The organism is Streptomyces sp. NPDC050315 (assembly GCF_040655775.1).
Classification (GTDB): Bacteria; Actinomycetota; Actinomycetes; order Streptomycetales; family Streptomycetaceae; genus Streptomyces.
Window position 1 is genome coordinate 113,217 of the sequence record NZ_JBFAKN010000001.1, and the last position, 450,927, is coordinate 564,143.

At 71.3% G+C, this 450,927-nt stretch carries 420 protein-coding genes and 8 pseudogenes (2 of these 428 running past the window's edge); 183 read left to right on the forward strand and 245 right to left on the reverse strand.

Features of this window, described 5'->3' with window-relative positions; translation table 11 throughout:
* Both AB0I82_RS00515 and AB0I82_RS00520 read left to right on the forward strand, forming a co-directional pair.
* Positions 1-762, forward strand: the 3' portion of a protein-coding gene (locus tag AB0I82_RS00515; protein WP_363254797.1) for an ROK family transcriptional regulator. It extends 390 nt beyond the left edge of the window; the window shows 762 of its 1,152 coding nt (coding positions 391-1,152); its start codon lies beyond the left edge, outside the window; it ends in the stop codon at positions 760-762.
* A 34-nt stretch (positions 763-796) separates the two neighbouring features.
* Positions 797-2,269, forward strand: a complete 1,473-nt coding sequence (locus AB0I82_RS00520) for a M81 family metallopeptidase (RefSeq protein ID WP_363254798.1) — start codon at positions 797-799, stop codon at positions 2,267-2,269.
* Between the two features lie 10 nt (positions 2,270-2,279).
* On the opposite strand, the gene AB0I82_RS00525 is transcribed toward AB0I82_RS00520, so the two are convergent.
* The 5 genes from AB0I82_RS00525 to AB0I82_RS00545 form a co-directional block, all read right to left on the reverse strand.
* Complete coding sequence (locus AB0I82_RS00525) at positions 2,280-2,795, reverse strand: DUF6328 family protein (RefSeq protein ID WP_363254799.1); 516 nt, start codon at positions 2,793-2,795, stop codon at positions 2,280-2,282.
* An 11-nt stretch (positions 2,796-2,806) separates the two neighbouring features.
* Positions 2,807-3,019: a hypothetical protein gene (locus AB0I82_RS00530; RefSeq protein WP_363254800.1), complete on the reverse strand. Its 213-nt coding sequence runs from the start codon at positions 3,017-3,019 to the stop codon at positions 2,807-2,809.
* An 89-nt stretch (positions 3,020-3,108) separates the two neighbouring features.
* Positions 3,109-3,735: a YigZ family protein gene (locus tag AB0I82_RS00535; RefSeq protein ID WP_363254801.1), complete on the reverse strand. Its 627-nt coding sequence runs from the start codon at positions 3,733-3,735 to the stop codon at positions 3,109-3,111.
* Between the two features lie 60 nt (positions 3,736-3,795).
* Positions 3,796-5,091, reverse strand: a complete 1,296-nt coding sequence (locus tag AB0I82_RS00540; protein ID WP_363254802.1) for a cytochrome P450 — start codon at positions 5,089-5,091, stop codon at positions 3,796-3,798.
* A gap of 34 nt (positions 5,092-5,125) precedes the next feature.
* Positions 5,126-5,845, reverse strand: coding sequence for a helix-turn-helix domain-containing protein (locus AB0I82_RS00545; RefSeq protein ID WP_363254803.1), 720 nt, complete (start codon positions 5,843-5,845; stop codon positions 5,126-5,128).
* A gap of 195 nt (positions 5,846-6,040) precedes the next feature.
* Between AB0I82_RS00545 and AB0I82_RS00550 the strand changes: the two genes are divergently transcribed.
* A complete protein-coding gene (locus tag AB0I82_RS00550) occupies positions 6,041-6,454 on the forward strand; it encodes a CoA-binding protein (protein WP_363254804.1) in 414 nt (137 codons plus the stop codon).
* 160 nt (positions 6,455-6,614) lie between these two features.
* On the forward strand, positions 6,615-8,549 hold the full coding sequence (locus AB0I82_RS00555) for a penicillin-binding transpeptidase domain-containing protein (RefSeq protein WP_363254805.1): 1,935 nt from the start codon (positions 6,615-6,617) through the stop codon (positions 8,547-8,549).
* Between the two features lie 33 nt (positions 8,550-8,582).
* Here AB0I82_RS00555 and AB0I82_RS00560 read toward each other — a convergent pair.
* From AB0I82_RS00560 to AB0I82_RS00575, 4 genes and pseudogenes are all read right to left on the reverse strand, one after another.
* Positions 8,583-9,716 (reverse strand): annotated as a pseudogene (locus tag AB0I82_RS00560) (acyl-CoA dehydrogenase family protein); the annotation flags it as partial.
* Positions 9,717-9,753: 37 nt separating this feature from the next.
* Positions 9,754-10,377, reverse strand: coding sequence for a helix-turn-helix domain-containing protein (locus AB0I82_RS00565; protein ID WP_363254806.1), 624 nt, complete (start codon positions 10,375-10,377; stop codon positions 9,754-9,756).
* Positions 10,378-10,470: 93 nt separating this feature from the next.
* The gene (locus AB0I82_RS00570; RefSeq protein WP_363254807.1) at positions 10,471-12,288 is read right to left on the reverse strand and encodes an AMP-dependent synthetase/ligase; all 1,818 of its coding nucleotides are present in this window, start codon (positions 12,286-12,288) and stop codon (positions 10,471-10,473) included.
* Between the two features lie 175 nt (positions 12,289-12,463).
* Positions 12,464-13,123, reverse strand: a complete 660-nt coding sequence (locus AB0I82_RS00575) for a TetR family transcriptional regulator (RefSeq protein ID WP_363254808.1) — start codon at positions 13,121-13,123, stop codon at positions 12,464-12,466.
* A 192-nt stretch (positions 13,124-13,315) separates the two neighbouring features.
* On the opposite strand from AB0I82_RS00575, the gene AB0I82_RS00580 reads away from it, so the two are divergent.
* The 5 genes from AB0I82_RS00580 (at position 13,316) to AB0I82_RS00600 (ending at position 19,020) form a co-directional block, all read left to right on the forward strand.
* The gene (locus AB0I82_RS00580; RefSeq protein WP_363254809.1) at positions 13,316-14,545 is read left to right on the forward strand and encodes an oxygenase MpaB family protein; all 1,230 of its coding nucleotides are present in this window, start codon (positions 13,316-13,318) and stop codon (positions 14,543-14,545) included.
* Positions 14,546-14,561: 16 nt separating this feature from the next.
* Positions 14,562-15,785 (forward strand): oxygenase MpaB family protein, encoded by a 1,224-nt coding sequence (locus tag AB0I82_RS00585; RefSeq protein WP_363254810.1) that lies wholly within the window; start codon positions 14,562-14,564, stop codon positions 15,783-15,785.
* Positions 15,786-15,824: 39 nt separating this feature from the next.
* Complete coding sequence (locus AB0I82_RS00590; protein WP_363254811.1) at positions 15,825-18,119, forward strand: molybdopterin cofactor-binding domain-containing protein; 2,295 nt, start codon at positions 15,825-15,827, stop codon at positions 18,117-18,119.
* A 15-nt stretch (positions 18,120-18,134) separates the two neighbouring features.
* On the forward strand, positions 18,135-18,611 hold the full coding sequence (locus AB0I82_RS00595; protein WP_363254812.1) for a (2Fe-2S)-binding protein: 477 nt from the start codon (positions 18,135-18,137) through the stop codon (positions 18,609-18,611).
* Between the two features lie 61 nt (positions 18,612-18,672).
* Positions 18,673-19,020, forward strand: a complete 348-nt coding sequence (locus AB0I82_RS00600) for a hotdog domain-containing protein (RefSeq protein ID WP_363254813.1) — start codon at positions 18,673-18,675, stop codon at positions 19,018-19,020.
* Between the two features lie 22 nt (positions 19,021-19,042).
* Here AB0I82_RS00600 and AB0I82_RS00605 read toward each other — a convergent pair.
* The 5 genes and pseudogenes from AB0I82_RS00605 to AB0I82_RS00625 all read right to left on the reverse strand — a co-directional run.
* A pseudogene (locus tag AB0I82_RS00605) lies at positions 19,043-19,334 on the reverse strand (Na+/H+ antiporter NhaA); the annotation flags it as partial.
* Positions 19,335-19,545: 211 nt separating this feature from the next.
* Positions 19,546-21,054 carry a GMC oxidoreductase gene (locus AB0I82_RS00610; RefSeq protein ID WP_363254814.1) on the reverse strand — a complete coding sequence of 503 codons (1,509 nt, stop codon included), beginning with the start codon at positions 21,052-21,054 and terminating at the stop codon, positions 19,546-19,548.
* 17 nt (positions 21,055-21,071) lie between these two features.
* Positions 21,072-21,458, reverse strand: coding sequence for a DUF6379 domain-containing protein (locus AB0I82_RS00615; RefSeq protein WP_363254815.1), 387 nt, complete (start codon positions 21,456-21,458; stop codon positions 21,072-21,074).
* 30 nt (positions 21,459-21,488) lie between these two features.
* The gene (locus tag AB0I82_RS00620; RefSeq protein WP_363254816.1) at positions 21,489-22,505 is read right to left on the reverse strand and encodes a TIM barrel protein; all 1,017 of its coding nucleotides are present in this window, start codon (positions 22,503-22,505) and stop codon (positions 21,489-21,491) included.
* 145 nt (positions 22,506-22,650) lie between these two features.
* Entirely contained in the window at positions 22,651-24,027 is a 1,377-nt protein-coding gene (locus AB0I82_RS00625; protein WP_363254817.1) for an MFS transporter, read from the reverse strand.
* 340 nt (positions 24,028-24,367) lie between these two features.
* Here AB0I82_RS00625 and AB0I82_RS00630 point away from each other — a divergent pair, with 340 nt between their 5' ends.
* The 4 genes from AB0I82_RS00630 to AB0I82_RS00645 all read left to right on the forward strand — a co-directional run bounded on the left by AB0I82_RS00630 (position 24,368) and on the right by AB0I82_RS00645 (position 28,500).
* The gene (locus tag AB0I82_RS00630; RefSeq protein WP_363254818.1) at positions 24,368-25,654 is read left to right on the forward strand and encodes an MFS transporter; all 1,287 of its coding nucleotides are present in this window, start codon (positions 24,368-24,370) and stop codon (positions 25,652-25,654) included.
* A 64-nt stretch (positions 25,655-25,718) separates the two neighbouring features.
* The gene (locus AB0I82_RS00635) at positions 25,719-26,657 is read left to right on the forward strand and encodes a sugar phosphate isomerase/epimerase (RefSeq protein WP_363254819.1); all 939 of its coding nucleotides are present in this window, start codon (positions 25,719-25,721) and stop codon (positions 26,655-26,657) included.
* Positions 26,654-27,619, forward strand: a complete 966-nt coding sequence (locus tag AB0I82_RS00640; protein WP_363254820.1) for a sugar phosphate isomerase/epimerase — start codon at positions 26,654-26,656, stop codon at positions 27,617-27,619. The genes AB0I82_RS00635 and AB0I82_RS00640 overlap by 4 nt, the downstream gene beginning before the upstream one ends.
* Before the next feature lie 98 nt (positions 27,620-27,717).
* A complete protein-coding gene (locus tag AB0I82_RS00645; protein WP_363254821.1) occupies positions 27,718-28,500 on the forward strand; it encodes a TIM barrel protein in 783 nt (260 codons plus the stop codon).
* A 68-nt stretch (positions 28,501-28,568) separates the two neighbouring features.
* Here the strand turns inward: AB0I82_RS00645 and AB0I82_RS00650 are convergent, their stop codons facing one another.
* A complete protein-coding gene (locus AB0I82_RS00650) occupies positions 28,569-30,965 on the reverse strand; it encodes a glycoside hydrolase family 3 C-terminal domain-containing protein (protein WP_363254822.1) in 2,397 nt (798 codons plus the stop codon).
* 176 nt (positions 30,966-31,141) lie between these two features.
* Between AB0I82_RS00650 and AB0I82_RS00655 the strand changes: the two genes are divergently transcribed.
* On the forward strand, positions 31,142-32,266 hold the full coding sequence (locus tag AB0I82_RS00655; RefSeq protein ID WP_363254823.1) for an LLM class flavin-dependent oxidoreductase: 1,125 nt from the start codon (positions 31,142-31,144) through the stop codon (positions 32,264-32,266).
* Positions 32,263-32,685 (forward strand): annotated as a pseudogene (locus tag AB0I82_RS00660) (NAD(P)H-dependent oxidoreductase); the annotation flags it as partial. The gene AB0I82_RS00655 and the pseudogene AB0I82_RS00660, both read left to right, overlap by 4 nt.
* 133 nt (positions 32,686-32,818) lie before the next feature.
* On the opposite strand, the gene AB0I82_RS00665 reads toward AB0I82_RS00660, so the two are convergent.
* The 13 genes from AB0I82_RS00665 to AB0I82_RS00725 all read right to left on the reverse strand — a co-directional run bounded on the left by AB0I82_RS00665 (position 32,819) and on the right by AB0I82_RS00725 (position 46,590).
* Complete coding sequence (locus AB0I82_RS00665) at positions 32,819-33,478, reverse strand: helix-turn-helix domain-containing protein (RefSeq protein ID WP_363254824.1); 660 nt, start codon at positions 33,476-33,478, stop codon at positions 32,819-32,821.
* Positions 33,479-33,594: 116 nt separating this feature from the next.
* On the reverse strand, positions 33,595-34,233 hold the full coding sequence (locus AB0I82_RS00670; RefSeq protein ID WP_363254825.1) for an FCD domain-containing protein: 639 nt from the start codon (positions 34,231-34,233) through the stop codon (positions 33,595-33,597).
* Between the two features lie 88 nt (positions 34,234-34,321).
* Entirely contained in the window at positions 34,322-34,861 is a 540-nt protein-coding gene (locus AB0I82_RS00675) for a flavin reductase family protein (protein WP_363254826.1), read from the reverse strand.
* On the reverse strand, positions 34,858-35,697 hold the full coding sequence (locus AB0I82_RS00680) for an alpha/beta hydrolase (protein ID WP_363254827.1): 840 nt from the start codon (positions 35,695-35,697) through the stop codon (positions 34,858-34,860). Before AB0I82_RS00680 ends, AB0I82_RS00675 begins: the two co-directional genes overlap by 4 nt.
* Positions 35,694-36,833 (reverse strand): LLM class flavin-dependent oxidoreductase, encoded by a 1,140-nt coding sequence (locus AB0I82_RS00685; protein ID WP_363254828.1) that lies wholly within the window; start codon positions 36,831-36,833, stop codon positions 35,694-35,696. The genes AB0I82_RS00680 and AB0I82_RS00685 overlap by 4 nt, the downstream gene beginning before the upstream one ends.
* Before the next feature lie 11 nt (positions 36,834-36,844).
* On the reverse strand, positions 36,845-39,019 hold the full coding sequence (locus AB0I82_RS00690) for a molybdopterin dinucleotide binding domain-containing protein (protein WP_363254829.1): 2,175 nt from the start codon (positions 39,017-39,019) through the stop codon (positions 36,845-36,847).
* Complete coding sequence (locus tag AB0I82_RS00695) at positions 39,016-40,119, reverse strand: ABC transporter ATP-binding protein (protein WP_363254830.1); 1,104 nt, start codon at positions 40,117-40,119, stop codon at positions 39,016-39,018. Before AB0I82_RS00695 ends, AB0I82_RS00690 begins: the two co-directional genes overlap by 4 nt.
* Positions 40,116-41,279 (reverse strand): ABC transporter ATP-binding protein, encoded by a 1,164-nt coding sequence (locus AB0I82_RS00700; protein WP_363254831.1) that lies wholly within the window; start codon positions 41,277-41,279, stop codon positions 40,116-40,118. The genes AB0I82_RS00695 and AB0I82_RS00700 overlap by 4 nt, the downstream gene beginning before the upstream one ends.
* A complete protein-coding gene (locus tag AB0I82_RS00705; protein ID WP_363254832.1) occupies positions 41,263-42,153 on the reverse strand; it encodes an ABC transporter permease in 891 nt (296 codons plus the stop codon). Before AB0I82_RS00705 ends, AB0I82_RS00700 begins: the two co-directional genes overlap by 17 nt.
* Positions 42,150-43,226 carry an ABC transporter permease gene (locus AB0I82_RS00710; protein WP_363254833.1) on the reverse strand — a complete coding sequence of 359 codons (1,077 nt, stop codon included), beginning with the start codon at positions 43,224-43,226 and terminating at the stop codon, positions 42,150-42,152. The genes AB0I82_RS00705 and AB0I82_RS00710 overlap by 4 nt, the downstream gene beginning before the upstream one ends.
* The gene (locus AB0I82_RS00715) at positions 43,223-44,800 is read right to left on the reverse strand and encodes an ABC transporter substrate-binding protein (RefSeq protein ID WP_363254834.1); all 1,578 of its coding nucleotides are present in this window, start codon (positions 44,798-44,800) and stop codon (positions 43,223-43,225) included. The genes AB0I82_RS00710 and AB0I82_RS00715 overlap by 4 nt, the downstream gene beginning before the upstream one ends.
* Positions 44,801-45,214: 414 nt before the next feature.
* On the reverse strand, positions 45,215-46,156 hold the full coding sequence (locus AB0I82_RS00720) for a hypothetical protein (protein WP_363254835.1): 942 nt from the start codon (positions 46,154-46,156) through the stop codon (positions 45,215-45,217).
* A complete protein-coding gene (locus AB0I82_RS00725) occupies positions 46,153-46,590 on the reverse strand; it encodes an Rrf2 family transcriptional regulator (protein ID WP_363256024.1) in 438 nt (145 codons plus the stop codon). The genes AB0I82_RS00720 and AB0I82_RS00725 overlap by 4 nt, the downstream gene beginning before the upstream one ends.
* 175 nt (positions 46,591-46,765) lie before the next feature.
* On the opposite strand from AB0I82_RS00725, the gene AB0I82_RS00730 reads away from it, so the two are divergent.
* A complete protein-coding gene (locus tag AB0I82_RS00730; RefSeq protein ID WP_363254836.1) occupies positions 46,766-47,290 on the forward strand; it encodes a cupin domain-containing protein in 525 nt (174 codons plus the stop codon).
* Here AB0I82_RS00730 and AB0I82_RS00735 read toward each other — a convergent pair.
* From AB0I82_RS00735 to AB0I82_RS00775, 9 genes are all read right to left on the reverse strand, one after another.
* On the reverse strand, positions 47,280-48,869 hold the full coding sequence (locus AB0I82_RS00735) for an ABC transporter ATP-binding protein (protein ID WP_363254837.1): 1,590 nt from the start codon (positions 48,867-48,869) through the stop codon (positions 47,280-47,282). The genes AB0I82_RS00730 and AB0I82_RS00735 overlap by 11 nt on opposite strands.
* Positions 48,866-49,729: an ABC transporter permease gene (locus tag AB0I82_RS00740; protein ID WP_363254838.1), complete on the reverse strand. Its 864-nt coding sequence runs from the start codon at positions 49,727-49,729 to the stop codon at positions 48,866-48,868. The genes AB0I82_RS00735 and AB0I82_RS00740 overlap by 4 nt, the downstream gene beginning before the upstream one ends.
* Positions 49,726-50,658, reverse strand: coding sequence for an ABC transporter permease (locus AB0I82_RS00745; protein ID WP_363254839.1), 933 nt, complete (start codon positions 50,656-50,658; stop codon positions 49,726-49,728). The genes AB0I82_RS00740 and AB0I82_RS00745 overlap by 4 nt, the downstream gene beginning before the upstream one ends.
* 71 nt (positions 50,659-50,729) lie before the next feature.
* On the reverse strand, positions 50,730-52,376 hold the full coding sequence (locus AB0I82_RS00750; RefSeq protein WP_363254840.1) for an ABC transporter substrate-binding protein: 1,647 nt from the start codon (positions 52,374-52,376) through the stop codon (positions 50,730-50,732).
* A gap of 21 nt (positions 52,377-52,397) precedes the next feature.
* The gene (locus AB0I82_RS00755) at positions 52,398-53,213 is read right to left on the reverse strand and encodes a methyltransferase domain-containing protein (RefSeq protein WP_363254841.1); all 816 of its coding nucleotides are present in this window, start codon (positions 53,211-53,213) and stop codon (positions 52,398-52,400) included.
* Positions 53,214-53,221: 8 nt separating this feature from the next.
* Entirely contained in the window at positions 53,222-54,682 is a 1,461-nt protein-coding gene (locus AB0I82_RS00760; RefSeq protein WP_363254842.1) for a 4-hydroxyphenylacetate 3-hydroxylase N-terminal domain-containing protein, read from the reverse strand.
* Positions 54,679-55,212, reverse strand: a complete 534-nt coding sequence (locus AB0I82_RS00765) for a flavin reductase family protein (protein ID WP_363254843.1) — start codon at positions 55,210-55,212, stop codon at positions 54,679-54,681. Before AB0I82_RS00765 ends, AB0I82_RS00760 begins: the two co-directional genes overlap by 4 nt.
* Positions 55,209-57,047: an asparagine synthase (glutamine-hydrolyzing) gene (gene asnB / locus AB0I82_RS00770; RefSeq protein ID WP_363254844.1), complete on the reverse strand. Its 1,839-nt coding sequence runs from the start codon at positions 57,045-57,047 to the stop codon at positions 55,209-55,211. Before asnB (AB0I82_RS00770) ends, AB0I82_RS00765 begins: the two co-directional genes overlap by 4 nt.
* A complete protein-coding gene (locus AB0I82_RS00775; protein ID WP_363254845.1) occupies positions 57,035-57,727 on the reverse strand; it encodes a hypothetical protein in 693 nt (230 codons plus the stop codon). Before AB0I82_RS00775 ends, asnB (AB0I82_RS00770) begins: the two co-directional genes overlap by 13 nt.
* A 268-nt stretch (positions 57,728-57,995) precedes the next feature.
* Between AB0I82_RS00775 and AB0I82_RS00780 the strand changes: the two genes are divergently transcribed.
* On the forward strand, positions 57,996-58,856 hold the full coding sequence (locus AB0I82_RS00780; protein WP_363254846.1) for an alpha/beta hydrolase: 861 nt from the start codon (positions 57,996-57,998) through the stop codon (positions 58,854-58,856).
* Between the two features lie 16 nt (positions 58,857-58,872).
* Here AB0I82_RS00780 and AB0I82_RS00785 read toward each other — a convergent pair whose 3' ends face one another.
* The 9 genes from AB0I82_RS00785 to AB0I82_RS00825 form a co-directional block, all read right to left on the reverse strand.
* On the reverse strand, positions 58,873-59,805 hold the full coding sequence (locus AB0I82_RS00785) for a helix-turn-helix transcriptional regulator (protein ID WP_363254847.1): 933 nt from the start codon (positions 59,803-59,805) through the stop codon (positions 58,873-58,875).
* A gap of 221 nt (positions 59,806-60,026) precedes the next feature.
* Positions 60,027-60,875, reverse strand: coding sequence for an alpha/beta hydrolase fold domain-containing protein (locus AB0I82_RS00790; protein ID WP_363254848.1), 849 nt, complete (start codon positions 60,873-60,875; stop codon positions 60,027-60,029).
* A 20-nt stretch (positions 60,876-60,895) separates the two neighbouring features.
* Entirely contained in the window at positions 60,896-61,828 is a 933-nt protein-coding gene (locus AB0I82_RS00795) for an LLM class flavin-dependent oxidoreductase (RefSeq protein WP_363254849.1), read from the reverse strand.
* A gap of 63 nt (positions 61,829-61,891) precedes the next feature.
* Complete coding sequence (locus AB0I82_RS00800; RefSeq protein WP_363254850.1) at positions 61,892-62,968, reverse strand: acyltransferase; 1,077 nt, start codon at positions 62,966-62,968, stop codon at positions 61,892-61,894.
* Positions 62,969-63,012: 44 nt separating this feature from the next.
* Positions 63,013-64,410 carry an MFS transporter gene (locus AB0I82_RS00805; protein WP_363254851.1) on the reverse strand — a complete coding sequence of 466 codons (1,398 nt, stop codon included), beginning with the start codon at positions 64,408-64,410 and terminating at the stop codon, positions 63,013-63,015.
* A gap of 73 nt (positions 64,411-64,483) precedes the next feature.
* Complete coding sequence (locus tag AB0I82_RS00810) at positions 64,484-65,557, reverse strand: SGNH/GDSL hydrolase family protein (protein WP_363254852.1); 1,074 nt, start codon at positions 65,555-65,557, stop codon at positions 64,484-64,486.
* 1 nt (position 65,558) lies between these two features.
* Positions 65,559-65,831: a hypothetical protein gene (locus tag AB0I82_RS00815; RefSeq protein WP_363254853.1), complete on the reverse strand. Its 273-nt coding sequence runs from the start codon at positions 65,829-65,831 to the stop codon at positions 65,559-65,561.
* A 261-nt stretch (positions 65,832-66,092) separates the two neighbouring features.
* A complete protein-coding gene (locus tag AB0I82_RS00820; RefSeq protein WP_363254854.1) occupies positions 66,093-66,299 on the reverse strand; it encodes a hypothetical protein in 207 nt (68 codons plus the stop codon).
* A 64-nt stretch (positions 66,300-66,363) separates the two neighbouring features.
* The gene (locus tag AB0I82_RS00825) at positions 66,364-66,576 is read right to left on the reverse strand and encodes a hypothetical protein (protein ID WP_363254855.1); all 213 of its coding nucleotides are present in this window, start codon (positions 66,574-66,576) and stop codon (positions 66,364-66,366) included.
* A 138-nt stretch (positions 66,577-66,714) separates the two neighbouring features.
* Here AB0I82_RS00825 and AB0I82_RS00830 point away from each other — a divergent pair, with 138 nt between their 5' ends.
* Both AB0I82_RS00830 and AB0I82_RS00835 read left to right on the forward strand, forming a co-directional pair.
* Entirely contained in the window at positions 66,715-67,224 is a 510-nt protein-coding gene (locus AB0I82_RS00830; protein WP_363254856.1) for a GNAT family N-acetyltransferase, read from the forward strand.
* Positions 67,225-67,314: 90 nt separating this feature from the next.
* Positions 67,315-68,547: a 4-hydroxybenzoate 3-monooxygenase gene (locus AB0I82_RS00835; RefSeq protein ID WP_363254857.1), complete on the forward strand. Its 1,233-nt coding sequence runs from the start codon at positions 67,315-67,317 to the stop codon at positions 68,545-68,547.
* Positions 68,548-68,610: 63 nt separating this feature from the next.
* Here AB0I82_RS00835 and AB0I82_RS00840 read toward each other — a convergent pair whose 3' ends face one another.
* Both AB0I82_RS00840 and AB0I82_RS00845 read right to left on the reverse strand, forming a co-directional pair.
* Positions 68,611-69,162 (reverse strand): YbaK/EbsC family protein, encoded by a 552-nt coding sequence (locus AB0I82_RS00840; protein WP_363256025.1) that lies wholly within the window; start codon positions 69,160-69,162, stop codon positions 68,611-68,613.
* A gap of 140 nt (positions 69,163-69,302) precedes the next feature.
* Complete coding sequence (locus tag AB0I82_RS00845) at positions 69,303-69,914, reverse strand: XRE family transcriptional regulator (RefSeq protein WP_363254858.1); 612 nt, start codon at positions 69,912-69,914, stop codon at positions 69,303-69,305.
* Between the two features lie 152 nt (positions 69,915-70,066).
* On the opposite strand from AB0I82_RS00845, the gene AB0I82_RS00850 reads away from it, so the two are divergent.
* A complete protein-coding gene (locus AB0I82_RS00850; protein ID WP_363254859.1) occupies positions 70,067-70,936 on the forward strand; it encodes an EamA family transporter in 870 nt (289 codons plus the stop codon).
* On the opposite strand, the gene AB0I82_RS00855 is transcribed toward AB0I82_RS00850, so the two are convergent.
* A complete protein-coding gene (locus tag AB0I82_RS00855) occupies positions 70,892-71,743 on the reverse strand; it encodes an acyltransferase (RefSeq protein WP_363254860.1) in 852 nt (283 codons plus the stop codon). The two genes, AB0I82_RS00850 and AB0I82_RS00855, sit on opposite strands and share 45 nt — an antisense overlap.
* Positions 71,744-72,339: 596 nt before the next feature.
* On the opposite strand from AB0I82_RS00855, the gene AB0I82_RS00860 reads away from it, so the two are divergent.
* A complete protein-coding gene (locus AB0I82_RS00860) occupies positions 72,340-72,522 on the forward strand; it encodes a helix-turn-helix domain-containing protein (RefSeq protein ID WP_363256026.1) in 183 nt (60 codons plus the stop codon).
* 14 nt (positions 72,523-72,536) lie between these two features.
* Here the strand turns inward: AB0I82_RS00860 and AB0I82_RS00865 are convergent, their stop codons facing one another.
* From AB0I82_RS00865 to AB0I82_RS00880, 4 genes are all read right to left on the reverse strand, one after another.
* On the reverse strand, positions 72,537-73,739 hold the full coding sequence (locus AB0I82_RS00865; RefSeq protein ID WP_363254861.1) for a Gfo/Idh/MocA family oxidoreductase: 1,203 nt from the start codon (positions 73,737-73,739) through the stop codon (positions 72,537-72,539).
* A gap of 93 nt (positions 73,740-73,832) precedes the next feature.
* Complete coding sequence (locus tag AB0I82_RS00870; protein ID WP_363254862.1) at positions 73,833-75,146, reverse strand: sugar ABC transporter substrate-binding protein; 1,314 nt, start codon at positions 75,144-75,146, stop codon at positions 73,833-73,835.
* Between the two features lie 137 nt (positions 75,147-75,283).
* Positions 75,284-76,240 (reverse strand): carbohydrate ABC transporter permease, encoded by a 957-nt coding sequence (locus AB0I82_RS00875; RefSeq protein ID WP_363254863.1) that lies wholly within the window; start codon positions 76,238-76,240, stop codon positions 75,284-75,286.
* Positions 76,241-76,252: 12 nt separating this feature from the next.
* On the reverse strand, positions 76,253-77,224 hold the full coding sequence (locus tag AB0I82_RS00880; protein WP_363254864.1) for a sugar ABC transporter permease: 972 nt from the start codon (positions 77,222-77,224) through the stop codon (positions 76,253-76,255).
* Between the two features lie 224 nt (positions 77,225-77,448).
* Here AB0I82_RS00880 and AB0I82_RS00885 point away from each other — a divergent pair, with 224 nt between their 5' ends.
* Positions 77,449-78,621 (forward strand): ROK family transcriptional regulator, encoded by a 1,173-nt coding sequence (locus AB0I82_RS00885; protein WP_363254865.1) that lies wholly within the window; start codon positions 77,449-77,451, stop codon positions 78,619-78,621.
* 351 nt (positions 78,622-78,972) lie between these two features.
* Positions 78,973-79,392 carry a PPOX class F420-dependent oxidoreductase gene (locus AB0I82_RS00890; RefSeq protein ID WP_363254866.1) on the forward strand — a complete coding sequence of 140 codons (420 nt, stop codon included), beginning with the start codon at positions 78,973-78,975 and terminating at the stop codon, positions 79,390-79,392.
* 685 nt (positions 79,393-80,077) lie between these two features.
* Here the strand turns inward: AB0I82_RS00890 and AB0I82_RS00895 are convergent.
* From AB0I82_RS00895 to AB0I82_RS00905, 3 genes are all read right to left on the reverse strand, one after another.
* Positions 80,078-80,647, reverse strand: a complete 570-nt coding sequence (locus tag AB0I82_RS00895; RefSeq protein ID WP_363254867.1) for a gamma carbonic anhydrase family protein — start codon at positions 80,645-80,647, stop codon at positions 80,078-80,080.
* A 392-nt stretch (positions 80,648-81,039) separates the two neighbouring features.
* On the reverse strand, positions 81,040-81,702 hold the full coding sequence (locus tag AB0I82_RS00900) for a DedA family protein (RefSeq protein WP_363254868.1): 663 nt from the start codon (positions 81,700-81,702) through the stop codon (positions 81,040-81,042).
* 628 nt (positions 81,703-82,330) lie between these two features.
* A complete protein-coding gene (locus AB0I82_RS00905; RefSeq protein ID WP_363254869.1) occupies positions 82,331-83,194 on the reverse strand; it encodes a lamin tail domain-containing protein in 864 nt (287 codons plus the stop codon).
* A gap of 1,382 nt (positions 83,195-84,576) precedes the next feature.
* Here AB0I82_RS00905 and AB0I82_RS00910 point away from each other — a divergent pair.
* From AB0I82_RS00910 to AB0I82_RS00925, 4 genes and pseudogenes are all read left to right on the forward strand, one after another.
* Positions 84,577-84,633, forward strand: a pseudogene (locus AB0I82_RS00910) (hypothetical protein); the annotation flags it as partial.
* A gap of 128 nt (positions 84,634-84,761) precedes the next feature.
* Positions 84,762-84,914 (forward strand): hypothetical protein, encoded by a 153-nt coding sequence (locus tag AB0I82_RS00915; protein ID WP_363256106.1) that lies wholly within the window; start codon positions 84,762-84,764, stop codon positions 84,912-84,914.
* Positions 84,915-85,044: 130 nt separating this feature from the next.
* Positions 85,045-85,638, forward strand: a complete 594-nt coding sequence (locus AB0I82_RS00920; RefSeq protein ID WP_363254870.1) for a DUF4232 domain-containing protein — start codon at positions 85,045-85,047, stop codon at positions 85,636-85,638.
* Positions 85,639-85,751: 113 nt separating this feature from the next.
* Positions 85,752-86,729, forward strand: a complete 978-nt coding sequence (locus AB0I82_RS00925; RefSeq protein ID WP_363254871.1) for an EamA family transporter — start codon at positions 85,752-85,754, stop codon at positions 86,727-86,729.
* Between the two features lie 183 nt (positions 86,730-86,912).
* On the opposite strand, the gene AB0I82_RS00930 is transcribed toward AB0I82_RS00925, so the two are convergent.
* The gene (locus AB0I82_RS00930) at positions 86,913-87,839 is read right to left on the reverse strand and encodes a LysR substrate-binding domain-containing protein (protein WP_363254872.1); all 927 of its coding nucleotides are present in this window, start codon (positions 87,837-87,839) and stop codon (positions 86,913-86,915) included.
* A 117-nt stretch (positions 87,840-87,956) separates the two neighbouring features.
* Between AB0I82_RS00930 and AB0I82_RS00935 the strand changes: the two genes are divergently transcribed.
* Both AB0I82_RS00935 and AB0I82_RS00940 read left to right on the forward strand, forming a co-directional pair.
* The gene (locus tag AB0I82_RS00935; protein ID WP_363254873.1) at positions 87,957-89,096 is read left to right on the forward strand and encodes a diaminopropionate ammonia-lyase; all 1,140 of its coding nucleotides are present in this window, start codon (positions 87,957-87,959) and stop codon (positions 89,094-89,096) included.
* Positions 89,097-89,109: 13 nt separating this feature from the next.
* The gene (locus AB0I82_RS00940; RefSeq protein WP_363254874.1) at positions 89,110-89,757 is read left to right on the forward strand and encodes a LysE family translocator; all 648 of its coding nucleotides are present in this window, start codon (positions 89,110-89,112) and stop codon (positions 89,755-89,757) included.
* A gap of 53 nt (positions 89,758-89,810) precedes the next feature.
* On the opposite strand, the gene AB0I82_RS00945 is transcribed toward AB0I82_RS00940, so the two are convergent.
* Positions 89,811-90,263 (reverse strand): DUF4442 domain-containing protein, encoded by a 453-nt coding sequence (locus AB0I82_RS00945; RefSeq protein ID WP_363254875.1) that lies wholly within the window; start codon positions 90,261-90,263, stop codon positions 89,811-89,813.
* 175 nt (positions 90,264-90,438) lie between these two features.
* Between AB0I82_RS00945 and AB0I82_RS00950 the strand changes: the two genes are divergently transcribed.
* Both AB0I82_RS00950 and AB0I82_RS00955 read left to right on the forward strand, forming a co-directional pair.
* Positions 90,439-91,476, forward strand: a complete 1,038-nt coding sequence (locus tag AB0I82_RS00950; RefSeq protein ID WP_363254876.1) for a hypothetical protein — start codon at positions 90,439-90,441, stop codon at positions 91,474-91,476.
* A gap of 47 nt (positions 91,477-91,523) precedes the next feature.
* Entirely contained in the window at positions 91,524-92,834 is a 1,311-nt protein-coding gene (locus AB0I82_RS00955; protein ID WP_363256027.1) for an MFS transporter, read from the forward strand.
* On the opposite strand, the gene AB0I82_RS00960 is transcribed toward AB0I82_RS00955, so the two are convergent.
* From AB0I82_RS00960 to AB0I82_RS00975, 4 genes are all read right to left on the reverse strand, one after another.
* Entirely contained in the window at positions 92,821-93,699 is an 879-nt protein-coding gene (locus AB0I82_RS00960) for a fused MFS/spermidine synthase (protein WP_363256028.1), read from the reverse strand. The genes AB0I82_RS00955 and AB0I82_RS00960 overlap by 14 nt on opposite strands.
* A gap of 145 nt (positions 93,700-93,844) precedes the next feature.
* Positions 93,845-94,744 (reverse strand): patatin-like phospholipase family protein, encoded by a 900-nt coding sequence (locus tag AB0I82_RS00965; RefSeq protein ID WP_363254878.1) that lies wholly within the window; start codon positions 94,742-94,744, stop codon positions 93,845-93,847.
* A 292-nt stretch (positions 94,745-95,036) separates the two neighbouring features.
* Complete coding sequence (gene tuf / locus AB0I82_RS00970) at positions 95,037-96,236, reverse strand: elongation factor Tu (protein ID WP_363254879.1); 1,200 nt, start codon at positions 96,234-96,236, stop codon at positions 95,037-95,039.
* 209 nt (positions 96,237-96,445) lie between these two features.
* Positions 96,446-96,571, reverse strand: a complete 126-nt coding sequence (locus AB0I82_RS00975; protein ID WP_363254880.1) for a hypothetical protein — start codon at positions 96,569-96,571, stop codon at positions 96,446-96,448.
* 145 nt (positions 96,572-96,716) lie between these two features.
* On the opposite strand from AB0I82_RS00975, the gene AB0I82_RS00980 reads away from it, so the two are divergent.
* Entirely contained in the window at positions 96,717-97,427 is a 711-nt protein-coding gene (locus tag AB0I82_RS00980; protein ID WP_363254881.1) for a TVP38/TMEM64 family protein, read from the forward strand.
* Between the two features lie 240 nt (positions 97,428-97,667).
* Here AB0I82_RS00980 and AB0I82_RS00985 read toward each other — a convergent pair whose 3' ends face one another.
* Positions 97,668-98,138 carry an ATP-binding protein gene (locus AB0I82_RS00985; RefSeq protein ID WP_363254882.1) on the reverse strand — a complete coding sequence of 157 codons (471 nt, stop codon included), beginning with the start codon at positions 98,136-98,138 and terminating at the stop codon, positions 97,668-97,670.
* Between the two features lie 173 nt (positions 98,139-98,311).
* Here AB0I82_RS00985 and AB0I82_RS00990 point away from each other — a divergent pair, with 173 nt between their 5' ends.
* The 6 genes from AB0I82_RS00990 to AB0I82_RS01015 all read left to right on the forward strand — a co-directional run bounded on the left by AB0I82_RS00990 (position 98,312) and on the right by AB0I82_RS01015 (position 103,102).
* Complete coding sequence (locus AB0I82_RS00990) at positions 98,312-99,589, forward strand: helix-turn-helix transcriptional regulator (protein ID WP_363254883.1); 1,278 nt, start codon at positions 98,312-98,314, stop codon at positions 99,587-99,589.
* Positions 99,590-99,672: 83 nt separating this feature from the next.
* Positions 99,673-100,218: a flavoprotein gene (locus tag AB0I82_RS00995; RefSeq protein ID WP_363254884.1), complete on the forward strand. Its 546-nt coding sequence runs from the start codon at positions 99,673-99,675 to the stop codon at positions 100,216-100,218.
* Between the two features lie 507 nt (positions 100,219-100,725).
* Positions 100,726-101,598: an undecaprenyl-diphosphate phosphatase gene (locus AB0I82_RS01000; protein ID WP_363254885.1), complete on the forward strand. Its 873-nt coding sequence runs from the start codon at positions 100,726-100,728 to the stop codon at positions 101,596-101,598.
* Positions 101,599-101,908: 310 nt separating this feature from the next.
* A complete protein-coding gene (locus AB0I82_RS01005; RefSeq protein WP_363254886.1) occupies positions 101,909-102,493 on the forward strand; it encodes a sugar O-acetyltransferase in 585 nt (194 codons plus the stop codon).
* Between the two features lie 89 nt (positions 102,494-102,582).
* The gene (locus AB0I82_RS01010; RefSeq protein WP_363254887.1) at positions 102,583-102,768 is read left to right on the forward strand and encodes a hypothetical protein; all 186 of its coding nucleotides are present in this window, start codon (positions 102,583-102,585) and stop codon (positions 102,766-102,768) included.
* 91 nt (positions 102,769-102,859) lie between these two features.
* Positions 102,860-103,102: a DUF2277 domain-containing protein gene (locus AB0I82_RS01015; protein WP_363254888.1), complete on the forward strand. Its 243-nt coding sequence runs from the start codon at positions 102,860-102,862 to the stop codon at positions 103,100-103,102.
* A 28-nt stretch (positions 103,103-103,130) separates the two neighbouring features.
* Here the strand turns inward: AB0I82_RS01015 and AB0I82_RS01020 are convergent, their stop codons facing one another.
* Complete coding sequence (locus AB0I82_RS01020) at positions 103,131-104,048, reverse strand: endonuclease/exonuclease/phosphatase family protein (protein WP_363256029.1); 918 nt, start codon at positions 104,046-104,048, stop codon at positions 103,131-103,133.
* Between the two features lie 319 nt (positions 104,049-104,367).
* Here AB0I82_RS01020 and AB0I82_RS01025 point away from each other — a divergent pair, with 319 nt between their 5' ends.
* Entirely contained in the window at positions 104,368-105,402 is a 1,035-nt protein-coding gene (locus AB0I82_RS01025; RefSeq protein WP_363254889.1) for an alcohol dehydrogenase catalytic domain-containing protein, read from the forward strand.
* A 103-nt stretch (positions 105,403-105,505) separates the two neighbouring features.
* Here the strand turns inward: AB0I82_RS01025 and AB0I82_RS01030 are convergent, their stop codons facing one another.
* Positions 105,506-106,906 (reverse strand): MFS transporter, encoded by a 1,401-nt coding sequence (locus AB0I82_RS01030; RefSeq protein WP_363254890.1) that lies wholly within the window; start codon positions 106,904-106,906, stop codon positions 105,506-105,508.
* A gap of 138 nt (positions 106,907-107,044) precedes the next feature.
* Positions 107,045-107,944, reverse strand: a complete 900-nt coding sequence (locus AB0I82_RS01035) for a LysR family transcriptional regulator (protein WP_363254891.1) — start codon at positions 107,942-107,944, stop codon at positions 107,045-107,047.
* 146 nt (positions 107,945-108,090) lie between these two features.
* Here AB0I82_RS01035 and AB0I82_RS01040 point away from each other — a divergent pair, with 146 nt between their 5' ends.
* Positions 108,091-108,912, forward strand: coding sequence for an NAD(P)-binding protein (locus AB0I82_RS01040; protein WP_363254892.1), 822 nt, complete (start codon positions 108,091-108,093; stop codon positions 108,910-108,912).
* Here AB0I82_RS01040 and AB0I82_RS01045 read toward each other — a convergent pair.
* Positions 108,849-109,556: a GNAT family N-acetyltransferase gene (locus AB0I82_RS01045; RefSeq protein ID WP_363254893.1), complete on the reverse strand. Its 708-nt coding sequence runs from the start codon at positions 109,554-109,556 to the stop codon at positions 108,849-108,851. The two genes, AB0I82_RS01040 and AB0I82_RS01045, sit on opposite strands and share 64 nt — an antisense overlap.
* Positions 109,557-109,792: 236 nt before the next feature.
* Between AB0I82_RS01045 and AB0I82_RS01050 the strand changes: the two genes are divergently transcribed.
* From AB0I82_RS01050 to AB0I82_RS01075, 6 genes are all read left to right on the forward strand, one after another.
* Complete coding sequence (locus AB0I82_RS01050; RefSeq protein ID WP_363254894.1) at positions 109,793-110,734, forward strand: diiron oxygenase; 942 nt, start codon at positions 109,793-109,795, stop codon at positions 110,732-110,734.
* 96 nt (positions 110,735-110,830) lie between these two features.
* Positions 110,831-112,354, forward strand: coding sequence for an FAD-dependent oxidoreductase (locus AB0I82_RS01055; RefSeq protein WP_363254895.1), 1,524 nt, complete (start codon positions 110,831-110,833; stop codon positions 112,352-112,354).
* A 71-nt stretch (positions 112,355-112,425) separates the two neighbouring features.
* Positions 112,426-112,863 carry a VOC family protein gene (locus tag AB0I82_RS01060; RefSeq protein ID WP_363254896.1) on the forward strand — a complete coding sequence of 146 codons (438 nt, stop codon included), beginning with the start codon at positions 112,426-112,428 and terminating at the stop codon, positions 112,861-112,863.
* A 48-nt stretch (positions 112,864-112,911) separates the two neighbouring features.
* Positions 112,912-113,292: a phosphotransferase gene (locus AB0I82_RS01065; protein ID WP_363254897.1), complete on the forward strand. Its 381-nt coding sequence runs from the start codon at positions 112,912-112,914 to the stop codon at positions 113,290-113,292.
* Entirely contained in the window at positions 113,199-113,828 is a 630-nt protein-coding gene (locus AB0I82_RS01070) for a phosphotransferase (protein WP_363254898.1), read from the forward strand. The genes AB0I82_RS01065 and AB0I82_RS01070 overlap by 94 nt, the downstream gene beginning before the upstream one ends.
* Positions 113,829-114,018: 190 nt before the next feature.
* Complete coding sequence (locus AB0I82_RS01075; RefSeq protein WP_363254899.1) at positions 114,019-115,656, forward strand: carboxylesterase family protein; 1,638 nt, start codon at positions 114,019-114,021, stop codon at positions 115,654-115,656.
* A 1-nt stretch (position 115,657) separates the two neighbouring features.
* Here the strand turns inward: AB0I82_RS01075 and AB0I82_RS01080 are convergent, their stop codons facing one another.
* Complete coding sequence (locus AB0I82_RS01080) at positions 115,658-117,160, reverse strand: MFS transporter (protein ID WP_363254900.1); 1,503 nt, start codon at positions 117,158-117,160, stop codon at positions 115,658-115,660.
* An 88-nt stretch (positions 117,161-117,248) separates the two neighbouring features.
* Here AB0I82_RS01080 and AB0I82_RS01085 point away from each other — a divergent pair, with 88 nt between their 5' ends.
* The 5 genes from AB0I82_RS01085 (at position 117,249) to AB0I82_RS01105 (ending at position 121,426) form a co-directional block, all read left to right on the forward strand.
* Positions 117,249-118,460, forward strand: a complete 1,212-nt coding sequence (locus AB0I82_RS01085; RefSeq protein WP_363254901.1) for a hypothetical protein — start codon at positions 117,249-117,251, stop codon at positions 118,458-118,460.
* An 81-nt stretch (positions 118,461-118,541) separates the two neighbouring features.
* The gene (locus AB0I82_RS01090) at positions 118,542-118,970 is read left to right on the forward strand and encodes an Rrf2 family transcriptional regulator (protein WP_363254902.1); all 429 of its coding nucleotides are present in this window, start codon (positions 118,542-118,544) and stop codon (positions 118,968-118,970) included.
* 81 nt (positions 118,971-119,051) lie between these two features.
* A complete protein-coding gene (locus tag AB0I82_RS01095; RefSeq protein ID WP_363256030.1) occupies positions 119,052-120,227 on the forward strand; it encodes a globin domain-containing protein in 1,176 nt (391 codons plus the stop codon).
* 57 nt (positions 120,228-120,284) lie between these two features.
* Positions 120,285-120,707, forward strand: a complete 423-nt coding sequence (locus AB0I82_RS01100; RefSeq protein ID WP_363254904.1) for a thioesterase family protein — start codon at positions 120,285-120,287, stop codon at positions 120,705-120,707.
* A gap of 65 nt (positions 120,708-120,772) precedes the next feature.
* Positions 120,773-121,426 (forward strand): alkyl sulfatase dimerization domain-containing protein, encoded by a 654-nt coding sequence (locus AB0I82_RS01105; protein ID WP_363254905.1) that lies wholly within the window; start codon positions 120,773-120,775, stop codon positions 121,424-121,426.
* A 36-nt stretch (positions 121,427-121,462) separates the two neighbouring features.
* Here AB0I82_RS01105 and AB0I82_RS01110 read toward each other — a convergent pair whose 3' ends face one another.
* The 5 genes from AB0I82_RS01110 to AB0I82_RS01130 form a co-directional block, all read right to left on the reverse strand.
* A complete protein-coding gene (locus tag AB0I82_RS01110) occupies positions 121,463-122,635 on the reverse strand; it encodes a thiolase family protein (protein WP_363254906.1) in 1,173 nt (390 codons plus the stop codon).
* A gap of 36 nt (positions 122,636-122,671) precedes the next feature.
* A complete protein-coding gene (locus AB0I82_RS01115; protein WP_363254907.1) occupies positions 122,672-123,829 on the reverse strand; it encodes an acyl-CoA dehydrogenase family protein in 1,158 nt (385 codons plus the stop codon).
* Between the two features lie 87 nt (positions 123,830-123,916).
* A complete protein-coding gene (locus tag AB0I82_RS01120; protein ID WP_363254908.1) occupies positions 123,917-125,491 on the reverse strand; it encodes a long-chain-fatty-acid--CoA ligase in 1,575 nt (524 codons plus the stop codon).
* Positions 125,492-125,556: 65 nt separating this feature from the next.
* Positions 125,557-126,402, reverse strand: a complete 846-nt coding sequence (locus AB0I82_RS01125) for an acyl-CoA thioesterase domain-containing protein (RefSeq protein ID WP_363254909.1) — start codon at positions 126,400-126,402, stop codon at positions 125,557-125,559.
* A gap of 67 nt (positions 126,403-126,469) precedes the next feature.
* Complete coding sequence (locus tag AB0I82_RS01130) at positions 126,470-127,537, reverse strand: MBL fold metallo-hydrolase (RefSeq protein WP_363254910.1); 1,068 nt, start codon at positions 127,535-127,537, stop codon at positions 126,470-126,472.
* A gap of 117 nt (positions 127,538-127,654) precedes the next feature.
* On the opposite strand from AB0I82_RS01130, the gene AB0I82_RS01135 reads away from it, so the two are divergent.
* The 7 genes from AB0I82_RS01135 to AB0I82_RS01165 all read left to right on the forward strand — a co-directional run bounded on the left by AB0I82_RS01135 (position 127,655) and on the right by AB0I82_RS01165 (position 134,801).
* The gene (locus AB0I82_RS01135; RefSeq protein ID WP_363254911.1) at positions 127,655-128,416 is read left to right on the forward strand and encodes a 3-hydroxyacyl-CoA dehydrogenase; all 762 of its coding nucleotides are present in this window, start codon (positions 127,655-127,657) and stop codon (positions 128,414-128,416) included.
* A 66-nt stretch (positions 128,417-128,482) separates the two neighbouring features.
* The gene (locus AB0I82_RS01140; RefSeq protein WP_363254912.1) at positions 128,483-129,247 is read left to right on the forward strand and encodes a crotonase/enoyl-CoA hydratase family protein; all 765 of its coding nucleotides are present in this window, start codon (positions 128,483-128,485) and stop codon (positions 129,245-129,247) included.
* Positions 129,247-130,446, forward strand: a complete 1,200-nt coding sequence (locus AB0I82_RS01145; RefSeq protein WP_363254913.1) for a CaiB/BaiF CoA-transferase family protein — start codon at positions 129,247-129,249, stop codon at positions 130,444-130,446. Before AB0I82_RS01140 ends, AB0I82_RS01145 begins: the two co-directional genes overlap by 1 nt.
* Complete coding sequence (locus AB0I82_RS01150; protein ID WP_363254914.1) at positions 130,443-132,062, forward strand: AMP-binding protein; 1,620 nt, start codon at positions 130,443-130,445, stop codon at positions 132,060-132,062. Before AB0I82_RS01145 ends, AB0I82_RS01150 begins: the two co-directional genes overlap by 4 nt.
* Positions 132,059-133,099, forward strand: a complete 1,041-nt coding sequence (locus tag AB0I82_RS01155) for an LLM class F420-dependent oxidoreductase (protein ID WP_363254915.1) — start codon at positions 132,059-132,061, stop codon at positions 133,097-133,099. Before AB0I82_RS01150 ends, AB0I82_RS01155 begins: the two co-directional genes overlap by 4 nt.
* Entirely contained in the window at positions 133,096-133,887 is a 792-nt protein-coding gene (locus tag AB0I82_RS01160) for an enoyl-CoA hydratase-related protein (protein ID WP_363254916.1), read from the forward strand. Before AB0I82_RS01155 ends, AB0I82_RS01160 begins: the two co-directional genes overlap by 4 nt.
* Positions 133,884-134,801, forward strand: coding sequence for a crotonase/enoyl-CoA hydratase family protein (locus AB0I82_RS01165; RefSeq protein WP_363254917.1), 918 nt, complete (start codon positions 133,884-133,886; stop codon positions 134,799-134,801). Before AB0I82_RS01160 ends, AB0I82_RS01165 begins: the two co-directional genes overlap by 4 nt.
* Before the next feature lie 21 nt (positions 134,802-134,822).
* On the opposite strand, the gene AB0I82_RS01170 is transcribed toward AB0I82_RS01165, so the two are convergent.
* On the reverse strand, positions 134,823-135,428 hold the full coding sequence (locus AB0I82_RS01170; RefSeq protein ID WP_363254918.1) for a TetR/AcrR family transcriptional regulator: 606 nt from the start codon (positions 135,426-135,428) through the stop codon (positions 134,823-134,825).
* 166 nt (positions 135,429-135,594) lie between these two features.
* On the opposite strand from AB0I82_RS01170, the gene AB0I82_RS01175 reads away from it, so the two are divergent.
* Positions 135,595-137,388, forward strand: a complete 1,794-nt coding sequence (locus AB0I82_RS01175) for an acyclic terpene utilization AtuA family protein (RefSeq protein ID WP_363254919.1) — start codon at positions 135,595-135,597, stop codon at positions 137,386-137,388.
* Positions 137,389-137,403: 15 nt separating this feature from the next.
* Here AB0I82_RS01175 and AB0I82_RS01180 read toward each other — a convergent pair whose 3' ends face one another.
* Both AB0I82_RS01180 and AB0I82_RS01185 read right to left on the reverse strand, forming a co-directional pair.
* Positions 137,404-138,948 carry an acyl-CoA synthetase gene (locus tag AB0I82_RS01180; protein WP_363254920.1) on the reverse strand — a complete coding sequence of 515 codons (1,545 nt, stop codon included), beginning with the start codon at positions 138,946-138,948 and terminating at the stop codon, positions 137,404-137,406.
* Between the two features lie 55 nt (positions 138,949-139,003).
* Positions 139,004-140,326, reverse strand: coding sequence for an MFS transporter (locus tag AB0I82_RS01185; RefSeq protein WP_363254921.1), 1,323 nt, complete (start codon positions 140,324-140,326; stop codon positions 139,004-139,006).
* 262 nt (positions 140,327-140,588) lie between these two features.
* Here AB0I82_RS01185 and AB0I82_RS01190 point away from each other — a divergent pair, with 262 nt between their 5' ends.
* Positions 140,589-142,142, forward strand: a complete 1,554-nt coding sequence (locus AB0I82_RS01190; protein WP_363254922.1) for an acetolactate synthase large subunit — start codon at positions 140,589-140,591, stop codon at positions 142,140-142,142.
* Positions 142,143-142,173: 31 nt separating this feature from the next.
* Here the strand turns inward: AB0I82_RS01190 and AB0I82_RS01195 are convergent, their stop codons facing one another.
* Together AB0I82_RS01195 and AB0I82_RS01200 are read right to left on the reverse strand one after the other, a co-directional pair.
* Complete coding sequence (locus AB0I82_RS01195) at positions 142,174-143,172, reverse strand: alpha/beta hydrolase (RefSeq protein WP_363254923.1); 999 nt, start codon at positions 143,170-143,172, stop codon at positions 142,174-142,176.
* A gap of 101 nt (positions 143,173-143,273) precedes the next feature.
* Positions 143,274-143,726, reverse strand: coding sequence for a hypothetical protein (locus AB0I82_RS01200; protein ID WP_363254924.1), 453 nt, complete (start codon positions 143,724-143,726; stop codon positions 143,274-143,276).
* Positions 143,727-143,892: 166 nt separating this feature from the next.
* On the opposite strand from AB0I82_RS01200, the gene AB0I82_RS01205 reads away from it, so the two are divergent.
* On the forward strand, positions 143,893-144,810 hold the full coding sequence (locus AB0I82_RS01205; RefSeq protein ID WP_363254925.1) for a glycoside hydrolase family 16 protein: 918 nt from the start codon (positions 143,893-143,895) through the stop codon (positions 144,808-144,810).
* A 9-nt stretch (positions 144,811-144,819) separates the two neighbouring features.
* The gene (locus AB0I82_RS01210; protein ID WP_363254926.1) at positions 144,820-145,194 is read left to right on the forward strand and encodes a VOC family protein; all 375 of its coding nucleotides are present in this window, start codon (positions 144,820-144,822) and stop codon (positions 145,192-145,194) included.
* A gap of 52 nt (positions 145,195-145,246) precedes the next feature.
* Here AB0I82_RS01210 and AB0I82_RS01215 read toward each other — a convergent pair.
* From AB0I82_RS01215 to AB0I82_RS01250, 8 genes and pseudogenes are all read right to left on the reverse strand, one after another.
* Positions 145,247-146,815, reverse strand: a pseudogene (locus AB0I82_RS01215) (MDR family MFS transporter); the annotation flags it as partial.
* Positions 146,816-146,912: 97 nt separating this feature from the next.
* Entirely contained in the window at positions 146,913-147,575 is a 663-nt protein-coding gene (locus AB0I82_RS01220; protein WP_363254927.1) for an ABC transporter permease subunit, read from the reverse strand.
* Entirely contained in the window at positions 147,548-148,264 is a 717-nt protein-coding gene (locus AB0I82_RS01225) for an ABC transporter permease (protein ID WP_363256031.1), read from the reverse strand. The genes AB0I82_RS01220 and AB0I82_RS01225 overlap by 28 nt, the downstream gene beginning before the upstream one ends.
* Before the next feature lie 5 nt (positions 148,265-148,269).
* Complete coding sequence (locus AB0I82_RS01230; RefSeq protein ID WP_363254928.1) at positions 148,270-149,226, reverse strand: ABC transporter ATP-binding protein; 957 nt, start codon at positions 149,224-149,226, stop codon at positions 148,270-148,272.
* Between the two features lie 16 nt (positions 149,227-149,242).
* Positions 149,243-150,139, reverse strand: a complete 897-nt coding sequence (locus AB0I82_RS01235; RefSeq protein ID WP_363254929.1) for a glycine betaine ABC transporter substrate-binding protein — start codon at positions 150,137-150,139, stop codon at positions 149,243-149,245.
* Positions 150,140-150,141: 2 nt separating this feature from the next.
* Positions 150,142-152,118, reverse strand: coding sequence for a CocE/NonD family hydrolase (locus AB0I82_RS01240; protein ID WP_363254930.1), 1,977 nt, complete (start codon positions 152,116-152,118; stop codon positions 150,142-150,144).
* A 101-nt stretch (positions 152,119-152,219) separates the two neighbouring features.
* Positions 152,220-152,648: an ATP-binding protein gene (locus tag AB0I82_RS01245; RefSeq protein ID WP_363254931.1), complete on the reverse strand. Its 429-nt coding sequence runs from the start codon at positions 152,646-152,648 to the stop codon at positions 152,220-152,222.
* Positions 152,645-153,568 (reverse strand): MEDS domain-containing protein, encoded by a 924-nt coding sequence (locus AB0I82_RS01250; protein ID WP_363254932.1) that lies wholly within the window; start codon positions 153,566-153,568, stop codon positions 152,645-152,647. Before AB0I82_RS01250 ends, AB0I82_RS01245 begins: the two co-directional genes overlap by 4 nt.
* A gap of 272 nt (positions 153,569-153,840) precedes the next feature.
* On the opposite strand from AB0I82_RS01250, the gene AB0I82_RS01255 reads away from it, so the two are divergent.
* Positions 153,841-154,281: an ATP-binding protein gene (locus tag AB0I82_RS01255; RefSeq protein WP_363254933.1), complete on the forward strand. Its 441-nt coding sequence runs from the start codon at positions 153,841-153,843 to the stop codon at positions 154,279-154,281.
* 4 nt (positions 154,282-154,285) lie between these two features.
* Here the strand turns inward: AB0I82_RS01255 and AB0I82_RS01260 are convergent, their stop codons facing one another.
* Both AB0I82_RS01260 and AB0I82_RS01265 read right to left on the reverse strand, forming a co-directional pair.
* A complete protein-coding gene (locus AB0I82_RS01260) occupies positions 154,286-156,763 on the reverse strand; it encodes a glycoside hydrolase family 3 C-terminal domain-containing protein (RefSeq protein WP_363254934.1) in 2,478 nt (825 codons plus the stop codon).
* A 50-nt stretch (positions 156,764-156,813) separates the two neighbouring features.
* Positions 156,814-158,100, reverse strand: a complete 1,287-nt coding sequence (locus tag AB0I82_RS01265; protein WP_363254935.1) for an MFS transporter — start codon at positions 158,098-158,100, stop codon at positions 156,814-156,816.
* A 236-nt stretch (positions 158,101-158,336) separates the two neighbouring features.
* On the opposite strand from AB0I82_RS01265, the gene AB0I82_RS01270 reads away from it, so the two are divergent.
* Entirely contained in the window at positions 158,337-158,921 is a 585-nt protein-coding gene (locus AB0I82_RS01270; RefSeq protein WP_363256032.1) for a TetR/AcrR family transcriptional regulator, read from the forward strand.
* A 15-nt stretch (positions 158,922-158,936) separates the two neighbouring features.
* Here the strand turns inward: AB0I82_RS01270 and AB0I82_RS01275 are convergent, their stop codons facing one another.
* The 5 genes from AB0I82_RS01275 to AB0I82_RS01295 all read right to left on the reverse strand — a co-directional run bounded on the left by AB0I82_RS01275 (position 158,937) and on the right by AB0I82_RS01295 (position 164,736).
* Entirely contained in the window at positions 158,937-159,971 is a 1,035-nt protein-coding gene (locus AB0I82_RS01275; RefSeq protein ID WP_363254936.1) for an ABC transporter permease, read from the reverse strand.
* On the reverse strand, positions 159,968-160,930 hold the full coding sequence (locus AB0I82_RS01280; protein ID WP_363254937.1) for an ABC transporter permease: 963 nt from the start codon (positions 160,928-160,930) through the stop codon (positions 159,968-159,970). The genes AB0I82_RS01275 and AB0I82_RS01280 overlap by 4 nt, the downstream gene beginning before the upstream one ends.
* On the reverse strand, positions 160,927-162,450 hold the full coding sequence (locus AB0I82_RS01285) for a sugar ABC transporter ATP-binding protein (RefSeq protein WP_363254938.1): 1,524 nt from the start codon (positions 162,448-162,450) through the stop codon (positions 160,927-160,929). The genes AB0I82_RS01280 and AB0I82_RS01285 overlap by 4 nt, the downstream gene beginning before the upstream one ends.
* Before the next feature lies 1 nt (position 162,451).
* The gene (locus tag AB0I82_RS01290) at positions 162,452-163,552 is read right to left on the reverse strand and encodes an ABC transporter substrate-binding protein (RefSeq protein ID WP_363254939.1); all 1,101 of its coding nucleotides are present in this window, start codon (positions 163,550-163,552) and stop codon (positions 162,452-162,454) included.
* A 167-nt stretch (positions 163,553-163,719) separates the two neighbouring features.
* Positions 163,720-164,736 carry a LacI family DNA-binding transcriptional regulator gene (locus tag AB0I82_RS01295; protein ID WP_363254940.1) on the reverse strand — a complete coding sequence of 339 codons (1,017 nt, stop codon included), beginning with the start codon at positions 164,734-164,736 and terminating at the stop codon, positions 163,720-163,722.
* A 189-nt stretch (positions 164,737-164,925) separates the two neighbouring features.
* Here AB0I82_RS01295 and AB0I82_RS01300 point away from each other — a divergent pair, with 189 nt between their 5' ends.
* Positions 164,926-167,538, forward strand: a complete 2,613-nt coding sequence (locus tag AB0I82_RS01300) for a PA14 domain-containing protein (protein WP_363254941.1) — start codon at positions 164,926-164,928, stop codon at positions 167,536-167,538.
* A 30-nt stretch (positions 167,539-167,568) separates the two neighbouring features.
* On the opposite strand, the gene AB0I82_RS01305 is transcribed toward AB0I82_RS01300, so the two are convergent.
* Together AB0I82_RS01305 and bla are read right to left on the reverse strand one after the other, a co-directional pair.
* A complete protein-coding gene (locus AB0I82_RS01305) occupies positions 167,569-168,834 on the reverse strand; it encodes an APC family permease (RefSeq protein WP_363254942.1) in 1,266 nt (421 codons plus the stop codon).
* Positions 168,835-168,890: 56 nt separating this feature from the next.
* Positions 168,891-169,811 carry a class A beta-lactamase gene (gene bla / locus AB0I82_RS01310; RefSeq protein ID WP_363254943.1) on the reverse strand — a complete coding sequence of 307 codons (921 nt, stop codon included), beginning with the start codon at positions 169,809-169,811 and terminating at the stop codon, positions 168,891-168,893.
* A 96-nt stretch (positions 169,812-169,907) separates the two neighbouring features.
* Between bla and AB0I82_RS01315 the strand changes: the two genes are divergently transcribed.
* Together AB0I82_RS01315 and AB0I82_RS01320 are read left to right on the forward strand one after the other, a co-directional pair.
* Positions 169,908-170,774 carry a LysR family transcriptional regulator gene (locus AB0I82_RS01315; protein ID WP_363254945.1) on the forward strand — a complete coding sequence of 289 codons (867 nt, stop codon included), beginning with the start codon at positions 169,908-169,910 and terminating at the stop codon, positions 170,772-170,774.
* Positions 170,771-171,685, forward strand: coding sequence for a serine hydrolase (locus tag AB0I82_RS01320; RefSeq protein WP_363254946.1), 915 nt, complete (start codon positions 170,771-170,773; stop codon positions 171,683-171,685). The genes AB0I82_RS01315 and AB0I82_RS01320 overlap by 4 nt, the downstream gene beginning before the upstream one ends.
* A 4-nt stretch (positions 171,686-171,689) precedes the next feature.
* Here the strand turns inward: AB0I82_RS01320 and AB0I82_RS01325 are convergent, their stop codons facing one another.
* From AB0I82_RS01325 to AB0I82_RS01360, 8 genes are all read right to left on the reverse strand, one after another.
* A complete protein-coding gene (locus AB0I82_RS01325) occupies positions 171,690-172,370 on the reverse strand; it encodes a pyridoxamine 5'-phosphate oxidase family protein (RefSeq protein WP_363254947.1) in 681 nt (226 codons plus the stop codon).
* A 118-nt stretch (positions 172,371-172,488) separates the two neighbouring features.
* Positions 172,489-173,094: a TetR family transcriptional regulator gene (locus tag AB0I82_RS01330; RefSeq protein WP_363254948.1), complete on the reverse strand. Its 606-nt coding sequence runs from the start codon at positions 173,092-173,094 to the stop codon at positions 172,489-172,491.
* A gap of 55 nt (positions 173,095-173,149) precedes the next feature.
* Positions 173,150-173,998, reverse strand: coding sequence for a fumarylacetoacetate hydrolase family protein (locus tag AB0I82_RS01335; RefSeq protein WP_363254949.1), 849 nt, complete (start codon positions 173,996-173,998; stop codon positions 173,150-173,152).
* Positions 173,991-174,908, reverse strand: a complete 918-nt coding sequence (locus tag AB0I82_RS01340; protein WP_363254950.1) for a 3,4-dihydroxyphenylacetate 2,3-dioxygenase — start codon at positions 174,906-174,908, stop codon at positions 173,991-173,993. The genes AB0I82_RS01335 and AB0I82_RS01340 overlap by 8 nt, the downstream gene beginning before the upstream one ends.
* A complete protein-coding gene (locus AB0I82_RS01345) occupies positions 174,901-176,364 on the reverse strand; it encodes an aldehyde dehydrogenase (protein ID WP_363254951.1) in 1,464 nt (487 codons plus the stop codon). The genes AB0I82_RS01340 and AB0I82_RS01345 overlap by 8 nt, the downstream gene beginning before the upstream one ends.
* Positions 176,365-176,395: 31 nt before the next feature.
* Entirely contained in the window at positions 176,396-177,202 is an 807-nt protein-coding gene (locus tag AB0I82_RS01350) for an acetoacetate decarboxylase family protein (RefSeq protein WP_363254952.1), read from the reverse strand.
* A 15-nt stretch (positions 177,203-177,217) separates the two neighbouring features.
* On the reverse strand, positions 177,218-178,435 hold the full coding sequence (locus AB0I82_RS01355; protein ID WP_363254953.1) for an FAD-dependent oxidoreductase: 1,218 nt from the start codon (positions 178,433-178,435) through the stop codon (positions 177,218-177,220).
* A 3-nt stretch (positions 178,436-178,438) separates the two neighbouring features.
* Positions 178,439-178,627, reverse strand: coding sequence for a ferredoxin (locus AB0I82_RS01360; RefSeq protein ID WP_363254954.1), 189 nt, complete (start codon positions 178,625-178,627; stop codon positions 178,439-178,441).
* 280 nt (positions 178,628-178,907) lie between these two features.
* On the opposite strand from AB0I82_RS01360, the gene AB0I82_RS01365 reads away from it, so the two are divergent.
* Positions 178,908-180,227, forward strand: a complete 1,320-nt coding sequence (locus tag AB0I82_RS01365) for a glutamine synthetase family protein (RefSeq protein ID WP_363256033.1) — start codon at positions 178,908-178,910, stop codon at positions 180,225-180,227.
* 52 nt (positions 180,228-180,279) lie between these two features.
* Positions 180,280-181,560: a cytochrome P450 gene (locus AB0I82_RS01370; protein WP_363254955.1), complete on the forward strand. Its 1,281-nt coding sequence runs from the start codon at positions 180,280-180,282 to the stop codon at positions 181,558-181,560.
* Here the strand turns inward: AB0I82_RS01370 and AB0I82_RS01375 are convergent.
* The 4 genes from AB0I82_RS01375 to AB0I82_RS01390 form a co-directional block, all read right to left on the reverse strand.
* A complete protein-coding gene (locus AB0I82_RS01375; protein WP_363254956.1) occupies positions 181,547-182,095 on the reverse strand; it encodes a cytochrome b in 549 nt (182 codons plus the stop codon). The genes AB0I82_RS01370 and AB0I82_RS01375 overlap by 14 nt on opposite strands.
* Positions 182,095-183,150: a catalase family peroxidase gene (locus AB0I82_RS01380; RefSeq protein WP_363254957.1), complete on the reverse strand. Its 1,056-nt coding sequence runs from the start codon at positions 183,148-183,150 to the stop codon at positions 182,095-182,097. Before AB0I82_RS01380 ends, AB0I82_RS01375 begins: the two co-directional genes overlap by 1 nt.
* Positions 183,151-183,188: 38 nt before the next feature.
* Positions 183,189-183,737, reverse strand: coding sequence for a hypothetical protein (locus AB0I82_RS01385; protein ID WP_363254958.1), 549 nt, complete (start codon positions 183,735-183,737; stop codon positions 183,189-183,191).
* A 140-nt stretch (positions 183,738-183,877) separates the two neighbouring features.
* Positions 183,878-184,276: an STAS domain-containing protein gene (locus AB0I82_RS01390; RefSeq protein ID WP_363254959.1), complete on the reverse strand. Its 399-nt coding sequence runs from the start codon at positions 184,274-184,276 to the stop codon at positions 183,878-183,880.
* A gap of 398 nt (positions 184,277-184,674) precedes the next feature.
* On the opposite strand from AB0I82_RS01390, the gene AB0I82_RS01395 reads away from it, so the two are divergent.
* Together AB0I82_RS01395 and AB0I82_RS01400 are read left to right on the forward strand one after the other, a co-directional pair.
* Positions 184,675-185,403 (forward strand): ANTAR domain-containing protein, encoded by a 729-nt coding sequence (locus AB0I82_RS01395; RefSeq protein ID WP_363254962.1) that lies wholly within the window; start codon positions 184,675-184,677, stop codon positions 185,401-185,403.
* 266 nt (positions 185,404-185,669) lie between these two features.
* The gene (locus AB0I82_RS01400; RefSeq protein WP_363254963.1) at positions 185,670-185,972 is read left to right on the forward strand and encodes a hypothetical protein; all 303 of its coding nucleotides are present in this window, start codon (positions 185,670-185,672) and stop codon (positions 185,970-185,972) included.
* 62 nt (positions 185,973-186,034) lie between these two features.
* On the opposite strand, the gene AB0I82_RS01405 is transcribed toward AB0I82_RS01400, so the two are convergent.
* From AB0I82_RS01405 to AB0I82_RS01425, 5 genes are all read right to left on the reverse strand, one after another.
* Positions 186,035-186,637, reverse strand: a complete 603-nt coding sequence (locus tag AB0I82_RS01405; protein WP_363254964.1) for a carbonic anhydrase — start codon at positions 186,635-186,637, stop codon at positions 186,035-186,037.
* Positions 186,638-186,774: 137 nt separating this feature from the next.
* Positions 186,775-188,088, reverse strand: a complete 1,314-nt coding sequence (locus tag AB0I82_RS01410) for an MFS transporter (RefSeq protein ID WP_363254965.1) — start codon at positions 188,086-188,088, stop codon at positions 186,775-186,777.
* Entirely contained in the window at positions 188,085-188,603 is a 519-nt protein-coding gene (locus tag AB0I82_RS01415; RefSeq protein WP_363254966.1) for a hypothetical protein, read from the reverse strand. The genes AB0I82_RS01410 and AB0I82_RS01415 overlap by 4 nt, the downstream gene beginning before the upstream one ends.
* A gap of 8 nt (positions 188,604-188,611) precedes the next feature.
* Positions 188,612-189,865, reverse strand: a complete 1,254-nt coding sequence (locus AB0I82_RS01420; protein ID WP_363254967.1) for a hypothetical protein — start codon at positions 189,863-189,865, stop codon at positions 188,612-188,614.
* Between the two features lie 90 nt (positions 189,866-189,955).
* Positions 189,956-190,108, reverse strand: coding sequence for a hypothetical protein (locus tag AB0I82_RS01425; RefSeq protein ID WP_363254968.1), 153 nt, complete (start codon positions 190,106-190,108; stop codon positions 189,956-189,958).
* A gap of 221 nt (positions 190,109-190,329) precedes the next feature.
* On the opposite strand from AB0I82_RS01425, the gene AB0I82_RS01430 reads away from it, so the two are divergent.
* Positions 190,330-191,874 (forward strand): ATP-dependent DNA ligase, encoded by a 1,545-nt coding sequence (locus tag AB0I82_RS01430; RefSeq protein WP_363254969.1) that lies wholly within the window; start codon positions 190,330-190,332, stop codon positions 191,872-191,874.
* Positions 191,875-191,877: 3 nt separating this feature from the next.
* The gene (locus AB0I82_RS01435; RefSeq protein ID WP_363254970.1) at positions 191,878-192,357 is read left to right on the forward strand and encodes an NUDIX domain-containing protein; all 480 of its coding nucleotides are present in this window, start codon (positions 191,878-191,880) and stop codon (positions 192,355-192,357) included.
* Here AB0I82_RS01435 and AB0I82_RS01440 read toward each other — a convergent pair.
* The 3 genes from AB0I82_RS01440 to AB0I82_RS01450 are packed head-to-tail and all read right to left on the reverse strand — an operon-like array spanning position 192,344 to position 194,707.
* On the reverse strand, positions 192,344-193,105 hold the full coding sequence (locus AB0I82_RS01440; RefSeq protein ID WP_363254971.1) for a nucleotidyltransferase domain-containing protein: 762 nt from the start codon (positions 193,103-193,105) through the stop codon (positions 192,344-192,346). The two genes, AB0I82_RS01435 and AB0I82_RS01440, sit on opposite strands and share 14 nt — an antisense overlap.
* A gap of 31 nt (positions 193,106-193,136) precedes the next feature.
* Entirely contained in the window at positions 193,137-194,321 is a 1,185-nt protein-coding gene (locus tag AB0I82_RS01445; RefSeq protein WP_363254972.1) for a flavin-dependent oxidoreductase, read from the reverse strand.
* Positions 194,318-194,707: a nuclear transport factor 2 family protein gene (locus tag AB0I82_RS01450; RefSeq protein WP_363254973.1), complete on the reverse strand. Its 390-nt coding sequence runs from the start codon at positions 194,705-194,707 to the stop codon at positions 194,318-194,320. Before AB0I82_RS01450 ends, AB0I82_RS01445 begins: the two co-directional genes overlap by 4 nt.
* 133 nt (positions 194,708-194,840) lie before the next feature.
* On the opposite strand from AB0I82_RS01450, the gene AB0I82_RS01455 reads away from it, so the two are divergent.
* Positions 194,841-195,719, forward strand: coding sequence for a LysR substrate-binding domain-containing protein (locus AB0I82_RS01455; protein ID WP_363254974.1), 879 nt, complete (start codon positions 194,841-194,843; stop codon positions 195,717-195,719).
* A gap of 20 nt (positions 195,720-195,739) precedes the next feature.
* Here AB0I82_RS01455 and AB0I82_RS01460 read toward each other — a convergent pair whose 3' ends face one another.
* Both AB0I82_RS01460 and AB0I82_RS01465 read right to left on the reverse strand, forming a co-directional pair.
* Positions 195,740-196,840: a histidine kinase gene (locus tag AB0I82_RS01460; protein WP_363254975.1), complete on the reverse strand. Its 1,101-nt coding sequence runs from the start codon at positions 196,838-196,840 to the stop codon at positions 195,740-195,742.
* Positions 196,837-197,502, reverse strand: coding sequence for a response regulator transcription factor (locus AB0I82_RS01465; RefSeq protein WP_363254977.1), 666 nt, complete (start codon positions 197,500-197,502; stop codon positions 196,837-196,839). Before AB0I82_RS01465 ends, AB0I82_RS01460 begins: the two co-directional genes overlap by 4 nt.
* A gap of 417 nt (positions 197,503-197,919) precedes the next feature.
* Between AB0I82_RS01465 and AB0I82_RS01470 the strand changes: the two genes are divergently transcribed.
* Positions 197,920-200,403, forward strand: coding sequence for a Pls/PosA family non-ribosomal peptide synthetase (locus tag AB0I82_RS01470; RefSeq protein ID WP_363256034.1), 2,484 nt, complete (start codon positions 197,920-197,922; stop codon positions 200,401-200,403).
* A gap of 131 nt (positions 200,404-200,534) precedes the next feature.
* Here AB0I82_RS01470 and AB0I82_RS01475 read toward each other — a convergent pair whose 3' ends face one another.
* Positions 200,535-202,238 (reverse strand): GAF domain-containing sensor histidine kinase, encoded by a 1,704-nt coding sequence (locus AB0I82_RS01475; protein ID WP_363254978.1) that lies wholly within the window; start codon positions 202,236-202,238, stop codon positions 200,535-200,537.
* Between the two features lie 141 nt (positions 202,239-202,379).
* Here AB0I82_RS01475 and AB0I82_RS01480 point away from each other — a divergent pair, with 141 nt between their 5' ends.
* Complete coding sequence (locus AB0I82_RS01480) at positions 202,380-203,144, forward strand: methyltransferase domain-containing protein (RefSeq protein WP_363254979.1); 765 nt, start codon at positions 202,380-202,382, stop codon at positions 203,142-203,144.
* Positions 203,145-203,147: 3 nt separating this feature from the next.
* Here AB0I82_RS01480 and AB0I82_RS01485 read toward each other — a convergent pair whose 3' ends face one another.
* Positions 203,148-204,347 (reverse strand): serine hydrolase domain-containing protein, encoded by a 1,200-nt coding sequence (locus AB0I82_RS01485; RefSeq protein ID WP_363256035.1) that lies wholly within the window; start codon positions 204,345-204,347, stop codon positions 203,148-203,150.
* Between the two features lie 47 nt (positions 204,348-204,394).
* A complete protein-coding gene (locus AB0I82_RS01490; protein WP_363254980.1) occupies positions 204,395-205,147 on the reverse strand; it encodes an FCD domain-containing protein in 753 nt (250 codons plus the stop codon).
* Between the two features lie 122 nt (positions 205,148-205,269).
* On the opposite strand from AB0I82_RS01490, the gene AB0I82_RS01495 reads away from it, so the two are divergent.
* The 3 genes from AB0I82_RS01495 to AB0I82_RS01505 all read left to right on the forward strand — a co-directional run bounded on the left by AB0I82_RS01495 (position 205,270) and on the right by AB0I82_RS01505 (position 208,217).
* Entirely contained in the window at positions 205,270-206,154 is an 885-nt protein-coding gene (locus AB0I82_RS01495; RefSeq protein ID WP_363254981.1) for a carbon-nitrogen hydrolase family protein, read from the forward strand.
* A gap of 65 nt (positions 206,155-206,219) precedes the next feature.
* Positions 206,220-207,581: an APC family permease gene (locus AB0I82_RS01500; RefSeq protein ID WP_363254982.1), complete on the forward strand. Its 1,362-nt coding sequence runs from the start codon at positions 206,220-206,222 to the stop codon at positions 207,579-207,581.
* A 24-nt stretch (positions 207,582-207,605) separates the two neighbouring features.
* Positions 207,606-208,217 (forward strand): GNAT family N-acetyltransferase, encoded by a 612-nt coding sequence (locus AB0I82_RS01505; RefSeq protein WP_363254983.1) that lies wholly within the window; start codon positions 207,606-207,608, stop codon positions 208,215-208,217.
* A 2-nt stretch (positions 208,218-208,219) separates the two neighbouring features.
* On the opposite strand, the gene AB0I82_RS01510 is transcribed toward AB0I82_RS01505, so the two are convergent.
* The 3 genes from AB0I82_RS01510 to AB0I82_RS01520 all read right to left on the reverse strand — a co-directional run bounded on the left by AB0I82_RS01510 (position 208,220) and on the right by AB0I82_RS01520 (position 212,160).
* Entirely contained in the window at positions 208,220-210,604 is a 2,385-nt protein-coding gene (locus AB0I82_RS01510) for an MFS transporter (protein WP_363254984.1), read from the reverse strand.
* A 127-nt stretch (positions 210,605-210,731) separates the two neighbouring features.
* On the reverse strand, positions 210,732-211,361 hold the full coding sequence (locus AB0I82_RS01515) for a TetR/AcrR family transcriptional regulator C-terminal ligand-binding domain-containing protein (protein WP_363254985.1): 630 nt from the start codon (positions 211,359-211,361) through the stop codon (positions 210,732-210,734).
* 139 nt (positions 211,362-211,500) lie between these two features.
* On the reverse strand, positions 211,501-212,160 hold the full coding sequence (locus AB0I82_RS01520) for a 4'-phosphopantetheinyl transferase superfamily protein (RefSeq protein ID WP_363254986.1): 660 nt from the start codon (positions 212,158-212,160) through the stop codon (positions 211,501-211,503).
* A 192-nt stretch (positions 212,161-212,352) separates the two neighbouring features.
* On the opposite strand from AB0I82_RS01520, the gene AB0I82_RS01525 reads away from it, so the two are divergent.
* Entirely contained in the window at positions 212,353-212,868 is a 516-nt protein-coding gene (locus AB0I82_RS01525) for a DoxX family protein (RefSeq protein WP_363254988.1), read from the forward strand.
* A 98-nt stretch (positions 212,869-212,966) separates the two neighbouring features.
* Here the strand turns inward: AB0I82_RS01525 and AB0I82_RS01530 are convergent, their stop codons facing one another.
* On the reverse strand, positions 212,967-213,236 hold the full coding sequence (locus AB0I82_RS01530; protein WP_051831192.1) for a hypothetical protein: 270 nt from the start codon (positions 213,234-213,236) through the stop codon (positions 212,967-212,969).
* A gap of 318 nt (positions 213,237-213,554) precedes the next feature.
* Here AB0I82_RS01530 and AB0I82_RS01535 point away from each other — a divergent pair, with 318 nt between their 5' ends.
* The 4 genes and pseudogenes from AB0I82_RS01535 (at position 213,555) to AB0I82_RS01550 (ending at position 217,316) form a co-directional block, all read left to right on the forward strand.
* Positions 213,555-214,844, forward strand: coding sequence for an MFS transporter (locus AB0I82_RS01535; protein WP_363254989.1), 1,290 nt, complete (start codon positions 213,555-213,557; stop codon positions 214,842-214,844).
* Between the two features lie 106 nt (positions 214,845-214,950).
* Positions 214,951-215,661, forward strand: coding sequence for a GntR family transcriptional regulator (locus AB0I82_RS01540; protein WP_363254990.1), 711 nt, complete (start codon positions 214,951-214,953; stop codon positions 215,659-215,661).
* Positions 215,658-216,590: pseudogene (locus AB0I82_RS01545) on the forward strand (ROK family protein); the annotation flags it as partial. The gene AB0I82_RS01540 and the pseudogene AB0I82_RS01545, both read left to right, overlap by 4 nt.
* A gap of 42 nt (positions 216,591-216,632) precedes the next feature.
* Positions 216,633-217,316, forward strand: coding sequence for an N-acetylmannosamine-6-phosphate 2-epimerase (locus AB0I82_RS01550; protein WP_363256036.1), 684 nt, complete (start codon positions 216,633-216,635; stop codon positions 217,314-217,316).
* Between the two features lie 7 nt (positions 217,317-217,323).
* Here the strand turns inward: AB0I82_RS01550 and AB0I82_RS01555 are convergent, their stop codons facing one another.
* From AB0I82_RS01555 to AB0I82_RS01605, 11 genes are all read right to left on the reverse strand, one after another.
* Positions 217,324-219,420 carry a xanthine dehydrogenase family protein molybdopterin-binding subunit gene (locus AB0I82_RS01555; protein ID WP_363254991.1) on the reverse strand — a complete coding sequence of 699 codons (2,097 nt, stop codon included), beginning with the start codon at positions 219,418-219,420 and terminating at the stop codon, positions 217,324-217,326.
* Positions 219,417-220,418 (reverse strand): xanthine dehydrogenase family protein subunit M, encoded by a 1,002-nt coding sequence (locus tag AB0I82_RS01560; protein ID WP_363254992.1) that lies wholly within the window; start codon positions 220,416-220,418, stop codon positions 219,417-219,419. Before AB0I82_RS01560 ends, AB0I82_RS01555 begins: the two co-directional genes overlap by 4 nt.
* Positions 220,415-220,957, reverse strand: a complete 543-nt coding sequence (locus AB0I82_RS01565) for a 2Fe-2S iron-sulfur cluster-binding protein (protein ID WP_363254993.1) — start codon at positions 220,955-220,957, stop codon at positions 220,415-220,417. Before AB0I82_RS01565 ends, AB0I82_RS01560 begins: the two co-directional genes overlap by 4 nt.
* Positions 220,958-221,037: 80 nt before the next feature.
* Positions 221,038-222,531, reverse strand: coding sequence for a rhamnulokinase family protein (locus AB0I82_RS01570; RefSeq protein ID WP_363256037.1), 1,494 nt, complete (start codon positions 222,529-222,531; stop codon positions 221,038-221,040).
* A 15-nt stretch (positions 222,532-222,546) separates the two neighbouring features.
* Positions 222,547-224,595: a bifunctional aldolase/short-chain dehydrogenase gene (locus tag AB0I82_RS01575; protein ID WP_363254994.1), complete on the reverse strand. Its 2,049-nt coding sequence runs from the start codon at positions 224,593-224,595 to the stop codon at positions 222,547-222,549.
* Between the two features lie 45 nt (positions 224,596-224,640).
* Positions 224,641-225,816 carry an L-rhamnose isomerase gene (gene rhaI / locus AB0I82_RS01580; protein ID WP_363254995.1) on the reverse strand — a complete coding sequence of 392 codons (1,176 nt, stop codon included), beginning with the start codon at positions 225,814-225,816 and terminating at the stop codon, positions 224,641-224,643.
* Between the two features lie 171 nt (positions 225,817-225,987).
* Positions 225,988-226,524, reverse strand: coding sequence for a DNA starvation/stationary phase protection protein (locus AB0I82_RS01585; protein ID WP_363254996.1), 537 nt, complete (start codon positions 226,522-226,524; stop codon positions 225,988-225,990).
* A gap of 251 nt (positions 226,525-226,775) precedes the next feature.
* On the reverse strand, positions 226,776-227,048 hold the full coding sequence (locus AB0I82_RS01590; RefSeq protein ID WP_363254997.1) for a chaplin: 273 nt from the start codon (positions 227,046-227,048) through the stop codon (positions 226,776-226,778).
* Between the two features lie 134 nt (positions 227,049-227,182).
* A complete protein-coding gene (locus tag AB0I82_RS01595) occupies positions 227,183-228,694 on the reverse strand; it encodes an NAD-dependent succinate-semialdehyde dehydrogenase (protein WP_363254998.1) in 1,512 nt (503 codons plus the stop codon).
* Positions 228,695-228,808: 114 nt separating this feature from the next.
* Positions 228,809-230,080, reverse strand: coding sequence for an aspartate aminotransferase family protein (locus AB0I82_RS01600; protein ID WP_363254999.1), 1,272 nt, complete (start codon positions 230,078-230,080; stop codon positions 228,809-228,811).
* 201 nt (positions 230,081-230,281) lie between these two features.
* Positions 230,282-231,682, reverse strand: coding sequence for a sugar porter family MFS transporter (locus AB0I82_RS01605; protein WP_363255000.1), 1,401 nt, complete (start codon positions 231,680-231,682; stop codon positions 230,282-230,284).
* 348 nt (positions 231,683-232,030) lie between these two features.
* Between AB0I82_RS01605 and AB0I82_RS01610 the strand changes: the two genes are divergently transcribed.
* The 3 genes from AB0I82_RS01610 (at position 232,031) to AB0I82_RS01620 (ending at position 235,944) form a co-directional block, all read left to right on the forward strand.
* The gene (locus AB0I82_RS01610) at positions 232,031-233,044 is read left to right on the forward strand and encodes a LacI family DNA-binding transcriptional regulator (protein WP_363255002.1); all 1,014 of its coding nucleotides are present in this window, start codon (positions 232,031-232,033) and stop codon (positions 233,042-233,044) included.
* Positions 233,045-233,249: 205 nt separating this feature from the next.
* Positions 233,250-234,818, forward strand: a complete 1,569-nt coding sequence (locus AB0I82_RS01615) for a glycoside hydrolase family 32 protein (protein WP_363255004.1) — start codon at positions 233,250-233,252, stop codon at positions 234,816-234,818.
* Between the two features lie 163 nt (positions 234,819-234,981).
* Positions 234,982-235,944, forward strand: a complete 963-nt coding sequence (locus tag AB0I82_RS01620) for a threonine/serine dehydratase (RefSeq protein WP_363255005.1) — start codon at positions 234,982-234,984, stop codon at positions 235,942-235,944.
* A 24-nt stretch (positions 235,945-235,968) separates the two neighbouring features.
* Here the strand turns inward: AB0I82_RS01620 and AB0I82_RS01625 are convergent, their stop codons facing one another.
* The 8 genes from AB0I82_RS01625 to AB0I82_RS01660 all read right to left on the reverse strand — a co-directional run bounded on the left by AB0I82_RS01625 (position 235,969) and on the right by AB0I82_RS01660 (position 244,259).
* On the reverse strand, positions 235,969-237,153 hold the full coding sequence (locus tag AB0I82_RS01625) for a zinc-dependent alcohol dehydrogenase (RefSeq protein ID WP_363255006.1): 1,185 nt from the start codon (positions 237,151-237,153) through the stop codon (positions 235,969-235,971).
* Between the two features lie 46 nt (positions 237,154-237,199).
* The gene (locus tag AB0I82_RS01630) at positions 237,200-237,748 is read right to left on the reverse strand and encodes a type 1 glutamine amidotransferase domain-containing protein (protein ID WP_363255007.1); all 549 of its coding nucleotides are present in this window, start codon (positions 237,746-237,748) and stop codon (positions 237,200-237,202) included.
* A 135-nt stretch (positions 237,749-237,883) separates the two neighbouring features.
* Positions 237,884-238,840, reverse strand: a complete 957-nt coding sequence (locus tag AB0I82_RS01635) for a glycosyltransferase (protein WP_363255008.1) — start codon at positions 238,838-238,840, stop codon at positions 237,884-237,886.
* Positions 238,837-239,790 carry a glycosyltransferase gene (locus AB0I82_RS01640; protein WP_363255009.1) on the reverse strand — a complete coding sequence of 318 codons (954 nt, stop codon included), beginning with the start codon at positions 239,788-239,790 and terminating at the stop codon, positions 238,837-238,839. Before AB0I82_RS01640 ends, AB0I82_RS01635 begins: the two co-directional genes overlap by 4 nt.
* On the reverse strand, positions 239,787-240,914 hold the full coding sequence (locus AB0I82_RS01645) for a glycosyltransferase family 9 protein (protein ID WP_363255010.1): 1,128 nt from the start codon (positions 240,912-240,914) through the stop codon (positions 239,787-239,789). Before AB0I82_RS01645 ends, AB0I82_RS01640 begins: the two co-directional genes overlap by 4 nt.
* A complete protein-coding gene (gene rfaE2 / locus AB0I82_RS01650) occupies positions 240,914-242,398 on the reverse strand; it encodes a D-glycero-beta-D-manno-heptose 1-phosphate adenylyltransferase (protein WP_363255011.1) in 1,485 nt (494 codons plus the stop codon). Before rfaE2 ends, AB0I82_RS01645 begins: the two co-directional genes overlap by 1 nt.
* Positions 242,395-243,033, reverse strand: a complete 639-nt coding sequence (locus AB0I82_RS01655; protein ID WP_363255013.1) for an SIS domain-containing protein — start codon at positions 243,031-243,033, stop codon at positions 242,395-242,397. Before AB0I82_RS01655 ends, rfaE2 begins: the two co-directional genes overlap by 4 nt.
* Entirely contained in the window at positions 243,030-244,259 is a 1,230-nt protein-coding gene (locus AB0I82_RS01660; RefSeq protein ID WP_363255014.1) for a glycosyltransferase, read from the reverse strand. Before AB0I82_RS01660 ends, AB0I82_RS01655 begins: the two co-directional genes overlap by 4 nt.
* Before the next feature lie 152 nt (positions 244,260-244,411).
* Here AB0I82_RS01660 and AB0I82_RS01665 point away from each other — a divergent pair, with 152 nt between their 5' ends.
* Entirely contained in the window at positions 244,412-245,605 is a 1,194-nt protein-coding gene (locus tag AB0I82_RS01665; RefSeq protein WP_363255015.1) for an RNA-guided endonuclease TnpB family protein, read from the forward strand.
* A 29-nt stretch (positions 245,606-245,634) separates the two neighbouring features.
* Here the strand turns inward: AB0I82_RS01665 and AB0I82_RS01670 are convergent, their stop codons facing one another.
* From AB0I82_RS01670 to AB0I82_RS01695, 6 genes are read right to left on the reverse strand one after another with little or no spacing between them, the layout of a single operon-like run.
* A complete protein-coding gene (locus AB0I82_RS01670) occupies positions 245,635-246,597 on the reverse strand; it encodes a glycosyltransferase (protein ID WP_363255016.1) in 963 nt (320 codons plus the stop codon).
* Complete coding sequence (locus AB0I82_RS01675; RefSeq protein ID WP_363255017.1) at positions 246,594-247,601, reverse strand: glycosyltransferase family 9 protein; 1,008 nt, start codon at positions 247,599-247,601, stop codon at positions 246,594-246,596. Before AB0I82_RS01675 ends, AB0I82_RS01670 begins: the two co-directional genes overlap by 4 nt.
* On the reverse strand, positions 247,598-248,224 hold the full coding sequence (locus AB0I82_RS01680; protein WP_363255018.1) for an HAD-IIIA family hydrolase: 627 nt from the start codon (positions 248,222-248,224) through the stop codon (positions 247,598-247,600). Before AB0I82_RS01680 ends, AB0I82_RS01675 begins: the two co-directional genes overlap by 4 nt.
* On the reverse strand, positions 248,221-249,279 hold the full coding sequence (locus tag AB0I82_RS01685) for a glycosyltransferase (protein WP_363255019.1): 1,059 nt from the start codon (positions 249,277-249,279) through the stop codon (positions 248,221-248,223). The genes AB0I82_RS01680 and AB0I82_RS01685 overlap by 4 nt, the downstream gene beginning before the upstream one ends.
* Positions 249,276-250,919, reverse strand: coding sequence for a carbamoyltransferase C-terminal domain-containing protein (locus AB0I82_RS01690; protein ID WP_363255020.1), 1,644 nt, complete (start codon positions 250,917-250,919; stop codon positions 249,276-249,278). Before AB0I82_RS01690 ends, AB0I82_RS01685 begins: the two co-directional genes overlap by 4 nt.
* A 12-nt stretch (positions 250,920-250,931) precedes the next feature.
* Positions 250,932-251,978 carry an NAD-dependent epimerase/dehydratase family protein gene (locus AB0I82_RS01695; protein ID WP_363255021.1) on the reverse strand — a complete coding sequence of 349 codons (1,047 nt, stop codon included), beginning with the start codon at positions 251,976-251,978 and terminating at the stop codon, positions 250,932-250,934.
* Between the two features lie 142 nt (positions 251,979-252,120).
* Here AB0I82_RS01695 and AB0I82_RS01700 point away from each other — a divergent pair, with 142 nt between their 5' ends.
* The 3 genes from AB0I82_RS01700 (at position 252,121) to AB0I82_RS01710 (ending at position 253,909) form a co-directional block, all read left to right on the forward strand.
* Entirely contained in the window at positions 252,121-253,041 is a 921-nt protein-coding gene (locus AB0I82_RS01700) for a polysaccharide pyruvyl transferase family protein (protein WP_363255022.1), read from the forward strand.
* 63 nt (positions 253,042-253,104) lie between these two features.
* Positions 253,105-253,227: an LPFR motif small protein gene (locus AB0I82_RS01705; protein ID WP_308050908.1), complete on the forward strand. Its 123-nt coding sequence runs from the start codon at positions 253,105-253,107 to the stop codon at positions 253,225-253,227.
* A gap of 31 nt (positions 253,228-253,258) precedes the next feature.
* Positions 253,259-253,909, forward strand: a complete 651-nt coding sequence (locus AB0I82_RS01710; RefSeq protein WP_363255023.1) for an endonuclease — start codon at positions 253,259-253,261, stop codon at positions 253,907-253,909.
* Between the two features lie 58 nt (positions 253,910-253,967).
* Here AB0I82_RS01710 and AB0I82_RS01715 read toward each other — a convergent pair whose 3' ends face one another.
* The gene (locus tag AB0I82_RS01715; RefSeq protein WP_363255024.1) at positions 253,968-255,359 is read right to left on the reverse strand and encodes an MFS transporter; all 1,392 of its coding nucleotides are present in this window, start codon (positions 255,357-255,359) and stop codon (positions 253,968-253,970) included.
* A 449-nt stretch (positions 255,360-255,808) separates the two neighbouring features.
* Here AB0I82_RS01715 and AB0I82_RS01720 point away from each other — a divergent pair, with 449 nt between their 5' ends.
* Genes AB0I82_RS01720 through guaD form a run of 3 tightly spaced genes read left to right on the forward strand, consistent with a single transcriptional unit; the run spans position 255,809 to position 258,247 of the window.
* Positions 255,809-256,303 carry a DUF5709 domain-containing protein gene (locus tag AB0I82_RS01720; protein ID WP_363255025.1) on the forward strand — a complete coding sequence of 165 codons (495 nt, stop codon included), beginning with the start codon at positions 255,809-255,811 and terminating at the stop codon, positions 256,301-256,303.
* Positions 256,304-256,320: 17 nt separating this feature from the next.
* Positions 256,321-256,830, forward strand: coding sequence for a MarR family transcriptional regulator (locus AB0I82_RS01725; protein ID WP_363255026.1), 510 nt, complete (start codon positions 256,321-256,323; stop codon positions 256,828-256,830).
* 40 nt (positions 256,831-256,870) lie between these two features.
* The gene (guaD, locus tag AB0I82_RS01730) at positions 256,871-258,247 is read left to right on the forward strand and encodes a guanine deaminase (protein WP_363255028.1); all 1,377 of its coding nucleotides are present in this window, start codon (positions 256,871-256,873) and stop codon (positions 258,245-258,247) included.
* A 31-nt stretch (positions 258,248-258,278) separates the two neighbouring features.
* Here guaD and AB0I82_RS01735 read toward each other — a convergent pair whose 3' ends face one another.
* The 8 genes from AB0I82_RS01735 to AB0I82_RS01770 form a co-directional block, all read right to left on the reverse strand.
* Positions 258,279-258,611, reverse strand: a complete 333-nt coding sequence (locus AB0I82_RS01735) for a plasmid stabilization protein (protein WP_363255029.1) — start codon at positions 258,609-258,611, stop codon at positions 258,279-258,281.
* A gap of 69 nt (positions 258,612-258,680) precedes the next feature.
* The gene (locus AB0I82_RS01740) at positions 258,681-260,567 is read right to left on the reverse strand and encodes a glycoside hydrolase family 15 protein (protein WP_363255030.1); all 1,887 of its coding nucleotides are present in this window, start codon (positions 260,565-260,567) and stop codon (positions 258,681-258,683) included.
* 69 nt (positions 260,568-260,636) lie between these two features.
* Positions 260,637-261,764, reverse strand: a complete 1,128-nt coding sequence (locus AB0I82_RS01745; RefSeq protein WP_363255031.1) for an enolase C-terminal domain-like protein — start codon at positions 261,762-261,764, stop codon at positions 260,637-260,639.
* Entirely contained in the window at positions 261,764-263,587 is a 1,824-nt protein-coding gene (locus AB0I82_RS01750) for a thiamine pyrophosphate-requiring protein (RefSeq protein ID WP_363256038.1), read from the reverse strand. Before AB0I82_RS01750 ends, AB0I82_RS01745 begins: the two co-directional genes overlap by 1 nt.
* Before the next feature lie 18 nt (positions 263,588-263,605).
* Complete coding sequence (locus tag AB0I82_RS01755; RefSeq protein ID WP_363255032.1) at positions 263,606-266,719, reverse strand: FAD-linked oxidase C-terminal domain-containing protein; 3,114 nt, start codon at positions 266,717-266,719, stop codon at positions 263,606-263,608.
* 127 nt (positions 266,720-266,846) lie between these two features.
* A complete protein-coding gene (locus AB0I82_RS01760) occupies positions 266,847-267,263 on the reverse strand; it encodes a CBS domain-containing protein (protein WP_363255033.1) in 417 nt (138 codons plus the stop codon).
* An 81-nt stretch (positions 267,264-267,344) separates the two neighbouring features.
* A complete protein-coding gene (locus tag AB0I82_RS01765; RefSeq protein ID WP_363255034.1) occupies positions 267,345-267,905 on the reverse strand; it encodes a hemerythrin domain-containing protein in 561 nt (186 codons plus the stop codon).
* 306 nt (positions 267,906-268,211) lie between these two features.
* Positions 268,212-268,598, reverse strand: a complete 387-nt coding sequence (locus AB0I82_RS01770) for a DUF2267 domain-containing protein (protein WP_363255035.1) — start codon at positions 268,596-268,598, stop codon at positions 268,212-268,214.
* Between the two features lie 174 nt (positions 268,599-268,772).
* On the opposite strand from AB0I82_RS01770, the gene AB0I82_RS01775 reads away from it, so the two are divergent.
* The 4 genes from AB0I82_RS01775 (at position 268,773) to AB0I82_RS01790 (ending at position 273,161) form a co-directional block, all read left to right on the forward strand.
* Positions 268,773-270,317 carry an FAD-dependent oxidoreductase gene (locus AB0I82_RS01775; RefSeq protein ID WP_363255036.1) on the forward strand — a complete coding sequence of 515 codons (1,545 nt, stop codon included), beginning with the start codon at positions 268,773-268,775 and terminating at the stop codon, positions 270,315-270,317.
* Between the two features lie 81 nt (positions 270,318-270,398).
* On the forward strand, positions 270,399-271,439 hold the full coding sequence (locus AB0I82_RS01780; RefSeq protein ID WP_363255037.1) for an NAD-dependent epimerase/dehydratase family protein: 1,041 nt from the start codon (positions 270,399-270,401) through the stop codon (positions 271,437-271,439).
* 200 nt (positions 271,440-271,639) lie between these two features.
* On the forward strand, positions 271,640-272,056 hold the full coding sequence (locus AB0I82_RS01785; RefSeq protein WP_363255038.1) for a DUF2795 domain-containing protein: 417 nt from the start codon (positions 271,640-271,642) through the stop codon (positions 272,054-272,056).
* Positions 272,057-272,300: 244 nt separating this feature from the next.
* Positions 272,301-273,161, forward strand: a complete 861-nt coding sequence (locus AB0I82_RS01790; protein ID WP_363255040.1) for a Ku protein — start codon at positions 272,301-272,303, stop codon at positions 273,159-273,161.
* Between the two features lie 21 nt (positions 273,162-273,182).
* Here the strand turns inward: AB0I82_RS01790 and AB0I82_RS01795 are convergent, their stop codons facing one another.
* Positions 273,183-274,343 (reverse strand): aromatic acid exporter family protein, encoded by a 1,161-nt coding sequence (locus AB0I82_RS01795; RefSeq protein WP_363255041.1) that lies wholly within the window; start codon positions 274,341-274,343, stop codon positions 273,183-273,185.
* A complete protein-coding gene (locus tag AB0I82_RS01800) occupies positions 274,343-275,272 on the reverse strand; it encodes an SDR family oxidoreductase (protein WP_363255042.1) in 930 nt (309 codons plus the stop codon). Before AB0I82_RS01800 ends, AB0I82_RS01795 begins: the two co-directional genes overlap by 1 nt.
* A 256-nt stretch (positions 275,273-275,528) precedes the next feature.
* Between AB0I82_RS01800 and AB0I82_RS01805 the strand changes: the two genes are divergently transcribed.
* Genes AB0I82_RS01805 through AB0I82_RS01850 form a run of 10 tightly spaced genes read left to right on the forward strand, consistent with a single transcriptional unit; the run spans position 275,529 to position 280,620 of the window.
* Complete coding sequence (locus AB0I82_RS01805) at positions 275,529-275,837, forward strand: gas vesicle protein (RefSeq protein WP_363255043.1); 309 nt, start codon at positions 275,529-275,531, stop codon at positions 275,835-275,837.
* 2 nt (positions 275,838-275,839) lie between these two features.
* On the forward strand, positions 275,840-276,289 hold the full coding sequence (locus tag AB0I82_RS01810) for a gas vesicle structural protein GvpA (RefSeq protein ID WP_363255044.1): 450 nt from the start codon (positions 275,840-275,842) through the stop codon (positions 276,287-276,289).
* The gene (locus AB0I82_RS01815) at positions 276,289-277,041 is read left to right on the forward strand and encodes a GvpL/GvpF family gas vesicle protein (protein WP_363255046.1); all 753 of its coding nucleotides are present in this window, start codon (positions 276,289-276,291) and stop codon (positions 277,039-277,041) included. Before AB0I82_RS01810 ends, AB0I82_RS01815 begins: the two co-directional genes overlap by 1 nt.
* Positions 277,041-277,289 (forward strand): gas vesicle protein GvpG, encoded by a 249-nt coding sequence (locus tag AB0I82_RS01820; RefSeq protein WP_363255047.1) that lies wholly within the window; start codon positions 277,041-277,043, stop codon positions 277,287-277,289. Before AB0I82_RS01815 ends, AB0I82_RS01820 begins: the two co-directional genes overlap by 1 nt.
* Before the next feature lie 22 nt (positions 277,290-277,311).
* On the forward strand, positions 277,312-277,905 hold the full coding sequence (locus tag AB0I82_RS01825; RefSeq protein WP_363255048.1) for a DNA primase: 594 nt from the start codon (positions 277,312-277,314) through the stop codon (positions 277,903-277,905).
* A complete protein-coding gene (locus tag AB0I82_RS01830) occupies positions 277,898-278,836 on the forward strand; it encodes an SRPBCC family protein (protein ID WP_363255049.1) in 939 nt (312 codons plus the stop codon). The genes AB0I82_RS01825 and AB0I82_RS01830 overlap by 8 nt, the downstream gene beginning before the upstream one ends.
* Before the next feature lie 11 nt (positions 278,837-278,847).
* Positions 278,848-279,207 carry a gas vesicle protein gene (locus tag AB0I82_RS01835; RefSeq protein WP_363255050.1) on the forward strand — a complete coding sequence of 120 codons (360 nt, stop codon included), beginning with the start codon at positions 278,848-278,850 and terminating at the stop codon, positions 279,205-279,207.
* Positions 279,204-280,076 (forward strand): GvpL/GvpF family gas vesicle protein, encoded by an 873-nt coding sequence (locus tag AB0I82_RS01840; RefSeq protein WP_363255052.1) that lies wholly within the window; start codon positions 279,204-279,206, stop codon positions 280,074-280,076. The genes AB0I82_RS01835 and AB0I82_RS01840 overlap by 4 nt, the downstream gene beginning before the upstream one ends.
* Complete coding sequence (locus AB0I82_RS01845) at positions 280,073-280,339, forward strand: gas vesicle protein (RefSeq protein ID WP_363255053.1); 267 nt, start codon at positions 280,073-280,075, stop codon at positions 280,337-280,339. The genes AB0I82_RS01840 and AB0I82_RS01845 overlap by 4 nt, the downstream gene beginning before the upstream one ends.
* The gene (locus AB0I82_RS01850) at positions 280,336-280,620 is read left to right on the forward strand and encodes a gas vesicle protein K (protein WP_363255054.1); all 285 of its coding nucleotides are present in this window, start codon (positions 280,336-280,338) and stop codon (positions 280,618-280,620) included. Before AB0I82_RS01845 ends, AB0I82_RS01850 begins: the two co-directional genes overlap by 4 nt.
* 79 nt (positions 280,621-280,699) lie before the next feature.
* On the opposite strand, the gene AB0I82_RS01855 is transcribed toward AB0I82_RS01850, so the two are convergent.
* Both AB0I82_RS01855 and AB0I82_RS01860 read right to left on the reverse strand, forming a co-directional pair.
* On the reverse strand, positions 280,700-281,254 hold the full coding sequence (locus tag AB0I82_RS01855; RefSeq protein WP_363255055.1) for a hemerythrin domain-containing protein: 555 nt from the start codon (positions 281,252-281,254) through the stop codon (positions 280,700-280,702).
* A gap of 91 nt (positions 281,255-281,345) precedes the next feature.
* Entirely contained in the window at positions 281,346-283,151 is a 1,806-nt protein-coding gene (locus AB0I82_RS01860) for a glycoside hydrolase family 15 protein (RefSeq protein WP_363255056.1), read from the reverse strand.
* A 160-nt stretch (positions 283,152-283,311) separates the two neighbouring features.
* On the opposite strand from AB0I82_RS01860, the gene AB0I82_RS01865 reads away from it, so the two are divergent.
* From AB0I82_RS01865 to ligD, 7 genes are all read left to right on the forward strand, one after another.
* Entirely contained in the window at positions 283,312-284,121 is an 810-nt protein-coding gene (locus tag AB0I82_RS01865) for an SAM-dependent methyltransferase (protein WP_363255057.1), read from the forward strand.
* Complete coding sequence (locus AB0I82_RS01870; RefSeq protein ID WP_363255059.1) at positions 284,118-286,256, forward strand: EAL domain-containing protein; 2,139 nt, start codon at positions 284,118-284,120, stop codon at positions 286,254-286,256. Before AB0I82_RS01865 ends, AB0I82_RS01870 begins: the two co-directional genes overlap by 4 nt.
* Positions 286,257-286,930: 674 nt before the next feature.
* Positions 286,931-287,767, forward strand: a complete 837-nt coding sequence (locus tag AB0I82_RS01875) for a polysaccharide deacetylase family protein (protein WP_363255060.1) — start codon at positions 286,931-286,933, stop codon at positions 287,765-287,767.
* Positions 287,768-287,880: 113 nt separating this feature from the next.
* A complete protein-coding gene (locus tag AB0I82_RS01880) occupies positions 287,881-288,327 on the forward strand; it encodes an SPW repeat protein (RefSeq protein WP_363255061.1) in 447 nt (148 codons plus the stop codon).
* A gap of 57 nt (positions 288,328-288,384) precedes the next feature.
* Entirely contained in the window at positions 288,385-288,945 is a 561-nt protein-coding gene (locus tag AB0I82_RS01885; protein ID WP_363255062.1) for a VOC family protein, read from the forward strand.
* 120 nt (positions 288,946-289,065) lie between these two features.
* Positions 289,066-289,695 (forward strand): DNA polymerase ligase N-terminal domain-containing protein, encoded by a 630-nt coding sequence (locus AB0I82_RS01890; RefSeq protein ID WP_363255063.1) that lies wholly within the window; start codon positions 289,066-289,068, stop codon positions 289,693-289,695.
* Positions 289,696-289,697: 2 nt separating this feature from the next.
* Entirely contained in the window at positions 289,698-290,714 is a 1,017-nt protein-coding gene (ligD, locus tag AB0I82_RS01895; protein WP_363255064.1) for a non-homologous end-joining DNA ligase, read from the forward strand.
* Positions 290,715-290,721: 7 nt separating this feature from the next.
* Here ligD and AB0I82_RS01900 read toward each other — a convergent pair whose 3' ends face one another.
* From AB0I82_RS01900 to AB0I82_RS01920, 5 genes are all read right to left on the reverse strand, one after another.
* Positions 290,722-291,381, reverse strand: coding sequence for a chemotaxis protein CheB (locus AB0I82_RS01900; RefSeq protein ID WP_363255065.1), 660 nt, complete (start codon positions 291,379-291,381; stop codon positions 290,722-290,724).
* A gap of 25 nt (positions 291,382-291,406) precedes the next feature.
* On the reverse strand, positions 291,407-292,639 hold the full coding sequence (locus tag AB0I82_RS01905) for a cytochrome P450 (protein WP_363256039.1): 1,233 nt from the start codon (positions 292,637-292,639) through the stop codon (positions 291,407-291,409).
* 26 nt (positions 292,640-292,665) lie between these two features.
* Positions 292,666-292,989, reverse strand: a complete 324-nt coding sequence (locus AB0I82_RS01910) for a hypothetical protein (protein ID WP_363255066.1) — start codon at positions 292,987-292,989, stop codon at positions 292,666-292,668.
* A 120-nt stretch (positions 292,990-293,109) separates the two neighbouring features.
* Positions 293,110-293,790, reverse strand: coding sequence for an HAD family hydrolase (locus tag AB0I82_RS01915; protein WP_363255068.1), 681 nt, complete (start codon positions 293,788-293,790; stop codon positions 293,110-293,112).
* 72 nt (positions 293,791-293,862) lie between these two features.
* Positions 293,863-295,053 carry a 4-hydroxybenzoate 3-monooxygenase gene (locus AB0I82_RS01920; RefSeq protein WP_363255069.1) on the reverse strand — a complete coding sequence of 397 codons (1,191 nt, stop codon included), beginning with the start codon at positions 295,051-295,053 and terminating at the stop codon, positions 293,863-293,865.
* Between the two features lie 185 nt (positions 295,054-295,238).
* Between AB0I82_RS01920 and AB0I82_RS01925 the strand changes: the two genes are divergently transcribed.
* Both AB0I82_RS01925 and AB0I82_RS01930 read left to right on the forward strand, forming a co-directional pair.
* Positions 295,239-296,942 carry an IclR family transcriptional regulator C-terminal domain-containing protein gene (locus AB0I82_RS01925; protein ID WP_363255070.1) on the forward strand — a complete coding sequence of 568 codons (1,704 nt, stop codon included), beginning with the start codon at positions 295,239-295,241 and terminating at the stop codon, positions 296,940-296,942.
* Between the two features lie 169 nt (positions 296,943-297,111).
* Entirely contained in the window at positions 297,112-297,636 is a 525-nt protein-coding gene (locus AB0I82_RS01930) for a hypothetical protein (RefSeq protein ID WP_363255071.1), read from the forward strand.
* Positions 297,637-297,652: 16 nt separating this feature from the next.
* Here AB0I82_RS01930 and AB0I82_RS01935 read toward each other — a convergent pair whose 3' ends face one another.
* Positions 297,653-298,147, reverse strand: a complete 495-nt coding sequence (locus AB0I82_RS01935; protein WP_363255072.1) for a MarR family winged helix-turn-helix transcriptional regulator — start codon at positions 298,145-298,147, stop codon at positions 297,653-297,655.
* 231 nt (positions 298,148-298,378) lie between these two features.
* On the opposite strand from AB0I82_RS01935, the gene AB0I82_RS01940 reads away from it, so the two are divergent.
* From AB0I82_RS01940 to AB0I82_RS01965, 6 genes are read left to right on the forward strand one after another with little or no spacing between them, the layout of a single operon-like run.
* Positions 298,379-299,314 (forward strand): SDR family oxidoreductase, encoded by a 936-nt coding sequence (locus AB0I82_RS01940; RefSeq protein ID WP_363255073.1) that lies wholly within the window; start codon positions 298,379-298,381, stop codon positions 299,312-299,314.
* 18 nt (positions 299,315-299,332) lie between these two features.
* Entirely contained in the window at positions 299,333-300,199 is an 867-nt protein-coding gene (locus AB0I82_RS01945) for an amidohydrolase family protein (protein ID WP_363256040.1), read from the forward strand.
* Between the two features lie 31 nt (positions 300,200-300,230).
* Positions 300,231-301,739: an o-succinylbenzoate--CoA ligase gene (menE, locus tag AB0I82_RS01950; protein WP_363255074.1), complete on the forward strand. Its 1,509-nt coding sequence runs from the start codon at positions 300,231-300,233 to the stop codon at positions 301,737-301,739.
* 40 nt (positions 301,740-301,779) lie between these two features.
* Positions 301,780-302,235 (forward strand): MaoC family dehydratase, encoded by a 456-nt coding sequence (locus tag AB0I82_RS01955; protein WP_363255075.1) that lies wholly within the window; start codon positions 301,780-301,782, stop codon positions 302,233-302,235.
* Between the two features lie 5 nt (positions 302,236-302,240).
* On the forward strand, positions 302,241-303,554 hold the full coding sequence (locus tag AB0I82_RS01960; RefSeq protein WP_363255076.1) for an MFS transporter: 1,314 nt from the start codon (positions 302,241-302,243) through the stop codon (positions 303,552-303,554).
* Complete coding sequence (locus AB0I82_RS01965; protein WP_363255077.1) at positions 303,554-304,936, forward strand: hypothetical protein; 1,383 nt, start codon at positions 303,554-303,556, stop codon at positions 304,934-304,936. The genes AB0I82_RS01960 and AB0I82_RS01965 overlap by 1 nt, the downstream gene beginning before the upstream one ends.
* Positions 304,937-304,950: 14 nt before the next feature.
* Here AB0I82_RS01965 and AB0I82_RS01970 read toward each other — a convergent pair whose 3' ends face one another.
* Together AB0I82_RS01970 and AB0I82_RS01975 are read right to left on the reverse strand one after the other, a co-directional pair.
* Positions 304,951-305,283, reverse strand: coding sequence for a plasmid stabilization protein (locus AB0I82_RS01970; protein ID WP_363256041.1), 333 nt, complete (start codon positions 305,281-305,283; stop codon positions 304,951-304,953).
* Between the two features lie 63 nt (positions 305,284-305,346).
* Complete coding sequence (locus AB0I82_RS01975) at positions 305,347-305,904, reverse strand: isochorismatase family cysteine hydrolase (protein ID WP_363255078.1); 558 nt, start codon at positions 305,902-305,904, stop codon at positions 305,347-305,349.
* A gap of 120 nt (positions 305,905-306,024) precedes the next feature.
* Between AB0I82_RS01975 and fdh the strand changes: the two genes are divergently transcribed.
* From fdh to AB0I82_RS01995, 4 genes are read left to right on the forward strand one after another with little or no spacing between them, the layout of a single operon-like run.
* On the forward strand, positions 306,025-309,300 hold the full coding sequence (gene fdh / locus AB0I82_RS01980) for a formate dehydrogenase (RefSeq protein ID WP_363255079.1): 3,276 nt from the start codon (positions 306,025-306,027) through the stop codon (positions 309,298-309,300).
* Entirely contained in the window at positions 309,297-310,193 is an 897-nt protein-coding gene (locus AB0I82_RS01985; protein ID WP_363255080.1) for a 4Fe-4S dicluster domain-containing protein, read from the forward strand. The genes fdh and AB0I82_RS01985 overlap by 4 nt, the downstream gene beginning before the upstream one ends.
* Positions 310,190-311,137: an NrfD/PsrC family molybdoenzyme membrane anchor subunit gene (gene nrfD, locus AB0I82_RS01990; protein ID WP_363255081.1), complete on the forward strand. Its 948-nt coding sequence runs from the start codon at positions 310,190-310,192 to the stop codon at positions 311,135-311,137. Before AB0I82_RS01985 ends, nrfD begins: the two co-directional genes overlap by 4 nt.
* Before the next feature lie 4 nt (positions 311,138-311,141).
* Complete coding sequence (locus AB0I82_RS01995; protein ID WP_363255082.1) at positions 311,142-312,170, forward strand: aminoglycoside phosphotransferase family protein; 1,029 nt, start codon at positions 311,142-311,144, stop codon at positions 312,168-312,170.
* Positions 312,171-312,195: 25 nt separating this feature from the next.
* Here AB0I82_RS01995 and AB0I82_RS02000 read toward each other — a convergent pair whose 3' ends face one another.
* Positions 312,196-313,161 (reverse strand): LLM class F420-dependent oxidoreductase, encoded by a 966-nt coding sequence (locus AB0I82_RS02000; protein ID WP_363255083.1) that lies wholly within the window; start codon positions 313,159-313,161, stop codon positions 312,196-312,198.
* 145 nt (positions 313,162-313,306) lie between these two features.
* Between AB0I82_RS02000 and AB0I82_RS02005 the strand changes: the two genes are divergently transcribed.
* A complete protein-coding gene (locus tag AB0I82_RS02005; protein WP_363255084.1) occupies positions 313,307-314,245 on the forward strand; it encodes a cation diffusion facilitator family transporter in 939 nt (312 codons plus the stop codon).
* Between the two features lie 50 nt (positions 314,246-314,295).
* On the opposite strand, the pseudogene AB0I82_RS02010 reads toward AB0I82_RS02005, so the two are convergent.
* Positions 314,296-314,522: pseudogene (locus AB0I82_RS02010) on the reverse strand (phosphatase); the annotation flags it as partial.
* Between the two features lie 99 nt (positions 314,523-314,621).
* Here AB0I82_RS02010 and AB0I82_RS02015 point away from each other — a divergent pair.
* A complete protein-coding gene (locus AB0I82_RS02015; protein ID WP_363255085.1) occupies positions 314,622-315,722 on the forward strand; it encodes a M20 family metallopeptidase in 1,101 nt (366 codons plus the stop codon).
* On the opposite strand, the gene AB0I82_RS02020 is transcribed toward AB0I82_RS02015, so the two are convergent.
* From AB0I82_RS02020 to AB0I82_RS02055, 8 genes are read right to left on the reverse strand one after another with little or no spacing between them, the layout of a single operon-like run.
* A complete protein-coding gene (locus AB0I82_RS02020; protein ID WP_363255086.1) occupies positions 315,719-317,479 on the reverse strand; it encodes a complex I subunit 5 family protein in 1,761 nt (586 codons plus the stop codon). The two genes, AB0I82_RS02015 and AB0I82_RS02020, sit on opposite strands and share 4 nt — an antisense overlap.
* Positions 317,476-317,826 carry a cation:proton antiporter subunit C gene (locus AB0I82_RS02025; RefSeq protein WP_363255087.1) on the reverse strand — a complete coding sequence of 117 codons (351 nt, stop codon included), beginning with the start codon at positions 317,824-317,826 and terminating at the stop codon, positions 317,476-317,478. Before AB0I82_RS02025 ends, AB0I82_RS02020 begins: the two co-directional genes overlap by 4 nt.
* A complete protein-coding gene (locus AB0I82_RS02030; protein WP_363255088.1) occupies positions 317,823-318,566 on the reverse strand; it encodes an MnhB domain-containing protein in 744 nt (247 codons plus the stop codon). The genes AB0I82_RS02025 and AB0I82_RS02030 overlap by 4 nt, the downstream gene beginning before the upstream one ends.
* Entirely contained in the window at positions 318,563-318,847 is a 285-nt protein-coding gene (locus AB0I82_RS02035) for a DUF4040 domain-containing protein (RefSeq protein WP_363255089.1), read from the reverse strand. The genes AB0I82_RS02030 and AB0I82_RS02035 overlap by 4 nt, the downstream gene beginning before the upstream one ends.
* On the reverse strand, positions 318,840-319,298 hold the full coding sequence (locus tag AB0I82_RS02040) for a monovalent cation/H+ antiporter complex subunit F (RefSeq protein ID WP_363255090.1): 459 nt from the start codon (positions 319,296-319,298) through the stop codon (positions 318,840-318,842). Before AB0I82_RS02040 ends, AB0I82_RS02035 begins: the two co-directional genes overlap by 8 nt.
* Complete coding sequence (locus AB0I82_RS02045; protein WP_363255091.1) at positions 319,295-319,495, reverse strand: hypothetical protein; 201 nt, start codon at positions 319,493-319,495, stop codon at positions 319,295-319,297. Before AB0I82_RS02045 ends, AB0I82_RS02040 begins: the two co-directional genes overlap by 4 nt.
* A gap of 52 nt (positions 319,496-319,547) precedes the next feature.
* Positions 319,548-321,599: a CocE/NonD family hydrolase gene (locus AB0I82_RS02050; RefSeq protein WP_363255092.1), complete on the reverse strand. Its 2,052-nt coding sequence runs from the start codon at positions 321,597-321,599 to the stop codon at positions 319,548-319,550.
* 58 nt (positions 321,600-321,657) lie between these two features.
* Positions 321,658-322,959: an ATP-grasp domain-containing protein gene (locus tag AB0I82_RS02055; RefSeq protein WP_363255093.1), complete on the reverse strand. Its 1,302-nt coding sequence runs from the start codon at positions 322,957-322,959 to the stop codon at positions 321,658-321,660.
* 212 nt (positions 322,960-323,171) lie between these two features.
* Between AB0I82_RS02055 and AB0I82_RS02060 the strand changes: the two genes are divergently transcribed.
* Positions 323,172-324,167: an aldo/keto reductase family protein gene (locus tag AB0I82_RS02060; protein WP_363255094.1), complete on the forward strand. Its 996-nt coding sequence runs from the start codon at positions 323,172-323,174 to the stop codon at positions 324,165-324,167.
* Positions 324,168-324,175: 8 nt separating this feature from the next.
* Here AB0I82_RS02060 and AB0I82_RS02065 read toward each other — a convergent pair whose 3' ends face one another.
* The 4 genes from AB0I82_RS02065 to AB0I82_RS02080 form a co-directional block, all read right to left on the reverse strand.
* Positions 324,176-324,844: a GntR family transcriptional regulator gene (locus AB0I82_RS02065; protein ID WP_363255095.1), complete on the reverse strand. Its 669-nt coding sequence runs from the start codon at positions 324,842-324,844 to the stop codon at positions 324,176-324,178.
* A gap of 70 nt (positions 324,845-324,914) precedes the next feature.
* On the reverse strand, positions 324,915-325,418 hold the full coding sequence (locus AB0I82_RS02070; protein ID WP_363255096.1) for a flavin reductase family protein: 504 nt from the start codon (positions 325,416-325,418) through the stop codon (positions 324,915-324,917).
* A 26-nt stretch (positions 325,419-325,444) separates the two neighbouring features.
* Positions 325,445-325,870, reverse strand: a complete 426-nt coding sequence (locus AB0I82_RS02075) for an ester cyclase (RefSeq protein WP_363255097.1) — start codon at positions 325,868-325,870, stop codon at positions 325,445-325,447.
* The gene (locus AB0I82_RS02080; protein ID WP_363255098.1) at positions 325,857-327,476 is read right to left on the reverse strand and encodes a BCCT family transporter; all 1,620 of its coding nucleotides are present in this window, start codon (positions 327,474-327,476) and stop codon (positions 325,857-325,859) included. The genes AB0I82_RS02075 and AB0I82_RS02080 overlap by 14 nt, the downstream gene beginning before the upstream one ends.
* A gap of 242 nt (positions 327,477-327,718) precedes the next feature.
* On the opposite strand from AB0I82_RS02080, the gene AB0I82_RS02085 reads away from it, so the two are divergent.
* The 6 genes from AB0I82_RS02085 to AB0I82_RS02110 are packed head-to-tail and all read left to right on the forward strand — an operon-like array spanning position 327,719 to position 332,374.
* Entirely contained in the window at positions 327,719-328,348 is a 630-nt protein-coding gene (locus AB0I82_RS02085) for an amino acid synthesis family protein (protein WP_363255099.1), read from the forward strand.
* Positions 328,345-328,896: an amino acid synthesis family protein gene (locus AB0I82_RS02090; protein ID WP_363255100.1), complete on the forward strand. Its 552-nt coding sequence runs from the start codon at positions 328,345-328,347 to the stop codon at positions 328,894-328,896. Before AB0I82_RS02085 ends, AB0I82_RS02090 begins: the two co-directional genes overlap by 4 nt.
* Before the next feature lie 6 nt (positions 328,897-328,902).
* On the forward strand, positions 328,903-329,634 hold the full coding sequence (locus AB0I82_RS02095; protein WP_363255102.1) for an alpha/beta hydrolase: 732 nt from the start codon (positions 328,903-328,905) through the stop codon (positions 329,632-329,634).
* Positions 329,627-331,114: an aldehyde dehydrogenase gene (locus AB0I82_RS02100; RefSeq protein WP_363255103.1), complete on the forward strand. Its 1,488-nt coding sequence runs from the start codon at positions 329,627-329,629 to the stop codon at positions 331,112-331,114. The genes AB0I82_RS02095 and AB0I82_RS02100 overlap by 8 nt, the downstream gene beginning before the upstream one ends.
* A 1-nt stretch (position 331,115) precedes the next feature.
* Positions 331,116-331,334: a tautomerase family protein gene (locus AB0I82_RS02105; protein ID WP_363255104.1), complete on the forward strand. Its 219-nt coding sequence runs from the start codon at positions 331,116-331,118 to the stop codon at positions 331,332-331,334.
* Positions 331,331-332,374: an LLM class flavin-dependent oxidoreductase gene (locus tag AB0I82_RS02110; RefSeq protein WP_363255105.1), complete on the forward strand. Its 1,044-nt coding sequence runs from the start codon at positions 331,331-331,333 to the stop codon at positions 332,372-332,374. The genes AB0I82_RS02105 and AB0I82_RS02110 overlap by 4 nt, the downstream gene beginning before the upstream one ends.
* A 43-nt stretch (positions 332,375-332,417) precedes the next feature.
* Here the strand turns inward: AB0I82_RS02110 and AB0I82_RS02115 are convergent, their stop codons facing one another.
* Entirely contained in the window at positions 332,418-332,774 is a 357-nt protein-coding gene (locus AB0I82_RS02115) for a DoxX family protein (protein ID WP_363255106.1), read from the reverse strand.
* 86 nt (positions 332,775-332,860) lie between these two features.
* Positions 332,861-334,210 carry an MFS transporter gene (locus tag AB0I82_RS02120; protein WP_363255108.1) on the reverse strand — a complete coding sequence of 450 codons (1,350 nt, stop codon included), beginning with the start codon at positions 334,208-334,210 and terminating at the stop codon, positions 332,861-332,863.
* A 235-nt stretch (positions 334,211-334,445) separates the two neighbouring features.
* On the opposite strand from AB0I82_RS02120, the gene AB0I82_RS02125 reads away from it, so the two are divergent.
* From AB0I82_RS02125 to AB0I82_RS02145, 5 genes are read left to right on the forward strand one after another with little or no spacing between them, the layout of a single operon-like run.
* Positions 334,446-335,132 (forward strand): GntR family transcriptional regulator, encoded by a 687-nt coding sequence (locus tag AB0I82_RS02125; RefSeq protein WP_363255109.1) that lies wholly within the window; start codon positions 334,446-334,448, stop codon positions 335,130-335,132.
* A 23-nt stretch (positions 335,133-335,155) separates the two neighbouring features.
* On the forward strand, positions 335,156-335,998 hold the full coding sequence (locus tag AB0I82_RS02130; protein ID WP_363255111.1) for an urea carboxylase-associated family protein: 843 nt from the start codon (positions 335,156-335,158) through the stop codon (positions 335,996-335,998).
* Positions 335,999-336,034: 36 nt separating this feature from the next.
* Positions 336,035-336,826 carry a 5-oxoprolinase subunit PxpA gene (locus AB0I82_RS02135; protein WP_363255112.1) on the forward strand — a complete coding sequence of 264 codons (792 nt, stop codon included), beginning with the start codon at positions 336,035-336,037 and terminating at the stop codon, positions 336,824-336,826.
* A 7-nt stretch (positions 336,827-336,833) separates the two neighbouring features.
* The gene (locus AB0I82_RS02140; RefSeq protein ID WP_363255113.1) at positions 336,834-337,481 is read left to right on the forward strand and encodes an allophanate hydrolase subunit 1; all 648 of its coding nucleotides are present in this window, start codon (positions 336,834-336,836) and stop codon (positions 337,479-337,481) included.
* Positions 337,478-338,368: a biotin-dependent carboxyltransferase family protein gene (locus tag AB0I82_RS02145; RefSeq protein ID WP_363255114.1), complete on the forward strand. Its 891-nt coding sequence runs from the start codon at positions 337,478-337,480 to the stop codon at positions 338,366-338,368. The genes AB0I82_RS02140 and AB0I82_RS02145 overlap by 4 nt, the downstream gene beginning before the upstream one ends.
* Here the strand turns inward: AB0I82_RS02145 and AB0I82_RS02150 are convergent.
* Together AB0I82_RS02150 and AB0I82_RS02155 are read right to left on the reverse strand one after the other, a co-directional pair.
* A complete protein-coding gene (locus AB0I82_RS02150) occupies positions 338,346-340,616 on the reverse strand; it encodes a family 2 encapsulin nanocompartment cargo protein terpene cyclase (RefSeq protein WP_363255115.1) in 2,271 nt (756 codons plus the stop codon). The two genes, AB0I82_RS02145 and AB0I82_RS02150, sit on opposite strands and share 23 nt — an antisense overlap.
* A gap of 39 nt (positions 340,617-340,655) precedes the next feature.
* Positions 340,656-342,068 (reverse strand): family 2B encapsulin nanocompartment shell protein, encoded by a 1,413-nt coding sequence (locus tag AB0I82_RS02155; protein ID WP_363256042.1) that lies wholly within the window; start codon positions 342,066-342,068, stop codon positions 340,656-340,658.
* Positions 342,069-342,287: 219 nt separating this feature from the next.
* Between AB0I82_RS02155 and AB0I82_RS02160 the strand changes: the two genes are divergently transcribed.
* Complete coding sequence (locus tag AB0I82_RS02160) at positions 342,288-343,259, forward strand: DUF2993 domain-containing protein (protein WP_363255116.1); 972 nt, start codon at positions 342,288-342,290, stop codon at positions 343,257-343,259.
* A gap of 69 nt (positions 343,260-343,328) precedes the next feature.
* On the opposite strand, the gene AB0I82_RS02165 is transcribed toward AB0I82_RS02160, so the two are convergent.
* Both AB0I82_RS02165 and AB0I82_RS02170 read right to left on the reverse strand, forming a co-directional pair.
* The gene (locus AB0I82_RS02165; RefSeq protein ID WP_363255117.1) at positions 343,329-344,324 is read right to left on the reverse strand and encodes an AraC family transcriptional regulator; all 996 of its coding nucleotides are present in this window, start codon (positions 344,322-344,324) and stop codon (positions 343,329-343,331) included.
* A 111-nt stretch (positions 344,325-344,435) separates the two neighbouring features.
* Complete coding sequence (locus tag AB0I82_RS02170) at positions 344,436-344,825, reverse strand: hypothetical protein (protein WP_363255118.1); 390 nt, start codon at positions 344,823-344,825, stop codon at positions 344,436-344,438.
* A 292-nt stretch (positions 344,826-345,117) separates the two neighbouring features.
* On the opposite strand from AB0I82_RS02170, the gene AB0I82_RS02175 reads away from it, so the two are divergent.
* Entirely contained in the window at positions 345,118-345,756 is a 639-nt protein-coding gene (locus AB0I82_RS02175; protein ID WP_363255119.1) for a class I SAM-dependent methyltransferase, read from the forward strand.
* A 10-nt stretch (positions 345,757-345,766) separates the two neighbouring features.
* Here AB0I82_RS02175 and AB0I82_RS02180 read toward each other — a convergent pair whose 3' ends face one another.
* Complete coding sequence (locus AB0I82_RS02180; protein ID WP_363255120.1) at positions 345,767-346,357, reverse strand: cysteine hydrolase family protein; 591 nt, start codon at positions 346,355-346,357, stop codon at positions 345,767-345,769.
* A gap of 81 nt (positions 346,358-346,438) precedes the next feature.
* Here AB0I82_RS02180 and AB0I82_RS02185 point away from each other — a divergent pair, with 81 nt between their 5' ends.
* A complete protein-coding gene (locus AB0I82_RS02185) occupies positions 346,439-347,446 on the forward strand; it encodes a helix-turn-helix domain-containing protein (RefSeq protein ID WP_363255121.1) in 1,008 nt (335 codons plus the stop codon).
* An 8-nt stretch (positions 347,447-347,454) separates the two neighbouring features.
* Here the strand turns inward: AB0I82_RS02185 and AB0I82_RS02190 are convergent, their stop codons facing one another.
* Positions 347,455-347,844, reverse strand: a complete 390-nt coding sequence (locus AB0I82_RS02190; protein ID WP_363255122.1) for a hypothetical protein — start codon at positions 347,842-347,844, stop codon at positions 347,455-347,457.
* Positions 347,845-348,062: 218 nt separating this feature from the next.
* On the opposite strand from AB0I82_RS02190, the gene AB0I82_RS02195 reads away from it, so the two are divergent.
* The 5 genes from AB0I82_RS02195 (at position 348,063) to AB0I82_RS02215 (ending at position 353,221) form a co-directional block, all read left to right on the forward strand.
* Positions 348,063-348,803 (forward strand): SDR family oxidoreductase, encoded by a 741-nt coding sequence (locus AB0I82_RS02195; protein WP_363255123.1) that lies wholly within the window; start codon positions 348,063-348,065, stop codon positions 348,801-348,803.
* A gap of 187 nt (positions 348,804-348,990) precedes the next feature.
* On the forward strand, positions 348,991-350,286 hold the full coding sequence (locus AB0I82_RS02200; RefSeq protein WP_363255124.1) for an amidohydrolase family protein: 1,296 nt from the start codon (positions 348,991-348,993) through the stop codon (positions 350,284-350,286).
* A gap of 113 nt (positions 350,287-350,399) precedes the next feature.
* The gene (locus AB0I82_RS02205) at positions 350,400-351,698 is read left to right on the forward strand and encodes an amidohydrolase (RefSeq protein WP_363255125.1); all 1,299 of its coding nucleotides are present in this window, start codon (positions 350,400-350,402) and stop codon (positions 351,696-351,698) included.
* A gap of 117 nt (positions 351,699-351,815) precedes the next feature.
* Positions 351,816-352,469, forward strand: a complete 654-nt coding sequence (locus tag AB0I82_RS02210; RefSeq protein WP_363255126.1) for a GntR family transcriptional regulator — start codon at positions 351,816-351,818, stop codon at positions 352,467-352,469.
* 95 nt (positions 352,470-352,564) lie between these two features.
* Positions 352,565-353,221: a maleylpyruvate isomerase N-terminal domain-containing protein gene (locus AB0I82_RS02215; protein WP_363255127.1), complete on the forward strand. Its 657-nt coding sequence runs from the start codon at positions 352,565-352,567 to the stop codon at positions 353,219-353,221.
* Between the two features lie 24 nt (positions 353,222-353,245).
* Here AB0I82_RS02215 and AB0I82_RS02220 read toward each other — a convergent pair whose 3' ends face one another.
* The 4 genes from AB0I82_RS02220 to AB0I82_RS02235 form a co-directional block, all read right to left on the reverse strand.
* Positions 353,246-355,039: an MFS transporter gene (locus AB0I82_RS02220; RefSeq protein WP_363255128.1), complete on the reverse strand. Its 1,794-nt coding sequence runs from the start codon at positions 355,037-355,039 to the stop codon at positions 353,246-353,248.
* A 111-nt stretch (positions 355,040-355,150) separates the two neighbouring features.
* On the reverse strand, positions 355,151-356,554 hold the full coding sequence (locus tag AB0I82_RS02225) for a carboxypeptidase regulatory-like domain-containing protein (RefSeq protein ID WP_363255129.1): 1,404 nt from the start codon (positions 356,552-356,554) through the stop codon (positions 355,151-355,153).
* A gap of 143 nt (positions 356,555-356,697) precedes the next feature.
* Positions 356,698-357,912 (reverse strand): MFS transporter, encoded by a 1,215-nt coding sequence (locus tag AB0I82_RS02230; RefSeq protein ID WP_363255130.1) that lies wholly within the window; start codon positions 357,910-357,912, stop codon positions 356,698-356,700.
* 47 nt (positions 357,913-357,959) lie between these two features.
* Positions 357,960-359,153: a glycosyltransferase gene (locus AB0I82_RS02235; RefSeq protein ID WP_363255131.1), complete on the reverse strand. Its 1,194-nt coding sequence runs from the start codon at positions 359,151-359,153 to the stop codon at positions 357,960-357,962.
* A gap of 390 nt (positions 359,154-359,543) precedes the next feature.
* Here AB0I82_RS02235 and AB0I82_RS02240 point away from each other — a divergent pair, with 390 nt between their 5' ends.
* Positions 359,544-360,782, forward strand: a complete 1,239-nt coding sequence (locus AB0I82_RS02240; RefSeq protein WP_363256043.1) for a DUF418 domain-containing protein — start codon at positions 359,544-359,546, stop codon at positions 360,780-360,782.
* Positions 360,783-360,787: 5 nt separating this feature from the next.
* Here AB0I82_RS02240 and AB0I82_RS02245 read toward each other — a convergent pair whose 3' ends face one another.
* From AB0I82_RS02245 to AB0I82_RS02255, 3 genes are read right to left on the reverse strand one after another with little or no spacing between them, the layout of a single operon-like run.
* On the reverse strand, positions 360,788-361,174 hold the full coding sequence (locus AB0I82_RS02245) for a BlaI/MecI/CopY family transcriptional regulator (RefSeq protein WP_363255132.1): 387 nt from the start codon (positions 361,172-361,174) through the stop codon (positions 360,788-360,790).
* Positions 361,175-361,227: 53 nt separating this feature from the next.
* Positions 361,228-362,418 (reverse strand): glycosyltransferase family 4 protein, encoded by a 1,191-nt coding sequence (locus tag AB0I82_RS02250; RefSeq protein WP_363255133.1) that lies wholly within the window; start codon positions 362,416-362,418, stop codon positions 361,228-361,230.
* The gene (locus AB0I82_RS02255) at positions 362,415-362,867 is read right to left on the reverse strand and encodes a hypothetical protein (RefSeq protein WP_363255134.1); all 453 of its coding nucleotides are present in this window, start codon (positions 362,865-362,867) and stop codon (positions 362,415-362,417) included. The genes AB0I82_RS02250 and AB0I82_RS02255 overlap by 4 nt, the downstream gene beginning before the upstream one ends.
* A 277-nt stretch (positions 362,868-363,144) precedes the next feature.
* Between AB0I82_RS02255 and AB0I82_RS02260 the strand changes: the two genes are divergently transcribed.
* The 10 genes and pseudogenes from AB0I82_RS02260 (at position 363,145) to AB0I82_RS02305 (ending at position 372,808) form a co-directional block, all read left to right on the forward strand.
* Positions 363,145-363,690 carry an Lrp/AsnC family transcriptional regulator gene (locus tag AB0I82_RS02260; RefSeq protein ID WP_363255135.1) on the forward strand — a complete coding sequence of 182 codons (546 nt, stop codon included), beginning with the start codon at positions 363,145-363,147 and terminating at the stop codon, positions 363,688-363,690.
* Positions 363,691-363,949: 259 nt separating this feature from the next.
* The gene (ddaH, locus tag AB0I82_RS02265) at positions 363,950-364,762 is read left to right on the forward strand and encodes a dimethylargininase (RefSeq protein ID WP_363256044.1); all 813 of its coding nucleotides are present in this window, start codon (positions 363,950-363,952) and stop codon (positions 364,760-364,762) included.
* The gene (gene rocD / locus AB0I82_RS02270) at positions 364,759-366,027 is read left to right on the forward strand and encodes an ornithine--oxo-acid transaminase (RefSeq protein WP_363255136.1); all 1,269 of its coding nucleotides are present in this window, start codon (positions 364,759-364,761) and stop codon (positions 366,025-366,027) included. Before ddaH ends, rocD begins: the two co-directional genes overlap by 4 nt.
* Before the next feature lie 88 nt (positions 366,028-366,115).
* The gene (gene argJ, locus AB0I82_RS02275) at positions 366,116-367,315 is read left to right on the forward strand and encodes a bifunctional glutamate N-acetyltransferase/amino-acid acetyltransferase ArgJ (protein WP_363255137.1); all 1,200 of its coding nucleotides are present in this window, start codon (positions 366,116-366,118) and stop codon (positions 367,313-367,315) included.
* Between the two features lie 105 nt (positions 367,316-367,420).
* The gene (locus AB0I82_RS02280) at positions 367,421-368,518 is read left to right on the forward strand and encodes an exo-alpha-sialidase (RefSeq protein WP_363255138.1); all 1,098 of its coding nucleotides are present in this window, start codon (positions 367,421-367,423) and stop codon (positions 368,516-368,518) included.
* Positions 368,519-368,636: 118 nt separating this feature from the next.
* On the forward strand, positions 368,637-369,314 hold the full coding sequence (locus AB0I82_RS02285; RefSeq protein WP_363255139.1) for a uracil-DNA glycosylase: 678 nt from the start codon (positions 368,637-368,639) through the stop codon (positions 369,312-369,314).
* Between the two features lie 87 nt (positions 369,315-369,401).
* A pseudogene (locus AB0I82_RS02290) lies at positions 369,402-369,512 on the forward strand (DUF2510 domain-containing protein); the annotation flags it as partial.
* A 183-nt stretch (positions 369,513-369,695) separates the two neighbouring features.
* A complete protein-coding gene (locus tag AB0I82_RS02295; RefSeq protein ID WP_363256045.1) occupies positions 369,696-370,568 on the forward strand; it encodes a phospholipid scramblase-related protein in 873 nt (290 codons plus the stop codon).
* Positions 370,561-371,616: a BadF/BadG/BcrA/BcrD ATPase family protein gene (locus AB0I82_RS02300; RefSeq protein ID WP_363255140.1), complete on the forward strand. Its 1,056-nt coding sequence runs from the start codon at positions 370,561-370,563 to the stop codon at positions 371,614-371,616. Before AB0I82_RS02295 ends, AB0I82_RS02300 begins: the two co-directional genes overlap by 8 nt.
* 283 nt (positions 371,617-371,899) lie before the next feature.
* Positions 371,900-372,808 (forward strand): hypothetical protein, encoded by a 909-nt coding sequence (locus AB0I82_RS02305; protein ID WP_363255142.1) that lies wholly within the window; start codon positions 371,900-371,902, stop codon positions 372,806-372,808.
* 151 nt (positions 372,809-372,959) lie between these two features.
* On the opposite strand, the gene AB0I82_RS02310 is transcribed toward AB0I82_RS02305, so the two are convergent.
* The 3 genes from AB0I82_RS02310 to AB0I82_RS02320 form a co-directional block, all read right to left on the reverse strand.
* On the reverse strand, positions 372,960-373,751 hold the full coding sequence (locus tag AB0I82_RS02310) for a class I SAM-dependent methyltransferase (RefSeq protein ID WP_363255143.1): 792 nt from the start codon (positions 373,749-373,751) through the stop codon (positions 372,960-372,962).
* Between the two features lie 92 nt (positions 373,752-373,843).
* The gene (locus tag AB0I82_RS02315; RefSeq protein ID WP_363255144.1) at positions 373,844-374,929 is read right to left on the reverse strand and encodes a lactonase family protein; all 1,086 of its coding nucleotides are present in this window, start codon (positions 374,927-374,929) and stop codon (positions 373,844-373,846) included.
* Between the two features lie 130 nt (positions 374,930-375,059).
* Positions 375,060-376,613, reverse strand: a complete 1,554-nt coding sequence (locus AB0I82_RS02320; protein ID WP_363255145.1) for an FUSC family protein — start codon at positions 376,611-376,613, stop codon at positions 375,060-375,062.
* 296 nt (positions 376,614-376,909) lie between these two features.
* Between AB0I82_RS02320 and AB0I82_RS02325 the strand changes: the two genes are divergently transcribed.
* From AB0I82_RS02325 to AB0I82_RS02335, 3 genes are all read left to right on the forward strand, one after another.
* The gene (locus AB0I82_RS02325) at positions 376,910-376,990 is read left to right on the forward strand and encodes a putative leader peptide (protein ID WP_363256046.1); all 81 of its coding nucleotides are present in this window, start codon (positions 376,910-376,912) and stop codon (positions 376,988-376,990) included.
* Positions 376,991-377,165: 175 nt separating this feature from the next.
* Positions 377,166-378,317, forward strand: coding sequence for an LLM class flavin-dependent oxidoreductase (locus AB0I82_RS02330; protein ID WP_363255146.1), 1,152 nt, complete (start codon positions 377,166-377,168; stop codon positions 378,315-378,317).
* The gene (locus tag AB0I82_RS02335) at positions 378,314-379,666 is read left to right on the forward strand and encodes an MFS transporter (RefSeq protein ID WP_363255147.1); all 1,353 of its coding nucleotides are present in this window, start codon (positions 378,314-378,316) and stop codon (positions 379,664-379,666) included. The genes AB0I82_RS02330 and AB0I82_RS02335 overlap by 4 nt, the downstream gene beginning before the upstream one ends.
* 7 nt (positions 379,667-379,673) lie before the next feature.
* Here AB0I82_RS02335 and AB0I82_RS02340 read toward each other — a convergent pair whose 3' ends face one another.
* The 6 genes from AB0I82_RS02340 to AB0I82_RS02365 all read right to left on the reverse strand — a co-directional run bounded on the left by AB0I82_RS02340 (position 379,674) and on the right by AB0I82_RS02365 (position 383,271).
* Entirely contained in the window at positions 379,674-379,811 is a 138-nt protein-coding gene (locus tag AB0I82_RS02340; protein ID WP_363255148.1) for a hypothetical protein, read from the reverse strand.
* 160 nt (positions 379,812-379,971) lie between these two features.
* Positions 379,972-380,325: a metalloregulator ArsR/SmtB family transcription factor gene (locus tag AB0I82_RS02345; RefSeq protein WP_363255149.1), complete on the reverse strand. Its 354-nt coding sequence runs from the start codon at positions 380,323-380,325 to the stop codon at positions 379,972-379,974.
* Positions 380,312-380,755 (reverse strand): (2Fe-2S) ferredoxin domain-containing protein, encoded by a 444-nt coding sequence (locus tag AB0I82_RS02350; RefSeq protein ID WP_363256047.1) that lies wholly within the window; start codon positions 380,753-380,755, stop codon positions 380,312-380,314. Before AB0I82_RS02350 ends, AB0I82_RS02345 begins: the two co-directional genes overlap by 14 nt.
* Before the next feature lie 32 nt (positions 380,756-380,787).
* On the reverse strand, positions 380,788-381,816 hold the full coding sequence (locus AB0I82_RS02355) for a hypothetical protein (protein WP_363255150.1): 1,029 nt from the start codon (positions 381,814-381,816) through the stop codon (positions 380,788-380,790).
* A complete protein-coding gene (locus tag AB0I82_RS02360; protein WP_363255151.1) occupies positions 381,813-382,835 on the reverse strand; it encodes a GTP-binding protein in 1,023 nt (340 codons plus the stop codon). The genes AB0I82_RS02355 and AB0I82_RS02360 overlap by 4 nt, the downstream gene beginning before the upstream one ends.
* Before the next feature lie 22 nt (positions 382,836-382,857).
* Positions 382,858-383,271 (reverse strand): Fur family transcriptional regulator, encoded by a 414-nt coding sequence (locus AB0I82_RS02365; RefSeq protein ID WP_030266711.1) that lies wholly within the window; start codon positions 383,269-383,271, stop codon positions 382,858-382,860.
* Positions 383,272-383,431: 160 nt separating this feature from the next.
* Between AB0I82_RS02365 and AB0I82_RS02370 the strand changes: the two genes are divergently transcribed.
* Both AB0I82_RS02370 and AB0I82_RS02375 read left to right on the forward strand, forming a co-directional pair.
* Positions 383,432-383,911 carry an Lrp/AsnC family transcriptional regulator gene (locus AB0I82_RS02370; RefSeq protein WP_030266714.1) on the forward strand — a complete coding sequence of 160 codons (480 nt, stop codon included), beginning with the start codon at positions 383,432-383,434 and terminating at the stop codon, positions 383,909-383,911.
* 24 nt (positions 383,912-383,935) lie between these two features.
* Entirely contained in the window at positions 383,936-384,637 is a 702-nt protein-coding gene (locus AB0I82_RS02375) for an HAD family phosphatase (protein ID WP_363255152.1), read from the forward strand.
* Here the strand turns inward: AB0I82_RS02375 and AB0I82_RS02380 are convergent.
* Together AB0I82_RS02380 and AB0I82_RS02385 are read right to left on the reverse strand one after the other, a co-directional pair.
* Complete coding sequence (locus AB0I82_RS02380; RefSeq protein ID WP_363255153.1) at positions 384,585-386,237, reverse strand: AMP-binding protein; 1,653 nt, start codon at positions 386,235-386,237, stop codon at positions 384,585-384,587. The two genes, AB0I82_RS02375 and AB0I82_RS02380, sit on opposite strands and share 53 nt — an antisense overlap.
* A 2-nt stretch (positions 386,238-386,239) precedes the next feature.
* On the reverse strand, positions 386,240-386,935 hold the full coding sequence (locus AB0I82_RS02385) for a helix-turn-helix domain-containing protein (RefSeq protein ID WP_363255154.1): 696 nt from the start codon (positions 386,933-386,935) through the stop codon (positions 386,240-386,242).
* 89 nt (positions 386,936-387,024) lie between these two features.
* Between AB0I82_RS02385 and AB0I82_RS02390 the strand changes: the two genes are divergently transcribed.
* The gene (locus AB0I82_RS02390; RefSeq protein WP_363255155.1) at positions 387,025-390,234 is read left to right on the forward strand and encodes a carboxyl transferase domain-containing protein; all 3,210 of its coding nucleotides are present in this window, start codon (positions 387,025-387,027) and stop codon (positions 390,232-390,234) included.
* An 18-nt stretch (positions 390,235-390,252) separates the two neighbouring features.
* On the opposite strand, the gene AB0I82_RS02395 is transcribed toward AB0I82_RS02390, so the two are convergent.
* Genes AB0I82_RS02395 through AB0I82_RS02410 form a run of 4 tightly spaced genes read right to left on the reverse strand, consistent with a single transcriptional unit; the run spans position 390,253 to position 395,138 of the window.
* A complete protein-coding gene (locus AB0I82_RS02395) occupies positions 390,253-391,452 on the reverse strand; it encodes an XdhC/CoxI family protein (protein ID WP_363255156.1) in 1,200 nt (399 codons plus the stop codon).
* Positions 391,445-393,610, reverse strand: coding sequence for a xanthine dehydrogenase family protein molybdopterin-binding subunit (locus tag AB0I82_RS02400; protein ID WP_363255157.1), 2,166 nt, complete (start codon positions 393,608-393,610; stop codon positions 391,445-391,447). The genes AB0I82_RS02395 and AB0I82_RS02400 overlap by 8 nt, the downstream gene beginning before the upstream one ends.
* The gene (locus AB0I82_RS02405; RefSeq protein ID WP_363255158.1) at positions 393,607-394,602 is read right to left on the reverse strand and encodes a xanthine dehydrogenase family protein subunit M; all 996 of its coding nucleotides are present in this window, start codon (positions 394,600-394,602) and stop codon (positions 393,607-393,609) included. The genes AB0I82_RS02400 and AB0I82_RS02405 overlap by 4 nt, the downstream gene beginning before the upstream one ends.
* Positions 394,599-395,138 carry a 2Fe-2S iron-sulfur cluster-binding protein gene (locus AB0I82_RS02410; protein ID WP_031055651.1) on the reverse strand — a complete coding sequence of 180 codons (540 nt, stop codon included), beginning with the start codon at positions 395,136-395,138 and terminating at the stop codon, positions 394,599-394,601. Before AB0I82_RS02410 ends, AB0I82_RS02405 begins: the two co-directional genes overlap by 4 nt.
* Positions 395,139-395,466: 328 nt before the next feature.
* Between AB0I82_RS02410 and AB0I82_RS02415 the strand changes: the two genes are divergently transcribed.
* Positions 395,467-396,048, forward strand: coding sequence for a TetR/AcrR family transcriptional regulator (locus AB0I82_RS02415; RefSeq protein WP_363255159.1), 582 nt, complete (start codon positions 395,467-395,469; stop codon positions 396,046-396,048).
* 3 nt (positions 396,049-396,051) lie between these two features.
* On the opposite strand, the gene AB0I82_RS02420 is transcribed toward AB0I82_RS02415, so the two are convergent.
* Complete coding sequence (locus AB0I82_RS02420; RefSeq protein ID WP_363255161.1) at positions 396,052-397,461, reverse strand: MFS transporter; 1,410 nt, start codon at positions 397,459-397,461, stop codon at positions 396,052-396,054.
* 254 nt (positions 397,462-397,715) lie between these two features.
* Here AB0I82_RS02420 and AB0I82_RS02425 point away from each other — a divergent pair, with 254 nt between their 5' ends.
* The 3 genes from AB0I82_RS02425 to AB0I82_RS02435 are packed head-to-tail and all read left to right on the forward strand — an operon-like array spanning position 397,716 to position 402,022.
* Positions 397,716-400,079 carry a sulfatase-like hydrolase/transferase gene (locus tag AB0I82_RS02425; RefSeq protein WP_363255162.1) on the forward strand — a complete coding sequence of 788 codons (2,364 nt, stop codon included), beginning with the start codon at positions 397,716-397,718 and terminating at the stop codon, positions 400,077-400,079.
* 35 nt (positions 400,080-400,114) lie between these two features.
* Positions 400,115-401,002 (forward strand): formylglycine-generating enzyme family protein, encoded by an 888-nt coding sequence (locus AB0I82_RS02430; RefSeq protein WP_363255163.1) that lies wholly within the window; start codon positions 400,115-400,117, stop codon positions 401,000-401,002.
* 21 nt (positions 401,003-401,023) lie between these two features.
* The gene (locus AB0I82_RS02435; RefSeq protein WP_363255164.1) at positions 401,024-402,022 is read left to right on the forward strand and encodes a LysR family transcriptional regulator; all 999 of its coding nucleotides are present in this window, start codon (positions 401,024-401,026) and stop codon (positions 402,020-402,022) included.
* On the opposite strand, the gene AB0I82_RS02440 is transcribed toward AB0I82_RS02435, so the two are convergent.
* The 3 genes from AB0I82_RS02440 to AB0I82_RS02450 form a co-directional block, all read right to left on the reverse strand.
* Complete coding sequence (locus tag AB0I82_RS02440) at positions 401,920-402,669, reverse strand: SDR family oxidoreductase (RefSeq protein ID WP_363255165.1); 750 nt, start codon at positions 402,667-402,669, stop codon at positions 401,920-401,922. The genes AB0I82_RS02435 and AB0I82_RS02440 overlap by 103 nt on opposite strands.
* Before the next feature lie 31 nt (positions 402,670-402,700).
* On the reverse strand, positions 402,701-403,126 hold the full coding sequence (locus AB0I82_RS02445) for a cupin domain-containing protein (protein ID WP_363255166.1): 426 nt from the start codon (positions 403,124-403,126) through the stop codon (positions 402,701-402,703).
* Between the two features lie 138 nt (positions 403,127-403,264).
* Positions 403,265-403,747 carry a VTT domain-containing protein gene (locus AB0I82_RS02450; protein WP_363255167.1) on the reverse strand — a complete coding sequence of 161 codons (483 nt, stop codon included), beginning with the start codon at positions 403,745-403,747 and terminating at the stop codon, positions 403,265-403,267.
* Positions 403,748-403,969: 222 nt separating this feature from the next.
* Here AB0I82_RS02450 and AB0I82_RS02455 point away from each other — a divergent pair, with 222 nt between their 5' ends.
* From AB0I82_RS02455 to AB0I82_RS02470, 4 genes are all read left to right on the forward strand, one after another.
* Positions 403,970-404,752 (forward strand): IclR family transcriptional regulator, encoded by a 783-nt coding sequence (locus AB0I82_RS02455; RefSeq protein WP_363255168.1) that lies wholly within the window; start codon positions 403,970-403,972, stop codon positions 404,750-404,752.
* Positions 404,753-404,871: 119 nt separating this feature from the next.
* Positions 404,872-406,932: an NADH:flavin oxidoreductase gene (locus AB0I82_RS02460; RefSeq protein WP_363255170.1), complete on the forward strand. Its 2,061-nt coding sequence runs from the start codon at positions 404,872-404,874 to the stop codon at positions 406,930-406,932.
* 29 nt (positions 406,933-406,961) lie between these two features.
* The gene (locus AB0I82_RS02465) at positions 406,962-408,215 is read left to right on the forward strand and encodes an aromatic ring-hydroxylating dioxygenase subunit alpha (protein ID WP_363255171.1); all 1,254 of its coding nucleotides are present in this window, start codon (positions 406,962-406,964) and stop codon (positions 408,213-408,215) included.
* A 14-nt stretch (positions 408,216-408,229) separates the two neighbouring features.
* Positions 408,230-409,243, forward strand: a complete 1,014-nt coding sequence (locus tag AB0I82_RS02470) for a hybrid-cluster NAD(P)-dependent oxidoreductase (protein WP_363255172.1) — start codon at positions 408,230-408,232, stop codon at positions 409,241-409,243.
* Here the strand turns inward: AB0I82_RS02470 and AB0I82_RS02475 are convergent.
* The 5 genes from AB0I82_RS02475 to AB0I82_RS02495 all read right to left on the reverse strand — a co-directional run bounded on the left by AB0I82_RS02475 (position 409,208) and on the right by AB0I82_RS02495 (position 416,022).
* Positions 409,208-411,079: an APC family permease gene (locus AB0I82_RS02475; protein ID WP_363255173.1), complete on the reverse strand. Its 1,872-nt coding sequence runs from the start codon at positions 411,077-411,079 to the stop codon at positions 409,208-409,210. The two genes, AB0I82_RS02470 and AB0I82_RS02475, sit on opposite strands and share 36 nt — an antisense overlap.
* Positions 411,080-411,213: 134 nt before the next feature.
* Positions 411,214-412,710 carry a gamma-aminobutyraldehyde dehydrogenase gene (locus AB0I82_RS02480; RefSeq protein WP_363255174.1) on the reverse strand — a complete coding sequence of 499 codons (1,497 nt, stop codon included), beginning with the start codon at positions 412,708-412,710 and terminating at the stop codon, positions 411,214-411,216.
* Positions 412,711-412,737: 27 nt separating this feature from the next.
* On the reverse strand, positions 412,738-413,808 hold the full coding sequence (locus tag AB0I82_RS02485) for a proline racemase family protein (protein ID WP_363256048.1): 1,071 nt from the start codon (positions 413,806-413,808) through the stop codon (positions 412,738-412,740).
* 2 nt (positions 413,809-413,810) lie between these two features.
* Complete coding sequence (locus AB0I82_RS02490) at positions 413,811-414,731, reverse strand: dihydrodipicolinate synthase family protein (protein ID WP_363255175.1); 921 nt, start codon at positions 414,729-414,731, stop codon at positions 413,811-413,813.
* A 46-nt stretch (positions 414,732-414,777) separates the two neighbouring features.
* Positions 414,778-416,022: an FAD-dependent oxidoreductase gene (locus AB0I82_RS02495; protein WP_363255176.1), complete on the reverse strand. Its 1,245-nt coding sequence runs from the start codon at positions 416,020-416,022 to the stop codon at positions 414,778-414,780.
* 235 nt (positions 416,023-416,257) lie between these two features.
* Here AB0I82_RS02495 and AB0I82_RS02500 point away from each other — a divergent pair, with 235 nt between their 5' ends.
* On the forward strand, positions 416,258-416,980 hold the full coding sequence (locus tag AB0I82_RS02500; protein WP_363255177.1) for a GntR family transcriptional regulator: 723 nt from the start codon (positions 416,258-416,260) through the stop codon (positions 416,978-416,980).
* Between the two features lie 37 nt (positions 416,981-417,017).
* On the opposite strand, the gene AB0I82_RS02505 is transcribed toward AB0I82_RS02500, so the two are convergent.
* Complete coding sequence (locus AB0I82_RS02505) at positions 417,018-417,905, reverse strand: LysR family transcriptional regulator (RefSeq protein WP_363255178.1); 888 nt, start codon at positions 417,903-417,905, stop codon at positions 417,018-417,020.
* Between the two features lie 70 nt (positions 417,906-417,975).
* Here AB0I82_RS02505 and AB0I82_RS02510 point away from each other — a divergent pair, with 70 nt between their 5' ends.
* The gene (locus tag AB0I82_RS02510; protein WP_363255179.1) at positions 417,976-418,587 is read left to right on the forward strand and encodes a short chain dehydrogenase; all 612 of its coding nucleotides are present in this window, start codon (positions 417,976-417,978) and stop codon (positions 418,585-418,587) included.
* Position 418,588: 1 nt separating this feature from the next.
* Here AB0I82_RS02510 and rutA read toward each other — a convergent pair whose 3' ends face one another.
* Positions 418,589-419,662, reverse strand: a complete 1,074-nt coding sequence (rutA, locus tag AB0I82_RS02515) for a pyrimidine utilization protein A (RefSeq protein WP_363255180.1) — start codon at positions 419,660-419,662, stop codon at positions 418,589-418,591.
* Positions 419,663-419,840: 178 nt separating this feature from the next.
* Between rutA and AB0I82_RS02520 the strand changes: the two genes are divergently transcribed.
* The 6 genes from AB0I82_RS02520 (at position 419,841) to AB0I82_RS02545 (ending at position 425,585) form a co-directional block, all read left to right on the forward strand.
* Positions 419,841-420,845: a mechanosensitive ion channel family protein gene (locus tag AB0I82_RS02520; protein WP_363255181.1), complete on the forward strand. Its 1,005-nt coding sequence runs from the start codon at positions 419,841-419,843 to the stop codon at positions 420,843-420,845.
* Between the two features lie 410 nt (positions 420,846-421,255).
* Positions 421,256-422,707, forward strand: a complete 1,452-nt coding sequence (locus tag AB0I82_RS02525; RefSeq protein WP_363255182.1) for an ATP-binding protein — start codon at positions 421,256-421,258, stop codon at positions 422,705-422,707.
* Between the two features lie 50 nt (positions 422,708-422,757).
* Entirely contained in the window at positions 422,758-423,144 is a 387-nt protein-coding gene (locus AB0I82_RS02530; protein WP_363256049.1) for a roadblock/LC7 domain-containing protein, read from the forward strand.
* The gene (locus tag AB0I82_RS02535) at positions 423,141-423,509 is read left to right on the forward strand and encodes a DUF742 domain-containing protein (RefSeq protein WP_363255183.1); all 369 of its coding nucleotides are present in this window, start codon (positions 423,141-423,143) and stop codon (positions 423,507-423,509) included. Before AB0I82_RS02530 ends, AB0I82_RS02535 begins: the two co-directional genes overlap by 4 nt.
* On the forward strand, positions 423,490-424,113 hold the full coding sequence (locus AB0I82_RS02540) for an ATP/GTP-binding protein (RefSeq protein WP_363255184.1): 624 nt from the start codon (positions 423,490-423,492) through the stop codon (positions 424,111-424,113). The genes AB0I82_RS02535 and AB0I82_RS02540 overlap by 20 nt, the downstream gene beginning before the upstream one ends.
* A gap of 131 nt (positions 424,114-424,244) precedes the next feature.
* A complete protein-coding gene (locus AB0I82_RS02545) occupies positions 424,245-425,585 on the forward strand; it encodes a cytochrome P450 (RefSeq protein ID WP_363255185.1) in 1,341 nt (446 codons plus the stop codon).
* Here the strand turns inward: AB0I82_RS02545 and AB0I82_RS02550 are convergent.
* Together AB0I82_RS02550 and AB0I82_RS02555 are read right to left on the reverse strand one after the other, a co-directional pair.
* A complete protein-coding gene (locus AB0I82_RS02550) occupies positions 425,484-426,809 on the reverse strand; it encodes an aminotransferase class I/II-fold pyridoxal phosphate-dependent enzyme (RefSeq protein ID WP_363255186.1) in 1,326 nt (441 codons plus the stop codon). The genes AB0I82_RS02545 and AB0I82_RS02550 overlap by 102 nt on opposite strands.
* A 5-nt stretch (positions 426,810-426,814) precedes the next feature.
* Positions 426,815-427,882, reverse strand: coding sequence for a tryptophan dimethylallyltransferase family protein (locus AB0I82_RS02555; protein WP_363255187.1), 1,068 nt, complete (start codon positions 427,880-427,882; stop codon positions 426,815-426,817).
* 271 nt (positions 427,883-428,153) lie between these two features.
* Here AB0I82_RS02555 and AB0I82_RS02560 point away from each other — a divergent pair, with 271 nt between their 5' ends.
* The gene (locus AB0I82_RS02560; protein WP_363255188.1) at positions 428,154-428,810 is read left to right on the forward strand and encodes a phosphatase PAP2 family protein; all 657 of its coding nucleotides are present in this window, start codon (positions 428,154-428,156) and stop codon (positions 428,808-428,810) included.
* A gap of 7 nt (positions 428,811-428,817) precedes the next feature.
* Here AB0I82_RS02560 and AB0I82_RS02565 read toward each other — a convergent pair whose 3' ends face one another.
* The 18 genes from AB0I82_RS02565 to AB0I82_RS02650 form a co-directional block, all read right to left on the reverse strand.
* Complete coding sequence (locus tag AB0I82_RS02565; protein ID WP_363255189.1) at positions 428,818-430,143, reverse strand: glutamate-1-semialdehyde 2,1-aminomutase; 1,326 nt, start codon at positions 430,141-430,143, stop codon at positions 428,818-428,820.
* A 7-nt stretch (positions 430,144-430,150) separates the two neighbouring features.
* A complete protein-coding gene (rfbC, locus tag AB0I82_RS02570; RefSeq protein WP_363255190.1) occupies positions 430,151-430,702 on the reverse strand; it encodes a dTDP-4-dehydrorhamnose 3,5-epimerase in 552 nt (183 codons plus the stop codon).
* Positions 430,699-431,886 (reverse strand): polysaccharide pyruvyl transferase family protein, encoded by a 1,188-nt coding sequence (locus tag AB0I82_RS02575; protein WP_363255191.1) that lies wholly within the window; start codon positions 431,884-431,886, stop codon positions 430,699-430,701. Before AB0I82_RS02575 ends, rfbC begins: the two co-directional genes overlap by 4 nt.
* Positions 431,883-432,830: a glycosyltransferase family 2 protein gene (locus tag AB0I82_RS02580; RefSeq protein WP_363255193.1), complete on the reverse strand. Its 948-nt coding sequence runs from the start codon at positions 432,828-432,830 to the stop codon at positions 431,883-431,885. Before AB0I82_RS02580 ends, AB0I82_RS02575 begins: the two co-directional genes overlap by 4 nt.
* Positions 432,827-434,134, reverse strand: coding sequence for a hypothetical protein (locus AB0I82_RS02585; RefSeq protein WP_363255194.1), 1,308 nt, complete (start codon positions 434,132-434,134; stop codon positions 432,827-432,829). Before AB0I82_RS02585 ends, AB0I82_RS02580 begins: the two co-directional genes overlap by 4 nt.
* A complete protein-coding gene (locus tag AB0I82_RS02590; protein WP_363255195.1) occupies positions 434,131-435,414 on the reverse strand; it encodes a DUF4910 domain-containing protein in 1,284 nt (427 codons plus the stop codon). Before AB0I82_RS02590 ends, AB0I82_RS02585 begins: the two co-directional genes overlap by 4 nt.
* The gene (locus AB0I82_RS02595; protein ID WP_363255196.1) at positions 435,402-436,427 is read right to left on the reverse strand and encodes an SDR family oxidoreductase; all 1,026 of its coding nucleotides are present in this window, start codon (positions 436,425-436,427) and stop codon (positions 435,402-435,404) included. The genes AB0I82_RS02590 and AB0I82_RS02595 overlap by 13 nt, the downstream gene beginning before the upstream one ends.
* Positions 436,428-436,430: 3 nt before the next feature.
* Positions 436,431-437,081 (reverse strand): PIG-L deacetylase family protein, encoded by a 651-nt coding sequence (locus AB0I82_RS02600; RefSeq protein ID WP_363255197.1) that lies wholly within the window; start codon positions 437,079-437,081, stop codon positions 436,431-436,433.
* Complete coding sequence (locus tag AB0I82_RS02605; RefSeq protein WP_363255198.1) at positions 437,078-437,872, reverse strand: glucose-1-phosphate cytidylyltransferase; 795 nt, start codon at positions 437,870-437,872, stop codon at positions 437,078-437,080. Before AB0I82_RS02605 ends, AB0I82_RS02600 begins: the two co-directional genes overlap by 4 nt.
* Entirely contained in the window at positions 437,869-439,116 is a 1,248-nt protein-coding gene (locus AB0I82_RS02610) for a class I SAM-dependent methyltransferase (RefSeq protein WP_363255199.1), read from the reverse strand. Before AB0I82_RS02610 ends, AB0I82_RS02605 begins: the two co-directional genes overlap by 4 nt.
* Positions 439,113-440,324: a glycosyltransferase gene (locus AB0I82_RS02615; protein ID WP_363255200.1), complete on the reverse strand. Its 1,212-nt coding sequence runs from the start codon at positions 440,322-440,324 to the stop codon at positions 439,113-439,115. Before AB0I82_RS02615 ends, AB0I82_RS02610 begins: the two co-directional genes overlap by 4 nt.
* Positions 440,325-440,326: 2 nt before the next feature.
* Complete coding sequence (locus AB0I82_RS02620) at positions 440,327-441,532, reverse strand: O-antigen ligase domain-containing protein (RefSeq protein ID WP_363255201.1); 1,206 nt, start codon at positions 441,530-441,532, stop codon at positions 440,327-440,329.
* 86 nt (positions 441,533-441,618) lie between these two features.
* Positions 441,619-443,547, reverse strand: coding sequence for an alginate lyase family protein (locus AB0I82_RS02625; protein ID WP_363255202.1), 1,929 nt, complete (start codon positions 443,545-443,547; stop codon positions 441,619-441,621).
* Positions 443,544-445,718, reverse strand: a complete 2,175-nt coding sequence (locus tag AB0I82_RS02630) for a bi-domain-containing oxidoreductase (protein ID WP_363255203.1) — start codon at positions 445,716-445,718, stop codon at positions 443,544-443,546. The genes AB0I82_RS02625 and AB0I82_RS02630 overlap by 4 nt, the downstream gene beginning before the upstream one ends.
* Complete coding sequence (gene asnB / locus AB0I82_RS02635) at positions 445,715-447,619, reverse strand: asparagine synthase (glutamine-hydrolyzing) (RefSeq protein WP_363255204.1); 1,905 nt, start codon at positions 447,617-447,619, stop codon at positions 445,715-445,717. The genes AB0I82_RS02630 and asnB (AB0I82_RS02635) overlap by 4 nt, the downstream gene beginning before the upstream one ends.
* A 3-nt stretch (positions 447,620-447,622) precedes the next feature.
* On the reverse strand, positions 447,623-449,095 hold the full coding sequence (locus AB0I82_RS02640; RefSeq protein ID WP_363255205.1) for a Wzz/FepE/Etk N-terminal domain-containing protein: 1,473 nt from the start codon (positions 449,093-449,095) through the stop codon (positions 447,623-447,625).
* Entirely contained in the window at positions 449,092-450,489 is a 1,398-nt protein-coding gene (locus AB0I82_RS02645) for a Wzz/FepE/Etk N-terminal domain-containing protein (RefSeq protein WP_363255206.1), read from the reverse strand. The genes AB0I82_RS02640 and AB0I82_RS02645 overlap by 4 nt, the downstream gene beginning before the upstream one ends.
* Positions 450,486-450,927, reverse strand: the final stretch of a protein-coding gene (locus AB0I82_RS02650) for a glycosyltransferase family 4 protein (RefSeq protein ID WP_363255207.1). It continues 854 nt past the right edge of the window; 442 of the gene's 1,296 nt are visible here — the last part of the coding sequence; its start codon lies beyond the right edge, outside the window; it ends in the stop codon at positions 450,486-450,488. Before AB0I82_RS02650 ends, AB0I82_RS02645 begins: the two co-directional genes overlap by 4 nt.

Sequence of the window (450,927 nt, forward strand, 5' to 3'; positions counted from 1 at the left end):
CGGCAGCGCGCGGCGGGCCGCACGGTACGCGGCGTGGGCATCGCTTTTCCCGGCCCCGTCGACCCGGCGTCCGGCCGGGTCGTCGCCCCGTCCCGGATGCCCGGCTGGCATCTGTACGAGCTGCGCGACACGCTCGCGGACCGGCTCGGGCTCCCCGTCGCCGTCGACAACGACACCAACGCCCTGGCGCTGGGCGAACAGCGCGCGGCGCACGCCTCGCTGCGCCACCTGGTCGTCGTCAAGGCGGGCCGCGGCATCGGCTCCGGCGTCATCAGCCACGGCCGGCTCTACCGCGGCGCACGCGGCGCGGCGGGCGACATCAGCCACGTCCGGGTGGACGCCGCCGCCGAACGCCCGTGTTCCTGCGGCAACATCGGCTGTCTGGAGACGGTGGCGAGCGGCGCCGCGATCGCCGCCGCACTGCGCGCCGAGGGCATCGAGGCGGACTCCGCCACCGACATCCTGCGGCTGGTCGAGCACGGCGAACCGCATGCGACGACGCTGGTCCGGCAGGCGGGGCGGCACATCGGCGCGGTGCTCTCCGTCGTCGTCAACTTCTTCAACCCCGAGGCGGTGGTGCTCGGCGGCGCGCTGTCGGGCGCGGAGCCGCTGGTCGCGGCGGTGCGCGGGGTCCTGTACGAACGCTGTCTGCCGATGGCGACCAGCGAACTCACCATCACGGCGGCCGCCGCCGGCCCCGACGCGGGACTGCTGGGCGCGGGCCACGCCGCCCTGAACGACCTGCTCGCCGCCCCTCACTGATGTCCCAACACCTTCGCTCCACACGGGAGTTGCCATGCTGAGGATCGCCATCGGAGGAATGTCCATCGAGTCCAGCCAGTTCTGCCCGCACCGCTCGGCGTACGAGGATTTCCGCGTCACCCGCGACGGCGAACTGCTGGACCGCTACACCTGGACGCAGCCCGAGAGCGATCTCGCCGACCTCGTGGAGTGGGTGCCGCTCGTGCACGCCGTCGCCCTGCCCGGCGGACCGGTCGAGCGCGCCACGTACGACCGCATCAAGACGGAACTCACGGACCGGATCAGGGAAGAGGGTCCGCTGGACGGTCTCGTCTTCGACATCCACGGCGCGATGAGTGTTGTCGGCCTGGACGACGCGGAGGCGGATCTGACGGCTGCCGTACGGGCCGCGCTCGGCCCCGACGCACTCATCTCCGCCGCCATGGACCTGCACGGCAATGTCTCGCGCGCCTTCGCCGAGCCGCTCGACCTGCTCACCGCACATCGCCTGGCGCCGCACGAGGACGCCTGGGAGACCCGCGAGCGGGCGGCGCGCAAGCTGGTAGAGCGCCTTTCGCAGGGACGCGGCCGTCCGCACCGCGCGTGGGTACAGGTGCCGGTCCTGCTCCCCGGCGAGAAGACCAGCACCCGCCTGGAGCCGGCGAAGTCCCTGTACGGACGGCTCGCCGCCGTCGAGGCGCTGGACGGCATCGTCGACGCGGCGGTCTGGGTCGGGTACGCGTGGGCCGACGAGCCCCGCTGCCGGGCCGCCGTCGTGGTCACGGGCGACGACCCGGACCTGGCCGTCGACCAGGCCCGATCGCTCGCCCAGCACTACTGGGACGTACGCCGCGACTTCGTCTTCGTCGGCCCGACCGACGACGCCGACGGCTGCATCCGCCGCGCCGTCGCGTCCCCCGCGCGCCCCTTCCTGATCAGCGACTCCGGCGACAACCCGACCGCGGGCGGGGCCGGCGACCTCGCGTACGTGCTCGGCCGGCTGCTCGCGCACAAGGACCTGGCGAGCGGCCGGGTCACCGCGCTGCACCCGGGCATCACGGACCCGGCAGCGGTCGCCGCGTGCTTCGCCGCGGGCGTGGGCGCGGCGGTGACCCTGTCGGTGGGTGGCCGCTTCAGCGCGGGCACCGGACCGCACGCGGCGCCGTACGAACTGACCGGTACGGTCACGGCGTTGGAGGAGCCGTCCGAAGGACGAAGCGGCCGCCGCGCCGTCGTCACTCGCGGTGGTGTCACCGTCGTCCTCACCGAGCGCCGCACCCCGTTCCACACGCGCGCCGACTTCGGCGTACTGGACCCGACGGCGTACGACCTGGTCGTCGTCAAGATCGGCTATCTGGAGCCGGAGCTGTACGACATGGCCGCCGACTGGCTGCTCGCGCTGACCCCCGGCGGCGTCGACCAGGACCTGCTCCGCCTGGGCCACCACCGTGTCGAGCGCCCGCTCTACCCCTTCGACGACAAGGACTTCGAGGACCCGGACCTCACACCGGTACTCCTCCAACGCTGATCCGGGCCGGTCACTCCTGATCGGAACCGTGGCGCCGAGAGGCGCTGCGCCGCGCGTACACCGGGATCGCGAACCAGCACAGGATGAACCACACCAACATGCCGCCCACCAGCCACAACGCACCGGTGCCGTGCAGGGCGACACGCAGGATGAGCAGCATGGCCGACACCATCGTGCACAACAGCAGGACCAGCCCGAGCACGGTGAGGCGGGAGGCCCAGGTCACGGTCTGCGGCTTGAGGCGGTGCCCCGTCACCAGCCGGTGCAGTGACACCGGGCCGATGAGGGACCCGGTCGTCGCGGCGCCGAGCACGACCGTGACGACATAGATGTCCCGGCCGATGTCGTCCAGGCGCGCGAAGCCGGGCTGGAAGACGACGGTGAGCAGAAAGCCGAAGAGGATCTGTACGCCGGTCTGCGCGACACGCAGCTCCTGGAGCAGCTCCGCCCAGCGCCGGTCCGCCCGCTCCTCGGGGGTCTCGTGCCGCCCTCTGACCAGGCCGTCCGGCTCACCGTCCTCGCTCATCGGTCGGGCTCTCAGTCGGGCGGCTCCGGCGCGGGGGCGCCGGGCGGGGTCTCCGGCTTCTCGTCCGGAGGCGCGTCGGGCCCTGCCGGTCCGGGGGTGGGTGCCGGTTCGTCGGGGGTCTGCTCGGGCGGCTCGGGGTCGCGCGGCACGGGTTCCGGGTCGCGGGGAGCGGCCCCGGGCGGGGGCCCGTACCCGCCGGTATTCGGTGCAGCGGTGCTGGTCATCGCACCTCCTCACGCATCAATGGTGTGCCGTGACCGGTTACCCCGCACTGCGGGGCTCAATCAGGCCGGCCGCCGGGCACCCCGTACAGCTATCCCTCGCCGTACGCCTCGCCGCCCAGCTCCAGGGTGGCGGTCCCGGCCGTGGCATCGGCGAGCCAGCCGCGGAAGGCGGGCAGCTCGCTCTCCGGGAGGCCGATCTCGATCGTGACGGCCTCGGCGTAGCGGACGTCCCGGACGTCGCGCCCGGTGGCCCGCAGATCGTTCTCGACCTTGCCGGCCCTCTGATGATCGACGGTGACCGTGACCAGCCGGAACCGGCGGCGGGTGACCGTGCCCAGCGCGTCCAGGGCCTCCCCGACCACCCCGCCGTACGCCCTGATCAGCCCGCCCGCGCCGAGCTTGATGCCACCGAAGTAGCGGGTGACGACGGCGACGACGTAACGCATCTCGCGCCGTACGAGCATCTGCAGCATGGGGACGCCCGCCGTGCCGCCCGGCTCACCGTCGTCGCTCGCCTTCTGGACGCCGCCGTCGGCGCCGATGACGTACGCGAAGCAGTTGTGCCGGGCGGTGGGGTGCTCCTTGCGGATACGCGCGATGAACTCCTGCGCCTCGGCCTCGGTCGCCACCGGCGCGAGCGCGCAGATGAAGCGAGACTTGTTGATCTCGATCTCGTGGACGCCTTCGGCGGCGAGGGTGACGTACTGCTCCTGCATCACGCCACCCTAATGGGCGGCCGTCGGTCCCCCTGCAGGCGGACCGACGGCACGGCCCCGCTACAGGCGGACCGGCAGGGCGGTCAGCCGCCAGCTGCCCGGTACCGGCGCCCGCTGCAGGTCAGCCGGGGCGACGGCGAGGGACAGCCCGGGATACCGGGCGAACAGCCGGCCGAACGCGACCTCGCCCTCCTGGCGGGCGAGCGAGGCGCCCAGGCAGTAGTGCATGCCGTGGCCGAAGCCGACGTGGTCCTCGCCGCGCCCGGTCGGCTGCCGGGTCAGGTCGAGCCGTTCGGGGTCGGCGTAGTGGCGGGGATCGCGGTTGGCTGCGACCAGGAGCAGCTGTACGGCGTCGCCCTTGCGGATACGGGTACCGGCGAGGTCGACGTCCTCGGCGGCGTACCGCAGCTGGGTCATGTGCACAGGCCCGGCCCAGCGCAGCAGCTCGTGGACGGCGGACGGGAGCAGCGCCGGGTCCGACCGGAGCAGATCCAGCTGGTCGGGGTGGGTGAGCAGCGCGGCCGTGCCGTTGGTGATGAGGTGCGCCGTGGTCTCGTGCCCGGCCAGGACCAGGGTGAGGATCATGGTGACCATCTCGACGTCACTGAGCCGGCCGCCGTCGTCGTCATGGGCCCGGATCAGCTCGCTGATGAGATCGTCGGTGAGCGCGCCGCGCCGCTCCCTGACCAGCTCGTGTATGTGCTCGATCATGGCGGGGAAGGCCCTGCCCATCCGCTCCGGGTCCATCGTGATGAGGTCGGCGCCCCAGGCCCGCCACTGCGGGCGGTCCTCCTCCGCGATGCCGACCAGCTCGCAGATGACGGTGATCGGCAGCGGGTACGCGAAGTGCTCCAGCAGGTCGACGACGCCGTCCTCGGCGTGCTCGGGGAGGCGGTTCAGCAGGTCGTCGGCTATCTCCTCGACGCGCGGCCGCAGATCGGTGACCTTGCGGGCCGTGAACGCCCGTGACACCAGGCGGCGGAGCCGGGTGTGGTCGGGTGCGTCGTTGTTGAGGATGGAGCCGCGCATGTACACATGGAGGTGCTCGGGCATGCCGAGCAGGTCCATGAGCCGGGTCAGCGGGTCCTCGCCCGTACCGTCCGCCGTCACCGCCGCGGGGTCGTTCACGAACCGCTGGTCCCGCAGGACTTCCCGTACCTCCTCGAAGCGGGTCACGAACCATACGGGCGAGTCGTCCACGAACCGGCCTCGGACGACGGGCCCCTTCTCGCGCAGCGCGCCGAAGCCGCCGAACGGGTCGGCGAGGAACACCGGGTCGGCGACGTTCGGCTCGTCGGGGTGCTTGCCGACGTGGGCGGAAATCGGGGAGGCCGGGGTGGCGGGTGCTTCGGTCATCGTGCGTTCCTCCAGGTCGTGGGGGGTCTATCACTCAATGACGCAATTGCCGTCGCATTTCCTGCTCGCTGAGCTCTTCGAGGTGCTCGTAGAGCGGGATGATCTCCGAGGCGGCGGCTTCCGCGGCCGCGCGGGTACGGGCTGCGGTGTCAGTACCGGTAGCGGGGTCGGCTGAGGTCTCCAGCGCGCCCCGCAGGGTGTGGGCGAGGATGCGGGCACGTTCCTCCGCGGCGTCCGGGGCATGGTCGTGGAGCAGCGCTTCGGTCAGGAAGAAACCGGAGGCCGCCGCCAGCAACGCGTACTGCTGCTGTACGACGCCCAGGTCGGTCCGTACGAGACCGTGTTCGCGCAGCACTTCGAGGGAGCGGCGCACCACCTGATCTCCGTACGAGGTGACTTCGGCGAGCTCCTTCTTGGCGATGTCGTGGAACCGGCCGAGGACGTCGGTGTCGGCGCTGTAGAGGGCGCGCAGTACGGGGTCGGCCAGGAAATCCCGGTACACCCCGCTCATCATCCGGCTCGGCAGGACCTCCAGCGGGTCGACGCGCATACGGGCCGTCTGGGCACGGTGGCTGCGGAGTTTGGCCTGCAGGACGACGGCCAGGAAGAGCGCGTCCTTGGTCTTCCAGTGCAGATAGACCGTGCCCTTGCCGACCTGGGCGCGGCGGGCGATCTCGTCGATGGTGACGCGCTGGTACCCCCATGCGACCAGCAGCTCCCCCGCCGCCTCCAGAATCCGCTCGCCACGCTCCACGTGCTCGTCGCCCCCGCGTCGTCTGTCGATTGCTTCGACTGTCCGTTCTGACCTCGTGACCAAATTCGAAATCTGGTCACGAGGTCAAAATAGAGCGGCTGGAGCCTGCCCGTAAGGCGTTTTCCGGCCACGAGCAGCGAATCGGCAGTCGGCCGGTACCGGGTACATTTCGCACGACAACCGCGAGGAGGCCCTATGTACGACGATGACGACTCGGCGACCATCCGCAGGATCCTGACGGAGCTCGGGGACACCTGGGCCGTCGTCGGCCTGTCCTCGAACCAGCGGCGGGCCGCGTACGGCGTCGCGGACGTACTGCAGCGCTTCGGCAAGCGGATCGTCCCCGTACACCCGAAGGCCGAGACGGTGCACGGGGAACAGGGATACCCGTCCCTCGACGCCATCCCCTTCCCGGTCGACGTGGTCGACACCTTCGTGAACAGCACCCTCGCGGGACAGGTCGCCGACGAGGCCGTCGCCATCGGCGCCAAGGCGGTCTGGTTCCAACTCGGCGTCATCGACGAGGCGGCCTACGAACGCACCCGCGCCGCCGGCCTCGACATGGTCATGGACCGCTGCCCGGCGATCGAGATCCCCCGGCTGGGCTGACAGCCGTCCGCGGTTTCCTCGGCAGTGCCGAACTTCCGCGGGGTCTCGTCTGATCCGCAGCAGAAACGCTTCGTGACGGGAGGATGGTCCTGGAATGAGCCGTGAAACGGGTCCTGGGACGCGACACGTGTGCGGCCGTGCGGTGGGGGCGGTGCGGGCGGTGGGGCTCGCGGCTACGGCTGCCCTGGTTGTCGGACTGACCGCGGGCTGCTCCGGCCAGGAGGACGAGGCCACGCGGGCGGCGCGGGCGTTCCTCGCCGCGTGGGCGGCCGGAGATGCGGAGAAGGCCGCCTCCTTGACGGACGCACCGGACCGGGCGAAGGAGGAACTGGCACGTATCAACGGCGAAAACGGGGACAGCGGGGGAAGCGGCGAACTGGGCGTCAGCAAGGCCCGGTTGACGCCGGGTACGAAGCAGGACGGGCCGCGGGAAGGGGTGGCCCGCGTCCCGTTCCGAGCCGAGCTCACCTTCATCGGAGGAGGCACGTGGAGGTACCGGTCCAGTGCCGAGGTCAGGAAATCCGCGGGCGGCGAATGGAAGGTGCACTTCACCCCTGCCGTAATCCACCCGCGGCTGAAGGAGCCGACCAGCCGGCTGATGCTCTACCGGGAGCTCCCGGCCCGCGCCGGAATTCTCGCCGCCGACGGCAGCAACCTCGCACCGGAGACCACCGTGTGGGCGGTCAGCGTCTGGCCGACCAAGGTCAAGGACCCGGAACGGCTCTACCGCGCGCTGGAGGACCCGGAGCTGGGCGTCGACATCGACACCAAGGCGCTCAAGTCCCGTGTGGAGGCGGCAAAACCGGATCAGGCCGTCCCGGTCGTCACGCTCCGGGACGAAGTCTTCCGCAAGGTGCGCCACAACCTCATGGCAGCACGCGGGCTGCAGTTCCATGACGTCGAACGCGCCGTGGCCACCACCGCGAAACCGCTGATCGGCAGCGTCCAGCCGGCCACGGCCGAGACGCTGAAGAACGCCGGGCCGTACGCCGCCGCTGCCGACGCCGTCGGCGCCTCGGGGCTCCAGTACCGCTACCAGAAGCAGCTCGCCGGGACACCGGACATCACCGTACGAGCCGCCGGCACGCCTGCCTACGGAGACGGGCGCGTGGTCTACCGCAGCAAGGGCAAGCCGGGCCGGCCTGTCCGCACCACCCTCGACCCGACGGCGCAGCGTGCGGCCGACGCGGCCCTGGCGAACACGGTGGAGGAGGACGAGAAGGACGAGAAGGAAGGGAGGAAGGAGCAGAAGGCGAAGAGTGCGGCGCTGGTCGCGGTGCGCCCCAGCACCGGCGAGATCCTGGCTGCGGCCAATGCTCCGGACTCCACCGAGAACCGGGCGTTCAACGGCCGTTACCCGCCCGGCTCCACCTTCAAGGTGGTCACGGCCGCGGCGCTGCTGCGATCCGGGGTAGCCCCCAAGACGCCGGTGCCGTGCCCCCGTACGGCAACCGTCAACGGGCAGCGGTTCCAGAACCAGGACGAGTTCGACCTGCCCACGGGTACGACCCTCCGCGAGGCCTTCGCCCGGTCCTGCAACACCGCGTTCATCGGTCTTCGCGACAGACTCCGGCAGGGCGCGCTCACTGATGCGGCCGGGCGGTTCGGCATCGGCGGTACCTGGGACGTGGGCGCGGCCACCTTCGACGGCAGGGTGCCGACGGATACGAGCGACAACGACAAGGCCGCGGCCGTGATCGGCCAGGGCAGGGTCGAGACGAGTCCCCTCGCCATGGCATCGGTCGCCGCCACCGTCAAGGCGGGCTCCTTCAAGCAGCCCGTACTGGTTCCCGGCGCCGTGCAGAAGAAGCACCGGCCCGACAAGAAGCTGGACGCCGGTGTCGTACGGCAACTGCGCACGCTGATGCGCGCGGTGGTGTCCGAGGGATCGGGTTCGGCGCTACGGGGAATCTCCGGCAGCCCGGGCGCGAAGACCGGCACGGCGGAGTTCGGGACGGGCAATCCGCCGCGGACCCACGCATGGATGATCGGCTTCCGCGGAGACCTCGCCTTCGCCGTGTTCCTGGAGGACGGCGGTTCCGGCGGCAAGGACGCGGGTCCCGTGGCGGCGAAGTTCCTGCGAGAACTGGACTGAGTACGAGGGCGGGGCGGGAGCGCTTTCCCAGGACAGTCCGTACGTCTTGCCGATGATGTCCCGCTGGATTTCGCTCGTACCGCCGTACACCGTGGACACAACGGTCGAGCGCAGCAGGGCCTCCATACCGTACTCCGTGGCGTATCCGTAGCCGCCCAGCATGCCCTCCAGGGTCACGTGCTTGGCGAGCTCCGTGCACTTGAGCTTGGCCATGGATGCCTCGCGGGCGAACACGCGGCCGGGCTCGGCGTCGATCGTGGACGCGACGTCGTCCAACAGCAGCCGGGCGCATTGGAGTTCGGTGGCCATGTCTGCGATGCGGTGCTTGAGCGCCTGGAAGGAGTCGATCGGCCGGCCGAACTGCTCCCGTTGCCGTACGTACGTGAGGGTGTCGTCGAACGCCCGCCGGGCGACACCCAGCATCAGCGCGGCGAGGATCATCCGCTCCAGGTTCAGTCCGGCCATCAGCTGCGTCCATGCCTGGCCGGGCGTGCCGACGACCGCCGAGTCCGGTACGAAGCAGTCGGTGAAGTACAGGTCGTTGACTTCCCGGCCGCCCATTGTGTCGATGCCTCTGATCTGCAGGCCGTCGGCGTCGGTGGGGACCATGAACTGGGTGAGCCCCCGGTGCTTCGACTCATCCTGCGACGTACGGGCGATGAGCAGGATGTGATCGGCGAAGTGCGCGTTGGAGCACCAGGTCTTCTGGCCGTTGATCAGATAGCCGCCGGCGGTGCGATCGGCCCGGCAGGTCAGGGCGCCCACGTCCGAGCCGGCCCCGGGCTCGGACATCGAGATGGCCTCGACGCGGCCCTGGACCACGCCTTCGAGCACGATGCGCTTCTGCTCCTCGGTGCCGAACTTCTCGTACGCCGCCGCGGCGATGACCGTGGTTCCGAAACCGCTGATCGGCGCGAGCCCGTAGGAGGTCTCCTCCAGGAACAGACAGAGGTCCGTCACGCCCTGGCCCGCGCCGCCGTACTCCTCGGGGAGGGCGATGCCCAGCCAGCCCAGCCCCGCCATCTTCTCGTAGAGCTTCTGGTTGTGCGGCTCCTGGCCGTCGGCAGTCAGCTTGTCCCGCTGCTCTTTGGTGCCGCACTCGCGGCGGCAGAAGTCGCGTATCGCCTTGACCAGATCACGGCGCTCGTCTGTCAGGACTCGGGGCATGACGTGCATTCCTCCTCGAAGCAGTCTCGGAAACGCGTTACCGGTCGTCGCGTACGGCGGGGAAGACCGTGTTCAGCAGGTGGAGCACGGTGCGTGTCAGCATGACGTGCAGATCGCTGCGACTGAGCGTGGAGCGCACCAGCCATTCCTGGGAGGCCGCCTTGAGCATGCCGCTGTGGGCGCGGATCATCGCCCGGAGCTTCTGCCGTCCCTCGGTGATCTCGGCCATCATCGCGGCCTCGAGGATGCGGTCGGTGGCGATCTCGTCGGCTTCGAGCATGATCCGGTCGATCTCCGGGTCGTTGCCGAGGGCTTGCAGACCGATCGCGGAGAGCCACATCTCTCGGTTGCGTTCGACGACTTCGAGCCACCGGTCGACGCAGATCGACAGCCGCTCCTCGGGTGTGGTCGGGGGCAGCCGCTCCGAGACGGACGCCGGTACGACCATCATCTGCCGTACCACTTCGAGGTAGAGTTGCCGCTTGCCACCGAAGTAGTGGTTGATCAACGCCCTGGCCACACCGGCCTCGGCCGCGATGTCCGAAGTGGACACCGCGGTGTAACCGTGCGCTCCGAAGAGCCCGCGTGCGACGCTGAGGATCTCGGCGCGCCGGGCATCCGGCTCCATCCTGCGTCGCTGTGCCTGGCGCTGACCGCCCATGCCGTCGTCCCTCTCCTTGCCCTGTCGTCGTTCTGGTGGCGATGACGGACCTGGGGCGTCTCTTTTGGAACACCCCCGGGGCCAAGACACGCCCTACGTGTACATCGACTCGATCGTCCCGGCGTGCAGCTCGTCGATGGCCTTGCGCCGCAGGCTCAGCTTCGGCGTCAGCTCCCCCGACTCCGCGGTCCACGGCCCGACCAGTACCCGGTACTTCTTCACCTGCTCCGCGCGGGAGAGCGCCGCGTTGGCCTCCGCGACCGCCTTGTCGAGGGCCGCGAGCACCTCGGGGTGGCGCGACAGCTCCTCCAGGGCGGCGGTGACGATCCCGTTCGCCCGCGCCCACAACGGGGCCGCCTCCTCGTCGAGTACCAGCAGCGCGGTGACGTACCGGCGCCGGTCGCCGATCGCGACGGCCTGGGCGACCAGGGGGTGTGCCCGCAGCAGGGACTCGATCCTCGTCGGGGCGATGTTCTTGCCCCCGTCGGTGATGAGGAGCTCCTTCTTGCGGTCGGTGATGGAGACGATGCCCCGTTCGTCGACCGTGCCGACGTCGCCGGTGGGCAGCCAGCCGTCCGCATCGGTCGCGGCCTCGATGCCGCCATCGGCCCGGAGGTATCCGGAGGCGACCACGGGGCCACGCACGAACAGCTCCCCGTCGCGGGCGACCCGGACCTCGACGCCCGGCCCCGGGCATCCGACCGCACCCAGGGCAAAGACCTCGGGTGTACTGACGGTCGCCGCGCCGGTGGTCTCGCTGAGGCCCCACACCTCGTACACGGGAAGTCCCACGCTCGCCAGGAATTCCAGGACCGCGGTGGGGATCGGTGCCGCTCCGCTGAAGGCCCGGCGGCAGTCGTCGAGCCCGATTGCGGCACGGATGGGCCGCAGCACCTGCGTATCGAGCTGCTCCAATGGTGCGGTGAGCTCCGCCGGGATGCCCTTGCCGGCGGACCGCAGGCGGAACACCTCGAGAGCGATGCCCTGCGCTTGCGCCACGGCCGCGGCCTGGTCCTCGGGAACGGTGCCGAGTTTCGCCCGCAGGCCGGCGGCCAGCTTCTCCCACACGCGGGGGACGCCGAAGAATCCGTGCGGGCGCACCGCGAGCAGCGTCGGCAGAAGCTGCGCGGGGTCCGGACAGATGGTGACGTGGCCGGCGTTGCAGATCGGCAGGTAGATCCCGAGCACCCGCTCGGCGATGTGCGCCATCGGCAGGTACGCCACCGTCCGCGGATGCTCCGGAACAGCGACGAGGTGATCCTGCATCAGGGACTCGTGGATCACGTTGCGGTGGGAGAGCACCACGCCCTTGGGGTCGCCGGTGGTGCCCGAGGTGTACACCACGGTCAGCGGCTGGTCGGTGGTCGCCGCGTCCGTGAGCGCCTCGAACTCGGCGTCATCGGGCGGTACCGCGCCGCGCAGGGCCGCGTAGCCGACGAAGCGCCGGTCGCCGGCCGGGGCGACGTCCGGATCGAGGACGACGACGGCACGCAGGTGCGGCAACTCCGCCAGGACCGGCTGCCAGCGCCGCAGCTGCTCCGCGCCCTCCAGGACGAGGACGGTGGCCGCGCTGTGCCGGGCGACGAAGCCGATCTGCTCAGTGCTCAGCGTGTCGTACGTGCTGCAGGGCAGGGCGCCGAGGTGGATCGCGGCCAGGTCGGCGACCCAGTGCTCGGCCCGCTTGGACATCGCGATGAGCATCCGGTCGCCCCGGCTCAGGCCGAGCGCGGCGAGACCGCGGGTGAGCGCGGCGACCTCGGCGCGCAGCTGCGACCAGGACAGTGTCTCCGCGTCCGGCCCGATGCCGGTGGTGAGCGCCGGACGGTCGGCGAACTGCTGGGCGTTGCGGCGCAGCAGTCCCGTGATCGTCAGTCCCTCGACGGACTGGTGCAGCTGCTCTGCTGTGGCCACGGCGGGCTCCCTCCATCGCGAACCGCAAGCGGACTCCTTGAGCGGCCCCACGGTGGACCCGTTGTTGTCCGAGTGTCAATAGGTTCTTCTGAAGGACAACTTCCCTATAGCTCCGGCCTGTTGAGGGAGCGTCAGCACTATTGACAGCGCGCCAATAAGTACGCCGACAACTGGCTTACGAGTGGGCGGATCCCGGTGAGCCGAGCATCGGGACCAGGAACTGACGGGCCACCGCACGCATCTGTTCATCGTCGTCGAGGTCGATGACGTGGCTGGGGATGACCAGGAAGGACGCGGAGACCCGGACCATCATCTCGGCCACGACGTCCACGTCCACGTCGCCGGAGACGGTGCCCGCGTGCTGCTCCCGGCGGAGCCTGCCCGCGACGAACTGCCGCACGGCGGCCAGCGTACGGCCCCCGTCAGTGGTCATGGACGGCACAACGGCGTCCGGTTCGGCGGCCATCAGGCCGCCGATGAGGGGGTTGTGGCGGATGGTCCGCAACGAGCTCACGAAGCCCAGCACGACCCGGTCGGCGACGGTCCGGGCGTCCTTGATGTCGACGATGAACTGATCGAAGTACCGCCGGAACTCGCGCCGTACGACCTGCTCGACCAGCACGTCCTTGGAGGCGAACCGGCGGTAGACGGTGATCCGGGAAACCCCCGCCAGCCGCGCCACGTCCGCCATGGTTGACCGCTTGATGCCCATGCGGCAGAACTGCTCGTACGCGGCGTCGAGCAGCCGCGTGACGAGCTCGTCGCTCTGGTCGGCACCTTCGGCGGCGTCGGAAAACGCGATTTCCAGCAACGACCGGGAGTCGGAAGAGCCCATGAGAGCCGGCAGTACAGGTTCCGCGGTTGTCTTTCCCGGTTCCACAGTTGCCTCCCTGGTTCTGTTCTGCCCCTGGCGTTCACGCCTCGTCTGTGCTCCTCTGGAGATACACAGATGCGCGCTGTGTATCACAGTACCAAAGGGGGGCTACGGGACTGCGGAACTTCAGGACTCGAGGAGGAGTTCGAAGCGATGGACGAACTCAGCAGGCGCAAGATGTTGTTCGCAGGCGGAGCGTTGGGAGCGCTCGGCGCACTGAGTGTGGCCTCGCCGGCCCAGGCGCGGTCCCTGTGGACCTGGGCACCGAGCGGTTCGGTGGCCGGTACGGGAGCGGGCACCGATCCGAACTGGGTGTGGGACGAGGAGGCCGACCAACTGCTCGCCTCCGTGATCGACCGGGGCGATGTACCCAGGGTCAATGAGCTGCTGCGGTCGTGGAACCGCAACGACCAACCACTGCCGGACGGCCTGCCCCGGGATCTGCGGGACTTCATGGAGAAGGCCCGCCGGCTGCCCTCCTGGGCCGACCAACGCAAGCTCGACACCGCTGCCGACTTCAACAAGGCCAGGGGCATCTACCTCAATCTGCTCAATGGAGTGGGCGGCGGCATGCTGAGCACTGCCATCCCCAGGGAGGCGCGCGCCGTCTATTACTCCAAGGGCGGCGCCGACATGGAGGACCGGGTCGCCAAGACGAGCAGGCTGGGGTTCGCGGTCGGGGACCTCAACGCGTACCGGCCCGACGGAAAAGTCATCGTGGAAGCCGTCAAGACCCGGCTGGTGCACGCGGCCGTACGGCACCTGCTGCCCAAGTCCCCGGGCTGGTCCCAGAACAGCGGCGGCCAGAAGATCCCCATCAGCCAGGCGGACATGCTGGTCACCTGGCACAGCCTGCCCACCTACACCATGCGGAAGCTGATCGAGTGGAAGGTCCCGATCACTTCCGCCCAGTCGGCGTCCTATCTGCACCTGTGGCAGGTGACCGCGCACATGCTCGGCATCCGGGACGAGTACATCCCCGCCACCTGGGACGCGGCCAACGCCCAGTCGAAACAGATCCTCGACCCGGTCCTGGGCCCCACGGCCGAAGGCGTCGAACTGACCGACATCCTGCTGGGGCAGCTCGCCGAGCAGACCAGTCCCGGTGGCATCGACCGGCCCCTGTGCAACGCGCTCGCCCGGTACCTGGTCGGTGACCGGGTCGCCGACTGGGACGGGATCCCCCGCGAGCCGTTCTGGGAGAAGGCGGTCGAGAGCGCCTGGCCGAAGCTGGTGGCCTTCCGCGAAAAGCTGATTCCGCTGCCGCTGGTGCCGTCGCTCGCCTGGACGATCGACGAGGCGGCCCGCCAGTACATCATGTTCTACCTCACCAAGGGACGCGGCACCCGGATCGAGATCCCCGACACCAACCGGCCCCACTGAAAGGGGAGTTCACGGCATGGACGAGCTCAGCAGACGCAAGATGTTGTTGGCGGGCGGTGCGTTGGGAGCGCTCGGGGCACTGGGCATGGCGTCGCCGGCCCAGGCGCGGTCCCTGTGGACCTGGGCACCGACCGGTTCGGTGGCCGGTACGGGAGCGGGCGCCGATCCGGAGTGGGTGTGGGACGAGGAAGCCGACCCGGTGCTGGCCGCCGTGCTCGACCGGGGCGATGTACCCAAGGTCAATGAGCTGCTGCGGCAGTGGACCCGCAACGATCAGCCGCTGCCGGACGGCCTGCCCCGGGATCTGCGGGACTTCATGGAAAAGGCCCGCCGGCTGCCCTCCTGGGCCGACCAGCGCAAACTCAACGCTGCGGCCCGGTTCACCAAGAAGAAGGGGATTTACACCGGCACCCTGTACGGGCTGGGCAGCGGTCTGATGAGCACCGCCATCCCCAGGGAGGCACGCGCCGTCTATTACTCCAAGGGCGGCGCCGCGATGAAGGACCGTATCGCCAAGACCGCCAAACTCGGGTACGACGTCGGGGACCTGGACGCCTATCAGCCCCAGGGCTCAATGATCGTGACCGCGGTGAAGACCCGACTGGTGCACGCGGCCGTGCGGCACCTGCTGCCCAAGTCCCCGGGCTGGTCACAGACCAGCAGCGGCCAGACGATCCCCATCAGCCAGGCGGACCTGATGGTCACCTGGCACAGCCTGGCGACGTTCGTCATGCGCAAGCTGGGCGACTGGAAGGTTCCGGTCTCCCGCACCGAGTCGGACGGCTACCTGCACGTGTGGCAGGTGACCGCGCACATGCTCGGCGTCCTGGACGAATACATCCCCGCCTCCTGGGACGCGGCCAACGCCCAGTCCAAGCAGGTCCTCGACCCGATCATGGACCACACTCCCGAGGGCGCCGAGCTGACCGAGGTGCTCCTCGACATCGTCGCCGAACTCGACGCCGGCCTCACCCGGCCCCTGATCAACGCGTTCTCCAGGTACACGGTCGGCGACCGGGTCGGCGACCTGATCGGCCTGGACAGGGAGCCGTTCTGGCAGCCGCTGATCGCCGCCGCCTGGCCTCTCCTGGTGGCCTTCCGCGAGGGCCTGATCCCCCTGCCGATGGTCCCGGAAGCCGCCTGGACCATGGAGGAGGCCCTCCGCAAGTTCGTCTTGCTCTTCCTGTCCGAGGGAAGGAAGATCGACCTCGAGATCCCCGACGCGAACCGCCCGCACTGAACCGAACCCTGCGCCGAAACGCCGAGCCCCGGAGCCGAGTTGCCGAAGAGAGACGATGACGAAAGTACGCACGCCCTCCCCAGGCGCCGATTCCTCGGTTACGTACTGGCTGCGCCGACCCTGGTGGCCGCCGCAGAGCTCGGTCCGGCACCGAAGGCCAGAGCTGACATACCGTCAGCGGAGATCACGGAACTGGTCGATCTCAACGACGTGATGACCGCGGCGGCCCTGCCGACCTCGAACCTCATCACGGTCGAGGTCGGCAGGGACGGCACCGTGTCGTTCGCGTTGCCACGCGCCGAGGTCGGGCAGGGCATCACCACGTCGACGGCCATGCTGATCGCCGAGGAAATGGACGTACCACTGGAACAGGTGCGGGTCACGCTGGCCGACGCACGGCCGGAGCTGGTGTTCAACCAGCTCACCGGCGCGTCGAACACGACCATCTCGACCTTCACCCCGATCCGGGTCGCCGCCGCCGTCGCCCGGGGCCGGCTGCTGCAGGCCGCCGCGGACGAACTCGGCGCGGCCATCACCGATCTCACCCTGAAGGCCGGAGTCATCACCGGTCCCGCGGGCAAGAGCATCGGCATCGGCGCCCTGTCCGAGAAGGCCGCGAGCGTACGGACACAGCGGATGTCCGTGGAGCTCAAACCGCGCGAGCAATTCACCGTCATCGGCAGGCCGCACAACCGTATCGATGCGCTCGCCGCGGTCACCGGGCGCAAGAAGTTCGCGATGGACCTCGACGTCCCGGACGCCAAGCCGACCATGGTGTGCCGTCCGCCGACCGTCAACGGCAAGGTCGGATCGGTGGCCAACCTCGACGAGGTCCGCACCATGCCGGGTGTCACCGACGTTGCGGTGATCGCCACCGGAGTGGCGGTGCGCGCGGCGACCTTCGGCCAGTGCATCGACGCCGTACGCGCCCTCCGGGTGTCGTGGAAACCCGGCAGTGCCGAAGGCAAGTCCGACGAGTCCGTGCTCAAGAAGCTGCGAGCCGCTGAACTTCCGCTGGGCGTACCGCCGTTGACTCCGACCGTGGAAGGCAGGTTCACCTTCGCCTTCCGCAGCAACAGCGCGCTGGAACCCAACTGCGCGATAGCCGACGTGCGGCCCGACCGCGCCGAGATCTGGTCGGGCCTGAAATCACCGATCGTCGCGCAGCAGACCATCGCCGCCAAGCTCGGGCTTCCGCCCCACGCGGTCACCGTGCACGTCACCGAAGGCGGCGGCTCCTTCGGCCGCAAACTCTTCTTCGACGCCGCGCTGGAAGCCGCCGAGATCTCCCAGCGGTTCGGCAAACCCGTCAAACTCATGTGGCACCGCGCCGACGACTCCCGTCAGGGGCGCACCCACCCGATGGCCACCTCACGCGTACGCGTCGCCTACGCCGGTGACACCGTCCTCGGTTACAAGCAGCGGCACACCAGCGTCGCCACCGATCTCAGCCACGGGCTCGGCGAGATCTTCACCGCGATGGCCGCGAAGCTGCCGGTGGGCGACATCGGCTTCTCCGAGACGTTCTTCCAGCTCTCCCAGTCGATGCCGTACAACTTCGGCGCCCACAGCCGGCTCCTGAGCGAAACCGACAAGGGCTTCAACACGGGCAGTATGCGCAATGTCTACTCCCCCGACGTCACCTGCGCCCGGGAGCTCGTCGTCGACCGGCTCGCCGCGAAGATGGGCAAGGACCCCTTCCGGTTCCGGCGCGAGTTCCTCCGCGACGACCGCTCCCGGGCGGTGCTGGAGAAGGTCGCCGACGCCGGGAACTGGGGCAGGCCGATGCCCACCGGCACGGCGCAGGGCATCGCCTTCCACTCCGAGTACCACGCCGTCAGCGCGGTGCTGGTGGAGATCGACTGCCGGCCCGAAACCGTCAACCGCCCCATCCGCGACGGTGTGACCGGCCCCCGCGTCACCAAGGCCGTCGTCGCCGTGGACGTCGGACTCGCCGTCAACCCGCGTGGGCTGGAAGCGCAGATGATGGGCTGTGTCATGGACGGCATCGCGCTGACGCTGACCTCCAGTCTGCACCTGCGTGACGGGTACTTCCTCGAGGCCAGCTGGGACAACTACTTCTACACCCGGCAGTGGAACACTCCACCCGAGCTCGACATCATCATCATGCCGACCACCACGGGGAAACCCGGCGGCGCCGGAGAGCTCGGCGTCGCCGCGTCGATGGCCGCGGTCGCCTGCGCGTACGGCCGCGCCACCGGCACCATGCCGACCAGCTTCCCGATCAACCACAGCACCCTCTCCTTCGATCCCAAACCGACCGTTCCGCCCATCCCCCCGTCCCCCACCGACGGCCTGGACCACGTCCGCTGACCTCTTGGAGCCCCCGTGCCCGAGCACACCTTCCGACTCAACGGTGAACAGGTCACCGTGGACGCGGCCGACGACGAGCGCCTGCTGTGGGTACTGCGGGACATCCTCGGCGTGACCGGACCGAAGTACGGCTGCGGCATCAACGTCTGCAAGGCCTGCACCAGCCATCTCAACGGCAAGGCCGCCAACCCCTGCTCCATCCCCGTCAAGGACCTGAAGCCGACCGACGAGGTCACCACCATCGAAGGGCTTCCGGACACCGTCGGCGCGGACCTGCACCCGATGCAGGAGGCGTGGCTCGATCACGACGTGGCGCAGTGCGGCTACTGCCAGCCCGGCCAGATCATGGCCGCCGTCGCACTGGTCCGCCGCGTCGCGGCGGAAGGCCGCGAGATCACCGAGGACGACCTCGACGGCATCCGCAACATCTGCCGCTGCGGCACGTATCCCCGCATCCGCGAAGCGATCAAGGCAGGCGCCGAGCACATGTGAGGGCGGCGCGAAGCCGGGGCCGGCTTCATGGCGTTAACGTGGTGGTGTGATGCTTCATGAGGTGACCGATGTCGACACCGCGGTGACGGTGGGCAGTGGCGATGTGCCCGTGCTCGCCACGCCGCGGCTGATCGCGTGGATGGAGGCGGCGACCGTACGGGCCGCCGCACCGTTCACCGGGCCGGGTCAGACGACGGTGGGGACAGCGATCCGTATCGAGCACCTCCGCGCCACGCGCGTGGGCGGCCGGGTGGAAGTCGACGCCGAGCCGCCGGCGACCGCGGCAGGCCAACGGCTCACCTTCCTCGTACGAGCCGTCGACGCCTCGGGAGAGCTTGTCGCGACCGGCGAGATCGACCGGGCGATCGTCGATCGACAGCGGTTCCTCACGACCACGCCCGATCCGTAGCCGCCCGCCGCAGCAGGGCCGGCTCACGTTTGAGCTCTACGCCCGCGACCAGGAAGAAGATGGTCAGCAGCCCGTCGGCCGTCCAGTGCTCCAGCGAGAGGTTCAGCCCGAGCGCGGAGATCCCAAAATGGGCCTCTCCCAGTGCTCCGTAACTGTGCTGCCAGGGGGTTCGCCCAGATCAGCGCGAGCGTCGCAGCTGCCGGCAGCATCAGGCCGCCGACCGTCTCGGTCCGTAGCGCCTGCGCCACACGCGTACGCTCCGGCCAAGGCAGCCGACCGAGCAGAACAGAACGCTCGCGCAGGGCGGCGCACACGCTTGGGCGTCCTCGTCGCCCAGGCTGCCGGCTCCGGGCACACAGTGAGCCGGTCGGAGTTCGCGTCGAAGGCGACGGCGGCGACGTGCCCGACCGGCTCCGGGGTGATGGTTGCCCACGGGGCTCAGCCGTCGACAAGGGTGCAGTAATCGCGCTCGGCGGTCTTCCGCCGAGCGGTTGAGGGCGACGCGCAGGGACGAGACGGGCACGGTCAGTGCCTTTGGATGGGAAGGGTGCGAGCGATACGGCGGGCCCCGGCAATGGCCAGTGCGACCGAGGTGAGAGTCGGGTTGCAGGCGGTGGCGGTGGGGATGACCCCGTTACCGGCGACGTGCAGGCCGGGCACCTCCCAGACTTCGCAGGCCGAGTCGCACACCGAGGTACCGTCGTTGTCGGTGCCCATGCGGACGGTGCCCTGGTAGTGCAGAGAGGCGCCGAGGGCAAGGGTGCGCGGGGTGTCATCGAGGGGGTCGCCGAGGGCTTCCGCGGCCCGTTGGACGGCGGTGCGGGCCCGGTCGAGGCGGGCGCGGTCGAGGTCGGTGAGCCGGTAGTGGATGCGCATCGCCGGCATGCCATAGGCGTCCTGCCGTGTGTCGTCGAAGGCAACGCGGTCGTCGGGCCGCAGGTCCTTCGGGCAGAACCAGCCCAGGCCGACGATCGACCCTGGTGCAGGCGCTTCGTCCCCGGTCAACGCCACGGGCGAAGCGTCGAGTTGCATCACCTGTCCGTGGAAGGGCTCGTCGTCCGTGTACGGAACCCAGCTCACGCCGCTGTGCCGGGTGATGTCCGGGCCGTGCCCCGAGCCGGTGCCGGGTCCGGCCGACGGGATACGGACGTCGCGCAGGCGAACGGCGTACACGATCTGGTGCTGGTCGTTGAGGTACCGGCCGAGCGCGGGCGGCCGGATACCGGAGGCCCACAGGAGTTGAGGCGTGCGCAGCGCGTCGGCGGCGACCACGACGCGGTCGGCCCGGATCCGGTGCTCGCTGCCGTCGCCGAGGTCACGCACCACGACTCCCGCGGCTCTGCCTTCCTCGACCAGTACGCGGGTGACCAGGGCCTCGGGGAAGAGGGTGTGGCGCGGGTTGGCACGGGTTTCCTCGCCGAAAACGACGTCGGCGCCGGACCACGTGACGCGGCCGTCGCCGTGGCGCCGCACGGCCAGGGGCATGGGCTGCACGCGGCGGTCGTCCCGGCGGCCCGCGTCCAGGGCCGCCGCGAGCCGTTTGCGGACCTCGGCGGCGAAGGGGGCGTCGTCGAAGGCGTGGGCGTCCACGCCGAGCAGGCCTTCCGCCTCGGTGAGCAGCTCGTCGAGACCGGGGACGAAGGGGATGCGCTCACTGTCGCCGGGCCGGGGGCAGGCCGCGGTCCAGTGGGCCCCCATGCCGCCGACGTTGCTGGACATCGCGGCGTTCGGCAGGCCGTCCTCTCCGGGGTTCTGGTAACCGTCGGCGAGCAGGAAGGTGCCGGGCCGTGCCAGTCTGCCGTCGGCCGGGGCGGGTGACGGTCCTTGGGAACGGAGTTGAGCGCGCCGCCGTTCGGCGTCGTCGGTGATGTTCTTGACGTGCAGACCCGGCGGGTCGGCCAGCAGGGGGCCGGTCTCGAAGGTGGCGAGGTCGAGGTCGGGCCGCTGCTCGGAGAGGATGCGCGCATAGGCGGCGCCGCAGGGTCCGCTGCCGACGACGGCCACATCGACGTGGGCCGGGAAGTCCCTTGTCATGGTGGTCTCTTTCTCGCTCAGGCTTCGAGCCGTAGCCGCTTGCGGTCGCGGCCGCCACCGGGCACCGGCATGTAGGAGATACGCAGGCGTACGGAGACGGCGATGTCGTGTTCTCCGGCGGTGAGCGGTGTGTCGGTCTCGAAGGCGAGGACCGCACGCTCTCCCATCTCCCAGCGGTCGTCAGTGACGCCGGACATCTCGTCGAAGGTGTAGGTGGTGCCGCGCACGGTGAAGGTGGTGCGTTCCGGCGGCACCGGGCGGCCGTCGAGGGTCAGGTCGACGGCCTCGACCATGGACAGGAACAGGCCCCGGTAGTAGGGCATCCTGACTTCCAGCTCGCCGCCCGGGCGGCCGTCGGGCCGGGCGCGGAATCCGTTCTCGCAGACGATGTACTTGTCGAACACGGTGCCTCTCCCCGCAGTCGTGGGTGGTGGTCAGACGCTCTCGCCCAGGAGGCGGGCGAGCATCGTCTGCTGCCGGCGCACCTGTTCGACGCTGTCGACGTCGAAGGCGTCCTGAAGGTGACGGTTGCCCTCGTACTCGCTGGACAGGTAGCCGGTGAAGCCGGCGTCCACCAGTACGGGGACGATCTCCTCGTAGGGGATGCTGTACTCGGTGCCCTCGTCGGTCATCTCGTAGAACTTCGCCTGGATGTGCCCGATGAAGGGCAAGTGAGCGAGCATCTCCTTGGGTTCGGACCAGATGTAGTGGGTGGCCTGCCTGGCCAGTCCGAACTCGACGGGCCCGCCGCCGCGGTAGTTGACGATGTCCATGAGCGCGTGGGTGTCGCCGTGGTCGTCATAGGTGCGCACGATGTAGTCGACCAGGTCGGGCCGGGCGCCGTCGCGCAGGGCACGTTCGCTCACCACGCGCGGGAAGCGGCGCACGTGAATGCCCATGTCCGGCATGAGTCCCAGGACATGAGCGCCGACGCGGTGCATCACCTCCAGGTGCTCGATGATCCACGGGTGGTCGTAGTGGAACGGGGCGTGCACCTCCAGCAGCAGCCGAACTCCGCACTGTTCGGCGTACGGGGCGACGGCCGCCATCACTTCGGGCGAGAAGTTGATGGTTGCCTTCACGATCGGGGCGCCGAGTCGTACGGCGATGTCGATGTCGCGGCGGACGCGGGCGGCCTGTTCGTCGAGGGTCAGCATGCGGTCGGGGTGCAGCTTGGTGTCGAGGAAGGCGTTGGTGGCGACGGGGGTGGTGCCGTATCGGCGCATCCACTCGTGCCAGCGCGTGACGAACTCGTCGGTGAGCGCGGGATAACCGGGGATCGACTGCTCGGGGATGATCTCGATGCCGGTCGCGCCCATGTCGGCCGCCGCGGCGATGCAGTCCTCGACGGACAGGGTGCGCAGGAAGTACTCCTCCTGGAACGAGTACAGGCTGACCCCGCGGCGGATGCCGTGCGGCGGCCGGGCGGAGGGGGCGATCGGGGATGTCATGGGCTGCGCTCTCCTTGCTGGGGCCTGTGGGACCTCAGTTTGAGACCCATCACGAACAAATTCAAGATTCTGATTCTGTTTTTTGGCCGGGAGGCTCCGCTGCGTAGAGGAGCCTCCCGGCGCCGAACTCTTCGTTCCGTACAGGTCAGTCGGCGTGCGCCGCCCGGTCGATCTCGGTACGCATCTCCTCGTGCCGCCCGTCGAGATCCCACAGTGCCATCGTCGCGGCCTGCGCCACCACCAGGGCCAGGGGAACTCCGTAGAACATGACGCGGATTGCCGTGACTGCCGCCCCGCCGGTCTCCCCCGCGTGATAGCCGGCCGCCGCCAGCCCGTAGGCGACGCCGGCCGCGCCGATGGCCGAGCCGATCTTCGTGGCGAAACTGATGCCGGACGACAGCAGGCCCTCGTTGCGCGTGCCGAACCGCCACTGCTGGTACTCGACGGTGTCGGCCACCATCGTGAACATCGACACCATCGAGATGCCGATGGCGAGGGTCGCAACGATGTAGAGAGCCAGGAAGAGCGGGAAGTTGCCCTCCGCCGGGTACATGGCCGCCCACCCGACGAAGCCGACGGCCAGCACGAGCAGGTTGCCGCGCCGCTTGCCGAGCCGGCGGTAGTAGGCAGGGGCCACGATGCCGCCAACGATCATGGTTCCGGAGACCAGCGGCATCAGCACGGAGACGGCCCAGGGCGCGCGCAGGACGGTGAGACAGAAGTAGACGGTCACGCTGAGCACCACGGACAGACGCACGAAGTTCAGCACGCCGTAGACGAACACGACCTTCCACGGGCGGTTTCTCCACAGCGTCCGGAACGCGGCACGCAGGCCGACACCGTCGGATTCGGCAGGCAGCGCGTAGCGCTCCTTGCAGGTGAGGAAGGCGACGGCGAAGAACCCGACGCTCAGGGCGCTGTAGATCACCGTCGCGATCGTCCACCCTCGCTGCTCGTCGCCCGCACCCAGCCAGGCCACGAAGGGCGTCGTCGTCGCGGTGACGATGATGGACCCCACCGAGCTGCCGATCGCCCGCAGGCCGCCCATCTGCATCCGCTCGTGCGAGTCACGCGTCATCATCGGCAGCAGCGAGCTGTAGGGGACGTTCACCAGTGAGAACAGCAGACCGAGGGTGAGGTAGGTGAGGAAGGCGTAGACGAGTTTCCCGCTGTCGCCGATGTCCGGGACCATGAAGGTGAGCACGCCGACGACACCGAACGGTATCGAGGCGAACACCAGATAAGGCCGGGCCTTGCCCCACCGGGACCTGGTGCGGTCCACCAACAGGCCGATGACCGGGTCGACCACGGCGTCCAGCAGCCGGGCGACGAGGAAGAGGGTGCCCAGCGCCGCGACCGGCACTTCGGCGACGTCGGTGTAGTAGTACAGCAGGAAACCGCCGACGAGATTCCACGAGAGGTTGGAGGCGAGGTCTCCGGCGCCGTAGCCGAACTTCTCCCGCCAGCCGAGCCGGACCGTCGCATCCTGGGCCGCCGGCTGCTCCACAGCACTGCTTGTCATATCCAACGCGCTCCGCTTCTCTGCAGGCACGACGCCAGACCGGCGCCCTTGGATGGACAGAGCACCGCACCGTTGCGCTCAGCACAAGAGAAAGTAAATCCAAAATTCTGATTTCGGTTATCCGTCTCATGGATACCTCCGCCGCCGCGCCGCCGTGACCTGCCTGTACGTCAACAGCCGCCCGCCGACGTACCGGTGGCGTCCCGGCTGCGGCATGTCGGCGGAGCCGCTGCAGCGGGCATACTGCGGGCGACGGCGGGGTGCGCCGATGAGCCGCCCGTCGGGAAGCCGACCCCTCTCCCGCGCCCGGTGCCGCCGTCAGCCTCACCTCTGGACCGGTATGAGCCCAACTGCCCGGCGGCCGGGCGCACCTCGGCGCGCCCTGTTCCCCTGCCTCGTCCTGCTCACGGCGCTCGGCGCACTCGATCAGACCATGATGGCCACAGCACTCCCCGACGTCGTCACCGATCTCGGCGACGCGGAGCGTGCCGCGTGGCCTGTCACCGCCTACACCCTCGCGCTGACCTCGACGATGCCCGCGGCGGGCGCGCTCGGCGACCGCGTCGGCCGTCGTCGCACACTTCTGGCCTCGATCGCCGTGTTCGTTCTCGGATCAATCGCGTGCGGCCTGGCCGACGACATGACCGCGCTCACCCTGGCTCGCCTCGTACAGGGTGTCGGCGGCGCGGGCCTGCTCACCCTTCCGCAGGCGGTGGTGGCCGACGCGGTACCGGTCCGTGACCGCGCCGCGTACCTCGGCCCGCTCGGCGCCGTCTTCGCCGTGGCCACCGTGGTGAGCCCGCTACTGGGCGGCTGGCTCACCGACACCGCGTCGTGGCGCTGGATCTTCTGGGTCAACCTCCCGCTCGGAGCCGCGGCGGCAGTCCTCGTGGTCACCGCCGTACCGGCCGCCCCCGCCGGGCGCACCCACTCGGAGCGGCGTGCTGGGAACCCCGCGCTGCGGGTGCAGGCACTGCGCCATCGCACCGTTCTGCTGTGCTGCCTGCTGGCGCTCCTCGCGGGGTTCGGCCTGTTCGGCGTGCTGGCCTACATCCCCGCGTGGATCCAGGGGATGTACGGCACGTCGGCGTCCGTGGCGGGCCTGATGCTGCTGCCGGTGACCCTGGGCATCGTCATCGGGACGAACGCGTCCGGCCTGGCGGTACGACGGTGGGGCCACTGGCGGGCCTTCCCCGTCGTGGGCTGCGCGCTGTCCGCGGCGGCCGCCGCGACGCTGGCCGTCATCGCCGGGCGGATGCCGCCGCTGCCCGTTGTGGCGGGACTGCTGGCGGTACTCGCTCTGGGCACGGGGCTGTTCATGCAACTCATCGTCGTGGCAGCACAGGACGCCGGTCCTTCGGGCGCCACCGGAAAGGTCACCGCAAGCCTGGCCTTCGTCCGCGAGATCGGCGTACTGACGGGAACCGCCGTGCTCGGATCACTGGCGGCGCACGGCCTTGCCGCGGCACCGGGCCGGGCTGCCGGAGCGGCTTTCGCACCGGTCCTCGTGGTGACCGCCGCCTGCTTCCTCTCAGGTCTCGCCCTGGCGTTTCTGCTCCCCCGGCACCGGCTCGGAGAGAGCGACCGGCACGCCGGCGCGCGGCACGGCAAGCACACACAACGCTAGAATCAATATCTTGATTCTGCTTTAATCGCCTCACCTCCGCACCCTCACCCAGGAGTTGATCGCCATGCCCGCGCTCCGCTGGAGCTACATGGACCACTGGCGGGCGGACAGCCCACGGGGTCCGGTCACGCAGTACGCCGCCCGACGCCACATGGACGACTTCGTCAAGCAGATCAGTGCGGTGGGGTTCGAGGGGCTGGACCTGTTCGACTTCCAGGTCTACGCCCTGACCGGCATGTTCGGCTCCGTCGACGGATACCAGCGCTACCTGCGCGACCACGGGATCGAGAAGATAGTCAACCTGTTCCGCGGCATCATGTACGACCCGCGCGTGGCCGACGCCCACGTCCGCGAGACGCATGACGAGATCGTCGACAGCACCCGCCGGATGCTCGGCATGTGGGAGAGCCTCGACATCGAGAGCCTCATCGTGATGCCCGCCAGTCTCTACACCACGACCGCCCCGGTCACCGACGACAAGATCAAGGCGGCGGCCGAGTGCTGGAACCGCGTCGGTGAGATGACGCTCAGCGAGTTCGGCGTACGCACCACCTGCCACCACGAGTTCTTCTGCGCCATCCGCACCGAGGACGACATCCGCAAGTTCTACGAGTGGACCGACCCGCGGTACGTGTCCTTCTTCTGCGACACCGCCCAGCACTGCATCGCGGGCATCGATCCCGTCACGCTCTTCCTCGACCTGCACGAGCGCTGCTCGGGTTTCCACTTCAAGGACACCCGCCAGCGCGACACCACCGACGCCTACCGGCACAGTCCGGACGCCGAGCTGATGGCCCCTCAGACGGACCAGTGGTTCTACGAGATGGGCACCGAGGGCGGCCTGGTCGACTTCCCCCGGCTGATGCGGGCCATCAAGGACGTCGGCTACACGGGCTGGATCAGCGTCGAGCACGACAAGGCCAACGTCAACGGCGACTACGCCGAGGCCACCGCCCTGTCCATGTGGTACGCCCGCAACGTCCTGTCGGAGATCTACGCATGAGCGCCCCCATCCGCCTCGGCTGTGCCATTAATCAGTGGAAGCCGAACTTCGACGACTTCACCCGGCCCGAACAACACGAGCGCGCACTGAAGGTCATCGCCGCCTGCGGATTCACCGGCGTCGAGCTGCGCGCCGGCACCGGACGCTGGGACCCGCTCGGCCGGCCCGCCTCCATCGCCGCCACCTACGGTTCCACCGCCGCCTTCCTCGACCTCGTCCGCCGTACCGGCCTGGAAGCGGTCAGCAGTTGGTACGTCGACCCCGGTGAGCCGGTGGACGAGGAGCTCAGCCGCGGCCGTTCCGTCCTGGACCGCGCCCAGCACGAGGAGATCGCCGAAGCCCTGCTCCCCTTCGCCGAGTTCCTCGCCGAGGCCGGCGGCAGCCGGCTCGTGGTGCGCGCCCTGCCGGCCGCCTGGACGCTGGACGGACGGCCCGGTGCCGCGCTGATCGCCGCCGCCGCGGCGGGCTGGAACACGGTGGGCGCGGCTGTCGCGCAGACCGGCGTACGGCTGTCCCTGCACGTGGACTGCCTCAGCGCCGCCGCCGAGGAGAAGACACTGGCCGAGCTGCTCGTCGAGACCGACCCGGCACTGGTCGGGCTGACCCTGGACACCGCCGAGCTGACCGTCGCCGGACTCGACCCGGTACGGCTCTTCGACTCCCACCACGACCGCGTCGACCACCTTCATCTGAAGGACACGCGCCACGTCGACGAGGCAGGTGAGCGCCTGCTGCCGCACGCGGAGGCCGGCATGCTCTCCGAGGGCGGCGCACGCGGCATCGAGCGTTGGTTCTACGAGTGCGGCACGTCCGGCGGACTGGTCGACTTCCCCGCGCTCGCCGAACGGCTGCGCACCCGCGCCTGGTCCGGCTGGGCCGTTTTCGAGAGCGAGCAGACCCCCAACCCGGCGCGCAGCGCCATGCTCAACGGCTGGTACGCCCAGCGGCTGCTGCCCCGTTGAGACCACGCCTACCGGCACGCGCCCCTCCGAGGAACCGGCGCGTACCGACTGTACCCGCGGTCACCGTCGCGGGTTCTCCTTCTGTCACGGGAGTGAGCATGTCCCGAAACCTGCCCCTGTCCGCCAACATCGAGCTGCTGTTCCACGAAGTGGGCGACGATCCGGGGGAACGTGTCCGGGCCGCCGCTGAACACGGCATCGGCACCGTCGAGATCTGGTCGCACAGCGACAAGGACCTCGATGCCCTCGCGAAAGCACTCGACGCCACCGGCACCGGCCTGCACACCCTCCTGATCGAGGGCCGGCTGCCCCTCTCCGACCGCAACACCCACCAAGAGTTCCTCGGACACGTCCGCGCCGCCGCCGCGGCCGCTGTACGACTCGGCTGCAGCCGTATCGTCACCGGTTCGGGGGTCGGACTGCCGTACATGAAGCGAGCCGTACAGCACGACATCGTCGTGGAGGCGTTGCGAGCCGGTGCCGAGATCGCCGCCGCCCACGGAGTGACCATCCTGCTGGAGAACCTCAACACACGGGTGGACCACCCCGGCACCCTGTTCGACACGACCGCCGAGTGCCTCGCGGCCGTACGCACGGTCGGCTCCCCCGGGCTCGCCCTGCTCTACGACGCCTACCACTCACTGCAGATGGGCGAAGTGCCCGAACACGAGCTGACGGGAGCGATGGAGTCCGTGTCGCACGTCCAGATCGCAGATCTGCCGGACCGGACCGAACCGGGCACCGGCACCGTGGACTGGGCCGCACAACTGAGGACGCTGCGCCGGCTCGGCTACGACGGACCGATCGGCCTGGAGTACCGGCCGGCCACCGAGTCCCGTGCCTCGCTCCAGGTCATCGCGGACGTCGCGGCGTCCCTCTGAGCAGCAGGAGAAAGGAGCGGGGAGGCCGGCCGGCCTCCCCGCTCCTTTCTCCCCGCTCTACTCCGCTCCTACGGCTCGTACTCCAGAATCTGCACGATCTCCTCCGCCGACCGGCCGACCAGCACCTCGTGGCGGCCGGGTGGCACCACCCAGTCACCGGCGACGGTGTCCCAGCGCTGCCAGGTCCGCGGTTCGAGCAGTATCTCCGCCTCGCTGCTGCGCCCGGCGCCGGCGCGGATTCCGGTGAACCCCGCGAGCCGTGCGTCTGCCTCGCCCGGAGCCCGGACGTAGACCTGCACCACCTCCCGCCCCGCGCGGTCACCGGTGTTGGCGGCTTCCAGGCACACCGCCAGGCTCTCCCCCCGCCGCTCCAGCCGGGCGGGACCGAGCCGCCACGTGGTGTAGCCGAACCCGGAACCGAAGGCGAAGCGCGCCGGGGTACCCGTGCACGCCAGGTGCCGGTAGCCGATCGGTTCGGCAGCGTCGTAGTGGCGCCGCAAGTCGTCATCGAGGGTCTCGCCGTACGTGGAGCGGTCTGCGTCGTGCAGGGGCACGGTAACCGGCATCCGGCCACCCGGTTCGTCGTCGCCGGACAGCACCCGCGCGAGAGCCGGGCCGAAGCCCTGCCCGGAGAACCAGCCCTGCAGCACAGCGGGGGCGGCATCCGCCCATGGCGCGTGGACGGGCCGGCCGGCGTTGACGACGACCACCGTGCGGGGGTTGGCCGCGGTCACCTCCTCGATGAGCCGGCACTGCGCGGTGGGCAGCGCCGAGTCCGCCAGATCCTTGCTCTCCCGTGACGTCTGGAGTTCGTCACCGACCACGAGCACCACCGCGTCAGCGTCCGCGGCGGCTCTCCGGGCGCGTTCCAGCGCTCCCGGTACGGGCGGCGGCGCGCAACTGACCGTCAGCGCCTGGACCGGGCCGCCTTCGAACCCCATCTCGACCACGACGGTCACCGGCTCACCGGCCGCGAGTTCGATCTCCCCCGTCGTCGTCTCGGACCGCGCGACCTGCCCCATGACATCCCCCGCGGCGGGAGCCGGGCGCCGGACGAGTTCCTTGTCCGCGACGGTCAGCACGATCTCGCCGGAGCCCCCGGCGCCGAAGGTCCACCACCCTTCGGTGTCGGGGGTGAACCGGGTGGTGAGCCGTACCGATCCGGGCTCGGTTGTGGGCCCGGCTCCCGGAACCGTGCCGAACCAGATGAACGCACTGTCCGCACGGACCTCGGAGAGCACGTTCCGGCCGGCGCGATGGTGTTCGAGCCGTACGCCGGGCTCACCATCGGGCGTGGTGACGCGGAAGCCGGCGAAGGTGGCCGCGGGCGTCGTGTCCACGCCTCGCTCGTGCACGATCTCACAGTGGGGACCGTAGCGTTCGCGCAGCGCCTCCACAGGGGTGACCGGCGTCCGGACGGGGCGGATGCGTCCGAAGGTGGCACCTTGATAGCAGGGCCGGTCAGCGTTGGGACCGATGACCACGAGCCGGTGCAGGGCCGTGGGTTCCAGCGGCAGCAGTCCGCCCTCGTTGCGAGTGAGCACGAACGACGCGACGGCCGCGTCGGCGAGTACCTGCTCGGCACGGTCCGCCGCAACGCCGGCACCGGGCTCGGACACCTGTCGCGCGTATCCGTCGACGGCGCCGACCCTCCGGGCCAGACGCAGCAGCCGGTCCACCATGTCGTCGAGCCGGTCCCGGGGCACCTCGCCGCGCTCCACTGCGTCCGCCAGCCGCTCGCCGAAGTGAATGGCCGGTCCGGGCATCTCCAGGTCCAGGCCGGCGAGCGCCGGGCCGAGGGTTTCCTTGAGGGCGAAGTAGTCGGAGACGACGAGCCCGTCGAACCCCCACTCCTGCTTGAGGATCGCCAGCAACTCGGCGTGGGCCGCGCACGGGGTGCCGTTGAGCCGGTTGTAGGCGGCCATCACGCCCCAGGCGCCCGCCCGGACGGCCATCTCGAAGGGACGCAGGTACACCTCGCGCAGAGCGGTGTCACCGACCTCGGCGCTCATCCGCTGACGGGCGGTCTCGGTGTCGTTGCACACCAGGTGCTTGGGTACCGCGGCCACGCCCTGTCCTTGGAGGCCGGCCACGAAGGCCGCGCCCAGGACGCCGGCGTGCAGCGGGTCCTCCGACAGCATCTCGAAGGTGCGCCCGGACAGCCCGGTGCGGGCCAGGTTGAGGTTGGGCGCGTAGACCGCGTCAAAGCCGCGGCGCCGGGCCTCCGACGCCTCGGTGGCCGCCACGGCCCGCACCACGTCCGGGTCCCAGGTCGCGCCCAGCGCCATCCCGCTCGGCAGCAGCAAGGACGTCTCGCGCTCGTCGAAGGTGGGGCTGACCAGACCGAGAGGGCCGTCGACGAGGGACAACGGCCGCAGCCCGAGGGCCGGTTCGGCGACGGTGCGCCAGCCGCTGGCGCCGGCAGTGAGCGTGGCGGCGCGAGCCGGGTCGAGGGGATGCGTCATAAGACCTCCAGCGCGAGGCGGCGGGGCACGAGCTCACCTCTCCAAAAATCAGAAGCATGATTCTGTTTCAACCTAAGCCGCCGACCTGCCCGGGTCAACGCCTTGACGCCTCCCCCGTTCCCACCTACTTTCAGAATCACAATTCTGATTCACTTTCTCTTTCTGGAGGTGCCTCCGTGCGCTTCTCCGTGTTCCTCGTCGGCCGCTCCATGAGCCCGGACGACGACTCCTACGTCCTCCAGACCCTGGCCGACCACGCGTTGGAGGCCGACCGGCTCGGCTTCGACGCCGTGTTCCTGCCCGACCACCACTTCACCGGATACGCGCCGATGTCCAGTGACCCGTTCCTCTTCGCGGCGCACCTCGCGGCGAAGACCGAGAACGTCCACTACGGCTTCTCGGTGACCACCCTGCCCCTGCACCACCCGGTGCGCTTCGCCGAGCGGGTCAACCTCCTCGACCACCTCACTCGGGGAAAGCTGCTGGTCGGCATCGGGTCCGGGACCACCCCCGAGGAAACGATCGGCTTCGGGGTCGACTTCCAGGACTCCAAGGACCTCATGGAGTCCCAGGTCGAGCTGGTACAGCGACTGTGGGCCAAGAAGACGGACGACGAACCGATCGTCTTCGAGCACGGTCCCTACAAGGGCGCGGTGGTCCAGCGGATCGTCCCCGCTCCGTTCGGCGACCGGCACCGGCTGATGAGCGTGGCCATGCGCGAGGCGAGCACCGCACGGGCCGCGAAGTACGGCTGGCCGGCGTTCATCCCGGCCTTCGTCCCGCCGATCCCCGCGAGCGGCGAGCCCTCGGCGGCCTTCCAGAAGTACCTCGACGCCTACCGCTCCGCCATGGCCTCCTCCGGCCACCCCCAGGAGGTGATCGACGACTGCATGTCCTGGACCACCCACTCCTACCAGTGCGTCCATGTCGCCGAGACCGACGAGCAGGCACGCGAGGAGCTGGAGGTGATCCTGGCCGCGTACCAGGAGGCCATCGACCGCGAGTACGCGTACAACAAGCGGGCCGAGGAGATCAGCGGGGTCGACCTCACCGCGGCGCAGGCGCCGAACGCCCTGAGCGAGGAGTGGATCCGCACCTGGTGCCTGTACGGCAGCCCCGACACGGTCGCCGAACAGCTGAGCCATTACCAGGAGCTGGGCGTGGGCAACGTCCTCATGGGCTTCACCAACGGCCCGCTCACCCCCGAGCGTTACGCACTGACCCGCTCCTCCCTGAACCTGTTCGCCCGCGACGTCATGCCCCGCTTCCGCGACGCGGCGCCCGCGGGGGACGAGCGATGAGCCCCCTGATCGTCGGCATCGGCGGCACCACACGCCCCGGCTCCAGCAGCGAACTCGCCGTCCGCGCCGCCCTGGCGGCGGCCGAGCGACGTGGTGCCCGTACGGCCCATTTCGGTGGCGACTTCCTCTCCTCGCTGCCGCACTACGCGCCCGAACGCCCGGAACGCACCGAGGAGCAGCGCCGTCTGGTCGAGGTGGTCCGGCAGGCCGACGGCCTGGTCATCGGCTCGCCCGGGTACCACGGTGGCATCTCCGGACTGGTCAAGAACGCCCTTGACCTGCTGGAGGACCTGCGTGACGACGACCGGGTCTACTTCGACGGCAGGGCGGTGGGGCTCGTCGTCACGGCTGCCGGCTGGCAGGCATGCGGCACCACCCTGACCGCGCTGCGCAGCGTCGTCCACGCCATGCGCGGATGGCCCACGCCCCTGGGGGTGACTCTCAACTCCGGTCAAGGGCCTCTCTTCGGTCCGGCCGGTGACTGCACCGAGCCCGCGGCCGCGGCCCAACTGGACCTGCTCGGCGGCCAGGTGCACGAGTTCGCTCTGCGCTTCAGACGTCCGAGCGCAGGAAGGCCAGAGTCATCGCGCCCAGGTCCTCCACCAGGGTGGACAGATCGGTCCCCTCGGCCGCCTCGGCGGGCACGTCAAGGGCGAGGCCACGGGCGAGGGCCGCGTACACCGTCGTGAAACACGAGCCCACCGCGCGTTCCGGATCCGGGTGCCGGATCTCGTCGCGGTGGGTGAGGATCAGGCCGACGAAGCGGTCCCGGATGTCGAAGTACGCACCCTTGCCGACCTTGGCGACTTCCGGGTCGGCTGCACCGCGCTGCAGGAAAGCGCCCAGTACCCGGCCGCGCCGCTTGAGCAACTCGGCGAACTCCGCGATCAGGCTCGGCAGCAGCTGGTCCAGCGAGAACCCGACCCAGCGCTCCGGTTCCGTCAGCGTATGGTGCTCGGCGAGCATCTGCTCCTGGAACCGGCTCTGCGCGGCCCGCAGCAGGTCGTCCTTGCCGTCGACCCGGGTGTAGATGGAGCCCACCGACACGCCGGAGCGGCGGCTCACCTCGGTCAACGCGAACCCCGCGTACCCCTTCTCCGCGAGCAGGTCGAGCGTCGTATCCAGCACCAGCTCGAAGGACCGCTGGCTGCGCTCCTGCTTGGGAGCTCGGATACCGCCGGACGCTGAGTCTCGATTGATGGATGCAGGCACCCGCACAGTCTACGTGCGGCATTGTCCGCTCCTGATGACCTACCTCGACCTCGCGCTCGGAACCGGCGCCGCGCACGCTGCCGTCGGTGTGCCGTGGGAGTCGGCTCGTCTGCTGGTCAGCCGGCCGGTCTGCGCACCTTCTCCTTGCCGACGGAGGACAGGTGCTCGCGCAGGTAGGCCGACGCTTCGGCGCGTTTGCCGGCCAGGAGGAGGTCGGCGATCTCCACGTGCTCCGCGCAGCGTACGGCTGCGCGGTCGCGCTGGAGGGAACGGCGGTACTCGATGAGCCGGCGGAGGCGGTCGACGCGGCGCAGGGCGTCGATGAAGAGGGAGTTGTGGCTGCACGCCATCACGGCTTCGTGGACACGGCTGTTGAGGTCGTACAGCTGGGCATTGCCGATGGTGCGGATCTCTCCGTCCACCAGGCGTTGTTGTTGTGCGCGGACAGATTCGAGGGCTTCGCGGTCCAGGACGAAACCGGGTTCGAGGACCGCCGCGGGTTCGATGGTCAGGCGGAAACGGTAGCTGTCCTGGTAGGAGTCCATCGAGGTGAGCGTGGGCTGGAACTCCCAGCCGTATCCGGGGAGCTGCTCGATCCAGCCCTCGACAGCGATGCGGCGCAGGATGTGGGCGAGCTGTTTCGGCGTGAGGTCGTAGCGGCGGGCGAGGGCGTTCTCGGTGACGCGGTCGGGCAGGTTGCCGTCGAGGCGGTCGGCTGCGCTTTCACACCATGGCGGGACGCCGCCGCCTCTCATGGCGTGGCGTTCGCGCGGGCGGGCAGACGTATGGCCTTCCATCGTCCGCTGCCCTCGACGCGACCTCCTCCGGCCGCGTGCCGACTCGTCAGTCCCTGGACGTGAGAGCACCGGCTTCGGCGAAGGCACCCGCGTGGTAGACGAGACCGGCGGACGAGCCGTCGGCCCCTCCCCCGTCGACCTGCCCGACGACCAACAGGTGATCGCCGATGGCCTGGCGGAGGGTCACACGGGCGGTGAGCCAGGAGGGGACTCCGTCGAGCACGGGGAGGCCGTCGTCCGACGGCGTCCAGGGAACCCCGTCGAAACGGTCGATGCCGCTGCGAGCGAACTGCCCGGCGAGTGCGGCGTTCTGCGGTCCCAGCACGTGGACGGCGAAGCGGTCGGCCGTGCGCACCGCTTCGACGGTGGAGGCCGTGCGGCCCAGGTAGAAGGAGACCAGGGGCGGTTCGAGGGACACCGAGGTGAAGGACGTGGCGGTGAAGCCGGCCGGGCCTGGCACCGTGACGACGGTGACGCCCGCCGCATGCCTTCGCAGCGTGCGGCGCAGTATGTCGGCTTCCGAGACGGGGTCCTCCGTGTCGGTACTGGGCAGAGGGCGCGGTCGGGTGTGGGTGGAGGCGGTCATGCCGCGGTCCTTCCGATGGGGTCCTCGATGGTGAGCACTGGGTGCGGCTCCGCGCCGGTCCGCAGGCGTTCGAGCCAGAGCACGACGGTGGCAGCGGTGCTGCGGTGCGAGGCGTCGTTGAGCACGTCGTGCACGCCCTCGTGCAGCACACCGAATGCGGCCCGCGGCAGCCGTGCCGCGAGGGCGCGCGCCCGGTCCAGCGGCGTGACGGGGTCGGCGGCTCCGTGCAGGAGGAGGGCGGGGAGGTCCGTCACCGCCTCAGCGGTCAGATGGGCCGGGGCGGGGGTGGCAAGGGCACCGCGGACGATGGCCTGGTCGTCGGTGAGCCGGGCGCGGTGGGTGGGGCAGGACGTACGCGCCGCGAGTTCGGCGTCCCAGCCGTCCGCTTCCTGGACGTCGACCTCGACGGCTCCGCGAACGTCACCACCGGTCAGGTCTCCGGACACCTCCGTACGGGCCGTCACCTCGGTGGTCGCGATGCCGGTCAGCACGACGCCTGCGAGGGGCAGGCCGTAGTGGCCCTTTCCGGCCGCCGCGTGCAGGGCCTGGAGGGCTCCGGTGTCGCTGCCGACGAGGACGAGAGGGGTGGTCGGGGCGGTGCCTGCCGCGGTGGTGACGGCGGCGCTCACCTCTTCGGCCGTCAGGTCCGGTGTGGTGTCCAGAGCATGCACGACGTAGCCGTCGGCGGCGAGGCGGCGGCCGAAGCGTTCGTAGACGAGGCCGTGTTCACCGCGGCCCGGCAGGACGACGAGGGTGCCGCGCGGGGCGATTCCGGCCGGCGGCTGCCAGGTGGTGGCGGCCTCCGCGGGTGCGTGCGTGGTGTGGAGGCCGGTCATCGGGTGGTTCCTGCCGCGGTGGGGGCGCTCCGGGTGGCGGCGCGGTGGGCGAGTTCCTGGCGGACGAGCGGAAGGAGGTGCCGGCCGTAGTCGATGGCGTCGTCCAGCGGGTCGTAGCCGCGGATGAGGAGGGTGGTAGCGCCGATGTCGACGTAGTCCAGGAGCGCCTGGGCAACGGTTTCCGGGGTGCCGACCAGGGCTGTGGTGTTGCCGCCCGCCCCGCTGGCGGTGGCGGTGGGAGTCCACAGGGCGCGGTCGTGCAGGTCCTGCTTGGCGGCCGCCGCGAGCAGGCGCTGGGAGCCGACGTTCGCCGGGCTCGCGACGTTCTGGTGGTGGCGTGCCTGGTCGAAGAAGGGGCGTCCGGCACCGGACTTGATGGTGTCGAGGATGCGGTGCGCCCGCTCCCAGGCCAGTTCCTCGGTGGGGGCGAGGATGGGACGGAAGGAGACGCTGATGCCGGGCGGCTCGGCGCGTCCCGCGGCCTCGGCGGCGGCGCGTACGGAGGCGATCTGCTGGGCCGTCTCGGCCAGCGGTTCGCCCCACAGTGCGAAGGTGTCGGCGTGCTTGGCGCCGACCCGGTACGCGGCCTCGGAGGAGCCGCCGAAGTAGAGGGGGATGCCCGACTCGCGGTAGGGCAGCACCTCGGAGCCGTAGTCCTCGAAGCGGTAGTGCCGGCCGGTGTGGTCGAACGGCTCGGACGACGCCCAGGCCCGGCGGAGGATGCCGAGGTACTCGTCGGTGCGGTCGTAGCGTTCGTCCTTGCTCAGGTAGTCGCCGTCCCGGCGCTGCTCGGTGTCGTTGCCGCCGGTGATGGTGTGGACGGCGACGCGTCCCTCGGTGAACTGGTCGAGGGTGGCGAAGGTACGGGCCGCGAGGGTGGGCGCGATGAAGCCGGGCCGGTGCGCGATGAGCAGGCCGAGGCGCTCGGTGCGGGCGGCGACGTGCGCGGCGACCTGTACGCCGTCGGGTCGGCCGGAGCTGTAGCCGATGAGGATGCGGTCGAAGCCTGCGTCCTCATGGGCGCGTGCGAAGCGGACTGTGTAGTCGGGGTCGATCGCGGGGCCGGTGGCGGGCCGGGTCTCGGAGGCGTCCCGGGTGCCGATCATGCCGATGAACTCGACGGAGGGGGTGGCCATGAGGGGCCTTTCTATGAGGCGGGAACGGTGTGGCGGGCGAGCGCGGCCCGGCCCGCGGCGGCGAGCACGGCGTCGTCCTGCGGGGTGTGGACGCGGGAGCAGAGCACGTCGCGGTAATGGCGCTGGAGCGGGTTGGCGCGGGTCAGGCCGTGGTTGCCGGTGAGGGAGACGGCCTGCTCGACGGAGTCGATGGCGGCGCGGGTGCCCAGCACCTTTGCGCCCGCGGCCTGTTCGGCGGCGTCGGCGTCCCCGGCGTCGACGGCGGTGGCGAGGGCGTGCAGGAGGGTGCGGGCGCCGGTGAGGCGGATCTCGATCTCGCCGACGGCGGTCTGGAAGCGCGGCAGGGTCGCCAGCGGTGCACCCAGTCCCGTGGGGACGCGTTCGTGCAGAAAGCCGGTGAGCCAGTCGCGGGCGGCTTCGGCGACGCCGAGGTAGAGGGAGGTGAGGCCGAGAGCGTTCCAGGCGCCGGTGACGGTGTCGGGGCGGGCGCCGGGGACGTCGCCGGGCACGTCGAGGCCGATCACGTCGTCGCCCGCGACACGTACGGCGTCGAGGACGACGTCATCGCTGCGGCTGGCGCGCAGGCCGACGTGGTCCCAGGTCTCCTCGATGCGGAGGCCCGGGCTGCCGGCGCGGACGATGAAGGTGCCGACGCGTACGGGGTCCTCGTCGGTGCGGGCGAAGACCAGCAGGTGGCTGAGGCCGACCGCGCCGGTGGAGTAGATCTTGCGTCCGGTGAGCAGCCAGTCGTCGCCGTCGCGGCGAGCGGTGGTGGCGGGCAGTCCGCCGCGTACCGGGCTGCCGAGCTCCGGCTCCACGCGCAACGCGTTGACCAGGGCCGGGCCCTCGGCCGACGCGGCGAGGAGTGCAGCGTAGGCGGCGGGCGGCCAGCCGGGGGTGCGGGCCTCGCCCGCGTGGACGAAGAGGGTCATGGCGGTGACCAGCGCGACGGCCGGGTCTCCCGCGCCGAGTGCGTGCAGGATCCGTACGGTGTCGGCGAGGCCCGCGCCCGGTCCGCCGTTGCGGGTGCCGACGGTGGCGGTGAGCAGTCCCGCCTCGTGCACGAGGGCGAAGCCTTCGGTGGGGAAGGTGGCGTCGCGATCGTGCTCGGCGGCGCGTGCGGCCAGTTCCCGGCGCACATCAGGCAGGCGGTCGTAGTCCGGGCGGGCCAACGCGGCAGTGGATTCCGGGGCGGACGCGCGGGCGAGCAGGAGCGGCGGCTGATGCACTGTCACGGGTGGCGGTTCTCCTTCGTACTTCTCGGCCTCCACCAGGGCGTGCTGACCAGTGCAGCCCTGGGTGAGGCGAGAGCTCGGGACGTCGGCGGTGAGGGTGTTGGGATTGCCGTGAACGCACAGCGGCAGGCTGCCCGGAGCATCCGAGTCGTCCGGTACGGGGTCGAACCACGCGCCGGTCGGCAGCCGCAGCACTCCGGGGCGCAGCCCGTCGTGGAGCACGGCGCCGGCGAGCACCGCACCTCGGTCGTTGAAGAGCCGTACGACGTCACCGTCCGCGATGCCACGGGCCGCCGCGTCGTCCGGGTGCAGCTCGACGGCCTCCCGGCCCGCGACCTTCCCGGCGAGGCTGACGGCGCCGACGTCGTACTGGCTGTGCAGGCGGTTGTCGGGCTGGTTGGCGATGAGCAGCAGCGGGTGGCGGGCGGCGGCGGGGCTGCCGTGCCAGTCGTCGGGCGGCAGCCAGGCGGGGTGTCCCGGGCAGTCCGGCAGGCCGAACCCGACGATGGTGGCGGAGCTGATCTCGATACGGCCGCTGGGGGTGGCCAGCGGATGGCGTACGGGGTCGCGGTGGAAGTCCGCGAAGAGGGTGATGTCGCGGGGGCCTTCGGGCAGCCGGTACTCCCCCGACGCCCAGAACTCCTCGAAGGCGGGCACATCGGCGCCGGCGGCCCGCAGGTCCTCGCGCCAGGTGCCGTAGAGATGGGTCAGCCACTCGCGCGGGGTGCGGCCTTCGGTGAAGCGGTCGGCGAAGCCGAGGCGGGCGGCGAGCCCGGTGAGGATCGTGTAGTCGTCGCGGGCCTCACCGACGGGGTCGACGGCCCGGTGCATGGCGATGAGGTGGGTGTCCCGCCGGCCGCCGCCGATGTCCTCCCGTTCCAGGGTGGTGGTCGTGGGCAGCACGATGTCGGCGTGCCGGGCGGTGGGCGCCACGGTGCCGCCGGCCGTCACGATGCCACCCCGGCGTGCTGCGGTACTCGCTCGCGCCAGGTGGCGGCGTGGTGGCAGGCGACGTGGTGGGCGGAGGCCTCGGTGCGGTCGAGTCCGGTTTCGGCAATGAACTCCGTACGACCCTCCAGGACCGGCCCGGCGGTGGGCTCCGTACGGCATTGGGGCGTGGCGAAGCGGCAGCGGGGAGCGAAGACGCAGCCCACGTCGTCCGGCCACGGTTCGCGGTCCTTCGGGGCGCGCAGGTCGGCGGGGAGCAGCCGGTGTTCGCGCCGTACGCTCGGTGCCGAGGCTGTCAGCAGGGCGGTGTACGGGTGTCGGGGGTGCTCCAGTACCTCGCCGACGGGGCCCTGTTCGACGAGGCGGCCGCGGTAGAGGACGGCCACCCGGTCGGCGATGCCGGCCAGCGAGCTGAGGTCGTGGGAGATCACGACCACGGCGAGGCCCAGCTCACGGCGGAGCCGGTCCAGCAGGCCGAGGACGAGGTTGCGGTTGGAGGCGTCGAGGGCGCTGACCGGTTCGTCGGTGAACAGCAGCCGGGGACGGGTGACGACGGCGCGGGCCAGTGACACCCGCTGTCGCTGGCCGCCGGAAATCTGTCCGGGGGTGCGGTCGCCGAGCTGAGCCGGATCCAGTCCGACCAGGGACAGTGCCTCGTCGACGCGGGCGGCGCGCTCCTGGCGGCCGAGCGCCCGTACGGCGGCGAGCGGTTCGGCGACGATACGACGCACCGTCAGGTCGGGGTCCTGGGATCGCAGCGGGTCCTGGAACATGTACTGCAGCTCTCCGGAGCGCCGGAACTCGCGCAGTTCGCGGGGGCGCAGCCGGGTCAGGTCGCGCCCCGCGAAGGCGATGCGGCCGGTGTCGGCGCGTACGAGTCCCACGGTGGCCCGGGCCAGGGTGGTCTTGCCGGAGCCGGTCTCGCCGATGATGCCGACGATCTCTCCGGCCTGCACGGTGAGGTCGGCACCGGCGAGCACACGCGTGGCGCCGGAGCGGGCGCGGCCGAAGGAGACGGTCAGGTCCGTGATGTCCAGCAGCGGCTCGCCCTCGGCAGGAGTGCCAGGGGCGTCGCCCGCCGCGCCGTCCGACGGCGTGGTCATGCGGTAGCTCCTTCCGTGACGGTTGTGCGGGCCGCAGCGCCGGAACGAGGCGGCAGGTCCTCCAGGTCCCGGGCGGGGCGCAGGCAGCGGGCCGTGCGTCCGTCGCCCACGGTGCGCAGGGCCACGGGTGCGGCGGTGCATTCCTCGGTCGCGTATGCGCAGCGGTCGGCGAAGCGGCAGCCGGGCAGGGCGGCGCCGGTCTCGGGCGGCCGGCCGGGGATGATGTCCAGCTCGCGGCGGCCCCACTCCCCGATCGACGCGACGCGCAACAGCGCCTCCGTGTACGGATGGGCGGGTGCGGCCAGCACCTCGGCGGTGGGGCCGTCCTCGACGATCTCCCCGGCGTACATGACGATGACGCGGTCGCAGCTCTCGGCGACGACGGCGAGGTCGTGGGTGACCAGCAGCAGGGCCAGGCCATGGGAGTCCCGCAGGTCCTGGAGGAGTTCGAGGATCTCGGCCTGGATGACGACGTCGAGTGCGGTGGTCGCCTCGTCGGCGATGAGCAGCTCCGGGCCGCAGGAGACCGCGATGGCGATCAGGACGCGTTGCAGCATGCCGCCGGAGAGCTCGTGCGGGTAGCGGTGGTACAGCTCGGCCGGGCGGTGCAGGCCGACGGCGGCGAAGAGTGCGACGGCCCGGTCGTGCGCCTCGGTGCGGGAGAGGCCGCGGCCGACCCGCAGTTGTTCGGCGAGCTGGCGGCCGACGGTGAGCGAGGGGTTGAGGTAGGAGGCGGGGTCCTGGAAGACGGCGCCGATGCGGCGGCCGCGTACGGCGTTCCAGTGGGAGCGGTCCAGGGCGGTCAGGTCGGCGGGCTCGCCGCCATCGGGGTCCGCGAGGGTGATCCGCCCGCCGGACACCGCGATGCCGGGCGGCAGTACGCCGAGCACGGACCGGCAGGTCAGGCTCTTGCCGCTGCCGGACTCCCCCACCAGTCCGACGGCTTCGCCCCGGCCGAGGGCGAACGTCACGTCGCGTACCGCGGGCACCTCGCCGCCGATGGTGACGTCGAGGCCCGAGACGGTCAGTACGGGCTCGGGCGTGGCGAACGGGTACTGCTGTCCGCCGGGCGCGTGGACGGGGTCGTCACAGGGGTGCGCGCCGGCCGCCGTCCTGGCGGTGGGGATGGTGCTGCCGGGGTGCTCAGCCGGTCGTGACACGGTGCTCGGCCTCCTCGGTACGGGCGGTGGATGCGGTGGCTTTGTCGTGGAGCGTGGTCGTACCGGTTCCGCTGTCCCGGATCGCGTCCGCCAGCAGGTTGAGCGCGCCGACGGTGAGCATGATGGCGAGGCCCGGGATGAGCGGGGCCCAGGGCTGCTGGGCGAGGTATCCGAGGTCGGAGGCGAGCATGCCGCCCCAGGTGGGCGCGGGCGGCTGGACGCCGAGGCCGAGGAAGGTCAGCGAGGAGACGACCAGCAGGGCCTGGCCGACCGCCTGGGCCGTGGTGACGGCGACGGTCGGCAGGATCTTGCCCCAGACGTGGGTGCGCAGGATCCACCACCGTGAGGCACCCATCAGTTCGGCGGCCTCGACGTACTGCGCCTGCTTCAGGCCGAGCGCGGCGGCGCGGGTGATGCGGAAGTACAGCGGCGCGTAGAGCACGCCGAGGGCGAGCATCGCCTGGTGCATGCCGTTGCCCAGTGCGGCGACGACGGCGATGGCGAAGACCGTGAACGGCATGATCATGAGCGTGTCGGCGACCCGCTGCAGGCTCCATTCCACGGTCCTGCCGAGCCAGACGGAGGCGAGGCCGGGGAGGACGCCGAGCAGCATCGCCGCGGCGACGGCCTCCAGGGCGCCGGCCACCGACAACCCGGTACCCGCCACCAGTCGGCTGAGGACGTCGCGGCCCAGGTAGTCGGTGCCGAGCAGGTGTGCGGCGCTCGGCCCGCTCAGCATGTCGGTGGGGTTCTGGGCCAGCGGGTCGTGCGGGGCGAGGGCACCGCCGGCGACGGCGAGCACCACGATCACGGTCAGGACGGCGAGCGCGATACGGGCCGAGCGGGGCCGGGCGGCGCGGCGCAGGGCTCTCATGAGGAGCTCCCTTCGGAGGTGGCCGGTCGGCGGCCCGAGGTGCGTCGGCGCGCTGCGGGGTCGAGGGCGGTCAGTGCCGCGTTGACGGCGATGTTGGCGGCCAGCACCACGACGACGGTGACCAGCAGGGTGCCCTGTACGACAGGTACGTCGTGCTGTTCGGCGGACTGGAGGGAGAGCTGCGCGATGCCGGGCAGGTTGAAGATCTTCTCGGTGACGACGGCGCCGCCGATGATGAGGGGCACGCTCATGCCGAGGACGGTCAATGCGGGCCCGGCGGCGTTGCGCAGGACATGTCCGAACAGCACCCGGCGGGCGGAGAAGCCGCGCATCTCGGCGCCGGTCACGTAGTTCTCGCGCAGCGCGCCGACGAGGGAGGTGCGCAGCTGGCGGGCGAGGGAGGCGGCGGCGTCCAGGCTGAGGGCGAACGCGGGAAGGATCGCGTACTGGATCCACGGGCCCACGCCCGCGTCCAGGGGCTGGTAGCCGCCGGTGGGCAGCAGCTTCAGCTGCACCGCGAAGATGACGATCAGCACGATGCCGATGAGGAACGGCGGCAGGGTGGCGAGGGTGGAGCAGACCAGGGTGACGGCCCGGTCGATGCGTCCGCCACGGTTGAGCGCGGCGGCGATGCCTGCGCCGCCGCCGATGAGGACGGCGAGCAGCAGCGCGAGCCCGGCGATGGAGAGGTCCACGGGGATGGCCTCGGCGACGCTGTCGGCGACGGGTATCCCGGTGAACCAGGACGTGCCCAGATCCCCGGTGAGGGCATTGCCGAGCCAGCTGAAGTACTGCTGGTACAGCGGCTGGTCGAGGCCGAACTGCCGCTCCATGCGGGCGATGTCGGCGGGGGTTGCCAGGTCACCGAGGACGGCGGCGGCCGGGTTGGCGTCGGACATCGCGCCCAGGGCGAAGGTGAGGAGGGAGGCGAGCAGGAAGACGGTGACGGTGACGGCGAGCACGCGGCCGAGCGGCCGAGGCGCAGCGGCAAGCCGCCGTGCGAAGGGACGCAGCCGAGGAGCGGGGGCGTCCGGGCCCGGGTTCCGGTCGGTGAGCGGGGGTGCGGTGGTCATGAGACGGTGACCCCCTCGAAGCGCTGGACCACGGCGTAGGCCGGAATCTCGGAGACCTTGGCGTTGCGGGCGAGGATCCGCGGGACGGTGTAGAGGAAGACGTTGGGCATGGTGCGTACGGCGATGCCGGCGGCCTTCTGCAGCACCTCTGGGTATTCGGGCGCGTCCAGCGGCGTGCGGCGCACCACGTCGAGGGCCTTCTCCAGCTCGGGCGAGGTGGTGCGGCCCGGGTTCATCAGGCCCTCCTTGCCGAAGAGCACCTGGAACGCCTGGGTGGCGGCGTCCCGCCCGGCGAACTGGTCGAAGTAGAGGGCCTTGCTGCGCTGGACGTAGACGATCTGGGTGGCCTGCGCGGCCGGGATGGTCTCGATCTTCGCGGTGATGCCGACCTTCTTCAGCTGCGCCTGGAGCAACTCCGGTGCGCCCTCGGCCTGTTGAGTGGTGAGTGTGATCTCCAGGCCGTCCTTGTGGCCCGCCTTGGCCAGCAGCTGCTTCGCCTTCTCCGGATCGTAGGGGAAGAGCTTTTCGAGGTCCTCGTCGTACCCCGCGTAGCCCTTGGGGAAGAACTGCCGGGTCACTTCGCCGTGCCCGAAGGCGGCGGTCTTGAGCAGTTCCTCGCGGTCGACGGCGTACTTCAGGGCGAGGGCCACGTCGGGGTCGGTCAGCGGCTCCTTGCCGATGTGCACGTCCAGGACCCGGACCACCATGGAGGGGATCACCTGGACCTGGAGGCCGGCGGCGCGGGCCGCCTCGACCTGGCTGCCCGGAATCTGCGCGACGTTGTACTGACCCGAGGTGAGGGACGCGACGACGGTGGATTCCTCGGGCAGCGGGTACAGCTCGAAGTTCTCGACCTTGATGCTGTCGGCGTCCCAGTAGCGCGGGTTGCGGCGGAGCAGCGCACGAGAGTTCTGCACGTAGGAAGTGAGGGCGTACGGGCCCGATCCTGCCGGTCGGGTCGCGAGGGATCCGGCGTCCTTCTCGAAGACCTTCGGGTTCACGACCATGCCGGTCTTGCCCGCCAGCAGGGTGGGGAACTGATAGTCGGGCTCGGCCAGTTGCACTTCGACGGTGCGGGCGTCCCGCGCGATGACCTTCCGCACCCCCACGAGCTGGGAGGCGATGAGCGACTTGGGTTCGTCGCGGCCGCGCTCGATGCTCTTCTTCACCGCGCCGGCGTCCAGCGGCGTCCCGTCGCTGAACGTCAGCCCCTTGCGCAGGGTGAAGGTGACTGCGGTGCCGTCATCGTTGTACTTCCACGACTCGGCCAGCGCCGGTACGGCGTTGCCCTTCGGGTCGAGCTTGGTCAGCCCCGAGTAGACAAGGGAGAGCGAGTGCACGTCCCAGCCGGCGGAGGAGGTGACCGGGTCCCAGGACGTCGGCAGGTCCCAGCCCCACTTCAGTGTGCCGGCCTCCCCCGCGGCCGCCGTGGTCGCCCGGCCGCCGCAGGCGCTGAGGGCGAGGGCGGCACCCGCGCCGAGCGAGAGCCCGAGGAAGGAGCGGCGGCCCAGCGCGGCCGTACTGCCGGGCGGTCCCGGGGGCTCGGGGGTGGGCAGGGACGGGGGATGCGGCATGGCGATGCCACCTTTCTCGGCCGCGGCGAACGCATGAGGTACGCCGACGTGCCGTAGGGCGACCGGGAAGCGGCCCAAGGCAGAGGGGTTTCGTCGGTGCGGAGCGACGGCTCACGCACACGGGGAAAGCGCGTCAGGCGAAGAGGTTCGGAGCACCGCGTCGGTGAGGTGCCCGGCGGGTCGTACGGCCCTTATGCGCAGGCGGGAAGAGCGGGGAGGGCACCCGGCTCATGGGGAATCGGACACGGCCGTGCGCACCGCTGATGCGGCGGCGGCCGCCGGGCGTCGCGGAAGGAACGCCTGAGGTCAGCGACAGAGAGCGCTGGAGGTACGCAGGTAGTCGACGTAACGACAGACCACGCCGGGGTGCATCGGGTGCATGCCTCGTATCCTCACCGGACCGTCAATGCGCTGTCAATGGACACCTCTAGGTGTCTCATTGCCCGAGATCCGCGTCTTCGGGTGCGTCCGGGCCTCGTCCGGGTGCAGCCAGAGGGGGCCGTTGGCGGTGTCGATCCGGACGGCGTCGGCAGGCGGTGCCGACGTACCGGTCAGGGCTTCGAGCTCGGGACCGGTCAGGCTGCGCCAGCGCGCGAGGGCGGCCTCGGGCGGCAGGCGTACGGGGTCGGGCAACGGAGCACCGGCGGCGGTGCGAGCCGCGTCGAGGCAGTCCGTGAACGAGCGGCGCCCCGGCACGACGACGCGGCCGCCCGGCCCCTCGAACAGCAGGGTCGGCAGCGCGTAACGATGCCCTTCGGCCAGCTCCTTGGCGCGCCCCGGATGCGGCCCGGGGGCGACCAGGTCCCACACCTCGGGCAGTGGCCGGCGGGTCTCGGAGTGGTCCGCGCACACTGCGCCACGAACGTGTTCCGAGGCCAGGTCCCGCAGCAGCCGCTCGCTGTCGAGTCCGGGCACGCCGTGCACCGCGTCGCGTACACCCTCGGGCGTATCGGCCGGGGTGCCGAGGACGAACGTCGTCTCGCGCAGCCGCCGCAGGACCCGCTGCGCGATCTCCTCCCCTTGCGCCCGCGCCGCCGTCACGGCTTGTGAGGCGGGCCAGCTCGTCCCCGTCAGCCAGTGCAGCCGGGGCGCGTACGGTGCTCCGGTGTGCGCGGCGACGTCCTTGATGAAGCCTTCGTACCAACGGGCCTCGGCGTCCGGATCGGGCGCCGGGTCGTCGTCCTCGTCGAAGAGGATGCCGAAGACCTGGCGCCACTCGGCACGGCCGCCCAGCGTCTGCCGCAGCAACCGGAAGTCGGGCTCGGCGCCCCAGGCCCATGGGCAGGCCGCGTCGGTGAACTCCGTGACCCGCAGCGGTGCTTCCCCCTGCTCGGGCCGTGCGTACCGCCCGCTCATGCCGGAACGGCTGCCGACGCGTCGTGTGCCGTGCCGCCCCGCGCGGCGAGCTGCGCGATCGTCGTACGCTGCAGCAGCGCACCGGCCACGGCCTCGACGTCGCACCACAGCTCCGAGACGCCTTGGGCGGCGCCCGGGTGGTGCAGCGCGTCGGGGCGTTCGCCGCGTACGGTGAACAGCTCCCCGTCGACGGCCGTCATGACCTCGGCGACGCTGATCGACGCGGCGTCCCGGGCGATCCAGTAACCGCCCTCGCAGCCGCGCTGGCTGCGCACCAGGCCGGCCGTGCGGAGGTCCCGGAACACCGACTTCAGGAACCGGAACGGGATGTCCTGCGACGAGGCGATGCTCTCGCACGTCAGCGGCCGCGCACTGTCCGCGGCGAGTTCGACGAGCGACCGCACCGCGTAGTCGGCCTTGGCCGAGATCTGCATGTGCACCGTCTTCCACGTACTGGTGTCGTTGGTCGTTCTCCGCATGCCACCCGGCCCGCAACCAGCCCGGGCCGCAATGGACACATCTTGACATCCTTTCGTCCCGCTCTCTACGGTCGGCGCCAGCAGACCGGCCCGCTCCGCCGGCTGGTGCCCTCCGACCAGCAGGAACACCATGCCTTCACAGTCCGCTCCCGATGCCTTCCACCCCGACCTGCCGGACCACGACCACGGCGGCGACCCACTTCCGCTGCGCGCCCGGCTGCACCACATCCGGGCCGACGCACTGGACGGTGACACCGCGCAGACGGGCGGGATGCGGCGGTTCGCCGCGATCAGCGGCAACACCGTCGGGTCCGAACGGATCTGGATGGGCCAGACCCACGTCGCCCCCGCCACCGCCTCCTCCAACCACCACCACGGCGCATCCGAGACGGCGATCCATGTGGTCAAGGGGCACCCGGAGTTCGTCTTCCTCGACGACTCCACCGGCACCCCGGAGGAGGTCCGCATCCGCACCTCCCCCGGTGACTACATCTTCGTACCGCCGTATGTGCCGCACCGCGAGGAGAATCCCAGTCCGGACGACGAGGCGGTCGTCGTGATCGCCCGCTCCACCCAGGAGGCGATCGTCGTGAACCTCCCCGAGTTGTACGTACTGGGCAGTGAGGATGCCCCGGGGGCGGGCTCTACGGCCTGACCGGAGCGCCGTTCCACGGCGTCGGCCGGAGGTCCAGGCCCGGCGACGCCGCGAGCAGCTCCTTCGTGTACGGGTGGCGCGGGGCGGTGAATACCTCCGGCACCGTGCCCTCCTCGACGAAGCGGCCCTCCCGCATGACCACCACCCGGTCGCTGACGTGACGGACGACCGCGAGGTCGTGCGAGATGAAGAGGAGCGCCAGGCCCAGGCGGGAGCGCAGGCCGTCCAGGAGGTCGAGGATCTGTGCCTGGACGGACACGTCCAGAGCGGAGACCGGCTCGTCGCAGACCAGCACGGATGGTTCGGGAGCGAGAGCGCGGGCGATGGCCACGCGCTGTCGCTGTCCGCCGGAGAGCTGGTGCGGCCGGCGCGTGAGGTGGCCGGGCGAGAGGCCGACCAGGGTGAGCAGTTCGCGGATGCGGCCAGCCGGCTGCCGGCGGCTCCCCCGCGGCAGCGCCTCGGCGATGATCCGTTCGACGGTCCAGCGCGGGTCGAAGGAACCGTAGGGGTCCTGTGGGATCAGCTGGACACGATGGCGGCGGGCCCGGCGGCGGCGTTCGGGGAGCGCGGACCACGGCGCGCCGTCGAGCAGCACATCGCCGCCGTCCGGGCGGAGCAGTCCGAGCACGAGGCGGGCCACGGTGGTCTTACCGGACCCTGACCCGCCGACCAGGCCCAGTGCTTCGCCGGCCCGCAGCTCCAGGTCCACGCCGTCCACCGCCGCCCGGTCGCCATGACGCTTACGCAGCCCATGGGCGGTGAGGACCGTACGGGAGCCGGTGGCAGCGGTCGCGGCGCGCGGGGCGGGCGCGGCGTCCAGGAGGGACCGCGTGTAGGGGTGCTGGGGATGGCGGACGAGGTCCGCTGTCGGTCCTTCTTCGACGATCTCGCCGGCGCGGAGCACGGCCGTGCGGTCGGCGATGCGGGCGACGACGGCCAGGTCGTGGCTGATGAGGACGAGGCCCTTGCCCGCTTGTTTGGCGGCCCGGAACAGGTCGAGGATCTGTGCCTGCACGGTGACGTCCAGCGCCGTGGTCGGCTCGTCGGCGATGAGCAGACCGGGGTCGGCGGCGAGCGCGGAGGCGATCAGGGCGCGCTGCCGGAGCCCGCCGGAGAGCTGGTGCGGATACTGGGCGGCGCGCGCGTGCGGCTCCGGCACGCCGACCGCGTCGAGGAGTTCCACGACGCGCTCGGCGACGCGCTCGCGGGCCACCGTGCCGTGCAGCCGCATCGGTTCGGCGATCTCGGCGCGCAGGGTGCGCAGCGGATCGAGGGAGACCAGCGCGTCCTGGACGATCAGTGCGGCGTGCCGGCCGCGTACGGCCCGCCAGTCCCGGTCGGTGAAGGCGGTCGCGTCGCGTCCGGCGACCTCCAGGCGGCGGGCGTCGACCCGCGCTCCGGGCCCGGCCAGGCCCAGCAGGGCGCGGGCGAGGGTGCTCTTGCCGGAGCCGGACTCGCCGACGAGGGCCAGGCATTCGCCGGGGGCGACGTGGAGGTCGGCCGCCCGTACGGCGGTGACGTCGCCGAACTGTACGGTCAGCCCTTCGGCGTGGATCAGCGGCTCACGCGGTGCGTTCACAAGGTGCCCCTTCCGTCCGCACGGGACTGGAGGCGGCGGCCGAGCACGGTGAGGGTCAGCACGACGGCGGTCACCGCGAGGCCGGGGAAGACCCCCACCCACCAGGCCGTGGCCAAATGTTCGCGGCCGTCGGAGAGCATGGCGCCCCACTCGGGGGCGGGCGGCGCTGGGCCGAGGCCGAGGAAGCTGAGGGCGGCACCGGAGACCACGGCGGTGCCGGTGCCGATGGTGGCGAGGACCAGCAGCGGCCCGACAACGTTGGGAAGTACGTGCCGCAGCACCACGGCGGTGCGTCGCCGGCCCAGGACCACGGCGGCCTCCACATAGCCGGAGCGCAGCACAACCAATGCCTGGGCGCGGACCAGGCGGGCGTAGTTCGGTACGGCCGCGACGCCGATCGCGGCCACCACGTTCGCGGTGCCGGCCCCCACGACGCTGACGACGAGCAGCGCGAGCAGCAGCTCGGGAAAGGCGAGCAGGATGTCGACGGCGCGCATCAGCATCTGGTCGGCGCGGCGCCCGCCGACCGCGGCGAGCAGCCCGAGCAGGGTGCCGCCGAGCACGCCGCAGGCGGTGGCACCGACGCCGATGGTGAGCGAGAGGCGGGCGCCGTGCACCACCCGTGAGAGGACGTCCCGGCCCAGCTCGTCGGTGCCGAACGGGTGGGTGGCGCCGGGTCCCTGGAAGGCCGCGAGGGCGTGGGTGTCGGTCGGGGAGTACGGGGCGAGCAGGGAGGGGGCGAGTACGGCCAGCAGGGCCAGGGCGGCGAGCGCCACCCCGACGACACCGGTCAGGATCCGCCACGGGGGCCGCCCGCCCGTCCTCCTGCCGCGGCCGACCGCCTCCAGGACGCCGGTCATGCGGGGGCCTCCGTCCGCAGCCGGGGGTCGATCGCCAGGTACACCAGGTCGACCAGCAGGTTGACGACGACGAATGCCGCGGCGGAGAGCACCACGAGCGCGCTGACCACGGGAATGTCCTTGGAGGTGACGGCGGTTACCAGGACCCGGCCGAGCCCTGGCCGGGCGAAGACGGTTTCGGTGAGCACGGCGCCGCCGAGCAGGCTGCCGACGATCCAGCCCGCGAGCGTCGCCACGGGGAGCGCCGCGTGCCGGGCGGTGTGCCGGGTGAGGACGCGGCGTTCGGAGGCGCCGCGGGCGCGTGCGGTGAGGACGAACGGCCGGGCGAGCGCGAGGTCCAGCTCCTGGCGGATCACCTGGGCCAGTACGCCGGCGATCGGCAGGGCGAGGGTGAGCGCCGGGAGAACGAGCGTGGCGGGCCCGTCCGCGCCTGCGGCGGGGAGCAGGCCCCACCGGTAGGACAGGAAGGTGAGCGCGAGGATGCCGAGCCAGAACGAGGGCACCGAAGTGGCGAGCAGTTCGAGCCCTGAGGCGACCGTGCGGGCCGCGCGCCCCCGCCCTGCCGTCGCGTAGGCCGCGGCGAAGGCGAGCAGCAGGGCGGCGGCGCAGGCGGCCAGCGCGAGTTCGGCGGTGGGGGCGAGCTGTCCGGCGAGCACGCCGGTGACCGGCTGCCCGAGCTGGTAGGAGCGGCCCAGGTCGCCGGTGGCGAGGGCGGCGAGCGTGTGCCCGTACTGGACCGGAAGCGGCTGGTCCAGGCCGTAGTCCTGGCGGATCCGAGCGCGCAGTCCGGGCGGGGCGGTGGTGCTCGGGCCGAGCACCGTGTCGACGATGTCGCCGGGGACGAGGTGCAGGGCGAGGAAGGCGAGGGTGGCGGCGCCCCACAGGACCAGCACCCCGGCGGCCAGCCGGCGCAGGACGAAGCGGAGCACGGTGCCCGCCCCGCCCGACGGGCGTGCGGAGCTCCGGCCGGACCGGCCGGCCGCTCTTCGGACGAGGGTGGTCACTGCCCGTCGACCACCCATGCGTCGTGGAACACCGGCCACGCGGACGGGTCGAACGCCACTCCCCTGGCCCGGTCGCGCACCGCGAGCTGCCGGGTGCCGACGAACGCCGGGAGTGCATAGCCCTGTTCGACGACCCGGCGCTGCACCTTCGCGTAGAGCCGGTCCCGCGCTTCGCGGTCGGACGACGCCGTCGCGGCGTCCAGCCAGCGGTCGATGTCCGCGTCGTGCAGGCGCGCGCCGTTGGCGCCGCCGTCGGCCAGTTGGCTCTTGGAGTGGAAGACGGTGCGCAGCAAGTCGGGGTCGCTGCCGCCCCAGGAGAAGGCGATGATGTCGTAGTCACCCTTGTTGCGGCGGGGCGTGTAGCTGCCGGCGTCCATCGGGACGAGCTTCAGCTCGATGCCGGCCTTCTTCAGCTCCCCCTGCACGGCGGTGTCAAAGGTGCGCCGCTCGGCCTTGGTGTACTGCGGCACGTACAGCAGCGTGACCGAGAAGCGCTCGCCGTCCTTGGTGCGGTAACCGGCCGCGTCCCGTCCGGTCCAGCCGAGGCCGTCCAGCAGGGCTGCCGCGCGCCGCGGGTCGTGCTTCCAGGTGCCTTCCAAGGCGTCGTCGTAGCCGGGGGTGGACGGGCTCAGCGGGCTCCAGGCGCGCGCGTACTGGCCGGCGAAGACGGCCTTGGTGAGGGCCGCGGTGTCCACCGCGTACTGGACGGCGAGCCGGGCGTCGCGCTGGTCGAAGGGGGCGCGGGTGGTGTTGAGGTAGTACTGGTAGACGACGCCGGGCGCGTCGTGGCTCTGGATGGCGAGCGAGCTGTCGGCCTTCAGAGTGCGGACGCTGCCCGGCGGTACGGCGTCGGCGATGTCCGCCTGGCCTGCGGTGACCGCACCGATGCGGGTGGCGTTCTCCGGCAGGAAGCTCACCACCAACCGGTCCAGGTGCGGGCGCCCGTTGGTCCTGGCGGTGTACGGCGGCCACTTGTAGGCGCGGTTGCGCTCGAAGACGAGCCGTTGGCCCTTGACGCGCGAGGTGAAGACGAACTGTCCGGTGCCGACGCTGTACCGGCCCCCGGCGGAGAGTGATTCGGGGTGCTCGCGCAGTGCCTTGGGCGAGTGGAAGCCCAGGTAGGTGGTGCTGGCGGCGTGCAGGAACGGCGCGTAGGCCGTGCGGAGGTGCACCCGCGCGGTGTGCGCGTCGACGATCTCGGTGCGCTCGTACGGGCCGATCAGCTGGGCCGCGTACTGGGACTTGGTCTCAGGGGCCACGATGTGGTCGAAGTTGGCCTTGACCGCGTGCGCGTCGAAGCGCGTGCCGTCGGTGAAGGTGACGTCGTCACGGAGCGAGAAGGTGTAGGACCTGCCGTCGTCGGAGACCGTCCAGGAGGTGGCGAGCCAGGGTGCGAAGCCACCGGACGCGGTCTGCGCGACGAGGGAGTCGAAGACGTTGCGCATCACGACGCCGACGATGTCGGCGGGGCTGACGTGCGGGTCGAAGACGTCCGGTTCGACATCGGTGGCGAAGGTGAGGGTGCCGCCGTCACGCGGCGCGCCGCCCGCGGCCGGCGCGGTGGCGCCGGTGGAGCAGGCGGTGAGCCCGGCGGTGGCCAGCGAGGCGGCGGACAGCGCCAGGAAGGATCTGCGGGTGGGCACGGGTGCTCCGTTCAGGGGTGCTCAGTGGGTGGGGACGGCGCGCCAGGCGCGCACGGTGATGCCGTAGACCTCGCCCCGCTCGGTCATCCGGCGTGCGGCGGCGGTGCCCACCGCGCGGAAGAAGTCCTCCTGCCGGGCCTCGGGGACCAGGCGGCTGAAGTAGGTGCCGAAGGTGGCGGCGTGGAAGTGCTGGTACTCCTCGGCACTACGGGTGCGTACGGCGACCCGGCGCTCTTGGTACGTGTCCACCGTCAGCCGCCGCTCCAGCAGGGTGCGGACGGCGTCGGCCGGGCGGGCGCGTACGCCCATCGGGACGATGCCGGTGAGGGTGTCGGCGCCGATGCCGAGGAGGGCGAGTGCGTCGCGGGCGACGACGTCCTCGCCGCCGAGCCCGGTTTCGTCGGTGTCAGGGTGGTGTGTGGTGAGCAGGAACGCGCCGTCCTCGTCGAGGTGGTCGGCGATCCAGTCGAAGGTGTGCCCCTCGTCGGGGTGCAGCCAGTGCAGGACGGACGTCATGGTGACGAGGTCGAACTTCTCGTCCAATGCGGTGAGTTGGCGAAGGTCGCCGTAGCGGATGTCGGCGCGCTCGCCGAGCCGCTGCGTGGCCTCGCGGACCCGTGCCGGCGCGCCGTCCACCCCCAGCACCCGGGTGGCCGCGGGCCAGCGGTCCAGGACCGCGTCGAGCAGTGCGCCGGTGCCGCAGCCGAGGTCGGCGATACGGCGCGGCGGGCGGGGCACGAGGTTCAGGATCCAGTCGTGGTCCTGGGCCTGGCGGATGGCGCTGACGTCGTCGTAGCCCGCCAGGTCCCGCGCACGGTCGAGGGTGTGCTGAGACATCGGGCTCCTCACAGGGGGCGGGATATGAGCGCCTGGATGCGCTCGCGGACGTCCGTCTGGTCGTGCCGGTGGTAGAGGTTGATGCGGTTGCGGGCGAGGTCGCCGCGGTGCACGTACTCGTACAGGTGCTGGCGCTGCCCGAAGCTGTCCGAGGTGAGGTCCCACGCCAGCCGGAACAACCGGGACTTGGCCTCGACGCCGATGTCCTTGCCGTGCATGTAGCGGTCGAGGAAGGGCCGCAGGCCGGGGTTGTTCAGGTCGTTCTCGGTCGGCTGCATCAGGGTCCCGGACTGGCCGATGCCCCGGACGATCTCCAGTGCGCGGCCGGCGACCGAGGCCGCCCAGACGGCTGCGGCGGGGGTCGGGCCCGGTGCGAGCAGTCCGCCGTCGGTGCGGCGCGCGGTGGCCTCGCCGGCCGCCAGGAAGTGGTCCAGGATCTCGACGTAGCCGGCCAGCTCGCCCAGGTCCTCCTGGATGTTGCGGAAGCCGCTGACGCCGATGGACTCGGCGACGAGGCTGCCGACGCCGAGGAGGGTGCGCAGCCGCTCCTGGTAGCGGACCTGCCCGATGTACTGGCTCCAGGCGTTGATCCGGGCCAGGCCCTCCCGGGCCAGCGCACCGTCGCGCAGCAGGAACACCCGTTCCCACGGCACGTGCACGTCGTCGAAGAACAGCATCGCGTCCTGTTCGTCGAAACGGGAGGCGAAGGGGTGGGCATGGCCGTGGCCGCCGGTGCCGAAGGGCTCCCGGCACAGGACGTGCAGACCCGGCGTGTTGAGGGGCAGCGCGCCCCAGAAGACGAACTCCTCGGCGCCACGCTGCGCGAAGGACGCCGAAAGATAGACCAGCACCTCGTGGGCGAACGGCGCGAGCGTGGTGAGCTGTTTTGCGCCCCGGACGACGACCCCGTCCACATCCTCGCGCAGGATGCGCAGCGCGTGGTCGGGGTGGTCCACCGGGCTCGCGCTGCGGTCGATCTGCGGGTCGCCGAGCGCGTGGGTCAACAGCAGGTCCCGCTCGGCGACGAAGCGGTACCAGTTCTCGGCGTTGGTGCCGAAGCCGGCGCTGTTGCTTTCCAGGCGGTTGCGGAAGTCGTAGAGGCCGACGGCGATGGAGGCCATGAAGGCGGGCGAACGGCCGTGCTGGCCCCAGGACTCGCGCATCCACACCTCGGCGGCGCGCCGGGCGGCACGCAGGTCGTCGGGGGTGCGCGGCGGGTGGTAGCCACGGCCGATGCGCAGGCCGGTCGTGGGGTCGGGGACGGTGAGGGTGTCACGGTGTGCAGGGTCGTGCTGGAGGTCAAGCAGCCGGGCCAGCTCCTTCACGGGCCCGGCGAAGGCGGGATGTTCGGCGACGTTCTTGATCTGCTCGCCGTCGAGCCAGACGCTGCGCCCGTCGTCCAGAGAGGCGGTGTACCGCGCGCCGTCCAGGGCGCCGCGGGCCTCGACCGCGGATACGTAGCTGCTCATGGTGCGGTGGTCTCCTGTGGTGTCAGGGCACCGGCCAGTGCGTGGTAGCCGCCTTCGTGGTGGACGAGCGGTCTCCCGCCGTGCACCTGGGCGGCGATGGCCCGGCCGATGAGGATGGCGTGATCGCCGCCGGGGGCGACGGTGGTCAGCCGGCAGTCGAACCAGCTCAGGCAGTCGTCCAGGACCGGCCCGCCGCTGCGCGCGGTGATCAGCTCGGCGGGCGCCGGTCCCAGCCGCCGGTGCTCGGGCGCGGCGTAGAAGTCGGACACCCGGTGCTGGTCGTGGCGGAGGACGTTGACGGTGAGGACGCCGGAGACCCGGGCCGCCCACACCAGCGGGCTGTCCTTGCCGATGGCGGCGCTGACCAGTAGCGGGTCCAGCGAGAGCGAGGTGAAGGCGGACACGGTCTTGGCCAGTGTCCGGCCGCGGTAGCGGGTGGCGACGACGGTCACGCCGCTGGGGAAGGTCCCGGCGGCCGCCCGGAACGCCGCGGTGTCCAGCGCCTCGCCGCGGTGCCGTACGCGGGTCATACGAGCCTCACCCGGTAGTCCGTCAGCCACGCGTCCAGCGCGAGGAGGTAGTCCAGGCCGCCGGTGGGGTGCGGTGCGGCGCGCGGTCCCGGTACGACGGTGCCGGCGTTGAGGTGACGCTTGACGGCGTTGCGGTCCACCAGCTGGAAGACGGGGGCGTCCCGGTGGGTCAGCGCGTCGACGCGGTCGCGCAGCGCCTGCCGGTAGGCGGTCGAGGAGCTGGCCGGGTAGCCGCTCTTGGGCCGGTTCAGCACCCGTTCCGGGAGCAGGTCGGCCACTGCGCGGCGCAGCAGTGCCTTGGGCGTGCCGTTGGCGTTCTTGATCCGCCACGGTACGTTCCACACGTACTCCACCAACCGGTGGTCGGCGAACGGCACCCGCACCTCCAGGCTCGCCGCCATGCTCATCCGGTCCTTGCGATCCAGCAGCGCGGGCAGCCAGCGGGTCAGCGCGAGGTAGGAGATCTCTCGGGCGCGGCGCTCGGTGCCGGACTCGCCGGGCAGCCGCGGCACCTCGGCGAGCGCGTCCCGCAGCCGTTCGCAGGCGTACTCGCGGGGCCGTACCCGCGCGGCGACGTCGGGGCGCAGCAGGTCGGCGGGTGAAGGCTTGCCCTGGAGCCAGGGGAAGGCGTCCAGCGGCCTGCCGGGGGCGTGGTGGAAGTAGGGGTAGCCGCCGAACACCTCGTCGGCGACCTCCCCGGACAGCGCCACCGTCGAATGCGCCCGCACGCCGCGGAAGAGCAGGTGCAGGGAGACGTCCGGCTCGCCCCAGCCGGGCCGGTCCCGCGCTGCGAGGCCGATGTCCCGGTGCTCCAGCAGGCCGGTGCCGGGTACGACGACGGAGGTGTGCGCGGTGCCCAGCTCCGCCACCAGTTCGCGGATGTAGGGGGCGTCCTCGGCGCGGTTCCAGTCGCCGAGCCGCTCGGGCCCTTCGCTCGCGGGGAAGTCCACGGAGAACGTGGTGGTCTTCTCCGCGTCCGCACCGGACCGTTCGGCGGCGGCCAGCGCGGTCAGCGTGCTGGAGTCAAGGCCGCCGGAGAGCAGCAGCCCGAGCGGTACGTCGCTGACCAGCTGGCGGCGCACGGTGTCCGTCAGCAGCTCCCGCACCCGCTCCGCGGTGCGCTCGGCCGTGTCGGGGTGGGTGTCGGAGTGCAGTTCCCAGTAGCGGCGCACGCGTACGCCCGTGCGTGAGAACCGCACCGTGTGGCCGGGCCGGACCTCGCGCAGCCCGCGGTAAACGGCATGGCCCGGGGTGGGCGCTGCCGGCACCGCGAACAGTTCGGCGATGCCCTCAGCGTCGAGTTCCGGTGTGAACAGCTCGTTGGCGAGAACCGCCTTGGGCTCGGACCCGAACAGCAGCCGACCCGGGGTGTGCGCGTAGAACAGCGGCTTGATGCCCAGCCGGTCGCGCACCAGGAGCAGGTGCTGCTTCCGGGCGTCCCAGACGGCGTACGCGAACATGCCGTTGAGGCGCTCGACGGAGGACTCGCCCCACTCCAGGTAGGCGCGCAGGACGACCTCGGTGTCGGACCGGGTGGTGAACCGGTGGCCGCGCCCCGTGAGTTCTTCCCGCAGCTCGCGGAAGTTGTAGACCTCGCCGCTGTAGGTGATGACCGCGAGCAGCCGTCCCTGGTCGTCGTGGACCCGCATCGGCTGTGCGCCGCCGTCGATGTCGATGATCGCGAGCCTCCGGTGTCCCAGCGCGGCGTGCTCCGAGAGCCAGATGTCCCCGGCGTCCGGGCCGCGGCGGACCATCGTGTCGGTCATGGTCCGCACGGTGGCGGCCTCCTGGCGCAGGTCCCGGCCGAAATCGGCCCATCCCGCTATGCCGCACATGCGCCGTCTCCCGTCGTGACGGGCTGCGCGGACCCCCGGCCCGTGGTGGCGCCGTCCGGAGTGAGTGCGGCCTCCCAGCGGCAGCCGTGCCCGTCGGGCCCTTCCGTGAGCTCGTGCCGCGGGACGTAGCCCTTCGCGGCGATGTTGGCGGCGGTGGCGTGCGTGCAGTACTCGCACGGCGACTTCAGCGTCAGGGTCACGCCTCGGCTGCGGGCCCGCTCGCGGTAGTCCCAGATCGCGCAGTGGCCGATCTCGACGGCGGCGCGGTCCGCGTCGGTCCGCACCACGCGGTACCGCGAGGCGTACAGCTCCGCCTGGCGGGCGATGCGCAGCACCGGGCCCAGCGCGCCCTGTCCGCGGTCCGGCTCGACGTACCGGTGCACCTGGGCGTTGGCCGCTGCCCACGCCTGGAGCGAGGCGTGGCCGTAGCGCGACACCAGGAAGCGTTCCATCAAGGCCTGGGCGCGGAAGAAGACCCGCTGCCAGCGTTCCGGGTCCTCCTCGCCCGGCCCGGGCAGCCCGGAAAACAGCTCGCCGCGGACGGTGATCCAGTCGGCGAGGTCGCGCCCGCCGTGCTGTTCGGTGAGGTATCGGGTGAGGCCGGCCTCGGCCTCGAAAAGGCGCTGTTTCCACAGCGCGCATCTTTCGGCATGGCTCATCGCCACGGAATTCTCCGGCATGGACCGCTCTTTCATTTCTCCTGGACGGACGGCGAACTACGAGGTACGCGCGGTACAGAGGCCGTCGAAGAGAATCCAGTGCCAGGCACCACAAATGGTGGTGAGTTCGTAAGGAAGCTCCCCCGGAAACATGGCAACGACAGTAGAAATCCAGCCGGGGGGCGTCAATATCAACGTAATAGGGGAGCCATTCGGCATCCTATGAGTGCGGACAACAGCATTCCGCAGTCCATTCCTGCCGCGTGCGGGAGCGGGTTAGGCTGCGGCAATGCGCTTCGTCGGATTCGAACCGTTCACCGTGAACGTGGCCGGCGTGACCGTCCACGGACAGCGGGGCGGCAACGGCCCGCCCCTGCTGCTCCTGCACGGCTTTCCCCAGACGCACGTCATGTGGCACGCCGTCGCGCCGCTGCTGGCCGAGGAGTTCACGGTCGTCGCGACGGATCTGCGGGGTTACGGCGACAGCGGCAAGCCGCCCAGTGCGCCGGACCACCTGCCGTATTCCAAGCGCGCCATGGCGCTGGACCAGTTGCGCGTCATGGAGCGGCTCGGATACGAGCGGTTCGCGCTGGCCGGGCACGACAGGGGCGCGCGCACCGCCTACCGGCTCGCGCTGGACCATCCCGGGCGGGTCACCCGCCTCGCGGTGCTGGACGTGGTGCCCACTGCGGACGCGCTCAATGCAGTCGACGCCGAGCTGGCGCGGAAGCTGTGGCGCTGGTTCTTCCTCGCCCAGCCGGCGCCGCTGCCGGAGAAGCTGATCGCCGCCGATCCGGAAGCCTTCTACTTCGGCGCGCAGGCCGGCCTGTTCGCTCCGGAGGCGCTGGCCGCTTACCGCCGGGCGGTCGCGGACCCGGCCACCGTGCACGCCATGTGCGAGGACTACCGCGCGATGGTCGGCCGGGACGTGGAGCACGACGAGGCCGACCGCGCGCACGGCCGGCGGATCACCGCGCCGCTGCTGGCCCTGTGGGGCAAACGCTCGCACACCGACCGCCACCACGACGTGCTCGCGGTGTGGCGGCGGTGGGCGGACGACGTACAGGGACGGGCCCTGGACTGCGGGCACTTCCTGCCGGAAGAGGCGCCCCAGCGGACCGCCGAGGAACTCCTGGAATTCTTCCGGTGAGCGCTGCGGGCGGCGCTCACCCCACCCGACGCATCGGCGGCCGGGGCGAGATGGTCACCACCTCGCAGCCGGGCGCCGGTCTTTCACCGCGCGCCCGGCCCTGTACCAGCCGGGCCACCAACTGCCGGTCCGCCTCGCTCACCGGAGCCTGTACCAGCACCAGCGCCTCGGGGTCGTCGACCGGGTGGAACGCCGAGAGGGCGAGGTGCAGCGCGTCGCCGCCGGGCAGCACCGCGGTCACCTCACGGGACGTCAGATCGTCCACACCCTGGCACTCCCACCACTCCGCGAGCTCGGGGAAGTCCGCCCGCAGCACCTCGTACACCTCCTGCGTACGGCGGTCCGTGCCGCGCCGGGCGGTCTGTGCGCGGAAGTGCGCCAGCACCGCGCGGGCCACCGGCTCCCAGTCCTTCAGCCCGTCCCGGATCGCCGGGTCGCCGGCCATGCACCACATCAGGTTCCGGCGGGCGGGGGGCAGCTGCGCCGGGTCGGACCAGACGGCGGTGTACGCGGCGTTCCAGGCCGTGATGTCGAAGCGGCAGTCCAGCAGCACCGCAGGGCTGGTCTCCCAGGAATCCAGCAGCGGCCGGGTGCGCCGGACGACCGCGTCGTGCTCCGTCTCACGCGGGGCCGGCGGCAGGTGACCCGCGAGGGCGAGCAGGTGGCGATAGGAGGCGGCATCCAGGCCGAGGGTTCTGGCCACCGCCTCCAGAACCTTTTTGGAGGAGACGACGCGGCCCTGCTCCAGCCAGGTGTACCAGGCCACGCCGACGCCGGAGAGCGCCGCGAGCTCCTCGCGGCGCAGTCCGGGCGTGCGGCGCCGACCGGTCCGCGGCAGGCCGACGTCCTCGGGGCGCCGGCGTTCGCGGTGAGCGCGCAGAAAGGCGCCCAGTTCCTTGGGGTGGGCACTGGCGGCGGCGTGTTCTTCTTCGGAGTGTGCGCTATTCATGTGTGCGGCCTTCCGGATGGTGTCGATGCCCCGGGAAAAGCCCCGGGCCCTGGCGAACGGGCGGTGAACGGCTCAGCGTCGGCGGACCCGACATCGACACGGTGTGCGGAAAAAGAACGGCGCGACGACGTCCATCTTTCCAACTCCCCCGAAAAGACCGTAGGCGGACGGCAGTTGAGGGAAGCGTAACGGGCGGCGGCCGCACGGTGGCCGAAATCCCGTCAGGTGAGATGCGTTCGCAGGAATGTCACAATCGCCGCCACCGCCTCCCGGGCCGTGGCCCTGGCGGGCACCGCGATGTGCCAGCAGTGCGCCTCCCCCGCCCAGGTGCGGTGCCACGCCCGGCCGCCGGCAGCGGCCACCCGGGCGGCGAACCGCGCGGCATCGTCGGCCAGCACCTCGTCCGCGCTCGCCTGCACCAGCACCGGCGGCAGCCAGGCCAGGGCCGCGTCGTCGGCGAAGAGCGGGGAGGCCAGCGGGGTTCGCGGGTCGGTGCCCGCGAGGTACCGCGCGGCGGAGTCCGCCAGCGCGGACCGGTCGAGTACCGGGTCCGAGGCCCGGCACCGCTCGTACGCGTCGGCTGTCACGGTCAGGTCGTACCAGGGCGAGAGGCCGACGAGGGCGGCAGGCCGCGGCAGGCCGAGGCCGCGGGCGGCGAGCAGCGCGCCGGCGGCCAGCCCGCCGCCGGCCGACTCCCCCACCACGGCGAGCCGGGCCGGAGCCGCACCCCGCTCCAGCAGCTCCGCGTAGGCGGCCACGGCATCCTCGACGGCCGCGGGGAAGGGCCGCTCGCCGGAGAGCCGGTACGCGGGCAGTACCACTTCGGCGTCGAGACCGGCCGCGACGTAGGAGGCGGGGCCGAGCGCCACCTGTGGTGAGCCGGCCCGGTAGCCGCCGCCGTGCAGGTACAGCACGGTGCCGCGCCGCCCGCCGGCGGTCGGCCGTACCCGAACGGCGGGCCGGCCGCCGAGCTCCGTCTCCTCGGTCACCGTGCCCGGGGCGAGCGGGGCCCGCCCGGCGGCGGCCAGCACCCACGCCTGCACGGGGTCGGTGACTGTCTCCTGGGGCATTCCGGTCACCTCCGGTGCGCTCAGGTCGCCGGGCGCAGCTGCGCCAGCAGCTCCGGCAGCCGGTCGGGACGGGCCGCCAGTTCGGCGGTCGGGGCGACGTACAGCAGGACGGTGGTGACGCCCGGGTGCACGAACTGCTGGATTTTCTCCCGGAGTTCCCCCGGGTCGCCGTGCAGCCACAGTTCGTCGATCACTTCGTCGGGCAGGGCCAGTGCGGCGCCGTACCGGTCCCCCGCTTCGTAGCGCTCGTAGGACGCCTTGAGCGCGTCGCCGCGGCCCAGCCACTCGTGGAAGGCGTGGTAGGGCTTCTGGTTGAGGATCCAGCCGAGGAAGCCGCGGCCGGCCTGGCGCGCGGCCTCGGCGTCGGGCGTCGGGCACAGGAAGATCTTGACGACCGTCTCGCGGTCCGGGTACGGGCCGCCCGCGGCGCCGATCACGGTGGGCACGTCCCGCGCGCCGAGCAGGTTGAGGATCGCGCCGTCGCCCTCTTCGTACGCCAGCCGCAGCATCTTGGGCCGCAGCGCGCCGACGATCACCTTCGGCGGCCGTCCGGCGAGCTCTTCCCGCAGAGCGCGTACGGTCCGCCGTACGGTCTCCAGCGGCTTGGTGTGCGGCAGTCCGTTGAGCGCGGTCACATGTGCGGGCACCGACGAGCCGATGCCCAGCAGCACGCCACCCTGCGCGAGTTGGGACAGGGTCAGCGCGGTGGACGCGAGGACGCCGGTACCGCGGGTCTGCGCGGGGACCACCCCGGTGCCCACCCGCAGCTTCGGCTGCCACGCCGCGGCGGCGGCCAGCGGTGTGAAGGCGTCGATGCCGCCGCCCTCGCCGGTCCAGACGTCGGTGTAGCCGAGGTCCGGCAGGGCCTGCACGGTACGGCGGTGGTCACGCAGCTCCACCGCGGGCAGCGGGAGGTTGACCCCCCAGCGCAGGGACGGGCTCGGAGTGGTCATCGGCGGTGCTCCTCGGGGTCGGTGCGGTGGTACGGCCGCGCAGCCGGCGCGCGGGCTTCTCGATCAGGACGTGGGAGAGGGCGGCCAGGACGATCGTGACCGCGACGGTGACGGGGAAGAGCACCGCGAAGCTCGCGGTGCCGGCCCGCTCGCCGGTGATCCGCAGCCAGCCTTCGACCACACCATGTGCCACAGGAAGAGGCCGTAAGAGATCCGGCCGAGCCAGGCCGGCGCCGGCCGGGACAGCAGCGGGGCGGGGCCGCGGTCGGTGCGCAGCACCAGCGGCGCCACCAGTGCGAGCGCGATGAGGAGGTACAGCACGTGCTCCAGCAGGGCTTCGGCGACGGTCGGGTAGGCGGCGGTGCTGCCGGTCAGCGGCGTGGACACGACGGCGTAGGCGAGCACCGCCACGCCCCAGCTCGCCCACGGGTGCCGGGCGACGGCACCCAGGCCGGTGCCGCGGGCGGCGATCACCGCGAGCCCCATGCCGGCCGCGAAGTAACCGAGGTACTCGGGCAGCCAGAAGACGGCCGCGGGATACGGGCCCGCGGCCGGGACGTGGGTGGCCACGATCGAGACCAGCGAGACCAGTTCGAAGAGCCCGAGCGCCGCGAAGACCGCGGCCGGCCGCCGCAGCAGCGGGTGCAGCGCGAGCGCGAGCAGCGGCAGCACGGCGTAGAACGCGACCTCGGTGGCCAGGCTCCAGGTCTGGGTGACGCCGACGGGAATGACGTTCGGCTCGTAGATGTGCAGCAGCGCGAGCGTACGAACCGTGGGCCACGGCTCGCCGAGGACCAAGGGCGTGAAGGCCACCAGCGCGACCAGTGCCACCACCCAGTAGGCAGGCAGGATGCGCAGGGCGCGGTGCCAGAGGTAGCGCCCGGCGTGCGGGCGCGGGGTGCCGTCGCGGCCCGCGTTGGCGTACGGACGGTAGAGCAGCAGCCCGGACAGGACGAAGAAGACGGGCACGCCGACGGTGAAGCGGGACAGCAGCCAGCCGAGCGGCCCGCCGTGCCCGATGCCCAGCCAGCTGGAGGCGACCTGGCCGGTGTAGATGCCGACGTGCAGGGCGATCACCAGCAGGGCGGCGACGGCACGCATGCCGTCCAGGGCGGGGGCGTATGCCTTGCTGGTGTCCACCGTGGCCGGTCTCGCAACCGGCGCCGGGGAGGGAGTCCGGGCGCTCATGACGGGTCTGCCGCCTTGGCGGAGTCACCCGGCTGCGCCGTGGCGGCGGTTCCGGGCGCGTTGTCCGAGGCGGGCGCTTCGGCCGGGCTCCCGGCTGCCGTCCCGGTCGCGTCCGCCGCGGGCGCCGTCCGCTGAGCCTCGTCCGCCGCGGTCTCCGACGCCCCGCCCGTCGTCCGGCGCAGCCGGCCGACCAGCGGCAGCGCGGTCAGCGCCGAGACCAGTGCCAGGCCGCCGCCGATGAGGGCCGTGCCGGTGTCCGCGTGCGGGAAGAGGCCGACCGCCGCGACGCCGACCGCGGTGCCCGCGTAGAGCGTGGCACTGTTCCACGAGCTGGACGTGGCGCCCAGTGCGGGGCGGGCGTTGAGCAGCAGCGTCTGGACGTTGGTGCCGAAGGCGCCGCTGGCGAAGAACCACACGAGGACGCCCGCGCCGGCCAGCACCAGCGGCGAGCCGAGGGCCGCGAGGACCGCCGAGGCGCCCAGGACGAGCGCCCACACCGGGATCCACACCGCGTCCCCCGCGCCGCGCTGCCGCGCCCGGTCGCCGATGCGCCCCGCGGCCAGCGATCCGAGTGCGCTGCCCGCGCCGACCAGGATGCCCAGCAGCCCCAGCGCGTCGACGGACAGGCCGAAGCGGTCGTGCAGCACCGCGCCCAGGAAGGTATAGGCACCGAGGTTGGCGGCCTGCAGCAGCAGGACCACGATCAGGGTGTGCCGCAGCACCGAGTCCCGCCAGACCTCGAAGACGGTGCCGAAGTCGAGCGCCGGACGCTCGGCAGGAGCCGCTTGTGCGGGTCGGGTCTGCCGGTGGACGAGGGGCAGCGCGGCCAGTGTCAGGACGGTCAGCCCCCAGAAGGAGGTGCGCCAGCCGCCCCAGCCGGCGAGGAAGCTGCCTGCCGGTACGCCCAGGACCTGTCCGGCGGAGAAGAGCGCCATGCCGAGACCGACGGCCCGGCCGCGGACGGCGTCCGGCGCGGTCTCGGCGATGTGCGCCCAGATGGACGGTCCGGCCAGGCCGGCGCCCAGCGCGCCGAGCACTCGGGCGACGATCAGCACGGTGAGGCTGTCCGCGACCGCCGCGAGCGCGTTGCCCAGGAGGAAGAGCACAGTGCCCGCGACGATGGTGGGCTGCCGTCCGAAGCGGTCGGACACCGCTCCGAGGAAGGGTGCGGTGACCGCGTAGACGATGGTGTACGCGGTGACGGTGCTCGCCGCCGCGGCCTCGGTGACGCCCACGGAGTCGGCAATGGTGGGCAGCAGGGGCGAGACGAGGAAGGTCTCGGTGCCGATCAGGAAGAGCAGCAGGTAGACGCCGGTGTAGCGGGCCCAGCGCAGTGCGGCCGGTGGTGGGGACGCGGCGGCGTCGGTGGTGGTGGGCTCGGTTGCGCTGGACACGGTCTTCCTCTCGCAGAACGGCGGGTGACGGATCGATCGTCCCGGCGTTCCCGCAGGTCAGCCAGGCCCGCATTCATGCTGTTACTGGCACACACAGGCTGCGGCCGACTCGCGCCAGGAACCGGTCGGCGAAGACGGCATGCCCGGCGGGCGAGGGGTGCAGCCGGTCGATGCCCACGGGCTCCAGGAGGTGATCGGCGAGGTCCGCGCCGAAGACTTCGAGACCGTCGAGGTAGGCGAGGTGTTCGTCCCCTTGTGCCCGCAGCAGTTCCACGGCGCGGCGCACATGGTGCCGGGTCTCGGCGACCGTCAGCCCGGAGGGGCCCGGCACGTCCTCCCGGTCGGGGGCGACGATCGTCGACATCAGCGTGAACGGTGTGGTGGGGTGTCCGTCCCGTACGGTCCGCACGAAGCCGACGACCGCCGCGGCGAGCGAGTCCGCGTTGTGGGTGCCGAGTGCCTGGATGTTGATGCCGACGCAGGCGGTGATGACGTCGGCGGGCAGGTCGCGGATCAGCCGGGCGGTCATCGGCTGGAGGTAGCAGGCCCCGCCCAGCGCCAGGGAGATGAGGTCCCAGCCGGTGCGCCGGGCCACCAGCGCCGGCCAGGCGCGGGCCGGCGAGGCCGCACCGCGCCCCTGGGACACCGAACTGCCGTAGTGCACCCAGTGCGGCGCCGTACGCTCGTCGGGCCACACGACCGCGCCATCCGCCAACATCACTTCACCCAACCGGAATTGGGCGTACGTCGGCAGCCACAGCTCAACGACGGCCGGCCGGCCCGGCAGCCCCGTGACGCGGAAGGTGTGGTCCCGCCCGTCCGCCTCCAGCAGCACGGTGGTGCACCGCTCCCCGCACAGCACGTCCAGGTACGGCCGTTCCTGCGGACCGTTGAGCCGCGGCGGCGGGTCCGCCTGGTAACGGCACGTCAGCTCCGGGCTGTCCGTACGGAACGTCACCCGCACCCCGGCCGGCATCGCGGCCCGCCCCACCCCGCCTTCGGGCAGGTGCAGCGCCGCCTCGTCATGCGGCAGCCGCCAGGGCGCGGTCCATCCCGGGCCGCACTGCAGGGAGACGGCGCCGCGATAGCGCAACCGCGGATCGTCGTGGGCCAGCCGCACCGCCCCACGTCCACGAGCGGCAGCCATCTCAGAACTCCAGTACGTGGTCGCGAAGCGTCGCGCCCGGCGTGTCCTCCGTACGTGCCGGGCCGCGTTGTTGCAGCGGGCTGCGGTGCGCGTTGGGGGTGTGCGCACCGTGGCGCACCCTGGCCCGCTCCGGGAGCCGGCCCAGGTGCTGCGAGACCTCCTTGCGGTCGAAGCGGTAGCCCCTGCACATGTTGCGCGGGTGCTTCCAGGTGGCCGGCGATTGGTGCGGTACGGGCGGCATCAAGGTCAGCCCGAGGCGGAGCGGACGCGGCACGACGGTCTCCCTCACGAGGGTCTGATGGCCCCATCGTCAAAGCGCACCTCACCGGCAACAAGGCAGGTCTTTCTACTGTGACCCCCGGTCATACGCTGGCGCGCCCACCCGGCACTCGCGGGCTCATGCTGCCCCACACAAGCGCAGATACCGCACGGGGCCCGGCGATCGAGGTCCCCCGGCTGGGCGGCTGACAGCCGTCCGCGCCCCGACCTGGAGAGGCCGGGGCGCGGACGGAACTACCGGTGATCGTCGACGGGCTTACGGGTGCTCGGGGCGCTGATCGGCAGGTACGCCGCCGCCCTGGCCACCGCCCTTGCGGCCCTTGTCGGTACCGTGCGCATGCTCGGCGCCGCCGGGGCCGACCTTGCGGTCGGAGCCCGCCTTGGCCTCGGCCGCGTCCTGGACGGCGGCGCTCTTGCCACTGCGGCGCAGTTCGTTCGACTGCGGGTTCTTGCTCTTGCTCACCGCGTCCTCCTCAGGAGTTCCGCTGGTCGTCAGGGGTTCCGCTGGTCAAGGGTTCCGAGGGGCGTCAGGAGTTCCGCTGGTCATCGCGCTCATTGCGCTGCCCCTTCGGGCCGAGCCCGCGCTCCGTCCGGGGGCCGCGGGTCTGCCACTGCGGATCGTCCTCCAGCCGCCCCTTCGCGTCCTCGTTCGCGTGCTTGTCGGGGATTCCCTGGTCCTCGGCTTCCCGACGGAGCTTCGCCCGTCGCCTGTCGAACTTCTTGCTCCCTGGTTCGGGCATGACTTCCACACCTCCACTGGACCGGTTCTCCTCTCCCAGCGTCCCAAAACACCCAAAAAGCCGCTAATGGCCAATGCGCTGCACTCACCACGACAGCAGCACGGCCACGCGCACGCGCACGTGCGCTAGCGTCCGATCATGATCGAGATACGACAGGCAGGCCCCGAGGACGCCGAGGAACTGATACGGCTGCGTCGGCTGATGTTCGCGTCGATGAACGGCTCCGACGAGCCCGGCAGCTGGGAAAAGACCGCAGTGGAGATCGCCCGCCGACAGCTGTCGGGCCCCAACCCCGTACTGGGTGCCTTCGTCGTGGACGCGAACGGCACGGCGGACGAAGGCGCCGCACCCCGGCTGGCCGCCTGCGCGGTGGGCACGGTCGAGCAGCGGCTCCCCGCACCACAACACCCCACGGGCCGCTTCGCCTTCATCTTCAACGTGTGCACGGACCCGGAGTACCGCGGCCGCGGATACGCCCGCGCGACGACCGAAGCACTGCTGGCCTGGCTCGCCGAACAGGGCGTGTCCCGCGTCGACTTGCACGCCACCGACGAGGCGGAAGCCCTGTACCGCGCCCTCGGCTTCGCGGAGCACTCGACGCCGTTGTCCCTGGACGTCCGCACCTACGCCGCCACGCACCGCCCCTGACCTGCCAGTTCGGCAATACGCTGCCATCCAGTTGGGCAATACACTGCCACCCAGTCCCCGTTCCGGTCCCACCTGAAGGACACCACCACCGTGGCCGACTCCCCCACCAGCGCGCCCGCCGGCGAGGCGCACCGTACGTCCGTCGTCATCATCGGTGCCGGCCCGGCCGGTCTGACGCTCGCGAACGTCCTGCACGCCGCCGGCGTCGGCTGCGTCGTACTGGAGGCGGAGAGCCGGGAGTTCATCGAGCAACGGCCGCGCGCCGGCTTCATCGAGGAGTGGGTGGTGCACGCCCTGGACCGGCACGGGCTGGCCGGCGGACTGCTGGAACGGGCCGAGCGGCAGCGGACGTTCGAGTTCCGGTGGGACGGCGAGCGGCACGTGGTGGAGCCGGGCAGATTCTCCGGGCAGAGCCATTTCGTCTACCCGCAGCCGCTGTTGGTGACCGACCTGGTCGCCGCCTACGCGGACACGGCGTGCGGCGACATCCGCTTCGGCGTACGGGACGTCCGGCCGGCCGGCATCGACACCGACCGGCCCTCCGTCTCGTACACCAATCCGGAGACGGGCGAACGGCACCGCATCGACTGCGCGTACATCGCCGGCTGCGACGGCGCGCGGAGCGTGGCGCGCGCCGCGATACCCGCCGACGAGCTCCGCATCTCCCGCCTGGATTATGGCATCGGCTGGCTCGCGCTGCTCGCCGAGGCCCCGCCGTCCGCCGAGGGCGTCGTCTTCGGCATCCACGAAAGCGGGTTCAGCGCCCACATGGCGCGCACGCCCGAGGTCACCCGGTACTACCTGGAGTGCCCGCCGGGCGACGACCCGGCGAACTGGCCGCACGAAAGGATCTGGAAGGAGCTGCACACCCGCCTCGCCGCGACCGGCGCGCAGCCGCTCACCGAGGGCCGGATCATCGAGAAGACGGTCCTGGACATGCACAACTACGTGGTCGAGCCGATGGGTTACGGCGGCCTGTACCTCGCCGGCGAGTCGGCCCACCTGGTCGCGCCGATCGCGGCCAAGGGCATGAACCTGGCCATCCATGACGCACTGCTGCTCGCCCAGGCGCTCATCGCGGCCTGCACCTCCGGGGACGAACAGCCGCTCGCCCGCTACTCGGACGCCTGCCTGGGGAAGATCTGGCAGTACCAGGAGTTCTCCCAGTGGCTGTCCGAGGTGATGCACGGCGCTTCGTCCGGCGACCCCTTCCGCGCGGGCACGGCGACGGCCCGGATGCGACAACTCCTCGCGTCGGACGCCGCGGCAGCGGCCTTCGGCGAGACGTACCTCGGCTCGGCTACGGACATCGCGGGGCTCTGAGGGCCGGCGGCCTCTTGGATACCGGCGCTAGGCCCCGGCCGCCGACTGTCTGCCCCCACTGGTTCAGCCGACGGCGCGTCCCAGCCCCTCCAGCACCCGCGCCCCCGGCAGGTTCGCGAGCGCCTCACCCGGAACGATGAGCTTGCCGCGCCGCGCGCCGCTGCCGATCAGAAGGTACGGAGCCTCGGCGACGGCCGCGTCCACCAGGAGCGGCCAGTCGGCGGGCAGCCCGATGGGCGTGATGCCGCCGTACTCCATGCCGCTCTGGCCGACCGCGGTGTCCATCGGGGCGAACGACGCCTTGCGGGAGCCCAGTTCGCGGCGTACGACGCCGTTGACGTCCACGCGGGTGGTGGAGAGCACCACGCAGCCGGCGAGAGTGACGGTGTCACCGCGCTTGCCCGCCACCACGACGCAGTTCGCGGACTGTTCGAGCAGCCAGGAGCCGTAGTGCTCGACGAGCAGCGCGGTGTCGGCGATGGCCGGGTCGGTGTCCACGTGCAGAAGCTGCTTGACGTCCACCGGCCCCTGCCAGTCGCGGATCGCGGCGGCGACGGGCTCGGGCAGCAGGTCCAGGCACTCAACGGCGGGCCGGACATCGTCGAAGGCGTCCATGGGGGTGGACGCGGACGAAGAGGAGGATGGCGAAGAGGAGGCAGGCACTGATGTCGACATGTCCGTCAAGCTAACAGGATCATGACCGCGACTGACCCCTGTCACGCTCCTGTCTCACTTTCCGGACGCAGCGGGCGGTTTCAGCGGCGGGGCTCAACGGCCGGACTGGGCGATGGGGCCCAACGCCCGGACGGAACGAGCACCGCCATCGTCATCTCCACGACCTCCTCGCCGTCATTGCGATACGCGTGCGCGGCCGACGCCTCGAACGTGGCCGACGCACCCGCCGGTATCGCATGCTCGCCCCCGTCCACGACAAGGATCAGCTCCCCGCTGCGCACATGGAGCAGCTCCGTCGTCCCCGCCGGATGCGGGTCCGATTCACTGTGCTCACCCGGCATCAGCCGCCACTCCCACATCTCGAACGGGCCGGGCGCCTCCGTACCGACGAGCAGCGAAGTGTAACTACCGGCCTCGGTCGACCACATCCGTACCGCGTCGCCGGGCGCGACGATCCGCACCTGCGGCCCCTGGTCGTACTCCAGGAGCGTGGTGATGCTGATGCCGAGGGCGTCGGCGAGCTTCACGGTCGTCCCCACGCTCGGGTTCGTCCGCGCCTGCTCGATCTGGATGATCATGCCGCGGCTCACGCCCGCACGGGCGGCCAGGGCATCGAGCGTGTAGCCCCTCTCGGCGCGCCAGTTCTTGAGGTTGCGGGCCAGCGACTGCGTGAGCTGATCGAGATCCGTCACCGTTCCATCCAGTCCAATCCACTCATCGACAACGGGGCCGAGGTCATCGAGGTCATCGAGGTCAAATATTTTGGATGACGAGGTACATCATCCTGAACTACGCTGTCCTGCACTACATCGTTCATCACACTGTACTTGCGAGGACTGACACCATGACCGCGGTATTCGCCCTGGCCAGCAGTTTTCTCTGGGGAGCCGCCGACTTCGGCGGCGGGCTGCTCACCCGACGCATGCAGGCACTGACCGTCGTGGTCGTCTCGCAGGTGATCGCCGCGGCGGTGCTCGGCGCGATCGTCGTCGCCACCGGCGCCTGGCACGCGGCCGCGCCGCAGCTGTGGTTCGCCGTCGCGGCCGGCATCGTCGGCCCGGCGGCCATGCTCTGCTTCTACCGCGCGCTCGCGCTCGGCCCGATGGGCGTGATCTCGCCGGTCGCCTCGCTCGGCAGCGTCCTCGTGCCGCTCGGCGTGGGTTTCATAGGCGGCGAGCGCCCCGGCCTGGTGCAGATCGCGGGCATGGTGGTGGCCGTCGTCGGCGTGGTGCTGGCCGGTGGACCGCAGCGCGGCGGCGGCGCGATCACCCGCGAGGCCGTCGTACTGACCCTCATCGCGGCGTTCGGCTTCGGCGCGGTGATGGCCTTCATCTCCGAGGCGTCCACGAACGTGACCGGGCTCTTCCTCGCCCTGTTCGTCCAGCGCGTGTGCAACGTCGCGGTCGGCGGCGCGGCCCTGTACGTGGCGACCCGGCGCGGCACACCCGCGCTGCCCGAAGGCGGCCTGGCCGTCATCCGCGCCGCCTTCCCGGCACTGGCGTTCGTCGGCATCGCCGACGTCGCGGCCAACGGCACGTACGCGATCGCCACGCAGAGCGGCCCGGTCACCGTCGCCGCCGTCCTCGCCTCGCTCTACCCCGTCGTCACCGCGGTCGCCGCGATGGGCGTGCTCAAGGAACGGCTGCGCGCCATCCAGACAGCAGGCGCCTCACTGGCCCTCGCGGGCACGGCTCTGCTGGCTTCCAGCGGGTGAGGTGAGGGAGGCGGGTTCCGGGACGGTCCCGGCGGTCGTTGCGGTAGCCTCCGATCGCGCCTCCGCCTCCGACCCCATCTCCGAATCCGCCAGCGCCAGCAGCTGATCCGGCGTGACGCCTTCGGGGATCGGTACCGGCGGCGGTGTACGCAACGGCGGCTGCCAGCCCGCCGCCGGGTCCCAGGTGCGGACGACCTTGGCGGGCGCCCCGGCGACCACGGCATGGTCGGGCACCTCACCGCGCACGACCGCGCCCGCCGCGACCACGACGTTCCGCCCCAGCCGTGCGCCCGGCAGGATCACCGCCCCCGCGCCCAGCCAGGATCCGCTGCCGATCTCGACGGGCGCGGTCCGCGGCCACTGCTTGCCCACAGGCTGCGCCGGATCGTCGTACGAATGGTTGTCGCTGGTGATGTAGACATACGGGCCGCAGTAGACCTCGTCCCCGATGGTGACGGTCTGCGAGGCGACAACATGGCTGCCGCGCCCCAGCACGACCCCGTTGCCCAGCCGCAGTACGGACTCCGGGCCGAGATCGAGCCCCGGCATCATCCCGGCGGTCAGCGTGACCTGCTCGCCGATGATGCAGTACTCGCCCAGCTCGATCCACTGCTCACCGAAAACCGTGCCCTGGGGATAGGCGAGCCTGGTGCCGTCCCCGATACGGCGGAAGCGGTACGGCCCGGGTCGCTCGGCCGTCACCGCGCCGGCCTCCTGCACCCAACGCGTACCCCGGTGCACGACCCACGACGCGGCCCGCCGCCGCCAGGCCCCGACAGATGAGAACACGTTCTTCTTCGCACGCACCCGCTCACCGTACTCACCAGTAAGGCCAACGCACCCCGCTCCGACCTGTGATCTTCACCCCATGAGCGGCCCCTTCCCCTCCCCTGACAGACCCGGCACGTCGATCCGCCGTACGGTCCGAATCTCCACCACCACGCACTCCGTACGGCCCGAACCTCCTCCACCACGCGCTCCGTATGCTCCGCGATCTCCGCAAGCGTGCTGACCCACATGCCCGCCATCCCCCGCACGACCTCGATCGACCCTCTCCAACGTGGCAGCCCGCGACGGCCGCCCGGACTCTCGATGCCTCCGCTCCCGCTCCCGGCCCACCCCGGATAGAACGCGTACTGCTCCCACTCATCCAGCCCCCAGCGCACAGGAATCTCCACCAGCCTGTCGCCGCCCTTCCCTGCCCCTGCCCTGCCCCTGCCCGCCATCGCGTCCCCGTTCCCGTCCCCGCCCCATCCCCGTACCCTCATTGACGCGACCGACCTGAGCGTCGAACGGCGGCTGCTGGCCGACTCCTTCCACGCGCCGGCCGACGCCCTGGGCCGTGAGCAGCTCGCCCGCTCCCGGCGCTCCGCACCCCGGAGCGGGACCTGCTGCTCACCACGCTGGGGACCTATTTCGAGACCGGCTTCGGCAAGACCCGTACCGCCGAACTACTCCACCTCCAGCGCCAGTCCCTCTACGCCCGCCTGCGCCGTGCTTTCACCCTGCTCGGCGGCGACCCGACAGGCACACCACGCGCACTGGCCATACACCTGGCCCTCCGCCTGCACCACCACACACCATGATCGAACACTTCCCCTCACACCCCTTCCGGCGCATCCCCGAAGTCCGGTATCGGCAGCCGCTCCCCACCCCGCTGCGCCGACTCATGGGCGACGATGCCCGGCAGGGTGTAGCGGGCGGCGACCCAGGCATTCACGGACGGCAGCGTGCGGGTGTTCACCGCCGTGACGAAGTCGTCGACCAAGAAGTGATGGCTCCCCTCGTGCCCGTTGTGCATATGGTCGAATTCCCGCGGCAGCCGGGACCGGTCGTGCACGGGCGCGGAGCCCGAGGTGAAGGCGTCACGCAGCGCGGGTGCCACATGGCGCAGCGACGGGTCGTCGGGTGACAGAGTGGGCTTGGGCTGCAGGAGCTCGGTGATGTCCTTGACCCCCTTCTTGTCCTGCCAGCAGCTCACCGCGGCGAGCTGCTCCATGCTGCCGTCGGTACCGAAGAACCGGAAACGCGACTCCCGTATATGGGACGGATAACCCACCCTCCGAAATTCGTTCGTACGGAACGAGCCGCCCCCCGCGACCTCGAACAGCGCCGTCGCATTGGACATGTCGTTGCCGAACTGGCTGACCCCCTTGTCGAACACCCCGTCCCCCCGGCTGTCCGTGACGCCGATGGCCGAGACACTCACCGCGTGCGTCAGCCAGGCGCCGAGCACACCGCCGACGGAGTGGGTCGGGTAGAGCAGCGGCGGATAACTGGCGGTGGCCTTCCAGTTCTCGCCACCGCTGTACTGGTACGCCTCGTAGAAGCCGAGGTCCATGTCGTGTACGTAGTCACCCTCGGCGTAGAAGAGCCGGCCGAAGGCACCGTCCGCCAGCTGGTTCCGGGCGTAGACGGTGGCCGGGTTGTACTGGCTGGTCTCACCCATCATGTACGTCAGGCCCGTCTCGCGTACGGCGTCGATGATCGCGGCGATCTCCTCCTCGCTCACCGCCATCGGGACCGCGGAGTACACGTGCTTGCCCGCCCGCAGCCCCTGCACGACGAGCGGGCCATGGGTCCAGCGCTGAGTGAAGATCGCTACGGCATCCACGTCCGACGCGAGCATGTCCTCGTACGAGGGGTACGTGCCGGTGAGCCCCTCCGCTGCGACCAGATGCTCGGCGCGCTCGGGAAGCAGATCGGTGACGTACACATCGCCCACTCCGGGGTGGGCATGGAAAAGCGTGGCGAATTGCCCGGAAAATTGCCCGGCGCCGACGATTCCGAGGGAGAACGTCATGGAGATGGGGTCCTTTCGCTGAGTGAGGGAGCTTCCCCCCACTGGGAGGCGATCACTGGGCAGGGATCGTTGGAAGGCGATCACTGGGAAACATCACTGGGAGAACAGGAGATTGATCTGACGGTTGGTCCGGGTGAGGCTGCTGACCGCGGCCCCGTTGGCGTAGATGTCCTGCATGGCGGGCCGCATCAGGCCGTACACGTCCGCCGCGTGAGCGGTGATCGGGAAGGAGAACGTCGTCCTGTCGGCCACCGGCCGGGTGAAGGCCATGACGTCGATACCCTGCTCGGCATACGCGGCAACGGCGGCGTCCGTACCGCCCTTGGTCGCGGGGAAGACGATCCCGTACTGACCGACGGTCTTCTGGCACGCGTCGGAGGCGAGGTACGCCACCCACCGCTCGGCGCCCTTCTTGTTCCGCGCGTGCTTCGATATGGAATCGGCGAGGCCGTTCATCATGGTGGCGCGTTCGCCGGTGGGACCGATGGGAGTCCGCGCAGTGCCGATGTCGACGCCCTTCATGCCGTGGAACGTCTTGATCATCCATGAGCCGTGCAAGGCGGCCGCCGCCGTGCCGGAGCCCACCTGGGCCTCGGGGCCGTTCGTCTCCGAGTAGTTCTTGAACGGCGCCAGGTAGCCCTTCTTCGCGAGGCCGAAGTACCAGTCGACCACGTCCCGAAAGGTCTTCTGGCCGTAGTTGTAGTGCGTGCCCCAGGTCTTCCTGTCGGTGTACTGCCAGCCTGCTGAAGCGGCGAAGCTGCTCCACTGAGTCTGGCCGTCGGCGTCCCCGCCATCGTTGGTGGCCAGGCCGTATACCTTGACGTGCTCGCGGTCGAAGCCCGGTTCGTCACCGCGGACGCCGTGGACGTCGACCGTGAGGTGGGCGATGGCCTTCTCGAACGTGCCGCCGTCCTCGGGATTCCAGGTGAGACGGTCCAGGTCGGCCGTGGAGAGGCCGGCGGCCGCGGCCATTTTCTTGTTGAAGAACAGGGCGATCGTGTCCCAGTCCTTCGGAGCGCCGTAACGGTGGCCGTCCTGTCCCTTCCAAGCAGCGCCGAGACCGGGCTGATAGGCGGAGTCCTCGATCTTCCTGGTCAGCGGCAGCTCGTCCAGCGGGGCGAGCACCTTCAAGTCGACGAACTGGGTGAACTTCTGGACGTGGTTGGTGAAGACATCGGGTTGGGTCCCCGCGATGAAGCTGGACGCGAGCTTGGTCCAGTAGTCCTCCCATCCCATCTGGGTGATCTTTACGTCGAGACCGGGGTGCTGCTGCTCGAAATCCTTGGCGCACGCTTCGTACGCAGGCAACTGATTCGCATCCCACAACCAGTACGTGACGGTGTCCCGCCCGCCGGCACCCGCGGACACGTCCTGCGTACCGCACCCGGAAGCCAGGCCCAACGCCATGGCGACGGCCCCCGAGAGCCAAACCCGGCCCCAGCGGCCCGGCCTGCGAGCACGCCCGCCCCTCCGCGCCCGGAACGGCATGGCGAACGACGCACGAGATCCGATGCTTCTCCGCACTGTGTTCCCTCCCTTCCCTGCTACTTGATCCCGCTGAAACCAATCGAGTTGACGATGCGGCGCGCACAGCATGCGAAGAGGACGAGCATCGGGAGCGCCGCGATGAGCGTCGCTGCCATCAGGCCCGACCAGTCCGTGCCGGTCTGCGGTGTCTGGGCCCGGAAGATGCTGAGCGCCACGGTCAGCACCCGGGAACTGTCGCTGTACGACACCATCAGCGGCCAGAAGTAGTCGTTCCAGGCGGTGATGTACGTCAGCACGCAGAGGGTGACGACCGGCGTGGACGCCATGGGCAGCAGCAGCCGGAAGAAGATCCGTATCTTGCCGGCGCCGTCCAGCAAGGCGGCCTCTTCGACCTCACGGGGCAGGTTCATGAAGAACTGCCGCAGGAAGAACACGGCGAACGGCGTCATGAACAGACTGGGCAGGGCGACACCGAGCAGCGTGTCCACGAGCCCGAGCTCTTTGATGAGCACGAAGTTCGGCAGCAGGGTGAAGATCGTGGGCACCATGAGCCCGGCGAGGAACAGCGCGAACACCCGGTCCCGCCCACGCCATCGCAGCCGCGCGAAGGCGTAGGCGGCCATGGCGGAGAAGAGGACCTGACAGACCGTTACCGCCGTGGCGACGATCGTCGAATTGGCCAGGTAGCGCCAGAAGTCGATGGAGCCGCCCGCACCGCCCTGGGCGAGCGCCTCCTCGGTGCTCTGCAGGCCGAGGACCCGGGCGAAGCCTCCTCCGGTGAGGCCGACCGGAAGTGGGGACGAGGGGTTGGCGGTCAGGGCGGGGTTGGCGGAGAGCGCCGTGCGCAGGATCCAGTAGAAGGGCAGCAGGGTGATGGCGATGATCGCGGCCATCACGACCCAGGCGAATACCCGACCGGGCGAGATACGGCGACGACGGACCGGGGAGGCTCCGGACGCCGGTGCACCGGGATGTCCCGGCGCGTCGGCGCGCGCGGTGACGGTAACAGCCATGGCAGCGGCTCCTTACTGGCCGAGGTCTGTGCGACCGGCTCGGGTGAGCCGGTACTGGAGGACGGTGATCACGCTGAGCACGGCCAGCAGCGCGACGGACATCGCCGAGGCGTAGCCGAACTGGAAGCGGCCGAAGGCGGAGTTGTAGATGTAGAGCTGGAGGACGTTGGTCGCGTTGGCCGGGCCGCCGGCGGTGGTCACGGCGACGGTGTCGAAGACCTGGAATGATCCGATCACCGTCATGATGAGGACCACGGCGAGCACCGGTCGCAGCAGCGGCAGCGTCACACGCCGGAACATCCGCCATTCGCTCGCGCCGTCGACCTTCGCGGCTTCGTACACCTCGCCCGGTATCGCCTGCAGCCCGGCGAAGAGCAGTAGTGCGGTGTAACCGACGTGCCGCCAGACGTTGATGAGGGCGAGGGTCGGGATCGCCCAGGTCTCGTCCGCCAGGAAGGGGATGTGGTCCATGCCCAGGGCGCCGAGGATGCGGTTGCCGATACCGAGCTGGGTGTCGAGCAGCCACAGCCAGACGATGCCGGCGACGACGTTGGATACGAGGTAGGGCGCCAGCACGATGCCTCGCAGCACGGCCGACTGCGTGAGTCGCTGCATGAGCACGGCGATCGCCAGGGCCGCCAGGGTCTGCACACTGATGTTGATCACGACGTACTCGACGGTGATCCACAGGGACTCCCAGAAGAGGGGGTCATGGGCCAGGCGGACGTAGTTGTCGAAGCCGACCCACTCGGCCGGGGTGAGAAGGTTGTACTGAGTGAAGCTGAGCCAGATGCCGCGGAGGGTGGGCCAGAGCAGGAACACCAGGAAGCCGAACATCGCGGGCGCGAGGAAGATCGCGGCCAGGCCCCCGTCCCCACGCCCGCCGCCGTCCCGCTCGCGGGCTCGTTTCGCGCCTGCGGGCCGTGTTGATGCAGCCGGACGCCAACGCAGGCGCGTCGGCAGGCTGTTGGAGGCGACGGTCATTTGCGACTCCCTCGTCGGCGACTCATCTCGCTTTACTTTCACGACAGAACAATCATGACGTCAAGGGTCGCGCACAAAGCTTTCTTCGAACCAGTGAATCACTCAGAGTGATGAATCTCCTTGCCCTTACTTCCGCCAGAAAACTAATCTGAACGTTGTTCCAGGCGGTCTCGGTAACGTCGGACGGACTGAGGCCCACCCCTTCACACCTGTGCGAGGACCCCATGAGCACACTTGCCGCGAGCTGGTTGCCGCTGACCCCCGGTGAACGGGCCGTGGCACTGGAGGTACTGACCCACGGACCGCTCTCACGTACGGAAATCGCCCGGCGGCTGGAGCTGTCGCCCGGCAGCCTCACCCGGCTGACCAAGCCACTGCTCGAGTCCGGGCTGCTGATCGAATCGCACCTACCGGTGGAGGAGTTCGCCACGGCCGCGGTGGGCAGGCAGGGGCGTCCGTCGCAGCCGCTGGACATCATCGCCGAGTCGCGGCACTTCGCCGGTTTCAAGATCACGGCAGACACGGTCTATGGAGTGGTCACCACGCTCAGGAGCGAGGTCGTCGCCCAGCACTCCCGGCCGCTCACCACGCACGACCCGCACGAGGTCGCGGACCTGCTGCACGACATGGCAGACGCTTTCGGGCACGACTTTCCGCAGCTGGCCGGCATCGGCATCGGCGTGGGCGGCCGCGTCCAGGAGCGTGCCGTCGTCGCCGAATCCGCCTTCCTCGGCTGGTCGGACGTGCGTATAGCCGAGCTCGTCGAGGAACGCTCCGGCCTGCCCGTGGTGGTCGAGAACGATGTCGCGGCGCTGATCGAGGCCGAAGCGTGGTTCGGCGCGGGCCGCGGACTCGAGCGGTTCGCGGTCCTCACGATCGGCGCGGGCATCGGATACGGCCTGGTGCTGGACGGAAAGCTGATCCGCTCCAGCGATGACGGGCGCGGCGTCGGCAAGCGCTGGATCATCAACCCGAACGGCCCGCTCACACCCGACGGCGAGCGCGGCAGCGCCATCGCCCTTCTGACCATCCCGAACATCTGTTACCAGGTGCAGGCCGCCACCGGCCGAGAGGTTGACTACGACGAGGTCCTGGCCCTCGCCGCGGCCGGCGATCCCGTGGCGTCACGGGTGATCGACGAAGCGGCGCGAGGCCTGGGCACGCTGGTGGCCCAGATCGCCAACTTCGCCCTGCCGCAGAAGATACTGCTCGCCGGCGAGGGCGTGGGCTTGGTCGATGTCGCCGGCCCGGCCGTCGAGGAGGCAATATCCGCCAACCGTCACCCGCTGGCAGACCCCATCGTCATGGAGACCAAGGTCTCCGACTTCCACCAATGGGCCCGCGGCGCAGCAGTCCTGGCCATTCAAGTACTGGTCCTGGGCGCGAAGGAGGTGTGAGCGGTCGGGGACGGGAGGAGACGGGAACAGCCGCGCAATGCCAGGGGCAGCGGGCGCTGGTCAGCCGGGGCTGGTCTGCGGCCTGTGTACTGCGACCTGTGGCCGATGGCTTGTGGTTTGTGGTTTGTGACTTGGGGTCGACAGGGCGCGCAGGGGTGGTGCGTCGGCGAAGGACGTAGATGCATGTGATCGGCAGGGGAAGCGCTAGGCCATAGGGCAGACGCCGAGGGGGTGGATGCGGGATGCGACGAGCGGGATGTGGCACGGTGCAGGTGCGTCTCGTGGCTGGGACCGCTCGTGCGGTGCCTGGGCCGCGGGACGTGAACGCACGCACAACGAGGAGGAGAGTCCATGTCGAATCCGCCGCTTCCCGAGGCCGCTGTCGCCATGCTGAGGAAGCCGAATCCGGCTGTCATCACCACGCTCCGGTCCGACGGCCAGCCGGTGTCCACGGCCACCTGGTACCTCTGGGACGACGGTCGGGTGCTGGTCAACATGGACGAGGGCCGTAAGCGGCTGAGCCATGTGCGTAAGGACCCGCGGGTGACGCTCACCGTGCTCGATGAGGAGAGCTGGTACACGCACATCAGCATCATCGGGCGCGTCGTCGAACTGCGTGACGACGAGGGCCTCGCCGACATCGACCAGCTGGCCCAGCACTACATGGGAAAGGAGTACCCACAGCGGGACCGCAAGCGGGTCAGCGCCTGGATCGAGATCGATCGCTGGCACGGCTGGGGCACGCTTAAGGACAGCAGCCAGCCGGGGTGATCGCCGGGCCGGGGACGACTCCCCCGGCGTGCACCGGCTCGGCCCGGTTCGCCAGTACCCCCGGTCGGCAGTGCCCACCCGGTCCGCGCGGTCCGCGGTACCTGTCCAATCCGGGGTACCGCCCCGGTCCGCGGAACCGGCCCGGTGCGCAGTGCCCGCCCCGGTCCGCAGTACTGGCCGGGTGCGCGGTACCGGTCCGCCCGCAGTACCGGCCCATCGGCCCGGGCTCTCGTTCGGGCCCAATGGTCGGCGCCGGGCTGTCCGGTCCCGGTCCCGGTGCCGGATCGGATTGCGGCGCGCGAGTCACAGCCGTACCGCTGGCGCCGGCGGCCGCTCGGGGCGGGGCCAGGTCTCTGCCGGAGCCGCGGCTCGGCGCCCGCCATCGCCTCCTGGTGCTGCCCCGGTTTCCGCAGCCGGGCAGCTCGGCCGCGCGGCTCGGCTTCGGCCCAGTCGTGACTCAGCGACGGCCACCGGCGCTTTCCGGCCTAGCCCCGAGGCTCGGCGCGACGGCCACTGGCGTCTTCCGGCCCAGCCTAGACAGCAGCGGCCGTCACCTGACGGCTTGCAGCCCAGACCTGGGGCGCGGCGGCCACCGGCGGCTTCCATCCCAGGCCTGCGTCGGCAGCGGCCACCGGCGGCTGCCGCTGAGGCAGCGGCTGCGGCTCCAGTGCGCCTACAGGTACGGCTATGCCTCGTCGGGCTGTGTCGGCTTGGCTGGGGCGTTGCCGGGCTGGACGGTTTGGCGGTGGCGGGTGGCGAGGTCGACGTAGACGGCGGCGTTCAGCTTGATGGAGTCGCGTTCTTCGTCGGTCAGCTCGCGCTTGACCTTGGCCGGTACTCCGGCGACCAGCGAACCGGGCGGCACCTGCATCCCCTGCGGAACCAACGCCTGCGCGGCCACAAGGGAGCCGGCGCCGATGCGGGCGCCGTTCAGTACCGTGGCGCCCATGCCGACCAGCACGTCGTCCTCGATGGTGCAGCCGTGCAGTACCGCGTTGTGCCCGACCGACACGCGCTCGCCGACCGAGACCGGGAAGCCCGGGTCGACGTGGACGGTGCAGTTGTCCTGGATGTTGCTCTCGGCACCGATGGCGATGGGGCCGCCGTCGGCCCGCAGGACGCTCTGGTACCAGACGCTCGAACCGGCAGCCATGGTGACCTCGCCGAGCACGACGGAGGTGGGAGCGGTGAACGCGTCGGGGTCGATCCTCGGCTCCGGCCCGCCGACCCCGGAAATCAATGCCTGTTCCGCCATCGCTGTCTCCTCGTCACGTGTTGTCGCGCTTCGTCACGTCTCGTCAGTGCTGTACCGGGTGGCGATACACGGTGTCAGTGTCGTGTCGATCTCGGTGCCAGGTCGGTGGCGGGTCAGTGGCGGGTCAGTGGCGGGTCATTGCAACTGTCACCGCCATCGGCACTGACACTGTCACTGGTACCGACGCCTACACCAACATCGACACCGATACCTCCGCGGCAGTCGCTGAACGTGTTGCGCCGAGAGCACCGTAGGCGACGTACGTCAGGGCCTCGCCTCACTGGGGCGAAGATCACAAGAGGAAGACCAGAAGAGGAAGATCGTGCGAGAGAAGATCGCTGGCGTCGTGTGAGGCGCGTACGCAAAGTACCCGGGGTGATCCGGGACAGTGGTCAGTCCGTTGCCGCGGCGGCGGCCGGCTGACGTTCCTGCTGGTCAGCGGTGGCCGTGGTCGTGGCCTTGGCCGCTCGGCGCTTCATGACGATCAGCGAGCCGAGGCCGAAGAGGACCGCGGCGACCAGGCCCAGCCAGGAGAAGCGCTTCAGCCAGGGCTCCGCGACGATGCCGACGCTGTAGATCAGCGCGGTGGTGCCGCCCGCCCAGACGATGCCGCCCAGGATGTTGGCGATCAGGAACTTCCAGTACGGCATCCGCAGTACGCCCGACAGCGGTCCGGCGAAGATCCGGAGCAGAGCGATGAACCGTCCGAAGAAGACCGCCCACATGCCCCACTTGTCGAACTTCGCCTCGGCCATCGCGACGTGCTCGGGCCCGAAGTGGCGGGGGAACTTCCGCCCGGCCCAGTCCAGCAGCGGCTGCCCGCCCTTGCGGCCGATGAGGTACCCGATGGAGTCGCCGACGATCGCGCCGACCGTCGCGCACGTGCCCAGCACGACCGGGTTGATGTGGTCCTGCGTCGCGGCCAGCAGCGACGCGCTGACGAGGACGATCTCGCCCGGCAGCGGAATGCCCAGGCTCTCCAGCCCGATGATCACCCCCACCAGGAGGTAGACGCTCACCGCCGGTACGGACTCGAGCCACTCCTGGACGTGCAACTCGGCTTCCTCCACCTCATATCGGGCCCATCCACGGGCCGCCCCCTGACGCGCGACGCCGCACGTCAGGGAAGGGTACTCGATCTGCTGGTCAGGCATGCGGCTGCCGCGCGTGGCGCACGACAGCCGACAGTCGCTGTTCAGCGGCCTCGGCCACTCTGCATCAGATGCACATCAGATGTGCATCAGAGGGTGGGACGCAACGTGGAGCGCATCAGTTGCCCGCGGTCGCCGGCAGATTCTGCAGCGCCGCCATCCAGCGCATCTCTCCAGCACCTATCGATTTATCGATTAGCGGTCGCAGATCGGTGCTGTGAAGCGCCTGAGGGCCCGGAGAACCAGTGGCTCAGCCGTTCGGGGGGGAGAGGGTCCGGATGGTACTCAGCTCGGCGATCATCTCCTCGGCGGACCGGCCCAGGTCGGCGGTGGCTGTGGCGGTGCCCGCAGCGCCCGACGCCTGTGCTCGCCCAACGGCTGACCCGCTCCCGCGCCAACCGTCCGACGACTCCCGCGCCAACCGTCCGACGATCCGGCGACGGGGCTGGGGCCCATCCGCCGGATCTATCGGTGCGGCGGATGGGCCCCAGGTGGCACGGACCTGTCGTGTTCGGCCGTCCGGCCGGTGGGGTCAGGGGGTCGCGGCGGTGCCGTAGTTGTAGTCGGAGACGATGGTGCCGTTGGCGTCGCGGAGCCTGGCGGTGTCGCCGCTGTCGTTCCAGATGGGCCGGCCCTTGCCGTAGGAGAAGCCGCCCCACTGGGGGTGCACCTGGTTGGTGTAGACGCGGATGCGGTCGCCGGGCTGGAGCACTGTGCCGGGCGGGAAGGGGAAATCCTGGCCGGGGTCGTCGGCGCCGAGGACCCAACCGGAGATGTCGGCGGGTGCGGTGCCCCGGTTGACGATCTCCACGTACTCGTCGGCCTGGGTGCGCTTGACCTCGCCCTTGTACCGTACGTCGGCGATGACCACGTCCGGGGCGCCGACCCGGGAGAGTACGGCGACGATGTCCGCGCTGTTGGCGCCGTTCTCCGGGCTGATGAACTTGGTGACGATCTGACCGTTCTGCTTGAAGCCGGTAATGACGACCGCGTATTCCTCGCCGTCGATGGTCACGGTTTCCGGCGAGACCCTGGTGGGCAGGTCGACCTCGTCGTCAGGCGTCGGGCCGGCATTGTCCGTCTCGTTGTGCCGGAATCGGAAGCTGAAATTACGGTCGGTGTCGTCCTCCTCGAACCGGATGCGTACCGCGAGATCGACCTGGAACTGGCTCTGCGGCATCGCCTGGATCGGGAAGTTCTGGTGGGTGAACGTCCCTAAGGTGAACTCCGAACCGTCCAGCTTCACTTCCCTCGTGCCACCGGCGAACGCATAGCCGCTCTTACCGCCCCCGCCCGCGGGAATACCCCACTTGACGTTCTCGGTGCTCAACCCTTCGAGGTTGGGCGGGTTCGTGCTGAGGGAGGGCCAGGTACCGGATGTGGTGACGGTGGACATACACCATCCTTTTCTTCAGGGGTGGGTGCGGTGCACGCCGACGAGAGGTCGGCGGTGCGACTCTAACCAACGGGGCGCCCTCTGGCGGCCCAAGCTCATTGCGAAAGCGGCGAGTTGAGAAGATTGGCGAAATACCTCGCGCCAATAGAACCCGGCCTCGAATCTTTGTTTGGCGGCATCGCGGAGCGCGAACCCCCGGCCGGAATCAGCTGGACGGCATTTCCCAGTACCGGCCCACGCTAAACGAAAAATTCCGGTCAGTGCATCTTCATCCCATCAGCATGGCATCTTCCCAACTGTTTTCGCGTGCGGTGGATATGTGCTTGCCCCGAACGACCCGGGGCCGCGCTCGGCCGTTAGCCCTCAAGAGCAAGTGCCGCACTGGGGCGGCGCTTCACCAGGGCTCTGGAAAGCTGTGCCGTGTGACGCATGGGGTGGTGATGTGTTGCTCGCGTTGTGTGCCTGGGTACGACTCGTTCACCTTCAGGGCCCGGGGAAGCGTGCGCATCCTCGACACGACCAGCCAACCGTTGTCCTCGCGGCGGGTGACGCTGGAGTTGGAACACCGTGCGACCGGTTCCTACTTCATCTCCGGGGACGAGACGTCCCGGGGACCTTGTCCGGGAACTTGTCCGAGAGCTTCGGGCAGACCCTCACGTTCGAGAACGTCGACCTGGCCCTGTCGGGCACGGAGTCGGTCTCCACGCTCTTCCGCGTCGTCGCCGCGTAAGACGAGTCAACGCGAGTCCCATCTCATTCCATCCGAAGAGAGAGTACACGCAAGTGGACACGGTGGCATCCCGCCCGCACCGGCCGCCCGCAACCCCCGGCTCCCGCAGCATGTCCATCGCGGCCCGGGGCTACGGGTATCCACCGGCCCACAACGCGGGGTCGGAGCGGATGCTGCACTCGATGTTGCGCCCGCTGGCCGAGCGCGGCCATCGGATCACGGTGTGGCTGTCGCATCCGGGAAGCATCGAGAGGAGTTACGAGATCGACGGCGTGCGGGTCGTCCCATACCAGGAGGGTGATCTGCCACGAGCTTTCACAACGCGGCAGGTGCCGATCTCGTCGTCTACAACAGCGAATGGATCCGGCGGGACGGCGAGATCTTCTTTGCCCGCTATCCCCAGGAATTCCTGCCCAAGTGCACGGTCGTCGTCCGTCCTCCCGTGATCGCGGAGGAATACCGCACCGAACCGGGCGAGTGCGCCACCCTGGTGAACCTCAACGCCGACAAGGGCGGTGACCTCTTCTGGCAGATCGCTGCCTGAACCCCGGAGTGGCGGTTCCTCGGTGTACGCGGCGCGTACGGGCAGCAGGTCGTGCCGCCGCCGCGGCTGCCCAACTGCGAAGTCATCGACGGCGTTTCGGGCAAGGAAATGCGCGAGCACGTCTACCGCCGCTCGCGTGTCGTGCTGATGCCGAGCCTGTACGAGTCCTGGGGGCGGGTCGCGGTGGAAGCCTTCGCCTCCGGCATTCTCGTGATCGCCCAGCCCACTGCCGCGCCACAGCCCGCTCCCACCGGCTCAGCGCCGCCCCGGACCTCGACATCTGGTGCGACGCGGTGGAATCACTGCACAACACCACCCGCCACACCCCCGCTCGCCCACGCAGGCTCGGCACCCTCGTGCACACCGGCGACATGGACCTCGGCTTCGGAGAGAACACCGTGGGCTCCGCAGCCCCGGCACACCGGGAGATCGGACACCGCACATGACCAAACCGCCGGGGACGACACCGTCAGCGGGGCGTCAGCGGAACGTTAGCCGCCGCGGTCAGCCTGGTACCACCGCGGGAACGACTCCGCGGAACCGGCCGAACCCACACCATCGCACGGGGGATCCAGCATGCGTACCTTCCGAATCCGCGCCGCCGCCCTGGCCGCCGCCACCGCCGCACTGGCCCTGGGCCTGACCGCCTGTGGAGGCTCGGACAGCGTCGGCGACAGCGACAGCGGCGTCAAGGCCGCCGCGAGCTCCGGCAAGCTCACCACCGCCGCGCACGCCGCCGGCACACGTCAGTGCGACGGCGACGAGATGTCGTACTCCGTGCTGCACCGCTTCCCGAAGCAGCAGGGTGAGCACCTGCTGATCACCGCACGGAACACCGACTCCAAGTCCTGCTGGGTCACTTCCTATCCGTCCGTCATCCTCGGGGACACTTCCAACGTCCTGCCTCACTCGAAGAAGGACGCCCCGGGCGGCAGCACCCGGATCACGGTCCGGCCCGGAGGCAAGGTCTACTCCGCCGTCGCCCTCTTCGCCTACAACACGAAGAACCACACCTCCTCGGAACTCTCCCTCGCCATGCGCGACCAGACCAGCGACACTGGTCCGGCCACCGGGCAGCAGGCCTTCGACGGCAAGGGTGTGCCCTCGAAGTTCACCTGGTCCGACGCCGACGTCACCAACTGGAACACCACAAAGCCGTACGATTTCTGACCGGTCGCTGTTCAGGGCCAGCCGCAGGCCACGGACCGGTAGCGTGAACCGACACATCAGCCCAAGGCCCACATCAGCCCAAGGCCCAAGTCGGCAGGAACTCGGACGAAGGAATGCAGGAGAGCGGCGCGACTCGGGGGTTCGCCAAGGTCGTGGGGAAGGTGCCCGCCCCTGGGCTGGTGCTGGGTGGTGTGTGCGGAATCCAGTTCGGTGCGGCCTTCGCGCCCCGGGTGTACCCGCAGGTGGGTGCCGCGGGTGTGGTGTTCCTTCGGTTGTTGATTGCGGGCGTCTTTCTGTGCCTGTTGTGGCGTCCGCGGCGGCAGGCGTTGCGTTCGGTGAAGGGTGCCTGGGGGACGGTGATCGCTGCCGGGGCCCTGCTGGCGGCACACCACCTCGCCTTCTACGAGGCGGTGAAGCACATTCCATTGGGCGCCGTGGCGACAATCGAGTTTCTCGGGCCGTTCGTCATCGCCCTCGCCGGTTCGCGACGACTGGTCGACCTGCTGCCCGCGTGCCTGGCGGCCGGCGGTGTCCTGCTACTCAGCGGGGGCGGCGTCCCGTTGGCCCCGGGCGGCCTGGCCTTGGCCGCGGTGGCAGCCTCCTGCTGGGCCGGTTACATCCTCGTCTCCTCCCGCATGGCGCGACGCCTCAGCGGCGGCCAGGGCCTAGCGCTGGCGGTGTTGTGGGCAGCGTTGCTGAGTGCTCCGTACGGCGTCGCCCACGCCGGCAGCGCACTCCTGGATCCACATGTGCTGTGGGTGGCCGCCGTGGTGGCGGTGGCATCCAGCGTGCTGCCGTACTCGCTCAATCTGGAGGCGTTGCGCCGGATTCCACCTCGTGTGTTCGGCGTACTCACGAGCCTGGAGCCGGCCGTCGGCGCCCTGTTCGGTCTTCTCATTCTCGGCCAACGGCTCGCCTGGCCGCAGTGGCTCGGCATTGCGTCCGTCGCCTGTGCCTCCATCGCTGCCACATACCTGGGGGCCGGCGAGCGCCGGAGTTCACGAGTACGCACGAAGGGCAAGCCATCGCCGAGGTCGAGTGAACATCCTTCGCGGGCCGGCAGCGACGGTCTCAAAGCGCCGATCGAGTAAGTCGCCGAGCTTCGCATCAGCGGCCGCGCGCGTCGCGCCCCACAGCTCCGGGTCGTCGAACTGGGCGAGGAGGAACAGGCCGCGGCTGTCTTCGTCCGTGATTGTGGCCCGGCGGAGATGCGGCGAGGTGCTGCTGTCGTCGGCGACCTCGCAGATCAGGTTGTGGATCGTTGGTCTGGTGTCTTACGGCTGATTGGCGTTGGATCGGGCGGTGACCGCGTGGCGGAGGGCGGCGCGGCAGGCGAGGACGGCGGGGTGTTGGCTGCGACCTTGGCGTACGACGGTGAAGATGCGGCGTGCGCGCTGGCCGCGCGGGAGTTGCCGCAACGTGACCGTTGGGGGCCGACCGTTCCAGACGAGGTCGGGGAGGAAGGCCGCGGCGTGTTGCTGCTCGACGAGGCGCTGGTGGAGCAGGAGGTCGGTGGTCTCGAACCGTACGTCGGGTTCGAAGCCGACGGTGCGGCACAGGGTCATGGCCCAGTGCCGGGCGGTGGTGCCTTCGGGTTCCATCACCCAGGGGTGGTCGGCGAGTGAGCGCAACACCGCCGTCGGACCGTCGGCACCCGTTGTGTCGGCCGGCCTTGGCAGGGCTAGCTGCAGGGGGTCGTCGAAGAGGTCTTCCTGTTCGAGTTCGGCCGGCCGTGCGTTGGGATTGCCGGGGTACTCCTCGGCGACGACGAGGTCGAAGTCGCGGGCTTGCAGAGCGGGTAGGGCCTGCTCCGGTTCCATGTGTCTGACGTGGACGCGCAAGTGCGGGTGTTGGTCACGCAGCAGGCCGAGCGCTGTCGGGACCAGGGTCAGGGCGGCTGTCTGGAACGAGGCGATGCGCAGGGTGCCGGTCAGGTCGGTCAAGGAGGCGGTGATGTCCGCCTCCGCGCGCTCCAGGCGTTCGAGGACCGCTTCGGTGTGGGCGACGAGAATCTCGGCCTGCGTGGTCAGCCGTACCCGCCGTCCGACCGGCTCGAGCAGCGGGACGCCGACTTCGGCTTCCAGCTGGGAGAGCTGCTGGGAGACGGAGGAGGGAGCGTAGGAGAGGGCGGCGGCGACGGCCGCCAGGGTGCCGCGGTGCTTGAGCTCTCGGAGCAGGCGCAGTCGGTGCAGGTCGAACATGGGACGCCCGCTCTCCTCGCCCTCGCGGACCGATGGCTAAATCGTCGGTTTTTCCGACGAGTATAGGTCGGAAACATTCGCTGGACCGGTCGTAAGGGTGTACTGGACCCTGATCATGTGTCTGACAACATTCCCCCCTCCTGTGCGCTGCCGTCCCCCCGTCCCCTGCCGTGGTTCGTGCGTCCCGGCGCCCGTGCCTGGCGGTGTGAGCCCGCGCCCACCGAGGTGCGGGACTTCCACTTCTCGCTGCCCGAGTACGCGCCCACCCCACTGACCGAGCTCCCTTCGTTGGCAACGGAGTGGGGCGTCGGCCGGGTCTTCGTCAAGGACGAGTCGTGCCGTCTGGGGCTGCCCGCGTTCAAGGCGTTGGGTGCGTCCTGGGCGGTCCACCGCATGCTCGCCGAGCGGGCGGCGAGCGGTACAGAACACGGCCCGATCACCCTGGTGACCGCCACCGACGGCAACCACGGCCGCGCGGTGGCACGCATGGCACACCGCCTCGGCCAGGACGCCCACGTGTTCGTTCCGCAGGGCGTGCATCCGCTGGCCGTGGCGGCCATCGTCGCCGAAGAGGCGAAGGTCACCGAGGTCGCAGGGCCGTACGACGAGGCCGTGCGGCTGGCGGCCGAGGCGGCTGCCGCGCCGGACGCGGTGCTGGTCCAGGACACCGCCTGGCCGGGCTATGAGCAGATCCCGGGGTGGATCGTCGAGGGGTACTCCACGCTGTGCGCCGAGATCGACGAGCAGCTGGCGGCCGCAGGGGTCGGCGCGGGCCCTGACCTGGTCGGCGTGCCGGTGGGGGTGGGGTCGCTGGCCCAGGCGGTGGTCACCCACTACCGCAGCAGGCCGTCGGGGCGGGCTCCGGCGTTGTTGTCGGTGGAGCCGGAGACCGCGGCCTGCGTGGTCGAAAGCCTCACCCGCGGTGAACCGGTCAGCGTCACCACCGGCGAAACCGCCATGGCCGGGCTGAACTGCGGTACGCCGTCCAGCATCGCCTGGCCCTATCTGCACGGCGGGCTGGATGCCGCCGTCGCCATCTCCGACGCCGACAGTGCCCAGGCGGCCGCCCGCCTTGCTGCTCTCGGCGTCTCCTCGGGCCCCTGCGGAGCCGCGTCGCTCGCCGGTCTGCACGCGGCGCTCACCGGCGCGGGCGCCGACGAACGCCGCACCGCACTGGGGCTCGGCCCGGCCTCGGTGGTCGTCCTCCTGAGCACCGAGGGCACGGCAGCCAACCCGCACTCCACCACCGATCGCTGAAGAGGGCGGCAGCGTGCTGACTCACCTCGTGGCCGCTACTGGCGTCCTCGGCCTACTGACCATCGTTCCCGGCCCGGACATGGCGGTGGTGACCCGGCGCGCCGTCGCGGCCGGGACCCGGGACGCCCTCTGGACGGTCGGCGGCATCGCGAGCGGGCTGCTGGTCTGGGGAGTACTGACCGTGGCCGGGCTGGCGGCCGTGCTGGCCGCCTCGCCCGCGGCGTACCTCATCATCAAGCTGCTGGGCGCGGCCTATCTGATCTTCCTCGGCGTACAGGCACTGTGGCAGAACCGCCAGGCCGCCTCCGCCTCGGCCGATACCAATGCCAATACCGATACCGGCGATACAGCCGCCCCGGTCACCGCCGGGAACCCCTGGCGGACCGGCCTGATCAGCAACGTCCTCAATCCGAAGATCGCGGTCTTCTACACCGGGCTCCTGCCCACACTGGCCCCCGCCGGAATGCCGGCCGCCTGGGCCATGACACTTCTCGTCCTCCTCCACACCGCCCTCACCCTCGGCTGGCTGAGCAGCTATGTGCTTGTGCTGTCCAAGGCTGGGCCGGTCCTCCAGAGGCCGCGGGTCCGCCGCGCTCTTGAGCGGACCACCGGCGTCGTACTGATCGCTTTCGGCCTCGCGGTCGCGGCCGCGGCCGGCTGATCAGTACACGCCGCCGCTCCACCAGGTGTGGTCAAAAGCCCGCGCCTACGTCCTCAACCGTTCAGTCGCAACGTCCAAACAACCGTCATCTCGCCCGTGACAGCCCCGTCCTCGCGCTGAATGGCGATGGCGACCGGGAATTCGGGGCGTCCGCCCGCATCAAGCTCCGCAACGACCTCGGCCACCGGGCGGCCCAGCGTCGCCGTGGCGGTCACCGGTCCCTTGGCCACCTTCTTGTAGCCGATCTCGGCTCGTACCGCGAGCGGCACCGCGCGAGAGAGCTGGTCACCGAACGCCTTGAGCACGATAGCGCCGCTGGCGGACTCGGCCAGGGTGAACATGGCGCCTGCGTGGGGGCCGCCGATGTGGTTGTGGAAGTCCGGCTGGTCCGGGAGCCGGAGCACCGCACGTTCCGAAGTGACCTCGTCGAACTCCAGGTTCAGGGTGCGCACCATCGGGACCGCGGCGGCCAGCGTTTCGCCCATCGAGGCGTTCTCAACTGTCATGGGCGAGATGTTACTGCCGAGTAGGGACGCTGGCCACCCCCGTCCGCGGCCCCGCCAAGTACATGCCAAACTCCCCCGAAGTATCCGCGAACGGCATGAGTGAACGTCAGGGTTCTGTCACGCTCCCAGGGGCAGCTGTGACACCTCCCACCTCGGACCTTTATCGTTAGCGCCCATGTGGCCAGGACAGCAGCCGCCCGGGGGCGAGCAGAACCCGCAGGACCAGAATCCGTATCAGCAGCCGGGTTACCAGCAGCCGAACCCGTACCAACAGGCGGGGTATCAGCAGCCGGGCTACCAGCAGCCCAATCCGTACCAGGGCCAGCAGCCCATGCAGCCTCCGCCGCCGCAGTGGCAGGGACCGGGTGGACCGCAGTCCCCCAAGGGCGGCGGTGGCGGCAACGAGAAGAAGACCACCATGACGATTGCCGTCGTCGCGGCGGTCGCGGTCGTGGCGGCCGCCGTGGTCACCGGCGTCTTCGTCCTCCAGGACAAGGACGACAAGAAGGTCGTCGCCAAGGACGACCCGAAGCCCACCCAGTCCCAGTCCGCGACGGCCGAACCGACGGAGTCGGCGGGCGGGGGCGCGGGTCCCGGTGGCGACCCGAACGCTCCCGATCAGCCGGTGATCAAGGGCTGGCAGACGGTGGTCAACGCCAAGCGGCACGTGGCATTCGACGTGCCGACCAAGGACTGGACGACCACCTCGGCGGACACCTACACCGGGTTCCAGGACGAGAAGGACAAGTCCGGTTTCCCCAAGACCCTGATCTCGATGACCGCACCGGCCTACTTCAAGGAGGAGTGGTGCACCATCAAGGACAAGGACGGCAATGAGTCCACCGCGGCGCTGGCCGGCACCGGCGTCAAGGGTGCGCAGGGTGCGAAGAGCCAGGGTGAGGCCGCCCAGAACGAGGCTCTGAACTGGGTCTGGGCCGGTTACGACCAGAAGAAGACCGGTACGTTCAAGGGCACCAAGGCGAAGTCCTTCAAGAGCGATCACGGCATCACCGGAAAGCTGTCAACGGCGACCGTGACCGGCGTGAAGAAGGACAACAAGTGCGACTCGGACGGCAAGGCGTACGCGGTTACGTACACCGACACCACCGGTGAGTACGCGACCTGGATCCTCTACGCCGCCAAGGACGTCAAGGGCGAGATCGACGAGGCCACGGTCAAGAAGATCATGAGCTCCCTCCGGCCGCTCGAATAACCACCTCGACAACCCCTCAATAACCCGAACGCGATGCTGCTGCTGTGATGAAGATGGCGCGCCCTGCCTGGGCGGGGCGCAATTACACGCTGCTGACGGCCGCCGCCGTGGTCACGGGTCTCGGAAGTTCCGGGGCCCTGATCGCGGCGGCGTTCGCCGTGCTGGCAGCCGGTGGTTCGGCGACCGACGTGGGTCTGGTCGCCGCCGCCCGTACGATCCCCCTGGTGATCTTCCTCCTCGTCGGAGGAGCGATTGCCGACCGGTTGCCGCGGCACCGCGTCATGGTCGCCGCCAACGTACTGAACTGCCTGTCCCAGGGCGCCTTCGCGCTGTTGGTACTCACCGGCGAACCCCGGCTGTGGCAGATGGCGCTGCTGTCGGCGCTGGGCGGCACCGGTCAGGCGTTCTTCGCGCCGGCCGCCGAGGGCATGGTGCTGGCCAGCGTCTCCGGCGAGCAGTCGGGACGCGCCTTCGCCGTCTTCCGTATGGGCATGAATGGCGCGAACATCGGTGGCGCCGCGCTGGGCGGCGCGCTGATCGCGGCGGTCGGGCCCGGCTGGGTACTGGCCGTCGACGCCGCCGCCTTCGCGCTCGCCGGGCTGCTGCGGGCGTTCCTCGACGTGCGGGGCGTGCCACCGCGCGAGCCGGGGCACGGTCTGCTCGCCGATCTCCGGGACGGCTGGCGGGAGGTGGTCTCCCGGCGCTGGCTGTGGGCGATCGTCCTGCAATTCGCCGTTGTCAACGCGGTGGTGGCGGCCGCCGAGGCGGTGTACGGACCGCTGGTCGCGCAGGATCATCTCGGCGGTCCGGGTCCGTGGGGGCTGGCGCTGGCGGCGTTCGGTGCCGGTACGGTCTGCGGCGCGCTGCTGATGACCCGGTACAAGCCGCGTTACTTGCTGCGCGTGGGCGCGCTGTGCGTCTTTCCGCTCGCCCTGCCGTCCGCGGCGCTGGCGGTGCCGGTGCCGGCCGGAGCGCTGACGGCCGTGATGTTCGGGGTGGGGATCGCGCTCGAGGTGTTCGCGGTGACGTGGATGATGGCGCTGCATCAGGAGATTCCGGAGGAGAAGTTCTCCCGGGTCTCGTCGTACGACTGGCTCGGCTCCCTCGCCATGGTGCCGTTGGCCACGGCCCTGGCGGGCCCGGTCCAGGATCTGGTGGGTCGTACCGCCGCGCTGTGGGGCTGCTCGGCGCTGATCGCGCTGCTGACGGCTGCGGTGCTGTGCGTACGGGATGTGCGGTGGCTGCGGCGGCGGACGGAGCCGGTGGCGACGGCTTCCCCGGCGTGGGCTCCGGCGGCTTCCCCGGCGGGGACTTCCGAAATCCCGGCAGCGGCGGCCGACGACGTCACCCCACGCTGAACGCCCCCGACGGCGGCTCCGGTGACGGGACCGCCTCCGTGTCCCGTACCGGCTGCGCGTCGCCGATGAGTTGCCGCAGCCGGGGGCCGTGCTCGACACGGGCCGGGAAGGCATCGGCCGTCACCCGCCGCGCGATGTCGGCCAGCGGCAGCTCTTCCTGGGAGGCGACCAGGACGGCGTTGCCGAACCGGCGCCCGCGCAGCATCGAGGGCTCCGCAATCAGGCACAGCTGCGCGAAGACCGCCGTGAAGTTGGCGAGCTGGCCGCGCAGGAAGGTGAAGGGGGCGCTGTCGGCGAGGTTCGCCACGTAACAGCCGCCCGGACGCAGCACACGGCCGGCGGCCCGCGCGTACTCCGCCGAGGCCAGGTGCGCCGGCACCCGCGATCCGCCGAAGACGTCCGCCACCACGATGTCCACGGAGGCCGGCGGCGCCGCTTCCAGTGCGGTACGGGCGTCGGCGGCGTGCACCGATATGCCGCTGTCCGCGGGCAGCGGGAGGTAGCGGCGTACGAGGTCGAGCAGGCCGCGGTCGGCCTCGATCACCTGTTGCCGGGAGCCGGGGCGGGTCGCAGCGAGGTAGCGCGGCAGGGCCAGCGCGCCGCCTCCTAGATGCAGCGCGGCGAGCGGGCGGCCCGGCTCGGCCGCCGCGTCCAGGACGTGGGCGATGCGGCGGGCGTACTCGAACTCCAGGTACGTCGGCTCGTCGAGGTCCACGTACGACTGCGGAGCGCCGTCGACGGTGAGCAGCACCGCGCGCGGCCGGTCCACGTCGGGCAGCAACTTGGCCGTACCGCAGTCCACTTCCTGGGTGACGGGCACCAGCGCCTCGGACGCGAGGGTCTCCGGCGCGGGAGTCCCGGGCACGCGGGCCGCGGGAGTCGCGGGCGCGAGGGCCTCGGAGGCCGCGGGCGCGGCAGCGATCGGAACGTCGGGGCGGTCTGTCACCGTCCTATTGTGCGGTGCGCGGGGCGGAGTTCCGTACCCGCTCGCCGCCCCCCGACGCGGTCCCTCACCCGCCGTCCGTCCACACCCGGGCCGCCTCCGCCGCGTGGGCGGTCGCCTGGATGCGGCCGGCGCGGGCCGCGGCGGCGCGCTTGGACGGGTCCAGGACGTTGCGGCCGAAGGCGGCCCGCGCGGCGCGGTCGGGCGTGATGACCAGTACCTCCGCTCCTTCCGCCGCGAGTCGCGCGGCCTGCGAGCGCGGGGTCGCGACGGGGCCGCCGCCGGACGCCATCGGCGCGATCACAACGACGCGCCCGTACCCGGCGGCCAGGTCCGCGTTCGCGCAGGAGTGGACGCCGCCGTCGATCCACCGGCGGTCGCCGATCGTCACCGGCGGCCAGACGCCGGGCACCGCGCAGCTCGCGGCGACCGCGTCGGCGAGCTTCACCCCGCTCCCGCCGTCGAACGCGCTGCGCTCCCCCGTGAGCGCGTCCACCGCCGTGATCATCAGCCGCCTGGCAGGCCACTCCTGCGAGAGCAACCGTCCGGCGATCACCGCGCGCTGGGTGTTCTCAGGGCCCGTACGAGCTGCCAGCGCCAGCCGTCCCATCCGTGCACCGAAGCTCACCGCGTCCCGCGACCGCAGCGCTATGGCCGCGAACCGGGCCATCGACACGGCGCCCATCCGCGCCGGCGCGCCGCCACCCTGCGCGATACCGACGCCGCCTGCGGATGCACCGACCGACGGGCCGCCCGAAGGCCCGGCCAGCTGCCGCTCGTACAGCTCCTCCAGCGTCAGTTGCCCGGAGGTGAGCTGCGCGCCGACCAGGGAACCCGCCGACGTGCCGATGACGACGTCGGCCGTGCACAGATCCACCCCCGCCTCGGCCAGTCCGGCGAGCATCCCGATCTCCCAGCCGATGCCCGTGAGCCCGCCACCGCCCAGCACCAACGCCGTACCCGCCATGCGTGCCGCTCTCCCATTCCTTGATGGTCCAACGTTCCTCGATGGTCCGGCGTTCCCCATGCGCCAAGGGTCCGCCGGACGTGCAGTCTTCCATCGAGAACGCGCCGCCGACAGGCCCCATCCGGACCCGGCCCGCACGCCCGGACACCCGCGCCCTCGCACAAGAAACTGCACGTGAACGCGGGTGTGCAGGTGCACGTGTGGCCGCACGGTACGGGCTTCCGGAACTCGCCCGAATGGCTCTCGGCCGGTCCTTCAGCCCGTCTCCGTGACCGCGTCTCGGACCGGCCCCTCAGCCCCCGTCCGTGACCACCTCACGGACCGTGCCGGCGCCCACCGTGCGCCCGCCCTCGCGGACGGCGAAGCCGAGGCCCGGCTCCAGCGGCGTGCCGCGGCCCAGCCGTACCGTGACGTGGACGGTCTCACCGGGGCGGGCGGTCCCGCGCTCGCCGAGGTCCAGCTCGCCGACCACGTCCGCCGTACGGATGTAGAACTGCGGCCGGTACCCGGTCGACAGCGGCGTGCGCCGGCCGCCCTCCTCGGCGGACAGCACGTACACATCGGCGGTGAACGCGCGGCGCGGCGTGACGCTGCCCGGCGCGGCGATCACCTGCCCGCGGCGGACCGCGTCCCGGGCCACGCCGCGCAGCAGCAGCGCCACGTTGTCGCCCGCCTCCGCGTGCTCCATCGGCTTGCCGAAGGTCTCCAGGCCGGTGACCACGGCGGTGACGCCGTCGCCCGTCTCGCCCACGATCTGCACCCGGTCGCCCATGCGTACGCTGCCGCGCTCGACCGCCCCGGTGACGACCGTCCCCCGCCCGGTGATCGTCAGGACGTTCTCCACCGGGAGGAGGAACGGCGCGTCAACGTAGCGCTCGGGCATCGGCACGTACGTGTCGACGGCGTCGAGCAGCGCCTCGATGGCCGCCGTCCAGCGCGGGTCGCCCTCCAGGGCGCGCAGCCCGGAGACGCGGACGACCGGTACGTGCTCGCCGTCGTAATCGTGCGCGTGCAGCAGTTCGCGGACCTCCAGCTCCACCAGGTCGGTGAGCTCGGGGTCCCCGGCGTCGGCCTTGTTGAGCGCGACGACGAGGTGCCGCACGCCGACCTGCTTGGCGAGCAGCACATGCTCGGCGGTCTGCGGCATGACGCCGTCGAGCGCGGAGACGACCAGGATCGCGCCGTCGAGCTGGGCCGCTCCGGTGACCATGTTCTTGATGAAGTCGGCGTGACCGGGCATGTCCACGTGCGCGTAGTGCCGTGTGCTCGTCTCGTACTCGACGTGCGAGATGTTGATGGTGATGCCGCGGGCGCTCTCCTCCGGGGCCCGGTCGATGCGGTCGAACGGGACGTACGTGCCGCTGCCGCGGTCGCTGAGGACCTTGGTGAGGGCGGCGGTCAGGGTCGTCTTGCCGTGGTCGACATGGCCGATCGTGCCGATGTTGAGGTGCGGCTTGGTGCGGACGTAGGCCGTCTTGGGGCTGTGGGACATGGGTGTCTGTCTCCTTCGCGCGGGCCGCGGCGGACGGCATACGTCGGCCGCGGGGCGCGGTGCAGAAGCGCTGGAGCACGTGCGGTACCTGGGCAGTACTCGCCTGCTGCTTGCAGCGCTTGTGATGATCACGGCGGCTCAGCGCCGTACGGACCCCTCGACCGGCCCGACCCTCCCCCTGCGGGGCCCGCCGGACGATCCGGGGAGGGTCAGCTTCGGACGCCGTCGAATGCGGCGCCGGCCAGCAGGACTGCGGCCCTGGTCGAGGCGGTGACGGCAGCCTTCGGCGCGTCCGCGGTGGCGGACGTGAGCGCGAGGAAGGCGAACCGGGTCATGAGGAAAGGATCGCGGGCGGACGGCGCCGCGTCGACCGATTTATCGGGGCACGCGGCGAACAGCCGGTCGCCCGCCCCTTCCCCGTACACCGTTTATTACACCGCTATTACATCCCTGGGACGCCCAGTCGGTTACGCTCCCCTGATGCTCGACTCCGCTACCCCGCCCGACGCCCTCGCCGTGCGCTGTACGCGGCTCCTCCTGTCGCCCTGGTCCCGGCTGGCGCTGCTGGTCGCGCTGCTCGCGTGCGCCGCGACCGCCATGTTCGTATGGGAACCGCAGCGGCTGCTCGCCAACGGGTGGCCGCCGCACCTCTCCGGTGGCGTGGCCGTGGTGCTCTTCACGGTCGCGTACGGGCTGTGCACCACCGCATTCGTCCCGCGTCCCGTACTGAACGCCGCGGCGGGCGCCCTCTTCGGAGCCCAGATCGGGACGCCGGCGGCGCTGCTGGGGACGGTACTGGGCTCCGCGCTCGCCTTCGGGCTCGGCCGGCTGCTGGGCCAGGACGCCCTGCGCCCGCTGCTCCGTACCCGCTGGCTTTCCGCTGCCGATCAGCAGTTGAGCCGGCACGGCTTCCGCTCGATGCTGGCCATCCGGCTCTTCCCCGGTCTGCCCTTCGCGGCCACCAACTACTGTGCCGCGGTGTCCCGTATGCGGTGGCCCGCGTTCCTCCTCGCGACCGCGCTCGGCAGCATCCCGAACACCGCCGCGTACGTCGTGGCCGGCGCCCGTGCGTCCACGCCCACGTCACCGGCATTCCTGATCTCGATGGGCTTTATCGCCGTCACGGGCCTCGCGGCGGTCGCCGTTGCATGGTGGAAACGCGGTGCGCTGCGCGGCGGTTCGGATTCCTGAGCCGCAACACGCATTCCTTCACATACGCATTTCCGCTACGCGCGCATTCGCATCCACATCGGCATCCGCACGTGCATATGGGATTGCACAATGAGGGCGAGGAAGGGGAAGGAAAGGGACCGCGTGCTGCGGGGGCCAGGCAGCACCAGTCACGCATTCCCATTCATTCAATTCCGGTCAATCGCCGGTGCGGTACGAGCCATTCCCCTTTGCCGACCGCGGCATGCCGTCGACGCGCATTCAGACGCAGCGCAGCGGAACGCGCGCGCCGGCGAGGTGCGCCGCTGTACCGCCTCCCGCCGGAGCAGTCGTACGCGGCGCCCAACTGACCGCGATCTCCGCCCAGCACCGCTTTCCCGTCGGTGTGCGCTCGGCGCCGTGGTCGATGGACAACGCCGCGACGAGGAACAGCCCTCGCCCGCCCTCGTCGTCCATGTCCGCGAAGCACGCGCTCGGAAGCTCGGTACTGGAGTCGGAAACCTCGACCAGCAGGGCCTCGCCGTTCAGTCGCGCGCTGACGGCGACGGGTCCGCCGCCCGCGTGCTGGACCGCGTTGGTGATCAATTCGCTGGTTACCAGTTCGACGTTATCGAGTGACTGGGCGTCGAATTGCACGCTCCAGCCCCGTAAGTCGCTCACTACCCGGCGCCGCGCTGCTGCTGCGGCGGCGGGCGTACCAGGCACGGAGAAGCTGAGCCCGTGCGCTTGCATGAGTGGCCTCCTGACTGAGTGGGCAACTCAGGCAAGCAGCGATACAGCCGCGATGGCCAGATCGGACGCGGCGGCTGCATGACTCATGCAGGAGCTGCATCACTCTCGATTATGGTTTCATTACGCTCGGTTGAGCAGTCAGGATCGGCGACGGCAAAGGGGCCGTGGCACACATGGTCGACGCACAAAGTGAAGCGAAGAGACTGGGCGAAGTGATCCGCCGGGCGCGAGTGCTGAAGAAGCGCTCGCAAGCGGATGTCGCCAAAGCCCTTGGCTATCACCAGTCGAAAGTGAGCCGCCTTGAAGGCGGCCGGGGTACCGAAGACACCCGCCTGTTGCGTGAAGTCGCACAGGTGCTCGGTATTCCGTTGGACAGTCTCGGCCTTGCTGCCTCCCCGGAAGTAAGCACCGCCGACCCTGAGGCAGAGGACATGTACCGCCGCACCTTCCTCGCCGCGAGCATCGCCGCGCTCGCGACACCGGACGTACCGGCCCCCGTCGCCCATGACGACCTGGTCCGTTCGCTCCTTCCCGGACCGGGCACGGCAGCCGCCCGGCCGGTACTGAAATTCGCCGAGCTGCGCGAGCGGGTGGCCCACATCCGCCGGCTGTTCAACCACTGCAGCTACAAGGAACTGGAGGGTGCGCTCCCCAGTGTGATCGCCGATCTCCGGAACGCCACCGACAGCAATTCGGCCGAGCTTTCGCAGCTTTCCGGCCTGCTTGCCACCGCGTACCAGACCGCGGCCGGCCTGCTTCTGAAGCAGAGCGACCACGGGAACGCGTGGCTCGCGGTCGGCCGCGCGATGGCGGAGGCGGAGCGCTCGGAGGACCCGGTGGTCCTCGCGTCCAGCGTCCGCGTCCACGCGCACGTACTGGTACGCGAGAAGCATGCCGCGCAGGCCGTGGCGATCGTCCGGCACACCGCCGACCAGCTTTCGGGCTCCTACGACCGCCGTTCGCCGCGCTATCTGGCCGCGTTCGGGCTGATGCTGCTGCGCGGGGTCACCGCGGCCAGCAGCAGCGGGGACCGGGCGGCGACGCGCGAAATGCTCGACGAGGCACGGGAGGTCGCGCGGTTCGTCTCGCACGACCGGCCGGACGCCTGGGCCAACTTCAGCCCCACCAACGTGGAGCTGCACACGGTCAGCGCGTCCGTCTCGCTCGGCGACGCGGGGCAGGCACTGGAGGCCGCGCGCCCCCTCATGCGCCGGCACATCCCCGTACCGGAGCGCCGCGCCGGTCTGTGGGTGGACGTGGCGCGGGCGTACAGCCAGCAGGGCAAGCTCGCCGACGCCTTCCAGGCACTGCGCATCGCGGAGCGCTGCGCGTCCCAGGACATCCGCCGGCCCGCGGTACGCGAAATGGTCGCCGACATGGCCGCCCGCGACCGCCACCGCGCCCTCCCGGAACTCCACCTCTTCAGCCGCCGCCTGGGAGCACCGGCGTGAACGGTGCGGCTGTTCCTGGTGCCGGTCCTGATGCGGTTCCTGGTGGGGTCGCGGATCCGGACGGCCCCGACAGGGACGTGGACATGACCAGCAATCGGCGCCCGAAGCCGTTCCTGTACGTCGTGCTCTGCGCGGCAGGCATCGCCGACGACGTGGACAAGCTGATCGCCTCCGCGCAGCAACGCACCTGGCATGTCGGCGTCATCGCCACGCCGCGCGGTCTGGAGTACATCGACGCCACCGCGATCGAGGCCCAGACGGGCTATCCCGTGCAGTCGGCCTGGCGCGCGCCCGGCGAGCCGCGCCTGCTGCCGCCCGCTGACGCGATCGCGGTCGCCCCGGCAACGTTCAACACGATCAACAAGTGGGCCCAGGGCATCGCCGACACCCTTGCGCTCGGCATCCTGTGCGAGGCGCACGGCTTCGGCACTCCTATTGCCGCGCTCCCCTACCTGAACGCCGCGCAGGCCGCGCATCCCGCGTATGCACAGAGCCTGGCCCGGCTGCGCCGCATGGGCGTCCTGCTCGGCGACTACGCCCCGCACCCGCCCCGCACGGGCGGCGGCCGCATCCGCTTCCCCTGGGAACAGGCACTCGACCTGCTGGCCCCGGCGCTGAAACGCGGCTAGGCGACGCTGAAGGTACCCCGGACCGTGCGCGAGCGCCGGTCCGGGATCCGCTCGTCACGGCACCGTGCACTGGGACCGGGCAGCGGCAAAACCGGGCCGGACCCGGGCCGATCGCCTGCCGATCACTTGGGGACGCTACGCTGCCCTACGACCGGCGCAAGATCGCGCCGCAGCCCGCCCACGAACCACCCGATTCACCAGCTGTGCCATCAGTGAGTGATCCGCACGTGCGTCTGCACGCGTACGCGCCCAGCGTCCCGTGTCGCACGCCTCGCGCCTCGCGCGCGATGTCGCAGGATCGCTTGATGCGACATCAGCTCCGCCCGCCCCAGCCAGCAAACGGCCGAGCCCAAGGACGACGACCACGACGCCGACCCCGATCCCGAGCCACTCCCCCGAACCGGCACGCACCGCGGCCGCACCCATGACGGCCGCCACCCCGAATTCCCTGCCGACCTGCACACTTGCTGGTCACGGCAAAATGACCTTCCGGATGGCGTACTACCCATGTCTTGGTTTGAATCATTCATCCTTGGACTTGTCCAGGGCCTGACCGAATTCCTTCCGATCTCGTCCAGCGCGCATCTGCGCCTGACCGCGGCCTTCGCCGGCTGGCACGACCCCGGCGCCGCGTTCACCGCGATCACCCAGATCGGTACCGAGACGGCCGTACTGATCTACTTCCGCAAGGACATCGCCCGGATCATCTCGGCCTGGGCCCGCTCGCTGGGGAACAAGGCGATGCGGCAGGACCACGACGCCCAGATGGGCTGGCTGGTCATCATCGGCTCCATCCCGATCGGCGTCCTCGGCATCACTCTCAAGGATGCGATCGAGGGACCGTTCCGCGACCTCCGTCTGATCGCCACCACGCTCATCGTGCTGGGCATCGTCCTCGGCATCGCCGACCGCCTGGCCGCACGCGACGAAACCGGCGGCCGCCACCGGGCCGCCAAGCAGCGCAAGACGCTCACCGACCTCAGCGTCAAGGACGGTCTCCTCTTCGGCATCTGCCAGGCAATGGCCCTGGTCCCCGGCGTCTCGCGCTCGGGCGCCACGATCAGCGGCGGCCTGCTCATGGGGTACACCCGGGAGGCCGCCGCACGGTACTCCTTCCTGCTGGCCATCCCCGCCGTACTGGCCTCCGGCGTCTACGAGCTCAAGGACGCCGGCAAGGGCCACGTCTCCTGGCCCCCCACCATCTTCGCCACGATCATCGCCTTCGTCGTCGGCTACGCGGTCATCGCGTGGTTCATGAAGTTCATCACCACCAAGAGCTTCATGCCCTTCGTCATCTACCGCGTCCTCCTCGGCATCGCCTTGTTCGCCCTGATCGCAGCGGGCGTCCTCAGCCCCCACGCGGGAGAGTCCGCCGGCTGACCGGGGACGTCGAGGTACTCGTGGTGGCCCCACTCCCCGCGCTGTCAGGGAGTGGGGCCGGTCCGAGTAGCGCCAGCAGCTCGGATAGGAACGTTGCTCACGGTAGCGGGGGCCACTGACAATCGCGGGCGCGCCGGCGGCCGGCGAACCGTTTCCGGTCGCTCCCGTCTCCGCGTTCCCCCTGCAATTCCAAGGTCCCGGCCGTCGGCAATTCGCCCGTAGGAGTGAACTCGCCACGCCCTGCCGCTTCTTGACGTGCCGGTCCCCGCTCCGGAAACGTAGCCGCGACCGTTCCTACCGAAGGAGCCCCGTGGGCGAGCACAAGGACCGCATGCTGGCCGGTGACTGGTACATCGCTGATGATCCCGAGCTCCTCGCGGACACCGAACGCCGCATCGAACTCTGCGCGGCCTACAACGCGGCCGCCGGACAGACGCCCGGCACGTACGACCCGGCCCGGCGCGACGCGCTCTTGGCGCAGCTGCTCGGTTCGGTGGGTACGGGCGTACGGATCCGCCCGCCCTTCTACTGCGACTTCGGGTATCTCATCAGCATCGGCGCCGGTACGTTCGTGAACTTCGGGGCGGTCTTCCTCGATGCCGCACCCATCACCATCGGCGCGCACGTCCAGATCGGCCCCAACGTACAGCTGCTGACCCCGACCCACGAGCTCGACAGCGAGCGACGCCGGGCCGGCTGGGAGAAGGCGCTGCCCGTGACGATCGGCGACAACGTCTGGCTCGGGGGCGGGGTGATCGTCTGTCCGGGCGTGACCATCGGCGAGAACACCGTGGTGGGCGCCGGTGCGGTGGTCACCAAGGATCTGCCGGCGGGTGTGCTCGCCGTCGGCAACCCCGCACGCGTGCTGCGGAAGCTGGACGAGACGACGAACTGACGGGCCCGGCAGCCCGGCCCGGTAGCCCAGCAGTCGCCCCGGACATAACTCGCGGTCGATTGTCAGTGCCTCCCCCTAATATGTGTTCCATGTCCGCAACTCATCTCCTTCCGGGCCAAGTCCGCCCCTCTGCCGCCGAAGTGAACGACTGCATACGGCGGTTCGTCCGGGCTCGGCGAGGCTGCGCCTGGACGGCCGAGGACCGCGAGGAGTACGCACACCTGCTCGCGGCATGGACCTCGGCGATGCGGGAGGAGATCGTCACGGCGGCCTGAAGACGGGACGCGCCGGCGACGCGGGACGGCAAGACAGCGCGACGACACCGCACGTCGCGCGCCCTGCCGGGCGACGAGGGAGACTGGCCTCATGTGCCGCAGTATCAAGACGCTCCGCCCACCGACCACCCCTGACGTGACAGAGGAGGACATCCGCGCGGCGGCCTTGCAGTACGTGCGCAAGGTCTCCGGATTCCGCGCGCCCGCCGCGCACAACCGCGAGGTGTTCGACCAGGCCGTGGAAGCCGTCACCGCGGCGACCCAGGACCTCCTCGCGAACCTTCACGTACGCGGCGGCACCCCGCCCTCACACCCCACGCACTCGACGGCCTGATCACCGTCCCCGGCCCCGCACTCGCTGCTCACCACTCCAGGTCCGCCAGTACCGGCAAGTGATCGCTCGGATACTGTCCGTCCTTCGCGAAGGTGTTGATCTCCGCGCGCAGCGTCCGGACGGAGGGGGAAGTGAGCACCCAGTCGATGCGGTCGCCGTTCGGGACGAGCGGCCGGTAGCCGTGGAACGTGGCGTACTGTGCGCTGCGCTCCTCCGCCGTGTCCCAGGAGTCCACGAGCGAGCCAGCGCGCAGCATCGTCTCGTACACCGGATTCTCGTGCGCGGCGACATTGAAATCGCCGGTCACGATCCGGGGCAGCGCCGCGTCCAGGCCGCGCAACCGGTCGGTGATGAGCTCGGCGGAGCGTTCGCGCGAGCCCTGGTGCAAATGATCGAGATGGGTATTGAGGGCGTAGAAGTCCGTACCGGTGAGCAGGTCGCGGAACCGTACCCACGTCACCATGCGGATGACGGTGTTGCCCCAGGTCGCCGAGCCGATCAGGTACGGGGTGTCGGACAGCCAGAAGTGGTCGTACTCGACAGGGCGCAGTCGCCGCGTGTCGTAAAAGATCGCCGCGAACTCGTCCCGGCTGCCGCCCGCGCGCCCGGTCCCCAACCAGGAGTACCGCGCTCCCAGATCCTGCGCGATCTCCTGCAGCTGCCCGTAAAGTCCCTCCTGCGTGCCCAGCAGGTGCGGCGCCTCCCGCCGCAGCAGCTCGCGCATGACCGGGCGGCGGCGATCCCAGGAATTCGGCTCCTGGTCCGAGGCGTACCGCAGGTTGAACGTCATCGCCCGCAGCAGCCGCCCGGCGTTCCCTTCCGAAGCGGTCGTCCGCCGTTCCGAGGCCGCCGCCGGAGCGGCCCCGCCGGCCCCGCCAACTCCCACGGTCGGTACCGCCGCCGCGGCAACCACCCCCGCCGCCCGCAGGGCCAGCCGCCGCCTCACCCAGCCACTGCCGACCTCGGCGCCGGGCTCACTTGCACGTGCGGATGCATTTGCGGTCACATGTCCTCCACCCAGCCGGTCCGAACCGTTCCGTCCTTCCGTCCTTCTTCCCCTCCGGAATTCGCCATGACGCTCCCGCCGCTGACGCGATGAGGTGCTGACGCGACGCGTACTGCCCCTCGCTCGGCAATAGCCATCGGATATGTCCTCATTCAGCGTCGTCCGCTACCGCGCCAATTCAGGGGGCTTTAGCGTCAGCTTCCGGCGCGCCGTGAATACCGCCGCCGCAATGGAAGACATGTCGGTAGGAGTGATTGTCGTGTCCCACCCTCCTCGCAGCGGTCATCACGCCGCGCAGGTGACCGAGCCGGGCGGGCCTGTGCTCGTGGCGCCGGTGGAGGCGCGCGAGCCCGGTCCGGGCGAGGTGCGGCTGGACGTTCTCGCGTCGGGGATCTGTGGTGCCGACGCCGGTATGGCGGCAAATCGCGCCCCGGACAGCGGATTTCCCCTCGTGCCGGGCCACGAGGTGGCCGGTGTGGTCGCCGAGCTGGGCCCGGGGGTGCACGGCTGGGAGGTCGGCGAGAAGGCGGGCGTGGGATGGTTCGGCGGTAGCTGCGGCTCATGTACGGCATGTCGGTCCGGCGATCCGGTCCACTGCCCGCGGCGCGAGATCCCCGGTCTGTCGTACCCCGGCGGCTGGGCGACCACCCTCACCGTTCCGGTCAACGCCTTGGCACGTATCCCGGAGGGGCTGTCCGCGGCGGAGGCGGCACCGTTCGGCTGCGCGGGCGTGACCACCTTCAACGCCCTGCGGCACAGCGGGGCCGAGGCGGGCGACCGGGTCGCCGTCCTCGGCATCGGGGGCCTGGGGCACCTGGCTGTGCAGTTCGCCGCCGCCATGGGCTTCGAGACGGTGGCCGTCGCCCGCGGCGAGGACAAGCGGAAGGCGGCCATGCAACTCGGCGCACATCACTACATCGACGCCTCGCACGAGGATGCCGGACAGGCGCTGCGGAAGCTGGGCGGATGCCGGCTGATCCTGTCCACTGCCGCCAGCAGCAAGCCGCTGGCCGGGCTCATCGACGGGCTGGCGCCGCACGGTCGCCTCACCGTCGTCGGCTTCGACGGAAGCCCGCTGGACCTGGCGTTGGGCAAGCTGGTCATGCACGCCCGCAGCGTCACCGGCCATGTGACCGGCAATCCGCTCGACACCGAGCAGGCCATGCGCTTCGCGCTGGCCAGTGGGGTACGGCCCCTCGTACAGACAGCACCGCTGGCAGAAGCCGCCGAAGCGTTGAAGATCCAGCAGGCCGGCCGGGCGCGCTTTCGCATGGTGCTCATCCCGACCGTCTAAGCCTTCTTCATGGTGCGTAACCTCACCGCCGCCGAGCCGAGTCTCGACCTCGGCCATCCCCTTCCCCGGGCCCGGACACCAGCCAGGTCTCCCGCTTGGACGGCTACCTCGTCCTCAACCCCTTCGCCTGAGTCACTGGTGAGGGAGTCACTGGCGAGGGAGTTCTTGATGCTGTGATGGCGATGGCGGGCAGGACCGCGAGGGCGAGGATGCCGCCGCCGATGGCGAGGATGGGGTAGCCGGCGCCGGAGACGACGATGCCGGAGGCGAGGCCGCCGGTGGCGCCGGCGACGGCGATGGCGACGTCGACCATGCCCTGGGTCTTGGCGCGGGTGGCCAGCGGTACGGCGTCGGTGATCATCGCGGTGCCGGAGACGAGACCGAAGTTCCAGCCCAGGCCCAGCAGAACGAGCGCGAGGGCAAGCAGGGCGACGGAGTCGCCAGGGGCCGCGGCGGCGATGATCCCGGCGGCGAGGAGCGTAATGCCGGAGGCGGCGGCGACGGCAACGCGGCCGATGGGGGCCCCTCCGGGCGAGCAGAGCCGAGCGTGGGAGAGGTCGACGAGCCAACCCGTCAGCGGGGAAGGCAGATACATCGCGCCGACGTGGAGGGCGATGACGAGCCCGGAGGCGGCCGTGCCGTGGCCGTGGTCGTGCATGTGGACCGGGGTCATCGTCATGACGGCGGTCATGACGAGCTGGGTGAGGATCATGGTCAGTGCGCCCAGCAACAGCCCCGGCCTGCGCGCGCCTTTCTGGGCCGACACGGGTCCGGCGCCGACTGGGGTATTGCCCGCGGTGCCGACTCCGGTACCACCTGCGGTGACGGCAGCAGCAGCGGCTGCCTGCTGTCGCGCGTGCAGGCTGTGGGCGAGGAGCAGCGGGTCCGGGCGTAGCCAGATGGCCAGGACGAGGGCGGCCAGGGCGTAGGCGGTGCCGGAGAGGAGGAACGGTCCGGCGAGGGCGGGGATGTTGAAGTACTGAGCCAGGGTGCCGGTGGGTGCGGCGAGGTTGGGGCCGACTACGCCACCGAGGGTGGTGGCGACCAGGACTGTGGAGACGGCGCGGGCGCGGTGGGCCGGGGCGGCGAGGTCGGCTCCGGCGTAGCGGGCCTGGAGATTGGTGGCGGTACCGGCGCCGTAGACGAACAGCGCGAGGAAGAGCAGTACGGGGTTGTCGGCGACGGCGGCGGCGATGACACCGGCGCTGCCGACAGCTCCGGTGAGGTAGCCCGCTGCCAGGCCGGGACGTCGGCCTCGCGCCTGGGAGATGCGGCCGACGGCGATGGCGGCGAGGGCGGAGCCGGCGGTGAACAGGGCGCTGGGCAGACCGGCGAGGTCGGTGGAGCCGAGCATGTCCTGTGCGAGCAGGGCGCCGACGGTGATGCCGGCCGCGAGTCCGGCCCCGCTGAAGATCTGAGAGGTGACCAGTACGGCCAAAGTACGGCGCTGAACGGCAAGTTGGGGGGATATGCCGGCGGTGGTGTCTGAGTCGCTGCTCGTCACAGGGCGGTTCTTTCCGATGAGGCGGCCGGAGCCGACGGGGACAGCTGCGCCCGTGAAGTTAGGCGTCCCGGCCGGGGGCCGGTAGAGGACCCCGTTGAATCCAGGCATTAGTGGTGTGTATGGCAGCAGTGCGGACGGCTAGTGGGCGGCGGATGCCTGGCGCGCGGCCGCGAGGCTGTCGGCGAGGCGTACGAGGTCCGCAGCGAGCGGGGCGTCGGCGCTCCACACCGCTTCGAAGGAGAGCTGTACCTCGCGGCCCTGGTTCATCAGGGGCCGGTGCGGCGCGTCGGGCGAGGTGAGCTTGGAGCGGGGGACCATCGCCGAGCCAAGGCCGAGCTTGGGCCATTCCTCCAGGACGCGATAGCTGGCGGCCTCGCCCGGATACGTGTGCAGGGGTAGCTCGTGTGCCTGGAAGAGCTGGGTGGTGAAGGTGGTCAGGCCGCAGGTGTCCGGCACAAGGATGAATTGATCCTTTCCGGCCTCTTCGAGTTCGAGGGGAGCGTTCTCTTCGGAGTCGGGGGTAACGACGACGATGGGTTCGACGCCGATGACACGGTGCTCGAAGCGCGGCATCGCGGTCACGGCCGGGATCAAAATGATGTCGAGCTCGCCGGCCCGCAGGCTTTCACGGAGGTCCTGCATGTTCGCCTCGCGCAGTACGAGATCGCGCGGGACGGGCAGATCACGGACGATGCTGAACGCCTGGGCGATCAGGTGCGAGCCGACCAGCGGGGAGACGCCCACGCGGATCTTCTGCTCGCCGGGCTCGGTCAGCCGTCTGGCCTCCGCCGCGACGGCGTCGAGTGCGACCACGGCGCGTTCGATGAGGGGCAGCATCCGGGCGCCGAACGCCGTCTGGGTCACCCCGCGCGGCGACCGGTCGAACAGCTTCTCGCCGAGGCGTTCCTCAAGCTTGGCGATCCCGTTGGAGAGGGCGGGCTGAGTGACGCCGTAGGCCCGTGCGGCGGCGCTGAACGACTTGGTCTCGGCGACCGCCTGCGCGTAGCGAAGACCCTCGGTGTTCAGGCGATCAGCCATAGACATGCCTTATCGCTGCATTCACTGTCGTCCCCTACCAGGGTCGTTGTCCCTGTTCCTACGGTGTGACTCCTACCGATCGAGCATAACGGCCGGCTATACGGTCCTCCGTTCGGGACCAAGCGAACAGAATGGAAAGCGACACCATGTCCCACCGGGACGACCGGGACCACGAGGACCACGAGGACCACCAGGACAGTTACGACGTGATCGTGGTCGGCGCCGGCGCCTCTGGCCTGGCCGCGGCCGCTGCCCTGCACGCCGCCGGCCTCGACACGGTATGCCTGGAGGCCCGCGACCGCATCGGCGGACGCCTGCTCTCAGCCCCGGCCTCCTCGCCCTTCCCTGGCGGGGCCCTTGACCTGGGAGCGACCTGGTTCTGGAGCGGTGAGGAGCGGGTACGGGCGCTGGCCGCACGCAGTGGTATCGAGGTCTTCGACCAGTACCTCGCCGGGGACACCGTGCTGCAGGACGCCACCGGCACACGCCGCCTGCCCGGCAACCTGATCGACGTGGCTTCCCGCCGTTTCGCCACCGGAGCCCAGAGCCTCGCCGCCGCGCTCGCAGCCGCCCTGCCCACCGGCGCCCTGCGCCTGCGGCCTTCTGGCGAGAGGCGGGGCTGGCCGGTGCGGCGTTCAGCAGGACCGGCCCGCTCCAGGAGATCCACGACATGTCCGGGCCCGGCGGCCGGCCTGCCGCACTCTTCGGATTCGCGCATGCCCGCACCGTCGGCCCGGGGTTCGAGAAAGCCGTCACCGCCCAGCTCGCGCAGTGCCTCGGACCGGCCGCCATCGAAGGCGCCCTTGCCGCCGCGGAGCGAGCCGCGCGGACCGAACTGGCAGCGCCCGGCTCCTGACCCAAAGGGCCGCCACAAGGGCCGCCGCGAGGGCCGTCACCAGGGGCTTTACGGAGTGCGGAAGCCGCGGAAGGTCACGGGTGTGCGGGTCTCGAAGCCGAGCCGTTCGTAGAGGGCGATTGCGGCGGTGTTCGCCTCGGCCACGTGCAGGAAGGGACGTTCGTTGCGCGCCACAATGCGCGCGACGAGGGCGTGGATCAGACGGGCGGCGTGGCCGCGCCCGCGTGCCTCCGGTGCGGTGCACACGGCGCTGATCTCGGTGTATCCCGGTGGGTGGAGTCGTTCGCCTGCCATCGCCACCAACGTGCCGTTGTCACGGATACCGAGGTAGGTGCCGAGTTCGTGGGTGCGCGGCCAGAACGGTCCCGGTTGGGTCCGCTCGATGATGTCGAGCATCTCGGGCACGTCGTCCGGGCCCAGCTCCACCACACCGGTACCGGCATCGGCATCGGCCTCACAGCTGCTGCCGGACCAGATCAGCTGGCGGCCTTCGAGGGCGAAGACCGGCTCCCAGCCAGGCGGCGGGGTGGCCGGGCAGCTGAACATGTCGGCGAGCTGCCCCGAGCCGAGCAGCCGGGCGAGGTCGGCCCACTCCGCCTCATCCGCATCGGCGGAGACCGCGGAGAAGGTCGCGACGCCCGGCAGGTAGGTGGCGGCCCGGCCGAGCCGGCGGCCCAGGTGTGCGTGGTGACCGCGGAGCGATGCGCCCACCGGGTCGTCGAGCGCGACGGCGTCGCGATCCACCCTCGATGTCATACGAAAACCTCTCGTGTCCTGCCGCGTCTTGCCGTGTCTTGCCGTCTCGTGCGGGAAAGCCAGTCGCCCAGGATGCCACTCGACCTGCGGTTCCGTGGCCGCGACCTGCCCACTGCTACCGAGGGGTAGGCACGTGGTGGCTCTTGCTATAAAGTCCGTCAACAAGCTGGCGCCGTTACCGCCGGTAATAGCAGCAATGGACGAGGTACTTCCCGAACTCGATCGAGGAGCCCCGCATGGCCATCAGCACCCCGCGGCCGGAGATCCAGAACCGCACCCCCGAGACCACCGAGACTCCCGAGGCTTTCGAGGACGGCATCGCGCGGCGGCTGCTCGATTCGTCCGCGCAGCTCTCGTACGACCCACTCACCGAGGTCGACTGGGAGACCCCGCTCGACGAGGGATTCCACGGCGCCAGCCCGGAGTGGAGCACGCTGTACGGGACGGCGTACTGGAACGAGCTGACCGACGCGCAGCGCAAGGCGCTGACGCGGCAGGAGGCCGCCTCGGTGGCCAGCACCGGCATCTGGTTCGAGATGATCCTGCAGCAGATGGTGTTGCGGGACATCTACGCCAAGGACCCGACGGACGACACCTTCCAGTGGGCGCTCACCGAGATCGCCGACGAGTGCCGCCACTCGATCATGTTCGCGCGTGGCGCGAAGAAGCTGCGGGCCCCGGCCTACCGCCCGCACCGGGCCGCGGTCGAACTCGGTCGCGTCTTCAAGACCGTTGCGTTCGGCGAGGCGGCGTACGCGGCGATCCTGGTCGCCGAGGAGGTCCTCGATGTCATGCAACGCGACTGGATGCGCGACGATCGGGTCGTGCCGTTCGTCCGCACCATCAACAACATTCATGTCGTCGAGGAGTCACGGCACATGAAGTTCGCCCGTGACGAGACGCGCAAGCGCCTCGCGCGCGCCGGACGGGTGCGCCGCCAGATCCACTCCCTTCTGATAGCCGTGGCGTCCTACGTCATCGTCACCAGCATGGTGAACCGGAAGGTCTACGCGAACGCCGGGCTGGACGAGGAACGCGCCCTCCGCGAGGCGAAGGCCAACGAGCACCACAAGTCGATGATGCGATCGAGCTGTTCGGGCCTGATGGAGTTCCTGACCTCGGTGGGACTGCTCACCAAGCCCGCACTGTACTTCTACAAGCGCGCCAACCTGATCTGACCAACTCATCGGGCAGGCACCTCAACCGACGGCCTGACCCCACGTCAGAACCTCCCCTCACCACCTGATCTCACGAACTTCAGCCGAGCGGACGACATGGCCTTTGCGATCACCCAGACCTGTTGCAACGACGCCACCTGCGTGGCTGTCTGCCCGGTCAACTGCATTCATCCCACGCCCGACGAGCGGGCCTTCGGCAGCACGGAGATGCTGTACGTCGACCCGAAGACATGCATCGACTGCGGCGCCTGCGCCGACGCCTGCCCGGTGGACGCCATCCTCCCGGTCGACAGCCTGACCGGCGGACAGCGGGAGTACGCCGACATCAACGCTGCCTACTTCGAGCAGTCGTCGGACGCATCGGACGCAGCCGACCTCGGCCCGAACTTCCACGATTGGGGCAAGCCGACCTTCGCACGCGTCCTGCCACCGGACTTCCGGCCGCTCCGAGTGGCGATCGTTGGCACCGGGCCGGCCGGCATGTACGCCGCCGAGGACCTGCTGCTGCACACCCGGAGCGAGGTGACGCTCGTCGACCGGCTGCCGGTCGCCGGCGGACTCGTCCGGTACGGAGTGGCACCGGACCACCCGGCGACCAAGAAGATGGGCGACGCCTTCGCCCGCTTCTACACTCATCCGCGGGTGCGCATGCACCTCGGCCTTGAGGTGGGCGCACACGTCACGGCAGAGGAACTCGCCGCACACCACGACGCGGTGATCTACGCCGTGGGCGCCGCCACGGACCGGCGGCTCGGCATACCCGGCGAGGACCGGACGGGCAGTATTTCCGCAACCACCTTCGTCGCCTGGTACAACGCGCACCCGGAGGTCGCACCGGACGCCGTCGACCTCTCGGCGGAACGTGTGGTCGTGGTCGGCAACGGCAACGTCGCCCTCGATGTCGCCCGCATTCTGGTCTCCGACCCGGAAACACTGGCCGACACGGAGATCGCCGGCCATGCGCTGGAGGCGTTGCGTCGCAGCAAGGTGCGTGAGGTGGTACTGCTGGGCCGCCGCGGCCCGGAACACGCGGCGTACACCAGGTCCGAGCTGCTCGCCCTGAAGCATCTCCCCGAGGTTGACCTGCTCGTGGACGAACACGACGCGCAGATCGGGGCGACGATCGACGCCGCCGGGCCGACGGAGAAGGCGGCGGTACTGCGGGGTGTGGCGCGGGAGGCCGTCGACTGGTCCGTACCCCCGGGGGTGGCGGGACGGCGACGCCGCATTGTGTTCCGCTTCCACTCCACGCCAGTGGAAGTGTGCGGGGAGAACGAAGACATCCGCGCGGTACGTGTTACCGGCGGCGGCGGTGAGTTGGAGATCCCGGCCGGCATGGCGTTGCGGGCGATCGGCTACCGCGGAGTGCCCCTGGCGGGGCTGCCGTTCGACGAGGTCACCGGGACCGTGCCGCACGAGGGCGGCCGGGTGACCGGCAGGCCCGGAACGTACGTTGTGGGCTGGATCAAACGCGGGCCCTCGGGAGGCATCGGCGCGAATCGCACGTGCGCGGCCGAGACGGTCGGCACGCTGCTGGCCGACGCGGTGGCGGATGCACTCCCCGCACCGACCGGCGGCCCGAAGGCATTCCACCGCCTCGCACGACGCCGACGCCGCTGACACCAGCTGACACCGCCACAGAGTTGGCCGCACAGGCCACAACTTGGCCAGAGGCCTTCTATGATGGGCCGATGGCGTCGATCAAGCAGGTTCAAATCACCTTCGACTGCGCGGAACCTGAGCGCGTCGCTCGTTTCTGGGCCGAGGTGTTGGGGTATGTCCTCCCGCCGCCACCAGAGGGGTTTGCCACTTGGGACGATTTCGCTCGCACGCTTCCCCCTGAGTATCAGGGGTCGGCGTTCGCATCGTGCGCTGATCCCTCGGGTGTGGGCCCGCGACTGTTCTTCCAGCGCGTTCCCGAAGGCAAGGTCGTCAAGAATCGGGTGCATCTTGACGTGCGGGTCGGCACCGGACTCGTGGGTGAAGAGCGCGTGGCCGCACTTGAGGCCGAATGCGAACGACTGGTCAAGCTCGGCGCGGTGCGCGTTCGACTCCTGCGTGCCGATGGCGTCAACGAGTCGTGCCTCTTGATGCAGGACGTCGAGGGCAACGAGTTCTGTCTCGACTGAGTGGCCGCGAGCCGGACACCGCCGACCGCCCCACTACGGTTGCTCCGCATGACCCACACCGAGATCGAGATCACCGCGGAGTTGGTCCGGGAGCTGCTCCGCGAGCACCATCCCGACCTGGCCGATCACCCCGTACGACTCGGCGCGCGGGGCTGGGACAACCAGCTGTGGCGGCTCGGCGACGAACTCGCCGTCCGGCTGCCCTGGGCGACACAATCCGCGGACGCGCTGCTGCGCAAGGAGCACGCGTGGCTGCCCGCTCTCGCCCCGCGTCTCCCCTTGCCGGTCCCCGTCCCGCAGCGCCTCAGCGAGCCCTCCGAGCGGTTTCCGCGGCCTTGGCTCGTCACCACCTGGGTGCCGGGAACGCCCGCCGACCGCGCCCCGCCACGCGTGCTGCGGAGGCGGCCGACACCTTGGCCGCCTTCCTGACCGCTCTTCACCGCCCCGCCCCCGACGGGGCGCCGGCCGGCCGCGACCGTGGGGGTCCGCTGACCGACCATGCCGAGCCGTTCGCCCAGTGGCTGGCCGAGGCCACCGAACTGAGGCTGCTCCCCAACCCGGACGCCGTCCGCGCCATCTGGGAAGACGCCGTCGCCGCGCCCGACTGGACGGGGCCGGCGATGTGGCTCCACGGCGACCTGCATCCGGCCAACATCCTTACTGCGGACGGTACTTTCTGCGGCGTGATCGACTTCGGCGACCTCTGCGCGGGTGATCCGGCCTGCGATCTCGCCGCCGCGTGGCTGCTGCTGCCGGACGGTGCCGTCGACCGCTTCCATGCCGCCTATCGGCCCGTCCCCAACCCCGCGACCCTTCGCCGCGCCCGTGGCTGGGCGGTGTTGAAAGCCTTCGCCTGCATCTTCATTGGGGAGGCAGGCGTCCACGGCCGTCCGGGTGGCAAGCGCACGTGGGGTCCACCCGCCCATGCCGCCCTGCGACGCCTGATCGAGACGGCCCGCCACTGAATCCGCTGCCGAATGGGCCGGACAGTCCGAACGGCCAGTCATTCGGCCCCAAAGTTTTCTTGTTCAACTTATTGACCGACTTGGGGCGCGGCCATAGCTTTCGGGGCGTCAATGCGCTTAGTGCGTTCAGTAGTTGTACCCGTTGCGTCAGTAGTTGTATCCGTGACGATGCACGCTGAAAGGGCCGCCCATGGTCACCACTCGTTTGCGCCGCGCGTGTACCGCCCTGCTGGCGGGCGCGCTGCTCGCGCTCGCCGCGCCGCAGGCAGGCGCCACCACACCGCCACCGGACAGCACGAGCACGTCGCCACCGGACACCACCGTGCGCACTCAGCAAGGTTGGGTGCGAGGTGAGGCAACCGCGGCCGGGCGCCAGTTCCTCGGGATTCCGTACGCCGCTCCGCCCGTTGGTGCGTTGCGCTGGCGGGCCCCGAAGGCCGTGGCGCCCTGGTCCGGGGTGCGGGACGCCACCGACTTCGGGCACCGTTGCGTTCAGCCCGCCGGCTGGGATCCGGGCTATGAAATGCCCACGCGCACCGAGGACTGCCTCAACCTCAACGTGTACAGCCCCACCGCCGCCCGCACCGGCCGGAAGCTCCCGGTCATGGTGTGGCTGCACGGCGGCGGGCTCACCGGCGGCGCGGGGGCCGATGTCGTCCCCGATGCCTTCGCCGCGAAGGGTTCGGTCGTCGCCGTTACTGTCAACTACCGCCTGGGCGCTATGGGTTTCCTCGCCACTCCGGGGCTGGACGAGGAGGCCGGGGACCGCACCTCCGGCAACTTCGGCATGCAGGACCAGCAGGCGGCCCTGCGTTGGGTACGTGCCAACATCGCCCGGTTCGGCGGCGACCCGGACCAGGTGACCATCGCGGGTGAATCGGCCGGCGGCCGCTCCGTCTGTACTCACCTCGCCTCGCCCGCCGCACGCGGCCTGTTCCACCGTGCGATCATCCAGAGCGGCGCCTACGGCGACTGCGGCGCGCGGACGCGCCGTGCCGCCGACGCCGATGGCACGTCCTTCGCCGCTTCCGTCGGCTGCAAGGACCCGGCGACGGCCACGGCCTGTCTGCGCCGCACCCCCGCGAAGGACATTCTCGCTGCTCAGGACGGCCACGACTGGGGACCGGTGGCAGGAGGCTCCTTCCTGCCCGAACAGCCCGCCACCGCCTTCGCGAGCGGCCGCTACGCGAAGGTACCGGTACTCAACGGCGCCAACCGCGACGAAGGCACCCTCTTCGCCTTCGGCAGCTACGACGCCCAGGGCACCCCGCTCACCGCCGAGCAGTACCCGCAGGCCCTGCGCACGGCGTACGGTCCCGAAACCGGCGAGAAGGCTCTCGCCCGCTACCCGCTCGCCGATTACCCGACGCCCACGCTCGCGTACGCCGCCACCGTCGGCGACCAGCTCATGGCCTGCCCGGCGCTGCGCCTGAACAACCGCCTCGGCGCGCGCACTCCGGTGTACGCCTACGAGTTCGCCGACCGGACCTCACCGCCCTTCGAGTCGCTGCGCAACCTCGACACCGACTTCCCCTTCGGCGCGACCCATGTCAACGAAGTGCAGTACCTCTTCCGGCACTTCGGGCACGATGCACCGCTCAACGCGGAACAGCGTGTACTGGCGGAGCAGATGACCGCCTACTGGACGGCCTTCATCCGCACCGGCAACCCACATGTCACCGGCGAGCCCGACCTCCCCGACCAGCGCACCGAGCCGGGCCGCGCCCTCTCCCTCCGCACCGCGTCGGCGGGCGGCAATGCAGTGACCGGCACCCTCCACACCGACCACCTGTGCGATCTGTGGGACGCGAGCGGTAGGAAGAGCTGAGTCAATCGCCGCCCTTCCGCCTCGGGGTCGTCGGTGCGGAGGCGCCCGGGTCGAGGGGCGGCGCTGTAACACCGCAGTGGTAGCCGCACTGGGTGCGGCCCGGGGTGCGGGCGCGGAGTGTGAACCAGGCGAGGGCCGCACCGGCGACCAGGAGTGCTGCGCAGAGGAGGAGGGAGCGTCGGTAGGCGGTGGCGAAGGCGGTGGGTGAGAGGTAGGTTTCCGGGCCCATGCCGGCCAGGAGGGGCAGGGCCGCCACGGCGAGCAGGCCGGCCGCGCGGGCCGCGGTGTTGTTGACGCCGCTGGCCAGTCCGGCGCGGGTGACGTCGACGGAGGCCAGTACGGTCGCGGTGAGCGGCGCGACCAGGAGGGCCATGCCGCAGCCCAGTACGGTCACGGCGGGCAGGGCATCGGCGAGGTAGGAGGCGTGCGTGCCGGCCCGCGTCATCAGCAGCATCCCCGCGGCGCACAGCAGTGGGCCGAGGGTCAGTGGGATGCGGGGGCCGATGCGTTGGGCCAGTTCGCCGGAGCGGGCCGAGAGCAGCAGCATCAGCACGGTGGTGGGGAGCAGCGCGGTTCCGGCGGCGAGCGCCGAATAGCCCGCGGCCACCTGGAGGTACAGCACGGTGAGGAAGAAGAAGCCGCCGAAGGCCGCATAGACACAGACGGTCACCGCGTTGACCGCGGTGAACTGCCGCAGTGTGAAGAGCCACGGCGGCAGCATGGGGTCGGGGTGGCGCCGCTCGACCTGGAGGAAGGCCGCCGCGAGCAGCACGCCGGCGGCCGCGGTGAGCAGCACGTCGGGTGCCGCGCCCCGGCCGGGCGCGGCGATCAGCGCGTACGTCACCGCGCCGAGCGCCAGCGCTCCCAGGGCGGCGCCCAGCACATCGAAGCGGCCGTGCGTGGCGGGGTTACGGGTTTCGGGCACATGGCGGGCGGCGATGGGTACGCAGATCGCCGCCAGCGGCACGTTCAGGAAGAACACCCAACGCCAGCCGGGCCCGTCCACCAGCCAGCCCCCGAGGAAGGGGCCGATCGCGGTGGCCACGCCGCCCAGGCCGGACCACGCGCCGACCGCCCGGGACCGGTCATCGGGGTGGAAGACGGCCTGGATGAGGGCGAGCGATCCGGGAGTGAGCAGGGCGCCGCCGATGCCTTGGAGGGCCCGAGCGGCGAGGAGTACCGCGGCGTTGGGTGCCAGTGCGCACAGCAGAGAGGCCACGGCGAACCACACCATGCCGATGAGGAAGATCCGGCGCCGGCCGTAGCGGTCGCCGAGGGCGCCGCCGAGCAGGAGCAGGGCGGCCAGGGTGAGCAGGTAGGCGTTGACTGTCCACTGCAGGACGGCCAAGGGAGTGTTGAGATCGGTGCCGATACGGGGCAGGGCGACATTGACGACCGTACTGTCGAGCATCGCCATGCCCGAGCCGAGGACGGCCGTGAACAGGACCCAACGGCCCTGGGCAGTGGTCATCCGTACAGTGCCAGGTGCTGCGAGTTTGCTCATAGGGTGAGCATGCACCCACTACCGAACAGAACCACCCGAACAGCCGTGAAACGCTGAACACGCAGCACAACCGTGCCTCAATACCCGTATGCCATCGATCTCCAAGAGGCGGCCGACGGGCCAGCGGTGTCTCGCGGCCGCCGCGGCCCTGGCCGGCGTACTGCCGGCCGCGAGCTGTGGCGGGCCGACCGGGCACAACGCCCACCACGGCCACGACGCCCACGACGCCCACAGCACGTCGCCCCAGGCATCCCGCACCGCGGCGGCACGCGCGCTCCCCGGAATGCCACCGGTCCTCAACCCGCGCGACCTGTACGCGGCGGACCGGCCGAACAAGCTGTCCCCGGTGGTCAGGGACTTCCCGTCGCGGGTGTACGTACCCAACACCGAGTCGGACACCGTCAGTGTGATCGACCCCAGGACGTACAAGGTGACACGGACGATCCGCGTGGGGCGGCAGCCGCAGCACGTGGTGCCCTCCTGGGACCTGAAGACCCTGTGGGTCAACAACGACCTCGGCAATACCCTCACCGCCATCGACCCCGCCACCGGGAAGAAGGGCCGCACGGTCGACACGCACGACCCGTACAACCTCTACTTCACCCCCAATGGCAAGTACGCGGTGGTCATGGCGTCCAAGGACCGCCAGCTGGTCTTCCGGGATCCGAGGACGCTGAAGGTCCGCAAGGCCCTCTCCGTCGACTGCGCCGGGGTCAATCACGCGGACTTCTCACCCAACGGCCGGTACTTCATCGTCTCCTGCGAGTTCTCCGGCGAGCTCCTCAAGGTCGACACGGCGCGGATGGCGGTCATCGCCAAGCAGCGCCTGCCCCGGAAGGGCTCGATGCCGCAGGACGTGAAGATCTCCCCGGACGGCAGGACGTGGTACGTGGCGGACATGATGTCCGACGGGGTGTGGGTGCTCAACGGTGACCGGTTCACCGAGCCCAGGTTGCTGCGCACGGGCGAGGGCACGCACGGTCTGTACGTGAGCCGGGACTCGCGGACGATGTACATCTCGAATCGGGAGGAGGGCTCGATCTCCCTGCTGGACTTCGCCAGCGGCCGGCTCGTCGGCAAATGGCACCTCCGCGGCGGTGGCAGTCCGGACATGGGCGGGGTGTCGGCCGATGGCAAGGTGCTGTGGCTCTCGGGACGCTACGACGCCGAGGTGTACGCGATCGACACGCGGAGCGGGCGCACACTGGCCAAGATCCCCGTGGGCCGTGGCCCGCACGGCCTCGCCGTCTATCCGCAACCGGGCCGCTACTCACTCGGACACACCGGCATCTTCCGCTGATCACCAACCACCTCTCCCCACCTCTCCCCAACTCCCCCTCCTAAATTTGCATCCAAAATTCGCATTTACTAGGCTCCCGGCATGCGCCTGACGAAGTCCACCGACCTCGCGCTGCGGACGGTGATGTTCCTGGCCGTACGCGACACCGCGTCGACGGCCCGCGATGTCGCGCAGGCGATGCAGGTGCCGCATTCGCATCTCGCCAAGGTCGCCGCGCGGATGCAACATCTCGGGGTCGTCGAAGGCCGCCGGGGACGGGGCGGCGGGCTCGCGCTCACCGCCGCGGGGCGGACGGCGTCGGTCGGCTGGCTGGTCCGGGAGCTGGAAGGGGTCGGCGATGTGGTCGACTGCGAAGGCGACCCACCCTGCCCGCTCGCCGGTGCCTGCCGACTGCGCAAGGCACTGCGCGAGGCCCAGGAGGCGTTCTACGCCTCACTGGACCCACTGACGGTGGACGACCTCACGGCCTCGCCGACCGGTCCGGTGCTCCTCACACTGTCGAGGCCCTGAGCCGCCATGCCCCCAGGGGCGCCGGGCGTGCCCTCTCTCGCTCGTAAATACGAATATTAGATGCAGATTTGGAGTCCCGTCATGCTCTCCCCCGCTTCGGCTGCCACCATCCGCGCCACCCTGCCCGCCGTCGGCGCGGCCATCGGAGACATCACCGAGCGGTTCTACGACCGGCTCTTCACCGCCCACCCCGAGCTGCTGCGGGACCTGTTCAACCGCGGCAACCAGGCGGCCGGGACCCAGCGGGAGGCCCTCGCAGGCGCCATCGCCGCCTTCGCCACCGCCCTCGTGGAACACCCCGAACAGCGCCCGGACGCCATGCTGGAGCGCATCGCACACAAGCACGCCTCGCTCGGCGTCACCCCCGGCCAGTACGAGGTCGTGCACACCCACCTCTTCGCCGCCATCGCCGAGGTACTGGGTGACGCGGTCACCGACGAGGTCGCCGCCGCGTGGGACGACGTCTACTGGCTCCTCGCGAACGGCCTCATCGCCATCGAGGCGCGGCTGTACGCGCGACACGGCGTGCTCGTCGGCGACACCTGGCGGCCGTGGGTGGTCACGGAGCGCACCCAGGAGACCGCCGACGTCGTCACCTTCCGCCTCCGCCCGGCCGACGGCGGCCGGCTGCCGACCGCACGCGCCGGCCAGTACGTCTCGGTACGCGTCCCGCTCCAGGACGGCGCCCGCCAGATCCGTCAGTACAGCCTCTCCGGCGCCCCCGGCAAGGAGACCCGCACCATCACCGTCAAGCGCGACGGCGAGGTCTCGACCCACCTCCACGACCACGTGCACGAGGGCGACCGGCTCGAGGTGTCCGCCCCGTACGGCGACCTCGTACTGCCGGACACCCGGACGCCGCTGCTCCTCGCGTCCGCCGGGATCGGTGTCACACCGATGCTGGCCATGCTCGACCACCTCGCGGAGAGCGAGTACGCGGCGCCCGTGACCGTCGTACACGGCGACCGCTCCCCCGCCGCCCACGCGCTGCGCACCGAACAGCGCGCCCTGGCCGGCAAGCTGCCGGACAGTGCGGTGCACTTCTGGTACGAAAACACCGACGACGCCGAACACGGCGACCGCACCGGCCTGGTGGACCTCACCGACATACCCCTCCCGGACGGCCTCCAGGCTTACCTCTGCGGCCCGCTCCCCTTCATGCGGTCCGTACGCACCCAACTCCTGGACCGCGGCATCCCCGCCGCAGCAATCCACTACGAGGTCTTCGGCCCGGACCTTTGGCTGGCTGCCACCTGACCCCTCGCCCTGTACGTTTGGGCATCGAGCATCAGGCATCGAGCGAAAAGGGTGGGCATGTCGAAGCCGTTCACGGTGCGGATCACCGTTCGCGTCTACGAGACCGATACACAGGGACATCTGAACGCGAACGTGTACCTGCAACACGCGGAGCACGCGCGCTGGGAGCTGCTCCGGGCCGCGGGCATTCACCAGAGCGATCTGCTGGCGAAGGGGGTCAGCCCGGTCAGTCTGGAGAGCACGATCAAGTACCACCGTGAGGTGGTCGCCGGCGACGACGTCGACATCAGCTGCGCGTTCGTCTTCGGAGAGGGCAAGTCCTTCCGCGTGGAACAGAGGATGACCCGCCCCGACGGCACCCTCGTGGCCGAGGTGTTCAATGTGGGCGGGCTGCTCGACCTGAACGACCGCAGACTCGTCCCCAACCCCCGCGAGTACTTCCGCAACGTCGCCGCCGCCCCCGAAGTAGCCGGGCTCTGACGCCGGTGGTTGGCAGCTGAACACCCGCTGTTGTCACCACCGGCCGACCCCGTGATTCTTGCGGGATGGACGATGTCGGGCTGCAAGAGGTGGTTGACGCGTTGGCTGTTCGGCTGGGGCGGTCGGTTGCCGTTGATGATGCCGGGATGCGGCTTCTTGCCGCGAGTCGGCATGTGGGCGACGAGGATGCCGCGCGGGTGCATTCGGTACTGCGGCGGGAGGCCGCCGCCGAAAACATCCGGTGGGTGCTGTCGTTGGGGATCGCCTCGTGGCACGGGCCCGGCCGGATCGAGGCGAATCCCGCACTCGGCGCGGACGCCCGAGTCTGCGTACCGGTGCGTCGGCACGGTGCGCTGCTGGGGTACCTGTGGCTGATCGACTACGGCCATCGCGAATTCATCGTGCGCGACATCGTGCGGTCCGAAACCGGGTGGTGGGACGGCAATCCCACCACCCTGCATCCCAGACCGCCGGCCGTCGCCGCCGCCGCGCGCGCCGACGCCATCACCGACAAGCAGGCGGTACTCGACCACGCCGCCCGGCTCCGGGACGCCGGGCGGGTGCAGGAAGCGCTGCACGTCATCGATCTGCTGGCGTTGGCGCCCGGCGACGATCCCAATGTCGTACAGGCCCGCAAGCTCAAGAGCGACCTGTGCGCACTGCGCAGGAAGGACGCCCCCAGCTACGTCTCCCGCAGTTGCTACGGGACATCACAGTGAAATGAGGCGTGCGGGGCGGGGCTCAGGCCCCAGGGCTCAGAGCAGTTCAAGAACGGTCGCGTTGGCCATGCCGCCGCCCTCGCACATGGACTGCAGGCCGTAGCGGATGCCGTTGTCCTTCATGTGGTGGACCAGGGTGGTCATCAGGCGGGCGCCGGAGCCGCCGAGCGGGTGGCCGAGGGCGATGGCGCCGCCGTTGGGGTTCAGCCGGTCGTAGTCCGCGCCGGTCTGGCGTTGCCAGCCCAACGACACGGAGGCGAACGCCTCGTTGATCTCGAAGGCCCCGATGTCGGCCAGGGTGAGGCCGGCCCGCTCCAGTACCTTGCGGGTGGCCGGGATCGGGCCCTTGAGCATGGTGATCGGGTCGGCGCCGGTGACCGTGCCGGTGTGGAAGCGGGCGATCGGTGTCCAGCCGTTGCGTTCGGCGACCTGCCGGGTCGTCACCAGCAGCGCCGCCGCGCCGTCGGATATCTGGGAGGCGTTGCCCGCGGAGATGACACCGTTCTCCTTGAACGGGGTCGCAAGGCTCCCGAGCTTCTCCAGGGTGCCGCCGCGGCGCACGCCCTCGTCGGTGTCGAAGACACGCTCGTTGCCGTCCGCGTCGGTGACCGTCACAGGCGCGATCTGGCCCTTGAAGCGGCCCTCGTCGATCGCGCGGGCGGCCTTGGCGTGCGAGTCCAGGGCGTGCTGGTCCAGCTCCTCGCGGCGCAGCCCGAATTCCTCGGCGAGCATCTCGGCGCCGACGCCCTGGTTGAAGCGGTAGTGGTCGTACCGCTCGGCGACCAGCGGGCCGTACGCCTCGCCGAACTGCCCGCCGGAGCGGCTGGCCCCCATCGGCACCCGGGACATCGACTCGACGCCGCCCGCGATGGCGATGTCGTACTGACCTGCGATGACGCCCGCCGCGGCCTGGTGCACGGCCTGTTGTGAGGAGCCGCACTGGCGGTCGATGGTCAGGCCCGGGACGTGCTCGGGCCAGCCGGCGGCGAGGACCGAGTACCGCCCGATGCAGCCGGCCTGTTCGCCGACCTGGGAAACGCAGCCCCAGATCACATCGTCGACGGTGGCCGGGTCGAGGCCGTTGCGCTCGGCGAGCGCCTTGAGGACGTGCGCCGACAGGTCGGTGGGGTGGATGCCGGACAGAGCGCCGCCCGGCTTGCCCTTGCCGACGGGCGTGCGTACGGCGTCGACGATGACTGCGTCACGCATGAAGGTGCTCCTCTCAGAACCGGCTGATGGCCGGTGTCACAGGCCGAGCGACTTGGCGATGATGGTCTTCATGACCTCGTTGGTGCCGCCGAAGATGCGCGAGACGCGGGTATCGGCGTACAGCCGGGCGATCGGGTACTCGGTGATGTAGCCGTAACCACCGTGCAGCTGGAGGCACTTGTCGATGACGCGGCCCGCCGCCTCGGTGCAGTACAGCTTCGCCTTGGCGGCATCGGCGACGGTCAGCTCCCCGGCGTCGTGCAGCTCCAGGGCCCGGTCGGCGAACAGCTGCGCCGCCTCGACCTCGGTCGCACACTCCGCCAGTACGAACTTGGTGTTCTGGAAGTGTGCGACGGGCTTGCCGAAGACGGTGCGGTCCTTGACGTACCCGGTCGCGAAGCGCAGCGCGGCGGCCGCGGCGGCGGCAGCGCCCAGCGCGATGGACAGCCGCTCCTGCGGGAGGTTGTGGGAGAGGTAGGAGAAGCCCTTGCCCTCCTCGCCGAGCAGATTCGCCACCGGCACCTTGACGTCGGTGAAGGACAGTTCGGCGGTGTCGGAGGCCTTCAGCCCGATCTTCTGCAGCTTGCGGCCGACCGCGAAGCCCTCGGAGGCGGTCTCCACGCACAGGATGGACAGGCCCGCGCGGCGGTCCTCGGGGTCGTACGGGGTGGTGCGCGCCACGACCAGGATCAGGTCGGCCAGCGCACCGCCGGTGATGAAGGTCTTGGCGCCGTTGAGGATGTAGTGGCTGCCGTCCGCGGAGAGCTGCGCCTTGGTCTGGATGTTCGCCAGGTCCGAGCCGGTGCCGGGCTCGGTCATGGCGATCGCCGTCATGATGTCGCCGCTCGCGAAGCCGGGCAGCCAGCGCTGCTTCTGCTCCTCGGTGGCGTACTTCATCAGGTAGGGCAGGATCAGGTTGGCGTGCACCGAGTAGTTGCCGAAGGAGACGCCGGCGCGGGCCGTCTCCTCCATGGTGACCGCGGCGAACTTGAAGCTGCTCTCGCCGGCGCCGCCGTACTCCTCCGGCACCTGGATGCCGAGCACGCCCAGCTCGCCGAGCTTGCGGTAGAAGTCCCGCGGTGGGTGGCCCTGTTCCTCCCACTCGTGGTGGACCGGCGCGACCTCCTTCTCGATGAAGTCCCGCAGTGTCTGGCGGTAAGCCTCGTGGTCCTCGTTGAACACCGGAAGGCGCACAGCAACCCCTTTGTTCCGCGGTCTCACAGGTCCTGACTTTCACGAACGATCGTTAAGTTATCCCTGTACTGCACACCTGTCCAGAGCTCAGCCGTACTGCTCGCGCAGCCGGAATTTCTGTATCTTTCCGCTCGCATTGCGCGGCATGGCGTCCACGAAGACCACCGAGGTCGGCTTCTTGTACGAGGCGAGTCGGGAGCGGCAGTGGTCGATGAGCTCCTGCTCGGCCGGCGGGTTCGCGGGGTCGGCCGGGACGACCACCGCGCGCGGGGTCTGCACCCACTTGGGGTGGTCGACGCCGATCACCGCGACCTCGGCGACGCCGGGGTGCGCGTCGATGGCGGCCTCGACCTCGGCACAGTAGATGTTCTCCCCGCCGGAGATGATCATGTCCTTCTTGCGGTCGACGACATAGATGAAGCCCTCGTCGTCCATCCGGCACAGGTCGCCGGAGTGGAACCAGCCGCCCGCGAACGCGGCCTCGGTGGCCTCCGGCTTGTTCCAGTACCCGACCATCGTCGTCGGCCCTCGGTACACGGCCTCGCCCACCTCGCCGACCGGTACGTCACGCATCTCCTCGTCGACGATCCGTACCTCGATGCCCGGCAGTGGCGTACCGACCGATCCCCGCTTCCGCACCGCGTCCTCGGCCCGCAGCACCGTGGTGGTCGGGCTCATCTCGGTCTGCCCGAACGCGGTGTAGGCGGGGGCGTCCGGGAAGCACTCCTGCAGCGACTCCAGTACGGACGGCGGCGCGACGGAGGCGCCCCATATCAGTGTGCGCAGGGCCAGTTGACGGCCTTTCAGGCCCGGCACCGCGCAGACCGCCTGCCACTGGCTCGGTACGAGGAAGCAGCTGGTGATCCGCTCCTTTTCCAGCAGGTCGACGAAGGCCGCCGGGTCGAACGCCGACGACGCGTCGATGACCAGCCGGCCGCCGTCGAGCAGCCCGCGCAGCGTCACGCCCAGCCCGGCGATGTGGAACATCGGCACCCCGAGCAGCGAGACATCGGGCTCGCGCCGGATGCCGCCGGTCGCGGAGACCATCGTGAAGGCGGCCATGACCAGGTTGAGGTGGGTGAGGACGGCACCCTTGGGGCGGCCGGTGGTGCCGGAGGTGTACATGAGGAACGCCGGGTCGTTCTCCGGTACGTCGATACCGGGGTCCTGCGGCGAGGCGGCGGCGAGTACGGCCTCGTACGGCTCGGCGTCCGGACCGTACGCGGCCGGGTCCCCGGTGACGAGCACGGTTCTCAGCCCGTCGACATCGCCCGCCGCATCCGCGCAGGCGGCGGCCGTCCGCTCGTCGGCCAGCAGCGCGGTGGCGCCGCAGTCGGCGAGGATGTACGCGATCTCGGCGGCGACCAACCGGAAGTTCACCGGTACCGCGATCGCTCCGAGGCGGACCGCGGCCAGATAGCTCTCGGCGGTCTCGATCCGATTGTGCATGACGACGGCGACCCGGCTGCCGCGCTCGACCCCGCGGGCGCTCAGCGCGTTCGCCAGCCGGCTGACCCGCTCGTCCAGCTCCGTGAAGGTGAGCGCGCGGCTGCCGTGCCGGAAGGCGGTGCGGTCCGGGAACTTCCTTGCGCAACGGGCCAGTTGGGCCCCGTACGACATCCGTCTGGCGGCGGACACGGCGTCGTTGTCGTGTGCCTGCATACGGCCTCCCTCTCCCTCTCCCCCGCCGTCTCCGGCGAGGTGCGGTCCAAGGTCACTCCGAGGTGTCACTCCGAGGTGCGCTTCTCCTGTGGGGTGCGGCGCTGCCGGTACAGCTGCTCCTGGGTGAGGCTCGCCCGCAGGACGCCGTCGGCGCTGCTGACCGTGCCGGTGTACCAACCGCGCCCGCCACCCGTCGTATGCGGTACGAGGTCGAGCAGCACCCAGTCGTCGAGCCGCACCGGGCGGTGGAACCACACCGCGTGGTCCAGGCTGCTCATCGGGGTCCAGCTCGCGTCCCGCAGCGGCGCGAGGCCGCTGAGGACGTCGGAGAGATAGGTCAGCGCGGCGGTGTGCAGCAGCGGGTCGTCCCCGAGGTCCGCGGTGCAGCGCGCCCAGAACCGGGTCGGCCAGGACGCCTCGGGGTAGGGCTGCTGCGGCTGGCGGGCCTCGAAGGACGCCAGCCGCGGCATCGTCCCGGTCGGCAGGGTGTCCGGCGGGGGCGCGTCCGGTACCGGTGTCGCCTGGAGGTCCCGGCCCTCCTCGGCGACGTGGAACGACGCGGACATGCTGAAGATGACCTCGCCGTCCTGCAGGGCGACCACCCGGCGCGCGGAGTACGAGCGGCCGTCCCGGTCCCGTTCGACCCGGAAGACGGTCGGACGGCCGGAGTCCCCGGCGCGCAGGAAATAGCCGTGCATCGAGTGGGGCGTGCGGTCCGGGCCGACGGTGCGCCCCGCCGCCATCAGCGCCTGCGCGGCGACCTGCCCGCCGAAGAGCGCGAACGGCTCGTCGAAGACGACGTTCCCGCGGTACAGATCGCGGTCCACGGTCTCCAGATCGAGCAGCTCCGGGAGCGAGACGCCCGCGGGCGCGGGCGGCGGCAGCGGCTGGGGGAACCTGGCCTTGATCACGCTCAGCGCCTCTCAGCTAAACGGTCGTTCGACAGAGGTGCACTCTTCCCAACGGACGGCGGCGGTGTCAACGAGTCGGATACCAACGGGCCGGGCCGCCTCCACCGGGCGCGCTGCCGGCCTCGGCAGCCTCGACGACCTCGTCCCTGGCCGCCAGCAGCTTCAGATGGGCCAGCGTTTCCCCCAGGGCGAACCGCCGCTGTTGCATGCCGAAGGCACTCCAGGGGCGCGACCACTTCAGCCGGGCCGCCAGCTCCCAGGCGGTGGCGCCGGGCGCCGCCCGTACCGCGGCGAGCGTTTCCGCCAGCCGCTCGGTGTGGTGCCGCGCCATCTGGACCAGCCGCTCGTCCAGTCGGCGGAAGCGGTACTCGTGCGCCGGGAGCACCTCCTCGACGTCGAACCGCTCCAGCCGCTCCAGCGAGAGCAGGAAGTCGGCCAGCGGGTCGCCGGGGGTCTGGGCGTACACGCCGACCGCCGGGGTGATCCGGGGCAGTACATGGTCGCCGGAGAACAGCAGCCGCCGCTCGGGCTCGTAGAAGCAGGAGTGGCCGGGGCTGTGTCCCGGGGTCCACACCACCCGCAGGTCCAGCCCCGGCAGCTTGATCCGCTCCCCGTCCTGCAGCAGCACGTCCGGGCTGGCGGCCCGGAAGAGCAGGTCGCTGTTCATGCCGTCCACCGTGGCGGCGGCCTCGGCGTCGGGCACCCCGTGCGTGGCCAGGTAGTCCAGGAGCCTGTTGTGCCACTTCTCCTGGGTACCGGCGTCCGCGCCCAGCAGGGTGGCGTCCAGGGCGTGCAGGGCGACGTACGCCCCCGAGGCCTCGCGCACCCGGCCGGCCAGGCCGAGGTGGTCGGGGTGGCTGTGGGTGACGAGGACGGCCGTGACGTTCTCGACGGTGGTCCCGATCTCGGCCAGGCCGTCGTTGAGGGCCTGCCAGGAGACCTCGACGTCCCATCCCGCGTCGATGAGCACGACGCCGTCGCCGGCTTCGAGTGCATACACCAGGACGTAGCGCAGCGGGTTGTCGGGGATGGGTACGGGGATGGACCACAGCCCCTCGCGTACCCGCTCGACCGGCGGCAGGACGCGGTCCTGCCACGCCTGCCACTGCACGGTGCCGCTGATCTCAAGTGCCACGGCTGTCCTTTCCGTTGACACCGCCATAGGGCTGTGGTTGCCTGTGGGCGGCAGTTGCCGAACGATCGTTAAGTTAGCAGAGGCAGTCCGCCGCAGGGAAGGAAATGGGGTTCTCTCATGCGCACCGATGGTGTTTCCGCTCTTGTCACCGGTGGGGCCTCCGGTCTCGGCCTGGCCACCGCGAAGAAGCTGCTGGCCGCGGGCGCCCATGTGGTGCTGCTCGACCTGCCGACCTCCGACGGCGAGGCGGTGACCAAGGAGCTGGGCGAGCGGGCGGTGTTCGTCGCCGGTGACGTCAGCGACGAGGCGGACGTGCTGCGCGCGGTGGAGGCCGCGGCGAAGCCGGCGCCACTGCGGGTGACCGTCAACTGCGCCGGTATCGGCGGTGCGGCCCGTACGGTCGGCAAGGAAGGCCCGTTCGACCTGGCGCGGTTCACCAAGGTGATCACGGTCAATCTGATCGGCACCTTCAATGTGATCCGGCTGGCCGCGGCGAAGATGGTCGGCAACGAACCCCTGGACGGCGACCGGGGCGTCATCGTCAACACCGCGTCGGTCGCGGCCTTCGACGGCCAGATCGGTCAGGCCGCGTACTCCGCTTCCAAGGGCGGTGTCGTCGGCATGACCCTGCCCATCGCCCGCGACCTGGCGAACCGTCAGGTCCGGGTGACGACGATCGCGCCCGGTCTGTTCGACACCCCGCTGCTCGGCCGTGCCTCGCAGGAGCTACGCGACTCGCTGGGCAAGCAGGTGCCGCACCCGTCCCGCCTCGGCACCCCGGACGAGTACGCCGCACTGGTCGCGCACATCGTCGACAACCCGATGCTCAACGGCGAGGTCATCCGCCTCGACGGTGCCATCCGGATGGCACCCAAGTAAGAGCCTGTCTCCAAGCGTGGCTGCCCAACAACACCGCCGACCCGCCGACCCCGTACGGAGCCACCGATGACCGATGCGGTCCGCACCGAATTCTCCGACGGCATCGCCGTCATCACGATCAACCGTCCTGAGGCCCGCAACGCCGTCAACCTCAGCGTCGCCGAGGGCATCGCCGCCGCGCTCGACGAGCTGGACGCCCGCGACGACCTGGCCGTCGGCATCCTCACCGGCGCCGGCGGCACCTTCTCCTCCGGCATGGACCTCAAGGCGTTCCTCAAGGGCGAGCGCCCCAGCATCGAGGGGCGCGGCTTCGCCGGCCTCACCGACGCGCCGCCCCGTAAGCCGCTGATCGCGGCGGTCGAGGGGTACGCGCTGGCCGGCGGCTGTGAACTGGCCCTCGCCTGCGACCTGATCGTGGCCGCCGACAACGCGCAGTTCGGCCTTCCCGAGGTCAAGCGCGGTCTGGTCGCGGCGGCCGGCGGACTGCTGCGGCTGCCGCAGCGCCTGCCGTACCAGATCGCCATGGAACTGGCCCTGACCGGCGCCTTCCTCGATGCCCACCGGGCCCACGGCTACGGCCTGGTCAACCGGCTCGCCGAGCCCGGCGGCGCGCTGGACGGCGCCCGCGACCTCGCCGCCGCCATCGCGGCCAACGGCCCGCTCGCGGTCCGGGTCAGCAAGGAGGTCGTCGTGGGCTCCACCGTCTGGCCCGCCGCCGAGGCCAAGGAGCGCCAGAAGGCCCTGGTGGAGCCGGTGTTCGTGTCCGAGGACGCCAAGGAGGGCCCGCGCGCCTTCGCCGAGAAGCGCGCCCCGCGCTGGACCGGCCGCTGATGTCCAGCGCACGAGAAGCACACGATCCGCCGGACCCACACGACGTACATGACGCACAGCATCCGTCCGGCGGGCCGCTCGCCGGGGTCCGGATCATCGAACTCGGCGGCATCGGCCCGGGCCCGTTCGCGGGGATGGTGCTCACCGGCCTCGGTGCCGAGGTGATACGGATCGAGCGGCCCGGCGCGCGCGTCAGCGCCGCCGACACGGTGCTGCTGCGCGGCCGGCGGTCGGTGGCCGTCGACCTCAAGGATCCCGAGGGCGCCGCGGCCGTACTACGCCTGACCGACTCGGCCGACGCCCTGATCGAGGGGTTCCGGCCGGGCGTCGCCGAGCGGCTGGGCCTGGGCCCGGAGGACTGCCTGACCCGTAACCCGCGTCTGGTGTACGGGCGGATGACCGGCTGGGGCCAGGACGGTCCGCTCGCGCAGGCCCCCGGCCACGACATCAACTACATCGGGCTCACCGGCGTGTTGCACGCGATCGGCCCGGCCGGCGGCGATCCCGTCCCCCCGCTCAACCTGATCGGCGACTTCGGCGGCGGTGGGATGCTGCTGGCGCTCGGCCTGGTCAGCGCGCTGCTGCACGCCCGCGCCACCGGCAGCGGCCAGGTGGTGGACGCGGCCATGACCGACGGCAGCGCCCTGCTGCTCGCCATGACCCATGGATTCCTCGCCCACGGAATGTGGCAGGACGAACGCGGCGTCAACGTCTTCAGCGGCTGCGCGCCCTTCTACACCACCTACCGCTGCGCGGACGGCAACCACGTCGCGGTCGGCGCGATCGAGCCGCAGTTCTACGCCGACCTGGTGCGTGGACTGGGCCTGGCCGACGACCCCGAGTGCGGCACGCAGGGCAGGCAGGAGAGCTGGCCCCTCGTACGGCAGCGGTTCGCCTCCGTCTTCGCGACCCGTACCCGGGACGAGTGGGCCGCGCACTTCGCCGGTACCCAGGCGTGTGTCACCCCCGTCCTCTCCCTGACCGAGGCCGCAGCACACCCGCACAACGCGGCCCGCGGCACGTTCCTGGACACGGACGGCCCACTGCGCCCCGCACCCGCACCTCGCTTCTCCGCCACCCCCGCGACCGCCCCCGGCGCCACGCCCAAGGCGGGCGAGGACACCCGCAGTGTGCTGGCCGACGCGGGCCTGACGATCGCTCAGCTCGACAGCCTGACCGCGCGAGGAGTCATCGCATGACCCGTACCGCCCTGGACTACCCGTCCGTCGACGTCGGTGCCGTGCTCGCCGGGGCCGCGCACCACTATCCGCACCGCCTCGCGGTGCGCGACGGCGAACGGACCCTCACCTTTGCCCAACTCCACGACCAGGCCATGCACTTCGCCCGAGGGCTGCGCGAGTACGGCATCGGGCCCGGCGACACCGTACTGCTGCTGCTTCCCAACACCCTGTGGTTCCCGGTCGCCTACTGGGGCACGCTGTACGCCGGTGCGGTGGTCAGCCCCGCCAACCCCGCGCAGCCCGCCGCCGCGCTCGCCACCCAGATCGAGGACTCCGGGGCCCGCGCGGTCATCGTCCCCGGTCCTGAGGCACTCGCTCAGGCACCGTCGGGACGGACCGTGGTGGTGCCTGCAGAGGCCCTGCTGCGGTACGGAACCACGGAACGCGTGCCGCGCCGCCCGGAGGACCTGGCGCATCTCTCCTACACAGGCGGAACGACGGGTCGTTCCAAGGCGGTGCGGGTGTTGCACCGCAATCTGGTTGCCAATGTCACGCAGGTCAGCTGGGTCCGCGCGGCCGCCCGTACGATGCTTGTCGACGGGGTGCTCGGCGCCGAGCAGGACAAGGAACGGGCCACGCCCTGGCACCGGTCGCCCGGCACCGGGGTCACGCTCGCGGTGGCACCGCTCTTCCACGCGCTGGGGCTGGCCAGCATGGTCGCCAACACCTTGGTCGGCACCACCACCGTCCTCTCCTCCCGCTTCGACCCCGAACGCTTCCTCGCCGATGTGGACGAGCACCAGGTCACACTGCTCAACGGCTCCCCCACGATGTACCGGGCACTGCTGGCCGCACCGGCGGCGGCCGGGCGGCGGCTGGAGTCCGTATCGGTGGTCAACTCCGGTGCGGCGCCCATCGATCCGGAGACCTGGCGGCGGCTGGGCGAGCTCTTTCCCAACGCCCGCATCACCGAGGGGTACGGCCTCACCGAGGCAACGGTGGCACTGGCGATCCACCCGCTGGACAGCGGTGCGGGCATCCCGCCCGGCTCCGTCGGTCTGCCCCTGCCGGACACCGAGCTGTCGATCCGCGATCTGACCGACCTGGAGCGTGCGCTGCCGGTCGGCGAGACCGGTGAGGTATGGGCACGCGGGCCGCAGATCACCGACGGTTACCACGGCCGAGTCGACCTGACGGCCGATCAGTTCCGGTACGGCGGCTGGCTGCGCACCGGCGATATCGGCCGCCTGGACGACCGGGGTCACCTCTTTCTTTCCGGTCGGGCGAAGGACATGCTGATCTACAAGGGTTACAACGTGTACCCCTTGCATCTGGAGGACATCCTCGCCGGTCATCCCGCGGTCGCCGCCGCGTCGGTGATCGGTGCCCCGCACCCGGAAGCGGGCGAGATCCCCGCCGCCTATGTGGTGCTGCGCGACGGCGCCCGGGCCACCGCCGAGGAGCTGATGGCGTACGTGGCCGAGCGGGTCGCCCCGTACCAACGGGTGCGCGAACTGCACTTCGTCCGGGCCCTCCCCGTTTCCGCGGCAGGCAAGATCCTCAAGAACGAGCTGCGCGCCCGGCACGCGGAAGCGGCAGCTGCGGCGGCCCAGGACTCCCGGAGGCAGGCATGAGAATCGGCATGATGCTGAGCTACAGCGGCGGTTTCAAGGAGACCGTCGAGGTGCTCGGCGACTACGAGAAGGCCGGGCTGGACATCGTCTTCGTCCCGGAGGCGTACTCCTACGACGCGATCAGCCAGCTCGGCTTCATCGCCGCGCGCACCGAGCGGCTGGAGATCGCCTCCGGCATCCTGCAGATCTACACCCGGACGCCCAGCCTGACCGCGATGACGGCGGCCGGGCTGGACTATGTCTCCGACGGCCGGTTCACGCTCGGAATCGGCGCGTCGGGGCCGCAGGTGATCGAGGGGTTCCACGGTGTGCCGTACGACGCTCCGCTGGCGCGTACCCGGGAGATCGTCGACATCTGCCGGCAGGTGTGGCGCCGCGAGAAGGTCGTCCACGAAGGCCGGCACTACCAGATCCCACTACCGGCCGAGCAGGGCACGGGGCTGGGCAAGCCGCTCAAGCTCATCAATCATCCGGTGCGGGACCGGGTCCCGGTCATTCTCGCCGCGATCGGACCGAAGAACGTGGCGCTGACCGCCGAGATCGCCGAGGGCTGGCTGCCCATCTTCTTCCACCCGGAGAAGGCGGGCGAGGTTTGGGGACCGGCGCTGGCCGAGGGCTCGGCGAAGCGCGATCCGGCGCTCGGACCGCTGGACATCGTGGCGCAGGCGCCGCTGGCCATCGGCGAGGACGTCGACGAACTGATCGACCTGGCCCGGCCCCAACTCGCCCTGTACATCGGTGGTATGGGCGCGCGCGGCCGCAACTTCTACAACAACCTCGCGCGCCGTTACGGCTATGAGGCCGAGGCGATCAAGATCCAGGATCTCTATCTGGCCGGCCGCAAGGAGGAGGCCGCGGCGGCGGTCCCCGCCGATCTGCTGCGGGACATCTCGCTGATCGGCCCCGCCTCGTACATCGCCGAACGGATCGCGGCGTATCGGGCCGCCGGTGTCACCACCCTCAAGGTCAACCCGGTATCGCCGGATCCGGCGCGCCGCCTGGCCGACCTGGAGCGACTGAAGGGCATGACGCGATGAGCGACGACGAGCCCGTACTGCTGACCGACCGCGCAGGTGGCGTCCTGACGCTGACCCTGAACCGTCCGCGCCGCAAGAACGCCATTGACGACGAGCTGTGGAACGCGCTGGGCGAGGCGCTGGCCTCGGCGGGCAACGATCCGGAGGTGCGGGCCGTCGTGCTGGCCGGGGCCGGCGGGGCGTTCTGCGCCGGGGCCGATCTCTCCGGCCGGCGCGCCGAAGCGCATCCGCTGTCCCGGATGCACCGGATCAACGAGATCGCGCTGCGGCTGCACGAGCTGCCCGTACCGACGGTGGCCAAGGTCGACGGCGTGGCGGTCGGCGCGGGCTGGAATCTCGCCCTGGGCTGCGACTTCGTGGTCGCCACCGCGCGGTCCCGGTTCTCGCAGATCTTCGCGCGCCGTGGTCTGTCGCTGGACTTCGGCGGCTCCTGGCTGCTGCCCAAGCTGGTGGGGCTGCAACAGGCGAAGCGGCTGGCGCTGCTGGCCGAGATGATCGACGCGGACGAGGCGCACCGGCTGGGGCTGGTGACCTGGCTGGTCGAGCCGGACGAGCTGGACAAGTTCGTGGCCGAGCTCGGCGAGCGGCTGGCCGCCGGGCCGCCGGTGGCGCTGGCGCAGAACAAGGCGCTGCTCAATGAGGGGGCCGACCGGACGCTGCGGGACGCGCTGGCGAGCGAGGCACGCGCCCAGACGGTCAACTTCGCGACCGCGGACGCGCCCGCGGCCATCGCCGCCTTCAACGAGAAACGGGAACCGGAATTCACGGGAGAGTGGGCCGTCACATGACCGACCGCACCGAGATCGACCACATCCGGACCGACTACGAGCAGATCGCCTACTCGGTCGCCGACGGCATCGCCACGATCACCCTGAACCGCCCGGAGCGGCTCAACGCGTTCACCACCACGATGGCCGCCGAGCTGATCGCCGCACTGGACGCGACCGACGCCGACGACACCGTACGGGCCGTGGTGCTCACCGGCGCCGGGCGGGGCTTCTGCGCGGGCGCCGATCTGCAGGGCGGGGCCGCTACCTTCGACCACCGGGACCCCCAACGGGCCGCCGAGCGCGCGGACTTCGGCACCGTCGGCGAGGCGCCCCGCGATGGCGGCGGCTGTGTGTCGCTGCGGATCGCGGCCTCGCTCAAGCCGGTGATCGTGGCCTTCAACGGGCCCGCGGTCGGCGTCGGCGCCACGATGACGCTCCCGGCGGACATCCGGATCGCCGCGGACTCGGCCCGCTTCGGGTTCGTCTTCGCCCGCCGCGGGATCGTGCCGGAGGCCGCTTCCAGCTGGTTCCTGCCCCGGATCGTCGGGATCTCGCAGGCGATGGAGTGGGTGGCCACCGGGCGGGTCTTCGACGCGTCGGAGGCGCTGGCCGGCCGGCTCGTCTCGCGGGTCGTACCGGATGCCGAGCTGCTGCCGACCGCGTACGGGATCGCCGCCGAGATCGCGGAGAACACCTCCGCCGTGTCGGTCGCGCTGTCCCGGCAGCTGCTGTGGTCGATGCTCGGCGCGTCGACGCCGTGGGAGGCGCACCGACTGGACTCGCGGGCGATGAACCGGCTCGGGCAGGGCCCGGACGCGGCCGAGGGCGTCACCTCGTTCCTGGAGAAGCGGCCGCCGAAGTTCCCCGCGCGCATCGCCGACCACCTCGATGTCGTACCGGCGTGGCCGGTCCGCCCCGAGGAGATGTCGTGAGTCCCGGCTGCTGAGAGCCCGTCAGGCGGGGTGGCGCGGGCGTCGCCCCGCCGGGCGGTACTCCACGAGCACGAGCGCCAACTCCACGTAGCGTTCGGCCAGTTCGTCCACGCTCAGCTCGCCGCCCTCGCGGTACCACTGGGCGATGGCATTGCACATCGCGATCACCCCGCGCCGTGCGTCCTCGGGATGCGGGGTGCGGAAGACCCCTTGCTCCACCCCGTCCTCGACGATCTGCTGGAACATCCGGGAGCCGTCGAACTGGCGGCGCTGGAAGTCCTCCAGCTGCCCCTGGGACATGCTGCGCCACTCGGTGAGCGTCAGGCTGCTCTCCAGCCGGTACTCCGCGCGGTACCGCACGGTGGCCCGCACCAGGGCGGCCAGCCGCTCCCCCGGGTCGTCGCCGGCCGCTTCCAGCTCCTTGCGGCAGGATTCGAAGTACGTCCGGCCGCTGTCGTTCACCAGCGCGTGCAGCAGCTCCTGCTTGCCGGTGTAGTAGTGGTACATCGCCGACAGGCTCACGCCGGCCCGCCGGGCGATGTCCCGGATGGACGCGGCGGCGTACCCGCGCTCGGCGAATTCGTGCCGCGCGGCCTCCAGAATGGCCTGCTGGCCTGCACCTCGCACGGTGCCCTCCTCACGCCTGAACGAACGTCGGTCAGTGTACGCGCCGACGCACCGGCCGACGTCTCCCCGCCGCGGGGCTTGCCACCCTCCGCCGCACGCACCATTCTCGTAACTGAACGATCGTTCATTCGCAGGATTCATGGGCAAACGAGAGGGAGGCGAGCAAGTGCAGGAGACGAACCGACGGCCGGTCCGCATCGCGAACTTCTCCGGCTACTACGGCGACCGTTACAGCGCGTTCGACGAGGTCATGGCCGGTGACCCGGTGGATGTGCTGATGGGCGACTACCTCGCCGAGATCACACTGGCCTCGATGTCGCCCTTGTACACGAAGGACTCGTCCAAGGGCTACATCACCTACTTCCTCCGCCAGATCCGCCCGCACCTCGCCGCCCTCGCCGAGCGCGGCCTGAAGGTCGTGACCAACGCCGGCGCGTTCAACCCGGAGGCACTGGCGAACGCGCTGCGCGAGGCGATCGCGGAGGCGGGGGTGACGCTCCAAGTGGCCCATGTCGAGGGCGACAACCTCCAGCCCCGGCTGGCCGAACTCCGGGCCTCCGGACAGCTGTTGGAGAATCTGGACACCGGCGAGCCGCTGTCGTCCTGGGGCGCCGAGCCGATCAGCGCCCATGCGTACCTCGGCGGCTGGGGCATCGCCACGGCGCTGCGGGAGGGCGCCGACATCGTGGTCTGCGGCCGGGTCACCGACGCCTCGCTGACGGCCGGCCCTGCGGCCTGGTGGCACGAGTGGGGCACCGAGGACTGGGACCGGCTGGCCGGGGCCGTGGTCGCGGGACACATCATCGAGTGCGGGCCACACGCCGTGGGCGGCAATTTCTCCGGCTTCACCGGGATCCCCGGCGCGCACCGGCCGGGCTTCCCGATCGCCGAGGTGGCGGCCGACGGCAGCAGTGTGATCACCAAGCACGGGCGCGATCTCGGCGCGGTCACCGTCGACACCGTCACCGCCCAGTTGGTGTACGAGATCCAGGGCCCGCGCTACCTCAACCCCGATGTGACCGTCCACCTCGACACCGTCCGGCTGAGCCAGGCGGGCCCCGACCGGGTGCGGGTCACCGGTACGACCGGTTCACCGCCGCCGCCCACCACCAAGGTCGCGCTCTTCGCCCCCATCGGCCACCAGATCGTGCTGACGGTGTATCTGACCGGGCTGGACATCGAGGAGAAGTACGAGCTGCTGCGCTCCCAGATCCGGGACCAGGTGGCCGGGCCCGGGGTGGACGAGCTGGACGTCAGCATCATCGGCACCGTGGCGGCCGATCCGCAGAGCCAGTGGGAGGCGACCGTACCGGTACGCATCATGGCCACCGCCCGGGAGCGGGAGCCGCTGGAGTACGCGAATTTCGCCGGGCGGATCGGCGGTCTGTTCCTGTGCAGCGTTCCCGGCTTCTACTACGACACCGGTGCGCAGCGGGTCACCGGGCCGCAGCCGCGCATCGAGTACTGGCCCGGGCTGCTGCCCATGGCGGCCGTCGAGCACGAGGTGGTACTGGCGGACGGGCGCCGCATCGCCGTCGCGCCGCCCGCCGTCACTCAGTTGCCGGAGGGCCGGCCGGTGCACGCGGAGCCCGACCCATACGCGTGGACCGGCGCTACCGAGCGTGCCCCGCTGGGCCGGGTCGCCCATGCCCGCAGCGGCGACAAGGGCGGCAACAGCAATGTCGGCATCTGGGCGGCCGATCCGGCGGCGTGGCCGTGGCTGCGGTGCGCGCTGAGCACCGATGAGCTGCGGCGGATGGTCCCCGAGGCGAAGGACCTGGACATCGTCCGCCATGAGTTCCCGCAGCTGCACGCGGTCCACTTCGTACTGCGCGGCCTGCTCGGCACCGGCGGCTCCAGCAACCTCCGCGCCGACCAGGTGGGCAAGGCCGTGGGCGAGTACATCCGGACCCGGGTCATGGACATCCCGGTCGAACTGCTGGCACGGCGCGAGGCCTGAGCGGGCACCGGGGACTCACGCCGGCGGGGCCGCCGCGTACCGTGCCTTGAGCTTGCCCTTGACGAGCTTGCCGGTCGGGGTGCGCGGCAGCTCGTCGACGAAGTCGACACTGCGCGGCGCCTTGTAGTGCGCGATGCGGGAGCGTACGTAGTCGATCAGCCGGCGCTCCAGTTCCGGACCGGGACGGGCGTCCGGCGACGGCTGGACGACCGCCTTGACCGCCTCCCCCATCTCCTCGTCCGGCACACCGATCACCGCGACGTCCGCGATGTCGGGATGCAACGCGAGCGTGGCCTCCACCTCCTGCGGGTAGATGTTCACCCCACCCGAGATGATCATGAATGCCTTGCGGTCGGTGAGGAAGAGATAGCCGTCCTCGTCGACATGGCCGATGTCGCCCGTGGTGGCCCAGTTCGGATGGTCCGGGTGGTGTGCCTCCCTGGTCTTCTCCGGGTCGCCGAGGTACTCGAACTGCCGCTCCTCGCGCGCGAAGTAGATGGTTCCAGTGCAGCCCGCGGGCACCACCCGCCCCTCGTCGTCACAGACGCGCACCTCCCCCAGCAGCGCCCGGCCCACCGAGCCCGGTTTTGCCAGCCACTCGTCCGACTTGATGAGCGTCATGCCGACGCCCTCGGTCGAGGCGTAGTACTCGTACAGGATCGGCCCCCACCAGTCGATCATCGCGCGCTTGACGTCCGGCGGGCACGGCGCGGCGGCGTGCACCGCCACCCGGTGACCGGACAGGTCGTAAGCGGTGCGGGCCTTCTCCGGCAGCCGCAGCATCCGGAGGAACATGGTCGGTACCCACTGGCTGTGCGTCACGCCGTACCGCTCGATCGCCCGGAGCGCGCCCTCGGCGTCGAAGCGCTCCATCATCACGACGGTGCCGCCGAGCGCGTGCACCGAGGCGCCGTACCGGAGCGGGGCCGCGTGGTACACCGGCGCCGGGGACAGGTAGACCGAGTCCCGGTCGAAGCCGTACACCGCCTGCAGGACCTCGACGAGCGTGTCGCCGGGCTCCGCCACCTGGCGGTCCGGGAGTTCGGGACGGATGCCCTTGGGGCGGCCGGTGGTGCCCGAGGAGTACAGCAGATCGGCGCCCCGGGGCTGGTCGGCGGGCGGCCGGGGCGACGCCGCGGCCAGCGCGGCCCCGTAGTCCTCGTACCCCTCCACGAGGCCGCCATAGACCAGCCGGACCCGTACCCCGGGCGTCTCGTCCCGCAGCTCCGCCGCCAGACCGGCCAGCGCGTGCGACACCACCAGTGCGGAGGCCGCGGAGTCATTCACGATGTAGGCGACTTCGGGCGCGCTGAGGTGGTTGTTGACGAGGGTGATGTACAGACCGGAGCGGACCGCCGCCCAGTACACCTCGTACGCGTGGATCGAGTTGTCGGTGAGCAGGGCGACCACATCGCCCCGGCGCAGGCCCGCCGCGCGCAGCACATGGGCCAGGCGGATGGAGCGTTCGTCCAGCTCAGCGTAGGTCAGCCGGTCCCCCGTCGCGGCCATGATGACGGCGGCGCGGCGCGGGTCTCTCTCGGCATGGGCACCTGGGTACATGGGATCCCTTCCGATCGGTTCAGCTCCCGGTCGTTCAGCTGAGGCCCTTCGGCGGCTACGGGGCCGGGATGCGGTTCGTGCCGCGCAGTCGGGCCGCGTCCCGTTCGGGGTTGACGCCGAGGAGCGCCGCGAGCCCGCCCACGAGCACCATGACCCCGAAGATCTGGAAGGCCCGTCCGTAGCCGACGGCGGGGTCGGCCGCCTGGTCGACTATCCAGCCGGTGAGGTACGGGCCGTAGACGCCGCCGAGGGACATCAGGGCCATGAAGATGCCGAGGGTACTGGCGAGTTGCCGGGGCGGCACGATCTCCGCCAGGCCGGCGTTGAACAGCGGAAAGATGCTGGCGCCGAAGGCGTAGCCGATCGAGACGACGGCCACCGCGGCGGCCGGTGTGCCGATGCTCGGCAGCAGCGCCATCGTGGCGCCGCACACGAGCAGGGCCACCGAGGGGACGATGCCCCGCAGGACGCGCGAGGTGGCACCGCGCCCGATCAGCCGGTCGCCGATCCAGGAGAGCCCGAACATGACCACGATCGACGCAATGCTCGGGAAGCCGAACATGGTGCCGGCCTGCACGCGGCTGTAGCCCAGGCCCATTTCGAAGTACGACGGCAGCCAGGTCAGCACCACGGTCACCAGGGCGTACATCGACATCGTCGCGAGCGCGGCCCCGAGGAACGTGGGCGAGAGGAACACCTTGGCCCACGGGACAGCGGGCTCGTCGGCGGCCCCGGTCGCCTTTGCGGCCTTGTCCTCACCGTACGGGCCGGGCGTCCAGGTCGGGAGCCAGATCACCAGCCAGACCAGACCGGCGACCGCGAGGACCACGAAGGCGGTGCGCCACCCGTAGGCGGCGACCACGACCGCCAGTGCGGGGGCGACCGCGATCTTGGCGATCGAGGCGCACGCGGTGATGCACGCCGAGGGGAGGCCGCGCTTCTCCCGCGGATGCCAGGAGTAGAGCGCCGTATGGATGATGGGGCTCGACGGCCCTTCCAGGAAGCCGAGCAGCATCCGGCTCAGCAGCAGGACGGTGAAGGTCGCGGAGACGACCAGCGGGAGCATGGCGAACGACCAGCCGACCGCGAGGAGCGCGAGCGACCACTTCAGGGCCGTCCAGCGGTTGAGCAGGCCCGCGACGAGGTTGCCGACGGTGAAGGTCAGGAAGAACGAGCTGCCGATCAGGCCGATCTGTGAGGAGTTCAGGTGCAGTTCCTCGGCGAGCGGCTGGGCCACCAGGCCGAACACGGCCTTGTCGGCCCAGTTCACGATGTACAGCAGCATCAGCAGGCCGGTGAAACCCCAGGCCTTGGCCCGGGATTCCCCGGCGGACGGGGCCGGGGCGGCGCGGGTACCGGGCACTTCGGTTGTCGGCACGGGTGTCTCCTTCGGGGAGAGGTAAGGAGGGGTACGCCTCGTCGGCGGGCAGTCCGCGGCACCGGTGGGGACGGTCTGAAGAAAAACCACACGAACGCTCGCTAAGGTAATCGGCGACTCAGGGCCTGTCCACGTCCCGGACACGATGAGTCGAGTAGTTACCTGCTGCCGCGGAGCAATGAGCGAGACCCCTCGACACGAAGTTAACGACCGCTTAGTATCCGAGGCCGAGTCCGCCTGTACACGGAAGAGAGAGGCCCCCATGAACGGCGCGCAGTCGCTGATCCGCACTCTCGTCCGGGCCGGTGTGGACGTGTGTTTCGCCAACCCCGGTACCTCGGAAATGCACTTCGTCGCCGCACTCGACGCCGTGCCCGAGATGCGCGGCGTGCTCGGCCTGTTCGAGGGTGTGGTCACCGGAGCCGCCGACGGCTACGCGCGGATCGCCGACAAGCCGGCGGCCACCCTGTTGCATTTGGGCCCCGGCCTGGGCAACGGCCTGGCCAATCTCCACAACGCCCGCCGCGCCCACACCCCGATCGTGAACGTGGTGGGTGACCACGCGACGTACCACAAGAAGTACGACGCGCCGCTGGAATCGGACATCGAGCCGGTGGCCGGGTCGGTGAGCGGCTGGGTGCGGCGGTGCGACCGGAGCGCCGACGTCGGAGCCGACGCGGCGGCCGCGGTGGCGGCGTCGATGGAACCACCGGGCCAGGTCGCGACGCTCATCCTGCCCGCGGACGCCTCGTGGGGCGAGGGCAGCGAGGTGGCCGCACCACTGCCCGTACGTACCCCGGCGGCACCCGACGCCCAGGCGGTGGCGGCCATCGCCGATGTGCTGCGCAGCGGAGAACCCGTCGCGCTGCTGATCGGCGGCCGGGCGTGCCGGGCGGCCGGGCTCCGCGCGACGAGCCGGATCGCGAACGCCACCGGCGCGCGGGCGTTCGTGGAGACCTTTCCCGCGCGGCTGGAGCGGGGCGCGGGCCTGCCCGCCATCGAGCGGCTCGGTTACTTCGCCGAGCAGGCCGCCAAGCAACTGGACGGCGTCACCCATCTGATCGTCGCCGGAACCGGCTCCCCCGTGTCGTTCTTCGCCTACCCGGACCGGCCGAGCGACCTGGTGCCCGAGGGGGCCCGCGTACACACCCTCGCTGGTCAGGGCGAGGACGCGGTTGCCGCGTTGGAGGCGCTGGCCGAGCAGGTGGCCGCCGACACCGCGCCGACGCTGACGGAAGCCGCCCGGCCGGCCCTGCCGAGCGGCCCCCTCACCAGGAAGAACTGGTCGGATGTCGTCGGCGCGTTGCTCCCGGACGGCGCGATCATCGCCGACGAGGCGAACACCTCGGGAGCGTCCCTGCCGCAGGCCACGGCCGGCGCGCCCCGGCACGACGTACTGACCCTGACCGGCGGTGCGATCGGTCAGGGCCTGCCGGTCGCCACCGGAGCAGCCATCGCGGCACCGGACCGCCCGGTACTCAGCGTGGAGGCCGACGGCAGCGCGATGTACACCATTTCGGCGCTGTGGACGCAGGCCCGCGAGAACCTCGACGTCACCACGGTGATCCTCAATAACAACGCCTACGCCGTACTCCGCCTGGAGATGCAACGCGTCGGCGCCGACCTGTCGGGCCCCGCCGCGAAAACACTCCTCGACCTCTCCTCCCCCGCACTGGACTTCGTCCAACTCGCCGAAGGCATGGGCGTCCCGGCCTCCCGCGCCACCACCTGCGAGGAGCTCGCCGCCCAACTCCGCCGAGCCCTGGCGGAACCGGGACCACACCTGATCGAGGCAATGGTCCCGGCGGCGCTGTAGTACCGCGTTCAGGTCGGCGACTTTGCCGGCGTCAGACGCCCGCCTTGGGAAGGTGGCCGAGGAAGTCCAGCAGTGCCGCGTTGACCTCTTCGGGGCGTTCCTGCTGGGTCCAGTGGCCACAGCCGGGGAGCGTCACACTGCGGTGCAATTTCGGTGCGATGGTGTCGAGAGAGTCGATGATCCGGTCGATGCCGTGCAGCGAGGTGACCATGTCGCGGTCGCCGACGACGTACAGCGCCGGGACATCGATGCCGCGGCCGCGGAAGGCGGCCAGGAGTGCGTTGTTGCGTTCGATGTTGCGGTACCAGTTGAGGGGGCCGGTGAACGCCCGGTCGCCGTGGCGGGCGTAGTCGTCGGCGAAGGCGTCGATGTCGCCGGGGGTGAGCCAGGCGGGCAGCTCCGGGTCCGGTCCGACGCCGAGCAGCGGGGCGCCTTCGGGCACGATCCAGGGACGCGGCCGGGCGTTGGCCGGGTTGTCGCCCGAACCGTTGAACAGCATACGGCGGAAGGTCGAGGCGAGGTCCTGCGCCAACTCGGCGTCGGCGGCGCCCGGTTCCTGGAAGTAGACCTGGTAGTAGCGGTCGCCGTACTGCTGTCGGGTGACCGACGGCGGGGCCATGCCGGCGGGCAGTACCGGCGGGACACTGAGCCCAGCGACGGCCCGTACGACGTCCGGGCGGAGCATGGCCGTCGTCCAGGCGACCGGCGCGCCCCAGTCGTGGCCGACGACCACGGCCTGCTCCTCGCCGAGCGCGTGGATCAGGCCGATCACATCACCGGTGAGGTGCAGCAGGCTGTACGCGTCGGCATCGGCGGGCTGCTCACTGCGGGCGTAGCCGCGCTGGTCGGGCGCCACGACCCGGTACCCGGCCGCGGCCAGCGGCGCGAACTGGTGCCGCCAGGAGTACCAGCTCTCCGGAAAGCCGTGCAGCAGGACGACGAGGGGCCCCTCGCCCTGCTCGGCGATATGCAGTGTCACTCCGTTGACTTCGACGGAGCTGTGCTTGATGTCGGCGTACTCGGCAGCCATGGGCTCGGGTTCTCCTGACGTTGCGTCGGGACGGACAGTGACGGACAGTACGGCCCGGATGGATCCCGGATGCCATGCCATGAGTACAACACCCGTCCGGATCAAGAACTCGTCGGGGTTCCTTGTGCGGCACGCTGCCGGCGCGCATCCATGCAGTCCTCCAGATGGTCGATGAGGTCATCGGCCGGTCCCAGGCCGGTGCTGCGGTCGGTGACCAGGGTGTGGCCGTCGTGCGCCAGCCGGTACTCGAAGCGGTCGCGGGAGCCCTCAGAGATGCTGCGGGAAGGCAGCTCCCCGAAGTCAACGGCGTCCAGCAGGGAGCCGAGCTTCTCGCGCTCGGCTCGCGACAGGTCACGGGCCGCGTGGCTGCCCTTGTGGTCCGTGAGGAGCACCGACCCGTCGGTGCTCACCTCGATGCCGCGCTGAACCCCCGCAATGCCACCGCTGACGCTGAGGCTCACCTCGTCGCTCCCGGACGCGACGGACTCCCCACACCCGGCCAACAACAGCGCGCCCGTGAGAAGGGCGAGAAACCGTCCGATGTGCGTTGCCATGCTTCCGCCTCCGTTGGTGGTGTGGTGGTCGTCGGTCACATCATGCGCCGCTCGGCCTGCTCTCCGGTGTAAGAGAGCGCTCTCACGCATGTATTGACAGGGACGCGTCAGCGGCGCTTCACTTCGCGGAGGCAGTAGGTCCGGACCAATCGAGGCGGGTAGTCACATGTCCCTTCGCATGTCCTGCAACGTGTCCTCAAGGGAGCGCCGGCGCGCCCTCCGTGGCGTCGCTCTGGCCACCGCGGCACTCACCGCCGCGTTGAGCTGGGCCCCCGGCTCCGCCGCCGCGGCGCCACCGCCGGACGCACCCACCACCCCCATACGTGCCGTCACCTTCGAGGACACCTTCGACGGCCCCGCCGGGTCGGCGGTCGACGGTGGCAAGTGGCAGACCGAGACCGGTGACAACGTCAACAACCACGAGCGGCAGTACTACACGGCGGGCAACGCCAACGCCGCCCTGAACGGCCAGGGCCAGCTGGTCATCACCGCACGCCGCGAGAACCCGGCCAATTACCAGTGCTGGTACGGCCGTTGTGAGTACACCTCGGCGCTGCTGAACACCGCGGGCCGCTTCACCTCGACCTACGGTCACGTCGAGGCGCGCATGAAGGTGCCGCGCGGCCAGGGGATGTGGCCGGCGTTCTGGATGCTCGGCGATGACATCGGCCAGGTCGGCTGGCCGAACAGCGGCGAGATCGACATCATGGAGAACGTCGGCTTCGAGCCGAGCACGGTGCACGGCACGCTCCACGGCCCCGGTTACTCGGGCAGCGGCGGCATCGGCGCGGCGTACTCCCTCCCCAACGGGCAGGCCTTCGCCGACGACTTCCACACCTTCGCCATCGACTGGGCGCCGGACTCCATCACCTGGTCCGTGGACGGCACCGTCTACCAGCGCCGCACGCCCGCCGATCTCGGTGGCAAGACCTGGGTGTTCAACAAGCCCTTCTTCCTCATCCTCAACCTGGCCGTCGGCGGCTACTGGCCCGGCGACCCCGACGGCTCGACGTCCTTCCCGCAACAACTCGTCGTCGACCACGTCCGCGTCACCACCTCGAACACCGCCGACAGCGCCCCCTAAAGTGCGCACATGAAGCTCACGGCGATCACACTCGACTGCCCCGACCCCTTGGCGCTGGCCGCGTTCTACCAACAGGCCACCGGACTCGAACTGCACGAAAAATCCCACGGCGATTTCGCCGGGCTACGCGGTGGGGACGGGCTCCTCATCGGTTTCCAGCGGGTCGATGGTTACCGGGCTCCGCGCTGGCCCGACCAGGCCGTACCGCAGCAAATACATCTCGACTTCGCGGTCGATGACCTCGACGAGGCAGAGGCCCTACTGCTGGAGCTGGGCGCGGCCAAGCCGGAGTACCAACCGGGCGGCGACAGATGGCGGGTCCTCGCCGACCCGGCCGGGCATCCCTTCTGCCTGACGAGGAGGGACGGAGCGACCGAAGACTGAGAGCCCGTGTCCCTTCAAGGGCTCACTCGTCGCGTTGCCGGGCCTCCGTGCCCGCGGCCTCCTGCAGGGAGTTCGTCGTCTTCAGTGGCACCTCCCTGATGCAGAGCGCGAGCAGGAAGGCCAGGAAGGCGAACGGGGCGGCGTAGCGGAAGACGTCGGCGATGCCGTGGCCGTAGCTGGTTTCGATGATGCCGCGGATGGTGGGAGGGAGCTGCTGCAGGTCGGGGATGTTGCCGCCGCCGTGTGCGTGCGGCATCGGGAGGCCGAGTGAGGTGAATCCGTCCTTCATGTACTGGCTGATCCGTGTGGAGAGCGCGGCGCCGAGTGCGGAGACGCCGATGGCGCCGCCGAGGGTGCGGAAGAACGTGACAAGGGAGCTGGCCGCGCCCAGGTCATGCGGGGCGACCTGGTTCTGTACGGCGAGTACGAGGTTCTGCTGCATCAGGCCGATGCCGATGCCGAGCACGGTCATGTAGACGACGACCTGCCAGTACGGGGTCTCGTACCGCATCAGGCCCAGCGTGGCCGCGCCGCCGGTCAGGAAGAGTCCGCCGCCGACGAGGAATATCTTCCAGCGCCCGGTGCGGGTGATGATCCGGCCCGAGCCCATCGAGGCGACCAGCAGCCCCGCCACCATCGGGATGGTCGAGACGCCGGACATGGTCGGGGTCTGGCCGCGGGAGAGCTGGAAGTACTGGCTGAGGAAGACGGTGCCGGCGAACATGGCGACGCCGACGAAGATGCTGGCGAGGGAGGTGAGCGTGATGGTCGCGTTGCGGAACAGCCGCAGGGGGATGATCGGTTCGCGGGCCTTCGTCTCGACCAGCAGGAAGATCAGGCCGAGTACGGCGGCTCCGGGAACCATCGTGTACGTCTGCCAGGACAGCCAGTCGTACGCGTCGCCGGCCAGCGTGACCCACACCATCAGCAGGCAGACCGCGGCGGTGACGAAGAACGCGCCCAGCCAGTCGGCCTTCACCTCGCGCTTGACCACCGGCAGATGGATGGTCTTCTGGAGCACGATCATTGCGATCACGGCGAAGGGCACGACGGCGTAGAAGCACCAGCGCCAGCCGAGCCAGCTGGTGTCGGTGATGACGCCGCCGATGAGCGGGCCGGACACGGTACCGACGGCATACGTCGCGCCGAGATAGCCGCTGTACCGGCCGCGCTCCCGGGGCGACACCATGGCCGCCATGATCACTTGCGAGAGTGCGGAGAGGCCGCCCGCGCCGATGCCCTGCACCACGCGGCAGGCGATCAGCATCCCGGCGTTCTGCGCGAAGCCGGCGACGATCGAAGCGACGATGTAGAGCACCAACGCGAACTGGACCAGGAGCTTCTTGCTCACCAGGTCCGACATCTTGCCCCACAGCGGGGTGGTCGCCGTGACCGACAGCAGCGCCGCCGTGACGACCCAGGTGTACGCGCTCTGTCCGCCGCCGATGTCGGCAAGGATGGTCGGCAGTGCCGAGGAGACGATGGTGGAGGACAGCACCGCGACGAACATTCCGAGCATGAGCCCGGAGAGCGCCTTCATGATCTGGCGGTGCGACGCGCCCTGTCCCCCGTGTTGGGATCCGCCGGACCGCGTCTCCGCAGATGCTGTTGTCGTCCTCATGGCCTTCTCGGCCTTCCTCTTGCCGCCCCAGGACTAGTTGGTGCGTGCAACCATAATTCACTTGGTTGCAGCATTCAACTGAGCGGTGGGGCTGCGTTCAGCGGCCGCGGGCCAGCCGCCTGCCCACCAGGCCGAACAGTGCGTCAGCGGCGAGGGCGAGGGCCGCTACCCAGAGGGCCGCGGCGATGACGCCGGAGAGGCCGTAGGAGACCTGGTTGAGGATGATGTCGCCGAGGCCGCCGCCGCCCGCGACCGCGGCGAGGGTCGCGCTGGAGATCACGTACACGGCGGCGATGCGGATGCCGGTGAAGAGGACGGGGAGGGCGAGCGGCAGCTCGATGCGGGTGAGGATCTGGCGCTCGGTGAGGCCCATGCCGCGGGCTGCGCGTACGACGTCGCGGTCGATCTGCTCCACGGAGAGGTATGCGTGCGTCAGCGCGGGCGGCACTGCCATGACGACGAGGGCCGTCATGACGTTGACGAAGCCGATGCCGAGGAGGCCCAGGAAGATGGCGATGAGGGCGAGGGAGGGCAGCGCGCGGCCGATGTTGGAGACGCTGACGGTGAGGAACGAGCCGCGGCCGCGGTGGCCGAGCCACACGCCCAGTGGCAGGGCGAGGACGAGAGCGAGCACGACGGCGGCCGCCGAGAGAAGCAGGTGGTCGATCGTGCGGTCCAGCAGCAGTCCGAAGTGGCTCGCCATGAAGGCGAAGCAGTCGAGGAAGGTGTGCATCAGACGGTCCTCCGCGTCGTCGCCCACGGGGTGAGCAGCCGCCCGGCCAGTACGATCAGCCCGTCGGCGGCGAGGGCCAGCGCGACGGCGAGCAGGCCGGCGCCGATGAACTGGGTGTTGAACGGCGACTGCAGGCCCTGGATGATCGGCGAGCCCAGCCCCTGGTCGATGATGAATGCGGCGATCTCGACCACGCTGATCGTCGTGACGGTCGCGACCCGCAGGCCACTGACGATCGCGGGCAGCGCGAGCGGCAGTTCGATGCGTACGAGGATCTCGCGTCGGGTGAGCCCCATGCCGAGGCCCGCCCTGCGGACGTGCTCCGGTACCTCGGCCAGTCCGGCCAGCGTGGATTTGAACAGCACCATGAGGGTGTATGCGACGAGTGCTATTTCGGCGGTCAGTACGGAGAGGCCGGTGACCGGGACGAGGAGGGTGAAGAGGGCGAGCGGCGGGATCGTGTACAGGAACGAGGCCAGGCCGCCGAGCGGGCGCACCAGCCACCGCCGGAAGTGGGCGAGCAGCGCCAGCGTGAAGGCCAGGGCGAAGCCGATGCCGACCGCGATGACGGTGAGCCGGACGTGCTGGGCGAGGGCCGGCCAGAAGACGCTCGACCAGTTCGCCGCGAACCAGTCCGCGCAGAAGAGCCCGTTGTCGCGGACGCAGGGGCTGACCGTGCCGAAGTCCGGGATCACCGGGCCCGCGGCCTGCACCATGGCGATCACGCGGCCTCCCGGATGAGGTCCACGGTGACAGCGCCGACCGTGTGCCCGTCGTCGTCGGTGACCGGGAGTCGGTCGGCGCCCGCCGCGAGCAGCGCGGAGAGGGCAGTACGCAGCGAGTCGTCGGCGCGCAGGGCCGTGCCGTCCGCGGCGCCCCCGTACGGCTCCAGTGTCAGGTCCGACAGCCGGCGCAGGGTGAGTGCCTTCAGGCCGCGGTCGGTGCCGACGAAGCGGGCCACGTAGTCGTCGGCGGGCGCGTGCAGGATGCGCTCGGGGGTGTCGTACTGGAGCAGCCTGCCGCCCTCGGCGAGGACGGCGATGCGGTCGCCCATGCGTACTGCCTCGTCGATGTCATGGCTGACGAACAGTGTGGTCTTGCGTACCTGTGCGTGCAGGCGCAGGAACTCGTCCTGCATGTGTTCACGAGTGACCGGGTCCAGGGCGCCGAACGGCTCGTCCATCAGCATGATCGGCGGGTCCGCTGCCAGCGCCCGCGCAATACCGACCCGCTGCTGCTGGCCGCCGGAGAGCTGTGCCGGATAGCGGTCGCCGTACTCACCGTGCGGCAGCCCGACGAGCTCCAGCAGCTCGCGTACCCGGTCCTCGATGCGTGGCTTGGACCAGCCGAGCACCTGCGGGACGGTCGCCACGTTCTGGGCGATGGTGAGGTGCGGGAAGAGGCCCGCCTGCTGGATGACGTAGCCGATGCCGCGGCGCAGTGCGATGACGTCCTGCTCGTGGATGCTTCTGCCGTCGATGCGGATGTCGCCGCCGGTCAGCTCGGTGAGCCGGTTGACGAGGGTGAGCGCGGTGGTTTTGCCGCAGCCGGAGGAGCCGAGCAGGACGCAGATCTCGCCCGCCGGGACGGTGAGGGAGAGCGCGTCGAGCGCGGGCCGGCCGGAGCCGGGGTAGGTCTTGGTCGCCTCATCGAAGATGATATCGGCGGCGCTGTTCATCCAGGGATCCCCTTTGCTATTTGAGGCCGTTGGCGCGCAGGAAGCGGTCGGCGACCTTCGCCGGGCTCAGGCGCAGGATCGCGGCGGCTTCGTTGAGCGCCTGCATGGCTTCCTCGGTGAGCAGCGCGTCGACCTCGTCGAGCGGGTCTGTCAGCCGGCTGCCGTGCTCCTCGACGAGCGGGCGGCGGACGACCGGTGCGACGTTCTGGAAGCCGAAGATGTGCTGGTCGTCGTCGAGGATCGTGAAGTCGTAGCGGCGCAGCTGCGGGTCGGTGGTGAAGACGTCGGCGGCGTCCACGTCGCCGTTCTTCAGCGCCGGGTACTGCAGGCCGATGTTGAGCGGCCGCACCTTCATCTCGCGCAGTCCGTAGGCCTTGACGATGGCGTCGAAGCCGAGCGGGCCGGTGATGTTGTCCGGGTACTCGGCGTACGAGATCTTCCCCAGCCGCTTCAGGTCGCCGACCGTCTTGAGGCCGTGCTTGCGGGCGTCCGCCGTCCGTACGGCGACGGCGTTGCGGTTCTGGAACGGTGTGGCGCGCAGGAGGGTGAGGCCGCGGCCCTCCTCGTACTCCTTGGCCGCGCGGAAGGTGCCGGCGGCGGTCGTCGGCATGTGTTTCGGCTGCGCGAAGGTCTGCAGGATGACGCCCGTGTATTCGGGATACAGGTCGATCTGGCGGGCGCGGATCGCCCGGTCGATGATGTCGGCGCTGCCGATGTTGGATTTGAGGACGACCTGGAAGCCGCGCGCGGTGAGCACCTGGGCGTACAGCTCGCCCATCACCCAGGATTCGGTGAATTGTTTGGAGCCCACCGTGATGACGGGCCCGGTGCCCGCCACCGAGCGGGTGGCGGTGGCCACACCGGCGGCGGCCACGGCGGCGAGGGAGCCGGTGAGGAGGGTGCGGCGGCGCATGGTCACACTCCTCTTCGGGGGATCACACTGTCCGTGGTGCGGTGGTGCACTTGGACCTCTCCTTCGTATGCGGTCACCGTGTTGCTGACGGCGAAGGATGTGGCGTCCGCGGTCATCCGGCTGTAGGTGACGACCCTGGTGCTCCAGTCGCCACGGCCGACCTCCTCGGTGCGCTCGCACTCGACGAGCGCGGAGTGCGGGTCGCCCTCGGTGAGTGTGAAGCGGTCGAGGGAGCCGGTGCGCCGCCACCCGCCGTCGGCGAGGTCGTGGAACTCCCCGTCGTCGATGGCCAGTGTGACGACGGTGGTGCCGGACACCGGGTCGTGTTCGATGCGTCGCGAGGAGGTACCGGGCGTCTGGCGCAGCGGCGCCGGGAGGTCGGGCAGCGGCGGCCCGTACGGACGCAGCTTGGCGTCCTCGGCGCGCTCCGGGCGTACGGGAAGCCGCAGTTCGGACCGGCCGCCGCCTTCCAGGGTGACGGTGACGGGCTCGGGTGACGGCCAGGCCATCGGCCAGTACGCGGCGGAGACGGCGACCCGGATGCGGTGGCCCGGCGCGAAGGCGTGTGCGGTGGCGAGCAGGGGCACGGTCACGTCGTACGCCCGGCCGGGCTCCAGCGGGCGCGGCGTCTCGTGGCCCTCCCGGTGGGTGAGGTTGAGGAGGCCGCGGGTGATCAGCCGCGAACTTCCGTCGGGGGCCACATCGGTGAGGCGCACGGCGAGCTGGGCCGCGGGCCGGTCGGCGGTGACGCGCAGGGCGACGGACGGCACGCCGAGGATCTCGGTGCGTACGTCCAGCGGCGCGGTGGTGAAGGTGTGCGAGAGCCCGTCGTCGGCGCCCTGCGGGCCGAACTGCCCGGCCACGTCGCCGAACTGCAGCCAGCTGCCGCCCGTGAGCCCGATGACACGGGTGCTGTCCAGCCGTGCGGGCAGCCCTTCGGTGAGCGGCAGTGACCGCTCACCGATACGGGCCGAGGGCCACTCGTCCTCGGCGACCCAACGGCCGGGCCGCCGCTCGCGGTCGGTGCCGGGCGCCGCCCAGTCGGGCATCCATACCCGCAACGCCGGATCGTCCCCGACGCCCGTGTCCCGGCCGCGCAGCCACTGGTCGAACCAGCGCACCACTTCGGCGTGGAAGTCGATGGCGGGGCCGGGCTCCGCCTGGTGCGGGTAGGTGTGTGCCCAGGGGCCGATCAGCCCGCGCACCGGTGCGTCGAGCCCTTCGAGGAGCCGCAGTACGGCCCCGCAGTACGGGTCGTACCAGCCGCCCACCGCCAGCACCGGCGCCTGGATCGCGGAGTAGTCCTCGCACACGGAGCCGTGCCGCCAGTACGCGTCACGGGTCTGGTGGGCGAGCCACTCCTCGACGTACGCGGGTGTCTTCGCCAGCCGCTCCTGCCACTGCGCACGCCAGCCCTCCCCCACCACGGCCGGGTCGGCGGGGCGTGCGTTGTAGGCGAGCATCGTCGATGCCCAGGGCAGCATTTCGGAGGCGAGCAGCGAGCCGCCCGTGTAGTGCACGTCGTCGGCGTACCGGTCGTCCGTCGAGCAGACCGTGACGACGGCCTTGAGGGCTGGCGGGCGGAGCGCCGCGATCTGGAGTCCGTTGAAGCCGCCCCAGGACTTGCCGATCATGCCGACGCTGCCGTCGCACCAGGGCTGTTGGGCCAGCCAGTCGATGACCTCGACGCCGTCGGTGAGCTCCTGCTGCGCGTACTCGTCGAGCATCAGCCCGTCGGAGTCGCCGCTGCCGCGCAGGTCGACGCGTACTGCGGCGTAACCGGCCTGCGCGAAGCGGGCGTGCAGGCTGTTGTCGCGCGCGGCGGTGGCGTCGTTCTTGCGGTACGGGATGTACTCCAGGACGGCGGGTACGGGGTCGGCAGCGGCGCCTTCGGGCAGCCAGATGCGCGCGGCGAGGCGGGTGCCGTCGGCGAGCGGTATCCACTGATGCCTGCGGACGCGAACCGGTGTGGTCGCCAAGGGGGCTCCTGGGAATGCGGGTTGCGGCACGGTTGCGACACACTCCTACTGAATATCCATGCAGTAGGGGGGTGGCGCGACTCTAGCGGCCCGCCGCGTCCCTAGGAACCCTCTGTGCGCAGTGAAGCGGCCAGCACGACAGTGGTGCCGCGGTCCCCGGGGCCGGGATGCACTTCGATGCGGTTGGTGAGCGCCTCGGCGATCCGCAGACCGTGACCGCGCCCGTGCGCCGCCTCCTGACCGGCGCTTTCCGGGGCGAGGGACTGCGGCGCTGGTACCACGGCGGCGGGGCCGGGGCCCGCGTCGACGACCTCGCACCGCACCTCGCCGTCCGCCGTACCCACCGTCAGCCGCCCCGCGCCCCCGCCGTGCAGGACCGCATTCGCCATGGCCTCCAGCGCCGCCTGCACTAGGCCGTCCCGCACCGGCCCGGGCAGTGCGGTGCGGCGCAGCGTCGCGGCGAGTGTGATCCGCGCCAGGGGCAGGTCGAGGCCGGTGAAGTCCAGTTCCAGCAGCCGGTCCGCGCTCATGCCACGACCTCCGCTTCCGCCGTGTCCGCCGCCTCCGCCACCTGCAGCTCCAGCTGCGGTACGTCGGTGGAGCCGAGGCTGCGCAGGGCCGTCTCCAGCATCGGGCCGCAGCGGACGACGGCGGTGTCCTCCCGCGGCAGCCCCGCGACGAGATCGAGCAACTGCCAGGCGCAGTGCGCCTCCACGTACGCCAGGTCGGTCAGGTCCAGCTCGTACTGGAAGGGGCCGGGGCCCGGCCGGGGGCCCAGCGCATTGCGCAGCGCTCTGGTGAACTCCTCGCGCGATCCCAGCTCCGCCGAGCCCGCGAACCGTGCGACGCCGCCCGGGGCCCGGGTCACCTCCAGCGCTCCCAGGGACTCCATGACCTGGAGCGGATGGACCGTGCGCGTCGCGGCCACCAGATCGTCGCCGCACCGCTGCCGGTCGTACCAGCAGAGGCCGGTGACGTACGCGTCGGCGAACAGCCCCGCCACGGACGCCTCGTAGTCGATCACCTCGTCGTCGGACACCCCTGCGCGCGGTGCCCAGCCCATGTCGCCCGCGCCGCGCAGCCGCGGATAGCCGGCCTGCCGGGCCCGCTCGGCCTCGGCGGCGAAGCTCCGGATCTGGCGCTCCTTGGAGAAGCGGCCGTCCGGGAGGTAGACGGGGGTGTTGCGGTCGAGCACGAACTGCCCGCTCCGCAGCGCGGCTTCCGTGTGCCCGGTGCCGCCGTCCAGGCACGCGACGGCGTCGTCGTCGGGCAGATCGCTCGGGTCGAGCAGGAGCAGCACCTTCTCCCCGCGGGCCAGCCCTGTCCGGGTGAAGGCGGCCAGCACCTGCCAGCGGCTTGCCCGGTCGGTGACGTCCATGCACGAGTGGTCGCCCGGTTGCAGCCGCTCCACGGGAATGATCCGGCCGGTCGTGCCGTGGTGTTCAGTCATCGGGCAGCCTCCCCTGTCGTCGGCATGGCGCACGCCGCCGGAATGTCCTTCGCACCGCTCGCTCCGGACATTAGAGAGAAGACGCCTGCGGCACTCTTCGAAGCCCGCTGAATTCCCTCTTTTGGCTACCGCATTGACAGCTGCTGCACTGCTTGTGATCGGAGTCGATTGGCAAACACCCACGGCAGGGGGGACGTCTTGCGACACGTAGGCATACTCGTGCGTACGGGGGGCGGTTCGGTGCACAGTAGGGCCGACCCGGAAGGACAACGATGCACATGCACGTCTGCGCGCCCGCCGAACTCGGTCCGCCCACCGCCTATCTCAGTGCCACGATCGCCGCCGATGCCGAGGAGCTGGCCCAGACCCGGCGGGCCGTCCGCGGCTGGCTGGCCGCGAGCGGGCTCACCGACGCGGCCGACAGCGCCGTACTCCTCATGAACGAGCTGGCCACGAACGTGCAGCAGCACGCTCCCGGACCGGCGAGGCTGCGCCTGTTCCTGCGTCCGGGAACGCTGCGCTGCGAAGTTCTCGACACCCACCGGACCCGCCCCGTGCTGGTGAACGCGGACACCGACGCGGAGCGGGGACGCGGCCTGCGCCTCGTGGACACCCTGGCGCTGTGCTGGGGCAGCGTCCCCGCGGGCCGCGGCAAGGCAGTCTGGTTCGAACTGCCCTTGCCGCGTGCCGCGCGGGGAGCGCCCACGCAGTGACCGACTAGCGGCCGGCCTCGATCGGCAGCTGGGACCGCAGCCGTACATCGTTCAGGGAACGGCCAATCTCGGCGGTGTACGTGCCGGGGACCAGCCGCCAGTCGTACGCCTGCTCGTCCCAGATCTCGGCGGCGCGGCGGGGGACGGCGATGCGTACCTCGGCCGTGCCGCCGGGCTCCGCCGCGACGGTGGCGAAGCCCGCGAGGCGGCGGGCCGGGCGGTCGGCGGTGTCCGCGTCCGGGGTGGCGAGGTAGACCTGGATCACCTCGCGGCCGGCACGCTCGCCGGTGTTGCGTACGCGCACGGTGAGCGTGCCCAGTTCCGCCCCGTCCGCGGCGGGCTCGTACGTGGCCGTCTCGTACTCCCAGTCGGTGTAGCCGAGGCCGTGTCCGAAGCAGTACGCGGGCTCGGTGGCTGCCTGCTGCCAGGCGCGGTAGCCGATGAACACGCCCTCTTCGTAAGGGAGTTCACCGTTCTCCGGGGTGACGCGGGTGACCGGTGCGTCGGCCAGCCGCGCCGGCCAGGTGGTGGGCAGCCGCCCGCCCGGTTCCTCTTCGCCGAGGAGGACGTCCGCGAGGGCCGCGCCGGCCTCCTGGCCGGGGAACCAGCTGAGCAGTACGGCGGCCACGTCGTCGCGCCACGGCAGCTCCACGGGGGAACCGGAGTTGACGATCACAACGGTACGGGGGTTGACCGCGGCGACCCGCCGGACCAGCTCGTCCTGGCGGCCGGGGAGCCCGAGGTCCGTGCGGTCGAAGCCCTCGCTCTCCACCCGCTCGGTGGTGGCGACCACGACGACCGCGGTGTCGGCCGTGCGCGCGGCGGCCACGGCCTCCTCGATGAGCTCCTCGGCGTCGCGCCGGGGCTCGCGGTGGACGAGGGCGAAGCCGACGGCCTGGATCGGCGCGTCCGACATGTCGGGGACGGTGTGGAGGAGGGCGACCTCGACCGGCTCGCCCGCGGTGAGCGCCACTTGGCCGCGCTCCACGGGCGCGCCGAAGAACGCCTCGAACGGGTCGTCGTGGTCGGGGGCCTCGACACCGTCGTGGAGCACGCGGTCCCCGACGGTGAGCCGGAAGCCGCCGATGCCCTTGGTGCCGAAGCAGTGCGCGCCGCTCTCGCGCGGGGTGAAGGTGCCGGTGATCTCGACGGTGTGCAGTTCCTCGTGGGTGACGCCGGCGGGCAGGTCGTCGCCGTGCCACTGGACCGCACCGCTGGGCAGCGGGGTCTCCCCCAGCACCCGCCCGTCCCGGTCCCGGCAGACCGCCCGCAGTGTGAACTCCTTGCCTGCTGCGGCCAGTTCATCACTCGGGTCGGCGCCGACGCAGTAGGTGAGGTCCCCTTCGGGGAGCGCGGCGCGCAGGCCGTCCAGTGGGGAGACGATGCGGTCGGGGAAGACCTGGGCCGAGCCGCCGCCGAGGACGCGGGCGTCGCGGGCCGCGGCGCCGATGAGGGCGACGGTGCCGGCCGCTGCCGGGCCGAGGGGCAGTGTGCGGTTCTCGTTGCGTACGAGGACGAAGGCGCGGCGGGCGATCTCGCGAGCCAGGGCCGCGCCGTCGATGGCGGCCGGGAGCCCGTCGGGGGCGACGGCGGGCGGCACGTCGTCGAGGGCGCCGACGCGGGCGGCGAGCCGCAGGACGTTGCGTACCGCGTCGTCGACGAGGGCTTCCTCGACCTCACCCGCGCGGACGGCGGCGGCGAGCGCCGGGCCGTACACGGTCTTCGGGCCGGGCATGGCGACGTCCAGGCCGCCTTCGATCGCGCCCTTGGTGGAGCGCGCGGCCATCCAGTCGGAGACGATGAAGCCGTCGAAGCCCCATTCGCCGCGCAGCACCTCGTTCTGGAGGTAGCGGTGCTCGGTCATGGTGGCGCCGTTGACGGAGTTGTAGGCGGCCATGATGCCCCAGGGGTGGGCGTTCTTGACGATCGTCTCGAACGGCGCGAGGTACAGCTCGCGCAGCGGTCGCGGGGCGACGGTGTTGTTGACGGTGAAGCGCTCGGTCTCGGCGTCGTTGGCGACGAAGTGCTTGACCGTGGTGCCGACGCCGCCTTCCTGTACGCCGGTGACGTATCCGGTGCCGATCGCGCCGGTGAGGTGCGGGTCCTCCGAGTAGCACTCGAAGTGGCGGCCGCCGAGCGGGGAGCGGTGCAGATTGACGGTCGGGGCGAGGAGGACGTGTACGCCCTTGCGGCGGGCCTCCTGGGCGAGCAGGTGGCCGGCGCGGCGGGCCAGTTCCGGGTCCCAGGTCGCGGCGAGCGCGGTGGGGCTGGGCAGGGCGACGGAGGGGTCGTCCGCGGTCCAGCGCACGCCGCGCACGCCGATGGGGCCGTCGGACATGACCAGGGACCGCAGGCCGATCTCCGGGAGCGCGGGCAGCGCCCACATGCTGCGCCCGGCCAGCAGCCGGGTCTTGGCGTCGAGGTCCAGCTTGCCGAGCGCGTCCTCGATGGTCGCGTCGTACGTGGTGGACGAGGGCGTCATGCGGGACTCCTTGGTGGTACGAGGGGAGGGCGTGGCGGGTACGGGCCGGCTCATCGGGCGCCCTTGATACGGGTGACGAGCACCGAACCGACGAGCGCGGCGGCCGCGGCCACACCGAACAGCAGGGTGTAGTTCCCGCCCCCGCCGATCGCCAGGAGAAAGGGCGCGATCATCGGCATCAGGGACTGCGGCAGCGCGTTGGCGATGTTGACGACGCCGAGGTCCTTGGCGGCGTTGTCCGGGTCGGGCAGGACGTGGGTGATCATCGCCATGTCGACGGCGTAGAAGAGCCCGCCGCCGACGCTCATGACGAACTGCGCGACGATGATCCAGGTCAGGTCGGGGGCGAAGGCGAGCAGCGCGAGACCGGCCGCGACGACGAGCCCGGAGGAGATCACGAAAGGCTTGCGGCGGCCGAAGTGGTCGGAGAGCCGGCCGCCGGCCGCGGCCGTGACGGACTGGACGGCGTAACCGGCAGCGACCAGTACGGCGACGGTGCTCGCGGTGGCGGTGGCGCTCACGCCCATCCGGAAGGGCAGGTAGTACGCCAGGTAGGTCATCGGCGCTACTGAGCCGAACATGACAAGGAACTTGGTGAGCCAGGCCCAGCCGAAGTCCGGGCTGCGGCGCGGGTCGAAGACGAAGCTGCCGAGGAACTCCTTGGCGGAGAACGGCTCGGGCGCCCAGTCGGGCACGCGGTCGTCCAGCTTGTACACGAACCAGCCGACCAGGGTGACGGTCAGGACGCACGGCAGCAGGAACATCACCCGCGCGTCGGAACTGAGCGCGGCGATGCCGGATCCGGCCAGTACGGCGGCGGTGAGGCCGGTGCCGATGGCACCGGAGGCGCTGCCCCGGGCGGCTTCGGGCACCTGGTCGGGGATGGTCGCCATGAGGGCCGCGTACACGGCGTTGAAGGAGGCCTGGACGAGGGCCCAGCCGATGACGAGGGCCGGGACGGCGGGGATGAAGGCGATCACCGTCAGGCCCAGCAGGCCGCCGAGCAGGCCGCCGACGAGCCAGGGCCGGCGCCGCCCGAAGCGGGAGCGAGTGCGGTCCGAGAGCCGGCCGAAGAGCGGGTTGGCGATCACCGCCAGGACGGCGCCGACGCCGAGCACCAGGCCCAGTACCGATTCCTTGTTGCGGGGTGCGACCTCCGCGACGCGCAGCGCCATGGTGACGATGACGGGCGTCAGCAGGGCGCTGTAGAGGCCGAAGTTGGCGAGGCCCAGCCGGAGTACGAAGCCCCTGGGGGCTCTCTCCGCGTCCGGGTCGGCGCTCGCGGGCTCGGCAGACGTGGTGGCCGAAGCCGAAGCGGGGACAGCTGCCTGATCCACTGCCGTACCTCCTCATTGAGGTGAAAATGCGGCTCGAAGACAGGGAGAAATCACGCCATCCCGTGGCGGGCTCCCTGCGGTTCGCAGCATCGTGTCCCAGCCACCTGTAAAGCGGTAGGCTTCGTAATCTCTTCGTTACCTCCAAGGGTCCGGACCGTTTCGTCGATTAGGCTCGGGCCGTGGCAGCAAATGATCGATCCGGGGCGAAGGAACGGGAAGCACGGCGGGGGCGGGCCGTGCGCGGCGAGGACCGCCGCGCGGAGATACTCCGGGCGGCGCTGGAGGTGATCGCCGAGCGCGGTTACCGAGGCGCCTCGCTCAACGCGGTGGCCGAGCGCGTCGGCATCACCCAGCAGGGTCTGCTGCACCACTTCCCCACCAAGGAAGCGCTGCTCGTCGCGGTACTGGAGGCGCGCGACGCATGGGACACCGGCGGCGGCCCGAAGCCGAGCGGCGAGCCCTGGCCGCTGGACCTGTACGCCTCACTCGTCGAGTACAACTCCATGCGCCCCGGCATCGTGCAGACCTTCTCGGCCCTGCTCGGCGAGAGCGTGACCGGGGAGGACCACCCGGCGCGTGAGTTCTTCGCGCACCGCTACGCGGCCGTGCGCGAGTCGGCGGCCGCCTCGCTGCGCGCCGAGTTCGGCGACCGGCTCCCCGGCGGCCGTACGCCGGAGGAGGCGGCGCCGCTGCTCATCGCGGTGATGGACGGAATGCAGTTCCAATGGCTGCTGGACCCCGCGGCCGTGGACATGCCGGCCGCCTTCCGGACGCTGCTGCAACTCCTGGGGCGGACGGAACCCACCACGTCACCGGACTGAGGCCCGCCCGGCCCTTCACGTCGTGCGCCGCCCCCGCCGCCCCAGCCACGTCTGGGCGATCACCACCACCGCGAGGAACGCACCGCTGACCACCTGCTGATACGCGGAGTCCAGCGAGCCGATCTGGTTGATGACGTTCTGGATGACCTTCAGCAGCAGGACGCCGACCAGCGATCCGCTGAGGAAGCCGGCACCGCCGGTCAGCAGCGTGCCACCGATGACGACCGCGGAGATCGCCTCCAGCTCCATGCCGGAGCCGAGGATGGTGACGCCGGAGACCAGCCAGGCCGCGTTCAGCGCCCCGGCGAGCCCGGCGCACAGCCCGGACAGCGTGTACACGGTGATCTTCGTCCGGGCGACCGGCGCACCCATCAGCGCCGCCGCGTCCTCGTTGCCGCCGACCGCGTAGACGTACTGGCCGAAGCGGGTGCGGCGGAGCACCAGCGCACCGGCCGCGAACAGCACCAGCGCGATCCACACGGGCACGCCCACCCCGAGCAGCCTGCCCTGGCCGAGCGTCGCGAAGAGCGTGCCCTTGTCGACGAGGTACGTCCGCGATCCTTCGTCCGTGACAGCGAGCAGCAGGCCGCGCGCGCCCAGCATCGCGGCGAGCGTCACGATGAACGGGGCGAGCCGGGACCGGGCGATCAGCACGCCGTTGAGCAGGCCGATGAGTCCGCAGACGACGAGCGGGAGCAGCAGCGCCACCGCCGTCCCGTACCGCGACCCCCACGCCGCGAGCACACCGCCGAGCGCGAACAGCGAACCCACCGACAGATCGATCCCGCCGGTGACGATCACAAACGTCATGCCGAGCGCCACGACCGCCAGGAACGCGGACGACAGGGCCATGTTCTGGATGTTGTCGGCCGTCAGAAAGGGTTCGAAGGCGAGGGACGCGGCGATCACCGCGAGTACAAGGGTGACCAGCGCGCCGTGCTGCTGGGCGAGCGCGCTCAGCCGCTCGGCGGGGCGGGGCGCGTCGACCGCCGCCCCCTCGGGCCCGGCCTGCGGCGCCGGCGCCGGTTCGCGGACGTCGGCAGTGGTCATCGCTTCCCCCGTTCCCTGGCCGCGTAGACCGCGAGGACGATCACCGCGGCCTGGGCGATCTGGGTCCAGGACGGCGGCAGGTCGTGCTTGATGAGTGTGGCGGTCAGCAGCTGGATCAGGACGGCGCCGGCGACGGTGCCGCCGATGCGTACGCGGCCACCGCTGAGCGGAGTGCCGCCGACGACCACGGCGGTGATCGCGGACAGCTCCATCAGGGTGCCGAGCGAGGTGGGGTCGCTGGCGGTGAGCCGCGCCGTGGCCAGCACGCCGGCGACCGCGGCGAGCGCCCCGGAGGCGGCGTAGACGAGGATCAGTACGCGGCGTACCGGCAGGCCCGCCAGGCGCGCGGCCGGGCGGCTGTCGCCGATGGCGAGCAGCTGCCGCCCGAAGGTCGTCCGGCGCACCACGAAGGCGGTGAGCAGCGCGAGGCCCGCCGCGATAAGGACCAGGTAGGGGATGCCGAGTACGGCACCGGAGCCCAGGGCCGCCATGCCGGGGTCGCGCACCTGCTTGAGCTGGGGCAGCAGGACGAGCGCGAGGCCGCGCCCTGCCACCATCAGCGCCAGGGTGGCGACGATCGGCTGCACGCCGACGAAGGCGATGAGCGAGCCGTTCGCGAGGCCGACGACGATGCCGCCGAGCACCGCGACGAGCAGCGCGATCCACGGCCCGTATCCGAGGTAGAGCGAGACGAGCGAGGTGGCGAGGGCCATCACCGAGCCGACCGACAGGTCGACGCCCTCGGTGCCGATGGCCAGCGCCATGCCGAGCGCCACGATCAGGACGGGCGCGACCTGCACGGCCTGGGTGCGGAAGTTCTCGGCGGAGAGGAAGTGCGGGGTGAAGAGGATGTTGACGAGAAGGAGTGCGGCGACGCCCGCGTAGACGCCGTAGTCCTGGAGGAGGCTGCGGAGCCGGTCGCGGTCGGCGGTGGCGCGGCCCAGGGTCAGTTGGGTCATGCGGCGCCTCCCACGGGCGCGGCCGCGATGGCGTGCATCAGGCGGTCGGCGGTGACGGCTTCGCCGGTCAGCTCCTCGACGACGGCGCCGTCCTTGAGGACGACGATCCGGTCCGCGCCCTCGATCAGCTCCTCCATGTCGGAGGAGATCAGCAGGACGCCGAGGCCGTCGGCGGCGAGCTCGTCGATGAGCCGTTGCACTTCGGCCTTGGCGCCGACGTCGATGCCGCGGGTCGGCTCGTCGAGCAGCAGTACCTTCGGGTGCATGGCGAGCCAGCGGGCGAGCAGCACCTTCTGCTGGTTGCCGCCGGAGAGTTCGCCGACCTTCTGGTGCGGCCCCGCCGCTTTGATGCGCAGCCGCTCGACGAAAGTGTCGACGATGCGGTCGATCCGCGCCTCGTCGACCAGGCCGAAGCGGGACAGCCGGGGCAGGGCCGCGAGCGCGATGTTCTCCCGCACCGACAGGCCCGGCACGATGCCCTCGGCCTTGCGGTCCTCGGGCAGCAGGCTGATGCCGGCGCGGATCGCGGCGGGGGTGGAGCCGGTGCGGACGGGGGCGCCCGCCACCACGACCGTGCCGGAGTCCAGGGGCAGCGCACCGGCGATCGCCTTCGCGGTCTCACTGCGGCCGGAGCCGAGCAGCCCGCCGAGGCCGATGACCTCACCGGGACGTATATCCAGACCGATGCCGTGGATGTGATGACGCACCGTCATGTCCTTTGCAGACAGGACTGGTTCCTGTGACACGACGTGATCACTGCCGGTGAATTCGGTGCGGCCCTCCTCGCGTACCGTGCCGGCCTCGCGGCCCAGCATCAGGGAGACCAGCCGGAGCCGGTCGAGGCCGGACATGGGGCCTGTGTGGACGGTCCTGCCGTCGCGCAGCACGGTCACCGCGTCGCAGATCTCGTACAGCTCCTCCAGGCGGTGGCTGACGTAGACGACGGCGATGCCGCGCTCGCGCAGCATGCGGATCACACCGAACAGCGTCCGTACCTCGCGCGGTTCGAGGGAGGAGGTCGGTTCGTCCATGATGACGACGCGCGCGTCCACCGAGACCGCGCGGGCCAGGGCCACCATCTGCTGGGCGCCGACGCCGAGTTCACGCAGCGGGCGGCGGACGTCGACGCGTACGCCCAGCTCGCGCAGCGCCTCGTCCGCAGCGCGGTGCATCCGGCGAAAGTCGATCAGGCCGAGGCGGTTGCGTGGCTCGCGGCCGAGGGAGAGATTGCGGGCCACGCTCATCAGGGGGACGAGGTTGACCTCCTGGTAGATGGTGGAGATGCCCGCGTGCTGCGCTTCGAGCGGGGTGGCGAAGGCGGCTTCGGCGCCGTTGTACGTCATCGTCCCCTCCCCCGGGTCCGGCCGGTACACGCCGGTCAGGACCTTGATGAGGGTGGACTTGCCCGCGCCGTTCTCGCCGATGAGGGCGTGCACCTCCCCGGCGCGGGCGGTGAAGTCGACGCGGTCGAGCGCCCGTACGCCGGGGAAGGTCTTGCTGATGCCGGTGACCGACAGCACCTCAGTACGCCTTCGTGAGGTCGGCCTTGGCGTTGTCCTTGGTGTACGCGCTGTCCTTGATAACGATGTCCTGCGGTACCTTCTCGCCCTTGGTGAAGGCGTCCAGGGTCTGGAAGGCGAGCGGCCCGAAACGCGGGTTGGACTCGATGACGCCGTCGATCCAGCCGTCCACGATGCCCTGGACGGCGCTGCGCGTGCCGTCGACGGTGACGATTTTGACGTCACCGGGCTGCTTGCCCGCGCCCTTGAGCGCATTGACCGCGCCGAGGCCCATCTCGTCGTTCTCGGCGTAGATCCCGTCGATGCCGGGCTTGGACTGGATGAGCTGCTCGGTGACCGACTGGCCCTTCTCGCGGGAGAACTCGCCGGTCTGCTGGAAGACGACCTTCAGCCCGGGCGCCTTCTCCTTGATGCGCTGCTCGAAGCCCTTGGTGCGTTCGGTGGTGACGTTGTTGCCCGCGGCGCCGAGCAGGATGGCGATCTCGCCCTTGCCGCCGGTCGCCTCGATCATTTGGTCGGCGGCGCGCCTGCCCTGCTCGACGAAGTCCGAGCCGATGAAGCTGACGTAGTCCTTGCAGGCCGTGCCGTTGATCTTGCGGTCGACGGTGACGATGGGGATGTGCCGGGCGCGCGCGGAGCTCAGTACCGGCTCCCAGCCGTCGGAGTTGAGCGGCGCGATGACCAGCAGGTCCGCGCCCTTGGCGATGAGGTCCTGCACGTCGCTGATCTGCTTGGAGAACTGCGACTGGCCGTTGGCCGTGAGCAGTTTGATGCCGCGCTTCTCCGCCTCGGCCTTGAGGGAGGCGGTCTCGGCGATCCGGAAGGGGTTGGCCTCCTTCTCGGACTGGGAGAAGCCGACGGTGGCGTTCTTCAGGTCCAGCTTCTTGCCGCCGAAGGTGTCGAGAGTGCAAGTCTTGCCGTCCGCATCGGTGCCCGACGCGGCGGCGGCCCCGCCGGAGCCGTCCTGCGCGGCGGGCTTCTTGTCCGCCGCGGCGTCGTCCTCGGACTTGGCGCAGCCGGAGACGAGCGCGAGGCTCGTGATGAGGCCGGTGGCGAGCAGGGCTCTCGCGGAGGTGCGACGGAGAGAGGAAGTCGGCTTCATGGTGTCCCCAAATGGCACGGCCCCGGCGCGCGGAACGCTCGCGGGGACTGCGGAACGTGCGGGCAACTGGTGGCTCAGATGAGGGTTTTACATCGTTGCAAGGGGGCTGACAACCCTCCGCGTACGAAATGCCGACCGGTCGACGGATCCGGTCATTTGACGGTGACTCAGCGGCGGCCCAGCGTGGACTCCCGCTCCACCAGCCGGAATTCCGCGACGAGTTCCCGCCCCGCGGGCGCCTCCGCGCGGTTCTCCAGCGTGCGCAGCAGCGACTCGACCGCCAGCCGGGCGATGGCGCGCTTGTCCGGGGAGATGGTGGTCAGGCTGACCGCGCCGAACCGCCCCTCGGCGATGTCGTCGAAGCCGACCACCGCCACGTCCCACGGCACCCGCAGCCCCCGCTCGTGCAGCACCCGCATCGCGCCGATCGCCACCAGGTCGTTGTAGGCGAACACCGCGTCGGGCCGCACCCCGGCGTCCAGCATCCGCGCCATCGCCTCGGCCCCGTCCCCCCGGTCCCAGCCGCCGGTCGGGCCGATCAGGCTGTCCGGCGCCGGCACGCCCGCCTCCGTCAGCTCGGCGCGCCAGCCCTCGAGCCGCAGATGCGCGGGGCGGTTCGCCGAGTCGGTACGCGCTCCCAGGTAGGCGATGCGGGTGCGGCCGCGGCCGAGCAGGTGGCGGACGGCCGTGCGCGCCGCCGCGATGTTGTCGATCGCGATGTGGTCGTACGGCAGGTCGTACTCGCGCTCGCCGAGCAGCACCAGCGGGACGTCGTCCTCGCGGCCGCGCAGGTCCTCCACTTCCAGCTCCAGCGGGCTGAGGATCAGGCCGTCGATGACGCCGGCCCGGAAGCCCTGGCTGACCAGGACCTCCCGCTCGCGGTCGCCGCCGGTGTGGTCGAGCAGCACGGTCAGGTCGTGCTCGGCGGCGACATCGATCACGGCGCCCGCGAGCTCCGCGAAGTACGGGTTGCCGAGCTCGGGAACGGCGAGCGCGAGGATGCCCGTGCGGCCTTTGCGCAGGTGACGTGCCGTCATATTGGGCCGGTAGCCCAGCTCGTCGATGGCTGCCTGGACCCGGGCCCGCATTCCTGGGGTGACGTGCTGGTAGTTGTTCACCACGTTCGAGACGGTCTTGATCGAGACACCGGCGCGTTCCGCGACGTCTTTCAGGCTCACTCGCAAAGGGATCTCCTCGGTATCGACGGTGCGCGCAGCGTTCCCCGTGCGACATTGCGCAACGCTCCCCCGCCCGGCTTCTGTGACGCACCTGGACAGGATCGGGGAGCCGTGCTGTCATGCCAACTGCCGTTCCTTCCAACGTTGTACAGACTGAGGCAACGAGCCGCCACCCTTCCTCGACAAGGAGGATTTGTGCGCACCAAACGGTTCAGAGAAAGATTCAGCCTGCTGCTCGCGGGCACGCTGGGCGCCGCGGGACTCGCCGCCGCACCGGTCGCTACGGCGGCCGACGAGCCGCAGCCCGACGCCGTCCACGGCCTCAAGGGCGAGTACTACACCCAGTCGGCGCCCGGGGCCTTCGACTTCCACGAGCTGAAGTCCACCGGAGTCGACCCCGATCTCGACTTCGACAACCTCGAACCCCGGCTCGGCTATGCCACCGGGCAGAAGGACGACGTCAGCGTCCGCTGGACCGGGAAGATCGTCCCCGCGAAGACCGGCCCGACCACGTTCTCCCTCTCCGCCGACAACGGCTTCCGCCTGTGGATCGACGGCAGGATCGCCATCGATCACTGGGTGGACGACTGGGACAAGGAGCAGACGTCCCGGCCGGTCGAGCTGACCGCGGGCAAGGCGTACGACATCAAGGTCGAGTACTTCGAGCACTACGGCGGGTCCAACCTGCACCTGCGCTGGACGCCGCCCGGCGGCAGCAAGGCCGCCGTCCCGCAGTCGGCGTTCCAGCTGCCCGACGGCTTCGACTACGACGGCGCGACCGCCGCCACCGTCCTCGGCGACGGCCGCACCCTCAAGCTGGACTTCCCGCAGCGGCTCGCCGCACCGCCGGCCGGGCTGACGGACCACCTCGACGCGGTCATCGGCGGCAGCACCTGGCCGCTGGGCGCGGCGAAGGCGGACCCGGCCGACCCCAAGGCGCTGCTCGTCGGGCTCAAGGAGCCGGTCGTCGGCAACAAGACCGGTACCGCGCGCGGTGACGTCGAGCTCCGCTACGACGGCGAGGCGGGCCTGGCCCGCGCGGACGGCGAGCGGATCGACCGGTTCTGGTCCAGTGGTACGAACAAGTCCACGTACGAGCTGCGCACCAAGTGGGCCGACGACGTGAGCGAGAAGAACGCCCACCCCGAGTACCCGCGCCCGCAGCTGACGCGCGACGCCTGGCGCAACCTCAACGGCTCCTGGCAGTTCGCCGCGGCCGAGTCCGGCGAGAAGCCGCCCGTCGGCAAGCAGCTGGGCGAGAAAATCCTGGTGCCTTACCCGGTCGAGTCGCAGCTCTCGGGCATCGAGCGGCACGAGGACCGCATGTGGTACCGCCGTACGTTCACCGTCCCGAAGGGCTGGCAGGTCGGCGACGGCAAGCGGCTCCGACTGAACTTCGGCGCCGTCGACTGGCAGTCCGAGGTGTATGTCAACGGCACCAAGGTGGCCGCGCACAAGGGCGGTTACGACAAGTTCAGCGCCGACATCACTGACGCGCTGAGGCCCGGAAAGACGCAGGAGCTGATCGTCGGCGTCTACGACCCGACCGATGCGAAGGACGGCGAGAACCCACCGGTCGGCAAGCAGCGCCTGGACCCGAGCGGCATCTGGTACACCCCCTCGTCCGGCATCTGGCAGACGGTGTGGATGGAGCCGGTCGCCGCCGACCACGCCGACTCGCTGAAGATCACCCCGAAGGTCGCGGACGGCACGGTCGCGGTCGAGGCGCGGGGCGTGCGGGACGGCGTGCCGGTCACGGCGACCGCGTACGACGGCAAGCGTCCGGTGGCGACGGTGACCGGCCGTACAGGCGGCGAGCCGCTGACGCTGAAGATCAAGGACCCGCATCTGTGGTCCCCCGACGACCCGTTCCTGTACGGACTGAAGGTGAGCGTCGGCAAGGACCGTGTGGGCAGCTACTTCGGGATGCGCTCCATCGCCGTGGAGAAGATCGACGGCACGCCGCGCACCGTGCTCAACGGCAAGCCGGTCTTCCTGATGGCCACGCTCGACCAGGGCTTCTGGCCCGACGGGCTGCACACCGCGCCGACCGACGAGGCGCTGGCGTACGACCTGAAGCTGCACAAGCAGCTGGGCTACAACTCCGTACGCAAGCACATCAAGGTCGAGCCCGACCGCTGGTTCTACTGGGCGGACAAGCTGGGCCTGCTCGTCTGGCAGGACATGCCGGCCATGACGGCGGGCGTGAACCCGGACGCCGCGTCCCGCGCCCAGTACGAGCGCGAGATGAAGACGATGATCGACCAGCACGACAGCCACCCCTCGGTGATCATGTGGGTCACCTTCAACGAAGGCTGGGGCCAGTACGACGAGGCGCGGATCGCCGACCAGGCCAAGGCCTGGGACCCGACGCGGCTGATCAACGGCCAGTCGGGCCTCAACCTCGGCCGGGACGGCGGCCGCGGCGACCTCATGGACGAGCACGGCTACCCGAGCGCGGCCCTGCCTCCGCACCCCGATGGCGAACGGGCTCTGGTCAGCGGCGAGTACGGCGGCCTCGGACTCGGCGTGCCCGGTCACGCGTGGTCGGTGCAGCAGTCGTACGTCGACGTGGACCCCGCGACGTACACGGACGACTACCTCACCAAGCTCGACGAGGTGCGCCAACTGGCCTGCAAGGGCTCCAACGGCGCCGTCTACACGCAGATCTCGGACGTCGAGGGCGAGCTCAACGGCCTGGTGACGTACGACCGCAAGGTGGTCAAGCCCGATGTGAAGCGGCTCAAGGCCGCCCATGAGGCGCTGATCCACGACGCGTCGCAGGCGACACCGGCGGGCTGCCGCTAGTCACGACCCAGGACGCCTGCCTGACCCTGGTCAGTCGGCAGTGATGCGGCGGATGCCGTACACGGCCGCGCCGATGGCCAGTACCGCAGCGCCCGCCAGGACGGAGGAGACGGGCAGGGCGAAGGCCAGGGTCAGGCAGCCGGCGAGGCCGACCGCCGGGACGATGCGCGGCGGGCGGCCCTCGGCGGGGGTGAGGGTCCATGCCGCGGCGTTGGCCACGGCGTAGTACGCGAGCACCGCGAACGAGGAGAAGCCGATCGCGCCGCGCAGGTCCGCCGTCGCGGCGAGGACGGCCACGACCGCGCCGACCGCGAGTTCGGCTCGGTGCGGCACCTTGTACCGCGGGTGGACGGCGGCCAGCGCGGGCGGCAGATGGCGGTCCCGGGCCATGGCCAGGGTCGTCCGCGACACTCCGAGGATCAGCGCCAGCAGCGAGCCGAGCGCGGCCACGGCGGCGCCGATCCGGACCAACGGCGCGAGCCAGGCCGCGCCGGCGGCCCGTGCGGCATCCGCCAACGGCGCCTCGGCACCGGCCAGTTCACCTGGGCCGAGCACCGAGAGGACGGCGACGGCGACCAGGGCGTAGACCACGAGCGTGATGCCGAGCGCGACCGGGACGGCCCGGGGGATGGTCCGCGCGGGGTCGCGGACCTCCTCGCCGAGCGTGGCGATGCGCGCGTATCCGGCGAAGGCGAAGAACAGCAGGCCGGCGGCCTGGAGCACGCCGCCGGCGGTGATGTCGCCGCCGAGCGACAGCCGGGCGGCGTCCGTCTCGCCGGAGGCGAATACGGCGGCCACTACTGCGGCGAGTACGGCCAGGACGACGGCGACCACGGCGCGGGTGAGCCGGGCCGACTTCTGTACCCCGGCGTAGTTCACCGCGGTCAGTGCCACCACCGCGGCGACCGCGACCGGGTGCGCGTGGTCGGGCCAGAGGTACGCGCCCGCGGTGAGGGCCATGGCCGCGCAGGAGGCGGTCTTGCCGACCACGAATCCCCAGCCGGCGAGGTAGCCCCAGAAGTCGCCGAGCCGCTCGCGGCCGTAGACATACGTGCCGCCGGAGGCCGGGTAGCGCGCTGCCAGCCGCGCCGAGGAGGTCGCGTTGCAGTACGCCACCACCGCGGCCAGCGCCAGGCCGAGCAGCAGCCCGGAACCGGCAGCGGCCGCCGCCGGGGCGAGTGCCGCGAAGATGCCGGCGCCGAGCATCGCCCCGAGGCCGATCAGCACGGCATCGGTCGTGCCCAGGCGCCGCCGCAGTGCGTCCTGGGCACCGCTGTCGGTGGTCGGCCTGTCCAATGGGATCCCTCCTCGGCGAGCGTGCGGCGGCCAGGATACGGAATCCCCGCGCGGCCTCAGACCAGCGCCGCCGCCACCAGCTCCGCGGCCTTCGCGACCAGTGCGTCGTCCGAGGGTCCTTCGGGCGCGTGCGTGGTGGTCAGGACGGACAGCAGGACCGGGGAGCGGCCGGGGGGCCAGGCGACGCCCACGTCGTTGGCGACGCCGTACTCGCTGCCGCCGCCGGTCTTGTCCGCCGTGATCCAGCCCTCGGGCAGGCCGGCGCGGAAGCGCTTGGTGTTGGTGGTGTTCTCGATCAGCCAGCGCTTCAGCCGCTTGCGGTCCTCGGTGGCGAGGGCGCGGCCGACGACGAGGCGGCCGTAGGTCGTGCCGATGGCGCGGGGGGTGGTGGTGTCGGTCGTGCGCCACGGCTCCGCCGAGTTCAGCTGGGGTTCCCACCGGTCGAGGCGGGTCACCTCGTCCCCGAGCGAGCGGCAGAAGCGGGTGATGGCGGTGGGGCCGCCCAGTTCGCGGAGGAGGAGGTTGGCGGCGCCGTTGTCGCTGTGGCTGACGGCGGCGGCGCACAGGTCGGCGACGGTCATGCCGTGTGCGACGTTTTCGGGTTTGCTGCTGATGGGCGCGTAACCGGCGTCCGTGACGTACTTCTTCGTGTAGTGGATGCGCTCGGCCAGGAATTCACCGTTGTGGTCGAGATCGCGCAGCACGGCAGCGGCGGCGAGGCCCTTGAACACCGAGCAGATCGGGAAGCGCTCATCCGGGCGGTACCGGATCGTGCGGCCGGTGGCCAGGTCGCGGGCGTACACCCCCAGCCGTGCGGCGTGCTCCCGCTCCAGTTGCTTGAACTGCCCGGTGAGTCGCTTGCCGTGCGGTGTTCCGGCGGCTGCCGACGCGCAGGCGGGGAGCGCGGCGGCCAGTGCGGTGCCCGCGCCGAGGGCCAGCACCGTGCGGCGGGACGGGCGTACTCGTGTGGTGTCCATGGCCAGGCAGTGAACCGGTCCCCCCTCCCCATGTCGAATATGATCTCGGCCTACGATCGATTCACTCGCCATATCACCGCACGCCACGGGGATGGAATGCTGACCGAACGGCACCTGGAAATCTTCGTGGCGCTGGCCGAGGAGGAGCACTTCGGGGCCGCCGCGCAGCGGGTGGGGATCACCCAGCCGCCACTGTCGCAGGGGCTGCGCCGGCTGGAGGCGCTGCTCGGAGTGCGGCTGTTCGACCGCACCCGGGGTGTCGTCCTGACCGACGAGGGGTCGCTGCTGCTGCCGCACGCGCGCCGGGCGCTCGCCGCGCTCGGGGAGCTGCGGGAGATCGGCGCCCGGGAGCACGCGGGCGGCCGTCGGCTCCGGCTCGGCGTGGCGCCGGAGGTACCGGCGGCGCTCGCGGCGGCCGTGGCGGCGGCGCCGGTGCGCGCGGGGGAACAGAACCGCATAGGGGTGCTGACGGCACCGACCGCCACGCTGCTCTCCGATGTCGCGGCGGGCCGCCTCGACCTCGCGGTGATCCGGCATCCGGCGGTGCTGCACGGCCTGGCCGCCGGGCGGGTGGTGCTGTTCCCGACCTGGGTGCTCTCCCCCAGCGGCGCGCACGGCCGAACCCTGGCCGGTGGGCTGCCCGTTGCCGTACGGCCCCGCGAGGAGGCGCCCGCGGCGCACGATCTGTTCGTCGACACGCTGGCCAGCCGCGGGCGTCGGGTGGAGACCATTGTGGTGTCCGACGAGCGCGCCGGGCTCGCGCTCGTGGCGGCGGGACAGGCGGTACTGGTCACCGCCGACGCGACGCTGACCGCCGAGGGCGTGGCGCGCAGACCGGCGACCGATCCGGCGCTGCCGCTGCGGCTGCGGGTGGTGTGGGACCCGCGGCGGCCGGACGCGGCGGACACCGCGGACACCGCCCAACTGCTGGTGGACACCCTCGAACGGCAGGCGGCGACATGAGCGGGACGCGACGGGGAAGCGGTGTGGAGCGCACGATCCGCGAGATGTTCGCCGACGCGGGCGTGCGCGGCTGGCTGCACGTGGCGGAGCTGGACCGGCCCTCGGCACAGGTGACCATCGATCCCGACGAGGCGGTGCCGATGGGCTCCGTCTACAAGGTGCCGCTGATGGTGGCCTTCTGCCGGCTGGCGGATGCCGGAGAGATCGACCCGCGCGAGCGGCTGACCCTGGAGCCGCCGGACCGGGTCGCCGGTCCGACCGGCATCTCGATCCTCCAGGACGCCGTCACGATGTCGCTGCGCGACCTGGTCGTCATGATGATGAGCGTCTCCGACAACACGGCGGCCGACGCGCTGCTCCGCACGGTCGGCACGTCGGTGGTCGACGAGGTCTGCCGCGATCTGGAGATGCCGGACACCCGTATTCACGGCGGCGTCGCGGGGACCTGGGACCGGCTGCTCACGGAGACCGGCACGGACTCGCTGCCGGCCGCGATGGCCCGGCTCACCAGCAACGACGACACCGTGCCCGAGGTCGTCTACAACCCGTTGTCGAAGGCCGCCACCACGCCCGCCGACATGGCGCGGCTGCTGCGGGCGATCTGGACCGGACGGGCCGCCTCCCCCGAGCGCTGCGCGTTCATGCGCGAGGTCATGGGCCGGCAGCCGTGGCGGCACCGGCTGGCGTCCGGTTTCCCGTACGACGACGTGACCGTGTCGGGCAAGACGGGCACCTTCGGCTCGATGCGCCACGAGGCGGGGGTGGTCGAACTGCCCGACGGCAGCACGTACACCGCCGTGGTCTTCACCCAAGCGGCGCGCGCGGACAGTGTGTTGCCGCGGGCCGACGCGGTGATCGGGGCCGCGGCCCGCACCGCGGTGGAGGAACTGCGGGGGAACGCGGGCACGTGACGCTTCAGCCGGCTCGGGTGTGCGCCCGGTTGCTGATGTGCGGGGGCGGTGCGATGCCCGTCGGCAGGAGGGGGTCCGCTTCCGGGGCGCCCCAACTGGCGGTCAGGGGAAGGATTCCGGCCCAGATCCCGAGCGCCGCGTCGGGCCCTTCGCCGTCGTCGGGGCCGCCGGTGCGGATCTTCACCGACGCCTCCGCCAGCGACAGCGCGAGCACCACCGTCGCCGCCATTTCCTTTCGGCTGGGCTGCCGGGCGTAGTCCCACTGCCCCGGTGCCGCCTGCTCGGTCAGACAGCGCAGCCCCGCCAGCTTCTCGTCCGGGTCGGTGACCGCACGGGGCACGCCATAGATCATGGCACTGCGGTAATTGACGCCGTGCTCGAACACGGAACGGGCCAGCACCAGTCCGTCCACGTGCGTGACCGTCACACACACCGTCGCCTCCGGGGACGCCACCAGGCTGCGGCTCGCGACCGAGCCGTGGAAGTACAGCGTGCGCCCGTCGCTCCCGTACACGGTCGGCACGACCATCGGCTGCCCGTCGACGAGCACCCCGAGGTGGCAGACGAACCCAGCGCCGAGGATGGCGTCCAGCTCCGCGCGATCCAGGCTCCCCTGCTCCCGCAGCCGCCGGTGCCGGGTGCGCTCCGTCTCCGGCAGCGTGGCAGGCAGTGCGTGGTCGTTCATGGTGCGGTCCCCCGTGAGTGGCCGACGCTCGATGCGATTGGCCGTACGCTACCTATACCGTTGCCAATGCGCCAGGAATCAACGGAATCGGTTCACCGAGGAACGCAATACAACGAAATCAGCGGTCGTCCGCAGCCAGTCGACCCAGCAAGGAGCGCAGCTCGTCGAGCGCTGCCGCCGTGTTCGCCGCGTCGCCGAGGGTCAGCTGGTGCAGGACGAGGCCGTCCAGGGCCGCGAAGACCAGGCGGGCGAGGGCGGGGCTCGGCTCGTGCGGCAGCATCCGGGAGAGTTCCCGTGCGGAGGCCTCGAAGTACGCGTCGTACAGGCCGCGTACCTGGGGCAGCAGGTCCGGGCGGCGGCGCGCCTCCAGCAGCAGCTCGTACTGGAACGCCTGGAGGTCGGGGCCGGTCTCGACCATGGCGGAGACGCCGGCCGCGAAGTCCTCGGGCTTACCGGTGCCCGGCTCCAGCAGGCTGCTGGTCAGGCTCTGCCGTACGACGTACCCCAGCGCCTCCTCGATCAGCGCGTCGCGGGACCCGAAGTGGTGCACGACGAGGCCGTGGGTGACGCCGGCTTCCTCGGCGACCGCCCGGTAGGTCAGCTTGCGCAGGCCGCCCCGCGCCACGACCCGGACCGCCGCGTTGAGCAGGGCGTCCCGGCCCTCGCCGTACCCCACCTCCCGGCGGCCGCCGCGGCCGCGTGCCTGCTTGGCTGCTTCCGTCATGCCGGCCAGCCTATCCACAGGTCACGCGGCCCCGGGCGGCCCGCCGAGCCGGCCATCAGCCCCGCTTCGGCGGGCGGATGCCGCGGAACTCCCAGTCGCCGCCGAGCGCGGTGGAGCGGACCTCCTCGGACTCGGTGGGCTGGGCGCCGACGTCGCCGCGGATCGCGGTCGGGCCGGTCACGATGTGGTTGCTCAGCCGGCCCAGGCCCTCGGCCTCGACCTCGACCACGTCGCCGGGCTGTACGGGCCGCGAGTTGGCCGGCGTACCGGAGAGCAGCACATCACCGGGGTACAGGGTGATCGTGCGGGCGATGTCGGCGACGAGGTAGTGCATGTCCCACTCCATCTCGTCCGTCGACCCGTCCTGGACGAGCTCGCCGTTGACGTACGTACGGAGGTACTTGCCGCGGAAGTCCCAGTCGGTGACCAGCCCCGGACCGAGCGGGCAGAGGGTGTCGGAGCCCTTGACGCGGAGCATGGAGCCGGCGTCGGTGTCGCGGAAGTCGTGCAGGCCGTAGTCGTTGGCGACGGTGTAGCCCGCGATGTACTCCCCCGCGTCGGCCGGTGCGATGTTGCGTGCGGTCTTCCCGATGACGATGGCGACCTCGCCCTCGTAGTTCAGCCACTTGCAGCCCTCGGGGCGGACGATCGCGCCCTGGTGGGAGTTGAGGGAAGAGGTCGGCTTGTGGAAGTAGGTGGGGGTTGCGGACAGCTTGATCCGGAACTCCTCGACCCGGCTGCGGTGGTTCAGATGCACCGCGACGATCTTGGAGGGGACGACCGGCGGCAGGTGCCGGGCGTCATCGATCTTGACGCGGCGGCCGTCACGGGCCACCAGCTCCTCGCCCTCGCGGACGGTCTCGACGACGGCGCCGTCGAGGAGGATGCGGCGGTACTCAGGCATGGGTGGTCTCCTTGGAGGGGCGGGGCGCGGTCCAGCCGTCCGCGGGACGGTCGAACCACAGATGGACCTGGCCGGTGCCGACGGAGTTCTCGTACTCCCCGTACTGGCGCCCGCGGGCGGTGCAGCCCGCCTCGCCCAGCGCGCCGGCCAGCATCAGGTAGTGGAAGAACTTCGCTTCGGGCTTGTACTTCCAGAAGTCCGGCATGGTGCGCAGCACTTCGTCGTGGCGGCCGTCCTTGAACCAGGCGATGCGCTGCTCGTCCGCCGCGCGTGCCTCGGGGGTGAAGATGTGGACGGGGTCGCTGGCCTCATGGTCGCGCAGCTGCCGCAGCGGCCAGAAGGTGTGCGAGAGGGCGCCGGAGGCGATGAGCAGCACCTTGCGGCCCTCGGTGGCGGCGATCCCGTCGGCGAGGGCGCGACCGAGGCGCAGATGGTCCTCCATGTCGCCGGTCTGGCAGACCCCGATGGAGACCCACTTCTTGTCGGGCAGCCCCTCGCCGAGGTGCTTCCAGAGGTTGATGGTGGCGTAGTAGATGGGCAGGTATTCGTCATCGATCGGAGTGATCCAGGTGCCGTGCTTGTCCGCGAACTGGGCGATGTTCTCGGCCAGTTCGGGGTCGCCGGGGAAGTCGTACGGCATCCGGCACATGCCGCGCGGCAGCTCTTCGGAGGTGAAGAGGCCGGCCCGGCGCTGCTGGGCGGTGACGACGAATTCGACGGTGGTGGCCCAGTGCGAGTCCAGGACGACGACGGTGTCGTAGTCGGCGGTCTCGAAGACGTCCTTGCGGAGCCGGCGCAGGCCGGTGACGAGGGTGATCTCCTTGCCCTCGTTGAGCTCCCGCCGGGTCTCCTCCGGCAGGACGATGGTGGGGACGTGGGCGAGCAGCCCGGCGCCGACGATCTCACCCATGGTCGCGCCAGCCCTTCGGCGAGGTGACGGTGTTCTTGAGGTCGCAGTAGAAGTCGAAGCTCCAGGTGCCGCCCTCGCGGCCGACGCCGGACTCGCGGGAGCCGCCGAAGGGGGCCTGGAGGTCGCGGACGAAGAAGCAGTTGACCCAGACAGTGCCGGCGACGAGCTGATCGGTGACGCGTTCGGCGCGCTCGTGGTCGCCGGTGGCGACGGTCGCGGCGAGGCCGAAGCGGGTGTCGTTGGCGAGCCGGACCGCTTCCTCCTCGGTGTCGAAGGTCTGCAGGGTGAGGACGGGGCCGAAGACCTCCTCCTGGACGACCTCGGAGTCCTGGGCGACATCGGTGAGGAGGGTCGGCGCGTAGTACTGGCCGTCCTTGCGGTGTCCCCCGATGACCGCGCGAGCGCCGGCGGCGAGCGCCCGCTGCACGAATCCGTCGATCTTCTCCAGCTGACGGGGGTGGATGTTGGGCCCGATGTCGGTGGCCTCGTCGCGCGGGTCACCCTGCGTCAGCTGCGACGCCTTCGCGACGAAGCGGCGGGTGAACTCCTCGGCCACCGAGGACTCGACGAGGAGGCGGGTCGCGGCCAGGCAGACCTGCCCGGCGTTGTCGTACTGCTCCACCGCCAGGTCCACGGCGAGATCCAGGTCCGCGTCGGCGAAAACCAAAAGCGGGGATTTTCCGCCGAGTTCGAAGCTGGTGGGGACGAGGTGCGCTGCGGCCGACGCGGCGATGGTCTTGGCGGTCGGGACCGAGCCGGTGAAGCTGATACGGCGCACGTCGGGGTGTGACACCAGGGCGCTGCCCGCCTCGGCGCCGTATCCCTGTACGACGTTGAAGACACCGGCCGGCAGGCCCGCCTCGTGCGCGATGTCGGCGAAGAGCGAGGCGGTGAGCGGGGTCCACTCGGCGGGCTTGAGGACCACGGTGTTGCCGGCGGCCAGGGCCGGGGCGATCTTCCAGGACGCGAGCATCAGCGGTGCGTTCCACGGCGTGATCAGCACGCAGGGGCCTGCCGGGTCCCAGGAGACGTGGTTGGTGTGGCCCCTTGTCTCGAAGTCCTCGTGTTCCAGCTTCAGCAGCCAGTCGGCGAAGAAGCGGAAGTTGTGGGCGACGCGCGGCATCACGCCGCGGCGGTGCGAGCGCAGCAGCGCGCCGTTGTCGGTGGTTTCGACGATCGCGAGCTCTTCGATGCGCTTTTCGACGCCGTCGGCGATGGCATGGAGGAGGCGGGCGCGTTCGGCGCGCGGGGTGGCGGCCCAGCCGGGGAACGCCTCCTTGGCCGCGGCGACGGCCACTTCGGCCTCCGTGGCGGTGCCGCGGGCGATCTCGCCCAGGGCCGCGCCGTCGACCGGCGAGACATCGGTGAAGGTGGCGGCGGAGGCGACGCGCGCGCCGCCGATCCAGTGCCGGGTGTCGACGGCGACGCCGGCGACGGTGGTGAGGTGTGCGGTCATGTCCGGTCTCCCAGGGGTACGAAGGTGTCGGTCACTCGGCGGCGGAGGTGCCGGACTCCAGGAGGGTGCCGCCGTTCCAGACGACGCCGACCTGGCGGTAGTACGCGGCGATCGGCTCGCGGATCTCCAGCCGGGCCAGCTCCTCGGTGGGCGCGTCGAACAGCTCCAGTTCGGCGTCGCCGCGCCAGGCGGGCCCCGCCTCGAAGGACGCGGCGCCGCTCTCGATCAGCTCGTCCAGGGCGAGGCCCTTGCCCGGCTCGATGGACGGCAGCCAGCGGTGGTGGGCCATCGGGTGGCCGTTGACGAAGCCATTGCTCTCCGACTCCTCGCGCAGCGTCACAACGGCCTGCGCGAGACGCCGGTCGGCGGCCGCGAGCGTGGCGCCGAAGCGGGCGCCCGCTTCGATGCGCGGCGCCGGGCCGTAGGGGTGCGGACGGGTCTGGTGGATGGAGCCGAGCTTCTTCGGGTAGCCCTGGTGCAGGCCGCGGGCGATCGCGAAGTCCTTGTCGACCCAGATGTACACGCAGCGGGAGTACGTACGACCCTTGTAGGAGCAGCGGACGACCGCGAAGGCTTCCTTGTACTGGGCGCGTACGGGGTCGAGCAGTTCTTCCCCCGAGGCGGCGCAGGACTGCCAGTCGGCCCAGATGAGGGCGACGGCGCCGGGGTCCTCCTCGGCGAGTCCGAGCGGTTCGGGCAGCAGTTCGCGGACGCGCGCGGGGTCGGTGCGGTACTCGACGGTGAGGAGGTCGCCGGAGTAGTGCCAGGGGGGCGAGGGGATGAGCGACGAGGAACCGGTCGCCGTCTTGGGCTGGAAGTAACCGCGGACGCTGGCCATGGTGGTCGGTCTCCTTCAGGCGTGCTGGGTGCTGGGGGCCGGCTGCTGGAGCAGTTCGGCGCGGTGACGGGCGGCGCCGGAGGTGGCGGCCGGGCCGCCGAGGGCGAGGACGCCGACCAGCCGGCCGTCGGCGTGGTACCCCACGACCACGTCGCCGTCCGGGTCGCCGGAGAGGACGCGTACGTCGGTAAGGCCGAGGGACGGGGCGCCGAAGGACTGCAGACGGAAGTCGTGCTGGTCGCTCCAGAAGGTGGGGAGCGGCGCGAAGGGGGTGGGGTCGGGCTCGGCGCCGGCGAGGTGGGCGGCGAGAGTCTTCGCGGCGCGTTTGGCGGTGTCGCCGGGGATCGACCAGTGCTCGACGCGGCGCGGGACGTTGTCGTAGCGGGCGTTGGGGAAGCGGGCGACGTCCCCGACGGCGACCACGTACGGCAGGCCGTCGGCCCGCAGCACTGCGTCGGTGAGTACGCCGTCGGTGAGGTCCAGGCCGTTGCCGTCGAGCCATTCGGTGTTGGCCGCCGAGCCGACCGCCTCGACCACGACATCGGCCGGGAGCACCCTCCCGTCGCCGAGGACGACGCCGGTGACATGGTCCTCGCCCTCGAAGGCGGTGACGCCGGTGCCGAGCGCGAAGCGTACGCCGCGCTCTTCGTGGCGCCGGAGCAGCAGCCGGGCGGGCAGTACGCCGAGCGGGCGGAGCATCGGCAGTGGTTCGGGGTCGACGACGGTGACCTCGGTGGCGCCGAGGCCGACGGCGGTGGCGGCGACCTCGCAGCCGATGAAGCCGGCGCCGACCACGACGACCCGGGCGCCGGGCCGGGTCAGCGCGGCGCGCAGGCCCTGGGCGTCGGCGAGGGTGCGGACGGTGTGCCGGCCGGCGGCGGGGCCGGGGCAGCGCAGCCGCCGGGGCCGCATACCGGTGGCGATCACCAGGCCGTCGAAGGCCAGCCGTTCGCCGTCCGCCAGGTCCACGGTCCGCTCGGCGAGCCGGGCGGCGGTCACCCTCGTACCGAGGCGCCATTCCACGTCGGCGACGCTCGCGCGGGGCCGGAAGGCGAGGGACTCGAAGGGGGCTTTGCCCGCGAGGACTTCTTTGGAGAGCGGCGGGCGGTTGTACGGCATGTGCGGCTCGTCGCCGATCAGGGTGATCGGGCCGGTGAATCCGGCGGCGCGCAGCTGCTCGGCGGCGCGCAGGCCGGCCATGGCGGCGCCGGCCACCACGATGCGGGCGGCCATCGGTCAGTCCTCGATCCGGATGGCCTGCAGCGGGCAGACGTCGGCGGCTTCCTCGACGTCCTCGCGCAGTGTGTCGTCGGGGTCGCTGACGTAGCCGAGGTGCCCGTCCGCGTCGAGGTGGAAGACGTCGGGGGCTGCGAAGACGCACTGGCCGTGGTCCTGGCACTTGTTCATGTCGACGACGACCTTCATGGCCGGCCTCCTGGTGGTGGAACCCATAAGTCGTTTGGCGTCAAACAACATAGGAAGACCACGACTCCTGGTCAACACCTATCCGCATGGATAAATTTTTGCCGCCCGCCTCTTGCGGGACCCTCCGCCGTTCCCTACCGTTTGGCGTCAAATGACTTGCAGGGCCTCACTCAGCGCGGCCCCGGTCCTTCCCCGCCACCGTTCCCGCCCCTCCGAGGAGACACTGGTGAGCGCTCCCGATTCCCCGCAGCTCCAGCAGCAGGCCCGGCTCCGACAGCACATGGACCGACTGGCCGCCGACGGCATCGACGTCATCCGCGTCGCCTATCCCGATCTCATCGGCACCGACCGCGCCCGCGACGTGCTGCTGGACCACCTGCCCTCGGCCTGCGACCACGGCCTCGCCTTCTGCCGGGCGGTGTACCACACCAGCCCGCAGGGCGACGTTGTCGAGGTCGCGGGCGGCCTGGACGCCGGCCTGCCGGACATCGCCGTCCGCCCGGACCTGAGCACGCTGGCCCCGCTGCCCTGGGAGCCGGGCGTCGCCTGGTGCCTCGGCGACGTACTCGACCCCGCCACCGGCTCACCGGCCCCGGAATCCCCCCGCGACCTGCTGCGCCATGTGCTCGCCCAGTGCACCGAGGAGGGGCTGGCCCCGGTGGTCGGCCCCGAGCTGGAGTACTTCCTGTGCGACCCGGACCCCGGCTCGCCCTCGGGCTGGAAGCGGTACGCCGAGGCCCCCGGCAATGTCTACACCGCGGGCCGCCGCGGCGACCCGGACGGCCATCTGCTGCGTACCCTGCGCCACCTGCGCGACCTCGGCATCGGCGCCAGCATGGGCAACCATGAATTCAGCCCGGGCCAGTTCGAGATCAACCTGACCCACTCCGCCGCGCTCGACGCCGCCGACCGGGCCTTCCGCTTCAAATCGGCCATCAAGGAACTCGCCCGCACCGAAGGCCGGTTGGCCACCTTCATGGCCAAGCCCTTCAACGACGAGGGCGGTTCGGGCTTCCACGCCCATGTCTCCTGCCTGGACGGCGACGGCCACAACACCTTCGACGACCCCGCCGCGCCGCACGGGCTCTCCGCCACCGCCCGCCACGCGATCGCCGGCGTCCTCGCCCACGCCCCCGCACTGACCGCGCTGCTCAACCCCACGGTCAACTCCTACAAGCGGTTCGGGCCCGACACCCTCGCGCCCTGGCTGATCGACTGGGGCCTGGACAACCGCAGCGCCATGATCCGCATTCCGCCCGAGCGCGGCGCCGGCGCCCGCTTCGAACTGCGCCTCGCCGACGCCAGCGCCAACCCGTACCTCCTGCTCGCGGGCACCCTCGCGGCCGCGCTGCTCGGCGTGCGGGCCGGCCAGGAGCCGCCCGCGCCGCTGGAGGGCTACGGCTACGACACCACCAAGGCCGCGACCCTGCCGATGACACTGCCCGCGGCGCTCGACGCCTTCGAGGCCGACACCGAACTCACCGCGGTCCTCGGCAAGGGTTTCGCCTCGGCCTTCCTCGCCTACAAGCGCGATGAGGTCGCCCGCTTCCAGCAGTACGTCACGGACTGGGAGTTCACCGAGTACGCGTACCACCTGTGACCGCGCGCCCACCCGTACCCGCAAGGCATGCACTGCCTGCAAGGAGCCACCGATGACCAGCCCCCTGCCCGAAGTCCACGAGCCGCTCCCGCTGGACGAGGTGAACCTCGCCGACCTGGACAACTTCACCGACGGCGTCACCCCGTGGCGGATGTTCCACACCCTGCGCCACCAGGACCCGGTCCACTGGCAGCCGGAGGAGGCGCCCAACTCCGGCTTCTGGTCCGTCACCCGGCACGCGGACATCGCCCGCGTCGACCGGGACGCCGAGACCTTCACCTCCACCAAGTTCGTCAACCTCGAGGAGGTGGACGAGGACCAGATCAAAAGGCGCGCCTCGATGCTGGAGCTGGACGGCGTCCGGCACCGCGCGATGCGCAGCCTGCTGCAGCGCCAGTTCGGCGCGAGCATCATCAACCAGTACGCCGACTTCCTGCGCGGCCTGACCGCGAAGACGCTGGACGCCGCGCTCGCCAAGGGCAGCTTCGACTTCGTCGAGGAGGTCTCCGCCGACTTCCCCATCAACGTCCTCGCCCGGCTGCTGGACGTGCCGCCGGAGGACAACCAGCAGCTCATCGACTGGGGCAACCGCATCATCGGCCACACCGACCCCGACTACGCGGACGTGCTGCTGGAGAGCGAGGAGAGCGAGCAGTACCGCGACCTGCCGTTCCGCTCCCCCGCCTCGCTGGAGGTCTTCGCGTACGGGCGCGAGCTGGCCCGGCAGCGGCGCGGCGGCGACGGCACCGACCTGATCTCCCGGCTGGTCAATCAGACCCCGCGCGACGGAGTCCCGCTCTCCGCGCAGGACTTCGACAACTACTTCCTGCTGCTCGTCGTCGCCGGCAACGAGACCACCCGGCACTCCATCAGCCACGCCATGCTCGCGCTGATCAACAACCCCGACCAGCTCGACCGGCTGCGCAAGGACCCCTCGCTCATCCCCACGGCGGTCGAGGAGTTCCTGCGCTGGGCCTCGCCGGTGTACCACTTCCGCCGCACCGCCACCCGCGATGTCGAGCTCGGCGGCAAGCGCATCAAGGAAGGCGACAAGGTCGTCATGTGGTACGCCTCCGGCAACCGCGACGAGCAGGTCTTCGGCAACCCCTACGACTTCGACGTGGCCCGCGAGAACAACGACCACGTCACCTTCGGCAAGGGCAGCCCGCACCTGTGTCTGGGCAACCTCCTCGCCCGCACCGAGATGCGCATCATGTTCGAGGAGCTGATCCCGCGGATCGCCGACATCCGGGTCACCGGCGAGGTTCCGCGGGTCCGCTCCAACTTCGTCAACGGCATCAAGAAGCTGCCGGTCGAGGTCACTCTCGCCTGACCGCAGCCCGCCCGAACGCCATCCGGCGCAGCAGCCGGTCGCGCAGCACGAGGGTGTGGAACAGCACCGCACCCGCGTGCGCGAGGAAGGCCGCGAAGAGCAGATAGGCCAGTACGGTGTGGGCCTGCCGCAGCGCCGCGTACAGGGCCGGGTCGGCCGGCAGCAGGCCCGGCAGGCGCAGCGGCCCGTACAGCACGATGGGGTAACCGGCCGCCGACAGCATGCCCCAGCCGATCAGCGGCAGCGCGAACATCAGGGCGTAGAGCAGGTACTCCGAGCCCTGCGCCGCCGCGCGTTCCCACCGGTGCATGGTCGGCGGGAGCTGCGGCGGCCGGTGCCGGAGCCGGTTCACGAACCGCACCACCGTGAAGACGAGGATCAGCATCCCGAGCGGCCGGTGGATGTCCTGCAGCGCGTCGTAGGCGGTCGGGGAGGCCACCATGGCGGCGCCGATGAACAGCATGGCGAGGACCATGACCGCCATCCCCCAGTGCAGCAGCCGGGCGAGAACGCCGAACTTCTCCGTTCCGCTCATCACTGCCCCTTCGCGACGTCGACCGGGCTCGGTGTCTTGGGCTCGCCCGATCTTCGGGTGAACGACTGGGAGTAGACCGCCGAACGGGCGCTGAGCAGCGGGTCGTCCGAGGCCGAGATCCCGTCCGGCAGGATGAGCGGATCGAAGTTGATGTCCCGGGCGTTGCCGGCCGCCTCGGTCTGTACGGAGTCGATCGTCAGCGTCCCGGCGTCGATCGTGCGGCGGCCTGCGGGCCACGGCCGGGTGGCGTCGTCCGTGGGGTCACCGGCCCTGCCGACCGTCAGCAACAGCCGCCAACGCAGCGGTTCCTGCGAGATGTTGGCAATGAGCGCGTCGAAGAGGTGGTCGCGGCCGGGCGGCGCAGTGGTACTGCCCGGCCGGACCGGCTGCATGGGCTTCAGCGTCCAGCGCACGGGGACGGTGTCGCCCGCGTCATTGGTGCAGCGGAAGGCGTTGAGGCCGTTGTAGGTGCTGTCGTCGAAGCCGGACGTGGGCGGGTGTTTCTTGACGATGGCCATCGCCTTGGCGGTTTCCGGGTGCCGGGCGAGGAAGGCGGCCATCTTCTCCGGGTCCGGCTTGCCCGTTCCCGGCAGTGGTTTGGCCGCGAGCATCCGCGCGAAGAAGCCCTCCGGGGAGCGGTCCAGGAAGACCGGGAGGTTGATCATCGCGGTGCGCCACTGCTCGCCGTCCGGCAGGTGGAAGAGCAGCGCGAGCCCGCGCACGGTGGGCGTGGCGTCGGGGGCGTCCGGCAGCCCGCCCGAGAGCGAGAACCGGCCGGTCACGGGGGTGCGGCCGGACGCGAACACACTGGCCCTGGACACCTCGGCGCCCGCCCCGTTGGCGGTGAAGTACCCGGAGACACTCACGCCCTTCGCATGGTTGCGCCGGAATCCGGTGTGCTTCCCGTACACCTCCTCGAACCGGTCGGCGAAGTCGGCCGGTGTCAGCCGGTCGGCGGGGAACCGGCCGCCGGCGTAGGCGAGTCCGCCGACGCTCACCGTGCCGGCGCCGCCGATCGCCACGAGCCCGAGCAGGGCGTTCCGCCGGCTGATCACTGGGCGATGTTGCTCTGCGGGCGGTACGGCGCCATCCGTCATGACGCACCGTCAGCGGACGGCTCGATCACCACGGCGTGCCACACTCCCTTGACCCCGTCACCGGCGGTCTTGCCCGGCGCGGTGTCCTTGGCGAAGCGGTACAGCGCCTGGCCGTCGTACGTGGCCTGGGTGGCGCCGTCCGGGCGCTTCAGCGTGCCCGCGTCCTTGGGAAGACCGTCGGCCTTCGGGGCCCCGGTCACCGGCGGCCAGAGCGCGGCACACTTCCCGGTGCAGGCGGAGGACTTCGCGGTGTCCTTGTCGAAGGTGTACAGCGTGTAGCCGCGACCGTCGGTCAGTACCTTGCCCAGCTCGGTCGTCCGGGTGGCCAGCTTCCCTTCGGTGGCGGGCGCCGCCGCCGAGGGCTTGGCCGAGGAGTCCTTCTTCGCCGCGTCGTCCTTCGCCTCCCCGCCGCCCCCGCACGCCGCCAGCAGCAGCGCGGCGCCGACGCTCACCGCCAGGCCGAGCCCGGCCCGCGCGGCTCCCCGGCGACCGCCCGTCCGCCGGCTCCGCTGCTCACCCGTCGTCTCGACCGTCTGCTCACCCATTGCCGTACTCCGTCCGTGTCTCGCCGTGTCCTGTCGTGTCGTGCTGGTGCGCACGAACGACGGGGGATACGGGGCGCGGGCGGCAGGTGTTTTCGGCAGGACGGGTGAGCCATGTCACAACGCCCGGGAGGGTCGAGCGGCTATGCAGCGGGCAGCGGCGGCCAGGTCGGGCGGTGCTCGACGGGGAGGGCGGCGAGGGCCTGACTGACGGTGGTGTGCTGCGGGAAGAGCTTGTCGCTTCCGGTGTGCCGCAGCAGCTCGGAGAGGCGACGGCCGGCGCACGCGAGCAGCAGGGCGCCCTCCCGGCGACGCAGGAGCCAGTGCAGGGCGAGCAGACAGTTCAAGCCGCGGGAGTCACAGAACGTGAGCGCGGCCACGTCCAGGACGAGATAGCGGTACCCGTCGGCGAGGATCACACCGGTGGAGGAGAGAAACCCCTCCTCCGAGGCATGGTCGAGCTCGCCGCGCACCCGCAGCACGGCGCAGGCGTCGCACTTCGTAAGAACGGTGACGGCCAGTCGACCGGTGCCCGTGGACATCGCTCCTCCGATCACCTGTCGCACGGACATCCACGGATACTCCACGGACATTCCCCGGTGGTGGCCGCCAGTCGGCCCCACGCTGTGAACTACAGGCATGTGATACAAGACGAGTGTCCCACATGAGCGGATACATGCCGGAAATTGTCCGGCCGACGCACGGTGACAATAGGATCGCGCTGCACCCGGACGGGTGAACCTCGGCGCGGGCCTCCCTCGGCGCCGGGGAGCCCAGGGCGAGCGAGAGGCGTCAAGACCACGTACCCGAGCGCTTGTGCCCGGGCCGACGCGGGGTGGACGCTGACGACGTCGCTTGGCCGATGCATCGACCCACCGGTCACGGTGGCTCGATGCCGGCTCGGGAGCGGCACGGTACGGCTCGAAGGGGGCGCTGCGACATGGTGGAGAGCACCGTCAAGGGCTTGGTCGACGTGCTGGCGCAGGGCCGCGAGGCGGACTTCGCCGCGCAGTGGGCCGGGGAGGCGGCGGCCGCGCTGGGCCTGGACGGGCTGGCCGCTTCGCTGCTCGTCGGGGAACCGGAGCTGGTCTGGTTCAGCGAGGAGGTCGGCGCGCGGCTGGAGGACCTGCAGTTCACCCTGGGCGAGGGGCCCAGCCTGGAAGCCGCGCGCGCCGGTGCGATCTGCCTGGTGGCCGATGTGTCGTCGGCGCCGGGGGCACGCTGGGCGGGCTTCCTGCCGGCCGTCACACAGCTGGGCGTCCGGGCGGTCTTCGCCTTTCCGCTACGGCTGGGGTCCATGAAGGTGGGTGCGCTGACCGGCTATCGCCGCCGGCCGGGAATGATGAGCGGGGAGAGCATCGGGCACGCGCTGACGCTCTGTGACGCGCTGACCGATTTCCTTCTGCGCATGCGGCTGCCGCCGCCGGCCCTCGAAGACACTGCGTGCACACCGCCGGGGGCCGCCGGCCTGGTGCACCTGCATCGCGCGGAGGTCCACCAGGCCACCGGCATGATCGCCGTCCAGCTCGGCATCCCCTGCCCGGCCGCGCTCTCCCGGCTGCGCGCGGAGGCATTCGCGACCGGCCGCGACATCACCGACGTAGCGTCCTCGGTGCTCCGCGGCGACCTGCGCCTCACCGCGAACGACGGCACCGGCGACTCGGTATGAGGTGCCGCTGACGGCCGGTCCGTTCCGGCCAATGTCGGAGTGTGAGGTGGGGTCAGACGCGCGGGCAGGCGTCTCTCTGGCCCCGGCGGCGGCTCACGTCGGCCTGTCCCTTCACAGAGGGCGTCTTCTGGCGGGTGGGCTACTGGCCGACAGCTTCCGGGTGCCGGCGGGCGGCGGGCGCGCGGCGTTCTCGTGTCTCCCGCCCGGGTACGCGTGCGCCGCACCCGGCGACCGCCGGGTGACCCTCGTGAGAAAGCAGGCGCACCATGACCGCCGCTTCGTCCCCCGGGTACTCGGAATCCGGCATGCCGAGGAGTACTCGTACCGCCGCGCGACCCACGCACACCGAGACCAAACCGTCCTTCAAGACCACCGAGTTCTTCGTCTACGTGGCCGCCGTGGTGGCCGTGCTCATCGCCTCCGCCGTGGTGGGCAATGACACCGGCGTGGACCCCTTCCCCGCTGACCAGGCATGGCTGTACGTCACCCTGCTCAGCATCGGCTACCTGATCAGCCGGGGCCTGGCCAAGAGCGGCAGCCGTGAACCGGCCGACCACACCCACGCCTGACATACGCTTTCCTGCCCTGCGGGCCCCGCCCGGCCGAAAGACCGGGCGGGGCCCCGGGTGCGTCAGAGCGGGAGGAACGCGTCGGTCTCCTGATCGTGCGCCATGACGAGGCCGGTGTGCACCTCGTAGAACCAGCCGTGCAGCGTCAGTTCGCCGGCGTCGATGCGCTCGCGGACGCAGGGGTAGCCGCGCAGCCGGTCGAGCTGCTCGCGCACATGGCGCTGGACGGCGCCGGCCACCGCCGGGGTGTCGTCCTGCGGCAGTTCGGCGGAGAACTGCTCGGCGAGCCAGTCCCGTACGGCGGGCACATCGTTCAGGTCGTCGGCGCGCGCCCGGGCACCTACCGCGCCGCAGTGCGAGTGGCCGCACACGATGATGTCGGCGACCTTCAGTACGCGCATCGCGTACTCGATGGTCGCGGCCTCCCCGCAGGCGGACATGTCTTCGCGGTACGCGGGCACGGCGTTGCCGGCCGTCCGCAGTTCGAAGAGCTCACCGGGCCGTGCGCCGGTGATCAGAGACGGTACGACCCTGGAGTCGGAGCAGGTGATGAACAGGGCGAGCGGCGACTGGCCGTTGGCGAGGCGGCCGAAGCTCTCCCTTTCGTCAGGACGTTCGGCGATGCGGGCGTTGAGGCCCCGGGCCTGCTGGATGAAGGTCTCCACGAGGAGGTGTCTCCTGTTGCTGAGGGTGCCACTGCGGGAGCGGCGAAAGCGGATCTCGATGGGTCGTCGGCCGTGCGGAGGCGGTTCGGGACGTACGAGGTGGTGGGGGCGCGCGTGTGCGGTGCGTCCGGGGCATGTCACGGGCTCCCCTCGGGCGCGGCGGGGCCGGGCCGGGGCCGCCGTACGGTCAGCGCCAGGACGGGCACGACCGCCAGCGCCAGCGCTCCTCCGGCGAGGGCCAGCAGCGGGAAGCCGCCCGCGACGACGACCATTCCGGAGGACAGTCCGCCGGTGGCCCCCGCGACGGCGAGGGCCACGTCCAGCAGGCCCTGCGTACGGGCGCGGGTGGCCGCCGGCAGTGCGTCGGTGACCAGGGCGGTGCCGCTGATCAGGCCGAAGTTCCAGCCGAGGCCGAGCAGGACGAGTGCGGTGGCGAGCGCCGGTACGGAGTGGACAGGCGCCAGGGCCGCCACAATGCCTGCCGCGCACAGCGTCACGCCGGACGCGACCGCGACCGGCAGCCGCCCGGCCCGGTCGACGAGGAGTCCCGTCAGCGGGGAGGGCAGGAACATCGCCGCGACATGAAGGGCGATGACCAGTCCCGCGGCCCCGGTGCTGTGGCCGTGCGCCCGCATGTGGACCGGCGTCATGGTCATGATCGCGATCATCGCGAGCTGGCCGGTCACCATGACGGAGGTACCGGCGAGGAGGCGGCGCCGGTCCGGGCGGACGGGCGTGCTCGGCGCCGGGTCCGCGTCGGCCTGGACGGCCGTGTCGGCCAGGGTGCGGGCCAGCCGCAGCGGGTCGGGGCGCAGCAGCGTGCCGAGGAGGACCGCGGCCGCCGCGAAGGCGACGGTGGCCAGGGCGAACGGGCCCGCCAGGCGCGGGATGCCCCAGCCGTGCGCGATCTCGCCGGTGGCGGTCACCAGCAGCGGCCCGGCCACCGCGCCGAGTGTGGTGGCCATCAGTACGGTGCTCACCGCCCGGCCGCGCCGCTCGGGCGCCGCCAGGTCGGCCCCGGCGTAACGGGCCATCAGATTGGTGGCCGTGCCCGCGCCGTAGACCGTGAGCGAGACGAAGAGCAGTACGGCATCGGCGGTGGCGGCGGCCGCGACGACACCGAGGCTGCCGAGCGCGCCCACGCCGTAGCCCAGCGCGAGGCCGGGGCGCCGGCCCCAGCGCTGGCACAGCCGGCCGACGGCCACGGCACCGAGCGCCGACCCGCCGGTGAACAGGGCGCTGGGCAGGCCGGCCGTCCCCGTCGAGCCGAGCATTTCCTCGGCGAGCAGCGCGCCGACGGTGATGCCGGCGGCCAGGCCCGCGCCGCTGAGGATCTGGGAGAGCACCAGGACGGTCAGTATGCGGCGTTGCGCGGTGGCCACGGGCAACGCGGTGACTACCGGCGGCCCGTGCGCCGGGGCGGTCCCGGTCCGTTCGGTCATGTCCGTCATAGTTGTGGGCCCCGTGCCGGTTCCAGCGCGGAGATCTCCTGCAAGGACATGTCCAGCCGCTCGTGCAGGAAGCGGACGATGGTCCAGTGCGGCAGCGCGCCCTCGTCGAAGGGGCCGAATTCCCGGCAGTACAGCGGAATCCAGCGCAGCGCCTCTTCGATCGCCTGCTCGCGCCCCGGCTCCTGCTGGTACTCCTCGTACCCGATGCTGCGGTGTTCGATGAAGAACTTCCCCGGCAGACGTTCTTCGCACAGCGCCCGGTATTCGCGCGTCTGCAGGATGAGGTAGTGCCAGAATTCGTCGATCTCCTGCTCGACGGGCAGGAACAACCCGCTGAGTTCTTCGGGGTACTTGGAGATCAGATAGAGGTACCGCAGGCATTCCAGCGCCTGGCGTTCGGTGTACTCGCGGGGCGCGTCGGCGCCGGCCGCGAAGTGCCCGACCAGTTCCGCGTACAGCGCGGGGCCGAGCAGCGCCGTGAGGTCGTCCGCCGTCACGAACGTCTTCGTGGTCATGGTCCTTCTCACTTTCCGTCCGGGGCGAGCCAGGCGTACTTCCCCGACTTTCCGATGGGAATGTGGTCCCGGTGGTCGAGTACGCAGCGGCGGCCGGTCAGTTCGCGTACGCCGTGCCCCAGGGCGGCCACCTGTGGGGATGCGAGCGGCTTGCCGTCGAACGTGGTGTACGCGAGCACGGCCTCGGCGGGGCTGAGGACCCGCAGCTGGTGGACGAAGACGCGGGGCGAGACGGAGCCGACGAGTGCGTCCAGGTCGCCTTGCGACACCGGGCCCGCGGGGGAATCCAGCAATTCCTTTTCCCGGCCGCAGAATTGGGTGATTTTCGCCGGGTCGGGGGTGCCGTCCGACGTGCGGGCGCAGTCGCCGGAGCGGTAGCGGACGAGCGGCATGTGCGGATTGCGCAGGCTGGTGACGATGAGGTGGAAGAGCCCGCTGCCCTCGGCCACCGGCGCGAGTTCGACGCCCATCTCGTCGAGGAAGGGGTGGTAGCGGCCGCGGCGGTCGCTGTAGAAGAGGTAACCCAGCTCCGTGCTGCCGAACAGGTCGATGATCGGGCACGCGAAGTGCTGCTGGAGATACCGGCGCACGTTGACCGGCGTGTATTCGTAGGCGTGGATGATGCTCGCCGGTGGCGAGAACGCGTCCCACAGACCCCAGGTGTGGATTTTCTGCAGCAGATGCGCCAAGTGGTAGCCGGAACAGTCCAGGTGGTACCACCCGCGTGGGTGCGTCTGCCGGGCCGCTTCGATTTCGGCGAGCATCCGCTCGACGTCGGCGCGCTCCCAGAGCGCGGGGTCGAGGCGGAGATTGAGGTAAGAGGTGCGGGCGTCGAGCCGGCGGTCCTCCACACGCGGCTCGGGCGGCGGCTCCTCGCCGCGCTTCCTGGCATTCACCCGGGCGACGTGTTCCGTCGCGAGCACCGTCGTCAGGGAGACGCGCCGGCAGTCCGCTTCCCAGGTTTCCCGCAGATCCGGGTGCTCGCTCCACAGCCGGTAATAGGAGCGGAGGAGGAAGTACGGGGGACGGATGAGCTGCATCCGGGCGTGGTTGGTGCCCGTGGAGAGCACGAATTCCGCCTCGCCGGATTCGAGCGCCGTCGCGAGCGCGGGCGTCATCCAGTTGTCCGGGAAGCCGCGCGCGATCTCGGCCTTTTCCAGTACCGGGAAATGGCCGCGGGCCAGCGCGTCACGGTAGATCGGAATGTCCTTGACGCGCGCGATGACCTCGGCCGTCGGCTGACCGTCCGGGGAAACCTTCAAGGGAAACCTCAACAGGGCTCGTGGGCCGGGGCCGGCCGGCGGCGGAGACGGCCGCCGCCGGCCGGCCCGGAAACACCGGGCAGCGACGGGTCAGGAAATGCAGCCGGTCTTCGTCGCGCTGATGCAGCCGGACTTCGGCGACGCGCTGATACAGCCGTCCTTGTCCGACTTCTGCGCCGAGTTGGCGGCGACCCAGCCCTGCCAGACGTCGTCCTGAGCCATCTTCTTGATGAGCTGTTCCATACGAACCTCCGAGAGGTGGAGTGCGGTGCTGGTCATGCGGCGCTGACGTGCGCTTTTACCGCACCGGTCGAAAGTAAAAGACTCACCAAGTCGATGTCAACGAATGGCAATGGCCAAAGGTCACAAAGGGTGCAGGGCGCGCCAACTTTTGGCGCGTTCAGGTCGTAACGGCCGGGCTCCGCCCGGAGGCGTGTCCGGGCCGTGCGAGGCACGATGGCCGTATGCTGCTGGCCCACCTTGCCCGCGTGTCCCAAGAAGTCGCCGCGACCTCCGCGCGTTCCCGGAAGATCGCGCTGCTGGCCGGGCTGTTCCGGGAGGCCGCGCCCGAGGACGTGCCGGTGGTCATCCCCTATCTGGCCGGACGGCTGCCCCAGGGGCGGATCGGCATCGGCTGGAACGCCCTGCGCGACCCCGCTCCCCCGGCCGAGCAGGCCGTACTGACCGTACGCGGCGTCGACTCGGGTCTCACCGCGCTCTCCCGGATCACCGGCACCGGCGCCCAGGCCGAACGCCGCCGGCTGGTGCAGCAGCTGCTGGCCACCGCCACCGAGCCGGAACAGCGCTTCCTGACCGGCCTGCTGACCGGCGAGGTGCGCCAGGGCGCGCTGGACGCACTCGCCGTCGAGGGGCTGGCGGCGGCGACGGACGCACCCCCGGCGGACGTGCGTCGGGCCGTGATGCTCGGCGGGCTGCAGGAGGTGGCCAGGGCCCTGCTGTCCGACGGCCCGCCCGCGCTGGCCGGGTTCCGGCTCACCGTGGGCCGCCCCGTCGGCCCGATGCTCGCGCACAGCGCTAAGTCACCGGCCGAGGCGGTCGGCAAGCTGGGCGCCTGCGCCGTGGAGGAGAAGCTCGACGGCATCCGGGTACAGGTGCACCGCGACGGCGACGACGTGCGCGTGCACACCCGCACCCTGGACGATGTCACCGACCGGCTCCCCGAGGTCGTCGAGGCCGCGCGTGCCCTGCCGGTCACCCGGTTCGTGCTCGACGGCGAGGTCATCGCGCTGGACGCGGACGGGCGCCCGCTGCCGTTCCAGCGCACCGCCGGGCGCTTCGGCTCCCGGGTCGATGTGGCCGCCGCGCACGCCGCGCTGCCGCTCTCCCCGGTCTTCTTCGACATCCTGGCGGCGGACGACCGGGACCTGATGGACCTCCCCTTCGCCGACCGCCACGCGGAGCTGGCCCGGATCGTGCCCGAGCCGATGCGGGTCCGCCGGGTCGTCGTCCAGGACCCGGCCGACCCGGCGGCGCTGGAGACGGTGGAGGACTTCTGGGCCGCGACGCTGCGCCGCGGCCACGAGGGCGTCGTGGTCAAGGCCCTGGATGCGCCCTACAGCGCGGGACGGCGCGGCGCCTCATGGCTAAAGGTGAAACCAGTCCACACCCTCGACCTCGTAGTGCTGGCGGCGGAGTGGGGACACGGCCGGCGCGCCGGCAAGCTCTCCAACCTCCACCTCGGCGCCCGCGGGCCCGACGGCTCGTTCGTCATGCTCGGCAAGACCTTCAAGGGCCTGACCGACGCCACCCTCGCCTGGCAGACCGAACGGCTTCAGGAACTCACCGTGGACCAGCGCGGCCATGTCGTGACCGTACGCCCGGAGCTCGTCGTGGAGATCGCCTACGACGGCCTCCAGACCTCCACCCGCTACCCTGCGGGCGTCACCCTGCGGTTCGCCCGGGTGCTGCGCTACCGGGAGGACAAATCGCCGGAGGAGGCCGACACGGTGACAGACATCCTGGCGGCCCACGACACGCCGGAGTCATAACGAATGACGGGCAAACGGAGCGCCGGGCTGCTGCTGTACCGCCGTACGAGCGGCGGCACCGAGCTGCTGCTGGCGCACATGGGCGGACCGCTGTGGGCCCGCCGCGAGGCCGGGGCGTGGACGGTACCGAAGGGCGAGTACGTACCGCCGGAGGAACCGCTGGCGGCCGCCCGGCGGGAGTTCGAGGAAGAGTTGGGCCTGCCGCCGCCGGAAGGCGCGTACGTCCCCCTGGGCGAGGTCCGTCAGTCGGGCGGCAAGACGGTCACCGTCTGGGCCGTCGAGGCCGACCTCGATCCCGACGCGATCGTCCCGGGGACCTTCGAGATGGAATGGCCCAAGAGCTCGGGCACCCTCCGCGCCTTCCCCGAGATCGACCGCGTGGCGTGGTGCGCCCCGGACCGGGCCGAGGAACTGCTCATCACAGCCCAACGCGCCTTCGTGGATCGCCTGCTCAACCACCTGACACCGTTCACGCCGCCGTGAACAGCGCCTCCGCCTCCGTGATGGCCTCCGCGAGGCTCTGCGGATCCGGCCGCAGCCCGGCGAGTACGTTGTCGATGCCGCGCAGCCCCGCCCGCTCCAGCAGCCGCTTCTCGTTGGTGGTCCACTCGCCGCGCGCCGCGAGGACCGCGTGGGCGGTCTGCAGCGCGGCGGTGGCGAGCGCGCCCGCGACCTCGGTTGCCTGACCGCGCGGCACGTACGCGCCCTTGGCGTACCGGAGCGTGAGCTCGGCGCGCCCGCGCCATACCGGTGGGGCCGCGGCGCGCAGCGGTTCCGGGTAGGCGGGGCGCGGCAGTTCGCCGCGCAGGACCTGGTTGACGGCCAGCTCCGCGACCACCAGGTAGCTGGGGATGCCCGCGAGGTGGAACATCAGCGGCTCCCAGTGGAAGCGGCCCTGCCCGGCCTCGGCGAGTTCGTGCTCGACGACGTCGAGGTCGCGGTAGTGGACGTCGACGTGCCGGCCGTCGATGACCAGCCAGGCGCCGCCGTTGAAGACGCCGCCGCCCCATTCGCCGAGCCCGGAGACCTCGCCCTCCCAGCCGACGGCGCGCAGCTCCGCCGGGTCGAAGGCACCGCGGTAGTACAGGGCGAAGTCCCAGTCGCTGTCGGCGGTGTGGGTGCCCTGGGCCCGCGAGCCGCCGAGGGTGACGGCGCGCACGGCGGACAGCCCCGCGAGCCGGTCGGCGACATGGTCCAGGAACTCCTGATCGGTCAGCACGGCTTCTCCCATGCCGCCGACCCTAACGCCCGCCCCCTCCCCCTCACCGAAGCGTCAGCGACGCCCGGGAGTTGAGTGCGTGCACGTCGCTGCCCGTGGCGTGCCGGTAGGTGTCGGTGATGCGGGCCAGGTCCTGCGGGGTCCGGCCGCCGGCCCGGTGCATCTCCCGGTTGGCCCGGACGACGGCCGTGGTCGCGTCGCGGCGTGCGTCCTCGTAGTGGGCCAGGCCGTCCGGTACTTCGGCGGCTCGCGCGAGTTCGTGGGCGAGGACGCGGGCGTCGACGACCGCCTGGGACGCACCGTTGGCGCCTACGGGGTACATCGGGTGGGCGGCGTCGCCGAGCAGGGTGACCCGGCCGCGGCCCCAGGAGGGCAGCGGGTCGCGGTCGACCATGGGGTACTGCAGGAGCGGTTCGCCGCCCGCCAGCAGCGCGGGCACGTCGAGCACGCCCAGCGTCCAGTCCGCGTAGTGCGGCAGCACGTCGGCGAGCCGGCCCGCGCTGTTCCAGGCCGCCTCCTCGGCGAGCGGCTGCGGCTCGGCCACCCTGACCTGGCAGACCCAGTTGATGCGGCCGCGGCCGATCGGGTACGCGATCAGCTCCGCGTCCCCGCCCGTCACGAGCACCGCCGAGGCCCCGGTGAGGAACGGTTCGGCCGCGGTGACGCCCCGCCACATGCGGATGCCCGACCACTGCAGCGGGCCGCCCGCCGGATGCAGCCGGGCACGGACGGCCGAGTGCAGGCCGTCGGCGCCCACGAGCGCCGCTGCGTCGTACGTCGTCGCCGCTCCGGTCGCCCGGTCGAGCAGCCGGGCCCGAACCGCGCCCGGCCGCTCCTCGAAGTCCACCAGCCGCGTCCCGGTACGGACCGCGTCCGGGCCCAGCCGGGCGCGCACCGCCGTGAGGAGCATGAGCTGGAGTTCGCCGCGGTGGAGGGAGTACTGCGGCCAGTGGTAGCCCTGCGCCCGGCCGCGCGGCTCGGTGAAGAGCCGTCGGCCGGACCGGTCGTAGTAGACGTTCTCGGTGGTGGCCACGCCGAGGGCGGCGAGCTCTTCGCCGAGGCCGAGTTCGGTCAGTTCGCGCACGGCGTGCGGCAGCAGGTTGATCCCGACGCCGAGCGGGCTGATCCGGCGGGCGCTCTCCACCACGACCGCGTCGATGCCCGCGGCGTGCAGGCTCAGCGCGGCGGTCAGCCCGCCGATGCCCGCGCCGGCGATCAGTACGGTCATCGTCCGGCCGCCGTCCCGGGCGTCGCGGGGGTCTCGGGGCGGTCCATGATGCGCAGCCAGCTCCCGTCCGGCTGCCGGCGCGCGACCTGCACCCGGCCGCCCGTGCCGTCGGCGGGCCGGGTGGAGGTCAGGGCGAGGTCACCGTACTGGACCGTCGGCAGCGGCTCCTCTTCCACGAACGGCAGGGATGCGTGCGCCACCATCCGCTCGCACACAGCGCGGATCGCGTCGCGGCCGACCGTCACGGACCCCGGCGGGTAGGCGAGCACGGCGTCGGGCGCGTACAGCTCGGCCAGCCCCTCGGCGTCACGGGCGTTGGCCCGCGCGACGAACAGCCGGGCGAGGTCCTCGGGGGTGGCGGCGCGTTCGCGGGTGGTCTCGGTCATGGCGGATTCCCTTCTCGTCCCTGCTCCTTGCTGCTTCCTGCTTTCACTCTGGAGCGGCCGCGATCAGAAGTCCAAGAGATGGTTGTTCTGGATGTAAGAAGCAGTGCTTCTGCCTCGCCTACAATGACCGCCCATGGAGCTTCACCAGTTGCAGTACTTCGTCGCCGTGGCCGAGGAGCGGAACTTCACCCGCGCCGCGGAGCGGCTGCACGTGGCCCAGCCCGGGGTCAGCGCGCAGGTCCGCCGGCTGGAGCGGGAGCTCGGCCAGGAGCTGCTGGACCGCTCGGGCCGCTCGGTGCGGCCGACCGAGGTGGGCGAGGCCGTCCTCCCGTACGCGCGCGCGGCGCTCGCCGCGGTCGACGGCGTCCGATATGCCGTCGACGAGCTGACCGGGCTGCTGCGCGGACAGGTCGCCGTCGGGACGGTGACCTCGCACCACGTCGCCCTGCCCGACCTGCTGGCGGAGTTCCACGAGGCCCACCCGGCGGTCGAGATCACCCTCTCCGAGGCCAACTCCGATCAGCTCATCGACGGCCTGCGGACGGGGCGGCTGGACGCGGCGATCGTCAGCGTGGGCAGCGAGACCCCCGCCGGTATCGACATCCAGGTGGTGGACGATCAGCCCATCGTGGCCGCGGTCGCTCCGGGCCACGAACTGGCCGTGCACCCGGTCATCTCGCTCGACACCCTGCGCGGCCGCCCGCTGATCAGCCTGCCGCGCGGGACGGGGCTGCGCACCCGGCTCGACGAGGCGTGTGCGGCTGCGGGGTTCACTCCGGAGATCGCCTTCGAGGCCAGCAGTCCGGAGGTCCTCGCCCAGCTCGCCGCGCGTGGCCTGGGGGCCGCGATCCTGCCGGGCGCCTTCGCCGAGGCGCGTTCCGGGCAGCTGCGCACCATCCACATCGACCCGCCCGTCCTGCGCGGCCGCCTGGTCCTCGCCTGGCGGGCGGCCGGTCCGACGAGCCCCGCCGCCCGCGCCCTGGTCGCCCGCGCCCGCGCCATGCTGCGCTGACGCGCCCGGCCGCGACGGACCTAGGGCCCCACCGGCAGCGTCAGATGCAGCCGGAAGCCGCCGTCCGCCGTGGGGCCCGCGGTGACCGTGCCGCCGAGGAGTTCGGCGCGCTGGCGGAGGCCGACCAGGCCGTGGGAGGCGCTGGGCAGGGGCAGGGCCGGGCGGGTGGGCGCGGTGTTGGTGACGGTGGCGTGCAGGGTGCCGCCCTCGTGGTGGATGCGGACCGTCGCGGTGGCGCCCGGGGCGTGCTTGCGTACGTTGGTCAGGGCTTCCTGGACGGTGCGGTAGACGGCGCGCTGGACGGTCGGCGGAAGCCCGTCGGGCAGGTCGGTCTTCAGCTCGGCTTCGATGCCGCTGCAGTCGACCAGGCGCTGCAGGTCGGCGAGGGAGGGCTGGGGGGTCAGCTCGGTCGGCCGGCTGCCGGAGGCACGTAACACGCTGACCATGTGCCGCAGTTCGTCCAGGGTCTGCACGCTGAGCCGCCGGATCGTGGCGGCCGCCTCCTTCACGGCGGGGTCGCGGGTGCCGACCTGGAGTGCTCCGGCGCGTACGGCGATCAGGCTGACCTGGTGGGAGACCACGTCGTGCATCTCGCGGGCGAGCTGGGCGCGTTCCTTGGCCAGTACGGTCTGGGAGAGCAGCAGCCGCTCGTGGTCGCGGGCCTCGGAGATCTCGGCGAGCCGCAGCGACAGGTCCCGGCGGGCCTGGACGAGCTGGCCGAGGAAGACGGGCGCGGCTGCCATCGCCAGCTTGTACCCGAGGTGGATCAGGGTCGAGGTGTCCTGGTAGTCGTCGTACTCCGGGTACGGCCAGGGCACGACGTGGCCGGCCACGACCGTCAGGGCGCAGAGGGCCAGGACCACGCGGCGGTGGGTGAGCGAGGCGAGGGTGTACAGCGCGGCCAGCGAGGCGTACTTGGCGTCGGCGATGACAAGCGCCGGGAGGGTGAGGACGAAGGTGGTGAGCGGCAGGTGGCGGCGGAGCGCCAGCGAGAAGGCGCCGAGCACCGAGCAGGCCGTGCCCCACGGGTCGTCCGGTTCGTAGTGGGCCCAGGCGTCGAGCAGGACGGCAACGATGAGGGCGACGTCCAGTAACCAGGTCGGCGGCCGTCTGTTCGTCATCCGCCCTCCCCGCCGCGTAACGGCCGTAACAGTCCGGCACGTTCGGCCAGCAGCGCCGCCTGGACGCGGCTGCTCACCCCCAGCTTGGTGAGGATGGCGCTGACGTGGTCCTTGACCGTGCCGGTGCTCAGGTGCATCTGGGTACCGATGTCGACATTGGACAGCCCTTCGGCGATGAGGAGGAGTACGGCGCGCTCGCGGTCGGTCAGCCGGGCCACGTCGCGCACGGCGGGCGCGTCGGGGCCGCTGTCCAGATAGCCGTTGACGACCGTGCGGGTGACCGTGGCGGACAGGACGACGCCGCCGGCGGCCAGCGTGCGGATGAGGTGCGGGAGTTGTTCGGGGTCGGTGTCCTTCAGCAGGAAGCCGTCGGCTCCGGAGCGCAGCGCCGTCGCCACGTATTCGTCGGTGTCGAAGGTGGTGAGCATGGCCACCACCGGCGGCTGCCGCAACCGGCGCAGTTCGGCCAGGACGGTGAGCCCGTCCACGTCCGGCATCCGGATGTCGAGCAGCACGACGTCCGGCCGTAACTCCCGTACGGTCCGCACCGCCTGGCCCCCGGGGACCGCCGCCACGACCTCGATGTCGTCCGCCGCACCCAGGATGTGCTGGAAGCCCGTACGGATCAGGGCCTCATCGTCCACCACCAGTACCCGGATCACGCGTGCTCCGCTCACCCTCGGGCCATTCGCCCGATGTGTACCACGCTGACTGCTTGCTTCCGGGTGCCCAGGGCCGGTTCCCGCCATGCGGCGGGGGTACTCCGGCCGGTCGGCGGGATGCGAATAGCCGGTCGGCGGGGCGGCACCGGCCGTTCGGCGGGGCGGCTCCGGAAACCTGGGGGATCGGTTCCGGCCCGTCCGCTCCGAAGACTGTTGAGCCGTGTACCGGGCGGCCGCCCCACCCCGGCGGCCGCCCCGTTCGGACCATCCCTCAGTCCACTTCCCCCGGCATCGGACCAGCCCCCCACCCCGCCGGCGGGCGGCAGGCGCCACTCTCGGCCTTTCGCCCGCCGGCTCGATCGTCACTCTCAAGGAGTCCAAGTGGTGGGAAAGAATGTCCAGGTCTCGACAGCCGACCTGGACGTACCCGCAACCGTCCCACGCGCGTACGCCGCACCGGCGGCCGGCACCGAGAGCCAACTCGCCGAGGTGCTGGCCGGCGTCGTACGCGTCGAACATGTACCGCTCGACAGCCACTTCTTCGACGACCTCAACGCCGACTCGCTGCTGATGGCCCAGTTCTGCGCCCGGGTCCGGAAGCGCGAAGACCTGCCGTCGGTGTCGATGAAGGACATCTACCGGTACCCGACGATCCGCAGCCTGGCATCGGGGCTCGCCGAGCCCGCGGCCGGGCCCGCGCCGGGACCCGCCGAGTCACCGGCGCCCGCGCCGGTGCCACCGTCCGAGGCCGTGGTACCGGCGAGGGCCGGCACGGCGCAGTACGTCCTGTGCGGGGCGCTGCAGCTCCTGATCTTCCTCGGCTACACCTGCCTCACCGCGGTCGTCATCGCCCGCGGTTACGACTGGGTCGCCGCCGGGCCGGGTCTGCTCGACAAGTACCTGCGCACTGTCGCGTTCGGCGGCGCGGTCTTCACCGCCCTGTGCGTCCTGCCGATCCTGGCCAAGTGGCTGCTCGTCGGCCGGTGGAAGGCGCAGCGGATACCCATCTGGAGTCTGGCGTACCTCCGGTTCTGGCTGGTCAGGACGCTGATCCAGATGAACCCGCTGGTGCTGTTCGCCGGTTCACCGCTCTACGTGCTCTACCTGAGGGCGCTGGGCGCGAAGATCGGGCGCGACGTCACGGTGCTCTCCAAGCACCTGCCCGTCTGCACCGATCTGCTCACGGTCGGCGACGGCACGGTCATCCGCAAGGACGCGTACGCCACTTGCTACCGGGCCGAGGCGGGCTGGATCCGGACCGGCCCCGTCACCCTCGGCAAGGACGTGTACATCAGCGAGGCCACGGTGCTCGACATCGACACCTCGCTCGGCGACGGGGCCCAGCTCGGCCATGCCTCGTCGCTGCACGCCGGGCAGTCGGTGCCGGCCGGCGAGCGGTGGCACGGGTCGCCCGCGCAGCGCACCACGACGGACTTCCGCACGGTCGGCGCCACCGACCTGCCCCTGCGGCGCAAGGTGACCTACAGCGTGACGCAGCTGCTGACCATGCTGTTCGTGTACGTGCCGCTGGTGATCGGCGGGGCGGACCTGCTGCTCGCCGAGGCACCGCAGCTCACCGCTTTCCTGTCCGCGCAGCCGCCGTCCGTCACGAGCTGGGTGTTCTACCGTGACGCGCTGATCGTGTCGTTCGTGCTCTTCTTCGGCTCGCTGATCGTCGGCCTGCTCTTCGTGTGCACCGTGCCCCGCCTGCTGCACCTCCTGGTGAAGCCGGACCGGGTCTATCCGCTGTACGGGTTCCACTACTCCGTCCACCGGGCGATCGCGCGGCTGAGCAACAACAAGCACTTCCTGCGCCTCTTCGGGGACAGCTCGTACATCGTCCACTACCTGCGCGGCCTCTCGTACGACCTGGGCGAGGTCGAGCAGACGGGGTCGAACTTCGGCACGGAGGTGAAGCACGAGAGCCCGCGCCTGAGCTCCATCGGCACCGGCACCATGGTCGCGGACGGCCTGTCGCTCCTGAACGCGGAGTACTCCAGTACGGCCTTCCGGCTGACCCGGGTGACGATCGGTCCGCACAACTTCCTCGGGAATCAGGTGACTTACCCCGCGCGGGGGCGGACGGGGAACAACTGCCTGCTCGCCACGAAGGTGATGGTCCCCATCGACGGGCCCGTCCGGGAGGGCGTCGGGCTGCTGGGCTCGCCCAGCTTCGAGATCCCGCGGACCGTCGAGCGCGACACGTCCTTCGACCACCTCCGGGACGGCGAGGCGTTCCGCCGCCGGCTGCGGGCCAAGAACAAGCACAATCTCGTCACCCTCGGCTCGTTCCTGCTCGCGCGGTGGATCTACACCTTCGGCGTCCTCACGGTCGGCTGGGCCACGGTCACGCTGTACTCCTCGTGGGGTGCGGCGGCGATCGCGCTGGCCACCCTGCTGACCCTGGTGTTCAGCGTCCTGTACACCGGGCTCCTGGAGCGTGCCAGTCAGCGGTTCCGGCGGCTGGTCCCGCGCCTCTGCTCGATCTACCACCCGCACTTCTGGCAGCACGAACGCTTCTGGAAGCACCAGGCGATCGAGCTGCGGCTGCTCAACGGCACGCCGTTCAAGGGCCTGTTCTGGCGGCTGCTGGGCGTCCGACTCGGCCGGCGGCTCTACGACGACGGCGCCCGGATGCCGGAGCGGACGCTCGTCACGATCGGCGACGACTGCACGCTCAACGTGGGCAGCGTCATCCAGTGCCACTCCCAGGAGGACGGCACCTTCAAGTCCGATCACACCACGCTCGGGAACGGCTGCACCCTGGGGACCGGCACGCTGGTCCATTACGGCGTGACGCTGGGCGACGGGGTGACGCTCGCTCCCGACTCGTTCCTGATGAAGGGCGAGGAGGTGCCCGCGCACGCACGCTGGGGCGGGAACCCGGCACACGAGATGTGAGCCCCCACCGGGGTGGTGGGGGGGGGGGGGGCGGGCCCCGCCCCCCGGCCCCCCCCCGGCCGGCCCCCCCCCCCCCCGGGGGGGGGGGGGGGGGCCCCCCCCCCCCCCCCCACCACTCCACCCCCGGCTCGTCACCCGCTGCCGTCCGGCCGGGTGCCGTTCGGCCGGGCGCTGTTCGGCCGGGTGCCGTTCGGCAGCGGGACGCGCCAGATCAGGCGGGTGCCGCCGCCGGGCGGCGCCTCCAACTGCAACCGGCCGCCGAGCTGCCCGGCGCGCCACCGGATGTTCGCCAGCCCGCCGTCGCCCTCGCCCGGCGGGCAGCCGCCGTCCGCCGCCGGGCCGCGCTCCAGACCCACCCCGTCATCCGTGACCGTGAGGACCACGTCGTCCGCCACGGTCAGGGCGACGTCCACGCGCCGGGCGTGCGCGTGCCGGGCCGCGTTGCTCAGCGCCTCCGTCAGTACCGGCAGGAGCTGCCCGGCCGTCGTCGCGGGCACGTCGGTGTCCACCGGGCCTTCCATTCGCAGCGACGGCGCGAAGCCGAGCGCCGCTCCCGCCGACTCCACGACGTCCAGGACCCGACGGCGCAGCCCGGCGCCGTCCCGTGGCTCGGCGGCCGTCCGCAGCCCGAAGATCGTGGACCGGATGATCTTGATCGTCTCGTCCAGGTCGTCCACCGCGCGTCCGACGCGCGCCGCCGCCTCCGGCCGCTCGATCAGCCGCCCGGCGCTCTGCAGCGTCATCCCCGTCGCGAACAGCCGCTGGATCGCCAGGTCGTGCAGGTCCCGGGCGATCCGGTCCCGCTCGCGCAGCGCGTCCACCTGCTCCGCGGCCCGGCGCCTGCGGTCCAACTCCAGGGCGAGCGCAGCCTGTTCGGCGAAGCCGGAGATCAGCTCCACCTCGCCGTCGGAGAAGTGCTGCCGCCCGACGGCCCGGCTCAGCCACAGCGCCCCGCCGGCCCCCGCGTCCAGCAGCAGCGGCACGGCGACCGCGGGCCCCGCCGCCCGGCCCGGCTCCCGCAGCGCGGACGAGCGGGGATCGGTACGCAGATCCGCGGTGACGGCCGGCGCGCCCGTACGGGCGGCCAGCCCCGCGAGGGACCCGTCGCCCGGCACCACGGTCCCGTCGAGCTTCTCCGCGTCCATCCCCTCGGCCACCACAGCCGTCAAATCACCCGTACTCGCGTCCGGAAGAAACACCACGACCGAATCCGCGACGGCCAGATCGCCGCTGCGCCGGGCGATCAGCCCGAGCACTTCGTGGGTCGCCGCGCCCGACAGCAGCGACCGGGTGATCTCGCCGAGCGCCTCCAGCCACTGCTCCCGCCGCCGGCTCTCGTGGTACAGCCGTGCGTTGTCGATGGCCACACCGGCGGCGGCCGCCAGCATCGAGAGCATTGCCTCGTCGTCGGCGTCGAAGCGGGCGCCGCCGCGCTTCTCGGTGAGGTACAGATTGCCGAACACCTCTTCCCGCACCCGCACCGGCACGCCCAGGAACGTGCGCATCGGCGGGTGGTGGGCGGGGAACCCACCGCTGCCCGGATGGTCCGTCAGATCGGTCAGCCGCAGCGGCCGCGGATGGCGGATCAGCTCCCCGAGGACGCCGTGCCCGGCGGGCAACGGGCCGATCCGCGCGGCCAGTTCCTCGGACAGCCCGACGGGCAGGAACCGCGACAGCCGCTGCTCGTCGCCGATCACGCCGAGGGCGCCGTACTCCGCGTCGGCCAGCACCACGGCCGTCTCGACGATGTGCCGCAGCACCTGATCGACGCCGAGCTCGCCGCCGACGCTCAGCACCGCGTCCAACAGGCTGCACGTGCGCCGGTGCGACGGCATGGGGACGCCCTCCCCCACTCCCCCGTCTTCGGTCCGCTCCTTCCCGGCAGAGTAACCCGGAGGCCCTCCTTCCCACCCCTCGCTGCCACCAATGCCCGAGAGCCCGCCCCCAGAGGCGCCACGGGAAGCGAGGATGGCCGAATGACCGCCCTGTCGCGCGCCCACTCGTTCAACACCGCCGCCGCCCAGTACGCCGTGAACCGCCCCTCCTATCCGCCCGCGCTCCTGGACGCCGTCGAGGAGTTGGCGGGGCGGCCCCTCGCGGGCGCCCGGGTCGCCGACGTCGGCGCGGGTACCGGGATCGCCACCGTGCTGCTGCGCGAGCGCGGCGCCGATGTGCTCGCCGTCGAGCCCGGTGCCGGCATGGCGGCCCAGTTCCGCGAAGCCCTCCCCGACGTGCCGATCGTCCGGGGCGACGGCAACGCCCTGCCGCTCGCCGACGCCTCCTGCGACCTGATCACGTACGCACAGTCCTGGCACTGGACCGACACCGGCCGCTCCGTCCCCGAGGCGCTGCGCGTGCTGCGGCCGGGCGGCGCGCTCGCGGTCTGGTGGAACCGGCACGCCGCCGACGTACCGTGGATCGTCGCGCAGGAGGACCGCATCGCACGCCACTGCGGAGTGCGGCCACCTGCCGGGGCGTGCCCCGACGACCGCCGCGCCGCCCGGCTCGCGGGCCTCGCGGAGCTCCGCACGGCGCGCCGTCTGCTGCGCTGGAGCCGCACCGTCCCCCTCGACATGCATCTCGCCAACATCAGCAGCCACTCGGCGTTCCTCGTCCTCGGCGAGGCCGCCACGCGGGCCTTCCTCGCCGAGGAGCGCGCCCGCCTGCGCGAGCTCTTCCCCGGCGAGACGGTGGAGGAGACGTACGACGTCGATCTCCTGGTGGCCGCCCGCCCGCAGTAGGGGCTACTCCCCGCGCTTGCCGAGCCCCGGAGCCGCGTACACGGCGTCGACCAGCTTGAGGTTGCGGAGGTCGCCGCCGGTCGTGCTGCCGCCGAACTTGTTCATCGTGTACGCGTAGGACAGCCGGTTCTCCGGGTCGGCGAAGGCCAGGGAGCCGCCCGCGCCGCCGTGGCCGAAGGTGCCGGGGTTGGGTCCGAAGTAACCGAAGCCGTTGAGCATGTACCCGGCCGCCCAGGCGAACGGCAGCCGCTCCGGGGCCGCGGCGCTGAGCACGAGGTCGGGTTCGTCGCCCCGGCTCTGCCGTGCGCGCATCGCCGCCAGGGTGTCCGCACCGACCAACTCGCCGTTGGCGAGGGCGCGGTAGACCGTGGCCAGGCCGCGCGCGGTGGCATTGCCGTTGGCCGCGGGTATCTCGGCGCTGCGGCACTGCGCGCTGTTCACGTTCCCTATGGGCAGGTGGCCCATGGCAATCCACAGGCCCGCCAGCGGGTGCGCGTCCAGCGACCGGATCGGCCCCTCGGGCATCCCGGGGAACAACGCACGCAGCGTGCCGCCTCCCTCGGGCCCGATCAGCTGCGCGCAGCGGGGGTGCTCGGCTTCGGGGGTGCCTATGTACAGGTCGGCGCCGAGCGGTTCGGTGATCTCGGTGCGCAGGAAGGTGCCGAGCGAGGTGCCGGTGATACGGCGGACGAGCTCGCCGATCAGGAACCCGAAGCTGACCGCGTGGTAGCCCTGGGCGGTGCCGGGCTGCCACCACGGTGCGGTGGCGGCCAGTACCGCGCAGGTCTTCTCCCAGTCGTACACGTCCGCCGGGGTCAGGGGCTCGCGCGGCGCGAGAACGCCCGCGCGGTGGGAGAGCAGCCAGCGCACCGGTATGTCGCCCTTGCCCTCCTGGGCGAACTCCGGCCAGTAATGGGAGACGGGTGCGTCGAGGTCCAATTCACCGCGGTCCGCCAGCAGATGGGCGCAGAGCGCGGTCATTCCCTTGCTGGTGGAGTAGACGTTGACCAGTGTGTCCCGCTCCCACGGGCGGCTCCGGTCGGCGTCGGCGTGCCCGCCCCACAGGTCCACGACGAACTCTCCGTCGACGGTCACCGCGAGCGCGGCGCCGACCTCGCCGCGCTCGGCGAAGTTGCGCGCGAACTCCTCGCGGACGTTCTCGAACCCGGGGGCACAGATGCCCTGCACGACTGCTGTCACGATCCCTCGCCTCTGACAGGACGAATGGTTGCCTGCGGCAACGTAGCCCGTCAGGAATCGTTCAACAAGTGCATGAACATGGTCTCGTGCAGGGTGCACACATGACGCCCGGCGACCTCCGCGGCCGCGGCGGAATCACCCCGGCGCAGCGCCTCGACGAGGAGGCGGTGTTCGCCGTTGGACTCGCGCAGGTGGTCCAGCGGGTACGGCAGGTAGTAGCGGTACAGCTCCTTCAGCGCCAGCCCGTACGGCTCGACGACCGACGGCAGACCGGTGGCGGCCGCGACGGCGAGGTGGAACTCCTCGTCCGACCGGTGGAATTCGGCCCAGCTAGCCGCCCCGTCCATCTCCTCGACCAGGCGCGACAGCTCACGGCCCGCCGCCTCGTCCAGGCCGCGTGAGGCGGCGAGGTGGGCGATGCCGCATTCGAGGACGAGGCGGTGGTCGATCAGGGCATGCACGTCGGGCGCCGCGGCCCGGTAGGACTCCACGGCGCCGACCGCGCCACGGGGCGGGTGCTCCGCCACGAGGGTGCCGCCGGTGCGCCCCCGCTTACGCTCCAGCACGCCGTCCCGGCACAGCGCCACGAGGGCGCGGCGGACCGTGATCTCGGAGGTGTCGAGCGCCGCGGCGATCCGGTCGCTGCCCGGCAGCCGCTCGCCGGGCTTCAGGAGCCCGAGGTCGACGGCGAGCGCGATACGGGCCCGCACCGCGTCCAGCGCCGACAGCCGGCGGATGCCCGCCAGCGGCGGCGCGGTCAGGGCGTGCGGGGAGGACGAGGGGCGGGAGCGGGAGTCGGCCACGCGGCCACCGTAACCAAAAAACTGCTCATCTTGAACACTCTTGTTTAACTGATCAATGTGCTCTATTTTTCTCGGGCATCCGCTACCCACCCTCCCGTTCCCCCTCGAAGCAGGTGACGTCCATGTCCCGCCCGCTGCCCGTCGCACTCGCCCAGGCACCGGCCCGCCCCGCCGAAGCCCCCCTGTCCGGGTTCGCCGACGACGTCCACGCGCTGCTGGACAAGTTCCCGCAGACGCGGCTGGTCGCGTATCCGGAGCTGCACCTGTGCGGTGTGACGGGCAACCGGGAGGAGAGCGAGGCCAGGCTGCAGGAAGCAGCCGAGCCGCTGGACGGCCCGCGCACCAAGGCCCTCGCCGAGCTCGCCGGGGACCTCGGCATCTGGCTGCTGCCCGGCACCGTGTGCGAGCGGGGGCCCGGCGGCGAACTGTTCAACACCGCCCTGGCCTTCTCCCCCGAGGGCCGACTGGCCGCCTCGTACCGCAAGGTCTTCCCCTGGCGGCCGTACGAGCCGTACGCGGCCGGGGACCGCTTCGTCGTCGCGGACCTCGGTGACGCCGGCCGGGTCGGCTTCGCGATCTGTTACGACGCCTGGTTCCCGGAGGTCGCGCGGCAGCTGGCCTGGATGGGCGCCGAGGTGATCGTGAACCCCGTCATGACGACCACCGCCGACCGGGCGCAGGAGCTGGTGCTCGCGCGCGCCAACGCCATCGTGAACCAGGTGTACGTGCTCAGCGTGAACACCGCGGGCCCGGACGGCACCGGTCGCAGCCTGATCGTCGACCCCGAGGGCCGGGTCCGTACCGAAGCGGCGGACTCCGCCCCCACCGTCCTCACCGACGTGCTCGACCTCGACGACGTCGAGCGGGTCCGCACCCACGGGACGGCCGGTCTCAGCCGCATGTGGGACCAGTTCGGGGAGCGGGACGCCGCCATCGAACTGCCGCTGTACGAGGGCCGGATCGACCCGCGCACCTGGCGTCCCGGCCCGGACCGCGGCCGCCCCTGATCCGATGCATTTAACAAGCCCCCCGAGCCCCCTCCCCGCACCCGCACCACCCCTGGAGCACCACCGTGACCGAGCCCGCCCCCGCGCTCCGCCGGACCCTGACCCTGAGAGGCGTCGTCGCCTTCGGCCTCGCCTATATGGCCCCGCTGATCGTGCTCGGCACCTTCGGCGTCGTCGCCGGTGAGACGCACGGCGCCGTGCCCACCGCGTATCTGCTCGCCATGGTCGCGATGATCTTCACCGCGCACAGCTACGGCAAGATGGCGGCCCGCCACCCCGTCGCCGGCTCCGCCTATACGTACGTACGGCGCGCCATCGACTCACGGGCCGGATTCCTCGTCGGCTGGGCGACCCTGCTGGACTACTTCTTCCTGCCCATGGTCATCTGGCTGATCGGCGCCGCCTACCTCAAGGCCGAGTTCCCCGGCGTCCCCTCCTGGGTGTGGATCGTCGCCTTCATCGCCGTCACCACCACGCTGAACATCTGCGGCATCCGCACCGCCGAGCGCGCCAACGACCTGCTCATGGCCTTCCAGGTGCTGGTGATCGGCTTCTTCGCCGTCCTCTCCCTGCTGCACGTCTTCCATCAGGGCGGTACTGGGGCGATCTTCAGCAGCACGCCGTTCGTGAATGACGCGACCACCGTGACCAGCGTCTCCGCGGGTGCGGCCGTCGCCGCGTACTCCTTCCTCGGGTTCGACGCCGTCACCACCCTCACCGAGGAGGCCGTCGACCCGAAGCGCACCATTCCGCGCGCCATCCTCCTCACCGCCCTCATCGGCGGCGGCATCTTCGTCGCCCTCGCCTACACCACCCAGCTCGTCCACCCCGGCGCGGCGTTCGACGACCCCGACTCGGCGGCCTTCGAGATCGCCCAGACCATCGCGGGCGACCTGTTCGCCTCCTTCTTCCTCGCCGGGCTGGTCGTCGCGCAGTTCGCCTCCGGCATCGCCGCCCAGGCCAGCGCCTCCCGACTGCTGTACGCCATGGGGCGGGACGGCGTCCTGCCGCGCCGCCTCTTCGGCTATCTGCACCCCCGGCTCCGCACGCCCGCGCTCAACATCGCCCTCACCGGCCTGATCGGCCTGGTCGCCCTGCGGCTGAGCGTGACGACGTCCACGTCCTTCATCAACTTCGGTGCGTTCACGGCCTTCACGCTCGTCAACGTCAGTGTCATCGCGACGTATCTGCGCGAACGGCACTCCGGAAACCGGCTCAACCCGGTCACCTACCTGGCCTTCCCCGGCATCGGCGCCGCGGTCGACCTCTGGCTCCTCAGCCGCCTCGACGGCAAGGCCCTCACCCTCGGCCTGATCTGGCTGGCCCTCGGCGTCCTCTATCTCGCTTATCTCACGCGGCTGTTCCGCGTTCCGCCCCCGGAGATGGACTTCAGGGAGGAACCCGCGGGGGCGGGTGCTCCCGCTTGATCACCTCCGGGCAGAATGTGCCCCATGCCGAACATGTGTACCCCGAGGGCCGCGACGGCGGACGACGCGCCGGCGGTCGGCCGGTCGCTGGCCCGGGCCTTCGACGACGACCCGTTGATGTGCTGGTTGCTTCCCGAGGCCGCCTCGCGCGGTGAGCAGTTGGAGCGGTACTTCACCACGCTCTTCCGGCGGCAGTACGGGCCGCACGGCAGGTGTGAGGTCACCGACTCGGCGGCGGCCTTCTGGGTGCCGCCGGAGGCCGCGGAGAAGGCCGTGCCGGACGCGGAGACGGTGCAGGCGCTGCAGGAAATCCTCGGCGACCGGGCGGAGTTGCTGCGCGACACCGTGGAGCGGGTCGCCGCGCACACACCGCAGGAACCGCACTGGTACCTCGCGGTGATCGGCGCCGACCCGGACGTCCGCGGGCAGGGCCACGGGGCGGCGCTGCTGCGCTCGGGCCTGGCGCAGGCCGACGCGGCGGGGCTGCCGGTCTGCCTGGAGTCCTCGAAGCCGGACAACCTCCCGTTCTACGAGCACTTCGGGTTCACCGTGCGCGAGGAACTGCGTACCGGTGACGGCGGGCCGCCGCTGTGGCCGATGTGGCGCCCGGCCCACGCCGGCGGCCCCGCCCGCTGACGTCAGTCCCCGTGGGCGAGCGTGATGTCCACACCCTCCTGGCCGTCGGAGCCGACGGTCAGGGGGGTCGCCACCGGCGGATAGCCGCTGGCCACGACCGTGTACTCGCCGCCCGCCAGGTCCGTGAACACGTAAGCGCCGTCCGGGCCCGTCGTACGGACCGCCACCACGTTGCCCGCCGGGTCCAGCAGGGAGATGCGGGCCTCCCCGAGCGGCGCGCCGGCGCGGTTGTGGACCGTGCCGCGGAGCGTGGCCGCGGACTGGAGCACGGCGTCCTGACGAGTCGGCACGCCACCGGTGACCTCGGCGATACCGGCGTACGGCTGGTAGCCCTCCGCACTGGCCGTCAGGGTGTAGATACCCGGTACGAGTGAGGGCAGGCGGTAGCCGCCGTCCTCGCCGGAGGAGGCCGACTCGATCACATCACCGCGCTCGTCCGTGGCCACGACCAGCGCATTCGGCACCGGTGCCGAGCCCGCCCGCACCGTGCCCTCCAGGCCGCCGGTCCCGGCCAGCAGCAGGTCGAAGCCGACCGGTTCATCGCCGACGGCAAGGGTGGCCACGCGCGGCTGGTGCCCGGCGGCCGCGCCGACGAGTACATAGCTGCCGGCGGCCGGGGTGGCCAGCGCGTACTGGCCGTCCGCTGCCGCCGTGGCGCGGCCGAGCTGGCTGCCCTGGGAGTCGATCAGTGTGACGGCGGCTTCCGGCACGGGCGCGCCGGCCGCGTCCAGCACCCGGCCGTGCACGGCGGGACCGTCCGGCGTCGCGGCCGCTGCGGTCACCGGAGTCGGCGCCGTCTCGGTGGACTCGGCGGACTCGACCGACTCGGCGTGCGCCGCCCCGTGCCGGCCGTGGCCATGGCCGTGGTGCTCCGGCTCCACCGGTACTGCCTGGCCGTGCTCGGCGACGGCCTTGCCCCTGCGGTACAGCAGCAGCGTGATGACCAGGCCTGCGGCGAAGAAGGCGGCGGCCCACCAGTACGCGATGTCGTAGCTGTGCAGGGCGGCTTCCGCCTGGTTCAGCCTGGTCGGCTTGCGGTCCGCGAGGTAATTGGTGACGGCGCTGGCGGCCATCGTGTTGAACAGCGCGGTGCCGATCGAACCGCCGACCTGCTGCATCGTGTTGACCGTCGCCGAGGCGACACCCTGATCCTTCGGTGCGACGCCCAGCGTGGCCAGGCTCATCGCGGGCGGCATGACCATACCGAGGCCGAAGCCCATCACCAGCAGCGGCGGCAGGACATGCGCCGCGTACGTGCTGTCCAGGTCCAGCCGGGTCAGCCAGACCATGCCGGCCCCGGCGAAGAACATGCCCAGCGGCACGATCGGCTTGGGGCCGATCTTCGGCACGAGGATGTTCATCGACAGCTGCGCCATCACCATCAGCATGCCGACCATCGGCAGGAAGGCGAGACCCGTCTTGACCGGCGTGTACTCCAGGGTCTGCTGCAGGTAGTACGTCAGGAAGAGGAAGACCCCGAACATGCCGGCGCCGGAGATGAACACGGATATGAAGGACGCGGCGCGGTTGCGGTCACCCAGTACACGCAGCGGCAGCAGCGGATGCCCGGCGCGCGTCTCCCAGAGCACGAACGCCAGGAGCAGCACGCCGCCGCCCGCGAGGAACGCCCAGCACATCCAGTGGCTCCAGGCGTGCGTCTCGGCGCTGGAGAAGCCGAAGACGATGCCGAAGAGCCCCGCGGCGACGAGCAGCGTGCCGAAGAGGTCCAGCCGGGGCCGTGCGGTGGGCGCGGGGCGGCGGACGAAGATCAGCGCGCCGATGACCGCGACGACGGCGATGGCGAGGTTGACGTACAGGGTCCAGCGCCAGTCCAGGTGCTCGGTCAGTACGCCGCCGAGCAGCAGCCCGATGGCGCCGCCGGAACCGGCGATGGCACCGAAGATGCCGAACGCCTTGGCGCGTTCCTTGACGTCGGTGAACGTCGTCGTCAGCAGGGACAGCGCGGACGGCGCGAGCAGCGCGCCGAACAGGCCCTGCAGGGCCCGGCCGATCACCAGCATCGAGAAGCTGTGGGCCGCGCCGGCCAGCGCCGAGGACCCGGCGAAGCCGACCAGGCCGATCAGCAGCGTCGTCTTCCGCCCGAAGAGGTCGGCGAGCCGCCCGCCGAGCAGCAGCAGGGAGCCGAAGGCGAGGGAGTAGGCGGTGACGACCCACTGCCGGCCGTCGTTGTTGAAGCCCAGGTCGCGCTGGGCGGACGGGAGGGCGATGTTCACGATGGTGGCGTCCAGCACCACCATCAGCTGGGCGAGGCCGATGACGGCCAGCACCCACCAGCGGTGGGGGGTGTGCCCCGTCGCCCGGCCGCCGGACGGCGCCTCGGCCGGCTGCCCGGCGTCGGCGCCTGCATCGACACGGGTGGAGGTCATACGGAGTCCTTTGGATCTTCCGGGGTCCGGTGCTCCTCTTCCGGGGTCCCCGGGGGTGGTTCTCGTGCGTGCCGCCCGGCGTTGCGCCCGGGCCGGCGTCAGTGCCTGTGTCTCAGAGCCTGGTCGCTCAGGTCCGCAGCAGGGCGGGAAGCACCACGGCGTCCAGATAGCGCGTGAGGTACGCGGCGTCCGCGGGGCGTTGTTCGAGCATCGGGCGCGCGAAGACGGCGCCGGACAGTGCGTGCGGGAAGAAGGGGATCGCCGGGCAGCCGGGGTCGACCTCGCCGCGGGCGACCGCCCGGTCGAGCATCGCCTGCATCACCTCCAGTTCGGGTTCGATCAGGGCCGTGTGCATGGCCTCGGCCAGCTCCGGATCCCTGTGCACGGCGTGCGAGATCCCGCGCATCAGGTCGATGTCCTTCTTGGCATCCCCGATCCGCCGGGCGAGCTCGTGCACATCACCGCGGAGCGAACCGGTGTCCAGGTCCTCCAGCGAGAACGGCCGCAGATGCCGCAGCGCGGCGGACACCAGCCGGGGCTTCCCGTGCCAGCGGCGGTACAGCGTGGCCTTGCTGCAACGGGAGCGGGCGGCGACGGCGTCCAGCGTGAGGTTCTCGTACCCGACCTCGCGCACCAGGTCCAGGACCGCGGTGTACAGCTCGCTCTCGCGCTCCGGCGAGAGCCGCGTCCGGCGTGCTGCCCCTTCGCCCTGGCGTGGCGCGGGGGTGGCGGCGGACGGCGGCGTGGTGACGGACATGCCCATCCTGAACAACGGATCGGATCGAGTGGCACGACCGCATCGGATCGAAACGGTTTCGTACCCTTACGCCATTCGAGCGTACGCCCGCCTCCGATCGAAACGCAAACGTTTCGTTATTCGGCCGCCTGCCCCAGGGTTACGCAGGCATCACCACCGCCGTCGTCACCAGCCCCGACCCGATCAGCCACCGGCCGCTGAACCCGGTGAGCTCCCGGCCCCGGACGACCGGCCCGGGGACGAGGAGGCGGGCGGTGAAGGTGGCGTCCGTCGGGTCGAGGGTGAGATGCGCGTCCTCGAAACCGAGCCAGCGGCGGGCGAGCGGATACCACGCCTTGTAGACGCTCTCCTTCGCGCTGAAGATCAGCCGGTCCCAGCAGACCTCGGGCATCAGCTCGGCCAGCCGGGCCAGTTGGGTTCGCTCCTCGGGGAGGGTGACCAGCTCCAGTACGCCCGGATCGGCCACCGGCTCGTGCGGCTCCGCGTCCAGGCCCAGGGTCAGCACGTCCGTGGCGCGGGCGACGGCGGCGGCGCGATAACCGGTGCAATGGGTGAGCGCCCCGACGACGCCGGGCGGCCAGACCGGCGCACGGTCGGGCCCCGGCAGCAGGGGCGCGGGGGCGAACCCCAGCCGGGCGAGCGCGTCTCGGGCGCAGCCGCGTACCGTACCGAACTCCTGCTGCCGCTTCGGTACCGCGTCGGCCACCAGGGCCAGTTCCTCGGGGAACATGTCCGAGACGGGCGCGTCGTGGAACGCCTCGGCGGTGATCACGGGAGCGGGCAGCAGCTTGTCGATCATGCGAGGGTCCCGGCGGTGGCGGCGGCAAGGGCGCGCATCTCGTAAGTCACCACTGAAGTAAAGACGGTGCGGGGCGGAGAGTGAAGGGCGGCCCGGGGCAGTACGCAACCGGTCGGCCAGGCAGTTGCCCCATCCGAGGGGAGCGGCCGGAACCGAGGGATGAGGTCCGGCCCGAAGGGGCACTCGTGGGCCATGCTTGTACTGCGACTTCTCGCCCGGCCCATGCTGGCCTCGACCTACGTCGTCCAGGGCCTCCAGACACTCCGCAATCCCGAGCCCCTGGTACCGGCCGCCGAGCCGATTGCCCAGCCGATCGCCCAGCGCATTCCCGGTATGCCGGAACAGACCGAGCAGCTCGTCCGCATCAGCGGCGGCGTGCAGCTGGTGGCCGGCTCCCTGCTGGCGATCGGCCGCTTCCCACGGGTGTCCGCGCTGGCCATCGCGGCCACGCTGGTGCCCACGACGCTCGCCGGTCACCGCTTCTGGGAGGCCGAGGACGAAGAGACGCGCACCCAGCAGCGCATCCAGTTCCTCAAGAACCTCTCCATGCTCGGCGGGCTGCTCATCGCCTCGGCGGACACCCACGGCAAGCCGTCCCTCGCCTGGCAGGGCCGGCACGCGGCACACCAGGCCCGCCGCGAGGCGGCGCTGCGCGCCCGCACGGCCTGCAAGACCCACAAGATCAGCAGCCGCCTGCCGGTCGGCTGACCGGCCGCGGTCCGTACGACGACGGGCCCGTACGACGAAGGGGCGGGCCGGAAGACCGGCCCGCCCCTTCGCGTCAGCGGTTGTTCAGCGTATGTGCGTCAGCGGGTGTAACGCATCAGAGTGCGGACCATGTGGCAGGTGGTGTCGGACGGGCGGTGGATGCCGACGAGCGCGGCGGTGTCACGGATGAGTCGGTTCGGCGCGCGGTCCGGTGTGTGCACACCGGAGTCGAGCAGGGCGATGGCCAGACGCATGGCCTTGAGCCGGCGGTTGTGAGCGATGTACCACTCGCGCGGCCGGCCTGCCGGCAGCGGCTTCTTCGCGAGCGGGGCGTACGGCAGATCGAACAGCGGGCGCGTCGAAGACATTACGGCAGCCGTCACAGGGTCCCTCCTGTCGTGGTCGAGAGCCCCGGACCCCCCGTGAGCTCCCTCGAACACTGCTTCTATTTTAGTCGATTTCGGCCGGCTCCAACACCCCTTCAGGGAGCCCTTTTTCGCAGGTCAGGGGCGCAATACGCCCTTCGGGACCCCCAGTTCGCGACCCCTTGACCGGCAATCGGCGCCGCCGCGGCCGACTGAAAGGTTTCAAAGCAAAAATCCGCCTCACCTATTGACTCCAGAGACCCTCCCCTCCATGGTTTGAGTCGTTTCAAACACGCAACATGTGAGGGCGAAGGAGTCCACGTGACATCCGTGCAGAGCACGCAGTCCGCCGCCGACGGGGCAGACGGCGCCGTCTCGCGGCAGCAGTGGAAGTGGACCGGGCTGGCCGGCATGGCGTCCTATCTCGACGCCGGGTCGATCGTCGCGCTCAGCTCCGGTCTCGCCCTCTTCCAGGACCGTTTCGGGCTTTCGGAGAGCGGCCTCGGCGCGCTGACGGCCATCGGACCCAACGCCATCGGCGCGGCGATCGGCGCGTTCATCGGCGGGCGGCTGGGCGACAAGCTCGGCCGCAAGCGCATCTACCAGTACGACCTGCTCGTGTACGCGGCGGCCATCCTGCTCATCGCCTTCGCGGTCAACCCGCTGATGCTGTTCACCGGCACCTTCATCGTGGGCCTGGCCGTCGGCGCGGACGTGCCGACCTCGCTCGCGCTGGTCGGCGAGTTCTCCCCCGCCAAGGCGCGCGGCAAGCTGCTCGGCATGACCCAGGTGACCTGGAGCCTCGGCCCGGTGGTCGTACTGCTGCTCGCCTGGGCCCTGTCGGACCTCGGCCTGCTCGGCATCCGCATCGTCTTCCTGCACCTGTTCGTGGTGTCACTGGTGACGTACGCACTGCGCCGCGGCATGGTCGAGTCGGCGGTCTGGCGCAGCGCGGCGAAGGGCGGCGCGGCGGCCCGTCCCAAGGTCCGCGAGCTGCTGCGCGGCGCGCACCTGCGGGCGCTGCTGTTCACCGGCGGCATCTACCTCTTCTGGAACCTCGCGGCCGGCACGAACGGCATCTTCACCCCGTACATGGTCCAGAGTCTCGGCGCGGGCAGCCAGGCCACCAGCGTCGCCCTGTCCTGCGCCAGCTTCGCGCTGGTCATCGTCGGTACGGTCGCGGTGTACATGCGGTACTCCGACCGCGGCCACCGCTACCGCAAGGTGATGTGGATCGTCGGCTCGGTGATGCAGGTCTGTGCGTACGGCGTCTTCCTCTTCCTGCCGTTCACCCTCCCCGTCATCGTCTTCAACGTCGTGCTCTTCGGCGTCGGGCAGGCCATGGCGGGCGAGGCCGTCTACAAGACCATCAGCCAGGAGGTCTTCCCGACGATGCTGCGCGGCACGGCGCAGGGCATCACCTTCGGCACGTCCCGCGTCGTCCTCGGCGTCTGGTCGTTCTTCGTACCCGCACTGGCGAGCACCGGCATCGCACCGGTCGCCGCCTTCCTCACCGCCTCGCTCCTCATCTGCGGCGTCATCGGCCTGTTCATGCCCAACACGGCGGGCAAGCCGCTGGAGCAGGTGGAGGCCGAGCGGGCTGCCGCCTGATTGGATGGTACCAATCAGGCGCTCGCCTTGGCTTCGCGCAAGGTTTCGCGCAATAATCCCGGCATTGGTTGGCACCAATCACAACAAGCGACCGGGATGGTGAAGCGTGGCCCGACAGGCCAAGCACGAGGAACTGCGGGTGGCGCTGCTCGGCGAGATGGCCGGTGCTCCCCCGCACACCCCGCTGCCCACGGAGCGGGAGATCGCCACGCGCCACGGCGTCTCGCGCAACACCGTGCGGCAGGCGCTGGACGCGCTGGAGGCGGCGGGGAGTGTCTACCGGGTGCAGGGCGCGGGGACGTTCGTCGCTCCGCCCGTCGTTTCCAAGTCGCTCACCCTCACCTCGTTCTCCGAGGACATGGCCGAGCGGAACCTCGCACCGGCCTCGCGGCTGCTGGCCGCCGGGACGGTGCGGGCCGGCCGGCAGCTCGCCGAGCGGCTCGGTGTCGCGCCGGACTCCGACGTCGTCCGCGTCTCCCGGCTGCGGCTCGCCGACGGCTCCCCCATGTGCCTGGAGAACGTCCACTTCCCGGCCGACCGCGTCCCCGGGCTCGTCGACGAGGACCTGACGGGTTCGCTCTACGCGCTGCTCAACGAGCGGTACGGGCTGGACATCCGCTCGGCCGACCAGATCATCCGGGCCGTCGACCTCGACGACACGGAGTCGGCCCTGCTCGGCGTGCCACTGGGCAGTTCGGGGCTGCGGGTGCAGCGGGTCGGCCTCGACCGCCGCGACACCCCGGTCGAGGCGACGACCACGATCTACCGCGCCGACCGCTACGACATCCGCTTCACCGTCCGCAGGGCGCAGTCATGACGGCCGCGAGGGCTGATGGAACCCCGCCCCGCACGCTGCTGGGCGTCGATGTCGGCGGGACGAAGATCGCTGCCGGTGTTGTCTCGCCGGACGGCGCGCTGCTGACCTCCGTCGTCCGGCCCACGCCCGCCGCGCAGGGCCGGACCGCGGTACTGGACGCCATCGCGGCGGCCGTCCGCGAACTGCCCGGGTGGGAAGGCGCGGCGGGCCTGGGCATCGGTACCGGCGGGGTCCTCGACCGCGACCGGGGCGTCGTACTGTCCGCCAACGCACTGCTCCCCGGCTGGGCGGGCACCCGGCTGAGCGAGGAGCTGAGCGCCCGGCTCGGGCTTCCGGTGGCCGCCGACAACGACGCCAATGTCTTCGCACTGGCCGAGCAGACCTACGGCGCCGGCGCGGGCTGCGCCTCCGTGCTGTACGTGAGCGTCGGCACCGGCATCGGCGGCGGACTGGCCGTCGGCAGGCGGCTGTTGCGCGGTGCGCACTGGACGGCGGGCGAGTTCGGTCATATAGCGGTACCGGAGGCCGGCGGGCGGCCGTGCAACTGCGGCCGTACGGGGCATCTGGAGGCCGTCGCTTCCGGGCCCGCGATCACTGCGCGGTTCCGTGAACTGACCGGGGATGAGGACGTGTACGACCTGCGGACGGTCGCGGCGCTGGCGGAGACGGACAGCCGTACCGGTACCGGCACCGAGGCCGCCCGTACCGCCCTCGCCGAGGGTGCGGGCGCGCTGGGCCGGGCGCTGGCGGGACTGGTCAACACCATCGATCCCGAACGGGTCGTGGTAGGCGGCGGTGTCGCCTCCATCGGCGCGCCGTTCTGGCAGCCGCTGACCGAGGCGTTCACCGCCGAGCTGCTGCCCGGCCCCGCCTCCGTACGCCCCGTACCCGCGGCGCTCGGTCCCCGTGCCGCGGTGATCGGCGCCGCGGCGCTGCTGCTGGAGGGCCGCACACACCCCAGCCGCACCACCATGCCCTCCGCCCGCGCCCGCGAGCTGCTCGACAGCCTGCGCGGCCGACTCGTCGTCTCGTGCCAGGCCCCGCCCGGTGACCCGCTGCGTGCCCCGGAGCACATGGCCGCGATGGCCGCGTCGGTGACCGCGGGCGCGCCGGTGGCGGGGGTGCGCGTCCAGGGCGTGGACGACATCCGTGCCGTACGGGCCGTGGTCGGGCTGCCGGTCATCGGGCTCTGGAAGGACGGGGCCGAGGGGGTCTACATCACACCGACCGCCGCGCACGCGCGGGCCGTTGCCGAGGCGGGTGCCGAGATCGTCGCCGTGGACGCGACCGACCGCCCGCGCCCGGACGGCCGCCCGTTGCGCGAGACGGTCGAGACGGTGCACCGCCTCGGCAGGCTGCTGATGGCCGACGTGTCCACTGTCGAAGAGGGTGTGGCGGCCACCGCGCTCGGTGCCGATGTCGTCTCCACCACCCTGTCCGGCTACACCCCGTACAGCCGCCAGCAGCCGGGCCCCGACCTGGAGCTGGTCGCCGAGCTGGCCGGGCGGCTGGACGTGCCCGTCTTCGCCGAGGGGCGGCTGCACACCCCGGAGCTGGCCCGTGCGGCCATCGACGCGGGCGCGTGGGGCGTCGTCGTGGGCGGCGCGATCACCGCACCCGCCGCGATAGCGACCCGTTTCGCCGCCGCGCTCTGACGCACTGTCAGGGGAGGTGTGGCAACAGCGCATCAGGAGTGACAGGCAGTGCGCGCACACGCACCCCGGTCGCATGATGCACGGCATTGGTCACAGCCGCCGCCGTCCCCACGATCCCGATCTCGCCGATGCCCTTGGAGCCCATCGGGTTCAGGTGCGGGTCCTCCTCCTCGATCCAGTGCACATCGATGTCCGGCACGTCGGCGCAGACCGGTACGTGGTACATGGCCAGGTCGCGTTCCGCGTAGTCGCCGAACTCGCGGTCCATGGTGCTGTGTTCCGTCAGCGCCATGCCGAGGCCCATCGTCATGCCGCCGAGGAACTGCGAGCGGGCTGTGCGCGGGTTCAGGATGCGGCCCGCGGCGAAGACGCCGAGGAGCCGCCGCACTCGGGTCTCGCCCGTCGCGGTGTCCACCTGTACCTCGGCGAACTGGGCGCCGTACGCGTGCCGTGCGTACTCCTTGCCGCCCTTGCTCTCCTCGGTGGTGTCGGCGGCGACCGTCAGGCCCGTAGCCGGTACCTCGCTGTGTTCCTCCAGCGCGCGCCGCAGTCCGTCGCACGCCTTGTGCACCGCCGTGCCCCACGAGGAGGTGCCGGCGGAGCCGCCGGCGACCGGGCCCTCGGGCAGTTCGCTGCACCCCACGTGGATGCGGACGCGGTCCATGGGCAGCCGCAGCGCGTCGGCGGCGATCTGGGCGAGGACGGTACGGGCGCCGGTGCCGATGTCGGTGGCGTTCACCCGGACGTCGATCAGCCCGTCGGCGCGGGCGTGTGCCTCGGCGTGGCACGGGGCGACCATGACCGGGTACGTCGAGGCGGCCACGCCGGTGCCGAGCAGCAGCCGGCCGTCGCGGCGGGATGCGGGGCGCGGGTCGCGGTGCTGCCAGCCGAAGCGGCGGGCGCCCTCGCGCAGGCATTCCACGAGGTGGCGGCTGCTGTAGGGGCGGCCGGAGTCCGGCTCGCGGTCGGGCTCGTTGCGTACCCGTAGTTCGATGGGGTCCAGGTCGCAGGCGAGGGCGAGTTCGTCCATGGCCGATTCGAGCGCGTACATGCCGGGGCACTCGCCGGGGGCGCGCATCCAGGACGGGGTGGGCACGTCCAGCCGGGCGACCCGGTGGGTGGTGCGGCTGGCCGGCGAGACGTACATCGTGCGGCTGGGCGCCGCGGCCTGCTCGACGAACTCCTGCACCGTGGAGGACTGGGTGGTGATCTCGTGCGCGAGTGCCTGGATGCGGCCGTCGCGGTCGGCTCCGATGCGCAGGCGCTGGATCGTCGGGGCGCGGTGGCCGGTGACGGCCGGCAGCTGCTGGCGGGCGAAGGCGAGGGTGACCGGGCGGCCGGTGACGCGCGCGGCCATGGCGGCGAGCACCACGTGCGGGCGCGGCGTGCCCTTGGAGCCGAAGCCGCCGCCGACGTGCTCGCTGGTGACGAGCACCTGGTCGGGGCCGAGTGCGAAGAGCTGGGCCAGCATCTGCTGGACGGTGGAGGAGCCCTGGCTGGAGTCGTGCAGGCACAGCTTCCGCTCACCCTCCCACCAGGCGGTGGCGGCGTGCGGCTCCATGGGGTGGTTGTGCAGCGGCGGGGTTTCGTAGACGGCGTCGTGCTGGACGGGGGCCTCGGCGTAGGCCGCGTCGAAGTCGCCGCGTTCCCGGTCGGCGGGGTGGCCGCCGTTGGCGGTGTCGGGCGCGTAGATGGCGGGGTGGTCGGTGGTGAGGAGCACGTCGTGCGGCTCGGAGGTGTAGTCCAGGCGTACCGCGGTCGCGGCGGCGCGGGCCGCTTCCAGGGAGGTGGCGACCGCGAGCGCGACGATCTGGCCGCGGTGCGCGACGTGCCGGGACTGCAGGACGGCGAGGGTGGGGTCGTCGCCCTCGGCGAGGCGGGGCGCGTTCTCGTGGGTGAGTACGGCGACGACTGCGGGGTCGGCGAGTGCGGCATCGGTGTCGACGGCGGTGATCTCGCCGCGGGCGATCGTGGCGGGCACCGCCCAGGCGTACAGGCCGTCGGGGCGTGCGTGGTCGGCGGCGTACCGCGCCGTGCCGGTCACCTTCTCGCGGCTCTCCAGCCGTGCGGTGTCCGCGCCCAGGGTCCGGGGCAAGGTCGTCATCGCATACCCTCCGCGTGCGTGCCCGCGAGGTCCGTCAGCAGGGCGACGGCCAGTCGGCGGGCGAGCGGGATCTTGTAGCCGTTGTCGCGCAGCGGCTCGGCGGCCGCCAGTTCCTCGTCCACGGCCCGGCCGAAAAACTCCTCGGTGGCGGGCCGGCCGAGCAGCGCGGCCTCGGCGGCTCGGGCGCGCCACGGCTTGGCCGCGAGCGCGCCGAACGCCAGCCGTACGTGCTCGACGGTGCCGTCGCTCACCCGCAGGTCGGCGGCGGCCGAGGCGAGTGCGAAGGCGTACGAGGCGCGTTCGCGGGCCTTGCGGTACGCCGAGTGGGCGCCGGGCACCGGCGGCGGCAGCTCCACGGCGGTGATCAGTTCCCCGTGCTGGAGGACGGTGTCCTGGTCGGGGGTGTCGCCCGGCAGCCGGTGCAGTTCGGCGACCGGCAGCGTCCGCTCGCCGTCGGCGGAGACGCAGTGCACCTGCGCGTCGAGGGCCGTCAGGGCCACCGCCATGTCCGAGGGGTGGGTGGCCACGCAGTGTTGGGAGGCGCCGAGGACCGCGAGGTCGCGGTGGATGCCGCTGCGCGCGGGGCAGCCGGAGCCGGGGCGCCGCTTGTTGCAGGGCTTGCCGATGTCCTGGAAGTACGTACAGCGGGTGCGCTGCAGCAGGTTGCCGCCGATCGTGGCGAGGTTGCGCAGCTGGGGCGAGGCGCCGGCGAGCAGGGCCTGGGAGAGCGCCGGGTAGCGGGCGCGGACGGCGGTGTGCACGGCGAGGGTGCTGTTGCGCACGGTGGCGCCCACCCGCAGTCCCCCACCATCGGTCTCGCTGACGTCGTCGAACGGCAGCCGACTCACATCGACCAGCATTTCCGGCACCTCGACCCCGAGCTTCATCAGGTCCACGAGGTTGGTGCCGCCGCCGAGGAAGGCCGCGCGCGGTGCGCGGGAGAGCAGGTCGACGGCGGCCGCGGGATCGGTGGCCGTCTCGTAGCGGAAGGGTTTCACCGGGCCGCCTCCCGCACCGCGTCGACGATGTTCACATACGCGCCGCAGCGGCAGATGTTGCCGCTCATCCGCTCCCGTACCTCGCCGCCGGTCAGCTCCACCGGGCCGTCCGGCGCGCCGACGGGCGTCACCGCGCTGGGCCAGCCGGCCTCGGCCTCGGCGATCGCCCCGACGCCGGAGCAGATCTGGCCGGGCGTGCAGAAGCCGCACTGGAATCCGTCGTGCGCGATGAACGCCTCCTGGAGCGGGTGCAGCGCGTCCCCGTCGGCCAGGCCCTCGACGGTCGTCACGCGCGCGCCGTCGGCGGCCACCGCGAGCACCAGGCAGGAGTTGACGCGGTGGCCGTCCAGCAGGACCGTGCAGGCCCCGCACTGGCCGTGGTCGCAGCCCTTCTTGGCACCGGTCAGCCGTACGTCCTCGCGGAGCAGGTCGAGCAGCGTGGTGCGGTTGTCGACTACTTGTGCCCGGCGTTCGCCGTTGATGTGCAGGCTGAGCGCGGTGGTGGTATCCGCGTCGCCCGTACCCTCCGTGCTTCTCATGGAGTCAGGGGTGCCCCTGAAGGTGAGCGACGAAAACGGACCGGGCCGCTCCACACCTCACTCGGACCAATGCGCGCCGCTCAGGCCACCCCGATGCGGGCCTCCGCCGCGTCCCAGGCCGCTCGGTCGCCACCGGGCTCGTAGCGGCGCAGTGGCTGGGTCGCGGCGACCAGGTGGCGCATTGCGGCGTGGTCGGGGACCAGGCCGTGAGTGCGGGCCTGGAGGAGGATGTTGCCGAGGGCTGTGGCCTCGGCGGGGCCCGCGATGACGGGGAGGCCGGTGGCGTCGGCGGTCAGTCGGCAGAGGAGTTCGTTGCGGCTGCCGCCGCCGACCAGGTGGACGGTGCGGATCTCCCGCCCGGCGAGCGCGGCGGCCTGCCGCAGGGTGCGCCGGTGGGCCAGGGCCAGGCTCTCCAGGATGCAGCGGACGACGGCGCCCCGGCTCTCCGGGGCGCGCTGTCCGGTGCGGCGGCAGAAGCTCCGTATCCGCGCGGGCATGTCGCCCGGCGGCAGGAACTCGGGCGCGTCCGGGTCGACGAGCGCCGCGAAAGGCTCTGCCCGCTCGGCCTCGGCGAGCAGATCGGGCAGGGCGGCGGGCGCGCCCTGCGCCGCCCAGGTGCGGCGGCACTCCTCCAGCAGCCACATGCCCATGATGTTGCGCAGGTAACGCACCGTGCCGTCGATGCCGCGTTCGTTGGTGAAGTTGGCGGCCCGGGACTCCTCGGTGAGCACCGGCGCGTCCAGCTCCAGCCCGGCCAGCGACCAGGTGCCGCAGGAGATGTACGCGAAGCCGGGCTCCGTGGCGGGCACGGCGGCGACCGCGGAGGCGGTGTCATGGGAGGCGACGGTGGTCACCGGGGTCGCCGCGTTCAGTCCGGTGTACTCGGCGACGTGCGGCAGCAGCGTCCCGGCCGGCTCGCCCGGGCGGCGCAACGGCGGCAGCAGCGCCGGGTCGATGCCGAGCCGGTCGAGCAGCGCGCCGGACCAGGTGCCGGTACGGGCGTCGAGCAGCCCGGTGGTGGACGCGTTGGTCTCCTCCGCACCGACCGTGCCGGTCAGCCAGTGCACGAGCAGGTCCGGGATGAGCAGCAGGGTGCGCGCGGCGGCCAGCTGCGCGCTGCCGCGGGCCGCTTCGAGCTGGTACACGGTGTTGAAGGGCAGGTGCTGCAGCCCGGTGATCGCGTGCAGTTCCTCGGGCCCGGCCTTGGCCCACACCTGCTCGGCTGCGCCGTCGGTGCGGCCGTCCCGGTAGTGGTACGGCGGGCCGAGCAGCGCGCCGTCGGCGTCCAGGAGCCCGTAGTCCACCGCCCAGGTGTCGACCCCGATGGAGGCCAGTCCGTCGACCGGACCGGCCGCCCCGGCGGACCCGGCCGCCCCCGCCGCCGCGCGCAGGCCGTCCAGTACGCCCTGGTAAAGCGCCAGCACGTCCCAGCGCAGCCCGTCGGGCAGCCGTACGGGGGTGTTGGGAAACCGATGCACCTCACTCAATTCGAGGCTGTCCGGGCCGACCCGGCCGAGGATCACGCGCCCGCTGGTGGCGCCGAGATCCACGGCGGCGAAGGAGGGTGTGCTGATCACGTCGCCTCCGCGTCAGCGCAGGAACGCGGCGGCCACGCCCGCGTCGACGGGTATGTGCAGCCCGGTGGTGTGCGTGAGGTCGCCGCCCGTCAGCGCGAACACCGCGTTCGCGACATGCTCCGGCAGTACCTCGCGCTTGAGGAGGGTCCGCTGGGCGTAGAACTCGCCGAGCTTCTCCTCCTCGATCCCGTACGTCGCCGCGCGCTGCGCGCCCCAGCCGCCCGCGAAGATGCCGGAGCCGCGCACCACGCCGTCGGGGTTGACGCCATTGACGCGAATGCCGTGCCCGCCCAGCTCGGCGGCGAGCAGCCGGACCTGGTGCGCCTGGTCGGCCTTGGTGGCGGAGTACGCGATGTTGTTGGGCCCCGCGAAGACGGCGTTCTTCGAGGCGATGTACACGATGTCGCCGCCCATGGCGCCCTGCTCGGTCATCACCCGGGCCGCCTCGCGGGAGACGAGGAAGGAGCCGCGGGCCATGATGTCGTGCTGCAGGTCCCAGTCCTTCGCGGTGGTCTCCAGCAGCGGCTTGGAGATCGAGATACCCGCGTTGTTGACGACCAGGTCGACGCCGCCGAAGGCGAGCACGGCGGCCCGGAAGACGGCGGCTATCTGCCCCTCGTCGGTGACATCGACCGGCACCGCGACGGCCTTGTCCGCGCCGCCCAGCTCCTCGGCCACCGCGGCCGCACTCTCCGCGTTCAGGTCGGCGACCACAACGCACGCGCCCTCGGCGGCCAGCCGGTGCGCAATCGCCTTCCCGATGCCCGAGCCCGCGCCGGTGACCAGCGCGATCCGGGTGGCCAGCGGCTTGGGCTTCGGCATCCGCCGCAGCTTGGCCTCCTCCAGTTCCCAGTACTCGATGCGGAACTTCTCCGACTCGGCGATCGGCGCATACGTCGACACCGCCTCGGCGCCGCGCATCACATTGATCGCGTTGAGGTAGAACTCGCCCGCCACTCGCGCGGTCTGCTTGTCCTTGCCGTAGCTGAACATGCCGACGCCGGGCACGAGCACGATCGCCGGGTCGGCGCCGCGCATCGGCGGGGAGTCGGGCCCGGCGTGCCGCGCGTAGTAGGCGCGGTACTCGCTCCGGTACTCCTCGTGCAGCTCCTTCAGCCGCGCGATCACCTCGTCCAGGGGCGCGGTCGGCGGCAGGTCCAGGACGAGCGGGCGGACCTTCGTACGGAGGAAGTGGTCGGGGCAGGAGGTGCCGAGCGCGGCGAGCCAGGGGTGTGCGGCGCGGGCGAGGAAGTCCAGTACCGGGTCGGTGTCGGTGAAGTGGCCGACCTGCGGCTTGTCCGTCGAGGCGAGGCCTCGGAGTACGGGCGCGAGCGCCGCGGCCCGCTCCCGGCGCGCGTCCTCGGGCAGCGCCTCGTACCCCTCGACGACCGGCCCGAAGGGCTCGTCCTTGCCCTGCTCGGCGAGGAACTTCTCCGCCGTACGGATCATCCACAGGGCGTTGCGCTCGCACTCCTCGGAGGTGGCGCCCCAGGCGGTGATGCCATGGCCGCCGAGAATGACGCCGACCGCCTGCGGGTTGGCTTCCTTGATCGCGGCGATGTCCAGGCCGAGCTGGAAGCCGGGGCGCCGCCACGGCACCCAGGCGACCTTCTCGCCGAAGCACGCGGCGGTCAGCTTCTCGCCGTCGGCGGCGCAGGCCAGCGCGATACCGGAGTCGGGGTGCAGGTGGTCGACGTGCGCGGCGTCCACCAGGCCGTGCATTGCGGTGTCGATCGACGGCGCGGCGCCGCCCTTGCCGTGCAGGCAGTAGTCGAACGCGGCGACCATCTCGTCCTCGCGCTCCACGCCCGGGTACACCTCGGTCAACGCACGCAGCCGGTCCAGCCGGAGCACGGCCAGCCCGGACTCCTGCAACGTGCCGAGGTCACCGCCGGAACCCTTGACCCACATCAACTCGGTGGGCCGACCGGTGACGGGGTCGGTGGCAACCCCCTTGGCGGAGGCGTTACCACCCGCGTAGTTGGTGTTACGGGGGTCGGCACCGAGCCGGTGAGAACGGCCGAGGAGGGCGGTGACTTCGGAGTGAGTGACGGAGGGCATGAGTTTCCTTCGTGAGTGACGGGGACGAGGGATGGATGGCGGGAGTTACGCTCCCCAGCCGGCTTGTTCGCCGCCCACCCGCTCCGCGACGATCCGGTCCTGCCAGCCGGAGGCGTGATACGCCGCGACCGGATCCGGGTGCAGCCCCATCTCCTCCCGCACCTCCGCGAGCAGCGGCCGCACATCCGTGGCGTACGCGTCCATAAGGACCGCATTCGCGGCCAGCACATCGCCGGAGCGCTGGGCGGCTTGCAGCGCCCCGATATCCACCAACAGCGCCTTGGCCGTCGCCTCCTGCACATTCATCACCGAGCGGATGACCGCCGGGATCTTCGCCTCGATGTTGTGGCACTGGTCGAGCATGAAGTTGACACCGTTCGCGGCCTCCAGCCCACCGTTCTTGATCACTTCATGCATGATCCGGAACAGCTGGAACGGGTCGGCCGCGCCCACCATCAGGTCGTCGTCCGCGTAGAAACGGGAGTTGAAGTCGAACGCGCCGAGCTTCTGCTCGCGCAGCAGGAAGGCGACGATGAACTCGATGTTGGTGCCCGGCGCGTGGTGCCCGGTGTCGACGACGACCTTCGCCTTCGGGCCGAGCTTCAGGCAGTGCGCGTACGACGTGCCCCAGTCCGGCACGTCGGTGGTGTAGAAGGCCGGCTCGAAGAACTTGTACTCCAGCAGCATCCGCTGGTCGTCCCCGAGCCGCCCGTACACCTCGGCCAGCGCCTCGGCCAGCCGGTCCTGACGGGCGGCGACGTCGTCCTGGCCGGGGTAGTTGGTGCCGTCGGCGAACCACAGCTTCAGGTCCCGGGAGCCGGTCGCGTCCATGATGTCGACGCAGGCGAGCAGGTGGTCGGTGGCCTTGCGGCGGACGGCCGGGTCGGGGTGGGTGACGGAGCCGAGCTTGTACGCCTCGTCCTGGAAGGTGTTGGAGTTGATCGCGCCGAGCTTCAGGCCCCGCTCCCCCGCGTACTCGGCGAGCTTCCCGTAGTCCTCGACGGTGTCCCACGGGATGTGCAGCGAGACCAGCGGAGCGACTCCCGTGAACTCGTGCACCTTCGCCGCGTCGTCCAGCTTCTCGTACGGGTCGCGGGGGACGCCGGGCTGCGCGAACACCTTGAAGCGGGTGCCGGAGTTTCCGTAGCCCCAGGACGGTGTCTCGATCGCCTGGGCCTTCAGGGCGGCTTTCACGGCGGACGGGTCGGGCGTGCTCGGCATCATTCACCTCGGCGGTCTGGCGCGGCGACTCGACTTTTGAATCGTTTCAGCGCTCGCCAAGCTAAGCCGTCGCGGACCGGACCGTCAAGGGTGCGTACGCAAGTTACGGCCATACGCAGCACCGTGCCCGGCAGACACATCGCCTGCCGGGCACGGTGAGTGAAAAACGATTCAGGGTTGCTGACGGGCCTGCTTCCCCGCCGCCCTCGCCGCATCCGTCTCGCTCGTCTGCCGGGCCGTGCTCAGCTTGCCGCCGGAGTTCTCCAGGTGCGCCCGGATGAACCACTGGAACAGCTCCAGGCTGCGCAGCTGCTCGATGAGCATGTCCTGGGTGATCGGGTCGGGCTCGTCGGTGGCGCGCACCGCCGCGCGGTGGTCCTCGATGACGCCCGTGTACACCACGTCCAGCGCGCCCAGGTGCTCGATCGACTCGGCGCGCCCGATGGCGTAGTCCTCCCAGGTGCGCTCGGCGACCATGACGCCGGGCGTACCGGCGGGCTCGCCGCCCAGCGTCGAGATGCGCTCCGCGGTGGTGTCGATCATGTCGCGTACGGCGTCGACCTGCGGGTCGAGCATTTCGTGCACGGCGATGAAGTGCGGGCCGACCACGTTCCAGTGGACGTGCTTGAGCGTGAGGGCGAGGTCGTTGAGCGCGTGCAGCCGCATCCGCAGCAGCTGGATGACCTCCGAACCCTCGGAGGTACTCATGCCCGGCACCGTATAGGTGAGCTGCGAGTCGGCTTTCGAGGCCACGGCACTGTCTCCTTCGACGGTCTGCTGCCGGCCCGGCGGGGCGCCGGTCGTCCGGGCCCGGCAGGCTGCCGGGCGTGCGCCAGAGGGGTACCACTGCCCGCAGCGCGGCAAACGCCCGCATTTCTCCCGATGTACGTGCCCCACGGCGCCCGCCGCCGAACCCGGGTGGGTCCGGCGGCGGGCGCGATGTGCGATGCGGCGACCGCTCAGCGGTTCTTCCAGTGGTGCTTGTGGTGCTTGTGGTGGCCGTCGTTCACGCAGGTGCCGTGCGCGGGGTTCAGCAGCCCGATGATGTTGATGCTGTTGCCGCACACGTTGACCGGGACGTGCACCGGCACCTGGATGACGTTGCCGGAGATGACGCCCGGGCTCTTGTGGGCCGAGCCTTCCGCTTCGGCGTCGGCGACGGCGGTGGCGGCGCCGCCGAGGACCGTCGCGGCGGCAAAGGCGGTCGCCACGAGGGCGGTACGGATGGACATGTTTTCTCCCATGAGGAGGTGGCTTGTTCACTGGGAACAATCACCGCCCGGGAGCCGTTCACCACCTGGCCAAAACCGGGACCGCCTGATTGCAGTAGCACATGAGACCGAACGGAGCAGCCCCGGCCAGCCGGTCAGCCCTGTCCCGCCGGAATGGCCAGGTACTTGATCTCCAGGAACTCCTCGATGCCGGCCCGGCCGCCCTCGCGGCCCAGCCCGGACTGTTTGATGCCGCCGAAGGGCGCGGCCGGGTTGGAGACCAGGCCGGTGTTGACGCCGACCATGCCGGTCTCCAGGCGTTCGCCGACCCGCAGCGCGCGGTCCAGGTTCTCGGTGAAGAGATAGCCGACCAGGCCCCATTCGGTGTCGTTCGCGGCGGCGACCGCCTCGTCCTCGTCGTCGAAGGTGAGGATCGCGGCGACCGGGCCGAAGATCTCGGTGGACATCAGCGCGGAGCCGGGGTGCACGTCGGTGAGGACGGTGGGCGGGTAGAAGTAGCCGGCGCCGTCCGGTGCCTCGCCGCCGATGAGGGCCTTGGCGCCGCGTTGTACGGCGTCCTGGACGAGGTCGGCGGCCTTGTTCCGGCCCGCCGCGTCGATCAGCGGGCCGACGTCGGTACCGTCCTGCGTACCGGGGCCGACGGTGAGCGCGCCCATCCGCTCGGCGAGCCGGTTGGCGAACTCCTCAGCGACGGAGCGGTGCACGAAGAAGCGGTTGGCGGCGGTGCATGCCTCGCCCATGTTCCGCATCTTGGCGACCATCGCGCCGTCCACCGCCTTGTCCAGGTCGGCGTCGGCGAAGACCAGGAACGGCGCGTTCCCGCCCAGCTCCATGGAGGTCCGTACGACGGTGTCGGCGCACTGGGCCAGGAGGATGCGGCCGACCTGGGTGGAGCCGGTGAAGGAGAGTTTGCGTACGTCGCCGCTGCGCAGCAGGGGCTCCACGACGCCGGCCGCGTCCGTGGTGGTGACGACGTTCAGGACGCCGGGCGGCAGGCCCGCCTCGGTCATGATGGCGGCCAGCGCCAGGCTGGAGAGCGGAGTCTGGGGCGCGGGCTTGAGGATCATCGTGCAGCCGGCCGCGACCGCCGGGCCGATCTTGCGGGTGCCCATCGCGAGGGGGAAGTTCCACGGGGTGATGAGCATGCAGGGGCCGACGGGCTGGCGCATCACCAGGACGCGGTTGGCGCCGTCGGGGGTGCGGGACATGCCGCCGTCGATGCGTACGGCCTCTTCGGAGAACCAGCGGAAGAACTCCGCCGCGTAGCCGACCTCGCCGCGCGCCTCGGCCAGTGGCTTGCCCATTTCCAGGGTCATCAGGAGGGCGAGGTCCTCCTTGCGTTCGATGATCAGCTCGTAGGCGCGGCGCAGGATCTCGCTGCGGGCGCGCGGCGCGGTGGCCGCCCAGTCCGGCTGCGCGGCGACCGCTGCGTCCAGGGCGCGCCGGCCGTCCTCGGGCGCGGCGTCGGCGACCTGGCACAGCTCGCGGCCGGTGGCGGGGTCGTCCACGGGCAGCGTGCGGCCGCCGGCCGCGTCCTGCCACCCGCCGTCGATGAAGAGCTGCTTGGGGACGGTGTCGATGACGCGAATGCCGGAGCGCGGTGCGTCCGGGGAGCCCGACGGCTGGGTGCTGGTGGTCGTGGTCATGAGCGGTGCCTCCCGGCGGGTCGGTACGCGGAGCGGGCGGGGGTACGGACGGCCGGTCCCCGGTGGGAAAGGGGACCGGCCGTCCGGTGGCGGGGGACGCCTCAACGGTCGGCGTCAGCGGTCGGCGCAGCCCGCCTGGACGGCGGCGGACCAGGCCCGCAGCCCCTCGTCGATCTGCTGCTCGGTCACGATCAGCGGCGGGATCAGCCGTACGACGTTGCCCCAGGGACCGCACGTCAGGAGCAGCAGCCCCTCCTCGACGGCGGCCTGCTGGACGCGCCCCGCGGTCTTCGGGTCCGGCTCCCCGTCCTCGGTGGTGAACTCGTTCGCCAGCATGAGGCCGAGCCCTCGCACGTCACCGATGGCGGGCGTCTTCGCGGCGACGTCCTCCAGGCCGGAGCGCAGCCGGGCGCCCATCGCCTCGGCGTTGCCGACCAACCCCTCGTCCTCGACCACGTCGAGGGTGGCGAGGGCCGCGGCGCAGGCGACCGCGTTGCCGCCGTACGTACCGCCCTGCGAGCCGGGCCGGGCCTTGGACATGATCTCGTCGGAGGCGGCGATACCGGACAGCGGGAAGCCGCTGGCCAGGCCCTTGGCGGTGATGACGATGTCGGGCCGGACGCCGAAGTGGTCGTGGCCCCAGAAGCGGCCGGTGCGCCCGACGCCGGTCTGCACCTCGTCCAGGATCAGCAGGATGCCGTGCCGGTCGGCACGCTCCCGCAGGCCCTGGAGATAGGCGCTGTTGGCGGGGACGTAGCCGCCCTCGCCGAGCACCGGCTCCACCATGATCGCGGCGGTGTCGTCGGGGGCGGTGACGGTCTGCAGGAGGTGGTCGAACTCGCGCAGCGCGAAGCGGGTGGTGGCCTCCTCGTCCCAGCCGTAGTGCCGGCCGTAGTAGTACGCGTTCGGGAAGGGCGCGACGTGCACGCCGCTCATCAGCGGGCCGAAGCCCGTACGGACCTTCGTACCGGAGGTGGTGAGGGAGGCGGCGGCGACCGTGCGGCCGTGGAAGCCGCCCTGACAGACGACGATGTTGGGCCGCCCCGTGGCCTGCCGGGCGAGCCGCATCGCGGCCTCCACGGCCTCGCTCCCGGAGTTGGCGAAGAAGAGGCTGTCCAGCCCTTGGGGCAGTACGTCGCCGAGTCGTGCGACCAGCTTCTGGAGCGGCTGGTGCATGACGGTCGTGTACTGGCCGTGGATCAGGGTGGCCACCTGTTCCTGGGCGGCGGCGACCACGCGCGGGTGGCAGTGGCCCGTGCTGGTGACGCCGATGCCGGCGGTGAAGTCCAGATAGCGGCGGCCGTCCGTACCGAAGAGGTGGACGCCCTCGCCGCGCTCGGCGACGACGGGTGTGGCCTGGCGCAGATGCTCGGAAAGGTGGCTCATACGACAGCTCTCTCCCACGGCGTTGAAGCGGTGCGGATGGATGGTGGAGTCTGTGCCCGGCCCCTGACGGGATCAACCACAGGCTCCTACTCACCTTGTGGGAGAGGAGTGGGGAGGGTCAACGACCAACGGGTTCGCCGCGCGCGGCGATTGTGGGCGATGGGCCCGCAGTCGCCGCGCCCGGCGATGTGATCAAGCCGGTCAGGCCCTTGCCCGGTCGCCGCGCAGGGAGGCCGAGATGTCCTCCAGGCTGCGGCCCTTGGTCTCGGGGAGCTTGCGGTAGAGGTAGCCGACGCCGAGGAGGCCGAAGAGGGCGTAGAGCCAGAAGAGGCCGGTCGGGGTGAGGGCCTGGATGGTGGTCAGTACGGTGAGCGAGATGGCGAAGTCCAGGCCCCAGTGCGTGACGTTGCCGAAGGAGGACGCCTTGCCGCGCGCCGCGGTCGGGAAGATCTCGCTGTTGATCAGCCAGATCGCCAGGCCCAGGCTGGGCGCGAAGGCACCGATGTACAGGCAGAGCCCGGCGACCAGCAGGCCGCTGCTGGCGGGCTGGCCGTCGCCGAAGAGGTAGAGCGCGCCGAGCAGGACGAGGGCGAGGACGACGACGCCGGTGCCGCCGAGCAGCAGCGGGCGGCGGCCGACCTTGTCGACGAGGAGCAGCGCGACGCCGGTGAGGACCATGTTGACCAGGCCGATGCCGAGCGAGGAGAGGATCGCGGCGGAGCTGGCGAAGCCGGCCTGCTGGAGCATGGTGGGCGCGTAGTAGATCACCGCGTTGACGCCGACGAGCTGATTGGTCGCGGCGACCACCACGCCGAGGATGACCGCGGGGCGCATGGCGGGGCGCAGCAGATCGCGGTAGCCGATCTTGGACTCCTGGGCGGCCAGCGTCTCGATCTCGCGGACCTCGCGCTCGGCCTCTTCGGCGGTACGAGTGCGGCGCAGGACCGCGCGCGCCTCGTCGGGGCGGCCGTGGGTGAGCAGCCAGCGCGGGCTCTCCGAGAGCCGGAAGACGCCGACGAGCATCAGCAGGGACGGTGCGGCGCCGATGCCGAGCATCCAGCGCCAGCCCTGCGCCACGTCGTCGAAGGCGTAGCCGACGAGGTAGGAGACGAAGATGCCGACGGTGATCATCAGCTGGTTGAGCGAGACCAGCTTGCCGCGGCTCTCCTTGGGCGCGATCTCGGCGATGTAGGCGGGCACGGCGAGCGAGGCGGTGCCGATGGCGAGGCCGAGGACGAAGCGGGCGGCGATCAGTACGTCGTCGTCCGGCGCGACGGCGCAGCCCAGGGCGCCGACGGTGAAGATGCCGGCGGCGGTGAGCAGCGTGCGGCGGCGGCCCACGGCGTCGGTGACCGCGCCGCTGATCAGCACGCCGACGATCGCGCCGAGCAGCAGGGACGCCACGGTGACCTGCTGCATGCCGGCGCTGAGGTGGAATTCGGGCGTGATGTGGAGGAGCGCCGAGGAGATGATCCCGGTGTCGTAGCCGAAGAGGAAGCCGCCGAGCGCGGCGACGGCGGAAGCCCCGATGACCGCGGCACGTCCGCGCGTACGCGGCGGTGCGCCCGATTCGGGTGGCAGGACGGTGTCGGTGCGGGCCAAGGCAGCTCTCCTTCGGGTGGGCTGACGTGGGGTCAGCTGATACCGGTTGCGCTCCGCCGTGCCCCGGTCCGGTCGTCCGACGGACCGGGGCGAGCGGTGCTCCCGCCGCCTCGTCCGTCGGCGGGACGGGCGGCGGGAGCCGGTGCCGCGTCGCACGGCAGCCGGAGGGGGCGGTCACGGAGCCTCGGCACGCGACGCTGAGTGCCGGGGCTTCCGGTCGGGATGCGACCGCCCGGTACGGCATCGTGACCTGTCGAACGATTTCGCGCAAGCGCTTGCGCAAGCGCTTTTCTCGGCGGCCGCCTCACGTACGATCGCGGGGACAGGCAGCTCGCGGAGGAGGCACGCATGGCGACCATGGCCGACGTGGCACGTCAGGCCGGGGTCTCGGTCTCGACCGTGTCCCATGTGATCAACGGGACCCGGTTCGTGAAGGAGGAGACCCGCGACCAGGTCCACGCCGCCATGCGCAACACCGGCTACATCCCCAACACCATCGCCCGCTCGCTGGTGACCTCCAGCACCAAGACCCTCGGCCTCGCGGTCTCCGCGGTCACCAATTTCCACTTCGCGGACATGGTCTCGGCGATCGACGCCACCGCGCGCGCCGCGGGCTACACGCTGCTGATAGCCGACACCCACGACGACCCCGCCGAAGAGCTGCGGGTCGTACAGAATCTCCACCAGCGCCGCGTCGACGGCCTGCTGCTGGCGACCGCGGCCGGCGCCCGGGGCGCGGCGCTGCGGTACCTCACCGACACCGGCCTGCCCACGGTCCTCATCGACCGCTGCGCCTCCCCCGCCTTCGACCAGATCGGCACGGCGAACGTGGAGTCCACCGCCCGCCTCGTCGACCACCTCGCCGACCTCGGGCACACCCGGATCGGCATGGTCGCCGGGCGGCGCGGCGTCAAGACGAGCTCGGAGCGGGTGCGCGGCTGGCAGCGCGGCATGAAGCGGCAGGGCCTGGACCCGGCGAAGGAGCTGGTGGTCTCCGGGCACAGCCACGCGTACATGGCGCAGCAGGTCACCGAGCGGCTGCTGCGCGGCAAGGACGCGCCGACCGCGTTGGTGGTCGGCAACAACCACATGACGCTCGGCGTGCTGCGGGCGCTGTCCCGGCTGGGCCTGAAGGCGCCGCAGGACATCGCCCTGAGCGTCTTCGACGACTTCGAGTGGGCGGATCTGCTGCAGCCGCAGCTCACCGCCATCGCCCAGCCGGTCGAGGAGATCGGCGCCAAGTCCGTACGGATGCTGATCGACCGGCTCGCGGACCCGGGCGGCGCGAAGCGGACCGTGCTGCTGGAGCCGACGCTGGTCCACCGGACGTCCTGCGGGTGTCCCGCGGAACCGGTGCGCTGACCCCACCTGCCGACCGCACCTCTGGACATTCCCGAGTACGGCCTTCTACAGTCTGCCGCGGTCGCCATGTCGGCGGCGGCCGCGCAACAACGCACCACCCCAGCCGTCCGGTTCGTCGGGAGCCGTGGACGCGCGGGACTCACCCGCCCTTTCCCTGCCCCGCACGCAGGCCAGTTGGCCGCGCTGCCCTACCGGAGGCACTCGCATGCCCGACACCCCGCACCGCCACCCCGCCCGCCGCACCGTTCTCGCCGGTGCGCTCGCCCTCGCCGGTACCGGCGCGCTGAGCGCCTGGTCCACCGGCCCGGCGACGGCGGCCGCGCTCCGCGCGTACGACGAGCCGTACCGCCCGCAGGTGCACTTCTCCCCCGCCAAGAACTGGATGAACGACCCCAACGGGCTGCTGCATCACAACGGGAAGTACCACCTCTTCTTCCAGTACAACCCGTCCGGTGCGACCTGGGGCAACATGTCCTGGGGCCACGCCGTCTCCACCGACCTGCTGCACTGGGAGGAGCAGCCGGTCGCCATTCCGCACAACGACGAGGAGATGGTCTTCTCCGGCAGCGCCGTCTTCGACCGTGACAACACCAGCGGCCTGGGCACCGCGGCGAATCCCCCGCTCGTCGCGATCTACACCAGCATGGTCAAGGCGACCGGCAGACAGCGGCAGTCGCTCGCCTACAGCACGGACGACGGCGCGACCTGGACGCGGTACGCGGGCAATCCCGTCCTCGACATCGGCTCGGACAACTTCCGTGATCCCAAGGTCTTCTGGCATGAGCCGACCGCCCGTTGGGTGATGGTCATCGCGCTCTCCGCGGAACACCGCATCAGCGTCTACACCTCGCCCGACCTCAAGTCCTGGACGCACCGCAGCGACTTCGGGCCGAGCGCGGCGACCGGCGGCGTGTGGGAGTGCCCGGACCTCTTCGAGCTGCCGGTGGGCGACGACCCGGGACGCCGCAAGTGGGTACTGATCGTCAACCTCAACCCCGGTGGCCCGGCGGGCGGTTCGGCCGGACAGTACTTCACCGGCGACTTCGACGGCACCCGCTTCACCGCCGACCCGCACGACGCGCCGCGCTGGCTGGATCACGGCGCCGACGCGTACGCGGGCGTGACGTACAACGACGCACCGGGCGGCCGCCGCATCATGACCGCCTGGATGAACAACTGGCTGTACGGCGAGAAGATCCCCACCAGCCCGTGGCGCAGCGCGATGGGTTTCCCCCGCGAACTGGGCCTGCGGGCCGCGCCGGACGGCGGTGCCACGCTCGTCCAGCAGCCGGTCGCCGAGCTGGCCACGCTGCGCCGCACCCCGGCGCTGCGGATCGCCGGCCGCCGGGTCCGCGCGGGCGCCACCCGGCTGCTGCGGGACGTCGGCCAGACGTACGAGATCGAGGCGGTGCTGCGGCCGGACGGAGCGCGGCGTTGTGGCCTGGAGGTGCGGACCGGGGGCGGGCACCGGACGCGGATCGGTTATGACTCCGGCGGCGAGCTGTACGTGGACCGCACGGCGTCCGGTGATGTCGGCTTCGCCGCGGAGTTCCCCGCCGTGCACCGCGCCCCGTTCGCACTCACCGACGGCGTGTTGCGGCTGCGGCTGATCGTGGACCGCTCGTCGGTGGAGGTGTACACGGGCGACGGCACGGTGTGTCTGACCGACCAGATCTTCCCCGGTCCGGACGCCACGGGACTGGGCACCTTCGCCGAGGAGGGCGGGATGCGCGTCGAGCGGCTCACGGTGTGGCCGCTGCGGTCCGCCTGGTAAGGAGTCCGCGCGGAGAGCCGGACACCCGGCGGGTACCGGCCGGTACTCGCCGGGTGTCCGGACGTCGGTGGCCGTCCGGTCGGGAGTTGTAGGGTCGGAGCCCTGTCGCCCCGCATCGCAGCAGGTGGCAGCGGAGTGAACGCCGACGGAGAGGGAGGGTGCCGTGATCGGCATCGCGGACATCGAGGCAGTGGCCGACCGGATCGCCGAGTACGTCGTGCGGACTCCGACGGTGTCCAGTCCCGGCCTCACCGCGCTGCTCGGGGCGCCCGTCACGGCCAAGCTGGAACTGCTGCAGCGGACCGGCTCCTTCAAGGCGCGCGGGGCGACGGCCAAGCTGCTGTCGCTGAGCGAGGCGGACCGGGCCGCGGGCGTGGTGGCGGTGAGCGGCGGCAACCACGGGATCGGGCTGGCCGTGATGGCCGGGGCGCTGGGGCTGAAGGCGACCGTGGTGATGCCGCGCTCCGCGCCCGAGCGGGCCGTCGCGATCGCCACGGCGGCCGGCGCTTCCGTACAGCTCACCGAGGACATGGAGAGCGCGTTCAAGCTGGTCACGGAGCTGGAGGCGGACGGCCTGACGCTGGTGCACCCGTTCGACGACCCGGTGGTGGTGGCCGCTCAGGGCACCGTCGGCCTGGAGCTCGCGGAGGACGCGGGCGAGCTGACGGACGTGCTGGTCAGCATCGGGGGCGGCGGACTGATCGCGGGCGTCGCCGCGGCGCTGCGCGCGCGCCGCCCCGGGGTACGCGTCTGGGGCGTGGAGACCGAAGGGGCACAGGCCATGTCCGAGGCGCTCGCCGCGGGCGGCCCGGTGCCCGTCGAGCTGTCCTCGATCGTGTCCACGCTGAGCGCCCCGGCCGCCTCCCAGCTCACGTACGACCATGTCGCGGAGCTGGTGCACGAGGTGCTGGTGGTGCCGGACCGGGAGGCGGTGCGGGGCGTGCTGGACCTCGCGGAGCACGCGAAGGTGTGGGCCGAGCCGGCCGCCGGCTGTCTGCTGCCGGCGGCCCGTCAGGTGGTCGAGCGGGTCGGGGACGAGGCCCGGATCGGGTTGGTGCTGTGCGGCGGGAACGCCGCGACCGGGGACATCATGCGCTGGGCCGGAAAGTTCGGCCTGCTGGACTGACGCCCGGAACATGCACGGTGGCGCTCACGGCTGCAGCAGCGTCTTGACCATGCCGTCCCGCTTGGCCTGGAAGGTGGCGTACGCCTCGGGGCCCTCCTCCAGCGGGATCCGGTGGGTGGCGAAGTCCTCGACGCCGAGGACGTCCGCGTCGTCGAGGAGCGGCAGGATGTCGTCCACCCAGCGGCGGACGTTGGCCTGCCCCATCCGGATCTGGAGCTGCTTGTCGAACATGGTCAGCATCGGCAGCGGGTCGACGTTGCCGCCGTAGACGCCGGAGATGGAGAGGGTGCCGCCCCTGCGGACCGCGTCGATCGCGGTGTTCAGGGCGGCGAGCGGGTCCACCCCGGCGCGTTCGGTGATCTTCTCGGCCACCGCGCTCGGCAGCAGCCCGACGGCCTGCTGGGCGAGTTTCGCGCCGGGCGTGCCGTGCGCCTCCATGCCGACCGCCTCGATGACGGCGTCGGTGCCCCGGCCGTCGGTGAGCCGGCGGATCTCGTCGGCGGTGTGCTTGCCGAACTCATTGAGGTCCAGGGTGTGCACGCCGCGCTCCCGCGCCCGCGCGAGGCGGTCCGGTACCAGGTCCACACCGATGACCCGCGAGGCGCCGCGGTGCAGCGCGATCCGGCAGGCCATGTCGCCGATCGGACCGAGGCCGAGGACCGTGACGGTGCCGCCGGTCGGGATGTCCGCGTACTCCACCGCCTGCCACGCGGTGGGCAGCACGTCGGAGAGGTAGACGAAGCGGTCGTCCGGCGGCCCGTGCGGGACCTTGATCGGCAGCTGGTCGGCGAAGGGGACGCGCAGGAACTCGGCCTGCCCGCCCGGCACTTGGCCGTACAGCTTGGTGTACCCGAAGAGCGAGCCACCCTTGCCGCGCTCGCGGTTCTGGGTGGTCTCGCACTGCGAGTGCAGGCCCTGGGAGCACATCCAGCAGGTGCCGCAGGAGACATTGAAGGGCACGACGACCCGGTCCCCCGGCTTGAGTGTGGTGACCTCGGAGCCGATCTCCTCGACGACGCCCATCGGTTCGTGGCCGAGGATGTCACCGGGCTCCAGGAAGGGGCCGAGTACTTCGTACAGATGCAGGTCCGAGCCGCAGATGCCGGTGGAGGTGATCTTCACCAGCACATCGGTCGGATCCTGGATCTTCGGGTCGGGGACGGTGTCGATCCGTACGTCCCGCTTCCCGTGCCAGGTGAGGGCGCGCATCGCTGCCTCCTGCTCGGAAAGAGCTGTGTCAGGAGTGGGGGAACGCTCAGGACTGGTGGTCCTGAGCGGTGAATTCCTTGACCAGCGCGCCGTTGAAGGCGCTCAGGTCGTCCGGCTTGCGGCTGGTGATCAGTGTGTTCGGGCCGCCGGTGCAGACCTTGACCTGCTCGTCGACCCAGACACCGCCCGCGTTGCTGATGTCGGTCCGCAGGCTGGGCCAGGAGGTCAGGGTGCGGCCGCGCACCACGTCCGCCTCGACCAGCGTCCAGGGCGCGTGGCAGATGGCGGCGACCGGCTTGCCCGCGTCGAAGAAGCCCTTGACGAAGGCGACAGCCTTGGCGTCCATGCGCAGGAAGTCGGGGTTGGCGACGCCGCCGGGCAGGACGAGACCGCCGTAGTCCTCGACGCGCGCGTCGGCGACGGCGGAGTCCACGTCGAAGGTGTCGGCCTTGTCGAGGTGATCGAACGCCTGGATCTTCCCGGACTTCGTGGAGACCAGCCGCGGGGAGTGCCCGGCGTCCTTCACGGCCTGCCACGGCTCCGTCAGCTCGACCTGCTCGACGCCTTCGGGGGCCACCAGGAATGCGACCTGCATTGCGCTCACGTCCTTACGGAACGATCGGAATCAGGGGGGTGACATGGGTGCCTTGTTCAGGGTTCCAGGGTTCCACGGTGGTGCCGGACCATGCGTGTCGAGCTGGGCCGAACGCGCCGCGTCGCCGCTTCCGGTTCACCCCACGTACTGCCGTGCCGCGGACCCCCGCCGCGCCTCCTCCAGTGCCGCGATCCGTGCCTCCGTACCGGCGGAGACAGCGGCCCGCTGGCGCAGCACCCAGGGCAGCCCGGCGCACGCACGCCCGAAGGCACGTACCGACGCGAGATCGCGCGGGACCGTCCGGGCGAGGTGCGCGGTACGCCGTACAGCGGGCAGCAGCGGCCGCCGCAACCAGGTGAACCACAACGTGTTGCGCAGGCCGAGGACCCGCCGCTCGGTGCTGTCGCGGGCGGTGGACGCGGCGTGATGAATCGTCAGCCGCTCGTCGTACGCGAGCCACCAGCCGCGCTCGATGAGGTCGGTGGCCAGCAGTTCTTCCTCGCCGCCGAGCCACAGTCCCGGATGGAATCCACCGCCCTCGCGGAACGCCTCGGTGCGCAGTACGGTTGCGGCCGCGAGGAACGAGCCGAGCGCGGGGCCCGGCAGCCAGTCCGGCCCGGAGAGCGGGGAGTCGCGCAGCTCGGCGACCACCGGGTCCTCGGTCCCGGCGGGCTCCACGACGATCCGGGCGGTGACGGCGGCCAGCCGCGGCCGGGCGTCGAGGACGTCCGCGGCGTGCCGCAGCGCGCCGGGGTCCCACCAGGTGTCGTCGTCGCAGAACGCCACATAGGGCGTCGTCGCGAAGTGGACGGCGAGGTTGCGGCCGATGGCACCGAGGTTGCGGCCCGGTCGCAGCAGCCGTACCTCGGGGAACTCCCGCGCCACCGCCTCCGCCGTGCCGTCGGTGGAGGCGTTGTCCGTGACGATGACCGGCGGCCGCTCCGGCAGCGCGCGCAACGAGCGGAGGGTGCGCAGGAGTTCGGCGCGGCGGTTGTGGGTGATGACGACGACGGTGGTACGGCCGTCCGGCCCGGACGTGTCACCGGGCTGTTCCACCGCGGCCACCGTGTTCTTCCCCTCTGGCTGTGTCATGGCTGGTGGGTCCCTGGTCGTACGGAGGACGGTGCGGAGGCGGGGCGCTCCAGGAGGCCGATGGCGCGCTCGACGTGGGCGGGCAGCGGGCGGCGCTTGGCGAGCGCGGGCGGGAGGCGGGCGAGCAGGCCCAGCAGGGCGGCCGCGGCGCCGGGTTCGCCGCGCGCGGCCGCGCCGGCCAGCATGGCGGTGCGGCGCAGGGCGACCCGCAGCGGGCGGCGCAGCCAGCCGGTGAGCGCTTCGTTGCGCTGCAGCAGCGGGGAGCGGCCGGGCCGCGCGGCGGCGCCTGGATGGTGGTGGGCGGTGAGCTCGGGGGTGTACGTCACGCCCCAGCCCGCCGCCGTCAGGTCGTACGCGAGCAGTGTCTCCTCGGCGCCGAAGAAGAGCAGCGGGTGGTAGCCGCCGACGTCCAGGTAGGCGCTGCGGCGGACGACGGCGGCGCAGGCCAGGAAGCCGAGTACGGGCTGCCCGGGGAAGCGGTCGGACGGCGGCAGGGGCGAGTCGGCGAGTACGGCGTTCAGCGGGTCCTCGGCGTCGTCGGGACCGACGAGGGTGCGCGCCGCCAGCAGGCCGAGGTCCGGGTGGTCGTCCAGCAGCTGCGCCGCGGTGGTCAGTGCGCCGGGGGCCCACCAGGAGTCGTCGTCGCTGAACGCGACGTAGGGGGTACGGGCGTGCCGCACCGCGAGGGTCCGGCCGAGCGCGCCCGTGTTGCGGCCGGGGCACAGCACTTCGGCGCCGGCCGGGTGGGCGCGTACGGCGTCGGCCGTGCCGTCCTCGGAGCCGTTGTCCACGACGATGACCGGGGGCCGTTCGGGGAGTTCGGCCAGCCGGTCCAGGGTGTGCAGGACGCCCTCGCGGCGGTTGCGGGTGATGATCGCGACGGTGGTACGGGACGTGGGCCGCGCGCGGTCCCCGGTGAGCCCGGGGGCGGTGTGCTGGTCGGCGGTCATGGGCGGGCCTCCCCGGTGGTCCGGGGCCGGCCCGCGCCGGGTGCGCTGTGGTACGGGACCGCGCCGGGGGCCCGCAGCCTGCGCCGCAGCCGGGAGCGGCCGGACGGTCCGCCGCCGGTCTCGGTGGCGCGGGGCATGGGGGCGATCTCGCGGTCGTGCCAGAACACCGCCTCCAGTACCTCGTCCACGCCGATCCTCAGCAGCAGCGGGTCGGGCTCGGTGCCGTGCGGGTCGCCGGGCGGGCCCGGGTGCCACAGGGCGGTGTGCCGCTCGCTGGGCGGCGGGCCCCACAGGCGCGGCGGGACGGGGCCGAAGAGGGTGACCGACGGGGTGCCGTGGGCGACGGCCAGGTGGGCCGTGCCGGTGTCGCCGCTGACGAGCACGGCGGCGTGCGCGACCAGCGCGGACAGCTCGGCGAACGGCAGCCCGCCGGTGAGGACTTCGCCGGGACCCAGCCCCGCGGCCTCCGCGACGGTCAGGGTCAGGTCCTCCTCCCCCGGGCCGCCGAGCACCACCACCCGTCGTCCCGCGGCGCGCAGCCGGGCGGCGACGGCGCCGAAGCGGCGGGCCGGCCAGCGGCGGGACCCGGCGTCGGCCCCGGGGTGGATGACCACGGCGCCGGGTGCGGCGGAGGGCTCCTCGGGCGCCGGGAGGCGGTAGTTCTCGGGGTCGGCGGCGATGCCGTACGCGCCGAGGACGCTGCACCAGCGGGTGCGTTCGTGCTCGCCGCGCTCCCAGACCTCCAGCGCGGCGGCGGGCGAGTCCGGCGCGGCGTAGGCGATGAGCCGCCCGGGGTGCAGCTCGGCGAGCACATCGGCGCTGGCCGGGCCGTTGCCGTGCAGGTCGATGGCGACGTCGGGGGGCGCGCCGGGCCAGTGCCGCAAGGAGGGTACGCCGCGGGCGGGGGCCTGCGCGGCGAGCACGGCGTCCACGGTGCCGGTGGCCAGCGCCGCGTCGGTCAGGCCCGGCGGCGCGGCGAGCACGATCGCGTGGCCGGGGAAGTGCCGGCGCACGGCGCGCAGCGCGGGCACCCCGGCCAGCAGGTCCCCCAGGCCCAGCGCGCGCAGCACCAGGAGGCGGGGGCGGGGCGAGGTGGGTCCGGTCGGTACGGCGGCGGAGGTCATCACACCACCCTGTCGGCCGTGGCGCCGGGCAGCGGGTCACCGTGCGGGTCGGCGAGCCGTCCTGCGGCGCGCTCGGCCAGCTTCGTACTGGACCGCCCGTCCAGGTAAGGCAGCAGCATGACCTGGCCGCCCCAGCCCTCCAGTACCTTCGTCTCCGGCATCCGGGTCAGGGCGTAGTCGCCGCCCTTGACCCAGATGTGCGGGCGGAGTTCCTTCAGGACCTGCTCGGGGGTGTCTTCTTCGAAGACGGTGACCGCGTCGACGCAGCCGAGCGCCTGGAGGACGCGTACTCGGTCGGCGGCGGGCACGATGGGCCGTTCGTCGCCCTTGCGGCGGCGTACGGACGCATCGGAGTTCAGGCACACGATGAGGCAGTCACCGGCCCGGCGGGCGGCCTGCAGCAGCGCGACGTGCCCGGCGTGCAGCAGGTCGAAGCAGCCGCCGGCCGCGACGACGGTGCCGCCCGCGGCGCGTACCCGGGCGGCGAGTTCGGTGGCGCTCTCGCCACCGCCCTCAGGTGCGGCGGCGTTGGTGAAGTGGGTGGTGAAGCCGTGTGCGCCGCCGTCCTCGACGAACTGGGTGGCCGCGTGGACGGCACCTTGTACGGCGTCCTCGGGCAGCGCCTCGTCGGCCAGCAGCCCGGCCGCGCAGGCGGCGAAGCAGTCCCCGGCGCCGCAGGCGTCGCCCTGCGCGCTCCACGGCGCGGGCACCAGCATGGGTGCCTCGCCGTGCGTCAGCAGCGCGCCGCGCTCCCCCATCGTCACCGCCACCGAGGCGGCCTTCCAGGAGCGCAGCAGCGTACGGGCGTCGGAGGCGGCCTGGGCGAGCTGGACGCGCGCGCCGTCGGCGGCCGGCTCGTCGCGGCCGGGGCGGGGACGCGTGGCGGCCGGACGGGCGTCCTCGGCGAGCGCGGTGGCGAAGGTGCGGGCCTCGGCGGCCGCGGGGGTGGCCAGCTTCACGCCCGGGACGGGCGGCTGCCCGTTGGGGTGCGGGTCCCAGACGAGGGGTACGCGCCGGGCGGCGCGGGCGAGGGCTTCGCGTACGGCGTCGGCGGTGCCCCGGCCGTAGTCCGCGACGAGCACGGTCCCGGCGGCGGCGATCGCCTGCTCGGCCTCCTCCGTCGCGCCGCCCGCCCGGCCGTCGCCCTCGTCCAGCCGGAGCAGCGGGCGGTCCCGTGCCATCAGCCGGGTCTTGCTGGACAGCGCGCCGGACAGCGGGAGTTCGACCAGCTTGACCCGGTCGGTGAGCAGCCTGCGCAGCGTGCGGCTGGTCTCGTCGTCGCCGAGCGCGGTGACGAAGGTGACCTCGCGGCCGTCCTCGGCGGCCAGACAGGCGGCGAGCGCCGCGCCGCCCGGACGGACGGTGCGGCGCAGGCCTTTCAGTACGGGCACGGGCGCGTCGGGCGCGAGCCGTTCGGCGCGTCCGGAGAGGTCGTGGTCGAGCAGGCTGTCGCCGACCACGAGCAGCGGGGCGTTACGGCTCATGCTTCCTCCACCCGTACGGCGTCCAGCGCCGGTTCGCGGCGGGCGGCGCCGTCCTGTTGGGCCACGGTCCGGTCGAACGCCTCGCAGATCATGTGGACGGCGACCAGGTGGAGTTCCTGGACGGTGGCGGGCACCGGCGCGTCCACGCACAGCGCCTCGTCCCCGGCCGCCTCCAGTGGGTTGGGGGCCGGTCCGGTCAGCGCCCAGACGGTCATGCCGATGCGGCGGGCCTCGGTCGCGGCGGTCAGCAGGTTGGCGCTGGCGCCGCTGGTGGACATCAGCAGCAGCACGTCGCCGGGGCGGCCGTGGGCGCGGGTCTGCCGCGCGAACACCTCCTGCACGCCGTAGTCGTTGGCGATGGCGGTGGTGGAGGAGGTGTCGGCGTGCAGCGCGAGCGCCGAGTAGGCCGGGCGGTCCTCGCGGTACCGGCCGACGAGTTCGGCGGTGAGGTGCTGGGCCTGGGCGGCGCTGCCGCCGTTGCCGGCGACCAGCAGCCGGGCGCCGTGGCCGAGGCGGTCGGCCAGTCGGCTGCCCCAGGCTTCGAGCCGGGATGCGGAGGCGCGGAAGCGCGCCAGCGCGTCCTCCAGTTCGTCGCAGTGGCGGCCTTCATCAAGGCCGTCGTCGAGTGCGGTCATCGGGCCACCCCCGAGAGTGCGGGTACGGAGAGCAGGCCGTCGTAGACGGCGGCGACGCCTTGGGCGACGCGCTCCCAGGTGTAGCGGTCCAGGGCGCGTTCGCGGCCCGCGGCGCCGAGGCGGGCGAGCAGTTCGGGGTCGGCCAGCAGGTTCCGGATGATCCGGTCCAGGCCGTGCTCCTCGACGGGCGGGACGAGGACGCCGGTGACACCGTCGACGACCGTGTCGAGGTGCCCGCCGACGGCGGTGGCGACCACCGGGGTCCGGCAGGCCATCGCCTCGATGGGAACGATGCCGAACGGCTCGTAGCGCGGCAGCGAGAGCACCAGGTCGGCGCTGGACATCAGCGCGGGCATCGCCTCGTGCGAGACCCGGCCCAGCAGCCGTACCCGATCGCTCACGCCGTACTCCTCGGCCACCTTGCGCAGCCGGTTCGCCTCCGGGTCGTCGAAGAGCAGTGGCTCGTCCGGCCCGCCGGCGATGAGGAGTTCGGCGCCGGGGATGCCGGCCAGGGCGCGGATGGCCCGGTCGAAGCCCTTGCGGGGGACGAGCCGGCCGACGGCGAGCAGCCGCTTCGGGCCGTCCGGGCGGCGGGCGTCGGGCACGGGCGCGAAGTGACTGGTATCCACGCCGCAGGGCACAACGCGTACGTGGCTGCGCGGAATGCCCATCCCGAGCAGCTCACCTACCTCGTCCGAACAGGTCGCGAGGACGCGGCGGCAGCTTCTGCCGATGCGGGCCTCGGTCTCGATGCGCTCGGGCGGGCTGGTGTCGTCGGAGCCCTGGTAGCGCCGCTTGACGGTGCCGAGCGCGTGGTACGTCTGGACGACGGGGATGCCCAGGTCGCGGGCGCCGACCAGGGCCGCCGTGCCCGACATCCAGAAGTGCGCGTGTACAAGGCCGGGCGGGGCCGCTGCCCACGTACGCGCCAAATAACGCCCGAACTCCGGCATGTGCGCGGGCAGTTCATCCTTCGGCACGGGGGCCGGGGGCCCGGCCGGTACGTGCACGACCTTGAAGCCGTCGCGGGTGGTGACCGTCTGCGCCAGTGCGGGATCGTCACGCCGGGTGTACACCGTGACGTCGTGCCCGCGCCGCACGAGGTGCCGGGCGAGCTGCGCCACGTACACGTTCTGACCGCCCGCGTCCGGCCCGCCGAGTGCGGCCAGCGGGCTGGCGTGCTCGGAGACCATGGCGACGCGGAAGGCGGGGGCTTCGTACTTCATCTGGGTCCTCCGTGGATACTGCCGCGTTGGCGCGGGAGAGGAAACGGACTCCTGCGGAGCAGGGCAGGGAGCGGCGGTGCGCCGCCAAGTGGACCGCCGTGCCCTGACCTGCAGGATTGGTGTGCACAGGCAGGCACGCTAATTTGTGAAGCGTGCAGACCTTCCCCGTGAAGCGGGCTTTCAGGTACCGCTTCTCTCCGACCGAGGCGCAAGCGGCTGAGCTGTCGCGCACGTTCGGTTGCGTGCGGAAGGTGTACAACATGGCGCTCGCCGCCCGCACCGAGGCGTGGGCACGTGGTGAGCGAGTGAACTACAACGCCACCTCGGCGATGCTGACGGCATGGAAGAAGACCGAGGAACTGGCCTACCTCAACGAGGTCTCCTCCGTACCGCTGCAGCAGTGCCTGCGGCACCTGCAAGGCGCGTTCGTCGGTTTCTGGGAGAAGCGGGCCCGGTACCCGCGGTTCAAGTCCAAGAAGAAGTCCCGCGCCTCGGCGGAGTACACCAGCTCCGCCTTCCGCTACCGCGACGGCCGTCTGACGCTGGCGAAGATGCGCGAACCGCTGGACATCCGCTGGTCGCGTCCGCTGCCCCAGGACGCGGCACCGTCCACGGTGACCGTGTCCCAGGATTCGGCCGGGCGCTGGTTCGTCTCCCTGCTGTGCGAGGACCCCGACGTCAAGCCGCTCCCCACCACGGATGCAGCGGTCGGCATCGACGCGGGCCTGGACCACCTTCTCACCCTCTCCACGGGCGAGAAGATCGCCAATCCCCGGCACGAGCGCAAGGACCGGGCCCGCCTGGCGAAGGCCCAGCGGGCGCTGGCCAAGAAGGCGAAGGGCTCGGCGAACCGGGCCAGGGCCCGGCGCAAGGTCGCACGCATCCACGCCCGGATCGCCGACCGCCGCCGCGACCACCTCCACAAGATCACCACTCGTCTCGTGCGTGAGAACCAAACGCTCGTGATCGAGGACCTGACCGTGCGCAACATGGTCAAGAACCGGAGCATGGCTCGCGCCATCAGCGACGCGGCGTGGTCGCAGTTCCGGGAACTCTTGGAGTACAAGGCCGCCTGGTACGGACGTGAGGTGATCGCCGTGGACCGGTGGTTCCCCTCCTCCAAGTTGTGCTCCGCCTGTGGTGCTCTCCAGGAGAAGATGCCGCTGCACGTCCGTACCTGGACGTGCGACTGCGGAACGACCCACGACCGGGACGTGAACGCAGCGATCAACATCAAGGCCGTCGGGCTGACGGTCGCTGCCTGTGGAGACGGTGTAAGACCTCAGCGGCGTACGCCGGGCGGGCAGTCGGCGACGAAGCAGGAAACCCCGCGGCGCGAGCCGTAGGAATTTCCCTCGTGCACGGGGGAGAGAAGTCAACGCGTGACCTCTTTCATCAGTTGATCCCAGTCGTCCAGGAAGCGCCCCACCCCGTAGCGGGCCTGTACTGCGGCCCTCGCTTCCCGGCCCGTCCGTTCGGCGAGGTCCCGGTCGGCGGTGAAGGCGCGGACCGCGTCGGTCAGCGTCTCCAGGCGGTTCGAGACCACGCCGGCCCCCTCGGGGACGGCCTCGCGTACCTCGGTGGTGTCCAGTGCCACGACGGGCATCCCGAGGAACATGGCTTCCAGCAGGGAGAGCCCGAGCGAGGTCCACCGGATCGGGTGGACGTACACCCGGCAGCGGGCCAGCGCGCTGTGCAGCTCTCCTTGCGGCAGGTCACGGGTGCGGCACCGGTCCGGTGACAGGCCCAGGTGGCGGGCCAGCCCGTCGGTGCGCATGCCGAAGACGTCCAGCGGCGCCGCGGCGGCGAACCGCGGCAGCAGGTCGGTGCCGGTGGTACGGCCGCGCCGCACCGGTTCGTTGACGACGACGGCGGCCCGCTGCTCCTCGCCGGTCCAGCGCGGGCCCGGGTCGATGATGCCGTGCTCCACGACGGTGGTCGGGGCGCGGCCGTTGTCCCACATCAGCCGGTTGAAGTGGGTGACGTGGACGAGCGGGATGTCGTCGCGGTCGGCGAGCGGATGACGGGTGTCCACGGGCGTCTCGTGCGGGGTGTTGTGCTCGACGTAGACGGCGGGGACGTCGCGTCCCGGGCGCCGTCCGGTCCATTCGTACGCCAGCTCCAGCTCGTGCGGGCGTTGCAGGACCATCAGGTCGATGTCGGCCTCGCGCAGCTGCTCGGGGGAGAGTTCCTGGACGGTGGCCGGCCAGTCCCAGGTCCGGGCGCGGCCCAGGCCGTCCGGGCCGCGGTCCGGTGTCACCGGGACCAGGTAGGTGTGGGCCCCCTGGACGAATGCGGTGATCCAGGAGCCGTGCACATGCCAGATGAGGATGTTCATGTGCTCTCCTTGAGCAGTTTCTGCACGGCGAGCACCACGTCGGTGGCGGTGACGTCGTCCAGACAGGGGTGTCCTGGCTGCGGGCAGTGCCGCGCACGGGTCCCGGCGCACGGCGCCTGCTGGTCGCCGAGGAGGATCGTCGACACTCCGTACGGCGCCCACCGCTCGGCGGGTACCACGGGAGCGAACAGCGACACGACGGGCGTGCCGACGGCCGCGGCCAGGTGCGCGGGCCCGGTGTTCCCGCTGACGACCACGTCGGCGGAGCGCAGCACTCCGGCCAGCCCGCGGGGGTCGGTGCGGCCGCCGAGGTCGCGGGCCACCTCGCCGCTGACCTCCCGGGTCAGCGCGGTCTCGTCGGGGCCGCCGGTGACGATGACGCGGTGGCCCGCGTCGGCGAGCGCGGCGACCGCTTCGGCGCAGCGGTACGGGCTCCAGGCGCGGGCCGGTGCGCTGGCGCCGGGGTGCACCACGACGTAGGGGCCGTTGCCGGTGAGGCCCACGGTGTCCGGGGGCGGCAGGACGCGCAGCCGGCCGTCGTCGGTGGGCTCGGGGAGGAAGCCGAGCGCGGCCGCGGTGTCGAGCGCGGCCTCGGCCTCGTGCCGCCCTGGCAGCCGGCGGTGGCGTACGTCCAGCAGCTGCCCGGGGTGGTCGCGGCTGTCGGCGCCGATCCGGCCGACGTGGGCCATCCGCAGCAACAGGGCGGCGGGCAGCGGGCTTTGATGGAAGGAGGTGAGGATGAGGGCGGTGTCGTACGCGCCCTCGCGCACCCGGCGGATCAGGCCGTGCACATCCGCGTCGTCCACGCTCGGCGGGCTGAAGCCCTCCCAGGGCGCCTCCCACACCAGTACGTCGTCGACCCCGGGCAGCATCCGGGCCGCGTCCTCGCCGCGCGGGCCGCACAACATGGTGACGTGCGAGGACTGCGCGGCGACCGCCCGGACGGCCGGGCCCGCCAGCAGCACGTCGCCGAAGCTGTCGAGGCGTACCACGAGTGATCTCACCGGTCCCACCCCCAGGTCTCCGCGACGGGGACGGGCGCGGTCTCCGGTCCGTGGCCGAGCAGCAGCCGTACGGCGCTGAGCACGTCGGGCGCGGTGCACGGCGCGGCGGTGACCTCTTCGGGGCGGGTGACGGCGTTGGGGACGAGGACGGCGCGGGCACCGGCGGCCTGCGCGGCCAGCACATCGGCGCCGATGTCCCCGATCACCACGCACTTCTCGGCCGGTACGGCGAGCCGCCGGGCCGCCTCGATGACCAGGCCGGGCTTGGGCTTGCGGCAGTGGCAGCCGGCATAGGGGTGGTGCGGGCAGTACACCCAGGTGCCGAAGCCGCCGAGCGCGTCGTCCACCCGGGCGTTGACCAGGCGGACCTGATTCTCGGTGAGCAGGCCGCGGCCCACGCCCGACTGGTTGCTGACGACGGCGGTGGGGATGCCGGCGGCGCGCAACAACCGGAGCGCTTCGGGCACCCCGGGCAGCACGCGCACCAGCCGCGGGTCGCTGTTGTAGGGCACGTCCTCGATGAGTGTGCCGTCCCGGTCGAAGAGGACGGCGGCGGGCCGCTCGTGCCGCCCGCCGGGCCTATCACCCACGGGGTGCGTGCCTTCGTGGCGCGGATCGCTCATGCGGCACCTCGCCAGGCCGTCGCGCGCCGGTGCGCCAGCTCGCCGCGCAGACGGTGGGCGACGGCGAGCGGCGGGATGACCGCGCTGGTGCAGAGCATGGTGGTGACCTCGTGCCGGGTGCGCGGGCCCGGGGCGATGCGGGCCCAGGCGAACTCGGCGGTGCCCAGCGCCCACAGGGTCCCGGCGAGCGCGGCGGCGCGCGGGCGGCGGGCCAGCGCCAGCGCTGCCGCTGCGGTGGCGGCGGCGGTGATGACGGCGTGCCCGGCGAGCCGGCCGCGTGGCGCGTCGGCCCGGTGCCACCAGTCGCCGCCGTGCAGCCGCCGCATCAGCGCGTCGTCGGCGTTGCCGCGCTGGACGCGTACGGAGACCCAGCGGTCGGCGGGGCGTACCGGGTGGTGGGTGAGGCGCTCGCCGCGGCGCAGGCTCCAGCCCGCGTTCATGACGCGCAGCGCCAGGTCGGCGTCCTCGCGGAAGGCGCGCGGGAACCGCTCGTCGAAGCCGCCGACATCGCGGAGGGCCGCGCTGCGGTACGCCATGTCGGCGGTCGCCCAGGCGGCGCCTTCCAAGCCCGCGGTGCCGCGCTCCCAGTCGGTGTGGCGCCGCCCCGCGTCGAGTGGTACGTGGAGGCGGCCCTGTACGCCGCCGGTGCGGACATCGGCCGCGGCGAGGTCGGCGGTGAGGCGGCGGCTCCAGTCGGGCGTCACCCGCACGTCGTCGTCGAGGAAGACGACCCAGGGCGTATTGACGGCGGCCAGGCCCGCGTTCCGGGCTGCGGCCGGGCCGCGTCCGCCGGTGGCCTTCGTACGGATGCGGTCGCTCAAGGGCCCGGCGGCTTCCAGAGGCAGCGGCTCTCCGGGCTCGGGCCGGTCGTCGACCAGTACCACCTGGTCGGGCCGGGGCTCTCCTGCCTCGGCGAGGGACCGCAGGCAGTCGGTGAGGCAGGGCCTGCCGAGGGTCGGTATGACGACGGCGTAGGAGACCTCAGCTCCGGCGGCGCGGTGCCCGGGGCCCGCAGTGTCGGTCGCGGTACTTGCCGGAGTGTCGGGCGGTGTCATGCGAACGCCCTCCCCCGGCGGACCGCGAACGGCCCGATGGCCAGCAGGTCGACCGGCGCGCTGCCGAAGCACTCCAGCGCCTCACGCGGGCTGTCGACCATGGGGCGGCCCGCCGTGTTCAGGCTGGTGTTGACCACGACGGGGATGCCGGTGCGCCGGTCGAAGGCCGCCAGCATGCGGGCGACCAGCGGTTCGGTGCGTTCCTCGACGGTCTGCACGCGGGCCGTGCCGTCGACGTGCACCACGGCGGGGATCTTCGCGCGCCACGGCTCGCGCACATCGTGCACGAAGAGCATGTACGGGCTGGGCAGCGGCCCGCCCTCGAACAGCTCGGCGGCCCGGTCCTCCAGGACCATCGGCGCGACGGGCCGGAACTCCTCGCGGCCCTTCACGGCGTTGAGCCGTTCGAGGTTGTCCGGGTGTCCGGGGTGGGCGAGCAGGGAGCGGTGGCCGAGCGCCCGCGGGCCGTACTCGCTGCGGCCCTGGTACCAGGCGACGATGCCGTTGTTGGCCAGTTCCTCGGCGACCGTCTCGGCGATGTCGTCGGGCTCCTCGTACGGTACGGCGGCCTCCTCCAGGACGGCGCGCAGCTCCTCGTCGGACCAGCCGCGGCCGAGCGCGGCGGTCGGCATCGGGGCGACGGGGGCCGCTTCCTGTTCCTGGGCGACGTGCAGCGCGGCGCCGAGCGCCGTACCGGCGTCACCGGCGGCGGGCTGGACCCAGATGTCCTCGTACGGACCGTCCCGGTACAGGCGGGAGTTGGCCACGCAGTTCAGCGCGACGCCGCCGGCCAGGGACAGGGTCCGGCGGCCGGTCTTGTCGTGCAGCCAGCGGCCGAGGTCGAGGGTCATGTCCTCCAGGCACGCCTGGGCGCTGGCGGCGAGGTCGGCGTGGTCGGTGGTGATCCGGCGGCCGGAGAGGCGGCGCGGCACCATCCGTTCCCAGGGGACGTGTTCGGCGACGTAGCCGCCGGTGCCGTCGGCGTAGACGTACTCGCGCAGCTGGTCGCGAAAGCGGGGCGTGCCGTAGGAGGCGAGCGCCATCACCTTGTACTCGTCGCTGCTGCGCAGGAAGCCGAGGTGGTCGGTGAGCTCTTCGTAGAACAGGCCGAGGGAGTGCGGGAGTTCCTGGGCGGCGAGGACCTTCAGCTCGCCGTCGGAGTAGGCGCCCGCGAGGTGCGAGGCGCACTCGCCGCGGCCGTCGAGGACCAGGACGGCGCTGTCGTCGTACGGGGAGGCCAGCCCGGCGGAGGCCGCGTGGGCGACGTGGTGGGCCACGAAGCGGACGCGTTCGGGCTTCAGGCCCGGCAGCGCTTCGGCGAGGAATTCCGGTGCCCGGCGGGCGTACTCCTGGCGGAGCTCGTCCCAGGGGTCGTCCAGGCCCATCATCTCGGCGGGGCGGGAGAGTTCGGGGTCGTAGGAGTAGGCGACCGCGTCGAGGTCCGCGGGGGTCAGGCCGGCCTGTTCCAGGCACCAGCGGGCGGAGAGCTCGGGCAGTTCCCAGGCGGCGAAGGGGACCGGGCGCTTGCCGTGCTTACGGCGGCTGAACCGTTCCTCTTCCGCGGCGGCGACGGTCCTGCCGTCGATGACGAGGGCTGCTGCGGGGTCATGAAACAGAGCGTTGACACCAAGGACGCGCATGGAGTGATCCGTTCACGGGTGCGGGGCTTCTTCGGGCGGTGCGGCGTGGGCGGGAGGGGCCGCCGCGGGCTGCGCGGTGAGCCGTTCGCGGGGGTCGCGGCTCGCGAAGTAGCCGATGGTGCGCTTGATACCTTCCTCCCACGCGACCTTCGGCTCCCAGCCGAACATCTCGCGGGCCAGCGAGGTGTCGGGCCGCCGCCGTTCGGGGTCGTCCTCGGGCCGTTCGATGTAGCGCAGCTCCGACCTGGAGCCGGTCAGTGCCACGATGCGGCGCGCGATCTCGGCGATGGGCGTCTCGTCGCCGCCGCCGATGTTGACGGGGCGTACCGCGCGGCTCGCGGCCACCAGCAGTACGCCGTCGACGGTGTCGTCGACGTAGCACAGCGAGCGGGTCTGCTCGCCGCTGCCGGCCACGGTCAGCGGTTCGCCGGCCAGCGCCTGGCAGATGAACGTGGGGACCGCCCGGCCGTCGTGGGCCCGCATCCGCGGACCGTAGGTGTTGAACATCCGGACGATGCCTGCGTTGGTTCCCTTGGCGCCGACGTGTGCGGTGACCAGTGCCTCGGAGAAGCGCTTGGACTCGTCGTACACGCTGCGCGGGCCGACCGGGTTGACGTTCCCCCAGTAGTCCTCGCGCTGCGGGTGCATGAGGGGGTCGCCGTACACCTCGGAGGTCGAGGCGAGGACGAGGCGTGCGCTGTCGCGGTGCGCGATGGCCAGCGCGTTCCGCGTGCCGAGGCTCCCGACGTCGAGCGTCTCCAGGGGCATCCGGAGGTAGTCGGCGGGTGAGGCGGGGCACGCGAAGTGCAGGACGAGGTCGTAGGGGCCGCGGAGTTCGTCCACGCACTGCGGGAGGCAGACGTCCCGGTCCAGGAAGCGGAAGCCGGGACGGCCGAGCAGGTGCTCGATGTTGTCCATCGAGCCCGAGGACAGGTTGTCCACGCAGTCGACCTCGACGTCGCTCTCCAGCAGGCGTTCGCAGAGGTGGGAACCGAGGAAGCCGGCACCTCCGGTCACGAGCGCTCGCCGCCACGTCGGTCGCAAGGGCAGGGCAGTCACGCGTCGTCCTCCTTTCCGTGCGGCATGGCACTGGCAGACACTGAGTGTCCCGTTTCGATGCTTTTACGCATCTCCGTCCGTTCTACCGGCGCCGGACGGGGTACGCCTCCTGAGTGCACGCCGAGTGAAGGAGCAAACGTCCATGCACCACCCGCTTCAAGCCCTGGCCGACGACCTGCTCGCCCGCCCCGGAGGACCCGGACGGACGCTGCTGACCGGGTGGTTCAGCTTCGACGACGGCGAGGTCACGGTCGGCGACGCGCTGGCCCAGCGCCGGGTGTCCCAGGCGCTCACGGCGTGCGGCATCGCGCACGACACCGCCTGGAGCCGCGGCTTCGCGCCCGAATGCATGCCGCTGGACGCCGCCGACCCCGCCGCGTACGGCCATGTGGTCTTCACCTGCGGACCGGTACACGGAGAGCAACTTCGACGCCTGCACCGGCAGTTCAGCAGCTGCCGCCGGCTGGCCGTCGGCGTGAGCGTCATCGACCCCGGCGACCCCGCGGTGACCGGCTTCGACCGGGTCTTCGCCCGGGACGAGCCCACCGCAGCGCCCGCCGTCGACCTGGCCGCCGGGGCTCCGCTGCACTCCGTGCCACCCCTGGCCGGAGTGGTGCTGACGTACGGGCAGGGCGAGTACGCGGAGCGGCGGCGGCATGACACGGTCGGCGGCGCGCTGATCGAGTGGCTCACCCGGCTGGACTGCACCCGGGTGGCCGCCGACACCCGGCTCGCCATCGACGACTGGCGGCACTGCGCGACCCCGGAGCAGTTCATGGGGCTCGCCGCCCGGCTGGACGCCGTGGTCACCAATCGGCTGCACGGCATGGTGCTGGGACTGCGGGCCGGTACGCCGGTGCTGGCCGTCGATCCCGTACTGGGCGGCGCGAAGGTGACCGCCCAGGCGCGGGCGCTGCGTTGGCCCGCGGTGATCCCGGCGGACGAGGTGACGCCGAAGGCCCTGGACCGGTGGTGGGAGTGGTGCCTGTCCCCCGCGGGCCAGGCCGCGGCCGGGCGGCGGGCGCGGCTCATGGAGCGGGCCCACGGGTCCCACCGGCCATGATTACGTTCCGCGATTCCGGTAACCCGAGGGACAGGAACAGTCCCACCTATATAAGGAGGAATCGTGCTCAGCGCCATCGCCGACGTACTGCGGGCCATCGGCAGCACCATTGCCGCCGTGGTCACCCTCCCCTTCCGCGCGCTCGCCCGGCTCTTCGGCGGCGCCTCGCGAGGCGCCCACCGCTAGTCCTCCAGTCCCCCTCTCAAGGAGTACCGGTATGACGGGTGACCGGCGGAAGACCGTGCAGGCCCTGTTGGAGACGCACGGGCAGACCTACGCGGCGGAGGCGGGCATCACGCTCCGTGACACCCCGCAGCCGCTGTATCAGCTGCTCGTGCTCTCCTGTCTGCTCAGCGCGCGCATCCGGGCCTCGGTCGCGGTGGCCGCGGCGCGCGAGCTCTTCGAGGCGGGCATGCGGGACGCCCGGTCCATGCGGGAGGCGACCTGGCAGCAGCGGGTCGACGCGCTGGGCCGGGGCAGCTACCGCCGGTACGACGAGCGCACGTCCACCCAGCTCGGGGACGGTGCGCAGCTGCTGCTGGACGAGTACCACGGTGATCTGCGGCGGCTGCGGGAGGAGGCCGGCGGGGACGTGGACCGGCTGAAGGAGCTGCTGCAGAAGGTTCCGGGGCTCGGCCCGGCCGGCGCGGACATCTTCCTGCGCGAGGCCCAGGCCGTGTGGCGGGACCTCGCCCCGTACATCGACAGCAAGGCCTTGCAAGGCGCGGAGCGGCTCGGCCTGCCCAAGAAGCCCGAGGAGCTGGCGGGGCTGGTGTCCGCCGACGACACCGCCGCGCTGGCCGCGGCGCTGGTCCGGGCCGCGCTGGAGAAGTCCGTGGTGGAGGACGTCGAGCAGGAGACGTCCTAACGGTCCTCACGACGAAGGGGCCGGGACTCGTGCGAGTCCCGGCCCCTTCGTATGTGCGTCAGGCGGCGGTCCGGTAGGCCGCGGCCGTAGCGGGCGCGGTCCGGATCGTGCCCTTGCGGGTGTGCAGCACGGCACCCAGGCCGGTCACGGCCGCGATGATCAGGCCGCCGGCCACCAGCGCGCCCCGCGCACCGGCCCACTCCATGAGGAGGCCGAGCAGCGGCGGGGCCACCAGGCCCCAGCCCGTGCTCAGGCTCCGCCAGACGCCGAGCACACGGCCGCGCATGTTCGGCGGCGGGTCGGTCTGCAGCACGGTCGTGCCCGCGGTGTCGGAGACCGACTCCACCACCGACATCGGCAGCACGAGGACCAGCAGCAGGATGAGCGAGGGCGAGAGCCCCGCGACGGCCTGGAGCAGGCCACCGGCGGCGGCCAGCGCGCCGACGAGCTTGACCGAGGGCTTGCGCAGCCGCGCGGCGAGGATCGCGCCGACGATGCCGCCGGCCGCGAGGACCGAGGAGACCGTGCCGAACGCGCCGGCGCCCGCGGCGAGCGGCCCGGTGACCAGGACGGCCAGCGTGAGCTGGTAGTTCCGGCCGAAGATCGCGCTCAGCCCGGTGATCACGGCCAGCGCGACCAGCCGCGGGCGGCGCATGAAGAAGGCCACGCCCTCGCGCGCCGTCATGGCGGGCTCGGGGTCGGCCTCGACGGGCGCGGCCGCGGGCTTCGGTGCCTTCTCCAGGCTGACCTTCCGCTGTGCGTCGGAGGCCTCGCCGCGCCCGCGCAGCGCCTGGCCGACCGGCCGCAGGAAGGGGATCACCGCGGCGACGAAGAGGAAGGAGACGCCGTTCGCGGCGTATGCGGCGCCCGTGCCGAGCACGCCGACGGCCACACCGGCCAGCGCCGTACCGCCGAGCCGGCCCACGCTGTGCACCAGCGAGCCGACCGCGATGGCCGAGGGCACGTCCTCCTTGCGTACCAGGTCGTTGCCGAGCAGCGAGGTGGCGGGACCGTCGACCGTGGCGATGATGCCGGTGACGGCGGACAGCGCCATGAGCAGGCCGTAGTTGAGCTGGTCGGTGGCCACCAGGAAGGCGGTGAGGAACGCGACCAGGCCCAGCATGGCCTGGCTCACCGCGGCGGTGACCTTACGGGGCCAGCGGTCCACGACCGCGCCGCCGAACAGGCCCATGAGCAGGCCGGGGCCCGCCTGTACGGAGAGCGACAGACCGGTGGCGGCGGCGGATCCGGTGAGCTGCAGCACCAGCAGGTTCTGGGCGGTCAGCTGCATCCAGGTACCGGCGTTGGAGACCAGGTTGGCCACCGACCACCAGCGCATGCTGCGGTAGCGCAGCGAGCGCCACGGTGCGTGGCCACTGCCGGAGCCGCCCGTACGGCCGCGCCCGAAGAGGTACTTCAGGTTCGCGGTGTAGCGGCGGACCGCGGGCATGCGGTCAGGAGCAGGGACGGGAGAAGGCACGGCAGAACACTTCGTGAAGAGCCCGTCAGGCTCGGAAAGCGGCTCGGCGGGCGTCGCGCGGGCACGGCTGTGTGCGGCGGCGGGCCTGGGGTGCCGAGAATCGGTCGATGTCGGCCGGAGGAGAGCGCGACTGCGCACGCCCCGGGCGCAACAAGATTCGACTTTCACATACCGGTGCCGCCGGGGAAACGTTCTTGGGGTGCGATGGCCGTCACCCTGCCGCGGATCCCTTGCGCCCCAAGGGCTCCGCCGAGTGGGTGCGCATTCTCACAGGGGGCGCTGAGCCGGTGACACACGGGTACTCGCTGACCGCCCGAAGTTGCGTTTGCACGACGTGTGACGGTTCCGCAGGCTGGGTGCACGGGGGCAGAAACGGGCACCCGTGCTGCGGAACGGCAGTCCAGGAGAGGAGAGCGGCCATGTCCGACGAGGCGATGGGTGACGAGGTGTACCAGCCGCCCGTCTACGACGTGTCGGCCGAGCCCGACGACCTCGACATGGAGGACGCCCTCGACGAGCCGGATGCCGACCAGCAGCTGGACGAGGGCTACTCGCCGCCGGAGAAGCCGTTCGCGGTGAACCAGACCGGTACGACGGCGAACGAGCAGCGCGCGGGCGAGAGCCTGGACGAGCGGCTGGCCAAGGAGGTGCCGGACGTGGCGCCGCCCGAGGGCAACGGCATCGGTGACCTGCCGGGCGGCGACGGTGAGCCGGTGGACGAACAGGCCGGCGCCGACCGTGCCGGGCGCCTCGTCAGCGGCGACCAGGGCTTCCCGGACCACGGCCGCAACGCCAACGACGTCATCGCCCAGGACGTGGGCATCGACGGCGGCGCCGCGGGTGCCGAGGAGGCGGCGGTGCATGTCGTGGACGACGAGAACGTCAACGACGACGAGTCCCCGCCCCTGCCCTGACGCGGTAGAAAGGGGGCATGACCGAGGACGCCGGGCAGGCACCGGACGACGTGGACGCGGTGACCCGTGCGGTGCTGACCGCCTCCCGGGTGCTGGTGGCCGTCTCGGCGCGCTCCCTGGCCGCGGTGGAGGGGACGGTGACACTGCCCCAGTTCCGGCTGCTCGTCGCGCTGTCCGCGCACGGCGCCGCGAAGCTCGTGGTCGTAGCGGAGCTGCTGAAGGTCAATCCGTCCACGGCGATGCGCATGATCGACCGGCTGATCACGGCCGGTTTCGTGGACCGCAGGGTCAACCCCGACAACCGCCGCGAGACGATAGTGCAGTTGACCGAGGCGGGGCGGCTCCTCGTCGCGGACGTCACCGCGCGGCGGCACGCCGAGATCGCGGAGATCGTCGAGCGGATGCCCGCCGCCCAGCGCGCCGGCCTCGTGGCGGCGCTGACGGCCTTCGCCACCGCGGCCGGCGAACCCCCGGTCACCGGCCCCGACCCGTATCCCTTGGGCTGGACCGCCCCGAGCGCTCCCTGAGCGCCCACCGGGCCCGGGCCCGCCCCCGGAGGTGTCCGCCATGACCACCGCCACCGGCGCCGACGCGGGTACCGGCCCGGCCGTCACCGCCGTACGCGGACCGCTCGTCCGCTTCCCCGCCGACCCGTTCCGCACCGGCCGCGACGAGGCGTTCGCGTATGCCCCGGACGGGCTGCTGATCTGCGCGGACGGCCGGATCACGGCGGCCGGCGAGTACGCCGAGCTGCGCCATCTGCTCCCCGCGGGCATCACCCCCGCCCACTACCCGGACCACGTCGTCCTCCCCGGCTTCGTCGACACCCACGTGCACTGCGTGCAGACCGATGTCATGGCGGCCTTCGGCGCCGACCTGATGGGGTGGCTGGAGCGGCGCGCGTTTCCCGAGGAGGAGCGGTTCGCGGACGGCCGGTACGCCCGCGCGGCCGCCGCCGTCTTCTGCGACGCGCTGCTGCGCAACGGCACCACCACCGCGCTGGTCTTCGGCTCCGTCCACCCGCAGTCCGCCGACGCGCTGTTCGAGGAGGCGGCCCGGCGGAACCTGCGGATCGCCTGCGGCAAGGTCCTGATGGACCGCAACGCGCCCGCCGCGCTGCTCGACACGGCACAGCGCGGTTACGAGGAATCCAAGACGCTGCTCACGCGCTGGCACGGCAAGGGCCGCGCCCAGTACGCGATCACGCCCCGCTTCGCGCCCAGCAGTACGCCGGAGCAGCTGGAAGCGGCCGCCGCGCTGTGGCGGGAGCATCCTGGCGCGCTCCTGCACACCCATGTGTCGGAAACCCCCGACGAGGTGGACTGGGCCCGCTCGCTCTTCCCCGACCGCGCCGGGTATCTCGACATCTACGACCACTACGGGCTGCTCGGGCCCGGCGCGGTCCTCGCCCACGGCGTCCACCTCTCCCCCGCCGAGCGCGACCGCTGCGCCGCCACCGGCACCGCGCTGGCCCACTGCCCCGGCTCCAACCTGGCCCTGGGCAGCGGGCTGTTCCCGGCGCGCGAGACCGCGGGCGGCCCGCACCCGGTGACCATCGGGCTCGGCACGGACGTCGGCGCCGGGCCCACCTTCTCGATGCTGTCGACGGTGTACGAGGCATACAAAACGGCCGCGCTGTGCGGTGCGCCGATCGACGCCGTGCAGGCGTACTACCTGGCCACCCGGGGCGGCGCCGCCGCGCTGGGCCTCGCGGACACCGTCGGTTCCCTCGCGCCCGGGCAGGAGGCGGACTTCGTGGTGCTCGATCCCCGGGCCACGCCGCTGCTCGCCCGGCGCGCGGCACGCGCCGAGGACATCGAGGAGCTGCTGTTCGTCCTGGCGGCGATGGGCGACGACCGCGCGGTGCGCGCCACGTACGTCGCGGGGCGGCGCGCCCACGACCGGGACGCCGCACCGGCCGGGCGCGGCGCGGGCGGCCCGTGACCGGTCAGCGGCCTCGGCGGCTTCGGCGGCCTCAGCGGCCGAGGGCCTTGGCCAGCTCGTCCTTGGACATCGAGGAGCGGCCGTCGATGTTCTTCTTCTTGGCCTCGTTGTAGAGCTGGTCCTTGGTCGGGCCCTGGGGGCCGGTGCGGTTGCCGGAGCGCTGGCCGCCGCGCTGCGACGCCGACTTGGTGTCCCGCGTGGAGGACTTGCTCGCCGTCTTCGACTCGCCGGTGCGGGCCCGCTCCTTGTTGACCGTCCGCGCGGCCATCTCCTTCGCCCGGCCGGTCGAGGCGCCCCGCTTCTGGGCGCCCTCCTTGATGTGCTCGTACTGGCGCTCGCGCTTGTTGCTGGAACCTCGCGGCATGTCACGTCTCCTCGTGGTCGGCCCCGGCCCGCCGGGAGTGCGGACCGGTGGCACGTTCCACTCCACTCCTCAGGTACGGTCACCGCGAGAGGAGGTGGGCCGTTCGGGCACGCCGTCCGCGCCGGCCAGCCGGACCGCGCACTCCAGCATCATCGCGTGCACGAAGGACTGCGGCAGATTGCCCCGCAACTGACGCTGTGTGATGTCGTACTCCTCGGAGTACAGCCCGGCCGGGCCGCAGGCAGCACGGTTGCGTTCGAACCAGCGGTACGCCTCGACCTCCCTCCCCTGCTGGTGTTCCGCCAGCGCCATCGCGAAGCCGCAGAGCACAAAGGCGCCTTCGGCTTCCTCCAGCGGTCTCTCGTCGTGCCGGAAGCGGTACGCGTAGTGGTGGTCGGTCAGCCGCTCCTTGTAGGCCCGCAGGGTGGCGCGGGTGCGCGGGTCGTCGGCGGGCAGCGTGCCGCGCAGGGACGGTATGAGCAGGGCCGCGTCCAGCGCCGGGTCGTCGGCGGCGCGCTGCCAGTGGCCGTCGGGATGCAGCGCGGTGGCGGTGGTGACGTCGAGGAGGGTGTCGGCGAGCGCGCGCCACTTGCGGGCCTGCGGCCCGGGCGGCCCGGCGTCGGCCATCGCGCGCAGCCCGCCGGAGCAGATGAGGCGGCTGTGCGTCCAGGCGCGCGCGTCCAGTTCCCAGATGCCCGCGTCCGGCTCCTGCCAGCGGCGGGCGATGGCGTCCGCGGCGATCTCCGCGGCCTTCCAGCCGTCGCCGTCGAGCCGGCCGGCGCGGGCCGCGGCGGCGAACAGCAGCAGCGCCTCGCCGAAGGCGTCGAGCTGGAACTGCCGGTTGACGCGGTTGCCGATCCGGTCGTAGCCGCCGGGGTAGCCGGCCAGGTCCAGTTCCCGCTGGTCGGGCACGGGACCGCCGTCGACCGTGTACGCGGGGGTGATCCCGGGCCCGTCCTCGTGCAGCCGCGCGCCGATGAAGCCGACGGCGGCGTCGAGCAGCGGGTAGTGCCCCACCGCCGCCATGGCCTGGCCCGCGTAGCACTGGTCGCGGATCCAGACGTACCGGTAGTCGTAGTTGCGGCCCTCTTCGGCGCGTTCGGGCAGGCTGGTGGTGGCCGCCGCGATCATCCCGCCGCGCGCGCCGGTCATGCCGCGCAGCACGGCGTAGGAGTGGCGGGCGTCCCCGGCGGCGACGGTGTGGTCCAGCGCGGGGACCGCTTCCCGCCAGGCCCGTTCGGTACGGGCCCAGGCGTCGTCGGGCTGCGGTGGCGGGCCGCCCGGTGCGGTGCGGCCGATCTCCAGGACGAAGTCGTGCTGCCGGCCGGGGTCGAGGCGCAGGTCGAGGACGAGGCGGGTGGCGCGGCGGCGGTCGAAGTGCCGGTCGGTGCCGGGGTCGTTGCCGGTACCGGGGTCCGCGTCGGGGCCGGGGTCGGCCGGCTCGTCGGTGAGGCGGGCCTGCGCGCCGCCCGTCCAGCGGAGGTGCAGGCCGCCGACGCGGGCGGTCCACACGCCGTGCGCGTCGCGGTGCGGTTCATACAGCGGCTCGGCGCCGTAATCGGCCAGCGGGTGCAGCACCACCCGCAGCCGGGCCGGACCCTCGCACGCCTCCACCCGGCGCAGCAGGACGACGCGGTCGGGATCGCCCGGGAACGCCAGCGCCTCCCGGCACTCGACGATGCCGCTCTGAGTGATCCAGCGGCTGCGCCGGATCAGCGTGCCCTCTTCGTAGTGGCCGCCGGGCACGTACCGCTCCCGCGGCGTCACCGCGTAGACCCCGCCCCCGCCGATGAGGGTGGCGAAGACCGCCTCGTCGTGCCAGCGCGGGGCGCACAGCCAGCAGATCTCGCCGCGCGGGCCGACCAGCGCCGCACGCTCGCCGTCGGCCAGTACCGCGTAGTCGCGCAGCACCTGCGGTGGATAGGCGTGGCTCTCGGGCAGTTCGATGGCGGTCATGGGGCTCCGTGGGGGGTGTCGCGAGGTGCTCCGTACCGGTTGTGCGGTGGGCTCCGTACCAGGTGCGGGTCAGCCGGTGCGGTACTGCTCGGCGAGGTCGGCGCGGAGCGTCAGGCCGTGGCCGGGCGTGCCGTCGGCGCCGGGCCGGATGCTGCCGCCGGCCGGGTCGAGGGCGCCGTCGAAGAGCAGGTTCTCGATGCGGACGTGGTCGTGGAACCACTCCAGGTGGCGCAGGTTGGGCACGGCGGCGGCCGCGTGCGCGTGCACGTGCGGCGCGCAGTGCCCGGACAGCTCCAGCCCGTGGGCCTCGGCGAGCGCGGCGGCGCGCAGCCAGACGGTGAGGCCGCCGCAGCGGGTGGCGTCGGCCTGCAGGCAGTCCACCGCGTCGGCGCGCAGCATGTGCCCGAAGTACGGGAGGGTGTAGCCGTATTCGCCTGCGGTGACGTCGGGGGTGACGGCGGCGCGGACGTGCGCGAGCCCGGTGAGGTCGTCGGAGGAGACCGGTTCCTCGAACCAGGTGACGCCCTGGTCCGCGAGGTGGGCCGCGACGCGGACGGCCTGTTTGCGGGAGTAGCCGCCGTTGGCGTCGACGTAGAGGTCGGTGGTGTCGCCGATGGCGCGGCGGGCCGCGGTGACGCGCTCGGCGTCCCGCCAGGGAGCGCTGCCCCACGACTCACCGATCTTGATCTTGACGCGCGGGATGCCCTGTTCCTCGGCCCAGTGCCGCAGCTGGCGCTCCTGCTGCCCCGCGTCGTACGTGGTGAAGCCGCCGCTCCCGTACACCGGCACCGCCGCCCGGCACGCGCCGAGCAGCCGTACCAGCGGCAGGTCCAGCAGCCGCGCCTTGAGGTCCCACAGCGCGAGGTCGACGGCGGAGATCGCCCCGGCGACGAGGCCGGGCCGCCCGGCGTTGCGGACGGCCCGGCTCATCGCCTCGTTGGCACCCGGTACGTCCAGCGCGCAGCGCCCGGTCACCACGTCACCCAGCAATCCACTGACGACCTGTGCGGTGGCGGGCGCGCCGTAGGTGTACCCGAAGCCGGTGGTACCGCCGGACCGCACGGTGACCAGGACGAGTGTCGTGGAATTCCAGGTGAGGGTGCCGTCGCCCTCCGGGGCGTCGGTCGGGACGGTGTACACCGCCGTCCCGACCGACTCCACCGGGGGTTCGTCGTGCCCTTCTTGCTCGTCGGTCATCAGGACTTCTTGCCGTCCTCGGTGCCGGGGCGGTCCTCGCGGTGGCGGTGGCCCGGCAGCATCTCCTGCACCTTGGCCTTGAAGCCCTGCTTGATCACGTCGGCGCGGTCGCTGTCGCCCTTGAGGATCGCGGTGGCCGCGGCCTCGATCTGGTCGAAGCTGGCGTGCGGCGGGATCGGCGGCACGGCCGGGTCGACGCGGAAGTCGATGACGAACGGGCGGTCGGCGGAGAGCGCCTGGCGCCACGCCGACTCCACGTCGCCGGGCTTCTCCACGCGGACGCCGCCGAGGCCGATGGAGCGCGCGAAGTCCGCGTACGGCACGTCCGGGATGTGCTGCGAGGGCTCGAACTGCGGCGCGCCGGACATCGCGCGCATCTCCCAGGTGACCTGGTTGAGGTCCTCGTTGTTCAGGACGGCGACGATCAGCCGCGGGTCGGACCACTGCTGCCAGTACTTGCGCGCGGTGATCAGCTCGGCCATGCCGTTCATCTGCATCGCGCCGTCGCCGACGATGGCCAGCGCGGGCCGCTCGGGGTGCGCGAACTTGGCGCCGATGACATAGGGCACGCCGGGGCCCATGGTGGCCAGGGTGCCGGACAGCGAGCCGCGCATGGCGCCGCGCATCCGCAGGTGGCGCGCGTACCAGTTGGCGGCGGAGCCGGAGTCGGCCGCCAGGATCACATCGTTGGGCAACAGTTGGTCCAGCGCGTGCACGACGTACTCGGGGTTGATCGGGTCCGCGTCCACGGCGGCGCGCCGCTGCATGACCTCCCACCAGCGCTTGGTGTTCTTCTCGATCTTCTTGCGCCAGTCGCCGTGCTTCTTCCGCTTCAGCTGCGGCAGCAGCGCCCGCAGCGTCTCCTTGGCGTCGCCGACGAGGTTGACCTCGAAGGGGTACCGCATACCGACCATGTGCGCGTCGATGTCGATCTGGACGGCGCGTGCCTGGTCCAGCTCGGGCATGAACTGGGTGTACGGGAAGCTGGAGCCGATCACCACGAGGGTGTCGCACTCCATCATCAGCTCGTACGAGGGCCGGGTGCCGAGCAGGCCGATGGCGCCGGTGACGTACGGCAGGTCGTCCGGCAGCGCGTCCTTGCCGAGCAGCGCCTTGGCGACGCCGGCGCCGGTCACATCGGCCAGCTCCTCGACCTCGGCGCGGGCGCCGCGGGCGCCCTGCCCGATGAGGATCGCGACCTTCTCGCCCTCGTTGATGACCTTCGCGGCCTCGGCGATGGCGGGCTTCGCGGGCAGCGGCGCGTAGTGGGCCATGCCCATGCTGGAGGGCACCATCTTGAACGCGTGCTGCGGCGGGGAGTAGTCCAGCTCCTGCACGTCGGCCGGGATGATGACCGCGGTCACGGACCGCCGGGCGATCGCGGTGCGCATGGCCCGGTCGATGACGTTGGGCAGCTGCTCGGGGACGGTCACCGTCTCGCAGAAGTCGGAGGCGACGTCCTTGTACAGGCTCGCGAGGTCGACCTCCTGCTGGTACGAGCCGCCCATGGCGCTGCGGTTGGTCTGGCCGACGATCGCGACCATCGGGACGTGGTCGAGCTTGGCGTCGTAGAGGCCGTTGAGGAGGTGGATGGCGCCGGGCCCGGAGGTCGCGGCGCAGACGCCGACCTTGCCGGAGAACTTGGCGTAGCCGACCGCTTCGAAGGCGGCCATCTCCTCGTGCCGTGCCTGGATGAACTCCGGCTTGTTGTCGGCCCGCCCCCAGGCGGCCAGCAGGCCGTTGATGCCGTCACCCGCATAGCTGAACACGTGGTCGACGTCCCACTCGCGCAGCCGCTGGAGAACGTAGTCGGACACCTTGATCGACACTGGGATTACCTCTCATTTCGCATGGGTGACGTGCGGTGCGGAACGGCGGGCCGCCCAGACGCCGGCGGCGGCGCCGAGCGCGGCCAGCGCGCCCGCGGTGAGCAGCCGGGCGTCCCCGGTACGGGCGGCGGGCCGCTCGGCGAGCGCTTCGGGCCCGGTGGCCGGCAACGGCCCTTCGAGGCCGAGCGCGAGGGCCTCGGCGAGGTGCAGCGCGCGCCGCCCCGTACCGCCCTGCTCGATCTGGGTACGGCAGCTGAACCCGTCCGCGAGGACCAGGGCGCTGGGCGCGGCGTCCCGTACGGCGGGCAGCACGCCGAGCTCGCCGACCTTCATCGACAGGTCGTGGTGGCCGCGTTCGAAGCCGAAGTTGCCGGCCAGCCCGCAGCACCCCTCGTCCAGTACTTCGGCCTCGATGCCGGCCCGGCGCATCAGCTCCCGGTCGGCGTCGTCCTTGAGGACGGCGTGCTGGTGGCAGTGGGTCTGCACGGTGGCGGTGCGGGCCAGCCGGGGCGGCCGCCAGTCGTCCGGCGCGTGGTTGAGCAGTTGCTCGGCGAAGGTGCGGAACTGCCCGGCGAGCCGCTGGACGTCCTCGTTCTCCGGCAGCAGTTCGGGCGCGTCGGCGCGGAAGACGGCCGTGCAGGACGGTTCCAGGCCGATGACCGGTGTACCGGCTTCCAGCCAGGGCCGCAACGCCTCCAGGGTGCGCCCGAGGACGCGCTTGGCGGTGCGCAGCTGCCCGGTGGAGATCCAGGTCAGGCCGCAGCACACGGCCTGGGTGGGCACGGCGACGCGGAAGCCCGCGTCCTCCAGTACGCGCACCGCCGACTTGGCGATGCTCGGATGGAAGTACGTACTGAAGGTGTCCGGCCACAGGACGACGGTGCGCGGGTCGGCGGGGTCGGGCTCCGGGGTGCCGCGCGCCCGCCACCACTGGACGAACGACTCCTCGGCGAAGACCGGCGCGGCGCGCTCCCCGGCCACTCCGGCCGCGAGCTTCCCGAGCCGTCCGATGCCCGGTGCGCTCAGCGCGGCGTTGACCAGCCGCGGGGCCGCCCGGGAGAGCCGGGCCCACAGCGGCAGCCAGCCCAGCGAGTAGTGCGCGGCGGGTCGCAGTCGGCCTTCGTAGTGGTGGGCGAGGAACTCGGCCTTGTAGGTGGCCATGTCGACGCCCACCGGGCAGTCGGACTTGCAGCCCTTGCAGGCCAGGCAGAGGTCCAGGGCGTCCTTGACCTCGGTGGAGCGCCAGCCGTCGGTGACGGGCGAGTCGGCGTGTCCGCCGAGCATTTCGAAGAGAAGCCGGGCGCGGCCCCGGGTGGAGTGCTCCTCCTCGTTGGTCGCCCGGTACGAGGGGCACATCACGCCGCCGGAGTGGGTGCGGCAGTTGCCGATGCCGACGCAGCGCATGACGGCCCGGGTGAAGGAGTGGTCGTCCTCGGGGTAGCCGAAGTGGGTGTCGTGGCTCTCGGGGCGCCAGTGCGGGCCGAGCCGGAGGTTCTCGTCGACGCGGTACGGCGCGACGACCTTGCCGGGGTTCATCCGGTCGTCCGGGTCGAACACCGCCTTGACCTCGCCGAACGCGGTGGCCAGCCGCTCACCGAACATCTTCGGCAGCAGCTCGCCACGGGCCTGCCCGTCCCCGTGCTCACCGGAGAGCGACCCCCCGTAGGAGGCAACGAGGTCGGCCGCGCGGTGCACGAACGCCCGGAAGGCGGCGACGCCCTCGGCGGTCTTGAGGTCGAAGGGAATGCGGGTGTGCACGCAGCCCTGCCCGAAGTGCCCGTAGAGGGACGGGTGGTCGTAGTCGAACTCCTGGAAGAGCTGCTTGAGATCGCGCAGGTAGTCGCCGATCCGGTCGGGCGGTACGGCGGAGTCCTCCCAGCCCTCCCAGGTCTCCCGGTCGTCCGGCGGGCGCGCGGTCACCCCGAGCCCGGCCTCGCGCGCCTTGAGCATCTTCTGCTCGCGCGCGGGGTCGTCGGAGAACGCCACGTCCGGGTCGTCCTCGCCGCGCCCGATGGCGCGCAGCAGGTCGCACGCCTGCCCGTCGACGTCCTCCCGGCTGTCGCCGCTGAACTGCAGCAGCAGCCAGCTCTCGCCTTCGGGGAAGCGTTCGAGGGAGTCCAGGAACGCGCCTTCCTCGCGCATCAGCTGGGCCATCCGCCCGTCGATCGCCTCCAGCTGGCTGGGCCGGCAGTGCTGGAGCAGCCGCGGCACGTCGTCGGCCGCGGCACAGATGTCGTCGTACCCGAGGACCACCATGGCCTCGTAGGGCGGTACCGGTACCAGGTCCAGCTCCGCGTGCAACACGGTGACCAGGGTGCCTTCGCTGCCGATGAGGAGGCGGGCGAGGTGGAACTCGTTCTCCGGGAGCAGCGCGTCGAGGTTGTAGCCGGAGACGCGGCGCGGGATGCGCGGGTAGCCCCGCCGGATGTCGCCCATGTAGCGGTCGGCGATGCGGCGCAGGCCCTGGTACAGCTCGCCCTTGCGTCCGCCGCCGGCCACGGCCTCCTCGTACTCCGTGTCGGAGGTGGCGCCGACCCACATCCGGGTGCCGTCGTAGGTGAGCACCTCCATGCGGCGTACGTTGTCCGCGGTCTTGCCGTACGCCTGCGCGGAGGCGCCGCAGGAGTTGTTGCCGATCATGCCGCCGAGCGCGCAGTGGCTGTGCGTGGACGGTTTTGGCCCGAACTTCAGCTGGTGCTTTGCCAGTTGGCTGTTGAGGTCGTCCAGCACGATGCCGGGCTCGACGACGCAGGTGCGGCGCTCCGGGTCGATCGAGACCAGGCGGTGGCAGTACTTCGTCCAGTCGATGACGACCGCGGTGTTGGTGCACTGGCCGCCCAGGCTCGTGCCGCCGCCGCGGGAGAGCACCGGAGCGCCGAACTCCGCGCACACGGCGACCGCGTCGGCACCCGCCCGTACGTTCCGGGGCGCGACCACGCCGATGGGCACCTGCCGGTAGTTCGAGCCGTCCGTGGCGTACGCGCCGCGGCTGCCCGCGTCGAAGCGCACCTCCCCGTCGACCCGTTCGCGCAGCGCCCGTTCCAGGGCGGCCACGTCCAGGTCCGCAACCCCGCCCGCCGCCGCGTGCTTGCGATCGGTGAGCGCCGCTTGCTCGTTCGGTGCCATGGTCACCTTCCTCGTCCGTCCGCCGCCGCGGCTGCGGTGCCGGCGCCCGTACGTGCATACGCCCACCGGTGACACCGGTACGCCCGGCCGTACGGGCGGGCGTACCAGGGACCGGCGGACCGGCGCTTCAGTCTGTCGAGAGCGCTTCGAGAAGGTCCCCGGCCTGCGGGTCGGGCAGCGCGCGGGCGACGTCCGCCAGCGCGACCATGCCGACGAGGTCGTGGCCGTCGATGACGGGCAGCCTGCGGACCTTGTGGTGCGCCATGGTCGCGAAGATCTCCTCGGCGCCGTCGTCGGCGCCGATGGTGACCGCCTCGCCCTGCGCGAGCTCGCCCGCCGTGGTCTTCTCCGGGTCCTTGCCGGCCCCGAGCACCTTCACGACGATGTCGCGGTCGGTCAGCATGCCCTTGAGCTTGTTGTCCGTGCCGCAGATCGGCAGTGCTCCGACACCGAGCGAGGTGATCCGCCGGGCCGCCTCGATGACGTTGTCCTCGGCGCCGATGCACTCCGTGCCGGGGGACATGATGTCGCGTGCGGTAGGCATGTGTACTGGTCTCTCCTCGTTGACGTACTTGCCAGGCCGTACCTGGTGGGTCGTACCTGATGGGTCGTACCTGATGGGTGGTTACTTCTTGCCGCGCCCGGTGACGAAGTCGCGGGCCCGGTCGACCAGTCCCGCGCCGGGTGCCAGCAGCTTGTTCGCGGGCGGCGTGGTCGGGGACTTGGGGTGCGGGCGGGTGGGCGCCGACTTCTTCGCGCTGCGGATCTTCTCGCCGAGCGCGTCCAGCTCCTGCTGCGGGCAGGCGTCCTTCAGTTGCGGGAAGAGCCGGCCCTCCTCGTCCCTGACGTGCTCGGTGACCTCGGTGCGCAGCTTGACGACGAGATGGTTGAAGTCGGGGTGCTCGGCGTCGGTCTTCTCCAGGTTCTTCAGCAGCTCCTCCACCCGGCCGTGGTCGGCGATCTCCTTGTCGGCGAGCGCGTTGCCCTCGGGCAGGTGCTTGCGCACCGCGGGGTACAGGTGCTGTTCCTCGGCCACCGAGTGCCGGACCAGCTCGATCGTCAGGTGGTCGGCGAGGCGCTTGCGCTCGTCCGAGCCCGGCGTGCTGCTCTCGATCTGCTGGAAGAGCTCGGTCACCTCGCGGTGGTCGGTGGTCAGTTCTTCGATGACGTCGCCGCCGTGACCCATGAGTGCTGCCACCTTTCGCGGAAGCGGCGCGGCCGGACCCTCCGGGCGCCATCGGACGAGTTCCCGTTACCTCAGTCCCGTAACGCCGCAACTCGACCGATCGGGCAGGATTGGGCCGAATGGCTCTCTTATCTGTACAGGAGTGCCGTACGGGGGTGCCGTACAGCGATGCCGTACAGGGGTGCGCGCCGGGCCGGTACGACGGTCCCGGCCCGGCGCTTTTCCCATCCCCATGGAGCCCATGGCCCGGCGCACGAGTGCCATGCGACGGCACGGCCAAACGTCCCGAAAGGCGGAAAAAACAGATCAGGCGGTGGGGGTGAGATCGGCGCGGCCGAACAACAGCGCGTATCCCTTGGGCAGCTGCGCCAGTACTCGCTGCAGCAGCTCCTCGCCCAGGTGACCGCCGATGGCGGTGAGGACGGTGCTGGCGTCCCAGCGCGCGGTGGCGTGCGTGGCGCCCTCCGTGCGGGCCGCCACGCTGTCCACGAACTCGCACGCGGTGCGGCGCCGCTCGTCCCTTATCCGCCCGGCGATGAGCCCGGGCGGCACCGACTTGAGGAACGCGCGCCGTTCCTCGCCGGTGAGCTGGCCCGCGAAGGCCGCCAGTACGTGCTGGACCGCTCGCTCGGCTTCGGCGACGGTCCGGTAGCGCCCCGAGGTCCGCACCGCCGCGAGCAGGTCGCCGCCCATGTGCTGCCTCCTCACCCCGGTAGCCCCCCTCCCATGGTCCGGCTCCCGGCCGAACCCGCAACACCGGGCAGGGCCCGGGACCGCACCGCCGCCCGGCGGCCACGGTCCCTCCGTACGGGCGCATCACCGGAACGGCAGGCTTCGGTCAGGGCCGGCAGGGGCACCCGTCCCCGCATGTCCCACACTTCAGACCTTCCCGGCATCGACGAGTCGTACTGGATGGCCAGCGCGCACACCACGTCGTACGCCCCGCTGACCGAGGACACCGAGGCCGATGTCACCGTGATCGGGGGTGGCATGGCGGGGATCAGCACGGCGTGGGAGCTGTCCCGTACGGGGCGCCGCGTCGTCGTCCTCGAAGCGGACCGGATCGCCGCCGGCGTCACGGGCTACACCACCGCCAAGCTCACCGCGCTGCACACACTGGTCTACGACAAGCTGCGGCGCACCCGCGGCGGCGGTGCGGCCCTGCAGTACGCGGTCTCCCAGCAGGGCGCCGTGGAGCGCGTCGCCGAGGTCGCGCAGGAGCTGGGCATCGACTGCGAGCTGGAACGCTTCCCCGCGTACACCTACGTCCGCGACCCGGACAGCACCAAGCAGCTGCGCGCGGAGGCCGACGCGGCGCGGGAGGCGGGGCTGCCGGCCTCCTACGTCACCGAGACCGGGCTGCCGTTCGACGTGGCCGGCGCGGTGCGCGTCGACGACCAGCTGCTCTTCCACCCCCGCAAGTACCTCCTCGCGCTCGCCGAGGACCTGCGGGAGCAGGGTGGCGAGGTGTACGAACGCACCCGCGCCACGGGGCTGCACGAGGGCGCGCCGTGCCGGGTGACGACCGAGACCGGCGCGACGGTCACCTCCCGCGAGGTGGTCGTGGCCACGCACTATCCGGTGTTCGACCGGGCGCTGCTCTTCACCCGGCTCTCGCCCCGCCGGGAGCTGGTGGTCGCGGCGCCGATCGAGGCGGACCGCGATGTGCAGGGCATGTACATCACCGAGGAGGAGGGCAAACGCTCGGTGCGCACGGCACCGTACGGTGAGGACCGGCGGCTGCTCGTCGTCACCGGGGAGCAGTTCCCGCCCGGTACCGGTGACGCCGTCGCGCGGTTCCAGCGGCTGGCCGAGTGGACCGAGCGGCACTTCCCCGGTACGGACGTCGCGTACCGGTGGGCGGCCCAGGACAACGATTCCACCGACACGGTGCCGCTGATCGGGCCGTTCCACCCCGGCGCCCGGCACACCTACGTCGCCACCGGCTTCGGCGGCTGGGGGCTCAGCGGCGGCGCGCTGGCCGGGCGCCTGATCGCCGGGCTGATCAGCGGCGATCCGCCGCCGTGGACCAACCTGTACGACCCGCGGCGGCTGTGGGGTCCGGTCCGTGAGGCGCCCGCGTTCCTCAGCCACCAGGCGAAGGTCGCCCAGCACTTCATCGGCGACCGGCTGCGCACCACGCATGTCGACTCCGTCGCCGACATTCCGCCGGGGACCGGCGCGGTGGTACGGATCGGCGCCCGGCGCTGCGCCGTGTACCGGGACGAGGACGGCACGGTACAGGCGGTCTCGGCGCGCTGCACCCATTTGGGTTGCCTGGTCGCCTTCAACCCGGCGGAGACGGCGTGGGAGTGCCCCTGCCACGGGTCGCGGTTCTCCACGGAGGGCACGGTGCTGAACGGCCCCGCGCTGCACCCGCTGGAGCAGCTGGACGTCGAATCCGACGTGTAGCGGCACGCGGGCGAGGGCACCCGGGACGGGCACCGTCCACGCGTCGGCGCGGCGCGCCCGCGGCAGGAGAGGAAGCAGCTCATGAGCAGTGCCCCCGAGCGACGGGTCGTGGTGACCGGCGCCACCGGCAACGTCGGCACCAGCGTGGTCCGCATACTGAGCGAGGACCCGCAGATCGACGTGGTCCACTGCATCGCGCGCCGCACACCGCACGACGCGCCGCCCAAGACCACCTGGACCGCGGCCGACATCGCGGACGAGGAGTGCGATCTCGCGGCGGACTTCGCGGGTGCGGCGGCCGTCGTACACCTCGCCTGGGCCTTCCAGCCCACCCACCATCCGCCGCAGACCTGGCGCACCAACGTCCTCGGCTCCCTGCGGGTCTTCGAGGCGACGGCCCGGGCCGGGGTGCCGGCGCTGGTCCACGCCTCCTCGGTCGGGGCCTACTCCCCTGGCCCCAAGGACCACAAGGTGGACGAGTCCTGGCCCACGCACGGCTGGCCGGACGCCGCGTACTGCCGCGAGAAGGCGTACCTGGAACGGGTACTGGACGGCTACGAGCGCGAGCACCCCGACATGCGGGTGGTGCGGATGCGTCCGGCGTTCCTCTTCAAGGAGGAGGCGGCGTCCGAGCAGCGCCGGATCTTCGGCGGTCCCGCGACGCCCGCGCCGGTCGGCAAGCTGGCCCGGCCCGGGCTGCTGCCGTTCCTGCCGGACGTCCCGGGCCTGCGCTTCCAGGTGCTGCACACCGAGGACGCGGCCCGCGCCTACCGGCTGGCCGTACTCGGTGACGCGCGCGGTGCGTTCAACCTCGCGGCCGAGCCGCCGGTGGACATGCCGTTCCTGGCGCGGCTGCTGAAGGCCCGTACGGTACGGATGCCCGCTGCGGCTGCGCGCGCCGCGCTCGGTACCGGCTGGCGGCTGCGGCTGGTACGCGCCTCGCCGCATCTGTTCGACGCGGTGCTGGGGCTGCCGCTGATGGACTGCGGCCGGGCGCGCGAGGAGCTGGGCTGGCGGCCGGAGAGCACCGCCGCCGAGGCGGTGGGCGCGCTGCTGAGCGGCCTGCAGCACGCGAGCGGCGCGCACACGCCGCCGCTGTCGAGCACGCCGAAGACGGCCTGAGCGGCCGCGGGGCTGCCGGGCCGGATCGCTGTCCCGGGCCGCTGCGCCGTTGGGCCGAAGCGGGACATATCGGGTTTCCGGTACCGCGGCGACGGGCACTCCGGAGGCGCCGCGGCAGGTCCCGCGCGCCGCCGTACGCGCGCCCCGGACTGCCCGGCGGCACGCAGCCCATCAGCATCGACCGACCTCTGGAGGAAGACATGGCCGAGAAGGGGAGCGGGCCGGACAGCCCGCTGCAGGACGACGAGGTGAAGAAGCGCCTGGAGGGCGAGCTGCGGGCCAATCGTGGCATCCGGGTGGAGGAGGAGCACGAGCCCGAGCCGGCGGGCGAGGACCAGCCCCAGGTGCGCCGCTCGGCCGAAGGCACGCCCCTTGAGGGCGGCACTCCCCCGGGGATGTCCGCCGAGGACGTGGAGATCCGCTCCGACCTGGCCCGCCACCTCGACCCCAGCATCTACCCCGCCGACCGGGCCGCCGTGCTGGACTCCCTGCGGGACAACAACGCGCCGGACCGCGTCCTGGCGCGCGCCGAGAACCTCCCGGGCGGGCAGCAGTTCGCCAATGTGCAGGACATCGCCCGGGCGCTCGGCCTCGGTGTCGAGGAGCGCCGTACCTGACCGCACGCGGGGCGGCCCGGCGCGGCCGCCCTTCCCCCCGGCATGGATGCGCCGGGCCGGATTCTCCCCTCCGGCCCGGCGCCTTCCCATCTCTCCCATGACCGGCCGCTCGGCCAGAGCCCCCGAGTGCCACACTCCCGCAACCTCAAACCTCCGCCCTCCCCCGCTGTGCTCCGTACGGCGCACACCGGGATGCGGACCCCGCCGGTACGGGGTGCGATGGGAGGCGAGGAGGTGGCGGTACGTGGCACACGCAGTCTGGGCCGGTGCGCTCTCGTTCGGGCTGGTCTCCCTGCCGGTACAGCTGGTGACCGCGACGGAGAGCCACACGGTCCACTTCCACCAGCTCCAGCGCGGCACTTCCGACCGGGTGCGCAACAAGCGGGTCAACGAACGCACCGGCAAGGAAGTCGCGTTCGACGACATCGTCAAGGGTTATGACGCCGGGGACGAGTACGTGCTCGTCGAGCCGGAGGAGCTGGACGAGATCGCGCCGGGCCGGTCCAAGTCCCTGGAGATCACCGGCTTCGTCGACCTGGACGCGGTCGCGCCGATCTTCTTCGACAAGACGTACTACCTCGCGCCCAAGGGCAAGGAGTACGCCAAGGTCTACGGCCTGCTGCGGGAGGCGCTGGCGAAGGCGAACAAGGCCGGCATCGCCACGTTCGTGATGCGCAACCGCGAGTACCTCGTCGCCGTGAAGGCCGAGGACGACATCCTGGCCCTGCACACCCTGCACTGGGCCGACGAGGTCCGCGACCCGCACAAGGAACTGCCGACGCTGCCGGGGCGCACCAAGCCGGACAAGAAGGAGCTGGACACCGCGGTCCAGCTGATCGACGCGCTGTCCGTCGAGTGGGACCCGGACGAGTACCACGACACGTACCAGGAGAAGGTGCAGCGGCTCGTGGAGGCCAAGCGCACCGGCGAGACGGTGGAGAAGGCCGAGCCCGCGCCGAAGGCCACCAATGTCATCGACCTGCGCGAGGCCCTGCAGGCGAGCGTGGACCGGGCGAAGGGCAAGAAGAAGGACGACGAGAAGGGCGCCAAGAAGAAGGCGACCGGGCAGAAGAAGGCGGCGGGCCAGAAGAAGAAGGCGTCCTGACGTTGCGTCAGGACGCCCTCCTCACGCCGCCCTGGACCGCAGCGGGAGTTGCGGTCCGAGCGCGTACAGCAGCCGCTGCATGTCCGCGACCAGGCCGCCGAGCGAGGCGGAGGATTCCCCGTCCAACTGCGACAGCGAGTCCTTGAGCCGGCCGTGCGCCTCCCATGCGCGGTCCAGGTCCGCGGCCCGCCGGGCCTCGCGCTCCTCCTCCGGTCCCTCGTCGAGCAGATGCAGGTCGTGTTCACAGACGTTCCCCGCCGCGTCCAGCACATCGGCGGCCAGGCCGAGCGCGCCGGACGGCGGCGGGGCCAGGTCGTGCTCGTCGGGGGCCGCCTCGCGGAGCGTCCGGGTGAGCGTCTTGAGGTGCTCGCTGATGCCGTCCCAGGTCTCGTCCCAGTCCGCGGGCGGCGCGGCGCGGCCGCGGCGGCGCATCCGGTAACCGGGGTTGAGGCGGTAGCTCTCCTGGTCCCAGCCGCGCGCGGTGTGCAGGTCGGTGACGGCGTTGGCGAGCCGCCGGGCCCGGTCCTGCCAGCTCTCGGCGTCCTCTTGCGTGTACCCCTCGTCGCCCGCCTCCCGCAGCCCTTCGGCGATGGTGTGCAGCAGATCGGCGCTGTCCCGCGGCAGTGTGTAGAGCATGTGCCGCACGCTGCGGGCGTGCACCGGCGGGAAGACCAGGGCGTTCACCGTGATCCCGATGGCGGCGCCGATGACCGACTCCAGCAGCCGGTGCCCGATGTCGTACAGCGAGTACGAGCCGTACGCGAGCACGAACAGCGCCGTCGTGGACGCGTACATGCCCTGCCGCCCGAAGCGCGCGTAATTTCCGAGCAGGACGGTGATGGGCAGGGCGAGCACCATCGCGCCCATCTTGTTGCCGGTCAACATTGCCGCGCCCGCCGCGATCACCGTGCCGGCGGCGACCACCACCAACTGCTGCAGCCCGGACCGCACCGACCGGTACACCGTGCTCTCCACCAGGACGACCGCCGTCCATGGGGCCATCAGCGCCAGCGGCGCGCCCCACGACGCCGTCGCGGCCCAGGCGAGCGCCGCGGCGGCCGCCGCCTTCAGCGACTGCACCGCCGCGTCCCGCTCGGGCCCCGGGCCGGTCACCGCGCTGCGCGCCGCGCGCAGTACGGCAGCGGCCTCCCACCTGAGCCAGCGCCACCACCCCATGCCCATCAGGGCAGCGGAGTGCCGCCGGTCGCGTTCACGATCTCGGCGGTGATGAACGTGGCGTGCTCGGAGGCGAGGAAGACATACGCGGGTGCCATCTCCGCGGGCTGCGCGGGGCGGCCCAGCGGTGCCTGCTTGCCGAACTCCACGGTGTCCGGGAGCGTCGCCGGGATCAGCGGCGTCCAGACCGGCCCCGGCGCGACGGCGTTCACGCGGATGCCGTCGGGGGCGAGCATCTGGGCGAGCCCCTGCGTGAAGGTGACGATGGCGCCCTTGGTCGTCGCGTAGTCCAGCAGGTGCGGGCTGGGTTTGTAGCCCTGTACGGACGTGGTGTTGATGATCGAGCCGCCCTTGGGCATGTGCGGCAGCGACATCTTGCACAGCCAGAACATGCCGTACAGGTTGGTGCGCAGCACCCGGTCGAACTGCTCGGTGCTGATGGCCCGGATGCCGTCCGGCTGGGCCATCTGGTACGCCGCGTTGTTCACCAGGATGTCGATCCGGCCGAACTCCGCGACGGCCCGCTCCACGAGCCGCCGGCACTCGGACTCCTCGCGGATGTCGCAGGAGACCGCGACGGCCTTCCGGCCCGCCTCCTCGATGAGCCGGGAGGTCTCGCGGGCCTCGTCGACCTCCTCGGGCAGATGGGTGAAGAGCACATCGGCGCCCTCGCGCGCGAAGGCCAGCGCCACCGCGCGGCCGATACCGGAGTCGCCGCCGGTCAGCAGCGCCTTGCGGTCCGTCAGCAGGCCGCTGCCGCGGTAGGAGTCCTCGCCGTGGTCCGGCGGCGGGTCCATCGGACCGGTCCAGCCGGGGTGCTCCTGTTCCTGTGCGGGGAAGTCCGGTTGCGGGTGCTTCTCCCTGGGGTTCTGCGGCCGCCCGTTCCGGGCGCCGCTCCCCGCGTCGTCGTGCTGGTCGTGGGGTTGCGCGGCCACTGATTCCTCCTGCTCGCATCGGCCATTGACCGGTTTCCGTGGACAGCCGTCCCCTTCGGCTGATCACCGGGTCCCCCGCCCGGCGGGCCTCAATCCATCATCGGGTCGCCCGCCAAGATCGGCGACCGGGCACCGGGACGGACGACAGGAACCGGCGGCGGCACGTGGGTTTCCCCTCGCCCCTCGGCGGTACTCGGTGCGACATGGACTTCCCGGCGGAGAAGCCCGGACGGAGAAGCCCGACAGAAATGACTTCATGACCGAAAAAGCAAAGACACCGGACGAAAGCGACCGCCGGGGCCCCGCGAAGGGCCTGGCACTGCCCGAGCTGATGCGCGCGGCGCGCGATCAGCTCGCCGAGCTCACCGGACTGCATCCCGAGGCCATCACCCGGTTCGAGAAGACCGGGGACGGCTGGGTCCTGGAAGCTGAAGTACTGGAGCTCTCCAGAGTGCCCGACACGATGAGCCTGATGGCGCTGTATGAGCTGACCCTCGACGAGGAGGGTGTGCTCACCGGGTACCGGCGCGTCGGCCGTTACGAACGCGCGAAAGGAAACCCGTAGCGATGACTGTGGTTCCCGCTCAGCAAGAAGGAGGCAGCCGAGGAGGTGGTGGCACCAGCGGCCTGTACGACGTACTGGAGTTGGTGCTGGACCGCGGACTGGTGATCGACGCCTTCGTGCGCGTCTCCCTGGTCGGCATCGAGATCCTCAAGATCGACGTACGTGTTGTGGTGGCGAGCGTGGACACCTATCTGCGGTTCGCCGAGGCGTGCAACCGGCTGGACCTGGAGTCCGGCCCCAAGAAGGAGCCCGGACTCCCCGACCTGGTCGGCGAGATCACCGAGTCCGGCGCGCGCGGCAAGAGCAAGGGCGCGCTCTCGGGCGCCGCCGAGACCTTCGCCGACGCCATCGGCCAGGGCCGGGAAGCGGCCTCCGACAGGTCCGGCGACGAAGAGCCGCAGCGCCGGCCGCGGCGCACCACCACCAGCTCCCGCAAGAAGGAGGAGAGCTGATGACGACGTACATCTACGGCATCGCACACGCCGATCACCCCGCCCCCGAAAAGCAGGTGCTGGGCGTCGGCGACCCGCCGCGCCCGGTGCGGATCATACGGGCCGGCGAGCTGGCCGCCGTCGTCAGCGACTGCCCCGACGGGCTGCGCCCCAAGCGCCGTGACCTGCTGGCCCACCAGCACGTGCTCACCGAGACGGGCAGTGCGGGCGCGGTGCTGCCGCTGCGCTTCGGCTCGCTCTCGACGGACGACGACGCGGTGCGCGGGGCGCTCGGCGAACACGCCGAGCACTACAAGGCACAGCTGGACGAGCTGACCGGCCGGGTGGAATACAACGTGAAGGCATCGCACCGCGAGGAGGCCGTGCTGCGGCTCGTCGTGGACGACGAGCCGGAGGTCCGCCGCCTCACGGAGGCTCTGCAGGCGTCCGGCGGGGGCGGTTACCCCGAGCGGGTGCACCTGGGCGAGCTGGTCGCCAACGCCGTACGGGCCCGCGAGGTGCGCGACGCGCACACGGTCGAGCGGACCCTGACGCCACTGGCGGAGCAGTCGGTGCCGGGCCCCGAGGGGACGGGCTGGCTGGTGAACCTCTCGTTCCTGCTGCCGCGGACGGAGACGGCGTCCTTCGCCGAGGCGACGCACCGGCTCGCCGAGGAACAGCCGCAGCTGGAGCTGCTGGTGAACGGCCCGCTGCCGCCGTACAGCTTTGTGCGTCCGGCCCAGCCGGCCGCCGAACACGCGGGCCGGGACTGATGGGCCTGCTCAAGGAAGTACTGCTGCTGCCCGCCGCACCGGTGCGCGGCACCGCGTGGGTACTGCGCCAGGTCGTCGCCGAGGCGGAGCGGCAGTACCACGACCCGGGGCTCATCCAGCGCGAACTGCGCGCTCTGGCACGGGAGTTGGACGACGGCCTGATCGATGAGGCGGAGTTCGACCGGCGCGAGGACGCGCTGCTGGACCGGCTGGAGGCGGCACGGGAAGAGCGACACCGAGGACAGTGAGAAGGACGAGGAGACGGTTGAGATGAACAACCGGGCGGCATTGGCACTGGCCGTTGCCGGCGGATACGCATTGGGCCGCACGAAGAAGGCGAAATTCGCCCTCACCGTCGGCGGCATGGTCCTGGGACGGCGGCTGCAGCTCGATCCGCAGCGGCTGCTGAGCCTGGTGGACGAGCGGCTGAAGGCCGACCCGCAGCTCGCGGAGCTGCGCGATCAGCTGCGGGACGACCTGGGCGGAGTCGGCCGCACGGCGATGGACGCGTTCGTCGGCCGCCGCATCGACGCGCTGGCGGACAGCCTGCACGCACGCACCGCGGGCGTCCAGGAACGCCTCGCAGGTGGTACGGAGGAGACGCGGGCGGAGGACGAGGAGCCCGCACCGCAGGAGGAGCCGGAGGAGCGGGAAGAGCGCGAGGACGAGCCCGCACCGCGCAAGAAGGCCGCCACCAAGGCGGCACCGGCGGCCCAGCGGGCCCGGCGCGCCACGAAGACCGGAACGGAACGGACGGGTACGGCGAAGACCGGCCCCAGGACCGCCGCCAGGCAGTCCGCCAAGCCGTCCGGCAAGCAGCCGGCGAAGCAGTCCGGCCGGCGCCGGGAGCGTACCGATGGCTGACCAGAAGCAGGGCGGCGCCACCGCCCTCGTCAAGGAGAGCATCGCCCGCAGCCCGGCCACCGACCGGCTCAAGGAGGAGGCCGCCGCGTTCGCCGCGGCCCAGGCCCAGCGGCTGCTGATCGCCGGTGGCAAGAAGCTGGGCGCCGCGACCACCCGGCTGCAGGACATGGCCGAGGGCAACGGCCCCGGCCTCGACCTCGGCGCCGGCCTCCGCTCCGGCATCCGCTCCGGCCTCGGCCGCCTGATACGCGGCGGCGGCAGCGACAAGCGGACGGGCACCGGCACCGGACGGTTCGTCACCGTCGTCGAGGACACGGACGTCGGGGTGCCGCTGCGCACCGCGTACGACCAGTGGACGCAGTTCCAGGAGTTCAGCTCCTTCGCCAAGGGCGTGCAGGACGTGACGCGCACGGACGACACCACGTCCACCTGGCGCGCCAAGGTCCTCTGGTCAGGCCGTAGTTGGGAGGCAACCGTCACCGAGCAGCTGCCGGACCGGCGCATCGCCTGGTCGGCACAGGGCGCGAAGGCGTCCGTCAAGGGTGTGGTGACCTTCCATGAGCTGACGCCGGACCTGACCCGCGTGCTGCTGGTCATCGAGTACTACCCGAAGGGCCTCTTCGAGCGGACCGGCAATCTGTGGCGCGCCCAGGGACGGCGGGCCCGGCTCGACCTGAAGCACTTCCGCCGCTTCGTGATGCTGCGCGGCGAGGCGACCGGCGGCTGGCGCGGCGAGATCCGCGACGGCGAGGTCGTCGAGTCCCACGAGGACGCGGTGGCCCGCGAGGAGGAGTACGAGGACGAGACGTACGAGGACGAGGCCGAGGTCGAGGCAGCGGACGACACCGGCGCCTATGAGGACGAGGAAGAAGAAGCGTACGAGGACGAGGGCGAGTACGAGGACGAGCCCGAGCCGGAACGGGTGAGGTGAGCGCGTACCCCATGTCCTATCCCTCCCCCGGCGCCGGCGGCGGCGCCAACCTCGCCGACATCCTCGAACGCGTCCTGGACAGAGGCGTGGTGATCGTCGGTGACATCCGGATCAATCTGCTCGACATCGAACTACTGACCATCAAACTGCGGCTGATCGTGGCCTCGGTCGAACGCGCCGAAGAGATGGGCATCGACTGGTGGCGCGACGACCCGTCGCTGTCGTCCGGCGCCCGCCGCGATGAACTGGCCCAGGAAAACGCCGAGTTGAAGGAACGCCTGGCCGCTCTGGAGAGCCGCGAGGGCGCCGCCCCGGAGAAACAGGCCCTGGAGGAACGGGCTCTGGAGGAACGGAAGGAGGAGTCACCGTGAGCACGCGCCAGGACGGCCGGCTGACGTACGCCTACGCCGTCCTCCATCGCGGCGCCCGGCCGCCCGCCGACCTGCTCGGCATCGGGTACGCGCCGGTGCGCACCGTGGCGGAGGGGCCGCTGGCCGCGCTGGTGTCCGATGTGCCCGCCGCGGAGTTCGACCAGCCGGGGGTGCGCGACCGGCTGGAGGACCTGACGTGGCTGGAGGCGACCGCGCGGGCGCACCGGCGGGTCGTGGACGAGACCGCGGCGGAGGTCGGTGTACTGCCGTTGCGGCTGGTCACGGTGTACCGGGACGAGGACGCGGTACGGGCCGCGCTGGCCGCGCACACGGAGCGGTTCGAGCGGCTGCTGAGCCGGCTGGACGGCCGGCTGGAGTGGGGCGTGAAGGCATACGCCCAACAGGCCCCGGACATCAGCAACCGCAAGCCGGACGACCGCAAGCCTGCCGAGGCCGAGTCCGGGCGGGAGTTCCTGCGGCGGCGGCTGCGGGACCGCAAGGCCGAGGGCAGCGCGCTGCACGAGGCCGACGGGCTGGCCCGGGCGGTGCACGACGCCCTCACGCGGGCCGCCGAGCACAGCCGGCTGCACCGCCCGCAGGACGGCCGGCTCGCCGAGGCCGTCGCCGCGTCCGGCGCGCCCGACGCCGCCGGCCGGGCCCCGGCCGGTGCACGCGCCGCCGTGCCGCGCGGCCCGAACCTCCTCAACGGCGCGTACCTGGTACGCCGCGAGGCAGCCGGCGCGTTCGCCGAGCGGGTCGGCGAGCTGGCGGCCCGCTCCCCCGCCCTGCGGCTCGAACTGACCGGCCCCTGGGCCCCGTACTCCTTCACCGACCTGCCGGACGACGAGGCCGGCCGGAGCACCTCATGAGTACGCCCTCCGTCGCCCCGCAGACCCCCGTCGCGCTGATCGACCTGCTCGACCGGCTGCTCGCCGGCGGCGTGGTGATCGCCGGTGACCTCACCCTGCGCATCGCGGACGTGGATCTCGTACGGGTCGACCTGCGCGCCCTGATCAGCTCGGTGAACGAGAACGTCCCGTCGCCGTTCGCCGAGCTCGGCCCGGACGAGGCCGTGGAGACGGCGCCGCTTCGGGCGGAGCCGGTACGCGTGGAGGAGGCGAGGCGACCGTGACCAGGCGCGTGGAACTGGACGAGGAGAGCGTCGAGCGCGACCTCGTACGGCTGGTGCTGACCGTCGTGGAGCTGCTGCACCAGCTCATGGAACGGCAGGCGCTGCGCCGCGTCGACCAGAACGATCTGTCCGAGGACCAGGAGGAGCGCATCGGCACGACGCTGATGCTGCTGGAACGCCGGATGGACGAGCTGTGCGCCCGCTACGACGTGGGCCGCGACGAACTCAACCTGGACCTGGGCCCGCTCGGCTCCCTTCTCCCTCGGGAGGAGGACCGGTAAGACGGGACGGCGGCCCCGCCACGAGGACGGGGCCGCCTGTCATTGCGGTGGCGGTGCGGTGCGGGTCAGTGCTTGCGGGTCACTTGCCCAGCGCCGCCCGTACCGCGTCCTTCGTGCGGTCGATCAGGGAGGCCACCGGGGTGACGAGGAGGTTCGCGGCCGCGGACTCGGCGCCCGGGTGCGGGTGGGTCGGCGCCACCGCTTCGGCGGCCTTGACCGCCTTGGCCAGCCCCTCCAGGCCGCGCTGGTCAGCGACCGCGCGGAGGTGGGTGAACTCGGACTTCTCCTCCGCCTCGGCGTGCGCCAGGATGTCCTGGCGGACCGCCGCGAACTTCTCGTGGAACTCCGAAGAGTCGACGTCGATGTCCTCCAGTCGGCTCAGCACCTCCTTGGCGCTCTTCTCCTCCGCCGTCCGGTCCTTGACGACCTGTTCGCCGCCCTCGACGTGGTCGCGGACGTAGGGATGGACGACCTCTTCCTCGGCCGTCTCGTGCACGGCGAGCAGGCGCACCACGCGCTGGAACGCCTGCTTGCGCTCCTCACCCTTGTGGTTCACGACGTCGTCCAGGAGTCGGCGGATCTGCTGATGCTGCTGCTCCAGCAGCTCCACGACGTCCTGCTGCTTCTCGGCCATGTGCGGGCCCCTCTCGTCTCGTCGTGCGGGACCCCGGCCGGGTACCCCGCCGACGGCCCCCCGAGACGGCGGGAACCGGCCTCGCGCGGGCTCAGACGGGGCTGTGGTCCGCGCCGGCCGCCGCGAGGTCGAACGCGGAGTTGACCAGGGCGACGTGGGTGAACGCCTGGGGCACATTGCCCAGTTGGCGGCCGGCCGCGCCGTCCCACTCCTCGGCGAACAGGCCCAGGTCGTTGCCGATGGCGAGGGTGCGCGCGAAGAGGGCGCGGGCCTCGGCGTGCCGGCCGGTGGCGAGCAGCGCGTCGGCGAGCCAGAACGAGCAGGCCAGGAAGGCGCCTTCGGTACCGGGCAGCCCGTCCCCGGACGGGCCGTCGCCGGGCCCGCCGTCCGAGTAACGGCGCAGGAATCCGTCGTGGTCCAGCTCGGTGCGTACGGCGTCCACCGTACGGATCACGCGCGGGTCGTCCGGCGGCAGGAAGCCGGTTTTGACGATGAAGAGCGTGGCGGCGTCCAGGCCCCGGCCGCCGTAGTGCTGGACGAAGACACCGCGGTCCGCGTCGTATCCGTGTGCGCAGACGTCCGCGTGCACGGCGTCGCGCAGCGTCCGCCAGCGCGCGAGGGGCGCGGGCAGCCCGGTCTTCTCGGCGAGGCGTACCGCCCGGTCGGCGGCCACCCAGGCCATGACCTTGGAGTGCACGAAGTGGCGGCGGCCGCAGCGCACTTCCCACAGGCCCTCGTCCGGCTCCCGCCAGTGCTGCTCCAGCGCGTCCATGAGGGTGCGGAAGAGGCTCCAGACGCGGCGTTCCATGGGGATGCCGGCCGCCTGGGCGAGGTACAGGGTGTCGGCCACCTCGCCGTAGACGTCCAGCTGGAACTGGTCGACGGCCGCGTTGCCCAGCCGGACCGGGACCGAGCCCTCGTAGCCGGGGAGCCAGGGCGCGGTGGATTCCGGCAGCCGGCGCTCGCCGGCCACGCCGTACAGGATCTGCAGGTCCGCCGGGTCGCCGGCGATGGCGCGTACCAGCCAGCGCCGCCAGGCGGCCGCCTCCTCGTGGAAGCCGCCGCGCAGCAGTGCGGAGAGCGTCATGCTGGAGTCGCGCAGCCAGCAGAAGCGGTAGTCCCAGTTGCGCGGCGCGCCGATGGCCTCGGGCAGCGAGGTGGTGGGCGCGGCGACGATGCCGCCGGTCGGGCGGTAGGCGAGGGCCTTGAGGGTGATCAGCGAGCGGAGTACGTCGGGGCGCCACTCCCCCTCGTACCGGCAGGTGGCCGCCCAGCGCTGCCAGCCCTCCGCGGTCTCCCGCAGCGCGCGTTCGGGGTCGGTGACCTGGACGGTGTGCAGGTGCGAGGGCTGCCAGGTGAGGACGAAGGGGACCCGGTCGCCGGCCCGGACGGTGAACTCCGAGCAGGTGGCGCCGTCGGAGCCGAAGGTGTGCACGCCGGGCGGCACGCGCAGCCAGCCCGAGTCGGGACCTGCGGTCGCGATGCGGTGGTGGCCGGTGCGGCGCACCCACGGCAGGACCCGGCCGTAGTTGAAGCGCAGCCGCAGTGCGCTGTACATCGGGACCTCGCCGGTCAGCCCTTCGACGATGCGGATCAGCCGGGGCACCCGGTCGCGCGGGGGCATGAAGTCCAGGACACGGACCGTGCCGTCGGGGGTCTCCCAGAGCGATTCGAGGACCAGGGTGTCGCCGGTGTAGCCGCGGCGGGTGCAGGGCCGGTGTTCGCCGGCCGGGGCGATCCGCCAGTGCCCGTGCCCGTCCGTGCCGAGGAGGCCGGCGAAGGCGGCGGGTGAGTCGAACCGGGGCAGGCAGAGCCAGTCGACGGAGCCGTCCCTGCCGACCAGGGCGGCCGTCTCCAGGTCGCCGATGATCCCGTAGTCCTCGATGCGTCCGGGCATGGTCCGTCCATTCTCGGGAGGCCCCGCCGACCTCGCGAGCCGCGGACACGCGGCCGCGGAGGCGGTGGACGGCGCACCCGGTTGCAGGCCCCTGGCCCCGCTATGAGAATTGTGTGAGCTCTGAGGCTGAAGTCCCTGCCCGGTGCGGAAGGGGTCAGTGATGCAGCGTTCTGTGTCGTGGGTGCCACCGGGAACGGATCTGGACCGCCCGAACGCCGCCCGGATGTACGACTACTTCCTGGGCGGCTCGCACAACTTCCCCGCCGACCGCGAGATGGCCCGCCAGGCCATCGCCCTCTGGCCCGACCTGCCGCTGATCATGCGGAGCAACCGGGCCTTTCTGCGCCGCGCGGTGCAGTACCTGGCCGGGGAGGGCATCACCCGCTTCCTCGACCTGGGCTCGGGCATCCCCACGTTCGGCGCGGTGCACGAGGTCGCCCAGGAGGTGCATCCGCACGCCCGGGTGGTGTACGTCGACATCGACCCGGTCGCCGTCGCGCACAGCAGGCTGCTGGTGCGGGACGACCCGCACGTCAAGGTCGTCCAGGCGGATGTGCGGGACCCGCACGGCCTGCTCGCCCAGCCCCCCGTCGCCGAGTTGCTCCGCCCGGGTGAGCCGGTGGCGGTGCTGCTGGTCGCGGTGCTGCATTTCGTGTCGGACGAGGCGGACCCGCCGGGCGTCGTCGCCACGCTGCGGGACGCGCTGCCGCCGGGCAGCGCGCTGGCCCTCTCCCATGCGTCACTGGAGGGCCGCCCCGACCAGGCAGGCCCGCACCAGGCGCTGTACGCCCGCACCCGCACCCCGCTCACGATGCGCTCCCGGGCGCAGATCACCGCGTACTTCGAGGGCTTCGAGCTCGTCGAGCCGGGGGTGGTGTACCTGCCCGAGTGGCGGCCCGAGACGCCGGACGCGGTGGGGCCGCATCCGGAGCGGATGACGGGCCTGGCCGGCGTGGGGCGTCGCCCGTGAACGCTGCCGATCCGGACCGCGGAGCGTCCGCCCACTTCGAGGAGTCCTGGGCCGGGCTGCTGCGGGAAGGGCTGGGGCTCACGGTGCACCCCGGGGCGCGGCAGCGGCTCACCGCCCGCACCGCCGAGTTGCTGCGCCGGTCCTGGCAGGGCGACCCGGTGTCCACGGTCGCGGCCGAGGAGGCCGGGACGCTGCTGGTCGACGCGCACTACACCGACCCCTCGGTGCTGGCCCGCGCGGTGGAGCTGCTGCACGCGCACCCGGTACCGAAGGACCGCGGGCCCGCGGTGGCCGGCGCCTTCGCGGCCGGGTGGGCGGCGGCGCTGCGCGAGCGGACGCTGCGGGACCAGGAGGAGATCCGGGCCGCCGCCGACACCGCGCGGCAGACGGCCGAGCGGTCCCAGCGGGCGACCGAGGCCCGCTTCCGCGCGCTGTTCGAGAACGCCCCGATCGGCATCGGCATCGGCGATCTGCAGGGCAACATCCTGGAGGTCAACCGGGCGCTGCTGGACATCTTCGGCGGCCGCGTGGAGGACCTGCACGGCCGCCGGGTCACCGATCTGGTGCACCCGGAGGACGAGCCGGGCACCTGGCAGTCGTACGAAGAGCTGGTCCGGGGCGAGCGGGATCGCTTCGAGTGCACCAAGCCGTACTACCGGAAGGACGGCGAGGTGGTCTGGACGCATCTGACGTGCTCGCTGATCCGGGACGAGGAGCTGGTGCCGCGCTACCAGGTGGCGCTGCTGGAGGACATCACCGACCGGTACCGGCTGGAGGAGCGGCTGCGTCACCAGGCCACCCACGACACGCTGACCGGCCTGCCCAACCGGGCGGCCTTCATCGACCGCCTCGAACGGCTCTTCCGGGCGCCCTGCGCCGACGCCCGGTTCGGCATCTGCTACCTGGACCTGGACGGCTTCAAGTTCGTCAACGACAGCCTGGGGCACGCGGCCGGGGACGAGCTGCTCGTCGTGGTGGCGCGGCGGCTGGAGACCGCGATGACGCCGCTGGGGCATCTCGTGGCGCGGCTGGGCGGCGACGAGTTCGTGGTGCTGCTGGAGCACTCCCGGGGGCAGCAGGACGCCGTGACGGTGGCGAAGGCGGCGCTTGCGGCGCTGGCCACGCCGATCCCGATCGCGGACCGCCGGCTGTCGGTGCGGGCCAGTGTGGGCGTACTGGAGCGGTCGGTGGCCACGACCACGCCGGAGGCCGCGGTGCGCGCCGCCGACCTGACGCTGTACCGGGCGAAGGAGGCGGGCCGCGGCCGGTGGACGCTCTTCGACCCGGGCCACCACGCGCGCGAGGTGACCCGTTACGCGATGTCGGTACGGATGCCGGCGGCGCTGGAGCACGGCGAGTTCTTCGTGGACTACCAGCCGCTGTGCACGCTCGCGGACGGCTCGCTGGCTGCTGTGGAAGCGCTCGTACGGTGGCGGCACCCGGACTTCGGCGTGCTGAGCCCGGACGATTTCATCGCCACTGCCGAGCAGACCGGGATGATCATGCGGCTGGGCCGCTGGGTCCTGGAGGAGGCGTGCGGGCAGGCGGCGGAGTGGGTGCGCCGGTTCGGGCCCGCGGCGCCGCAGGTGAACGTCAACGTCTCCGTCCACCAGACCAGGGACGCCCGGCTCGCGGCCGACATCGGCAGGGTGCTGCGCTCCTCCGGGCTGGACCCGAGGCTGCTCCAGCTGGAGATCACCGAGAGCGCCGTGATGCGGTCCGACGACGACTCGATGCCGACGCTGCGCAGCCTCGCGGACACCGGCATCACGCTCGCGGTGGACGACTTCGGCACCGGCTGGTCGCCACTGGGGTACCTCAGCCAACTCCCGGTCTCCGGGCTGAAGATCGCCGGCTCGTTCCTCGCGGACACGCACCGGCCGGAGGTCCCCGCGGAGCAGAGCTGGCGGGTCATCGGGGGGCTGGTCTCGCTGGCGCGGGCGCTCGGCCTGAAGGTGACGGTGGAGGGGGTGGAGACGGCGGCCGACGCGGAGCGGCTGCGGGCCATGGGCTGCGACTGGGGCCAGGGCTGGCACTTCGGCCGTCCGGCGCGGCCCGGCGAGATCACCCGGCGGATCACCCAGGAACTGCGGCGCGCGGCCGCGCACGAAGACACCGAATACTACAGCGAGTGACCGACAGCAGTCCTTTTCGCGATACTTTCGGCAATTCATCCCCTTCGCCTTGACTCTCGGTGAGGATGCTGTAAGCCTGAAGGCCAGGCTCCGCTTCTCGGGGCGGGGCGGACCGCTTTCCAGCGGACCGCATCAGCCAGCCTGCGCGCCGTTCGCGGCGCTCGGGAGGGACCGGCGGCAGGGATTTCCCGCCGCACCCAGCGCCCTTCCGGTTGTCCGAGGCCGTGCCGGGACGGCACCGCCTCATCACCCGGGCCACGCCCGACGGCCGGCGGCACCGCACGCCCGCACCGGGTCGGCCCTGCCCTTGCACAGGAGGGGCATCATGCACGGCTTCGGTCGGCGCACCGCGACGGCCTGCCCCTGGATCGCCGCCCGCGACTCGCTGGACACTCGCGTCCGCATCGTCGAACTGGCCCCGACCCCGCCGATGAGCCACGCTCACCGGTCGGCTCGGGCGCCGGCGAAGCGGACCGGCGCGTGTTGGCGTGGGTGCGGCTGCACGGGCACCCGCTCGCTCTGGTGGTGCACGCCACTGGCACCCCCGGCGACCAGGCCGGGCTCCGCCGGGCGCCGGCCGCTGCCGTCTCCTTCGAACCGGCCGTACCGACGGGCCACCGCACCCCGGGGGATCCGGGCCCGGCGCCGCCACCCGCCCCGGAAGGGGGCCCGCCATGACCCCGCACACGAACCGGGTGCCCGTCTTCCTCTACCACTCGGTGTCCGACGACCCGCCCTCCTGGCTGGCCCCCTTCACCGTCACCCCGCGCGTCTTCACCGAACAGCTGGACCGGATCGCCGACAGCGGCCGCACCGTGATCCCGATGGAGCGGCTGGTCGCGGCGGTGCGCGGCGGCCCGCCGCTGCCGCCCCGGTGCGCCGTCCTCACCTTCGACGACGGCTTCGCCGATTTTTACTGGACGGTCGCCCCGCAGCTCACCGAGCGGGGACTGCCGGCCACCCTGTACCTCACCACCGGTGCCGTGCACGCGCCGGGCGAGCCGCCCAACGGCAGCCTGCTGCCACCGGCCCCGATGCTGAACTGGCGCCAGGTCAGCACGCTCGACGCCTACGGCATCGGGATCGGCGGGCACAGCCGCACCCACGCGCAGCTGGACACTCTGCCGCGGCGGCGGCTGCACGCCGAGATCTCGGGCTGCAAACGCCGCATCGAGGACGTTCTCGGTCATCCGGTGTCCGCGTTCTCCTACCCGCACGGCTACTCCAGTCCGCTGGTCCGCCGTGCGGTCGGCGCTGCGGGCTGGACCTCCGGCGCGGGGGCCGTGCGGGCCTTCAGCTCGCCCTCCGACGACCCGTTCCGCATCGCCCGGCTGACGGTCATGGCGGACACCCCGGCGGACCTCTTCCGCCAGTGGACCGAGGGCTATGGCGCCCCCGAGGCCCCCTCCCGCGAGCCCCTCCGTACCGCGGCCTGGCGCCTGTACCGCCGCACGCGGGCCACCCTCACGCGTCGCGCCGACCGACCTTTGCCGCCCCAGCGCCCCGCCTAGGAGCGCCGCCGGGCGTCCCAACTACACATAAGGAGGAAATAAGCGCAAGATAGCCGTAGCGGCGCTTGCCACATCAGCGGACAGGGCCGCAGAGAACGAAGGAGACGAGTCTGATGGCAGACGTCTCACACACCAGAGGCGATATCGCCAGTCACCCTGATGTTCCTGAGATGCGGGACAGGTACGACCGCATGCTCGGTGGTCGCGACGTGGCGCTCGTGGACGGACCGGTCTTCCTCATCGGTCTGTACTGCGCCGCCTCGCCCTGGATCGTCCACTTCACCGCCAACCAGCCCGCCCTGGTGACCCACAACCTCATCCTGGGCATCGCCATCGGCCTGCTGGCACTCGGGTTCACCACCGCGCCGGCGCGGATGTACGGCCTGAGCTGGGCCATGTCCGCCATCGGCGTGTGGCTGATCATTTCGCCGTGGATCGTCGGCAGCAGCCCCGACGGCGGAGTGATCTGGAACAACATCATCGTCGGCGCCCTGACGGCCTTCCTCGGGCTGGTCTGCGCGGGCGCGGCGATGCGGAGCGGTAAGCGAGCGAATCCGTAACCGCAAGGAAGAAGCGCAAGGGAGAAGGGAGCCCTGCCCTGATCTGTCGGCCGGCCCATGGACACGGGCCGGCCGACGAACGTCGCGGGCCGGCCGTCCGTCCTCGACCTGCGGGCCCGCCGCCCCACGCATGAATCGGCCGCATGCGGCTACTCGCACCGTCCGCCCGGTGGCAAGGCCGGGCGGACGGTGCTGTTCCGGGAGGGGCGTGCGATGAGCGTGAATGCGGATCCGGGGTCCACGGTTTTCGTCGAGGCCGGGGTGATCGTGCTGGACTGCGCGGAGCCCGAGCCGGTCGCGGAGTTCTACGCGAAGCTGCTGGGCGCGAAGCTGCCGGCCGAGATGGGCGTCGAGCTCATCGAGATCTCGGGCGGCCAGGGGACGCGGATGGCCTTCCGCCGGGACCACGGCGCGGCGCCGCCGTCCTGGCCGCGGCCCGAGGATTCCCAGCAGTCCCACCTGCACCTGCTGGTCCCCAAGGACCGCATGGACGACGTGGAACGACAGGTGATCGACTACGGCGGGCAGCCGATGGAGGCCGAGCGGCGCGAGAGCGGCGAGGAGGTGCGGCTCTACTCCGACCCCGCGGGCCATCCCTTCTCGCTCCGCGCCGTATGACCGTCCCGCGCCGTATGAGTGTCCCGCGCCGTACGACCGTCCGCCGCCCCGTTCCCGCGTGCGCCGCGCCTGCCCGTGCGCGACAGTGACAGCAGCGGCCAGCAGCAGGAAGGGGTTGCCGTGAAGGGCGAGCGAGGGCTGTCGACGTACCAGGGCAAGCGCGACTTCGAGCGGACCCGTGAGCCGCGGGGCGAGGAGGCCGCCGGGACGCCGTCCGCCGACGGCGGCGACCCGGTCTTCGTCGTGCAGATCCACGACGCCTCGACCATGCACTTCGACTTCCGGCTGGAGGTCGACGGGGTACTGAAGTCCTGGTCCGTCCCGAAGGGCCCCTCCACCGACCCGCACGACAAGCGGCTGGCGATGCCGACCGAGGACCACCCGATGGAGTACCGCGAATTCGAAGGGGTGATCCCGAAGGGCGAGTACGGCGGCGGCACGGTGATCGTCTGGGACCAGGGCACGTACCGCCCGCTCCCGCCGAAGAAGCGCAAGGACCGCGACGCGTCCTTCGCCGAGCGGCTGGAGCACGGGCACATCACGTTCTGGATGAACGGCGACAAGCTGCGCGGCGGCTACGCGCTCACCCGCTTCCGCACGGCGGAGTCCGAGGGCCGGGAGTCCTGGCTGCTGGTGAAGGAGAACGACGAGCGGGCCGGGCAGCGCGGCGCACCGGACCCGCGCCGGGCCAAGTCGGCACGGAGCGGGCGGACGCTGGGCCAGGTGGCGGCCGACGAGGGCAAGGACTGAGCGTGGCGGGGCTGCTGGAGTCGCTGCCCGGCGAACAACGGCGGCTGCTGGCCGACGCCCCCTCGGGCGAACAGCTGGCAGCCCACCCCATGCTCGCGGTGCTCTCCGACCGCCGGGACTTCGACGACGGCTGGATCTTCGAGCGGAAGCTGGACGGCGTCCGCGCGCTGGCCGTACGCGACCGGGCCCGCACCCGGCTGCTGTCCCGTACCGGCCGGCCCCTGGACGACACCTACCCCGAGATCGCGGACGCGCTGGCCGCCCAGAGCTGCCGGGACTTCGCCGTGGACGGCGAGATCGTCGCCTTCTCGCAGGGCCGCACCGAGTTCTCCCGGCTCCAGCAGCGGATGGGCATCACCGACCCCGCACAGGCCCGCGCCAGCTCGGTGGCGGTGACGTACTACGTCTTCGACCTGCTGCGGCTGGACGGCAAGGATCTGACCCGGCTGCCGCTGCGCACCCGCAAGTCCCTGCTCCGCCGCAGCCTGCGCTTCGTCTCCCCGCTGCGCTTCACCCCGCACCGCAACGAGGGCGGCCCGCAGCGGCTGGCCGACGCCTGCGAGCGGGGCTGGGAGGGGCTGATCGCCAAGCGCGCCGACGGCCCCTACGTGCCGCGCCGCTCCTCCGACTGGCTGAAGCTGAAGTGCGCCCGCGGCCAGGAGTTCGTCATCGGTGGCTTCACCGAGCCGGCCGGCAGCCGCGTCGGCTTCGGCGCGCTGCTGCTCGGCTACTACGCGAACGGCGCGCTGCGGTATGCGGGCAAGGTCGGCACCGGCTACGACCGGGCCGCGCTGCACCGCATCCGCGGCCTGCTGGACGAGCGGGAGCAGGCCCGTTCCCCGTTCGGCGATCCGGTACGGGAGCGGGCCGCGCACTGGGTACGCCCCGAGCTGGTCGCCGAGGTCGGCTTCACCGAGTGGACCCGGGACGGGATGCTGCGCCACCCGCGGTTCCTGGGGCTGCGGGACGACAAGAAGCCGTCCGAGGTGGTGCGGGAGGAGCCGTCGCAGGCCGCGTGAGCCGGTATCAGCTCGCCTCGCAGCCGCTGCCCGGCTGTTCCTCGTTCAGCGCGGTCGCATACGTCTGGATCTCCTTGGCGATCTCCGTCAGCGGCAGCACCTTGTCCACCTCTCCGGTGCTGATCGCCGCGCCCGGCATCCCGAAGTGCACCGATGTCGCCTCGTCCTGGGCGAGGGCCCGGCCGCCGCAGCAGGTGATCGCGCGGGTGCCGGACTGGGCGTCCGTGCCGACGCCGGTGAGGACCACCGCCAGCGCCCGAGGGCCGCAGGTCACGGCCAGGGTCGCCAGCATCATGTCCGCCGTCGGCCGGGGCGGCAGGGCGCGCTCGCCGACCCCGATCAGGCCGATGCGGTTGTCGCTGACCACCAGCAGGTGGTAGCCCGGCGGGGTGACCAGCACGGTGCCCTTCTCCATGGTGTCCCCGTCACGGGCGGCACGGACCGTCAGCGGGGTACGGGCGTCGAGCAGCTGCGGCAGCCTGCTGGGGCGGTCGGGCTGCTGGTGCTGGGCCACCAGGACGGCCGCCGGCAGATCGGCGGGCAGCGGCCCGAGCACCTGGAACAGCGCGTTGAGCCCGCCGGCCGAGGACGCGAGCGCGACCACCGGGAACCTGGCCTCGGGCGCGAGGCCGGGCTCCCGGTCGAATTTCGAGACGTACGACGTCATGGCTGCCGCCTGCTCATGTCGCCGGTCAGCGGACGCCGGTGACGACGAACCCGCCGCGTACCGTCGACGGGATGCGGTGCAGCGGCACCGTCAGGTCCTGCTCCGGCACGCGGTACTCCAGCCGCGCCAGGAGCGGTACGAGCGTCTGGAGCAGCGCGAGCACGATGTCCTCACCCGGGCAGCGGTGGCCGTTCGACACCTCGCCGCCGCCCTGCGGGATGAGGTCGTCGCGGCCCGGCTCGGCTTCCGTGAAGCGCGTGGGGTCGAAGGTGTACGGGCGTGGCCACAGGTCGGGGTCGTGGTTCTGCCCGTAGACGTCGAGCAGGACCATCGTGCCGGCCCCGATGCGCTCGCCCCGCCACTCCAGGTCGCGTGCGGCCAGCCCGCCGAGGAACGGCACGAAGGGGTAGAAGCGGCGTACCTCGTGGGCGAAGCCCCGGGCGTAGGCGGCGTCGCCCTTGGCGAGCGGCGCGCGGTGCTCGGGCCAGCGGTGCAGGGCGTGCGCGGCGAAGGTGAGGAACCAGGCGACCGCGACGGTCGGCCGGATGACGTTGAGCACCTCCACGGCGGCGGTGTGCGCGTCGAGCGGGGCGCCGTCGGACTCCCGGTGCCGGGCGATCTCCGCCAGCGCCGTACCGCTCGGCCGGCCCGACGCCTCGTGCTCAGGGCCTGCCCGCCGGATGTCCTCGATGCGGCGTGCCAGCCGCTCCTCCTGGCGGCTGCGCGCGCGGCGGGCCCGCCAGTGGCGCGGCCCCGGCGTCGCGAAGCCGTCCACCATCGCGACCAGGTCGTCGGCCATCTCCTGTGCGCCGTCGTCGTCGAGCGCGATGCCCGCCCAGTCGCAGACCGCGCGGGTGAGCAGCAGCGCGAACGCGTCGAAGAGGACTACTCGTGGGCTGCCGGACCAGTCGGTGCGGGCCCGCTGCCACTCGGCGGCCGTGCGCTCGGTCAGCTCCGCGATGCCTTCCTCGTCCTTGAGCAGATGGACGAAGAGGGCCTTGCGCACCCGGTGCCGGTCGCCGTCGAGGGTGTGCACCGCGCCGCGGCCGAAGAGCGTGTCGAGCACCGGGCCCGGCAGCGCGTCCCGGCGGTGGATGTGGCTCTCGTCGTAGAAGAACCGCACGGCGTCCGTGCCGTGCAGCGCGATCGCCGGCTTTCCCAGCAGCCGGGTGCGGACCGGCGCGCCGCCGTTGCGGCGCCGGCGGTCGGGCAGCCATGCGTACCCCTCCAGGAGCAGCGGCACGGTGCTGTCGGACAGGGCAGGCAAGGACACCCCCACAGCGCTCAGTCCTCCTCGGGCCGTGCGGACTCCTGCCGCTTCGCGCGTGGTGGCCGGGTGTGTTCGGGCCGCTCCGGGTCGGGCCGCGTGCCGGCCTTGGCGCGGGCGCTCTCGTCGAGGGACTCCTGGGCGTCCAGGCTGGTGGTCAGGGGGTCCCCGCTCTCGCCGGCCACGTGCCGCCGCTCTTCGGGCCGGCCGACGCGGGTCTCGGCGTCCTCGAACTCGGCGAGCACCTCCTTCGCCGCCGTGTCCCGGTCCCGGGGATCGCCCCGGCCCGCGCCCTTGGCGGCGCTGCGCCCCTTCTCGTCCTGCTCGTTCTTCCGCGTCATAACGCTCCGTTCCGCCCTTCAGGGACTGCACGAGACTTCACGGGTGCCCCGCCGAGCGGGCCTCAACTCATGATGGAGCGCCGACTCATATACGGCATCACGGGAGGTTTCCCCCTCACCTCAGGGGGTATCGGGGGCCTCCACCCGGGCGAAGAGGCTGTCGTCGAGCCGGGCCAGCAGATCGGCCGGATCCGCGTACACCTCCGAGGCCCCAGCCTTCTCCAGGTCGGCCCGCGGGATGCCGCCGCACAGCAGGGCGACCGCGCCGACCCCGGCCCGGGTCGCGGCCTGCATGTCCCACACCGAGTCCCCGACGAACACCGCCCGCTCCGTCGCCACCCCGGCCAGCTTCCTGGCGTGCTCCACCGGCTCGGGCGCGGGCTTCCCCTCGCTGACGTCGTCCGCGCTCGCGGTGTCCACGATGGCGTCGTCGGCGTCGATGGCCCGGCGCAGCGCGCCCAGCTCGTGCCCGCCTGCCGAGGTGACCAGCACGTTCCGCCAGCCGCGTGCCGCCAGGGCGCGCAGCAGCTCCCCGGCGGCGTCCAGCGCGGGCAGCCGCTCGAAGTACGTGCCGTACAGCGTTTTGTGCGCGGCACTGATGTCCGCGTCCTGGCCGGGATCCCGGTCCTCGCCCAGCACGTGGGCGATCAGATCGCTCGACGGGCGCCCGAGCGCGTGGTGGATGGCGGTCATCTGCACGTGGTGCCCGCGCTGCCGGAACGCCTCCCACCACGCCGTGACGTGGAGGTGGTTGGTGTCGGCGAGCGTGCCGTCGACGTCGAAGAGTGCCGCGCGTGCCATGGCTGTTGCCTTTCCGTCGGGGACGTATGAAGTACCCGTCACCGCGATACGGAGTGCCCGCCGCCCGGCCGATCAGGTGAGCGGCGGCAGTGGCAGGCCCGTGTAGTTCTCGGCCAGTTCGGCGGCGGCGTGCCGGGAGGTCGCGATGCGGTCGAGCTGGGAGCGCTGCAGACGGGTCTCGAAGGGGGACTGGTCGGGGGCGGTGTGGAGGGTGGTGGTCATGAAGTACGAGAAGTGTTCCGCGCGCCAGACGCGGCGCAGGCAGGTGTCGGAGTAGGACTCCAGGAGGTCCGTCGAGCCGGTCGTGTGCCAGTGGGTCAGCGCGCGGGCCAGGACGATGACATCGGCGGCGGCGAGGTTGAGGCCCTTGGCGCCGGTGGGCGGCACGATGTGTGCGGCGTCGCCGGCCAGCAGCACCCGGCCGTACGCCATGGGCTCCGTGACGTGGCTGCGCATCGGGAGGACCGACTTGGCGGTGACCGGGCCGCGCTTGAGCCGCCGGCTCGGGTCGGAGTCGAGGGCGAAACGGGCGTCGAGCTCGTCCCAGATGCGGTCGTCGGGCCAGTCGGCGGGGTCGGTGCCGTTGGGGACCTGGAGATAGTGCCGGCTGACCGACGGGGACCGCATGCTGGCCAGCGCGAAGCCGCGGTCGGAGTGGGCGTAGATCAGCTCGTCGGCGGCGGGCGGCGCGTCGGCGAGGATGCCGAGCCAGGAGTACGGGTAGACGCGCTCGTACGTGGTGCGCAGCCGCTCCGGTACGGCGTTCCGCGCCACTCCGTGGAAGCCGTCGCAGCCGACGACGTAATCGCAGGTGAGGGTCTGTTCCCGGCCCTCGTGGGTGTAGCGGATCAGCGGGCGGTCGGTGTCGGCGCCCTCCACCGCATGCACGTCCGCCTCAAAGAGCAGCGGGCCGCCCTCGGCGAGCTGGAGCGCGATGAGGTCCTTGACGACCTCGGTCTGCGCGTACACCGTCACGCGGCGCCCGTCGGCGAGGGAAGGGAAGTCGATGCGGTGGGCGCGTCGGTCGAAGCGCAGCTCGATGCCGTCGTGGACCATGCCCTCGGCGGCCAGCCGCGCCCCGGCCCCGCAGGCCCGCAGCGCGTCCACGGTGGCCTGCTCCAGGATGCCCGCGCGCTGGCGCTGCTCCACGTACGCGCGGTCACGGCGCTCCAGCAGGACGCTGTCGATGCCGGCGGTGTGCAGCAGACGGGCGAGCAGCAGGCCGGAGGGGCCGCCGCCGATGATCCCGACGGTGGTGTGCATGTGGTGTCTCCTCGTCGTCGAGGACGGTGCGGTACCGGTTCGAGTACCGCACCTTGTGGCGGATGTTCGCGTAGTGAAATAATGTTCACGAACGCATGGCCATGAGTCTGCGCCCGCTCCGTACGCCTGTCAACGGTTTGATCAGGGGCGATTACGGTGTACTGGAGATCCACGACGGAGAGCCGATGCCACCGACCGACACCACGACGCCGCCCGCCGCCACCGGGGCACCGGCCGAGGCCGTCACGCCGCTGATGCGCGGCATCGCGGTGCTGCGCCGGCTCACCGACGCCGACGGCACGCTGAGCCTGAGCGAGCTGGAGCGCGCCACGGGCCTCGCCCGCTCCACCGTCGACCGGGTGACCGCGACGCTCGCCAGGATGGGCTTTGTGCGCCTGGACGGCCGGGACGCCGTGCTCACTCCGCGCGTCATGGCACTGGGCAATGCCTATCTCGCCGCGCTCCGGCTGCCGGGGCTGCTCGGCGGGCATGCCGACGCGCTCGCCGACGCGCTGGACGAGTCGGTGTCCCTCGCCGTCCCCGACCGGGACGGCATCCGCTTCCTGCACCAGGCGACCCGGCGCCGCGCGATGTCGCTCAGCTTCCGCATCGGCGACCTGCTGCCGGCCGAGCGCACCGCACCGGGTGCGCTGTTCGCCGCGGAGTGGACCGCGGCGGAGTGGGCGCGCTGGCGGGAGCGCCGGGCCGCCGATCCGGAGGACCGCGGCTTCCCGGCCGTACCGCCACGTGCGCCCGGCCGGGCGGCGAGCGAGAACCGCTTCGACGACGACCGCTTCGAGGCGGACGCGCGGCAGGCGCGCGAGCAGGGGTGGGCGCTGGACGACCAGTTGATCGAGCCGGGGCTGGTGGCGCTGACGGTGCCGGTACGCGCGCCGGACGGCTCGCTCGCGTGCGCGGCCAGCGTCGTCAGCCACACCAGCAGGCACAGCGCCGCGTCCCTGCGCGACACGCTGCTGCCCCGGCTGCGGGAGACGGTGGACACGATGGAGCAGGCGCTGCGGCAGGCGGCGGAGGCACCGCGGCAGGCGGACGCACCGTCGCCCGCGCCGCTCGCCGCCTGGACCGCCGCCTCCAAGCAGGAGCTGGGCCGGGAGTTCATCGAGTCCCTGGCCCGCGGCCTGACCGTGCTGACCGCGTTCGGCGAGGGGCGCGCCGAACTGACACTGTCCGCCGCCGCCGAAGCGACCGGACTGGCCCGGGCCACTGCGCGGCGCGCCCTGATCACCTTGGAGCACCTGGGCTACGTGGCCTCCGAAGGCCGTACCTTCCATCTCACCCCGCGCGTCCTGGCCCTCGGCTACCCACCGCTCTCCCGCACCTCGCTCCCCCAGATCGCCGCGCCGCACCTGGCCGCGCTCGCGGCGCGGGTGCACGACTCGGCGTCCCTCGCCACGCTCGACGGCGACGACATCCGGTACACGGCACGGGTCGCCACCACCCGCGTGATGAGCGTCAACATCACCGTCGGCACCCGGCTGCCCGCGTACGCCACCGCGCTGGGCCGGGCGATGCTGGCAGGGCTGCCGCCCGCCGAACGGTACGCACGGCTCACCCGCAGCGCACCACGCCCGCTGACCCCGCGGACGGTCACCGCCCCCGACGCGCTCGCCGCACTCCTGGACCAGGCCGCCGACCAGGGCTACGGATTGGTGGAGGACGAGCTGGAGGAGGGCCTCCGCTCGATCGCCGTACCGGTCCGCAGCGGTACGGGCGAGGTCGTGGCGGCCGTGAACGTCGCGATGCACACCGTCCGCCGCACCCCCGAGGAATGCGTCACGGATGTCCTCCCGGAGCTGCGCGCCGCAGTGACCGGCATCGAAGCGGACCTGCACATCGCGGGCCGCTTCGCACACATCCCACTGACGTGAGGTGCCGCTCCGGTTCACTGGTGTGCCGTGTGGTGCACAGGGAGAGCTGCGCCTGTGGCCGGTTCATGGCGCAGCGTGCGGTGCTGTGTTGTCCGGCTCATCCAGTGTCGCTTGGGTTGGCCGTGCTCGTTGACCGCGAAGGTCGACCAACCGAGACAAGGATGGCTTCATGCGCATGTTCGCGCGCTCTACGGCAGCACTGCTCGCGATGACCGCCGGGGCGCTCCTCCTCGCCCCCTCTGCTCATGGCACCTCCACTCTTCTCAGCTGCGCGGGCCAACAGACCGCCTCGTACAGCCCCGCGATGACCGATGAGAAGCAGCCCCTTACGGCCACGGTCGCGGAGCACTACAACTGCGCCGTGGCGCCGGACGGCATCAAGGGCGGTGACGGCGCAGCATCATTCAAAGAGCAGGCCAGCTGCCTGGTGACCGCGGACCCGGGTCAGCGCGATGTGATCCGGTACACCTGGAACACCCGGAAGACCAGCACTGTCGAGTTCACTGTCACCAACGTCGAGCGCGCGGTCAATGGCACCACCATTGTCACGTCAGTGGGCAAGGTCACCAGTGGTACAGGGAAGGGCAGCAAGGCCACTCGCGTGGTGACGCTGCCCCAGCTGGACGCGGCCGCCTGCGCCGACCGCGGAGTGGCGTCGCAGACGGGCACCGCCACCCTGACATTCGCCCCTTAGCACGCCGCCCCGCGGCTCACGCGCGGTCCGTCTGCGCGACCCGCAGCAGCAGCGCATGCAGCGTGTCCCGTTCCTCTTCCGAGAGTGGGCCGGTCAGTTCGTCGGTGACGCGGTGGCTGGCCTCGTCGGTGTCGCGGAGGTAGGTCCGGCCGGCCTCGGCCAGTACGACGATGCGGCGGCGTCGGTCGGAGGGGGCCGGGCGGCGTTCGACGAGGTGGAGGCGTTCCAGGTCGTCAACGAGGCCGACGATGGCGCTCGGGTCGTAACCGAGGCGTTCGCTCAGGTCCCGCTGGGGAGCGCCCTCGACGGTGGCGAGGTAGCGCAGCAGGGCGTAGTGCCGCAGCCGGAGGCCGGATTCCTGGAGGGCTGCGTTGAAGAGCTGCCCCGAGCGCAGGCCGAGCCGGTAGAGCAGATACCCGGTGTCAGCGTGCAGGCCCCGCATCCACGGCTCGTCGGCGTCGACGGGACGTGGATGCGGGGCCTGAGCGGTGGGCGTTCCGTGGGCGGTCATCGGTGGCGCGCTCCCTGTTCGTGCCCCGGGTGCGGGGCGGTCTCTCCGGCTCTCCATCTCACCAGCGCGCTCAGCATGCCGCATTTTCGATTACGAAGACAACCATTGACGTCGACAATGATTGGTCTTAGCTTCGGTCACGGCGAGGCCGGAAGTCGTGCGAACCGCCCGGCTCACCTCCCCTATGTCGTCCAACTCCCTTGCGCACTGCGCCTGTTGAGAGGATTCACCGTGTCCGGACCCACTGCCCACTCCCCCGTCGACCTCACCGGTAGGGTCGCCGTAGTGACCGGTTCCGGTCGCGGCCTGGGCCTCGCGTACGCCTCGGCGCTCGCCGCGGCCGGCGCGTCCGTCGTCGTCAACGACCTCGACGCGGCGGTGGCCGAGCAGGCCACCAAGACGATCACCGAGGCCGGCGGCCGGGCCGTCGCCGAGGCCGTCGCGGTCGGCACCACCGAGGCCGCCGACCGGCTCGTGGCCCGCGCGGTCGAGGAGTTCGGCCGGCTGGACATCATGGTCACCAACGCGGGCATCCTGCGGGACCGGGTGCTGTGGAAGATGACCGACGAGGACTTCGACGCCGTCGTCACCACCCACCTGAAGGGCACCTTCACCTGCGCCCGGGCCGCCGCCGCGCGGATGCGGGAGCAGGGCGAGGGCGGCCGGCTGATCCTGGTCGGCTCGCCCGCCGGACAGCGCGGCAACTTCGGCCAGACCAACTACGCCGCGGCCAAGGCCGGTATCGCCGCGATGACCCGTACGTGGTCGATGGAGCTGGCCCGGGCCGGGGTCACGGTCAATGCGATCGTGCCGGTCGCGGCGACCGCGATGACCGAGACCATCCCGGCGTTCGCGCCGTACATCGAGGCCATGAAACAGGGCGCGCCGCTGCCGGACTTCCTGCGCAAGGGCGAGGGGTTCGGCACGGCCGAGGACTGCGCGGCGTTGGTGCCGTTCCTCGCCTCGGACGCGGCGAAGGACGTCACGGGTCAGTGTGTCGGCATCGGCGGCGACAAGCTGGCGTTGTGGTCGCATCCGCAGGAGGTGTCGGTGGCGTACGCGGACGGCGGCTGGCGCCCGGAGACCATCGCGGCCGCCTGGCAGACGAGCGTGGGCCGCGAGCCGCAGTCCGTGGGCATCCCCGCCCCCGTCGTCCCGGAGGCGTGAGCCATGACGACCGGCGCGATGAACGTGGACGAGCTGGTGGCCATCGACGTGCACACGCACGCCGAAGTCTCCAGCAAGGGCCAGGCGTCCCTGGACGATGACCTGGCCGACGCCTCCAGCGCGTACTTCAAGATCGAGGGCAACCGTAAACCGACCCTGCCGGAGATCGCCGCGTACTACCGCGAGCGGAAGATGGCCGCCGTCGTCTTCACCGTGGACGCCGAATCCGCGACCGGTACCGAGCCGGTGCCGAACGAGGAGGTCGCCGAGGCCGCGGCCGAGAACTCCGATGTGCTGATCCCCTTCGCCTCGCTCGACCCGCACCGCGGCAAGGCGGCGGTGAAGCAGGCGCGGCGGCTGGTCGAGGAGTACGGCGTCCGCGGCTTCAAGTTCCACCCGAGCATCCAGGCGTTCTTCCCCAACGACCGGCTGGCGTACGAGCTGTACGAGGTCATCGAGGAGACCGGGGCCATCGCCCTCTTCCACACCGGACAGACCGGCATCGGCGCGGGCGTGCCGGGCGGCGGCGGGATCCGGCTGAAGTACTCCAACCCGCTGCACGTGGACGACGTGGCCGCCGACTTCCCGCATCTGAAGATCATCCTGGCGCACCCCTCCTTCCCCTGGCAGGACGAGGCGCTGGCCGTGGCCACGCACAAGCCGGGCGTGCACATCGACCTGTCGGGCTGGTCGCCCAAGTACTTCCCGCCGCAGCTCGTGCAGTACGCCAACACGCTGCTCAAGGACAAGGTGCTCTTCGGCTCCGACTATCCCGTGCTCACGCCGGACCGCTGGCTCGCGGACTTCGCGAAGCTGGAGATCAAGGACGCCGTCCGGCCGAAGATCCTCAAGGAGAACGCCGCCCGGCTGCTCGGGCTCGCCTGACCCCACCGCACGGACCGCAAGGAGAGCCGCTGTGCGCAACGAGGGACTGGGGTCGTGGCCCGCCCGCCGGGCCCGCAAGACCCCGCACCGCACCGCCGTCCGCCACGAAGGCGCGGCGACCACCTACGCCGAACTGCACGACCGCACCACCCGGCTGGCCCGCGCACTCCGCGCGAACGGCGTCCGGCGCGGCGACCGCATCGCCTATCTCGGCCCCAACCACCCGGCCTTCCTGGAGACCTTCTTCGCCGCGGGCGCGCTGGGCGCGGTCTTCGTGCCGCTCAACACCCGGCTGGCCGGGCCGGAGATCGCGTACCAGCTCACCGACTCGGGCGCCGTCACACTGGTGCACTCCCCCACCCACGCCGACCTCGTGGCGGGCCTGGGCGACACGGCCGCCACCGTACGGACTTACGTCGAAGTGGGCCAGGAGTACGAGGAGTTGATGGCCGGGACCATCGCCGAACCGCTCGATGAGCCGGTCGGCGGCGACGACGTGTGCATCATCATGTACACCTCGGGCACCACCGGCCGCCCGAAGGGCGCCATGCTCACCCACGCCAACCTCACCTGGAACGCGCTCAATGTCCTGGTCGACACCGACCTGACCGCGGACGAGGTGGCGCTGGTCTCCGCGCCGCTGTTCCACACCGCCGGGCTGAACATGCTCACCCTGCCGGTCCTGCTCAAGGGCGGCACCTGCGTCCTGGTGGAGTCCTTCGACGCCGAGGCCACCTTCGACCTGATCGCCGAGCACGGGATCACCTTCATGTTCGGCGTGCCCACGATGTACGAGCGGATCGCGCGCAGCCCCCGCTGGCCGGCCGCCGACCTGTCCTCGCTGCGCATTCTGACCTGCGGGGGCTCCCCGGTGTCAGGGCCGCTGATCGCCGCGTACCAGGAGCGCGGGCTGACCTTCCAGCAGGGGTACGGCATGACCGAGGCGGCGCCCGGTGCGCTCTTCCTGGACGGTGAGCACGCCGTGAGCAAGGCGGGCTCGGCCGGGGTGCCGCACTTCTTTACCGACGTACGGGTGGTGCGGCCCGACCTGACGGCGGCCGGCATCGGCGAGACCGGCGAGGTGCTGGTGCGCGGCCCGAATGTGATGCCCGGCTACTGGGGCCTGCCCGAGGAGAGCGCCGCCGCGTTCGCCGACGGCTGGTTCCGCACCGGCGACGCGGCCCGGGTCGACGCGGACGGCTATGTCACCGTCGTCGACCGCCTCAAGGACATGATCATCTCGGGCGGCGAGAACGTCTATCCCGCCGAGGTCGAGAACGCCCTGCTGGCCCACCCCGGCATCGCGGAGTGCGCCGTGATCGGCGTGCCGGACGAGCGGTGGGGCGAGGTGCCACGTGCCGTCGTCGTCGCCCGGGAGGGCTGCGCCCTGGATCCGGCCGAGGTACTCGCCGCGCTCGCCGGTCAGTTGGCCAAGTACAAGATCCCGAAGTCGGTGGTGGTGGCGGACGAACTGCCGCGCACCGCCTCCGGAAAGCTCCTCAAGCCCCGCGTCCGCGCGCTGCACGGCGACCACAGCTGACGCATCGTCACTCCCCCTTTCCCCTCTCAAGGAGAACTCCATGACCGTCACCGTCAACGGCCTCGACGAACTGAAGAAGCTCGCCGGCAGCGACCTCGGCACCAGCGACTGGCTGGACGTCACCCAGGACCGCATCGACACCTTCGCCGACGCCACCGGCGACCACCAGTGGATCCACACCGACCCGGAGAAGGCAGCGCAGGGCCCGTTCGGCGCGCCCATCGCGCACGGCTACCTCACCCTCTCGCTGTTCATCCCGCTCTTCACCGGCCTCCTCGACGTCCAGGGCGTCACGACGAAGGTCAACTACGGCCTGGACAAGGTGCGGTTCCCCTCCCCCGTCAAGGTCGGCTCGCGCATCCGGCTGGCCGCGACGCTGGCCTCGGTGGACGAGGTGAAGGGCGGGGTGCAGATCGCGGTCGACGGTACGGTCGAGATCGAGGGCGCCGACAAGCCTGCCTGCGTGCTGCGCAGCCTCTCCCGCTTCTACGGATGACCGCCGTGAGCGACGCCCAGGATCCACGGCACCTGAGACGTGTCGCGGTCTCCGGCCTGATCGGCACGGCCGTGGAGTTCTACGACTTCCTGGTCTACGGCACGGTCGCCGCGCTCGTCTTCGGCGACCTGTTCTTCCCCGCGGCCTCGCCCGCCGCCGGTACCGTCGCGGCCTTCGGGACCTTCGCGGCCGGGTATGTCGCCCGGCCGCTCGGCGGCCTCGTCTTCGGGCACTTCGGCGACCGGCTCGGCCGCAAGTCGATGATGCTGACGACGATGGTGCTGATGGGCGTGGGCAGTTTCCTCATCGGGCTGCTGCCGACGTACGACGCGATCGGCGTCTGGGCGCCCGTCCTGCTGGTACTGCTGCGCGTCGTCCAGGGCATCGCGATCGGCGGCGAATGGGGCGGTGCGACGCTGATGGTCGCCGAGCACGCGGGCAGCCGGCCGCGCGGCCGCTGGACCAGCCTCACCCAGCTCGGCGCGCCGCTCGGCACCGTCCTGTCCACCGCCGTCGTCACCCTCGTCGGCACGCTGCCCGACGACCAGTTCCGCACCTGGGGCTGGCGGGTGCCGTTCCTGCTCAGCATCGTCCTGCTGGGCGCCGGGCTGTACGTACGACTGAAGGTCACCGAGAGCCCGCTGTTCCGCGCGGTCAAGGAACAGCGGACCGCCGCCCGGCTGCCTCTCCTCGACGTGCTGCGCAAACCGCGCGCCGTGCTGCTCGCGGCGTGTGTGGGCATCGGCCCGTTCACCGCCCAGTCACTGCTGACCAGCTTCATGGTCTCGTACGCGGTCGGGCACGGCTTCTCGCGGACGCAGGTCCTCACCGGCGTCACGCTCGCCTCCTGTACGGCGCTGCTGGTGCTGCCGTGTGCCGGGGCGCTGTCCGACCGGTTCGGGCGGCGGCCGGTGGTGCTGGCCGGTGCGGTGCTCTCGGCGGCCACCGCGTTCCCGGTGTTCGCGCTGGTCGACTCCGGCAGTCCCGGGCTGCTGATCCTGGCGCTCGTCCTTGGGCACGGCGTCGCGCAGTCCACGATGTACGGGCCGCTGGGGGCGCTGCTCACCGAGATGTTCGGGACGCGGGTGCGCTACACCGGCGCCTCGCTCGGCTACCAGACCGCGACGCTGCTCGGCGCCGGGTTCTCGCCGCTGATCGCCGGCAGCCTGCTCGCTTCGTACGGCGGCAGCGGGCCCGTCGCGCTGCTGCTCACGGCGGGGGCTGCCGTCACCGCGCTCACGGTGTGGGGAGTCAGGGAGACCAGCCACGACCGGTTCGACGCCGAAGACATCCGTCCCTCCCCTGAAGGAGTCCATTGATGAGAGTCCGCAAGCGGGCACGGACCGGCGCGGCGCTCGCCGCGCTGCTCCTCGCCGGCACGGCCGCCCCCGCTGCCGCGGTGCCGGAACAAGCGCGCCACCTCGAAGGCACCCTGCCGTCCGGCGCCACGTACCTGATCGACACCCCCGCCCACTGGAACGGCACCCTGCTGCTGTTCAGCCACGGCTACCGGTCCGCCGGCGAGCCCAACGAGGCGGTGGACGCCTCCGACGAGGCCACGAAGAAGCTGCTGCTCAGCGAGGGGTACGCGCTCGCCGGGTCCTCGTACTCCAGAACCGGGTGGGCCGTCGAGCAGGCGGTGCCCGATCAGCTCGCCACCCTCGATGTCTTCGCCGACCGGGTCGGCACGGCACGGCGCACGCTCGCCTGGGGCGAGTCCTACGGCGGCCTGGTCACCACCGCCATCGCCGAGCGGCACCCCGACCGCATCGACGGCTCGCTGTCCCTGTGCGGCCTCGTCCAGGGCGGCGTCGCCAACTGGAACTCCACCCTGGACCCGGCCTTCGCCTTGAAGACGCTGCTGGCGCCCGGTTCGGACATCCCGCTGACCGGCTTCGCGGACGCGGCCGAGGCGGGCCGGACCGCCGGCGAGCTCGGCTCCGCCGTCGACAAGGCCCAGGGCACCGCGGCCGGGCGGGCGCGGATCGCGCTGGCGGCCGCCCTGCACAACATCCCCGGCTGGAACGACCCGAAGCAGGAGCGGCCCGCGCCGGACGACTACGAAGCGCAGCAGGCCAACCAGTACCAGGCGGTCGGCATGATGCTGGACGCCGCCTTCCTGCGCCGCCAGGAGGCCGAGCAGCGGGCCGGCGGGAACATGTCCTGGAACACGGGCGTGGACTACGCGGCGATGCTGCGCAAGTCATCCGGTTTCAAGGAGGTCGCGGCGCTCTACAAGGCGGCCGGGCTCTCGCTGCGGAACGATCTCCGTACGCTGGCCGACGCGCCCCGTATCAAGGCGGACCCGGCGGCCGTCCGCTACATGACCCGCAACATCGCCTTCACCGGGAAGCTGCGCACCCCGCAGCTGGATGTGCACACCACCGGCGATGCGCTGGTCCCGGTGCAGGTCACCTCGGCACATGAGCGAGCCGTCACGGCGGCCGGGTCCGGAGCGCTGCTGCGCCAGGGGTTTGTCGACAATGCCGGGCACTGCACGTTCAGCCCCGCCGAGCAGCTCGCGGCGCTGCACACGGTCGACCGCCGGGTCGAGACCGGGCGCTGGGGCAACACCTCGCCCGGCGCGCTCAACGCGGAGGCACGGCGGTCCGACCCGACGACGGAGGCGCGTTACCTGCCCTTCCGCCTGGGGCCGTATCCGCGTCCGTACGATCTGGCGCACCCGGGCGACGGGCAGTAGGACCGGCCAGGCCCTCAGCGGCCCAGGGCCTTGGCCAGCTCGTCCTTGGTCATCGAGGAGCGGCCGTCGATGTTCTTCTGCTTGGCCTCGTTGTAGAGCTGGTCCTTCGTCGGGCCCTTGGGACCGGTGCGGTTGCCGGAGCGCTGGCCGCCGCGTTCCGGTGCGGACTTGGTGTCCTGCGTGGAGGACCTGCTCGCCGACTTGGCCTCGCCGGAGCGGGCCCGCTCCTTGTTGACCGTCCGCGCGGCGATCTCCTTCGCCCGGCCGGAGGAGGTGCCGCGCTTCTCGGCGCCTTCCTTGATGTGCTCGTACTGACGCTCGCGTTTGGCGTTGGAGCCGCTGGGCATCATGCGCTCCTTCCGTACCACTTGCCTTGCTTTACGCCACCCGAGTGCCCGGCACGGCAGCCGTCAATCACGCCGCGCGGCCGCGTCCCAGTCCAGCGTCGCGACCGTACAGATGCGGGTGTTCATGTTCCGTTCCATCATGCGCAGCGCCGCTTCGGCGAGGTCGGGGTGGATGGGGGCGACGGCGTCGTCCGGGACGGTGACCTTCAGCTGCCGGATGTGCGCGTCCAGCGCGGAGTACATCACGCACTGCTCGGTGACCTGGCCGCACAGTACGACGTGGTCGATGCCGAGCTGGGACAGCAGGTAGGCCAGCGGCGTCTCGTAGAAGATCGAGTGCCGGGCCTTGACGATGAAGAGCGAGGAGTCGTCGGGGCGGATGGGGTCCACCAGTTCCGCGTGCGGCCCGGCGAGCGCGGTCTGCAGGATCTCGCCGTGGTGCGAGCGCCACTCGCCGAAGTTGTCGTTGGCGTAGATCACCGGTACGCCGTCCTCGCGGGCCCGTTCGATGAGCCGGACGACAGCAGGCAGGACCTTGCGTACCGAGGGCAGCAGCAGGTCGGCGTCCTCGTGGTCGTAGGTGTTGATCATGTCGATGACGATGAGGGCGGTGTGTGTCACGCCTTCCAGGGTCTCGCCCGATCGGCGGGTGTGCGCGGCATGTCAGCGGGCACCCGGCCGCATCAGGGGCAACCCTGGAGGCATTCATCACGGCACCGGGCGCCGACGGCGGGAGGACCCATGGGCGTGCAGCGGCTGCTCCGCGACTGGCCCGTGTACCGGCAGCTCACCGGCAAGGATCCGCTCGGCCGCGGCCGCGCCGCGATGTCCGCGTACACCGAGGAGCTGCGCCCGCGTACGGACACCGCCGACCGGGTGGTGCAGTCGGTCTGTCCGTACTGCGCGGTCGGCTGCGGCCAGCAGGTGTACGTCAAGGACGAGCGCGTCGTCCAGATCGAGGGCGACCCCGACTCCCCCATCAGCCGGGGCCGGCTGTGCCCCAAGGGATCGGCGACGCTCCAGCTGACGACCGGCGACGCGCGCCGCCACCAGGTGCTGTACCGGCGGCCGCACGGCACCGACTGGGAGCCGCTCGACCTCGACACCGCCATGGACATGATCGCCGACCGGGTGATCGAGACCCGCCGCGAGACCTGGGAGTGGGAGGTTGACGGTGCCCGCGTGGCCCGCACCCTCGGGATCGCGAGCCTCGGCGGCGCGACGCTGGACAACGAAGAGAACTACCTGATCAAGAAGTTGCTGACCGGGCTCGGCGTGGTCCAGGTGGAGAACCAGGCGCGGGTCTGCCACAGCTCCACGGTCGCCGGGCTCGGCACGTCCTTCGGGCGCGGCGGCGCGACCACCTTCATGCAGGACCTCCAGCACGCCGACTGCATCGTCATCGAGGGCTCCAACTTCGCCGAGGCGCACCCGGTCGGCTTCCAGTGGGTCATGGAGGCCAAGGCCCGCGGCGCGACGGTCATCCATGTCGACCCGCGCTTCACCCGCACCAGCGCCCTCGCCGACCTGCATGTACCGCTGCGGGCCGGCACCGACATCGCGTTCCTCGGCGGGATCATCAATTACGTACTCACCGAGGGCAAGGAGTTCCGCGACTACGTCCTGGCGTACACCAACGCCGCCACCCTGGTCGGCGAGGACTTCCGGGACACCGAGGACCTGGCCGGGATCTTCTCGGGCCTGGACGAGGAGAAGCACCGCTACGACGCGGAGACCTGGCAGTACGAGGGCGCGGACGTGCAGGCGCCCTCGGGAGACGTGGAGCAGCGGCACGACCAGCGGCTGCAGAAGGACCCGGAGACCGGGCGGCACCTCCACGCGGCGGGGCACGCGGAGACCCATGGCTCGGGCGGCGCGCAGGCCGAGTCCCGTGCCGAACGGGACCCGACGCTTCAGCACCCGCGCTGCGTCTTCCAGATCCTCAAGCGCCACTACGCGCGCTACACCCCCGACATGGTCGCGGAGATCTGCGGCGTGGAGCGGGAGACGTTCCTGCGCGTCTGCGAAGCCCTCACCGAGAATTCGGGGCCGGACCGCACCAGCGCTTTCGCCTACGCGGTGGGCTGGACGCAGCACACGGTGGGCTCGCAGTACATTCGCGCGGCGAGCGTGCTGCAATTGCTGCTGGGCAACATCGGGCGGCCCGGCGGCGGAATTCAGGCGCTCCGCGGCCACGCCTCCATCCAGGGTTCCAGCGACATTCCCACGCTCTTCAATCTGCTGCCCGGATATCTGCCGATGCCGCACGCCCACGCGCACGAGGATCTCGACACGTTCGTCACGGCGAGCCGCACGGACAAGGGTTTCTGGAGCAATATGCGGGCTTACCTCGTCAGCCTGCTGAAGGCTTATTACGGGGACGCGGCACAGCCGGAGAACGACTTCTGCTTCGACCATCTGCCGCGGCTCACCGGCTCGCACGGCGCGTACGACATCGTCCTCGCCCAGCTCGACGGCGCCTGCAAGGGCTACTTCCTGATGGGCGAGAACCCGGCCGTCGGCTCCGCCAACACCCGCCTGCAGCGGCTCGGCATGGCCAATCTGGACTGGCTGGTGGTGCGCGATTTCTCCCTCATCGAGTCGGCCACCTGGTGGCAGGACGGCCCGGAGATCGAGTCCGGCGAGCTGCGCACCGAGGACATCGGTACGGAGGTGTTCTTCCTCCCCGCCGCCTCGCACACCGAGAAGTCCGGCTCCTTCACCAACACCAACCGCTGGGTCCAGTGGCACCACGCCGCGATCGAGCCGGCCGGCGACGCCCGCAGCGACCTGTGGTTCATGTACCACCTCGGCCGCCGCATCAAGGCGAAGCTGGCCGCCTCCACCGACCCGATGGACCGCGCGATCCAGGACCTGGCCTGGGACTATCCCGTACAGGGCGAGCTGGCCGAGCCGGTCGCCGACGCCGTGCTCGCGGAGATCAACGGGCGCGGCCCGGACGGCGCGCCGCTCTCCGCGTACACCGAGCTCGAGGACGACGGCTCGACGACGTGCGGCTGCTGGATCTACTGCGGGGTGTACGCGGACGGCGTGAACCAGGCCGACCGGCGCAAGCCGCACAACGAACAGGACTGGGTCGCCGCGGAATGGGCCTGGGCCTGGCCCGCCAACCGCCGCATCCTCTACAACCGCGCCTCGGCCCGGCCCGACGGCACTCCCTGGAGCGACCGCAAGGCGTACATCTGGTGGGACGCGGAGGCAGGCACGTGGAGCGGGCGCGACGTGCCCGACTTTGTACCCGACAAGGAGCCCGGGTACGTGCCGCCGGACGATGCGGAGGGGCCGGACGCGCTGCGCGGCGACGACCCGTTCATCATGCAGGCCGACGGCAAGGGCTGGCTGTTCGCGCCCGCCGGGCTGCTGGACGGGCCGCTGCCCACCCACTACGAGCCGCAGGACTCGCCGTTCACCAACGCGCTGTACCCCGGCCGCTCCCGCTCGCCCGCCCGGGAGATCCACTCCCGCCCCGGCAACCGCTACCACCCCAGCGGCGACGAGCCGGGCGCCGGCACCTACCCGTACGTGGTCACCACCTACCGGCTCACCGAGCACTTCACCGCGGGCGGCATGAGCCGCTGGTCGCCGTATCTCGCCGAGCTTCAGCCGGAGTTCTTCTGCGAGGTCTCCCCGCAGCTCGCGGCCGAGCGCGGCCTCACGCACACCGGCTGGGCCACGGTCATCACGGCCCGCAACGCGATCGAGGCGCGGGTGCTGGTGACGGAGCGGATGAAGCCGCTGACGGTACAGGGCCGGACGGTGCATCAGATCGGTCTGCCGTTCCACTGGGGTCCCAATGGCACGGTCACCGGTGACGCGGCCAACGAGCTGGTGGCCATCGCGCTGGACCCCAACGCGCACATCCAGGAGGACAAGGCGCTGACCGCCGACATCCGGCCGGGCCGCCGGCCGCGCGGTCCCGACCTGCCGCGGCTGGTCGCCGAGTACCGGCGTCGCGCCGGCATCACCGAGCTCACGGGAAGCGAGCAGCCGTCATGACCGGCGTCTTCTTCGAGACCGGCAGTCTCTTCAGCGGCCCGGAGCCGGACCCTGCGGGGGACGCGGGCCACCCGGACCCGCCCGAGCGGGTCGGCTTCTTCACCGACACTTCCGTCTGCATCGGCTGCAAGGCGTGCGAGGTGGCGTGCAAGGAGTGGAACGCGATCCCCGAGGACGGCCTGTCCCTCACCGGCATGTCGTACGACAACACGCAGGGCCTGGGCGCCTCGACGTGGCGGCACGTCGCGTTCATCGAACAGTCCGCGCCACGACAAGCCCCGGCGGACCCACAACAGCCCGCCGGGGACCTGCGCTGGCTGATGTCCTCCGACGTCTGCAAGCACTGCACGCACGCGGCCTGCCTGGACGTCTGCCCGACCGGCTCGCTCTTCCGCACCGAATACGGCACGGTCGTGGTCCAGGAAGACATCTGCAACGGCTGCGGCTACTGCGTACCGGCCTGCCCGTACGGCGTGATCGAACAGCGCGCGGACGACGGCCGGGCCTTCAAGTGCACGATGTGCTACGACCGGCTCGGCGCGGGGCAGGAACCGGCCTGCGCCAAGGCGTGCCCCACCGACTCCATCCAGTTCGGCCCGCTGGACGAACTGCGCGAACGGGCCGCACTGCGCGTGGACCAGCTTCAGGAGTCGGGCGTGCCCGGCGCCCGGCTCTACGGGCACGACCCGGAGGACGGCGTCGGCGGCGACGGCGCGTTCTTCCTCCTGCTGGACGAGCCGGAGGTGTACGGACTGCCGCCGGACCCGGTGGTCACCACGCGCGACCTTCCGGCGATGTGGAAACACGCGGGCGCGGCGGCGCTGTCCCTGGCGGCAGGTGCTGCTGCCTCCTTCGTACTGCCCGCGATTCTCGGACGGAAGGGACGGCGATGAGCGCGATCGGTACGAGGACCGGGGGCGGCGGGCGGCGCAAGGGCGAGGAACTGATGGTCCCGCGCGCCGAGTTCGACTCGTACTACGGACGGCCCGTCATCAAGGCACCGGCATGGCAGGCCCGGGACATCGCCGGGTACTTCTTCACGGGCGGGCTGGCCGGCGCCGGTTCCGTACTGGCCGCGGGCGCCCAGCTGACCGGCCGCCGCACGATGGCGAAGACACTGAAGGTCTCGTCCCTGGCGGCGATCTCCCTCTCGACCGCGGCCCTCATCAACGACCTGGGCCGGCCCGACCGCTTCCTCAACATGCTGCGGGTGTGCAAGCCGACCTCACCGATGAGTGTCGGCTCGTGGCTGCTGGCGGGGTACGGGCCGATGGCGGGCGCGGCGGCCGCGAGCGCGGTGACCGGGTGGCTGCCGCGGGTGGGCGCCGCCGCGACCGGGGCCGCCGCACTGCTCGGCCCGGCCGTCGCGACGTACACCGCGGTCCTCGCCGCGGACACGGCGGTGCCCGCCTGGCACGGCGCGCACCGTGAACTGCCCTATCTCTTCGCCGCCTCGGCGACCGCCGCCGCCTCCGGCATGGCGTTGGTAACGTCCCCGACCAGCGAGAACGCGCCCGCGCGGGGCGCCGCGCTGCTGGCCGCCGCGGCCGACAAGGCGGCCGTGACCGCGGCCGAGCGGCGGCTCGGCATGGTCGCCGAGACCTACCGCTCCGGCACGGCGGGCACACTGCTGCGCTGCGCGCAGGCGCTCACCGTGGCGGGCGCCGCGACCGCCGGACTGCTGGGCCGCCGCAGCCGCCCGGCGGCGGTGGCGGGCGGCCTCGCCCTCCTGACCGGCTCGGCCCTCACCCGCTTCGGCATCTTCCACGCGGGCATCGCCTCGGCGGAAGACCCGAAATACACGGTGGAACCGCAGCGGAGGCGGAGGCAAGAATGAGCCCATGTGGTCACAACTGCCGTTCGGCGACGGGTTACGGGCCGAGCTGGGGTCGCCCAGGCGCTCTCGCACACTGAGCAGCAGCCCTCGCTCGCGCGTGTGGCGCGTCGAGCTGCCGGACGCAACGGCGGTGGTGAAGCAGCTCGTCGACGGTCCTGGTGCGGATGATCGGTACGCCCGTGAGGTGGCGGCTTTGCGGCTCGCCGCCCGAGCCGACACTCCCGTGGTGCCCGCGTTGCTGGCCACCGATCCCGGCGAGCGGGTGTTGGTGCTGGAGCATGTGGAGCACCGGCGCCCGGCCGGTGACTGGATCGTCGACTACGCGGCCGCGCTGGCTCGGCTGCATGCCACCGCGCGCCCGGAGGACGCCGGTGCGCTTCCCCGGTGGCAGGGCCCGCAGCAGGCCGACATCGCGTCTTTTCTGCGGCTGGCCGAGGCGTTGGAGGTGCCGGTCGCGTCCGGTGTGCCCGGCGAGCTGCATGACCTCGTCCACCGGCTCGACCGGGCACCTGGTCATGCCCTGCTCCACGGGGATCCGTGTCCCGGCAACGACCTGCACACCGCCACCGGGCTCCGGTTCATCGACTTCGAGCAGGCGTCACTGGGCAGCGGTCTGATGGAGCTCGCCTACCTGCGCATCGGCTTTCCGACCTGCTGGTGTGTCACTTCGGCGGCGGAACCGCTGCTGGCACGGGCGGAGCGGGCGTACCGCACGGAGTGGCGGACCCTGACCGGCTCCGAGGCCCCGGACGGGCTCGCCGACGCGTGCGCCGGCTGGCTGATCCGCGGTGACGCGCTGGTGCAGCGGGCACACCGCGACAGCACGGATCACCTGGCCCGCATTCCGCACCGGGACTGGAAGTGGGGCACCGCCACCGCCCGGCAACGGCTCGTCCACCGGCTCGGGGTTGTCGGCCGGATGACGGCCGGCCATCCCTCTCTCAGCGGTGTGAGCGGGCTCTGTACCGCGATGCGCCACCGTATGCTCGCGCGCTGGCCCGCGCTTCAGCCCGTTCCGGAAGAGCGGCCATAGAGGCCGTGTTCGCACTCATAGGCCCTCACAGCGCCCGGATCTCGTGCAGCAGTTTCTTCTGGGCCCACTCGATGAACGGTTCCTGCTGGTCGCCGCCGATCTGTACGAGGGCGACCTCGGTGAAGCCCGCGTCCGCGTACGCCCGCACCGCTTCCACGAACGTACCGACGTCGTCGCCGCACGGGATGGCCTCGGCGATGTCCTCCTTGCGTACGTACTGAGTGGCGCCGCTGAAGCCGGACGGGCCGGGGAGTTCGGCGTTGACCGGCCAGCCGCCGACCATCCAGCGGAACTGGTCGTGCGCCCGGGCGATCGCCGCGTCCCGGTCCGGGTCGTAGGAGACCGGGATCTGGCCGACGCGCGGCTTGCCGGTGCCGCCGTGCTGGTCGAACTTCCGCAGCAGCTCGCTCTTCGGCTCGGTGGCGATGACCAGGTCGGCGAGCCGGCCCGCGATCTCGCAGGAGTACCCGCCGGAGACCGCGACGCCGATCTTCGGCGGCTCCTCGGGCAGGTCCCACAGCACGGCCTGGTCCACATCGAAATGCTCGCCGTGATAGGTCACCTCGTCACCGGAGAACAGCGCCCGGATGATTTCGATGGCCTCCTCCAGCTTCTCCAGCCGCACCGGCGCCGCGGGCCAGCCCTGCCCGACGACATGCTCGTTGAGGTTCTCCCCCGAGCCGAGGCCGAGCCGGAAGCGGCCCTGCGCGAGCAGTTGCATCGTCGCCGCCTTCTGGGCGACGACCGCGGGGTGGTACCGGGTCGTCGGGCACGTCACATACGTCATGAGTGGAATGCGGGAAGTGGCCTGCGCGGCGGCCCCGAGCACGCTCCAGGCGTACGGTGCGTGGCCCTGCGAAGCCAGCCACGGGAAGTAATGGTCCGACGTAACGGAGAAGTCAAAACCGGCGCGCTCGGCCATCACCACATGGTCGACCAGTTCGCGCGGACCGGCCTGTTCGGTCATCATCGTGTATCCGACGTCCACCATCGTCACTCACCTTTTCGGCTGGTTGCGGAATCCCCTGCGCAGTTTCCCGTGGTTCCCTTTCATCGAACCGGGTACACGCTCCGTTGATGCGTATTGCGGATCTCCCGGAACCTCCGCGTCCCCCGAATGGCGGCGGTGAATCCCGGTGAATCAAAAGAAACCCGACGGCCGGACCCGGGTGACGGTCGTCGTGGCGCTCGCCGCCAATCTTGTCATCGCGGTCGCAAAGGCGGTCGGCGGTCTGCTCTCCGGCTCACCCGCGCTGCTGTCCGAGGCCGCGCACTCCGTCGCCGACAGTCTGAACGAGCTGTTTCTGCTCGCCGCGCTGCGCCGCAGCCGCCGCCCCGCCGACCGCCGCCACCCCTTCGGGTACGGCATGGAGCGGTACTTCTGGGCGCTGCTGGCCGCGGTCGGCATCTTCGTGATGGGCGGCTGCTTCTCCTTCTTCCAGGGCATCAGCGCGCTGCGGGACGGCACGCAGGAGACGCCGAGTGGTTATACGGCGGGGCTGATCGTGCTCGGCGTGGCCCTGCTCGCCGAGGGGAGTTCGCTGGTCAGGGCGGTGTATCAGCTGCGCGTGCACAAGGACGGCGGCGGCGATCCGGCGCTGCGCACGGTCCTCGCGGAGGACGGCGCCGCGGTGGTCGGTGTGCTGCTGGCGGCGGCCGGGATGGTGCTCCACCTGATCACCGGTGAGGTGGTCTGGGAGGCGGCGGCGTCGTTCGCGATCGGGTTGCTGCTGGTGTACGTGGCGTACCGGCTCGGCAAGGAGGCGCGCGACCATCTCATCGGTGAGTCCGTCGACGAGGACCTGCGGGACCGCATCCGGGCGCTGCTGGTGTCGCAGCCCGAGGTCGACAATGTGGCGGCGCTGCTGACGATGCGGCTCGGGGAGGACTCGTGGCTGGTGGCGGCCCGGATCGACCTGGCGCCGGGGCTGGACAGCGAGCGGGTGGAGCTGGTGTGCGTACGGATCAAGCGCGAGGTCGAGGCCACCTGGCCGCAGGCCGACCATGTCTTCCTGGACATCACGGAGGCCCCGGCCGGGTCCGTTCCGGAGTCGGGCGGCGGAAGCCACGGGTGAGCCGGAGCAGCACCCGGACGTCCCATGCGGTCACCGCACTGGCTTCGGCTGCGCATCATCGCCATCAGCAGCCCGTGGGTCTCGTCGTCAGCGGCGACCACTAGCCCACGACCTGCCTCACCGATCGGGGCACCGTCGATCCCGGTGACAACGCAGCCGGCAGTCCAGGGTGGGCCAGCAGGTCCACGGCCCGGAAGCCGGGCGCACTCGGGAACGGCGGATCCAGGTTGACGTCCGCCAACCGGGTAGCGGGCGAGGGCGTCAGTAGTGCGTCGTCGGCCGAGGCGAAGCTGCCGCCCCGGCGAACTTTCCCGGTCGGAGCACCAGGTCGTGGAGCGGCGCCGGTCCGTCACGGCGAGCCAATTACCCTTGCCGCATGATGATGCACCAGGCCGTTCCCGTGCGTGTTGACGCGATGCTCGATGATCTCCGGACCCTCGTCGAGGTCGAGTCCCCGTCGCGCGATGTCGCTGCCTTGACGGCATCGGCCAAGGCTGTCGCCGCGGTCATCGAGAGCCGCCTCGGCGGCCAGGCCACCCTCGTCGAGAGCGCAGCCGGGCCGCATGTCCACTGGTCGGGCGGCGGCGATCCCCGCGTGCTGATCCTCGGCCACCATGACACGGTGTTTCCGCTCGGCACGCTTGCGCGCCGCCCGTTCAGGGTTGAGGACGGGCGGGCGACCGGTCCCGGAGTCTTCGACATGCTCGGCGGTCTGGTGCAGGCCATTCATGGCGTGGCGACGCTCGATGACCGCTCGGGGGTGGAGATCCTGGTGACCGCCGACGAGGAGGTCGGCTCCCGCTCCTCCCGCGCGCTCCTCGAAGAGCGGGCCCTTGCCTGTGGCGCTGTGCTGGTACTTGAAGGCGCCGCTGACGGCGGAGCCCTGAAGACCGGCCGCAAGGGCTGCGGGACGTTCCAGGTGTCGATCGCGGGCCGCGCCTCGCACGCGGGCCTGGAGCCCGCCGCCGGTATCAACGCGCTGGTCGAAGCAGCACACCAGGTACTGGACATCGCGGCACTCGGCCGGCCGGAGATCGGTACGACCGTCACCCCGACCGTCGCGTCCGCCGGCACCCTGGACAACGTCGTACCGGCGGAAGCCACCGTCACCGTCGACGTCCGGGTCGAGTCGGCCGGCGAGAAGGAACGCATCGAGTCCGCGTTCGCGGCGCTGGCTCCGCATCTCGAAGGGGCCAGGATCACGGTCGAGGGAGCCGTCGGCCGTCCCCCGATGCCCGAGGCGGCATCGGCCCAACTCTTCGCGCTGGCACAGCAGTTGCTGCCCGGCGTCGAAGGCACCGCGGTCGGCGGTGGCAGTGACGGCAACTTCACGGCCGCACTGGGGGTGCCCACGCTCGACGGCCTCGGAGCGGTCGGGGGCGGGGCCCACGCCGACCACGAGTACGTGGTGATCGACGCGATGGCCGAGCGGGCGAACCTCGTTGCGGGACTGGTGAAGTCCCTCCAGGACGCTTAAATAACGCCCGACAACGCCAGCGCTCCCAGCAGTGCCGTTCCCGCGACGGTCCAGGCCACGTAGTCGCCGATGTGGCCGGAGTGGAGGAGGCGCAGGGGGTCGACCCAGTGGCGGCTGCGGGTGTGTTGGGGGCGTCGGACGGCGAGGAGTGCGAGGGCGGCAGCGAGGGCCGCGGAGAGTACGCCGAGCAGTATTCCGGCGGCCGACCAGTGCGGCGGTACGGGGATCACGGTCACCCCGGCCGTCGCCTCGTCCGCCGCGCTCCCCACGGCGGCGCGTACCGCAGGTACCACGCCCACCAGGAGCGCCCCGGCGAGCAGTGCGCCCGGGACGGCCAGCATGGTGTCCGGGACCCGGGTCAACTGCTGTTCGGTCTCCGGCTGTTCGCGTTCGCCGCTGGTCTCGCATTCCGTGTCGTCCGCCGGGGCCGGGCCGAAGCCACCGAAAACGCGGGCGGCGACACGCAGTACCGCTCCCCCGGTGACCGCGGAGACGAGGACGAACACGGCGGCGAGCCAGGGCCCGGCGGCCTCTTCCGTGACGGCCTTGCCCAGTGCCGTACCGAACGGGGGCAGCCCGGCGAGCGCCAGCCCGCCCACGACGAAGTAGACGGCGGTCACCCGCAGTTCGGGGGCGCGGCCGTGCAGTTCGTACTCGTCGATGGAGCCATAGCGGTCCAGCAGGATGCCCGCGCACGCGAAGAGCGCCGCCTTCACGCCCGCGTGGCCGAGGACGTACAGCGCGATGCCGCCCGTGGCCTCGGGTTTCAGCAGTCCGAGGCCGATGAGGAAGAGGCCGGTGTGAGCGATGGTGGAGAAGGCAAGCAGGCGTTTGATGTGGCGTTGGTACCAGCACATCACCGCGCCGACGGCGGCGGAGAGCACGCCGAAGGTGAGGAGGGTGCGGGTGACGGCTTCGGGCGGGATGCCGCCGGGCCCTGCGAAGATCGTCCAGTACACCCGTGCCGTGCCGTACACGCCGAGTTCGACCATGACACCGGAGAGCAGCATGCACACCGGTGTCGGGGCGACGGCGTGCGCGTCGGGGAGCCAGAAGTGGAAGGGGACGGCGGCGGCCTTGACGAGCAGGCCGGTGAGGAGCAGGACGAAGGCGGCGAGGACGAGTGCGTCGGGGGCGCCGCGGGCGTCGAGCGCGGCGCCGATGTGCCGCATGGCGAGTTCGCCGGTGCGGGAGTAGAGCAGGCCGATGCCCAGCAGCATGGCGTAGGCGCCGAGGGAGTTGACGACACCGAAGGTGAGGCCGCCCTGGACGGCCCTGGCGGCCTCGACCCGGTATCCGGTCAGCGCGTAGGCGACAACGCCCATGAGTTCGAAGAAGACGAAGGCGTTGAAGAGGTCGCCGGTGAGGACGAAGCCGCACATGCCGGCCTGGAAGAGGAGTACCAGGGCGGGGAAGGAGCCGGCGTGTTTGCGGGGCGGTTCCTCGAAGTAGCGCCAGGAGTAGACGAGGACGGCGAGGACGAGGAGGGAGACGAGCGCCGCCATGCCGAGGGCGAGGTGGTCGGCGTGCAGGACGATGCCGACGCTGTGTCCGTGGTGCGGCGTCCAGCCGCCGACCCATTCGATCACCGGGGACGGGACGGCGAGCAGGAGGTAGAGCGTGAGGGCCGCGGTGGCGGCGGCAACGGCACCGCCCACGGCCTCCGCGACGACACGCGGCACGAAGCGGCCCGCGGCGACGAGGAGGGCGGCGCCCAGCAGTGGTACCACGACGGCCAGCGGCAGCAGATGGTTCATCCGCGCAGCTCCGACAGCTCGTCCGGGTCGAGGGTGTGGTGCCGTTTGGCGACCTGTATGACCAGGGCGAGGAGGAGCGCGGTGACGGTGGCGCCGACCACGACGTCGGTGAGGGCGAGGGCCTGGACGACCGGGTCGACGACCGGGCGGTCGCCGGGGGTGAAGTCGGCGAAGACCGGGGAGGTGCCGCCCCTGCGGTAGCCGACGGCGAGCAGCAGGACGTAGGTGGCTGCCTGGCAGACGGCCAGGCAGCCGACGCCGTGGATGAGGTTCCGGCTGGTGGCGAGGCCGTAGCAGCCGACGAGGAAGACCCACGCGGCGACCAGGTAGGGCAGCACGTCCATCATTTCCGTTCCCCTTCCCCTTCGATCTCGACGGCCTGGTCCAGGAAGCGGGCGAGCAGCACGACGACCGCGCAGGCGACTTCCATTCCGATGGCGGCGTTGAGCAGCGGGACGGTGCCGCCGGAGGAGAGGGTGTTGAACGTGCCGTGCGGCAGGATCGTGTTGGCGAGGTAGGAGGACCCGGCCAGCAGTCCGGCGACGCCGGTGACGAGGTACGCGGCTTCGCCGGCCGCGTCGCCGACTTCGAAGAGGCCGAGCGGGCGGATGCGTTCCAGTGCGCGGTAGTCCACGGCGATGTAGAGCAGGTGCAGCGCGGTGGCCGCGACCACGCCGCCCTGGAAGCCGCCGCCGGGGGTGAGCTGGCCGTGCGCGACGATGTAGAGCCCGGCGACGACCGTGACGGGCAGCAGGACGAGGGCGTAGCGGCGTACAGGTGCCGCGATGTCGGCCGGCGCGGGCTCGACGTGGCGTTCGTCGCGGGCCTGGCGCAGCAGGACGACGGTGCCGAGGACGGCGGCGAAGAGGATGGTCTCCTCGCCGAGGGTGTCGAAGGCACGCTGGTCGAAGTTGACGGCGGCGACGGTGTTGGCGGTCTGCCTGGCCAGCGCCTCGCGAACCGCGCGGTCGCCGTAGGGGTGGAAGTCGGTGCCGAAGTCGGGGAGCCGGAAAGCGGCGGCGACCAGCACGGCCGCCGTGCCCGCGAGCCCGAGCAGCAGTACCCACATCCGCAGCCGCCGGTTCATGTGCCGCCCTCCCCCGCTTCCTTGTCCGCGCGTACTTGGTCGAGGGAGCGGCGGCGGGCCTTGCGTACGGACAGCAGGATCAGCAGGGGCGTCAGCGCCGAGCCGACGGCGAGCTGGGAGAGGGCGACGTCGGGGGCCTGCAGGACGGTGAAGAGCAGGGTGAGGACGAGGCCGAGGAGGGAGAGGACCAGGGCCTGGCGGGCCGGGTCGCGGACCGCGACGGCGGCGGTGGCGGTGGCGGCGACCAGCAGCAGCGCGAGGGCGATCAGTACATCAGCCATGGTCGTCCGCCTCCTTCGGGCGCGCCCCGGCCAGCGCTTGGGAGGAGATGAGGTTGCCGCCGACCAGGATCGCGCCGATGAGGAGGAGTTTGACCAGGGACCGGCCGGGGCCCTCGGCGACGCACAGCGGCAGCACGACGGCCGCCGTGGCGATCACCGCGAAGGCTTTGGTGAGCGGTCCCTGTTGCGGGTCGTCGCCCATCTCGGGCCCGAGGAGCCGGGCGTACACGAGGGTGCCGACCGGCCCGAGGAGGGCGACGACCAGGGCCACGTCGGTGTACGGCGGGCGGGCGTAGCCGCGGGCGAGCAGCAGCAGGACGAGGCAGACCAGCAGCGTGCCGGTGTTCTGGGCGGCGACGCGGCGGCGGAGCGGTCCGGTGGCCACGCACCACAGGACCGGGCCGAGGCCGGCCACCATCAGTACGGCGGCGGCCACCAGCCAGGCGTTCACCGGTCGGTCACCGCCCGGCGGGCGGCCGCGGCGGCGGCCGCGCCGACCAGGGAGACCAGACCGCCCACGAGAATTTCGAGGGCGTCGACCGTGCTGATCAGGAACAGCCAGAGGACAAAGAGCGCCGCCCACCAGACCACGATCTCGACCACGCTGCTCACCCGGCCCCACGCCATGCCGTCATCAAAACACCGCATCTCCGCCCCTTTCCCGACGACGCGCGGGACGGGTACCCCGTGGTACCCCGGGTCACAGGGAGTCGCGCGGGAGGGTCTCGTTCCAGGTGCGGGAGAAGACCCGGCGGTCGCTTTCGTAGCCGTCGAGGGTGGCGTCGATGCAGAAGCAGTCCTCGCTGGACCACAGGGTGGTGTGGGTGACGACGTGCACGTCCCAGTCGCCGCGCCTGAAGCGCATGGTCCAGGTCGATTCGCCGCGTACGGAGGTGAAGTCGTCGGCGACTGAGGTGTACCGCTCGTACGCGCGGCGGCCGACGTCCATGCCGGGCTGTTCGTACCGCACCAACCCGGCGTCCTTCACGATCTCCAGCTCGTTGTTGTAGTTGACCAGGTCGCGTTTGACGTCCCAGCGCTGTTCCTTGGGGAGCAGCTGGGTGGCGGGGACCGGCTCGGTGCCCTCGGGTTCGCCGAAGGCGGGGTCGGGCACGTCGTCGGGTACGTCGTTGGGGCGGACCGGCAGGTGGAGGGTGCTGGTCCCCTCGTAGACACTCAGCCGGACCGGGCGGGGCGGCGGCCAGGCCAGCGGCCAGTAGGAGGTGGAGAGCGAGAGGCGGACGCGGTGGCCGGCCGGGAATGCCTGCGCGGTGCAGTTGAGCTGGACGGTGGCGCGGTAGCGGCGGCCCGGTTCGAGGGGCTGCGGTACGCCGGTGCCGTCCCGCCGGGTGAGGTTGAGCAGGCCGTACGTGACGCGGGTGGCGCCGCCGTCGGGGGCGACGTCGGAGAGCCGGGCGGCGACCATGGCGACGGGCTCGGAGGCGGAGACCTCCAGCTCGACGGTGGCGGTGCCCATGACTTCCAGGCGTTCGGTGAGCGGGGCGCTGTCGAAGACGAGCGAGCCGCCGTCCTCCTCGCGCTGGTCGTACGGCAGGTCGGGCGGCGCGTTGTAGGAGGCCCATTTGCCGGCGAACTGGCCGACGGACAGCGGGGATTCGACGGTCAGTGCTTCGCCTCTGACCGCGTCGTCGTCCTGCTCCTTCTCGTCCTCCGTCCGCGCCGGGCCGATGTGGTGCCGGGTGAGGGTGTGCACGCTGTCCTTGATGCGCGGCGAGGGCCAGGAGGGCTCGCCGACCCACCGCCCCGGCCGCTCCTCGTAGGAGGTGGAGGGCGGCATGCTGTCCTGTATCCAGGTGCACAGCATGGGGCCGTCCATGGCGCCGTTGTCGACGCCCTTGAGCCAGTGGTCCCACCAGCGGACGACTTCCTGGAGGTAGCCGATGGCGGGGCCGGGCTCGCCGAGGTGCGGGAACTTGTGGGACCAGGGGCCGATGAGTCCCTTGCGCGGCACTTCGAGGTTACTGAGCAGCCGGCAGACGGCGTTGGAATAGCCGTCCGCCCAGCCGCTGGAGGCCAGTACGGGGACTTGGATGGCGTCGTAGTCCTCGCACACCGAGGCGTGCCGCCAGTAGTCGTCGCGGCGCTGGTGGCGCAGCCATTCCAGGGCCCAGGGGCGGCTGGCCTCCATGCGTTCGTGCCACATGTCGCGCCAGCGGTCGCCGACGACTTCGGGGTCGGGCGGGCAGGTGGCGTAGGCGAACATGGTGCCGGCCTCGGCGAGGTTGTCCGAGAGCAGCGTGCCGCCCATGTAGTGCATGTCATCGCTGTACCGGTCGTCGGTGAAGGACGCGATGACGATGGCGCGCAGGCTCGCGGGCTGCCGCGCGGCGACCTGGAGCGCCGCGAAGGCGCCCCAGGAAATGCCCATCATGCCGGTGTTGCCGTCGCACCAGGGCTGGTCGGCGAGCCAGGCCAGTACCTCTTCGGCGTCGGCCTGTTCCTGTTCCAGGTACTCGTCCAGGAGCACGCCCTCGGAGTCGCCGGTGCCGCGCAGGTCGACGCGGACGCAGGCGTAGCCGTGTCCGGCGAGGTAGGGGTGGTGGATCGAGTCACGGACGGAGGTGAGGTCCCGTTTGCGGTACGGGATGTACTCCAGGATCGCCGGTACCGGTTCTCCGTCGGAGGTGACGGGGCGCCAGATGTGCGCGGAGAGCCGGGTGCCGTCGGGCATGGGGATCGCGACGTGGTCCTCTTCCTTCGTCGCGTAAGGCAGGTCGCTCACGTACTGCATGCGGCTGCCGTGCTCCTTTCCGGTGTTCCGGTGCGCTCGCCGTGCCGACGGGCCGCTCTCACTCGTTGTGGTCCTCCGGCGGCGGGGTGCCCTCGAAGCTGACGTTGAGGGCCGCCACGCACTGGTCGTACTTCTCGGTCATCTCGTCCACGCTGTCGGCGCCGGTGAAGATGTGGGCCAGTTCGCAGCTGTAGCTGTCCTGCTGCGGCGCGTCGGAGAGACGTTTTCCCGGTTCCGGCACCATGTCGATGCGGACGCCGGGGATCTCCGCCTCGATGCGCTCGATCTCCTCCGGGGAGGGCACGTCCTGGACCACCGCGTCGGTGAACCAGCGGTAGTACCACTTCGCGGCCTTGCGGTACTGGCCTTCGCCCTGCGGCAGCCGGGGGTCCTTGCCGAGGGCGAGGCTGACCATGCAGTGGTGGTTCGGCACGCCGTCGACGTAGTGGAACATCTGCGCGTGCGACTGCGAATGCCGGGGGTTGATCTCCAGCAGATTGATCGAGTCGGTGTGCGGGTCGTAGAAGAATTCAATGCTGAAGGTGGCCGCTTCCATACCGATCTGGCGTATCACCCGCTCGCTGGCGGTGCGCAGGCGCTCAATGACGTCCGCGGGCAGTGTGGAGGGGTACTGGTGGCGCAGGAAGCTGGAGCTGTCGGGGTAATTGATGGAATCCAGCGTCCCGTAGACGACGACCTCGCCATTGAGGACATAGCCCTCGACGGCCACCTGGATTCCCGAGATCGCCTCCTCGGCGAGGCATACCTGGGCACCGACGCCGGCCATTTCCGGGGGCAGCTCGATGCGGTCAAGAATGTATTCGAAGGGCCGCCCGACCCGGTGGATGCCCTCCCGGATCTGTGCCACCGCCTCCTGGAATTCCTTCTCGTCCTTGACGCCGTAGGCCAGCTCCGAGGAATAGGACAGGGCCGGCTTGAGCCACATCGGGAAGCGCACGCCGTCGGGCGGCTGCGGGTCGTCCGACGAGAGGTCGACCCGGCCGAAGCGCGGGTGTTCGTCGATGACCTTCTGCTGCTCCAGCCGGCTCCAGTATTTGTGCTCGCACTTGACGACGGACTCCAGGCTGGTGGTCCGTGTTCCGTACCGCTCGCCCAGAATCGGCACGAGAGTGCTCGCGGGAAAGTCCCAGTAGGTCACGATGGCGTCGATGCTGCCCTCGAAGGCATCCAGAATGCCGTACGCCTTGTCCAGGAGCTGCGGCACGGACACCTCGCCGACCTGTAGTTCCTCGGCAGTGAGCAGGCCGTGGAACGCGTATTCCGCGGCGTCCGGAAGAGCTTTCAGCTCGGGCAGATTTCCCTCGTCCAGACCGACGACAAAGATATTCTTCCTACTCAAGGGACCTCCTTTTATCTTGGCGGCGGGGGCCCGGTTACCCGTCCTTCTACCGTGCGACGGCCGCCCGAGTCATCACAGACACGCGTGAAGACCGGCGCGCCACGCGCCTGCCCCGGGATCGATCCGCCGAGTACCCACGCCACCGGAGTCATGCATCCGCAGGGCAGGATGGTGCTGAAGGGGCAGAAGTCCTACAGAGGAGAGCTGACACCGTGGAGTACCGCCGCCTGGGCCGCAGTGGCCTGACCATCAGCGAGATCGCGTACGGCAACTGGCTCACGCACGGCTCGCAGGTGGCGCAGGACGCGGCCACCGCCTGCATCCGTGCCGCGCTGGACGCGGGCATCACGACCTTCGACACCGCCGATGTCTACGCCGAGACCCGCGCCGAGTCCGTGCTCGGCGCGGCGCTCCAGGGAGAGCGGCGCGAGGGGCTGGAGATCTTCACCAAGGTCTACTTCCCGACCGGCACCGGCCGCAACGACCGGGGCCTGGGCCGCAAGCACATCATGGAGTCGATCGAGGGGTCGCTGCGCCGCCTACGGACCGACTACGTCGACCTGTACCAGGCCCACCGCTATGACCACAGCACCCCGCTGGAGGAGACCATGGAGGCGTTCGCCGACGTGGTCCGGTCCGGCAAGGCGCACTACATCGGTGTGTCCGAGTGGACCGCCGACCAGCTGCGCGCGGGCCACGCCCTCGCCCGCGAGCTGCACATCCCGCTGATCTCCAACCAGCCGCAGTACTCCGCGCTGTGGCGGGTGATCGAGGACGAGGTGGTGCCGGCCAGTGAGGAGCTGGGCATCGGCCAGATCGTCTGGTCGCCGATCGCGCAGGGCGTGCTGACCGGCAAGTACCTGCCGGGCGCGGCGCTGCCGGCCGGGACGCGTGCCACGGACGAGAAGGGCGGCGCCACGTTTGTCGCGCGCTGGCTGCGGGACGAGGTACTGGAGCGGGTCCAGCAGCTCAAGCCGCTCGCGGAGCAGGCCGGTCTCTCGCTGGCCCAGCTCGCGGTGGCGTGGGTACTGCAGAACCCCAACGTCTCCGCGGCCATCATCGGCGCCTCGCGGCCCGAGCAGGTCACGGAGAACGTCAAGGCGGCCGGTGTGACGCTGGAGCCGGAGGTGCTCAAGGCCGTCGACACGATCCTGGAGCCGGTCGCCATTCGGGACCCGCGGCTGACGGCCGGCTACCAGACGGGCTGATCCGGGATTCAGCCGCCTGCCGTGTCCGTACTCGGCTTCGAGCCGCCGATGGGCAGGCCTGCCAGCAGGGCGCGGCGGCTGGCCCGGACGTGCTCGCGCATGACGTGTTCGGCGCTGTCGCCGTCCTTCTCCAGGATCAGCTCCAGGACGAGGTGGTGCTCGCGGTCCGACTGAAGGGGACGTCCCGGTTGGCTCAACGAGGTGTTGACCAACCGGGAGTACGCCAGCTGGTTCATCAGCATCCGGTAGTGGGCTTCCAGCTTGCTGTTGTCGGCCCCGGCGATGAGGACGTCGTGGAACTCCTGGACCAGCTCGGCGTAACGCTCCCGGTCGTCCCGCGCCACCGCGTCATCGGCCTCGCGCAGGTTTCGCTCCAACCTGTCGATCTCCGGGACCCGGCCGCGCTGGGCGAGGAGGCGGGCGGCCGCCCCCTCCAGGAGCTCCTTCATCTCGAAGAGCTCGGTGATCTCGCGGCGGGACGGGGTGGTGACGAAGGTGCCGACGCGGGGCCGGATCTCGACCAGCCCCTCGGTCTGGAGCTGCTTCAGCGCCTCGCGGACCGGTGTGCGACTGACGCCGAACTCGTCCGCGAGCGCGAGCTCCGAGAGTGGCGCGCCGGGCTTGATGTCACCTTTGATGATGCGCCGCCGCATCTCGTCGATGACCCTGGCCTGCATCGACCCCTTCGTAGCTCCGCCTGTGCCGCGATTCACCGAGCCCTCCTCCGTCTCTCGACCCGCCCGCTGATCATCCCAGAGGCGCGAGCGCGCCACCGTCGAAGAACTTACCCGCGCTGTAGACCATCGGGGGATTCCCGGTGACCGCAGCGTGTACGACGCGGCAGATGAAGACGGTATGGGTGCTGGCCTGGAGCCGCTCACGGATCGCGACTTCCATCTGCGCGCTGCTCCCCACAATCAGCGGGCTTCCGAACGGGCCCGACTCCCATTCCAGGCCCTCGAATTTGTTGTCGGACTTCCTCGCGAAGGCGTTGACGACGTCGAGCTGGTCCGTGGAGAGGATGTTGATGGCCAGGTGGTCCGCCCGGAAGAGGCAGTCGTGCGTGGATGAGGTGTGCTGAACGCACACCATCACGGTGGCGGGGTCGAGCGAGATGCTCGAGAACGCGTTGACGGCCAGCCCTCTAGGGGTTTCCCCGTCCATCGTGGTCACGACCGTGACGCCGGTGACGAACTGCCGGTTGACCTGCTTCATCAGGTCCAGGTCGGGCTGTGCGCAAAGCGCGGACATAGCAGTGCTCCTTGTCGTCTTGACCGTCAGTCCTGTCCCACCCGGATGATGCCGAGCGCCGAGAGCAGCGCCCTCGGATCCCATGTCACGTACTCCTCGACAATGCGGTCCCCCTCGAACCGGGCGAAGGTGGCGCCGCTCACCTCGACGCGCCGCTCGGTGGCGGGGACGCCGAGAAAGGAGTTCACGTGGGTTCCGCTGCTGTGCCAGCGGATGGCCGCCCTGTCACCGTCGACCACGAGGTCGTCGATGGTCGTGGCCAAGTCCGGGAACGCCGCTCGGGTGGAGACGATCGATGCCTTGAAGGTGCTCAGGTCCTGCGGCTGGGCGTCCGTGCCGTGGCGGCGGTAGTCCGGGCTCAGCAGTTGGTCGAGGGCGTCGACATCGCCCTCCTCCCAGGCCGCGGCCCACACCTTCTCGATGAGCCCGCGACGCGTTTCAGTGTGCGACATCAGTCTTCTCCTTTCGGTCCGCGCTCAGTTCCTTCCAGAAGGACACCGCCAGCCCGGCGATGATCACGAGGAACGGCAACGACGTGACGATTACGGTGTTCTGAAGGGCAGTCAGCCCGCCGGCGAGCATGAGCACCACGGCGGTGACACCGGTGAGGGCTCCCCAGAGAATGAGCACCGGACGACGCGGGGTGAGCGACCCGTCCGAGGTCATCATGGACAGCACATAGGTGTTGGCGTCCGCACCGGAGACGAAGAACAGCACGACCAGGATGATCGCGATCACCGACGTGACGCCGGTGAGCGGGAAGTGTTCGAGGGTCGCGAAGAACGCGCTGTTGACATCGGCCGCGGTCTGCTTGGCGATGTCACCGCCCTGGAACAGGTCGATATGGATCGCCGTGCCACCGAAGACCGTGAACCACGTGAAGAACACCACACTGGGGACGACCAGGACGCCCATGATGAACCCGCGGATGGTGCGGCCACGGGAGATGCGGGCGAGAAAGACACCGACGAAGGCGCCCCAGGAAACCCACCAGGCCATCATGAAGTACGTCCACAGCTGCATCCACTCCAGCCCGCCGAACGCGGTGCCCTGGAGGCTCATCCGGAAGAAGTCGGTGGCCCACCGGCCCATGGACTCGATGTACAGGTTCGCGACGAAGACGGTGGGGCCGGCGATCAGCATGAAGACGAACAACGCGACCGCGAGCAGTGAACTGCCCTGGCTCAGGAACTTGATCCCCTTGCTGACACCGGTCACGGCCGAGAGCGTGAAGACCGCTGTGACGGCGGCGATGATGAGCACCTGCGTCACCGAGTTGACCGGGATCCCGAAGAGGGTGCCGAGACCGTTGTTGACCTGGAGAGCCCCCAGGCCGAGGGACGTTGTGGTTCCGAAGAGCGTCGCGAACACGGCGAGTACATCGATCGCCTTGCCGATCGGCCCGTTCACCCGGTCGCCCAGCAGCGGCACGAACAGCTGGCTGACCAGCGTGCGGCGGCCCTTGCGGTGCGTCGAGTACGCGATGGCGAGACCGAAGACGGCGAAGATCGCCCAGGCGTGCAGGCCCCAGTCGAAGTAGGAGTACTGCAGGGCGCGTACCGCTGCGGCCGGTGTGTTGGGCTCCGCGAGGCCGTGCGGGGGCGTCGCGAGGTGGGAGATCGGTTCGGCGACACCGTAGGAGACCAGCCCGATTCCCATGACCGCGCTGAGGATCATGGCAAACCAGGTCGGTGTCGAGAACTCGGGGCGGTCGGTGTCCTTGCCGAGCCGGATGTCACCGGTGGGGCTGAAGGCCAGGAACACCAGGAAGATCAGGATGGCGAGGGTGACGACCAGGTAGGTCCAGCCGAAGGTGGCCGTCACCCAGTCCAGCGAGGCGGTGGTGACCTCGTTCAGATTGTCCGTGAAGACCACCGCCCAGCCGACGACGAGGGCGGAGATGCCGAGCGAGGACCAGAAGACGGAGCCGAGTCTGCCCTCGCGGTGAGGGCCGTCGCTCTCGCGGTCTTCGCCAGTGTTTTGAGCGGTGCTTTCGTCGACGCTCCCGGACGGCGTCACGGGGGCCGTTTCCGCACCCGATCGAGGTGGACTGGACATGAAACTCCTTGAGTCCGGGGTTCGACGGCTGCCTGAACTGGCATACAAGAAGCAGTAAGGCATGCCACTGGTTGAGCGTCAAGGGGTCGTCGGACGGCAATCGCGACTCGATCGCGCACGACCCAGTACGCCCAGTTCAGAGGCGGTATTTCAACGCCATCAAGGGATCCGAGCGGCGATCCGGAGAATCGTGACTGCCCACCCCTTGACCGATGCAAGAGCCGTACTTATCGTCCTGTGGCATGCAAGAGCGCATCACGGATCGTCCTGACGACAGCATCGGCCTCCGAAAGCTCGTGCTCTACCGCGACGTCGTCTTCACCGAGGCGGGCGAGGCCCCCGCACAGCCCGCGCGGCGAGCCAGCGTCGCGGCCGTCATCCGGAACCCCTGGGCGGGCGCCGGACCCGCTGCCGATCTGCACGCGGAGCAGAGCCGGGTCGCCCCGGTGCTCGCGCGGCTGCTCGCCGACCGGCTCATCGAGGCACTGGGCGGCGTGGCGGAGATCGAAGCCTTCGGCAAGGCGGCGATCGTCGGCACGGCGGGCGAGATCGAGCACGCCGGAGCCCTCATCCACACGCCGTACTTCGGCAATCTGGTACGGGAGTTCCTCCAGGGCGAATCGATCATCTGCTTCGCCGACACCCGCGCCGAAGCCGGCGAGACGCTGATCGTCCCGCTCTGGCACAAGACACACGCCGCAACGCGCAGTCACTACCAGACCATCAGCGCCCGCGTCGCCGACGCACCGCGTGCGGACGAGATCGTCGTCATCGCCGCCGCATCGACGGGGCCCCGCCCGCACCCCCGTATCGGGGACCGCAAGACCGACCCTGTCGTCACCACCGAAACCCTGGAGAAGGTCCCGTCATGAACGTCCGCAAGATCGTTACCACTGTTGAGGAAATCCGTACGGAGGGCGGCCGCGAGGTCACCCCTGCCGCCCGCATCGCCGTCGTCGCGGCGGTGATCGAGAATCCCTGGGCCGGTCAGGGCTTTGTCGAGGACCTCGCTCCCGGTATTGACGCGACCGCCTCCGACCTCGGCGCGCTGCTGGCCCCCGCGGTGCTCGACGCCCTCCAGGCGCCCGCCGAGGCGTACGGCAAGGCGGCCATCGTCGGCCTGGACGGCGAGATCGAGCACGGCTCGGCGCTGATCCACACTCTCCAGTTCGGCGACCACTTCCGCAAGGCCGCCAATGCCACCACTCTGCTGCCGGCCGTCGAGAAGCGCGGTGCCGCGGGCGTTGTGTTCGACATCCCGCTGAAGCACATCACCGACGCAACGATCCGCTCGCACCACCAGACCACCGAGGTCCGGATCACCGACGCTCCGCACCCCGACGAGATCGTCGTCGCGCTCGCCGCCGCCGCCCAGGGACGCCCCCAGCAGCGCCTGGCCCCGCTCTCGACCGAGCAGTAGGCACGCATGAGCAAGCCGCCCCTTGTGCTGCTGCACGGTGTCGGGCTCGACCACACCATGTGGGAGCCCGCCGCCGCACTGCTGGCCGACCGATTCACCGTACTCACCCCCGACCTGCCGGGCCACGGCTCCCGCCCGCCGGCGCGCGACGGGGTGACACTCGCAGAGCTGGCCGACGGGGTGGCCGGTGGGATACCGGCGGGCTCGCACCTGGTCGGTTTCTCGCTGGGCGCGCTCGTCGCCCAGCACCTGGCGTTGCACCGGCCCGAGCTGGTGGCCACGCTGACCTCGGTCAGCTCGGTGTGCGCGCGGACGCCCGAGGAGCGGGCGTCCGTCCTCGCCCGGCTGCACACCGCGGAGACCGACTTCGCGGCCAGTGCCACCGCGTCTCTGGAGCGTTGGTACGCCGGTTCCGATGTCGCCCCCGCCCGGGTCGCGCACACCGAGGCCACCCTGCGGGCCAACGACGTCAGGTCGTTCGTCAACTGCTACCGCGTGTTCGCCACGGCGGATGCCGAGCTCGCGCCGGACCTGGGCGCGATCACCGTACGCGCGCTGGCAGTGACGGGTGAGAACGATCCGGGTTCCACCCCCGCGATGACCCAACGCCTCGCCTCGGCGCTTCCGGACTGCCGCGCGGTGGTCGTCCCCGAGGCGCGTCACATGCTGCCCGTCGAGCGCCCCGAGGCGTTCGTCGACTCCCTCACCACCTTCATCGGAGAGTGCGCACATGCCTGAGCTCACCACGTCGCAGCACTTCATCGGCGGGAGGTGGGTCGAGCCCGCCTCGGGCGAGTACTTCGAGAGCACCAACCCGGCCACGCGCCAGGCCCTTTATCGGGCGGCGCGTGGGAACGCCGTTGACATCGACCGGGCCGTGGCCGCCGCGAAGGCGGCATTCGAGGACCCGGGCTGGCGCGACCTCAGCCAGACGCGACGCGGACACCTGCTGCGCCGTCTCGGCGACCTGATCGCCGAGAACGCCGAAGAGCTCGCCCGGATGGAGACGCAGGACAACGGCAAGCTGCTGCGCGAGATGCGCGGGCAACTGGCCTCCCTGCCGGAGTACTTCCACTACTACGCCGGCCTGGCGGACAAGATCCACGGCGATGTCGTCCCCACCTCCGACCGCCAGGTGCTGAACTACACGGCGCGGGAGCCGTTGGGTGTGGTCGGTGCGATCACACCCTGGAACTCTCCGCTGACGCTGACCAGCAGCAAGCTGGCGCCCGCGCTCTGCGCCGGCAACACCGTCGTGGTCAAGCCCTCGGAGTACACCTCCGCAACGGTGCTCAGGCTCGCCGAGCTGGCGCTGGAAGCGGGGTTCCCGCCGGGTGCGGTGAATGTCGTCACCGGGTTCGGCGCCGAGGCCGGGCAGGCGCTGGTCGACCACCCGGACCTCGCGAAGATCTCGTTCACCGGCAGCACCGCCACCGGGTCGCGCATCGCCGCGGCGACCGCCGGCCGTTTCATCGGCTCGACCCTCGAACTGGGCGGCAAGTCACCCAACATCGTCTTCGAGGACGCGAACGTCGCGAACGCCGCGATGGGTGTGGTCGCCGGTATCTTCGCCGCCGCCGGGCAGACCTGTATCGCCGGCAGCCGGGTGTTCGCGCACCGGTCGGTCTACGACGAGCTGCTGGAGCGGGTCTCCGAGCGCGCGAAGACCATCCGCATCGGCGACCCCATGGACGAGGGGACCGAGCTCGGCCCGCTGGCTTTCGAGGGCCAGCGGGACAAGGTGGCCGGGTACGTCGACCTCGGTCGCAGCGAAGGCGCACGGGTGCTGACCGGCGGAAACGCTACGGACGGCGGTCTCGGCGGGTACTTCTACGAGCCCACCGTCCTCGTGGATGTCGACAACACCATGCGCGTCGTACGCGAGGAGATCTTCGGCCCCGTCATGGCGATCATGCCGTTCGACACCGAGGAGGAGGTCGTCCGGCTGGCGAACGACACCGAGTACGGTCTCGCGGCCGGCGTCTGGACGCAGAACCTCGCGCGGGCGCACCGGATGGCGGCACGGCTGGACGCCGGGACCGTGTGGGTGAACACCTACCGGGCGATGTCGCCGATGTCGCCGCGGCAGGGTTTCAAGACCAGCGGCGTCGGCGTCGAGCACGGCACCGAGACGATCAAGGAGTACACCCGGCTCAAGAGCGTCTGGATCAACACCAGCGAGGAGCCCGTGGCCGACCCGTTCACGATGCGGAGCTGACATGCCACAGGTTGCCATCACCCTCGCGGAGGGCCGCACCCCGGCGCAGATCCGGGACCTGCTGCACGAGGTGCACGCCGCGGTCCTCCGCACCACGGACACCCGGCCCGAGTACATCCGTGTCGTCGTCCACGAGGTCCCCCGGACGCACTGGGCTACCGGTGACGTCACGCTGACCGAGCTGACGGCCGCCACCACAGCAGACGAGGAGCAGTCATGAGGTTTTCGTTGTTCGTGCACATGGAGCGCTGGGACGAGGAGGTCAGCCATCGGCAGCTGTTCGAGAACCTCTCCGAGCTGACCCTCATGGCCGAGGACGGCGGCTTCAGCACCGTGTGGATCGGTGAGCATCACTCGATGGAGTACGTGATCTCCCCGAGCCCGATGCCGCTGCTCGCGCACCTGGCCGCGCAGACCTCGACCATCCGGCTGGGCGCGGGAACGATCGTCGCTCCGTTCTGGAACCCGGTCCGGGTCGCCGGTGAGTGTGCGCTGCTCGATGTCATCAGCAACGGCCGGATGGAGGTCGGGCTCGCTCGTGGGGCCCACCAGTTCGAGTTCGACCGTATGGCGGGCGGGTTGTCGGCCCGCGACGGCGGCAAGCATCTGCGGGAGCTCGTGCCCGCCGTCCGGGCGCTCTGGCAGGGCGATTACGCACACGACGGCGAGATCTGGCAGTTCCCGACGTCGACCAGCGTGCCGAAGCCGGTGCAGCAGCCCACCCCGCCCATGTGGATCGCGGCGCGCGACCCCGACTCCCACGACTTCGCGGTGGCCCAGGGCTGCAATGTCATGGTCACCCCGCTGATGAAGGGGGACGAGGAAGTCATCGATCTCAAGGGGAAGTTCGAGACCGCGGTGGCGAACCACCCCGAGGTGCCGCGCCCCGAGCTGATGGTGCTGCGGCACACCCATGTCCACTCCCCCGACGAGCCCGACGGCTGGCGCCCCGCCGCGGAGGGGATCAATCGGTACTACCGCACCTTCGACGCCTGGTTCGGCAACAAGACCACTCCGGTGAACGGCTTCCTGGAGCCCAGCCCGGAGTCGAAGTTCGCGGACCGGCCGGAGTTCGAGCCGGAGTCGCTGCACAAGACCGCGGTGATCGGCACCCCCGCCGAAGTCATCGACCGGCTGCGCGCCTACGAGGAGCTCGGCGTCGACGAGTACAGCTTCTGGATCGACAACAGCCTCTCCCACGAGGAGAAGCGCGCGTCCCTGGAGCTGTTCATCAAGGAGGTCATGCCGGCCTTCCAGTGAGCCGGCATTCCGCAGAGCGGGCCTTCGCGGGCCCGCCGTCGGTTCACCAGGCGCCGTGGTGGGCCAGGCCCACGGCCAGCGCGGCCACCGGCAGACAGCAGAACACGGCCCACGGGCCCAGCTCGTAGTCGCGGACCCGTAGGTGTACACAGAGCGCACCGAGGAAGTACAGCACGAGCCCGGCGGCGGCGAGCGTGCCCAGCGCCGGCACGGCGAACCCGGCCAACAGCCCCAGCGCACCCGCCGCCAGCAGCGCACCCAGCGGGCGCATCCAGGACCGGGGCACGCCCAACTTGTCGGCCTGGCTCTTCGGGTACTCATGGCCGATGAAGTTGGCGACGGCGGCCAGGCCATTGACGGCCGACGTGAGGAGGGTGACCACGAGATAAGCGGCAAACACGAGCTGCTCCTTCCTCTTCGCGAGAACCGCGGGTGGGTTCGCCTCTAGGACGGGTCAGCCCCTCCAAACGTGACATGCGTGCGCGGTCAGGCCGAGCTGGAGCTCTCCAGTGAGCGGCCCAGGGTTTCCGGGGCGAGGGCCAGGGAGACCAGCGTGCCGGCGAGGGAGACGACGCCCGCGAGGAGCAGGGTCGCGCCCACGCCCCAGGACTCCAGGGCGATCGGGGTGAGGAAGGTGCCGGCGGCCGCGGCGATCCGGCTGAAGCCGGTGCCGATGCCCACGGCCGTGGCCCGGAACTCCGTCGGGAACAGCTCGTTCGGGTAGATCCACTGCAGGAGGGTCGGGCCGCCGATGGCGATGGCGTAGACGGCGAAGAGGATGCCGGCGGGGACCGCGGGCAGTCCGGGGAAGAGGCCGAGCGCCAGCAGCGGAAGGGTCGCGGCGGCGAAGGAGGCGATCAGCAGCGGGCGGCGGCCGATCCGGCCGAGCAGTGGCAGGAACGCCACGCAGCCGACCAGGAAGACCAGGCTGATCACACCGGAGCCGAGGTTGGAGCTGCCCTCCCCGGCCAGCCCCATCGCGGTCAGCAGTTGCGGCCCGAAGGCGTAGATCGCGTAGATGGGCATCACCGAGCAGGCCCAGAAGACGGCGACGAAGACGGTACGGCGGCCGTACACACCACGGAAGACCGCGGTGAGCCGGGCGGGCTCGGTGGGAACCTCCAGCTCGTCAATGGTCGCGTCGGGGCCGAAGACCTTGCGCATCACGGCCTGCGCCTCTTCGGTACGGCCCTGGGAGAGCAGCCAGCGCGGCGACTCCGGCGTACCCATCCGCATCAGGACCAGGATCGCCGCGGGGATCGCGGGGCAGGCCAGCAGCCAGCGCCAGCCGTCCGGGCCGAGGCGGAGCAGCAGGTCGCCGACGAGGTACGCGGCGGCGCTGCCGAGCGACCACATGACGGTGAGCAGGCCGAGCATCGCGCCGCGGTGTTTGCGCGGGGAGAACTCCGCCAGCAGCGAGGTGGCGATCGGGTAGTCCGCGCCGACCGCGACGCCGATCAGGAAGCGCAGGACCAGCAGCTGTTCCGGGCCGGTGACGAATGCCTGGGCCACCGAGAAGACCACGATCGCGGCCAGGTCGATGGTGTACATGATGTGCCGGCCGAAGCGGTCGGTGACGTATCCGAAGACCGTGCCGCCGACCAGGAGGCCCATCAGCGCCGACGCCGCGAGCAGGCCCTCCCAGGCGCCGCCGAGGTGCCACTTCGGGCCGAGCTGGGTGAGGGCGACGCCGATGACGCCGAGGATCAGTCCGTCTAGGAAAGGGCCGCCGGCGGAGTAGACGGTGAGCCGGCGGTGGAACGAGCTGAGTTTGCTGTCCTCGAGAAGGTCGCGGCCGCTGCCGGCGACGGTGTGCGATGCGGTGGTCGGCGGCATGGGCCACCTCCGGGTGCGGAGAGACGGGGGACGGCACGCGCCACGGTGGCGTGGCGGCTCGGCCAAGTGGCGCACAACGTAGAAATGGTTGAACGATCCTGTCAAGGCTTGACGATCACATAGCCAAAGGGTTGCTTATAAAGCGCTGGTCAGCGCGGATTTTCGGGTACTTAGTGATCGTCCAGCACGCAAGACGGGCTGCATTTTGCTGAACAATCCTGCTAGCGTGCCCGCCATGCCTGATGAGATCCACGCCGACGCCCCCCAGGGCGATGTCGCCGCCGACACCGTGGCCGACCGGCTGCGCGAACGCATCAGCCGCGGTGAACTGGCGCCCGGCACGCCGCTGCGCGACGCCGCGCTCGCCGGTGAGCTGGGCGTCTCGCGCAACACACTGCGCGAGGCGGTCCGGCTGCTGGTCCACGAAGGCCTGGCCGTCCACCAGCTCTACAAGGGCGCGGCGGTCAAGCGCCTCGATGTGGCGGACGTGCACGACATCTACGCCGCCCGGCGCTGCATCGAGCTGCGGGCCGTCGAGGAGAGCGTCTACTCCCCGACCGAGGCGTTGGACGATCTCGACCGCAGGGTCACCGAGGCCGAGCGGGCCGCCGCCGCGGAGCGCTGGAACGAGGCGGGCACCTGCTCCCTCGGCTTCCACCGCGCCGTGGTGCATCTGCTCGGCAGCGCCCGGCTGGACCGCTTCTTCGACACCACCGCGGCCCAACTGCGCCTCGCCTTCGCGGAGTTCCCGCACGAGCAGGACTTCCAGGCGCAGTACGTACCGCGCGACCGCGTGGTCTGCGATCTGCTGCGCTCCGGCGGGCGGGCCGAGGCCGCCGCGGCCCTGCGGCAGTACCTGGACGACTCCGAGCGCGAGGTCGTCGACATGGTCCGGGCGGCCGCCGCCGCCCGGCAGAGCTGAGCCGTACTTCCAGGAGGATTCCCATGGCCACCACCGCTGCCGCCTACCAGGCCACCAAGGGCGGCCCGCTCGACGTCGACAAGGACTTCTACGACCGGGTTTCCGGCACGTCCGAGGGTCGCGAGCTGGTCGACAAGTTCGAGATTCCGATCCGCTCCGGCAAGGCGTGGGAGGTGCCGGCCGGGCACCTGTGCCGGCTGGTCACCGTCGACGGCCCGCAGGTCGGCGACCTCAATGTGTGGAACCGCAACGACCCGCGCGAGCGGCTGTGGGCGTCCCGTACGCGGCAGCTCCAGCGCGCGCACGTGAGCACGTACGACCGGCTGTGGTCGAACCTGCCGTTCCTGCGCCCGCTGCTGACCATCACCGATGACACGCTGGCCGAGTACGGGCGCGACCCCGAGGGCGGCCGGGTGCACGACCTGCTCGGCACGCGCTGCGACCCGTACGTCAATCAGATGCTGACCGGTGAGGCCTTCGACTTCCACTGCCACTCGAACCTGACCCGGGCGGTCCTTCCGTACGGCCTCACCGAGTTCGACGTGCACGACGTGCTGAACGTCTTCCAGTGCACCGGGCTCAACGAGGACGACCAGTACTTCATGAAGGACTGCCCGGCCCGCCCCGGCGACCACTTCGAGTTCTTCGCCGAGCTGGACCTGCTCTGCGCGCTGTCCACCTGCCCCGGCGGCGACCTCTCCGTCCCGATGTGGGGTCCGGACGCACACGACCCGGTCGAGGTCTGCCACCCCATCGGCGTCGAGGTCTACAAGGTCGACCCCGAGCTGCTGGCGGGCTGGCAGCAGCCGCAGCGCGCCGCGTACCGCAATCTGCACGGCATCAACCTCCCGACCTGGCAGAGCTGACGCACCGTCAAGAGCACGCGAGAGGAAGGAACCACCTTGACCGTCATCGACCTCAACAGCGACCTCGGCGAGGGCTTCGGCCAGTGGACGCTGGGCGACGACGATGCCCTGCTGTCCATCGTCACGAGCGCCAATGTCGCCTGCGGCTACCACGCCGGCGATCCGACCGTGATGCGCCGGGTCTGCGAGCTGGCCGCCGAGCGCGGCGTCGCCATCGGCGCCCAGGTCGGCTACCGCGACCTGCCCGGCTTCGGCCGCCGCTTCATCGACGTCGACCCGCGCGAGCTGGTCAACGACGTGGTGTACCAGATAGCCGCGCTGGACGGCTTCGCCAAGCTGGCCGGTACCCGCGTCGCGTACGTCAAGCCGCACGGCGCGCTCTACAACGCGATCGTCCACCACGAGGCGCAGGCCGAGGCCGTCGCCGACGCGGTCAGCCGGTACGACGTGAGCCTCCCCGTACTGGGGCTGCCCGGCAGTGCCTGGCTGCGCAAGGCCGCCGAGGCCGGGCTCACCCCGGTCCACGAGGCATTCGCCGACCGTGCCTACACCCCCGAGGGCACCCTGGTCTCGCGCCGTGAACCGGGCGCGGTGCTGCACGACCCGGACGTCATCGTGGCCCGCTGCCTGCGCATGGTCACCGAAGGCGTGGTCGAGGCGATCGACGGTACGGAGGTGCCGCTGACGGTGCGTTCGCTGTGCGTGCACGGCGACACCCAGGGCGCGGTGGAGATCGCCCGCCGGCTGCGCAAGGAGTTCGACGCGGCGGGCCTGTCGCCGGTGCCGTTCGCCACGCCGGCCGCTGCGGCCGCCGCCGGGGAGCGCTGAGGCACGTATGACGACCCCGCTGCGCGGCGTCCGCAGGGCCGGCAGTACGGCACTGCTCGCCGAACTGGCCGATCTGACCGACGTGTTGGCCCTGCGCGCCGCGCTGGAGCGGGACCGGCCGGAGGGCGTACGGGAGTTGGTCGCGGCCGCCCGTACGCTGCTGGTCACCTATGATCCGGCGGTCACCGGGCACGACGGGCTCAGCGCCGCGGTCGCCGAGCGGGCCGCGGCGCTGCCGGAGCAGGGCGGCGACGCGTCGCAGGACACGGCGTACGACACCCTCGTCGTCCCCGTCCGTTACGACGGCCCCGACCTGGCGGATGTCGCCGAGCTGACCGGGCTCACCGTCCGCGAGGTGATCGCCCGGCACACCGCCCCGCTCTACACGGTCGCCTTCGCCGGCTTCATGCCCGGCTTCGGCTATCTGGTCGGTACCGATCCCGTACTGCACCTCCCCCGCCGCAGCGAACCGCGCACCGCCGTACCGGCCGGATCGGTCGCCGTGGCGGGCGGCTTCACCGGTGTCTACCCGCGCTCCTCCCCCGGCGGCTGGCAGCTGCTGGGCAGCACCGATGTGCCGCTGTGGGACGAGGACCGCACTCCGCCGGCGCTGCTCGTCCCCGGCCGGACCGTACGCTTCAGGGAGTCGACGTGACGCGTGCACTGGAAGTCCTCGCCCCCGGCCCGCTGGCCACCGTCCAGGACCTCGGCCGCCCCGGCTGGTCGCATCTGGGCGTCTCCCGGTCCGGCGCCGCCGACCCCGCGTCCCTCACCCTCGCCAACCGCCTGGTCGGCAACCCCGAGGACGCGGCGGGCCTGGAGATCACCTTCGGCGGGCTGCGGGCCCGGCTGTACCTGCGCCGCCCGGACGGCACGCCCGCGACCGGCTATCTCACCCTGACCGGCGCGCCCTGCCCGGCCACGGTCAACGGCCGCCCGGCCGCCCTGGACGCGCCCGTCCCCGTACGCGACGGCGATGTCCTGGCCCTCGGCATGCCGCAATCCGGCCTGCGGACGTATCTCGCCGTCCGCGGCGGGCTGACACCCCCGCCCGCGCTCGGCTCCCGCGCCACGGATCTGCTTTCCGGTACGGGTCCCGCGCCGCTGCGCGCCGGGGACACACTGCCACTCGGCGACCCGACAGGCCCGATGCCCGGCGTCGACCACGCCCCGCGCAGCGCGCCACCCAACGCCTTCGAGCTGCGCGTCTGGCCGGGCCCACGCGACGACTGGTTCGAGGAAGCGTCCCTCAAAACACTCTTCGCGGCGCGTTGGGAAGCGACCAGCAAGAGCAACCGGATCGGCATCCGCCTCGCGGGCCCGGCACTGCGCCGCTGCCGTACCGGCGAACTGCCCGCCGAAGGCATGGTCCGCGGCGCCCTCCAGGTCCCGCCGAACGGCCTGCCGGTCCTCTTCCTCGCCGACCACCCGGTCACCGGCGGCTATCCGGTGATCGGTGTGGTCCACGAGGACGATCTGCCACTGGCGGGTCAGATCCCGCCGGGCGCCGCCATACGGTTCAGCCCCTCCGCGATGCGGTGAGCCGCGGGATCCGCGCGGCCGAGGTGCCCAACCCGGTGGGCAGGTCGAGGCGGCGTTGGGAGTGTGCGGGGAGGTCGCGGCGCAGGTCCTCCTCCTTGTAGCGGTGGCAGCGCTCGTGCCAGGTCAGGATGCCCGACAGCCAGTTCTCGAGTTCGCGCACATAACCGTTCAGGGTGCGGCGGGCGTCCTGGGACAGCTTGAAATCCTCGTAGAGGACGGGGAGTTCGTGCTCGGCGACGTGTTGGAACTGCCGCATCCGGGACGTCATCAGGTCGTCGATGATGGCGAGGGCGGTCGGGTAGTCGCAGTCGAAGAAGTTCTGGACGACCAGGACGCCGTTGTGCACCTCGCCCTCGTACTCGATCTCCTTCTGGTAGGAGAAGACGTCGTTGAGGAGGCAGGCGTAGTCGGCGGCGGCGTTCTCCAGGGAGCGCATGGGGCCGCTGCGGTAGATCTCGGGCGGGATCTGCTGCCCGTGGCCCAGTCGGCACAGGCTCATGGTGAGATCGGAGCCGAAGGTCATCCGGCGCATCTCGATGTAGTCGACGGGGTCGGGGATGCGGTTCTGCGCCTGGTTGGCCAGCTCCCACAGCCAGCTGGACGTCATGTCCTCGATGGCGGTACGGAAGGTGCGGCGGGCCTCCGGGCTCATCGGGCCGGCCGTACGGATCCAGAGGTCGGCCAGGCCGCGCTCCAGCGCGTTGGCGGGCTCGGGCGTCGGGGAACCGTCCACCGGCATGAAGGCCGAGAGCCGGGTGTTGGCAGCCTTCGCACCTGCGAGGTCCCGGGTGCGGCCGAAGACGACGGGGAAGTAGTCGTCCCCGTACGTTCCCCAGGTCAGCCAGCCGGACGTGACATCGAGCTGGTCGGGTGAGGCATCGGGGTGGATGCCGGCCGCGCACAGGGGGAAGTCGAAGCCCGCGAGCTTGCGTGCGTTCCAGATGTCCGAGCCGGGGATGCCGGGCTGGGCTTCGAGCATGCCCATCCGGCGTCCCCACTCGACCACGTTCCGGCGCGCGCCGTCCAGGTGCGGGCTGAGCCGGGTGGTGAACGGCATGTGGAAGTCGGGCAGTTGGGAGGGGCCCACGCGCTGGTGCGGGACGTGGGTGAAGCTGCGGAGCCGGCCGGCCTCGGCCCGGCGGGTGGTCGTCAGGCCCGTCAGCCCGAGACGCGCCGCCGAGGTGCCCAGACCGCTCGGCAGCAGCGAGAAGCCCCCGAACGGCGACCCCGCGTTGTTTTCGTCCCCGCTCCCGTTCATGTAGCGGCTGGACCGCATGTGCCACTCGTGGCCGCCCGACTGCCAGTCCTGCAGTCCCTTGACGTACGCGAGGACGTCCGCGCACTGGTCCGGGCCCAGGCCGGTCTCGGCGAAGAGCGGGGAGAGCTCGGTGAAGACGGTGTTCTCGAACTGCTGGAGGCGGGAGGTGAGCAGGTCGTTGACGGCATCGGCGGCCTCCTGCGTACCGCAGCCGAGGAAGGTCTCCAGGACCAGCACGCCGTTGCTGTTCTCCCCCTCCTCCTCGACCTCGCGCTGGTACGAGAAGAGGTCGTTCCGCAGGTGCACGGCGTCGGAGAAGCTGTCCCGCAGCACCTGCATCGGGCGGGACGCGGCGATGGGCGCGGGTACCTCGGCCCCGATCGCGTACTCGATGAGACCCGCCGACCAAGGGGCGCCGCCGACCTTGCGGCGCATCTCGATGTACTCGACGGGGTTGGCGATGCGGTGCGCGTTGATGTTGGAGAGCTCCCACAACGACTCGTTGAGGAGGTTCTCGGTGCTCTCCGCGAACCGGGCCCGCCAGTCAGCCGACATGCTCGGCACGGTGCGGGCCCACAGGTCGGCGAGGCCCGCTTCGACCGGGTTCGTCGGCTCGGGAATGACCGCGTCCGGGTCGGTCGGCATGAAGAGCGGCAGCCGGTCGAGGTATGCCTTGCCACCCTCCCGGTCCTTCGAGTACTTGAAGACCTCGAGGAAGTGGTCGTCGAAGAAGAAGACCCACACATACCAGTCGGTGACCAGGGAAAGGGCCGGGCCGGACGCGTCGGGGTGGGTGTACGCGCACAGCAGGGCGTAGTCGTGCGCGTCGAGGTCGCGCTCCTCCCAGACACCCGAGCCTTCTAGCATGCCCATCTCGCGGGCCCACCGCTTCGAGTGCCGCCGCGCCTCCTCCAGATGAGGATTCAGGCGCGCGGGATGCGGCATGTAGAAGTCCGGCAGTTCAAAAGGCTGTGTTGCTGGTGCCGTCACTGGTGCCCGGCCCTTTCCTGAAATCGAGGTGTGCGTCTACTAGTTGCCGTAGTGGCCGATCTCGACGTCTTCGAGGATGCCGAGCGCGTCCGGTACGAGTACCGCCGCGGAGTAGTAGGCGCTCACCAGGTAGGAGATGATGGCCTTGTCGTCGATGCCCATGAAACGGGCGTTGAGGCTGGGCTCGATCTCGTCGGGAATGCCGGCCTGGTGGAGACCGACGACGCCCTGGTCCTCCTCGCCCGTGCGCATCGCGAGGATGGAGCTGGTGCCGGCGGGGCTGACCGGGATCTTGTTGCAGGGCAGGATCGGGATGCCGCGCCAGGCCGGCACCTGGTGGCCCTCCAGCTCCACGCCCTGCGGGTAGAGCCCGCGCTTGCTGCACTCCCGGCCGAAGGCCGCGATCGCCTTCGGGTGGGCCAGCAGGTACTGCGTCTTGCGCCGCCGCGAGATCAGCTCGTCGAGGTCGTCCGGGGTGGGCGGGCCGCTGTGCGTGCGGATGCGCTGCTTGAAGTCGGCGTTGTGGAGCAGCCCGAAGTCACGGCTGTTGACGAGCTCGTGCTCCTGCCGCTCGCGCAGCGCCTCGACGGTGAGCCGCAGCTGCTGCTCGACCTGGTTCATGGGCTCGTTGTAGAGGTCGGCGACGCGGCTGTGCACGCGCAGCACGGTCTGAGCAACGCTCAGTTCGTACTCCCGCGGGCTGAGTTCGTAGTCGACGAACGTGCTGGGCAGTACGGGCTCCCCGGCGTGACCGGAAGCCAGGTCGATGGCCGCCTCGCCGCGCTTGTTCTGCGCCAGGTGGGAAGCGGACCGCACCTCCTCCAGATGCGTACGCAGGCCGTCCGCGCGGCCCTGTACCTCCTCGAACGCCGCCCGCGACAGGCTCAGCACGGTGCAAGAGGTGACCGCCCGCACCGTGAACTCCCACTCGCCGTCCGCGCCGGTCAGCAGGCCCTCGCCGACGTAGTCACCGTCCGCGAGCACACCGAGCACCGTCGGGTCACCGTACTTACCGGTGCCCAGCTTGTTGCTCTTGCCGTGCGCGATGAGAACGACCTCGTCGGCCGGGCGGCCGGCCTCCACGATCGCTTCGCCCGCGGCCACCTCGCGCTGCGCGAACCGCTCCGCCAGCGCGCCCAGCACCGTCTCGTCCTCAAAGGTCCGCAGCGGCGGCAGCTCACGCAGCTCGGTCGGGATGACCCGCACATCAGCGCCCGTGGCGACGAACTCGACCCGGCCGTCGCCGAGGGTGTGGGTGAGCCGGCGGTTCACCCGGTACGCGCCTCCGGAGACCTGCACCCAAGGCAGCAGCCGCAGCAGCCACCGGGAGGAGATCCCCTGCATCTGCGGAACGGTCTTGGTCGTACTCGCCAGATTCCGCGCGGCCGCCGTGGACAGGCTCAGCTGCGGCTGCTGGCCGTCCTGGTTGGCAGGAGTCGGGTCGAACGGCATAGAAGACATGAAGCGGCATCCATCGTTGAGAACGGGAGCAGAGCGGGAGCATGGCGACAGCAAGCACCTGGGAGCACTGTCGAGGTGAAGATCATTTACTACCCGCGGCCCACGGTAACAGGGCCTGTCGGCGCGTCAATAAGGGGCCCCGAGCGGGACATTGACGTGCGGGCCGGACGCGACTTGGCCGTAGCGGCCGTCCTGTGATCGCATGTGGTGGTGATATCGAACGGACCTCCCGCAGACTCCACGGCACGCCGGCGCACTGGCCGGAGGATCGCGAAGACCGTCGTCGGACTGGGCGTTGTACTCGGATTCCTCGCCCTCGGCGACCGCTGGGCCGTGCTCTACGCCGAGAACCTGGCGGCGCAGAAGATGCAGGACGCGCTGAAGCTCCGTGCCGAGCCCGAGGTGCACATCGACAGCTTCCCGTTCGTCGGGCAGCTCGCCACCGGCCGTCTCGACCACGTCGAGGTCAACGTCCCCGATGTGTCCGCCGGGCGGGTCTCCGTCGCGCAAGTGAAGGGGTCGGTGGATGACCTGCGCATCGTCGGCAGCCTCCCGACCTCGGTCAAGGGCGCGGTCCTGAGCCGGGTGAACGGTGAGGTGTTCCTCGCCTTCGACGACCTGAACCGCGAGGTCGGGGCGTCCCAGGTCCGTCTCACCCCCGGCCCGCAGAAGAACACCGTACTGGCCAAGGGCGAGCTGCCGGTGGCCGGCAAGGAGGCTCGGATCCGGGCCCGGGCACACCTGCAGCGCACCGGCGACCACGGCCTGGCCCTGACCGTGGCGGACACCCGGCTGGTGGTGCCCGGCCTGCTCACGTACACCCCGGGCAAGGGCGGCGGCCTGCAGCTGACCACCCCCGCCGCCGAAAAGGTGGACGAGCGTGGCCTCCAGCAGGCGACTGGCCAGCGACTCCGCCCGGACCAGCTGATGAAGGGCCGTGCGTTGGACGCACTCGCCGAGCATCCGTCGCTGCTGAAGCCCGCCGGCATCGATCCGTCGCTGATCCGGGGCCTGCAGAAGGTCCGCGAGCCGAAGGTGGCGGAGGACATGGAGTTCTCGGCCCAGCTGCCCGACAACCTCCCCGGTGACCTGCGGCTTCGCGGGATCTCGGTGACGAAGGACGGCGTACGGGCAGAACTGTCCGGCGCGGACGTACCGTTGGGCGGCGGCGGGACGCACTGAGGTACTTGTTCCCACCGGGAGAACCGCCCCCCGCGCCAAGCACTGCGGGTACGGGGCCGTCCAACCCGTTCAGGCCCGGTGCGCCTGCGACGGCAGGGTCCCGTACCTGGCCTGATAGGCAGCGGCGAAGCGGCCCAGGTGCGTGAAGCCCCAGCGCACCGCGACCTCGGTGACCGTGTCGGGGGATCCCGGGCGGGTCAGGTCGCGGTGCGCGCGCTCCAGACGCAACGCGCGCAGATACGTCATCGGCGTGGTCTCCATGTGCCGCTGGAACCCGGCCTGCAGGGACCGCGGGGCGACACCGGCAATCCTGGCCAGTTCCCGCACGGTGAAGGGGTGCGCGGGATCGGCCTGCATGGCATCGATCGCCCGCTTGACCGGACGCGGGCAGGTGCGGGGCGCCGGCTGGGTGAGCTCCTCGTGGTACTGGTGCGGAGTGGCGTACAGCATCGTCGTGAGAAGTGCGTCGGCGAGCCTCGCGGCGACGATCCCTTGTTCCAACAACCCCGTAGGGGCGTGCAGTTCACGCTCCAGCACGCGCGCCAGCCCGGCCAGTGTCCGGCCCTTGCCGTCCGTGGGATCGAAGCCACCGGGGAAGTGCAGCGGCCGGACAGAGTGATCGAGGTACTCCTCCAGCGCGCTTTCCACCGCATGCCGGTCCCAGCCCAGTGCGAGCACCTCGGCCTCGTCGTTCATTTCCGTGGTGACCGTGCCCGTCGGCTCGAACACCGGCAGCCGCCCTCCCGCTGCCGTGCAGACGAAGGTCTCCCCTCGGTGGGTCTCGATCGAGGTGCCGGTGGTGGTGAAGTTGATGTGGTACGCAACGCCGAGTCCACTGCTCCTGCCGATGCAATGGGTGCCGTACGCCACCGTGTTGGCATTGATCGAGCCCAGCTGCATCCCTCGCATGTCCAGGGCGAAGCGGGCCGCCTCGGCCTGGGGATTCAGCGTCACGGGATAGTGCATGATTTCGCTGATCCACGAACGGGCCCGGTCGACGTCACCGGTGCGGAACTGCAGCGTGCCACCGCCCTGCGACTCCTGGCCCCCGCGCTCCACCGCCATCGCTGCCTCCAGGACCCTGGGCCCCATCACACGGCGAACAACCGACTGCGCTTCCCGTCCTCATGCTAGTCGGGACGGGCAATGTCGCGCTGCTGCCGCCGGCAGATCAGCTCATGCGGCAACCCTCTGCGCCACCGCGCGCTTGGGAGCCGCGGGTGCCTTGGGCGTCATGGGCGCCATGGGCGTCATCGGTGCCATCGGGCGACGCACGGGCGCGGCAGCCGGTGTGCGGGTGGGGCGAGCAGCGGCATGAGAGGGCTCGGCGGGGGTGTCGGCGGCCCATACGCGGTACGTCGTCTTGGCCGGATCCACCAAGGGGTCACCGAATGTGATCCGGCCGGCCGACTCCAGCCGGTCGCACACCTCGGTGGGCAGCGCCATGTAGCAGCCGCCGCTGCGGGTCCGGGAGTCGTACGGCCGCCAGTAGCCGTACCGGCGCCGGCCATTCGCATGCACGGTGATGAAGACCGGGGTACGGGAGTCGGCGATGGTCCGGAGCACCTCGGCGCCGGCGGCATCGAGACGAGGAGCGGCCCGGCGAGTCGCTGTCCTGGCACGTGTCGCCGTCGTAGTGCGTGCCGTTGTCGTGCCGCGTGCATACGGACGGTGGCACTCCGTCGACGCAGCGACGGCCGGGACCTGGTCGAGGACGGACGACATCAGGGATTGCCTTTCGGAGGACAGCGACTCAAGATCATCTCCCCCATTCAATCAGGCGCCACCCTCGTTCGCCCAACTCTTCTCCGAATATCAGCCGTTCAAAAATGAGGAGGACAGTCTAGTGTCCTCGCTTGTGACTGATCCTTCCTCGCACCTCTCCGCAACCGCCGATGCCTACGATGACGTGGCCGTCCTTTACGCCGACCTCTTCCGCAACGCGCTGGACGCCCTTCCGCTGGACCGCGCGATGCTCGCCGCGTTCGCCGAGCTCGCACGGACCGGCGCCGGAGCCGTCGCCGAGTTGGGCTGCGGCCCCGGAGCGGTGACCGCGCATCTGCGGGACCTGGGACTGGACGCCTTCGGCATCGACCTGTCGCCGGTGATGATCAGTCTCGCCCGCGAGGCATACCCGGACCTGCGGTTCGAGGTCGGCTCGATGGACGCGCTGGACCTGCCCGACGGCAAGCTGGACGGCATTGTGTCGTGGTATTCGGTCATCCACGCCCCGCCGCAGGAGGTGCCCTCGTACTTCGCCGAGTTCCGGCGGGTGCTCGCGCCCGGCGGCCACCTCCTGCTCGCCTTCTTCGAGTCGGAGGGTGAGCCGGTCACGGCGTTCGACCACAAGGTGACGACGGCCTACCGGTGGCCGATCGACGACCTTGCCGGGCTGGCCGGCGATGCCGGGTTCGTCGAAGTCGGCCGGATGCTGCGCGAGCCGGTCGAGGGCGAGCGGTTCCGCCATGGCCGTCTGCTGATGCGCCTGGGCCAGTAAGCAGGCCGCCTTACTTCAGGGCGGAGCCCTGCGCCACAACGACCCCGTAGAGGTCCTCGATCGTGGCCAGCGCGCTGTGATGGATCTGCTCGGCGGACAGTTCGGTCCCGGCCCCCGTCAGGGGCCGGGTGGCACACGCGTCTGCGACGATCGTGGGCGCGTAGCCGCGCAGGAACGCGCCTTCGGCGGTGAAGGTGACGCACATGTGGGTCATAAAACCGGCAATGATCACGTTCTTGCGGCCCGCGGCCTCAACCTTCTGCGCAAGGTCGGTGTCGTGAAAGGCATTCGGCGCCTGCTTCACCACGACCGGCTCGCCGTCGGCCGGTGCCACGCCGGGGTGAATGGCGCCGATCTCCGCGCGGATGTCGTACGGAGTGCCCGCACCGCCGTCGTTGACGATGTGGATGACCGGCGTCCCCGCCTCCCGCGCCCGCGTGAGCAGGGCCGCGGCCGAGTCCAGGGCCGCTTGCCAGCCTGGCAGCTCCATCACACCCCGGGTGTAGGTGTTCTGGAAGTCGACCATGAGCAGCGTGGCATCGGCGAGGGTCGCCGGGGTCTCGTCGAAGCCGTTGAGCTGACGAAGCGTCGTTGTAGTCATGCGTTCGACGCTACGATCACCCGTCAGTGTCTGCAATGACACCCAGCTTGCAGATCCGGACATCACCTGGGGAGGGAACGCGTGCCCGCATCGGAACGGCTCCTCGTCATAGTCGTCTTCGACGGCGTCGACCTGCTGGACATCACCGGCCCACCGGAGGTCTTCGCCCTGTTGTCACGCGAGGTCGACACGGACAGCAGTACCGGTACCGGCACCGGCTACCGCGTGCTCCTGGCCGCCGAGACGCTGGAGCCGGTCACCACCTCGGCGGGGGTACGCGTCCTGCCCGACGCCACGTTCGATGACGTAGCCGGTCAGAGCATCGACACCCTGCTGGTGCCCGGCTCCGTACGCATCGACGCCGACCGGCGCGTGAGCGCCCTGGCGGACCCGGGTGTCACCGCCCGCGTCAAGCAGCTCGCCGACGCGTCACGTCGTATCGCCTCCGTGTGCGTCGGCGCCCACATCCTGGCGGCCGCGGGCCTGCTCGACGGAAAGCGTGCCACCACGCACTGGTCGACCGCCCGCCAGCTCGCCGCCGAGCATCCCGCCGTCACCGTGGACGCCGACCCGATCTTCATTCGTGACGGCAGCGTGTGGACCGGCGCGGGCATCAGCTCCTGCCTCGATCTGTCCCTGGCCCTGGTCGCCGAGGACTTCGGTGAAGCCGTCGCGCTGCGCGTGGCCCGCCAGCTCGTGATGTACCTCAAACGCCCCGGCGGGCAGAGCCAGTTCTCCGTACCGCTCGAACCCGTCTCCACCACGCGCCGGATCGAGGACCTGCGGCACTACATCACCCGCAACCTGTCCCGGCCGATCGGCCTCGCCGAGCTCGCCGCACACGCCCATGTCTCCGAACGGCAGCTCTCCCGCATCTTCAAGACCGAACTCGGCATGACACCGGCCGCCTACATCGAAGCCTCCCGCGTCGAACTCGCCCGCCACCAGCTGGAGTCGACCGATGCGACGCTGGAACGCATCGCCGGCGCCTGCGGTTTCGGCACCGTAGACACCCTCATCCGGGCCTTCCGCCGCCAACTGGCCACCACGCCGACCGAGTACCGCAACGGATTCCGGTACTCCGCGTAGCTGATCTACTAAGTGTTCACTCCGTTGGGGCAGGTCCTGATGAGCCGCAAGCCGGCGCTGCGCAGGGGTGCCAGGTCAGGCTTACGGTCCTGGGACAGCGCCGTGCGTACCTCGGCTGCCGCCGCGCCGACCGCGGTGGCGGCTTCCTGCACCTCCGCGCCGGACGAGCGCTTCGTGAGTTCGGCGACCGCCGCGTCGAGCGCATCGACCGCCGCGTCCGCCTCTTGGTCGAGGGCGGACTCCAATACGGCATGTTCGAGGTCCCCGATGGCATCGGACACCGCGAGGGCGAACCGCGCGCACCCGACGGCCCGGTCCTCGCCCTCCGCCGTGTCGCACCCTGCGAGCAGTGCCACCGCCAGCACCACCACCGCCGCGGCGCGTGCTGTCCGCTGCATGTCGTCACGTCCCTCCGCTGAACCGTTCGCTGCGTCACGAGGCTGAGTCACGAGGAAAGCGGCGCCGCTCGCCCGGTACGCGAAAGCCTATGAACGGTGACCTCGCTCGGGGAGAGGGTTTCTCGCAGTTGGCGATGAAGGGACGCTGAAGGCGGGTACTCCGATGCCATAAAGGCGGGTACCAGCCACCACAAGGCAGCCGTGACAAGATCCACCGCATGGAGATGCAGCAGGCGGATCGACCCGTCGCCCTGGTCAGCGGGTCCACGTCGGGGATCGGGGAGGCCGTCGCGCGGCGGCTGACGGCGGCCGGGATGCGGGTCGTTGTGCACTCGCGGCGCAGTACGGAGGCCGGGGAGGCGCTGGCGGCGGAGCTCGGCGGGGCGTATGTGCGGGCTGATCTGGCGGTGGAGGAGGAGGCCCGAGGGCTGGTCGAGGCGGCGCTTGCCCGGTACGGGCGGCTGGACGTGCTGGTGAACAACGCCGGCATCAGTTGGCCGATCCCGCACGACGATCTCGCCGCGGCGACACCGGCGGACTGGCGGCAGCTGCTGGAGGTCAACCTGATCGCGCCGTGGGTGTTGTGTACGGAAGCACTTCCGGCGCTGCGCCGGTCCCCCGGCGGCGGCAGCATCGTGAACATCACCAGCCATGCCGGGGTGCGTCCCAAGGGCTCGTCGGTGCCGTACGCAGCGAGCAAGGCCGCACTGAATCATGTGACCCGGCTGCTCGCGGCCGCGCTCGGGCCCGACGTACGGGTCAACGCGGTGGCCCCCGGACTGGTGGACACCCCGATGACGAAGGACTGGGCGCAGGCGCACGAGCTGTGGCGGGACCGTGCGCCGATGCACCGCCCGGCCCAGCCCGCCGACGTGGCCGGGCTGGTGGCATCGGTGATCGACAGCAGCTACCTCACCGGTGAGGTCATTGTGTTCGACGGCGGGCTGAATCTGACCTGAGCGGTCGGCGGGCTGAAGCCGTTGCGGGCGATCGTACGGATGGGATACCGAAATCACGAAGGGAGGGGTGGGGCAACTACCCCATTGCACCGCATATGTGGGTGGCGGCCACCAGTAAGCCTTGCCTCGTGCTCAAATTCGGTATACCAACTGACACCAGTTGTACGTAGAGCACGAGGAGCCCGTCATGTGTGTCGAGTCCGTCCCGCCCCCGCCCAACCGGGTCACCCGCCGCGGTGTGCTCGCCGGTGCCGCGGCCCTGGCCGGAACGGCCGCCGCCCTCTCGGCGGCTCCGGGTGCCGCGGCCGCGCCGGTGCGGGGATCCGCCGCCGGTCCGGCACGGAGCGCGCAGCGTGGCGGTGACCTCGTCGTCGAGGGCGGCACGCTGCTCGACCCGGCGACCGGTGAGGTCACCGAGGATGCCGTTGTAGTCATCCGCGACGGTGTGGTGCAGGCCGCCGGGGCCCGGGCGAAGGTCGATGTGCCGACCGGTGCGCCGCGCCTCGACGCGCACGGCCGCTGGGTGCTGCCGGGGCTGGTCGACGCGCACATTCACCTCAACACCGCCACCGAGGCACGCGACGCGGTCCGCAAGGGCGCCACCAGCGCGCGCAGCGGCTCCACCAACTTCTACCAGGACATCGCCGTACGGGAGTTGGCCCGCCAGGCGCCCGAGCTGGCGCCCCGGCTGCGGGCCGCCGGCGTCTTCGTCACGCCCGAGCTGGGCGACACGGTGCTCGCGGACCCGGACCTCACCCCGCTCGCGCGCCTCAAGGGCGGCGTGCGGTCGGCCGAGGCGCTGCGCCGGGTCGTCCAGGTGAATCTCGCCCGCGGCGCCGACGTGATCAAGACGCGGGTGAACGAGCGCGCCGGTCTGCCGGAGCAGGACCCGCTGACGCAGGTGTACTCGTACGAGCAGCTGTCCGAGATCGTCGCGACGGCGCGGCGCGGTGGCAAGGGCGTGCTGTGCCACAGCTACAGCGAGCGCGGCTGCGACGACGCGGTGCGGGCGGGGATCCGGTCCCTGGAGCACGGTGCGTTCGTCGGCGAGCGCACGCTGCACGAGATGCGGCGCCGGGGGACTTACTTCACGCCGACGCTGACCGCGATCGCCGGGATGATCGGTAATCCCGACCCGGTGCTCGACGAGCGGGGGCGCACGTACCTGCCGGCCCTCAAGGAAGCGGTGCGTACCGCGCACGAGCTGGGCGTTCCGCTGGCGGCGGGCACCGACTCCTCCGGCGGGACGGTCAAGCCCATCGGTCGGGAGGTGGAGCTGATGCGCTCGGCGGGCCTGTCGGCGCTCGACGCGATCCGCACCGCCACGACGGGCGCCGCGCGGCTGCTCGGTGTGGAGCGGACGGCGGGGCGGCTGGCGCCCGGCTTCGCCGGCGATGTGATCGTGCTGGACGGCGACCCGCTCGCCGACGTCTCCGTACTCAAGAAGCCGCAGCGCGTGGTGCGCGCGGGTCTGCCGCTGTAGACGCAACTCTGGGCCCGTGTGTTTCGCCGCCGCCTCCCCGGCGGCCGCGGGGTGCACGGGCCCCGCACTGCCCCTGTCCGTACCACCGCATCTCCCCCACCGAAGGAGTTCCCATGACGCCCTCCCAGCCGTCCCGGCGCGGTGTTATCGCGGGTGCCGCCTCGCTCGCGGGCGCCGGTACCGTACTGTCCGCGGCCGTGCCGCCGGCGCGGGCCGAGGCCCGTGAGCGGCCGGCGCGCCCGGTGGTCTTCCGCGATGTGCGGCCCTTCGGGGCGAAGCACGCGGTGGACCTCACCGTCGTCGACGGCCGCATCACCGACCGGCGGGCCCCGGAGGGCGCCGAGGTGATCGACGGTGGCGGCCGCATCGCCCTGCCGGCGCTGGTCGACGCGCACATCCACCCCGACAAGACGACGTGGGGCGGCAGTTGGGAGTCACGCAAGCCGGCGAGCAGCATCGCGGACTTCGTCGCCCAGGACGTGGAGTTCTTCCAGCGGCAGAGCCGGTCCGTCGCCGAGCGGGCGCACGGGCTGATGGCGCATGCCGTGACCCGTGGGACGCGGGCCATGCGCGCACACGCCGACATCGCCCCCGCCTACGGTCTGGCCTGCGTCGAAGGCGTCGCCACCGCGCGCGAGCAGCTGTGGCACGCGCTCGATGTACAGATCGTTGCGTTCCCGCAGCACGGTGTCATTCGCACGCCCGGTACGGCGGCGCTGCTCCGGGAGGCGGCGCGCGGCGGGATCGTGGACTTCATCGGCGGGATCGACCCGATCGGCTTCGACCAGACGTTGGATGAGCAGCTCGACCTGGTCTTCGACCTCGCGGACCAGTACGGCATCGGTGTGGACATCCATCTGCACGACCAGGGCGAGCCGGGTCTCACGGCGCTGCGCGGCATCATCGACCGCACCCGGGCGCTGTCGCTGCGCGGCAAGGTGACGGTCAGTCATGTCTTCTGTCTGCCGGGCCTGTCCGACGCGGAGCTGGCCGGGGTGGCGGCCGACCTCGGCGAGCTGGACATCGCGCTGACGACCGTGGCGCCGAGCCGCGACCTGGTCCTGCCGATCGCCCGGCTGAAGGAGCACGGCGTACGGGTCGGGCTGGGCTCGGACGGGGTGCGCGACGCGTGGAGCCCCTTCGGCAACGCCGACATGCTGCACCGCGCGCATCTGCTCGGCTGGGTCCGGGACAACCGTCTCGACGCGGAACTGACAGGGTGTTACGAAGCGGGGTCGCACGGCGGCGCCGATGTGATGCACCTGGCCCGCGCCGACCTCTCCCCCGGCTCCCCCGCCGACTTCCTGCTCCTCCGCGGCGAGTGCGTACCGCAGATCGTGGTGGACATGCCGGTGCGGGACATGGTGGTGCACGGCGGCCGGGTCGTCGCCCGCGACGGGGAGCTGACGTAACGTCGTGTCCGCCCGCCCGGCATCCCCCCTCTCTCCGAGCCCTCGCCCACCGCGCAGACGCTGTTCGCCGCCCGCGCCGTGCAGGGCGCGATGCCTGCCGATGAGAGAATCGGAGGCATGACAACAGGGTCTGAAGGGTTCGAGCCCGAGTCGGAGCGGGTCACCCGGCAGTTGCGTGACGAGATCATCGACGGGGTCCGCGAGCCGGGCAGCAGGCTGGTCGAGCGGGAACTCGCCGCGGAGCTCGGGGTGAGCCGGCTGCCGATCCGGGACGCGCTGAAGGCACTGGTGAACGAGGGGCTGGTGACGCCGCGGCCGCGGACGTGGGCCGTGGTGCGGGAGTTCGCGCCGTCGGACCTCGCCGACCTCGACGAGGTGCGGTCGGCGCTGGAGACGCTGGCGTTCCGGCTCGCCGCCCAGCGGCGCACCCGCGCCGGGCTGGCGAAGCTCCGCGCGGACCTCGACGCCGAGCTGGCAGCGGCGCGCGAGGGCGATGCGGTACGGGCCCGGCGGGCGGCGGCCGATTTCCACGAGACGGTGACGTCGCTGGCCGACAACGAGCTCCTGAACGAACTGGGGCGCACGCTGCGCAGCAGGATGCGCTGGCTGCTGGGGCAGCACGACGACCTCATGGCCATGGCGAAGGAGCACGAAGAGCTCTACGAGGCCCTCGCGAACCGGGACGTGGCGCAGGTCGAGAAGCTGGTGACGCGGCACCTGGCGACCGGCCGCGACGCGGCCGCCGCCCGCCGGAACGCCACGCAGGACTGACCGGTTCGCGTCCGCGCCCAGCCGCCCAGCCGCCCAGCCGCCCAGCCGCCCAAATGCGATTGTCCGCCATCTCGGCACCGCACTACCGTGCCGAGATGGATCTCTTCTCACGCTCCTGGACGGCGTTGCGTACGGCGGTCGCCGGGCTCTCGGACGAGGACTTCGCGCGGCCGTCCGGCTGTACCGGCTGGCTCGTCCGCGACCTGGTGTGCCATCTGGTCATCGACGCGCAGGACGTCCTGATCACCCTCGTGACCCCGGCCGATACGGCGCCGACCCATGACGCGGTGACGTACTGGCACGTCGCCGACACGCCGCCGACCGGCGACGGCCCCCTTGACGCGCTGACCGTCCGGCTGGCCGCCGCCTACGGGGACCCCGAGCTGCTCAAGTTCCACCTCGACGACGTCGGCTCCGCGGCCGGCCGCGCCGCCGGACTCGCCGACCCGGATCTCCGGGTCAGCACCCAGGACATGGTCCTCACCACGGGCGACTACCTCACCACGTACGTACTGGAGTGGACGCTGCACCACCTCGACCTGATCGCCCATCTCCCGCACGCGCCGGAACCTCCCGCCGAGGGGCTCGCCCGGTCCCGCGAGCTGCTGGAGGAGATCGCCGGGGCCGCGTTCCCCGCGTCGTTCTCCGACACGGACGCGCTGCTGGTCGGTACCGGACGGCGTGCCCCGACCGAAGCGGAGCACGCCCAGCTGGACAAGCTGGCCGCGAAGCTTCCCCTCGTCCTCGGCTGAATACGCGGATGACGACCGGACTGCTCAGCTCTGTACCGCCGTGCGGCGCTCCCCCGCCCCGGCCCTGAGGACGAGGTCGACCTCGACCGGGCGGTCCTCGCCGGGGTGGACCGCCGCCGAGGCGCGCGGGGCGTGGCCGGCGACCATGGCGGCCAGTACGTACGCGCCGCCGTCCGGGACGGCGACCGAGTAGCGGCCGTCGTGGTCGGTGAGCGCGGTACCGGCCCGGCGTCCGCGCGGGTCGATCAGCGCGACGCGGGCGCGGGCGACGGGTGCACCGGCCGGGTCCAGGACGCGGCCGCGGAAACCGGCGCGGGGCCCGGGGGCCGCCGGTACCGCCCGCGGCCCGGGGATGGCCGGTACTGCATGGGTGTCCCGCACCGCCTCGGTCTCTTCCTCGCTGCTGGCCAGCAGCTGCGGCGTGGACATCGTCCGGCTGCGCGGCAGGAAGACCGCGAGCAGCAGGCCGAGGGCGACCGCCGCGGTGGCGATGAGGAACGAGATGCGGAAGCCCTGCATGGTGGGTACGGCCACCGGCCCCGCGTGGTGGGCGGTGTTGGCGAGGACCATGCCGATGACGGCGCTCGACACCGACGTGCCGATCGACCGCATGAGGGTGTTGAGGCCGTTGGCCGCGCCCGTCTCGGACGGGTCGACGGCCCCGTTGATCAGGGCGGGGAGGGAGGAGTAGGCGAGGCCGATGCCCGCGCCGACGATCACCGAGATGACGATGGTCTGCCAGGCGGCGCTCATCAGGCCGAGCCCCGCGCCGTAGCCGACCGCGATGATCAGCATGCCGAGCATGAGGGTGAGCTTCGGACCGTACCGCGCGGACAGTCGGGCGTAGACGGGCGCGGTGAACATCATCGTCAGGCCCAGCGGCGCCACGCACAGCCCCGCGACGACCATGGACTGGCCCAGGCCGTAGCCGGTGGCCGTCGGCAGCTGGAGCAGCTGCGGCAGGACGAGGGAGATCGCGTAGAAGGCGACGCCGACCGTGATCGAGGCGAGGTTGGTGAGCAGTACCTCGCGGCGCGCGGTGGTACGCAGGTCGACCAGCGGGGCCTTCATGCGCAGTTCCATCAGGCCCCAGAGGACGAGCACGACCAGTGCGGCGGCGAAGAGGCCGAGCGTGGTGGCCGAACTCCAGCCCCAGTCGCTGCCCTTGGTGATCGGCAGCAGGAACAGGACGAGTCCGAGGGAGAGACCGAGCGCGCCGGCGGCGTCGAAGCGGCCCTCGGCCCGGACGCCGCTCTCCGGCACGACCGCCAGGGTGAGCAGGATCGCCAGTACGCCCAGGCCCGCGGCGCCGAAGAACAGCGCGTGCCAGTCCGCGTGCTGGGCGACCAGGGCGGCGAGCGGCAGTGCGAGCCCGCCGCCCACGCCTATGGAGGAGCTCATCAGGGCCAGCGCCGAACCGAGCTTCTCGCGGGGCAGCTCGTCGCGCATCAGCCCGATGCCGAGCGGGATGGCGCCCATGGCGAAGCCCTGCAGCGCACGGCCGACGATCATCACGAGGAGTTCGCTGGTGAACCCGCAGACCAGCGATCCCCCGACCATCACCGCGAGGCTGGTGATCAGCATGCGGCGCTTGCCGTACAGGTCGCCGAGCCGGCCCATGATCGGGGTGGCGACGGCACCGGCCAGCAGGGTGGAGGTCATGACCCAGGTGGCGTTGGTCGGCGCGGTGGTCAGCAGCGCGGGCAGGTCCTTGATGACCGGTACGAGCAGCGTCTGCATCACCGCGACCGTGATGCCGGCGAAGGCGAGGACGAGGACGATCCCGCCCGTGCGTCGTTGGGCCATCGTCTGGGGCATTACCTGGGACCTCCGGAAGCGGGAAGAGTAGCGGGCTCGCCGAGTACGAACTTGCCCGCTCGGGTGGGTATTCCGAAGGACATCGTACGACGGGAAGTCTTTACTGATCCCTTACGTTGCCGGGTCCTGCGGCCGAGGGCGCAGCACGAAGTCCTGATGGGCGAGGTTCCCGTACTTGATGTAGACCCGCTTGATGGACGGGATGCGGCGCGGCCCGCCGGCGATGACGTTGACGAAGCCCTCCGGGAGCCCGGTCAGCCTGTACTCGCCGTGCTCGTCGGTCCGGGTACGCGTCAGCTGCCGTCCGTCGGTGGTGGTCACGGTGATCAGTACACCGTGCAGCGGTTGCGACTGGGTGTCCCGGATGCGGCCGGCCAGCAACGGCTCGGAGGCCCCGATGTAGTGGGTGGCGGCGCGTACCGGCATCGGGTGCGGCATCTCGAAGGTCGGGTCCTCGACCGATTCCTCCAGTTCGGAGGCGGTGAGTTCGTCGTCCCCGCCGGACCGCGCCACATTCACCCGGTGCCGTTCCCACAAGAACCCGACGCAGATGAGCACGATGCCGACGGCGATCCAGATGCTCAGCGCCAGCAGCGGGCGGAAAAGCTGCGCGCCGCCGAAGTACATCTCGTTGCGCAGCGCGTCGACCAAGTTGCCCAGCGGCATGTACGGATGCAGCCAGCGGAAGAATGCCGGCACCATCGCGACCGGGATCGCCCCGTCGCTGGCCGGCATGGACAGCAGCACGAAGATGACGATGGCCACGCCGGGGAAGAACTGCCGCACGAACGGCACCAGCCCGTAGCAGGTCAGCGCGACCGCCTGGGTCAGCATGAACATGTAGAGCAGGCAGATCGGCCGGTCCACGATGCAGTCCATCGCGAGCGCGATGTAGAAGGCGGCCACGGCCATCACGGCGCCGGAGACGACGAAGGTGACGACCTTCTTCCAGCGGCTGAGGCCGGTGGCCCGCAGCATCATCATCACCATGATGTACGAGGGGATGGTGAGCCCGAGGCAGAGGTAGAAGAGGCTGGTTCCCATCGCGTCCTTGGGCGCGGTGGGTGCGAGTTCGATCTGCTTGAGCCGGGCGCCGCCCCGCTCGGCGATCGGCGTGAAGACCTGCTGCAGTACGGCCTCGATCTCGAAGCCGCCGGCCTTGGCGGTGTAGAGCGCGGGACGGTCCGGATCCGGGAGATAGGCGCCGGCGGCACGGCGTTCCCGTACAGCGCTGCGGAGGGCGGCGTCACCGCCGGATACGGGCTTTACCTCGAACCCGCCCGGGACGGCTTTGTCGAGCGTCTGCTGCACCTTGGTCGCCGCCTGGGCGGGAACGGCCACCCGGATGTCGTGCGGGGTGGGGTTGTGAAAGGCGAGGAGATAGCAGAAGAGGAAGCCGAGGAAGAACAGCGCCGGGAACCAGAGGCTGCTGACGATCACCTTCGCCGTGTGCGTCCACCGCGGGCGCGGTTCGCTGTCGGCCGGTGCCGCGTCCTCTTGCTGTGTTCCGGACATGCCGCACCCTTCCCGTACCGTGCCCTTCCCCGACCTCTCCGCTGGTGGGAGATCTCCGCCCGCACGGCCCGGGACACCTGCCTTGCTGCACTCGGCCCAGCATGTTGGCCCGCGCGTGGGAGGCCCCGCGCGTAGGAGGCAGATCAGTCGTGTCGGGAGCGGCGCAGCAAGTGGAGGGCCGTGCCGGCGGCCAGGACGGCGACGCAGGTGGTGAAGGTGAGGCCCGCGGTGCGGAGGCCGAGGGCGACGGTGAGGGCGCCGACGCCGACGACCGGGAGGGAGATTCCGGTGTAGGCGACGACGAAGAAGGTGGAGATCGTGCCGCCGCGGTGCTCGGTGGGGGCGGCGGCCGCGACAGACGTCAGGGCCGCGCGGAAGGCGAGGCCCTGGCCGAGGCCGCCGCACAGGGCACCGGTGATCAGTGCCGGCAGGGACTCGGCGGCGAGGGACGTCGCGACGAGGGCGAGGCCCACCACGAGGACGAGGCAGCCGACCGGGAGTGCCCGGCGCGCGCCGAGTTTTTCGGTGAGCGACTGGCCTGCCGTCGAGCCCAGGAAGACGGAGAAGACGACGGCGCCCGAGACGGCCAGGTTGGCCACGCCGAGGGTCTGGGACACGAAGGCCGGTGCCACCGCGGTGAAGAGGCCGAGGAGCGAGAAGCCGGCGAAGGCGGCCAGGGCCGAGGGCGCGAACACGCCGCGTACTTCCGGAGGTACGACCATGCCTTGCGGCCGGAGGCCCGGCCGCCGCTCCGGATGGTCGACGGTCTCCGGCAGAAGGAGGACCAGTACGCACGCCACCGCGAGGAGTGCGAGGTGCGTCAGATAGGGCAGGGCGAGTGGCCAGGGGGCGTACTGGGCCAGGAGCCCGGCGAGCAGCGGGCCGCAGCCGAGGCCGCCCATGTTGGCGGCGGCCGCGGCGAAACCGGCGCGCGACTTCCGTTCGGGCGGCGCCAGTTCCAGTACCGCCGCGGTGGCCGCGCCGCTGAAGAGACCGGCCGAGAAGCCGGAGAGCAGCCGGCCGGCGAAGAGGAACGGCAGCCCGCCCCCGGACGTGAAACCGGACAGGAAGTCCGCCACGAAGCACACCGCACTGAGCGCCGAGAAGGCCAGCGCCGCGAGGAGCACGGGGCGGCGGCCGACCCGGTCGGAGTAGTTGCCCGCGAGCAGCAGTACGGCGATGACGCCGAGTGCGTAGACGGCGAAGACCACCGTCACCATCAGCTCGGAGAAGCCCAGCTCTTCGCGGTAGAGGCCGTACAGCGGGGTGGGGAGCGTGGTGCCCGCCATGCCCACGGCGAACACCGCCGCTGCTGCCGGATACCCCGGGCGCCGGCCCGTCCCATGACGAACGATCATGTCCCCACGGTACGAGCCGGTCGGGCATCGAGCAGTCAGGCCCCGGGCTACGCGCCCGTCGCCGCCGCCGCGTCCGCCGCGAGGTGGGAAAGGCCCGGGAGCGCGTGGGAGCGGCGCTGCAGGGACTGGGCGCGGGAGCGGTAGCCGCGGTCCTCCAGTACGGCGCGTACGGCCGCGGTGAGCGACGCGCGGGTGACGTCCTGGACGTCGATCCGGCGGCCGGCGCCGATCTCCTGCAGCCGGGCGGCGTTGCCCGACTGCTCGGCGAAGAGCGGTACGGCGACCATGGGGACGCCCGCCGCCAGCGCTTCCCGGGTCCCGTTGAAGCCGGCGTGGGTGATGAAGGCGTCGCTGGACCGCAGGAGCAGTTCCTGCTGGACGAACGAGGTGAGGTGGACGTTGTCCGCGCGGGCGCCCTGCCACTCGCGGGGATCGGTGCCCGCGCCGATCGCGACAACACCGGTGACCGGCAGATCCCCGAGCGTCTCGATGATGGTGTCGAGGAGGGGCAGGACTCCGCCGCCGGGGAAGTTCGTGGCGTTCGAGCCCAGCGTGGCGAGGACGAGCGGGCGGTCGGCGGGGAGCCGGGCGATCTCGGGGTCGAGGGGCGCCTCGTCGGCGGGGGTCGGCAGGCGGTAGTAGTGGGCGTTCGGCAGGCGGCTCGCCTCGGGGTAGAACTCCTCCGGTACGACACCGGCACGGAAGGCGCGGAAGACGTGCCAGGGGTCGGTGATCGGGGCGAGGCCCAGCTCGGCGCGGTGCTTGTTGAGCGCTTCGGTGACGGCCGGGTGGTCGTACGGCGCGAGCGGGGCGATGTCCAGCGCGCCGTGCGGGATGCCGAGCCGTTCGCCCGCCAGGTAGCCGCCGAACTCGGTGGACTCGTGCAGGATCAGGTCGGGGCGCCAGTCCCGGGCCACATCGATGAGGTCGTGCGCCGAGGGGCCTGCCAGGTGCCCGGCGAAGGCGGTGGCGAAGAACTCCGGCTCCAACTCGATGGTGACGGAGCCCAGTTGATCCATCGCCGCGGGCGGGCGGACATCGCCGCGCTGCATCACCTCCGCCATCCCCTGGACGTTCGGCAGCCGCAGCGCGGTCAGCCCGCGCTTCTCGATGTGCTCCGCGACGGCGTTCCCGGTGGCGACGGCCACCTCGTGGCCCGCCTGCCGGGCGCTCTCGGCCGCCGGCAGCACCAGCGGTGCGAGGTGCGAGTAGATGGCCTGGGCGGTGAACAGGATGCGCATGACGCTTCGCTCCCTCGGATGCCGCGCGGCCGTCGCAGGGCACACGCAGCTGGGACTCGGCAAAATCAACAACAAATCAACAACTGTTGAAACAGCCTATCCGCACGGGTTCCGCACCAACCGGGCGGGGCGGGCAGGAGGGCGGATACCGGCCGGCAGACGCGGCACGTGTACGCCGGGCGTGCTCATGGAGCGTCCTGCGTTCCCAGGAGTGCACTCGGACACCGGAGGGCGCAGCACGATACCGCCGCAGTGACGGATGCGTCACCAAATTGCCGTGAACCGTGTTCTCTTGCGGAGGGGACAGGCATCTTTGGGCGTATGTCGCAGAACTTACCCAGGGCACGCGGCGTGCCCCTGCCGACGCGCGCCGGGACCGCGGCACGGAAAGTGTCACCGGGCGACCGGCCCGCCACCCTCACCACACCTGACCAACCGTCAGCACCGGCCGGTTCGGCGGGGCGCGCATCTGCCAGTACGTCTCGGCTGATCGGCATCGATCTCGCCCGTGGCCTCGCGGTACTGGGCATGTTCGCCGCCCACGTGGGTCCCGATCCGTCGGACGGCGGCCCCGTGGGCTTTCTCATGGAGCTCGCGCGCGGCCGGTCCTCCGCCCTCTTCGCGCTGCTCGCCGGCTTCTCGATCGTGCTCATCACCGGCCGCCCGGAGCCCCGTACCGGGCGCGCGGGCCGGCAGGCGGTCGTACGGGTACTGATCCGCGCCGTCGTCCTGCTGGCGCTGGGCATGGCACTGACCGCGCTGGACACCTCGATCGATGTGATCCTCGCCTACTACGCGCTGGCGTTCGTCGTGGCCCTCCCCCTGCACCGCCTCAAGGCCGGGGTCCTCACCTTCATCGCCGCGGCAACCGCGTTGGTACTTCCCCAGGATCTCTTTCTGGTCAAGGTCTGGCTGGATCAAGGGAGTTGGGGCGACACGGTGATCGCCCACGACCCGCTGGCCGGGCTCGGCGACACGGACGGCGTGATGGACCTGATGTTCACCGGCGCCTATCCGGTGCTCACCTGGATCCCGTTCCTGATCGCGGGCATGGCGGTGGCGCGGCTCGACCTCACCCGGGCGGTGGTCCGCACCCGGCTCGCCTGCACCGGTGCCGGGCTGGCGGTGCTCGGTTACGGGGGCTCCTGGCTGGCCCTGCACCTGGTCCCGAACGCGTACGCCGCCGTCGCCGCGGGCTCGGACGGCGACGCGCCGGGCTCCGCCTGGTGGTCCGACACGGTCGGCGACCCCACCCACCTCTTCCGCGAATGGCTGCTGGTGGCCGCGCCGCACAGCCAGACGACTCCGTCGGTACTGGGCAACACCGGCGTCGCCCTCCTCGTGGTGGCCGGGTGCACGATCGCGCTGGACCGGCTGCCGCGCTTCCGGCGGGCGGTCGCACCGGTCATCGCGGTCGGCGCGATGTCCCTGTCCGCCTATGTGCTGCACATCGTGGCCATCTGGGCGCTGGGCACGGAGGACATGTCGGACGCCAGTGAGCCGTGGGTGCTGCTCGGCTTCGTTGTGGGCGTGCTGGCGCTGGCCTACGTATGGAAGCGGCTGTTCCGGCGCGGGCCACTGGAGTACCTGCTGTACAAGATCACCTGGCCGGCGCGCTTCGTCCGGTGAGCGCCTCAGCGGCCGCGGTCCTCCGCCAGGAACTTCCGCAGCGCGGCCTCCTCCTCGCTGCTGAGCCCGGTGACGAACTGCTGGAGGGCCGCGATCGGGTCGGGCCCCTTGTCCAGCGCCTGGTGCATGACCTCGGCCGTCAGCTCGGCGGCGTTCTTGGCCGGCCGGTAGGCGCCGCGCCGGCCCTCCGCGTCCCGTACGACCAGCGCCTTGTCGTGCAGCCGCTTCAGGATCGTGTGGATGGTGTTGTACGCGAGGTCGCCGCCGATCGCGGCGTGCACCTCGGCCGGGGTCAGCGGCGCCTCGGTCGCCCACAGGGCGGCCAGGACCTCGCTCTCCAGCGTGCCGGCGCTGCGTCGTTCCCCTCTGACACGAGGGTTTCTGCCTACCATGACCACACCCTACAGCTCGTAGGGCGCACTGGCACCTACTGGCCTCCCCGGCCTCACGCCTCCCTCCGCACCTTCTGCGTCTCCTGCGCCTTCTGCTCAAGGAGGACCGTGAGGAGCGCCTCCCAGCGGGCGCGGACGCGGGCCGGGGTGTAGCGGCGGGCGGACTCGACGGCGTGCCCGCCGAGCTTCTTGCGCAGCGCGTCGTCCTCGACGAGGCGGGTGAGCGCCGCGGTCAGCCCCCGGGTGTCCCCCAGCGGTACGAGCACGCCGTCCTCGCCGTCGGTGATGATCTCGCGGGGGCCGTGCGGGCAGTCGAAGCTGACCGGCGGGATGCCGTGGCTCATCGCCTCGGCCAGCACCATGCCGAATCCTTCGCGCCGGGAGGCGAGGGCGAAGACGGATGCCTTGGCCAGTTCCCGGTCGAACTCCTGCGTGGCGCCCATCAGGTAGACGTGGTTGTAGAGGTGCCGGTCGTGGATCAGCGCCCGCAGGCGGTCGCGTTCCGGTCCCGCTCCGTAGATGCGCAGCTGCCATTCGGGGTGTGTGCGGGCGATGGGCTCGAACGCCTTGATGAGGGTCGCGAAGCCCTTTCCCTTGACGAGCCGGCCGGCGGAGACGACGAGCGGCCGGTCGAGGCCGGCACGCTCCGGTGTGTCCTCGGAGAGCGGGTTGGGGACGCACTCGACGCGGACGCCACTGTCACCGAGCCGCCGCAGATAGGCGTCCTCGTCGGCCGCGGTCAGTACGGTCACCGCGTCCAGCCGCCGGTACCAGCGCCCGATCTCCCGGGCGAGCTCCGGCTTGTGGTGGGAGTAGTGCAGGTGTTCCTGGCCGACCCGGACGACGGACGTGGGCGTGAAGCGGGCGGAGAGGAGGTTCAGGGCGGGCCGGGTGGTGATGAGTACGCCGTCGTGCAGCGAGCGCAGGTAGCGCACGACGCGCCGGTCGGTGAGGCGGCTGAACCGGTCGAAGCGGACCTCGGTCTCGGGGACGAGGCGGCTGGGGCGGTGCTGCCGCTGGTACGTCAGCGGGCTCGTCCAGCGGGACGGCGGACGCGTGTCGTCGACCAGGGCGCGCAGCCGTACTTTCGGGTGCAGCGCGAAGCGGGGCTCGGCGCGGTGCCGGTGGACGCTCACGATCTCGACGTCGTGTCCGGCCTCGGCGAGGGCGTTCGCCTGGTTGACGACCGTGCGGACGGTGCCGCCGACCGCGTAGGCGTTGAGCAGCAGGAAGCGGATCTTCACCGGGATTCCTCCCGTTGGCGGGCGATGCGTCGGCAGGTGATCGAGAGGTTGTCCTGGACGGTGTAGTACGGCTCGATCCGCAGGCCGCCGACGCGCTGGGCCGGGTACGTGAAGATCTTCTTCTTGCCGGGCACGTCGTCCAGGTGCCGCCCCAGCCGGAGCGCGTCGTCACAGCCGTCCGGCACCAGATACAGGTCCCAGACCCGGTCGCCTTCCGGAGTGGCGGAGGCGAGCGCGTCCAGCGGTACGGACACCTCGAAGCGACTGCCCCGTCCCTTCGCCGCCAGCCGCAGTTCCGTACCGGCCGCGTCGCGCACCCGGGCGACCAGCGTGCCCGCGCCCGAGGCCGCGCCCACGACGTGCCCGAGGACCCGGATCCGGCCGTCGCGGGGCCAGATCTCGGCCACTTCGGCGTGCGCGGGGGCGATGTGGTCGGACGGGTCGTGCATGGCGCGCTCCTCCGGCAGCTGATCCGACAACCTGTAGGGTCACGGTCGAAACCCTACAGGATGTAGTACGGGATGCGGGGAACGCGAGGTAACGAGGCGTGGAACGGTGCGGGACGCGCAGACTGCGTACCGGAGTGGGCGCGCGGCATCCGTGCGGCGCATACGATCCGCGTGGTCCGTGCTGCTGCGCGCGATTACGATCCGCGTGGTCACTGCGCCCAGCAGGGGACCCCCAGCGGCCGTACGGCCCGGCCCAGCGACGGAGGAACCACCCGCCATGCCCCATGCATCCGGCCCGCTCGACGAGTTGGACCGCAAGATCATCGCGGCGCTGACCGCGAACGCCAGGACCAGCTTCGCCGAGATCGGCTCGGCCATCGGCCTGTCGGCCACCGCGGTCAAGCGCCGGGTGGACCGGATGCGCGAGACCGGCGTGATCACCGGCTTCACCGCCACGGTCCGCCCGTCCGCGCTCGGCTGGCGCACCGAGGCGTACATCGAGGTGTACTGCGACGGCGCGGCCCCGCCCCGGCGCATCGCCGAGGTCGTCCGCAAGTACCCGGAGATCACCGCCGCCATGACGGTCTCCGGCGGCGCCGACGCGCTGCTGCACGTCCGCGCGACCGACGTGGAGCACTTCGAAGAGGTGCTGGAACGCATCCGCACCGAGTCCTTCATCCGCAAGACGATCAGTTACATGGTCCTCTCGCACCTGATCCCGGACAGCCCGGAGGCCGGCGCCGGCTCGTCCGCGGTACAGGGCTACGGCCCCGACTCCCCCGCGGACTCCGCCCGCCCCGCGGGGAACACCGGCACCTTCTGATCCTGCGACGCAGCAACCCTGCGCCGACCGGGCTCTCTACGCACGTTCGCTGCGCCGGTGCGCAGCGTTCCGGCCTTGTCCGGCACAGCCGCGGCTTCCTACCGTTGAGGGCATCCCTGCGTCACCTCCCAGTGACCCCGTGTCACTCGGGTGACGCCCCCTGCCCGTCCGCGGATCGGAGGACCCCGCCGTGCCCGAACCCCTGTCCGTACCCGCGCCCGTATCAGTACACGAGCCCGTCAGCGAGGCGGCGGTACTTGTGCGCCCGCCCCGTGTGCCGCGCCCGCGCCGCTTCTTGCTCTGCGAGCCTCGGTACTTCGATGTGCAGTACGCCATCAACCCCTGGATGCGCGACGGCGCGCCGGTCGACACCGAACTGGCCCAGCGGCAGTGGGCGACGCTGGTCCAGGCGTACCGCGACCACGGCCACACGGTGGAGACCGTGCCGCCCGTGGCCGGGCTGCCGGACATGGTGTTCGCGGCGAACTCGGCGCTCGTCCTGGGGGGACGCGTGTTCGGTGCGCGCTTCCATGCGCCGCAGCGCCGCCCGGAGTCCGTGGCGTACGAGAAGTGGTTCCGGGCGGCCGGGTTCGACGTGCATGTGCCGGAGGCGGTCTGCGAGGGCGAGGGCGACCTCGTGCCGGTCGGCGGCTACGTCCTGGCCGGTACGGGCTTCCGCACGACGCGGGAGGCGCACCGGGAGGTGCAGGAGTTCCTCGGCGTGCCGACGATCGGCCTGCAGCTCGTGGACCCGTACTTCTACCACCTCGACACCGCCCTCTTCCCCCTCGACGACACCAACATCGCGTACTACCCGGACGCCTTCTCGCCCGGCAGCCGTGAGGTGCTGCGGCGGCTGTTCCCGGACGCGGTGCTCGCCACCCGGGAGGACGCGATGGCGTTCGGACTCAATTCCGTCTCCGACGGGTGTCACGTCTTCGTTGCCCCGCAGGCTGAGGGGATCGTTGAACAACTCGCCCGTCACGGTTACGTTCCTGTCCCCGTCGACCTGTCGGAATTCCACAAGGCCGGCGGCGGCATCAAGTGCTGCACCCAGGAGGTCCGCTCATGACCGCGCCCACCCGCTTCTCCGCCGCCGCGGCCGGCCCCGCGCCGCAGCCCCCCGCACCGGACGCCCGCTCCTCGGCGGAGCTGATCCGCGCGGAAGAGCCCGTCCTCGCGCACAACTACCACCCGCTCCCGGTGGTCGTGGCGCGCGCCGAGGGCGTGTGGGTCGAGGACGTCGAGGGCCGCCGGTACCTCGACATGCTCGCCGGCTACTCGGCGCTGAACTTCGGCCACCGCCATCCGGCGCTCGTCGAGGCCGCGCACCGCCAGCTCGACCAGGTCACCCTGACCTCGCGCGCCTTCCACAACGACCGGCTCGCCGGCTTCGCCGAAGGCCTGGCCGCGCTCACCGGCATGGACATGGTCCTGCCGATGAACACCGGCGCCGAGGCCGTCGAGAGCGGCATCAAGGTCGCCCGCAAGTGGGCGTACGACGTCAAGGGCGTGGCCCCGGACCAGGCCACGATCGTCGTCGCCGCCGACAACTTCCACGGCCGCACGACCACGCTCGTCAGCTTCTCCACCGACCCCGTGGCGCGCGCCGGTTACGGCCCCTACACGCCCGGCTTCCGCGTCGTCCCGTACAACGACCTCGCCGCCATCGAAGCCGCCATCGACGAGACCACGGCGGCCGTGCTCATCGAGCCGATCCAGGGCGAGGCCGGCGTCCTCATCCCGGACGACGGCTACCTCACCGGCGTCCGTGAGCTGACCCGGCGGGCCGGCTGCCTGTTCATCGCCGACGAGATCCAGTCCGGGCTCGGGCGCACGGGCCGCACGCTGGCCGTCGAGCACGAGTCCGTCGTCCCGGACGTACTCCTGCTCGGCAAGGCGCTCGGCGGCGGCATCGTCCCGGTCTCCGCCGTCGTGGCCCGCCGGGACGTACTGGAGGTGCTGCACCCGGGCGAGCACGGCTCCACCTTCGGCGGCAACCCGCTGGCCGCCGCGGTCGGTTCGGCCGTCATCGACCTCCTGGCGACCGGCGAGTACCAGCGCCGGGCCGCCGAGCTGGGCGAAGTACTGCGCACCGGGCTCGACGGCCTGGTCGGCAAGGGCGTCACCGGCTTCCGGGCCCGCGGCCTGTGGGCGGGTGTCGACGTCGACCCCGCGCTGGGCACGGGCCGCGAGATCAGCGAGCGCCTCATGCGGGAGGGCGTCCTGGTCAAGGACACCCACGGCTCCACCGTGCGGCTGGCCCCGCCGCTGACCATCACGGAGGACGAACTGTCGTCGGCGATCGAGGCGCTGGGGCGGGTGCTGGGCGAGTAACGCGTACTGACTGAGCGACGCATAGCCATGCAGCGCCGTACAAGAAAATAGCTGGACTCCAGGACGCTCGCCCGCAACCATATTCCGCATGACACATATTGATTCACAGTCAGCTGCGGATGCGGGCGAGCTCACCTGGCCCGTGGGCTTCCGGGCGTACACCGGGAACGGGGGCCTGCGGGCGCACGGGGACGACATCTCGATCGTGGCGTCGGACCGGCCGTCGGTCAGCGCCGCGATGTTCACCCGTAGCCGCTTCGCGGGCCCCGCGGTGGTACTCAGTCGGGCGCACGCCGCCGGCGGGCACCTGCGCGCCGTCACCACCCTGGCGCAGAACGCCAACGTGGCCACCGGCCGGCAGGGCGAGGAGAACGCGGCCGAGGTGGTCGGCCGGGTCGCCGCGATACTGGGCGTCCCGACCGACGCCGTACTCATCGGGTCCACCGGGGTGATCGGACGGCCGCTCCCGATGGACACCATCCGCGCGCATCTGGAGGCGACGGCGGAGCGCGGCACGGCGGCCTTCGAGGCGGAGCCCCTCGATGTGGCGCGGGCGATGATGACCACGGACACCCGCCCGAAGACCAGTACCCGGCGCGTCGGCCGGGCCCGCATCGTCGGCGTCGCCAAGGGCGTCGGCATGCTGGAGCCGAATATGGCCACGATGCTGGCGTACGTGTTCACCGACGCGGAGCTCTCCCCCGCCGCACTGGACACCGCACTGCGCGGCGCCGTGGACAAGACCTTCAACTGCCTGAGCGTGGACACCGACACCTCCACCTCGGACACCGTGGCCGCGCTCGCCAATGGGGCGGCGGGGCCGGTCGACCCGGCCGAGTTCTCGGCGGCACTCGCCGAGGTGTGCCTGGACCTCACTCAGCAGCTGGCGAGCGACGGGGAGGGCGCGAGCAAGCTGCTGCGCGTCACGGTGGCGCAGGCCGCCGACTATGCGCAGGCCAAGCGGGTGGCCAAGAGTGTGGTGAACTCTCCGCTGGTCAAGACGGCCGTGCACGGCGCCGACCCGAACTGGGGCCGGGTCGTCATGGCCATCGGCAAGAACACCGAGGACACGGACATCGAACCGGCGAAGGTGACCGTACGGTTCGGCGAGACCGAGGTGTACCCGGAGGAGCCCGCGGCCGACACCCTCGAAAAGCTGGCCGAGACCATGCGGCGGGACGAGGTCGACATCGCGATCGGGCTGGGCCTCGGCGACGCCGCCGCTACGGTCTACGGCTGCGACCTGACCGAGGGCTACATCCGCGTCAACGCGGACTACACGACCTGACACACCCCGGCTGACCTGCGCGGACGCTGCTTCCGAGGGCCGTTGTCAGTGGTCGGGTGCAGACTGACTCGTACCTGGAACAACGGCGTTCGGAGGTGCATTGACATGACGACCCACCCGGCTGATGTCCTGCTCGCGGTAGGGACCCGGAAGGGCCTTTTCCTCGGCCGGCGACGGCGGGGCAGGTGGGAGCTGAGCCAACCCCACTTCCCGGCCCAGGCGGTCTACTCGGTCGGTATCGACACCCGCCGCGCCACACCGCGGCTGCTGGTCGGCGCGGACAGCGCGCACTGGGGCCCTTCGGTCTTCCACTCGGACGATCTCGGCGAGAGCTGGGTGGAGCCCGCGCGCCCGGCGGTCAAGTACCCGGAATATACGGGGAGTTCGCTGGAGCGGGTGTGGCAGCTCCAGCCCGCGGGCCCGGCGGAGCCCGACGTGGTCTATGCCGGCACGGAGCCGGGGGCACTGTTCCGGTCCGAGGACGGCGGCGAGTCGTTCGAGCTGGTGCGGCCGCTGTGGGAGCACCCCTCGCGCGAGCAGTGGGAGCCGGGCGGCGGCGGCCTCGCGGTGCACACGGTGATCACCGACCCGCGCACCGCCGACGCGGTGACGGTCGCCGTGTCCGCGGCCGGGGTGTTCCGCTCCCTGGACGGCGGAGCGAGCTGGGCGCCGTCCAACGCGGGCGTGAAGGCGGTGTTCCTGCCCGACCCCGACCCGGAATTCGGCCAGTGTGTGCACAAGATCGCGCAGGATTCGGTCAACCGCGATCGCCTCTATCTGCAGAACCACTGGGGTGTGTACCGCAGCGACGACGCGGGCGCGACGTGGACGGACATCGGGTCGGGGCTGCCGTCGGACTTCGGCTTCGCGGTCGCCGCGCACCCGCACCGCGGCGATGTGGCGTATGTCTTCCCGATCACCGCGGACATGGACCGGGTCCCGGCCGAGCACCGCTGCCGGGTGTTCCGGACCTCCGACGCGGGCGCGAGCTGGGAGCCGCTGAGCGAGGGGCTGCCGCAGGAGGACCACTACGGCACGGTGCTGCGCGACGCGCTGCGCGTGGACGACGCGGACCCGGCGGGCGTGTACTTCGGCAATCGCAACGGCGAGGTGTTCGCCAGCGCGGACGACGGCGACAGCTGGCAACAGCTCGCCGCCCACCTGCCGGACGTGCTGTGCGTACGGGCGGCGGTGCTGACATAGGACGGAGTTGACGCAGTTGACCGAAGGAATACGGACCTGACCGGAGGAGCGCGAAGATGACCGGGGGGAAGGGGGCACGGGTTGATACGGACCACCGGGCGGCCAGTAGGGTGACGCCGTGGCTGCACGACCTCTCCATGAAATCGTTGAACCGGGCTGGGCGAAGGCACTTGAGCCCGTTGCCGGACGGATCGCCGCGATGGGCGACTTCCTGCGCGCCGAGATCGCCGCGGGACGGACGTACCTCCCGGCCGGCAGCAATGTGCTGCGCGCCTTCCAACAGCCCTTCGACGACGTGCGGGTGCTCATCGTCGGGCAGGATCCCTACCCCACGCCGGGGCATGCCGTCGGGCTCAGCTTCTCGGTGGCGCCGGAGGTGCGCCCGCTCCCGGGCAGCCTGGAGAACATCTTCCGCGAGCTGCACTCCGACCTCGGGCTGCCGCGGCCGGCCAACGGTGACCTCACGCCGTGGACCCGGCAGGGCGTGCTGCTGCTCAACCGTGCCCTGACGACGGCGCCGCGCAAGCCCGCCGCGCACCGCGGCAAGGGCTGGGAAGAGGTCACCGAGCAGGCGATCCGTGCGCTGGCCGCGCGCGAGCGGCCGCTGGTGGCCGTGCTGTGGGGGCGGGACGCGCGCAATCTGCGCCCGCTCCTCGGACAGGTGCCGTCGGTCGAGTCGGCGCATCCCTCGCCGATGTCCGCCGACCGGGGTTTCTTCGGCTCGCGGCCGTTCAGCCGGGTCAACGATCTGCTGGTCCGGCAGGGCGCGCAGCCGGTGTCCTGGCAGTTGCCCTGACCGCGGCTGCCCTGGCCGTACGGCCCGGTGGCCGACCTGGAGCGGTGCCTTGGCAGGCGTGCTGAGCTGGGGGGATAGTGTGCCCGCATGACCACGAACTCGAACGTGCCGGCGGGCTGGTACGCCGACCCGCAGGGCACGCCTGACCAACTGCGCTGGTGGGACGGCGCCCGGTGGACCGAACACACCCACCCGGGCGGACCGGGACAGGGCCAGGCCCAGCAGCAGGCCCAGGGCCAGGCGCAGCAGCACGGCCAGGCACCGCACGAGCAGGCGCAGGACCAGGCACCGCAGTACGGCCAGACTCCCCAGCAGGCACCCGGCCAGCCGCAGCACCAGCAGCCTCAGCACCAGCAGGGGCAGGCGCCCGGCGGGCAGCCGATGCCGCAGGCGCAGCCCCAGCCTCAGCCGTATGCGCAGGGAGCACCTCCGCATGCGCCGCAGCAGCCGTACGGGCAGGGCGCGCCTCAGCAGCCGTACGCCCAGCCGCAGCAGCAGCCCCAGCCGGTCGCGCAGGCGCCGTTCCCGGGTGGGCAGCCGCAGCCGGGCGCGCAGCCGATGCCGGGCGGGCAGCCGCAGGGATACGGCTACCCCCAGCAGCCCGGCGTCGCGCCGGGCGGCGCCGCGCCGGGCGGACCGGCCGGTCCCGGTGGCGGTTCGCTGTTCAGCGAACCCGTTCTGGTCGTGAACCAGAAGGCCAAGCTGATCGAGATGACGAACGAGTACAGCGTCTTCGACCAGAACGGCAACACCATCGGCTCGGTCGTGCAGGTCGGCCAGAGCACGGCCAAGAAGGTGCTGCGACTGGTCTCCAGCCTCGACCAGTACATGACCCACAAGCTGGAGATCCGCGACGCGTACGGGCAGCCGCAGCTGGTGCTGACGCGGCCGGCCAAGTTCATCAAGTCCAAGGTGCTGGTGGAGCGCCCGGACGGGCAGCCGGTCGGCGAGATCGTGCAGCAGAACGCCATCGGGAAGATCAACTTCGCGCTGGTGGTCAACGGCCAGCAGATCGGCGCGATCAAGGCGGAGAACTGGCGCGCCTGGAACTTCGCCATCGTCGACCACGCCGACCAGGAGATCGCCCGGATCACCAAGACGTGGGAGGGCCTCGCCAAGACGATGTTCACCACGGCGGACAACTACGTCCTGCAGATCCACCAGCAGCTGCCCGACCCGCTGCTGAGCCTGGTGGTCGCCACGGCGCTGACCGTCGACACCGCCCTCAAGCAGGACGCCCGCGGCTTTGGGTGAGACCACACCGGCGCCGGGCCCCGTACCGGTACTCGGCGTCGATTCGGGCGGCTCGGGCCTGCGGATCGCGGTCGGCGACGCGTACGGGAACGCAGACGGGAGTGACGCCGCAGCCGTAGGGGCTCCGGCCCCGGTGCGGCGGCTGCGTACGGTCGTCTTCCGGGAGTCGGTGCGTACGGGGCCGGACGGCATCGACGCGGACGACCTGCTCGCCCGGCTCCTCCCGGCGGCCGGCTCGCTGCTGCGCGAGGCCGGCGGCGACGGGCGGTGCGCCGCGGTGTGCGTGGGCGCGGCCGGTATGGCCACGCTCGGCGACGGCCTGCGCGCCGCACTGCCGGCCGCGCTGTCCCGCGCGCTCGGCACGGACCGGCTGGCCCTCGCGGCCGACGCGGTCACCGCGTACGCGGGCGCGCTCGGCCAGCGCCCCGGAGCCGTGGTCGCGGCCGGCACGGGCATGGTCGCGATGGGTACGGACCTCACCGCGGCGACCGGCTGGCGCCGCGCCGACGGCTGGGGTCACCTGCTGGGCGACTGCGGCAGCGGCGCCTGGATCGGCCGTGCAGGGCTGGAGGCGGCGATGCGCGCGTACGACGGCAGGCCCGGCGGTTCGGCGGCGCTGCTGGCCCGCGCGGAAGCGGTGTTCGGGCCGGTCACGGGCCTGCCCGGCAAGCTGTACCCGCGCGCGGACCGGCCCGCCGTACTGGCCTCCTTCGCGCCCGAGGTCGCGCACTGCGCCGCCGAGGACAAGTTCGCCGCCGCGATACTCGACGAGGCCGCCCAGCACATCGCCGACGCCGCGGCCGCGGTCTGCCCGCCGCCGACCGCGCCCACCACCGGCCTGAACGTCGCGTACACCGGCGGCCTCTTCAAGATGGGCGAACCACTGCTGGAGCCGTTGCGGTCGGCACTCGCGGTGCGGCTGCCCGGCGTACGCCTCCGCGCGGCGGACGGCGATCCGCTGGACGGCGCGCTCCTGATCGCCGCTGCGGTGGCGCGGGACGCGCTGCGGCTGCCCACGGACGAGCGGCTGCTGCACGTCGCGGGGTGAGCACGCGGACGAGCCCTCTCACCGTCACCGCATTAACAGTCGCGAACACACCCACCGATCGCCCCGGCAGCCACTCCCCGGCATCCTCGGCACCCCCACCACCCCACAAGCGGAATCCGTTCAACCGCACCTCCCCCACCCCTCCACCTAAGAAATCGCCGCAGATCACACGGCGTGTCGTGGGTTGTTCACACGAAGACGCGCGGGACGAATCGGTACACAAGTCACCCGACCGTGCCCTCCCTCGGCACGGGGTGCCGAAGAGGCGTTAGCATGCGGCGCCATGAGTTCCCCCACTGGGCCCGCACCCGGCCTGCCTGTACGAATGCCGCGTCCGCGCCAGCCCGGACGCCACCGCCGACCCGAGCCGGTCGTCGCTCCCGAGGGCGCGCCCGCCCTCGTCCTGGCCGTCCCCGGCGCACCCACCGCCGCGTCGCGCAGCCTGGCGGAGGAGGTGTCCAGCATCGCCCGCTCCGAGCTGCCCGGCCTCGACGCGCGGATCGGGTACGTCGACGGCGGTGACGAGGAGTTCCCGTCCCTGGAGGCCGTGCTCGCGCACGCCGCCGCCGAGCGCAGGGCCCGCATAGAGGCCGGCGCGAAGGAGCTGAAGGACAGCCCGGCCGCCGTGGTCGTGCCGCTGCTCGCCGGTCCCGACAACGCCCTGCTGCGCCGTATACGCCAGGCGATCATGAACAGCGGCTCCGCCGCCGAGCTCACCGATGTGCTCGGGCCGCACCCGCTGCTGGCCGAGGGCCTGCACGTACGGCTGTCCGAGGCCGGCCTGGCCCGCGCCGACCGCGCCCGCCTCTTCACGGTCGCAACGGCTGCTGACGGCATCATCCTCGCCACCGTCGGCGGCGAGGAGGCCGTGCAGGCCGCCGGCATCACCGGCATGCTGCTCTCCGCGCGCCTCGCCGTGCCGGTGCTGGCCGCCGCGCTGGACGAGGACGGCGCGATCTCGCGTACGGCCGAGCAGCTGCGGACCTCGGGCTCGCAGCAGCTGGCGCTGGCCCCGTACCTGATCGGCCCGGAGATCGCCGACGGGCTGCTGGGGGCGGCCGCGGCCGAGGCGGGCTGCGCCTCCGCGGAGGCGCTGGGTGCGTACATGGCGGTGGGCCGCCTGGTCCTGTCCAACTACGCGGCATCGCTCGGCATCACGCTGCAGTCGGCACAGGGCGCCGCGACCCGCTGAACCGCCGCCGGCCGCCACGGGTGGCCGGCGACCCGGCCTGGTGGACGAAGCACCGAACCGCTGAATGGGCCGCCCCGCACCACGCGGGGCGGCCCATCGCCGTATCCGGGCGCGCTCGCCCACACTCAATCGCTCCCCCGTACGCATTCCCTCACCCGCTCGTGCGCCCCACCAGCACCCGTACCCGTACCTCCTCCGCGTACGGGCCGTCCGGGAGTGCGGCCCGCAGGCCGGCGGCGAAGTGCGGGCGGTCGGCGGGGGTCGGCAGCCGGCCGGCCGGTACGGCGGAGCAGACGCCGCCGACCAGCTCCTCGAAGGTCAACTCCACGCGGTACCGGTGGTCGATCTCGCGCACCCCGTCGTAGCCCGCCGCGTGCAACGCGCGGGCGTAGCGGTCCTGATCCTCGTCGGCCGTGCCGCAGGTGGCCTGCAGGACCGTGCCGAAGTACCGCTCCAGGTAGCCGCGCAGCGCGTCCGACCAGTAACTCTCCTGCTGCCAGAGCGGTACGCCGTTCGCGATCACGGCGATGCCGCCGCCGGGTCGGAGCAGCGGGCGCAGTTCGCGGAAGAGCTGCTCGTGGTCCATCCAGTGCAGCGCCTGGCCGATGGCGGTCATGGCCAGGGAGCCGCGGCCGAGCAGCGTGCCGAGCGCCGGGACGTCGGTGTCCGCGCCGAGCACCCAGGTGGCGTTGCGTACGCCTGCCTCGTCGGCGGCCCGGCGGGCCAGCCGCAGCATGTCCGGTTCGGGGTCCATGCCGAGTACGGAGCCGACCCGCTCGGCGAGCGGCACGGCCAGCTGTCCCGTGCCGCAGCCGAGGTCGAGCGCGGTGTCGCCGGCGGTCAGGCCGAAGGCTTCCTGCAGCGCGTCCAGAAGCTCCGGGCGGTAGCCGCGCCGGAAGCGGGCGTAGTACTCGGCGACTTCACCACTGAATCCGACGGTCATGCCGTCAGACTGCCGGTTTCCCGGCCGCCGCGCCCGCCATTCGGACGATCTCGCCGTCAAGCGTCCGCTATTGGCTGAACTTATTCAAAAGTTCAACGGCCGGTGCGTACGGGAAGGTTCCCGAAAACCACGCAGGAAGCCGACGGTACCGGGATCGAACCCGCGCGTTCCGGGACGCCGGTTTCCGGGTTGATCGTGAACCATGTGACGTCGCCGGAGCGTTCGTTGGCGGCGTAGAGGTGGCGGCCTTCGGGGTGCAGGGCCAGGTCGCGGGGCCAGGTGCCGCCGGAGGGGACGGTGGTGACGAGGCGCGGGGACAGGCCGTCCTGGTCCAGGGTCAGTACGGCGATGCTGTCGTCTCCGCGGTTGGCGGCCCAGGCGAAGCGGCCGTCGGCGGAGACCACGAATTCGGAGGGGAGGGTCGGTGTGACGCCGTCCTCCGGGAGTACGGAGGTCTCGCCCACCGGCGTCAGCACGCCCTGCACGGCGTCCCAGCGGCAGGTGGTCACTGTCGGGTCCAGCTCGTTGATGACGTAGGCGAGCCGGCCGCCGGGGTGGAAGCGGAGGTGGCGCGGGCCGCTGCCGGCGCGCAGCGCGAGCTCGCGGCGCATGACCAGCTTGCCGCTCCCCGGGTCGATGTCGCAGACGCGTACGGAGTCGGTGCCGAGGTCCACGCTGAGCACCCAGCGTCCCGTGGGGTCGGCGACCACGGCGTGCGCGTGCGGGCCGGTCTGCCGCTCGGGGTTCGGGCCGCTGCCGTGGTGCTGGAGTACAGCGCCGGGGCCGGGCTCGGTGGGCGCGCCGTCGGCCCGCAGGGGCAGCGCGCTCACGCTGCCGGAGCGGTAGTTGGCGGTGAGCAGGTGCCCGGCGTGCGGGGTGAGGTGGGTGGGCGCGGAGCCGTGGACGGGCACCGGGGGCGCGAGCGGTTCCGGGCGGTCGCCCGCGAGCGAGAACGCCGCGGCCGCGCCGTCGGGCGTCTCGCTCACCGCGTACAGCAGCCGGCCGTCGCCGGACACCGCGAGGTAGGAGGGGTTGGTCACCGCGTCGGTGCGGTGCAGTTCCTTCAGGGCCCCGCTCTCCGGGTCGACCTCCGCGGTCACGATGCCGGCGCCGCCGGCCGTCGATCCGATGTACGCCCGCCGCCCGGCACCGTTCCGGCTCCCACCGTTCACACCCATACCCCGCTTCTCTTCAGCACGCCGCGCATCGGTCGGTCACCGACGCTAACAGCCGGGGCCGCCGTCGGCGGCGCGGAGCCCGCCTGTACCCGGCCGAGCAGCCCGGCCGTGTCCGCCCGTGCGGCCGGTGTCAGGCGTCGATCAGCGGTGGGCGGCCAGGGACGCGGAGAGGTACCGCGAGTTCGGCGAGGGCTCTTTCCAGGCCGTGGAGGTGGGCGAGGGCCGGTTCCGCGGCCGGAATGCGCGGCGCGGCAGCCACGCGCTCCCGCGGCTGAGCGACCACCCGCTCCCGCTGCTGACCGACCATGCGCTCCGATGCCGTCCCCTCCGGCGCCGTCAGCGCCGCCACCGCCGCCTCGACCCGTCGGCACGCCGCGGTGAGGCGGTCGTCGTGTGACGCCTCGGGGTCGGCGGCGACGGCGGCCAGGCCGCGGACCTCGCGGGCGCAGTCGTCGAGCAGGGCGACGACCTGACGCGCCCGCGCCTTGCGGGCACGCAGCGGGCTGAGCGGGTGGAGCAGCGGGGCGATCGAGACCCGTACCTTGCCGAGCAGCAGCTCCAGCTCGGCGATCCGCGGCGCGGGGTCGGCGGCCGCGGAGCCGGCCAGCCGCGCGGCGGCCTCGGCCGTGCAGGCATGCACGCACCGCAGCGCGCGCTCGATCCAGGCGTCCGTCGTGGCGTGCGTGGTGACGGGCAGCACGAGCAGTACCGCCAGTACCGCGCCGAGCGCCCCCACGCCCGTCTCCGTCACCCGCAGCATGAGCAGCCCCGGGTCCAGCACTCCGAGGAGCCCGTACAGCAGCCCTGCCATCACCGTCACCGCGAACATCATCCAGGTGTACGAGACGGCGGCCGTGTAGAAGATGCCGAAGACGCAGACCGCGACGAGCGCGGCGGTGGCCACCGGCGCGCCGTGCAGCGGTACGGCGACGCCCAGCCCGACGGCGATCCCGATCACCGTGCCGAGCACCCGCCGGAAGCTCCGTACCAGCGTCTCGCCGCTCGACGCGGTGTTCACGAAGACCCACCACGTCGCGCCCACGGCCCAGTACCAACGGTCCTGCGAGAGCACCTGCCCCGCAGCGAGCGCGAAGGCACCGCCGGCCATGGCCTGGACCGCCTGCCGGGTGGTCGGCCGGGCGAGCCCGGTGCCGAGGTTCAGCGGCGGTACGCCGACGGGCGGCGGCAGTCGGCGCTCGTAGCACCACAGCCCGAAGCGCACGGCCGAGGAGGCGAGCAGCGACAGCAGCATCGCTTCGTACAGCTCGGGCAACTGGCCGGTCACCGTGTGCAGGAACTGCGACGCGAAGAAGGCCATGAAGCCGAGCACGCCGAGGGAGTGTCCGCGCGGTCCCCACCGGCGGGCGTACACCCCGGCGCCGACCACGGCGAGAAAGGCCGCGTCCCGGGCCTGCGGGTAGTCGTGCAGCACCGCGGCGAGGGCGAGTACGGGGAAACCCACCGCCGGGAACAGCGCGGTGGTGACCGCCTGCCCGCGGACCGTCGGGTCCATCACCGTGAAGAGGGCCAGCAGGGCCGCGAGCCCACCGAAGATGACCGCGACCAGCGAATGGCCGGCCAGCCCGCACAGGGCCACCGCCAGCCCGATGCCGAGCACCGCCCGCAGCGCACTGCGCAACCGCAGCCGCCCCGGGTCCGGAGCAACGAACACCCTCTTGAGCACAGATCCCCGCCCCTTCTGCGTTCCCGCACTGCGTGGCATGTCCAGCACTGCATGGCATGAAAAAGGCGCCGCGGAATCCGCAGCGCCATCGACACGACCATCAGAACACCCGAGGGCACACTGGCTCAACAGAGGCCGGATTCGCTGTGCCATTGGTCCAGTGGCCCGCACGTCCGGTGCGGCACGGGCGGGCCAATGGACCACTGAGTGCGCTCCGGCAGCAGACCGTCTCACGTACTGAAATACTCGTCTCAGCAGCTTGATCCAAGCAGGTCGGACGGCACAGAATGCGAGGCATGACTGCTGCTGCCGACCTCCTCGTGGAACGCCTCCACGTCGATCTGTGTCGCCAGACCAGCGCCAACTGTCGCGTCTGACGCGTTTTCCGGCCGCGGACCCCGCCTTCTCCTGGGCCGTGCTGCCGCGCTTCTCCTCCTTTTCCCGCATCTAGCGGCGCATCGGCGTCGCTCCTCCGCGGCGCATCGTCACGCACGTCGCCGGGCCGCTGTGCCCTGCCCGGAACGTGGCCCGCCGCCCTTTCCCGGAGTTCTCATGTCTGCTCTGACGTTCCATTGGTTCCTGCCCACGACCGGTGACAGCCGGCACATCGTCGGTGGCGGCCACGGCGCCCTGCCCGGCACCGCCGGCGGGGACCGGCCCGCCTCCGTCGAGTACCTCGGGCAGATCGCCCGCAGCGCCGAACAGCTGGGCTTCGTAGGGGCGTTGACGCCCACGGGTGCGTGGTGCGAGGACGCCTGGCTGACCACGGCGATGCTCACGCAGGTCACCGAGCGGCTGAAGTTCCTCGTCGCCTTCCGGCCCGGCCAGATCAGCCCGACCCTGTCGGCGCAGATGGCCGCGACCTACCAGCGGCAGTCGCACGGGCGGCTGCTGCTCAACGTCGTCACCGGCGGCGAGTCGGCGGAGCAGCGCGCGTACGGCGACTTCCTCGACAAGGACCAGCGGTACGCGCGCACCGGCGAGTTCCTGGACATCGTGCGGCGGCTGTGGGACGGCGAGACGGTCGACCACCACGGCGAGCATCTGCGGGTCGAGGGCGCCAAGCTCAACCGGCTGCCCGACCCGGTGCCGCGGGTCTACTTCGGCGGCTCCTCGCCCGCGGCCGGTGAGGTGGCCGCGCGGTACACCGATGTGTATCTGACCTGGGGCGAGCCGCCGCAGCAGGTGAAGCAGAAGATCGACTGGGTGCGGTCGCTGGCCGCCGCGCAGGGCCGCGACGTACGGTTCGGCATCCGGCTGCACACCATCAGCCGGGACACCTCGGAGCAGGCGTGGGCCGAGGCCGAGCGGCTGCTGAAGGGGATGGACCCCGAGCGCATCCAGGCGGTGCAGCAGGGCCTGGCGACCAGCGAGTCCGAGGGCCAGCGCCGGATGCGCGAGCTGCACAACAGCGGGTCCAGCGACAACCTGGAGATCTACCCCAACCTGTGGGCGGGCGTCGGTCTGGTACGCGGTGGCGCCGGCACGGCACTGGTGGGCAGCCACGAAGAGGTCGCGAACCTCATCGAGGAGTACGCCCGGCTGGGCATCGAGGAGTTCGTCCTCTCCGGCGTACCGCATCTGGAGGAGGCGTACTGGTTCGGCGAGGGCGTGCTGCCGCTGCTGGAGCGGCGCGGTCTGTGGCAGCACCCGGCCGGACCGCGCACGGCCGAGGCGGGCATCGTCCCGTTCGCCGCCCGATGAGCCCGGCGCCCGCGCCCTCGCAGGCGCCACCGCATCCGGACGAACCGCAGGCGGACGCCCCGCCGACCCGGCTGAAGACCGTGGTGCTCGCCAGCCTGCTGGGCACCACCGTCGAGTGGTACGACTTCTTCCTGTACTCCACGGCCGCCGGGCTGGTCTTCAACAAGCTGTTCTTCCCGACGGCGAACGGCACGGTCGGCACGATGCTGTCGTTCGCGACGTTCGCCGTGGGCTTCGTCGCCCGCCCGGTCGGCGGGCTGCTGTTCGGGCACATCGGCGACCGGATCGGCCGCAAGCGCACCCTCGCCTTCACGATGGGCCTGATGGGCGTCTCCACGGCGCTCATCGGCCTGCTGCCGACGTACCAGCAGGTCGGCATCCTCGCCCCCGCGCTGCTCCTCGTCCTGCGTGTCGCGCAGGGCGTGGCGCTGGGCGGCGAGTGGGCGGGGGCCGTGCTGCTGGCGGTGGAGTACGGTCCCGAGGGCCGCAAGGGCAGGTTCGGCAGCTATCCGCAGATCGGGCTGGCGCTCGGACTGGCCCTCGGGACCGGTGTGTTCGCGCTCCTCAACGACGTGCTCAGCGACGCCGCCTTCCTAGGTTACGGATGGCGAATCGCGTTCCTCGTCAGCCTGGTGCTCGTCGGGGTCGGCCTGACGGTACGTCTGAAGATCGACGAGACGCCGGCCTTCCGGGCCGTCCGGCAACTGCGGGAACTGCCGCGCTCCGCGCCCCTGGTGGAGCTGGTACGCGAGCCCGCGGCGCGTCGGCACGTCCTGCTCGGCATGCTGGCGCGCTGGGGCGAAGGCGCCGCCTTCAACACCTGGGGCGTCTTCGCGATCACCTACGCGACGGGGACGCTCCAGCTGGACCGTACGCCGGTGCTGCTCGCGGTGACGGCCGCCGCGCTGGTCATGGCCGCGCTGATACCGGTGTCCGGCGCGGCGGTCGACCGGCTGGGCGCGCGCCGCGTCTACCTCTTCGGCATGGGCGCCTTCGCCGTCTCGGTCTTCCCGGCGTTCTGGCTCTTCGGTACGGGCGGTGCCTGGGCGTTCACGGCGGCGCTCCTGCTCACCCTCGGCGTCGTGCACGCGTCGTTCTACGGTGCCCAGGGCACGCTGTTCGCCGCGCTGTTCCGTACCCCCGTCCGGTACACAGGCATGTCGTTCGTCTACCAGATGTCCGGCATCTTCGCCTCGGGGATCACCCCGCTGGTCATGACGGCGCTGCTGGCCCTGGGATCGGGCACGCCGTGGCTCGCCTGCGGCTACCTCGCCCTGACCGGCGTGGTGAGCATGCTGGCGACCGCCCGGCTCCGGGACTCGGACCTGCACGTCCCGACCGGCCGGTAGCGTCGCCTCACGCCGTCGCCATCGCCGCGTCCGTACGGTACTTCCGTACGTACGCGGTGCAGAGGTCGATGACGAACTTCGTGAGGATCGCCTCGGCGATGGCGAGGCCGGCCTTCGCCAGCGCCGCACAAAGGAATTCACCCACCGGAATCACACTCCTGTCCTCTCATGTCCGCGCGGCTTCCGGCACGAGGCCGCGGCGGCCCTACTGCATCCATCCATGCCCTGGCGAGGTGACGTAGGGGTGACTCGGAACAAATGCACGGTTACGCCACGGTGAATTGCCGGGCTGTCACGCACCGTGATCAGGGCAGGCCCCGCAGGCCCAGGCGGAGGTGTTCGGTGTGGTGCAGGGCCTCGTCGAGGAGCTGGGCGACATGGTCGTCGTACAGCCGGTAGACGATGCGCCGCCCTTCGCGGTGGCCGCTGACCAGGCCCAGAGTGCGCAGCAGCCGCAGCTGGTGGGAGACGGCGGACTGGGCCATGCCGATCTCCGCGGCGAGCTCGGAGACCGGGTGCGGGCGGTTCCGCAGCGCAGCGAGGATCAGCAGCCGGGAGGGGGCGGCCAGGGCCTGCAGGGTGGCCGCGACGACCGTCGCGGTCGCCGCGTCCAGGGCCACCCCCTCCTCTTCGCCGGTTTCCGCGTCAGCGGCGGGCACGGCCGCGCCTGCCTGCCGCCCGGCCCTGCTGCGCCGCACCCGGTGGCCGGATGAACTGGAGCTCCAGTGCGGGCGGCGGCGCGGCGATGCCGGGGCCGCCGTCGGCCGCCCACCGCAGGACGTCCTCGGTGGCGTCCTCGCTCATCGCGAAGCCGATCCACGCGGCCCGGCCGCCGTTCCGCCGCCCCGCCGCGGACGGCTGGACGACGAGGACATTCGCCTGGTCGCAGGGGCCGAGGCAGTCGGTCGTACGGACCGCGAGGCGGCCTTCGGAGGCGCGGGCCGCCGCGTGGAGCCGGGCCAGCTGTCCGTCGTGGTCGAAGCCGCGGTGCTTGCGTGCGTTGCCGCAGCAGCAGCCCCGGCAGACGACCAGCGTGCACGGCCGGTCGCGGGCGGCGCCGACCACCACCTGCGCCGCCGTGCCCGACAGCCCGGCCCGGCCCTGCCGCCCCGCCGGGCGGCTCACAGCGTCACCCCCGGCGGCACCTGTACGGCCCGTACCGCACCGTCCCGGTACGCCACGACCAGCAGTTCGGAGCCGGCCCAGGCCAGCGCGCTGACCGCCGACCCGCCGGGCAGCGTGCGGGCCGGGGAGAGCCTGGCCTGCGGGCGGCCCGACGTGGCGTGCCACAGGGCGAGCGTGCCGTCGTCGCCGCCGGTGGCGAGGTGGCCGGCGCCGCCGGGCCGCCAGGCCAGCGCGGTGACCTTCCGGTGCGCGCTCAGCGAGCGCGGCGCCGTACCGGCGGGTCCCTTGCCGGAGAAGTCCCACACGGTGACGTCCGGCGCGCCGTCGGCGGCGAGCCAGAAGCCGGTGTCGTCGAACGCGAGCCGGGAGACCTTCTCGCGGTAACCGGACATGGTCAGTTCACTGGCGTCCCGGGTGCGCCAGATGTGGATCGACGCGTCCTGGTTGCCACTGCAGATCCAACGGCCGGTCGGCGCCACGGCGAGCGCCAGGTGGGAGCCGGTGTACGGATAGCTGATCACGGGTTCGGCGGTGTGCCGCTCGTGACAGCGCACCGCTCCGTACGCGGCGACCGCCAGCCGCCGTCCGCCGCGCAGCCAGGCCAGGTCGGTGACGGTACTGGGCGCCGGCGCGGTGGCCCACTGCTGTTCGCCCTGCGCGTCCAGGACCAGCGCCTGCCGTCCGCGTGCCACGGCCACCCGCTGTCCGCCGTCCGCCCACACGGCGGTGGCCGACCAGGCGCCCGTCTCGGTCAGTACGGTACGGCCGGTGTCCCGGTCGTGCACTCCGTATCCGGTCGGGCCCGTGGCCACGAGGTGGCGGCCGTCAGGCGAGAGGGCAACGGCCAGCGCGCCGCCGGGCAGTTCGAGCGCGGGCCGTACGGAGCCGGCGGCGGCGTCCAGCGTCCAGACGCGGCCGTCGGCACCGGCCACCGCGACGGTCCCGGCCCGCACGGAGAGCGCGACGGGCGCGTCCTCGACGGTGGCCTCCCAGGCAAGCGGCACATCAAGGGCGGGGGCGCTCACGCGGCGGCTCCCGCGGTGGTCAGGCAGGCGGACAGGCCCTGCGCCAACTGGTCGCGGTCCAGCCCGCGGCCGATGAAGACCAGCTTGCTCCGCCGGGCCTCATCCGGCTGCCACTCCCGCCCGAACTGCCCGTCCAGCAGCATGTGGACGCCCTGGAAGACGTACTGCTTCGGCGAACCGGCGAGGGCGAGGATGCCCTTGCTGCGGAAGATGTCCGCGCCCTTGGTGCGCAGCAGCGCGCCGAGCCAGCGGTTGAGCCGGGCCTCGTCCAGCTCGCCGGTCAGCTCGAAGCCGACCGAGGTGACGCTGGTGTCGTGCTGATGCTCGGTCTCGGTGAGGAACTCCGGGTCGTCCTTGAGCACCCGCGCCAGGTCGAACGCGCCGACGTCCATGACCTCCTTGAGGTCCACCGCCGCGTGCCGGGCCGGGATGATCTGTACGGCGGCGTTGATCGCCCGGATGCGGGAGACCACCTCCGCGACGGTCGTCTCGTCCGCCAGATCGGTCTTGTTGAGGACGATCCGGTCGGCGAACGCGACCTGCTCCACGGCCTCGTTCTCCACGCCCTCGGGCTTCACCTCGTCGAGGTGCTGGATGGCGTGGGCCGCGTCGACGAGCGTGACGATGGCGTCCAGCCGCAGCTGGGCGGCGATCTCGTCGTCCATGAAGAAGGTCTGCGCGACGGGCGCCGGATCGGCCAGCCCGGTGGTCTCGATGAGGATGTGGTCGAACTTCTCGCGGCGGCGCATCAGCGCGCCGAGGATGCGGATGAGGTCCCCGCGCACGGTGCAGCAGATGCAGCCGTTGTTCATCTCGAAGATCTCTTCTTCGGCGTCGAGCACGAGCGCGTCGTCGATGCCGACCTCGCCGAACTCGTTCTCGATGACGGCGATCTTCATCCCGTGCTGCTCGGTGAGGATGCGGTTGAGCAGGGTGGTCTTGCCGGAACCGAGAAAGCCGGTCAGTACGGTGACGGGCACCCGCCCGTCACGTGCGGCGGCGTCGGCGGTTTCGGTCATGGGGCGTCCTTCTGAGTAGGTGTCAGTGGGCGGTGGGCCGGCAGCGGCCGCAGACGCCGGTCAGTTCGACGGTGTGCTCGACATCGGTGAAACCACTGGTCTCGCCGATGCGTTCGGCCCACCGCTCGACCACGCGCGAGTCGACCGGACGGCTGTGACCGCAGTCGCGGCACAGGAGGTAGTGCTGATGGCCGGCGGTGCTGCGTCTGCGGTACAGCCGCTCGCCCGTCCCGTCCCGCACGACGTCCACCTGGCCACTGGCCTGGAGTTGGTGGAGCGCGCGGTAGACCGTCGTGAGGCCGACCGCGCAGTCCGCGGTGACCAGACGGGCGTGCAGCATCTGGGCCGAGACGAAGTCCTGGCAGTTACCGAGCGCACGCAGCACCGCGGCCCGCTGCGGGGTGTTCCGCGTCGGCGAAGGCTTGGCACCGGTCATGTCGAAAGCCTAAATGAAAATGAATTCCATGTCCATATGAGGGGCTGTTCATGTGTCACGGGCGTCGTCCGCCCCGCTGTCGCAGGTCGGGGCGGCACACCGCAGACTGGAGACGATCGACCGGTACCGCACCGCACCACCTGTAAGGAGGCCGTTCGCCATGGCCGTGGACGCACTCGACGCCCGGATCCTCCGGCTGCTGCTGGAGCAGCCGCGGACGAGCGTGCGGGAGTACGCGCGCATCCTCGGTGTCGCGCGCGGCACGGTGCAGGCGCGGCTGGACCGGCTGGAGCGGGACGGTGTGATCACCGCGTACGGGCCGCGGCTCTCCCCCGCCGCGCTCGGACACCCGGTCACCGCCTTCGCGCACATCGAGGTCACGCAGGGGCACCTGGAGGAGGTCGCGGCGCTGCTGGCCGAGGTGCCGCAGATCATCGAGGCGTTCTCGACCACGGGCGGCGGCGACCTGCTGGCCAAGGTGGTGGCGCGGGACGCGGCGCATCTGGAGGACGTGATCCAGCAGCTGATCAACATGCCGGGGGTGGTGCGGACGCGCACCGAGGTGGCGCTGCGCGAGCGCGTGCCGCACCGGCTGCTGCCGCTGGTGGAGGACGTCGGCGGGGCCGCGGCACCACGCTGACCGCGGGCTTGGCATGCTGGGGGCATGACCACCGAAGCCCCTTCCCGCACGCCCGTCATCTTCGACCTCGACGGCACCCTGGTCGACAGCGAGCCCAACTACTACGAGGCGGGGCGGCGGCTGCTCGCCCGTTACGGAGTCGAGGACTTCACCTGGGAGCACCACACGCGGTTCATCGGCATCGGGACGCGCGAGACGCTGGAGATGCTGAAGAAGGAGTACGAAATCGACGCGCCCGTCAGCGAGCTGCTGGCCGGGAAGAACGCGATCTATCTGGAGCTGGCCGGGGCGCAGACCGAGGTCTTCCCGGAGATGCGGGCCTTCGTGGAGCAGTTGCACGCGGCGGGGCACCCGGTCGCGGTGGCGTCCGGCTCGTCCCGGGCCGCGATCGACGCCGTACTGAAGTGCACGGATCTGGACGCGATGCTCAGTACGCGGGTGTCGGCCGAGGAGGTGGGGCGCGGCAAGCCCGAGCCCGATGTCTTCCTGGAGGCGGCCCGGCGGCTGGGGGTGGCGCCGGAGAGCTGCGTCGTGATGGAGGACGCACCTCCCGGTGCGGAGGCGGCGCGCCGCGCCGGGATGCGGTGCATCGCGATCCCGTACGTGGCGGGGACCGCCGGAGACCCGGCGTTCGAGGCCGCCGGGCTCCTCTTCAGGGGCGGTCAGCGGGAGTTCACGGCGCAGGCCGCGTACGCATGGCTCGCTCGGCCAGCTCCGTCTTCTTGATCTTTCCGGTGGCGGTGAGCGGCAACTCACCGGTCAATTCAATGGCGGGCAGCTTGTAGGCGGCCATCTCCGCGCCCGCCCACTCCGTCAGGGTCTCGGCGGTGAGCGTGCTGCCGGGGACGGTGCGGACGTAGGCGTACGGGCGCTGGCCGCGCCGCTCGTCCGGTACGGCCACGACCGCCGCGGCCAGCACGTCCGGGTGCCGTCCGAGCAGCGTCTCCACCTCGGTCGGGAAGACGCTCATGCCGTTCACCTTGATCATGTCCTTGTCGCGGCCGAGGTAGTGCAGACAGCCGTCCTCGTCGAGGGAGCCGATGTCGCCGGTGTGCAGCCAGCCGTCGCGGAGGGCGGTCTCGGTGGCCTTGGGGGCACGCCAATAGCGGGTGAGGACGGACGGGCCGCGGACGACGATCTCGCCGCGCTCGCCGAGCGGCAGCGGCTCGCCGGTGGCGAAGTCCACGACCATGATGTCCGTACCGGGGACGGGCAGCCCGCAGAAGGTCGGCTCGGACAGCAGGTCGCGGTCGCCGTCCTGGAAGCCGAGGGTGGAGGTGTCGCTGGTGTGCGTCTCGGTCATGCCGTACGAGGCCTCGCGGAGCACGCTGTGGTCGCCGACGGCGCGGCGCCAGCGGTCGCGGATCTCCGGGGTGAGCTTGCGGATGAAGGACACGGTGAGCGGTGCGGTGAAGGCGGACAGGTCACGCCCCGCGAGGTCCGGGTGGTCCAGGAGTTCGAGATAGTTCTCGACCGTGCCGGCCATCGTGGCGACTCTGTACCGCTCCAGACCGTCGAGGACGGCGGCCGGGTCCCAGCGGGGCAGCAGCACGCTCGTGCCGCCGGAGACCAGTGGCGCGAGGATGCCCAGGTTCTCGCCCGCGATCCAGAAAATGGGCAGGTAGCAGAGGGAGACGATGCCTTCGGGGGCGAGCTCCGGAGCGCGGCCGGAGTCGATGGCGGTGGCCGTGTAGACCATGTGGCGCTGGGTGTGTTCGCAGCCCTTGGGCATGCCGGTGGTGCCGCCGGTGTAGTTGAGCGCGGCGAGCGCGTCCAGGTCGTCGGCGATCCGGCCGTACGGGGCGTGCGCGAGGGCGTCGTCCCAGGCGCCGGTGTCGGCGAGGAGGACCTCGCGTACGGGAGTGTCCGCGCGTATCTCCTCGATGGCCGGGGTCAGTTCGGTACGCGAGATGACCAGGCGGGTTCCGGCGTCGGTCAGTTCGTGGCGGAGTTCGGCCGCCTTGAACATGGGATTGACCGGTACGTGGACCGCGCCGAGGCGCAGTACGGCGAGCATCGCGACGAGGAACTGCGGGCAGTTGGGGAGGTGGACGCCGACCCGGTCGCCGGGCTGCACGCCGCGCTCCGCCAGCCATCCCGCGAGGCGGTCGGACGCCTCGTCCAGCTCCCGGTAGGTGATCTCGCGGCCGTCGAAGACCAGGGCCGGGCGGTCGGGGGCCACGGTGGCCCAGTGGTGCACATAGCCGGGCACGGTCCGTTCGCCGGCCCGGAGCCGGATGGCGTCCGGCTGCCGGCCGCGGCGGGCCCGGTCCTGTCGGGTGCGGAGATCGTTCAGATGGTGCTCGATACGCGTCGCGCGGCTCACTGCTACTCCTCCGGTATCGCCTGGTGTCCCTCTGGGTCGTACGGCCTGAGCAAGTGCAGGTACATGGCGGTGACATCGCGTACGGCGTCCTCGTACCTGTCCGGGTCCTCCGCCACCAGCCGGGCGAAGCGCACGCACATCCCGCCGACCGCCGTGGCGACCGCCGACGGGTCCGCGACCGGCGACGCGGCGCCCGCGGCAGTCACCCGGCGGATGTAGCGGGCGGTGCGCCGGGTCGGCCGCCGGTCGATCTCCTCCCACAGTGCGCCGATCTCCGTATCGCCCTGTGCCTGTTGCTCGATCAGCCGGAGCAGCGGGAGGTGCTCGGCGTAGGCGGCGATGAAGGCGGCCATGGAGTCGTGCGCGACGGCCCGCACGTCGTCCGGGTCGGTGTCCGGCACTTCCTGCGCGGCGAGGAAGGCGTCCCGTACGCGCGCCGCGAGCACCTGGAAGATCTCTTCCTTGGACGCGAAGTAGACGTAGAACCCCGCGCGGGACAGCTCGGCCTCGGCGGCGATGTCGGCGATGGTGGCGGGCCCGTAACCGCGGCGCGCGAAGACCGCCTCGGCGGCGTCCAGCAACCGGTGGCGCACGGGCGTGTCGCTGCGGTCGCGCGCCGTGCGGGTCGCCCAGGGCCGGTGTCCGCGCCCGGACGGCGACTGATCGGAGGCGGGTGCGGACTGTTCTCTGTTTGCCACGCCATGACCATATTGACGTTGACGCCAATGTCAATGACTATGACAGCGCCGTCTCAGGGCCTGGGTCACTGCGTGGAGGTGCTTGCTCAATGGGGTCAGCCGTACTCGTCGCCAATCGCGGGGAGATCGCCGTCCGGGTGGTGCGTGCCGCGGCAGCGGCCGGACTGCGGAGCGTCGCGGTGTACGCGGAGGACGATGCGGCGGCCCCGCACGTCCGGCTCGCCGACGAGGCGCATCCACTGCCCGGTTCCGGGCCCGCCGCCTACCTCGACGCGGCGGCCCTGCTGGCCGTCGCCCGGGAGGCCGACTGTGCGTACGTGCATCCCGGATACGGCTTCCTCAGCGAGGACGCCGACTTCGCGCGGGCCTGCGCCGAGGCGGGCACCGTATTCGTCGGCCCCTCCCCCGAGGTGCTCGGGCTCTTCGGTGACAAGGCGCGGGCCCGGGCGCTCGCGGAGTCCCTGGACGTACCCGTACTGCCGGGCACCGGCGGCCCGACAACGCTCGACGAGGCCCGCGCGTTCCTGGCCGAAGGGCCCGGCGCGGGCGGCCCGGTGATGGTCAAGGCGCTCGGCGGGGGCGGCGGCCGCGGGATGCGGCGGGCGCGGGACGCGGCCGAGCTGGCCGAGGTGTGGGAACGCTGCCGTTCGGAGGCGGTACAGGGCTTCGGGCGCGGCGAGTTGTACGTCGAACGGCTGCTGACCGGGGCCCGGCACATCGAGGTACAGGTCATCGGCGACGCCACGGGGGCGGTCACCCACGTATGGGAGCGGGACTGCTCGGCCCAGCGCCGCCACCAGAAGCTCATCGAGATCGCGCCGGCACCCGCACTGCCGGCGGACGTCCGCGACCGGCTGCTGGAGTGCGCACTGCGAATGGCGCGCGAAGTGGGCTACACAGGCGTCGGCACCTTCGAATTCCTCGTGAGCGGCGAGGAGTACCACTTCATGGAGGCCAATCCGCGGCTCCAGGTGGAGCACACCGTCACCGAGGAAGTGACGGGCGTGGACCTGGTCGACGCGCAGCTGCGGCTGGCGGCCGGGGCGACGCTGGCCGATCTGGGGCTGGCCGACGGGCCGCCCGCGGCGCGCGGCTTCGCCGTACAGGCGCGGGTCAACGCCGAGGTGACGGCGGCGGACGGTACGGTACGCGGCTCGGCCGGCACGCTGACCCGCTTCGAGGTGCCGACCGGGCCAGGCGTGCGGGTGGACACCGGTGCGCGCGGCGGGCTGACGGTCGGCGCGCGTTATGACCCGCTGCTGGCGAAGGTCGTCACGCGGGTGCCGGTAGCGGACTTCGCGACGGCCTGCGAGCGCTCCCGGCAGGCGCTCGCGGAGTTCGCCGTGGAGGGCGTACGGACCGGAATTCCGCTGCTGCGGGCGGTGCTGGGCCATCCGGAGTTCGCGGCGGGCGGCACGGACACGTCCTGGGTGACCGAGCATCTGCCCGAGCTGGTCGCCGACCACGACGAGCCGGCGGCGGCAGCGGAGCCCGACGAGGACGGCGCGGTGGTCGCGCCCATGGCCGGGACCGTCGTCACGGTGGAGGTGGCACCCGGCGACACCGTACCGGCGGGCGCCCAGCTCCTCGTGCTCGAAGCGATGAAGATGGAGCACGTCGTCACGGCACCGACTGCGGGGATCGTACGGTCCGTACGGGCGGCGGTCGGCGACACGGCCGCCGAGGGGCAGGCGTTGGTGGTCCTGGAGCCGGTCGCTGGCGATGCGGCCGATGAGGCGGCCACCGCGGAGACCGACCCGGACGCCATCCGGCCCGATCTCGCGGAAGCGCTGGCCCGGCACGCGGTCGGGCTCGACGCGCAGCGCCCGGAGGCGGTCGCCAAGCGGCACGAACTCGGCCGCCGGACCGCGCGCGAGAACATCGACGACCTGTGCGACGAGGGCAGCTTCACGGAGTTCGGCGCGCTGGCGATCGCGGCGCAGCGCAGGCGGCGTTCGCTGGACGACCTGATCGCCTCGACACCGGCCGACGGCATGGTCACCGGTACCGGGACGGTCGACGGCGCGCCATGCGTGGCGATGTCGTACGACTACACCGTCCTCGCAGGCACACAGGGTCACAACAACCACCGCAAGACCGACCGCCTGCTGGGCGTGGCCGAGCAGCGGAAGCTGCCCGTCGTACTGTTCGCGGAGGGCGGCGGCGGCCGCCCCGGCGACACCGACACCGCCTCGATCGCCGGCCTCGACATCATGACGTTCCATCAGATGGGGCGGCTGAGTGGTCTGGTCCCGCTGGTCGGCATCGCGTCCGGGCGCTGCTTCGCGGGCAATGCCGCATTGCTGGGCTGCTGCGATGTGGTGATCGCGACGCCCGAGGCGTCGATCGGAATGGGCGGCCCGGCGATGATCGAGGGCGGCGGGCTCGGCGTGTACGCACCCGAGGAGGTCGGCCCGCTGTCCGTACAGGTCCCGAACGGCGTAGTGGACATACCCGTCGCGGACGAGGCCGAGGCGGTGCGCGCGGCCAAGCGTTACCTGTCGTACTTCCGCGGCCCGGCGGAGGACTGGGAGGCCCCCGACCCGCGACTCCTGCGACACGCCATCCCCGAGAACCGGCGGCGCGCGTATCCCGTCCGCCGGGTGATCGACGGGCTGGCCGACACCGGCTCGGTGCTGGAGCTGCGGGCCGGGTTCGGTACGGGCGTGGTGACGGCCCTGGTACGGGTCGCGGGGCGCCCAATGGGTCTGCTGGCCAACAACCCGGAACACCTCGGCGGCGCGATCGACCGCGACGCCGCCGACAAGGCCGCCCGCTTCCTCCAACTCTGCGACGCCTTCGGACTGCCGGTCCTGGCCCTCTGCGACACCCCCGGCTTCATGGTCGGCCCCTACGCCGAACGGACCGCGACCGTCCGCCACTTCTCCCGCCTCTTCGTCACCGGCGCCAACCTCCGCGTCCCCGTCGTCTCACTGATCCTCCGCAAGGCGTACGGCCTCGGCGCGATGGCAATGATGGGCGGCTCGACCCGCGCACCACTGGCCACCGCGGCCTGGCCGACGGGCGAACTGGGCGGCATGGGCCTGGAGGGCGCGGTCCGCCTGGGCTACCGCAAGGAACTGGAGGCCATCACGGACCCGGACGAGCGCCGGCACGCGTTCGAGTCCCGGGTCGCCGAACTGTACGAACACGGCAAGGCCCTGAACGCGGCGGCGGCGCTGGAGATCGACGCGGTCATCGATCCGGCGGGGTCCCGGGAGTGGGTTGTGGCGGCGTTGGAGGGGTATCGGGCGGAGGAACTGCCGCCGAGCTCAAGGGGGTTCGTGGATACGTGGTGAGCGACGGGGCGGCCGGGATCAGGCATGGATCGGCGTCCGCAGGCCGGTCAGTGGTGCCCCCGTACCCCCATGTCGGGTGGCGATGATTTCGGCGGCGATGGAGAGGGCGGTTTCTTCGGGGGTGCGGGCGCCGAGGTCGAGGCCGATCGGGGAGTGGAGGCGGGCCAGGTCCTGGTCGGTGAGGCCGGCTTCGCGGAGGCGGCGGTTGCGGTCCTCGTGGGTGCGGCGTGAGCCCATCGCGCCGATGAACGCGGCCGGTCGCCGCAGGGCCGTTGTCAGCAGGGGGACGTCGAATTTGGCGTCGTGGGTGAGCACGCACAGGACCGTGCGGTCGTCGGTTTCGGTGCGTTCGAGGTAACGGTGCGGCCAGTCGACGACGATGTCGTCGGCATCGGGGAAGCGGGCCCGCGTGGCGAAGACGGCGCGGGCGTCGCAGACGGTGACGTGGTAGCCGAGGAACTTGCCCGTACGGACGAGAGCCGCGGCGAAGTCGATGGCGCCGAAGACGATCATGTGGGGTGGCGGGACGCTGGATTCGACGAACAGCGTTACGCCGCCCGGGCAGTGCGATCCGTCCTCGGAGATGTCGAGGGTGCCGGTGCGGCCCACGTCCAGCATGGCTCGGGCTTCGGCCGCGGCCGTACGGTCGAGCTCCGGGTGCCCGCCGCCGAAACCGCCCCCGGGTGAGTCGGGACCGGACGAGTCCTCGTGACGGCCCTCGTACGGGCCACCGGGAGCGCCCTCGTGCGGGCCCCCGAGGCTGCCTTCGTACGAGCCGTCCGGGTGGACCAGAAGTGCCCTGCCCAGCAGTTCGGGGGGACCCGCGGCCACGCGGGCGAGGGCCGTCGGCTCGCCGCCGGCCGCGCCGGACAGGGCGGCCGCGAGGACCGCCCTGTCCGGGGCGTCGGCGGGTACCGGTGTGACCAGGACCTCGATGACTCCGCCGCAGGTCAGGCCGACGGCGAAGGCATCCTCGTCGCTGTAGCCGAAGCGTTCGCGTACCGTCGTGCCGTCCTGGAGGGCCTGCACGCACAGGTCGTACACGGCGCCTTCCACGCAGCCGCCGGAGACCGAGCCGATCGCCGTGCCGTCGCTGTCGACGGCGAGGGCGGCGCCGGGCCGGCGCGGCGCGCTGCCGCCCACGGCCACGACGCTCGCCACGGCGAACTCGCGGTCCTCACGCATCCACCGGTCCAGCTCGGCGGCGATGTCAAGCATCCGGGCCCTCGGCACCGGCGCCCACGCTCACACCCGCACCGGCCGGTGCCACGGCGCCCGCCAGCAGGACGCGGTCCGGGCGGATCGGCAGGTGGCGGTGGCGTACGCCGGTCGCGTGCCAGACCGCGTTGGCGATCGCCGCGGCGGCTCCGACGATGCCGATCTCGCCGACGCCCTTGATGCCGACCGGGTCGTCCGCGTCGGTGTCCTCGACCCAGTCGGCCTCGATGAGCGGCACATCGGCGTTGGCGGCGACGTGGTAGCCCGCGAGGTCGGCGCCGACGTGGCCGCCCGAGGCCGCGTCCCGTACCGCCTCCTCGTGCAGCGCCATGGACAGGCCCCAGGTCATCCCGCCGACGAGCTGGCTGCGTGCGGTCAGCGGGTTCACGATCCGGCCCGCGGCGAAGATGCCGAGCATCCGGCGTACGCGGACCTCGCCGGTCGTGACGTCCACCGCGGTCTCGGCGAACTGCGCCCCGAAGGAGTACCGCTCCTTCTGGGCCAGCGCGGCGAGGGCCTCCGAGGTGTCCGACCGTACGGTGATGCCCTCGGGCGGGACGGTGCCGCCGAGCGCCAGCTTCTCCCGGAGTTCCTTCGCCGCGCCCGTGACCGCCCAGGCCCAGGAGCGGGTGCCCATCGAGCCGCCCGCGATCATGGCCGGGCCGAAGTCGCTGTCCGCGATCCGGGTACGGACGCGGCCGGGCTCCACCTCCAGCGCGTCGGCGGCGATCTGGGTGAGCGCGGTCCGCGCACCGGTCCCGATGTCCGCCGCGTTGATCCGCACGGTGAAGGTGCCGTCCGCCTCGGCCGTCACGGCGGCGGTGGAGGGCATCGCATTTGAGGGGAACGAGGCCGCCGCCACGCCCGTACCCAGCAGCCAGCGCCCTTCGCGGCGCACGCCGGGGCGCGGGTCGCGGTCGGCCCAGCCGAACCGGCGGGCGCCCTCTTCGAAGCAGGCGAGCAGGTTGCGGCTGCTGAACGGCAGGCCGGAGACGGGCCCCGCGTCCGGTTCGTTCCGTACTCGCAGCGCGATCGGGTCGACGCCGCACTTCTCGGCGAGTTCGTCGAGCGCGCACTCCATCGCGAAGGAGCCCGGTGCCTCGCCCGGCGCACGCATGAAGGTCGGGGTCGGGACGTCGAGGCGTACGACGCGGTTGACGGAGTGGTGCGCGTCGGAGGCGTACATCGCACGGCCCACGGCGGCGCTCGGCTCGATGAATTCGTGCACGGTCGACGAGAGGTTCTGGGCCTCATGGGCGAACGCGCGCAGTCGCCCGTCGGCGTCGGCGCCGAGCCGGACCCGCTGCACGGTGGGGCTGCGGTAGCCGGTGAGCGAGAACATCTGACGGCGGGTCAGTACGACGCGTACCGGGCGCTGGAGGGCGGTCGCGGCCATCACCGCGCACACCTGGTGGACCCGGATTCCCTTGGATCCGAAGCCGCCGCCGACGTGCTCGGAACGCACCCGCACCGAGGTCGGGTCGAGGGAGAAGAGGTTCGCGAGCTCGGCCGCCACCCACATGGTGCCCTGGTTGGAGTCGACGACCTCGAGCCGGCCGTCCTCCCAGCGCGCCATCGCCGCGTGCGGCTCCATCATGGCGTGGTGCTCTTCGGGCGTGGTGTACTCCGCGTCCAGGACGACGGCGGAAGCGGCGAGTTCGGCCTCGACGTCACCCTTCTCCACGGCGGAGTTCTCCGGGGTGTACGTACCGTCCCGGCCCGCGGCGAACGCGACGTCGTGCGGCTCCTCGTCGTACTCCACCACCAGCGCCTCCGCGGCCTCCCTGGCCTGCTCGGAGGTCTCGGCGACGACCAGCGCCACCGGCCAGCCCAGGTACGGCACACGGTCGTCCTGGAAGACCGCGAGGGTCGGGTCGGGCCGCCCGAGCAGCCCCACGTAGTCGATGTCGAGGCGCGGCGCGTTCCCGTGGTGCAGTACGGACAGTACGCCGGGCATGGCCAGTACGGCGTCGGCGCCGATGGAGCGGATGCGGCCGCGGGCGACGGTGGAGACCACCAGCCAGCCGTGCGCGAGCTCGGCGTAGGGGATCTCGCCCGCGTAACGCGCCGCTCCGGTGACCTTGGCGACGCCCTCGACGCGCGTGTGCGCGGTGCCAACGGCCCCCGTCACGGCCGGGGTTCCGGTCATCGTGGTCATCGGGCGGCCTCCTCGGCGAGCTCGGTGAGTACGGCTGTGACGAGGTTGCGCATCAGTGTCACCTTGTATCCGTTGTCGGGCAGCGCCTCGGCGGCCGCCAGCTCGGCGTCCGCGGCGGCGGCGAAGGCTTCGGCGGTCGCCGGACCACCGGTCAGCACCCGCTCGGCCGTCAGCGCACGCCACGGCCGGGACGCCACCGCACCGAAGGCGAGGCGTACATCGCGTACGGTCCCGTCCTCCTGGATGTCGAGCGCCGCGGCGACCGAGCCGATGGCGAAGGCGTAGGAGGCGCGCTCGCGCACCTTGCGGTACCGCGAGACGGCGGCGACCGGCGCCGGCGGCAGGGTGACGCCGGTGATCAGCGCGCCGGTCGGCAGGGCGGTCTCCAGATGCGGGGTGTCGCCCACCGGGAGGTAGAACTCCGAGAGCGGCAACTCCCCCGGTCCGTCGGCCGTTTCGTACGTCACGATCGCGTCGAAGGCGGCGAGCGCGACCCCCATGTCCGAGGGGTGGGTGGCGATGCAGTGCGTGGAAGCGCCGAGGATCGCGTGGTTGCGGTGCTCGCCCTCGATGGCGGGGCAACCGCTGCCGGGGGCACGCTTGTTGCACGGCTTGGCGGTGTCGGTGAAGTAGCCGCAGCGGGTGCGCTGGAGCAGATTCCCGCCGACCGTCGCCATGTTGCGCAGCTGCCCCGAGGCACCGGCCAGCACGGCCTGCGCCAACGCCGGGTAACGGCGGCGTACTTCGGGGTGCGCCGCGAGGTCGCTGTTGGTGACGGTCGCACCGATGTGCAGACCGCCGTCGTCCGTCGCCTCGATCCGGTCGAGGGGCAGGTCCCGTACGTCGATGAGCAGTCCGGGCCGCTCCACGCCGGTCTTCATCAGGTCGACGAGGTTGGTGCCGCCGCCGAGGAAGCGCGCGTCGGGCTCGGCGCCGAGCAGCGCGACCGCGCCGGGGACGTCGAGGACGCGCTGGTAACCGAATTCCTTCATACCGCGGCCTCCACCCCGGCCGCGCGCGCGACCGCCTGGACGATGGACACATACGCACCGCAGCGGCACAGGTTGCCGCTCATCCGTTCCCGGATCTCGTCGGCGGTGAGCGGCGGCGGTCCCGCTTCGGGCCGTACGTCGTCGGTCACGGCGCTCGGCCAGCCCGCCGCGTGCTCCTCGATCACGGCGAGGGCCGAACAGATCTGCCCCGGCGTGCAGTAGCCGCACTGGTAACCGTCGAGGTCGACGAACGCCTGCTGCACCGGGTGCAGTTGATCGCCGTCGGCCACGCCTTCGATGGTGGTGATCTCGCGCCCCTCGGCGGCCACCGCGAGCTGCAGGCAGGACACGGCCCGCCGCCCGTCGAGCAGCACCGTGCAGGCGCCGCACTGCCCCTGATCGCACCCCTTCTTCGTACCTGTCAGATCGAGCCGCTCGCGCAGCGCGTCGAGCAGGGTGGTGCGGTGGTCGACGGGCAGCGTGTACTTCTCTCCGTTGACGTGCAAGGTGATGGCGCTGGACGTCGATGGGGCCATGAACAGCCTTCTTTCGCGTGTGTGGTGCGCGGTGGGCACCGTGTGGGTACACGGTGGGCGACTGGACGCGGGGCGGTGTGGTGGTCGGCGCGGCCGGGCGGAGGACTGTACGGTCCCGTCACGCGGGCGGGCGCGCCGCGTGCGGGAAGGGCGGGCCGGACTCTGCACCGGTCTCGGTCGCCACCGGCCGTCCACTCCCCCGTCATCTGCCGCTATGGTGAGCCTAAGCGGACAACTGTCCGTAACACTGGAACCTACCGGACAGCTGTCCGCTTAGCAAGGCCCGCCCGGCGGTGTTTCCCGTCCGCGGTTCTCGGAAGGAGGACGAGTGCAGCAGCCGAACGACCCACCACTGCGCTCGGACGCGCAACGGAATCGCGAGCGCATCCTGGAAGTGGCACTGGCCGAACTGACCCGCTCGGCGGACGCCCCGCTGAGCACGATCGCCAAGAAGGCAGGCGTCGGACAGGGGACCTTCTACCGCAACTTCCCCAGCCGCGAGGCCCTCGTCCTGGAGGTCTACCGGTACGAGATGCAGCAGGTCGCCGACGCCGCGGCCCAGCTGCTCGAAACCCGCCCGCCGGACCAGGCGCTGCGGGAGTGGATGAGCCGCCTCGCCCAGTACGCCATGGCCAAGGCGGGCCTCGCCGACGCGATGCGCAAGGCCACCTGCTCCCAGGGCAGCCTGGCCGGCCTGGGGCACGCCCCGCTGACCTCGGCCGTCGCGCTCCTGCTGAACGCGAACGAGGAGGCCGGCACCATCCGTCCGGGGGTGACCCCCGACGACTTCATACTCGCCATCGCCGGCCTCTGGCAGATCGGCGCCCAGGGCGACTGGGAGTCCCGCGCCACCCGCCTCCTGGACCTCGTCATGGACGGCCTCCGCGCGGGGGCACCGGGGCGGTCCTGAACCTCAGCTTTGCTGCGCCGCCGGGGGTGCGGCCGGCTCGCCGTCCGCGGCCGGGGACGGGGACGGGGACGGCCGGGTGGAACCACCGGCGCTCGCGGCGTCCTCCAGGGTCCGGCCCCGGGTCTCCTCCGCCCAGGCGACGCACGCGACCAGCCCGACCACGGTGATGGCCACCCCGGCGTACATCGTTCCGGACACTCCCCAGTGCGTCAGCGACATCGGCACCAGGTAGGTGCCGACGGCGGCTCCGATCTTGCTGAGCGCCACCACCATGCCCACCGCCGTGGCCCGGATGGAGGTGGGGAACAGCTCGTTGGGGTAGAGCCACTCCAGGATGCCGGGCGCTCCGGCGAAGAAGGCGTACAGCGAGAAGCACCCGAGCACCACCGCGACCGGCGCGTCGTTCCACAGCCCGAGGACCAGCAGCGGAATCGTCATCAGCCCGAAGGACCAGGTGATCATCGGGCGGCGGCCCACGGACTCCAGCAGCCGCATCGCCGGTACGCAGCCCACCAGGAACAGCAGGCTCACCAGCGCCGAGCCCACGGTGCCGATGGTGAGCGCGTCGAACCCGAACGCACCGAGCAGCTGCGGACCGAAGACGTAGATGGCCCACATCGGGATCACCTGGCAGGTGTAGAACAGCGAAACGAACAGCAGGCGCCGCAGGTAGACGCCGCGGAAGAGGGCGCGGACGCTGCCGCGCCGGATGTTCTCCGTACGGGCTTCCAGCAGCTGCTCCCGGCTGACGTCAGCGCCCAGGACGGACCGGATCAGCTCGCGGGCCTCGTCGACGCGGCCCTTGTCGATGAGCCACCGGGGCGACTCGGGCGTGCCGTGCCGCAGGGCGAGCACGATCGCGCTGAGGACCGCGGAGCTGGCGAGCATCCAACGCCAGCCGCCTTCGGGGACGGCGAGCGCGATGAGGTAGCCGACGACGTACGCGGCCATCGCGCCGAAGTACCAGGCCATGATCACCCACCCCATGGCACGGACCCGCTGCCGGCGCGGACACCACTCGGTGAGCAGTGCCGTCGCGATCGGGTAGTCGGCGCCGATCGCGAAGCCGATCAGGAAGCGCAGGGCGACAATCTGCCATGGCTCGGTGGTGACGAGGGACGCCAGCGAGGCGATGAACAGCGTGGCGAGGTCGATGGTGTACATCGTCCGCCGGCCGACGATGTCGGCCAGCGGGCCGATCAGCAGACCGCCGAAGAACATGCCGACGATCGCGGCGACGCCGATGAGCGCGGCGGTGGAACCGCTCAGCCCCAGATCCCGGGTCATGTCGCCGAGCGCGACGCCGACGATGCTGAGCAGATAGCCGTCGAGCAATGGCCCGCCGCAGCAGGCCACGAGCAGCTTTCGGTGGAAGGGGCCTACTGGGGCTTCTTCGATCACATCGATCTTCACATCGGACTCCCGTCGAAGGCCATGCTTTTCGCCTGTCGATTTATTGGAGAAATCGAAAGGGAATACTCCGCTCTCGCGCCGCGCGCAGTCAACGAGGCGACCACGACCAAACGGGCGGCAGATCGCCCCGGCGTGCCCTCTCGGCGTCTTCCGCTGGCGGTATAAAAGATTTCTACTGACCGCATTCATAATGCGTTCCGGCAGCTTTCCGCTGTGTGGTTGACCTGCCCCGGAGAGGCTGCCACTTTACGCAGATGACCGATTTCACTGCCGCCCGGCACGTCCTACCGCGACCGGACGCACGCCGACCACTGACCACCGTGCTCGACATCCACGACCAGGAGGCGCCGTTCACTCCCATCGGCCCGGTACCGCCCCCGGAAAACGCTCCGAATGTGGTGATCGTGCTGGTCGACGACCTCGGATTCGGTACCTCCAGCGCATTCGGCGGGCCGTGCGAGATGCCGGCCGCCGAGAAACTCGCCGATAATGGTCTGCGTTATACCCGCTTTCATGTGACGGCGCTGTGCTCGCCGACCCGGCAGGCCCTGCTGACGGGGCGTAATCACCACTCGGTCGGCATGGGCGGCACCACCGAGATGGCCACCGCGGCGCCCGGGTACAACGGGTTCCGGCCCCGGAGTGCGGCGACCATGGCCCAGATACTGCAGGGCAACGGCTACAGCACGGCGGCGTTCGGCAAATGGCACCGGGCCCCGCCGCGCGAGATCAGTGCGGTCGGGCCGTTCGACCGCTGGCCGACCGGAGAAGGGTTCGACACCTTCTACGGTTTCATGGGTGCCGAGATGAATCACTGGTACCCGCTGCTGTACCAGGGCACCACCCCGGTCGAACCGGATCGCCGCCCCGAGGACGGCTACCACCTCACCGAGGACCTCGTCGACCACGCCATCGACTGGGTGCGCACGCAACGCACGCTCACTCCCGACCGGCCGTTCTTCACCTACCTCGCGCTCGGCGCCGCGCACGCTCCCCTGCATGTCGGGCCCGAGTGGCAGGAGAAGTACCGCGGCCGCTTCGACCACGGCTGGGACCGGCAACGGGAACTCACGCTGCAGCGGCAGAAGGAGCTCGGCGTCGTCCCCGAGGAGACGGAACTCGCCAACTGGGCCGAGGGCGTGCCGCATTGGGACGAGCTGACCGACAATCAGCGCCGCCTCGCCGCCCGGTTCATGGAGACCTTCGCCGGGTTCACCGAGCATGCCGATGCGCAGGTCGGCAGGTTCACCGCCGCGCTGGAGGAGCTCGGCGAGCTGGACAACACACTGTTCGTCTACATCCTCGGTGACAACGGTGCTTCGGGCGAGGGCGGCATCGAGGGGACGATCGTCGAGCACCGGCTCGGGCACGGTGTGGTGGACGATCCGGACGAGATGATCGAGCACATCGACGAGATCGGCGGCCCCCGCAGCTATCCGATCGCCCCGGCCGGCTGGGCGCTGGCGCTGAACACGCCGTACCAGTGGACCAAGCAGGTCGCCTCGCATCTCGGCGGCACCCGGGACGGCATGATCCTGCACTGGCCGCGCGGCGGCGCCGAGCGCGGTGGGCTCCGGCACCAGTTCACCCACGTGATCGATGTACTGCCGACGGTTCTGGACTGTGTGGGCGTCCCGGCGCCGTACAGCGTCGACGGGGTGGCGCAACAACCCATCGAGGGAACGAGCATGCGGGAGACGCTCGCCGATCCGCAGGCACCCGAGCGGCACCGGACGCAGTACTTCGAGATGTGCGGCAATCGCGGCATCTACCACGAGGGGTGGATGGCGGTCACCCGGCACGGCGTCCCGTGGGAGATGGTGCCGACACACGGCAGGCGGTTCGCCGACGACATCTGGGAACTGTACGACCTGAACAGCGACTGGAGCCAGGCACACGATCTCGCCGCCGAACGCCCCGAGAAGATACGGGAGTTGCAGGATCTGTTTCTGATCGAGGCAGCGAAGTACCAGGTCTTCCCGTTGGACGACCGGGTCACCGAACGGGAGAACCCCGCCGTGGCCGGGCGCATCGACCTGCTCGGCGACCGGACGTCCGTGACCTACCGCGGCGGAATGCGGCGCTTCACCGAGGAGACCACTCCCAACGTCAAGAATCGCTCGCACAGCATCACGGCCGACATCGGCATACCGGACACGGCAGAGGCCAACGGCGTACTCATCGCGCAGGGCGGCCGGTTCGGCGGCTGGTCCCTGTACATGGCGGACGGCAGGCCGTCGTATGTCTACAACTACTTCGGGATGCACCTGTACACCGTGCGCAGTGGGACGGCGTTGGCACCGGGACGGCACGAGGTGCGGCTGGAGTTCGACTACGACGGTGGAGGTCTCGGCAAGGGCGGGACCGCGGTGCTCGTGGTGGACGGTGAGAAGCAGGCGACCGGGCGGGTCGAGCAGACCATTCCGTACTACTTCTCCTTCGACGAGACGCTGAACGTCGGAGTGGACCTGAGCACACCGGTGACCGACGACTACCCGGTCATCGACAACGAGTTCACCGGGACGATCCACTCGGTACGCATCGACCTGGACGGCGCGGCCGCCGACCCGGCCGAATGCGACGGCGGACTGCACCGGCGTGTGATGGGGGCACAGTGAGCTGCTGCGCACCGTCCGGTGGTGGTGGGCGGGCCATGGCTCGCCCACCGGCTCCGGAAGCCGGCCGCCGGGCGACGACCGAGGGCATGGTGGCGGTGCCCGCCGGTACGTTCCTCATGGGCAGCGAGGACGCGCTCGCCTACCCCGCCGATGGCGAGGGGCCGGTCCGGAGCGTGTACGTCGATGCTTTCTGGATCGACGCCTGCGCGGTGTCCAACGCGGACTTCGGCCGGTTCACCGCGGAGACGGGATACCGGACCGGTGCCGAGCGGATCGGCTGGTCGTTCGTCTTCGCCGGTCTGCTCCCGGACGACTTCCCGCCCACCAGGGGTGTGGTGAGCGCGCCGTGGTGGCGCCAGGTCGAGGGCGCCGACTGGCGGCATCCGGAGGGGCCGCACTCCACCGTGGCCGGCCGGCCTGACCATCCCGTCGTCCACCTCGACTGGCACGACGCCCGTGCCTACTGTGCCTGGGCCGGCAAGCGCCTGCCCACGGAGGCGGAGTGGGAACGGGCCGCCCGCGGGGGCCTGCACGGCAAGGTGTTCCCCTGGGGCGATGAGCTCGTACCGGACGGGCAGCACCGGATGAATGTGTGGCAGGGCGACTTCCCCGCCCACAACACCCGGGCCGATGGCTGGTACGGCACGTGCCCGGTGACCGCCTTCGAGCCGAACGGGTTCGGCCTGTACAACACGACCGGCAACGTCTGGGAGTGGTGCGCGGACCGCTTCTCGTCGCGCGCCGGCGGGCCGCACGCGTCGCCGTACCGACCGGCCGCCGCGTCGGAGCGCGTCGCCAAGGGCGGCTCCTACCTCTGTCACGAGTCCTACTGCCGCCGCTACCGTGTCGCCGCACGACAAGGGCTGACCCCGGATTCGGCCATCGGCAACGTGGGTTTCCGGTGCGCCCTGGACCCGGGCTGATCTGAGGAAGGTGGGCAGGCAGTGGAACGACGCCAGCTGGAGTACTTCATCGCCGTCGTCGAACACCGTGGTTTCACCTCGGCCGCGCATGCCCTGCACGTCGCCCAGCCGTCGCTTTCCCACTCCATCCGGGCGCTGGAACGCGAACTGGGCGGCAGCCTCTTCCACCGCCTGCCGCACGGCGTCGCGCTCACCGCGGCGGGCGAGGCGCTCGTGGGGCCTGCCCTCCAGGTGCTGCGCGACCTGTCCACGGCCACGTCGTCGGTGCGCGAGGTACTCGGTCTCAGCGGCGGGCGGCTGGACATCGTCTCGCAGACCACCTTGGCGGTCGACCCGCTGGCCGATCTGCTGGGCCGCTTCCACGCCGCGCATCCCAAGGTCACCGTGCGGGTCATCGACCCGGAGCGCGGCTCCGAGGTGGTGCAGATGGTGCGCACCGGTCAGTGTGAACTCGGGCTGGTGGACGCTTCCGTGCAGACAACGGCGGCCGCGTCGGAGCTGTGCGGGACCGAACTCCCCGAGCAGGAAATGCATGTCGTACTGCCCCCGGACCACCCCCACCCGCAGCCGAGCACCATCGGCCTGCGGGAACTGGCCGCACTGGGCCTCATCGTCACACCGCCGGGCACGGCGACCCGGGACACCCTCGACGAGGTATGCGCGAAGGCCGACACCACACCGCGGATCGTGGTGGAAACGGCTCACCGGGCGATGATCGTGCCGCTGGTGCTCGCCGGTGCGGGCGCGGCCCTGCTGACGACATCCATGGCCGCCGACGCCGCGCTTCGCGGTGCCCGGATGCTGTCCACCCGTCCGCGGTTGCTGCGGCGCGGCAGACTGGTGTGGCGGTCGGGCCCACTGGCACCGGCCGCCCAGGCCTTCGTGGACCTCGCGTGCCGTACGCAGGAGGAGCGGCTTCAGGAAGAGCGGCGCAGCCAGTCGTCGAAGCGGGTCCCGCCCAGCCGGGCGCGCCCGTCATCGGGGACGAGGCTGCGCTCCGCCAGCTCGGAACCGAAGTAGTGGGCGTGCGGGTCGGGGACGACGGTCCGCGGGTCGTGCCAGGCACGCAGCGCTTCGGCGACGAGCTCGTCGAAGCGGAACTGCTGGGGCCCGGCCACCTCGATGGTGCCCTTCAACGGGGCGTCCATGGCGGCCCTGGACACGGCGTCGGCGACATCGTCGGCCGCCATGGGCTGGAAGAGCACGGGCGGCACGCGCACGGTGTCGCCGTCGGTGGCGGTGTCGGCGATGCCCTTGACGAATTCGAAGAACTGCGTGGCCCGGACGATGGAGTAAGGGATCGGCCCCTGTTTGATCAGCTGTTCCTGGGCCACCTTCGCCCGGAAGTAGCCGTTGTCGGGCAGGGCGTCGATGCCGACGATCGACAACGCCACGTGGTGCGCCACGCCCGCCGTCACTTCGGCGGCCAGCAGGTTGCGGGTGGAGGTGGTGAAGAAGTCCAGTACCGCCGACGGTTCGAAGGAGGGTGAGTTGGTCACGTCCACAACCACCTCAGCCCCGGCCAGCGCGGCGGCGAGGCCCTCGCCGGTGAGGGTGTTGACGCCTGTGTTGGGTGCGGCGGGCACCGCTTCGTGCCCACGGTCGTTGAGCTTGCCGACCACCTTGCTGCCGATGAGGCCGGTGCCTCCGATGACCACGATCTTCACGTCGTGTACTCCTTGCCTCGACGGCGCCGCTTCAGGACGGCGGCCGGGGTGCGCGCAGGTGGGCGCGCTGTTTCAGTTCGTCGTCGTCGACCAGGGTCAGCATGGGCCGGCCCGGTACGCAGAGCATGGTGACGAGGAAGCGCAGGGGCGTGTCGGTGCGGCTGTTGCCGTCCTGGTAGTGGATGACGTCCCCGCCCGGCTCCCAGAACGTTTCCCCGGCGCGGACGATCCGCTCCGGCTCGCCCTCCAGCTCGAAGCGCATCTCGCCCTCCAGTACGTAACCGAAGGCCGGTCCGGGGTGGCGGTGCGGCGGAGTGCCCGGGTCGCCGGGCGGGTATGCGATCTGGACGGTCATCACATGCGCGCCCTCCGGGATGGCCGGCGGGGTGACCTCCTGCAGCACGGTGAGCGCGGTCTTCCACGCCTCCGACCGCGGCTGCTCGCCGGATTCAGGCATGACGGATCCCTCCTGCAGTGCCGGTTCCGGTGCGACGGTTCGCGAGCACCCTTGAGAGGAGGTCCATTGTTCAACGCACCGACACGCTCGGTGAGCGCCGATCCGGACACGTTTCAGGAGTCTTCGGCCGCGGCCTTTTCAGACGTCTTCGGCGGCGGTTTTCCGGGGTGTCCGGGCGGCGCTCCGCCGCCGGTACAGCACCACGCCGCACACCGCGACGAGCAGGGCGGCCACCGCGGCCACACCGAGTGCCGTTCGCTCGGCGAAGAGCCTTGTCAGCATTTCGAGTGCGCCGAGGCCCGCGGTCGCGTAGACCAGTGCCCAGCACGCTCCCCCGATGAACAGTGCGGGGAGATAGCGCGGCAGGGGCATGCGCATGCTCCCCGCGAGGAAGTTGGCAGCGGTCTGGAAGCCGACGGTCAGGAAGGAGACGGCCACCACCGGCGCGCCCCACCGTTGGATCGCCCGTTCGGCGCGTTGGAACTTGGCCGAGGAGGTCCGCGCGGCGAGCTTCCCGCGCCGGGCACCGGCGCCGGCGAGCCATCCGACGGCGAACGTCCCGCCGGCTCGCAGCAGGACGATGGCATAGAGACCGGCGGCCGTGAGCAGGACCTTATCCACGACGCCTCATCTCTCACCTGCGGGTCTGTTTCGCTGCGCCTGGGACATTCCGGGCAAAGCCCCCCACCAGAACCACCCGGCACAGCCAGGTTAACCGAACGCCCATACAGCGAGTACAGGGCGCCCCCTGCCCCGGTCCCCAGCCCCGCCCCCTGCCCCGGCCTCCGGCCTCGCGCCGACAAGGCCGGAGGTCGGAGCAGGCCGCTCGGCTAGGCTTCCGGCATGAGCAGCAAGGGTCGGGCGCGCGACACGTCGGTGCAGTCGGTGGATCGAGCCGTCTCGATCCTTCAAGTACTGGCCGTACAAGGCCCGTCCGGCGTCACCGACATCGCGGAGGCCCTGGGGGTCCACAAGTCGACCGTGTTCCGGCTGCTCGCCACGCTTGAGGCCCGGGGCCTCGTCGAGCAGGACAGCGAACGCGGGCGGTATCGCATCGGCTACACCGTGGTCGAGCTCGCGGGCGGGGCGACCAAGGGCAGCGATCTGTCGCTGCTGAGCCGTCCGATCTGCCAGGAGCTCGCCGCGGCCGTCGGCGAGACGGTGAATCTGGTGGTGCACGACGGGCAGGCGATCATCAGCGTGGACCAGGTGATCAGCAGCGCGGCCATCACCAGCATCGACTGGGTCGGCAAGCGCACGCCCATCCACGCGACCTCCGCGGGCAAGGTCTTCCTGGCTCATATGCCCCAGGACCAGGCCGCCGAGATCCTCGCGCAGCCACTGGAGAAGTTCACTCCGCACACCATCACGGACCCGGCGCTCCTCAAGGAGGAGCTGCAGACCGTACGCGAACTGGGTTACGGCGCCACGAGCGAGGAGCACGAGATCGGGCTGGCCGCCCTCTCGGCCCCCATCAGGTCGCTGAACGGGCAGGTGGTCGCCGCCGTGACCATCTCCGGTCCGACGTTCCGCATCAATGACCACACGATCCCCGGGCTCGCCGAGCAGCTCATCGCGGCCGGCGACAAGATCTCGTGGCGTAAGGGCTATCTCAGGCGCGGCTGACGGCGGCGCGGCGGGGGTTGACGACGGGGATACTCAGGCCGCACATTTGTCTCGCATAGCGTTACTGTTTCGCATTGCGAAACGCCCTGGCCGGCCACAGAGCTTTCCTAGGAGCGGTTGTGCGCGCATCGACCATGACCATGGATCCCCTGCTCCAGCCCTTCCGGCTGAAGCACCTCACCCTGCGCAACCGGGTGGTCAGCACCTCCCACGAACCGGCATTCGGGGAGGACGGCCTGCCCAAGGACCGCTACCGCGCCTACCACCTCGAAAAGGCGCGCGGCGGCGTCGGCCTGACGATGATCGGCGGCTCCGCCGTCGTCTCACCGGACAGCCCGCCCTCGTTCGGCAATCTGCTGTTGTACCGGGACGAGATCGTGCCGTGGCTGCGCAGGCTCGCCGACGATGTGCATGAGGCCGGTGCGGCCGTGATGTGCCAGGTCACTCACCTCGGGCGGCGTACCAGCAATTACTCCGGTGACTGGCTGCCGGTGGTGGCCGCCTCGCCGTTGCGGGAACCCGCGCACCGGGCGTTCCCCAAGGCCGCCGAGCCCTGGGACCTCGACCGCATCGTCGCCGACTATGTCGCCGCGGCGTTGCGTTGTCAGGCGGGCGGGCTGGACGGCATCGAGCTCCAGTCGTACGGCCACTTCCTCGACAGCTTTCTGTCGCCCGCGACGAACCACCGCGGCGGCGAACTCGGTGGCAGCCTGGAGCACCGGATGGCCTTCCCCCGCCGGGTGATCCGCACCGTACGCGAGGCCGTCGGCCCGGAGTTCGTCGTCGGGATCCGGATGGCGCTCGACGAGGCCCTCCCCGGTGGGCTGGCCTTCGACGAGGCGCTGGTCGCGGCGGAGCAGTTCAGCGCCGACGGCATCGACTTCCTCAGCGCCATCCGCGGCACCATCGAAAGCGATGCCTCCCTGGCGAAGACGATCCCGTCCATGGGGACGCCGTCCGCGCCGTACCTGGAGTTCACCGGCGAGGCCAGGCGGCGCCTGAACATCCCCGTGATGCACGCGGCGCGCATCGCGGACGTGGCCACCGCGCGGTATGCCGTGCGGGAAGGGCTGTTGGACCTCGTCGGCATGACCCGGGCGCAGATCGCCGATCCGCATCTGGTGGCCAAGGTGGCCTCCGGCCAGGAGGACCGCATCCGGCCCTGCGTGGGCGCGAGTTACTGCCTGGACGCGATCTACGACTCCGGGGACACCAAGTGCATTCACAACCCGGCCACCGGGCGCGAACTGCAACTGCCCCACCTCATCACACCGACCATCGGCCGCCGCAGGAAGGCGGTGATCGTCGGGGCCGGTCCGGCCGGGCTCGAAGCCGCCCGCGTCCTGGGCGAACGCGGCCAGGACGTTGTGTTGTTCGAGGCGAGCGACGAGCCCGGCGGTCAGGTGCGGCTCGCCGCGTCGAACCCCCGCCGCCGTGACCTGCTCGGCATCGTCGACTGGCGGGTCGCCGAGTGCAAACACCTCGGCGTCGACCTGCGCCTGGGGACGTACGCCGAGGCCCCGGACGTACTCGCCGAACGCCCCGACCTCGTCATCATCGCCACCGGCGGCATGCCCAACCGATCCTTCCTCACCGAGGGCGAAGATTTGGTCGCCGACACCTGGGACGTGATGTCCGGCTCCCTCCGGCCCCGGAGCACCAATGACGTACTCGTCTACGACGACCACGGCGGCTATCCGGCGATGGATGCCGTGGAGCTGTTGGCACCGGCCGGCGCCCGGCTGCACTACGTCACACCAGAACGCACGCTGGCACCGGACGTCGGCAGCATGAACTCCCCGGCGTATCTGAAGACATTCACCGCGCACGGCGTCACCACCACCCTCGCCCAGCGGCTGCGCTCCGTGCGCCGCACCGGGGACGGACGGCTCACCGCGACCCTGTACAGCGAATACACCGAGGCCGAGACCGAGCACGTCGTCGACCATGTCGTGGTCGAGCACGGCACGCTCCCCAACGACGAGCTGTACACCGACCTCCTGCCCCACTCCCGCAATCTCGGCGAGGTGGACCACCGCGCCCTGCTGGCGCACGAGGAACAGACGGTCGTACGCAACGACACGGGCCAGTACCAACTGTTCCGCATCGGTGACGCGGTCACCAGTCGCAACATCCACGCCGCCGTCTATGACGCCCTGCGGCTGTGCCTGCCGGTCTGACGGAGCCGACGAGACCCGGGAGAGATGAGATGAACGCACCAACGTCCGTCACGAGCGCCGCCGACCTCGTCGCCCGACGCACCGTCGGCCACAGCCTCGAAGCGCCCTTCTACCTCAGCGACGAGTTCTTCGGCCTCGACATCGAAGCCGTCTTCGCCCGCAGCTGGCTCTTCGTCGCGGCGGAGGCCGAACTCCCCGAGCCCGGCGACTACATCACCGTGACCGTCGGACCGTACTCCGTCATCCTCGTCCGCGACGACGACGAGGAGGTACGCGCCTTCCACAACGTCTGCCGGCACCGGGGCGCACGCATCCTCAACGAGGAACGCGGCTCCGTGGGCAACATCGTCTGCGGCTACCACCACTGGACGTACGGCGTGGACGGCACGCTGCTGCACGCCGAGTCGCAAGCGCCCGGCTTCGACCCCTCGTGCTTCGGCCTCAAGACCGTCCACGTCCGCACCGTCGCCGGCCTCGTTTTCCTCAGCCTCGCCGCGCAGCCACCCGCCGACTTCGACGAGATGGCCGCCCGCGTCGAGCCCTACATCGCGCCGCACAATCTGCGGCACGCGAAGGTCGCACACCAGATCGACCTCGTCGAGCACGCCAACTGGAAGCTCACGATGGAGAACAACCGGGAGTGTTACCACTGCGCCGGCCACCCCGAGCTCCAACGCTGCTATTTCCCCCTGTACAACTTCACGGAGGAGAACGTCCCGCCGGCCCTCCGCCCGACCTACGAGCGCTTCTTGCGGGCCGAAGCGGAGGCACACGCGACGTACGAGTCGCTGAGTCTGCCGTACGCCACGATCGAGGAACTGGACAACCGTCCCACCGGCTTCCGCATCCAACGCGAACCGCTCGACCTCGCCGGGGAGTCCTTCACGGCGGACGGCAAGGCCGCGGTCAAGCGGCTGCTGGCCGACTTCCCCACGGCCCGCCTCGGCCGCCTCGGTTTCCATCTGCAACCCAACGCCTGGTTCCACTTCGCGGCGGACCACGCCGTCACCTTCTCGGTCATCCCACTCGCGGCGGACCGCACCCTCGTCCGTACCACCTGGCTGGTGCACGCCGATGCCGTGGAGGGCGTCGACTACGACCTCGACTCGCTGACGCACGTATGGGCTGCCACCAACGAACAGGACGCGGCCTTCGTCGCCCGCGCCCAGCAGGGCATCAGCAGTCCGGCTTACGTGCCCGGGCCGTACAGCCCGACCGAATCCCAGGTCGAGGACTTCATCAACTGGTACATCGGCCGACTGAAGGCATACCTGGAGCGATGATGACAACAGCGGCCATGACCACTGCGAGCCTTCCGCCCGCCTGGAGCGACGGGCTGCTGGTGTGCAAGCAGGTCCACGACGTCACCGCAGACGTCCGGACCTTTGTCTTCGAACCCACCGAGCCCCGGCTGTTCCGGCACGACCCCGGCCAGTTCCTGACCCTCGTACTCGATATCGACGGCCATCCCGTCGAGCGTTGCTACACCATCTCCTCCCCGCCGACCCGCCCGGACCTCGTGGCGGTCACGGTGAAACGAGTCCCGGGCGGCCTGGTCTCGAACTGGCTCCACGACCGTCTGGCCCCGGGCACCACCGTGCGGGCGCGGGGCCCGCTCGGCCAGTTCTCCCTCGCCCGGCACCCGGCGCCGAAGTACCTCTTCCTCTCGGCGGGCAGTGGGGTGACGCCCATGATGTCGATGACGCGGACGCTGTACGACCTTGCGCACCCCGTTGACGTGGTGTTCGTCCACAGCGCCCGTACCTTCGACGACATCATCTTCCGCCGCGAACTCGAATTCATCGCGGCCGCGGCTCCGCACATTCGCGTGGTACATCTCCTCGACGACCGCGGCGAGCAGCTGAACGCAGAGAGGCTCCGGGAGACAGCTCCTGACTTCCTCCAACGCGAGGTCTTCACCTGCGGACCCCTCGGCTACATGGAAGCCGTGCGGCGCATGCTCTCCGCGGAGGGCTTCGACATGGCCCACTACCACGAGGAGAGCTTCACCTTCGCCGCATCGGCCGTCCCCGAGCACGACACCGGGCAGGGCTACAAGGTCGAGTTCACCCGCAGCGGGCGCACGATCGACTGCGACGCGGGCACCACCGTCCTCGCCGCCGCGTCCCGCGCGGGCATCACCCTGCCCGCCTCGTGCGCGCAGGGCATGTGCGGCACCTGCAAGACCACACTGCTCTCGGGCTCGGTGGACATGCAACACAACGGCGGTATCCGCCCCCGCGAAGTCGCCCACAACAAGATCCTGCTGTGCTGCTCAAAGCCGCTGGACCACCTGGTGATCGACGCATGACGTCGGGTAATCCTCCGTGACCGCACGATCGAGTTGCTGGGTGCGGAAGCCGCTGCGCAGCGCCCAGACGTAGCAAGCCAGGGACAGTACGAGCAGGGCGAGGAGGTCGTACGGGTCGGACAGCGGCGGGTGGGGCAGTGGGCCGAATTCGCCGTAGTGGGACAGTGCCAGGACTGCCAGCAGCGTGCCGATCAGCCAGGTGCCGCCGTCGAGTTGGCGGCGGCCCTCCGGAGTGGCGGCCGCGCGCAGTGCGAGGAGGTAGAGGCCGATCGCGGCGGTCATGGCGGCGAAGTAGACCGGGAAGCCCCAACTCCATTGCTGTGCCTTGCCGCTGACGTTGAGGAACCAGCCGCCGTTCGCGGAGATCCACAGCCAGGAGGCGAGGTAGGCCGCGGACAGTGCCCGGCCGGTGCCGGGGGCGATCCAGCCCTGTAGCGGGGCGGTGTACGCGCCGTAGACCGCGAGGCCCGCGAAGGTGATGATCAGCAGCTGTACGAGGGAGACGAAGCCGCAGGCGTAGACGATGAACAGGCCGGCGGCAAAGCCCGCGGCGGACCAGAAGCCCGAGGCGGGCAGCCGCCAGGCGCGCGGAATTTCCGGAGCGGTGCGGCGCAGTACCGGGACGATGGCGCTGCCCATGAGGTAACTGAGGACCAGGCCGGCCGAGATGATCGAGACGAGCTGGTACCAGCTGGGGAAGGGCAGCAGGAACACGGCGCTGATGACCAGGGAGACGGCGAGGGAGAGCCAGGGGACGCCGTGTTTGTTGACCTTACCCAGGCCGCGTGGGGCGTAGCCCTCGTTGGCGAAGGCGAAGGAGGTCCGGGTGGCGCTGCCGAGGGTGACCCAGCCGTTGGCTGCCGGTGAGACCGCCGCGTCGATGAGGAGGACGGTGGCGAAGGCACCGAAGCCGGCCGCGCCGAGAGCGGAGAAGAGCGGGGAGGAGGCCCAGTCGCTGGCGGTGAGGGCGGCCCAGTCGCCGACGGAAATGCCCGCGTCGGACCAGTCCAGGGCGCCGAGGAAGCCGATCTGCAGGCCCAGGTAGACCACCATCGGTATCAGGACCGAACCGATGACGGCGAGGGGGATGTCGCGGCGCGGGTTGCGCGCCTCTCCGCCGTAGTCCAGGACCTGGCGGGAGCCGAGGTAGGCGAAGGCGATGCCGCCGGTGGCCAGGGCGTGCACCATGCCGTGCGAGCCCTGCGCGAAGAAGCCGCCGCCCGCGGTCAGGTTGGCGGACTTGAAGGCGAAGAAGAGCAGCACGAAGGTGACGGCGGGGACGGCGACCTTCCACAGCGTCACCCAGGTGTTGACCTTGGCCAGCAGCCGCACGCCGAAGAAGTTCAGTACGAAGAAGCCGAGGAGCAGCACGAACGCGCAGAGGATGCCGTTCGGCCAGGCCAGCATGGTGATGCCGTTGTCGACCCGGAGCAGGCCCAGCTGCGGGAAGCGGCCGCCGAGGTAGGTCAGTACTGCCTGCGCCTCGACGGCCGGCAGACAGACCGTGCCGACCCAGTACCCCCAGCCCGTCACCCAGCCGGCGAACGCGCCGTGCGAGAGGGACGGGTAGCGGACGATGCCGCCGGAGCGCGGGAAGAGCGTGCCCAGTTCGATCCAGGGCAGTGAGACGACGACGAAGAGGGCGGCGCCGACGATCCAGGAGACGATCGCGGCGGGGCCCGCGGCGGAGGCGGCGGACAGGACGGCGAACAGCCAGCCGGAGCCGATCTGCGTGCTCACACCGAGGAGTGTGAGCTGCCACAGCCCGAGGCTGCGCTTCAGCTTGCCGTCCGGGGTGGCCGCGTCCCGTGGTGGGGTTTTGGGTAGTGTGCTCATGAATCCTCCAGGGATTCGGCGGCCCTTGTGCTCATGTGGTGTGAGTGTTGGCGAGGGCCGTGGGACCGATGTGTCCGACGGGGGCGGTCTCCCTGCCAGGAGACCGCCCCCGGGCAGCCGTATTCTGCGAAGGGTCAGCGGCTGGTGAAGACGGTGTTGTGCCAGGGCTTGCGCGCCTGGCCCGTGATGTCCGTCATGACGTGCTTGATGTTGGTGTACTCGTCGAAGGAGTACGCGGACATGTCCTTGCCGAAGCCGGAGGACTTGTAGCCGCCGTGCGGCATCTCGCTGATGATCGGGATGTGGTCGTTGACCCATACGCACCCGGCCTGGATCTCCCGGGTGGCCCGGCCCGCCCGGTACAGATCGCGCGTCCAGGCGGAGGCGGCGAGCCCGTACGGGGTGTCGTTGGCGAGGCGGATGGCCTCGTCGTCGGTGTCGAAGGGCAGAGCGACCAGTACCGGGCCGAAGACTTCCTGCTGTACGACGGCGGAGTCCTGGGCCGCGTCCGTGATCAGCGTCGGCTCGTAGTAGACGCCACGGGCGAGCGCGCCCTCGGGGGCCCGGCCGCCGCGTACCACCGTGGCGCCGGCCGCGCGGGCGGCGTCCACCATGGCGGCGACCCGGTCGCGCTGCTGAAGGGAGATCAGCGAGCCGAGGTCGGTGGCCGGGTCGTCGGCCGGACCGAGGCGCACCTCGTCCATCAGTGCCGCGACGCGCTCGACGAACGCCGCGTACAACGGGCGCTGTACGTAGGCGCGGGTGGCGGCCGTGCAGTCCTGGCCCGCGTTGATCAGGGCACCGGCAACGGCGCCGCGCGCCGCGGCCTCCAGGTCGGCATCGTCGAAGACCACGAACGGAGCCTTGCCACCGAGCTCCAGGTGGACGCGCTTGACGCTCCCGGCGGCCGCAGCGGCGACCTGGCGGCCGACGACGGTGGAGCCGGTGAAGGAGACCATGGCCACGTCGGGATGGGTGACCAGGGCCTGGCCCGCGACCGGTCCCGACCCGGTGACGATGTTGATCACACCGTCCGGGATGCCTGCTTCCTGTGCCGCCTCGGCGAACATCACCGAGGTCAGCGGGGTGAGCTCGGACGGCTTCAGGACGATGGTGTTGCCGGCGGCGACCGCCGGCAGGATCTTCCACGCGGCCATCTGCAGCGGGTAGTTCCACGGTGCGATCGAGCCGACGACGCCGATCGGTTCGCGGCGGATCGCCGAGGTGTGGTCGCCGGAGTACTCGGCGCTCGCGCGGCCCTCCAGGTTGCGCGCGGCGGCCGCGAAGAAGCGGACGTTGTCGATGCTGCCGGGCACATCGAACTCGCGGGCCAGCCGGATCGGCTTGCCGCCCAACTTGCTTTCCGTGCGGGCGAGTTCCTCGGCGCGAGTGTCGAGGATGTCGGCCCAGCGCAGCATCGCCTGCGCACGGTCACCGGGGGTGGTGCGCGCCCATTCGGGGAATGCGGCGCGGGCGGCGGCCACCGCCTCGTTCACGTCTTCCGACCCTGCGAGAATGCCGGTCGCGATCGCCTCGCCGGTGGACGGATCGGTGATCTCGTAGGGCTCGCCCGAGGTCCCGTCGCGGCGTTTACCGGCGATGAATTGCTGGCCTGGGGTGTCTGTGTTCATGGGTGCTCCAGATGTAGGGGCCGGGGCCTACTGCCCCCAGATGTCGCCCAAGGTGTAGCCCTGCGCGAAAGGATCGGTGGGGTCGAGGACGTACTGGTGGAAGCCGGTGATCCAGCCGCGGCCGCTGATGGTCGGCAGGACGGCTTCGTACGGGCCGAAGTGGGTGGTGCCGGTGAGCCGGCCCGTGAAGGTGGTGCCGAGGATCGACTCGTGGACGAAGTCGGTGTCCAGGGGCAGTGCGCCGCGGGCGTGCAGCGCGGCCATGCGGGCGCTGGTACCCGTACCGCAGGGCGAACGGTCCAGCGAACCGGTCCAGGTATCCGGGGAGTTGAAATCCACGGGCCCGTTGGGCAGGACCACCGTGTTGCGGCCGGAGGCACCTTCCGTCGGCGATGGGCCGTGCAGCATGACCAGCGCGATCTCATCGATGTCCGGGTTGACCGGGTGGCGGACCGGGAACTCCCGCTGGGCGACGGTACGCAGTACGGCACCGGCCCGTGCGAGCTGTTTGGCCTGCGACGGGTCCACGGACAGGCCGAAGTCCTCGGCCCGTGCCTGGGCGAAGAACTGGCCGCCGAAGACGATGTCGACGGGGACGCGCCCGTACTCGGGGAGCTCCAGGACATGGTCGAGGGCGACGGCGAAGGCGGGGACGTTGGCGAACGTGACCCGCTTGGCCTTGCCGCCCTCGACCTCCACACGGGCCCGCACCAGGCCGACCGCGGTGTCCACGGTCAGCTCGGTCACCGGCTCGCTGACCGGCACGGCCCCCGTCTCGACGACCGCCGTCACCGCGCAGATGAGATTGGACCCGGACATCGGGCGGAAGCCGCCCTGTTCGAGGACGAGGAACCCGAAGTCGGCCGCCGGGTCGGCGGGCGGGAGAACGAGCGCCCCGCACAGCGCCGGATAGCCACGCGGTTCCTGCAGCAGCAGACGGCGCAGCCCGTCGAGGTGCTTCTCGCAGTACTGCAGGCGCTCTGCCATGGTGGCGCCCTTGACGTGCAGATGGCTGCCGATCAGCACACGGCCCGGCTCGCCCTCGGCGTGCACGTCGACGGCGTCGATACGGCCACGCCCGCTCAGGAAGGCATCCATGGTCACGCGCCGACGACCTCGACACCGGCCGCGCGCAGCAGCCCGGCGAACTCGGCGCGGTGCTCGGGGGCGAGCGGCAGGACCGGGCGGCGGGTCGGGCCTGCGCCGACGCCGACCAGCTCCAGGCCGGTCTTGATGCCGCAGGCGTAGTTGTGGGACTCCAGGAACTGGCAGATCGGGAAGATCTTCGACCACAGCACACGGCCCGCCTCCAGGTCCCCGCGCTCGGCGACCGCCTCGTACAGGTCGGCGCACAGCCGCGGGATGACGCTCGCGGTGCCCCACACACCGGCCTTCGCGCCGCTCGCGAGGGCGGCGAAGGTGAGGGTGTCCCAGCCGTTGAGGGCGGTGATGTCGCCCGCGTGCTGCTCCTGGACGGCGGAGAACCAGGCGAAGTCGCCGCCGGTGTCCTTGTACGACGTCACGGACGTGTCGCGGGCCAGTTCGGCGAGCTGCTCGGGGCTGAGCTGGACGCCGGTCGCGGAGGGGATGTTGTAGTACATCACCGGGATGTCGGTGGCCTCGGCGACCGCCCCGAAGTACGCCTTGAGCTCCTCGAAGGTGGGGGCGTCGTAGAACGGCGGGACGATCATGACGGCGGTGGCGCCCGCCTTCTGCGCGTGCACGCTCAGCTCGACGGTGTCGGCGGTGCTCAGCGCGCCCGTGCCGGCCACGACCGGGGCGCGGCCGTCGGCGGCCTGTACGTACAGCTCGGTGGCGCGCTTGCGCTCGTCGAGGGTGAGGGTGGTGAATTCGCCGGTGGAGCCGCCGGGGACGAGGCCGCGGATGCCGTTGCCGATGATGTGGTCGGCCTGGCGCTGGATGCCTGCCGCGTCGACCGCCGAGCCGTCGGCGGTGAGCGGGGTGACAACGGCGGCGAGGATGCCGGTGAGCTGGGCGGTCTGAACGGTCTGAGTGGTCACGGTATTTCTCCAGAAAGGGACGAGCTAAAGGAAAGTTGAGGGTGCGTCACCAGCGGCCGAAGCGGCGCGGTGAGAGGGTTTCGGCGAGGTCCGGGATCCGGTGGTGGGCGATGGCCTCGGTGACGATCTCGGCGGTGGCGGGGGCCAGGGTGAGGCCGAGCATGCCGTGGCCGGAGGCGACGTAGACGTTGGGCAGTGGCGCCAGGCGGCCGATGACCGGCAGGCCGTCCGGGGTCATGGGCCGCAGGCCCGCCCAGGGGTTGGCCTCGCCGCTCGGTGTGCCCCAGCCGCGCAGCGACTCGGTGGCGGCGTGCTTGATGGCGGCGACCCGGCGGGCGTTGACCTTCTCCTCCAGGCCGCCGAACTCCATCGTCCCGGCGAGGCGTACGAACCCGTCGAGCGGGGTGACCGCGACCCGGGCGTCCTCCAGCGTGAGCGAGGTACGCAGGTTCACCGGCGCCGGTGCGAAGTCGACACTGTAGCCCTTGCCGGGGCGGATCGGCAGCGGCACGCCGAGTTGGCGGGTCATCTGTCCGGTCCACACACCCGCGGCGAGGAGAAGCGTGTCACCCGTGAACTCGCCCTTGTCGGTGACGACACCGGTCACGGTGTCGCCCTGGCGCAGGAAGCGGCGTACGGGTGTGTTCTCGTGGACCTCCACCCCCAACTCGGTGCACTTCTTCAGCAGCCCGCGGGTGAGGGAGTCGGGCTCGACCTGGCGGTCGTCGGGGAAGTACAGGCCGTGCTTGATCCGGTCGCTCAGGACCGGCTCGCGCTGCTGGACGGCGTCGCCGTGCAGATGCTCGGGGACCATGCCGAAGCGTTCGAAGATGTCGAGCGAGGCCAGGTGCTCTTCGTAACGCTCGCGGGTCTCGAAGGCGAGCAGCACGCCGGCCTTGTGCATCTCGAAGGAGATGCCGTCGGCCTGCCAGTCGTCGAGCAGGTCCATGGTGCCTTCGGCCAGCCGCAGGGTGGTCGTCAGGCCCGCGCGGAAGTCGCGGGTGGTGCAGTGCCGGGCCATGTTCAGCATGAACTTGACGAAGTCCGGCGCGAGCGAGGGCCGCACGTACAGCGGGCTGTCCGGCTTGAGCAGCCATTTGATGCTCTGGAGGATCACGCCCGGCGCCGGAACGGGGCCGCTCTCCGCGAGGGCGATCTTCGCCGCGTTGCCGTGCGTGGCCGCCGAGCCGGCCTGCCGGGCGTCCAGGACGGTCACGTCGCAGCCGTCCTTGGCCAGCCGGTAGGCGCTGGCCAGGCCGACCGCGCCGGCCCCCACCACAATGATCCGCATGGAGTCGAGTACCTCCTGAAAGGGCGCACGGGCGCCTCGGGCGTCGGGGGTCGTGGAGTTGTTCACCCCCCGGCCGCAGATTGTTTGACAATCTGCGTTGTGCCAGGACCGTAGGCGGGCTGACGTGCCCCGTCAATAGGTCGCTGCGAAATCCGCACCGAAGCGTCGCGCACCGCGGATGTCAACGGCGACGACCACGCCCCTACGATGTCGTCTGACAATCAGCGGAGGTTCGATGAGTGAGCAGGCGAGTGAGCAGGCACCGACGGCGGCCGCGGGACCCCGGCCGGTCGCCAACCAGACCCGCCGGGACGCCGTCGTCGGCGAGCTGCGGCGGGCGATCCTGGCCGGCGAGCTGGAGTCCGGGCAGCGGCTGCGCGAGGTCCAGATCGCGCAGCAGATGGGCGTCAGCCGCCCCACGCTGCGCGAAGCCATCTATCAGCTGACCCACGAGGGACTGCTGGAGCAGCAGCCGTACCGGGGCGTCGTAGTGGCGACCGTGGACGAGAAGTTCCTGACCGACATCGCGACGGTGCGAGTGGCGCTGGAGAAGGTCGCGGCGCGGGCCATCGCCGACGACCCGGACGGCTCCCGCAAGGCGCTGGTGCGCGGCAGCTGGGAGGCGTACCGGAAGGCGCACGCCGCGGGGGACGCCGGGCGGCTGCACGAGGCCCATATCGACCTCCACCGCACCATCTGGACGGCGTCGCAGAACGTCATGCTCATCCGGATGTGGCCCACGGTCGAGGCACACACCAACCTCGCGATCTCCGTCGACGAGAGCGAGCGCGCAGACCCCGACCGGGCGCTGCGCGTCCACGAGCGGCTGGTCGAGGCGATCCTCGGGGGCGACGGCGACACCATCGACGCCGAGGTCGAGGCACACACCCAGCAGAGCGCGGACGAACTCGTGGAACTGATGGCGGCCCGGCGACGCGGGCGCGGGGCGCGCACCTGAGATTTCCGGGCCGGGCGCCCGGCGCTGAGCCCCGGCCTCACACGTCGGCGGAGGCCCTCCGGTCACTCTCCGCGATATGCCGCTCGGTGTGGTCGCGGAAGGCATCGACCGCCGGGTGGGCGGGGCGCGCGTGCCAGGCCAGGTGGACGGTGACCGGGTCGGCGTCGCGCACCGGCAGATAGCGCACGCCCGGATGCGGATGCTGGTACACGGTCCCCTCCGCCGTCACGCCGACCGCCGCGCCGGTCGCGATCGTCGTCAGCCACTCGTCGACACCCGGGACGGTCACCGTGCGTGGCCGCCGCCCCGCCGGCCACAGCTCGGCGCCGGTCGTCGCGGCCGTCGCACACAGCGCCACCGTCTCCGTACTGAGCTCCGCGAGCTCCACCGCCGCACGGTCCGCGAGCGGATGCCCCACCGGCAGGGCGGCCATCCGGCGCTCGCGGGCCAGTGGGCGATGTACGACATGCGGGTCGTCCGGCGCCGGACGCAACCGCAGGAACGCCAGGTCCGCCTCGCCGCGGCGGAGCAGCGCCGCCGGATCGTCGGCCCGCCGGATGTCCACCGGTACCTCGGGGTGCCGCTCGCGCCATGCGCGCAGCAGCGGCACGGTGTGGCTGCCCAGCGCCGCCCAGGCGAAGACGAGCCGCAGGGGGCGCGGCGCGCCCTGCCCGGCGTCGGCGAGGGCGTCGTCGAGCTGGCCGAGTATCCGGTGCGCGTTCTCCCACAGCCGCGTGCCGGGCTCGGTCAGCCGCAGGCTGCGCGTCGTCCGCTCCACCAGCCGTACACCGACGCGCTGTTCGAGCTGGGCGAGGGTGCGCGACAGCGCGGGCTGGGTGACATGCAGCGCGTGGGCGGCACCCGTCAGAGTCCCCTCGTCACCGATCGCCGCCAGGGCCCGCAGATGACGCAGCTCGACATTCATAACCGCCAAGCATAAACAGTCCGCAGACGGCATTTCCCCGGCCCTGCGATGCCCGCCTAGCGTGGCCGCCATGACGAACCGGCAGCAGAACATCCTCCTGATCGGCGCGAGCGGCACCCTCGGCAGCGCCGTGCACCAGGCCCTCACCGACCGCGGCCACAAGGTCCGTACCGTCGGCCGTACTTCGGGCGACCTGCGCTTCGACATCACCGACCCGGCGCAGATCACCGCACTCTACGAGGCCGCCGGTCCGCTGGACGCGGTGGTCAGCGCGGCCGGGTCGGCGCCGTTCAAGCCGCTGGCCGAACTCGGCCCCGACTGCTGGCAGGCCGCTTTCACCGGGAAGGCGCTCTCCCAGATAGAGCTGGTACGCCAGGGCCTCCCCCATATCGCCGAGCGCGGCTCCTTCACGCTGATCACCGGCGTACTCACCCACCAGCCGATCCGCACCGGCGCCGCCGCCTCCATGGCCAACGGAGCCGTCGAGTCCTTCGTCCGTGCCGCCGCGATCGAGATCGCCCCGCAGCGGGTGAACGCGGTCTCCCCCAACGTCGTCACCGAGTCCCTGGACGCTTACGGCGACTTCTTCCCCGGCATGGGCTCAGTGCCCGCGGACCGGGTCGCCCAGGCGTACGTGCGCTCGGTGGAGGGGGCGCAGACGGGCCAGATCCACCAACTGTGACTCACGACTTCTCCAACCGGGACTTCATCAGCGGCTGAATACGCGTACCGAAGTCCTCCATCCCTTCGAGGAAATCGTCGAAGACCAGCATGATCCCCTTCGTGCCTGGCACCTCGGCGATATCGTCCAGCATCTTGGCGACGGTCTCGTACGAGCCGACGAGCGTGCCCATGTTGAAGTTCACGGCGCCTTCGGGCAACGAGATGGTCCGGGCGGTGGCCGAGTCGTCGTCCGTCGCGTCCGCTGCCGTCTCCCCCGCCATGTAGGCCAGCGCGGCGAGGTCGGCGTGGTCGTGATAGTCCTGCCACTTCGCGCGGGCGGCCTCGTCGGTCTCGTCGGCGATGACCATGAACAGCGGCAGCGCCCCGACGTCACGCCCTGTCGTCCGCGCCGCGTCCACGAGCGCGGCGGTGGTGTCCGACAGCGCGAGCGGGGTGTTGACACCGCTGCCCAGGATGAAGTTGTAGTCGGCGTGCTCGGCGGCGAACCACATTCCGGTACCGCTCTGCCCCGCGGCCACGATGTCGATGTGGCCGTTCGCCGGCCGCGGGGACAGCACGCAGCCGTCCATCTCGTAGAACTCGCCCTTGAAGTCGCTGACGCCCTCGCTCCACAGCTCCTTCATCACACTGACGTACTCGGCGGCCCGCGCATAACGGTTGCCGAAATGCTCGTCCCCGGGCCACAGGCCCATCTGCGTGTACTCGCCCGGCGCCCACCCGGTGACGATGTTGACCCCGAACCGCCCGGGAGCGATGGAGTCGACCGTGACCGCCATCCGCGCGACGATCGCCGGGGGCAGGGCGAGGATCGGCGTGGAGGCGTACAGCTTGATCCGCTCGGTCACGGCGGCCAGCCCGGCCATCAGCGTGAACGACTCAAGGCAGTGGTCCCAGAACTCCGTCTCCCCACCGAAGCCCTTGAACTTGATCATCGACAGCGCGAAGTCGAGCCCATGTTCCTCGGCCTTCTGCACGATGGCCTTGTTCAGCTCAAAGCTCGGCATGTACTGCGGCGAACTCTTCGATATGAGCCAGCCGTTGTTGCCAATGGGGATGAAAACACCGATATCCATAGCGCTCCTTACGGGTTGGTGGGGGGAGAAGCCGAGCGCGGCTGCGCCGCGTACGCCTCAGGTGCTCATGTCGCCTCCAGGAACGAGCCGGTGCGGTGCGCTTTTGACCTTGCGCAGCGGCACAACTACTTTCTACGCGCCGAGTAGCAACGTACCTCGATCGTCTGGAGCAACTCCCGTGTCACCCCTGGACGCATCCGCGTCTCACGTACTGAGCAGCGACGTCACCGATCAGGCGATAGCCGTCCCCGGCTGGGTGCAGGACAACGTCGACACCCTGATAGGCGTACCGCTGCGCATCCTCCTGATCATCGTGGGCGCGGTCATCGTGCGCGCGGTGGCCAAGCGGGCGATCGACCGCGCTGTGCAGCGCATCCTGCAGGCCGGCGACGGTGAGAGCGAGCCGCGCCGCACCAGCCGCGGCCCCGCCGTCCTGCAGCGCGATCACTCCCGCGCCAACGAACGGCGCCAGCAGCGCGCACGCACGATCGGTACGGTACTCAGCAGCATCGTCACCATCGTGGTCTCCGTCATGGGCCTGGCGATGATTCTCGACCAGATCGGCATCGCTCTCGGCCCGATTCTGGCCAGCGCGGGCGTGGTGGGCCTGGCGATCGGCTTCGGCGCGCAGAGCCTGGTCGCGGACTACCTGTCCGGAATGCTCATCATGATCGAGGACCAGTACGGCGTCGGTGACTCCGTCGACCTCGGCGAGGCCGTCGGTGAGGTCGAGCACGTCGGCCTCCGCCTCACTCAGGTCCGCGACCTCAACGGCGGTCTGTGGCACATCCGCAACGGCGAGATCCGGCGGGTGCGGAACGACAGCCAGGAATGGGCCCGCGCGGTCCTCGATGTCTCCGTGGCGTACGACTCCAACCTGGACACGGTCTACAGCGTCCTGGAAGAGACCGGTCATGCCTTGCGCCAGGACCCGGAGTTCCGGGACGTCCTCCTGGAGGAGCCGTCGATCTGGGGTGTGCAGTCCCTGGACGCCGACGGTGTCGTCGTACGTGTCGTCGTCAAGACCGCCCCCCTCAAGCAGTGGGGCGTCACCCGCGAACTGCGCCGTCGCGCCAAGGAAGCCCTCGATGCCGCGGGCATCGAGATCCCCTTCCCCCAGCGCACGGTCTGGATGCGCACCGAAGACGACACCGCCGCCCCCGCACTCCCCGCACCTCGCTGACGGATCCGAAAGCGGCTCCTACGAAAATGGGCCCAGGCCGACCTCGTCGGCCTGGGCCCATTTTTGCGTCTGCATCCCGGCCTCGCTCAATTCTGGTGAATAGCCAGTCCAAAACGTTTCTCCAGAATTTCGCACGCCAGTGCATTCATGTGTTATATGCACTCATCACACAAAGCCCCTCAGGTACCGCTATGCTCACTGCCGCGCAGCCGCTTGTGGCGGGGGACACGCGCTGCTGAGCGTGTATCCAAATGCGGCAACCTTGTTCGCATTCCTTCGCCCCTTCATTCCTTCTCCTGGCGTCTGTATTTGCCGCGCGTGACGCCCTGTCCCTCTCCATTAGCGCTCTGAGGATGCCGATGGTTCGTGCTGATTCGTCACCCCGAAGGCCGGGGCGTACTTCCACCGCAATGTGGCTGCTGCCACCCGCGCTACTGTCCATATGTACGGCGTTGGCCGTGTCGCTGACGCCCTCGGCGACCCGCGCCCACACCGCCTGGGCCGGCATCATCGCAACGGCGGCGGTGGCCGTCGCCGCCGGAGAGGCCGCGCGCCGGGGGCGCGTGATCGACCGACTGCGCAGGCAGCGCGCCGAGAGTGACGCGCTGGCGCAACGACAGCTGGCCGAGCAGGAGACCGAAACACTGCGGATGGCCAAGGAGGTCCTGCCCGCGGCCATGGCGCAGCTTCAGCGGGGCGTCCCGGTCGAAACCGTACTGCGCAGCACCGCCCCCGTGTCCCGCGTCAGCCCCCGGTTCGAAGCCGCACACCATTCGGTGCTCCGCTACCTCCTTCAGACCGTCGAGGCCGAGGAGGATCTGCGTGACTCCGCCCAGCGGGCCTTCGTCAACATCGCCCGACGGGTCCAGGCCATCGTTCATCAACAGGCCCAGGAGCTGCGGGAGATGGAGGACCGCCACGGCAATGATCCGGATGTCTTCGGTGACTTGCTGCACCTCGATCACCGGACCGCGCTGATCGGCCGGCTGGCGGACAGCATCGCCGTGCTCGGTGGGGCCCGGCCCGGGCGTCAGTGGCAGAAGAACATTCCGCTGTTCAATGTGTTGCGCGGCGCGATGTCCCGGATCACCGATTACCAGCGTGTCGAGCTGCACTCGGTGGCCGACGTCGGAATTCTCGGCAGCGCGGTCGAACCACTGATCCACACCGTGGCCGAGCTGCTGGACAACGCCACTCGTTATTCACCGCCACAGACACGGGTTCACCTGACCGCGGCGGAGGTCCAGTCCGGGGTGGCCGTCGAGATCGAGGACGCCGGGCTCGGCCTGACCGATGAAGCCCGGATCCGCGCCGAACGGGCGCTGGCACAGGACTCCGCCAGCGGCCTGGACCTCGACGACTTGGGCGAGTCACCACGGCTCGGCCTCGCAGTGGTCGGCCGGCTTTCCCACACGTACCACTTCAAAGTCTCCCTCCGCGCATCCGCGTACGGCGGCGTACGCGTCGTCCTGATCGTCCCGCCGGACCTGATCACCGCAACACCTGCGCCCGGCGGAGCCGTCGCCAAGGCCGCCACCCTGCCGCCGCCCCGTCACACCCTCGGACCGCAGCGCCGTTACGGCGTGATTGTCGAGGAACCGGTGTCCACTGACGCTCCGCGCCCCGCCAATGGCCTCCCGCAGCGCAGACGCCGTACTCGCGCAGTGGTGCCCCCCGCGCGGCCGAAACCCGCAGCCTTTCCCACCGCTGACTCCCCGTCCCCGGCACCGGTCGAGCAACCCCCGCAGGCCGGAATGTGGCTGGCCGCCTTTCACGAGGGCGCTTACGGCGAGTCCCGAGCCGATTCCCCGGAGCATCGTCCCGATGGCCTGAGCGATGACGAGGGTCCCAGCAGTAACTGAGCCATTAGGTAAGGATGAATAAGCAAGTGGCGACACAGCAACGGCTCAATATGGACTGGATGCTGGAGGAATTGGCGTCCAGTGTTCCGCAGACTCGAAATGTCGTGGTGCTGTCCTCGGACGGCTTGTGCATGGCACAGTTCGGTACGGAGAAAGACACCGCGGATCGCCTCGCCGCCGCCTGTGCCGGACTGCAAAGCCTGTCGGCGGCCGTCGGCACGGAATTCCCGCAGGGCGACGGAAAGATGAAACTCGTCGTCATCGAGGTCGACGGCGGCTTCTTCTATCTGATGGCAGCCGGCGCCGGAGCGTACCTGGCGGTGCTGGCGGATGACGACGTGGACGCCGGGCTCATCGGACAGCGTATGCGGGACCTGGTCGCCCGGATCGGCCAGCACCTCACCAGCCCGCCGCGGGCCGACCGGCAGGTTCCATGAACGACCCGGAACAGCCACAGCGCCCGGACTGGGAAGAGGGCGGTCCCGAACGGCTCTACGTCGTCACGTCCGGCCGGGACCTGCCCGACAAGCGCTCCCCGCTGGACATGGTGACGCTGATCGTGAGCCGGCACGAGGCCGGCGCGAACATGCAGCCCGAACAGGCCGCCATCGTCCGGATATGCGACTACCCGCTGTCGGTCGCCGAGATCTCCGCCTACCTCCACCTGCCGGTCAGCGTGGTCGCAGTACTGCTCGCGGATCTGCTGTCGCACGGTCATGTCGAAGCCCGGGTACCGGCCCCGGCCAAGTTGCCCGATGTCGCACTTTTGGAGGCGGTGATGCATGGACTTCAGAAACTCTGAATCCGTCGTCGGTCCCCGGAGCGAGGACGCCCTGCCGGCCTCGGTCACCTCGGCGGTGAAGGTGGTGGTCGTCGGCGGCTTCGGAGTCGGTAAAACCACCATGGTCGGAGCGGTGAGTGAGATCAGGCCGCTGACCACCGAGGAAACCATGACCCAGGCGAGTGCCGGGGTGGACGACATCGCCGGCGTCGAGCGCAAGGCCGAGACCACCGTGGCGATGGACTTCGGCCGGATCACCCTCAATGACGAACTGGTGCTGTACCTGTTCGGCACCCCGGGCCAGCAGCGCTTCTGGTTCCTGTGGAACGGCCTCTTCGAAGGCGCGCTGGGTGCTGTGGTCCTGATCGATACCCGGCGGCTGGAAGACAGCTTCGACGTGATGGGCCGACTGGAGGAACGTGGCATGCCTTTCGTCGTCGCCATCAACGCCTTCCCGGACGCCCCCTCCCACCCCGTGTCCGAGCTCCGAGCGGCCCTGGACATCCCCGATGCCGTACCCGTCATCGATTGCGATGCCCGCAACCGCGGCTCCAGCCGTGATGCCCTGCTGACCCTCATGCGTTACCTGCACACTCTCACCACCACAAACCCGGAGCCATGGTGACCGCCTCTTTCCCCGACCCGTCCCGCACCACGTCAGCATCCGAGCCGCCTCCGGAGTGCCCGGCACACGCCCGGTTCGGGGATACTGCCGGACTCGCGCGGCTTCTCGGACCCGAGGCCGCCAAGGACCCGATGAGCTTGTACGAGCGCTTGCGCGCCGAGCACGGGCCCGTCGCGCCGGTCCTCCTGGACGGCGACCTGCCGGCCTGGATCGTCCTCGGTTACCGCGAAATCCTCGAGGTCGCCGGTACCCCCTCCCGGTTCAGCCGCGACTCCCGCACCTGGCGCTGGTTCAAGGAGGGCAAGGTTCCGCCGGATTCCCCACTGCTCCCGATGATTGCCTGGCAGCCGGTCTGTCTGTTCCTTGACGGTGCGGAACGCGACCGGCTGCGTCTGGCGGTCACCGACAGCCTGGAGCGCTTCAACCGCCGCGGAATCCGACGCCAGATCACCCGCTCCGCCCACCAGTTGATCGACGGCTTCGCCCACCGCGGAGCAGCAGATCTGGTGGGCTACTTCGCGGAGCAACTGCCCATGCTCGTGATGACACAGCTCTTGGGGATGCCCGACGAGTACGGCCCGCGGCTGGTCGAGGCCAGCAGAGACATGGTGGCGGGCACCGAGACTTCGGTAGCCAGCAACGAGTTCATCGTGGAGACTCTCCAGCAACTCGTGCGGCGCAAGCGTGGAAACCCCGGCCACGACATCACGTCCTGGCTGATCGAACACTCCTCCGCGCTCACCGACGAGGAGGTGTGGAATCACCTGCGGGTCATCCTCATCGCCGGGAACGAAACCACTGTCAACCTCCTCAAGAGCACCCTGCGAATGGTGCTGACCGATCCCCGCTGCCACGCGTCGCTGGCCGGCGGGCAGATGACCCTGCCCGACGTGGTGGAGCAGGTGCTGTGGAGCGAACCGCCACTCATGACCATCCCCGGTCGCTGGGCTGCCGTGGACACCGAGGTCGGCGGCCAGAAAGTCGAGGCGGGAGACATGCTGCTGCTCGGTCTGGCCGCCGGGAACCACGACCCGGCCGTCCGGCCGGACCTCACGGCTCCCCTGCACGGAAACCGTTCGCATCTCGCCTTCAGCAGCGGCCCGCAGGAGTGCCCCGGCCAGAACATCGGCCGCACCATCACCGACACCGGCATCGACACTCTGCTGGCGCGACTGCCCGACGTGGGTCTGAGCGTTCCCGAGGAGGAGCTGCGCTGGAAATCGGGCTGGATGACGCGCCACTTGACCAGCCTGCCGGTGACCTTCACCGCGTCCCGGTCCGGAGGTTCCGGCGCGCCCGCCGCCCTGCTTCCCGGGTCGGCCGGGTGCGGTGCAGAGGCCGAGCGCCCTCGGGACGTCACGGACAGCGGCTCAAGCTCCGCTGCCGAGCGCCCAGTTCCGCCTCCGTCGCGCCCTCTTCGCAGCAGGCGCGCGCGCTGGTGGTACGCGCTGAAGACGTGGCTGCGCGGCTGAAAGGCGTGGTTGATCGGCTACTGAAAGACGTTCGACTGCCCTTTCCATGCGATTCAACGCCTCTTCCAGCACCCCCCGGGAAGTGGCATAGCTGATACGGATATTGCCTTCGGCAGCCGGGCCGAACCACTCTGTTGTACCGGCCACCACTGCCACCCGGGCTTCCGCGAGGAGGAATTCGGCCATCGCTCGGCTGTCCAGCCCGCTGGATGATGTGTCGGGAAAGAGAACGAACGTCCCGTCCGGGCGGCTGCACGACACGCCCGGCATTCCGTTCAGCCGTTCCACACAGTAGTCCCGCATCTCCTGCAGATGCTCCAGGAAAGCATCCCGCCAGGGCCAGCCGTGCCGCAGTGCGGCCAAAGCACCGGCCTGCGCGAAGGGGGTCAGGCTGTACGCACCGCCAAGACGTTGGAAGGTGAGCTGCAATGTGACCGCCTCGCGCGCATTCGGGGCGATCACACATCCCATCCGCAGCCCGGGAAGCGCGAAGGTCTTGGAGAGCCCGGTCAGCGTGTAGATGCGCCGGCTGCTCGTCATGTCCAGGCCCGCCATGCTGACATGCGCCGCGGGTGGGTACACGATCTCGTTCCATACCTCGTCGGAAAGGACCGGCAGACCGTGCCTACCCGCGGTCTCCGCTACCGCCCGGAGCGTCTCCTCGCTGAAGACCGTACCCAAGGGATTGTGCGGATTGCACAGACAAATGAGAGCGGTGCGCGGAGTGATGAGCGAGGCGAGCCGGTCCGGGTCGAGCCGCCCCGTAGGTTTATCCAGCGGGCAATAAACCCGCCGGGCCCCCGCGGCATCGATGGCCTGACCGAACAGCAGGTCAACCGGATCCAGCAATATGCATTCGTCACCTTCCCCGCACAGCAGGTGCACCACGCCCCAGAGTGCGGCTGCCGTGCCGGGCGCCAGCACCACCCGATCGGGGGTGGCGCTGATTCCATAACGAGCCTTCGCCACGTCGGCGAACGCTTCCCGGAGCTCACCGAGCCCAGCAGGTGACGCATAGGGAAAGTAGCCCTCGGCAAGCGACAGGATGATGGCGTCCCGGACCGCCTGGGGCCCAGGAAAGTCCGATTCGGCAGCCGTCAACGGGATGACGTCGGATGGGTAAGCGCCCCACCGAATCGGTGATTGATCCCGCAGCAGATCGGGCCGTACCCGCGCGTCGTCGAACAGCGATCTGAGCGATCTGGTCGCACCCCGAAGCAGCATGGAGATCAGCCTCTTTGATACCGGGCAGGCGGGTATCGGTCGTAAAGTTCCGAGGACCAGTACGTGGTCATACGTGGCTTACCCTGCTGCACACGCGCCGATGCGTAGGTGTGTATCCCACGCCCGTCCGCCAGTGGACGCCGGGCCATGTGGTTCAGCAGTGACTGATAGCAGCCACCGGGAAGGCCCATATCGGCCATGACGGAGTCGATGCGATCCCGTATTATTCCGTCGCTCTCCGCGTACAGCCACAACGGAATGTACACCGTGGCGGATACTGGGGTATGCCCGCCGGCCGCCGTAAAGGTCAGATTGCTGACAAGCGGCTGATCCCTCAGCTCGCCGGCTCTTCCGGTCAGTCTGCGGCACAACTCCCCCAGGAGGCCTGCCTCATGCTGGTCGGAAATCTCCATGCGGGCATCGAGCTCTGCCGGGGAAACATCGTAGTGGCGAAAGTACACCTTGACGCGCGAGTCCGGACCATCGATCAGATCAAGACCGAAATACACGATGCGATCGAGGTCGAATCCCCGCCGGCCATAAGCGCTGACTGCTTCCCAAGCCTTGCCGAACCCCAAGCGATCCAGCGCCTCGCGCGTCCTCTCCGCGCCGGTCATCACGTCATTGGCGTTCGGGTTCAGATAGACCTTGAACTCGGGCCGCCCGATTGGCGTGAAGATGGCGGCGTGCATCATGGCAAATCCGGTCGGATTCTCCTCCGGCAGGAACAGCTCCCACACTGCCGCGAGCCGGTCGTCGACAGCGCCGAAGTCCTGGACCAGTCCTTGAGTGAGGTCGAACGCCGATTTCTGCGCGGCCAGGGTGCTTGGCTCGTGCGGAATGGCCTCCACGAGCACTCGAATTTTGATACTGCCCACCGAAAAGGCAGCGGAAAACTCGATCGGCGAACCGTCAGCACACACATCGGAGTGCCAGTCAGGTCGCTTCGCGATCCGCCTCGTCCCCCATGGCGAGAGCATCTTGCGCAGTACCGCCGCCCCCTGTTCGGCATCCATTCCGGTACTGCCAAGAAGACGCGTGGCAGTGGAAATACCGTAATCCAGGAACGTCACGTCAGCAGACCCTCGCGAATCCGACTGCGGAGACAACATGGAATTCCTCCCCTATCTCTCACCGGTCTCGCCGTACAGTGCGCTTGCGCCGTGCCTCATCGCCCCATCGGATTTTATTACTTAAGGAATAACGAAGAATCTTCCACACCGACAGCAGCGTGCGGGGGGCTTGCGGAGTGTTTCCCCGTGGGCGGCGAGCGCCCCTGCCGGACGGGTGTGCACACTGTTGCCCAGAGAGACAGGCACAGTCTCATCGGTCTGGGGGGCACGGATGCTATGGAACAGGGGGCTCGTCTTGGATCGCTTGCTGCGCGCGTGGCTCGGGGCGATCGCGGCCCTCGCTGCGCTGGTGGTCGTCGTGCTCGGGGTCCGGTACGCCGGCCACAGCGAGCCCGGCACGGTGGACAGGTGGATCGTCGACCCAACGGCGGACAGCGTGCGGCCACCGTGGCGGGGCGTCGCCCTGGCCACGGACTTCCTGGGAGAGCCCGCCGGTGCGGCGATGCTGGTCGCGGTGGTCGTGGCGGGCTGCCTGCTGCTGCGGTGGCCGCGCGCGGCAGTACTCGTCGTGGTCGGGACCAGCAGCACCGTGGCGACGACAACGCTCCTCAAGCCCCTGGTGGGACGCACCATCCACGGCGACAATCTGTCCTACCCGAGCGGACACACCGCCTTCCTCACCGCGTTCGCCCTTGTCGTGGCACTGCTCGCGACCGGCCGGCTCGGCCTTGGCAGGACGGCCGGCACGTCACTCGTACTCGCCGCGGCGCTGGTCGCCGGCGCCGCGATGGGATGGGCCCAGGTCGCCCTGGGCGCGCACTACCCGACCGATGTCCTCGGCGGCTGGTGCACCGCGCTGGTGGTGGTACCGGTCACCGCTTGGCTGGTCGACCGGCTGGCTGACGTCGTTCGGCGGCCCAATCGCTGACGTTACGTCACACCAAGCGGCGGAATACGGGCTTCACCGGCCGCCCGGCCAGCCAAGGGGTGGGGTCACCGGAGTCCAGCGCCTTCCGGTACACCGCACACGCCTGGGCCACCACGTCGACGGTACGGTCGATGTCGGCGTCGCTGAGCGCGCTGCTCACCACGAACGACGGGGCCAGCACCCCGCCCGCGAGGAGTTGGCGCAGGAACAGGGTGCGGTACTGCTGCGACGGCTGCCGGTTCTCGTCGAGGGTGGCGAAGACCAGGTTGCTGGCCCGCCCCCGGACGAGGACGTGGTCACCGACGCCCATGCTCGCCGCGACCTCGCGCACACCAGCGGCCAACCATTCGCCGAGGCCGTGCAGTTGGGCGGTGACACCCTCCTCGACGTACGTGGTTTGCACGGCCATCGCGGCGGCCAGGGAGTGTGTTTCCGCGCCGTGCGTGGTGGACAGCAGGAACACTCGGTCGCGCGAGTCGCGCAACCCGCCCCGCTCCATCAGTTCGCGGCGCCCGGCCAGCGCGGCGACGGCGAACCCGTTGCCCAGCGCCTTGCCGAACGTGGAGAGGTCGGGGACGACGCCGTACAGGCCTTGGCCGCCCGCCTCGGACCAGCGGAAGCCGGTGATCATCTCATCGAAGATGAGTACGCAGCCGTGCCGGTCGGCCAGCTCGCGCAGGCCAGTGAGGTAGCCGGGCGGAGGCTCGGTGTGAGTGGCGGGTTCGAGGATGAGGCAGGCGACCTCGTCCTCGTACCGGGTGAGCAGCTCCTCCGTGGCGGCCAAGTCCCCGTACGGGAACGACACGGTGAGGTCGGTGGTCGACGCCGGAATGCCGGCGGACATCGGCGTGGTGCCGATGAACCAGTCGTCGGTGGAGAAGAAGGGGTGATCGGCGCAGAGGGCCACGCGTGGGCGCCCGGTGACGGCGCGGGCGAGGCGCACCGCGGCGGTGGTGACGTCGGAGCCGTTCTTCGCGAACTTCACCATCTCGGCAGTCGGCACGGTGGCGAGGAAGCATTCCGCGGCCTCGACCTCCACGATGGACGGCCGGACGAAGTTGCTGCCGCGGTCGAGTTGCCGCCGCACCGCCTCGATCACGCGCGGGTGGGCGTGACCGAGGCTGACCGATCGCAGCCCGGAGCCGTACTCGATGTAACGGTTGCCGTCGATGTCCCACACGTGGGCACCCCGGCCATGGCTGATGACCGGGGCCAGGTTCTCGGGGTACTGGTCGTCGCCCTTGGCGTAGGTGTGCGCGCCGCCGGGGATCAGGGTGTGCAGCCGCTCGTTCGCCGCCTGCGACCGGGGCAGTCGGAACTCTTCGGTGGTCACGCCGACCTCAACTCTCTATCTGCTGAAGGACTTTGGCGAGGCTCGGCGCCTCCCGGTCCCGTTGGGACATCGATGTGACCGGCAGCGGCCAGGGAATGGCGAGCTCCGGGTCGTCGAAGGCGATCGTGACGTCCTCGGCCGGATCGTGCGGGCGGTCGATCCGGTACGAGGTGTCGGCGGTCTCGGTCAGCGCCTGGAAGCCGTGCGCGCACCCCGCCGGGATGTACAGCGTCGCCTGCGTCTCGCCGGGCAGCTCGAAGAAGGCCCGGCCCAGGTACGTCGGCGAGTCCGGCCGCAGGTCCACGACGACGTCGAAGATCTGCCCGTACGAGCACCGCACCAGCTTGGCCTCGCCGGCGCCGGAGCGGAGGTGCAGGCCGCGTATCACCCCCTGGGCCGAGCGGGAGATGCTGTCCTGGATGAAGGCGTACGGGTCGAGGCCCACCGAGCGCACCACGTCGGCGTCGAAGGTGCGGCAGAAGAAGCCGCGCTCGTCGGCGTACGGGGTGGGCTCGAAGAGGTACGCGCCGGCGATTGCCGGGACTTGGGTTGCTTTCATCGTGCCTTCCGAGGGAACAGGTTCGTGGTCAACGTGGTGAACTGGTGGGCGAGTTGCTGTGCTGCGACTTCGTTCCGTTCGGTGAGGGTCTGCCGCAGCTCCGCCGCGCGCTTCTCCACCTCCCGGAACTGTTCGAGCAGTTGGTCGGCGTCGACCTCGCGGGCCGGATGGCAGTACGCGCCGAGACCCATCCGGTCCATGAGCGCGTCGCTCTTCGCCGCGTAGCTCAGGGCGAGCGTCGGTGTGCCGACCTTCAGCGCGCAGATCAGGTTGTGATAGCGGGTCGCCACCACGGTGTCGGCCGCTGCCGTCTCCTTCATCAGGTCGGCGAGCGAGGCCGTCTCGGCGGCGGTGACCAGCGGCGAGTCCACCGCATCGAGGATCGCGGCTACCACCGGCGCATCGCACTCGTCGCCGGTGAGCAACCGCACCGGCCTGCCCTCCTCGACCAGCGCGCGGACGAACCGGATCGCCCCGTCGAGGTAACGCCGGTGGATCTCCTCGGCCCTGGCGCGGTCGTCGTTGCCGCCGTGGAAGTCCATGACACCGACGCAGACCGTGCCCGAGGGTGCGCCCGCAGGTGGTGTCGGCAGCGCGAACGCCAGGTCCGGGTAGACCTCGTCCCGCGCCGTATCCACGCCCATCGCCCGCATTGCGTCGCGGGACTGGACGTCCCGGTACGAGCGGTACGCGGCCAGCCGCGCCGACCACCGCACCAGGGCCCGGGTCGGCCGGTTGCCGATCGGGGCGGCGCCCACGCCGACCAGCGCGACCCGGGTGCCGACCAGCCGCCCGCTCGCGCACAGCAGGAACAACGCGTACGGGAACCCCCACGGCCGCAGCGGCAGCGTGGCCTCCAGGACACCCATGCCGGGCACGATCACCACGTCGTGGCGGCGCACCCAGGCAGCGGTGCGGAAGGCGTCTACGAGTTTGCCCAGGCCCTTCGCCGCCATCGCGCCCGCACGCGACGCGGTGCGGTACTCCCCGCGGTACCAGTGCAGCCGTGTCGCGCGGATCCCGTACCGGCTCTCGACGACTTCTGGGCCGCCGCACAGCGCGTCCACGACCGCCTCCGGGTGCTCGGCGCGGAGGTACCCGAGCACGGCCTCCAGCGACCCGTCGTTACCGAGGTTCCCGGAACCCAGCAGCCCGAACACTCCGACCCGAGCAGCTGACCTCACGCCTGCCTCCCCTCACGGCCCGCGACGAGCGCGTCGACGGAGACAGCGAGCCCACCCGGGTCGACCGGCGCGCGGTCCTCGACCCGCTCCCCCACGCCCGGCCGAGCCCGGCTCGTCATCCACGCCGCCAGGTGGCGGACGCACGCACGTCGGTCGGCCGGGGACAGCGGCGCCCGCCGGATCGCCGAGGCGAAGCCCCAGACGTACTCGGCGAGCAGCCTGGGCGTCGGGTGCAGCGGGCCCGCCCGGCGTGGGTCCAGGTTGGCGCACCGGGCGCGCTTGGAGGGGTTCGCCCGTTCGGCGCGGGTGGGGTGGTCGCGGCGGAAGTACAGCAGCTCCGGCACCTGGTGGAAGCGCCCGTGCAGGGTGATCTCGGCGACGAACGTACGGTCCGCATGGTGGTAGCTGTCCATCGGTTTCACCCGGCGCAGCACGTCGGCCCGGATCACCCCGTAGAAGTCGTCGCCACCCGGCTCGAACAGCAGGCTGCGGAAGCGCTCAGGGGCGTGCCGTGAGTCGGTGGCGAGCGTGTACTCGTACGGGACCTTCACCCGGCCGTCGCCGTCGATGACCGCCTGGTCGGAGTGGGCGAGGATCACATCAGGGCGTTCGTCCAGCGCCTCTACGCAGCGTTGCAGCAGGTCGCGGGCGTACAGGTCGTCGTGCGAGGCCCACTTGAACAGTTCGCCGCGGGACTGCGTGAACACGTAGTTGTGGTTCGGCGTGGCGCCGACGTTCCGGAGCAGCCGGATGTACCGGATGCGCGAGTCCTGCGCGGCGTACTTGCGGCAGATGTCCTGGGTGCCGTCGGTCGAGGCGTTGTCGGAGACGATCAGCTCGTAGTCCTCGTAGGTCTGGCCGAGCAGGGCTTCGAGCGCTTCGGCGAGGTACTCCTCGCCGTTGTACACGGGCAGGCCGATGCTCAGCCTGGGTCGGGCGGTCATGGCGTCCTCACTTCGCGGATGGTGTTGTGGTGGTGCTCGCGCAGGGCGGACCGCAGTTGCAGCCACCACACGGCCGAGCCGCTGACGGTCGCGGCGGCGACGCCCCAGGCCGAGCCGACGGTGCCGGCCACGGCAGCGCCGCCGAGCCCACCGCCGACGTAACAGGCGGAGGCGAACAGCTGGCAGCGCAGGCTGCGCCGGGCCGCGCCGAGCGCGCGCAGCCCGGCCGCCGCGCCGGTGCCGAGCCCCGCACCCGCGACGCCGAGGGTGATCGGCACGATGAGCTGTGCTGCGGAGTGCCAGACGCCGCCGAGCACCAGCTCGCCGAGCCGGTCGGGCATCAGCAGCAGCGCCCCGCCCCACAGCAACGCGGCGACGGCCTGCCCGCCGCCCAGCAGGAGACAGAAGGAGCCGAGGCGGTGCGGGGTCTGCCGCAGCACCCGTGCCGCCTCCGGGACGGTGACCAGCGAAAGACCCATCAGTACGGCGAGGAACGGGCCGAGCAGGAGCTCGGCGCCCCGCACCGCACCCACCGCGCCGACGCCGACGATCGCGCCGAGCCCGTACGCCCGCAGTTGGCTCGCGCCGCTGAGGCTGACGTTCTCGACCAGGTACCGGTAGCCGAGATCGCGCTGCTCGCGAAGCCAGCCGCGCGCTGCGGTCAGCCGGGGCCGGATGCCGGACTGGAGGCAGCCGTACGCGGCGGCCACCGCGGCGGACGCGCCCCAGGCAAGCACGAAAGCGGCCACACTGCCCACACTGGCCGCCACCACCATGGCCGGGACGAGCGCAACGCCCCAGACGAGGTCGTTGACGAACGCCTTCCGTCCGGCACCGGCGGTGAAGAACGAAAACCGCCAGGCGTCCTGCAGCAGCAGCCCCGGCAGCACGATCCCGAGGGCGGTGAAAGCCGGCCCCACACTGCCGCCGAGGGCCGGCCCGACCACCAGACACACCGCGCCGATGACGGCACCAACGCCGAGCGCGGTACCCGTCGACCGGGCCACCGCCTGGCGCCAGGACGCGTCCGAAACACCGCTGAAGCGCACCACGAGCGGGTCGGTGGCCAGGCCGCGGGAGACATTGAGCACCACGCCGTACGTCACCCAGGCCAGGCTGAACACACCGAACGCGGTCACACCCAACGAGCGCGCCACGTAGATCCCCACCACGAAATTGCTCATGCTGGAGGCCGCCTGGTCGGCCAGTCCCCAGGACAGCCGGCCGGCCAGGGCCCGCTTGGCGGATCCGGCCGGTGGCGCCGTTGGCCGCGGATTCTCCCCCTCGGTGGTCATTCGCGTCATGCCTTGATCAGCCCGGCGCCCCGCAGGGCGCCTGCCGCGTCGGCGACGGTGTCGAACGGCAGCCCGGACCGCTCGGCGACGTCCAGCACACTGTGCTCGCCGTCGGACAGGTTGAGCACCCAGAGCATGGCCATCTGGGCCTGCTTGGTGTCGCTGCGGCCGCCGAGCGCGTCGTACAACCCGCGTCGTCCCAGCTGCGGTTCGCCGTACGGGCTGAGGTTGACGTACCGCCGGTTGCGGTCCAGTACGGCGAACGCCTCGCGGCATACGGCAAGGGTGTCCGCCATCGCCTCCGGGGACACAAAGTCCAGGTTGTCCGCCGAGGTGTGGTACTCGGGATAGCCCGCGTACGGGGTCCGGGTGAGCGAGCCCACGCCGAGGTTGAACCCGGGCGAGCAGTACTGCCGCTCGTCGTAGCCGTACGGAGTGAACTCGGCGATGTGGTGCGGACGTTGGGAGGCGGCCAGCACGTGTTGCAGCACCCGGTCGATCTCGGCGTCGCCGCGCCTGCTCTGCTTGTACGTCAGTTGCCCCGGGTCGCCGGCGCAGGCCAGCACCAGGCCGTGCTTGACCCGATCGACGCGCTCCGCGTTGCGAGCCAGCCAGGTGATCGCACCAATGGTGCCGGGCGCGTAGATGAAGCGGTACGTGTAGTACGGCGTCGTCCCCGCCAGCTCCCGGGCCAGGAACGTCGCCACCGCAACGCCTGCCAGGTTGTCATTGGCCAGCGACGGGTGGCAGACGTGGCAGGAGATGATCACCTCGTCGGAGACCTGCCCGGGGACCACGTGCTCGGCGTAGGTGAGGTGGCCGTCGGCGAGTGTGGAGTCGATGCGCACCTCGTACTCGCCGTCCGGCAGCGCGTCCAGGGTCTCCTGGGCCAGGCAGAACCCCCATTCGGGCTTGTAGTAACTGGTGCGGTACGGCACCCAGGTCGGGTGGTCCGGCAGGGTGTGCAGGTGCGCGCGCAGCTCGGCCAGCGGCATGGTCGCGGACACCGGCACGCTGTAGCCGAGTACGTGCAGGCTGGACGCGGCGAAGTCGACGACCCGGCGGCCGGTGGCGTCGGCGATGTACGCGTCCCGGATGTTCCACTCCTGCGGCACCGTCCAGTCGAGCACCTGCGTCCCGGTCGGCACCTCGTGCACCTGCAGCGGGAGGTACTCGCCGACGATGTCGAGGGTGGCGCGCACGCCGTCGCCGGTGATGCTCCGGCAGAGCGGGTACAGCCGCTCCACCAGTGCGTACATCTCGCCACTCACCGCGGTCATCCGCGCCACCGCAAGGTGTCGTCCACGGCACCGGCCTCGGACGCCGCACGCAGCACGGCAAGGCGGGTGAAGCGTTGCTCGAAGCCCTCCCGGCTCAGCCCGAACTCCCGGTAGGCATCGGCGAGTTCGAGCGCACCGCGCTTCACCGTCCACTCGCAGTCGAAGCCGGGTATCGCCGTGCGGAAGCGGGAGAAGTCCACCCGGTACGAGCGCGGATCGGCGCCGTTCTCCCCGGTGATCTTCACCTTCGCGCCGGACACCGCCTCGGCAACCTGCTCGGCGATCTCGGCGACCGTGACGTTGTTGGTCTCGCTGCCGATGTTGAACGCCGTGTCGTGCACCGCTTCGCGCGGCGCGGTCAGCGCGGCCGTGAAGGCCCGTGCGATGTCGGCGGCGTGCACCAGCGGGCGCCAGGGGGTGCCGTCGGAGAGCACCAGCACCTCGCCGGACAGCAGTGCGTGGCCCACGAGGTTGTTCAGCACGATGTCGGCACGCAGCCGGGGTGAGTAGCCAAAGGCGGTGGCGTTGCGCATGTACACCGGGGTGAAGTCGTCGTCGGCCAGCGCGTGCAGGTCGTCCTCCACTCGCACCTTGGACTCCGCGTACGGCGTCACCGGGCGCAGCGGGGCGTCCTCGCCCACCAGGTCGTCGCCGCCGGCAGCGCCGTAGACCGAGCAGGTCGACGCGTACAGGAAGCGCCGCACTCCGGCTTCGCGGGCCAGCTTGGCAAGGCGTACGGAGGCGTGGTGGTTGATGTCGTAGGTGAGGTCCGGCGCCAGCGAGCCCAGCGGGTCGTTGGACAGGGCGGCCAGGTGGATCACGGCGTCGACCCCGGCCACGTGGTCGGCCGTGATGTCGCGCAGGTCCACCCGGTGTCCCTGCGGGTCCGCGGGTGTCGGGCCGAGGACGCAGTCGACGAACAGGCCGGAGTCCAGGCCGACGACTTCGTGTCCGGCGGCCGTGAGGACCGGTGCCATGACGGTGCCCAGATATCCCTGGTGTCCGGTCAGTAGTACGCGCATGGGTCAACCCCCGAGGTTCAGTGTGAGTTTGGTGACGGCGAACGCCTCGGCGTATCGCTCGTGGCATTCGATGCCGCGGATCCGGGCAAGGCCGAGGAAGGCCTCCCGGTCGTACCAGGGCCGGTGCCGCTGCGAGGGGTAGTGGTCCTGCAGCAGCCGCACCTTCTGTTCGGCGATCTCCGGCGACAGCGGCTGGTATGCCGCCATGCGGCCGAGGTCGCCGTCCCACTTGACGATCTCGTAGCCGAGCACGAGGTGGTCGCGGAACGCGGTGGGTATCAGCTGCGCCAGGCCGCGGTGGTCCTGGTGCGCGTCGTCGGTACGCGGGGCCAGGATCAGGTCCGGGTCGGTCCCCGCGCGCAGCTCCTCGACCGCGGTCTTGGCCTCGTCCCAGTGCGCCCGCTGCCGGCCGTCCGGCAGCTTGAGCACGGTCAGCCGCAGGTCGGCGCCCGGGCAGAAGGCGGCGAGCGCGGCCTGTTCCTCCTGCTCGCGCTCGGTGCCCCCGCCGGAGAGCACCAGCGCGTCGACACGGATGCCCGGCCGCGCGTGACACAACGTCAGCAACGTGCCGCCGGCGCCGATGGCGATGTCGTCGCAGTGCGCGCCCACCGCGACGATCCGGTCCAGGCGCCGCCCGGCTCCGAGGCGGATCACGCGCTCACCCCGACACTGTCCCGCTCCCACACGGCCCACGGGCGGTCGCCCCGTGCGTAGGCGGCGTCGAGCGCGGCCCGCTCCTTCACGGTGTCGGTCGGCTTCCAGAAGCCGCGGTGCTGATGCGCCACGAGCCGTCCCCGCTTGGCCAGTTGGCCGCACCCGTCGGCGACCAGGTCTCCGTTCTCCGGTATGTGGTCGAAGACCTCCTGGCGGAGCACGAAGTAGCCGCCGTTCTCCCACAGCGGCATGTCGCTCACCGCGGTGATGCCGCCCACCAGGCCGTTCTCGCCCAGCTCCACGCAGTGGAACGAGGACTGCGGCGGTACCACCATCATCGACGCACCGGCGTCGCGCCGGGCGAAGTTCTCGATCATCTCCGGCAGCGGGGCGTCGGTGAGCACGTCGGCGTAGTTGGCGAGGAACATCTCGTCGCCGTCCAGGTGGTGCCGCACCCGGCGCAGCCGCTCGCCGATCGGTGACTCGATGCCGGTCTGCGCGAACGTGATCGTCCAGTCCGAGATGTCGGTGGACAGCAGCTCGGTCCGCCCACCTCTCAGCACGAAGTCGTTGGACGTCGTCTCCTCGTAGTTGAGGAAGAAGTCCTTGATGTGGTGGGCCCCGTACCCGAGGCACAGGATGAACTCCGTGTGCCCGAAGTGCGCGTAGTAGCGCATGACGTGCCAGATCAGCGGCCTGGGGCCGACCATCGCCATCGGCTTGGGCACGTCGTCCGCGGCGCCGCTCCGCATCCGCATTCCGTAACCGCCGCAGAAGAGAACGACCTTCATGACTTCTTGACCTCGACAATGCTCAGTTCAGGGATGGGGAAGACGAGGCGGCCGCCCCAGTCGTGTACGAAAGACAGCTGCTCGACCAGCTCGTCCCGCAGGTTCCACGGGAGGACCAGGACGTAGTCCGGCCTGTCGGCGGCTATCTGCTCGGGCGGCAGGATCGGGATGCGGGTGCCCGGAGTGAATCTGCCGTGCTTGTAGGGGTTGCGGTCGACTGTGTACGGGAGCAGGTCGGGCCGGATGCCGCAGTGGTTGAGCAGGGTGTTGCCCTTGCCCGGGGCGCCGTAGCCGACCACCGTCTCGCCGCGCTCGGCCGCCTCGATGAGGAACCGCAGGAGGTCCCGGCGTACCTTGGCCACTCGCGCGGAGAACTCGGTGTACCCGGACAGCTCCTGCAGCCCGGCCGCCTTCTCCCGGGCGAGCACGTCGGCCACTCGGCGGGTCGGCTCGCCGGCCACTTCCTCCGGCCGGGCCCACAGCCGGATGGAGCCGCCGTGCGTGGGCAGCAACTCGACGTCCACCAGCGCGAGTCCGCCGCTCGCGAGCGCCCGGATCGCGGAGGCGACCGTGTAGTACTGGAAGTGCTCGTGGTAGATCGTGTCGTACTGGTTCTCCTCGATCAGGGTCAGCAGGTGCTGCACCTCGATGGAGACCCAGCCGTCGTCGGCGACCAGGGCGCGCAGCCCCTGGGTGAATCCGACCACGTCGGGGATGTGCGCGTACACGTTGTTGGCCACGACCAGGTCCGCCGGGCCGTGCTCCTCGCGGACAGCGGCACCGGTGTCCGGGCTCAGGAACTCCGTGAGCGTGGGCACACCCGCTTCCCGCGCCGCTGCGCCGACATTCACCGACGGCTCAATGCCGAGGCAGCGGATGCCCCGGTCCACGACGTGCTTCAGCAGGTATCCGTCGTTGCTCGCGACCTCGACCACGAAGGCGTCGGAGCCTTCGGTGTCGAGTCCCACGCGCTGTACGGCGTCGGCCACGAACGTACGCGCGTGCTCCACCCAGGACGTCGAGTACGAGGAGAAGTACGCGTACTCCTTGAACGTCTCCTCCGGCGTGATCAGCGGCGGGATCTGCGCCAGCCAGCAGTCGGTGCAGACCCGCAGGTGCAGCGGGTACGTCGGCTCCGGCTGGTCCAGTTGGTCCGCGGCGAGAAAGCTCTCGCACGGTGGCGTCGCACCGAGATCGACGACGCTCTCCAGCGCCGCCGAGCCGCAGAGTCGGCATCCTGTCATCTCTTACCCCCCATTGGTTCCGTCCGACCCGCGATCGCGGTGCGGTACTCCTCCACCAGGCGCTCCAGCCCGACGGCCGGGCTGAAGCCCTGCTCGTAACGGCGTCGGGCCGCCTGGCCCATCGCCCGGTTGCGGTCCGGTCCGTCCGCGATCCGGCGTATGCAGGACGCGAGCGAGGCGGGCTCGCCCGGCCGGTGCAGCAGCCCGGTCACCCCGTCCTCGACGAGTTCGACAAAGGCGCCGTGACCTGCGGCGACGACCGGGACCCCGGCCGCCATCGCCTCCACGACCACGAGGCCGAACGCCTCCAGCCAGGTCGAGGGAGCCACCACGGCGACCGACCGCGCGATGGCCTTCCGGCACTCCGCCGTGTCGTACAGGCCGACGTACCGCACGTCGTCCCGGCCCGCCGCCCAGGCGGTCACCTCTCCCTCCAGTGGCCCCGTGCCGGCGATCACTAGCGGCACGCCCACACCGCCACTCGCCGCGAGCTCGTCCCACGCGGCCATGAGCAGCCGCACGCCCTTGGCCTCCGCGAGCCGGCCGAGGTAGAGCAGATGCTCGCCCTCGCCTTCTCGGCGGGCGCCCGGCTCCGGCACGAAGTTGTGTTTCACCGCCAGCCGCTCGGCCGGCATACCGGCCCGCACCAGAACGTCGCGCTGCGCAGCGGAGATGCAGAAGAACCGCTCCACGCCGGACCACCACCGCCGCCGGTTGACCTGCAGGCTGACCGCCAACGGCACCGTCGCGAGCCGGGAGCCGCGGTAGCAGCCGTGCCGGACGGCGGGCAGCGGCGCCGCGGATCCGACGCACTCGGTGCACGGCCGGCCGTCCCGTTGCAGCGTGCCGGGCGGGCAGACCTGGGTGTAGTTGTGCAGCGTGGCGACGGCGGGCACACCCGCATCGGCGCAGGCGGCCAGCACCGCGGGCGACAGCAGCGGGAAGACGTTGTGTACGTGGACGATGTCCGGCCGCTCGGCGCGGAGCCGGGCGGCGAGTTCCGTACGAACCGCAGGGTTCCACGGCACGAGCAGCGGCACCGCGGCCTTGCTCAGCAGGGACCGGTCGGCGATGTCGTCGCTGCGCCGCTCGAACACCTCGACCCGGTGGCCTGCGTCGCGCAGCAGTGCCACCTCCTGGTCGACGACCTTGTTCTCCCCGCTCGGCTGCGCCGAGGCGTAGCGGTTGTGCACCACGAGGACGTGCATGCTCAGATCACCTCCGATCTCTGGGCCCACTGCGGGATGCGTTGTCGAGGGCCTTCGGGCGTGGAAAGGGGGTTGGCCGCGACGGGTGCCGCCAACAGCGAGGCGGCGAGGGCCAGATGCAACAGATACGGCGAGGCGTCGCCGAGGCCTGCCTCGGTGTACGACGCGATCGCGCAGTAGCTGATCAGGAAGATCGCGCAGGCCCTCGACAGCGACGGTGGCCGCAGCAACGCAACGCCGCCCAGCACGATGAAGATCGCCGCCACCAGGGCGACGCCGGTCAGCCCCTGTTCCTGGTAAACGGCCAGCCAGCTGTTGTCGATCGGCAGCCCGTCGAACGACTTGTCGCCCAGGCCCACTCCGAACAGCCGCTCCACGGTCGACCGGGGCGCCGCCAGCAGGGCGTCCCAGACCTTGGCCCGGCCGGTGAGGTTGGAGAAGTTCTCCTGGCTCTGCCCGCGCAGGAACCACGCCTGCAGCGCGGAGCTGAACGCCACCGCGGCCACCGCGGCGCACAGCACCGCCCAGGTGAAGAACCGGCGGGCGACGGCGCTGGTCAGCAGGAGCGAGCCGATTGCCAACGCCAGCCCGATGAGCAGGCCCACCGTGGCCGTCCGGGTATGGGTCAGCGCGAGCAGGGCGACTGACGGCACGATGACCACCGCCGCGCTCACCCTGTCGGTCCGGCGGCCCAGTACGAGCAGCACCGTGAGCCCGATGATCACTGCGGCGTACTGGCCGATCTGCGGCGGTGTGAGCGGCCACAACGCGCCGACAAGACGGCCACCGTAGAGCTCGGGCAGGGCCGCGCCCGGTGAGATGACCAGGCCGGCGGCCACAGTTCCGAGCACCGCGAAGTACGCCCGGATGTGGTACCGGACGAACGTCGGGCCAGCGTCCCACCAGCGGCTGACCAGCCACAACGTGCCGACGAAGAGCGCCAGCCGGGCGCACCGGAACAGCGCGCCGAACCCGGACTCCAGATGCGCACTGGAGATCACACTCGTCACCAGCAGCAGGGTGAGCAGGAACAGGTACGCGCTGGCTCGGATGCGCAGCCGGAGATTGACGGCGAGCGCCAGCGAGAACGCCACGACCAGCGCGCCCATGGTGACCATTTGGATGAGGGAGCGAGGCAGCGGGACGATGGTCTCCGCCCCGGTGGAGCCGAGGGTGTTGAGGACCAGCAGCCCCCAGACAATCCCCACGGTCTTCGGTGTGCCTACTGAGTCCCCATTCTCGGCGGCCGCCAACGCCCAGTGCCGCTTCTTGCTCCCCACGTGTCCCCTCCCCTCTAGCCGCGGAACTTGAGCACGGTGGTGAACCCCTGCGTGCCGTTGGTGAAACCGGTGCCGACCAGCGTTGTGCTGGGTTCCTTGCGCCCGAACCCGGCGGAGTACCAGCCCAGCGGGGGATTGGTCTCGCCGCGATGCGCCCGCCAGGTCAGCTCGCCGGGCAGATCGAGCACGGCCGAGCGGTCCTCGCCGTCCCGGGTCCAGGTGAGCACGGCCCGGTTGCCCATCAGGTCCGCGACGAGGGCGGGGCCGAGGTGGAATGCCAGGCGCACGTCCCGGTTCGGGCCGCGCACCTCGTCGTAGACCTTCAACTTCCGCTCTGTGGCGCCCAGTTGCACTTCGCGGCGGTGCACGGAGTCCTCGTAACCGTCGTGTTCGGCACACCAGCGGAATGTGTCCGCCCTCAGGACGCGGCTCCGGGCATGCCGGGTCCACAGGAACGGGCCGCCGGAGACGGACTGGTCACTGTCGTCCAGTTGCAGGGTGTTGTGTCCGAGGGTCGACCGGAAGTACTGCCGCCACTCGGGCTGCCCGTGGTAGCAGTACGTCCCCGGATCGGCCAGCACCTCGACCCCGTCGTGCCGGACCTCCACCGACAACGCGTCCGCGTGGGCGTGCGCGGCGATGGACAGGAAGCCGTGCGGACCGGCGTCGCAGCGGCACCAGAGCTCTTCCGGACCGCGCAGGATGGTCATGCCCGCGTCGGCGAAGTGGGTCGGTCGGCTTACCGGGCGGGTCACAGACGGCTCAGTGGGCTTGATGAGCGCGGCCAGCAGCGGAGTGCGTACATCGGTGCCGGTCACCGCCGGCCACCAGCCGAGCCGGCCGAACACGGCATCCCCGGTGGCCAGCAGCGAGGCCCAGCGGTCGGTGCCCGCGCCGTCCACGACCAGACCGTGCCCGTCGTCCGCGTCCCCCTGGCGCGGCGGCCGCAGGCGGTTGTCCACGACGGCCGCGAGCGCGTCGGTCATGCGCAGCAGTACCAGCCGTACGGTCGCGGGGACCGGCACACCGGCGGCGTCGGCCTCGGCCAGCGCGGCCAGGCCGAGCTCCAGGACGAGTCCGTGGTACTCGGTGGCCAGCTCGCGGTTGAGGCCGGAGGGGAAGGTGTTGCTTCGCAGGTGCCGCTCCAGCGACTTCAGCGCGTCGGCTCGCCAGCGCGCCGAAGCGGGGAACCAGTCGAACGCGCAGGCCGCGGCGAACTGCCCGGCGGCCTCGGCAATGACGTGGTTGTTCGCCGACGACCCCCGGCTGGGGAAGGCGGCCAGCCAGCGCTGATGGTGCCAGATCTGGTGCAGTGCCACTGGGTTGTGCTCGAACAGCTCGGCCGCGCCCGGCCAGCCGTCGAGCAGCCGGCGGATCCACACCCAGGACAGCAGCCGGATGCCCAGCTCGATGCCGCTGATCCAGTGCACGCCGCGCAGCGGTGGGTTGGCCGCCCACCACGACCGCAGGTGCGCGGCCACGCGCTCGGCGTACCGCTCGTTCCCGCTGATCGCGTAGGCGGCGGCGAGCTGAGTGAGGTACTGGTGCCGGGACGGCTCCCAGATCTGCTTGATGTCGCCGACCGCATCCTCGTCCCGGTACGGCACATCGAAGGCGTAGCCCCACGGAGCCCGGTGCCCGGTCTTCGGGTCGTACCACCAGTCCGGGTCGGTCAGGTCGTCGCGGACCACACCGAAGTACTCGGCGTGCCCGGCCATCAGCCGGTCCGCCTCCGCGAGGAGACGTTTCGCGGCGTCCGGAGGTATGGCGGCGAGCGTCCCGGCGGGCAGTACCGCGGTGAACCGGGCGCCGGTGACGCTCGGGCAGTCAGGGCGTGCCGACCGCCACCGCCGCCTGCGTACCGCGTCGCCCACCCGGCCGGCGACCTCCTGCGGCCCCATCCGGGACAGCCGCCGCAGGTACCAGCCTGCGCTCATGGTCATGGCGTCCTCGCCAACGTCACCGGCGCGCCGCCGGCCAGGCCGGTCTGCACGGCGAGGGTGGCCGCGGTGGTGGCGACCAGCGACTCCAGCGGCACCGGCATCGGCCCGCCGGTCCGCACGGCTTTGACGAACGCGGCCAGCTCGGCGTTCTGGCCCTTGTCCCGGGCCTTGGGCAGCCGCGAGCTGACCCACCGCTTGCGTCCGTACACCGAGGCGCGGACGAAGTCGTCGAGCCGCAGTGCCTTGCCGTCCGCGACCAGGTCCAGCGTCTCCTTGGGGAAGGCGGATGGGCCGGTGGTGACGTAGCTGATGGTGGCGGTGGACCCGTCCGGGTAGCGCAGTACGACCTGCAGGTCCTCGTTGCCGTTCGTGGCGACCGCGTACACCGAGACCGGGTCGGCATCGAGCAGCCAGCTCGCCGTGTCGATGAAGTGTCCGCCCTCACCCGCGAACCGCGAGCCCTCGGTGCCCTGTTGGAGGTACCAGCTGCCGTGTTGCAACCGGCCCGCGTTGACCAGGTAGCGGAGGTGCGCCGGGCCGGTACGGGTGCCGAATCGCTGCCTGGCCTCCTGCAGCAGCGGCGCGAACCGGCGGTTGAAGCCCACCTGCAGCCGGTCGTTGCCGGACTCCTCCACCGCGGCGAGCACACCTGCCAACTCGCCTTCGGTGAGGGCCAGGGGCTTCTCCACGAAGACGGTCTTGCCCGCGAGCAGTGCCTTTCGGGTCAGTTCGGCGTGCGAGCTGTGCCGGGTGACGACGAACACCGCGTCGATGGACTTGTCACCCAGTACGGCATCGAGGTCGGTGGTCGCCTGGGCGAAGCCGAACTTCCGCTGCGCGTTGGCCCCGGACAGCGCGGTCGTGGTGACGACGGTCGACAACTCGACGCCGTCGCGCTGTGCCAGGTGCGGCAGCAGCATCGACGTGGCGTAGTTTCCGGCGCCGACGAAGGCGAGGCGTACCGGCGTCCTGGCAGACCGGACCCGGCTCGGCTGCACGCTTACTGCGGGCACGGCAACCGCCGGGGCCTCCGCTTCGGCCGTGTCGTCGTCGGGGTACCGGAACAACACAGCCACGGCCTTGAGATCGCCGTCCTTCAGACGTTGGTACGTCTCAACGGCGTCATCGAAGTCGGCGATGTGGGAGATCAAGGGCTCCACGTCGACACTGCCGCGGGCGACGAGACCGAGGAAGCACGCCAGGTTGCGGCGCTCGGTCCAGCGGACATAGCCGATCGGGTAGTCGCGGCCTTCGAGCTCGTACGCCGGGTCGTAGCGACCTGGACCGTACGACCGCGAGAACCGGACGTCGAGCTCCTTCTCGTAGTACGCATTCCACGGCAGGTCCAGGCGGCACTTGCCGATGTCGATGACCCGGCCGCGGTCCCGGCTCAGCTTGGCGGCCAGCTCGACGGGTTGATTGCTGCCGCCACCCGCGGCCAGGTACACCTGGTCCACGCCGTGACCGCCGGTGAGCTCGGCGACGGCGGCTTCCACGGCCGCGGACGCGGGATCGCCGCAGGCCGCGGCGCCCAGCCGCTCGGCCAGCTCGCAGCGCACCGGGTCGGGGTCGGCCCCGACAACGCGTACTCCCGAGGCGGCGAGGAGCTGCACCACCAGCTGCCCGATCAGCCCGAGGCCGATGACCAGTGCCACCTCGCCGAGCTGGGGCTCGCCCTGGCGGACGCCCTGCAGTGCGATCGAGCCGACGGTGCCGAAGGCCGCGTGCCGCGGTGCGAGGCCGTCCGGCACCGGGGCGTAGAGGTTCTTCGGCACCCAGTTCAGCTCGGCGTGCAACGCGTGCTCATTGCCGGCGCAGGCCACCAGGTCGCCGACCTTCACCTCGTCGATCCCGGCGCCGACCTGCTCGACCACTCCGCACAGCGAGTAGCCCAACGGCGTGTAGGAGTCCAGCTTGCCCATCACCTTGCGGTAGGTGGCGGGCACCCCGTTGGTGGCCACGCTCTGCATGACCTTGGCCACCTGGTCGGGCCGGGAACGGGCCTTGCCGACCATGGACATGCCGGCCTCGGAGACCTTCATCAGCTCGGTCCCGGTGGAGATCAGCGAGTACGCGCTCCGCACCAGCACCCCGCCCGGCTTGCACCCCGGCACCGGCACATCGAGCAGCGCCAGCTCGCCGCTCTTGTAGTTCTGCACTACCTGTTTCACCGAAACTCCCCAGATGTTGCGTCGCGATACCAGTACTCGAGGGTCAGCACATGCCACAGATGCTTGGAGAAGTCCCGCTGTCCGGCGGCGTCCTCGGCGACCATGCGGGCCAGCGCGTCGCGGCGCAGGAGCCCGGAATTGACGAGCACGCCGTCGTGCACCACCTCGCGCACCAGCGGTGCCAGGTCCCGGCTCATCCAGGCCCGCAGCGGGGCGCTGAACAGGCCCTTGGGCCGGTACACGATCTCCTTGGGCAGGATCGAGGTGGCCGCCTCCTTGAGGACGGCCTTGCCCTGCCGTCCGGCGATCTTGCGGTCGCCGGGGACGGCGAACGCCGCCTTGACCACCTCGACGTCCACGTACGGCACCCGCACCTCGGTCGATGCGGCCATGCTGGAGCGGTCCGTGTACGCGAGGTTCAGGCCCGGCAGGAACATCCGGGCGTCGGTGAGGCACATGCGGTTGACGAAGTCGTCGAGGTTGTTGTCGTCGTAGGTGTCCGCGTGCTCGGTCAGCACGTCGTCGACCGTCCCGGCCAGGTCCGGATCGAGCAGGGCGAGCAGCTCGCCCCGGTCGTACATGGTGTAGCTGCGCCGGAACGCGGTCTCCTCCGGCAGATCGGCGAAGGAGAGGAACCGCTTCGCGAAGCGCACCGACCGGTATCCACGGCGGCTCGTTGCGACCGGCAGCCGGTCCACGGCCGCGGACACGCCGCGCCGCAGGGGCCGCGGGACGCGTTGGTAGCGCAGTGCGATCAGGTTGGCCAGGTGCTTGCGGTACCCGGCGAACAGCTCGTCGGCGCCCATCCCCGAGAGCATCACCTTGACCCCGGCCTCCCGCGCTGCCGAGCAGATCAGGTACGTGTTGATCGCGGCGGGGTCGCCGATCGGCTCGTCCAGGTGGTACGTCATCTTCGGCAGCAGGTCGAGCACGTTCGGAGCGATCTCGATCTCGTGCAGGTCGACACCGAATCGCTCCGCCACCTGCCGGGCGTAGCGCAGGTCGTCCGGCATCGCCTCGAACTTGGCGTCCTCGGCGCGGAATCCGATCGTGTAGGCGGATATTCCGGGCTGGTGGCGGGCGGCCAGGGCGGTCAGGTAGCTGGAGTCGAGGCCGCCGGAGAGGAAGGTCGCCACGGGTACGTCGGAGAGCAGGTGGCGCCGGGTGGACTCCTCGACGATGGCGGCCAGGTCCGGCTGCTCACCACTCCGGGCCTCATGGGCGACATCCCGGAGGTTCCAGTACTGGCCGCGCTCGATCCGGCCGTCGGGCCTGCACCGCAGCCAGCTCCCCGGCGGCAGCTTCTCCGCCTCGCGGAACGCGCACCGTGAGTCCGGCACCCAGTAGTACAGCAGGGAGGACACCAGCGCCGCGTGGTCCACCTCAAGCGACCCGCCGGTGGCGGCGGCCAGCGCCTTGAGCTCGGAGGCGAACATCAGACCCGCGCCGCGCCGGAGCAGGAACAGCGACTTGATGCCCAACTGGTCGCGGGCGAGGACCAGTTCACCGGTGCGCTCGTCGAAGACGCCGAACGCGAACATGCCGCGCAGCCGAGGCAGACAGTCCGTGCCCCAACGCCGCCAGGCCTCCAGCAGTACTTCGGTGTCGGAGGTACCGCGGAAACGCACCCCGGCGGCCGTCAACTCGGCGCGCAGCTCGGGCGCGTTGTACAGCTCGCCGTTGTACGTGAGGGCGAGGCCGTCCGAGACCATCGGCTGGGCGCCGGTCTCGGACAGGTCGATGATGGACAACCGGCGGTGCCCGAGGTGCACTTCGCCGTCACCAGCGGGGTGGCTGTACCGGCCCGCCCCGTCCGGACCCCGGTGGGCGAGGACATCGGTGAGCCGGTCGGTCACGACCTTCCCGTCCGGCCATCTGTACGTGCCTGCGATGCCACACATGTACTACCGCACCTCCTGGTCGTTGTCCGGGACTCTTCCCCGAGCTCTCAACTCCGTTCGAGCAGGGGAGGCCCCACTGGCCGGCATCGACAGCCGCTCCGACCGGTGCCGGCCGGTCCCGTTCCGCCGGGCCGGCCGCTCGCTGCGGCCCCGCAGCGCGATGTGCAGCCCGTCCCACAGCGTGCCGTCGGTCCGGTCCCGCGGATCGGGGTCGATCAGCACCACACCGATCACCGGAATGTGCTGGTCGGCGAGGTGCCGCGCCACGGTGTGCAGCCATGCGGCGCTGCCGTGCCCGGCCCGCACGACGAGTACGGTCTGCGTGCCGAGGTACTGCAGGTCGGTCCACGCCGTGCCGGGCGCCACCGAGCCGACGCCGACCGCCGGTCCCTCGGCGCCCAGTGCCCTGGTGAGGTCCGCGGCGAGCGCGCTCGCGCTGCGCGCACAGCCCAGTTCCAGCAGCGACACCGGTTCCGCGGAGCCGCGAACGGTGCGGGACAGGGTCGTGGTGAGGCGTTCGCGTGTCGCCCGGGTGCGTCGGCGCTGCCACGGCATGCCCGACCGGCGGGGCAGCTCCGCGATGACCGAGGCGCCCAGGTGCGCCGCGATGTCCCGGCGCAGTACGGGGCGGTCCCCCACCACCGCGCCGACCGCGGCCAGCGCGAGTCCGAGGACGAGCCCGAGCGCGAACCCGAGCGCGCCGTTGGTGGCAGCGGCCTTGGGCAGGGAGTGCCGCACCGCGCGCGGGGCGTCCACGATCTGCGTACCGGCGATGACCTGGGGCGTGCCGAGGCGCGCCTCCTCGGCACGTTGGTCGAAATCGGCGATCCGCGAGTTGAGCTCGGCCCGGCGGGCGAAGAGCGACTCGATACTTGCCGACGCCTTCGGGTCGCTCGACGGCGAGCGGTCTCCGATCGACTTGTTGACCTGCGCCAGCTCGTCCCGCATCCGGTCACGCTGGTCGACCAGGGCCTTGGCCTCGGCCTTCGCGGCTTCCCGCATCCGCCGCACGTGGTCCGCGATGAACGCATCGGCCAGCGCCTTGGCCCGGGCCACCGCTTCCGCGTCGTTGTCACCTGTCACATCGATCTGCAGCAGGTTGTTGGTCAGGCCGGTGCCCCGGTAGTCCCGCATGAAGTCTTCAAGGGTTTCCGGGTTGTTCGGGCTATGCGGGTTGTCCGGGGACTTGAGGGCCTGCAGGGCCTTGTTGGCGATCCGTGTGGTCTGCAGCACCTCGACGTCGGTGCGGATCAGCGTTCCGGTGTCGTTCGGCTGGTCCTCCGCGTGCGCGACCAGCAGTTTGGTCACCGCGGTCGGCGGTGGCGGCAGCAGGACCGCCACCGCCGCGCCGACCAGCAGTCCCAGCAGCGCCAGGGAGCACCAGAAACGGCGGCGTCTGCGTACCGCTACCACCAGCGCCTGCAGGTCGATGAGCGGAGCGGCGGCCGACTCCGGTGGAGTCGTACTCGTCGTCACACCGAACCTCCCGTCGCGTGGCCGCGCACCGCGAGCGTCAGAGTGGTGCTGTTGTCGGGAGGATCGCCAGGATCGCCTTCGCCGGCAGACCGCGTCGGACGGGCCTGGACCGGGCCTGCTACGACAACGCCGACGACCTCGTGCCCGGCGTCCGCACACGCCTCGGCGAGGCCGGTGAGTTCCTCCGCGGTCCAGCTGCCCGCGCTGAGGACGACCAGGGCACCGGACTCGGTGTCGCGGTCCGGCACGATCGGCCGGTCCACCGAAACCTCCACCACGCGTAGCAGCAGATCGCTCCGGGCCTCGGTGGCGAGCTGCCCGGCGGCCCGGCGGGCGAGCGCGTCGCCGTCCGGTACGACAACGAGCAGCCGCCGGGGCGCCGGCAGCTGGTCCCGGAGGCGGGCGCACACCCGCCGGTAGCGGGTCCGCCTGCCGGCCTCGTCGTCGGACCACGACGGGGTCGGTGTGTCCCATCGGGTGTCGAGGCTGAGCAGTCGGCGGATTTGAGCCCGCGGGCCACGGCCTTCCGACCGGCGCGCACGCCGTTCACCGGGTACGTCCGCAGGTACATCGACGGTGCCGAGGAGCACCGAACCCAACGCCGCGGCGATCTCCGGTTCGGTGCGCAGTCGACGATTCATCCGTGCGGCGACGAGGTGGCCGACGACCGCGAGCAGGAAGAACAACACCGCCCCGGCGACGATGAGCTGCATTCTCGTGGGCGGCGTCTCGCCGGTCGGCCGGGCCGCAGGGCCCATGACGACCATGCCCGCCTTGTCGTTCGCCGGGTCGGCCTCGTCCAGCTTCGTCATCGCCTCCTCCAGGGAGGTGCGCAGCTTTTCGAGCGAGGTGCGGGCCTGCACGCTCTCCACGGTCCGCCCCGGATCGGCCGCATCGGCCAGGTCGGTGATGCGGCGGTTGGCCTCCACCACCTTCTGCCGCAACGCCTCGATCCCCGTAGCCGCGTCGGCGTCGGTGCTGCCGCGCGCGATCCGCGCGGCGAATACAACGAATTGCTGAGCCACCTGGTCGGCGAGCTGCTGCGCGCGCGCCGGAGTGTCGGCCGTACCCGAGATCGTGATGATGTTCCCGTCGGCGGCCTTGGCGGTCACTCGCTCCCGCAGCTCCTCGCCGCTGACGCCCCGCAGGCCGAGCTTGGCGGCCGCAAGGTCGACCACCGACGAGCTGGTCGCGATGTCCACCTGGGTCAGCAGCTCGCGCTCTTCCCACTGCCCCGGCAGCAGTACCGATGCCGCCGCCGTGTACCGCGGCGGAAACAGCACCGAAGTGCCGTAGCCGACGAGCGCGCCCACCACAGCAAGAACCGCGAGCAGCCGCCGGCGCCGGCGGAGTATCCGCCCGATCGTGGCCAGGCGGATCGTGTCGTCGTTCAACGCCGCGGTCTCCGCCCCGTCCGTACCGGGTCGTCCGCCGACACCGAAGTGTGCTCGCGGCACGCAGCGGCGTAGGCGGCGAGCAGCGCCGCTTGCGAGTTACGCCAGGAGAGGGGACCGCTGATCCGCTCCTGGCCGATCTTGCCCATCCGGGCCCGCTGCTCCGGATCGTCCAGCAGCAGCGCGATGAGCTTGGCGAATTCGGCCTCGTCGTTGGCGGGCGCGTAGACGGCGGCGTCACCGGCGGAGACGCGCGCTTCCCGGAGGTCGAACGAGACGATGGGCCGGCCCATCGCCATGTACTCCAGGACCTTGTTCATGGTCGACACGTCGTTGAGCGGATTGCGCGGGTCGGGGGAAAGGCACACGTCCGCGGTGGACAGGTAGCGCACCAGGTCGGCGTCCGGAATGCGCCCGGTGAACTGCACCTGCTCGGAG

Coding starts and splice junctions, on each gene's coding strand:
- AB0I82_RS00520 (WP_363254798.1), top strand. CDS start 797: ATGCTGAGGATCGCCATCGGAGGAATGTCCATCGAGTCCAGCCAGTTC.
- AB0I82_RS00525 (WP_363254799.1), bottom strand. CDS start 2,795: ATGAGCGAGGACGGTGAGCCGGACGGCCTGGTCAGAGGGCGGCACGAG.
- AB0I82_RS00530 (WP_363254800.1), bottom strand. CDS start 3,019: ATGACCAGCACCGCTGCACCGAATACCGGCGGGTACGGGCCCCCGCCC.
- AB0I82_RS00535 (WP_363254801.1), bottom strand. CDS start 3,735: ATGCAGGAGCAGTACGTCACCCTCGCCGCCGAAGGCGTCCACGAGATC.
- AB0I82_RS00540 (WP_363254802.1), bottom strand. CDS start 5,091: ATGACCGAAGCACCCGCCACCCCGGCCTCCCCGATTTCCGCCCACGTC.
- AB0I82_RS00550 (WP_363254804.1), top strand. CDS start 6,041: ATGTACGACGATGACGACTCGGCGACCATCCGCAGGATCCTGACGGAG.
- AB0I82_RS00565 (WP_363254806.1), bottom strand. CDS start 10,377: ATGGGCGGTCAGCGCCAGGCACAGCGACGCAGGATGGAGCCGGATGCC.
- AB0I82_RS00575 (WP_363254808.1), bottom strand. CDS start 13,123: ATGGGCTCTTCCGACTCCCGGTCGTTGCTGGAAATCGCGTTTTCCGAC.
- AB0I82_RS00580 (WP_363254809.1), top strand. CDS start 13,316: ATGGACGAACTCAGCAGGCGCAAGATGTTGTTCGCAGGCGGAGCGTTG.
- AB0I82_RS00585 (WP_363254810.1), top strand. CDS start 14,562: ATGGACGAGCTCAGCAGACGCAAGATGTTGTTGGCGGGCGGTGCGTTG.
- AB0I82_RS00610 (WP_363254814.1), bottom strand. CDS start 21,054: ATGACAAGGGACTTCCCGGCCCACGTCGATGTGGCCGTCGTCGGCAGC.
- AB0I82_RS00620 (WP_363254816.1), bottom strand. CDS start 22,505: ATGACATCCCCGATCGCCCCCTCCGCCCGGCCGCCGCACGGCATCCGC.
- AB0I82_RS00625 (WP_363254817.1), bottom strand. CDS start 24,027: ATGACAAGCAGTGCTGTGGAGCAGCCGGCGGCCCAGGATGCGACGGTC.
- AB0I82_RS00630 (WP_363254818.1), top strand. CDS start 24,368: ATGAGCCCAACTGCCCGGCGGCCGGGCGCACCTCGGCGCGCCCTGTTC.
- AB0I82_RS00635 (WP_363254819.1), top strand. CDS start 25,719: ATGCCCGCGCTCCGCTGGAGCTACATGGACCACTGGCGGGCGGACAGC.
- AB0I82_RS00640 (WP_363254820.1), top strand. CDS start 26,654: ATGAGCGCCCCCATCCGCCTCGGCTGTGCCATTAATCAGTGGAAGCCG.
- AB0I82_RS00645 (WP_363254821.1), top strand. CDS start 27,718: ATGTCCCGAAACCTGCCCCTGTCCGCCAACATCGAGCTGCTGTTCCAC.
- AB0I82_RS00650 (WP_363254822.1), bottom strand. CDS start 30,965: ATGACGCATCCCCTCGACCCGGCTCGCGCCGCCACGCTCACTGCCGGC.
- AB0I82_RS00670 (WP_363254825.1), bottom strand. CDS start 34,233: ATGAGAGGCGGCGGCGTCCCGCCATGGTGTGAAAGCGCAGCCGACCGC.
- AB0I82_RS00675 (WP_363254826.1), bottom strand. CDS start 34,861: ATGACCGCCTCCACCCACACCCGACCGCGCCCTCTGCCCAGTACCGAC.
- AB0I82_RS00680 (WP_363254827.1), bottom strand. CDS start 35,697: ATGACCGGCCTCCACACCACGCACGCACCCGCGGAGGCCGCCACCACC.
- AB0I82_RS00685 (WP_363254828.1), bottom strand. CDS start 36,833: ATGGCCACCCCCTCCGTCGAGTTCATCGGCATGATCGGCACCCGGGAC.
- AB0I82_RS00695 (WP_363254830.1), bottom strand. CDS start 40,119: ATGACCACGCCGTCGGACGGCGCGGCGGGCGACGCCCCTGGCACTCCT.
- AB0I82_RS00705 (WP_363254832.1), bottom strand. CDS start 42,153: ATGAGAGCCCTGCGCCGCGCCGCCCGGCCCCGCTCGGCCCGTATCGCG.
- AB0I82_RS00710 (WP_363254833.1), bottom strand. CDS start 43,226: ATGACCACCGCACCCCCGCTCACCGACCGGAACCCGGGCCCGGACGCC.
- AB0I82_RS00715 (WP_363254834.1), bottom strand. CDS start 44,800: ATGCCGCATCCCCCGTCCCTGCCCACCCCCGAGCCCCCGGGACCGCCC.
- AB0I82_RS00720 (WP_363254835.1), bottom strand. CDS start 46,156: ATGAGCGGGCGGTACGCACGGCCCGAGCAGGGGGAAGCACCGCTGCGG.
- AB0I82_RS00725 (WP_363256024.1), bottom strand. CDS start 46,590: ATGCAGATCTCGGCCAAGGCCGACTACGCGGTGCGGTCGCTCGTCGAA.
- AB0I82_RS00730 (WP_363254836.1), top strand. CDS start 46,766: ATGCCTTCACAGTCCGCTCCCGATGCCTTCCACCCCGACCTGCCGGAC.
- AB0I82_RS00740 (WP_363254838.1), bottom strand. CDS start 49,729: ATGACCGGCGTCCTGGAGGCGGTCGGCCGCGGCAGGAGGACGGGCGGG.
- AB0I82_RS00755 (WP_363254841.1), bottom strand. CDS start 53,213: ATGTCTCAGCACACCCTCGACCGTGCGCGGGACCTGGCGGGCTACGAC.
- AB0I82_RS00760 (WP_363254842.1), bottom strand. CDS start 54,682: ATGAGCAGCTACGTATCCGCGGTCGAGGCCCGCGGCGCCCTGGACGGC.
- AB0I82_RS00765 (WP_363254843.1), bottom strand. CDS start 55,212: ATGACCCGCGTACGGCACCGCGGCGAGGCGCTGGACACCGCGGCGTTC.
- asnB (WP_363254844.1), bottom strand. CDS start 57,047: ATGTGCGGCATAGCGGGATGGGCCGATTTCGGCCGGGACCTGCGCCAG.
- AB0I82_RS00775 (WP_363254845.1), bottom strand. CDS start 57,727: ATGCCGGAGAATTCCGTGGCGATGAGCCATGCCGAAAGATGCGCGCTG.
- AB0I82_RS00780 (WP_363254846.1), top strand. CDS start 57,996: ATGCGCTTCGTCGGATTCGAACCGTTCACCGTGAACGTGGCCGGCGTG.
- AB0I82_RS00785 (WP_363254847.1), bottom strand. CDS start 59,805: ATGAATAGCGCACACTCCGAAGAAGAACACGCCGCCGCCAGTGCCCAC.
- AB0I82_RS00790 (WP_363254848.1), bottom strand. CDS start 60,875: ATGCCCCAGGAGACAGTCACCGACCCCGTGCAGGCGTGGGTGCTGGCC.
- AB0I82_RS00795 (WP_363254849.1), bottom strand. CDS start 61,828: ATGACCACTCCGAGCCCGTCCCTGCGCTGGGGGGTCAACCTCCCGCTG.
- AB0I82_RS00810 (WP_363254852.1), bottom strand. CDS start 65,557: ATGGCTGCCGCTCGTGGACGTGGGGCGGTGCGGCTGGCCCACGACGAT.
- AB0I82_RS00825 (WP_363254855.1), bottom strand. CDS start 66,576: ATGCCCGAACCAGGGAGCAAGAAGTTCGACAGGCGACGGGCGAAGCTC.
- AB0I82_RS00830 (WP_363254856.1), top strand. CDS start 66,715: ATGATCGAGATACGACAGGCAGGCCCCGAGGACGCCGAGGAACTGATA.
- AB0I82_RS00840 (WP_363256025.1), bottom strand. CDS start 69,162: ATGGACGCCTTCGACGATGTCCGGCCCGCCGTTGAGTGCCTGGACCTG.
- AB0I82_RS00850 (WP_363254859.1), top strand. CDS start 70,067: ATGACCGCGGTATTCGCCCTGGCCAGCAGTTTTCTCTGGGGAGCCGCC.
- AB0I82_RS00865 (WP_363254861.1), bottom strand. CDS start 73,739: ATGACGTTCTCCCTCGGAATCGTCGGCGCCGGGCAATTTTCCGGGCAA.
- AB0I82_RS00870 (WP_363254862.1), bottom strand. CDS start 75,146: ATGGCGTTGGGCCTGGCTTCCGGGTGCGGTACGCAGGACGTGTCCGCG.
- AB0I82_RS00875 (WP_363254863.1), bottom strand. CDS start 76,240: ATGGCTGTTACCGTCACCGCGCGCGCCGACGCGCCGGGACATCCCGGT.
- AB0I82_RS00880 (WP_363254864.1), bottom strand. CDS start 77,224: ATGACCGTCGCCTCCAACAGCCTGCCGACGCGCCTGCGTTGGCGTCCG.
- AB0I82_RS00885 (WP_363254865.1), top strand. CDS start 77,449: ATGAGCACACTTGCCGCGAGCTGGTTGCCGCTGACCCCCGGTGAACGG.
- AB0I82_RS00890 (WP_363254866.1), top strand. CDS start 78,973: ATGTCGAATCCGCCGCTTCCCGAGGCCGCTGTCGCCATGCTGAGGAAG.
- AB0I82_RS00895 (WP_363254867.1), bottom strand. CDS start 80,647: ATGGCGGAACAGGCATTGATTTCCGGGGTCGGCGGGCCGGAGCCGAGG.
- AB0I82_RS00905 (WP_363254869.1), bottom strand. CDS start 83,194: ATGTCCACCGTCACCACATCCGGTACCTGGCCCTCCCTCAGCACGAAC.
- AB0I82_RS00920 (WP_363254870.1), top strand. CDS start 85,045: ATGCGTACCTTCCGAATCCGCGCCGCCGCCCTGGCCGCCGCCACCGCC.
- AB0I82_RS00925 (WP_363254871.1), top strand. CDS start 85,752: ATGCAGGAGAGCGGCGCGACTCGGGGGTTCGCCAAGGTCGTGGGGAAG.
- AB0I82_RS00930 (WP_363254872.1), bottom strand. CDS start 87,839: ATGTTCGACCTGCACCGACTGCGCCTGCTCCGAGAGCTCAAGCACCGC.
- AB0I82_RS00945 (WP_363254875.1), bottom strand. CDS start 90,263: ATGACAGTTGAGAACGCCTCGATGGGCGAAACGCTGGCCGCCGCGGTC.
- AB0I82_RS00950 (WP_363254876.1), top strand. CDS start 90,439: ATGTGGCCAGGACAGCAGCCGCCCGGGGGCGAGCAGAACCCGCAGGAC.
- AB0I82_RS00955 (WP_363256027.1), top strand. CDS start 91,524: ATGAAGATGGCGCGCCCTGCCTGGGCGGGGCGCAATTACACGCTGCTG.
- AB0I82_RS00965 (WP_363254878.1), bottom strand. CDS start 94,744: ATGGCGGGTACGGCGTTGGTGCTGGGCGGTGGCGGGCTCACGGGCATC.
- tuf (WP_363254879.1), bottom strand. CDS start 96,236: ATGTCCCACAGCCCCAAGACGGCCTACGTCCGCACCAAGCCGCACCTC.
- AB0I82_RS00975 (WP_363254880.1), bottom strand. CDS start 96,571: ATGACCCGGTTCGCCTTCCTCGCGCTCACGTCCGCCACCGCGGACGCG.
- AB0I82_RS00980 (WP_363254881.1), top strand. CDS start 96,717: ATGCTCGACTCCGCTACCCCGCCCGACGCCCTCGCCGTGCGCTGTACG.
- AB0I82_RS00985 (WP_363254882.1), bottom strand. CDS start 98,138: ATGCAAGCGCACGGGCTCAGCTTCTCCGTGCCTGGTACGCCCGCCGCC.
- AB0I82_RS00990 (WP_363254883.1), top strand. CDS start 98,312: ATGGTCGACGCACAAAGTGAAGCGAAGAGACTGGGCGAAGTGATCCGC.
- AB0I82_RS00995 (WP_363254884.1), top strand. CDS start 99,673: ATGACCAGCAATCGGCGCCCGAAGCCGTTCCTGTACGTCGTGCTCTGC.
- AB0I82_RS01000 (WP_363254885.1), top strand. CDS start 100,726: ATGTCTTGGTTTGAATCATTCATCCTTGGACTTGTCCAGGGCCTGACC.
- AB0I82_RS01010 (WP_363254887.1), top strand. CDS start 102,583: ATGTCCGCAACTCATCTCCTTCCGGGCCAAGTCCGCCCCTCTGCCGCC.
- AB0I82_RS01015 (WP_363254888.1), top strand. CDS start 102,860: ATGTGCCGCAGTATCAAGACGCTCCGCCCACCGACCACCCCTGACGTG.
- AB0I82_RS01035 (WP_363254891.1), bottom strand. CDS start 107,944: ATGGCTGATCGCCTGAACACCGAGGGTCTTCGCTACGCGCAGGCGGTC.
- AB0I82_RS01040 (WP_363254892.1), top strand. CDS start 108,091: ATGTCCCACCGGGACGACCGGGACCACGAGGACCACGAGGACCACCAG.
- AB0I82_RS01045 (WP_363254893.1), bottom strand. CDS start 109,556: ATGACATCGAGGGTGGATCGCGACGCCGTCGCGCTCGACGACCCGGTG.
- AB0I82_RS01050 (WP_363254894.1), top strand. CDS start 109,793: ATGGCCATCAGCACCCCGCGGCCGGAGATCCAGAACCGCACCCCCGAG.
- AB0I82_RS01055 (WP_363254895.1), top strand. CDS start 110,831: ATGGCCTTTGCGATCACCCAGACCTGTTGCAACGACGCCACCTGCGTG.
- AB0I82_RS01060 (WP_363254896.1), top strand. CDS start 112,426: ATGGCGTCGATCAAGCAGGTTCAAATCACCTTCGACTGCGCGGAACCT.
- AB0I82_RS01065 (WP_363254897.1), top strand. CDS start 112,912: ATGACCCACACCGAGATCGAGATCACCGCGGAGTTGGTCCGGGAGCTG.
- AB0I82_RS01075 (WP_363254899.1), top strand. CDS start 114,019: ATGGTCACCACTCGTTTGCGCCGCGCGTGTACCGCCCTGCTGGCGGGC.
- AB0I82_RS01080 (WP_363254900.1), bottom strand. CDS start 117,160: ATGAGCAAACTCGCAGCACCTGGCACTGTACGGATGACCACTGCCCAG.
- AB0I82_RS01085 (WP_363254901.1), top strand. CDS start 117,249: ATGCCATCGATCTCCAAGAGGCGGCCGACGGGCCAGCGGTGTCTCGCG.
- AB0I82_RS01090 (WP_363254902.1), top strand. CDS start 118,542: ATGCGCCTGACGAAGTCCACCGACCTCGCGCTGCGGACGGTGATGTTC.
- AB0I82_RS01095 (WP_363256030.1), top strand. CDS start 119,052: ATGCTCTCCCCCGCTTCGGCTGCCACCATCCGCGCCACCCTGCCCGCC.
- AB0I82_RS01100 (WP_363254904.1), top strand. CDS start 120,285: ATGTCGAAGCCGTTCACGGTGCGGATCACCGTTCGCGTCTACGAGACC.
- AB0I82_RS01105 (WP_363254905.1), top strand. CDS start 120,773: ATGGACGATGTCGGGCTGCAAGAGGTGGTTGACGCGTTGGCTGTTCGG.
- AB0I82_RS01110 (WP_363254906.1), bottom strand. CDS start 122,635: ATGCGTGACGCAGTCATCGTCGACGCCGTACGCACGCCCGTCGGCAAG.
- AB0I82_RS01120 (WP_363254908.1), bottom strand. CDS start 125,491: ATGCAGGCACACGACAACGACGCCGTGTCCGCCGCCAGACGGATGTCG.
- AB0I82_RS01135 (WP_363254911.1), top strand. CDS start 127,655: ATGCGCACCGATGGTGTTTCCGCTCTTGTCACCGGTGGGGCCTCCGGT.
- AB0I82_RS01140 (WP_363254912.1), top strand. CDS start 128,483: ATGACCGATGCGGTCCGCACCGAATTCTCCGACGGCATCGCCGTCATC.
- AB0I82_RS01145 (WP_363254913.1), top strand. CDS start 129,247: ATGTCCAGCGCACGAGAAGCACACGATCCGCCGGACCCACACGACGTA.
- AB0I82_RS01150 (WP_363254914.1), top strand. CDS start 130,443: ATGACCCGTACCGCCCTGGACTACCCGTCCGTCGACGTCGGTGCCGTG.
- AB0I82_RS01155 (WP_363254915.1), top strand. CDS start 132,059: ATGAGAATCGGCATGATGCTGAGCTACAGCGGCGGTTTCAAGGAGACC.
- AB0I82_RS01160 (WP_363254916.1), top strand. CDS start 133,096: ATGAGCGACGACGAGCCCGTACTGCTGACCGACCGCGCAGGTGGCGTC.
- AB0I82_RS01165 (WP_363254917.1), top strand. CDS start 133,884: ATGACCGACCGCACCGAGATCGACCACATCCGGACCGACTACGAGCAG.
- AB0I82_RS01180 (WP_363254920.1), bottom strand. CDS start 138,948: ATGTACCCAGGTGCCCATGCCGAGAGAGACCCGCGCCGCGCCGCCGTC.
- AB0I82_RS01190 (WP_363254922.1), top strand. CDS start 140,589: ATGAACGGCGCGCAGTCGCTGATCCGCACTCTCGTCCGGGCCGGTGTG.
- AB0I82_RS01195 (WP_363254923.1), bottom strand. CDS start 143,172: ATGGCTGCCGAGTACGCCGACATCAAGCACAGCTCCGTCGAAGTCAAC.
- AB0I82_RS01200 (WP_363254924.1), bottom strand. CDS start 143,726: ATGGCAACGCACATCGGACGGTTTCTCGCCCTTCTCACGGGCGCGCTG.
- AB0I82_RS01205 (WP_363254925.1), top strand. CDS start 143,893: ATGTCCCTTCGCATGTCCTGCAACGTGTCCTCAAGGGAGCGCCGGCGC.
- AB0I82_RS01210 (WP_363254926.1), top strand. CDS start 144,820: ATGAAGCTCACGGCGATCACACTCGACTGCCCCGACCCCTTGGCGCTG.
- AB0I82_RS01225 (WP_363256031.1), bottom strand. CDS start 148,264: ATGGTGCAGGCCGCGGGCCCGGTGATCCCGGACTTCGGCACGGTCAGC.
- AB0I82_RS01230 (WP_363254928.1), bottom strand. CDS start 149,226: ATGAACAGCGCCGCCGATATCATCTTCGATGAGGCGACCAAGACCTAC.
- AB0I82_RS01235 (WP_363254929.1), bottom strand. CDS start 150,139: ATGCGCCGCCGCACCCTCCTCACCGGCTCCCTCGCCGCCGTGGCCGCC.
- AB0I82_RS01245 (WP_363254931.1), bottom strand. CDS start 152,648: ATGAGCGCGGACCGGCTGCTGGAACTGGACTTCACCGGCCTCGACCTG.
- AB0I82_RS01250 (WP_363254932.1), bottom strand. CDS start 153,568: ATGACTGAACACCACGGCACGACCGGCCGGATCATTCCCGTGGAGCGG.
- AB0I82_RS01255 (WP_363254933.1), top strand. CDS start 153,841: ATGCACATGCACGTCTGCGCGCCCGCCGAACTCGGTCCGCCCACCGCC.
- AB0I82_RS01260 (WP_363254934.1), bottom strand. CDS start 156,763: ATGACGCCCTCGTCCACCACGTACGACGCGACCATCGAGGACGCGCTC.
- AB0I82_RS01275 (WP_363254936.1), bottom strand. CDS start 159,971: ATGACCACTGCCGACGTCCGCGAACCGGCGCCGGCGCCGCAGGCCGGG.
- AB0I82_RS01280 (WP_363254937.1), bottom strand. CDS start 160,930: ATGACCCAACTGACCCTGGGCCGCGCCACCGCCGACCGCGACCGGCTC.
- AB0I82_RS01290 (WP_363254939.1), bottom strand. CDS start 163,552: ATGAAGCCGACTTCCTCTCTCCGTCGCACCTCCGCGAGAGCCCTGCTC.
- bla (WP_363254943.1), bottom strand. CDS start 169,811: ATGGACACCACACGAGTACGCCCGTCCCGCCGCACGGTGCTGGCCCTC.
- AB0I82_RS01315 (WP_363254945.1), top strand. CDS start 169,908: ATGCTGACCGAACGGCACCTGGAAATCTTCGTGGCGCTGGCCGAGGAG.
- AB0I82_RS01320 (WP_363254946.1), top strand. CDS start 170,771: ATGAGCGGGACGCGACGGGGAAGCGGTGTGGAGCGCACGATCCGCGAG.
- AB0I82_RS01325 (WP_363254947.1), bottom strand. CDS start 172,370: ATGAACGACCACGCACTGCCTGCCACGCTGCCGGAGACGGAGCGCACC.
- AB0I82_RS01330 (WP_363254948.1), bottom strand. CDS start 173,094: ATGACGGAAGCAGCCAAGCAGGCACGCGGCCGCGGCGGCCGCCGGGAG.
- AB0I82_RS01335 (WP_363254949.1), bottom strand. CDS start 173,998: ATGCCTGAGTACCGCCGCATCCTCCTCGACGGCGCCGTCGTCGAGACC.
- AB0I82_RS01340 (WP_363254950.1), bottom strand. CDS start 174,908: ATGGGTGAGATCGTCGGCGCCGGGCTGCTCGCCCACGTCCCCACCATC.
- AB0I82_RS01345 (WP_363254951.1), bottom strand. CDS start 176,364: ATGACCGCACACCTCACCACCGTCGCCGGCGTCGCCGTCGACACCCGG.
- AB0I82_RS01350 (WP_363254952.1), bottom strand. CDS start 177,202: ATGGCCAGCGTCCGCGGTTACTTCCAGCCCAAGACGGCGACCGGTTCC.
- AB0I82_RS01355 (WP_363254953.1), bottom strand. CDS start 178,435: ATGGCCGCCCGCATCGTGGTGGCCGGCGCCGCCATGGCCGGCCTGCGC.
- AB0I82_RS01360 (WP_363254954.1), bottom strand. CDS start 178,627: ATGAAGGTCGTCGTCGACATGAACAAGTGCCAGGACCACGGCCAGTGC.
- AB0I82_RS01365 (WP_363256033.1), top strand. CDS start 178,908: ATGGACCGACTGGCCGCCGACGGCATCGACGTCATCCGCGTCGCCTAT.
- AB0I82_RS01370 (WP_363254955.1), top strand. CDS start 180,280: ATGACCAGCCCCCTGCCCGAAGTCCACGAGCCGCTCCCGCTGGACGAG.
- AB0I82_RS01375 (WP_363254956.1), bottom strand. CDS start 182,095: ATGAGCGGAACGGAGAAGTTCGGCGTTCTCGCCCGGCTGCTGCACTGG.
- AB0I82_RS01385 (WP_363254958.1), bottom strand. CDS start 183,737: ATGGGTGAGCAGACGGTCGAGACGACGGGTGAGCAGCGGAGCCGGCGG.
- AB0I82_RS01390 (WP_363254959.1), bottom strand. CDS start 184,276: ATGTCCACGGGCACCGGTCGACTGGCCGTCACCGTTCTTACGAAGTGC.
- AB0I82_RS01395 (WP_363254962.1), top strand. CDS start 184,675: ATGGTGGAGAGCACCGTCAAGGGCTTGGTCGACGTGCTGGCGCAGGGC.
- AB0I82_RS01400 (WP_363254963.1), top strand. CDS start 185,670: ATGACCGCCGCTTCGTCCCCCGGGTACTCGGAATCCGGCATGCCGAGG.
- AB0I82_RS01410 (WP_363254965.1), bottom strand. CDS start 188,088: ATGACGGACATGACCGAACGGACCGGGACCGCCCCGGCGCACGGGCCG.
- AB0I82_RS01415 (WP_363254966.1), bottom strand. CDS start 188,603: ATGACCACGAAGACGTTCGTGACGGCGGACGACCTCACGGCGCTGCTC.
- AB0I82_RS01425 (WP_363254968.1), bottom strand. CDS start 190,108: ATGGAACAGCTCATCAAGAAGATGGCTCAGGACGACGTCTGGCAGGGC.
- AB0I82_RS01430 (WP_363254969.1), top strand. CDS start 190,330: ATGCTGCTGGCCCACCTTGCCCGCGTGTCCCAAGAAGTCGCCGCGACC.
- AB0I82_RS01435 (WP_363254970.1), top strand. CDS start 191,878: ATGACGGGCAAACGGAGCGCCGGGCTGCTGCTGTACCGCCGTACGAGC.
- AB0I82_RS01440 (WP_363254971.1), bottom strand. CDS start 193,105: ATGGGAGAAGCCGTGCTGACCGATCAGGAGTTCCTGGACCATGTCGCC.
- AB0I82_RS01445 (WP_363254972.1), bottom strand. CDS start 194,321: ATGACCGTACTGATCGCCGGCGCGGGCATCGGCGGGCTGACCGCCGCG.
- AB0I82_RS01450 (WP_363254973.1), bottom strand. CDS start 194,707: ATGACCGAGACCACCCGCGAACGCGCCGCCACCCCCGAGGACCTCGCC.
- AB0I82_RS01455 (WP_363254974.1), top strand. CDS start 194,841: ATGGAGCTTCACCAGTTGCAGTACTTCGTCGCCGTGGCCGAGGAGCGG.
- AB0I82_RS01460 (WP_363254975.1), bottom strand. CDS start 196,840: ATGACGAACAGACGGCCGCCGACCTGGTTACTGGACGTCGCCCTCATC.
- AB0I82_RS01475 (WP_363254978.1), bottom strand. CDS start 202,238: ATGCCGTCGCACCGGCGCACGTGCAGCCTGTTGGACGCGGTGCTGAGC.
- AB0I82_RS01480 (WP_363254979.1), top strand. CDS start 202,380: ATGACCGCCCTGTCGCGCGCCCACTCGTTCAACACCGCCGCCGCCCAG.
- AB0I82_RS01495 (WP_363254981.1), top strand. CDS start 205,270: ATGTCCCGCCCGCTGCCCGTCGCACTCGCCCAGGCACCGGCCCGCCCC.
- AB0I82_RS01505 (WP_363254983.1), top strand. CDS start 207,606: ATGCCGAACATGTGTACCCCGAGGGCCGCGACGGCGGACGACGCGCCG.
- AB0I82_RS01510 (WP_363254984.1), bottom strand. CDS start 210,604: ATGACCTCCACCCGTGTCGATGCAGGCGCCGACGCCGGGCAGCCGGCC.
- AB0I82_RS01515 (WP_363254985.1), bottom strand. CDS start 211,361: ATGTCCGTCACCACGCCGCCGTCCGCCGCCACCCCCGCGCCACGCCAG.
- AB0I82_RS01520 (WP_363254986.1), bottom strand. CDS start 212,160: ATGATCGACAAGCTGCTGCCCGCTCCCGTGATCACCGCCGAGGCGTTC.
- AB0I82_RS01525 (WP_363254988.1), top strand. CDS start 212,353: ATGCTTGTACTGCGACTTCTCGCCCGGCCCATGCTGGCCTCGACCTAC.
- AB0I82_RS01530 (WP_051831192.1), bottom strand. CDS start 213,236: ATGTCTTCGACGCGCCCGCTGTTCGATCTGCCGTACGCCCCGCTCGCG.
- AB0I82_RS01550 (WP_363256036.1), top strand. CDS start 216,633: ATGCCCTCCGCCCGCGCCCGCGAGCTGCTCGACAGCCTGCGCGGCCGA.
- AB0I82_RS01555 (WP_363254991.1), bottom strand. CDS start 219,420: ATGACGACCTTGCCCCGGACCCTGGGCGCGGACACCGCACGGCTGGAG.
- AB0I82_RS01565 (WP_363254993.1), bottom strand. CDS start 220,957: ATGAGAAGCACGGAGGGTACGGGCGACGCGGATACCACCACCGCGCTC.
- AB0I82_RS01575 (WP_363254994.1), bottom strand. CDS start 224,595: ATGCCCTCCGTCACTCACTCCGAAGTCACCGCCCTCCTCGGCCGTTCT.
- rhaI (WP_363254995.1), bottom strand. CDS start 225,816: ATGCCGAGCACGCCCGACCCGTCCGCCGTGAAAGCCGCCCTGAAGGCC.
- AB0I82_RS01585 (WP_363254996.1), bottom strand. CDS start 226,524: ATGAGTACCTCCGAGGGTTCGGAGGTCATCCAGCTGCTGCGGATGCGG.
- AB0I82_RS01590 (WP_363254997.1), bottom strand. CDS start 227,048: ATGTCCATCCGTACCGCCCTCGTGGCGACCGCCTTTGCCGCCGCGACG.
- AB0I82_RS01595 (WP_363254998.1), bottom strand. CDS start 228,694: ATGACCACGACCACCAGCACCCAGCCGTCGGGCTCCCCGGACGCACCG.
- AB0I82_RS01600 (WP_363254999.1), bottom strand. CDS start 230,080: ATGAGCCACCTTTCCGAGCATCTGCGCCAGGCCACACCCGTCGTCGCC.
- AB0I82_RS01610 (WP_363255002.1), top strand. CDS start 232,031: ATGGCGACCATGGCCGACGTGGCACGTCAGGCCGGGGTCTCGGTCTCG.
- AB0I82_RS01615 (WP_363255004.1), top strand. CDS start 233,250: ATGCCCGACACCCCGCACCGCCACCCCGCCCGCCGCACCGTTCTCGCC.
- AB0I82_RS01625 (WP_363255006.1), bottom strand. CDS start 237,153: ATGCGCGCCCTCACCTGGCACGGGAAGCGGGACGTACGGATCGACACC.
- AB0I82_RS01630 (WP_363255007.1), bottom strand. CDS start 237,748: ATGCAGGTCGCATTCCTGGTGGCCCCCGAAGGCGTCGAGCAGGTCGAG.
- AB0I82_RS01635 (WP_363255008.1), bottom strand. CDS start 238,840: ATGACACAGCCAGAGGGGAAGAACACGGTGGCCGCGGTGGAACAGCCC.
- AB0I82_RS01640 (WP_363255009.1), bottom strand. CDS start 239,790: ATGACCGCCGACCAGCACACCGCCCCCGGGCTCACCGGGGACCGCGCG.
- AB0I82_RS01645 (WP_363255010.1), bottom strand. CDS start 240,914: ATGACCTCCGCCGCCGTACCGACCGGACCCACCTCGCCCCGCCCCCGC.
- rfaE2 (WP_363255011.1), bottom strand. CDS start 242,398: ATGAGCCGTAACGCCCCGCTGCTCGTGGTCGGCGACAGCCTGCTCGAC.
- AB0I82_RS01655 (WP_363255013.1), bottom strand. CDS start 243,033: ATGACCGCACTCGACGACGGCCTTGATGAAGGCCGCCACTGCGACGAA.
- AB0I82_RS01660 (WP_363255014.1), bottom strand. CDS start 244,259: ATGAAGTACGAAGCCCCCGCCTTCCGCGTCGCCATGGTCTCCGAGCAC.
- AB0I82_RS01670 (WP_363255016.1), bottom strand. CDS start 246,597: ATGAACATCCTCATCTGGCATGTGCACGGCTCCTGGATCACCGCATTC.
- AB0I82_RS01680 (WP_363255018.1), bottom strand. CDS start 248,224: ATGAGCGATCCGCGCCACGAAGGCACGCACCCCGTGGGTGATAGGCCC.
- AB0I82_RS01685 (WP_363255019.1), bottom strand. CDS start 249,279: ATGACACCGCCCGACACTCCGGCAAGTACCGCGACCGACACTGCGGGC.
- AB0I82_RS01690 (WP_363255020.1), bottom strand. CDS start 250,919: ATGCGCGTCCTTGGTGTCAACGCTCTGTTTCATGACCCCGCAGCAGCC.
- AB0I82_RS01700 (WP_363255022.1), top strand. CDS start 252,121: ATGCACCACCCGCTTCAAGCCCTGGCCGACGACCTGCTCGCCCGCCCC.
- AB0I82_RS01710 (WP_363255023.1), top strand. CDS start 253,259: ATGACGGGTGACCGGCGGAAGACCGTGCAGGCCCTGTTGGAGACGCAC.
- AB0I82_RS01715 (WP_363255024.1), bottom strand. CDS start 255,359: ATGCCCGCGGTCCGCCGCTACACCGCGAACCTGAAGTACCTCTTCGGG.
- AB0I82_RS01720 (WP_363255025.1), top strand. CDS start 255,809: ATGTCCGACGAGGCGATGGGTGACGAGGTGTACCAGCCGCCCGTCTAC.
- AB0I82_RS01725 (WP_363255026.1), top strand. CDS start 256,321: ATGACCGAGGACGCCGGGCAGGCACCGGACGACGTGGACGCGGTGACC.
- guaD (WP_363255028.1), top strand. CDS start 256,871: ATGACCACCGCCACCGGCGCCGACGCGGGTACCGGCCCGGCCGTCACC.
- AB0I82_RS01735 (WP_363255029.1), bottom strand. CDS start 258,611: ATGCCGCGAGGTTCCAGCAACAAGCGCGAGCGCCAGTACGAGCACATC.
- AB0I82_RS01740 (WP_363255030.1), bottom strand. CDS start 260,567: ATGACCGCCATCGAACTGCCCGAGAGCCACGCCTATCCACCGCAGGTG.
- AB0I82_RS01745 (WP_363255031.1), bottom strand. CDS start 261,764: ATGACCGACGAGCAAGAAGGGCACGACGAACCCCCGGTGGAGTCGGTC.
- AB0I82_RS01755 (WP_363255032.1), bottom strand. CDS start 266,719: ATGGCACCGAACGAGCAAGCGGCGCTCACCGATCGCAAGCACGCGGCG.
- AB0I82_RS01760 (WP_363255033.1), bottom strand. CDS start 267,263: ATGCCTACCGCACGCGACATCATGTCCCCCGGCACGGAGTGCATCGGC.
- AB0I82_RS01765 (WP_363255034.1), bottom strand. CDS start 267,905: ATGGGTCACGGCGGCGACGTCATCGAAGAACTGACCACCGACCACCGC.
- AB0I82_RS01770 (WP_363255035.1), bottom strand. CDS start 268,598: ATGGGCGGCGACCTGCTCGCGGCGGTGCGGACCTCGGGGCGCTACCGG.
- AB0I82_RS01775 (WP_363255036.1), top strand. CDS start 268,773: ATGTCCCACACTTCAGACCTTCCCGGCATCGACGAGTCGTACTGGATG.
- AB0I82_RS01780 (WP_363255037.1), top strand. CDS start 270,399: ATGAGCAGTGCCCCCGAGCGACGGGTCGTGGTGACCGGCGCCACCGGC.
- AB0I82_RS01785 (WP_363255038.1), top strand. CDS start 271,640: ATGGCCGAGAAGGGGAGCGGGCCGGACAGCCCGCTGCAGGACGACGAG.
- AB0I82_RS01795 (WP_363255041.1), bottom strand. CDS start 274,343: ATGGGCATGGGGTGGTGGCGCTGGCTCAGGTGGGAGGCCGCTGCCGTA.
- AB0I82_RS01805 (WP_363255043.1), top strand. CDS start 275,529: ATGACCGAAAAAGCAAAGACACCGGACGAAAGCGACCGCCGGGGCCCC.
- AB0I82_RS01810 (WP_363255044.1), top strand. CDS start 275,840: ATGACTGTGGTTCCCGCTCAGCAAGAAGGAGGCAGCCGAGGAGGTGGT.
- AB0I82_RS01815 (WP_363255046.1), top strand. CDS start 276,289: ATGACGACGTACATCTACGGCATCGCACACGCCGATCACCCCGCCCCC.
- AB0I82_RS01820 (WP_363255047.1), top strand. CDS start 277,041: ATGGGCCTGCTCAAGGAAGTACTGCTGCTGCCCGCCGCACCGGTGCGC.
- AB0I82_RS01825 (WP_363255048.1), top strand. CDS start 277,312: ATGAACAACCGGGCGGCATTGGCACTGGCCGTTGCCGGCGGATACGCA.
- AB0I82_RS01830 (WP_363255049.1), top strand. CDS start 277,898: ATGGCTGACCAGAAGCAGGGCGGCGCCACCGCCCTCGTCAAGGAGAGC.
- AB0I82_RS01835 (WP_363255050.1), top strand. CDS start 278,848: ATGTCCTATCCCTCCCCCGGCGCCGGCGGCGGCGCCAACCTCGCCGAC.
- AB0I82_RS01845 (WP_363255053.1), top strand. CDS start 280,073: ATGAGTACGCCCTCCGTCGCCCCGCAGACCCCCGTCGCGCTGATCGAC.
- AB0I82_RS01855 (WP_363255055.1), bottom strand. CDS start 281,254: ATGGCCGAGAAGCAGCAGGACGTCGTGGAGCTGCTGGAGCAGCAGCAT.
- AB0I82_RS01860 (WP_363255056.1), bottom strand. CDS start 283,151: ATGCCCGGACGCATCGAGGACTACGGGATCATCGGCGACCTGGAGACG.
- AB0I82_RS01865 (WP_363255057.1), top strand. CDS start 283,312: ATGCAGCGTTCTGTGTCGTGGGTGCCACCGGGAACGGATCTGGACCGC.
- AB0I82_RS01875 (WP_363255060.1), top strand. CDS start 286,931: ATGACCCCGCACACGAACCGGGTGCCCGTCTTCCTCTACCACTCGGTG.
- AB0I82_RS01880 (WP_363255061.1), top strand. CDS start 287,881: ATGGCAGACGTCTCACACACCAGAGGCGATATCGCCAGTCACCCTGAT.
- AB0I82_RS01885 (WP_363255062.1), top strand. CDS start 288,385: ATGGACACGGGCCGGCCGACGAACGTCGCGGGCCGGCCGTCCGTCCTC.
- AB0I82_RS01900 (WP_363255065.1), bottom strand. CDS start 291,381: ATGACGTCGTACGTCTCGAAATTCGACCGGGAGCCCGGCCTCGCGCCC.
- AB0I82_RS01910 (WP_363255066.1), bottom strand. CDS start 292,989: ATGACGCGGAAGAACGAGCAGGACGAGAAGGGGCGCAGCGCCGCCAAG.
- AB0I82_RS01915 (WP_363255068.1), bottom strand. CDS start 293,790: ATGGCACGCGCGGCACTCTTCGACGTCGACGGCACGCTCGCCGACACC.
- AB0I82_RS01920 (WP_363255069.1), bottom strand. CDS start 295,053: ATGCACACCACCGTCGGGATCATCGGCGGCGGCCCCTCCGGCCTGCTG.
- AB0I82_RS01925 (WP_363255070.1), top strand. CDS start 295,239: ATGCCACCGACCGACACCACGACGCCGCCCGCCGCCACCGGGGCACCG.
- AB0I82_RS01930 (WP_363255071.1), top strand. CDS start 297,112: ATGCGCATGTTCGCGCGCTCTACGGCAGCACTGCTCGCGATGACCGCC.
- AB0I82_RS01935 (WP_363255072.1), bottom strand. CDS start 298,147: ATGACCGCCCACGGAACGCCCACCGCTCAGGCCCCGCATCCACGTCCC.
- AB0I82_RS01945 (WP_363256040.1), top strand. CDS start 299,333: ATGAACGTGGACGAGCTGGTGGCCATCGACGTGCACACGCACGCCGAA.
- AB0I82_RS01955 (WP_363255075.1), top strand. CDS start 301,780: ATGACCGTCACCGTCAACGGCCTCGACGAACTGAAGAAGCTCGCCGGC.
- AB0I82_RS01965 (WP_363255077.1), top strand. CDS start 303,554: ATGAGAGTCCGCAAGCGGGCACGGACCGGCGCGGCGCTCGCCGCGCTG.
- AB0I82_RS01970 (WP_363256041.1), bottom strand. CDS start 305,283: ATGCCCAGCGGCTCCAACGCCAAACGCGAGCGTCAGTACGAGCACATC.
- fdh (WP_363255079.1), top strand. CDS start 306,025: ATGGGCGTGCAGCGGCTGCTCCGCGACTGGCCCGTGTACCGGCAGCTC.
- AB0I82_RS01985 (WP_363255080.1), top strand. CDS start 309,297: ATGACCGGCGTCTTCTTCGAGACCGGCAGTCTCTTCAGCGGCCCGGAG.
- nrfD (WP_363255081.1), top strand. CDS start 310,190: ATGAGCGCGATCGGTACGAGGACCGGGGGCGGCGGGCGGCGCAAGGGC.
- AB0I82_RS01995 (WP_363255082.1), top strand. CDS start 311,142: ATGTGGTCACAACTGCCGTTCGGCGACGGGTTACGGGCCGAGCTGGGG.
- AB0I82_RS02000 (WP_363255083.1), bottom strand. CDS start 313,161: ATGGTGGACGTCGGATACACGATGATGACCGAACAGGCCGGTCCGCGC.
- AB0I82_RS02015 (WP_363255085.1), top strand. CDS start 314,622: ATGATGATGCACCAGGCCGTTCCCGTGCGTGTTGACGCGATGCTCGAT.
- AB0I82_RS02020 (WP_363255086.1), bottom strand. CDS start 317,479: ATGAACCATCTGCTGCCGCTGGCCGTCGTGGTACCACTGCTGGGCGCC.
- AB0I82_RS02025 (WP_363255087.1), bottom strand. CDS start 317,826: ATGATGGACGTGCTGCCCTACCTGGTCGCCGCGTGGGTCTTCCTCGTC.
- AB0I82_RS02030 (WP_363255088.1), bottom strand. CDS start 318,566: ATGAACCGGCGGCTGCGGATGTGGGTACTGCTGCTCGGGCTCGCGGGC.
- AB0I82_RS02035 (WP_363255089.1), bottom strand. CDS start 318,847: ATGGCTGATGTACTGATCGCCCTCGCGCTGCTGCTGGTCGCCGCCACC.
- AB0I82_RS02045 (WP_363255091.1), bottom strand. CDS start 319,495: ATGCGGTGTTTTGATGACGGCATGGCGTGGGGCCGGGTGAGCAGCGTG.
- AB0I82_RS02050 (WP_363255092.1), bottom strand. CDS start 321,599: ATGCAGTACGTGAGCGACCTGCCTTACGCGACGAAGGAAGAGGACCAC.
- AB0I82_RS02065 (WP_363255095.1), bottom strand. CDS start 324,844: ATGCAGGCCAGGGTCATCGACGAGATGCGGCGGCGCATCATCAAAGGT.
- AB0I82_RS02070 (WP_363255096.1), bottom strand. CDS start 325,418: ATGTCCGCGCTTTGCGCACAGCCCGACCTGGACCTGATGAAGCAGGTC.
- AB0I82_RS02075 (WP_363255097.1), bottom strand. CDS start 325,870: ATGTCGCACACTGAAACGCGTCGCGGGCTCATCGAGAAGGTGTGGGCC.
- AB0I82_RS02080 (WP_363255098.1), bottom strand. CDS start 327,476: ATGTCCAGTCCACCTCGATCGGGTGCGGAAACGGCCCCCGTGACGCCG.
- AB0I82_RS02085 (WP_363255099.1), top strand. CDS start 327,719: ATGCAAGAGCGCATCACGGATCGTCCTGACGACAGCATCGGCCTCCGA.
- AB0I82_RS02090 (WP_363255100.1), top strand. CDS start 328,345: ATGAACGTCCGCAAGATCGTTACCACTGTTGAGGAAATCCGTACGGAG.
- AB0I82_RS02095 (WP_363255102.1), top strand. CDS start 328,903: ATGAGCAAGCCGCCCCTTGTGCTGCTGCACGGTGTCGGGCTCGACCAC.
- AB0I82_RS02100 (WP_363255103.1), top strand. CDS start 329,627: ATGCCTGAGCTCACCACGTCGCAGCACTTCATCGGCGGGAGGTGGGTC.
- AB0I82_RS02105 (WP_363255104.1), top strand. CDS start 331,116: ATGCCACAGGTTGCCATCACCCTCGCGGAGGGCCGCACCCCGGCGCAG.
- AB0I82_RS02110 (WP_363255105.1), top strand. CDS start 331,331: ATGAGGTTTTCGTTGTTCGTGCACATGGAGCGCTGGGACGAGGAGGTC.
- AB0I82_RS02120 (WP_363255108.1), bottom strand. CDS start 334,210: ATGCCGCCGACCACCGCATCGCACACCGTCGCCGGCAGCGGCCGCGAC.
- AB0I82_RS02125 (WP_363255109.1), top strand. CDS start 334,446: ATGCCTGATGAGATCCACGCCGACGCCCCCCAGGGCGATGTCGCCGCC.
- AB0I82_RS02130 (WP_363255111.1), top strand. CDS start 335,156: ATGGCCACCACCGCTGCCGCCTACCAGGCCACCAAGGGCGGCCCGCTC.
- AB0I82_RS02140 (WP_363255113.1), top strand. CDS start 336,834: ATGACGACCCCGCTGCGCGGCGTCCGCAGGGCCGGCAGTACGGCACTG.
- AB0I82_RS02155 (WP_363256042.1), bottom strand. CDS start 342,068: ATGCCGTTCGACCCGACTCCTGCCAACCAGGACGGCCAGCAGCCGCAG.
- AB0I82_RS02165 (WP_363255117.1), bottom strand. CDS start 344,324: ATGGCGGTGGAGCGCGGGGGCCAGGAGTCGCAGGGCGGTGGCACGCTG.
- AB0I82_RS02180 (WP_363255120.1), bottom strand. CDS start 346,357: ATGACTACAACGACGCTTCGTCAGCTCAACGGCTTCGACGAGACCCCG.
- AB0I82_RS02190 (WP_363255122.1), bottom strand. CDS start 347,844: ATGCAGCGGACAGCACGCGCCGCGGCGGTGGTGGTGCTGGCGGTGGCA.
- AB0I82_RS02195 (WP_363255123.1), top strand. CDS start 348,063: ATGGAGATGCAGCAGGCGGATCGACCCGTCGCCCTGGTCAGCGGGTCC.
- AB0I82_RS02200 (WP_363255124.1), top strand. CDS start 348,991: ATGTGTGTCGAGTCCGTCCCGCCCCCGCCCAACCGGGTCACCCGCCGC.
- AB0I82_RS02205 (WP_363255125.1), top strand. CDS start 350,400: ATGACGCCCTCCCAGCCGTCCCGGCGCGGTGTTATCGCGGGTGCCGCC.
- AB0I82_RS02210 (WP_363255126.1), top strand. CDS start 351,816: ATGACAACAGGGTCTGAAGGGTTCGAGCCCGAGTCGGAGCGGGTCACC.
- AB0I82_RS02215 (WP_363255127.1), top strand. CDS start 352,565: ATGGATCTCTTCTCACGCTCCTGGACGGCGTTGCGTACGGCGGTCGCC.
- AB0I82_RS02220 (WP_363255128.1), bottom strand. CDS start 355,039: ATGCCCCAGACGATGGCCCAACGACGCACGGGCGGGATCGTCCTCGTC.
- AB0I82_RS02225 (WP_363255129.1), bottom strand. CDS start 356,554: ATGTCCGGAACACAGCAAGAGGACGCGGCACCGGCCGACAGCGAACCG.
- AB0I82_RS02230 (WP_363255130.1), bottom strand. CDS start 357,912: ATGATCGTTCGTCATGGGACGGGCCGGCGCCCGGGGTATCCGGCAGCA.
- AB0I82_RS02235 (WP_363255131.1), bottom strand. CDS start 359,153: ATGCGCATCCTGTTCACCGCCCAGGCCATCTACTCGCACCTCGCACCG.
- AB0I82_RS02245 (WP_363255132.1), bottom strand. CDS start 361,174: ATGGTAGGCAGAAACCCTCGTGTCAGAGGGGAACGACGCAGCGCCGGC.
- AB0I82_RS02255 (WP_363255134.1), bottom strand. CDS start 362,867: ATGCACGACCCGTCCGACCACATCGCCCCCGCGCACGCCGAAGTGGCC.
- AB0I82_RS02260 (WP_363255135.1), top strand. CDS start 363,145: ATGCCCCATGCATCCGGCCCGCTCGACGAGTTGGACCGCAAGATCATC.
- rocD (WP_363255136.1), top strand. CDS start 364,759: ATGACCGCGCCCACCCGCTTCTCCGCCGCCGCGGCCGGCCCCGCGCCG.
- argJ (WP_363255137.1), top strand. CDS start 366,116: ATGACACATATTGATTCACAGTCAGCTGCGGATGCGGGCGAGCTCACC.
- AB0I82_RS02280 (WP_363255138.1), top strand. CDS start 367,421: ATGACGACCCACCCGGCTGATGTCCTGCTCGCGGTAGGGACCCGGAAG.
- AB0I82_RS02295 (WP_363256045.1), top strand. CDS start 369,696: ATGCCGCAGGCGCAGCCCCAGCCTCAGCCGTATGCGCAGGGAGCACCT.
- AB0I82_RS02305 (WP_363255142.1), top strand. CDS start 371,900: ATGAGTTCCCCCACTGGGCCCGCACCCGGCCTGCCTGTACGAATGCCG.
- AB0I82_RS02310 (WP_363255143.1), bottom strand. CDS start 373,751: ATGACCGTCGGATTCAGTGGTGAAGTCGCCGAGTACTACGCCCGCTTC.
- AB0I82_RS02315 (WP_363255144.1), bottom strand. CDS start 374,929: ATGGGTGTGAACGGTGGGAGCCGGAACGGTGCCGGGCGGCGGGCGTAC.
- AB0I82_RS02325 (WP_363256046.1), top strand. CDS start 376,910: ATGACTGCTGCTGCCGACCTCCTCGTGGAACGCCTCCACGTCGATCTG.
- AB0I82_RS02330 (WP_363255146.1), top strand. CDS start 377,166: ATGTCTGCTCTGACGTTCCATTGGTTCCTGCCCACGACCGGTGACAGC.
- AB0I82_RS02335 (WP_363255147.1), top strand. CDS start 378,314: ATGAGCCCGGCGCCCGCGCCCTCGCAGGCGCCACCGCATCCGGACGAA.
- AB0I82_RS02360 (WP_363255151.1), bottom strand. CDS start 382,835: ATGACCGAAACCGCCGACGCCGCCGCACGTGACGGGCGGGTGCCCGTC.
- AB0I82_RS02365 (WP_030266711.1), bottom strand. CDS start 383,271: ATGACCGGTGCCAAGCCTTCGCCGACGCGGAACACCCCGCAGCGGGCC.
- AB0I82_RS02370 (WP_030266714.1), top strand. CDS start 383,432: ATGGCCGTGGACGCACTCGACGCCCGGATCCTCCGGCTGCTGCTGGAG.
- AB0I82_RS02375 (WP_363255152.1), top strand. CDS start 383,936: ATGACCACCGAAGCCCCTTCCCGCACGCCCGTCATCTTCGACCTCGAC.
- AB0I82_RS02390 (WP_363255155.1), top strand. CDS start 387,025: ATGGGGTCAGCCGTACTCGTCGCCAATCGCGGGGAGATCGCCGTCCGG.
- AB0I82_RS02395 (WP_363255156.1), bottom strand. CDS start 391,452: ATGCTTGACATCGCCGCCGAGCTGGACCGGTGGATGCGTGAGGACCGC.
- AB0I82_RS02400 (WP_363255157.1), bottom strand. CDS start 393,610: ATGACCACGATGACCGGAACCCCGGCCGTGACGGGGGCCGTTGGCACC.
- AB0I82_RS02405 (WP_363255158.1), bottom strand. CDS start 394,602: ATGAAGGAATTCGGTTACCAGCGCGTCCTCGACGTCCCCGGCGCGGTC.
- AB0I82_RS02410 (WP_031055651.1), bottom strand. CDS start 395,138: ATGGCCCCATCGACGTCCAGCGCCATCACCTTGCACGTCAACGGAGAG.
- AB0I82_RS02425 (WP_363255162.1), top strand. CDS start 397,716: ATGACCGATTTCACTGCCGCCCGGCACGTCCTACCGCGACCGGACGCA.
- AB0I82_RS02430 (WP_363255163.1), top strand. CDS start 400,115: ATGGCTCGCCCACCGGCTCCGGAAGCCGGCCGCCGGGCGACGACCGAG.
- AB0I82_RS02445 (WP_363255166.1), bottom strand. CDS start 403,126: ATGCCTGAATCCGGCGAGCAGCCGCGGTCGGAGGCGTGGAAGACCGCG.
- AB0I82_RS02455 (WP_363255168.1), top strand. CDS start 403,970: ATGAGCAGCAAGGGTCGGGCGCGCGACACGTCGGTGCAGTCGGTGGAT.
- AB0I82_RS02465 (WP_363255171.1), top strand. CDS start 406,962: ATGAACGCACCAACGTCCGTCACGAGCGCCGCCGACCTCGTCGCCCGA.
- AB0I82_RS02470 (WP_363255172.1), top strand. CDS start 408,230: ATGACCACTGCGAGCCTTCCGCCCGCCTGGAGCGACGGGCTGCTGGTG.
- AB0I82_RS02475 (WP_363255173.1), bottom strand. CDS start 411,079: ATGAGCACACTACCCAAAACCCCACCACGGGACGCGGCCACCCCGGAC.
- AB0I82_RS02480 (WP_363255174.1), bottom strand. CDS start 412,710: ATGAACACAGACACCCCAGGCCAGCAATTCATCGCCGGTAAACGCCGC.
- AB0I82_RS02485 (WP_363256048.1), bottom strand. CDS start 413,808: ATGGATGCCTTCCTGAGCGGGCGTGGCCGTATCGACGCCGTCGACGTG.
- AB0I82_RS02495 (WP_363255176.1), bottom strand. CDS start 416,022: ATGCGGATCATTGTGGTGGGGGCCGGCGCGGTCGGCCTGGCCAGCGCC.
- AB0I82_RS02500 (WP_363255177.1), top strand. CDS start 416,258: ATGAGTGAGCAGGCGAGTGAGCAGGCACCGACGGCGGCCGCGGGACCC.
- AB0I82_RS02505 (WP_363255178.1), bottom strand. CDS start 417,905: ATGAATGTCGAGCTGCGTCATCTGCGGGCCCTGGCGGCGATCGGTGAC.
- AB0I82_RS02510 (WP_363255179.1), top strand. CDS start 417,976: ATGACGAACCGGCAGCAGAACATCCTCCTGATCGGCGCGAGCGGCACC.
- rutA (WP_363255180.1), bottom strand. CDS start 419,662: ATGGATATCGGTGTTTTCATCCCCATTGGCAACAACGGCTGGCTCATA.
- AB0I82_RS02525 (WP_363255182.1), top strand. CDS start 421,256: ATGTGGCTGCTGCCACCCGCGCTACTGTCCATATGTACGGCGTTGGCC.
- AB0I82_RS02530 (WP_363256049.1), top strand. CDS start 422,758: ATGGACTGGATGCTGGAGGAATTGGCGTCCAGTGTTCCGCAGACTCGA.
- AB0I82_RS02535 (WP_363255183.1), top strand. CDS start 423,141: ATGAACGACCCGGAACAGCCACAGCGCCCGGACTGGGAAGAGGGCGGT.
- AB0I82_RS02540 (WP_363255184.1), top strand. CDS start 423,490: ATGGACTTCAGAAACTCTGAATCCGTCGTCGGTCCCCGGAGCGAGGAC.
- AB0I82_RS02545 (WP_363255185.1), top strand. CDS start 424,245: ATGAGCTTGTACGAGCGCTTGCGCGCCGAGCACGGGCCCGTCGCGCCG.
- AB0I82_RS02550 (WP_363255186.1), bottom strand. CDS start 426,809: ATGCTGCTTCGGGGTGCGACCAGATCGCTCAGATCGCTGTTCGACGAC.
- AB0I82_RS02560 (WP_363255188.1), top strand. CDS start 428,154: ATGCTATGGAACAGGGGGCTCGTCTTGGATCGCTTGCTGCGCGCGTGG.
- rfbC (WP_363255190.1), bottom strand. CDS start 430,702: ATGAAAGCAACCCAAGTCCCGGCAATCGCCGGCGCGTACCTCTTCGAG.
- AB0I82_RS02580 (WP_363255193.1), bottom strand. CDS start 432,830: ATGACCGCCCGACCCAGGCTGAGCATCGGCCTGCCCGTGTACAACGGC.
- AB0I82_RS02585 (WP_363255194.1), bottom strand. CDS start 434,134: ATGACGCGAATGACCACCGAGGGGGAGAATCCGCGGCCAACGGCGCCA.
- AB0I82_RS02595 (WP_363255196.1), bottom strand. CDS start 436,427: ATGCGCGTACTACTGACCGGACACCAGGGATATCTGGGCACCGTCATG.
- AB0I82_RS02605 (WP_363255198.1), bottom strand. CDS start 437,872: ATGAAGGTCGTTCTCTTCTGCGGCGGTTACGGAATGCGGATGCGGAGC.
- AB0I82_RS02610 (WP_363255199.1), bottom strand. CDS start 439,116: ATGACAGGATGCCGACTCTGCGGCTCGGCGGCGCTGGAGAGCGTCGTC.
- AB0I82_RS02615 (WP_363255200.1), bottom strand. CDS start 440,324: ATGCACGTCCTCGTGGTGCACAACCGCTACGCCTCGGCGCAGCCGAGC.
- AB0I82_RS02625 (WP_363255202.1), bottom strand. CDS start 443,547: ATGACCATGAGCGCAGGCTGGTACCTGCGGCGGCTGTCCCGGATGGGG.
- asnB (WP_363255204.1), bottom strand. CDS start 447,619: ATGTGTGGCATCGCAGGCACGTACAGATGGCCGGACGGGAAGGTCGTG.